General features: G+C 34.1%; 356 protein-coding genes, 7 tRNA genes, 3 rRNA genes, 1 other RNA gene and 1 pseudogene (2 of these 368 running past the window's edge). 186 read left to right on the forward strand and 182 right to left on the reverse strand.

Annotated features, from left to right (window positions below):
• The 5 genes from OZP15_RS05995 to OZP15_RS06015 form a co-directional block, all read right to left on the reverse strand.
• Window positions 1-291, reverse strand: partial view of a PAS domain-containing protein gene (locus OZP15_RS05995; protein WP_281337274.1) — the 5' end (the start) only. 1,935 nt of this gene lie to the left of the window's left edge; only the first 291 of its 2,226 coding nucleotides appear in the window; the start codon lies at window positions 289-291; the stop codon falls past the left edge of the window.
• A 15-nt stretch (window positions 292-306) separates the two neighbouring features.
• Window positions 307-753: a response regulator gene (locus tag OZP15_RS06000; RefSeq protein ID WP_269227571.1), complete on the reverse strand. Its 447-nt coding sequence runs from the start codon at window positions 751-753 to the stop codon at window positions 307-309.
• Window positions 754-765: 12 nt separating this feature from the next.
• Window positions 766-1,320: a helix-turn-helix domain-containing protein gene (locus OZP15_RS06005; protein ID WP_269227572.1), complete on the reverse strand. Its 555-nt coding sequence runs from the start codon at window positions 1,318-1,320 to the stop codon at window positions 766-768.
• Between the two features lie 150 nt (window positions 1,321-1,470).
• Window positions 1,471-2,595 (reverse strand): AI-2E family transporter, encoded by a 1,125-nt coding sequence (locus OZP15_RS06010; protein WP_269227573.1) that lies wholly within the window; start codon window positions 2,593-2,595, stop codon window positions 1,471-1,473.
• A 121-nt stretch (window positions 2,596-2,716) separates the two neighbouring features.
• Window positions 2,717-2,902, reverse strand: coding sequence for a CsbD family protein (locus tag OZP15_RS06015; RefSeq protein WP_269227574.1), 186 nt, complete (start codon window positions 2,900-2,902; stop codon window positions 2,717-2,719).
• A 159-nt stretch (window positions 2,903-3,061) separates the two neighbouring features.
• Between OZP15_RS06015 and pyrF the strand changes: the two genes are divergently transcribed.
• The 3 genes from pyrF to OZP15_RS06030 all read left to right on the forward strand — a co-directional run bounded on the left by pyrF (window position 3,062) and on the right by OZP15_RS06030 (window position 6,679).
• Window positions 3,062-3,880, forward strand: coding sequence for an orotidine-5'-phosphate decarboxylase (pyrF, locus tag OZP15_RS06020; RefSeq protein ID WP_281337275.1), 819 nt, complete (start codon window positions 3,062-3,064; stop codon window positions 3,878-3,880).
• A gap of 42 nt (window positions 3,881-3,922) precedes the next feature.
• Window positions 3,923-4,708 (forward strand): alpha/beta fold hydrolase, encoded by a 786-nt coding sequence (locus tag OZP15_RS06025; RefSeq protein WP_281337276.1) that lies wholly within the window; start codon window positions 3,923-3,925, stop codon window positions 4,706-4,708.
• Between the two features lie 480 nt (window positions 4,709-5,188).
• On the forward strand, window positions 5,189-6,679 hold the full coding sequence (locus tag OZP15_RS06030; protein ID WP_269227575.1) for a catalase: 1,491 nt from the start codon (window positions 5,189-5,191) through the stop codon (window positions 6,677-6,679).
• A gap of 75 nt (window positions 6,680-6,754) precedes the next feature.
• Here the strand turns inward: OZP15_RS06030 and purU are convergent, their stop codons facing one another.
• Window positions 6,755-7,609 carry a formyltetrahydrofolate deformylase gene (gene purU / locus OZP15_RS06035; RefSeq protein WP_269227576.1) on the reverse strand — a complete coding sequence of 285 codons (855 nt, stop codon included), beginning with the start codon at window positions 7,607-7,609 and terminating at the stop codon, window positions 6,755-6,757.
• A gap of 9 nt (window positions 7,610-7,618) precedes the next feature.
• Window positions 7,619-8,326, reverse strand: coding sequence for a DUF4197 domain-containing protein (locus OZP15_RS06040; RefSeq protein WP_281337277.1), 708 nt, complete (start codon window positions 8,324-8,326; stop codon window positions 7,619-7,621).
• 281 nt (window positions 8,327-8,607) lie between these two features.
• Between OZP15_RS06040 and OZP15_RS06045 the strand changes: the two genes are divergently transcribed.
• Window positions 8,608-9,108 carry a hypothetical protein gene (locus tag OZP15_RS06045; RefSeq protein WP_269227577.1) on the forward strand — a complete coding sequence of 167 codons (501 nt, stop codon included), beginning with the start codon at window positions 8,608-8,610 and terminating at the stop codon, window positions 9,106-9,108.
• A 71-nt stretch (window positions 9,109-9,179) separates the two neighbouring features.
• On the opposite strand, the gene OZP15_RS06050 is transcribed toward OZP15_RS06045, so the two are convergent.
• Complete coding sequence (locus tag OZP15_RS06050) at window positions 9,180-10,127, reverse strand: TerC/Alx family metal homeostasis membrane protein (protein ID WP_281337278.1); 948 nt, start codon at window positions 10,125-10,127, stop codon at window positions 9,180-9,182.
• 140 nt (window positions 10,128-10,267) lie between these two features.
• Window positions 10,268-11,287, reverse strand: a complete 1,020-nt coding sequence (locus OZP15_RS06055) for a glutamine synthetase beta-grasp domain-containing protein (RefSeq protein WP_281337279.1) — start codon at window positions 11,285-11,287, stop codon at window positions 10,268-10,270.
• Window positions 11,288-11,701: 414 nt separating this feature from the next.
• Here OZP15_RS06055 and OZP15_RS06060 point away from each other — a divergent pair, with 414 nt between their 5' ends.
• The 7 genes from OZP15_RS06060 (at window position 11,702) to OZP15_RS06090 (ending at window position 17,898) form a co-directional block, all read left to right on the forward strand.
• The gene (locus OZP15_RS06060) at window positions 11,702-13,891 is read left to right on the forward strand and encodes a glutamine synthetase III family protein (RefSeq protein WP_281337280.1); all 2,190 of its coding nucleotides are present in this window, start codon (window positions 11,702-11,704) and stop codon (window positions 13,889-13,891) included.
• 296 nt (window positions 13,892-14,187) lie between these two features.
• Window positions 14,188-15,366 (forward strand): AIR synthase related protein, encoded by a 1,179-nt coding sequence (locus OZP15_RS06065; RefSeq protein WP_281337281.1) that lies wholly within the window; start codon window positions 14,188-14,190, stop codon window positions 15,364-15,366.
• 104 nt (window positions 15,367-15,470) lie between these two features.
• The gene (locus OZP15_RS06070) at window positions 15,471-15,827 is read left to right on the forward strand and encodes a hypothetical protein (RefSeq protein WP_269227579.1); all 357 of its coding nucleotides are present in this window, start codon (window positions 15,471-15,473) and stop codon (window positions 15,825-15,827) included.
• A gap of 111 nt (window positions 15,828-15,938) precedes the next feature.
• Entirely contained in the window at window positions 15,939-16,568 is a 630-nt protein-coding gene (locus tag OZP15_RS06075) for a SatD family protein (protein WP_281337282.1), read from the forward strand.
• A 154-nt stretch (window positions 16,569-16,722) separates the two neighbouring features.
• The gene (locus tag OZP15_RS06080; RefSeq protein ID WP_269227581.1) at window positions 16,723-16,923 is read left to right on the forward strand and encodes a hypothetical protein; all 201 of its coding nucleotides are present in this window, start codon (window positions 16,723-16,725) and stop codon (window positions 16,921-16,923) included.
• A gap of 14 nt (window positions 16,924-16,937) precedes the next feature.
• Entirely contained in the window at window positions 16,938-17,537 is a 600-nt protein-coding gene (locus OZP15_RS06085) for a GNAT family N-acetyltransferase (protein WP_269227582.1), read from the forward strand.
• 13 nt (window positions 17,538-17,550) lie between these two features.
• Window positions 17,551-17,898 carry a DUF1508 domain-containing protein gene (locus OZP15_RS06090; protein WP_269227583.1) on the forward strand — a complete coding sequence of 116 codons (348 nt, stop codon included), beginning with the start codon at window positions 17,551-17,553 and terminating at the stop codon, window positions 17,896-17,898.
• Between the two features lie 117 nt (window positions 17,899-18,015).
• Here the strand turns inward: OZP15_RS06090 and OZP15_RS06095 are convergent, their stop codons facing one another.
• From OZP15_RS06095 to OZP15_RS06115, 5 genes are all read right to left on the reverse strand, one after another.
• Window positions 18,016-18,957 carry an N-acetylmuramoyl-L-alanine amidase gene (locus OZP15_RS06095; RefSeq protein WP_269227584.1) on the reverse strand — a complete coding sequence of 314 codons (942 nt, stop codon included), beginning with the start codon at window positions 18,955-18,957 and terminating at the stop codon, window positions 18,016-18,018.
• A gap of 21 nt (window positions 18,958-18,978) precedes the next feature.
• Entirely contained in the window at window positions 18,979-19,497 is a 519-nt protein-coding gene (locus tag OZP15_RS06100) for a hypothetical protein (protein WP_269227585.1), read from the reverse strand.
• A gap of 10 nt (window positions 19,498-19,507) precedes the next feature.
• On the reverse strand, window positions 19,508-20,809 hold the full coding sequence (rimO, locus tag OZP15_RS06105; protein WP_281337283.1) for a 30S ribosomal protein S12 methylthiotransferase RimO: 1,302 nt from the start codon (window positions 20,807-20,809) through the stop codon (window positions 19,508-19,510).
• 192 nt (window positions 20,810-21,001) lie between these two features.
• A complete protein-coding gene (locus OZP15_RS06110; RefSeq protein WP_269227586.1) occupies window positions 21,002-22,582 on the reverse strand; it encodes an OmpP1/FadL family transporter in 1,581 nt (526 codons plus the stop codon).
• A gap of 39 nt (window positions 22,583-22,621) precedes the next feature.
• A complete protein-coding gene (locus OZP15_RS06115) occupies window positions 22,622-23,560 on the reverse strand; it encodes a hypothetical protein (protein ID WP_269227587.1) in 939 nt (312 codons plus the stop codon).
• Window positions 23,561-23,662: 102 nt separating this feature from the next.
• Here OZP15_RS06115 and proS point away from each other — a divergent pair, with 102 nt between their 5' ends.
• The 4 genes from proS (at window position 23,663) to rpsT (ending at window position 25,826) form a co-directional block, all read left to right on the forward strand.
• Complete coding sequence (proS, locus tag OZP15_RS06120; protein WP_269227588.1) at window positions 23,663-25,141, forward strand: proline--tRNA ligase; 1,479 nt, start codon at window positions 23,663-23,665, stop codon at window positions 25,139-25,141.
• A gap of 78 nt (window positions 25,142-25,219) precedes the next feature.
• A tRNA-Glu gene (locus OZP15_RS06125) sits at window positions 25,220-25,291 on the forward strand.
• Window positions 25,292-25,338: 47 nt separating this feature from the next.
• Window positions 25,339-25,410, forward strand: a tRNA-Glu gene (locus OZP15_RS06130).
• Between the two features lie 164 nt (window positions 25,411-25,574).
• Window positions 25,575-25,826 (forward strand): 30S ribosomal protein S20, encoded by a 252-nt coding sequence (rpsT, locus tag OZP15_RS06135; RefSeq protein ID WP_281337284.1) that lies wholly within the window; start codon window positions 25,575-25,577, stop codon window positions 25,824-25,826.
• A 53-nt stretch (window positions 25,827-25,879) separates the two neighbouring features.
• Here the strand turns inward: rpsT and OZP15_RS06140 are convergent, their stop codons facing one another.
• Complete coding sequence (locus OZP15_RS06140) at window positions 25,880-26,281, reverse strand: response regulator (protein WP_269227589.1); 402 nt, start codon at window positions 26,279-26,281, stop codon at window positions 25,880-25,882.
• A 2-nt stretch (window positions 26,282-26,283) separates the two neighbouring features.
• Window positions 26,284-27,999: a PAS domain S-box protein gene (locus OZP15_RS06145; RefSeq protein WP_281337285.1), complete on the reverse strand. Its 1,716-nt coding sequence runs from the start codon at window positions 27,997-27,999 to the stop codon at window positions 26,284-26,286.
• 163 nt (window positions 28,000-28,162) lie between these two features.
• On the opposite strand from OZP15_RS06145, the gene typA reads away from it, so the two are divergent.
• Window positions 28,163-29,959 (forward strand): translational GTPase TypA, encoded by a 1,797-nt coding sequence (gene typA / locus OZP15_RS06150; RefSeq protein ID WP_281337286.1) that lies wholly within the window; start codon window positions 28,163-28,165, stop codon window positions 29,957-29,959.
• 133 nt (window positions 29,960-30,092) lie between these two features.
• The gene (locus OZP15_RS06155) at window positions 30,093-30,389 is read left to right on the forward strand and encodes a helix-turn-helix domain-containing protein (RefSeq protein ID WP_281337287.1); all 297 of its coding nucleotides are present in this window, start codon (window positions 30,093-30,095) and stop codon (window positions 30,387-30,389) included.
• Between the two features lie 150 nt (window positions 30,390-30,539).
• Here OZP15_RS06155 and OZP15_RS06160 read toward each other — a convergent pair whose 3' ends face one another.
• Window positions 30,540-30,869 carry a hypothetical protein gene (locus OZP15_RS06160; RefSeq protein ID WP_269227592.1) on the reverse strand — a complete coding sequence of 110 codons (330 nt, stop codon included), beginning with the start codon at window positions 30,867-30,869 and terminating at the stop codon, window positions 30,540-30,542.
• 3 nt (window positions 30,870-30,872) lie between these two features.
• Complete coding sequence (locus OZP15_RS06165) at window positions 30,873-32,171, reverse strand: RHS repeat-associated core domain-containing protein (RefSeq protein ID WP_281337288.1); 1,299 nt, start codon at window positions 32,169-32,171, stop codon at window positions 30,873-30,875.
• A 133-nt stretch (window positions 32,172-32,304) separates the two neighbouring features.
• Here OZP15_RS06165 and OZP15_RS06170 point away from each other — a divergent pair, with 133 nt between their 5' ends.
• Window positions 32,305-32,433 carry a hypothetical protein gene (locus OZP15_RS06170; RefSeq protein ID WP_269227595.1) on the forward strand — a complete coding sequence of 43 codons (129 nt, stop codon included), beginning with the start codon at window positions 32,305-32,307 and terminating at the stop codon, window positions 32,431-32,433.
• Window positions 32,434-32,650: 217 nt separating this feature from the next.
• Here the strand turns inward: OZP15_RS06170 and OZP15_RS06175 are convergent, their stop codons facing one another.
• The gene (locus OZP15_RS06175) at window positions 32,651-37,597 is read right to left on the reverse strand and encodes a T9SS type B sorting domain-containing protein (protein ID WP_281337289.1); all 4,947 of its coding nucleotides are present in this window, start codon (window positions 37,595-37,597) and stop codon (window positions 32,651-32,653) included.
• 24 nt (window positions 37,598-37,621) lie between these two features.
• Complete coding sequence (locus OZP15_RS06180; protein WP_281337290.1) at window positions 37,622-39,916, reverse strand: T9SS type B sorting domain-containing protein; 2,295 nt, start codon at window positions 39,914-39,916, stop codon at window positions 37,622-37,624.
• A 137-nt stretch (window positions 39,917-40,053) separates the two neighbouring features.
• Between OZP15_RS06180 and OZP15_RS06185 the strand changes: the two genes are divergently transcribed.
• Together OZP15_RS06185 and OZP15_RS06190 are read left to right on the forward strand one after the other, a co-directional pair.
• On the forward strand, window positions 40,054-41,106 hold the full coding sequence (locus tag OZP15_RS06185) for a hypothetical protein (protein WP_281337291.1): 1,053 nt from the start codon (window positions 40,054-40,056) through the stop codon (window positions 41,104-41,106).
• Window positions 41,107-41,110: 4 nt separating this feature from the next.
• On the forward strand, window positions 41,111-41,968 hold the full coding sequence (locus tag OZP15_RS06190) for an SdiA-regulated domain-containing protein (protein WP_269227599.1): 858 nt from the start codon (window positions 41,111-41,113) through the stop codon (window positions 41,966-41,968).
• 78 nt (window positions 41,969-42,046) lie between these two features.
• On the opposite strand, the gene OZP15_RS06195 is transcribed toward OZP15_RS06190, so the two are convergent.
• Entirely contained in the window at window positions 42,047-45,781 is a 3,735-nt protein-coding gene (locus tag OZP15_RS06195) for a metallophosphoesterase (protein WP_281337292.1), read from the reverse strand.
• Window positions 45,782-45,805: 24 nt separating this feature from the next.
• Between OZP15_RS06195 and OZP15_RS06200 the strand changes: the two genes are divergently transcribed.
• A complete protein-coding gene (locus OZP15_RS06200) occupies window positions 45,806-46,990 on the forward strand; it encodes a Pycsar system effector family protein (RefSeq protein WP_281337293.1) in 1,185 nt (394 codons plus the stop codon).
• 144 nt (window positions 46,991-47,134) lie between these two features.
• On the opposite strand, the gene OZP15_RS06205 is transcribed toward OZP15_RS06200, so the two are convergent.
• The 10 genes from OZP15_RS06205 to OZP15_RS06250 form a co-directional block, all read right to left on the reverse strand.
• On the reverse strand, window positions 47,135-49,498 hold the full coding sequence (locus OZP15_RS06205) for a GAF domain-containing protein (RefSeq protein WP_281337294.1): 2,364 nt from the start codon (window positions 49,496-49,498) through the stop codon (window positions 47,135-47,137).
• Window positions 49,499-49,654: 156 nt separating this feature from the next.
• Window positions 49,655-49,954 (reverse strand): DUF1660 family phage protein, encoded by a 300-nt coding sequence (locus OZP15_RS16305; protein WP_489886133.1) that lies wholly within the window; start codon window positions 49,952-49,954, stop codon window positions 49,655-49,657.
• A 127-nt stretch (window positions 49,955-50,081) separates the two neighbouring features.
• Window positions 50,082-51,140: a nucleoid-associated protein gene (locus OZP15_RS06215; RefSeq protein WP_281337295.1), complete on the reverse strand. Its 1,059-nt coding sequence runs from the start codon at window positions 51,138-51,140 to the stop codon at window positions 50,082-50,084.
• 90 nt (window positions 51,141-51,230) lie between these two features.
• Entirely contained in the window at window positions 51,231-51,773 is a 543-nt protein-coding gene (locus tag OZP15_RS06220; protein WP_269227604.1) for an IS1096 element passenger TnpR family protein, read from the reverse strand.
• Window positions 51,774-51,917: 144 nt separating this feature from the next.
• The gene (locus OZP15_RS06225; RefSeq protein ID WP_281337296.1) at window positions 51,918-52,202 is read right to left on the reverse strand and encodes a hypothetical protein; all 285 of its coding nucleotides are present in this window, start codon (window positions 52,200-52,202) and stop codon (window positions 51,918-51,920) included.
• A gap of 64 nt (window positions 52,203-52,266) precedes the next feature.
• A complete protein-coding gene (locus OZP15_RS06230; protein WP_269227606.1) occupies window positions 52,267-52,569 on the reverse strand; it encodes a hypothetical protein in 303 nt (100 codons plus the stop codon).
• Between the two features lie 251 nt (window positions 52,570-52,820).
• The gene (locus OZP15_RS06235; RefSeq protein WP_269227607.1) at window positions 52,821-53,417 is read right to left on the reverse strand and encodes an HPP family protein; all 597 of its coding nucleotides are present in this window, start codon (window positions 53,415-53,417) and stop codon (window positions 52,821-52,823) included.
• Window positions 53,418-53,421: 4 nt separating this feature from the next.
• A complete protein-coding gene (locus tag OZP15_RS06240; protein WP_281337297.1) occupies window positions 53,422-54,702 on the reverse strand; it encodes a chloride channel protein in 1,281 nt (426 codons plus the stop codon).
• Between the two features lie 114 nt (window positions 54,703-54,816).
• The gene (gene gloA2, locus OZP15_RS06245; protein WP_269227609.1) at window positions 54,817-55,206 is read right to left on the reverse strand and encodes an SMU1112c/YaeR family gloxylase I-like metalloprotein; all 390 of its coding nucleotides are present in this window, start codon (window positions 55,204-55,206) and stop codon (window positions 54,817-54,819) included.
• Window positions 55,207-55,221: 15 nt separating this feature from the next.
• Complete coding sequence (locus tag OZP15_RS06250) at window positions 55,222-55,779, reverse strand: sugar O-acetyltransferase (RefSeq protein WP_281337298.1); 558 nt, start codon at window positions 55,777-55,779, stop codon at window positions 55,222-55,224.
• 345 nt (window positions 55,780-56,124) lie between these two features.
• Between OZP15_RS06250 and OZP15_RS06255 the strand changes: the two genes are divergently transcribed.
• The 5 genes from OZP15_RS06255 to OZP15_RS06275 all read left to right on the forward strand — a co-directional run bounded on the left by OZP15_RS06255 (window position 56,125) and on the right by OZP15_RS06275 (window position 60,143).
• Complete coding sequence (locus OZP15_RS06255) at window positions 56,125-57,465, forward strand: histidine kinase (protein ID WP_281337299.1); 1,341 nt, start codon at window positions 56,125-56,127, stop codon at window positions 57,463-57,465.
• Window positions 57,466-57,483: 18 nt separating this feature from the next.
• Window positions 57,484-57,792 carry a 2TM domain-containing protein gene (locus OZP15_RS06260; protein ID WP_269227610.1) on the forward strand — a complete coding sequence of 103 codons (309 nt, stop codon included), beginning with the start codon at window positions 57,484-57,486 and terminating at the stop codon, window positions 57,790-57,792.
• A 69-nt stretch (window positions 57,793-57,861) separates the two neighbouring features.
• Window positions 57,862-58,620 (forward strand): LytR/AlgR family response regulator transcription factor, encoded by a 759-nt coding sequence (locus OZP15_RS06265; RefSeq protein ID WP_269227611.1) that lies wholly within the window; start codon window positions 57,862-57,864, stop codon window positions 58,618-58,620.
• A 428-nt stretch (window positions 58,621-59,048) separates the two neighbouring features.
• On the forward strand, window positions 59,049-59,525 hold the full coding sequence (locus OZP15_RS06270; protein ID WP_281337300.1) for a TlpA disulfide reductase family protein: 477 nt from the start codon (window positions 59,049-59,051) through the stop codon (window positions 59,523-59,525).
• A gap of 12 nt (window positions 59,526-59,537) precedes the next feature.
• Entirely contained in the window at window positions 59,538-60,143 is a 606-nt protein-coding gene (locus OZP15_RS06275; protein WP_269227613.1) for a thioredoxin family protein, read from the forward strand.
• Window positions 60,144-60,199: 56 nt separating this feature from the next.
• Here OZP15_RS06275 and OZP15_RS06280 read toward each other — a convergent pair whose 3' ends face one another.
• The 7 genes from OZP15_RS06280 to OZP15_RS06310 are packed head-to-tail and all read right to left on the reverse strand — an operon-like array spanning window position 60,200 to window position 66,042.
• Complete coding sequence (locus OZP15_RS06280) at window positions 60,200-60,970, reverse strand: CDP-alcohol phosphatidyltransferase family protein (protein WP_269227614.1); 771 nt, start codon at window positions 60,968-60,970, stop codon at window positions 60,200-60,202.
• Window positions 60,971-61,028: 58 nt separating this feature from the next.
• Window positions 61,029-61,541, reverse strand: a complete 513-nt coding sequence (locus tag OZP15_RS06285; protein WP_269227615.1) for a hypothetical protein — start codon at window positions 61,539-61,541, stop codon at window positions 61,029-61,031.
• Between the two features lie 8 nt (window positions 61,542-61,549).
• Window positions 61,550-62,572 (reverse strand): COX15/CtaA family protein, encoded by a 1,023-nt coding sequence (locus OZP15_RS06290; RefSeq protein WP_269227616.1) that lies wholly within the window; start codon window positions 62,570-62,572, stop codon window positions 61,550-61,552.
• Between the two features lie 49 nt (window positions 62,573-62,621).
• Window positions 62,622-64,043, reverse strand: a complete 1,422-nt coding sequence (locus OZP15_RS06295; protein ID WP_281337301.1) for a CCA tRNA nucleotidyltransferase — start codon at window positions 64,041-64,043, stop codon at window positions 62,622-62,624.
• A gap of 34 nt (window positions 64,044-64,077) precedes the next feature.
• Window positions 64,078-64,461 carry a GxxExxY protein gene (locus tag OZP15_RS06300; RefSeq protein WP_269227617.1) on the reverse strand — a complete coding sequence of 128 codons (384 nt, stop codon included), beginning with the start codon at window positions 64,459-64,461 and terminating at the stop codon, window positions 64,078-64,080.
• 37 nt (window positions 64,462-64,498) lie between these two features.
• Window positions 64,499-65,062: an L-threonylcarbamoyladenylate synthase gene (locus tag OZP15_RS06305; RefSeq protein ID WP_269227618.1), complete on the reverse strand. Its 564-nt coding sequence runs from the start codon at window positions 65,060-65,062 to the stop codon at window positions 64,499-64,501.
• Window positions 65,063-65,085: 23 nt separating this feature from the next.
• Window positions 65,086-66,042 (reverse strand): glycosyltransferase family 2 protein, encoded by a 957-nt coding sequence (locus OZP15_RS06310; protein ID WP_281337302.1) that lies wholly within the window; start codon window positions 66,040-66,042, stop codon window positions 65,086-65,088.
• 180 nt (window positions 66,043-66,222) lie between these two features.
• Here OZP15_RS06310 and OZP15_RS06315 point away from each other — a divergent pair, with 180 nt between their 5' ends.
• Both OZP15_RS06315 and OZP15_RS06320 read left to right on the forward strand, forming a co-directional pair.
• Window positions 66,223-67,005 carry a DUF5672 family protein gene (locus OZP15_RS06315; RefSeq protein ID WP_281337303.1) on the forward strand — a complete coding sequence of 261 codons (783 nt, stop codon included), beginning with the start codon at window positions 66,223-66,225 and terminating at the stop codon, window positions 67,003-67,005.
• Between the two features lie 25 nt (window positions 67,006-67,030).
• Window positions 67,031-67,795 (forward strand): lipopolysaccharide kinase InaA family protein, encoded by a 765-nt coding sequence (locus OZP15_RS06320; RefSeq protein WP_281337304.1) that lies wholly within the window; start codon window positions 67,031-67,033, stop codon window positions 67,793-67,795.
• 66 nt (window positions 67,796-67,861) lie between these two features.
• Here OZP15_RS06320 and OZP15_RS06325 read toward each other — a convergent pair whose 3' ends face one another.
• The 3 genes from OZP15_RS06325 to OZP15_RS06335 form a co-directional block, all read right to left on the reverse strand.
• Window positions 67,862-68,950, reverse strand: coding sequence for a UDP-N-acetylglucosamine 2-epimerase (locus tag OZP15_RS06325; RefSeq protein WP_281337305.1), 1,089 nt, complete (start codon window positions 68,948-68,950; stop codon window positions 67,862-67,864).
• Window positions 68,943-70,019: a glycosyltransferase family 9 protein gene (locus OZP15_RS06330; protein WP_281337306.1), complete on the reverse strand. Its 1,077-nt coding sequence runs from the start codon at window positions 70,017-70,019 to the stop codon at window positions 68,943-68,945. Before OZP15_RS06330 ends, OZP15_RS06325 begins: the two co-directional genes overlap by 8 nt.
• A gap of 139 nt (window positions 70,020-70,158) precedes the next feature.
• A complete protein-coding gene (locus OZP15_RS06335; RefSeq protein WP_281337307.1) occupies window positions 70,159-70,974 on the reverse strand; it encodes a 2,3,4,5-tetrahydropyridine-2,6-dicarboxylate N-succinyltransferase in 816 nt (271 codons plus the stop codon).
• A 163-nt stretch (window positions 70,975-71,137) separates the two neighbouring features.
• On the opposite strand from OZP15_RS06335, the gene ruvX reads away from it, so the two are divergent.
• Together ruvX and OZP15_RS06345 are read left to right on the forward strand one after the other, a co-directional pair.
• A complete protein-coding gene (gene ruvX / locus OZP15_RS06340) occupies window positions 71,138-71,554 on the forward strand; it encodes a Holliday junction resolvase RuvX (protein ID WP_269227622.1) in 417 nt (138 codons plus the stop codon).
• Between the two features lie 77 nt (window positions 71,555-71,631).
• Window positions 71,632-73,122: a malate:quinone oxidoreductase gene (locus OZP15_RS06345; protein ID WP_281337308.1), complete on the forward strand. Its 1,491-nt coding sequence runs from the start codon at window positions 71,632-71,634 to the stop codon at window positions 73,120-73,122.
• A gap of 21 nt (window positions 73,123-73,143) precedes the next feature.
• Here OZP15_RS06345 and OZP15_RS06350 read toward each other — a convergent pair whose 3' ends face one another.
• Window positions 73,144-75,396, reverse strand: a complete 2,253-nt coding sequence (locus tag OZP15_RS06350; protein WP_281337309.1) for an FUSC family protein — start codon at window positions 75,394-75,396, stop codon at window positions 73,144-73,146.
• Window positions 75,397-75,584: 188 nt separating this feature from the next.
• Here OZP15_RS06350 and def point away from each other — a divergent pair, with 188 nt between their 5' ends.
• The 3 genes from def to mazG all read left to right on the forward strand — a co-directional run bounded on the left by def (window position 75,585) and on the right by mazG (window position 77,648).
• The gene (def, locus tag OZP15_RS06355; protein WP_269227623.1) at window positions 75,585-76,172 is read left to right on the forward strand and encodes a peptide deformylase; all 588 of its coding nucleotides are present in this window, start codon (window positions 75,585-75,587) and stop codon (window positions 76,170-76,172) included.
• 72 nt (window positions 76,173-76,244) lie between these two features.
• Entirely contained in the window at window positions 76,245-76,736 is a 492-nt protein-coding gene (locus OZP15_RS06360) for a DUF5606 family protein (RefSeq protein ID WP_269227624.1), read from the forward strand.
• 138 nt (window positions 76,737-76,874) lie between these two features.
• Window positions 76,875-77,648, forward strand: coding sequence for a nucleoside triphosphate pyrophosphohydrolase (gene mazG, locus OZP15_RS06365; RefSeq protein ID WP_269227625.1), 774 nt, complete (start codon window positions 76,875-76,877; stop codon window positions 77,646-77,648).
• 42 nt (window positions 77,649-77,690) lie between these two features.
• On the opposite strand, the gene OZP15_RS06370 is transcribed toward mazG, so the two are convergent.
• Complete coding sequence (locus OZP15_RS06370) at window positions 77,691-78,626, reverse strand: phosphatase PAP2 family protein (protein WP_281337310.1); 936 nt, start codon at window positions 78,624-78,626, stop codon at window positions 77,691-77,693.
• A gap of 228 nt (window positions 78,627-78,854) precedes the next feature.
• On the reverse strand, window positions 78,855-79,535 hold the full coding sequence (locus tag OZP15_RS06375) for a Crp/Fnr family transcriptional regulator (RefSeq protein ID WP_269227628.1): 681 nt from the start codon (window positions 79,533-79,535) through the stop codon (window positions 78,855-78,857).
• 107 nt (window positions 79,536-79,642) lie between these two features.
• Between OZP15_RS06375 and OZP15_RS06380 the strand changes: the two genes are divergently transcribed.
• The 8 genes from OZP15_RS06380 to OZP15_RS06415 all read left to right on the forward strand — a co-directional run bounded on the left by OZP15_RS06380 (window position 79,643) and on the right by OZP15_RS06415 (window position 88,730).
• Entirely contained in the window at window positions 79,643-82,021 is a 2,379-nt protein-coding gene (locus tag OZP15_RS06380; RefSeq protein ID WP_281337470.1) for a heavy metal translocating P-type ATPase, read from the forward strand.
• Between the two features lie 328 nt (window positions 82,022-82,349).
• Window positions 82,350-82,544, forward strand: coding sequence for a cbb3-type cytochrome oxidase assembly protein CcoS (ccoS, locus tag OZP15_RS06385; protein WP_269227629.1), 195 nt, complete (start codon window positions 82,350-82,352; stop codon window positions 82,542-82,544).
• A 34-nt stretch (window positions 82,545-82,578) separates the two neighbouring features.
• The gene (gene ccoN / locus OZP15_RS06390; protein ID WP_281337311.1) at window positions 82,579-84,756 is read left to right on the forward strand and encodes a cytochrome-c oxidase, cbb3-type subunit I; all 2,178 of its coding nucleotides are present in this window, start codon (window positions 82,579-82,581) and stop codon (window positions 84,754-84,756) included.
• Between the two features lie 4 nt (window positions 84,757-84,760).
• Entirely contained in the window at window positions 84,761-84,940 is a 180-nt protein-coding gene (locus tag OZP15_RS06395) for a CcoQ/FixQ family Cbb3-type cytochrome c oxidase assembly chaperone (protein WP_269227630.1), read from the forward strand.
• 17 nt (window positions 84,941-84,957) lie between these two features.
• Entirely contained in the window at window positions 84,958-85,854 is an 897-nt protein-coding gene (locus OZP15_RS06400) for a cbb3-type cytochrome c oxidase N-terminal domain-containing protein (protein ID WP_281337312.1), read from the forward strand.
• A 205-nt stretch (window positions 85,855-86,059) separates the two neighbouring features.
• Window positions 86,060-87,478 carry a cytochrome c oxidase accessory protein CcoG gene (ccoG, locus tag OZP15_RS06405; protein WP_281337313.1) on the forward strand — a complete coding sequence of 473 codons (1,419 nt, stop codon included), beginning with the start codon at window positions 86,060-86,062 and terminating at the stop codon, window positions 87,476-87,478.
• A gap of 17 nt (window positions 87,479-87,495) precedes the next feature.
• A complete protein-coding gene (locus OZP15_RS06410; protein WP_269227631.1) occupies window positions 87,496-87,945 on the forward strand; it encodes a FixH family protein in 450 nt (149 codons plus the stop codon).
• Window positions 87,946-88,028: 83 nt separating this feature from the next.
• The gene (locus OZP15_RS06415; RefSeq protein WP_269227632.1) at window positions 88,029-88,730 is read left to right on the forward strand and encodes a sulfite exporter TauE/SafE family protein; all 702 of its coding nucleotides are present in this window, start codon (window positions 88,029-88,031) and stop codon (window positions 88,728-88,730) included.
• 9 nt (window positions 88,731-88,739) lie between these two features.
• On the opposite strand, the gene hemN is transcribed toward OZP15_RS06415, so the two are convergent.
• From hemN to OZP15_RS06475, 12 genes are all read right to left on the reverse strand, one after another.
• Window positions 88,740-90,104 (reverse strand): oxygen-independent coproporphyrinogen III oxidase, encoded by a 1,365-nt coding sequence (hemN, locus tag OZP15_RS06420; RefSeq protein ID WP_281337314.1) that lies wholly within the window; start codon window positions 90,102-90,104, stop codon window positions 88,740-88,742.
• A 140-nt stretch (window positions 90,105-90,244) separates the two neighbouring features.
• Entirely contained in the window at window positions 90,245-92,179 is a 1,935-nt protein-coding gene (locus tag OZP15_RS06425; protein ID WP_281337315.1) for a DUF349 domain-containing protein, read from the reverse strand.
• Window positions 92,180-92,326: 147 nt separating this feature from the next.
• A complete protein-coding gene (locus OZP15_RS06430; protein WP_281337316.1) occupies window positions 92,327-93,325 on the reverse strand; it encodes a YeiH family protein in 999 nt (332 codons plus the stop codon).
• 221 nt (window positions 93,326-93,546) lie between these two features.
• A complete protein-coding gene (locus OZP15_RS06435) occupies window positions 93,547-94,818 on the reverse strand; it encodes an adenylosuccinate synthase (protein WP_281337317.1) in 1,272 nt (423 codons plus the stop codon).
• A gap of 1 nt (window position 94,819) precedes the next feature.
• The gene (locus tag OZP15_RS06440; protein WP_269227633.1) at window positions 94,820-95,299 is read right to left on the reverse strand and encodes a Fur family transcriptional regulator; all 480 of its coding nucleotides are present in this window, start codon (window positions 95,297-95,299) and stop codon (window positions 94,820-94,822) included.
• An 87-nt stretch (window positions 95,300-95,386) separates the two neighbouring features.
• Window positions 95,387-97,609, reverse strand: a complete 2,223-nt coding sequence (locus OZP15_RS06445; RefSeq protein ID WP_281337318.1) for a RelA/SpoT family protein — start codon at window positions 97,607-97,609, stop codon at window positions 95,387-95,389.
• A gap of 127 nt (window positions 97,610-97,736) precedes the next feature.
• Window positions 97,737-98,522, reverse strand: coding sequence for a TrmH family RNA methyltransferase (locus tag OZP15_RS06450; RefSeq protein WP_269227635.1), 786 nt, complete (start codon window positions 98,520-98,522; stop codon window positions 97,737-97,739).
• A gap of 242 nt (window positions 98,523-98,764) precedes the next feature.
• Window positions 98,765-100,096, reverse strand: coding sequence for a DUF58 domain-containing protein (locus OZP15_RS06455; RefSeq protein ID WP_281337319.1), 1,332 nt, complete (start codon window positions 100,094-100,096; stop codon window positions 98,765-98,767).
• A gap of 112 nt (window positions 100,097-100,208) precedes the next feature.
• Complete coding sequence (locus tag OZP15_RS06460; RefSeq protein ID WP_281337320.1) at window positions 100,209-101,216, reverse strand: AAA family ATPase; 1,008 nt, start codon at window positions 101,214-101,216, stop codon at window positions 100,209-100,211.
• Window positions 101,217-101,345: 129 nt separating this feature from the next.
• Window positions 101,346-102,545 carry a DUF4350 domain-containing protein gene (locus OZP15_RS06465; protein WP_281337321.1) on the reverse strand — a complete coding sequence of 400 codons (1,200 nt, stop codon included), beginning with the start codon at window positions 102,543-102,545 and terminating at the stop codon, window positions 101,346-101,348.
• Entirely contained in the window at window positions 102,538-103,338 is an 801-nt protein-coding gene (locus OZP15_RS06470) for a DUF4129 domain-containing protein (protein ID WP_281337322.1), read from the reverse strand. The genes OZP15_RS06465 and OZP15_RS06470 overlap by 8 nt, the downstream gene beginning before the upstream one ends.
• Complete coding sequence (locus OZP15_RS06475; RefSeq protein ID WP_281337323.1) at window positions 103,335-104,303, reverse strand: stage II sporulation protein M; 969 nt, start codon at window positions 104,301-104,303, stop codon at window positions 103,335-103,337. The genes OZP15_RS06470 and OZP15_RS06475 overlap by 4 nt, the downstream gene beginning before the upstream one ends.
• 21 nt (window positions 104,304-104,324) lie before the next feature.
• Between OZP15_RS06475 and OZP15_RS06480 the strand changes: the two genes are divergently transcribed.
• From OZP15_RS06480 to OZP15_RS06500, 5 genes are all read left to right on the forward strand, one after another.
• Window positions 104,325-105,068, forward strand: coding sequence for an RDD family protein (locus tag OZP15_RS06480; RefSeq protein WP_269227640.1), 744 nt, complete (start codon window positions 104,325-104,327; stop codon window positions 105,066-105,068).
• A gap of 94 nt (window positions 105,069-105,162) precedes the next feature.
• Window positions 105,163-106,104 carry a FemAB family protein gene (locus tag OZP15_RS06485; RefSeq protein WP_269227641.1) on the forward strand — a complete coding sequence of 314 codons (942 nt, stop codon included), beginning with the start codon at window positions 105,163-105,165 and terminating at the stop codon, window positions 106,102-106,104.
• Window positions 106,101-107,198 carry a DegT/DnrJ/EryC1/StrS family aminotransferase gene (locus OZP15_RS06490; RefSeq protein ID WP_269227642.1) on the forward strand — a complete coding sequence of 366 codons (1,098 nt, stop codon included), beginning with the start codon at window positions 106,101-106,103 and terminating at the stop codon, window positions 107,196-107,198. Before OZP15_RS06485 ends, OZP15_RS06490 begins: the two co-directional genes overlap by 4 nt.
• 47 nt (window positions 107,199-107,245) lie before the next feature.
• Window positions 107,246-107,767 carry an acyltransferase gene (locus OZP15_RS06495; RefSeq protein ID WP_281337324.1) on the forward strand — a complete coding sequence of 174 codons (522 nt, stop codon included), beginning with the start codon at window positions 107,246-107,248 and terminating at the stop codon, window positions 107,765-107,767.
• Between the two features lie 2 nt (window positions 107,768-107,769).
• On the forward strand, window positions 107,770-109,056 hold the full coding sequence (locus OZP15_RS06500; protein WP_281337325.1) for an O-antigen translocase: 1,287 nt from the start codon (window positions 107,770-107,772) through the stop codon (window positions 109,054-109,056).
• A 68-nt stretch (window positions 109,057-109,124) separates the two neighbouring features.
• Here the strand turns inward: OZP15_RS06500 and OZP15_RS06505 are convergent, their stop codons facing one another.
• Complete coding sequence (locus tag OZP15_RS06505) at window positions 109,125-110,264, reverse strand: glycosyltransferase family protein (protein ID WP_281337326.1); 1,140 nt, start codon at window positions 110,262-110,264, stop codon at window positions 109,125-109,127.
• Window positions 110,265-110,308: 44 nt separating this feature from the next.
• On the opposite strand from OZP15_RS06505, the gene OZP15_RS06510 reads away from it, so the two are divergent.
• From OZP15_RS06510 to OZP15_RS06520, 3 genes are read left to right on the forward strand one after another with little or no spacing between them, the layout of a single operon-like run.
• Window positions 110,309-111,145 (forward strand): glycosyltransferase family 2 protein, encoded by an 837-nt coding sequence (locus OZP15_RS06510; RefSeq protein ID WP_269227648.1) that lies wholly within the window; start codon window positions 110,309-110,311, stop codon window positions 111,143-111,145.
• Complete coding sequence (locus tag OZP15_RS06515; protein WP_281337327.1) at window positions 111,138-111,536, forward strand: sugar 3,4-ketoisomerase; 399 nt, start codon at window positions 111,138-111,140, stop codon at window positions 111,534-111,536. The genes OZP15_RS06510 and OZP15_RS06515 overlap by 8 nt, the downstream gene beginning before the upstream one ends.
• Window positions 111,533-112,615, forward strand: a complete 1,083-nt coding sequence (locus OZP15_RS06520; protein ID WP_269227649.1) for a glycosyltransferase family 4 protein — start codon at window positions 111,533-111,535, stop codon at window positions 112,613-112,615. The genes OZP15_RS06515 and OZP15_RS06520 overlap by 4 nt, the downstream gene beginning before the upstream one ends.
• Before the next feature lie 16 nt (window positions 112,616-112,631).
• Here OZP15_RS06520 and OZP15_RS06525 read toward each other — a convergent pair whose 3' ends face one another.
• The 3 genes from OZP15_RS06525 to OZP15_RS06535 are packed head-to-tail and all read right to left on the reverse strand — an operon-like array spanning window position 112,632 to window position 115,564.
• A complete protein-coding gene (locus tag OZP15_RS06525) occupies window positions 112,632-113,516 on the reverse strand; it encodes a glycosyltransferase family 2 protein (protein WP_281337328.1) in 885 nt (294 codons plus the stop codon).
• A 5-nt stretch (window positions 113,517-113,521) separates the two neighbouring features.
• The gene (locus OZP15_RS06530; protein ID WP_281337329.1) at window positions 113,522-114,868 is read right to left on the reverse strand and encodes a hypothetical protein; all 1,347 of its coding nucleotides are present in this window, start codon (window positions 114,866-114,868) and stop codon (window positions 113,522-113,524) included.
• Window positions 114,869-114,880: 12 nt separating this feature from the next.
• A complete protein-coding gene (locus OZP15_RS06535) occupies window positions 114,881-115,564 on the reverse strand; it encodes a cell division ATP-binding protein FtsE (RefSeq protein ID WP_269227653.1) in 684 nt (227 codons plus the stop codon).
• A 195-nt stretch (window positions 115,565-115,759) separates the two neighbouring features.
• Here OZP15_RS06535 and OZP15_RS06540 point away from each other — a divergent pair, with 195 nt between their 5' ends.
• From OZP15_RS06540 to OZP15_RS06550, 3 genes are all read left to right on the forward strand, one after another.
• Window positions 115,760-118,771, forward strand: a complete 3,012-nt coding sequence (locus tag OZP15_RS06540; RefSeq protein WP_281337330.1) for a tetratricopeptide repeat protein — start codon at window positions 115,760-115,762, stop codon at window positions 118,769-118,771.
• Window positions 118,772-118,831: 60 nt separating this feature from the next.
• Window positions 118,832-120,631 carry a TonB-dependent receptor gene (locus tag OZP15_RS06545; protein WP_281337331.1) on the forward strand — a complete coding sequence of 600 codons (1,800 nt, stop codon included), beginning with the start codon at window positions 118,832-118,834 and terminating at the stop codon, window positions 120,629-120,631.
• Window positions 120,632-120,748: 117 nt separating this feature from the next.
• A complete protein-coding gene (locus tag OZP15_RS06550; RefSeq protein WP_269227654.1) occupies window positions 120,749-121,198 on the forward strand; it encodes a hypothetical protein in 450 nt (149 codons plus the stop codon).
• Window positions 121,199-121,559: 361 nt separating this feature from the next.
• On the opposite strand, the gene OZP15_RS06555 is transcribed toward OZP15_RS06550, so the two are convergent.
• Complete coding sequence (locus OZP15_RS06555) at window positions 121,560-122,798, reverse strand: LVIVD repeat-containing protein (RefSeq protein WP_281337332.1); 1,239 nt, start codon at window positions 122,796-122,798, stop codon at window positions 121,560-121,562.
• A gap of 125 nt (window positions 122,799-122,923) precedes the next feature.
• Complete coding sequence (locus OZP15_RS06560; protein WP_281337333.1) at window positions 122,924-125,140, reverse strand: T9SS type B sorting domain-containing protein; 2,217 nt, start codon at window positions 125,138-125,140, stop codon at window positions 122,924-122,926.
• 276 nt (window positions 125,141-125,416) lie between these two features.
• Here OZP15_RS06560 and OZP15_RS06565 point away from each other — a divergent pair, with 276 nt between their 5' ends.
• From OZP15_RS06565 to gatB/aspS, 3 genes are read left to right on the forward strand one after another with little or no spacing between them, the layout of a single operon-like run.
• Window positions 125,417-125,674, forward strand: a complete 258-nt coding sequence (locus OZP15_RS06565) for an Asp-tRNA(Asn)/Glu-tRNA(Gln) amidotransferase subunit GatC (protein WP_281337334.1) — start codon at window positions 125,417-125,419, stop codon at window positions 125,672-125,674.
• 1 nt (window position 125,675) lies between these two features.
• The gene (locus OZP15_RS06570; protein WP_269227659.1) at window positions 125,676-127,073 is read left to right on the forward strand and encodes an amidase; all 1,398 of its coding nucleotides are present in this window, start codon (window positions 125,676-125,678) and stop codon (window positions 127,071-127,073) included.
• The gene (gene gatB/aspS / locus OZP15_RS06575) at window positions 127,073-130,405 is read left to right on the forward strand and encodes a bifunctional amidotransferase subunit GatB/aspartate--tRNA ligase AspS (protein WP_269227660.1); all 3,333 of its coding nucleotides are present in this window, start codon (window positions 127,073-127,075) and stop codon (window positions 130,403-130,405) included. The genes OZP15_RS06570 and gatB/aspS overlap by 1 nt, the downstream gene beginning before the upstream one ends.
• Window positions 130,406-130,477: 72 nt before the next feature.
• Here gatB/aspS and OZP15_RS06580 read toward each other — a convergent pair whose 3' ends face one another.
• Window positions 130,478-131,239, reverse strand: coding sequence for a C40 family peptidase (locus OZP15_RS06580; protein WP_281337335.1), 762 nt, complete (start codon window positions 131,237-131,239; stop codon window positions 130,478-130,480).
• A gap of 416 nt (window positions 131,240-131,655) precedes the next feature.
• Here OZP15_RS06580 and OZP15_RS06585 point away from each other — a divergent pair.
• The 3 genes from OZP15_RS06585 to OZP15_RS06595 all read left to right on the forward strand — a co-directional run bounded on the left by OZP15_RS06585 (window position 131,656) and on the right by OZP15_RS06595 (window position 131,933).
• Window positions 131,656-131,742 (forward strand) — tRNA-Ser (locus OZP15_RS06585).
• Between the two features lie 14 nt (window positions 131,743-131,756).
• Window positions 131,757-131,831: transfer RNA gene (locus OZP15_RS06590), tRNA-Pro, on the forward strand.
• 28 nt (window positions 131,832-131,859) lie between these two features.
• Window positions 131,860-131,933, forward strand: a tRNA-Arg gene (locus OZP15_RS06595).
• 550 nt (window positions 131,934-132,483) lie between these two features.
• On the opposite strand, the gene OZP15_RS06600 is transcribed toward OZP15_RS06595, so the two are convergent.
• Both OZP15_RS06600 and OZP15_RS06605 read right to left on the reverse strand, forming a co-directional pair.
• Window positions 132,484-132,747 (reverse strand): hypothetical protein, encoded by a 264-nt coding sequence (locus OZP15_RS06600; protein ID WP_269227661.1) that lies wholly within the window; start codon window positions 132,745-132,747, stop codon window positions 132,484-132,486.
• Between the two features lie 13 nt (window positions 132,748-132,760).
• Window positions 132,761-133,297 (reverse strand): hypothetical protein, encoded by a 537-nt coding sequence (locus OZP15_RS06605; protein WP_281337336.1) that lies wholly within the window; start codon window positions 133,295-133,297, stop codon window positions 132,761-132,763.
• Window positions 133,298-133,543: 246 nt separating this feature from the next.
• Between OZP15_RS06605 and OZP15_RS06610 the strand changes: the two genes are divergently transcribed.
• On the forward strand, window positions 133,544-134,053 hold the full coding sequence (locus tag OZP15_RS06610; RefSeq protein WP_269227663.1) for a hypothetical protein: 510 nt from the start codon (window positions 133,544-133,546) through the stop codon (window positions 134,051-134,053).
• A 277-nt stretch (window positions 134,054-134,330) separates the two neighbouring features.
• Here the strand turns inward: OZP15_RS06610 and OZP15_RS06615 are convergent, their stop codons facing one another.
• The 4 genes from OZP15_RS06615 to OZP15_RS06630 form a co-directional block, all read right to left on the reverse strand.
• Window positions 134,331-135,407 (reverse strand): S1 family peptidase, encoded by a 1,077-nt coding sequence (locus OZP15_RS06615; RefSeq protein WP_269227664.1) that lies wholly within the window; start codon window positions 135,405-135,407, stop codon window positions 134,331-134,333.
• A 266-nt stretch (window positions 135,408-135,673) separates the two neighbouring features.
• Entirely contained in the window at window positions 135,674-136,780 is a 1,107-nt protein-coding gene (locus OZP15_RS06620) for a homoserine dehydrogenase family protein (RefSeq protein WP_269227665.1), read from the reverse strand.
• A complete protein-coding gene (locus tag OZP15_RS06625) occupies window positions 136,767-137,768 on the reverse strand; it encodes an alpha/beta fold hydrolase (RefSeq protein WP_269227666.1) in 1,002 nt (333 codons plus the stop codon). The genes OZP15_RS06620 and OZP15_RS06625 overlap by 14 nt, the downstream gene beginning before the upstream one ends.
• A gap of 348 nt (window positions 137,769-138,116) precedes the next feature.
• Window positions 138,117-139,409 (reverse strand): O-acetylhomoserine aminocarboxypropyltransferase/cysteine synthase family protein, encoded by a 1,293-nt coding sequence (locus OZP15_RS06630; RefSeq protein WP_281337337.1) that lies wholly within the window; start codon window positions 139,407-139,409, stop codon window positions 138,117-138,119.
• A 775-nt stretch (window positions 139,410-140,184) separates the two neighbouring features.
• On the opposite strand from OZP15_RS06630, the gene OZP15_RS06635 reads away from it, so the two are divergent.
• From OZP15_RS06635 to OZP15_RS06660, 6 genes are all read left to right on the forward strand, one after another.
• A complete protein-coding gene (locus tag OZP15_RS06635) occupies window positions 140,185-140,319 on the forward strand; it encodes a hypothetical protein (protein ID WP_269227667.1) in 135 nt (44 codons plus the stop codon).
• A gap of 169 nt (window positions 140,320-140,488) precedes the next feature.
• Window positions 140,489-143,617 carry a SusC/RagA family TonB-linked outer membrane protein gene (locus OZP15_RS06640; protein ID WP_269227668.1) on the forward strand — a complete coding sequence of 1,043 codons (3,129 nt, stop codon included), beginning with the start codon at window positions 140,489-140,491 and terminating at the stop codon, window positions 143,615-143,617.
• A gap of 21 nt (window positions 143,618-143,638) precedes the next feature.
• Window positions 143,639-145,111: a RagB/SusD family nutrient uptake outer membrane protein gene (locus OZP15_RS06645; RefSeq protein ID WP_281337338.1), complete on the forward strand. Its 1,473-nt coding sequence runs from the start codon at window positions 143,639-143,641 to the stop codon at window positions 145,109-145,111.
• Between the two features lie 307 nt (window positions 145,112-145,418).
• A complete protein-coding gene (locus tag OZP15_RS06650; protein WP_281337339.1) occupies window positions 145,419-147,338 on the forward strand; it encodes an arylsulfatase in 1,920 nt (639 codons plus the stop codon).
• 274 nt (window positions 147,339-147,612) lie between these two features.
• Window positions 147,613-148,671 carry a sterol desaturase family protein gene (locus tag OZP15_RS06655; protein WP_281337340.1) on the forward strand — a complete coding sequence of 353 codons (1,059 nt, stop codon included), beginning with the start codon at window positions 147,613-147,615 and terminating at the stop codon, window positions 148,669-148,671.
• A 163-nt stretch (window positions 148,672-148,834) separates the two neighbouring features.
• Window positions 148,835-149,905, forward strand: a complete 1,071-nt coding sequence (locus OZP15_RS06660; RefSeq protein ID WP_281337341.1) for a formylglycine-generating enzyme family protein — start codon at window positions 148,835-148,837, stop codon at window positions 149,903-149,905.
• Here the strand turns inward: OZP15_RS06660 and OZP15_RS06665 are convergent.
• Together OZP15_RS06665 and OZP15_RS06670 are read right to left on the reverse strand one after the other, a co-directional pair.
• Complete coding sequence (locus OZP15_RS06665) at window positions 149,856-150,185, reverse strand: hypothetical protein (RefSeq protein WP_269227676.1); 330 nt, start codon at window positions 150,183-150,185, stop codon at window positions 149,856-149,858. The genes OZP15_RS06660 and OZP15_RS06665 overlap by 50 nt on opposite strands.
• 114 nt (window positions 150,186-150,299) lie before the next feature.
• Complete coding sequence (locus tag OZP15_RS06670; RefSeq protein WP_269227677.1) at window positions 150,300-150,587, reverse strand: hypothetical protein; 288 nt, start codon at window positions 150,585-150,587, stop codon at window positions 150,300-150,302.
• A 255-nt stretch (window positions 150,588-150,842) separates the two neighbouring features.
• Here OZP15_RS06670 and OZP15_RS06675 point away from each other — a divergent pair, with 255 nt between their 5' ends.
• The 7 genes from OZP15_RS06675 (at window position 150,843) to rrf (ending at window position 157,003) form a co-directional block, all read left to right on the forward strand.
• Window positions 150,843-150,980 (forward strand): hypothetical protein, encoded by a 138-nt coding sequence (locus tag OZP15_RS06675; protein ID WP_269227678.1) that lies wholly within the window; start codon window positions 150,843-150,845, stop codon window positions 150,978-150,980.
• Window positions 150,981-150,988: 8 nt separating this feature from the next.
• On the forward strand, window positions 150,989-151,159 hold the full coding sequence (locus tag OZP15_RS06680; protein WP_269227885.1) for an aminotransferase class V-fold PLP-dependent enzyme: 171 nt from the start codon (window positions 150,989-150,991) through the stop codon (window positions 151,157-151,159).
• Window positions 151,160-151,794: 635 nt separating this feature from the next.
• A 16S ribosomal RNA gene (locus OZP15_RS06685) occupies window positions 151,795-153,308 on the forward strand.
• A 123-nt stretch (window positions 153,309-153,431) separates the two neighbouring features.
• Window positions 153,432-153,505: transfer RNA gene (locus OZP15_RS06690), tRNA-Ile, on the forward strand.
• 91 nt (window positions 153,506-153,596) lie between these two features.
• Window positions 153,597-153,670: transfer RNA gene (locus OZP15_RS06695), tRNA-Ala, on the forward strand.
• A 189-nt stretch (window positions 153,671-153,859) separates the two neighbouring features.
• A 23S ribosomal RNA gene (locus OZP15_RS06700) occupies window positions 153,860-156,744 on the forward strand.
• 149 nt (window positions 156,745-156,893) lie between these two features.
• Window positions 156,894-157,003 (forward strand): 5S ribosomal RNA (gene rrf, locus OZP15_RS06705).
• Together the 16S, 23S and 5S rRNA genes with 2 tRNA genes alongside form the textbook arrangement of a ribosomal RNA operon.
• Window positions 157,004-157,626: 623 nt before the next feature.
• Here rrf and OZP15_RS06710 read toward each other — a convergent pair.
• Window positions 157,627-158,112, reverse strand: coding sequence for a hypothetical protein (locus OZP15_RS06710; protein ID WP_269227679.1), 486 nt, complete (start codon window positions 158,110-158,112; stop codon window positions 157,627-157,629).
• A 201-nt stretch (window positions 158,113-158,313) separates the two neighbouring features.
• On the opposite strand from OZP15_RS06710, the gene aroC reads away from it, so the two are divergent.
• The 3 genes from aroC (at window position 158,314) to OZP15_RS06725 (ending at window position 163,135) form a co-directional block, all read left to right on the forward strand.
• Complete coding sequence (aroC, locus tag OZP15_RS06715; RefSeq protein WP_281337342.1) at window positions 158,314-159,375, forward strand: chorismate synthase; 1,062 nt, start codon at window positions 158,314-158,316, stop codon at window positions 159,373-159,375.
• A gap of 131 nt (window positions 159,376-159,506) precedes the next feature.
• The gene (locus tag OZP15_RS06720) at window positions 159,507-160,769 is read left to right on the forward strand and encodes a dicarboxylate/amino acid:cation symporter (protein WP_269227680.1); all 1,263 of its coding nucleotides are present in this window, start codon (window positions 159,507-159,509) and stop codon (window positions 160,767-160,769) included.
• 143 nt (window positions 160,770-160,912) lie between these two features.
• Window positions 160,913-163,135 (forward strand): tetratricopeptide repeat-containing hybrid sensor histidine kinase/response regulator, encoded by a 2,223-nt coding sequence (locus tag OZP15_RS06725; RefSeq protein WP_281337343.1) that lies wholly within the window; start codon window positions 160,913-160,915, stop codon window positions 163,133-163,135.
• On the opposite strand, the gene OZP15_RS06730 is transcribed toward OZP15_RS06725, so the two are convergent.
• Window positions 163,136-163,663, reverse strand: a complete 528-nt coding sequence (locus OZP15_RS06730) for a nuclear transport factor 2 family protein (protein WP_269227685.1) — start codon at window positions 163,661-163,663, stop codon at window positions 163,136-163,138. It lies immediately after the preceding gene.
• Window positions 163,664-164,079: 416 nt separating this feature from the next.
• Here OZP15_RS06730 and OZP15_RS06735 point away from each other — a divergent pair, with 416 nt between their 5' ends.
• From OZP15_RS06735 to OZP15_RS06745, 3 genes are all read left to right on the forward strand, one after another.
• Window positions 164,080-167,082: a LamG-like jellyroll fold domain-containing protein gene (locus OZP15_RS06735; protein ID WP_281337344.1), complete on the forward strand. Its 3,003-nt coding sequence runs from the start codon at window positions 164,080-164,082 to the stop codon at window positions 167,080-167,082.
• Between the two features lie 324 nt (window positions 167,083-167,406).
• Window positions 167,407-168,120, forward strand: coding sequence for a type VI secretion system tube protein Hcp (locus OZP15_RS06740; RefSeq protein WP_269227688.1), 714 nt, complete (start codon window positions 167,407-167,409; stop codon window positions 168,118-168,120).
• An 80-nt stretch (window positions 168,121-168,200) separates the two neighbouring features.
• Window positions 168,201-169,385, forward strand: coding sequence for a hypothetical protein (locus OZP15_RS06745; protein WP_281337345.1), 1,185 nt, complete (start codon window positions 168,201-168,203; stop codon window positions 169,383-169,385).
• Window positions 169,386-169,658: 273 nt separating this feature from the next.
• Here the strand turns inward: OZP15_RS06745 and ypfJ are convergent, their stop codons facing one another.
• From ypfJ to panB, 6 genes are all read right to left on the reverse strand, one after another.
• Entirely contained in the window at window positions 169,659-170,519 is an 861-nt protein-coding gene (ypfJ, locus tag OZP15_RS06750; protein ID WP_269227691.1) for a KPN_02809 family neutral zinc metallopeptidase, read from the reverse strand.
• A gap of 35 nt (window positions 170,520-170,554) precedes the next feature.
• Window positions 170,555-171,352 carry a DUF2189 domain-containing protein gene (locus OZP15_RS06755; protein ID WP_269227692.1) on the reverse strand — a complete coding sequence of 266 codons (798 nt, stop codon included), beginning with the start codon at window positions 171,350-171,352 and terminating at the stop codon, window positions 170,555-170,557.
• 40 nt (window positions 171,353-171,392) lie between these two features.
• Window positions 171,393-172,082, reverse strand: coding sequence for an RluA family pseudouridine synthase (locus OZP15_RS06760; protein WP_281337346.1), 690 nt, complete (start codon window positions 172,080-172,082; stop codon window positions 171,393-171,395).
• Between the two features lie 16 nt (window positions 172,083-172,098).
• A complete protein-coding gene (locus OZP15_RS06765) occupies window positions 172,099-173,520 on the reverse strand; it encodes an ArnT family glycosyltransferase (protein ID WP_281337347.1) in 1,422 nt (473 codons plus the stop codon).
• On the reverse strand, window positions 173,521-174,294 hold the full coding sequence (locus tag OZP15_RS06770; RefSeq protein ID WP_269227694.1) for a glycosyltransferase: 774 nt from the start codon (window positions 174,292-174,294) through the stop codon (window positions 173,521-173,523).
• A gap of 71 nt (window positions 174,295-174,365) precedes the next feature.
• A complete protein-coding gene (panB, locus tag OZP15_RS06775) occupies window positions 174,366-175,184 on the reverse strand; it encodes a 3-methyl-2-oxobutanoate hydroxymethyltransferase (protein WP_269227695.1) in 819 nt (272 codons plus the stop codon).
• A gap of 217 nt (window positions 175,185-175,401) precedes the next feature.
• On the opposite strand from panB, the gene OZP15_RS06780 reads away from it, so the two are divergent.
• The 3 genes from OZP15_RS06780 (at window position 175,402) to OZP15_RS06790 (ending at window position 179,301) form a co-directional block, all read left to right on the forward strand.
• Window positions 175,402-176,463: a sensor histidine kinase gene (locus OZP15_RS06780; protein ID WP_281337348.1), complete on the forward strand. Its 1,062-nt coding sequence runs from the start codon at window positions 175,402-175,404 to the stop codon at window positions 176,461-176,463.
• A complete protein-coding gene (locus tag OZP15_RS06785) occupies window positions 176,456-177,142 on the forward strand; it encodes a response regulator (RefSeq protein WP_281337349.1) in 687 nt (228 codons plus the stop codon). Before OZP15_RS06780 ends, OZP15_RS06785 begins: the two co-directional genes overlap by 8 nt.
• Window positions 177,143-177,366: 224 nt before the next feature.
• Complete coding sequence (locus OZP15_RS06790) at window positions 177,367-179,301, forward strand: KUP/HAK/KT family potassium transporter (RefSeq protein ID WP_281337350.1); 1,935 nt, start codon at window positions 177,367-177,369, stop codon at window positions 179,299-179,301.
• 52 nt (window positions 179,302-179,353) lie between these two features.
• On the opposite strand, the gene OZP15_RS06795 is transcribed toward OZP15_RS06790, so the two are convergent.
• The 8 genes from OZP15_RS06795 to OZP15_RS06830 all read right to left on the reverse strand — a co-directional run bounded on the left by OZP15_RS06795 (window position 179,354) and on the right by OZP15_RS06830 (window position 204,171).
• A complete protein-coding gene (locus OZP15_RS06795; RefSeq protein WP_269227699.1) occupies window positions 179,354-179,737 on the reverse strand; it encodes a ribosomal maturation YjgA family protein in 384 nt (127 codons plus the stop codon).
• 146 nt (window positions 179,738-179,883) lie between these two features.
• Window positions 179,884-180,741: an SGNH/GDSL hydrolase family protein gene (locus OZP15_RS06800; protein WP_269227700.1), complete on the reverse strand. Its 858-nt coding sequence runs from the start codon at window positions 180,739-180,741 to the stop codon at window positions 179,884-179,886.
• Between the two features lie 203 nt (window positions 180,742-180,944).
• Window positions 180,945-182,480, reverse strand: a complete 1,536-nt coding sequence (locus OZP15_RS06805) for an ATP-binding protein (protein WP_269227701.1) — start codon at window positions 182,478-182,480, stop codon at window positions 180,945-180,947.
• 5 nt (window positions 182,481-182,485) lie between these two features.
• Window positions 182,486-183,724 (reverse strand): SIR2 family protein, encoded by a 1,239-nt coding sequence (locus OZP15_RS06810; protein WP_269227702.1) that lies wholly within the window; start codon window positions 183,722-183,724, stop codon window positions 182,486-182,488.
• A gap of 272 nt (window positions 183,725-183,996) precedes the next feature.
• Entirely contained in the window at window positions 183,997-185,934 is a 1,938-nt protein-coding gene (locus OZP15_RS06815; RefSeq protein WP_281337351.1) for an OmpA family protein, read from the reverse strand.
• An 11-nt stretch (window positions 185,935-185,945) separates the two neighbouring features.
• Window positions 185,946-186,851 (reverse strand): PorP/SprF family type IX secretion system membrane protein, encoded by a 906-nt coding sequence (locus tag OZP15_RS06820; protein WP_281337352.1) that lies wholly within the window; start codon window positions 186,849-186,851, stop codon window positions 185,946-185,948.
• Window positions 186,852-186,909: 58 nt separating this feature from the next.
• The gene (locus OZP15_RS06825) at window positions 186,910-203,604 is read right to left on the reverse strand and encodes a T9SS type B sorting domain-containing protein (protein ID WP_281337353.1); all 16,695 of its coding nucleotides are present in this window, start codon (window positions 203,602-203,604) and stop codon (window positions 186,910-186,912) included.
• Between the two features lie 33 nt (window positions 203,605-203,637).
• The gene (locus OZP15_RS06830; protein WP_269227707.1) at window positions 203,638-204,171 is read right to left on the reverse strand and encodes a hypothetical protein; all 534 of its coding nucleotides are present in this window, start codon (window positions 204,169-204,171) and stop codon (window positions 203,638-203,640) included.
• A 760-nt stretch (window positions 204,172-204,931) separates the two neighbouring features.
• Here OZP15_RS06830 and OZP15_RS06835 point away from each other — a divergent pair.
• From OZP15_RS06835 to OZP15_RS06845, 3 genes are read left to right on the forward strand one after another with little or no spacing between them, the layout of a single operon-like run.
• Window positions 204,932-205,417, forward strand: coding sequence for a SixA phosphatase family protein (locus OZP15_RS06835; RefSeq protein ID WP_269227708.1), 486 nt, complete (start codon window positions 204,932-204,934; stop codon window positions 205,415-205,417).
• 2 nt (window positions 205,418-205,419) lie between these two features.
• Window positions 205,420-207,492, forward strand: a complete 2,073-nt coding sequence (ppk1, locus tag OZP15_RS06840) for a polyphosphate kinase 1 (protein WP_281337354.1) — start codon at window positions 205,420-205,422, stop codon at window positions 207,490-207,492.
• Between the two features lie 31 nt (window positions 207,493-207,523).
• Window positions 207,524-208,432 (forward strand): Ppx/GppA phosphatase family protein, encoded by a 909-nt coding sequence (locus tag OZP15_RS06845; RefSeq protein WP_269227709.1) that lies wholly within the window; start codon window positions 207,524-207,526, stop codon window positions 208,430-208,432.
• 96 nt (window positions 208,433-208,528) lie between these two features.
• Here the strand turns inward: OZP15_RS06845 and OZP15_RS06850 are convergent, their stop codons facing one another.
• The 3 genes from OZP15_RS06850 to OZP15_RS06860 all read right to left on the reverse strand — a co-directional run bounded on the left by OZP15_RS06850 (window position 208,529) and on the right by OZP15_RS06860 (window position 212,524).
• Window positions 208,529-209,095 (reverse strand): DNA polymerase III subunit gamma/tau, encoded by a 567-nt coding sequence (locus tag OZP15_RS06850; protein ID WP_281337355.1) that lies wholly within the window; start codon window positions 209,093-209,095, stop codon window positions 208,529-208,531.
• Between the two features lie 83 nt (window positions 209,096-209,178).
• Window positions 209,179-210,264, reverse strand: a complete 1,086-nt coding sequence (gene dnaX / locus OZP15_RS06855) for a DNA polymerase III subunit gamma/tau (RefSeq protein ID WP_281337356.1) — start codon at window positions 210,262-210,264, stop codon at window positions 209,179-209,181.
• 94 nt (window positions 210,265-210,358) lie between these two features.
• Entirely contained in the window at window positions 210,359-212,524 is a 2,166-nt protein-coding gene (locus OZP15_RS06860; RefSeq protein WP_281337357.1) for an endonuclease MutS2, read from the reverse strand.
• Between the two features lie 169 nt (window positions 212,525-212,693).
• Here OZP15_RS06860 and ung point away from each other — a divergent pair, with 169 nt between their 5' ends.
• Window positions 212,694-213,362: a uracil-DNA glycosylase gene (ung, locus tag OZP15_RS06865; RefSeq protein ID WP_281337358.1), complete on the forward strand. Its 669-nt coding sequence runs from the start codon at window positions 212,694-212,696 to the stop codon at window positions 213,360-213,362.
• A gap of 8 nt (window positions 213,363-213,370) precedes the next feature.
• On the opposite strand, the gene OZP15_RS06870 is transcribed toward ung, so the two are convergent.
• The 3 genes from OZP15_RS06870 to rlmD all read right to left on the reverse strand — a co-directional run bounded on the left by OZP15_RS06870 (window position 213,371) and on the right by rlmD (window position 216,195).
• Window positions 213,371-214,201 (reverse strand): DUF6048 family protein, encoded by an 831-nt coding sequence (locus OZP15_RS06870; RefSeq protein WP_281337359.1) that lies wholly within the window; start codon window positions 214,199-214,201, stop codon window positions 213,371-213,373.
• Entirely contained in the window at window positions 214,173-214,715 is a 543-nt protein-coding gene (locus tag OZP15_RS06875; protein ID WP_281337360.1) for a DUF6452 family protein, read from the reverse strand. The genes OZP15_RS06870 and OZP15_RS06875 overlap by 29 nt, the downstream gene beginning before the upstream one ends.
• A 67-nt stretch (window positions 214,716-214,782) precedes the next feature.
• On the reverse strand, window positions 214,783-216,195 hold the full coding sequence (gene rlmD / locus OZP15_RS06880; RefSeq protein ID WP_269227712.1) for a 23S rRNA (uracil(1939)-C(5))-methyltransferase RlmD: 1,413 nt from the start codon (window positions 216,193-216,195) through the stop codon (window positions 214,783-214,785).
• Between the two features lie 435 nt (window positions 216,196-216,630).
• Between rlmD and OZP15_RS06885 the strand changes: the two genes are divergently transcribed.
• From OZP15_RS06885 to OZP15_RS06905, 5 genes are all read left to right on the forward strand, one after another.
• Complete coding sequence (locus tag OZP15_RS06885) at window positions 216,631-217,338, forward strand: toxin-antitoxin system YwqK family antitoxin (protein WP_281337361.1); 708 nt, start codon at window positions 216,631-216,633, stop codon at window positions 217,336-217,338.
• 13 nt (window positions 217,339-217,351) lie between these two features.
• Window positions 217,352-218,299 (forward strand): alpha/beta hydrolase, encoded by a 948-nt coding sequence (locus OZP15_RS06890; RefSeq protein ID WP_281337362.1) that lies wholly within the window; start codon window positions 217,352-217,354, stop codon window positions 218,297-218,299.
• A gap of 152 nt (window positions 218,300-218,451) precedes the next feature.
• On the forward strand, window positions 218,452-219,639 hold the full coding sequence (mnmA, locus tag OZP15_RS06895; protein WP_281337363.1) for a tRNA 2-thiouridine(34) synthase MnmA: 1,188 nt from the start codon (window positions 218,452-218,454) through the stop codon (window positions 219,637-219,639).
• 27 nt (window positions 219,640-219,666) lie between these two features.
• Window positions 219,667-221,283, forward strand: a complete 1,617-nt coding sequence (locus OZP15_RS06900) for a S8 family serine peptidase (RefSeq protein WP_269227714.1) — start codon at window positions 219,667-219,669, stop codon at window positions 221,281-221,283.
• Window positions 221,284-221,320: 37 nt separating this feature from the next.
• A complete protein-coding gene (locus OZP15_RS06905; protein ID WP_281337364.1) occupies window positions 221,321-221,737 on the forward strand; it encodes a hypothetical protein in 417 nt (138 codons plus the stop codon).
• Window positions 221,738-221,792: 55 nt separating this feature from the next.
• Here the strand turns inward: OZP15_RS06905 and OZP15_RS06910 are convergent, their stop codons facing one another.
• The 3 genes from OZP15_RS06910 to OZP15_RS06920 form a co-directional block, all read right to left on the reverse strand.
• Window positions 221,793-223,571 (reverse strand): cytochrome c peroxidase, encoded by a 1,779-nt coding sequence (locus OZP15_RS06910; protein ID WP_281337365.1) that lies wholly within the window; start codon window positions 223,569-223,571, stop codon window positions 221,793-221,795.
• A 73-nt stretch (window positions 223,572-223,644) separates the two neighbouring features.
• On the reverse strand, window positions 223,645-225,102 hold the full coding sequence (locus OZP15_RS06915) for a PhoX family protein (RefSeq protein ID WP_281337366.1): 1,458 nt from the start codon (window positions 225,100-225,102) through the stop codon (window positions 223,645-223,647).
• 176 nt (window positions 225,103-225,278) lie between these two features.
• The gene (locus OZP15_RS06920) at window positions 225,279-226,694 is read right to left on the reverse strand and encodes an alkaline phosphatase (protein WP_281337367.1); all 1,416 of its coding nucleotides are present in this window, start codon (window positions 226,692-226,694) and stop codon (window positions 225,279-225,281) included.
• A gap of 358 nt (window positions 226,695-227,052) precedes the next feature.
• Here OZP15_RS06920 and OZP15_RS06925 point away from each other — a divergent pair, with 358 nt between their 5' ends.
• Window positions 227,053-227,592: a hypothetical protein gene (locus tag OZP15_RS06925; protein WP_269227721.1), complete on the forward strand. Its 540-nt coding sequence runs from the start codon at window positions 227,053-227,055 to the stop codon at window positions 227,590-227,592.
• Window positions 227,593-227,597: 5 nt separating this feature from the next.
• Here the strand turns inward: OZP15_RS06925 and OZP15_RS06930 are convergent, their stop codons facing one another.
• Complete coding sequence (locus OZP15_RS06930; RefSeq protein WP_281337368.1) at window positions 227,598-228,611, reverse strand: M28 family metallopeptidase; 1,014 nt, start codon at window positions 228,609-228,611, stop codon at window positions 227,598-227,600.
• 481 nt (window positions 228,612-229,092) lie between these two features.
• Between OZP15_RS06930 and rocD the strand changes: the two genes are divergently transcribed.
• The gene (gene rocD / locus OZP15_RS06935) at window positions 229,093-230,343 is read left to right on the forward strand and encodes an ornithine--oxo-acid transaminase (protein WP_281337369.1); all 1,251 of its coding nucleotides are present in this window, start codon (window positions 229,093-229,095) and stop codon (window positions 230,341-230,343) included.
• 75 nt (window positions 230,344-230,418) lie between these two features.
• On the opposite strand, the gene OZP15_RS06940 is transcribed toward rocD, so the two are convergent.
• A complete protein-coding gene (locus tag OZP15_RS06940; protein ID WP_269227722.1) occupies window positions 230,419-230,898 on the reverse strand; it encodes a DNA-deoxyinosine glycosylase in 480 nt (159 codons plus the stop codon).
• 121 nt (window positions 230,899-231,019) lie between these two features.
• Here OZP15_RS06940 and OZP15_RS06945 point away from each other — a divergent pair, with 121 nt between their 5' ends.
• Genes OZP15_RS06945 through OZP15_RS06955 form a run of 3 tightly spaced genes read left to right on the forward strand, consistent with a single transcriptional unit; the run spans window position 231,020 to window position 232,621 of the window.
• Window positions 231,020-231,784: a 5'-methylthioadenosine/adenosylhomocysteine nucleosidase gene (locus OZP15_RS06945; RefSeq protein ID WP_281337370.1), complete on the forward strand. Its 765-nt coding sequence runs from the start codon at window positions 231,020-231,022 to the stop codon at window positions 231,782-231,784.
• A gap of 13 nt (window positions 231,785-231,797) precedes the next feature.
• Window positions 231,798-232,094 (forward strand): 4a-hydroxytetrahydrobiopterin dehydratase, encoded by a 297-nt coding sequence (locus OZP15_RS06950; protein ID WP_269227723.1) that lies wholly within the window; start codon window positions 231,798-231,800, stop codon window positions 232,092-232,094.
• 56 nt (window positions 232,095-232,150) lie between these two features.
• Window positions 232,151-232,621, forward strand: a complete 471-nt coding sequence (locus OZP15_RS06955; protein WP_269227724.1) for a hypothetical protein — start codon at window positions 232,151-232,153, stop codon at window positions 232,619-232,621.
• 63 nt (window positions 232,622-232,684) lie between these two features.
• Here the strand turns inward: OZP15_RS06955 and OZP15_RS06960 are convergent, their stop codons facing one another.
• The 7 genes from OZP15_RS06960 to OZP15_RS06990 all read right to left on the reverse strand — a co-directional run bounded on the left by OZP15_RS06960 (window position 232,685) and on the right by OZP15_RS06990 (window position 242,371).
• Complete coding sequence (locus tag OZP15_RS06960) at window positions 232,685-233,296, reverse strand: alpha-ketoglutarate-dependent dioxygenase AlkB family protein (protein ID WP_269227725.1); 612 nt, start codon at window positions 233,294-233,296, stop codon at window positions 232,685-232,687.
• Window positions 233,297-233,665: 369 nt separating this feature from the next.
• Window positions 233,666-234,379, reverse strand: coding sequence for an FRG domain-containing protein (locus OZP15_RS06965; protein ID WP_281337371.1), 714 nt, complete (start codon window positions 234,377-234,379; stop codon window positions 233,666-233,668).
• 195 nt (window positions 234,380-234,574) lie between these two features.
• On the reverse strand, window positions 234,575-235,678 hold the full coding sequence (locus OZP15_RS06970) for an NADH:flavin oxidoreductase (RefSeq protein WP_281337372.1): 1,104 nt from the start codon (window positions 235,676-235,678) through the stop codon (window positions 234,575-234,577).
• A gap of 32 nt (window positions 235,679-235,710) precedes the next feature.
• Entirely contained in the window at window positions 235,711-237,129 is a 1,419-nt protein-coding gene (locus OZP15_RS06975) for a TolC family protein (protein WP_281337373.1), read from the reverse strand.
• Window positions 237,130-237,259: 130 nt separating this feature from the next.
• Window positions 237,260-240,424 (reverse strand): efflux RND transporter permease subunit, encoded by a 3,165-nt coding sequence (locus tag OZP15_RS06980; protein ID WP_281337374.1) that lies wholly within the window; start codon window positions 240,422-240,424, stop codon window positions 237,260-237,262.
• Between the two features lie 9 nt (window positions 240,425-240,433).
• Window positions 240,434-241,576, reverse strand: coding sequence for an efflux RND transporter periplasmic adaptor subunit (locus tag OZP15_RS06985; protein WP_269227728.1), 1,143 nt, complete (start codon window positions 241,574-241,576; stop codon window positions 240,434-240,436).
• 216 nt (window positions 241,577-241,792) lie between these two features.
• Window positions 241,793-242,371 (reverse strand): TetR/AcrR family transcriptional regulator, encoded by a 579-nt coding sequence (locus tag OZP15_RS06990; RefSeq protein WP_269227729.1) that lies wholly within the window; start codon window positions 242,369-242,371, stop codon window positions 241,793-241,795.
• A 316-nt stretch (window positions 242,372-242,687) separates the two neighbouring features.
• Between OZP15_RS06990 and OZP15_RS06995 the strand changes: the two genes are divergently transcribed.
• Complete coding sequence (locus tag OZP15_RS06995; protein ID WP_281337375.1) at window positions 242,688-246,341, forward strand: helix-turn-helix domain-containing protein; 3,654 nt, start codon at window positions 242,688-242,690, stop codon at window positions 246,339-246,341.
• Between the two features lie 149 nt (window positions 246,342-246,490).
• Here the strand turns inward: OZP15_RS06995 and OZP15_RS07000 are convergent, their stop codons facing one another.
• Both OZP15_RS07000 and OZP15_RS07005 read right to left on the reverse strand, forming a co-directional pair.
• Window positions 246,491-247,615 carry a hypothetical protein gene (locus OZP15_RS07000; protein ID WP_281337376.1) on the reverse strand — a complete coding sequence of 375 codons (1,125 nt, stop codon included), beginning with the start codon at window positions 247,613-247,615 and terminating at the stop codon, window positions 246,491-246,493.
• A gap of 9 nt (window positions 247,616-247,624) precedes the next feature.
• Window positions 247,625-248,206 carry a hypothetical protein gene (locus OZP15_RS07005; RefSeq protein ID WP_269227735.1) on the reverse strand — a complete coding sequence of 194 codons (582 nt, stop codon included), beginning with the start codon at window positions 248,204-248,206 and terminating at the stop codon, window positions 247,625-247,627.
• Window positions 248,207-248,605: 399 nt separating this feature from the next.
• Between OZP15_RS07005 and OZP15_RS07010 the strand changes: the two genes are divergently transcribed.
• The 8 genes from OZP15_RS07010 to OZP15_RS07045 all read left to right on the forward strand — a co-directional run bounded on the left by OZP15_RS07010 (window position 248,606) and on the right by OZP15_RS07045 (window position 265,277).
• Window positions 248,606-251,593 (forward strand): glycoside hydrolase family 2 protein, encoded by a 2,988-nt coding sequence (locus OZP15_RS07010; protein ID WP_281337377.1) that lies wholly within the window; start codon window positions 248,606-248,608, stop codon window positions 251,591-251,593.
• 189 nt (window positions 251,594-251,782) lie between these two features.
• Window positions 251,783-253,090, forward strand: a complete 1,308-nt coding sequence (locus OZP15_RS07015) for a rhamnogalacturonan acetylesterase (protein ID WP_281337378.1) — start codon at window positions 251,783-251,785, stop codon at window positions 253,088-253,090.
• 93 nt (window positions 253,091-253,183) lie between these two features.
• Window positions 253,184-254,392: a mannonate dehydratase gene (gene uxuA, locus OZP15_RS07020; RefSeq protein WP_281337379.1), complete on the forward strand. Its 1,209-nt coding sequence runs from the start codon at window positions 253,184-253,186 to the stop codon at window positions 254,390-254,392.
• A gap of 195 nt (window positions 254,393-254,587) precedes the next feature.
• On the forward strand, window positions 254,588-256,843 hold the full coding sequence (locus OZP15_RS07025; RefSeq protein ID WP_281337380.1) for a TonB-dependent receptor: 2,256 nt from the start codon (window positions 254,588-254,590) through the stop codon (window positions 256,841-256,843).
• A 315-nt stretch (window positions 256,844-257,158) separates the two neighbouring features.
• Window positions 257,159-258,232: a DUF8694 domain-containing protein gene (locus OZP15_RS07030; RefSeq protein WP_269227742.1), complete on the forward strand. Its 1,074-nt coding sequence runs from the start codon at window positions 257,159-257,161 to the stop codon at window positions 258,230-258,232.
• A 117-nt stretch (window positions 258,233-258,349) separates the two neighbouring features.
• The gene (locus tag OZP15_RS07035) at window positions 258,350-259,789 is read left to right on the forward strand and encodes a sialate O-acetylesterase (protein ID WP_269227743.1); all 1,440 of its coding nucleotides are present in this window, start codon (window positions 258,350-258,352) and stop codon (window positions 259,787-259,789) included.
• A 214-nt stretch (window positions 259,790-260,003) separates the two neighbouring features.
• Complete coding sequence (locus OZP15_RS07040) at window positions 260,004-264,545, forward strand: rhamnogalacturonan lyase family protein (protein WP_281337381.1); 4,542 nt, start codon at window positions 260,004-260,006, stop codon at window positions 264,543-264,545.
• Window positions 264,546-264,575: 30 nt separating this feature from the next.
• On the forward strand, window positions 264,576-265,277 hold the full coding sequence (locus OZP15_RS07045; RefSeq protein WP_281337382.1) for a DUF2225 domain-containing protein: 702 nt from the start codon (window positions 264,576-264,578) through the stop codon (window positions 265,275-265,277).
• 83 nt (window positions 265,278-265,360) lie between these two features.
• Here OZP15_RS07045 and lysA read toward each other — a convergent pair whose 3' ends face one another.
• Window positions 265,361-266,578 carry a diaminopimelate decarboxylase gene (gene lysA / locus OZP15_RS07050; protein ID WP_281337383.1) on the reverse strand — a complete coding sequence of 406 codons (1,218 nt, stop codon included), beginning with the start codon at window positions 266,576-266,578 and terminating at the stop codon, window positions 265,361-265,363.
• A 174-nt stretch (window positions 266,579-266,752) separates the two neighbouring features.
• Window positions 266,753-267,361: a master DNA invertase Mpi family serine-type recombinase gene (locus OZP15_RS07055; RefSeq protein WP_269227747.1), complete on the reverse strand. Its 609-nt coding sequence runs from the start codon at window positions 267,359-267,361 to the stop codon at window positions 266,753-266,755.
• A 93-nt stretch (window positions 267,362-267,454) separates the two neighbouring features.
• On the opposite strand from OZP15_RS07055, the gene OZP15_RS07060 reads away from it, so the two are divergent.
• Entirely contained in the window at window positions 267,455-268,345 is an 891-nt protein-coding gene (locus OZP15_RS07060) for a TaqI-like C-terminal specificity domain-containing protein (RefSeq protein WP_281337384.1), read from the forward strand.
• Here the strand turns inward: OZP15_RS07060 and OZP15_RS07065 are convergent.
• The 4 genes from OZP15_RS07065 to gltB all read right to left on the reverse strand — a co-directional run bounded on the left by OZP15_RS07065 (window position 268,329) and on the right by gltB (window position 279,413).
• A complete protein-coding gene (locus OZP15_RS07065; protein WP_281337385.1) occupies window positions 268,329-272,036 on the reverse strand; it encodes a DUF7149 domain-containing protein in 3,708 nt (1,235 codons plus the stop codon). The two genes, OZP15_RS07060 and OZP15_RS07065, sit on opposite strands and share 17 nt — an antisense overlap.
• A 224-nt stretch (window positions 272,037-272,260) precedes the next feature.
• Window positions 272,261-273,268 carry a virulence RhuM family protein gene (locus OZP15_RS07070; RefSeq protein ID WP_269227751.1) on the reverse strand — a complete coding sequence of 336 codons (1,008 nt, stop codon included), beginning with the start codon at window positions 273,266-273,268 and terminating at the stop codon, window positions 272,261-272,263.
• A gap of 167 nt (window positions 273,269-273,435) precedes the next feature.
• Window positions 273,436-274,896, reverse strand: a complete 1,461-nt coding sequence (locus OZP15_RS07075) for a glutamate synthase subunit beta (RefSeq protein WP_281337386.1) — start codon at window positions 274,894-274,896, stop codon at window positions 273,436-273,438.
• Between the two features lie 2 nt (window positions 274,897-274,898).
• Window positions 274,899-279,413, reverse strand: coding sequence for a glutamate synthase large subunit (gene gltB / locus OZP15_RS07080; RefSeq protein WP_489886134.1), 4,515 nt, complete (start codon window positions 279,411-279,413; stop codon window positions 274,899-274,901).
• Between the two features lie 408 nt (window positions 279,414-279,821).
• Here gltB and sucC point away from each other — a divergent pair, with 408 nt between their 5' ends.
• Both sucC and OZP15_RS07090 read left to right on the forward strand, forming a co-directional pair.
• A complete protein-coding gene (gene sucC / locus OZP15_RS07085; RefSeq protein ID WP_269227752.1) occupies window positions 279,822-281,015 on the forward strand; it encodes an ADP-forming succinate--CoA ligase subunit beta in 1,194 nt (397 codons plus the stop codon).
• Window positions 281,016-281,183: 168 nt separating this feature from the next.
• Entirely contained in the window at window positions 281,184-282,749 is a 1,566-nt protein-coding gene (locus tag OZP15_RS07090) for a protein adenylyltransferase SelO (RefSeq protein ID WP_281337387.1), read from the forward strand.
• 26 nt (window positions 282,750-282,775) lie between these two features.
• On the opposite strand, the gene OZP15_RS07095 is transcribed toward OZP15_RS07090, so the two are convergent.
• The 6 genes from OZP15_RS07095 to OZP15_RS07120 form a co-directional block, all read right to left on the reverse strand.
• Entirely contained in the window at window positions 282,776-283,243 is a 468-nt protein-coding gene (locus OZP15_RS07095; RefSeq protein WP_281337388.1) for a DUF1456 family protein, read from the reverse strand.
• A gap of 111 nt (window positions 283,244-283,354) precedes the next feature.
• Window positions 283,355-283,759: a response regulator gene (locus OZP15_RS07100; protein WP_281337389.1), complete on the reverse strand. Its 405-nt coding sequence runs from the start codon at window positions 283,757-283,759 to the stop codon at window positions 283,355-283,357.
• Complete coding sequence (locus OZP15_RS07105) at window positions 283,752-286,112, reverse strand: sensor histidine kinase (RefSeq protein WP_281337390.1); 2,361 nt, start codon at window positions 286,110-286,112, stop codon at window positions 283,752-283,754. The genes OZP15_RS07100 and OZP15_RS07105 overlap by 8 nt, the downstream gene beginning before the upstream one ends.
• Before the next feature lie 156 nt (window positions 286,113-286,268).
• Entirely contained in the window at window positions 286,269-288,260 is a 1,992-nt protein-coding gene (gene uvrB, locus OZP15_RS07110) for an excinuclease ABC subunit UvrB (protein ID WP_281337391.1), read from the reverse strand.
• Window positions 288,261-288,557: 297 nt separating this feature from the next.
• A complete protein-coding gene (gene rlmF, locus OZP15_RS07115; protein ID WP_269227759.1) occupies window positions 288,558-289,547 on the reverse strand; it encodes a 23S rRNA (adenine(1618)-N(6))-methyltransferase RlmF in 990 nt (329 codons plus the stop codon).
• 156 nt (window positions 289,548-289,703) lie between these two features.
• Window positions 289,704-290,366 carry a thiamine diphosphokinase gene (locus tag OZP15_RS07120; protein WP_269227760.1) on the reverse strand — a complete coding sequence of 221 codons (663 nt, stop codon included), beginning with the start codon at window positions 290,364-290,366 and terminating at the stop codon, window positions 289,704-289,706.
• Between the two features lie 157 nt (window positions 290,367-290,523).
• Between OZP15_RS07120 and OZP15_RS07125 the strand changes: the two genes are divergently transcribed.
• The 6 genes from OZP15_RS07125 to OZP15_RS07150 all read left to right on the forward strand — a co-directional run bounded on the left by OZP15_RS07125 (window position 290,524) and on the right by OZP15_RS07150 (window position 299,952).
• Window positions 290,524-291,348 (forward strand): class I SAM-dependent methyltransferase, encoded by an 825-nt coding sequence (locus OZP15_RS07125; protein ID WP_281337392.1) that lies wholly within the window; start codon window positions 290,524-290,526, stop codon window positions 291,346-291,348.
• A 281-nt stretch (window positions 291,349-291,629) separates the two neighbouring features.
• A complete protein-coding gene (gene dnaK / locus OZP15_RS07130) occupies window positions 291,630-293,510 on the forward strand; it encodes a molecular chaperone DnaK (RefSeq protein ID WP_281337393.1) in 1,881 nt (626 codons plus the stop codon).
• Window positions 293,511-293,652: 142 nt separating this feature from the next.
• Window positions 293,653-294,039 carry a hypothetical protein gene (locus OZP15_RS07135; protein WP_269227762.1) on the forward strand — a complete coding sequence of 129 codons (387 nt, stop codon included), beginning with the start codon at window positions 293,653-293,655 and terminating at the stop codon, window positions 294,037-294,039.
• Window positions 294,040-294,214: 175 nt separating this feature from the next.
• The gene (locus OZP15_RS07140; RefSeq protein WP_281337394.1) at window positions 294,215-295,297 is read left to right on the forward strand and encodes an efflux RND transporter periplasmic adaptor subunit; all 1,083 of its coding nucleotides are present in this window, start codon (window positions 294,215-294,217) and stop codon (window positions 295,295-295,297) included.
• A gap of 64 nt (window positions 295,298-295,361) precedes the next feature.
• Window positions 295,362-298,529, forward strand: coding sequence for an efflux RND transporter permease subunit (locus tag OZP15_RS07145; protein ID WP_269227763.1), 3,168 nt, complete (start codon window positions 295,362-295,364; stop codon window positions 298,527-298,529).
• The gene (locus tag OZP15_RS07150; protein ID WP_281337395.1) at window positions 298,519-299,952 is read left to right on the forward strand and encodes a TolC family protein; all 1,434 of its coding nucleotides are present in this window, start codon (window positions 298,519-298,521) and stop codon (window positions 299,950-299,952) included. The genes OZP15_RS07145 and OZP15_RS07150 overlap by 11 nt, the downstream gene beginning before the upstream one ends.
• 83 nt (window positions 299,953-300,035) lie before the next feature.
• Here the strand turns inward: OZP15_RS07150 and OZP15_RS07155 are convergent, their stop codons facing one another.
• The 3 genes from OZP15_RS07155 to OZP15_RS07165 all read right to left on the reverse strand — a co-directional run bounded on the left by OZP15_RS07155 (window position 300,036) and on the right by OZP15_RS07165 (window position 301,274).
• Window positions 300,036-300,443, reverse strand: coding sequence for a VOC family protein (locus OZP15_RS07155; RefSeq protein WP_281337396.1), 408 nt, complete (start codon window positions 300,441-300,443; stop codon window positions 300,036-300,038).
• A gap of 89 nt (window positions 300,444-300,532) precedes the next feature.
• A complete protein-coding gene (locus tag OZP15_RS07160; RefSeq protein ID WP_281337397.1) occupies window positions 300,533-300,832 on the reverse strand; it encodes a DUF1905 domain-containing protein in 300 nt (99 codons plus the stop codon).
• A gap of 94 nt (window positions 300,833-300,926) precedes the next feature.
• Complete coding sequence (locus OZP15_RS07165; protein ID WP_281337398.1) at window positions 300,927-301,274, reverse strand: outer membrane beta-barrel protein; 348 nt, start codon at window positions 301,272-301,274, stop codon at window positions 300,927-300,929.
• 442 nt (window positions 301,275-301,716) lie between these two features.
• Here OZP15_RS07165 and OZP15_RS07170 point away from each other — a divergent pair, with 442 nt between their 5' ends.
• The gene (locus OZP15_RS07170; protein ID WP_269227767.1) at window positions 301,717-302,505 is read left to right on the forward strand and encodes a HipA family kinase; all 789 of its coding nucleotides are present in this window, start codon (window positions 301,717-301,719) and stop codon (window positions 302,503-302,505) included.
• On the forward strand, window positions 302,502-303,365 hold the full coding sequence (locus tag OZP15_RS07175; protein WP_269227768.1) for a DUF3037 domain-containing protein: 864 nt from the start codon (window positions 302,502-302,504) through the stop codon (window positions 303,363-303,365). The genes OZP15_RS07170 and OZP15_RS07175 overlap by 4 nt, the downstream gene beginning before the upstream one ends.
• Window positions 303,366-303,645: 280 nt before the next feature.
• Here the strand turns inward: OZP15_RS07175 and OZP15_RS07180 are convergent, their stop codons facing one another.
• The 5 genes from OZP15_RS07180 to fumC all read right to left on the reverse strand — a co-directional run bounded on the left by OZP15_RS07180 (window position 303,646) and on the right by fumC (window position 312,602).
• A complete protein-coding gene (locus tag OZP15_RS07180) occupies window positions 303,646-306,057 on the reverse strand; it encodes an alpha-ketoacid dehydrogenase subunit alpha/beta (protein WP_269227769.1) in 2,412 nt (803 codons plus the stop codon).
• 190 nt (window positions 306,058-306,247) lie between these two features.
• Entirely contained in the window at window positions 306,248-309,079 is a 2,832-nt protein-coding gene (locus OZP15_RS07185; RefSeq protein ID WP_349293294.1) for a gluzincin family metallopeptidase, read from the reverse strand.
• Between the two features lie 24 nt (window positions 309,080-309,103).
• Complete coding sequence (locus OZP15_RS07190; protein WP_281337399.1) at window positions 309,104-309,832, reverse strand: LOG family protein; 729 nt, start codon at window positions 309,830-309,832, stop codon at window positions 309,104-309,106.
• A 240-nt stretch (window positions 309,833-310,072) separates the two neighbouring features.
• Window positions 310,073-310,918, reverse strand: coding sequence for a uroporphyrinogen-III C-methyltransferase (cobA, locus tag OZP15_RS07195; RefSeq protein ID WP_281337400.1), 846 nt, complete (start codon window positions 310,916-310,918; stop codon window positions 310,073-310,075).
• A gap of 277 nt (window positions 310,919-311,195) precedes the next feature.
• A complete protein-coding gene (fumC, locus tag OZP15_RS07200) occupies window positions 311,196-312,602 on the reverse strand; it encodes a class II fumarate hydratase (RefSeq protein ID WP_281337473.1) in 1,407 nt (468 codons plus the stop codon).
• Window positions 312,603-312,793: 191 nt separating this feature from the next.
• On the opposite strand from fumC, the gene OZP15_RS07205 reads away from it, so the two are divergent.
• A complete protein-coding gene (locus OZP15_RS07205) occupies window positions 312,794-312,958 on the forward strand; it encodes a hypothetical protein (RefSeq protein ID WP_281337401.1) in 165 nt (54 codons plus the stop codon).
• Window positions 312,959-313,066: 108 nt separating this feature from the next.
• Here the strand turns inward: OZP15_RS07205 and OZP15_RS07210 are convergent, their stop codons facing one another.
• Window positions 313,067-313,711 (reverse strand): transmembrane-type terpene cyclase, encoded by a 645-nt coding sequence (locus OZP15_RS07210; RefSeq protein WP_281337402.1) that lies wholly within the window; start codon window positions 313,709-313,711, stop codon window positions 313,067-313,069.
• A 364-nt stretch (window positions 313,712-314,075) separates the two neighbouring features.
• On the opposite strand from OZP15_RS07210, the gene OZP15_RS07215 reads away from it, so the two are divergent.
• From OZP15_RS07215 to OZP15_RS07235, 5 genes are read left to right on the forward strand one after another with little or no spacing between them, the layout of a single operon-like run.
• On the forward strand, window positions 314,076-316,082 hold the full coding sequence (locus OZP15_RS07215) for a glycoside hydrolase family 97 protein (protein ID WP_281337403.1): 2,007 nt from the start codon (window positions 314,076-314,078) through the stop codon (window positions 316,080-316,082).
• Between the two features lie 60 nt (window positions 316,083-316,142).
• A complete protein-coding gene (locus OZP15_RS07220) occupies window positions 316,143-317,717 on the forward strand; it encodes a GH39 family glycosyl hydrolase (protein ID WP_281337404.1) in 1,575 nt (524 codons plus the stop codon).
• Window positions 317,718-317,730: 13 nt separating this feature from the next.
• On the forward strand, window positions 317,731-319,956 hold the full coding sequence (locus OZP15_RS07225; protein WP_281337405.1) for a glycoside hydrolase family 3 C-terminal domain-containing protein: 2,226 nt from the start codon (window positions 317,731-317,733) through the stop codon (window positions 319,954-319,956).
• A gap of 41 nt (window positions 319,957-319,997) precedes the next feature.
• Window positions 319,998-321,509: a cellulase family glycosylhydrolase gene (locus OZP15_RS07230; RefSeq protein WP_281337406.1), complete on the forward strand. Its 1,512-nt coding sequence runs from the start codon at window positions 319,998-320,000 to the stop codon at window positions 321,507-321,509.
• A gap of 38 nt (window positions 321,510-321,547) precedes the next feature.
• Window positions 321,548-323,956, forward strand: coding sequence for a glycoside hydrolase family 95 protein (locus tag OZP15_RS07235; protein WP_281337407.1), 2,409 nt, complete (start codon window positions 321,548-321,550; stop codon window positions 323,954-323,956).
• A 12-nt stretch (window positions 323,957-323,968) separates the two neighbouring features.
• On the opposite strand, the gene OZP15_RS07240 is transcribed toward OZP15_RS07235, so the two are convergent.
• From OZP15_RS07240 to OZP15_RS07250, 3 genes are all read right to left on the reverse strand, one after another.
• On the reverse strand, window positions 323,969-325,201 hold the full coding sequence (locus OZP15_RS07240) for an MFS transporter (protein WP_269227782.1): 1,233 nt from the start codon (window positions 325,199-325,201) through the stop codon (window positions 323,969-323,971).
• Between the two features lie 206 nt (window positions 325,202-325,407).
• Window positions 325,408-326,409: a PorP/SprF family type IX secretion system membrane protein gene (locus OZP15_RS07245; RefSeq protein ID WP_269227783.1), complete on the reverse strand. Its 1,002-nt coding sequence runs from the start codon at window positions 326,407-326,409 to the stop codon at window positions 325,408-325,410.
• Window positions 326,410-326,425: 16 nt separating this feature from the next.
• The gene (locus OZP15_RS07250; protein ID WP_281337408.1) at window positions 326,426-330,814 is read right to left on the reverse strand and encodes a PKD domain-containing protein; all 4,389 of its coding nucleotides are present in this window, start codon (window positions 330,812-330,814) and stop codon (window positions 326,426-326,428) included.
• A 258-nt stretch (window positions 330,815-331,072) separates the two neighbouring features.
• On the opposite strand from OZP15_RS07250, the gene OZP15_RS07255 reads away from it, so the two are divergent.
• The 4 genes from OZP15_RS07255 (at window position 331,073) to OZP15_RS07270 (ending at window position 335,841) form a co-directional block, all read left to right on the forward strand.
• Window positions 331,073-331,927 (forward strand): CvfB family protein, encoded by an 855-nt coding sequence (locus OZP15_RS07255; protein ID WP_281337409.1) that lies wholly within the window; start codon window positions 331,073-331,075, stop codon window positions 331,925-331,927.
• Between the two features lie 456 nt (window positions 331,928-332,383).
• Entirely contained in the window at window positions 332,384-334,117 is a 1,734-nt protein-coding gene (locus OZP15_RS07260) for a sensor histidine kinase (protein ID WP_269227787.1), read from the forward strand.
• Between the two features lie 26 nt (window positions 334,118-334,143).
• Window positions 334,144-334,788: a response regulator transcription factor gene (locus tag OZP15_RS07265; RefSeq protein WP_269227788.1), complete on the forward strand. Its 645-nt coding sequence runs from the start codon at window positions 334,144-334,146 to the stop codon at window positions 334,786-334,788.
• Between the two features lie 294 nt (window positions 334,789-335,082).
• Window positions 335,083-335,841 (forward strand): sensor histidine kinase, encoded by a 759-nt coding sequence (locus OZP15_RS07270; protein WP_269227789.1) that lies wholly within the window; start codon window positions 335,083-335,085, stop codon window positions 335,839-335,841.
• A gap of 6 nt (window positions 335,842-335,847) precedes the next feature.
• On the opposite strand, the gene OZP15_RS07275 is transcribed toward OZP15_RS07270, so the two are convergent.
• Window positions 335,848-336,657, reverse strand: a complete 810-nt coding sequence (locus OZP15_RS07275) for a DUF3943 domain-containing protein (RefSeq protein WP_281337410.1) — start codon at window positions 336,655-336,657, stop codon at window positions 335,848-335,850.
• A 211-nt stretch (window positions 336,658-336,868) separates the two neighbouring features.
• Here OZP15_RS07275 and OZP15_RS07280 point away from each other — a divergent pair, with 211 nt between their 5' ends.
• The 7 genes from OZP15_RS07280 (at window position 336,869) to OZP15_RS07310 (ending at window position 343,104) form a co-directional block, all read left to right on the forward strand.
• On the forward strand, window positions 336,869-337,738 hold the full coding sequence (locus OZP15_RS07280; protein WP_281337474.1) for a 1,4-dihydroxy-2-naphthoyl-CoA synthase: 870 nt from the start codon (window positions 336,869-336,871) through the stop codon (window positions 337,736-337,738).
• Between the two features lie 76 nt (window positions 337,739-337,814).
• On the forward strand, window positions 337,815-338,774 hold the full coding sequence (menA, locus tag OZP15_RS07285) for a 1,4-dihydroxy-2-naphthoate octaprenyltransferase (RefSeq protein WP_269227792.1): 960 nt from the start codon (window positions 337,815-337,817) through the stop codon (window positions 338,772-338,774).
• Between the two features lie 47 nt (window positions 338,775-338,821).
• The gene (locus OZP15_RS07290; protein ID WP_269227793.1) at window positions 338,822-339,265 is read left to right on the forward strand and encodes a hypothetical protein; all 444 of its coding nucleotides are present in this window, start codon (window positions 338,822-338,824) and stop codon (window positions 339,263-339,265) included.
• 83 nt (window positions 339,266-339,348) lie between these two features.
• On the forward strand, window positions 339,349-340,026 hold the full coding sequence (locus tag OZP15_RS07295; RefSeq protein ID WP_269227794.1) for a metal-dependent hydrolase: 678 nt from the start codon (window positions 339,349-339,351) through the stop codon (window positions 340,024-340,026).
• A 171-nt stretch (window positions 340,027-340,197) separates the two neighbouring features.
• The gene (locus OZP15_RS07300) at window positions 340,198-341,406 is read left to right on the forward strand and encodes a tetratricopeptide repeat protein (protein ID WP_269227795.1); all 1,209 of its coding nucleotides are present in this window, start codon (window positions 340,198-340,200) and stop codon (window positions 341,404-341,406) included.
• 21 nt (window positions 341,407-341,427) lie between these two features.
• Window positions 341,428-341,964, forward strand: coding sequence for a hypothetical protein (locus tag OZP15_RS07305; RefSeq protein ID WP_269227796.1), 537 nt, complete (start codon window positions 341,428-341,430; stop codon window positions 341,962-341,964).
• Window positions 341,965-342,063: 99 nt separating this feature from the next.
• A complete protein-coding gene (locus OZP15_RS07310) occupies window positions 342,064-343,104 on the forward strand; it encodes an o-succinylbenzoate synthase (protein WP_269227797.1) in 1,041 nt (346 codons plus the stop codon).
• 66 nt (window positions 343,105-343,170) lie between these two features.
• Here the strand turns inward: OZP15_RS07310 and OZP15_RS07315 are convergent, their stop codons facing one another.
• On the reverse strand, window positions 343,171-343,464 hold the full coding sequence (locus tag OZP15_RS07315; protein WP_269227798.1) for a DUF3817 domain-containing protein: 294 nt from the start codon (window positions 343,462-343,464) through the stop codon (window positions 343,171-343,173).
• Between the two features lie 215 nt (window positions 343,465-343,679).
• Here OZP15_RS07315 and OZP15_RS07320 point away from each other — a divergent pair, with 215 nt between their 5' ends.
• From OZP15_RS07320 to OZP15_RS07330, 3 genes are read left to right on the forward strand one after another with little or no spacing between them, the layout of a single operon-like run.
• The gene (locus OZP15_RS07320; RefSeq protein WP_281337411.1) at window positions 343,680-346,013 is read left to right on the forward strand and encodes an ATP-dependent helicase; all 2,334 of its coding nucleotides are present in this window, start codon (window positions 343,680-343,682) and stop codon (window positions 346,011-346,013) included.
• A 10-nt stretch (window positions 346,014-346,023) separates the two neighbouring features.
• Window positions 346,024-346,473 carry a hypothetical protein gene (locus OZP15_RS07325; protein ID WP_269227799.1) on the forward strand — a complete coding sequence of 150 codons (450 nt, stop codon included), beginning with the start codon at window positions 346,024-346,026 and terminating at the stop codon, window positions 346,471-346,473.
• A gap of 51 nt (window positions 346,474-346,524) precedes the next feature.
• Window positions 346,525-347,145, forward strand: a complete 621-nt coding sequence (locus tag OZP15_RS07330) for an L-threonylcarbamoyladenylate synthase (protein WP_269227800.1) — start codon at window positions 346,525-346,527, stop codon at window positions 347,143-347,145.
• Window positions 347,146-347,208: 63 nt separating this feature from the next.
• Here the strand turns inward: OZP15_RS07330 and OZP15_RS07335 are convergent, their stop codons facing one another.
• The 8 genes and pseudogenes from OZP15_RS07335 to OZP15_RS07370 form a co-directional block, all read right to left on the reverse strand.
• Window positions 347,209-347,949 carry an acyl-[acyl-carrier-protein] thioesterase gene (locus OZP15_RS07335; protein WP_269227801.1) on the reverse strand — a complete coding sequence of 247 codons (741 nt, stop codon included), beginning with the start codon at window positions 347,947-347,949 and terminating at the stop codon, window positions 347,209-347,211.
• A 209-nt stretch (window positions 347,950-348,158) separates the two neighbouring features.
• Window positions 348,159-349,061, reverse strand: coding sequence for a tRNA (adenosine(37)-N6)-dimethylallyltransferase MiaA (miaA, locus tag OZP15_RS07340; RefSeq protein ID WP_281337412.1), 903 nt, complete (start codon window positions 349,059-349,061; stop codon window positions 348,159-348,161).
• Window positions 349,062-349,214: 153 nt separating this feature from the next.
• Window positions 349,215-350,060 (reverse strand): ion transporter, encoded by an 846-nt coding sequence (locus OZP15_RS07345; protein ID WP_281337413.1) that lies wholly within the window; start codon window positions 350,058-350,060, stop codon window positions 349,215-349,217.
• Between the two features lie 10 nt (window positions 350,061-350,070).
• Window positions 350,071-351,432: an exonuclease domain-containing protein gene (locus OZP15_RS07350; protein ID WP_281337414.1), complete on the reverse strand. Its 1,362-nt coding sequence runs from the start codon at window positions 351,430-351,432 to the stop codon at window positions 350,071-350,073.
• A gap of 93 nt (window positions 351,433-351,525) precedes the next feature.
• The gene (locus OZP15_RS07355; protein ID WP_269227802.1) at window positions 351,526-352,191 is read right to left on the reverse strand and encodes a YggS family pyridoxal phosphate-dependent enzyme; all 666 of its coding nucleotides are present in this window, start codon (window positions 352,189-352,191) and stop codon (window positions 351,526-351,528) included.
• A gap of 1 nt (window position 352,192) precedes the next feature.
• Window positions 352,193-352,606, reverse strand: a complete 414-nt coding sequence (locus OZP15_RS07360) for a hypothetical protein (RefSeq protein WP_269227803.1) — start codon at window positions 352,604-352,606, stop codon at window positions 352,193-352,195.
• A 49-nt stretch (window positions 352,607-352,655) separates the two neighbouring features.
• Window positions 352,656-353,165, reverse strand: a pseudogene (locus OZP15_RS07365) (3-hydroxyacyl-CoA dehydrogenase NAD-binding domain-containing protein); the annotation flags it as partial.
• 3 nt (window positions 353,166-353,168) lie between these two features.
• Complete coding sequence (locus tag OZP15_RS07370; protein WP_269227804.1) at window positions 353,169-354,134, reverse strand: Gfo/Idh/MocA family protein; 966 nt, start codon at window positions 354,132-354,134, stop codon at window positions 353,169-353,171.
• A 132-nt stretch (window positions 354,135-354,266) separates the two neighbouring features.
• Here OZP15_RS07370 and OZP15_RS07375 point away from each other — a divergent pair, with 132 nt between their 5' ends.
• Window positions 354,267-354,908 carry a protein-L-isoaspartate(D-aspartate) O-methyltransferase gene (locus OZP15_RS07375; protein ID WP_269227805.1) on the forward strand — a complete coding sequence of 214 codons (642 nt, stop codon included), beginning with the start codon at window positions 354,267-354,269 and terminating at the stop codon, window positions 354,906-354,908.
• A 26-nt stretch (window positions 354,909-354,934) separates the two neighbouring features.
• On the opposite strand, the gene OZP15_RS07380 is transcribed toward OZP15_RS07375, so the two are convergent.
• The gene (locus OZP15_RS07380; protein ID WP_269227806.1) at window positions 354,935-355,984 is read right to left on the reverse strand and encodes a Fic family protein; all 1,050 of its coding nucleotides are present in this window, start codon (window positions 355,982-355,984) and stop codon (window positions 354,935-354,937) included.
• Between the two features lie 69 nt (window positions 355,985-356,053).
• Entirely contained in the window at window positions 356,054-356,506 is a 453-nt protein-coding gene (gene smpB, locus OZP15_RS07385; protein WP_281337415.1) for an SsrA-binding protein SmpB, read from the reverse strand.
• Window positions 356,507-356,576: 70 nt separating this feature from the next.
• Here smpB and OZP15_RS07390 point away from each other — a divergent pair, with 70 nt between their 5' ends.
• Window positions 356,577-356,807 (forward strand): VF530 family protein, encoded by a 231-nt coding sequence (locus OZP15_RS07390; RefSeq protein WP_281337416.1) that lies wholly within the window; start codon window positions 356,577-356,579, stop codon window positions 356,805-356,807.
• On the opposite strand, the gene OZP15_RS07395 is transcribed toward OZP15_RS07390, so the two are convergent.
• On the reverse strand, window positions 356,804-357,361 hold the full coding sequence (locus OZP15_RS07395) for a DUF3575 domain-containing protein (RefSeq protein WP_281337417.1): 558 nt from the start codon (window positions 357,359-357,361) through the stop codon (window positions 356,804-356,806). The two genes, OZP15_RS07390 and OZP15_RS07395, sit on opposite strands and share 4 nt — an antisense overlap.
• Window positions 357,362-357,434: 73 nt before the next feature.
• Entirely contained in the window at window positions 357,435-358,286 is an 852-nt protein-coding gene (locus OZP15_RS07400) for an aldose 1-epimerase family protein (protein WP_269227810.1), read from the reverse strand.
• A gap of 106 nt (window positions 358,287-358,392) precedes the next feature.
• Between OZP15_RS07400 and OZP15_RS07405 the strand changes: the two genes are divergently transcribed.
• Window positions 358,393-358,674: a hypothetical protein gene (locus OZP15_RS07405; protein WP_281337418.1), complete on the forward strand. Its 282-nt coding sequence runs from the start codon at window positions 358,393-358,395 to the stop codon at window positions 358,672-358,674.
• A 74-nt stretch (window positions 358,675-358,748) separates the two neighbouring features.
• Here OZP15_RS07405 and OZP15_RS07410 read toward each other — a convergent pair whose 3' ends face one another.
• The 6 genes from OZP15_RS07410 to OZP15_RS07435 all read right to left on the reverse strand — a co-directional run bounded on the left by OZP15_RS07410 (window position 358,749) and on the right by OZP15_RS07435 (window position 369,595).
• Complete coding sequence (locus OZP15_RS07410) at window positions 358,749-359,789, reverse strand: agmatine deiminase family protein (protein WP_269227811.1); 1,041 nt, start codon at window positions 359,787-359,789, stop codon at window positions 358,749-358,751.
• 3 nt (window positions 359,790-359,792) lie between these two features.
• On the reverse strand, window positions 359,793-360,680 hold the full coding sequence (locus OZP15_RS07415) for a carbon-nitrogen hydrolase (RefSeq protein WP_281337419.1): 888 nt from the start codon (window positions 360,678-360,680) through the stop codon (window positions 359,793-359,795).
• A 197-nt stretch (window positions 360,681-360,877) separates the two neighbouring features.
• Window positions 360,878-362,692, reverse strand: coding sequence for a prolyl oligopeptidase family serine peptidase (locus tag OZP15_RS07420; protein WP_281337420.1), 1,815 nt, complete (start codon window positions 362,690-362,692; stop codon window positions 360,878-360,880).
• Window positions 362,676-365,639, reverse strand: a complete 2,964-nt coding sequence (locus OZP15_RS07425) for a glycoside hydrolase family 2 protein (RefSeq protein WP_281337421.1) — start codon at window positions 365,637-365,639, stop codon at window positions 362,676-362,678. Before OZP15_RS07425 ends, OZP15_RS07420 begins: the two co-directional genes overlap by 17 nt.
• A 6-nt stretch (window positions 365,640-365,645) precedes the next feature.
• The gene (locus tag OZP15_RS07430; RefSeq protein WP_281337422.1) at window positions 365,646-366,770 is read right to left on the reverse strand and encodes a glycoside hydrolase family 88/105 protein; all 1,125 of its coding nucleotides are present in this window, start codon (window positions 366,768-366,770) and stop codon (window positions 365,646-365,648) included.
• 23 nt (window positions 366,771-366,793) lie between these two features.
• A complete protein-coding gene (locus OZP15_RS07435; protein WP_281337423.1) occupies window positions 366,794-369,595 on the reverse strand; it encodes a glycosyl hydrolase in 2,802 nt (933 codons plus the stop codon).
• 427 nt (window positions 369,596-370,022) lie between these two features.
• Between OZP15_RS07435 and OZP15_RS07440 the strand changes: the two genes are divergently transcribed.
• Window positions 370,023-373,184, forward strand: a complete 3,162-nt coding sequence (locus OZP15_RS07440) for a SusC/RagA family TonB-linked outer membrane protein (RefSeq protein ID WP_281337424.1) — start codon at window positions 370,023-370,025, stop codon at window positions 373,182-373,184.
• A 52-nt stretch (window positions 373,185-373,236) separates the two neighbouring features.
• A complete protein-coding gene (locus tag OZP15_RS07445) occupies window positions 373,237-375,342 on the forward strand; it encodes a RagB/SusD family nutrient uptake outer membrane protein (RefSeq protein ID WP_281337425.1) in 2,106 nt (701 codons plus the stop codon).
• 227 nt (window positions 375,343-375,569) lie between these two features.
• On the opposite strand, the gene OZP15_RS07450 is transcribed toward OZP15_RS07445, so the two are convergent.
• From OZP15_RS07450 to kduI, 5 genes are all read right to left on the reverse strand, one after another.
• On the reverse strand, window positions 375,570-377,186 hold the full coding sequence (locus tag OZP15_RS07450; RefSeq protein ID WP_269227830.1) for a UxaA family hydrolase: 1,617 nt from the start codon (window positions 377,184-377,186) through the stop codon (window positions 375,570-375,572).
• Window positions 377,187-377,214: 28 nt separating this feature from the next.
• Window positions 377,215-378,657 carry a tagaturonate reductase gene (locus OZP15_RS07455; RefSeq protein ID WP_281337426.1) on the reverse strand — a complete coding sequence of 481 codons (1,443 nt, stop codon included), beginning with the start codon at window positions 378,655-378,657 and terminating at the stop codon, window positions 377,215-377,217.
• Window positions 378,658-378,727: 70 nt separating this feature from the next.
• On the reverse strand, window positions 378,728-380,146 hold the full coding sequence (gene uxaC, locus OZP15_RS07460) for a glucuronate isomerase (protein WP_281337427.1): 1,419 nt from the start codon (window positions 380,144-380,146) through the stop codon (window positions 378,728-378,730).
• Between the two features lie 18 nt (window positions 380,147-380,164).
• Complete coding sequence (locus tag OZP15_RS07465; protein ID WP_281337428.1) at window positions 380,165-380,950, reverse strand: gluconate 5-dehydrogenase; 786 nt, start codon at window positions 380,948-380,950, stop codon at window positions 380,165-380,167.
• A 3-nt stretch (window positions 380,951-380,953) separates the two neighbouring features.
• On the reverse strand, window positions 380,954-381,790 hold the full coding sequence (kduI, locus tag OZP15_RS07470; RefSeq protein WP_281337429.1) for a 5-dehydro-4-deoxy-D-glucuronate isomerase: 837 nt from the start codon (window positions 381,788-381,790) through the stop codon (window positions 380,954-380,956).
• A 465-nt stretch (window positions 381,791-382,255) separates the two neighbouring features.
• On the opposite strand from kduI, the gene nadC reads away from it, so the two are divergent.
• Genes nadC through priA form a run of 3 tightly spaced genes read left to right on the forward strand, consistent with a single transcriptional unit; the run spans window position 382,256 to window position 386,544 of the window.
• Window positions 382,256-383,113 carry a carboxylating nicotinate-nucleotide diphosphorylase gene (gene nadC, locus OZP15_RS07475; protein ID WP_269224916.1) on the forward strand — a complete coding sequence of 286 codons (858 nt, stop codon included), beginning with the start codon at window positions 382,256-382,258 and terminating at the stop codon, window positions 383,111-383,113.
• An 11-nt stretch (window positions 383,114-383,124) separates the two neighbouring features.
• Window positions 383,125-384,048 carry a YihY/virulence factor BrkB family protein gene (locus OZP15_RS07480; RefSeq protein WP_281337430.1) on the forward strand — a complete coding sequence of 308 codons (924 nt, stop codon included), beginning with the start codon at window positions 383,125-383,127 and terminating at the stop codon, window positions 384,046-384,048.
• A gap of 45 nt (window positions 384,049-384,093) precedes the next feature.
• A complete protein-coding gene (gene priA / locus OZP15_RS07485; RefSeq protein WP_281337431.1) occupies window positions 384,094-386,544 on the forward strand; it encodes a replication restart helicase PriA in 2,451 nt (816 codons plus the stop codon).
• Here the strand turns inward: priA and OZP15_RS07490 are convergent.
• Entirely contained in the window at window positions 386,541-387,236 is a 696-nt protein-coding gene (locus OZP15_RS07490; protein ID WP_269224918.1) for a LytR/AlgR family response regulator transcription factor, read from the reverse strand. The genes priA and OZP15_RS07490 overlap by 4 nt on opposite strands.
• A 167-nt stretch (window positions 387,237-387,403) precedes the next feature.
• On the opposite strand from OZP15_RS07490, the gene rpsF reads away from it, so the two are divergent.
• The 7 genes from rpsF to OZP15_RS07520 all read left to right on the forward strand — a co-directional run bounded on the left by rpsF (window position 387,404) and on the right by OZP15_RS07520 (window position 392,550).
• On the forward strand, window positions 387,404-387,745 hold the full coding sequence (gene rpsF / locus OZP15_RS07495; protein ID WP_281337432.1) for a 30S ribosomal protein S6: 342 nt from the start codon (window positions 387,404-387,406) through the stop codon (window positions 387,743-387,745).
• A 5-nt stretch (window positions 387,746-387,750) separates the two neighbouring features.
• Window positions 387,751-388,047 carry a 30S ribosomal protein S18 gene (gene rpsR, locus OZP15_RS07500; protein WP_007138295.1) on the forward strand — a complete coding sequence of 99 codons (297 nt, stop codon included), beginning with the start codon at window positions 387,751-387,753 and terminating at the stop codon, window positions 388,045-388,047.
• A gap of 62 nt (window positions 388,048-388,109) precedes the next feature.
• Complete coding sequence (gene rplI, locus OZP15_RS07505; RefSeq protein WP_269224919.1) at window positions 388,110-388,553, forward strand: 50S ribosomal protein L9; 444 nt, start codon at window positions 388,110-388,112, stop codon at window positions 388,551-388,553.
• A gap of 78 nt (window positions 388,554-388,631) precedes the next feature.
• Window positions 388,632-389,105, forward strand: coding sequence for a DUF6495 family protein (locus OZP15_RS07510; protein WP_269224920.1), 474 nt, complete (start codon window positions 388,632-388,634; stop codon window positions 389,103-389,105).
• 73 nt (window positions 389,106-389,178) lie between these two features.
• The gene (gene ligA / locus OZP15_RS07515) at window positions 389,179-391,185 is read left to right on the forward strand and encodes an NAD-dependent DNA ligase LigA (RefSeq protein ID WP_281337433.1); all 2,007 of its coding nucleotides are present in this window, start codon (window positions 389,179-389,181) and stop codon (window positions 391,183-391,185) included.
• A complete protein-coding gene (locus OZP15_RS16290) occupies window positions 391,172-391,864 on the forward strand; it encodes a lysoplasmalogenase family protein (RefSeq protein ID WP_432419386.1) in 693 nt (230 codons plus the stop codon). Before ligA ends, OZP15_RS16290 begins: the two co-directional genes overlap by 14 nt.
• Window positions 391,861-392,550: a hypothetical protein gene (locus tag OZP15_RS07520; protein WP_281337434.1), complete on the forward strand. Its 690-nt coding sequence runs from the start codon at window positions 391,861-391,863 to the stop codon at window positions 392,548-392,550. The genes OZP15_RS16290 and OZP15_RS07520 overlap by 4 nt, the downstream gene beginning before the upstream one ends.
• Here the strand turns inward: OZP15_RS07520 and OZP15_RS07525 are convergent.
• Both OZP15_RS07525 and OZP15_RS07530 read right to left on the reverse strand, forming a co-directional pair.
• Window positions 392,540-393,448, reverse strand: coding sequence for a bifunctional metallophosphatase/5'-nucleotidase (locus OZP15_RS07525; RefSeq protein ID WP_281337435.1), 909 nt, complete (start codon window positions 393,446-393,448; stop codon window positions 392,540-392,542). The two genes, OZP15_RS07520 and OZP15_RS07525, sit on opposite strands and share 11 nt — an antisense overlap.
• Window positions 393,449-393,483: 35 nt before the next feature.
• Window positions 393,484-394,263 carry a 5'-nucleotidase C-terminal domain-containing protein gene (locus tag OZP15_RS07530; RefSeq protein WP_269224923.1) on the reverse strand — a complete coding sequence of 260 codons (780 nt, stop codon included), beginning with the start codon at window positions 394,261-394,263 and terminating at the stop codon, window positions 393,484-393,486.
• Window positions 394,264-394,311: 48 nt separating this feature from the next.
• Between OZP15_RS07530 and OZP15_RS07535 the strand changes: the two genes are divergently transcribed.
• The 13 genes from OZP15_RS07535 to OZP15_RS07595 all read left to right on the forward strand — a co-directional run bounded on the left by OZP15_RS07535 (window position 394,312) and on the right by OZP15_RS07595 (window position 407,587).
• A complete protein-coding gene (locus OZP15_RS07535; protein WP_269224924.1) occupies window positions 394,312-394,830 on the forward strand; it encodes a DUF6913 domain-containing protein in 519 nt (172 codons plus the stop codon).
• An 8-nt stretch (window positions 394,831-394,838) separates the two neighbouring features.
• Window positions 394,839-395,726 carry a 4-hydroxy-tetrahydrodipicolinate synthase gene (gene dapA, locus OZP15_RS07540; protein ID WP_269224925.1) on the forward strand — a complete coding sequence of 296 codons (888 nt, stop codon included), beginning with the start codon at window positions 394,839-394,841 and terminating at the stop codon, window positions 395,724-395,726.
• A gap of 204 nt (window positions 395,727-395,930) precedes the next feature.
• A complete protein-coding gene (locus OZP15_RS07545) occupies window positions 395,931-396,731 on the forward strand; it encodes an outer membrane protein assembly factor BamD (RefSeq protein WP_269227890.1) in 801 nt (266 codons plus the stop codon).
• 9 nt (window positions 396,732-396,740) lie between these two features.
• Window positions 396,741-397,058, forward strand: a complete 318-nt coding sequence (locus OZP15_RS07550; protein ID WP_269224926.1) for a DNA-directed RNA polymerase subunit omega — start codon at window positions 396,741-396,743, stop codon at window positions 397,056-397,058.
• Window positions 397,059-397,064: 6 nt separating this feature from the next.
• Complete coding sequence (coaBC, locus tag OZP15_RS07555; protein ID WP_281337436.1) at window positions 397,065-398,276, forward strand: bifunctional phosphopantothenoylcysteine decarboxylase/phosphopantothenate--cysteine ligase CoaBC; 1,212 nt, start codon at window positions 397,065-397,067, stop codon at window positions 398,274-398,276.
• Entirely contained in the window at window positions 398,269-399,153 is an 885-nt protein-coding gene (gene porD / locus OZP15_RS07560) for a type IX secretion system protein PorD (protein WP_269224927.1), read from the forward strand. Before coaBC ends, porD begins: the two co-directional genes overlap by 8 nt.
• A 56-nt stretch (window positions 399,154-399,209) precedes the next feature.
• Complete coding sequence (gene recN / locus OZP15_RS07565) at window positions 399,210-400,862, forward strand: DNA repair protein RecN (protein WP_269224928.1); 1,653 nt, start codon at window positions 399,210-399,212, stop codon at window positions 400,860-400,862.
• A gap of 60 nt (window positions 400,863-400,922) precedes the next feature.
• Window positions 400,923-402,113, forward strand: coding sequence for an enoyl-ACP reductase FabV (fabV, locus tag OZP15_RS07570; RefSeq protein WP_269224929.1), 1,191 nt, complete (start codon window positions 400,923-400,925; stop codon window positions 402,111-402,113).
• Between the two features lie 190 nt (window positions 402,114-402,303).
• Complete coding sequence (locus OZP15_RS07575) at window positions 402,304-403,527, forward strand: PQQ-dependent sugar dehydrogenase (RefSeq protein ID WP_281337437.1); 1,224 nt, start codon at window positions 402,304-402,306, stop codon at window positions 403,525-403,527.
• A gap of 112 nt (window positions 403,528-403,639) precedes the next feature.
• On the forward strand, window positions 403,640-404,638 hold the full coding sequence (locus OZP15_RS07580) for a glycosyltransferase family 2 protein (protein WP_281337438.1): 999 nt from the start codon (window positions 403,640-403,642) through the stop codon (window positions 404,636-404,638).
• 1 nt (window position 404,639) lies between these two features.
• Window positions 404,640-405,221 carry a dephospho-CoA kinase gene (coaE, locus tag OZP15_RS07585; protein ID WP_269224930.1) on the forward strand — a complete coding sequence of 194 codons (582 nt, stop codon included), beginning with the start codon at window positions 404,640-404,642 and terminating at the stop codon, window positions 405,219-405,221.
• A gap of 74 nt (window positions 405,222-405,295) precedes the next feature.
• The gene (locus tag OZP15_RS07590; RefSeq protein WP_281337439.1) at window positions 405,296-406,879 is read left to right on the forward strand and encodes a sensor histidine kinase; all 1,584 of its coding nucleotides are present in this window, start codon (window positions 405,296-405,298) and stop codon (window positions 406,877-406,879) included.
• Between the two features lie 3 nt (window positions 406,880-406,882).
• Window positions 406,883-407,587, forward strand: coding sequence for a response regulator transcription factor (locus OZP15_RS07595; protein ID WP_269224931.1), 705 nt, complete (start codon window positions 406,883-406,885; stop codon window positions 407,585-407,587).
• A 75-nt stretch (window positions 407,588-407,662) separates the two neighbouring features.
• Here the strand turns inward: OZP15_RS07595 and OZP15_RS07600 are convergent, their stop codons facing one another.
• Entirely contained in the window at window positions 407,663-408,604 is a 942-nt protein-coding gene (locus tag OZP15_RS07600) for a LysR substrate-binding domain-containing protein (protein WP_269224932.1), read from the reverse strand.
• Between the two features lie 174 nt (window positions 408,605-408,778).
• On the opposite strand from OZP15_RS07600, the gene can reads away from it, so the two are divergent.
• The gene (can, locus tag OZP15_RS07605) at window positions 408,779-409,414 is read left to right on the forward strand and encodes a carbonate dehydratase (RefSeq protein WP_269224933.1); all 636 of its coding nucleotides are present in this window, start codon (window positions 408,779-408,781) and stop codon (window positions 409,412-409,414) included.
• A gap of 130 nt (window positions 409,415-409,544) precedes the next feature.
• Here the strand turns inward: can and OZP15_RS07610 are convergent, their stop codons facing one another.
• The 5 genes from OZP15_RS07610 to OZP15_RS07630 form a co-directional block, all read right to left on the reverse strand.
• A complete protein-coding gene (locus OZP15_RS07610) occupies window positions 409,545-410,753 on the reverse strand; it encodes an LETM1-related biofilm-associated protein (protein ID WP_281337440.1) in 1,209 nt (402 codons plus the stop codon).
• Window positions 410,754-410,804: 51 nt separating this feature from the next.
• Window positions 410,805-411,374: a YdeI/OmpD-associated family protein gene (locus OZP15_RS07615; RefSeq protein ID WP_269224934.1), complete on the reverse strand. Its 570-nt coding sequence runs from the start codon at window positions 411,372-411,374 to the stop codon at window positions 410,805-410,807.
• A 16-nt stretch (window positions 411,375-411,390) separates the two neighbouring features.
• A complete protein-coding gene (locus OZP15_RS07620; protein ID WP_269224935.1) occupies window positions 411,391-413,175 on the reverse strand; it encodes a chloride channel protein in 1,785 nt (594 codons plus the stop codon).
• Window positions 413,176-413,217: 42 nt separating this feature from the next.
• Window positions 413,218-413,886: a DNA alkylation repair protein gene (locus OZP15_RS07625; RefSeq protein WP_269224936.1), complete on the reverse strand. Its 669-nt coding sequence runs from the start codon at window positions 413,884-413,886 to the stop codon at window positions 413,218-413,220.
• Window positions 413,887-413,974: 88 nt separating this feature from the next.
• Entirely contained in the window at window positions 413,975-414,568 is a 594-nt protein-coding gene (locus OZP15_RS07630; RefSeq protein WP_269224937.1) for an acyl carrier protein phosphodiesterase, read from the reverse strand.
• Window positions 414,569-414,804: 236 nt separating this feature from the next.
• On the opposite strand from OZP15_RS07630, the gene glmM reads away from it, so the two are divergent.
• Complete coding sequence (gene glmM, locus OZP15_RS07635) at window positions 414,805-416,205, forward strand: phosphoglucosamine mutase (protein ID WP_281337441.1); 1,401 nt, start codon at window positions 414,805-414,807, stop codon at window positions 416,203-416,205.
• Between the two features lie 106 nt (window positions 416,206-416,311).
• Here the strand turns inward: glmM and OZP15_RS07640 are convergent, their stop codons facing one another.
• Both OZP15_RS07640 and OZP15_RS07645 read right to left on the reverse strand, forming a co-directional pair.
• Complete coding sequence (locus OZP15_RS07640; RefSeq protein ID WP_269224938.1) at window positions 416,312-417,571, reverse strand: DEAD/DEAH box helicase; 1,260 nt, start codon at window positions 417,569-417,571, stop codon at window positions 416,312-416,314.
• 282 nt (window positions 417,572-417,853) lie between these two features.
• The gene (locus OZP15_RS07645) at window positions 417,854-418,903 is read right to left on the reverse strand and encodes a formimidoylglutamase (protein ID WP_281337442.1); all 1,050 of its coding nucleotides are present in this window, start codon (window positions 418,901-418,903) and stop codon (window positions 417,854-417,856) included.
• A 94-nt stretch (window positions 418,904-418,997) separates the two neighbouring features.
• On the opposite strand from OZP15_RS07645, the gene OZP15_RS07650 reads away from it, so the two are divergent.
• Window positions 418,998-419,879 carry a DUF8428 domain-containing protein gene (locus OZP15_RS07650; RefSeq protein ID WP_269224939.1) on the forward strand — a complete coding sequence of 294 codons (882 nt, stop codon included), beginning with the start codon at window positions 418,998-419,000 and terminating at the stop codon, window positions 419,877-419,879.
• 75 nt (window positions 419,880-419,954) lie between these two features.
• Here the strand turns inward: OZP15_RS07650 and OZP15_RS07655 are convergent, their stop codons facing one another.
• Complete coding sequence (locus OZP15_RS07655) at window positions 419,955-421,004, reverse strand: glutaminyl-peptide cyclotransferase (RefSeq protein WP_281337443.1); 1,050 nt, start codon at window positions 421,002-421,004, stop codon at window positions 419,955-419,957.
• An 87-nt stretch (window positions 421,005-421,091) separates the two neighbouring features.
• Here OZP15_RS07655 and ffs point away from each other — a divergent pair.
• The 3 genes from ffs (at window position 421,092) to fsa (ending at window position 422,921) form a co-directional block, all read left to right on the forward strand.
• Window positions 421,092-421,189, forward strand: an RNA gene (gene ffs / locus OZP15_RS07660) — signal recognition particle sRNA small type.
• Window positions 421,190-421,260: 71 nt separating this feature from the next.
• Window positions 421,261-422,064, forward strand: coding sequence for an SDR family oxidoreductase (locus tag OZP15_RS07665; RefSeq protein ID WP_281337444.1), 804 nt, complete (start codon window positions 421,261-421,263; stop codon window positions 422,062-422,064).
• Window positions 422,065-422,264: 200 nt separating this feature from the next.
• Window positions 422,265-422,921, forward strand: a complete 657-nt coding sequence (gene fsa / locus OZP15_RS07670; RefSeq protein WP_269224940.1) for a fructose-6-phosphate aldolase — start codon at window positions 422,265-422,267, stop codon at window positions 422,919-422,921.
• A gap of 56 nt (window positions 422,922-422,977) precedes the next feature.
• Here the strand turns inward: fsa and OZP15_RS07675 are convergent, their stop codons facing one another.
• A complete protein-coding gene (locus OZP15_RS07675; protein WP_349293297.1) occupies window positions 422,978-424,039 on the reverse strand; it encodes a substrate-binding domain-containing protein in 1,062 nt (353 codons plus the stop codon).
• A gap of 117 nt (window positions 424,040-424,156) precedes the next feature.
• Here OZP15_RS07675 and OZP15_RS07680 point away from each other — a divergent pair, with 117 nt between their 5' ends.
• From OZP15_RS07680 to OZP15_RS07710, 7 genes are all read left to right on the forward strand, one after another.
• Window positions 424,157-425,164, forward strand: a complete 1,008-nt coding sequence (locus OZP15_RS07680; RefSeq protein WP_269224942.1) for a sugar kinase — start codon at window positions 424,157-424,159, stop codon at window positions 425,162-425,164.
• Window positions 425,165-425,289: 125 nt separating this feature from the next.
• Window positions 425,290-426,333: a sugar kinase gene (locus OZP15_RS07685; protein ID WP_269224943.1), complete on the forward strand. Its 1,044-nt coding sequence runs from the start codon at window positions 425,290-425,292 to the stop codon at window positions 426,331-426,333.
• Window positions 426,334-426,342: 9 nt separating this feature from the next.
• Window positions 426,343-426,792 carry a NanQ anomerase/TabA/YiaL family protein gene (locus tag OZP15_RS07690; RefSeq protein WP_269224944.1) on the forward strand — a complete coding sequence of 150 codons (450 nt, stop codon included), beginning with the start codon at window positions 426,343-426,345 and terminating at the stop codon, window positions 426,790-426,792.
• A gap of 5 nt (window positions 426,793-426,797) precedes the next feature.
• A complete protein-coding gene (locus tag OZP15_RS07695; RefSeq protein WP_281337445.1) occupies window positions 426,798-427,463 on the forward strand; it encodes a beta/alpha barrel domain-containing protein in 666 nt (221 codons plus the stop codon).
• Window positions 427,464-427,465: 2 nt separating this feature from the next.
• Complete coding sequence (locus OZP15_RS07700; protein ID WP_281337446.1) at window positions 427,466-428,278, forward strand: SDR family oxidoreductase; 813 nt, start codon at window positions 427,466-427,468, stop codon at window positions 428,276-428,278.
• A gap of 71 nt (window positions 428,279-428,349) precedes the next feature.
• Entirely contained in the window at window positions 428,350-429,537 is a 1,188-nt protein-coding gene (gene uxuA, locus OZP15_RS07705) for a mannonate dehydratase (RefSeq protein ID WP_281337447.1), read from the forward strand.
• An 81-nt stretch (window positions 429,538-429,618) separates the two neighbouring features.
• The gene (locus OZP15_RS07710) at window positions 429,619-431,154 is read left to right on the forward strand and encodes an MFS transporter (protein WP_281337448.1); all 1,536 of its coding nucleotides are present in this window, start codon (window positions 429,619-429,621) and stop codon (window positions 431,152-431,154) included.
• 108 nt (window positions 431,155-431,262) lie between these two features.
• Here the strand turns inward: OZP15_RS07710 and OZP15_RS07715 are convergent, their stop codons facing one another.
• The 7 genes from OZP15_RS07715 to OZP15_RS07745 all read right to left on the reverse strand — a co-directional run bounded on the left by OZP15_RS07715 (window position 431,263) and on the right by OZP15_RS07745 (window position 441,062).
• Window positions 431,263-433,053 carry an acyl-CoA dehydrogenase FadE gene (locus OZP15_RS07715; RefSeq protein WP_269224947.1) on the reverse strand — a complete coding sequence of 597 codons (1,791 nt, stop codon included), beginning with the start codon at window positions 433,051-433,053 and terminating at the stop codon, window positions 431,263-431,265.
• A 77-nt stretch (window positions 433,054-433,130) separates the two neighbouring features.
• Window positions 433,131-433,445 (reverse strand): four helix bundle protein, encoded by a 315-nt coding sequence (locus OZP15_RS07720; RefSeq protein ID WP_281337476.1) that lies wholly within the window; start codon window positions 433,443-433,445, stop codon window positions 433,131-433,133.
• 91 nt (window positions 433,446-433,536) lie between these two features.
• On the reverse strand, window positions 433,537-434,718 hold the full coding sequence (locus OZP15_RS07725; protein WP_281337449.1) for an acetyl-CoA C-acyltransferase: 1,182 nt from the start codon (window positions 434,716-434,718) through the stop codon (window positions 433,537-433,539).
• A gap of 92 nt (window positions 434,719-434,810) precedes the next feature.
• Complete coding sequence (locus tag OZP15_RS07730) at window positions 434,811-437,201, reverse strand: 3-hydroxyacyl-CoA dehydrogenase/enoyl-CoA hydratase family protein (protein WP_281337450.1); 2,391 nt, start codon at window positions 437,199-437,201, stop codon at window positions 434,811-434,813.
• 63 nt (window positions 437,202-437,264) lie between these two features.
• Complete coding sequence (locus OZP15_RS07735; protein ID WP_281337451.1) at window positions 437,265-437,696, reverse strand: MarR family winged helix-turn-helix transcriptional regulator; 432 nt, start codon at window positions 437,694-437,696, stop codon at window positions 437,265-437,267.
• Window positions 437,697-437,835: 139 nt separating this feature from the next.
• Window positions 437,836-439,623 carry an AMP-dependent synthetase/ligase gene (locus OZP15_RS07740; protein ID WP_281337452.1) on the reverse strand — a complete coding sequence of 596 codons (1,788 nt, stop codon included), beginning with the start codon at window positions 439,621-439,623 and terminating at the stop codon, window positions 437,836-437,838.
• Between the two features lie 221 nt (window positions 439,624-439,844).
• Window positions 439,845-441,062 (reverse strand): RsmB/NOP family class I SAM-dependent RNA methyltransferase, encoded by a 1,218-nt coding sequence (locus OZP15_RS07745; protein WP_269224949.1) that lies wholly within the window; start codon window positions 441,060-441,062, stop codon window positions 439,845-439,847.
• Window positions 441,063-441,365: 303 nt separating this feature from the next.
• On the opposite strand from OZP15_RS07745, the gene OZP15_RS07750 reads away from it, so the two are divergent.
• The 7 genes from OZP15_RS07750 to OZP15_RS07780 all read left to right on the forward strand — a co-directional run bounded on the left by OZP15_RS07750 (window position 441,366) and on the right by OZP15_RS07780 (window position 450,284).
• Window positions 441,366-441,860, forward strand: a complete 495-nt coding sequence (locus tag OZP15_RS07750) for a CAP domain-containing protein (RefSeq protein ID WP_269224950.1) — start codon at window positions 441,366-441,368, stop codon at window positions 441,858-441,860.
• A gap of 483 nt (window positions 441,861-442,343) precedes the next feature.
• Window positions 442,344-444,851, forward strand: a complete 2,508-nt coding sequence (gene nirB, locus OZP15_RS07755) for a nitrite reductase large subunit NirB (protein WP_281337453.1) — start codon at window positions 442,344-442,346, stop codon at window positions 444,849-444,851.
• A gap of 107 nt (window positions 444,852-444,958) precedes the next feature.
• Entirely contained in the window at window positions 444,959-445,336 is a 378-nt protein-coding gene (nirD, locus tag OZP15_RS07760; RefSeq protein WP_281337454.1) for a nitrite reductase small subunit NirD, read from the forward strand.
• 40 nt (window positions 445,337-445,376) lie between these two features.
• Window positions 445,377-445,961, forward strand: a complete 585-nt coding sequence (locus OZP15_RS07765) for a DUF4202 domain-containing protein (RefSeq protein ID WP_281337455.1) — start codon at window positions 445,377-445,379, stop codon at window positions 445,959-445,961.
• Between the two features lie 16 nt (window positions 445,962-445,977).
• The gene (locus OZP15_RS07770) at window positions 445,978-447,783 is read left to right on the forward strand and encodes a PAS domain-containing sensor histidine kinase (RefSeq protein ID WP_281337456.1); all 1,806 of its coding nucleotides are present in this window, start codon (window positions 445,978-445,980) and stop codon (window positions 447,781-447,783) included.
• Window positions 447,784-447,997: 214 nt separating this feature from the next.
• Entirely contained in the window at window positions 447,998-448,657 is a 660-nt protein-coding gene (locus OZP15_RS07775) for a response regulator (RefSeq protein WP_269224953.1), read from the forward strand.
• A 136-nt stretch (window positions 448,658-448,793) separates the two neighbouring features.
• On the forward strand, window positions 448,794-450,284 hold the full coding sequence (locus OZP15_RS07780; protein WP_281337457.1) for an MFS transporter: 1,491 nt from the start codon (window positions 448,794-448,796) through the stop codon (window positions 450,282-450,284).
• Window positions 450,285-450,412: 128 nt separating this feature from the next.
• Here the strand turns inward: OZP15_RS07780 and OZP15_RS07785 are convergent, their stop codons facing one another.
• The 6 genes from OZP15_RS07785 to OZP15_RS07810 all read right to left on the reverse strand — a co-directional run bounded on the left by OZP15_RS07785 (window position 450,413) and on the right by OZP15_RS07810 (window position 456,569).
• Window positions 450,413-450,670: a DUF6952 family protein gene (locus OZP15_RS07785; RefSeq protein WP_269224955.1), complete on the reverse strand. Its 258-nt coding sequence runs from the start codon at window positions 450,668-450,670 to the stop codon at window positions 450,413-450,415.
• A gap of 66 nt (window positions 450,671-450,736) precedes the next feature.
• Window positions 450,737-451,045 (reverse strand): thioredoxin family protein, encoded by a 309-nt coding sequence (locus tag OZP15_RS07790; protein ID WP_269224956.1) that lies wholly within the window; start codon window positions 451,043-451,045, stop codon window positions 450,737-450,739.
• Window positions 451,046-451,198: 153 nt separating this feature from the next.
• A complete protein-coding gene (locus OZP15_RS07795) occupies window positions 451,199-451,837 on the reverse strand; it encodes a peroxiredoxin (RefSeq protein WP_269224957.1) in 639 nt (212 codons plus the stop codon).
• A 226-nt stretch (window positions 451,838-452,063) separates the two neighbouring features.
• Entirely contained in the window at window positions 452,064-453,662 is a 1,599-nt protein-coding gene (locus OZP15_RS07800) for a glycoside hydrolase family 3 protein (protein WP_281337458.1), read from the reverse strand.
• Between the two features lie 89 nt (window positions 453,663-453,751).
• Complete coding sequence (locus OZP15_RS07805; protein WP_269224961.1) at window positions 453,752-455,011, reverse strand: MFS transporter; 1,260 nt, start codon at window positions 455,009-455,011, stop codon at window positions 453,752-453,754.
• Window positions 455,012-455,030: 19 nt separating this feature from the next.
• The gene (locus tag OZP15_RS07810; RefSeq protein WP_269224962.1) at window positions 455,031-456,569 is read right to left on the reverse strand and encodes a glycoside hydrolase family 10-like protein; all 1,539 of its coding nucleotides are present in this window, start codon (window positions 456,567-456,569) and stop codon (window positions 455,031-455,033) included.
• Between the two features lie 259 nt (window positions 456,570-456,828).
• Between OZP15_RS07810 and OZP15_RS07815 the strand changes: the two genes are divergently transcribed.
• The 3 genes from OZP15_RS07815 to lon form a co-directional block, all read left to right on the forward strand.
• A complete protein-coding gene (locus tag OZP15_RS07815; protein WP_269224963.1) occupies window positions 456,829-458,757 on the forward strand; it encodes an amino acid permease in 1,929 nt (642 codons plus the stop codon).
• Between the two features lie 92 nt (window positions 458,758-458,849).
• Window positions 458,850-460,172: an MFS transporter gene (locus OZP15_RS07820; RefSeq protein ID WP_281337459.1), complete on the forward strand. Its 1,323-nt coding sequence runs from the start codon at window positions 458,850-458,852 to the stop codon at window positions 460,170-460,172.
• Window positions 460,173-460,613: 441 nt separating this feature from the next.
• On the forward strand, window positions 460,614-461,373 hold the 5' portion of the coding sequence (lon, locus tag OZP15_RS07825; protein WP_281337460.1) for an endopeptidase La. It continues 1,688 nt past the right edge of the window; only the first 760 of its 2,448 coding nucleotides appear in the window; it begins with the start codon at window positions 460,614-460,616; its stop codon lies off the right edge, out of view.

Here is a 461,373-nt window from a genome sequence, read left to right on the forward strand (position 1 = left end):
TAGTAGCAAAAATGACTGATTAGCGTTTTTTATATCATTCTGATAAGGTTCTAAATAGAGCTTATCTTTGGATATAAGATAACCTCTCATGTTGTTTTCAGAATCTTTGATATAGGAGAATAAATGTTCTAATTCTAAATTTACTTCATAGGTGTGCATGATTAATTTAGAAGCATTAGAAATATTTTTGATGTGTTTTACGGTAAGAATACCAATAAAAAACAGTATAAAAAGACTTATTATAAATATAATTTTATGATAAATAGAAGATTTATAGCTGTTGTTTTTCATAAAATTATAATTGAATTATAATCGAAGTAAAAAATTCTCTTTGTTTAAACCATTAGTATGATATTGCCAATTGATGATTACCACTTCAGATACTATTTTTTTTAATTCATTGAAATTACTTGGCTTTTTGATGTAAATATTAGCCCCTAAAACAAAAGTATCTTCTACATCTTGATCGGATGATGAGGTCGAATAAATGGCAATGGCAATATCTTTGAATTTGTCGTTTTGTTTGATTTCTTTCAAACAGTCAATTCCGTTGAGAATAGGCATATTCAAATCTAAAAAAATGATGTGAGGCAAGACCGTTTCGGGATGATTCAAATAATTTAATAATTCTCGTCCATTATTTACGGTGTTGACAACTGTGTTTATTTTTAACTCCTCAAAGGCATCGGTAAAAAACAATCTGTCGTCTTCATCGTCGTCTGCCAATGTAATAAGTGTGAAATCTTGTTGCATATTTTTTTAGTTTTAATTGGTAATTTCTCTCCGTCTTTTGATAATTCTTTGAAAGGCTGAAGGCGTAATACCCGTAGTGTTCTTGAACTGCGAACTTAAATGTGCAACACTGGAATAATTTAGCTTAAAGGCTATTTCTGTTAAAGATAGTTGATTGTTGATAATGAGTTGTTTGGTGTATTCTATTTTTTGAAGAATGATAAAATTTTCGATAGAAGTGTAAGTTACTTCAGAAAAAAGGTTGGACAAATACCCATAAGTACGATCGAGTTTTTCAGCCAAATAGACCGAACTTTTTACATTCAAACTCGTTTCGTCATTAAAAACCATATCTACAATAGCGTCTTTTATTTTTTGAATCATAACTGTTTTTTGGTTTTCAACAATTTCAATTCCATAAGGCCGTAATGATTCTGTAAATAAACGGAGTTTGTCTTTTGGAACAATTTCTAAAAAATCGACTTCGCCAAAACCTAAAATTCTATGTTTTATTTGGAACTCTTCCAGTTTTTCGGAGAGTATTTTTTTGCAAACGGTGTTGAAATCAAATTTAATAAATACCCTCATAATGCTAGTTTATTTGGCTACTAAAGTAATAAAAAAAAGGAGATGATTCGTTTCATGAACAAAATCAAACACATATTTAACGTAATTATTAATGTAAAATTGCTGTTTTTTTTGGGAAATAAGCTTTCGGTTTGGAAGTCAGTGTATTGCTTATGCTTTTAGTTTTTGAATTCTTATTTTATTCCAAATTTTAAGTCGGTTTTTGGCTTTATTACTAAAATATTTTTCTTTTGCCTCGCCCAATAAAAAACCTAGAGATTCCATATTTTCAGAATGGTCAAAAAGTACTTTTAAAGAAGCAGTTACTGGCAACGCTAAAATCATTCCAGGAATTCCCCAAAGCATTGAGAATAAAATAATAGATAGGATAGAAACAAAGGCATTTAATGAAATTTTAGAACCTGTAATTTTTGGGGTTATAAAATTGCCCTCCAAGAATTGAATGAACCCAAATACGCCAATAACCCCAACCGAATACCAATAGGAATCCTTTGTTGCTAAAGCAATCAATGCTGGTAAAATAGATCCAATAATAATACCAATGTAAGGTATTAGCAATAGCAAAGCACCAAAAAAGCCAAAGAAAAAAGCATAATCTACGCCTAAAAGAAGCAATCCTATGCTGTTAAGAATACCAACAATAAGCATTACGGTTATCAATCCTAGCAGGTAATTTTGTTGCACTTTATAGAGTTCGCCCAAAATTAATCTCATTTTGGTTTTGCTACAAGTTCGTACGGTGGCTTTATATATAAAACTGACCAAAAAATTGCGATACAATAAAAATAAAAACATATACAAAGGTGATAAAACAAAATCGCCCAAAATACTGCCCGAAGTAGCAATGAAATCGAAAATTCCAGTTGAGTTTTGCTTGGCTATTTCTTCGATTTTCAATTCCTTACTTCCCATAATAGCATTTCGGTCAATGCCCGTAGATTTTTCGGTTTGAGTTAGCAACGGACTTATTTTTTGTTCAATTTGATCGTAATATTGGTCACTTTTACTCACCATTTCTTGAAATTGGAAACCAATCAATACAAAAACAGCAAAAATAACTGCCGAAAAAATAGTGATGGCAATGCTGATGGAAACAATTCGATTCCAGCACAATCGGGTTTCAAAATAGTGTACGATTGGATAAATTAAAACACTTAATATGATGGCAAAAAATAAAGGAATCAAAAAGTCTTGTAACATATAGGCAATGAATACAAGCGAAATGAAGGCCAATAAGTCAAGAGCAATATGGTTTTTTGAGTTTGTTGTATCCATAAAATAGTTGTTTTAAAGTATATGTTTTAAATAAAGAAATGTCTGTAGCAATTAATAACTGCTAGGAATTAGAAGTTAATAAATACGTACAGACAGCTCTAGTTTTTAAGAAAATAACGAATTACAATTCAGCAATCCATTTTGTGATTTCGTCTTTGGTTTTTCCAATTTTCTTTTGGATTTTACCATACATTTCGTCTTCTTTTCCTTCTTCATACAATAAATCGTCGTCGGTTAGATCGGCATATTTTTGTTTCAATTTTCCTTTAATCTCGTTCCAGTTTCCTTTGATTTCTGTAGTGTTCATGATATTGTATTTTAAAGGTTTATATTATTTGTTCTAATGTCTTTTACAAAGATATTGTGACCTTGATCAAAAGGTATTACACAATTTTTTAGGATTGTTGTAAAATTTCAAGTTTATTGGTTTCAAGTTTGTAAATTTGCCACACAACAAAATTTCATAATGACAACACAACAACTTTACGACCAAATCAAAATCAAAAAATCATTCCTTTGCGTAGGATTAGACGTTGATTTGACTAAAATTCCACAACATTTATTAAAACTCGAAGACCCAATTTTCGAATTCAATAAAGCCATAATTGATGCCACATACGATTTGGCAGTTTCTTATAAACCCAACACCGCTTTTTACGAAGCTTATGGAATAAAAGGTTGGCAGTCATTAGAAAAAACAATTAATTACATCAACGAAAAATATCCCGAAATTTTCACAATCGCCGATGCCAAAAGAGGTGATATAGGCAATACCTCCTCCATGTATGCCAAAGCTTTTTTTGAAGATTTGAATTTTGATAGCGTAACAGTTGCACCTTATATGGGTAAAGATTCGGTAGAACCTTTTCTGGCTTTCGAAAATAAACATACTATTATGTTAGCTTTAACGTCAAATGAAGGCGCTTTTGATTTTCAAACTCTAAATATTGACGGAAAAGAATTGTACAAACAAGTATTGGAAACTTCCAAAAACTGGAAAAATTCCAATAATCTAATGTATGTGGTTGGTGCTACCAAAGCGGAATATTTTACAGAAATTCGAAAAATTGTTCCCGATAGTTTTTTATTAGTTCCTGGCGTTGGCGCACAAGGGGGAAGCCTTTCTGACGTGTGCAAATACGGAATGAATGCCAATGTTGGCTTGTTGATTAATTCGTCAAGAGGAATTATTTATGCTTCAAATGGAACTGATTTTGCCGAAAAAGCAAGAGAAGAAGCCTTGAAAATACAACAAGAAATGGAAGCAATTTTACTTCAAGTGTAAGTTTCGGTTCGAACAATTTGAAATTTAACTTGAAACAAAAAAATGATAAACTTCACCTTATATGAAAATCAAAACAGTAATCAGTGGGTGACATTTGTCCACGGTGCAGGAGGTAGTTCGTCTATTTGGTTCAAGCAAATTCGGGATTTCAAAAAAGACTATAATGTGTTATTGTTGGACTTGCGAGGACACGGTAATTCTAAACCAAGTTTGAAAAAAGCTTTTCAAAAAAAATACACTTTTGAGTCGATCGCTAAAGATGTTATAGAAGTTATTGACCATCTCAAAATTAAAAAATCACATTTTGTAGGCATTTCTCTAGGTACGATTATAATTCGGCAATTGGCAGAAATGCAGCCCGATCGTGTACAAAGTATGATTTTGGGTGGAGCTATTCTGAAAATGAATTTTCGTTCTCAAATTTTGATGAAACTCGGCAATATTTTCAAATATGTTTTGCCTTATTTGGTTTTGTATCGTTTTTTTGCTTTTGTGATTATGCCCAAAAAAAATCACAAACAATCTCGCTTACTTTTTATCAACGAAGCCAAAAAGTTGTACCAAAAAGAATTCATAAAATGGTTCAAACTTACCGCCGAAATCAATCCGCTCTTAAGATGGTTCCGACAAGTAGAATTGAATATCCCCACGCTTTATGTCATGGGGCAAGAAGATTATATGTTTTTACCATCTGTTAGATTAGTGGTTCAAAAACATCAAAAATCAGCTCAATTATTTGTCATTGAAAAATGCGGTCACGTAGTCAATGTAGAGCAACCTGTGGTTTTTAATGCAGAAGTCTTGTCTTTTATGAATACTATAAAATAAAAAAAACCGACATCCTAAAACGTCGGTATTTTTTTAACTAACCAAAACCAAAATAATAAATAACCAGTTTATTACATTGCAAAGATGAAACAGTTTTCGAGTTATTGCTGTTAATGATTTGTTATTAGTTTGTTGGGTATAAGTTAAGATTTTGCTTTTACTGAAAATTGTGCAAAAAAAATAGTTGCTAAAAAAAGGGCATAAAAAAACCGACACCCTGAAAAATGTCGGTAAACTTATAACTAACCAAAACCAAAATAATAAATAACTAGTTTATTATTGTTTTACAAATGTCGGAAAGAAAGAACTGTAGGTCTGTTAATATTCTGTTATTAGTTTGTTGTAAATAGGTTAAGATTTATCTATTGAATTTTAATTAAGTATAGTTTTTGGTTATTAAAGTATAATTACAATCAGTTTTGTTTATGAATATCGTAAATATAAGTTCGTATATTTGATAAAACATTAAAAAACAGCAAAATGGAATCGAATAAAAAATTAACTACCGCTACAGGAACACCTGTTCCAGACAATCAGAACACTCAAACTGCAGGCTCACGTGGTCCGCTTTTAATGCAAGATTTTTGGTTTTTAGAAAAAATGGCACATTTTGATCGGGAGGTAATTCCAGAAAGAAGAATGCATGCCAAAGGTTCAGGAGCTTACGGAACTTTTACAGTAACACACGATATTACAAAATATACAAAAGCTGACATATTCTCTGAAATTGGAAAGAAAACAGAAATGTTTGTCCGTTTCTCAACCGTAGCAGGCGAAAGAGGTGCTGCCGATGCCGAAAGAGATATTCGTGGTTTTGCTATGAAATTTTATACCAATCAAGGCAATTGGGATTTGGTTGGAAACAATACGCCTGTATTTTTCCTTCGTGATCCAATGAAATTTCCAGATTTGAATCATGCCGTAAAACGTGATCCCAAAACTAATTTGAGAAGTGCCGATAACAACTGGGATTTTTGGACTTTACTGCCAGAAGCTTTGCACCAAATTACCATTGTAATGAGTGATAGAGGAATTCCAAAATCTTACAGACAAATGCACGGATTTGGTAGTCATACTTTTAGTTTTATTAATGCTCAAAACGAAAGACATTGGGTAAAATTTCACCTAGTTTCTCAACAAGGAATCGAAAATTTATCCGATGAAGAAGCAGCTCAATTAGTGGGTAACGACAGAGAAAGCCATCAAAGAGATTTGTTTGATGCTATTGAAGAAGGCAATTTCCCGAAATGGAAAATGTTTGTGCAAATCATGAGTGAAGAACAAGCTAATACTTATCAATTTCATCCTTTCGATTTAACTAAAGTTTGGTTAAAAAAGGATTTTCCACTAATTCCTGTTGGTGAATTTGAATTGAATAAAAATCCAGAAAATTATTTTGCCGAAGTAGAACAAGCTGCTTTTAATCCAGCTAATATTGTTCCAGGTATTGGTTTTTCTCCAGACAAAATGCTACAAGGTCGTTTGTTTTCTTATGGCGATGCACACCGTTATCGTTTGGGAGTTAATAATTATCAAATTCCTGTAAATGCTTCTAGATGTCCGTATCATAGTTTCCACAGAGATGGAGCCATGCGTGTAGATGGTAATTATGGAGCAACAAAAGGCTATGAACCCAATAGTTTTGGCGAATGGAAAGAACAACCAGAACACAAAGAGCCGCCATTGGCACTTCACGGTGATGCGTATGCACACAATTTTAGAGAAGACGATTCGGATTATTTTACACAACCCGGTTTGTTATTCCGTTTATTGACCGAAGAGAAAAAACAATTGTTGTTCAAAAACACTGCTGGACAAGTAGGAGGAGCGCAAAAGTTTATTCAGGTGCGTCACATTAGAAATTGCTACAAAGCTGATCCTGCTTATGGCGAAGGTGTTGCCAATGCTTTAGGAATGACCATAGATGAAGTAAATAATTTTTCAGACCCAAGATTATTGATTGAATTATAATTTTAAAATTATTTCTAAACAAACAAACCCGATAGTTGAAAAGCTATCGGGTTTGTTGTTTTGTTTAAAGATGGATTAAGAAAAAACTACCGTTTTATTATCATATACCATCGTTTTGTGTTCGGCGTGGAGTTTTATGGCTCTTGCCAAAACCATACGCTCTAAATCGCGTCCTTTCATAATAAAATCTTCTATGGAGTGACTGTGCGAAACACGAGAAATATCTTGCTCGATAATTGGTCCTTCGTCCAAGCCTTCGGTTACATAATGACTCGTAGCACCAATAATTTTTACCCCACGTTTAAAAGCCGAATGATACGGTTTGGCTCCAGGAAATGCTGGTAAAAACGAATGATGAATGTTGATGATTTTGTTTCTGTATTGGGCAATTAAATTTGGAGTTATAATTTGCATATAACGAGCCAAAACAATAAAATCAATGTCATATTGTTCTAATAAATCCAATTGTGCTTTTTCGCCTTCTTCTTTGATATCTTTGGTAAACGGAACATAATGAAACGGAATCGAAAAACGTTCGGCAACGGATTTCAAATCTTCGTGATTGCTAATAATTACAGGAATTTCTAATGGTAATTCGCCTGCACTGTAACGTCCTAAAATATCGTACAAGCAATGATCGTATTTAGAAACGAATAATGCCATTTTAGGTTTTTCTTCTTGGGTATAAAGTTCCCAAGATAACTTTAACGGATTTCCTAAACGGGTTTCAAAATCGATTTTTAAGGCTTCAATATCCCAGTTTTTGGAGCTAAATTCACATTCCAAACGCATGAAAAAAACATTTTCGTCGGCATCAACGTGTTGGTCTAGATAAATGATATTTCCATCAATAGAAGCGATATAATTGGTAACCGAAGCTATAATTGCTTTTTGATCTTCACAATGGATAAGTATGGTAATCTTTTGCATAATTTAAAATTATTTTTTGTCTTGCATTGCAAACACTTTTTGCAACAAAGTAGAAGTTCTTGAACTCAAGTTGGTTCTAATATCTTTTTCTTCAACGGCTATCATTTTAAAAACACCTGCCAATGCTTGATTGGTGGTGTAATCCGTCAAATCTGGATTTACTTTTTTTACAAATGGAATCGTATTGTATTTGGTGATAATATTTGCCCAAACCTTATCGGCTCCGACTTTGGTAAACGAATTTTTTATTACAGGATTGAATTTTGCATACAAAGCCGTTGAAGTCGAGTTTTGTAAATAATTGGTAGCCGAATTATCACTTCCCATCAAAATGGTTTTAGCATCGGTAAAAGACATATTTCTCACTGCACCAACAAATATAGGAGTCGCTTCTTTTACAGCATCTTCGGCAGCACGATTCAATACTTTTATGCCTTCGTCGGCCAAGGAACCCAATCCAATTTTTCTTAAACCTGAATCTACTTTTTTCAATTCTTCCGGTAGAAGTATTTTTACGGCTTCGTTTCTGTAAAATCCATCAGTTGCAGTTAATTTGCTAACTTGGTCAGAGATTCCTTTGTTCAAGGCTTCTTTTAATCCTCCTGCAATATCTAATCCTCCTATACTTTGTGTTTGCGGAAGTTGATTCATAACTTGTTGCATTTCGGCACAACCGAATAGTGGAAGAAGTAGTAGTGTGAATACGATTTTTTTCATTTCAATTTAGTTTTCTTTTTTTGAAAGAGGTTTTGGGTCAAAAATACTATTTATTCAATAATAAAGCTATGTTTTTTATGGAACAAAATGGGTATTTGAAACTGTTTTTAGAGCTGAATAAGATTTTAATTGAATTATTCTTAATATTATATTAGATTTTTTCCTTTTGGTGGAAAGGGTTTTAAGATGCTTTTTAAATTATTTTCAATAAGTTTTGTTAAAATAGATACTTTTGGTTTGGTTTTTGGAATAAACAACAAGAACCCATAAAAAAATAAATTATGAAAAAGATAATGATACTTTTAGCAGTAGTTGGAATGTTTAGTTTTCAAGGATGTACAACTAGTGATGATTTTGATGAGGATACAATAAGCGAGGTTTTTGAATTAAAAAATATCGATTTTGATTACAATGTTGATGATGGATTTAATATTTTTCAGACACTGACACCCAATATTTTTTCATCGGATGTTGTTTTGATTTATAGATTGTCTGGTACGATTGATTCCAATACTCCAATTTGGCAACTGATTCCTCGAACTATTTATTTGAGCAATGGTAGAGAGTTGGATTATGATTTTGATTTTAGTAAAGAAGATTTTACTATTTATGCAAGAGGTAATTATAACTTAGAATTAACACCAGAATATTTAGACGATCAAACTTTTAGAATTGTAATTGTACCAGGAAGTTTTTCAACTTCAATTAATAAAAACAATTACAACGAAGTAATTTCAGCTTTGAAGATTAAAGAAAATCAAATTCAAAAGATTAATTTCTAAATCATTTTAGAGGATATTAAAAAAGGAAATCGAGAGATTTCCTTTTTTAATGCTTCAACCTTTCTATTTTTCTAATGGTCTTTTTTATTCATTTTTAATGAAACTAAAATTCCTGCCAATAGTGAAACTGCAATAAAGGCTAACGAACCCCATTCAGGAATTTCAACATAATCGTGTGCCAGCATTTTGAATCCTACAAAAGTCAGAATAGCAATCAAGCTGTATTCTAAATAGCTGAATTTTTCTAACATATTGGCCAAGAAAAAATACATCGAACGCAATCCTAGAATGGCAAAAATGTTAGAACTGAATACTAAAAACGGGTCAGACGTAATGGCTAAAATAGCAGGAACACTATCCAAGGCAAAGATAACATCCATAACTTCTATTACTATTAGTGCTACGAATAAAGGTGTTGCGGCTTTTTTAGCAGTTTTTGTTGTGATGAAAAATTTCTGATGATCCATTTCAGTAGTAATTGGAATTATTTTTCCAAGTAACTTGTAAATCATTGAATCTTTTGGGTGAAAATCGTCTTCCTCTTTAGTGAATAGCATTTTTGCAGCTGTAAAAATCAAGAAAGCGCCAAATATATAGGTCGTCCAGCTGAATTTGTTGATAAGTAAAACCCCAAAATAAATCATCAATCCTCTAAATACGATGGCACCTAATATGCCCCAAAACAAAACACGATGTTGGTATTTTTGAGGAATTTTGAAAGAAGAAAAAATAATAGCAATGACAAAAATGTTATCTACACTCAAAGATAATTCTATTAAATACCCAGTAAGGTATTTTATGGCTGCGGTTGTAGGCTTTAAACCATCTGGATTTGCAATATAATTGTTGCTGTAAAGAAAGTAAATTACTCCAGAAAAGAGAAAAGAAATGGTTACAAATATTCCAGTCCATTTGCCAGCTTCTTTACTGCTAATAATGTGCGGTGTTTTATTGAAAACCCCTAAATCTAGTGCCAAAAATAGCATTATAGCCGATAAAAATAGAATCCAGACAATCATAATTTTTTAATTTATAGTTAAGCAAAGATACTTTTTGATTGTGTAAGTTTTAAACTTATTCTAAAATAAAGTTTGGTAAAATTGGGGTATAAAAAAAGTGCCTCCATTGCTGAAGGCACTTTATTATAATCGAATTAGAACTACAATGCTGACTTAACAGTTTTGATAATTCTTGCAGCAATTTTGTATGGGTCACCGTTAGAAGCTGGTCTTCTATCTTCCAACCATCCTTTGTATCCTTTTTGAACAGCGATAAGTGGAATACGGATAGAACATCCTCTATCAGAAACTCCCCAAGAGAAATCGTGGATAGATGCAGTTTCGTGTTTACCAGTCAAACGTTGGTCATTATAAGCTCCGTAAACAGCAATGTGTTCAGCAGTTACAGGACGGAAAGCTTCACAAATTTTTGCATAAACTTCTTTGTCTCCACATGTTCTCAATGCGGTATTAGAGAAGTTAGCGTGCATACCTGAACCATTCCAATCCATATCTTTTCCAAGTGGTTTTGGGTGGTAATCAATGTAGTAACCATATTTTTCAGTCAAACGATCTAATAAATATCTTGCAACCCAGATTTCGTCTCCTGCTTTTTTAGCTCCTTTTGCAAACAATTGGAATTCCCATTGTCCACATGCAACTTCTTGATTTATACCTTCAAAATTGATTCCAGCAGCAATACATAAATCGGCATGTTCTTCAACTAATTTTCTTCCGTGAGTGTTTTTTCCACCAACTGAACAATAGTACATACCTTGTGGCGCAGGGTATCCACCTACAGGGAATCCTAAAGGTAATTGAGTTTTAGTATCCATGATAAAGTATTCTTGCTCAAAACCAAACCAGAAATCATCATCTTCATCATCAATAGTTGCTCTACCGTTTGAAGAGTGTGGCGTTCCATCAGCATTCATAACTTCACACATTACTAAATATCCATTGATACGAGTTGGATCTGGATAAATAGCTACAGGTACTAATGAACAGTCAGAAGAACCGCCTTCTGCTTGTCTGGTTGATGAACCATCAAAAGACCAATTTCCAAGTTCTTCTAAAGTTCCTTGAAAATTTTCGTGCTCTTCAACTTTAGTTTTACTTCTAAGATTTTGTGTTGGTTCGTAACCATCTAACCAAAGGTACTCTAATTTAATTTTAGCCATGATATTAAAATATATAAATTAATTTTTTTTGATATTCTGTTGCAAATATATATTAATTAACACAAGGGTAAAAATAGAGGGGTATTTTTTATTTAATAGAATGTTATTTTTCGCAAAATAGTAATTTATAGGGGGTATAACTATAAAATTGCGATTTATAGAGGGTATAAAAATTAAATTCGTAATATGTTCTTTTTCAAGAATAATAAATAGTTAAGGTTTTTATTGCTAATAAAAGGATTCTATTTATTTTGAAATAAGTTGGTTAATTTTTTTTCCATTTTGTTGAGGATTGTTCTTTATAGTTTCAAATTTTTTAATGTTATGAAATTGTAATTTGTTAAATAGGTGTTCTTTCTTGTTATATTTTTTACATTTGTGTTCAACACTATTAATTTATAAAAAACGATTATTATGTCAACATTACGTTTTCAAGCTTTGAAAGAAGCTTCCTCTCGAAAAACGGTACCATTTGAAGAAGCCGATAGAAAATCAACTATTTTTGGTTCTAATGTATTCAACGAAAAAGCCATGAAGCAGTATTTGACTTCCGATGCTTTAAAAGGAGTTCAGGGTGCAATTCAATACGGTACTAAAATTGACAGAAAATTAGCTGATTATATTGCAATGGGAATGAAAGAGTGGGCTTTGTCAAAAGGTGTAACACATTATACCCATTGGTTTCAGCCGCTTACAGGAACCACAGCCGAAAAGCATGATGCTTTTTTTGAAACTTTTTTTGATGGTAGTGATCCAGTTGAAAAATTTGGTGGCGGACAATTAGTTCAGCAAGAACCTGATGCTTCCAGTTTTCCAAATGGCGGAATCAGAAATACTTTTGAAGCAAGAGGTTATACGGCTTGGGATCCAACATCTCCGGCGTTTATATACGGAACCACTTTATGTATTCCAACGGTTTTTATCTCTTATACAGGTGAAGCTTTGGATAACAAAATTCCATTATTGAGAGCTTTGTCAGCAATTGACGAAGCAGCAACCGAAGTATGTAAATATTTCGATAAAAATGTAAAAAAAGTTACTGCGACTTTAGGTTGGGAACAGGAATATTTTTTGGTTGACAGCGCTTTGGCCAATTCCCGTCCTGATTTGATTATGACAGGAAGAACTTTGTTAGGACATACTTCTGCGAAAGGGCAACAGTTAGATGACCATTATTTTGGGTCAATTCCAACTCGTGCATTGACTTATATGAGAGATTTGGAACAAGAATGTATGTTGCTTGGAATTCCAGTGAAAACCCGTCATAATGAAGTAGCTCCAAACCAATTTGAATTAGCACCAATTTTCGAAGAAACAAATTTAGCGGTTGATCACAACTGTTTGTTGATGGATGTGATGCAAAAAGTGGCAGAACGTCACGATTTTAAAGTTTTATTCCACGAAAAACCATTCAAAGGAGTGAACGGTTCCGGAAAACACAACAACTGGTCATTGGCAACAGATACTGGAGTTAACTTGTTGAGTCCGAGTAAAACGCCAATGAGTAATTTACAATTTTTAGCTTTCTTTATCAATACCATTAAAGCGGTAAATGATTATGAATCTTTATTGAGAGGTGCAATCGCAACAGCAAGTAATGACCATCGTTTAGGAGCCAATGAAGCACCGCCAGCTATTATTTCGGTGTTTATTGGAGAGCAATTGACTAAAGTTTTAGACGAATTAGAAGGGGTAACCAAAGGGAAACTGTCACCAGAAGAAAAAACTGATTTGAAATTAAATGTAGTTGGTAAAATTCCTGATGTTCTTTTGGATAATACCGACAGAAACAGAACTTCACCATTTGCCTTTACAGGAAATAAATTCGAATTCAGAGCGGTGGGTTCTTCTGCCAACTGTTCGAATGCGATGACAACTTTGAATACTATCGTTGCCAAACAGTTGAAAGATTTTAAAGTGGAAGTAGATGCTTTGATTGATACCAAAGGTTTGAAAAAAGACGAAGCGATTTTCAATGTGTTGAGAGAATATATTAAACTTTCTAAAAAAATCCTTTTCGAAGGCGACGGTTACAGCGAAGCCTGGGAAAAAGAAGCCGAAAAAAGAGGTTTGAGCAATCACAAAACGACTCCCGAAGCCTTAAAAGCCAGAGCGTCAAAACAAGCGTTGGATTTATTTTCAGAAATGGGAATTATGAACCACGTGGAAGTGGAAGCCCGTTACGAAATTGAGTTGGAAGAATACACCAAGAAAATCCAGATTGAAGGCAGAGTTTTAGGCGATTTGTCTCAAAACCATATCATTCCAACGGCTATTCGTTACCAAAATACGTTGATTGAAAACGTAAAAGGGTTGAAAGAAATCTTTGGTGATGAATTCAAAACATTGGCCAAGGAACAAATTATTCTAATCAGAGAAGTTTCCGGACATATCGAAGGAATAAATTCTAAAGTAGAGGCTATGACCAATGAAAGAAAGAAAGCCAATAATTTAGAGAATGCTCAAGCTATGGCAGAAGCCTATTGCAATAAAGTAAAACCCTATTTCGAGCAAATCAGAAATCACTGTGATAAATTAGAATTATTAGTAGATGATGAAACTTGGACATTAACTAAATACAGAGAATTGTTGCTTACAAAATAAGACCTATTCACTTTTAGTAAAATGCCTTTCCAGTTTTGGAGAGGCATTTTTTTGTCAAATTAAACAAAAAATCTGTGCTGATCTGTTCAATCCGTGTCATCTGTGTGCCATTGATTTACAAAATCCATTCCTAGTTTATCACGCTGGAAGCGTCTCATTGCACGAGAGCAACATAACCTAGACACTTCCAGCGTGACAAATAGCAAGAATGATGCATTGCAAAGTGTGACCGCAAAACAGTATAGGCAAACCCAAAAAAAATAATTATATTTGCGCCACAACTACACACCTATAAAATGAGTTCAGATTCTAGCAAACGTTATGCACAAAGAGGAGTTTCAGCATCTAAAGAAGATGTGCACAACGCCATAAAAAACATCGACAAAGGATTATTTCCACAGGCTTTTTGCAAAATTGTACCAGATTATTTAACAAATGATTCCGATTATTGTTTGATAATGCACGCAGACGGCGCAGGAACAAAATCGTCTTTGGCGTATATGTACTGGAAAGAAACGGGCGATATATCCGTTTGGAAAGGCATTGCGCAAGATGCTTTGATTATGAATATCGACGACTTATTATGTGTAGGAGCAACCGATAATATTTTGCTTTCATCCACCATTGGAAGAAACAAAAACCTGATTCCAGCCGAAGTAATTTCAGCCATCATCAACGGAACCGAAGAACTGATCAAAGAACTGGATTCTTTCGGAGTAACCATCCATTCAACAGGTGGAGAAACTGCCGATGTTGGTGATATTGTTCGTACAATCATAGTAGATTCAACAGTTACGGCCCGAATGAAACGTTCTAAAGTTATCGATAATGCCAACATAAAAGCCGGTGATGTAATCGTAGGATTGGAATCTTTCGGTCAGGCGACTTACGAAAAAAGCTATAATGGCGGAATGGGAAGCAACGGACTGACATCAGCTCGTCACGATGTTTTCGGTAAATATCTGGCAACCAAATATCCGGAGAGTTACGATGCTGCCGTTCCGGAAGAATTGATTTATTCCGGTCAGGTAAAATTGACCGATGCTGTCGCAAATTCGCCCATCGATGCGGGACAATTAGTGCTTTCGCCAACTAGAACCTACGCACCAATCATCAAAAAAATCCTGGATAAATATTCATCTGATGAAATTCACGGAATGGTGCATTGCAGTGGAGGAGCTCAAACCAAGATTTTACATTTTGTACAAAATCTACATATTATAAAAGACAATTTATTCCCGGTTCCACCCTTGTTCCAATTAATTCAAGAGCAATCCAAAACCGATTGGAAAGAAATGTACCAAGTGTTCAACTGTGGTCATCGTATGGAAATTTACGTTCCCGAAGCCGTTGCTCAGGACATTATTGCGATTTCAAAATCATTCCATGTCAACGCACAAATCGTCGGTAGAGTGGAAGCTTCCGATGCTAAAAAACTGACGATTACCAGCGAATACGGTAATTTCGAATACTAGAGTTTAAGGTTGTTTAAAATTGTTTAAAACTGTTTTTCGTTGATAGTTAAACAATCTTAAACTCTTAAACAATTTTAAACCTTTAAATCCTTAAACTTCCCCCAATGTACGAACTACTTTTTTGGCAATATCAGGACGGAATCTATCTCAATCATCACTTGGTTTATGAAGCTTTGGTCGAACAGCAAGAAGTAGAAGGTCTAGAAACACTTCCTGTGACTGTCATCTTAAACAGAATCAAAACTGTGTTTTCAGGCTGGGAAAAAGTAGATGAGAATAGCTGGAAAAACACCAAAGGAAAAGGTGCTTTTCATGTCAAAACAACTCCACAAAGCATTCAGATCGATTGCTACGGAACCGAAGGCAAAACGATGGACCTTCTTGCCGATACTTTAGAAGAATTCAAATGTCCACTTTACGATCCACAAGTTCCAGTGCGTTACGACGAATTTAACGAATAAAAAACAAAACCAAATAGTTGTAAAGCTTGTCTTTTTTTTTTTTTTGTTTCACTAAAAGTGAAATTATGTTATTTATTTCATTAAATTTGAAACAAATTAATTTCGCTAAAAATGAAACACTTTATTCTAATGGCAGATGTTATTTCAAGTGGTAAAAAAAATCAAAATCAACTTATGGTTGATTTTAAAGATCTTGTACACGAGATTAATCAATCCTATAAAAAAGAGATTCTTTCTCCTATGACTATTACTTTGGGTGATGAATTTCAAGGGGTTGTAAAAGATTTGGGAACTTCGGTCAATATTATTTTATCTTTAGAGGAGAATATTATTCATAAAAAGCTTAATTTTCAATTGCGTTATATTTTGTATCAAGGTCAAATAGAAACACCGATAAATGCCGATATGGCGTATGAAATGTTAGGTTCAGGTTTGACAAATGCTAGATTAGAACTGAATAATTTGAAAGACGAAAAATCTAGATTTAAAGTTTTAATCGAAAACAAATTGCAAAATAATGTTTTGAATAATATTTTTATAATTTTCGAAAACATAAATCAAAAGTGGAATTTAGAAAGTGATTATGAACTCGTGTCTAATTTTTTTAAGTTTGAAGATTACAAAATAATAGCTAAAAAACTCTATAAAACCAGATCGCAAATCTGGAAGCGCAAAAAAACATTAAATATAGAATCGTACAACGCAACAAAAAATATTATTCGATTAATAACTGAAAAATAGCAAATATGGATTTTTTAAAATTTACATTATTGTTGGTTGTAAGTGAGTGTTTTCTGGGCATTTTTTATTATTTTATAACTCCAAAATCAATTCGGAACAAACAAATATTATCGATTATAAATCGCTCTTGAAAGGATTTGTAGAAAGAGTGTTTTTGCTTATTTCTTTAGTTAATGATTATCCGCACGCTTTAACTTTGTTTGGAACCTTAAAACTGGCAACCCGATTAAAGCGAGATAGTGAAGGTGATAAAGTAAAAGAATCGTTGTATAATGATTTCTATTTATTTGGTAATTTTATATCGATTACAATTGCCATTTTGTACTCGTATTTGTATCATAAAATAATCCATTAACGTATTTGTATTACATGAATTATAATTTTTCCTCCCATACAATCCTAGAAGATGACTTCGTTTTACTTCGACCCTTACAGGAATCTGACGTTGAAAATTTATTAGGATTCGCTATGAACGAACCCGAAACCTGGAAATATTCATTAGTTCCGGTAAACGGAAAAGAAAGTCTAACGAATTATATTCAAACCGCTCTCAAAAATAGAGAAAACAAAACCGAATTTCCTTTTATAGTTTTTGATAAGAAATCAGGGAAATATGCTGGAAGTACTCGTTTTTACGATATTCAATTACCGTTCAAAACATTACAATTAGGCTACACTTGGTACGGAAAAGATTTTCGGGGAACAGGATTAAACAAACATTGTAAATTCCTGCTTTTGCAATTCGCTTTCGAAATCCTTGGAATGGAACGTGTGGAATTTCGAGCCGATAATAACAACGAACGAAGTATTGCTGCAATGAAAAGCATTGGCTGTAAAGTAGAAGGTGTTTTTCGCAGTCACATGCCTGTGTTTTTAGGCGAAGAAAAAAGACGAGACAGTATTATTTTGAGTATTCTTCGTGAAGAATGGTTCAGCGAAGTGAAGGAAAATCTAAAATCTAAATTATAATCTAACTGTTATTATGGGGACTTTTGTTATCAGTAAAAGATTTGATGATCGTTACAAATTTGTATTTACCTCTCGAAAAGGGAAAACGATTTTCACCAGTCCTTCTATGGAACTCAAGATGGAATGCGAAGATAGTATCGAAGCCATAAAGGTCAATATCGAAAAATACACTTACGTAAAATCCAGAGCAGCCAATGGGAAATATTTTTTTAAAATGATGATGGAAGAAACCTTAATCGCCACCAGCCGAAAATATACCACACCTCTATTGCTTGAAAAAGGGATTGACGAAATCATTCGAACTGCTGTAAAATCAGATGTTTTAGATTTTACGATGAATGAATTTGTGTTTGTGGATTAAGAAATAGTCAATGTAAATTGCATTTTGGAATTCAAAATGGGGCGAAAAACAAAAAGTAGAACAGATAAAAACAGTTTAGAATTCAGCAAACATTTTTGACCACATTGCCTCAATAAATTACTGTTTCTTGTAAATGCTATAGATTGTGTTTCTAGTTTTTTCGTCTAAAACAGCGTTAACTTCTGTTTGGATATAATGCAGTTTAAAGGCAGTAATTGCAGAAGAAAGATTTTTTGTGTTGTATCCAATAATGCGCAGCCCTTGTTCAGCATTAAAATCAGCAGGAGCGGGTTCTAAAAATTCATCAGGCCATAATCCAAAGCCATTAATAGCTAATAACTTCCATGGAAAAAGCGGGCTAGGGTCTTTTTTTCGAGTAGGAGCAATATCAGAATGGGCAATTATGTTTTGAGTTGGTATGTTGTAATCTTTTTTCAATTTAGTTAAAAGCGCTAATAGACTGATGATTTGTTTGTCCGAAAAAGGTTCACTTCCGTTATTGTCTAATTCAATTCCTATGGAAGCCGAATTAATATCGGTATTTTTTCCCCAGATTGAATTTCCTGCATGCCAAGCTCTTAGATAATCATTTACCATTTGAACAACCCTGCCATCGTCAGAAATAATGTAATGTGCGCTAACTTGAGAGGCTGTTTTAGTAAAGGTTTTTAAGGTTTGTGCTAATGAATCTTGAGCTGTATGGTGAAGTATGATAAAATTAGGTTTTCTTAAATTAAAATTTACAGTGCTAATCCATTCGCTGGTTATTCCGTTAGGCAAAAGAATTGGTTTTTTGATTGATAAGGTATCTTTATAAAGAGCTAATGGATCAAAAGTTGCTGGTTCTACAGGTGGAGGAGGAGGTAACTCGGTTATGGTTGTGCTATCGGTTGCTAACTTTGCAGGTTCCATTTTCGAAATGGTTTCGGTATAATTGTGAAGTTGTTCTTTATACGATTTTTCACTTTTTTTATACGGATTTGTCGAGCATGAAGAGATAACAGCGATTAAAGTCAGAAAATAAAGAGAATTGAATAGGTGTTTTTTTAAGTTATTCATAGTAGTGTATTAGAAAAATAATTAGTCTTGTTTTTCTTTTTCTTTAGACTTATCTTTTGATTTCGATTTTTCTTTTGTTTTCTTCTGTGTTTTTCGATTTTCTTTAAAGATAATGTATTTTTCTTTTTGGTCTTTATTTAAAAATTGATTTATTTTTTGATCCGTAGTTTCAGCAAGTGCCTTGAAATTATTCATTTGCTCCTCTTGTGGATATTCTTGTTTCATCAGTACGCCTTGTGCTTTTAGGCTTTCTTTAATGACATTAGTTATTGCTATGACCTGAAGTTCATCTAGATTAAGAGCTGGTTTCATGTCTTCCACTATTTTGGCAGCAGTAACCTCTACTGGGATTTCTTTTGGCTTTTCGGGTTGCGACTGATTCATAGTACTACCCATTTGGTTCATTCCACCACCATAGCCACCATAGCCATTTCCTCCATAACCACCACCGTAACCGTTTCCATATTGTGCTGAAACATTCGTTATAGATAATAATATAAAAGTTAATGTTGTTGTAAGTAATTTAAGTGAAGTTTTCATAGTAATAATTTTAAACGGGTTCAGCGTATAAATCAAATTCGGTGGCATCGGTAATTTTTACCATAACAAATTCACCTGTTTTTACGTAATGTTTTGAAGCATCAATTAGTACTTCATTGTCCACATCAGGGCTGTCAAATTCGGTTCTTCCTATAAAATGAGCTCCTTCTTTTCGATCAATAATACAACGGAAGGTTTTTCCAATTTTTTCTTGGTTCAAATCCCATGAAATTTGTGATTGCAATTCCATTATTTCATTGGCACGATTTTGTTTGACATCAGCAGGGACATCATCAACTAATTCAAAAGCAGTAGTGTTTTCTTCGTGTGAATAAGCAAAACAACCTAAACGCTCGAACTTCATTTCCTGAACCCAATCTCTCATGATTTCAAAATCTTCTTGAGTTTCGCCAGGATAACCAACAATCAAAGTAGTCCTGATAGTCATTCCGGGAACAGCTTCACGGAATTCTTTCAATAATTTGGTTGTTTTTTCCTTCGTCGTTCCACGTTTCATCGATTTCAAAATAGGATCTGAAATGTGTTGCAACGGAATATCAATATAATTACAAATCTTTGGTTCACGTTTCATGATTTCCAAAACATCCATCGGAAAACCAGAAGGGAAGGCATAGTGCAAACGAATCCATTCGATTCCTTCTACTTTTACCAAGGCTTCTAATAACTCGCCAAGATTCCGTTTTTTGTAAATATCCAATCCGTAATAGGTCAAATCCTGCGCTATCAAAATTAATTCTTTGACTCCATTTTTTGCTAAACCTTCCGCTTCTTTCACTAGTTTTTCAATGGTTTGCGAAACGTGTTTGCCACGCATTAATGGAATGGCGCAAAAGCTACATGGTCTATCACAACCTTCGGCAATTTTTAGATAGGCATAATTTTTTGGAGTCGTAGTCAGACGCTCTCCTAATAACTCGTGTTTATAATCGGCTCCCAAAGCTTTTAATAATCCAGGTAATTCGGTGGTTCCGAAATACTGATCTACATTTGGGATTTCTTTCTCTAAATCAGGTCTGTAACGTTCAGATAGACATCCTGTTACAAATACTTTGTCAACAATTCCTCGTTCTTTTTTGTCAGCATATTCCAAAATCATATTTACTGATTCTGCTTTTGCATTATCAATAAATCCGCATGTATTAATTACTACAATATTTCCTTCTTCTTCATGTACAACTTCTTTTCCACTGGCTTTTAGTTGCCCCATCAATACTTCGCTATCGTACACGTTTTTTGAACACCCAAGAGTGATCACATTTATTTTATTCTTTTTTAAAGACTTGGTTCTCATATATTTAGAATCCCGATAATTTGGGAATTTTGCAAAATTACGATTTTTATTTTTAGGAGCATAAATCTTTGTTTTTTTAAAGGCTTTTTGTTGGTAAATACGTTGTTTTTTGGAATATTTGTCTATAAAAAAAACCATTTCAAATAACTGAAATGGTTTAGTGTTAAGATTAAAAAATAAACAGATTAGATATTATAATTCAAAAGTTAAAGTTGCAACGGCATTATTGTTTTTGGTAGTGGTTTTTGCTCCATCTGTAAATCCTTGGTTGAAAAAGCTTTGCTGTGAAGTTCTTTCTCCATACACATAAGCAAAATCTAACCTACAAGCACCAAAGTTGTATCCTAATCCGGCAGAATAACTATTAAAATCACCAATAGTTAGAGAATTTTTATAAGGACTTTCTTCAAATCTGTAACCTCCTCTAATGCTTAATGCTTTTATTTTATATTCAGCTCCGATTCTTAATTCGCCTGTAGAAGCTAGGGTATTACTCATTTGATTGTTTATATCTCGGAAATAGCTATCACTTTCAGGTTTGAACTTTGTGTTGCTGTAATTCTTTAAAGTATAATCAATGCTTATCAAACCTGTTTTTCCAAAAACATAGCCAAAACTCAAAGTTACCTTTTCTGGAGTTTGTAATTTGTAAGGTGCATAATAATTAATAACGTTAGGGTTTACAACATCTGCGGGTAACTCTCCAGATATGTTTTTGCTTACAGCTGTTAGGCTTTGTGAGAACTCATCAGTTAATCGAAACCAAGTAGGTGATTCGTAAGCTAATCCTAAACGAACTTCATTGGTTACTTTTGCAATGGCTCCTAATTGAAATGAAAATCCTGATCCATAAGTGTATAAATTATTATTGAATCTCAATTCTCTAACAGTGTAATCATTGCTTAAAGTGTTGGTGTTGCTTTCATAAAAGCTACTCGATTTGGTAAAGTCAACAAAGTGTGAATTCAAATTTAAACCAATATAAAGTTTGTCTTTATAAGATGTTGCTGCATTGAAGGATAATTTTCCATTATAACCGTTAGTGTATATATTGTTTTCTTGGTAATAATTTCCTCCTTGGGTAACATTTGATACGTACGGAGAGTTATTGTTGGTATCATCAATTGCATTAATTATATAGCCTTGGTATCCCATCATCGCTTGTTGAGCAGCAAAACCAGTCATATTTGGATATTGTCCATTAGGTAAACTATTGCCTAAAAATGAATATAAATCTGGAATGGATTCACCTGTATTAGTATTTACATATTCTTGTGGAACCGGAGCACCACCATTTCCAAAATTAGCATAGCTTAAAAAATAGCCATCAATTGAATTGTATTCATTTATACCAGCCGAAAAAACTGAATTGTCAAAGTTGTTTGTTTTTTCGTAGTTAATAGAAATTGAGAATTTTTTCCAGTTGCTATTAGTGTCGTGGTTTTTAAATATGAATACACCACCTGTTTGGTTCATATCAAATGAGTTTTCTTTTGATGATGTGTTAGTATTAAAATAATTAGAATTGTTTTTATTATTAAAATTACTCAAAGTCAATGTGACTTGATTGTTAGAAAATACCGCAGATCCTGCAGGATTTACATTAATGGAAGATAAGTCTCCTCCAAGAGCGCCGAAAGCACCACCCAAAGCCCTAAAACGAGCTGTTCCAGTTAAATTGTCTTGTGAATAGCGAACTGCATCCGCAATTTCTTGTGATTGAGCAGTACTAAAAGTAAGACTAGTTAGTAAAAAAAGCAGGTATTTTTTCATCTTTTTTAGTTCAGTTAAGTTTTGTAAAATCATGAAAGATTATCTTCTTCCTCCTCCACCAGAAGATCTTCCACCGCTACTACTACCACCTCCGTAAGATCCACCACCAGAGTTTCCAGAAGATCTTGTGTTATTGTATGTAGGGCTACTGTAGGTATTAGTGTTGGTACTGGTACTGGTATTTGAAGGAGTGTAGTTTTGGGTTCTAGTGTTGTTTGTTGTGTTACTGCTTCTTCTTGATGTTTGAGTTGAATTGTTTTGAGATTGCGAATAATCTCTATTCATAAAACTAGAGCTGTTTCTGGTTGTGTTGATAGCGGCGTTTCTAGTGTTAGAATTTCTGGTATTATTGTAATAATTGTTATTGTCGTTTGAATATCTATTACTACTTTGAGGTGAGGAATATCTGGTACTATTTAGATTGTTAGAAGAAGAGCCTCTTCTGCCTGGATTGTATGTATAATTATTGCTGTATCCATAAGAAGGGTATCCCCATCCCCAACCATAATTCGGAAATCCCCATCCGTAATTTGGAAATCCCCATCCCCAATCATAACCAAATCCATAATAAGGATTACCCCATCCCCAGTAGTCGTATCCAAAACCAAAGTAAGGATTACCCCATCCTCCACCAAATCCTCCCCAACCAAATCCTCCAAATCCCATATTCCAGTTCCAAGGATCATTGTATAGGTTAATTGATGTTCTAGTTGGTTGGCTATCCCAGTCTAATGTGTTAGAATTTGCAATTCTGATAGTATCGCCTGAAGGGTTGTTTTCTTCTTGTAGAGAACTAAAATATTCTTGGTAAGCAATGCTTGATGTGCTTGGTTTTGCTTTAGCAGTATTTCCATAGATGCCGTCACTATCATAATAAGAACTATTTTGATATGAGCCACAGGATGTCATAAGAATACTCAAAAATCCAATTAATGAGTAAACTACGGCATTTCGGTGTGAAAAAATATTTGTTTTCATAATCAATGGGATTTTTTATTGTTGCACAATACAAAAATAGTTAGTTTTGCCGAACTATTTAGTTAAAATAATTAAAACAAAATTTGTGCCAAACTATTCAATATGAGCAAGAACCTTACTACACGAGCAGAAGACTATTCAAAATGGTATAATGAGCTGGTTGTAAAAGCCGATTTGGCTGAAAATTCAGGAGTTAGAGGCTGTATGGTTATCAAACCTTATGGTTATGCAATTTGGGAAAAAATGCAAGCAGAATTAGATAAAATGTTCAAAGAAACTGGGCATCAAAATGCTTACTTTCCTTTGTTTGTTCCTAAAAGTATGTTTGAAGCCGAGGAAAAAAATGCAGAAGGTTTTGCTAAAGAATGTGCTATCGTAACGCATTACAGATTAAAAAATGATCCTGATAACGCAGGTAAATTAATAGTTGACCCTAATGCAAAGTTAGAAGAAGAATTAATAGTTCGTCCTACTAGTGAAGCCATTATTTGGTCAACTTATAAAGGATGGGTTCAATCCTATAGAGATTTACCTTTATTAATTAACCAATGGGCAAATGTTGTGCGTTGGGAAATGAGAACGAGATTGTTCTTGAGAACAGCAGAGTTTTTATGGCAAGAAGGGCATACAGCTCACGCTACAAAAAAGGAAGCTATTGAAGAGTCAGAAAAAATGATGAATGTTTATGCTGATTTTGCTGAAAATTTTATGGCAATTCCAGTTATAAAGGGATTAAAAACAGAAACAGAACGTTTTGCAGGTGCAGAGGAAACCTATTGTATTGAGGCTTTGATGCAAGATGGAAAAGCTTTGCAAGCGGGAACATCACACTTTTTAGGGCAAAACTTTGCAAAAGCTTTTGATGTGAAATTTGCCAATGCCGAAGGTAAACAAGAACATGTTTGGGGAACTTCATGGGGTGTTTCAACCCGATTGATGGGAGCATTAGTAATGACGCATTCTGATGATCAAGGATTGGTATTGCCTCCGAGTTTAGCACCGATTCAAGTAGTAATTGTTCCTATATATAAGAATGATGAGCAACTAGAAGCGATTTCAAATGAAGTAGATGTTTTGGTAAAAGCATTCAAGAAATTAAACATATCTGTTAAATACGATAATAGAACGACTCAAAAACCGGGATTCAAATTTGCAGAATGGGAATTAAAAGGAGTGCCTGTTCGAATAGCAGTAGGTCCAAAAGATTTAGAAAATGGAACTTTTGAAGTAGCGAGAAGAGATATTTTGACTAAAGAAGTGGTTTCTAAAGACGGAATTGTGACTTATATTAGCGATTTATTGGAGCAAATTCAAAAAGATTTGTTTCAAAAAGCGTTAGATTATAGAAATTCTCACATAACTGAAGTGAATAGTTTTGAAGAGTTTAAAACGGTTTTGAATGGTGAAGGAGGTTTTGTATCAGCACATTGGGATGGTACTGCAGAGACTGAAGAGAAGATTAAAGAATTGACAAAAGCAACCATAAGATGTATCCCTTTAAATAGGGTAGAAGAAGTGGGAAGCTGTGTGTTTACAGGGAATCCTTCCTCTGGAAGGGTCTTGTTTGCGAAGGCTTATTAAAAAAAATAAAAAAAAATATGCTGGGCTATTGCGAAAATAGAAAATAGTTGTATTTTTGCATCCGCAATAGAGAAGCAGGGTCCGTTCGTCTATCGGTTAGGACGCCAGGTTTTCATCCTGGTAAGGGGGGTTCGATTCCCCCACGGACTACAAACTCATTTGAGTTCATAAAATAATTACTGCCTGGGAAGGCAAATGGTCCGTTCGTCTATCGGTTAGGACGCCAGGTTTTCATCCTGGTAAGGGGGGTTCGATTCCCCCACGGACTACAATTAGTTGTAAATAAGTTTTATAAAATAAAGATTGGTGTCTCGGTTTTTATTTTATTAGTTAAAACCAAAGTGATTGTAATAATAAAAAATACAATTGTGGGAGGTTTTTCTTTTTTAACTGATAGTTTATAAATAATTATTACAATTAAAATTAAAAGAAAATGGCAAATCATAAGTCAGCTTTAAAAAGAATTAGAAGTAACGAGAAAAAAAGAGTATTAAACAGATACCAACACAAAACAACTCGTAACGCAATAAAAGCATTAAGAATCGCTACTGATAAAGCAGAAGCTACTTCAAAATTATCAACTGTAATTTCAATGATTGATAAGTTAGCTAAAAAGAATATCATTCATGATAACAAAGCTTCTAATTTAAAATCTAAATTAACAAAACACGTTGCTAAATTGTAATCATAACAATTTAATAAATATAAAAAAGTCCTGATTTTTCAGGACTTTTTTTATTATATAACAAATTTGGTTTTAACATATTCGAGCATTTCTTTAGAAATTGGTTTTGGTAAAAAATCCAATACCATAGCATAATTTTTAGATTTTTCTAGATCATCTGGATCAATGGTCGAGGAGAGGATGATTATTTTTGTAGAGTTGTATGTGTCGTATTCTTGAGTACTAAAACTGTCCAAGAATTCCCAGCCTCCCATTATAGGCATATTCAAATCTAATAGAATTAATTGAGGTTGTTTCGATTCGTTGTTCTCTTTTAGGTTTTTAAAATAATTTAAGCCTTCCAATCCGTTTTTGGCTGTGATTATTTCATTTGAAAACATAGTTTTGCTAATTACCATTTTGCATAGCATTAGAGCAATTGGATCGTCGTCGATGCATAAAACGGTGTCTAACATCTCTATTTGTTTTTAAATATTAATGTAAATGTGGTTCCTTTATCCACTTCGCTTTCTATATTAATGCTTCCTCCCATGGCTTCTACTTGAGATTTTACTAGGTACAATCCTAGTCCTTTGCTGTCAGGATAGTCGTGGAAGCGTTGGTATAATCCAAATATTTTGTCTTTGTTTCTTACTAAATCAATTCCAATTCCGTTGTCTTTGAAAATAAGAATTACACTATTGTCAAGCGGAGTAGTTGATATAGTTATTTTGGATTGTTGGTTTTTAGATTTGTATTTTATAGCATTAGTCAATAGATTTAGCAAAATACTTTCTAGATAAGCTTTGTTTGTGTTTAAAACTGGGGCTTTTTCAAAGTCAATTTTTATGATGGGTTTGTGAAGTCCGATAAGAAAATCTAATTGGCTAAAAACATTTTCAAAAACTTCTTTGAGTAAAATTTCTTCTTTTTGTATAGACGGATTGTCTTTGATGACTATTACTTTTACTAAATCGTCAATAGTTTCATTGAGAAGATGCGTGGATTTTTTGAATCCATTTAAAATTTCTTGTAAATCTGGATTTTCAATTGGAATGTCTTCTATTAAATTGAGCAGACCAGTTAGGTTTGATAGAGGTGATCTTAAATTATGAGATGTGATGTATGAAAATTGTTGTAAGTCCTTGTTGTTTTGTGTTAATTCTCGAATAAGTTGTTCTTTTTCAACTTCTTGTTTTTTAATTTCGGTTATGTCTCTTTGGATGGATACCCAGTGTGATAGTTCGTTGTCAGAATTATAAACAGGAAGCAATGAGAATCCTACCCAGTATTCTTCGTTGTTTTTTTTGTAACTAATAGTTTCTATTTGGTGGTTTTCTTCTTTTTTGAGTATGGCGTTGCAAAGTTTTTCGAATACTTCAGTATTGGATTTGGAACCCATGAATAGATTTGGAGATTTACCAATAATTTCGTGGGGTTGATATCCTGACATTACAGAAAAAGCTGGATTAACATATACTATTTTAGGGACACCACTGTCTTCATTGTTGGGCTCTACAATGATTACAGAATCTTTAGTTTGGGTAATTACGGTTTCTAGAAGTTTTAGTCGTTGTTCTTCTAGTTTTTGTTTTGTAATGTCTTGAATGGCTCCTATCATTCTAACAGATTTTCCGTTTTCATCTTTTAAAATAAATCCTCTGTCTAATACATACTTATAGGAGTCATCAGCGCATCTAAAACGGTACTGATCTTGCCATTTTTCTGTTTTTTGTTCAATAAAAGAATAAAGTCTAATGGACATTTTTATACTATCTTCTGGATGAATTTTGTCAAACCACCAGTTTGAACTGTTTCCTACCTGATCCTCGGTATAACCAAAAATGGTTTCTATTCCTTTGTTCCAGGACATTCTATCCTCTTGGATTTTCCAATCCCAAATAATATCACTGGTTGCTTTTGAAACAATATCGTATCTTTCATTGGATTCTTTGATTTCAATATTGGTGTTTTTTAGTTTATTATAGACAGAAGAATTTTTAATGTCTTTTTTAGTTAATATGTATCCTAAAAACAAACCAGAAACTAGTACAAAAGTGGTGTCTTTTATTATGCCATACAACGGATTATTATATAATGAAAAATGTTTCCCTAAAAATTCATGGCAAATGACTGCCACAAGTGTGGAAATTAGAATATAAATAAGAGTTATTCTAGTAGTTTTATTTTTCATTATTCAAATATAAAAAAATATTTGTGTTTTCTTTAAAAATGGATATAAAGTTGTGTCAAGATATTGGTTATAATTGTGTAAAGTTATTAAACCGTAACTATTAAAATCTAAAAATTTTTTATATCAAAATAAAGTGTACCTTTGCACCCATTAAAAATCACAGATGGAAGCTATTAGAAACATTGCAATTATTGCCCACGTCGATCACGGTAAAACAACTTTGGTTGATAAAATTATGTATCACTGTCAGTTATTTCGCGATAACGAAAATACAGGTGACTTAATCCTTGATAACAACGATTTAGAGCGCGAAAGAGGTATTACCATTACTTCAAAGAATGTTTCGGTTCAGTATAAAGGTACAAAAATCAATATTATTGATACTCCTGGTCACGCCGATTTTGGTGGAGAGGTAGAGCGTGTATTGAATATGGCCGATGGTGTTTGCCTTTTGGTAGATGCTTTTGAAGGACCAATGCCACAAACGCGTTTTGTATTGCAAAAAGCGATTGATTTAGGATTAAAACCATGCGTTGTAATCAATAAAGTAGATAAAGAAAACTGTACTCCTGAAGAAGTTCACGAAAAAGTTTTTGACTTAATGTTTGAATTAGGTGCTCAAGAATGGCAGTTGGATTTTCCAACCGTTTATGGTTCAGCTAAAAATAACTGGATGTCAGATCATTGGGAAAATGTAACGGATAATGTGGAAGCATTATTGGATATGGTTGTTGAAAATGTACCTGCTCCTAAAGTTTCTGAAGGAACACCACAAATGTTGATTACCTCTTTAGATTTCTCTGCATTTACTGGACGTATCGCAATTGGTCGTCTAGAAAGAGGAGTTCTTAAAGAAGGTATGCCAATCTCATTAGTAAAAAGAGACGGTACTGTATCAAAATCTCGTATAAAAGAATTACACACTTTTGAAGGTCTTGGTCGTAAAAAAGTAGAGCAAGTTATTGCTGGAGATATTTGTGCAATCATTGGAGTAGAAGGTTTTGAAATTGGTGATACAATCGCTGATCACGAAAACCCAGAAGGTTTGAAAACTATCGATATCGACGAGCCTACTATGAGTATGTTGTTTACAATTAATGACTCTCCTTTCTTTGGAAAAGAGGGTAAATTTGTAACTTCTCGTCATATTAGAGAGCGTTTGACAAAAGAATTAGAGAAAAACTTGGCAATGAAATTGGGTGAAACTGATTCTGCCGATAAGTTTATGGTTTTTGGTCGTGGAGTACTTCACTTATCTGTTCTTATCGAAACTATGAGAAGAGAAGGATATGAGTTACAAATCGGTCAGCCACAAGTTATCATAAAAGAAATTGACGGTAAAAAATGTGAGCCAATTGAAGAATTAACTATCGATTTACCAGAAAGTTTATCAGGTAGAGCTGTAGAGTTCGTTACTTTGCGTAAAGGAGAAATGCTTTCTATGGAAACTAAAGGGGAGCGTATGATTGTGAAATTTAATATTCCATCTCGTGGAATTATTGGATTGCGTAACCAATTGCTTACTGCTACTGCTGGTGAGGCTATTATGGCACACCGTTTTATAGGATACGAACCTTACAAAGGAGAAATTGCTGGACGTAACAAAGGGTCATTGATTTCTATGGAAAAAGGAAAAGCGATTCCATATTCTATCGATAAATTACAAGATCGTGGTAAGTTTTTTGTTGAACCAAATGCTGAAATTTACGAAGGTCAGGTAATTGGAGAAAACTCACGTGGTGATGATATGTGTGTAAACGTAACCAAAGAGAAAAAACAATCTAACGTACGTTCTTCTGGAAATGATGATAAAGCTAGAATTATTCCTCCAATCATTTTCTCATTAGAAGAAGCTTTGGAATACATTCAAAAAGATGAATATGTTGAGGTTACTCCAAAATCGATTCGTTTGAGAAAAATCTATTTGACTGAAACCGATAGAAAAAGATTTAAAATCTAATACGTTTTTAAATTACAATATAAAAATCCCAAATTCCATATGGAGTTTGGGATTTTTTTTGTTTTTAAGATACAAAAAAAGCCATATCGTTTTTTGACATAGCCCTTTTGATTTGTATTGCCTGCTCAACTTTGTGGGCACAGAATGCAATTCTGCGCTATCCCACAACAAGAAATTTATTGTAAATCAGCGCAATCGGGTTCAACCTCCAGCAGATGTATTAAGTAAATTAGCTAATGTATTTGGAACCTCTATTGATTATCTCGTAAACGGAACCATTCAAAACAAGGCAGAAGAAGCAATTGACGATAATTTACTCTTAAAACAGTTTAAAGCTGTGGAGCAAATGAAAAAAAAAGACAAAAATGTAGTTACCAAATTAATAGATGCTTTCATTCTAAAAGCTAATTTGCAACAGCAACTTTCTTAACATAAAAAAACCGAGCAATTGCTCGGTTTTTTTATGTTTGTTTTTGCGTTACCCACGTTTATGGGTACGAGCTTGAAGCTCGCACTAGCCTAGTGTTACCTAATGCTTGCACCGACGGAGGTTATTGCTTTAGGACATAGAAAAAGATGTTTATTTAAATCTTTGATAATCTTCCCATTTTTTTGTGTCAGAATAATAGGTTTTTACATCTTCACTGGATTTTGCAAACCAAATAATATAATTTGAATTGTCCTTTTTCTCGTAATATAAAGGAGGATTATTCTCGTCAATTATTTCTATTCCAATATCAGAAAGTGAATTAGGTAGTTTTTTATATTTTGCTTTATAATTTTCAATTTTTTCTATAATCTCACTTCCTTGAGAAGTTAATCTATTTTCTTTTTCAGTTCTTAAATAAAAAAACCAAACGAAAAATAATAACATTAATGTTGTAAATATTAAACCTATTTTCTTCTTCATAACTTATTGATTTGATTTTGTATAAACTCCTTCAGTAGTATGATTTGTTCTAGTTGGCTCACTCAAGTTTGCATCTGTTGCAGGTAATGTTGAATAATTTGGAGCATTTTGTGGTTTAGTCGCCCCCATAGTATTAAGGTAGTTTTGCAGTTGTTCTCCTAAAGTCATTTCGCTGTTTGGATTAAAATAATTTGCTCCAAAATCTGCTCCCCACTTATCACTTGGTAAATCCTCATAACTGTAAGCAGAATGTCCCGCAACAAGCCTATCTGACATCTCTTGTTGATATCCAACTTGAACAGCATCTCCAACAGGGTTAATATTATCTGCTTTAGCCTGAGCTTGTGCACGTTGCGAAGGAGATAAATTAGAGTCATTAGCTGTTTTCTGATATGCTTCTTTGTTTGTCTTACTCTCGTAAGCTTTACCAGCATAAAACATAAAATGAGACATATCAAGCCAACCAACTCTTTCAGTATAAATATATTTGTCTTTACTTGTATTAAAAGGATTAGTTGTCATAGGTTCTGGTCGCATATGTGCCCAATTCATTTCTGTTTTGCCTAATCTCATCATAGCGTTATGTGCATTATTTCCAGTCAATGTTCCCATTCTTGACCTTGTATTATTTAAAAATGCAACAAATCCTTGAGAAGTTCCTGCTTGTGGTTTTATTGGCTCACGACCATCTGGGTCGGTTAAAACTATTGGATTATTCAAGCAATATGTATAAGGACTAACGCCTGGCATTTTTTGTGCTAACGGGTCAACATTCATCCAGCTACCCAAAGCAGGGGCATAATTCCTCGCTCCATAGTCGTACAAGTTAAGCTCCAGCTCGTCTTGCAGTTCCTTGCCGTTATACTTATACTTGTAATCCAATTGAGCATTATTACTATTGTATCCTTTGTGTTTCAGTCCAAAGGGGTAATAGTTGCTTTCTTCTAGTATTTCGTTATTAGCAATCGTCCCGTCATTATTAATGTCTTGATAACTTATTCTTGTGTTTCCTAAATGGTCTTTATAGTTAAATACATAACTATAAACACCTGAACTATTTTTTACATATCCTTGCACTGTTGGGAAAAATTGCAATACATTGTTTTGGTATTGAAAACCACCCAAATAATTAGTAAGTATTGTGCTGGATGGTGTATTTACTATTACTTGTTTTTCTAGTTTTTGTCCAACTGCGTTGTAAATATAAACAATGTTTCCAGTTGCTCCAAATGTTATTTTGGTGGGTAGGTTAATGTGGTTATATATGATTTCAGTAATATTTTTGTTTCTGTCAACAGTCATATTGCCATTGGCATCATAACCAAATGCCGCAGGAATTCAAAAAGCAATTAAAATAGGAGAATTCAAAACCTGTGACAATTACAATCATTGCGTTTTAACCAGTGCAACCATAAGCCCTGACGGAAAAAAAGTAGTGGTTTTAAGTCACGATAAAATCGTGTTGTTTCAAGGTTTTCAAGACGATTTGTTTCATAAAGGAACGCAAACCGAAATTCTATTGGGTGATTTTTCTCAAAAAGAACCCAATCGCTCTGATATGTAAAATAGTCCTTTTGTGGATAGCGCAGAATTGCATTCTGTGCCCACTCCAATTGGCAACTAAAACAAAATTATTAAAACAATTTCCAATTCATATTCTAAACCTGTATAATTATATACTAATATTCCTTAAGTTGATGGCTTTAAGTTATTTAATATTTACACCTTTTTACAGAATGTAGCTTTGTCGGTCTTATTTTGTTTGCTTAACTGGATGTTTTTTACCTTTTCAAGCTAAAATGACCTTTGGCTTCTCTGCCATCACCTAATTGTAACGTGTACCAATAATCATCAGAAGGCAATGGGTTTCCATTAAAGTTTCCATCCCAACCTATGTCGCTGGCTGATAGTTTTTTTAGAAGTTTTCCATATCTGTCATAAATATAAATGATAGAATTGGCATTTTCGGTAGTGTTTATTCCTTTTACATTCCAATAATCGTTGTATCCGTCATTGTTTGGTGTAAAGAATTTTGGAACTCCAACAACGGCTATGGTTCTAGAAACGGTATCGCAACCATTTTTGTCTTTTATATAAAGCTCGTGAATTCCAGATGGAATATTAACAAACGTATTGGAGTCTTGAAAAAATCCAGTTGGTTCGTCCAGACTGTATTGATAATCTCCGGTTCCTGTAACAGTTATGGTCACTGTATTGGTATCAGCCATATCAGTAACGGCAACGGTTTGAATTTCTGCAATGGCTGATGAGGTTACTTTTATAATTCTAATTCGGCTACATCCAGTAGTATTGATTACTTCGACAGTATAAACACCTTCGGTAGTTACGTTTAATGTTGGTGCGATTTCAGTTGGCAAAACACTTCCGTCTTTCGACCAAATATAAGCATAATCGCTTGCTGGTGAGCCGTCTTCAATTCCTGCTTGGAGTTGAATATTAAATATCGGTTGATTGCAAATTAATACATCATCACTTCCATCAAGATTCAAATTGATTTTAGGCAGAGGATTGACTATAAATGGTAAAATTACCGAAGCAGTGCAAGTATTGTTTACTGGATTTATTACTGTTGCAGTAACGTTTTGAGTTCCTGTTACAAAAGGATTTGGTAACGGACTTGACAATAGATTTCCGCTTCCATCAAGATATTGAACCATCATTCCTGTTTGTCCTCCTAAAATAGTAGCTTCAAATGTTGTGGTATCAAAAGCAATTTTTCCGTCTTGAGTCAAAGGATCAGCTTCATCATCACAGCTTGTTGTCAAATTTGCAGGAACGGCAAAAGCTTGTGGTAAATCATCTACAATGAATTGAATAGTGGTTTCGTCGGAACATTTTTCAGTAGTGTTATTGGTAACAACCACTCTAATTGTTTGCGAAGTGGAGTTAAATGTCGCTGGAAACGGGCTGGTTATCAAAACGCCATTAGCATCTTTAAGAGGATTATTGTTTGCATCAAAATAAGTTACTGTAACTGGAAACGATTGATTCGTTCCTAATAAAGTAGTTTCTAGACTTGAGGTGTCAAAAGGAAAAATCCCGTCATGATTGTCGTCACATTGTCTTGGAATGCTAACTGGATTAGCAAACGGCAATTTTTCAACGGTTAAAGTTACAAAAGGCCCCAAACCATAACAAGCATTATCAACATCACTATCGACACGAACCCAAATGTTTTGAGTATTTGGATAGCCAATGTTTCTGTAATTTGAAATATCTGTAATAGCATTGAGTTCAGCCAAGGCATCGGCTTGATTTTTATAATATTTTATGCTATAATTTCCAGCTGGTAATAAAGCTTTAATGTCGTTTGTAACGCTGCTAAAATTGAAAGTAGCAATTCCATCTCTTTTATCATTATTGGCGTTGTTCAAACCGTTAGTGTCTAATAAATCATCACACTCTACAAAAGGTCGGTTGAAAGTACTTGGAATCTGGGTAGCCGAAACTTTCAAGGTTATTTTTGCTACTCTAAAGCAACCATTGGTATTGGTCACTCTTGTCCAAACGTCCATTGTGCTTGGTGTTGTATTGGTAAAAGCTAAAGGCGTTGTAATAAGTTGAGCAGCATTGGCAGTGTTGGCTCCTGCTAAAGTGCTGTAATACGTAAAAGTTTCATTGGCAGCATTACTCGAAATTTCATTGTTTTTCACCGTCAAATTGAAGGCTGATCGGGCATCCAAATCATCATCGCATTGTACTATTGTTACGTCATTTACAATCGGTAATGGATAAATTGTTAGTGTGGTTTCAGCAGAAGTTAGTCCACATGAATTTCCTGTTTTGTTTAATACGACACGGTATTTGTAGCCGTTCATAGCATTGGTGATTGTCGAGATAATTAACGGATTTGCATTGACATTGGGATAAGTGGCACTGTTGGAAAGGTTATTCCAATTGATACCATCTGTTGATAATTGCCATTGATAGCTATTTCCGCCATTGTCAACTAACGAAATACTAGCGTTTTGCAATTCGCAAGTTGGTGCAACAATAGGTTGTGTTGTGATTACTATTGGCGCAGCTGTGGTATAATTGGGATGAGGAGCTGTATAAGGAGCTCCAATAACTTTTCCGTTTGAATCAACTGTTATTGGTGAATTTCCGAATTTACCATCAACATCTCCATCTAAAAACCCTGCTTCAATCACGTCATTACATAAATCATTATCGCTATCTGAATCGCGGTAATTGCGAATTCCGTCCGCATCTGTGTCAATTCCAATTTCAACGGAATCTAAAATTCCATCGTTGTCACTATCTAAATCCAGATAATCAGGAATTCCATCGTTGTCATTATCAAAAGGTGTAAAACCAGGTTCAAAAGCATTGTCTAAACCATTTTTGTTGGTGTCCGCATTTGACAAAGTAATCATGTTGTTTACTTGAGCTTCAATTACATCTGGAATACCATCGTTATCACTATCAATATCCAATTGGTCGGGATTTCCATCTAAATCGGAATCTTTGGGAACACAACTGGCAAAAAACTTTAAACTTACTTGGTTGGGATTGGTATCAGAAAGATTTTTGTGGGTAAAACTGATTGAATTAGATAAATAAGTCAAAAATTTAAAATTTCCAGTTCCTGCTACTAAAGGGACAGTACTATTAAGTCTAAAACGGATTTCAAAAGACGAATATTCGGTTATGCCACTTTCGTAAATGCCATCATAATTGGTGTCAATCAGCAATTGATTGTCTGGATTGAGAACGGTTATGGTTTTGTTCACATCTGAATTTATGATGTATTCTGCATCGGCGTTTAATAAATCCGTTGTGTTTGCTGTCGTTACATATTCCATTCCTAAACTTATGGGATTGGTAAAAGTCATTTTATAAGTAACCTTTTTATCAACTCCAGCTGGAACAGTAGTAATGAAACTTCCATCAGAAATTCCCGTAATGGTTCCTCCGCTTGATATTGTTTGTCCTGTAAAAGAATTGGAATAAGTGCCAACTGCAACTGTTCCTGCGGCAATATTGGTCAAATCTATATTTTGGTTTCCGTAAGATTCAGTACAATTAGTGATTCCGTCATTGTCATTGTCAATATCAATATTGTCGTTTACTTTGTCTGAATCAATATCTGTTGGGCACTCGCTTACTGGAATTTTGTCTGAAAAAATAGGAATTCCACAAGCTAAAGTCGTTCCTCTTACTTGATAATATCCTGAAGCTGTTGGATTGTAACTATTAGAAGTTTCTCCTAAAATTTCAACATCATTTTTAAACCATTGAAAAATATCATAAGAAGATAAAGTACTGATTTTTAGTTCTATATTCGGAATACAGTTGGAATTTGCACCTACTTTTATTTCGGAGATAATTTCTGGTTTGATGTCAAAGCCCGAATAATAGCCACCATAAGTAGCAGCATTATTAGTCCCGTAATAAGAAACATAAACTTGCTTGGTCGATTTCACAGAGATATTACCTGTTAATCTGGCTATAGAATAGCGCTCAAATCCAGGATTTCCAGTAATTGCTGTTGCCGATCCTATTGCTACAGAATTGCCGTTTTCGTATACATTTACAATAGCTCCTTTTTCAGTAACAATATTCAAACCTGCTTCAGGGAAGGGGTTATTTCCTATAGATCCAATGACTGGAATATTATCCACACTATTAGGAGTCGAACAATTGAGTGGTGGCACAAAAAACATATTCTGATTGGCTGGAGAAGCGGATCCGCCGATACTTTGGTAAGCAAAGACATTGTCAGAGGTAGTAACATATAAATTCCCATTACTGAATTGGCTTCCGTCGATAACTACATAATCGCCAGCATTGGCAATAGTGGTGTAAGGTGTTGTGCTGCCATTCAAAAAAACATCGATGTTTGGAGTATGAGCTATTAATAAAACACGTTCTAAATCGTCATTTCCAATCCCTTTTACAAAAATATATTCTTTTCCTATTTTTTCTAAAGATACTATTTGGTCAAAACCTAAATCTCTACCATTAGTACTAGTGCTATTGCTACCACCAAAAGAGCCCGAATTCACTACAACATCTTTATTGGATTCTACTAATGCGCCAATTATTTTACTACTGTTAGATGGAAATCCAGAGCCTGTAAAGTTTTCTAAAGCCATGGTGTAGCTTTCATTCTTTTTTAAAGTTACAGTAATGGGACCGTTATAAACAGTGCCATTTGCAAATACGGTTCCAATGGGAATATTAGAAATAGTTACTGTTGTATTGTTTTCTGTAGATAAAATGGAGGCAAAATTCAATAAACTGAAATCTACGTTAGGATTGAGCATCGCTCCAAGTCTAAATGTAGTTCCCAATGCGCTATTTCCTTTAGAAACTAATCCTCCAGCATGATTATAACCACCGTTATTAGTTCTGGCAGAATTGACTCTCATACTTACATAAACCAAGGCTTCGGCTTCTATTATAAAGCCTTTGTCTTGGGTAATTCCGGTACTGAATTTCGGTGTGATTAAGCGAGTGTTATTTCCAGTTCCGATGTAATGTACATAAGGAGTCGTATTGCTAACTGTAGCACTTATAGTAGCTCCACCAATTTCAATGATTTTGAAATTTATAGGGGTTATACTAGGCGTTGAAATGTATAAATAATGATCTTCTGCTAGACCATCTTGAGCAATTACTGGTGGTATATAATGTGTTTTGCTAAATTGAGCTAAACAACTCATGGAGGCAAAAACTAAACAAATGATAAATATCTTTTTCATTCGTTAAAAATAATAAAATATAAGCTATCTTTTTAAAGAAAAGTGTCCTTTAACTATTTTTCCATTGCCAAAGTGGAGTGTAAACCAATAATCATCAGCTGGTAATGCAGCGTTATTGAAATAACCATTCCAACCCAAACTATTTGCATTGAGTTGTGCTATTAATTTTCCATAGCGATTAAAAATAGTAGTAACAGCATTTGGAAATAAATCTAGGTTTTTTATTTTCCAATTGTCATTCGAACCGTCAGCATTTGGAGTGAAAAAGCGAGGATAATCTAAAACATAAATTGCGAATGGATTGGATGTCCCACAACCATTTTTATCTTGGGCATAAGCCAAATAATTGCCTGGAGCCATTCCTGTAAATAATGGACTGTCTTGGTAATAGATGTTGTCAAGCGAAAATTCATAATCACCTACTCCAGTATATTCAATCAAAATAGAGTTTTGAATGCCTGCAAAATCATTCACTTTTGCACCAGTTATAGTCGCAATTTCAGAATCAGTAACTGTAAAGTTTTTAATCGCTTTGCAATTATTCGCATTGGTAACTGCTACAGAATATTTCCCAGCAGTAGTCACCGTAATCGAATTTGAAGTTTCGCCAGTATTCCAAACATAACTCGAATAGCCAGTTGCTACAGTCAAATCTACGCTTGAATTCGCACAGAGAAATGCAGTTTCCTCCTGAAAATTAGTTGGATTGAAAGTATTTACCACAACTGTTATTGGGATAATTCCGTAACAATCGGCACCGTTTATGATACGGGCATAAATGATTTGTAGATTAGGGATGGTATTTTTAAATAAATTAGGCAATGGATTTTTTTGAGCAACAGCATCGTTGGTGTTTCTGTAATATTCTACTTGCATTCCTGCTGGTAATCCAGTCAGAACTTGTGGTGTTACTTGAGTATTCAAATCAAATTGATACAACCCATCTTGAATCGCATCTTCATCGCAAGTTGAAATTGGATTTTGTGGCGCGATAGTATTATTGGCTACAACTAAATTGACATTTGCATAATTCGCACAATTAAAACTATTAGTAACTCTGGCAAAAAGTGTTGGAATTGCAGGTTTGTTAGTATAAGAGGTCGGGTTTAAAATTGGACTTGTATTCGCTCTAGCATTCGATAAAGATTCAAAATAGACAACATCGCTTAAACTGGTATTATTGTTTTTGATGCTATTGTCCACTTTAGTCAAATCAAAAATGGTAATTCCATCGTTGTTGTCATCGCATTGGGTAATTGTAGTGTCAGACAAAAGAATTTCAGGGGCGAATTCTATATTTATTTTTCCAACTGCGCTACAACTGCTTGGAGAAAATAGTACTTCAACCGAATAAGCTCCAGTATCTGTAACGGTGTAAGAAGGACTCGTCGCACCTATTATTTCTGTGTTATTCCTGAACCATTTGTAGCTGTAGCTCGCAGACAATTTAGTGTCAATCACAAGGCTTTCGCCAAAACAAACCGGATTATTTCTTGTTCGATCTGGTCCTAAATCAATTTTTGGAGCAAAACTTCCCGCTTGTAAAAATACAGCCGAATCATAATACTCGTTTTTGTCATCGGCAATTACTAGCTTAATGCGGTAGGTTTTTCCTGGAACAACACTAGTCTGAGCATTCATAACTACGGTTTGTCCCGCATAATTGATTGGGCTAGTTGCTGTATTATTCCCGTTGTAGTAATTGCCATTTACAGCAGAGCAGTTATTAGTGTTACCATGAATATTTGTGGAAGAAACAGGAGTTGTAGTTCCAGGTATTACAGCCAAATTTTGATATTCATCCACACTTCCTTTTTCCTTAATCAAAAAAGCAAAGCCATCGGAATATTGACACGGACTTGAACCATTATATTCGTTGGAAGCAAAAATATAATCAAAGCTTAAAAAATTGGTCAGTGGAGTGAAATCGAATTCTAAAAAAGTAGCATTTGTAGAAGCAATTCTAATAGCTTGTTCCAAATCAGTATCGCCTGCCCAAGCCGTATCATTGCCATCACCTCTATAGAAAGCATAAGGGCCAATAGAATTTTTAGCACTCCAAGTACTTAAAACAATTCCTTCTTTAAACGGAAAGCTGCCACCTCCATTGGTAAAAAAACCATAACTGTTTTGTCCAACAGGAAAAGCATCACCGTTAACATTGAAGTTGGAAACCAAAGCACAAGGACTATTGACTAATACATTTTCTACCAGTTGCTGGGCGGTGTATGAATCATTTACAGTGATGTTTTGTGCAAACAGAAGATTTGTATTGCAACAAATAAGAAAAAAATAGCATGTATTTAGAATCCATTTCATAGTCTTGCAAAGATACCTAAATCTATGTTTTTGAGGGTTGAAAAGTGTGTTTTTAACGCTGGTAGAGTCCTTATTTTATAGAAAATTCTTGTCCTGCTATGCGATATTAGTGTAAATTTGCCTTAAATGTATCAAAAATGGAAGAGCAGTTAATGGTTTTTAAAAAGCCAAGTTATCCTTTAAATAATTTATTTTTAGATTATTTAGAACGCTTTGATCGTATTTCTAAAGTCTCTATTTTTTATGATGATTTGTTGCGATTTTCAGGTTCAATCAATGTATATGATGCTAATGATAAAGATACTTTGTGGATTCGGGTTTATTATTCAGAATACGAGCGTGATGAAATTGATTTGAATCTGAAAAAAATCTATTCCTACTTGCATTCAGATGGGAATTTAGACATTATCAAATTTTTGAATGTTGATGCTATTGATTATTGTACTTTCGGGAATTCAAAACCTTTTCGAGTAAAAGTCAGAAATATTTTGAATGACAATTACGTTCATTTTTATGTAAAAAAAGCCGATGCTTCTCGCATTTACGGATTGGAACTAGAAGACATTCTTTCGCCCGATAAAATCAATTTTTTGGTTTATAAAGATACGCTGATCGAAGAACACATTATGGGAATTCCAGGGGATGTTTTTATGGATACTCTGCTGAAAAATTGTTCGGAAACCGAAAAATCTCAAATCGCCAAAGAGTTTGTCAAATTCAACGAGCGTTGTATGATACGTCTTCTGGGCGATATGCGCGCTTATAATTATGTAATTGTTCCGATTCATGATTTTGATCACGTAGTTTTTAAAATTCGCCCCATAGATTTCGATCAACAATGTTATGAAGGGAATTTGAAAGTCTATCGTCCGCAGTTTTTTAAAGAAAATTATCCTATGATAAAATTGGTTAAAGAAAAATTGCAACCCGATTCGATAGATCAATACAAGAATGAAGAAAGAGCTATTTTGGCCAAAAGAATTTTTTCGAATGAAAGACGAATTAAGAAATTAATGAATATTATGGTCAATGATGTCATTGCACCTGATAGTCACATCGAACAATTGAAATCAGAACTGTATAGATTGACGCTTGATGTCAACTTTAAAAGAGCACAATCAATGGGAAGTGTGCTCAACTCGGCTTTTGAATTTATTACTCGAAATTACAAGCATACCAATTTAATTTAAACACATGAAAAAAGCTTTTTTAGTATCCTTTTCTTTGGTCTTGTTAGCCTGTCAGCAAGATTCAAGCCAAATGCAAACCCTCTATTCTTTGCCTAAAAAGTTAAAAGAAGTTTCAGGAATTACTTATTTTCCAGACACTAATTTGCTTTACACATTAGAAGATAGTGGTAATGCCAATGAAGTTTATGCCTTGAATTCAGAAGGAAAATTAGAAAAAACAATAACGATTACCAATGCTATCAATGTAGATTGGGAAGATATTACTAAAGATAAAGACAATAATTTATACATTGGTGATTTTGGTAATAATGATAATGAACGCCAAGATTTGTGTATTTATAAAGTTGCCAATAAAGAATTAGATAAAGAAAATGCGGTAGCTGAATATAAAATTTCCTTTTCTTATCCAGAACAAACGGAATTTCCGCCCAAGAAAAAAGAACTTTTTTATGATGTAGAAGGTTTTTTTGAATACCAAAATTACTTTTATCTTTTTACCAAAAACCGAAGCAAAAACTTTGACGGAACGGCATTTATCTACAAAATTCCAAATGCTCCTGGAACTCAAAAAGCGGTAAAAATTGGAGAATTCAAAACCTGTGACAATTACAATCATTGCGTTTTAACCAGTGCAACCATTAGTCCTGACGGAACAAAAGTGGTGGTTTTGAGCCACGACAAAATTCTATTATTTCAAGGTTTTCAAGACGATTTGTTTCATAAAGGAACGCAAACCGAAATTCTATTGGGTGATTTTTCTCAAAAAGAAGCCGTTGTTTTTAAAGATAATAATACGCTTCTTATTGCCGATGAAAAGACGAACAAAGTAGGAGGTAAGGTCTATGAATTTAAGTTGAAGTGATTTATCAAATCTTGTAGGTGTTTTATTTTATACCTACAAGGTCAAAAAATAGACCTTGCAGGACATAAAAACTTATTATCAAAAACTATAAGCCGCTCCAAAAACTACTCTTCCAGCTTCTTCAGGAGATTTAAAATAAGAAATTCTGGCTGTAACTAGATTAATTCCGTTAAGCCAAAGTCCACCACCAAAATCATTGTGCCATTTTTCTGAATTTTCTCCATCCAACCAAATTCGCCCATAATCAAATCCAGCTAAAATTCCGTAGGTTAACGGTGCAATGGTTTTGCGGATTTTACCAATAGTGTAGCGCAAATCAGTACTTTGTGAGAAAGCAGTATTACCCAGAAAACGTTCGGTTCTATAACCTCGTAAATCTTTATCGCCTCCAAGAGTTACTCCTTGATAGAATTCGTAATTGTTATTCAAAATGGATTTGGCTTTGATGTTAGTTCCCAAAACCAATCTTCCATTAGAATTTATTTTGTGCACAAAACTTAAATTACTTTCTAGAACAGGAAAACTCCTTTTAGTATCTCTTAAATTGGTCATCCAAGTTGCCGAAACGTTAAAACCTATTCCCAAAGTAGGTTTGGGATTAAAATCGGAATTGCTAAAACTGTAATTTATTTTCGCACCTCCGTACAGCTGATCTTCAAAAACTTTTGGATCTACAGTTCCAGGTATGTTAATGTATCGATTGGCTGTTTTTTCCACTTCCATCTGGTTAAAAATAGCCTGAAAACTAAATTCGTTTCCGTAGCGACCAACGTGCCTAATAGCTGGAGCAACATTTATTTGTTGGATACGAACTCTGTTGTAATCCATTCCCAAATCTTGATCGTTATTTGTAGTTTCATTTCCAGAACCAAAATAATTGATAGCAAAGTTGGGTGTGGTATATTTGGCTTCTACATCAATAACCCAATTGCCCAATAACCCAGGAAAATGTGCTTTATAATCGAATTCGAAACCACCAGTTGCAAAATAATAATAGCTGTTTAAAACGTGTCGTTGTGTGTATGGATTTTGTTTGAAATTGTTTACCGTGTAATTCAAATTCAAACCTAGTTTGACACCATCATCTGGATTAAAACCCGCCGTTGGCAAACCAGAAAAGACATTGTATTTTGGTTTATTGCTATTGTATAAATTCACTTCATAATCATCCGTAAGTACTTTTTGGGCTTTTTTATCTAAATCATACGTATTTGGTTTTGATTTGAAGTCGTAAATTACCACTCTTTTTCCGTTTTCAATAGTGTACGAATCATTGTTTTGACCACCGATTAAGCGAATCAATATTTTTGATTTAGCGGTTCCAGTTACTTCATACACATCATCATCGTCCAAACCGTAAATCCAAATATTTTTGGTGGTTTTATCCGAATAGATTTTGGTATAAATTAATTCTTCTCCGTCTTTTTTGATGCGATACACTTTTAGTTCCAGCCCTTTTTTAGCACTATGATTCAGTACAAATTTGTCTTTTTTATCCGTTCCAGCAATCATAACTGTGCGACTTAACACATCCGAATAAGTAGCCGCATATTTTTGAAGTTCTTTTTTTCTGTTTTTCAGATTTTGCTTAATTTCTTCAATCGTTCCATCTTGAACTTCTTTTGGCAAATTGTCAAAAACCTTGTCAATTTCAGCATCCGAAAGATTTTCTTGAATAAATTTGGCTTGTCCAATCCAATCATTTTTACCAGAAGTTCGAACAAAAGCCAAATCCAATGGATAAGGTTCACGATTGAGCCATTTGACATTATCGATTTTTTTTCCAAAAGTGCGCATGTGTCTCAACGCTGGAATATTCATCAAAATCGAAAGCAATTTGCCATCATATTTAGTAAAAGCTTGGTCACGATCTCTCGGAATGGGTTTGTAAACTATTTTATCACCCACTTTATATTCGCCCCAACGCCATTGATCTTCGTGCCTGTCCCAATCGCCAATAAGCATATCAAACAAACGCGCTTTGATGTATTCTTTTTCGTCAACCGAATATTTTTCGTCTTTGTGCAGATTTTTCATCATATCAGCGGTGCTGATAATATCGTTGGGTTTGCCAAAACTGCGAGCATTTTTTTGATTATCAGTCGGACGCTCTTCTACGAGATACAATTCATCTCCAAAATTAGAATTAAATTCTTTCAAAGCATTTTGTTTCGGAATATAATACAACACAGGATTGGTATGCGCTAAACCAATTTTGTCAGCTAAATTGCCCACTGCAAATGGTGTATATGGATGTGATGTGGTGTAAAAATCCAATAAAAAACCTTCGGCATAAGTGTCTTCAAAATCATTTTCGACATATTGATCCTTGAAAGCTACGGATTGTAAAAATCGGGTAGCACTTTTTTTCATCGCTCGCATGGCATATTCTTTTCCTTGAGGATTGATCATTCGCAATGATTTCGATTGGTGTCCTCCTCCTTCTCGCATGGGTTTCAAACCACCAAAAACGGTATCTAAACTAGCTATTTTTACTTCGATGGGTTGGCTGTAATATTTTCGATAATGCTTTCCAAAAAGAAATTTATGAAACCAACTTTTTTGAGTCATTTCTTTAGAATAAATGGATGTTGAGATTGTGGCAGGAAATTGAGTAGGCCAGTTGGATGCCCAATTCACTTCTTTCACTTTTATAATTTCGTTTTCAAAAAGCATTTTTTCTTTTTGATTCTCATTGCCAAAAAATGTTACTTTCGCATCACCAGTTTTAAATAATGTTAAAGTAGCATAACCATTACCACCATAAGAAAAATCATTAGGATTTATGGCTCTTGCTGCTTCCGATTTGGATCCTGCACCACTAATAATTTGTTTGATATTTTCGTTGTCAATGTATTGCAAATTATGATCGTGACCAGAAACAACAATTACATTTTTCTGATTTTGAATCAGTGTTTTTATCCTTTTGGAAAGAATAGCATATTGTTTATTTTGAAGGTCTTGCGGACTAATTCCTGATGTTTTTCGTACTAAATTAATGAGTGAACCCACAACTGGCAACGGTATTTTTTGTTCCAATGGAAACAATTGTTTTTCCAAAGAAAATTGTCCGCCATGAGTACCGTTAGTCATCAAAGGATGATGAATGGCAATGATAACCGTCTTTTCTTGATTTTTGTTTAGAATACTTTCTAATTCAGCAAAGAAATCTTCCCTTGTTTTGATGTCGCAGTCGTCATTGATTGTGGTATGATTGTCCCAGTTTTCTAAAAACCATTCGCTATCAATGGTAACCAAAGCGGTGATACTATCAATTTTTATATCTTCGATTGGACAGGCATTTCGAGGCGAAAATGCTTTTTTATCTTTCAAATAATTGGTTACAAAATTGGCTTGTAACTGCAACCCTTTTATACCGCTGTACCAATCGTGATTACCAGGAATAAAAATTGTTTTCCCTTTAAATCCTTTGGTCAATTCCAATTGATTGGTCAGTTTTTTTTCGGCTAAAGTTTTTGTTTTTGCATCGCCATCACTCGGAAAACCTTTAGGATAAATATTGTCTCCTAAAAATAATAAGGTCGATTTTTTATTGGCTTTTTTTAGTTTTTGATGCAGTAAATCAAGGGTTTGCTGTGATTTCTCTTCATCGGCATCGCCAGCATCTCCTACTAAATAAAAAGTGTGTGTAATTTTTAGGCTGTCAGTTGCGTTATCTGATTCGTTGGCAGCTACTTTTTTTCCATATTGAGCGTGGTGTGTTGCGCAAGAATGTAGTAGCAATAATAGCGAAAATAGGATAAGATAAGTTTTAATCTTGCTTATAAAAGGATAATTCAAAAACAATTTCATAATTTAGTGGGATAAAATATTCTTATGAATCTAACAGAACAATGCGAAGATTTCGTTTATAATTTACTCAAAGGTAAGCTTTCTAAACTGTATTCCTACCATAATTTTAATCACACCTTAAGTGTTGTCAATGCTGTAAAAGAGCTTTGTATAAACGAAAAAGTTCCAGATTCGGATAAAGAAATTCTTTTAATAGCCGCATGGTTTCACGATACGGGTTACATCAATGGAAATCTGAATCACGAAGCCGAAAGTATCGTTATTGCCACTCAATTTTTAAAAGAAAAAAAGCAATCGGACGAATTTATAGCCAGTGTTGCTAATTTAATTTTAGCTACAGCCAAAGAATATCAGCCTAAAAATCATTTGGAAAAAATTATTAAAGATGCCGATTTTATCCATATCACCAGTTCTGAATATCTTTCAACTTGTGAATGTTTGCGCCTTGAATTGAATAATACTACCAATATGTCTTTTTCTAATTTGCAATGGGCTACAGAAAATTTTGATTTCTTGTTGAACAAACACCAATTCTACACTGATTTTGCTCAAAAAAATTGGCAACCTTTAAAAGACAAAAATATAAAACGCATTCAGAAAAAAATTAACAAACAAGAAAAGAAAAAAAATATGTTAATTGAGGACGAAAATAAAAAGAAAGAAAAAGTAGAAAAAACCGATCGTGGAGTAGATACTTTGTTTCGGGTAACGTTAGGAAATCATACGCAATTGAGTGGCATTGCTGATAGTAAAGCGAATATTTTATTGTCGGTCAATGCTATTATTATCTCAATCGCATTGTCTTCGATTATTCCAAAACTGGACAGTCCTAAAAATGCTCATTTGGTTATTCCTGTTTTTATTATGCTGATTTCGAGTGTGACCACAATAATTTTTGCCATTTTATCGACAAGACCCAAAGTTACTACAGGATTTTTTACCCGTGCAGATGTCGAAGCCAAAAAAGTGAATCTGATGTTTTTTGGAAATTTCTATAAAATGCCTATCGAAGAATACGAATGGGCAATGAACGAAATGATGAAAGATCGGGATTATTTGTACTCAACAATGATAAAAGATTTGTATTATTTAGGCTTGGTTTTACAACGAAAATACAATCTATTGCGGATTACCTACAATATTTTTATGATAGGAATTATTGTGACAGTTATCGCATTTATCATAGCGTTCAAGTCAGTTGGACTTTAATTATATATCTATCCGTTACTTGTACTAATTTTAAAAATTACACACGGATGACACGGATTTTTATATTTATGTCAGCGAAAATTCGCCTAATCCGTGTCATCTGTGTTCTTTTTTTGTTATTAGTCCGCTTTACGGACAGTCATATTAATTTATTTCGTCCAATAAATCTTGATAAGTTATTTTTGGTGAAGGAAAATTATTTTCAGTATTAGCCACTTTCACTCGAATCGCTCTTAATCCAGAAACGCCTTGTAAATCTTCTACCTCAAATTGTTCTATTTTGGGTTCCAATATTTTTTTGTGTTGCAAGTATTTGATGTATTTTAAATATTCGTTTTCTTCAGCAACTTGAGAAAATACAATCGTAATTTTTTCTTTTTCGGTGATGCGTTCTTTCGATCCTTTTATGTGTGCTTTATCGATTCGTTTTTTGACCACTTCATAGCGTGCATTGTAAGTTCCATCCACATCAAAACGTTTTTCGTCCATTCGAAAACGGATAGAAAGTGGCGAACTAAATACCAAAATCAACGAAGTAACATCCAATTGATACTGCAAAGTCGCTTTGAGCTGGTGGTGTTCCAATTCCATTTCGCACAAAGTTTGCAATTGCCACAAACGCAAATTGTGCAAATACATCATGTCAAAAGGTTTTGTAGGCGAAATCGAAGCTCCAATATACAAATTGTGTTCCACGCCATCCGTTTTGAAGCGTTCGTAATAATGCGGATAAATTTGTTGGGCTTCCAGTTGTTTTCGGTCTAAAATCGAAGCTAGTTTTTTGTTGATTATGGACATGGCATTATCAAACTTTTTTCGTTCCTGATAGAACAAACCTGTTTTTTCGTCAAGACTTTCAAAATACAAAAGTTCTGATTTTTCGTTTTTGGCATTGCCTTTCGTATTTTTTAAAATAGGATGAATTTCTTCTTCAATATAACGCTGAATCTGTTGTTCGGTGTCGGCTTTCAAAGGAAATTCCAATTCTTTTCGCATTGATTCTAATTCAAATTTGCGTTGTTCCAAAAGCACTAAATTTGATTTTGTGTCTTGATTTTCGAAAATTTCCAAAAGAGTAGTCAATTGGTTTTTCAGGTCTTTTTTTACCGTTTCATTTCGGTGTTCCGATGAACCTTTGATGTCAATTTGCCCGTACAAAGGATAGACATTTTTGAAAACTATTTCCTTAAAAATATAATCTTTGGTATGATTGCTGTTTTGAAAATAACTTTGGGATTCTCTTTTGAATTTCCAATACACACTTGGGTGAATCGTAGTATATTCTCTTTGAATAATGGCTTCGATTTGGTGTTGCATATCGGTATTGTAACGATCAATCGTGTCGGTCAAATAAGGTAAAACCAAATCTAATTTGGTGGCATTTACACTATTTAATTCTCGTGGATTTTCAGATACAATTTCCAATATGCCTAATAAATGGTCGTCTTTGATGACGGGTGCAAAAATACAACTGCCAATATTTTGATGCAGCAAATGTTGTCCTAATCTTTCGTTACCTATCTCGTTGGCAAATTTTTGGACATTTGAAATTACAAACGCTTCTTTTTTTTGCAATAAATTTTCAAAGGAACAGCCAAAGAAAGCATTTTTGCAATCGACTTCATGCTCTGACGAAAGCAGAAAACTATTCATTTGAACATCTATTTTAAAGGGAGTGTTGAACTTTTCCTCTTCTTGATTGTAAATAATGAATCCTATTTTTAAGCCTGGAATTTTAAAAAGCGAGGTGAAAATAGATTGAATAATTTCGGATGGAGTAACTTTATCAGGTTTTAATAAATTACTTTTCAGATTTGAAATGGCATTTTCGGTTGTAGCATCAAATAGAGAAACAATCCCAAAACCTTTTAAAATCCAGCTTCCAACAGGAAATTTTGATTTCCAAAGTTCAAGATCATTGTAATTATCAATTAATAGGTCAATGTCTTCTGGTGTTAAAGAAAGTGCTTTTTGGGTTGGAATAATTTCCATAAAATCGGCATTGTATAAAATGCGATAATGTTTTACAATTCCATTTTCATCTGGAATATCATAAAAGAAAGGACGGTTGAAATCAATTTTTTGTTTGTAATACATTTGCAAAATCAAACAACAATTGCTGATGTAAAATTGGTGGTCATCAAAATCACGAATTTCCATGTCGAATGTAGTCCCAGCATTTTTTAAAATACTCTTAAAACGTTCGGTATAATTGAAAGTTAAATTCTGAAACGGAATGGTTACGGCTTTAATTTCATTTTTGGTCAAAGCAGTTGGGAACAAATCGGCAAGTAAGTGATGAATTAGTGTTTCATTTTTTTGAATAATCGAATAATCTTCAATTCCGGTTCTAAATTCAGGCAAAGGTTCAATTTCTTTTAGAATGGCTTTGGCATAATTCGAACGATAATCTACATCTGATAAAGCAATTTCTTCAAAAGATTCGATTAATTTGTGAAAAGAGATTATCGTTTTAAAAGGACTGTTGATGTCGAAATTAGTAGCCATTTGGAATTTCATTTAGTATGTAAATTTACTAATAATCCAATAGGTGAGACTGTTTTTTGATTGTTATTTTTTATCAAAAAACCTCAAATGCAATATCCAGTAGAACCGAATATTCAAATTGATTCCGTTTTTTTCAAAATTATAGAAGTGCTAATTTTAAGCTGGACAATGTTTTTTTTGGTACAGATTGATCAAAGTTTCATTGATGTCCTTTAGTTCAGGAGTTAAAAATGTTTTATGCCCTTTGGTGTCGTCAGTCAATTCTAAACCGCATACTGAACATTTGTATTCCTTGAAATGATTGGTGATGTTTCGAGAAGTTATCATTTTATGCCCAAAAAAAGAGCAGGAAATTTTTTTGATTTTGACAAGGTTCATGGTTAGTTGGTTTAAAATTAGACAAGTAAACATATATAAAATTTCGATTAAAAGTAAAATATAATCGTTTAAAAGCATTTTTTGTGATATAAATAGAGTAAAAAACTTATAGCATAGCCTTCTGTTATAATCTAGTTTAGTCAAAAAAAATCCCCAATTATTTTACTAATTGAGGAATTGAATGTGTTTGATTTTGAGAGCCTTACTAGCTTTTTACTTCTTTATTGAAATAAACCAAGTAATAGTACATTTGTTTTTCTTCGTCCCAGCCTTTTTCTACAAATTTCTCGGCACTTTCTGGATTGATGAAATCCATTTTGATTTGAATTTGTGTATCCAAGTTGATTACATTTTTAATCGATTTTCTAGCATCAGAAACCGCTGCATTCGCAATAGGGAAAGTCGTAATATCTTCAATACTGTATTTTTCGCCTTTGTCAACTTTATAGTTTTTGAATTCTGGAATCAAATCAGGATTGTCCAAAACTTCGTTTAGGAAATTGGTTTCTTCAAACTGATCATTTTTGGCAAAATAATTCACAGAACGATTCATAAACATTACTTCTTCTTTTTTGTCTTCGGCAGGAAAAACAACATCTTTAGCAAAACCTTGACAAAATTTCAAGTATTTTTTAGTGATGAAGTTTTCGTCTTCGAAAGCATCAACCGAAAGGAAATGTTCTAACCAATAGCGAGCATCATAACGGTTACTGTCAACAGTTAGGATTTTGTACCCTTCTTCTTTTTTGTAATTAAAAATAATACAACCTTTGTCTAGTTTGCTCAAATTGATTCCTTGTTGCAAAATCATTTCTAGGTTGGTTCCTTTTTCTTCAAATTGCAAGAAATCTGCTTGTAGCTCGCTTTTAAAAATTCCAATAGCATCCACTACATTATTGTCGATATTGATATTGGTCAAATGTGTTATATAAACCTCTCCGTTTTTGATGTGTGGATGATTGGATTGTTCGAATAAATGAGTCGTGATTTGTTTCGAAACTTCGTGTAAACTACTTGGATTTTCAAAAATTTGTGTAGCGAATTTGAACATATCGTTGTACTCTAGATCTACTTCGTGTGCAAATTGAAAGTAGTTTTCTTCTTTTTCCCGAAAAGGCTTAAAGAAATATTCTTTGATTAAAGGAACTACTTCGTCATTTAGTTTAAAAGCTTCTTCCGATAAAAAAATAGCTTCGTTTCGGCTTTTGTTTCCCACTCTGTGAATGGATAACGTTTCTATGTACGTGTTAAATAAATTGATCATTGGCTTTTATTTTTTAGACAAAAGAACCAAGATGTAAGACAGAGTTGAAGTCTTTCATCTTGGTTCTCTATTATTGATTTCTTCTCTTTTTTAATTCCAGTTTTCTTCGAAGCCATAGTCTTCAAAACTATCGTCTCCGCTAAACATATCTAAATCTTCTTCGTCTAGATCGTCTTCAAATTCGTTGTAACTTTCATTTTCATCATCGTCGGCAAGAAATTGTTTTTCCATTGCTTCGTCAGGCATTGCACCAACAGCAAAAATGGTTTCTGGATACGTATTTCCAGCAACAATTTCTTCGATTGCGGCTAATTCTACAAGGAAAGTCCACATGTTGATGAAGTCATAAACATAAATTATTTTGGTATTTTCTTTATCCAAAATATCCGAAAGCTGATAATCACTCATCGTTTTTTGTTCGCCCGGAATATCGCCAGTATCAAACATTGGGATTTCGTCTTCCTGATTCCAGGTATCATCACAAGTATAGAAAGAAGCTACTTCCATTCCGTCAAATCCAAAAGAATTGAAGATGGCGTTGTGTAAATCCTCTAAAGTGTCTTCGGCAAGTATCGCAATATCTCTAAAAATGTCCTCTTCGGCATCAAGAATTACTCTGAATTTGTAAACCATAATCTTTGTTTTTATTGAAAGGTCAAAGGTAAAATATAATTTTAGATTTTAGATTTCAGATTTTGGATTTGTTGATAAGATTTTAAATCCTTGAATTTTTGATGGTTTTTGGTTTTAGGAATTTGAAGGTGAGTTAAAGGGGGTTTATTTTGTAATTTTTTTTACTAAAACATAGCCAAAATGAAAAATAATAGTTAGTCCACCTCCAATAAACCAAAAAACCATATAAATAGCCATAATAGGCATTCCACATCTAAATTCTCCCTCTTTGTATTTGGGTATAAAAAAATTAGGTAAAACAAATAAATGTAAAATCAAAATTAATCCAAAAACCAGATATTTCCACTTTTTAAAGCCATATTTATCTAATAAAAAGTATCCAAGAATTTGCATTATAAGGATTAAAGTAATTAAGTGAATTGGAGCCATAAATTAAATAATTATATTTTTTAAAAACAGAGATAACCTAGTTTTTTACCGTTAATCCGAGCTTCTAGCTCGTTCCTATTTCAATTAGTGAATTTTTTACAATTATAATTAGTTCTTGTAATTCAACGGCATATTTCGGTTTTATGATTTTCTGATACGTGGTAAAGAAAGGCGAAATTTCAATTTTATTTTCTGTTTTTGGATTTTCATAGACAATGATTTCGAAAGTAATTTTTCGCATTTTCAACCTAAAGACATAGCCCCAATCTGCTTTTGTTGGCAAAAATGTTTCATAGTCTTTTTCTAATATCGATTCCAATTTTTCTCCTAGAATTGAAATATATGGTGTATTAATTTCGACTTTCATTTGTCTTAATTCCTTTGAAATTAATTTTTTAAATAAAACATAACCAGTTTATACAAGCTATAAAGTTACTTCAATTCAACCGTTTTTAGTTTGCTTTGTGACATAAAAGAGGTAGTTTTTATTTAGCTAATATATAAAAGTTATTTATGAAAAAAGTCAAGTTGGCTTTTGATTTAGAGTTCTTATCATTGTAGTTAGATTTCTAGCAACTAATGAATTTGAGGGAATGCATTTTGTTACAATGGAGTCAGTTATTTTTTAATTTTATGAAGTAACTTTTTCTTAATAAGATGATAGTTTGGATGACTGGGATAACTTCTGTTAGAAGTCATATTGTTAAAAATTAAAGCGGTTAGTAATAGAATCAAAACACCAATCAAAACAGGCGAAAATAGGTAAATATAGCCAAGGTCTTTAATCTTGTCCGAACCAATAATAGCGATAAGTGCAGTTGCACCTCCAGGTGGATGTAGGGTTTTGGTAATCTGCATTAAAACAATAGAAAGTGAAACAGCCAGTGGAGCTGCTATCCAAATAATATCGGGAAGCAACTTGTTAACGGTAACACCTATAAAAGCAGAAATCAAATGACCACCAACCAAGTTTCGAGGTTGCGAAAACGGACTTTGAATAATACCATAAACCAGTACACTCGATGCTCCAAAAGAACCAATCAAATAAACCGCATCATTTCCAGAAAAATGAATGGATTGTATATAAGCTAGAATTCCAATACCAACAAATGAACCCAAAAATGCCCAAAAATGCTCCTTCCAATCCACCAATGTTTCTTTGTAGAGAATATAACGGGTCTTGCGGTAGCTTCTTTTTATTTTTTGGATAGGCATATTTTTATTTTATGATACTTGGAGTGAAACTATAAACTGTGAATGGATAAATCGTTTTTGCGGTGTATTTCGAAATCAAACAAACCACCAAAATCGGAAGGAATAAAGTATAATCATTGGTTAAACCACAAACCAAAAATATTGCCGTAAATGGTGCGTGAATACTAGCACTTAAAACGGCTGCCATTCCGATAATCATAAAGTTTAAAGGAATTACACCTGCATTGAAAAAGGTATTTAAAACAGAAGCTACTAATAATCCTAAAAATGCACCGATGAATAAACTTGGAGCAAAAACGCCACCATCTCCGCCAGAAGCTAATGTTATGGAAGTTACAATTGGTTTTAATATTAACAAACCAATGAAAGTTAAGGCTAACGTTATGGTCAATGGAATTTCAGATGAATTCCCCAAAATGGTTTTCATAGCGTGATACCCTTCGCCATACAATTGCGGGAAAATATAGAATGCAATACTCAATACTGCAGAACCAATAAGGATTTTATAATAATGAGTGTTAATTTTTGAGAATTGCGATTTGAAAAACAAAACACATCGGGTCAAATAAACCGAATTCAATCCGGCTAAAATTCCTAAAAGGATAAAATAAGGAATGGCTTTAATGTGCCAAGTTACAATTGAAACAGCAAACAAAGGTTCATCTTTTAGAATGGTAATCAAACCAAAAGCAATGGAAACGGCAATAAGATTTGAAATCACAAAAGCACGAGTTACTTTTCTTGAAATAACCTCTATTGCAAATAAAATTCCTGCAATTGGACTACTGAATAAAGCCGTGATTCCTGCTGCAACACCAGCGCAAATCAGTTCGGTTTTGTATTGTCTAAAAACATTTTCTTTTCGTTGAGCAACTGATCCAATTGTTGCCGAAGCGACAACTGTAGAAACTTCAATTCCTGTAGAACCACCAAAAACAACAGTTAATAATCCGTTGATGAAATGGGATGATATTTTATAACTAGGTAGGTTTTTAGATTTAGAATTGGTGCTTTCAAAAATTTCTTTGATGCCTTTGTTTTCTTTTTTCTTAAATAAATACTGTCTTAAAAAGTAAATTATTGACAATCCGAATACTGGAAAAACAATAAAAAATATTGGATTGATAGTAGCTTTATGAAAAAAAAGTTCTTCATAATGTTCGGTTGCTTTTTTCAAAACAAGTCCTAAAAAGGCGGAAAGAAAACCGATTAAGATAGAAACAATGACTAGTTTTTGGAATTTTATTAGTTGGTAATTTGCTTTAATCCGAGTGGTATTGTTCATTAGAAGTAAATTTGTAAAACCATACGTTTTATGATATTCACAAAATTAGTCAAACAAAATCGGTTTTTAATAAAATCATCTAGGTATTAAATGTTAAAATTATCGAAATTACAGTTAAAGCTCGTAAAATTCAATCGGTAGTAAATCAGGATCGGCTATGAAAGTAAATCGTTTTTGGGTGGTTTTATCTATTCGAATGGGTTCTGATTCAATATTTTGGGTATTCAAAAAAGCAACTGTTTCTTCAAGCTTATTAACTTCAAAAGCCAAATGTCGCAAACCAACTGCTTCTGGTCTTGAAGGGCGTTTGGGAGGATTTGGAAACGAAAACAGCTCTACAATATAATCTCCGTTTAATGCCAAGTCCAATTTATAGGATTGGCGTTCCTCACGGTAAATTTCTCGTACAATAGTTAGCCCTAAAACTTCTGTATAAAAAGTTTTGGATTTTTGATAATCCGAGCATAAAATGGCGATATGATGAACTTTGTTGAGTTGAAGCATTGGTTGTTGTTTAGGTTATTGATTTAATTTCCGAATTATTCTAGCAGGATTTCCTACTGCCAATGAATTATCAGGGATATCTTTGGTAACCACGGAACCAGCTCCAATAACACAACCTTTTCCGATAGTAACTCCAGGGCAAATAACAGAATTTCCGCCAATCCAACAATCGTCGCCAATAGTTACGGGCAAGGCATTCTCTAACGTTTTTCGAAGTTCAGCGTCAAGCGGATGCGAAGCAGTGTAAATTTGAACATTTGGGGCAATAAAAACATTGTTTCCCAAAGTAACTGGAGCACAATCCAGCACAACACAATTGACATTGAAATAAACATTATCTCCGCAAATCATATTATATCCATAATCGCAATGAAATGGTGGTTCGATGTAGAAATTACTACCCGAATTCGGAATTAATTCCGCTAAAATTTCCTTTGCTTTTTTGGTCATTCGATATTCTGTAACATTCAATCGATGCAGTAATAATTTTGCTTTTCGACGATCTTTTACTAAAGTGGCATCGCCAGCCAAGTAGTATTCTCCGTCTATCATTTTTTCTTTTTCGGTTTTCATAATAAAGTAATTGTGTTTTGTAAATGTAAATGAAATTAGAAGAGCATACAATTCATCCTCAAAATTCGACAATTCAGTAAGTATAAATTTTATGCTGTAGAATAACTACTGTAAGTTTGTTTCAGAATTAAGCAACAAGCTAAAAATAAAGAATATGATTAAACTGATTATAGCAATGGTAATTTTTGTTTGTGATTTAATATTCTAAAAGAATAATTGAAAAATCTGTCCGATTTTTTTTGACTATTTTTAAGCCTAAAAACTATTTTTGTTAAAATAGAAACAGTAAAGAGTATGAGATGTATCAAAAACAGGTAGTAAATAAAAATATTAATCTACGATAAAATGATTTATAAATTAATAAAAGAAATTCCAAGAGCTTTAATACTATCAGTAGCAATATTTCTAGTATTGTTATTGGTTAAAGTGATTACAGGAGTTGCAATACGTTTTGATTTTCATTTATTGGTCAATTTTGGCTATACGATGCTTTATAGCCTTGTTCTGTATTTTGTTAATGCTGTTTTATTTATTTATCTGGACAAGTTTTTTGAAGTAGATAGATTTACAAAAAGGAGAGTGTTTATTGGATTTTTAGGTTCTTTTATAGTTTCAATTTTAGCTATTTTTTTACTTCGAATTTTTGAAGATGTAGTCGTTGAGGGAAAAACACTAACTGTTTTTTTTCAAAATGAAGTATTGGCTAATTATTTAGTTGCAATAATTATTACATTTTTTGTGACATTGGCTTTTCACGCATTCTTTTTTTATAAAAGCTATCAAGAGAATAAAGTCAAACAACAAAAAATTATTGCAGGAACAGCAAATGCCAAGTTCGAAAGCTTAAAAAATCAAATCGATCCGCATTTTCTCTTCAATAGTCTGAATGTTTTGAGTTCTTTGATAGAAGAAAATCCAGGAAATGCGCAACAATTCACTACTTCTTTGTCTAAAGTGTACCGCTATGTTTTGGAACAAAAAGACAAAGAATTGGTGCCTTTAGAAGAAGAATTGGCTTTTGCCAAAACCTATATGGACTTGCTAAAAATGCGTTTTGAAAACAGTTTGTTTTATGAATTACCCGAAACAATTGCAATTTCAGAGTCTAAAGTAGTGCCGCTTTCGTTACAGTTACTGCTCGAGAACACCGTAAAGCACAATGTGGTTTCAGACAAAAGACCATTGCATATTACGATTTTTATCGATGGTGATTATCTAGCTGTTCAAAACGATTTTCAAAAGAAAGACACTTTATCAGATAGGAAAGGAGTCGGCTTACAAAACATCATCAATCGCTACGGAATTATTACCAATCGGAAAGTTTTAATTATTCAAACTGAACAAACATTTACAGTCAAAATACCAATTTTAACCAAACAAATTACAATTATGGAAGCTAATGCCACTTACAACGAGAATACCGCTTATTTTAAAGCCAAAAAACAAGTAGAAAAAATCAAAGCCTTTTACGGAAGCTTAATTTCCTATTGCTTTGTAATTCCATTTTTAATTTTTATTAATTTGAAATATTCTTCAGGATTTCAATGGTTTTGGTTTCCAATGTTCGGATGGGGATTCGGATTAGTGATGAAAGGACTTAAGGTGTATGGCTACGGATCCAACTGGGAAGAGCGAAAAATTCAGGAAATATTACGCAAAGAAGATCAAACGCAAACTTGGAAATAAATTTAAAAAACAATCAAAATGGAAAATAATATTCAACAAGAGGAGCGTTATTTTTTTGCTCAAAAAAAAGTTAAAAGTATCAAAGGGTTTTATTCACATCTATTCTTTTATTTGGTGATTAATGCTATTATTACAATTCAGATTTATTTAAGAACAGGTAGCGGATTTTGGGATTGGGAAAATTTCTATACACCCTTGTTTTGGGGAATCGGACTATTGGCTCACGGATTATCAGTTTTTGGACAAAACCTGTTTTTTGGACAAAACTGGGAGGAAAGAAAGATTCGGGAGTTTATGAATAAAGAAAAAAATAAAAAATGGGAATAGCCAGTGAGCAGTGTTCTCCGATTAGTACTTCAAAAACATACAATTCATAACATACAACTTTTTATTTAAATGGTTACACTAATAATCGAAGACGAAAAACCTGCAGCAAGATTGTTGCAACGCAAACTCGAAAAACTCCAAATCGAAGTAGGAGTGATGCTTCATTCTGTGGAGGAATCTATCGAGTGGTTTTCCAAGAATGAACATCCCGATTTGATATTTTTAGACATTCAATTATCGGACGGATTGTCTTTTGAAATCTTCGAAAAAATAGATATAAAAAGTGCTGTAATTTTTACAACTGCTTATGACGAATATGCTTTAAAAGCTTTCAAATTAAACTCCATTGATTACCTCTTAAAACCCATTGATGAAGACGATTTAGAAACGGCAATTTCTAAATTTAAAATGCGTTTACCAAAACCTCAAAACAGTCCACAATTGGATTTTGAATTAATTAAAAAAATGCTTCAAAATCCATTTGATAAAAATTTTAAAACTCGGTTCATAGTCAAAATAGGGCAGCACCTAAAAGTGATTTCTACCGATGAAATTGAATGTTTTTTTAGCGAAAATAAAGGGACTTATATTCATACTTTTGACAACAGAAATTATTTGCTTGAATCTACTTTGGAAGTTTTAGAACAAGAATTAGACCCCGAAAAATTTTATCGGATCAGTCGAAAATTTATTCTGCCTTTACAATCAATTAAGGAAATTGTGGCTTACAGTAATTCGCGTTTGAAGGTAGTTTTACCCTCATTTTCTGCTGATGAGGTGGTGGTAAGTCGAGAAAAAGTTGCTGATTTTAAAGCCTGGATTGGTTAATATTTGATTTAAACTTTAAAATTATATAAATAGGTTTAAAATTTATGGTATTTAATTAGTTGTGTTATTTGTATAGATTTAATCTATTACTGATTTTAAGGCAATAAATAGTAGTTTTTTAGACCAAGAACGGAATTTGGTTTTTGAAATTCTTTACAGTAAATCCATACTTTGATTTTCTTTGATAAGAAGTGCGGAAAGTACAGATTGGTTTGTTTTATATTTTCTAAAGTTGTCTTGTCACTTTAGTTTCAAAACTGTAATTGTTTTGCCCGAATTTGAAAAATAAAAGGATTACTTATGCTAAAATAAGGGCTGTTTTAAGTCTCTGTCTTTTAAGTACAACTGATAAAATTTTGTTAACCAACCTTATTAAGTTAGTCAAACATTGTACCTTCGTTTGGCTAGTTATACTTAATTTTTTCAGGATGAAATATTTACTTTGTTTTGTTTTTGTGCTTACTTTTTCAAACGCAATTGTTGCTCAAAAAGTGGCTGTTTATGATAATTTTTCGACTCTAAAGAAGGAAATATTGAGTGATAAAAACACGATTTATGTAGTCAACTTTTGGGCTACTTGGTGTGCACCATGCGTAAAAGAATTACCCCATTTTGAACAATTAAATTCCGAAAATAAAAACCTAAAAGTCGTGTTGATAAGTTTGGATTTTAAGAACCAATTTGAATCTAAATTGATTCCTTTTTTGAAGAAAAAAAACATCAAATCTGAAGTAGTTTTACTCACTGATAAGGACTATAATACTTGGCTTCCGATGGTCGATAAGAATTGGTCGGGATCTATTCCAGCAACATTAATTATCAAAAATGGTCAGCAATTTTTTGTAGAAAAAATGTTTTCCAACTATCAAGAACTCCATGAATATGTAAATTCAATTATTAACTAAATCATCTCAATCATGAAATTTTTATCTGCTCTTTTATTATTTGTTTCTGTTTTTTCTATTTCAGGTTTTACTCCAGATGCACCAGCCCCATATAAAATTGGTGATAAAGCCACAGATTTTAAACTAAAATCGGTTGACGGTAAAATGTATGGAATGTCTGATTACAAAGATGCCAAAGGATTTATTGTAGTTTTTACTTGCAATCATTGTCCTTTTGCTGTAAAGTATGAAGACAGAATTAACGATTTGGCTAAAAAATACAAGTCAAAAGGCTATATTTTATTAGCTATTAATCCAAATGATCCAGCTTTAGAACCTACTGATAGTTATGAATTGATGAAAGTAAGAGCCAAAGAAAAAGGATTTGCTTTTCCTTACTTGTTTGACGAAGGACAAAAAATATATCCACAATATGGCGCAACCAAAACACCTCATGTCTTTTTATTGGACAAAAATCGTGTAGTGAAGTATATTGGAGCTATTGATGATAATGTAGATAGCGCAAAAGAGGTTAAGGAAAAATACCTTGAGAACGCTATTGCAGCTTTAGAAAGTGGAAAAACACCTTCGCCAGAAACAACAAAAGCAATAGGATGTTCTATTAAGGCAAAGAAATAAACTTGGGTAAAATGACCATTGAAAAAGAGTAAAGACAAATTCGTTTTTACTCTTTTTTATTTTATAAACACTTTTCGAATGCCTATCAAAACAAAAATTAATAGCGAATAGAAAATAAAAAAAGGTACAATTATTTCAATGTAACCTAATGGTAATAATACAGCAATAAGCAATAATTGAAAGCCTAATCCGTAAAGAGAAACAAAGGTCATAAACCAATTTGGAAAGTTTTTTGTCTTGTAGGCTTGGCTGTCCATAAGGTGAATTATTTTATCGAAAAGTCCATAAACTACAGTATAAATCCCGAACCAAATAGTAACCCATTTTTGTGTTTCACCTGGCAATGCGATTGGTGATTGATCTTCAAAAACTTTACTGGTTTGATCTCCTCCTACAGAATGATGTCTCAAAATAACATAGTAATAATTGTATAAAGTACCTTGCAATTGGATACAAAAAAAAGCAATTATCGTCATCCATAAAGAGGTTTTTGAAACGTAGCAAATCGTTAGCAGAAACAAAAGATTCAGGATAATATCAAACACACTATCCAAATATCTGCCAACATAAGAAGGCGTCTTTTTTAGTCGAGCCAGTTCGCCATCAGCGGCATCGATTATCGATTTGAGGATGATAAAAAATCCAGCAAGAAAGTAGTGATCTTGTAAAATGCAATAAATACCAATCAGTCCACAAACTCCAAAAAGTAAGGTAACATGAATGGGGGTAAATTGGGTATTTTTTAATTGATTGGCAAATAGTTTTGCAATCGGTCTTCCATAATCCGATAAATCCAAGAATTTATCTTTGGCAGCGAGTTTAGACATTTTTTTATGTTAAACAAAAGGATGTGACAATATAGTCAGAGGTAAATTTAATAAAAAATTATTCGATTACGGCATCAATTTCTATAGCACCATCAACCCATTTTGGATTTATTTTGATGGAATCTTCAGGATTTATATAGATTATTTGAGCTACTTTTTTTGGTTTCTCACTAATGCTGTAAGTGTCGATATATTTTACTAATTCATCGTAGGGTTGGTTTTTGCTTTCTGGATTATCGGTTACTACTCCGATTTTTAGTAAATCATTCGATGACTTAATTTTTTCTTTTAGCGATGAATTTTCAATGTTGTTTTTGTAAAATGTGTCCAATATGAATTTCTTGGTCGTAATAATAATAACCCCTGAATTAGAACCATATTTTTGGCAAATTAGTGAATCTTTATAGACCGTTACAATTGAAACATCGTCTGGATTTATAGCTTGTATTTGCTCATTAATGTCTTTTATAAAACCTATTTTTTTTGCATCAAGAACAATTAAAGGGTTGTTTTGAGCATAGGCATTGGTCAGTAGAAGTATGCAAATTAGAAGGAGTACTTTTTTTATCATTTCAAATTTTATTTAGAAAGCCTGTGTAGGGTATAAGTCATCGCCGTTAATAAAAAGAAAGCCATGATTTGATGCGTCAGTCCTAACCAAAGCGGAACACTATATAGCAAAGTGAAAACTCCCAAACTGAATTGTAAAAACACAATAATTACCAAAACATTTATTCCTGATTTTTGCTGTTTGGTTAAATCAAATTTATGGCTTTTGTAGGATAACAGTAATATAAATCCAACTACCACATAAGCTAAAGTTCTGTGTACAAATTGAACGCCGCTTTTGCCTTCGGTCAATCTTAATAACCAAGAGTCTTTTTCTAATGTTATACTTTCGTGAAAGAACTCACCGTCACTCATTAAAGGCCAGTGGTTGTGAATTAAACCTGCATTTAAACCTGCAACAAATCCACCGTAAATAATTTGCAACAATAAGAAAAACAGTGTAAAACGAGCTATTTTTTGGAGTGAAAGTAAGGCGGGTTTTCTGTCAGGATAAATTAAATCCAAGGCTACCCAAAGCGTATAAGCAAAGGTAATAAAGGCAAAAGTCAAGTGCAAAGAAAGCCTGAAATGGCTCACGTCTGGATTGTCAATCAAGCCGCTACGAACCATAAACCAACCCAAAAAACCTTGAAAAGCTCCCATGGAAAGTAGTACTACACATTTTTTTATGGTTTCACTAGAAAGTCGTTTTTTGATTAGGAAATAGATAAAAGGAACAATAAAAACTAGTCCAATGATTCGCCCAATAAAACGGTGAAACCATTCCCAGAAATAGATGAATTTATAATCATCCAGTTGAAAATCATTATGAATATTGATTTTTTGGTATTCGGGAAATTTCTTGTATTCTTCGAATGCTTGTGACCATTTTTCTTCACTTAATGGAGGGAAGGTGTCGGTAACCAAATGCCAGTCGGTCATTGATAATCCTGAATTGGTCAATCGAGTGATACCACCAACGATGACCATTATAAACAATAATAAGCAACCTGAAAGGAGCCAAATAATTACGGCTTTGTTTTCGTTTTTCATTGATTAAATTCTTTATGCAAAAGTATTTCAAATACAATTAAATCTTGATTCAACATTTGTTAATCTTTAGTCCTAACTTGGCTCCACGTTTCAACACAAAATCATAAGCCGCTTGATATTCGTTTGGGATTTCACCTTCCAAAATAGCTTCTTTCACTGCTTCTTTCAGTATTCCTATTTCACGAGAAGGTTTTAAATTGAATATTTCCATAATCTCTTCGCCAGAAATAGGTGGTTGAAAATTACGAACTTGATCTCGTTCTTCGACTTCTACAATTTTCTTGCGTACAATCTCGAAATTGTGATGGTATTTCTTGAATTTACTAGGGTTTTTGGTTGTAATATCAGCTTCGCACAATGTCATTAAGCTTTCTACATCTTCGCCAGCATCAAAAATTAAACGGCGCACGGCAGAATCAGTTACTAAATCTTGAGAAAGTACAATCGGGCGGGAACTCATCATAATCATTTTTTGTACAAATTTCATTTTTTGGTTCAATGGCATTCGCAATCTCTCGAAGATTTTCTTGGCCATTTTTCCGCCTAGAAATTCGTGACCGTGAAACGTCCAGCCTTGTTTTTTGTTGAAACGTTTGGTAGGAGCTTTGCCAATATCGTGTAATAAAGCAGCCCAACGCAACCAAACATCATCAGTATTTGGACAAATATTATCAACTACTTCCAGCGTATGATAAAAATTGTTTTTATGAGTCTGACCTTCAATTTCCTCCACTTGATTCAAAGCTGTTAATTCAGGAAGGATAATGTCCAAAAGTCCAGTTTTGTAAAGTAATAAAAAGCCAACCGAAGGTTTTTCGGTAGAAAGAATTTTATTCAATTCATCAACAATTCTTTCGCCAGAAATGATTTTGATTCGATCGGCATTTTTGGTAATAGAATTCAAAGATTTTTCTTCTATTTCGAAACCCAATTGAGTTGCAAAGCGAATACCTCTCAACATTCGCAACGGATCGTCAGAGAAAGTAATATCCGGATCAAGCGGTGTTTTAATAATTTTGTTTTTAAGATCTTCTAATCCATTAAAAGGATCTGATAATTTTCCAAAATTATTTTCGCTTAATGATAATGCTAGAGCATTGATGGTAAAATCACGACGGTTTTGGTCGTCTTCCAGAGTTCCGTTTTCGACAACTGGATTTCTGCTGTCGTGAGTATAAGATTCTTTTCGAGCACCTACAAATTCGATTTCGGTATCTTCAAAGCGTAACATTGCCGTTCCATAGGTTTTGAAAACCTGAACTTTTGGTTTTTTTGGCAATAATTCCGAAACTTTCAAGGCTAATTCGATTCCGCTTCCCACGGCAACAATATCGATGTCTTTTTTGAAGTCTCGTTCCAAGAGCAAATCTCTCACAAAACCACCAATCACGTAACTTTCAAGATGAAGTTCTTGTGAAGCTTGAGAAATGACTTCGAAGATTTTATTATTTAAGGCTGATTTGTAATTCATATTTTTGATAACCGCAGATTCGCAGATTATTTTTTTATTTTCTTGAAAGTGCGATTCTTTTATGTTCTAATGATACAGCGTTAAAATTAACTAATAATGCTAATTCTTTGTTCGATACTTTTAGATAATTTAGACATTGATTGTAGTGTGCACTGTTAAAGCAATCGACGGTCTTAATTTCTAGGATTATTTCATTAAAAACTACGAAGTCAGCGTAAAATTTATGATTTAAAACAGTGTTTTTATAGTTTACTGAAAACTCTTTTTCACGTTCAAATTCGATGTTGTTTAGTTTAAATTCATATTCAATAGCATCTTTGTACACAATTTCAGAAAATCCTTTTCCAAGATTTTTATGAACCTCAAATAGGATTCCTATTATTTTGTAAGTTTTATCTTTATGTAAATAATCATCCATAATAATAAAATTAATCTGCGAATCTGCGGTGTTTTTGCTATTTTCGTATCACTTTCACCTGCGAATCACTCGTCAATTTTATGATTGTAGAAGGTTTTCCGTTGATTTTATCTTGGTGCAAATTTACAACATAGTCCACACCTTTTATAATTTCGGGACTAATATCTTTAAAGGCAATAGGAGTAGGCTGACCCGAGATATTTGCTGATGTGGAAACCAATGGTTTTTTCATTCGTTCCATCAATTTGAAACAGAATGGTTCTTTGACGATTCGGATGCCTAACGTTTTATCGGTAGCAATTAGATTTGCTGCTACATTTCTAGGATTGTCAAGAATTAGAGTCGTTGGTTTTTCGGATAAATCCATAATTTGCCAAGCCACTTCTGGAATGTCTTTGAAGACATTATACATCATTTTCTCGCCATTCATCAAGCAAATCATGCTTTTAGAATCGTCGCGTTGTTTGAGTTTGTAGATTTTGGCAACCGCTTCGGCATTGGTAGCATCACAACCAATTCCCCAAACGGTGTCAGTCGGGTAAAGGATAATTCCGCCTTGTTGTATGATTTCGAATGCTTTTTGGATTTCGTCGTTAATCATAATTTTACGATAGTTTGTTTTACTTAATATTTTCTTTTTCCTAAAATTTGGTCCATTAGTTTGAAAATTGTGTGTCTCAACAAAAATTTTGACTTCATTTCAATATTTATTTCAGATAATTCTTTATGGCAATTTGATATCAAATTTTGTCTTTCTTTTTTTATTAATATATGGTTTTGAAATTTTTTCGCTTTTTTAAACTTTAGATATTTCTTTTTAAACAAATGTCTGTATTCAGTGAAAGTTACAGGCTTGTCTAAATCTAGTATTATTCTTTTTAATCTGTTTTTTTGTATAATTCTATCAATGTTTTTCATTCCGATTTGTTGTTTGTCATGTATCCGATATGAAATTAAGTTCTCTGTAGAATAGAAAAGAGATTTTCGGAGAGCTAGTATGTTGGCAATTCTTTCATCGTGAAGAATACAGCCATCGAAAGGAAAAATAAACTCTTTGATTGAACTTTTGATGCACATTGTTGCTCCTGTAGCAATATTTCCATTTTTTGAAAGAATATTAAAATAATCAATAGGTTTAGGTAATTCTTTTTCTAAAAAAAAGACAGATTCCCATATTGTTAATGATTCAATGGGGTCGTTATTTTGGTCAATTAGATCAGCATTAGAAAACACACCTTCAGCATTGGGGTTTTGATTAAAAATAGCTACGGTTTTTTGAATTTTGTTTTTTTTCCATATATCATCTTGGTCAGATAAAAAGATGTAATCTCCAGAACAGAGCGAAATGGCTTTTTCAAAATTTTTTGTACTTCCAAGGTTTACATCATTGATGAAAATTTTAAAAATATCTGGGTAAAAATCTTTATATTTAGTAATGATTTTTAGAGTTTCATCAGTTGATTTGTCATCACAAATAATGATTTCATCGGGTGTTGTTCCTTCTTGATTTAAAATACTTTCGATTTGTTTAGTAAGATATTTCGAACCGTTATAGGTGCATAGAGCTACAGAAATTTTCATGTGTTGTTGGTATTTTCTATTTACTGGTTCTGAAAAAAAAACTGTATGACAAAATGAGGGAACTATTTTTATTGCTCACAAATGTAATAATTCTATATTTGTATTGAGTTGCAAAATTTAACAAATCCAATAAATTTCGCCAGTCAATTCTTTAATATTTGAAAATTGTAGCCAACAATTATGGAAAACAGAGTAAAAGTAATCATACCAATATACAAATCTTTTTTTGGAGAGCTTGAAGAAAAATCTTTTTTGCAGTGTATGAAAGTGCTTGGTAATTATGAAATTGTTTTGGTGCAACCCGAAGGATTGGATAATTCCTTTATTACAGCAAATTTCGATGGAATTATTGTTGAAAGTTTTCCAAAATATTATTTCCAAAATATAGAGGGATATAATAAATTATTATTGTCGCCATTATTTTATGAGCGTTTTTTGGATTCAGAATATATTTTGATATATCAATTAGATGCTTTTGTTTTTAATGATGAATTATCGATGTGGTGTCAAAAAGAATACGATTATATTGGAGCACCATGGATTGCGACAGAATACAATACGGTAGGAATGAAAATCGTTAATGCAATTTCATCACTTTTTGATTCTGAAAAGAAAAAGGAACGCAAGCAAATCTTTTTTAAAACAGGGAATGGAGGTTTTTCATTGCGTAAAGTAAGTTCACATTATAAAATTGTAAAAGAACAGGAGACTTTTATTTCAGATTTTTTAAGTGCTGATAAGAAGAAGATATACGCCATTGAAGATGTTTTTTGGTCTTTAAAAGCAATCGAATTTAATGAAAATTTTAGAATTCCAGATTATAAAGAAGCACTAGGTTTTGCAATAGACCGCAAACCTAAAATTGCTTTAGCATTGAATAATAATCAGCTTCCTTTTGGATGTCATGGAATTAATAAACCAAAAGTTATCGATTTTTGGAAACCAATTTTGAATAATCAGTAAGACAATACAGTAAAAAGAAAAAAAAATGACAACTAAGCTTATGTTTTCTAAAGGTGTTACTGATACTAAAGAAGTACTTTATTTTATAAAAAACTTCAACTCAAAAGGCATTCTTTTTGGAGATGGTAAAAGAAATAAAATCAAATTATTTACTGTTGGAGACAAAACTATCAATATTAAATCCTTCAAAAAACCGCATTTAATCAATAAAATTGTCTATAAATATTTCAGAAAAAGCAAAGCGAGGCGTTCTTTTGAATATGCGACCACTTTACTGGAAAAAGGAATTGGAACACCGCAGCCTATAGCTTATTTTGAAAATTACGATTTAGTTGGGCTTAAGGATAGTTATTATGTGAGTGAACATCTTGATTGCGATTTGACTTTTAGAGAATTAGTCTTAATGCCAGATTTTCCGGATCATGAAGCTATTTTAAGACAATTTACCCAGTTTTCTTTTCACTTGCACGAGAATGGAGTAGAGTTTTTGGACCATTCGCCAGGGAATACTTTGATAAAAAAAAGAGAGGACGGAAATTACGATTTCTTTTTAGTTGATTTAAACAGGATGAATTTTCATCAGAATATGGATTTTGATGCAAGGATGAAAAATTTAAGTCGCTTGACACCAAAAAAAGAAATGGTTGTTGTAATGAGTATTGAATATGCTAGACTGTACGGAAAAACAGAGCAAGTTGTGTTTGATACATTATGGAGATTTACTTCTGATTTTCAATATAAATTTTATAGAAAGAAAAGATTGAAAAAGAGATTGAAATTTTGGAAGTAACAAAAAAAGCATTTGTGAATTAATTTTACAAATGCTTTTTTTGAAATATAATATTTGATAACTTGATTACTGTTTTTTATTTGTCGAATCCAAAGTCAAGGTTAGTGGTTTTGAATAGGATTTGAAGGTAAAATAATGAAGTAGTTTTCTAATATTTCGTTTTCTAACCAAATTTAGAGGTTTTGATTTAAGATGAGATTTATCTTTATTTAAGAAAGCAATCGCTGCATCTATAATTCTCACACTTGATTTTCCATCAAAATAAGGGTGCGTAATGTGTATGTATTTCTCTATTGCGTCCATGGTTTTGCTTGGTTTGGTTAGAGCCAGTTTAATTCCATTTTCAATTTCAGAAACTTCTGTTATATCAATAAGATGATCATCTGGTTTGTTATTTCTGAATGTTACAACTGGTTTTTTTTGCAATAAAAATTCGATTATAGCCGATGTAGTGTCAGAGAACATAATGTCTGCTTTTTTGAACAATGGAATTAAGTCTGTTGTGTCAAAATAGGTAAAATGTTCGCCTGTTAATGTTTTGAATTTATCTTTGATATTGTCTTCCAGTTTTGGGTGTAAAACACACAAAAAATCATAATTTCCGCTTGCTACTAAACGTTTTATTTCTGCAAAAACAGCTTCGTTTTTTGCTAGACTTAATCGTGTGGTAAAGGTTGAAGATATTAAAACTACAGGTCTTTCGGTCTTAATTTTTTCTTCTATTGGGAATAACGGATCCACTTTAGACCATCCTGTTTCTACAACTTCAAAATAGCCGTGTTTGTTAGCTAAAGTTTCAAAAACTTTAGTGGTTGATGGACCTTGGGTTGTGTATAAATCAAAAAAACCTCTTATCCTGAAATGACTTTTCATTTCTTCTCTTTTGTTAGATAAAAATCCATGAAATATCTGTACTTTGATACCGCTAAAGAAATCAGGAACAATATCTGTAGCAGTTAAAACAATGTGAGGTTGATAATCAATTACTTCTTTTACGGTTTGTAGTAACAAATTAGGAGAATCAAAATACTTTTTGGTGTATTCTAAATCAGAGAACCAATAAACTTGATAACCTCGATTTTCTATTTCTTTTTGTAAAGGCATGCCAATAGGAATGCTATAAGGGTGTGATATGTAGATTAAAAATTTATACATTTTTGGTAAGAATATGTGAGGTTAAAAAATGAGTTAGTTTTTCTAAAAACAATTCAGGTTTTAGGAGCTTGTAAAGCTTTAAAGAGTTTTCTTTAAGTTTTTTTCTGGAATTAGTACCAATTAGTTCGGGTGAAAAATCATTCAAATGAACAGCCATATTGATATAGCCATCTTCAAAGGTGCTCCAGTTTTCTTTTTTTATAAACGGAGAAAAAATGACAAATGAAGGTTTGTTTAGTGCTTTTGCCATATTAATAGCTCCACCGTCATTACCAACAATAATATCACAATTGTTCATAATAGCAATAAAGGAGCGTAAATCGTTGCCTAATAAATCAAAATAAATTTTTTCTTGGGTAGAAGGTTTACAAAAATCGAAAACGATTTTGGCTTCCTTAATTTGTTTTGGAAAATAATTAAATAGTATGTTGACATCAAATGAGTCAGCTATTGTATCAACTATTTTAGACATATATTCCAGAGGATACGTTTTTGAATTTTCGCTACCCAAAAGACTTATCATGACTGTTTTTCTTTCTTTTTTTAGGTGATAATGTTCAAAAAGAGCAAGTGCTTCTTGATTTTCTTTCTCGGTAACAAATAATTTAGGATAAGGATCTACTTCGATTTTTAGATTTAAGGGTTCTAGTAAAGCAAGTCGTCTTTCGATGGCTAAACCTAAATTTGTTTTTGGAACGTTGGAAAAAATAACATTATCAGTATAGATAAAATTGCGACCGAATTTTTTATAGGATATTTTTTGCTTGGCACCACTTAATAATGCAATTAGCCAACTCTCTAATTTAGAATAGGCATCAATCAATAAATCGTATTTTGTATCTCGAATTCCATGTACTAAATCCAAAAACATTTTTTTATTCTTGCGATGTTTATCTTGAAATAAAATAAGGTTATCAATATTTGGATTGCCTTCCAAGACAGGATTAGTTGACTCATAAACTAAATAATCAATTTGAGCATCAGGATAAGCTAAACGTAAATTGTTGCATATAATACTACTTATGAGTACATCGCCAATCATTTTTTGTTGTATAACTAATATTTTCATTTCGAAGATGGAATCGATTTTTAATCGTACAAATTGAAGCAAAAAAAATCAATATTCAGGAATAAGTTGTAATAAAAAATTCCAAATTCAAATCTTGTGTAGATTGGAATTTGGAATTTAAGATATTGTAATTTGAATTTTAAACTGCTACATCATATTCTCTTAACGCATTGTTCAATGATGTTTTCAAATCAGTTGAAGGCTTACGAGTTCCGATAATCAAAGCACATGGAACCTGAAATTCGCCAGCAGCGAATTTTTTAGTATAACTTCCAGGAATCACTACTGAACGAGCAGGAACAAATCCTTTCATTTCAACTGGTTCGTCACCTGTAACATCAATGATTTTTGTTGATGCAGTCAAACAAACATTAGCGCCAAGAACAGCTTCTTTACCTACGTGAACACCTTCTACAACAATACATCTAGATCCTACGAATACACCGTCTTCAATGATTACTGGTGCAGCTTGCAATGGCTCTAAAACACCGCCAATACCAACTCCACCGCTCAAGTGAACATCTTTACCAATTTGAGCACAACTACCAACAGTTGCCCAAGTATCAACCATTGTTCCTGCATCAACATAAGCACCAATGTTTACATAACTTGGCATCATAATTACTCCGCTAGAAATATAAGCACCATAACGAGCCGATGCTCCCGGAACTACACGAACTCCTTTTTCAGCATAATCTCTTTTCAATAACATTTTGTCATTGTATTCGAAAATTCCAGCTTCCCAAGTTTCCATTTTTTGAATAGGGAAATACATTACCACGGCTTTTTTTACCCATTCGTTTACTTGCCATCCGTCACCTTTTGGTTCAGCAACACGCAATTTTCCAGAGTCTAATAATTCAATAACTTCTCTGATAGCATCAGTAGTTTTTGTTTCTTGTAGCAAAGCGCGGTTTTCCCAAGCTTGTTCTATTATAGATTGTAATTTGTTCATTTTTGTAAAATTTTTTGGCAAAGATAAAGGGATTTTTTTTGAAAACAACTTTGTAATATATAAACTAACATATTTACTTTTTTTGTTTTAAAGTGAGTAAATTTTTCACGACTATCAATTTTTTTGTTTCTTATGTATCTTTGTGAAATAATTGAAAAATAAAATGCCAAGAATACTCTCCATAGATTACGGACAAAAACGTACTGGAATAGCAGTTACGGACGAATTGCAAATCATCGCTTCGGGCTTGACAACCATACCATCTGCCACAGCAATTGATTTTTTAAAAGATTATTTCTCCAAAGAAAAAGTCGAAGCAGTACTCATTGGCGAACCCCGACAAATGAACGGACAACCATCCGAAAGTACTTCTATTATCAAAGGATTTGTGACTCATTTTACCAATCATTTTCCAGAGATGAAAGTCATTCGAGTAGATGAACGTTTTACTTCAAAAATGGCGTTTCAGTCCATGATAGACAACGGAATGAGTAAAAAACAAAGACAAAATAAAGCCTTGATTGACGAAATTTCGGCAACAATTATGCTTCAGGATTATTTAACGAGAAAAATGTTTTAAATATAACCGTTTTAACATTTGTATCATTTTTTTTTAAGGTTTTATAAAACTACCTTTGCGGCATTAATTCTTTTTATATGTCAGATACAACTATACGCACAAAACCCGATGTAGTTCTCATCGGTGCAGGAATAATGAGTGCCACTCTTGGAATACTTTTAAAAGAACTTCAACCCGATATTAAAATTGAAATTTTCGAACGCTTGGATCAAGCTGCAGCTGAAAGTTCAGATGCTTGGAACAACGCAGGAACAGGACATTCTGCTTTTTGCGAATTAAATTATACTCCCGAAAGTGCTGACGGAAGTATTGATCCTAAAAAAGCCATCTCTATTGCCGAATCATTTGAAGTTTCTCGTCAATTTTGGGCATATTTAGTACAACAAAATATCGTTGGCTCGCCAGAAAAATTCATCAAACAAATTCCTCACATTAGCTTTGTTTGGGGCGAAAAAAATGTAGAGTATCTTAAAAAAAGATTCGAAGCTTTGCAACCAAATCCGCTTTTTGCTGATATGCAATTTAGTACTGATTGGTCACAACTCAACCAATGGATGCCATTAGTGATGGCAGGTCGAAAAGAATCTGATAAAGTTGCTGGAACTTCAATGGCTATCGGAACAGATGTGAATTTTGGAGAGTTGACTCGTAGTATGTTTGATCATCTTACTAAAATGGAAGGGGTGACTATGTATTTTAATCACGAAGTTAAGAAATTGAGACAAAATCCTGATAAAAGATGGAGAATAAAAATAACTGATTTGGCAACTGGTCAAAAAAGAAAATCATATACTAAATTCGTTTTTATAGGTGCTGGTGGTGGTTCTTTACCATTGCTTGAGAAAGCGAATATTCCAGAAGGAAAAGGTTTTGGAGGTTTTCCAGTAAGCGGACAATGGTTGAAATGTGTTAATCCAGAAGTAATTGCACAACACGAATCTAAAGTTTATGGAAAAGCGAGTGTAGGAGCGCCACCAATGTCGGTACCACATATTGATTCTAGAATGATCAATGGTGAAAAAGAGCTGTTGTTTGGTCCATTTGCAGGATTTTCTACTCGATTTTTGAAAAATGGCTCTTATTCAGATTTGCCATTATCCATCCAAACGGATAATATTATTCCGATGCTTATAGCAGGATATAAAAATCTTCCTTTGACTAAATATTTAATAGAGCAAGTGCGTCAGTCCCCTGCAGATAGAATAAAAGCATTGAGAGAGTATGTACCCAACGCTAAATCCAAAGATTGGGTTTTAGAACGTGCAGGACAACGAGTTCAAGTGATTAAAAAGGATGAAAAAGAAGGTGGTAAATTAGAATTTGGTACTGAAGTAATCACCTCTGGAGACGGAACATTATCGGTTTTATTAGGTGCTTCACCTGGGGCTTCGACGGCAGTTTCTATTATGATAGATGTAATAGGAAGATGTTTTAAAGAAGAAATGCAATCTCCAGAATGGCAAAGCAGAATAAAAACGGCTATTCCTTCTTATGGTAAAAAACTAAACGAAAATCCTGAATTGTTAGCCGAAGTAAGAAAACAAACGCAACAAGTATTGAAGTTGTAACAACAATTATTTTGTGATAGTTTAAGAGCCTGTTTGAATTTTTTTAACAGGCTCTTTTGTTTTCAAAAGTATTTTGGTTGTTTTAACTACGTTTTCGGATAAGTTGGTTAACCAAATTAATTGTTCAATAACCAATTGTGCTTCTTGCATTTTGAGTTTAAATTCTTCGCTATTAAGATCTTCATTCTCTTGGGTTAATTCTTTCTCTCTAATTTTTTTCAACTCAATAAAACTATTATTTTCAGTATCATCAATTATAAAATCAGATGTTTTGGTCTGGTTTTCGTCTGTTAAAAGTTGAATAGCAAAATCCAGATTTCTTATAATTCGGTCAAAGACAATATTGAACGATTCTGATGCTTCGGTAGTTTTGTGTGATTGGGTATAAGTACCCAAAGAAGCCGCTGACGAAAGCAACGCATTATTGATTACCGTAAATTTATAAACTTGCTGTAGTTTGTTTTGTTTCGATTTAGGTTCTTGTAGCATTCTTTGAAAAGAAGCCATTAGGTTTCCAATTTCTATAAAAGCTTGGTTTCTGGCTAATCTATAATTAGAATCAATACCAGTTTTGTTATTGTACAAAATAGAAATTTGTTTCAAATAATTTTTATTGGCTTCAATGGAGTTTTTGATGTTTTCATTGGTATTTAAAAATTCCCAAAAAGGCCACAAGAAATAATTAGCTAGAATGGCTAGAGTTGCTCCTACACAAGTGTCTAAAATACGATACAAGATAATATCATCATCAGTAGGATTTAATATAGCAAAGATAAAAATGACATGTAGTGTTATAAAACTGGTGCCAATTCTATAATTAGACGGATTAAATGTTAATCCCAAAATCAGAAAAAGGAGTGTTAGTCCGCCAAGAATAGTCGTATTGGGGTTTAATGCCAAAACCGCAAAACCAACGATACCACCAATGATAGTTCCTACAAAACGATGCGAAGTTCTCTCCTTTGTAAGTCCGTAACCGGGACGCATAATTACTACAATGGTAATTAAAATCCAATACACATTTTCAAATGGAAGAACTCTCCCTATGATGAATCCTGTCAATAAGGTAATAGTTATTCGTAGTGAATGCCTGAATTCCATTGACGAAAAACTGAAATTTTCGACTAATGTATTTAATGGATAATAATGAGGTGTGATGAGTTTTTCTAAATCTTTATCTCTGCCTTTTAGGTCTTTTAATTTCACATTTGAAGTATAGGCACGTTCTAGTGTTTTGATTTTTTCTACTTGTTTTTCAGCATAATGCAACATATTGGTTAGCATCAAAACACCTTCTGACGCTTCTGTTTTTCCTAGGGTTTTTTCATATTCGAGGATGGCATTTTCAAAGGCATACAAGTTCTCGACCAAGTTATTTTTGGGGATATAACTCTTTCTTTTTTTAATTTTTTTGGATAACGATTTTAAGTTTTTAGCAAGATTGTAAGCCAGGCTTTGATAGGTCATCAAAACCTTGGGATGCTCGTCAAATTTTTGATGTAATTTGTTATGGTCGAATGAGGTAGAAATGGCTAATTCCATTACTTCTACTAATGAAATAAAAGACAATAACATCTTTCTGTTTTGGTTAGAAGCACCATAATCAGTACGATTTCGAACTAGAATTTCTCTAATATTTTCGTGTCTGTCATTGAGCTCAACCTGTAGTACCAATTGTTTTCGGGTAATTTCTTTTCGATCAGAATTTAATTCCCATAAATCACCTCTTAATTTCAAATATTTAGCGGTCAGTTTGATACATTCTACAATTTCTAGTTCAGTGTAACGATGCGGATTGATGTAGAAAAAAAGAATAGAAATCAACATATAAAATAATCCACCAGCCAGTAATAGTCCAGAATGTTCTATCATTTTCCAGCCACTATTAATATGAGAAAATGAAATAGAAATAATCATTAATGCCGAAAAGGCAACCATCGTAGCGCGTTGTCCATAAACCGCCAACATCGATAGTATGAAAATTAAAGTAGTAAAAACAGGATAAAAAATAAAAGGATAGGGATAGGTTAGATTGATTAATAAATTGGCACTAAAAAGAATGAAAACCGTAACTAGTAGTCCGTTGATTTTATGCTTCAAATTACTAGGTGTGTCGCTCGGAAACGTAAATAAAGCACCAAGGGCTATGATTAATCCTGTTTCTAAATTGCCTAAATAAGAGAATAATAAAACAGGCGTAGCAGCAGAAATTGCAGCTTTTAAAGCATTGGTAAAATTAGTGCCAACGGTGATGTTTCTTATTTTTGCAATCATAATAATTGGGTTATTTGCAAAGGTAAGAATTGTGGTATATTGTATCCCTATAAAGTAGCCTTGATTTTTTAACTAAATTTAATTATTAATCAAGGATAAATGGATGTCTATTTTTTACTACTTTTGCGGACTGAAATTAGCCAAAAGCTATTTCAATTTAGCAGAAAATAATACCAAATACAACACAAATGATTTTACCAATTGTAGGATATGGCGATCCTGTTTTAAGAAAGATGGCTGATGATATTACTCCAGAACATCCTAATTTAAAAGAAATTATCGCTAATATGTATGAAACGATGTATAATGCCTGTGGAGTAGGACTAGCCGCACCACAAGTAGGATTGAGTATTCGTTTGTTTGTTATTGATACCGCTCCTTTTAGCGATGATGAGGATTTACCAACAGAAGAGCAACAAGAATTAAAAGGTTTTAAACGCACTTTTATCAATGCTAAAATTCTGAAAGAAGAAGGTGAATTGTGGGCTTTCAACGAAGGTTGTTTGAGTATTCCCGATGTTCGTGAAGATGTTTACAGACATGAAAAAGTGACTATCGAGTATTATGATGAAAGCTTCAATAAAAAAACTGAAGTTTTTGACGGATTAGTAGCCAGAGTCATTCAGCACGAATACGATCATATCGAGGGTATTTTGTTTACTGATTTGATTTCATCATTAAAAAAACAACTCATCAAGAAAAAATTGCAAAACATTATGGATGGTAAATCCAGACCTGATTACAGAATGAAATTTTCTAATAAAAAAGGAAGATAAAAAAATACGAATTGGGATTTACGAATTCTACAAATTGCCAAATACACAAATAACCAAATACACATTTTTAAAATGAATTTAGAAAAAATATTATCGATTTCAGGAAAACCAGGTTTATACGCATTAAAAGTTCAAACTCGTACTGGGTTTGTAGCCGAGTCATTGCTTGATGGTAAAAAAAGTACCGTTGGATTGAAAGTAAACGTAAGCTTATTGTCTGAAATCTCTATTTATACTGTTGAAGCCGAGAAACCTTTGGCAGAAGTGATGAGAAACATTGCTATCAAAGAAAACGAAGGTCCAGCACTTTCGCACAAAGAAGACAATGCTAAATTAATTGCTTATTTTGCTGAAATCCTTCCAGAATATGATTCAGAAAGAGTCTATCCATCTGATATTAAAAAAGTATTGAGCTGGTATAATTTATTACAATCAAAAGGATTGGTTTCTAAAGAAGAACCAAAAATTGAGAACGCTGAAGCAATTAAAGAAAGTGTTGTAGAAGAAGTAGTTGCCGAAAAAGAAAAAGCTCCAGCTAAAAAAGCAAAAGCCCAAAAAGAGTAATTAGCTTTTAGTGATTAGTAAATAGTGTTTGTGTTTCAGACTAATTACTAAAGACTGTTTACTACTTACTAAATAAATTTAATCCTGTCAAGATGTTTTCCTGACAGGATTTGTTATTTTTACACAAAACCAAATACGATGAACTCCAAACAAAATCAACTCCAAGCTTTCGAACGATTATTAAACATCATGGATGATTTGCGCGAAAAATGTCCTTGGGATAAAAAGCAGACTTTGCAAACATTACGTCATTTAACCATCGAAGAAACCTACGAATTGGGTGATGCTATTTTAGACAATGATTTGGATGAAGTCAAAAAAGAATTGGGTGATTTGTTGTTGCATATTGTTTTTTACGCCAAAATAGGTAGCGAAACCAATGATTTTGATATAGCTGATGTGTGTAATGAAATTTGCGAAAAACTCATTCATCGTCATCCTCATATTTACAGCGATGTGGTGGTTAAAGACGAGGAAGAAGTAAAACAAAATTGGGAAAAACTAAAACTAAAAGAAGGCAAAAAATCCGTTTTAGAAGGAGTTCCAAGAAGTTTGCCAGCCTTGGTAAAAGCCAGCCGAATTCAGGATAAAGTAAAAGGAGTAGGTTTCGATTGGGAAGAACCGCATCAAGTTTGGGATAAAGTTCAAGAAGAATTAGCTGAACTTCAAGTTGAGGTTCAAGCTGGAAACCAGGACAAAATGGAAGCCGAATTTGGAGATGTCATGTTTTCGATGATCAACTACGCTCGATTTTTGAACATCAATCCCGAAGATGCTTTGGAACGAACCAATAAAAAATTCATCAAACGCTTTCAATACTTGGAAAGCAAAGCAGGAGAATTAGGCAAACCCTTAATGGATATGACTTTAGCCGAAATGGATATTTTTTGGAACGAAGCCAAGAAGTTGTAATAAGTTCAAAAAAAGTTTTTTGTTCAATAATTAAAATCTAAATTAGAAACTTCCAATGAAATGGATGCCAACCATAGAGCCTGAAATTTGAGGAATTATTTGTTTTTCCATTCTAATTTTTTTAGGATTGTAGTTAAAAGCATTTGATTCACTTTTTGCAATTTGCTTGCGACTGCTAATTACTATCGATCGTCCAATTATCGTACCCACTAATCCACCTACCACTAAATCCGAAACCCAATGGTCATGTCCTTTTATATTGGAAAGAAATACGCCTGTTACAAAAGTATAAGGTATCCAATAGTTGTTGTATTCCATTTGAAATACTTTAGCAACAGCAAAATAAGCGGTAGCATGAAAAGAAGGGAAAGCAGTTCCTCCATTTGGACCTGATAAATATTGAATTTTTCCGTAATTTCCAAAATCCCAAGGATTTTTTGTCCATGGCTCTACTACAGGATTGTTATCATGTATCCTTCTATGTGGTCTGTTTCTAGAAAACATTGTTTTTAACATTAAATGACTGATAACATAAGAATAGGCTAACGATTTAACGGCATTTACAGCAACAACTTGTCCTTTTTTATTGTTGATTAATAATGAACCTGCATACAAACCGACAATCGGGTACAGAATATATGGATCTTCTCGGGTAACATGTGGAATTAAATTATTGGGATCAGGATCTGGCAGACTATAATCTATTTTTGGTTCGATGTGGTCGTGCATAAAACCCGTTGTTATTTTGTCGGTAGCAATAAGGCCAACAATTCCTGCTGTATAAATAGCTGTTCTTTTCCAGTCGCTCGATATGTTATGTCCCATTGCTTTGAAATCGCCTGGTACACTTAATATGCTGTTTGCTATTACAGAACCTGCTACTTTAAATCGGTTTTCTTTTTTGGTTTCTAGGCTGTCAATTTGAGCAAAACAAGAAATTGAAAGGATGCTAAAAAGGAGTGCTAATTTTTTTTTCATTTTTAAAGCAATTGGGGAATTAACATTTTTTTAGCAAATATAAATCCTTTGATAATAAAATGTATTATTGTTGGAAGAAAAAAGCTAAATGGTTCTTTGATAAAGAAGTGTTTTTATCGTTTTTACGAAGGTAAATCAAGGTTTACATAGTGATTCATCATTTGTTTATTAAATGATTAAATTTTTAAAAACTTGTTTACAGAGAGTTTAAAGTATTGGTTACCAAAATTAACTAGCAATCTTCTTCAATTTATTGATATCCTTCAAAACTATTTTTTTACCATTCAATTCAATTAAGCCTAATTTTTTGAAATCGGATAATAATCGAATGCAACTTTCGGTAGCGGTTCCAATCATTCCAGCCAATTCTTCTCTAGATAGTTGGATGTGTAAAGAACCATCGGGATTTTTACCAAAATTATCTTCAAGGTGGAGTAGGGTTTCGGCTAATCGTTCTTTGACTGTTTTTTGGGAAACAGAAACTAGGTGATCGTTGGTTTCTTTCAAATCGCCACAAAGTGATTTCATCAAATTCATAGAGAACTTATTGTTGCTGTCAAACATATTCAGCATTTCACTTTTTGGGATAAAGCAAACTTGCATATCCTCTAGAGCTATAGCACTTAAATTAGCAGGTTCATCGCTAATCATCGAGCGTTGACCGAGTAATTCTCCCGCTTTAATGAGTTTTACAATTTGATCTTTTCCGTTTGAACTTAATTTGGAGAGTTTACAAACGCCTTCTTTGATACAAAAAATGCCGTTTACCAAATCGCCTTCTTCAAAAATGGGTTCGCCTTTTTTAATGGTATGCGACGTTTTGCAATCGGCAATTCGCAACAATTCCTCTTTGTTGAGCGCTTTCAAAGAACTCAATTCTCTCACGATACATTGTTCACATTTACTCATAAAGAAAGGATTAATCAATGTGGCAAATTTACAACTTTATATGACAATTATCATTTCTTTTAATTTGGACTGTTCCTAAATTTGTTCTTCCAAAAAAGAATAAATTGATAGAAATGCAAAATTGTTTTCATTGCGGATTAGATATTGTAGAGAAAGAGGAGATTATCTTTGACGATAAATTGTTCTGTTGCAACGGTTGTAAGACAGTTTACGAAATATTCAGTATCAACGATATGACTTGCTATTATGATTTCGAAAAAGCGCCAGGAGCAACGCCAGAAGACATCAAAGGCAAATACGATTTCTTGGATAATGAAGGTATTGTTACCAAACTGCTCGAATTTCAAGAAGACAAAACGGCTATTGTTTCATTAAATATTCCGCACATTCATTGTAGTTCTTGTATTTGGATTCTCGAAAATCTGCAACGACTTCAAAAAGGAATTAGTAGTTCACAAGTTAATTTCCCCGAGAAGAAAGTCCGAATCAGCTATAATCCTGAACTAGTTTCGCTCAAAACCATTGTTCATTTATTGAGTTCTATTGGTTATGAACCGTATATCAGTTTAGAAAATTACGAAACGGGGAAAAATAATGTCGATAGAAGTTTGACTTATAAACTCGGTTTGGCTTTCTTTTGTTTTGGGAATATTATGTTGCTTTCTTTTCCTGAATATTTTGAAGTCAAAGAATATTGGCTGGATAATTACCGACCCTTTTTTCGATGGTTGATATTTGCTTTGTCTTTGCCTTCTTTTTTATATTCTGCCAGCGGATACTATGTTTCAGCGTATAAAAGTATTAAATCTAGAATGTTGAATATTGATATTCCAATTGCTTTAGGAATCATAATTTTCTTCATCCGAAGTACTTTTGATATTGTAATGGATTACGGTTCTGGTTTTTTCGACAGCTTGACGGGACTGATTTTCTTTATGCTTTTGGGCAAAATGTTCCAAATCAAAACTTATAGTTTCTTGAGTTTCGAAAGAGATTTTAAGTCTTATTTTCCCATAGCCATTACCCGAATTAATACCAATGCTTCCGAAGAAAGTGTGCCAGTTTATGATATTCAAAAAGGCGATAGATTGCTCATTCGAAACCAAGAATTAATTCCTGTAGATGGTATTTTAATCTCCGAAAAAACCGAAATCGATTACAGCTTTGTTACTGGCGAAGCTATTCCAATTGCCAAAAAATCAGGCGATAAAATATTTGCTGGCGGCAAACAAATGGGAAAAGTTATCGAAATGGAAGTCTTGCATTCGGTTTCTCAAAGCTATTTGACACAACTGTGGAGTAACGATATTTTTCAGAAAAAGGTAGAACAAAAACACAAATCCATTACAGATAAAATCAGTCGTTATTTTACACCCATATTACTACTGATAGCTTTCGCTGGATTTGGGTATTGGATTTTTATTGATGCTAATATTGCTTTCAATGTTTTTACAGCAGTTCTAATTGTGGCTTGTCCTTGTGCCTTGGCATTAACCGCTCCGTTTACGATGGGGAATGTGTTACGAATTTTAGGCAAAAAGAAATTCTATCTCAAAAATGCTTTGGTTATCGAACAATTAGCAAAAGTAGATACGATAGTTTTTGATAAAACAGGAACGATTACGACCAACAAAAAATCGAATATTTCTTATCAAGGAACACCACTTTCAGAAGCGAATTTAATACTGATTAAAAATGCGCTTCGAGGGTCAAATCATCCGTTGAGCCGAATGTTGTATGACTTTTTACCCGAGTTTAAAAAGCTAAAAGTCAATGATTTTGAAGAAATTACAGGAAAAGGAATTCAAGCCAACATTGAAGGAAATAATATTCAAATAGGTTCCGCCGCTTTTGTTGGAATTTTGGAAGAAAATAGTATGCAACAAACGACTGTTTATATTGAAATTAACGATGTTATTTACGGTAAATACATTTTCAATAATCAATACAGAGAAGGTTTGGCGACACTTTTCGAACAGTTGAGCCAGTATTATGAAATTAAAGTTTTGTCGGGAGATAACGAAGGCGAGCGCAATACATTAGAAATTATTTTGCCCAAACAAACCGAATTAATTTTCAATCAAAAGCCAGAACAGAAACTAGAATTCATCAAAAAACTACAACAAGAAGGCAGAAACGTTATGATGGTAGGCGATGGTCTCAACGATGCTGGAGCTTTGGCGCAAAGCAATATTGGAATTTCAATTGCCGAAAATGTCAATGTTTTTTCTCCCGCTTGCGATGCTATTTTGGATGCGAGCGAGTTTAAAAAACTGCATTATTTTTTGAAACTGTCTAAAAAGTCCATCACGACAATTAAATTGAGTTTTGGTTTGTCATTATTATACAATCTCATAGGATTATCATTTGCTATAACTGGAAAGCTAGATCCTCTGGTAGCAGCTATCATAATGCCTTTGAGCACCATTACGATTGTCAGTTTTGTGACCATTATGAGTAATTATTACGCTAGAAGATTAAAGTGATTTTAGTTCAATTTTTTTATCCCGTAGGGATTTCATATTGGTAGTAATAGCGATTAATTATAGTCTTTTGTCCCGTAGGGACTATATTGGTTTACGCATTGTATATAGTCCCTACGGGACAAAAAAACATATCCCTTATTTTTCTACCAATATGAAATCCATACGGGATAAATCTGTTGTAAATCAGAAGTTTATTGATTTGAAAGAAGAGTACTAAAAAAGACTATAAATCACTTTTTAATTTTTTCTTAACAAATAATTTGAATATGATAAATGTCATATTTTAAAGATAGTCCTTGCAGTAATTTTGTTGATATAAATCTACCAGATGAGTGTCATTTATTTACTTATTGCTATTAGTATCGTTGTGGCGATTACGTTTTTTATTGCTTTTGTAATGGCAGTCAGAAAAGGTCAATACGATGATGATTACACGCCTTCTGTTCGAATGCTTTTTGACGATGAATTAATTCAATCTAAAAAGAAAAAATCCAAAGTCGAAAACTCAAATACTTTAGAATAAACTCAAAACTTACAAATAATTAACAACTCTATTTATGGAAATGCAACAGTTTTATTATGATAACAAAATTGTAAAGAAATTCATTTACGCCACCATTGTTTTTGGTGTTGTCGGAATGTTGGTCGGACTTATTTTAGCCACAATGTTTCTTTTTCCAAACCTAACTGACGGAATTTCGTGGTTGAGTTTCGGAAGATTAAGGCCTTTGCATACCAATGCAGTGATTTTTGCTTTCGTTGGAAATGCCATGTTTGCTGGAATTTATTATTCGCTCCAGCGATTGCTGAAAGCCAGAATGTACAGTGATTTTTTGAGCAATTTAAACTTTTGGGGTTGGCAATTAATTATTGTTGCTGCTGCTATTTCATTGCCATTAGGTTATAGCACTTCCAAAGAATATGCTGAATTAGAATGGCCAATAGACATTGCGATTGCCTTGATTTGGGTGACTTTTGGTATCAATATGATTGGAACTATCTTGAAAAGAAGAGAACGCCATTTGTATGTTGCCATTTGGTTTTACCTAGCCACTTTTGTAACGGTTGCGGTGTTGCATATTTTCAACAGTTTGGCATTACCCGTTAGCGGAATGAAAAGTTATTCGGTTTATGCTGGAGTTCAGGATGCTTTGGTGCAATGGTGGTACGGTCATAATGCAGTGGCTTTTTTCTTGACCACGCCCTTTTTAGGATTGATGTATTACTTTGTTCCAAAAGTTGCCAATCGCCCAGTTTATTCTTATCGATTGTCTATTATTCACTTTTGGTCGTTGATATTTTTATACATCTGGGCAGGACCTCACCATTTGTTATATTCTGCTTTACCGAACTGGGCGCAAAATTTAGGAGTTGTTTTCTCTGTAATGCTAATTGCTCCATCTTGGGGAGGAATGATTAACGGATTGTTGACTTTGAGAGGTGTTTGGGACAAAGTGCGTCAGGAACCTGTCTTGAAATTCTTTGTTGTGGCTATTACAGGTTACGGAATGGCTACTTTTGAAGGCCCGATGTTGTCTTTGAAAAACGTGAATGGAATAGCGCATTTCACCGATTGGATTATTGCTCACGTGCACGTTGGAGCTTTGGCTTGGAACGGATTTATGGCCTTTGGAGTTATTTATTGGTTGATTCCAAGAATGTCAAAAACCAGTTTGTATTCTACTAAATTGGCTAATTTCCACTTTTGGATTGGAACTTTAGGAATTATACTGTACACGATTCCAATGTACGTGGCAGGATTTTTACAGGCTTCGATGTGGAAACAATTCAATCCTGATGGGACTTTAACCTACGGAAATTTTCTAGAAACCGTAACTGCCATTATGCCAATGTATTGGATGCGAGCCGTTGGAGGTTCATTATACCTGATTGGAATGTTGGTTTTGGTTTACAATATTATACAAACCGTAAGAGCAGCTGCACCTATCGAAGACGAATTAGCCGAAGCTCCCGAATTGCAAAGAATTAGCCCATCTAGAGTTAAAGGCGAAAGATACCACGCTTGGCTGGAACGAAAACCAATCCAATTGACGATTTTAGCAACTGTAGCTATTTTGATTGGAGGAGTTATCCAAATTGTGCCAACGATTATGGTAAAATCCAATATTCCAACCATTGCTAGCGTAAAACCTTATACACCATTGGAACTAGAAGGTCGTGATTTATACATTCGTGAAGGTTGTGTGGGCTGTCACTCGCAAATGGTGCGTCCGTTCCGAAGCGAAGTAGAGCGTTATGGACCTCAATCCAAAGCAGGAGAATTTGTGTACGATCATCCTTTTCTTTGGGGATCAAAAAGAACAGGTCCCGATTTGTTGAGAGTAGGAGGGAAATACAATGACAACTGGCATTTCAATCACTTATGGAATCCGCAAAGTACTTCGGCAGGTTCTATCATGCCAGGTTACAAATGGTTGTTTGACAATCAAGCGATGGACATTTCTGCTATTCAAAAGAAAATGCAGGTCATGAAACAATTAGGAGTTGCGTACTCTGAAACCCAAATTGCCAATGCTGAAAAAGATTTGAAAGCGCAGGGAATTAAAATTGAAGAAAGCTTGAAATCTGATCCTGACTTTGTAAAAAGTTATGACGATAGCAAGAAAAAAGCAGCTGCCAGAGGAGAAGAATTTGTGCCAATGAGCGACAGAGAAATTGTTGCCTTGATCGCTTATATTCAACGATTAGGAACGGATATTAAAGTTAAAAAGTAAAGTTATGTTCGAACAAATCAAACACAATATGGAAACCATTGCAGGAGTTTCCATCTATCCTATTATTTCTTTGTTGATTTTCTTTTTCTTTTTTGTGGGACTTGGCATTTGGGTTTTTTCCTATAGAAAAGAAAAAATCGATGAATTGAGTCAAATGCCATTGAATGACAATAAAGCAATATAATTTTCAAAATGTATAAAATGAAAAAAATAATCCCACCTTATTTACGAGTTCTTGTCATTTTCTTTGCCGTTTTCGGTGCATTGGAATATTTTATCGACTCGGGCGATAGACCCGCATTTCTCAAGTTTCCAATGGTTTTTTTATTCCTATTGGTGTTTCTATTTCTTTTAATTGCCATAGAAATAACCGTTCAAGCAGTAGATAGAATCACCTACCAATTGCTAACCGAAGAACAAAAAGCAAAATTAGCGTTTGATTCTAATTCGCCTAGTAAACTGACAATTTGGTTTGATAACCTGAAAGCGAGCCTTGTTCAATCGCCTCCAGTTGAGACTGAAGTTGCGTTATTATTAGAACACGATTATGACGGCATCAAAGAATTAGACAATAAGTTGCCACCTTGGTGGGTGTATTTGTTTTATGGCTGTATTGTTTTTGCAGTAGTTTATATGGTACGCTTTGAAATCATGGGAGCCGATAATCAAGAAATGGAATTGAAAAAAGAAATGGCTCAAGCCCAAATTGATATTGCCAAATACAAAGAAACCGCTCCTGATTTGATGGACGAAAAAACAGTTACTTTATTAACTGATGCTGCTGGTTTGGCCAAAGGAAAATCCATTTTCGAAGCCAATTGCGTGGCTTGTCACAGAGCAGATGCAGGTGGACAAATTGGACCCAACTTAACCGACGACCAATGGATTTTGGGTGGTGGAATCAAAAATGTTTTTCACACTCTGGTAAATGGTGGACGTGATGGAAAAGGAATGATTTCCTGGAAAGGAACCTTGAAACCAAAAGAAATGCAAGCTGTAGCCAGTTATGTATTGTCATTAAAAGGAACCAATCCGAAAGATCCAAAAGCTCCTGAAGGTGAAGTTTGGGTGGATGAAAACGCACCAAAAATTAAATAATGCTAGTTGCAATTAACTGAACGCAGATGACACGGATTTTAACGGATTGTCGCTGATTTTTATATTGAGTATTTTATAAGCTAATCCATTTTAATCCGTGTAAATCTGCTAAATCCGTGTCATCCGTGTTCCAATTTAGTATTAATTGAGGATGTATGGTTAATAAATCTAAAATCTAAAATCTGCAATCTAAAATAAATAGAAAATGTCAAAACTACCAGACGAAGCCTTTAGAGATACCATCGGAACGATTGATTCAGAAGGGAATAGGAGATTTGTTTTTCCTAAAAAACCATCGGGTAAATTCTATGAGTATCGCAAGTGGGTCAGTTATTTTTTGCTGATTATCTTGGTCGCCAATCCTTTTATAAAAGTAAACGGCAATCAGTTTATGATGTTCAATATTTTGGAGCGAAGATTCAATATTTTCGGCTTTCCATTTTGGCCACAGGATTTTTATCTGTTTGTGATTTTTATGATTGTTGGCGTGGTTTTCGTCATTCTTTTTACCGTGATTTTCGGGCGTATCTTTTGTGGATGGATTTGCCCCCAAACCATATTTCTAGAAATGGTTTTCCGCCGCATCGAATATTGGATAGAAGGCGATCGAGGCGCTCAAATTCGATTAGCAAAACAAGAATGGAATGCTGAAAAAATCAGAAAGAAAGCCTTGAAATGGACTGTGTTTTTGATTATTTCCTTTTTTATTGCCAATGTTTTTCTGGCATATCTTATTAGTAGCGACCAATTGATTCGAATGGTCGAAGAAGGACCAGAAAATCATATTAGCACCTTGATTTCTTTACTGATATTTACGGGAGTTTTCTACTTTATTTTTGTGTGGTTTCGCGAGCAGGTTTGCATTATTGCTTGCCCTTACGGAAGATTGCAAGGTGTATTATTGGACAATAAATCCATCAATGTGGCGTATGATTTTGTGCGTGGCGAAAAAGTATTGGGTCGAGCTAAATTCAACAAGCAAGAAGATAGAGCATCGTCAGGAAAAGGCGATTGTATTGATTGCAAACAATGTGTACACGTTTGTCCAACAGGAATTGATATTCGCAACGGAACTCAATTGGAATGTGTAAACTGCACCGCTTGTATTGATGAATGCGACACGATTATGGACAGTGTTGGTTTGCCTAAAGGACTTATTCGATACGCATCAGAAGATGAAATTGAGAAAAAAGCCAAGTTCAAGTTTACCACAAGAATGAAAGGCTATTCGGCTGTATTATTGATTTTGGTTGGAATTTTAGTTGGATTATTATTTCTACGTACCGATGTTGAAGCGGTTATTTTACGTTTACCAGGACAATTGTTTCAGCATAAAGGCGAAAATATTAGTAACATCTATACTTTTAAAATCATCAATAAAACTAACAACGATTTCAATGACATTCATTTCAAATTGGTTGGAATTAAAGGAAACTTAAAAGTCGTGGGCGAACAAGATTTGAAAGTCCCCAAACAAGGTATGAAAAGTGGTACTTTGTTTGTCGAAATCAATCAGTATTTGTTAGAAACAGATAAAACAAAACTAAAAATTGAGGTTTTCAACGGTAATGAAAAAATAGAATCCAGTACAACTAACTTTTTGAGTCCAAGAAGTTTTGATTAAATTTAAACAACTACACTATGAAAATTAATTGGGGAACCGGAATCGTAATTGCTTTTGCAGTATTCATAACGTTTATTTTATATTTCGTTTTTAGCGTACAATCGAATGCTAAATACGATAACGAATTGGTCTATGAAGAATATTACAAACAGGATGCAAAATTTGGAGACGAAATGAAGCGAATTCAAAACGTTCAAGATTTAGCTCAAAAGCCTGTAATAAAAAATAATTCCGAAGGAATTACAATTGTTTTTCCAGATTTATTTATTCCAAAAAACATCAAAGGAAAATTGGCTTTCTACAGACCTTCCAACAAGAAATTTGATTTTGAAGTTCCCATTTTACTTTCAGATGCTACTTTTACTGTTTCAAAAAAGAAGTTATTAAGCGGTCGCTGGAACATCAATATGGAGTGGCAATATAATGACAAACAATATCTTACGAGGGAAATTATTTATGTTAAATAGAGTTTCCAGATTTGAGATTTCAGAAAGCAGTTTGAAATCTCAACCAACAACTTACAACGAACAACGAACAACGAACAACTAAAATGCTCTACACCGCTTTTCTCTTTGGTCTTATCAGTAGTTTTCACTGCATTGGAATGTGCGGTCCAATTGCTATGATGTTGCCTGTGGACAGAAATAATCAAGCCAAAAAAGTGACTCAAATTGTAACGTATCATTTAGGAAGATTAACCGCTTATGCGTCAATTGGTTTGGTTTTTGGCTTGCTTGGAAGAGGATTATTTCTGGCTGGAATTCAGCAAAAAATGTCTGTATTTATTGGTGTGGCAATGATTTTGGTTGTTTTAATTCCAGAAAAAGTATTCGCTAAATATAATTTTTCAAAACCTGTTTTTGTTTTTATTTCTAAAATCAAATCCACTTTAGGTAGCCAGTTTAAAAACAAAAGTTACCAATCTTTATTTACCATTGGCTTGCTCAATGGATTTTTGCCTTGCGGAATGGTTTACGTTGCCTTATTTGGAGCTATTGCCATGCAAAGCGAAAGTTTAGGCGTTTTATATATGGTTTTGTTTGGTTTAGGAACCGTTCCGTTGATGAGTAGCGTGGTTTATCTTCAATCTTTTTTGACTGTTTCTGTTCGCAATACCATACAAAAAGCCATTCCTTATGTGGCTGTAGCAATGGGAATTCTGTTTATTTTAAGAGGTTTGGGTTTGGGAATTCCTTACATTTCTCCTTCCAATATGAGTTTGTTTATGCAGTCGGCTCCTAATTGTCATTAGAAAATCTTTTTAAATCGTCAGCGAAAACAATTTAGTTTCAGGTGCTTTTCGTTTCAAACGCAAGTCGAATGCCATACAAATATTACGAATGTAAGGTTTACCAGCATCAGGAACTTGGATGCCATTTTCCTTAAGCATAACCAATCCGTCTTTTTCCATTTCTTTCAATTGCGTTATTATTTCAGGAATTTCGGGTATATAATTGGTTTTATCTTCCCAGGAAGTTTCAAATTGACACATAATATTCAGAATGTGTTTTCGGATAATGAGGTCTTCTGTTGTTAATAAATGTCCTTTGAAAATAGGTAATTGATCCGTTTTTAATAAGGCAAAATATTCTTCTAAGCTTTTTACATTTTGAGCAAAACTATACCAACTATCACTTATAGAAGAAACTCCTAATCCAATCATCAACTTCGTTTTAGAAGAACTGTAGCCCATAAAATTGCGGTGTAATTTTCCTTTTTCGAAGGACTCATATAAACTGTCTGTTTTCAATGCAAAATGATCCATTCCTATTTCTTGATAATTATTTTCAGACAATAAATCTTTTCCTATTTCGTACAATTGTCGCTTTTCTTCATCTTTTGGAATATCATTTTCATTGAAACCTCTTTGCCCATTTCCTTTGATCCACGGCACATGAGCATAGCTATAGAAAGCCAATCTTCCAGGTTGTAGCGCATTTGTTTTCTGAATGGTGTCAATGATATCTTCGGTTTTTTGAAAGGGCAATCCAAAAATAAGGTCGTGACCAATGGAAGTATAACCAATTTCCTTTGCCCAAAAAGTGACTTTGGCTACATTATGAAACGATTGGTTGCGGTGAATGGCTTTTTGTACTTTTTCGGAATAATCCTGAACGCCAAAACTCACTCTTCTAAAACCCAAATCATATAATTTTTGCAAATGTGCTCGATTCGTATTATTGGGATGTCCTTCAAAACTAAACTCGTGTTCCTTGGCTTTTTCGGCATAACAAAAAATACCATTAATTAAATTTTCCAAATTATCTACAGAGAAAAAAGTAGGTGTTCCACCGCCCAAATGAATTTCTTTGATGATGGGTTTTTCGTCCAAAATCGCACAGTACAAAGCCCATTCTTTCAAAACAGCTTCAATATAAGGATGTTCTACAGCGTGGTTTTTGGTAATTCTTTTGTTGCAACCACAAAAAGTGCAGAGACTTTCGCAAAAAGGAAGATGAATATAAAGGCTCAATCCTTCGGTTACATTACTTTCTACAAAAGATTTTTTTAGGGTTTCTATCCAAATTACTGTAGAGAAATCGGCTTCATCCCAATACGGAACAGTGGGGTAACTAGTGTATCTTGGCCCTGGAACATTATATTTTTGAAGTATGGAATTGTTCATAATTACTGCATTTTATGTCATTCAAAAGTAAATCATGAACTTCAATGCTAAAATGATAATTATCATATCCAACAAAATAGTGATATAAAAAAAACCTCAATTTTGAATTGAGGTTTGATATATTTTTGAAAATGAAATTTTTAAGCTTGACCCAAATTTCTAATTTGTTTCAATTTGTCTTTAAGAACTTCCATTTCTTCTCTGTGTTTTTCAATGTTTTTGCGCACTTCTAACACAATAGAATTTTCTTTTTTAGCATTTCTGGTGTTACTAAAAAACTGAATGTTATTTTCCAATTGGAAGATTTCATGTTTAATTTCTTCAATTTTACGCATCAAGAAAATCTTTTCATTTTCTAGTTTTCGAGAATCATTGTTTTCAGACAAACTATCGATTCTGTTAGTAAAACGCATCATTTCGCTGTCTTTTTTGCTCAAACTCAATTTTTCGAACAAAGCGTCTAGTATTTTATTGAATTTTCCTTCGATGTGTCTTCTCGGGAAAGGCACTTTACCAAAACTTTTCCAAGTTTCAATATGGGCTTTTATGGCATCTAAATCAGTTTTGTGTTCACCAATTAGTTGAAAATCTCGAAGTGTTTCTAGATACGCTTTCTTTTTGTCGAAAGCTTCAATTTCTTCCACACTTTCTTCGTTTTTTTGCTCTTTTAATTTGTCAAAATAATGATTACAAGCTTCTTTGAATTCGGCCCATATTTTGTCTGAATATTTTCTAGGAACATGACCGATTTGTTTCCACTCTTCCTGAATTTTTTTCATAATAGGCGTTGTAGTAGCAAAGTCAGTACTTTCTTGTAGTTCTTTGGCTTTGGCAACTAGTGCTATCTTTTTATTCAGATTGTTATTTTGATCTCTCTTAATGTCTTTATAAAACGAATTTTTAAAACTATTAAAGTTTCTAACAGCTGTTTTGAATGCTGCCCAAGTTTCTTCATTTACATCAGCAGGTACTTTGCCAGCAGAGAAAAAAGCAGCTCTCAAAGCTTCAACTTTTTCTATTTGTTGCAGCCATTGCGAATGTGCATTTACTTTTTCGGTGGCAAGCACTTCAATTTGGGCAATAATTTCTTTTTTCTTTGCTAGATTTTCAAGTTCTGTTCCGCGCATGTTTTCAAACAAAACTTCTCGTTTGTCGTGCATTTGCTTGGTCAAATCGCTGAATTTATTCCAGATTTCGTCACGATGTTCTCTTGAAACGGGCCCAATATCTTCTTTCCAGATTTTGTGTAAATCTTGTAATTCTCTAAAAGCTTTGTTTACATCTGTTTCGAGAATTAAGGCTTCTACACGAGTGATAATTTTTTGTTTTTGCTCTAAATTGTGTTTAAAGTCAAGGTCGCGTGCTTCTCTGTCAAGATGCAAATAATCATAGAAATTTTCTATATGAAAATGATAGTTGTTCCAAACGTGATTGTATTTGTCTTTAGGTATTGGTCCAGCATTTTTCCATCGTTCTCTTAAGTCATTAAAATGCTTCAGGGTATCTTTGATGTTTGTTTGCGGATTGATAAGTTCTTTCAATTCCTCAACAATCGCCAATCGGTTTTCCAAATTGGTTTTCAAGTTGGTTTGCAAACTTTTGAAATGTGCATTTTTATTGTCTCTGTACAAAGAATAAAATTGATCGAATTGGGTTTTTAAAGGCAAGTGATACTGAAATTCCTCATTTGGATCCGTGTTTTCTGCCAAGAATTCTTCTTTTTTCTCTTCTAAAAGATGGTGGTATTTAGCTAAAAATGATTTTTTGATTTCCTCTACATGGTCTTTTACCGACATCACTTTTTCGTTGGTAACCAATTTTTTCAATTCGTTCACCAAGGATTCTAATGATAAGCTGTCATAATCCAACATCGGAATATCGTGACGCTCTTTCAGTGTTTCATCTTCGCTTTCTTCGGCATTAGTATCTACAATAGCATCTATAATGGAGTTGTTATCTGAAGAAATTTCAGTTATTTCTTCAGTAATTTCCAAGTTGGCTTGAATCGATTCTGATGAATTGATTGCTGAATTTCCATCTGCATCTTGCAGGCTATCGTTCTTTTCTTCTAACATTTTTTCAATGTGTAAGTGTTGGTTATTTTTTTAGAATGCGAAAGATAGTAAAGGCGAGTTTAAATTCAAAGAAAATCAGACTATTTATAATAGCCAGAATGTAATTAGACAAATTGAAATAACTTCTCAAAGAGTTTTTTTTGTTTTTTATTGTGCTAAACCTAAAATCATCCACAATGCTGTTCCTGAAATAAGGAGCCAGAGAGCCACACCTTGTAGTAATGGTTTTATACCAACAGACATTAATACTTTTTTAGATAATCCGCAGCCAATTAAAAAAAGCGTAACCGTAAGTCCAGCTTTGGCAATAACAACTAAATAGCTGTTGTATATTTGAACTATTGGAAAATAAGTATTGGCTGCCATTGCAAGCACAAAAAAAAGGATGAAGTAGGGAACTTTGATTTTGTTGTTTTTGTTTTTGAACAAAATTGTGGACAGAAAAACAATAGGGATAATCCATAAGGCCCGGGCTAATTTTACTGTTGTAGCAATTTCTAAAGCCTCTGTACCATATTTACTTGCGGCTCCAACAACCGAACTGGTATCGTGAATGGCGATAGCACACCACAATCCAAACTGATTTTGAGAAAGATTCAGTTGATGTCCAATTATAGGAAATAGTACCAATGCAATAGAATTCAGGATAAAAATAGTTCCTAATGCTACCGAAATTTGTTTTTCCTCGGCTTTGATTACTGGCGAAATTGCTGCAATAGCACTACCTCCACAAATGGCTGTTCCTGCTGAAATAAGATAAGAAGTTTTCTTTTCTATTTTTAAGTATTTCCCCATGAAATAACCAATTATTAGTGTTCCAATAATGGAAACAACTGTAAATAAAATTCCTTCTTTTCCAGCTTGCATTGCGTTATTGATGTTCATGCCAAATCCTAATCCTACTACAGAAACTTGTAATAAAATATGTGTGGCTTTGTGGTTAAGATGTAAATAAGGATGTCCGATAAATTGAGCAATAATCAAACCCATTAAAAGGGCAATAGGGGGTGTTATCAATGGAGACAAACAAAATACAAATGCCAACAAAAAAATCACTTCTCTAGTAGTAATACTTCGGGTGATATTTTTATCTAAAAGGCTATTTTTGTTTTCCTCTGGTTTAGAATCTGGTCGAGTTTCCTGCATTCCTAAATTTGTATTTTGATGATGCAAAAGTAGTACACTTTATCAGAATATGAATTTTTATGAGGTTGTTTGTGTGTTGTTTTAATCGAATAATCTTTAAAAAAAGTTTATAATAAAAAAAGAGGATTTTATAATCCTCTTTTAGTTTTATGATAAAATCCTAATAGAAATTTACTCTGTTTTGTTTCCAAATAATAAATTCCCTGTTATGTTTATTTTAATTATTTTAAAATTGTTTGCTTTCTGTCTGGTCCAACAGAAACAATTTTTATTGGCACTTCAACCTCCGCTTCAATGAATTCGATGTATTCTTTCAACTCAATTGGCAATTCCTCATAAGTAGTCATTCCAGTCAAGTCTGCTTGCCATCCTTTAAATTCTTTGTAAACAGGTGTTACATTTTCTGGTTCGATGTTGTATGGGAAATGCGAAATGTTTTGCCCTTTGTAGTTGTACTCCGTACACACTTTTAATGTTGGAAATCCAGAAAGAACATCGCCTTTCATCATCATCAATTGGGTTACACCGTTGATTTGAACTGCATATTTCAAAGCTACTAAATCCAACCATCCGCAACGTCTTTGTCTTCCTGTTACCGATCCAAATTCGTTACCTACTTTTGCCATTGTAGCACCATCTTCGTCAAAAAGTTCAGTTGGAAAAGGACCACTTCCTACACGTGTTACATAAGCTTTGAAAATTCCGTAAACTTCTTTGATTTTATTTGGAGCAATTCCTAAACCAGTACAAGCACCCGCTGCAGTAGTATTCGAAGAAGTCACAAACGGATAAGTTCCAAAATCAACATCAAGCAATGAACCTTGAGCACCTTCGCACAAAATTGATTTTCCTGCTCTTTGTGCTTGATTGATATATTCTTCGCTGTCGATGAAATCCATCTTTTTCAATTCTTCGATAGCTTCAAAGAATTCTTTTTCCATTTCCTCTAAATTGTACTGAATGTTAACATCGTAGAATTTAATCATTTCTTCGTGTTTGTCAGCCAAAGCACGGTATCTTTCTTTGAAGTCAGCTAATTCTACATCCCCAACACGGATTCCGTTTCTTCCCGTTTTGTCCATATAAGTTGGACCAATTCCTTTAAGAGTAGAACCAATTTTAGCTTTTCCTTTTGCCGCTTCAGAAGCAGCATCAAGCAAACGGTGCGTTGGTAAAATTAAATGTGCTTTTCTTGAAATAATTAATTTGGATTTGATATCCATATTAAATTTTGCCAATCCTTCGATTTCTTTTTGAAAAACAACTGGATCAATTACTACACCGTTACCAATAATATTTACAGCAGTTTTATGAAAAATTCCAGAAGGGATGGTTCTCAAAACGTGTTTTATTCCGTCAAATTCCAAAGTGTGTCCAGCATTTGGTCCTCCTTGAAAGCGAGCAATAATATCATATTTTGAAGTAAGAACGTCAACTATTTTTCCTTTTCCCTCATCTCCCCATTGTAATCCTAATAATAAATCTGCGGTCATTCTATTTGTTATTTTCGTTAATTTCTGTGTTAGTTTTTTTTGTTCCGTATAAATATAAAGAGTGATGTGAAATATCAATATTGAATATTTCCTCCATTGTTTTTTTGATGGTTTGAATTCTTGGATCACAAAATTCGATTACTTCTCCTGAATCGGTCATAATAATATGATCGTGTTGTTTGTCGAAGTATGATTTCTCATAATGCGCCTGATTTTGTCCAAATTGGTGTTTACGAACCAAACCAGATTCCAACAAAAGCTCAATAGTGTTGTAAAGTGTAGCTCTACTCACACGATAGTTTTTGTTTTTCATTTTGATGTATAGATTTTCTATATCAAAATGCTCTTCGCTGTCATAAATTTCTTGAAGTATAGCATAACGCTCTGGCGTTTTGCGATGTCCGTGTGATTCAAGATAGAGCGTAAAAACATTTTTTACGATTTCTTGATTGCTACTATTATTAGATGAAATTTGTGTCATAATGCTGCAAAGATAAATTTTATTTTTTGTTTAGAAGTTTAAAAGTTTAGAAACTAAACGGTAAACTTTATAGTTTTAATTTTTTCTTTAATTTTTATACTCTCGCGTGACTTTGTCAATACCGTCAATTTTCTTGATATTATCCATTAATCGTTTCAAAATAGTATTGTTTGGTACAATAACGGCTATTTGTCCGTTGAATATTCCAGCGTCACCACTCAAAGAAATACTTTGAATATTTACGTTCATATTACTCGAAATTACTTTGGTTAATTTATTGGTCAATCCGATGGTATCCATTCCTGTAATGTACAAAATGGCCTTGAATTCTTGTTGTGATGAATCAATCCATTTGGCTTGAATGATGCGATAGGCATAATTAGATTGTAAGCTGATGGCGTTTGGACAATCTTTTTTGTGCACTTTTATTCCTTCATTGATGGTAATAAAACCAAAAACTTCGTCACCAGGAATAGGGTGGCAACAGGTGGATAATTTGTAATCTAATTTGTCCTGATCGGCACCAAAAACGAGCATATCGTAATTGCTATACAATACTTGTTTGTGGATGTCATCATGAGCAGTATTGGGCGAACGTTTGATTTTGTTTTTGAAGAAATTAATAAAGCTATTGCTTTTTTGGGCAGCATAATCTTTCAATTGCTGATTTTCGATTGCACCAATTCCTACTCGGTAAAACAAATCCAAACTGGTTTTGAGTTTAAAGAAGTTGACCAATTCATTGATAACCGATTCACTCATGGTAATTTTTAAGTGTTTCAGTTTTCTAGTAAGTACTTCTTTTCCTTCTTCGGCAATTTTTTTGGTATCCTCGTTAAGGATATTTTTGATTTTATTTTTGGCTCTCGAAGTCGTTACATAATCCAGCCAGTTAACGGTTGGTTTTTGATGTTGAGAAGTGATTACTTCAATTTGGTCACCACTTTTTAATTCATGATTTAATGGAACTAATTTTCCATTCACACGTGTTCCTCTGGTACGAATACCAACTTCAGAGTGGATGCTAAAAGCAAAATCAAGCGAAGTAGCTCCTTTAGGCAAGGATTTTATTTCTCCTTTAGGCGTAAAAACAAAGATTTCCTTGGAATATAAATTCATTTTGAAATCTTCTACAAAATCCACCGCATTGATTTCAGGATTTTCTAGCGCTTCTTTTAATAGATTCAGCCAAGCGTCAAGACTACTGTCTTCTGTAGCACCACCTTGTTTGTATTTGTAATGTGCGGCATATCCTTTTTCGGCAATTTCGTCCATACGTTCGCTTCGCACCTGAATTTCTACCCAGCGTCCTTTTGGCCCCATGACGGTAATGTGCAAGGCTTCATAACCTGTAGTTTTTGGCGATGAAATCCAGTCACGCAAACGGCTTGGGCTGGGTCTATAATGATCCGTTACAATTGAATATATTTTCCAAGCCAAGAATTTTTCCTCGTGAGGAGTTGATTTATATACAATACGTAAAGCAAATTTATCATAGACTTCGTCAAAGCGTACGCCTTGAGCCTTCATTTTTCGATAAATGGAATAAATGGATTTTGGTCGTCCTTTGATGATGTAATCCATTTTTTCTTCGTCCAATGATTTTTGTAATACATCCGAAATGTCTTTGATGTAAGCATCTTGCTCTTCTTTGGTTTCTTTGATTCGGCTTACAATGTCGTTGTAAATAGCTGGTTCGGTATATTTTAGTCCTAAATCTTCGAGCTTTGATTTGATTTTATACAGGCCTAATCGATGAGCGAGTGGTGCATAAATGTATAAAGTTTCGGAGGCGATTTTAATCTGTTTATGATCTTCCATCGTGTCCAAAGTTTGCATATTATGCAATCTGTCGGCAATTTTTATCAAGATTACACGAACGTCGTCGTGGAGTGTAAATAGCATTTTTCTGAAATTCTCGGCTTGCATAGAAACATTCATTTCTTTTTGAACCTTCGAAATTTTAGTCAATCCCTCTACCAGTTGTGCTACTTTTGGGTTGAACATTTTTTCAATATCTTCAACCGTAATTGGGGTATCTTCTACCACATCGTGCATCAAGGCAGCCGCAATGGCAGTTGCTCCCAAACCAATTTCCGAAGCTACAATTTTAGCCACAGCAATGGGATGGAAAAAGTAGGCTTCTCCCGATTTTCTTCGCTGATCTTTGTGCGCATCCATCGCTACATCAAAAGCTTTACGAATGAGTTTCTTGTCTTCCGGTGTTAAGGTTTGGTAACTTATGCGAAGTAACTCTTTGTATTCTTGAAGGATGGCTTTGTTTTCTTTTTCGAAATCTATTTCTAACATAAAAAGGATAGTTGATTTTTTAAAAATACGGAAAATTAATTAAAAATGGAGAATTAAAAATTAAAAATAATTGAACCCTTCTAAATCTAAAACTGCCTTCTGATTACTGAAAACTGACCACTGATTACTAAAACCCTCTCTGTCTTTTGGCTTCGAAAATTAAAATAGCTGCAGCGACTGAAACATTCATACTATCGATTTCGCCTTGCATCGGAATAATGATGTTTTGTGTAGCAGCATCACGCCATTTTTGGGTTAGTCCTGTGGCTTCTGTACCTACAACCAAAGCGGTTGGAGTAGTATAATCTTGCGTATGATAGGAAGTCGAATTTTGCAAAGTAGCACAATAAATAGCGATTTTTTGCTCCTTTAAAAATGTAATAATTTCTTCTGTTGTTCCTGTGGCAATTTGGTTTGTAAACAAACAACCTACGCTGGAGCGAACGATATTAGGATTGTATAAATCACTTTTTGGATTGGCAATAATTACAGCATCCAAATTTGCAGCATCGGCGGTGCGTAATAAAGCACCAATGTTTCCTGGTTTTTCAGGAGCTTCGGCAACGAGAATCAACGGATTCTTGGATAATTTTAAATCCGATAATTGTAAGGATTTGGATTTGGCTACAGCCAAAATCCCTTCGGTTGTATCGCGATACGCTAGTTTTTGATAAACTTCTTTCGAAATTTCTATTAATTCGGTGTTTGAAGAAAGTTTTTTGGCTTCCGATTCTGAAATTAATTCGGGCAAAAACAAAATGTTTTCCATTTCGTAGCCACCTTTCATTGCAATTTCGATTTCTCTTTTACCTTCAATCAAAAATGTGCCTGATTGTTTGCGGGATTTTGCTTTTTCCTGCAATAAAACAAGTGATTTAATAAACGGATTTTGAATGGAGGTGATTTGTTTCATTTTTATAACTAGAGAAATTTTCAAGGGCTCAAAGTTACCACCTTTTTATAAATTTCAATGTTCAAATTCCAAATTCCAAAAATCTTCATCTAAAATCGATAACAGTAATCTTGCTATTTGTCACGCTGGAAGCGTCTAAATTATGTTGCTCTTGTGCTTTGAGAAGCTTTCAGCGTGACAAACGGAATGTTTACAATAATCTGTAATCTGTAATCTAAAATCTGCAATCTAAATTCTAAAATTTAAAGAATTCCTCTTGACTTGATTTCCAAATATTTATTAATGGTTTCCAAAGTCAGGTTTTCTGGTTGGGTAAGAACAGAATAAATTCCGTATTTTTTGAGTTCGCTGACAATTAATCGCTTTTCGAAAGCAAATTTTTCGGCAATTACTTTATCATAGACTTCTTGAATGTTCTCGGCATTTTTGTTGATGAGTTCGTTGAGTTCGGTATTGTTGAAGAAAACGACAACCAATAAATGATTTTTGGCAATTCCTTTTAAATAAGGCAATTGTCTGTGCAAACCATCCATGGTTTCAAAATTAGTGTAGAGAATAATCAAACTTCGTTGATTGATATTTTTCTTGATATCGGTGTACAATCTACTAAAATCACTTTCGAAAAAGTCCGTTTTGATGTTGTACAAAGTTTCCAGAATTTTGTGCATTTGCGAAGCACGTCTTTCGGCAACAACTCGGTTTTCTACTTTTTTAGAAAAGGCAAGCATTCCCGCTTTGTCTTGTTTTTTTAAGATAACATTCGATAAAACCAACGTAGCATTGATAGCGTAATCCAGTAAACTCAAGCCGTTAAAAGGCATTTGCATCGCCCGACCTTTGTCGATAATCATATAAACGGATTGCGATTTTTCGTCCTGAAACTGATTGACCATCAAGGCATTTTTCTTGGCAGTAGCTTTCCAGTTTAAGGTTCTAATGTCGTCGCCTTGATTGTATTCTTTGATTTGTTCAAACTCCATCGTGTGACCAATTCTTCGGATTTTTTTGATGCCGTATTGAAACAAATTGTTCGAAAAAGCCATCAAACTGTATTTTCGCAATTGAATATAAGACGGATAAGTAGGTACGATTCGGTTATTATCGAATTGAAAGCGTCTCGAAATCAAAAACAAAGGCGAAGAAACATAGACGTTCAAATTGCCAAAAGAATATTCGCCACGTTCGGTTGGGCGTAAATAATATTGAATCTCTTTTTCCGAAGAAGCTTTGATTTTTTGCTTGATTTCAAAATTTCGAACCTGAAACTGAAATGGAATTTCATCAATTATCTTTACTGAAATTGGGAAAGTATAATAGTTTTTGATATTGACTTTTATTTCGTTTTCATCGCCATTGGATAATTTTTCGGGGATAATTCTAATGCCTTCGATTCCGTTTTTAGCCAGAAACAAAATCAAAATATCCAAAACCAAAAAAGTCAATAGAATCAACAAAACATACCAAATCGCATGGTATAAGGAAGGAAATATAAAGGCCAAAACAAACAATCCCACAACGCCCAAAAGCGCATAGAAAAAGAAATTGTTGATGTATAGATTTTTTAGTAGTTTCATGGTTTTTAGATTCTGAAAACTTGAAAATTAAGGTTTTTAATCTTTGTCAAAGTTCAAAACTTTGACAAAGTTGTCGTAATTCGTAATTTTTAATTCGTAATTGAGACTTAACTTACCTCGGAATCTCCACACTTTCCACAATCTGTTTGATGATTTCAATACTCGTAATCCCTTCCATTTCGCGTTCTGGAGTTACAATTACACGGTGTTGTAAAACAGGAATAGCAGCTTCTTTAATATCTTCTGGAGTGACAAAATCACGTCCACGGATGGCAGCAAAACCTTTGGCAGCATTCAAAATAGCAATCGATGCACGAGGCGAAGCACCTAGATACAAAAAGGCATTCGTACGAGTATTTACAACGATTTTGGCAATGTATTCCAATAGGTTTTGTTCTACAATAATTTGTTTGACCAAGGTTTGGTAACGTTTGATTTCTTCTGAAGAAAGAATGGTTTTGATATTGTCTAATTTTCCTTGATTTTGCAACAAATGCTCTCTTTGAATAATCGCAATTTCCTCGTCCATTTGAGGATAATCAATAGCGATTTTGAACAGAAAACGATCCAATTGCGCTTCTGGCAAGCGATAAGTTCCTTCTTGCTCAATTGGGTTTTGGGTCGCAATGACCAAAAATGGCGTGTCTAAAATATACGTTGAGCCGTCAATCGTGATTTGGCGTTCTTCCATTACTTCAAAAAGGGCGGCTTGGGTTTTGGCAGGTGCCCGATTGATTTCGTCAATTAGAATTAAGTTCGAAAAAATAGGCCCTTTTTTGAATTCGAATTCTGATTTTTTCAAGTCGAAAACCGAGGTTCCTAAAATGTCCGAAGGCATCAAATCGGGTGTAAACTGAATTCGGCTGAAGCCAATGTTCAAGGTTTTGGACAATAATTTTGCCGTAATCGTTTTGGCAACACCAGGAACACCTTCGAGCAAAACGTGACCGTTAGACAAAATAGCAACCAACATTTGATCGATCATTTTATTTTGACCCACAATGACAGTTCCGAGTTCTTGTTTTATGGCATTGATGCTTTCTAAAAGCGGTTCCAAATTAATGCGGGATTGAAAATTTACGTTTTCGGTTGGGTTTTCTGGGTTGGTTATTTCTTCCATTTTTTTGTTTTATTTACCACAAATTACACAAATTTTCACAAATTTATTGTTGTTATGAATTTCACGAATTTGAGTTTGTATCTAAAAGAAATTTGTGAAAATTTGTGTAATTTGTGGTTTTTTAAATTTTTAATTAATAACTTTTTCTATTGCTTTATTGAGTAGAATCAAATCCTCTTCAATACTTGGGTAATTATTTTTTCGGTAAGAATTGATTAAGGATATTGCGTTTTTAATATCGTCTAAATCCTTTCTGGATTTTAGTTGTACTTTTTTGATAAAATCATCATCCAATTTGTGGGTGTCAATCAGGTATTCGTTTCTGATTTTTTCCAGAAAATAGATGATTTTTTTATCCATAATAGTGTTGTGATCGCCTTCTTGAAAATACAAATTGCCAATGGTTTTGGTAAAATCGACTGTTGTATTTGATAAAGGTTTGATAATAGGAACGATTCTTTGTTTTCGTTTGGCATTGAATAGAATGAAAACAAGCATTCCCATCAGGAAAATATACCAAGCCCATTTTAAGGCGGGTTGACTCAATATATAGCGGAATGGCGAATCGGAAATTATAGATCCATCTTGATCTTTGGTGTACCAAAAAACATCCCCTTTTGGAATATAGGACAAGACTTTTTGGGCATATTCATGATGATTGCTTTTCAGTAAATGAAAATTGGTAAACGCCACAGGTTGTGTGTGCAAATAGAAAGTACCTTCTCCATATCCTATTTTTATGAAGTTAACTTTGGTGCTATCGCCATTTTGATAGCCTAAAACTGTTGTGTTCAGCGTATCGATTTTCGAGAAATAATTGTTGTTTACACCTTCGGTAATTTTGTATTTTTTATCGCCTAATTTTTTGTTGGCAACCCAATTGTAGATGCTGTCTGAATGGATGTATTCGCGTTCTATTTTTAGATCTAAACTATCCAATAATGCGTAGGGAATTGTTTCCGAGCTTATAAAAGCCGAATTTCCATAACGAACAAACGAACAAATTTCGGTAGTAGATTCTTCGTCAGTGATTAAATTTTTAGAGATAGAAAGAAACGTTCCGTTTACTTTATAATCGTTTACTAGAGTGTCATAATCGTATCGGGCATCGAAATATTCGTAAGGTGTTACGTTTATTTTGTCTATTTTTTGATGTTTCAAAAGCGAATTGATTTCGTTATCAAAAACGTACATTCCGTAAGGGATTTTGTCCTTCAAAGAATAAGTTGGTGACCAATCAATAGGTTTTGGTTTGTTATAATCATTGACAACAAGAGCTATAAAAAGCACCACCAAAAAACCGATGTATATCTTTATTTTTCTATCCATTGTTGTTCAGTGTTTTTATGGCTTTTTCGAAAGCGTTTTTGGCTTTTGTAAACGTTTTTTCATCCAATTCGAATTCGCCGTACCAAATGTAATTGTACAAATACGATAAGTATTCGAATTCTTCTTTTTGAGTTGGATTTTTTATTTCATACAGATAATCCGAGTTGGTTTTTTCTACATCCCAAACAATAATTTGATTCTCGGACATTTTCTTGAGCAACCATAAATAATAGTAACGAATTGTCAATCGGTTTTCTCCAGATTGCAAACTATTTTGAATGAGTTTTTCAAAATCAACCAAATGCAGGTTTTTTTCGATTTCGTCATAATGGATGATTTTTTTATCGGAACTTTTTCCAAAAATCCATTGTCCTTCTTTGTTTATAAAAGCTTTGACGATGAGATAAATCACAAAAATAACGATTAGAACTGCGATTGTTTTCAGCAGAATAACCACAAAATCCATGGCATTTTCGTCACTTGTAAAACGGAATAAGTTTTTGAAAATGCTGGCTAACCATTCTAAAAACCGATCCCAAGCATTTTTTTCAGGAGTTTTGAATTCGTAGATAAATGCTTCGTCGGTGTATTTTTTCTTGAAATTTTTGGCAAAAGGTTTTAACGCAATTGAAGTCGAATCAATAGCGATGTCTTTTTGTGTAAACACTATTTTTTCTTTTTTGGCTACAGCCAATGAGTCTTGGGCTTCCAATTGGAAACAAAAGAGCAATAGTAAAAGGAGAAGGAATTTATTCAAGGGGTTAAGTTTCAAATCAATTAATGCTGAAATCATTTAGAAAGTAGTTGTTTTTTGTGCACTATAATTGGATATATTAAATAGTAAAACGATATAATTGCCAAAGTAAATAGGATGATAAAGGTACTCAACCAATTGTGCATATCAATAGAATAACGAGTGATAAAACCCTCGAGAAATCCTGCTGCAATGGTAAAAGGAAAAGTACTTAAGAGAATTTTGAAACTATTTTTGAATCCTATTTTAAAAGAATTCATTCTCGAATAGGTTTGAGGAAATAAGATAGAAGCACCTAAAATATATCCTGCTGCAGTTTCGATAACGATGCCAAAAATTTCCATTGCACCGTGAATCCAAATGCCACGAACACTTTGCCAAAAAACATTTTGCTGATAAAAAAAGTATTGAAACGAACCCAACATAATAGCATTGTAGGTCGAAATATAGAAAGTGCCAATACCACCAAAAATTCCAGCAATATAACAGGTCATTCCCACTTTTAGATTATTGATGGTTATGCCAATAAAACTTCCCCAATTGCTCCCCGATTTGTAAATTGCCACGGGATTTCCGTCCTTGATGTTTTCTAATGTTTGATTCACATAACCATCGCCAAGAATCAACCGAACAAAATCGGCATCATATTTTGCTGAAACCACTCCCAAGAAAACTGTAGCAAAAAACAGCACAAAAGCATAGAGCAAATACCTGCGATATTCAAACAATAGCAGCGGAACTTCGGTTTTGAAGAAATAGACCAAACGGTTCTTTTCGGTTCGTTTGGTTTTATAAATTTTTTGGTAAATATTTGACGCTAAATAGTTTAGGTAAACAACTGTTTTGCTTTTGGCATAATAAGTTTGGGCATACGACAAATCACTCATCAATTGAATGTATAAATTTGCCATTTCATCAGGATTTTTTTTAGCTTTACCAAAAATAGCTTGTTCGAATTCAAGCCACTTGTCCTTATTTGTTTTTATAAATGCAATTTCTCTCATCGAGTGCTAAAATAGGAATTTATGTCAGAATTATCCATAACGACAACACAAAATGTTACAATAAATTTTCAAGCAGCTTCTGTAGGTCAACGAATGGCTGCTGGTGCTTTGGATTTTTTAATAAAAGCGGCTTATGTTATCAGTGTTTTTTACGTTTTTTTTAATAAGTTGGGAGTGGACAGAATGTTGAATTCTGTTGATATGTGGTCTAGAGTAGCGGTAATAATTATGTTTTTCTTCCCGGTTATGATTTATTCCGTCACTCTTGAAAGCATTTTAGAAGGACAAACCATTGGAAAAAAGTTAATGAAAATTAAAGTCGTAAAAATTGATGGTTACCAAGGTGGTTTTGGCGATTATCTTATTCGATGGATTTTCAGGATTATCGAAAACAATATTATGGGCGGATTAATAGGATTGATTGCCATGGCGACTAACAAAAAAGTCCAGCGAATGGGCGATATGGCAGCAGGAACGGCAGTTATTACACTCAAAAGCAATATATCTATCAACAATACTATTCTCGAAGAAATAGGTGATGCTTATAAACCGACTTATCCATTGGTTATCAAACTTTCCGATAACGATATGCGAATTATCAAAGATACTTTTCTTGTTGCCGAAAAAACAGATGATGATTATACGATTCTTAAATTGTCTAAGAAAATAGAAAACGTCACAGGAATTACGAATCAATCTGGCAATCCAACAGATTTTATAAAAACCGTTTTGAAAGATTATAATTTTTACACTCAAAATATGTGATTTTAAGTGAGAAGTGGGAGGTTAGAAGTTTGAAGTAGGAAGACGGAAGTATGTAAAAGGATTTGTTTAGTTTTACAAAGTCAAAATCAAAATAGTGAAGAATCATACCATAAAACGATACCAAGAAAGTGATTATCATGATTGGAATGCCTTTATCGGCAAAGCCAAAAATGCTACATTCCTCTTTCATCGTGATTTTATGGAATATCATAACGATCGATTTCAGGATTATTCCCTAATTGTTTTGGAGGACAAAAAATGGGTGGCGGTTCTTCCTGCCAATGTTGTTGGGAATCAAGTTTACTCGCATCAAGGGTTGACTTATGGTGGATTGGTTTACAATGATAAAATCGGTGCGGCATCTGTTGAAATTATTTTGGATACAATTCTCGAATTTTTGAAACAAAATGACTTTCAAAATTTCATATTAAAACCCATTCCTGATATTTACCAATTGCGATCTTCTAATGAAATAGATTATTTTTTGTTTCAGAAGAAAGCCGAGTTGCTAAAACGAAGTATGAATTTAGCGATCGATTATAGCAAACCACTTCAAATTTCAAAAAGTAAACTAAAACATTTTAGAAGAATTGCTGAATTGGATATTTCGATTGAAGAAACAGAAGATTGTACCTCTTTTTGGAACGAAATTTTGATTCCTAGATTGAATGAAAAATACGAATCAAATCCGGTTCATTCCTTGGAAGAAATAAATCAGTTGAAATTAAATTTTCCTGAAAATATAAAACAATTTAACGCTTATTTTGAAGGTGAAATTGTAGCAGGAATTACACTTTTTTATTCTCAACAAGTGGTGAAGTCGCAATATGGAGCCACTTCACTCAAGGGAGAAAGTATCAGGGCTTTGGATTTTTTGTTTATTACTTTGATTGAAAAATATGCTACTGACTATTCTTTTTTTGATATGGGAATTGTTGACGCTAATGATTCGTATAATAAAGGCTTACTGAAACAGAAAGAAGAATTGGGTTGTGCTGTATATCTTCAGGATGTTTATAAAATTACCATAGTATGATACAATTTCTTGACCTAAAAAAAATAAACGCTCCTTATGAAACTGCATTACAGGAAAAACTGAAATTGGTTTTAGAAAACGGTTGGTATATTTTGGGCAATGAAGTCAAGGTATTTGAAAGCAATTTTGCCAACTATTGCGGAACAAAACATTGCATTGGAGTAGGCAATGGTTTTGATGCTTTGGTTTTGATCTTCAAGGCTTATATTCAATTGGGAAAATTGCAAAAAGGAGATGAAGTTATCGTTCCTGCTAATACGTATATTGCCAGTATTTTGGCCATTATGCAAGCCGATTTAATTCCCGTTTTGGTCGAGCCAAAATTAGAAACGTATAACATCAATCCTGATTTAATTCAAGAAAAAGTTAGTTCGAAAACCAAGGCAATTTTGGTGGTTCATTTGTATGGACAATTAGCCGAAATGGAGCAAATAACTACTATTGCCATACAAAATAATCTGTTGGTCATTGAAGATGCAGCTCAAGCTCACGGGTCAATTTCAGATTTAAGAAAATCAGGAAATTTGTCAAACGCTGCTGCATTTAGTTTTTATCCAGGGAAAAATTTAGGTTGTTTGGGTGATGGTGGAGCTGTGGTTACTAATGATACTGAACTGGCTAAAGTCATTCAATCGTTACGAAATTATGGCTCGGAAGTGAAATACCAAAATGAATTTATTGGCATCAATTCTAGATTAGACGAATTACAAGCGGCTTTTTTGAATGTGAAATTACCCAGTTTAGATGATGAAAATACTATTCGTAGAACGATTGCGAAGCGTTATTTATCCGAAATAAAAAATGATAAAATAATCTTACCATTTTGGGATTTTTCAGAGAATCATGTTTTTCATTTGTTTGTCATTCGAACCCAAAACAGGAATGAATTACAACAGTATTTGCTAGACAACGGAATCCAAACGATGATTCATTATCCCATTCCGCCACACCAACAAAAAGCATTTTCGACTTGGAATCATTTATCTTTTCCTATTACCGAAAAAATACACGCAGAAGTGTTGAGTTTGCCTATAAGTCCAGTAATGACAATGGATGAGGTCGATTTTGTTGTTTCAATTTTAAATCAATATTGATGGGTATTATTAGTAAAATAAAACATTTTTACTTTGTTTATTTGCGAATGAAGAAGTATGAGATACTTTCTGATTGCAAGAATGTTACAGGTAATCCAATAAAGTTTCATCCTTTATTGCTAAAGGGAAAAGGAAAAATTTCCTTTGGTAAAAATGTACAAATAGGTGTGCTTTCTTCGCCTTTTTTTTATTCACATTATACTTATTTTGAAGCTAGAGAATCCTTCAGTGAAATTAGTATTGGAGACAATGTAGCCATTAATAATGCCTTTTCGATAGAATGCAATGCTAAAGTTATAATTGAAAATGATGTTTTAATAGGATCTTTTTGTACTATTATGGATAATGACGGACACGATTTAGCAATAGAAAAGAGAAAGGATGGGAATCCTAAAATGGCATCGATTCATATTCAACAAAATGTATTTTTAGGCTCGAATGTTACCATTTTAAAGGGAGTTACCATCGGAAAAAATTCGATTATAGGCAATGGTTCTGTTGTGACAAAAAGTATTCCTGACAATGTAATTGCAGCTGGAAATCCTGCAAAAGTCATTAGAAATCTATAACATTGAAAAATCTTAAACAAAATAAGCTAATAAAAATTTTATCACTGAACTCTATTTCGGTTGTGATTAGTTTTTTTTTGGGAATTGCTTCTACCAAAATTGTTTCCATTTTTATGGGTGCTTCAGGGATGGCTTTACTGGGGAGTTTTAAAAATTTCACTTCAATGTTTAAATCGATGTCAACTTTAGGAATCAATAATCTTGTTGTTAAGTTAGTTGTTGAAAACAAAGAAGATAAGAAAGAACTTTCGATCATTTATTCTACTTTTTTTTGGATTTTTTTATTGTTTTCAGTTGTTTTAGGAAGCCTTATTTTAGTGTTTTCTAAATTTATTGCCCAATTTTTATTTTTCAATGATTTGTATCTTATTCCAATACAATTTTTTGGAGTATTGCTGCCGTTGGTTGTTGTAAATGTATTTTGGATGGCTATTTATAATGGTTTAGAAAAATTTAAAAAAATAGTTTTCATCCAAATCCTTTCTAATGTAATGGTGTTTTTCATAACCGCATTTTTAGTATGGAAACAAAATATTTTTGGAGGTCTTTTGTCGGTTGCTTTAAGCGAGTTTTTTTTAGTATTGATCACCTTCTTGTTTGTAAGAAGCGATAAAAGTTATTTTCAATTTGATTTACAAAGAATTGTAAGTAAAAAATATTTTGATGCCATACTAAAATTTTCATCTATGGCGTTGTTAAGCGCAGTGCTTGTTCCATTGGTATTGATGTTGATTAGGAACCGAATTGCTAGTCAATATTCTATTAATGAAGCTGGAATATGGGACGCGGTGAATAAATTATCTAGTTTCTATATGTTGATATTTAGTTCGGGTTTGTCCTTGTATTATATGCCTAAATTAGCGACCTTAAAAACGGATGATGAGTTCAAAATTGAATTGAAATCCTATTTTAAGTTATTTGTTCCATTATTCTTAATTGTGTTGATTGCGGTGTTTTTTCTTAAAGAAATTATTATACATTTAGCTTTTACACCAGCATTTTCAAGAATAAAAGAAGTCTTGATTTGGCAACTATTAGGTGATTTTTTCCGCATAATGACTTTGGCTTTTGGGTATCAAATTGTTGCTAAAGCAATGATCAAAAAATATTTTATTCTCGAAATCACATTCAATTCATTGTACCTTATTTTGTCTTATTATTTGATACCAATTTCTTCTTTTGAGGGGGCTTTACAAGCTTATTTATTTGCTAATTTATTCTTGTTTGTTTTGATTTTGTGGATGTTTAGGAAATTGTTTTTTATTCCTTTGCCTAAACAAGAATTATAGAATTCAACAAATTGTAAAGATTCATATATGAATTGGTTTAAATTTAGATGCTTAAAAATAAGAGATTTCTATAGTTTCCAAACCCCCAAGTAGTTGTCAGTAATTTGGACGTAATTATGCTCTTTTTCGATAAAATTTCTGGCTCTCTCCCCAATAGCAGTTAGTTCTGATGGATTTTCAATCAAAAAAGACAATTCAGCGACTAAAGAATCGACATCAGGCAAAGCATTAATTACCACTCTTTCGGTTAAATTGTAGTGTTTTGTAAACTCATTTTCAGCACCTGTAAAAACGACTTTTCCTTTCGCCATCGCCTCAAGAGCATTATATCCTTGATCGTAAGCATAAACTTGGTCAAGCAAAATATGTGCTCTATTATAAAGTTCAATGTATTGATTGTACGGAATGTTTTCAGAAATTATTATTTCAACTTTCGATTCGTATTTTTCTTTAATTATGTTTAAAGCTTTTTCAAAAAATGAAATCCCTTTTTTGATGTAACTCCCACGATTGATTCCCAAGAAAATCACAATTCTAGTATTTGTTTCTAATGCTTTAAATTCAATTTTGTTAATGTTTATGGGGTTAGGAATAAAGTAAACTTTATATCCCATAGCCTCCATAGGAATTTTATAATCCAAATCGGAAGCAATTAAACTTTGACAGTTTTCAACCAACCAATCAAAAGTTTTTCGATAACTTTTAGTGCTGTATTTTAAAGGAAAATGAAATTGTCTTGCCAATGTGTTGTCTTCAAAATAAGGAGTCAGAATTGAATATTTCATTTCCTTTTTGAATAAATAATCAATAATGGGAGTTTCATCTCCACAAACTAACAAGCTGCGATTTTGAATATTTTGAAAAAGTTTTTTGTAAAGGAAACGCGCCAAAAACGGATAAGTTTCTATAGCGTCAGAATTGATTAATTGTACGTGATTAAAGTCTTTTAGTTTTGGAAGCAAGAAGTAAAAACGAACCGCTCTTTCTATCTTTTCTAAATCGATTGTTGTGGTTTTGCAAATCAGATTTTTGATTTTTCGGATGAACCAAAAGTTTGAAAAAAAAGCAGAATGAATAGAATAATCTACATTGTATTTCTTGAAATGATCGCCTGAAGCTACAACGGTAACTTCGTGTTCTAAAGTAATTAATCCTTCTTTGAGTGAATTATGCAATCGACTGTATTCTCCTAACAAAAGTATTTTCATTTGGCGGACATAAATTTCTATATTTGTGTAAATATACTAACAAATTGACAAAAGAATTTAAAAAACAAGATATAGAAATTCTGGTTTCGACGATGAATCGAAATTCTTTAGATTTTTTGATTCCGATGTTTTCTTTTAGTCATTTTTCTGAATTTTCAATCTTAATTATCAATCAAACGGAAGGTGATAATTTGCTAGTTTCAGATTTTTCGTCTGTTCGAGTAATCAATTCTTTAGAAAAAGGTTTGTCCAGAAGTAGAAATTTGGCGTTGAAAAATGCGATGGGTAAAATCCTTTTAATCGCAGATGATGATTTGGTGTTTAAAGTAGATTTTGATACCAAAATTGTTCAAGCTTACAATCAATTTAGTAATAAAGCTGTGATAAGTTTTTGTATCGAAAAACCAAATGGATCGTTATTTAAAAAGTACTTGCCAGAGGCAAAATCGGATTTGAATCTGATGGAATTGTTCAATGTTTTGTCTGTAGAAATAAGTCTAAACAAAACGATTTTAGATAAAACAGGAGTGACTTTTGATGACAATTTCGGACTTGGTTCTACTTTTAAAATGGGAGAGGAGGCTATTTTTTTGTCGGATATTAAAAATAAAAATTATCAAATTGCCTTTGTTCCCAATGTAATTGCAAAGCATCCCGAAATTTCTTCCAATGAAAAAATAGATTTTTTTCAACGGTATTACATTCAAGGTGCTTTTTTGTCTAGAGTATTTCAAGCGAATTATTTTGTAGATTTAGCCACCAAACTGTTTTTTGATTGGAAACAAAAAAAGCTGAAATTAAGACAAATTAGTAAAGCCATTAAAAGTGCTAATCAAGGAAAACAAGATTTTTACAAATTAAAAAATAAAAGTAATGCTTAACGATATTCAGTTTCTAAATTTCCCAGTGGTTGAAGATATTCGCGGTAATTTAGCCTTTATTCAAAACGATATTTTACCCTTTGAATTCAAGCGAATTTATTATCTTTTTGATGTACCAAGTACAGCTTTTAGAGGCGGACATTCACATATTGATCAGCACGAAATTTTAATTGCTTTGAGCGGTAGTTTTGAAGTCGTTTTGGATGATGGACTAGAAAAAAAAGCTGTAGTTTTAAATAAACCCAATATTGGTCTTCATATAGGAACTGGAATTTGGCGTGAATTACAAAATTTTTCTTCAGGAGCGGTTTGTTTGGTAATTGCTTCGGATATTTTTGACGAAGCAGATTATATTCGGGATTATAGCGTTTTTTTAGATTCTAAAAAATGAGAATTTTATATATAACTCCAAAAATTAATAATGAAGGTGGTGTCGCTAGAATATTATCGATAAAAGCCAATTATCTTATAGAAAAATGGGGTTACGATGTTCATATTCTTACTCAAAATGAGGGCAATAATCCTTTGTTCTTTTCCTTTAATGAGCAAATAAAATTTCATGATATGACGTTGAGAGGAAACAAAATAGCTTTTTTCTCGCGTTATCAAAAAGCATTAAATAATGTTTTGAGCCTTGTACAACCAGATGTAATTGTTGTTTGTGACAATGGTTTGAAAGCTTTTGCAATTCCTTTTATTTTAAAAACAAAGACACCTATTGTTTTTGAATGTCACGGTTCTAAATACATTGAAGAAAGAGAGAATAACAATCTCTTTTTTACCAAAATTAAATCAGCTTTCAAAGATTTTTCAGCTAATAGATTTACCAAATTTGTCGCTTTATCGGGAGAAAATTTAAACGAATGGAAAGTAAATAATGGTAGTGTAATTTCAAATCCCTTATGGTTTGAAACCCAGTCTTTTTCTGCTTTGAACTCTAAAAAAGTTATAGCAGTAGCAAGACATTCTTACGAAAAAGGATTGGATCGATTACTTTATATTTGGGAAAAAATTAGTGAAAAACACCCCGATTGGATATTAGATATTTATGGAAAATCGAATGAAAATCAAACGTTAAAAAAATTGGTTGCAGACCTTAATATTGCTAATAGTGTTGCTTTTTTCGAGCCAGTCAAAAATATAAATGATAAATATCTTGAAGCTTCAATGTTAGTAATGACTTCAAGAACAGAAGGTTTTGGAATGGTGCTTATTGAAGCTATGGCGTTGGGTTTACCTGTTGTTGCTTATGATTGTCCATGTGGACCAAGAGCCATTATTCAAAATGATAAAAATGGATTTTTAATAGAAGATGGAAGTATGGACTCATTTTTAGTAAAGCTCGAATTGCTAATGAATGATGAAAATAAGAGGTTTCAAATGGGTTTGAACGCCAGAGAGAGTGTAAAAAAATACAATTTAGACAACATAATGCTACAATGGAAAACTCTTTTCGAAGAAATGGTTTAACTTTAACCAATAATTATCAGGATTTAATACTGCAATAATAGCCTAATTTATATAAATCAAATAGCAATAAAGAAGGTTTTGAAGAAAACAAGTTGTTCGTGAGTGTTCTCTCTGATTTTTTGAATAAAAAGGAAACAAACAAAGTTAAATGTAGTTTGTTTAACAAAGCATGAACTTTCAAAATTTTACTTTCAGAATGTTCTAAATTTGTGTTTTGAGTTATTGATTTTAGATTTTCTAAAGCAATTTTGGTTTTGTTTAAAAACTGTTGCGAGCATTCTAACCCCAAATGAAAAGTCGGATTATGGATGTGCTTTACTAAAATCCCTTTCTTTTTTAAATCTGATAAAAATACCAAATCTTCATAGCCATAATTGGTAATAGACTCATCAAATTGATTCGCAACAAATACATTTTTTTGAATCAATAAATTAGAAGTTAAAGCACTTTCGTTAGGATTAATTTTTCTTTTTTCTGCAGGAATCGCTTCTCTTGATCGTCCATAAATCCATCTTAATAATTGATCGGGATTCGGTTCTTTTTTTTCATATTCAATTCCTCCAAAAATCACTTTTTCTTCTTTTTTTATTTCCGAAATGTAGTTTTGAATAAAATTGTCATAAACAGGAATCGTATCTGCATCAAGAAAAAGAAACCAATTGTAATTGGCTTTTCGAGCTAAAAGATTTCGAATTTTGCTTCGTCCAATATTGTCTTCTAATAATTCATATTGAACATATTGTAGATTATTAATTTTTTTATTTTTTACAATAAAATCAGTTGATGCGTCATCAATTACAATAATTTCAAACGGTATCTCTAATCCCAAGCATTGCTTATGTAGTTCCGAAACTAGAGGAAAAATGTCATAATTGTATGTTGGAATCAGTATGGAAAGCATATAATTTATGTTTTTTCTTGTACTTTTTCTTTAACAAATAATAGAACAATAATAATCATTAAAAATTCAAATGGAAAACTATATCGGCTATTACTTCCATAAGTTGCCATTGCTTGCAAAATAGAGGTAGCGAGTATAATAATTACTGTAGTAAATTCAAAGGATACTTTTCGTGTTTTGAAAAAACGTATCACATAAACTGGAGAAATAATCAAGAAACTAAACTTAAAAATCAACAATAGAACGCTTTGAATGTGCCAAAATCCGATACAAATTTTGTTACCAAACGGAACTAAAAAATCTAAATAATTGAAATGGATAGAAGTTTTCCAAAAATCAAACCAAGAACGAAATACCACTTGTTCTGCATATTCAACTGGGTTTTTTTTGATAGTTGCAATGGCATATTTTCCCAAATCATTCGATAGATCAGGTAGATTATTATTCTTTTTAGTCATTAATTCTTGATGTGCATCCCAAATAGTCATAGCTAAATCTCGTTTGTTACTTTCTTTTTGGATAGTGTCATTTTTTGCTACATTTTTTATTCTAGAATTGGCATAAATGCTTCCAATCCATTGGTATTCGGGAGTAGTTTTTTCGGCAAAAAACACACAATTTTGGGATAAATTAAGTCCTGAAAACGTAGTGGGAACAAAGTAGCCTGTGTTGATTTTATTGACATAAGACCAGCAGAAATAAGCAAACAGCGGAAAAAGGAGCACGCTTATTTTTTGGTTGATAATTCTTTTAAATTCAAAGTCTTTTAGAACACTAAAACCATAAATCAAGAAAGGTAAAAACACAAAAAAAGGTTTAATTAGCACCAGATAAGTCAAAAGGAAACTCATTAAAACGTTTTTCTTAAAATCGTTTAGATCTAAATAATTATTAGATAATTGATAAAAAATGAGAGTTATAAAAAATAAGATTGATGTTTCAGGCATTATGGCCGTTTCATAGAAATAAATATGCAAAAAACTTGCTATGAAAAGAGTAATGTATAATGCTAATTTAGGACTGAACTTTTGTTTTACTAAAATTTTGTACCATAAAACGGAAGTAATTATTCCAGAAATAAGTTGAAACAAAACCAATAATTGTTGAGAACCAAAAGTTAAAACCAACAATAAAGGATAGCCAGGGCTTCTGGTTCCATCGTATCCATTTAAGTCAAAATTTAATAAATATTGTGAAAGAATGATATAACCATCAGAATCTAAATATAGAGTGATGTTAAAATAAAGTAGTGATAAAATAATCCGAAAGAGTAATCCTAGAACTACTAATGTTCTTATTTCTCTGTTTTTTATGAATGAAAATAATTGGCAATCTACGATTGAATTAATCATTTATAAAGTAAATTATACGGTTTTCTGAACCACCTCAAAAATATGAGCATCTTCACATTTCAAAGTTTTCGAAGGGAATTTCATCAATAACGCATAATCGTGAGTCGCCATAATCACTGTTTTTCCTGCAGCATTGATTTTGCGTAACACTTCCATTACTTCAACACTGGTTTGAGGATCAAGATTTCCTGTAGGTTCATCAGCTAGAATAAATTCAGGATTGTTAAGTAAAGCTCTGGCAATAGCAACTCGTTGTTGTTCACCTCCCGAAAGTTGGTGTGGCATTTTGCCCACAGAACCTAGCATTCCTACTTTGTCTAAAACTTCGTCAATTTTATTTTGAATTTCACTATTGTCTGTCCAGCCAGTTGCTTTCAATACAAAAAGCATATTGTCTTTTACATTACGATCCGGAAGCAATTTGAAATCCTGAAATACAAACCCAATTTTTCTTCTCAAAAACGGAATTTCGTCTTCTTTTAAAGTGGCTAAATCAAAATCTACAATTCTTCCTTCTCCTTCGGTTAATGGCAAATCAGCATAAAGGGCTTTCATAAAACTACTTTTTCCAGTTCCTGTTTTTCCGATGATATAAATAAATTCTCCGTGATTTACTTCAAGATTGATGTTCGACAATATGATTCTTCCTCCTTGAGAAATAACTACGTTTTTTAAAGATAATACGGATTGTGACATAATGGGTTTTATTTTATTTGGTAAATGTAATTATCAATTAGCACAAGAGCAAACAAAAAAAATATTTTTCTGAATCCATCTTGCAATTAGTCCCTTTTGAAGTTTGTTAAAACTTTTGTTCATAATAAAAACCAAACGTACTCCGTTATACCCTGTATAATATGATATATTTGAATTTTTTAAATCAAAATAGCAATGCGTAAAATATACAGGTTTCTCTTTTTAATAATTTTCATTCATACTCTATCCGTTTCGGCACAAAAATCAGCAATTTACTCTTACGATTCCAAAGATTTTGACAAAGCGCTTTTGTTGTATAAAGACGGACAATATGCTTCGGCTCAAATTATTTTTGATAGAGTAAAATCGGCTACAGCCAATGAGGAACTCAAATCAGATTGTGCTTATTATGTTGCCAATTGTGCTATTCGTAGCAATCAACCCAATGCTGATGTATTGATGGAGCGATTTGTTGCGGATTATCCAACGAGTATCAAACAAAATCAAGCTTATATAGAAGTAGCACACTATTATTTCAAACAAGGAAATTATCCAAAAGCTTTAGAATGGTTTGATAAAGTGGACGAAAGCAGTTTGAGTTTTAGCGACAGCGACAAATTTAATTTCCAAAAAGGGTATAGTTTTTTCAGTGCCAAAAACAAAAAAGAAGCAACTACCTATTTTAATAAAGTAGCCAATTCCAAAGAGTACGGTTCTCAAGCCAAATATTATCTCGGTTTTATGGCTTATGAAGGCGATGATTACAAACAGGCAACCAAATATTTTGACGAAGTTTCGGGCGAAGAAAAGTACAAAGAAAAATTGTCTTACTATCAGGCCGATATGAATTTCAAGTTAGGAAATTTTCAAAAAGCGATTGATTTAGGCGAAAAAGCGATGGCAAAATCCTCTCCTTTAGAAAAATCTGAACTGAATAAAATTATTGGCGAAAGTTATTTTAACCTGAAAAAATACGACAAAGCCATTCCGTATTTGTCTTTGTATAAAGGAAAAAAAGGGAAATGGAACAACACTGATTTCTATCAATTAGGATATGCTTATTACATGCAAAAGGATTATGAGAATGCCATTTCACAGTTCAATAAAATTATTGGCGGAAATGATTTTGTGGCTCAAAATGCTTATTACCATTTGGGCGAAAGCTACTTGAATTTAGATAAAAAACAGCAGTCTTTGAATGCTTTCAAGAATGCTTCTGAAATGACATTTGATGCTAAAATACAAGAAGATGCGAATTTGAATTATGCTAAATTGAGTTACGAAATAGGAAATTCATACCAAAGCACTCCCGATGTTTTGAATTCTTTTATGAAAAAATATCCAAATAATCCCAACAAACCTGAAATAGAGCGTTTGTTGATTGATTCGTATATTTCATCTAAAAACTACAAGGAAGCATTGGTGTTATTAGACAAAAATAAGTCACCAGAAAATAGATTAGCCTATCAAAAAGTTACTTTTTACAGAGGTTTAGAATTGTACACTGATCGAAAATACGAAGATGCGGCACTATTATTTGATAAATCTTTAGCAGGGCAAAAAGACGCTCAATTTGCGGCTCGTGCCACTTTTTGGAAAGGAGAAACAGAATATGTTTTGAACGATTTTCGAAATGCAGTATTGAGTTACAAACAATTTCAAGGTTTTCCGCAAGCTGTAACAACACCCGAATATAAAAACGTTAATTACAACATTGCCTACGCTTATTTCAAGCAAAAAGAATACGATCAAGCGGGAAATTATTTCGAAAACCAAATAAAAGTAAAGGATGACAAAGTGCGTTTGCATGATTCGTATTTGCGTTTAGCCGATTGTCGATTTGTAACAACTAAATATACTTCGGCGCTTGAGGCTTACAATAAAGTAATCGAATTCAAAAGTGTCGATGCGGATTATGCTTATTTTCAAAAAGCTATTTGCTACGGATTTATTGCCAAAAACGATAAAAAAATCGAAGAACTCAACAACTTTTTGCAATTGTATCCTAAATCAGAATACCGTGACGATGCGTATTTTGAACTCGGAAATACTTATGTAGCTCAAAACAAACAAGACCTTGCGATAAAAACGTATGATAAATTAAATGCTGAATTCAAAAATGGTTCTTTTGCCTCAAAAGCTATTTTACGTCAGGGATTGGTTTATTATAATGCAGATAAAGACGAGCAAGCTTTAACAAAATTTAAAAAAGTAGCGGCTGATTTTCCTAAAACTCCCGAAGCTCTCGAAGCGGTTTCTACAGCACGATTGATTTATGTGGACAACGGAAGAGTGGACGAATATGCTACTTGGGTACGCACTTTGGATTTCGTTGCTGTTACCGATGCTGAATTGGATAATGACACCTACGAAGCTGCCGAAAAACAATACATGCAAAGCAATACCAAACAAGCCATATCGGGATTTAACGGCTATATTGCTAAATTTCCAAGAGGAATTCATTCGTTGAAAGCGAATTATTATTTGGCACAATCGTATTATTCAGATGGTCAGGAAACCAAATCGGTTCCCAATTATGAATATGTAGTTGCTGGTTCTCGAAATGAATTTACCGAACCATCTTTGAACCGATTGGCACAAATTTTCTTGAAAAATAATAATTCAGAGAAAGCAATTCCAGTATTGTTAAGATTAGAAAGCGAATCTGATGTGGCGCAAAATAAAACTTTTGCCCAATCTAATTTGATGAAATCGTATTATGAAAACAAGGATTATCCCAATTCGGTTATTTATGCCGAGAAAGTTTTGGCAAACCCAAAAATGGATAACAATGTAAAAAGCGATGCTCAAATTATCATTGCTCGTGCTGCTATTCAAACGGGTGACGAAGCAAAAGCTCGTTCAGCTTACGCCAAATTACAAACTATTGCCAAAGGAGAATTAGCTGCCGAAGCCTTGTATTATGATGCCTATTTCAAAAACAAAGATGCGAAATTTGAAGATTCTAATGCAGCTGTTCAAAAATTAGCCAAGAATTATTCCAGTTATAAATATTTTGGAGCCAAAGGTTTAGTGCTAATGGCAAAGAATTTCTACGGATTGAAAGACAGTTTTCAAGCCACGTATATTTTGGATAGCGTCATCAAAAACTTTACGGATTTCCCTGATGTAGTTTCCGAAGCTCAAAAAGAATTGAATACCATCAAAAGTGAAGAAGCTAAAACGAATTCATCTGTAACTAATTAAGAAAAAAGAGAATAGAATTCAGAAAATAGATTAGTCTATACTTTTTTAAAGATAAAAAACATGAAATTAAATACAAGCAGTTTTTATATACAAACAACTTTTCCTCTTTTAGGAAAGTTTGGAATCGGAGTTTTACTTTTAGTTGCTCCATTTTCTTTTGCCCAAAAAAAAGATCCTAAAAAAGACGAAAACATTGGTACAGAAGTAGTAAATGTGGTAAAACCATACACACCCACTATTTCGGATGCTTTCAAAGTGCGTGAAATTCCTGCTATAGAGGATGAAGAAAATAGCAAAAAGGAAATTATAAAATATAACATTTTCTCCTTTCCTGTAGCTTCAACTTTTACGCCATCCAAAGGAAAAGCTGAAGGTGTCGAAAAAGAAAAACAAGCCAAATTGTATAATAATTATGCAACGCTTGGAGTAGGGAATTATGGCATTTTGAATGGAGAATTATTTGTAAACCAAGATTTGGGTGCCAATGATTATGTAGCTGGAATGTTCCGTCATCTTTCGTCGCAAGGCGGAATCAAAAACGTAGATTTAGAGAATTCTTTTTACGATACTGCTATTGATTTGACTTATGGCGTTCGTGGTAATGCTTTGTCATGGAATCTGGATTTGGGCTTTCAAAATCAAGTGTATAATTGGTATGGATTGCCTACAGATTTTGGTAGTTCCTTAACTCCTGTTAATAAAGCTATTTTGATAGATGGAATCAATCCACAGCAAGTTTATAATAATTTATATATTGGAGGGAAAATAGATTTTAACGAAGGACCAGTTCAAGATATAAGCCTAAAATACAATCATTTTTCAGATGCCTACGATTCATCCGAAAATAGATTTTATGCAAAACCTGCGTTGCAATTCGAGATTGATGATTTAAACATAAAAACGAATCTGATAGTAGATTACGTTGGCGGAAGTTTCAAAAATGATTATTCGAATACTAATTCCATAAAATATGGCTTTACTAATTTTGGAATCGCTCCAAGTTTTGCCATGCAAAGAGACGATTGGACTTTCAATTTGGGTGCTGCCGTTTTTTATAGCATGGATTTAGAAAACAGTGACAGTAAATTTTTAGTGTATCCACAGATTAATGCTTCCTATAAAGTGGTGGGCGATTTGATGATTTTCTATGCTGGAGCCGAGGGAAATTTGGAACAAAATACATACGCTGATTTTGTGAGCAAAAATCCTTATTTATCGCCAACATTTGATATAAAACCAACTGACAAACAATTTGATATTTACGCTGGTTTAAAAGGAAAATTGACCAACACTATTGGGTACAATCTTCGCGCTTCGTATGTAAACGAAAGAAACAGAGCTTTGTTCAAAAGCAACGATTATAACGAGGATGCAACTAATCAAAATTATGCTTTTGGGAATTCCTTGCAAGTTGTTTATGATGACATGAAAACCATTAGTTTTTATGGCGAATTAAAAGCAGACCTTTCCGAGGATGTAAGTTTTGGAATTGACGCCACTTTTAGCAGTTATACCAATGATTTTCAGGAGGAAGTTTGGAATTTACCAGCCATAAAATTAAATGCCAAATTAGATTTTAATATTACCGAAAAATGGTACGCTGGAGCCAATGTGTTCTATGTTGGCGAACGAAAAGATCAAAAATTGAACACTGATATTGTTTATGCTGTAGCTCCAAGTCCAATAACTTTGGATAGTTATTTTGATGTAAATGCACACGTTGGATTCAAATACAACGAACGCTTGACTGCTTTTTTAAGATTAAATAATATCGCCAATCAAGATTATCAAAAATGGATGAATTTTCCAGTTCAAGGATTTCAAGCTGTTTTAGGAGCTAATTATAAATTTGATTTCTAATATTTATTTAACCACAAAGTTCACAAAGAAGGCACAAGGTTCACAAAGTTTTAAAATTTATTTTCTGTGTTCTTCGTGCCTTCTTTGTGAACTTTATGTTTAAATTTTTTCTAAATTATGACTTTCAAACAAAAAATACATCAGCATTACCTGCAACTAGTCCAAGACAGAATTGATGTTTTCAAGGATATGATTGTGGCTTTGACTGAAGATTCGAAAAACGATGCGAAAGGTTCTGCGGGCGACAAACACGAAACAGCATTGGCGATGATGCATATTGAGCAGGAAAAACTCAATCATAAATTGAAAGAAGTTTTAGCTCAAAAAGCTGTTTTTGATAAAATTGATTCTACCACAATTGCCAAAACTATTATAATAGGCAGTTTGGTCAAAGCCAATGGAATTTACCTTTATTTAAGTGCCGCACTTCCAAAAATCAATATTGAAGGGATTAATGTTATAGCACTTTCTCCACAATCACCATTAGGCAATAAACTGATGGGAAATGAAGTAGGTTTTCAATTTGAAATTAACGGAACGAAGTATCTGATTGAGGAAATTAAATAATTTGCAAATGAATTATATGCATTTAATCTGTAGTTTTTCTTTTTTTGTAGCAGCTTTTGCTTTTTATAAAATTCATAAGCTTTGGCGTAAAGATGTTACTGAAAATGATAAGCTTTATACTTTTCAGATAAAAGTTGGAAATTTCAAAAATTGGATAGTGATTATAATGCTTATAATTGCTGGAATTGTTTATTTTTTCAAAGCTATTGGGTAGTTTTATTTAAAATTCGCAGTGCTTGAATTTGCGTCATCTGTGTTCTAATTTTACTAATCGTCATTGGGAAATAAATTAATGGGTAATGAAGTGGGTTTTCAATTTGAAATTAATGGAACGAAGTATTTGATTGAGCGTATTGAGTAATTAGTTGTCTAATGAAAATGTACTCATGAGTTCGATATTGTTTTGCACATACTTATATTGAAAAAGCGTGTTTTGACCCACCAAAAGCAATTTGTCATCTAAAGGAATCACATCAAAAGGATTGATGTTTTTAAATTGATTTGTTGTTTGCAAATTCAACACATCCGATTTGTTAAACACTTTTAGCCCCGCTGTGCCATCACAAACAAACAGCATTTGATCTTTAATTCCCAGACCATAAGGATTTTCCATAGTGTATGATTTTATTTTCACAGGAACTTTTTTGTTGGTAATGTCAATAATTTCTAAAACACTTTCAGATGCACCGCATAAATTCCCTGATCGTAAAGTTACATAAGCGTATTTTTCATCAACTACTACGGGATCACAAGCATTGATGTGAGCAATTCTTGATGTAAAAACAGGGTTGTCCAGCGATTTGATGTCATAAATATACATTCCATTGGTACTTCCCAAATACAAATAGTCATTTCTGTTAAAAATGGTTTCGATTCCCCAACCTACTATTTGTTCTTTTATTTTTGTTGGAGCAGCTAAATTTTGAATGTTAAAAATATTGATTTTCAGATTATCAACAGCATATAAATAATCTTCAACAACCATAAAACGAGCCAATGAACCGCCTTTTCCTGTAACACTTTCAGAACTTACAGAGTTGTAAAAGATACCTCCGTTTTGAATATCATAATCTTGTGGTTTTCTTTTTTCTTGTTTGATAGTCCAATCAACAATAATTTTATCAGAAGTAACATTTTTAAAATCATATTGTAATGGAAGGTTGTTGTCAATCGATGGAAAGACAGTGTAATTTGGAAAAACATCATTCAATCTATTTTTCTCTACAATTTTTCTAATATTGGAAATATCAAAAACGACTAAATCGGTAAAACTATCGGCAAAAAGCATTTGGTCTTTTACGGCTATATCCGTATTTCCAATAATTTTAAGGAAGGCTATTTTTTTAGGAGCGGTTGGAATGGTGTTGTCAATAATATGAATGCCTTTTTCTTCGTCATTAATAAACACAAAATTTTCGTAAACATATATTTTACCCGATTTATTAATTTTTTGAGGTGGTAATATTTTTACTGAAGTTCTTAACTCACTCAAAGACATCGTGACTGGAGTTGCTACATTATAAATTTCATAATCTTCATTTTCACAGGATACAAACGTAAACGAAGTTATTAGTAACAAAAAGTAGAAGGTGGTTTTCATTTGTTTATGGTTTTGGTTTTTTGATAGTTGAATATTATGCTAATGTATTCATTTTTAAACAAATATGTTGTTTTTGATTTAAAAAGTTAATAAAGATTCCTTACAAATCTTCAAAATTAACTTCTTTACCTCTTCAAAGTAAAATGCGATTTGAATTTTTTGATACTTCCTTGTTCCTCATATTCTACCGTAAACCAATAATCGGTGGCAGGTAAAAGTTGTCCTTTGTAGGTTCCGTCCCAACCACTCCCTTTTGGGCTTATTTCTTTCAATAGTTTTCCGTATCTATCATGAATATATATCCTAGAAGACGATTGCTCTTTTAAAGGGGAAATATTCCAAGTGTCATTATAACCATCACTATTTGGGGTGAAAAATCTTGGATAATCAATAACTAAAATATTGTTTTTTACGATAGCATTGCCGCATCCTGCTATGTCTTGAACAGTAACCGAATGGTATCCAGCTGCTACATTTTCGAAAACAGGACTTTTCTGAAAAAGACCATCGTTTAATTGATACAAATAATCGTTGCTAGCAGCAATGGGAGTAATAGTGATTTTTTGATTTTTAGAAAAAGCTGCTGTTATTTCGGTATTAAAATCAATCAAAGTTTTAGATGGTAAAACAGTGACTTCAATTGTTTGGGGTATGGCACATTGTCCAGCATTAGGAGTAAAAGTGTATAATCCAGTATTCAAATTATCAACTGTATTAGGATTCCAGACTCCTGTAATTCCATTTGGAGAAGTAGCATCTAAACTTGGTGCTGGATTTCCAGAGCAAATAGAATAATTGCTAAAATCGGGGCTTGTGGGTTGGTTTACAGTTATGTCCATGATTTGTGTTGTCGCGCATTCATTAGCGTTTGGTGTAAAAATATAAGTGCCACTCGATAAATTATCTACCACAGCAGGAAACCAAGTTCCTGAAATATTATTAGGTGAAGTAGTGGCTAATAGTGGTGCTGGATCATCAACACAAAAAGCTGGAATTGCTACAAAATCAGGCACTTTTTTAGGAATTATCGTTACATCAAAAGTTTGGGAAATACCACATTGGTTAGCATCGGGTGTAAAAGTATAGGCTGTTGTTCCTACTGAATTCGTATTGATTCGTGTTGGAAACCAAGTTCCTTTTATTCCTAATGGCGATAGCGTATTCAATGTAGGTGCTGGACTTCCAATACAAATGGGGGCAATAGGTGTGAAGCCAGCATCTGTAACGATAGGTTTGACGATAATGGAAAAAGTTACTGGAGCGGTCAATGGACATTGAGCTGGATTATCAGGTGTGAAAGTATAAGTCGTAGTACCTAAAATGGAAGTATCCACCGTATTAGGACTCCAAGTCCCTGTGATTGGCGTTGGATTGTTTGATGCTAAAGGCAATACTGGCGCGGCAGCTCCTTGACAAACTGTTGTTGGAAAAGAATTAAAAATAGGAGCTACTTTGGGTAAAATTGTAATATTTAGTTTCTGGAAATTAGCACAAGGAAAATTTATAGGATCAGGATCAAATCTATACGTAAAAGTGCCTGGAGTTCTTGTATCAATAACAGCAGGAGTCCAAAGTCCAGTGAGTCCGTTGGGAGAAGTAGCGTCTAAATTTGGAACAGAACTGTCATCTTGACAAATGGGAGTAATGTCTGGAAAATCGGGGTTTGTAATCACTCTACAAAGTAATTGACAAATATTGGTTTGTGTATCAATACAAGGATTAGTGGCAGATCTAACAGTCATGATTATATTCTGTCCTTTTAAGATTCCAAAAATTTCTATATGAGTATCAGTAGTGGTTCCTGTAATTGCTGGTCCAATTGGTCTTGACTGGGTGTCGTAAATTACATAAGAATAAGAATAAAGGTAAGGAATAGATGCAACAGAATTTCCATCGATCCATTCAAAATATACCGAAGATAATGTCGTTGGAGGAACTGTATCAGGCCCAGTTGTTACTTTTAAATATTTGCAAGAAGGGAAAAACTTCATGTCTTCACCATTATTTGCTACTATATTTACAACGATTGGAACTCTAGCGCTCTCGGTTACACCATCAGTTTGGCTTACATAGTAGGTTGTTGTGCCTACATTTATTGGGTTTATTGTTGGAGGAGTAGAACTTCCTGTTCCTCCTACAGAGTTAGTGCCATACCAAATTAGTGTACATCCAGCAGAGGGTATGGCCGAAAGGTTTTTTACTATAGGATTTTGACATAAATTGACAGGAGAAGTTACTGTTGGAGGATCTAATGCTAAAGCGGTATGGTTTGCATAACTATTTGAATGAAACAAAAGGATATTTAAAAACATAAAAACAAATGTCTTCAGGGTATTTTTCATTTTGGTTTGGTTTAAAAACAGATTTTAAAAATAACATTAATTTATCGTAAATAGATGATTTTTTTAAATGTAATAAAATTGATATGTGGTTTTCGGTCTTTTTTGCTTTAGATTCAGGTAGTAAGAGCTAAATAGAATTAGTATTAAATTAAAATTCTCGATGAAAGAAGAGCTATCGAAATCATTTAAAAAAATCGAATTCCCTAATAAAACTTTTCGTAAATTCGCGACCTTAAAAGTTTGACTTTAAAACGAATTAAAATTATGAGTAAAATAATGACAGTCGACATCTTGTCGAGTATTAAAGGGGCACAGCCTTCCGAGAGCGTGAACAAATTATTTGATGTAATCAAAAATGCACATCCATCAAATAATAATTCCTTGAATAATGTCAATCATAATTGTGTGTCAGTAAGTGATTTAAGAGAAGATGTTGTGGTAGAAAGTTCGGCTATGGAAAAACAGCTTATTTTAGAAAATTTCCCGAACAAAAAAAATGGTTTTTTAGTTGTTGCTAAAGTTATAGAAGGATAAAATGGATTCTAAAATAAAAGAAATACACCAACAATTGGTGTCAAAACAAATCACTTGTACGGCTTTAGTACAAGAGAAATTAGACTTACTGAAACAAAATACATATAACTCTGTAAATGCTGTATTGGATACTTTGGCGCTGGAATTAGCTGCAAAAGTAGATACTAAAATTGCAAACGGAGAAACTATCGGTTTGTTAGAAGGAATTCCTTTTGGAATTAAAGATGTTTATATGTTGCAGGGAACTTACACGACTGCAAGTTCTGATTTGTTGAAAAATTATAAATCGCCTTATACAGCTACTGCTATTCAAAAATTATTGGATGCGGGTGCGATTCCTTTGGTAAAAGAAAACTGCGACAGTTTTGGTCACGGTTCTTCTAGTGAAAACACCATTTTTGGAGCGGTAAAAAATGCAGTTAATCCTGAATTAGTTGCAGGTGGTTCAAGCGGTGGATCGGCGGTGAATGTGGCTAAAGATTATACTGTATTTTCTATTGGTGGAGATACTGGAGGCTCGATTCGTCAGCCTGCCGGATACAATCATATTTATGGTTTCAAACCCACTTACGGAAGAATTTCGAGATTTGGATTAATGGCTTACGCATCTTCTACAGATTGTGTTGGTCCATTGGCAAAATCAATTGAAGATATTAGAATTGTGTTGAATGTAATGAGCGGAAAGGATCCAAAAGATCAAACCTCAATTGCTTCATCAGAAATTAGTGAAGAAGAAATCACAACTTCAACTATAAAAACAATCGGTTATTTTAAAAACTTTATCGAAAGCGATGCTATAGATGCTCAAGTAAAAGCTGATTTTTTAGCGAGTATCGAAAAAATAAAAGCCAAAGGAATTGAAGTAAAAGAATTGGATTTCTTTAAATCAGATCTTTTAGTTTCGACGTATTATACTTTGGCAATGGCGGAAACGGCTTCGAATTTATCCCGTTTGGACGGAACCAATTATGGAAACCGTATTGAAGCGGAGAATTTAATTGAAACGTATGCGGTGACGCGTTCTGAAAACTTTTCAGAAGAAACAAAACGTAGAATTGTAGGTGGAAATCAGGTGTTGTCACAAGGTTTCTCTGATGAAATCTATTTAAAAGGATTGGCTGTAAGAGATCAAATTTCTGAAAACTTCAGTAAGGATTTTGAAGAGGTGGATATTATTTTATCACCAGTTACACCAAGTACGCCACCTAAAATTGGAGACAGTTTAAAAGATCCGTTGGCGATGTATTTATCCGATGCTTATACAGTTGGTTTTAGTTTAGGACAATTACCGACTTTAACTGTGCCACAAGGAACGAATACTGGATTGCAGATTACAGCAGCAAAAAATAATGATGAATTAGTGTTGAAGTTTGCTAACTTCTTAAAAGATACAATATAATGGAATTGGAACAATTAACGGCGGCTTTAAAAGCCCACGATTTAGAATTGGTAATTGGACTGGAAACTCACGTTCGATTAAATACCAAAACCAAGTTGTTTTGTTCTTGTCCAAATCAAGAAATAGAAACACCTAACGAAAATATATGTTCGGTTTGTACGGGACAAATGGGCGTTTTGCCGGCCTTAAATAAAGAAGCAATTACCAAAGCAATTTATTTTGGTAAAGCGGTGGATTCATCTTTCAGCAATGAAGTGATTTCCTGGGATAGAAAGCATTACGAGTATCCTGATAATCCAAAAAATATTCAGATAACGCAATTTCATAATCCAATAATTCCTGACGGAAAGGTTTCTTGTTACCGAAATGACGGTTCTCAATTTACTGTGAATTTAACGCAAGTTCATATTGAAGAAGATGCTGCAAAATTGATGCACGAAAAGAAAATTTCGTTAGTTGATTTTAACAAAGCAGGTGTGCCATTGATTGAAATTGTTACAGAACCTTGCGTTCGTAATATCGAAGACGCTTCAACTTATGCGCAATACATTCAGCGTATTGTTCAGAATTTAGGAATCTCTGAAGCCAATTTGGAGAAAGGAGAATTCAAATCGGATGTTTCGGTTTCTTTACGAAAAATAAATTCGGAGGTTTTAAATCCAAGAACAGAAATCAAAAACTTAAACTCGTTTAAGTTTATGATCGAAGCTTTGAAAGAAGAAGTAGAGAAGCAGTTCAATTATTTTATCGAAAACGCAGCCTTTAGACCTGATCAAACGACTGTGTTATGGGATGCTGATTTAAAGCAAACCAAAACCATGCGTAAAAAGGAATTCGAAGCGGATTACCGTTTCATTTCTGAGCCGGATTTGCCTTTTGTAAATATTAAAGCTGAAATTGAAGCGATTAAAGTAGATACTAGTGCTTTGCCTTATGCTGTTGAATCTATTTTGATTAATGGAGGTGTTTTGCCACAAGATGCTAAATTTTTCACGGCAGATGCTTTGCGTTCGAGAACATTTGTGACTTTAAATAACGAAATTAAAGATCCATCGTTTGTTGCTAAAACTTTAGCGAATAACATCAAGGCTGAAGATTATGATAAGATTCATAATATTGAGCATTTAATAACCATTTTTGTATTATTCAAAGCGGAAAAAATCACAGCTGTTTTAGTTCAAAATGCGATTGCTGGTTATTTAAAAGATCAAAATTTCGATTACAATAAATATTTTGCAGATAATACGATTTCTGAAGATAAAATTCAGGAAGTTATTGCTACCGTAATTGCTGAAAACACAGCTGTGGCTAATGATATTAAAGCAGGAGACCAAGGAAAAGCAGGTATTTTAGTTGGTAAAGTTTTAGGTGTTATTGGAAAAGGAGCGAATGGAAAAGTAATTCGTCAGATTATATTAGACAAATTAGGAGCTGATGCTGTTTTAGAAAAGAAACAATCACAAGAAAAAGCTGCTGGAGCAACAGTTGCAGAAAATAAAGAAGTTCAAGAAGAAGCACTTCCTGAAATTCCTATTATTATAAAGGATACTTATAGAACGCATAAAATTTCACAGTTATCAGAAGAAAACATCAAAGAAGAAGTGATGTTATCAGGCTGGGTAGCTAGTGTTCGTGATCACGGAGAATTGATGTTTATTGATTTGCGTGATTCAAGTTATGAGATTTTCCAAATCCGTATCAGTAGAGAGTCATTTCCTAATATAGATGAGTTGGTGAAATTGAAACCAGAATCGGTAATTTCAGTAAAAGGGATTGTTGTTGGACGTAATGAAGATGATTATAATGCAGGTTTACGTACGGGTAAAATTGAATTAGAGACTTCGGTTTTAGAAATTTTAAACTTATCTAAAACATTGCCTTTCGAAATTAAAAGAGCTGCCAAGACAAACGAAGCAATGCGTTACCAATACAAGTTTTTGGATCACAGAAACGAAGAGGTGCGACGAGCAATCGTAAACCGTCATAAAGTAATTAAGTTATTGCGTGACATTTTGGATGAGGAAGAATTTTTAGAAATAGAAACTCCGATTTTAAGTGCAGGAACTGATGAGGGAGCACGTGAATTTATTGTTCCTACACGTAAACAAGCTGGTTTGTTTTACACCTTGCCACAAGCGCCACAACAGTTCAAGCAAATGTTGATGGTAAGTGGTTATGAGAAATATTTCCAAGTGGCGCGTTGTTTTAGAGATGAAGATTCCCGTGGAGACCGTCAGCCTGAATTTACGCAATTGGATATGGAATTGGCGTATGCCAGTATGCAACAAATTATCGATTTGAATACGAAACTATTTAATGAAGTGGTTAAAAAAGTATATGGAAACAAATGGATTTTGAAACCATTTGAGGTGATTACTTACAAAGATGCAATGGATTTCTATGGTTGTGATAGACCTGATTTGCGTTACGGATTGAAAATGCAAGACATTACAGCTATTGTAAAAGATACAACTTTCCAAGTTTTTAGTAAACCCATTGAAGAGGGTGGAATTGTAAAATGTATCAAGGTTTCGGCTCAAGAGCAAGGAAACAAGCGTATGTCTAAAGGTCAAATCGAAACACTGACTGCTATTGCACAACAACACGGTTTAGGTGGATTGGCTTATATTATTGTAAATGAAGACGAATTGCAATCACCAATTATTAAGTTTTTAGGTGAAGAAATTGCAGCAGGAATTATAAATGCGACCGATGCGCAGGTGGGAGATATTGTCTTCTTCTCGGCTGCAGATTATGCTACGGCTAACAAAGCTTTGGATGCCGTTCGTCAGGAAATGGGTCGAATGCTGAACTTGATTAATCCAAAGGAATTGCGTCCGGCTTGGGTGGTTGATTTTCCAATGTTTGAAAGAACTGATGAGGGAAGATGGACGTTTACACACAATCCGTTCTCGATGCCTGCGATTTATGATTTAGAAAAGCACATGAAAGGGGATGATGATGAAATTGGAACAATCATCGCTCAACAGTATGATATTATTCTGAATGGTTACGAAATAGGTGGAGGATCAGTTCGTGCACATAAATCGGAGATTCTGGAAGCGACTTATAGAAATATGGGTTACAACAAAGAAGAAATGATTAAGAGTGTAGGAACGATGTATAAAGCCTTCCAATATGGCGCACCACCACACGGAGGAATTGCTTGGGGAATCGATCGTTTGATGATGATTTTAGAGAAAAAAGCATCTATTCGTGAAGTTATGGCTTTCCCAAAAACTGGAACTAGTGAAGATTTATTATTTGGAGCACCATCTATTTTATCTGATAAAAAGGTCGAAGAAATGAATGTGAGGATTATAAAAAACTAAATCATCATAATTCAAAAATATTTGTATCTAGTATGTTATAAAAAAATCCCGATTATAAAAATCGGGATTTTTTTATACAATTTTTTTAATGACCCTTAATTTGTGGGTGTGTCTGTTGGTTTCAGCATTATAAATTCCAAGATGATCCAGACGATCAATTCGAACCTTGCCACTTGCGTGAATGATGTAATTGTTATCCATAATAATTCCTACATGGGTAATATTACCTTCTTCATTATCAAAAAAAGCCAAATCTCCTGGTTCACTTTCTTCAATAAAACTTAAAGGATCTCCTTGAGTGGCTTGTTGAGAAGCATCCCTCATTAATTTATAACCGTTGATTTTATAAACCATTTGTGTAAAGCCAGAACAATCTATCCCAAAAGGCGTCTTACCTCCCCATAGGTATGGAGCGTTTAAGTACATGAAGGCAGTATTTAGTAACTGATTTTTGTTTTTAATACCACTTATTTTAGTCCCTTCGAAACTTAAATTTGAAGTATTGATGTCATTGTGATTCAAAAAAGACAGAGAAGAACCCAATGGAATAGGGAGTAACATATTGTTTGGCCCAGTGATATATTCAAGTAAATCAGCATTCAAAACAATTGCATCCTCTGATAATAGTTTGTATTCCGTTTCTGATATTATTTGGTATTGTTTAACATCTACCCAGCCTTCATAATTATCGTACTGCAGTTTTATTTTTGACCATTGTTTGAATTGTTCTAGGATTTCAAAATGTTCCCCAAATAAAACTTGTGAAACAATTTCGCTTCTATCGCTGGCTTCAGAGCGAAGAGGTATTATGGCTAGATTACAAATTCCGAACATTTTTTTAAATTAGAAATTAAAAAATAACAAATGAAAAACAGCAATGGTATTGGTTTGCAAAACTAAATGATTATGGTCTAAATTTTTCATTTTTGATTCGTATTTTTTACTAAACTTATTATAATTGTTTTTTGGTAATAAACCTTTATAATGGCATAAACTCATTTTTGTGTTATTAAATATGGAGTTTTATATTTTATTTTCAAAATAAATTTAAAAAAACAAATATATTTTATACCAATCTGTACCAAGTGTAGGTTAGATTTGTTTCTCTTATGAACGCTATAGGATTGATTGTTAATGTTTTTTAAAAAGTCAGAAAAAAACATTGAAAAAAAGCAGTAAATTATTTGTAAAATATAGAATATAAGCCTAAATTTGCAACCGCTTAAAAGGAATATAAGTTCTTATTTATTGGAGAGTTGCCTGAGTGGCCGAAAGGACTTGTTTGCTAAACAAGCGTATGGGGAACTGTACCAAGGGTTCGAATCCCTTACTCTCCGCTTTTTTTGCATTTCGGGGTGTAGCGTAGCTCGGTTATCGCGCCTGCTTTGGGAGCAGGAGGCCGCAGGTTCGAATCCTGCCACCCCGACTAATTGTTAGTATAACTAATAATTAATGGACGCATAGCTCAGCTGGATAGAGCACCTGCCTTCTAAGCAGGCGGTCGAAGGTTCGAATCCTTCTGCGTTCACGAAATGGGATAAGTCTATTTTTTTAGATTTGTCCCATTTTTTTTTATTTTAAGAAGTCTCGTTAAAACTAGCAATTTTTGTCTTTTAATTCGGTGTGAATATTTTCATATCTAGTCTTTGTGATTTGGTATTCATTTTTGTCAATATCTACATCAATATAAATATTTTGTAAGCGTTCTAGCTTGTTCTGGTACTACAGCGGGTTTGGGACTAAATTAAGCCCATTCTTCGGATTTACCACCCGAGCGATAGCGAATAAACGAAGTAAATCATCCAAATACAAAACCATTTTTCCATTAAGCCAATTGCTCAAATTCGTAGTATGATACCTAATGTTTAGACTAGCGGTGCCCAAAAGTGATGGAAAACACGATAAAACCTCTAGAAATTACTCAAAAAAAAAAGAGGAATATAAATCCTCTTGCTATTCTCTCTAAAACTTTTACGATAAGTACATAGGTTGACGGACGTGTAATCGGTTCCGTTCAACAGGAGTTTCATTGTTCGTGCTGCGCACGCAACGAAACTCTAGCTGTTACCAGTAGTTTTTTATTCTTCCGATTGGTTTTCTTCCAATTTTAAAAGAATAGATTCTACATCGTGAATAAAGAATTCAGTATTATGACTTTCTGTTTTAATGTATAAATCATAGTTCGTTAAATTATAATTTGAAATTAAATTGTTTTTAAGTCTAGTAATTAAACTATCAATTGAATCTCGTGATTTTTTATTTTTTTCTCTTTTAAATTCATTTTGTTTAATTTTTATTTCGTCTAAACTTGATTTCAATTTGTTTAATAAATCTTTGTCCATTTTATAATATTTATTATTCCCCGCTTTCTTCTTCTTGTCTTCGTTTTTCTTCTTCAGCTTGCTTTTCTTCCTCTTCTTCTAATTGTTTTTTTCTGTATTCATCATCTTCCTCTTCTTGTTTTTTCCTATATTCTTCGTTTTCGTCATCTTCTTTTTGTTGAATTAAATCATCTTCGTCAGTTACGTATGAACTTGTAGAACAATCTCCTTCATTTCCAATAATTCTTACCGTATAATCAACTCCTCTGTCACTTGAAAATGAAGCTTCACCGCTGGAAATATCTGGAGGAGTAAAATGAGAATCATCTAACCAGCCTCCATTTGGCCAATAAATTACAGTTAATTCATTATTTTCAATTTCGACAAGCAATGTATAAGTTGAACTGGTTCCAGTTTCTGAATAGTAGTAATCAATTTCTGCACAATAAGTTCCGTCGGAATAACCATTTTCATCTGAGTAACTTTCTTCTTGTTCTTCTTCGTAATTGTTATTTGATTTTTTGCATTGAATAAATAATATGGTAAAGCATAAAATTAGACATATTCTCAAAAAATTATTGAATTTCATATTTTTCGTTTTTCGGTAAAATTACTGGTAACGTTCCGTCGCTTGTAGCTGTTGTGGGCGAGCCAACACGATACTTGCTGATTATTATTAATTTTTATTTTCGCCCGAAATTTCCAAATAAGCCAAATGCCACAATAGCTACAAACGGCTGTTGGTGGTTCGGCTTTTCTTTTTCCCACTGCTAATTTAACTTTATTTTTATTACTTTTGGTTTTTAACTTCTACACTATGAATATACTCTTTTTAGAGTTTTTAGATAAGATTATTTCAATTTTAAAAATTCAAAATAAAAAACTAACTGCTCACGAAATAACTGTTCTTTTTATTACGGATGATTTTTATTTTCTATATAAGAAAGATTTTCAAATCAATAATTATCTTCCCATTTTGGTTAAAGATGGATATGTCAAAGAAACTACAGAATTATCTAAAATAGAAGGTTTCCCCGACTCAAAGATTAAATACTATTCTTTAACAGTAAAAGGTTTAGAATTTACAGGATATGTAGATAATCACTATAACGAATTATCTACCGAACAGCAGAATAAAGAAATACTTGAGAACCAATCAAGTTTGAATAAGTCAATAATGCTAACGAACGCTTCTGTTCGTTCAACAAATACTCGGATGTTTTATTTGACCTTTGTGATAGCTTTTGGTACTGTTGTTTCTGCAATATATTATTTAATTGAGATTCTAAAATTTTATAATCTTCTCTGTGCTTGTAGCGAAAAATGATTTCTTTAACACTATGGTACATAAACATTGTAAAACCCCACACAAGCAAAACCATCGATATTGATAAAATTACTAATACTATTGTTTTCATTTTTTAGTTAGTTGTTTTTAAACGAGGTCGTCTTTTAAGCTGACCACCAACGTTCCGCCGCTTCTCGTCAGTTGCGAAGTTCGGAACTGATTATTTTCTGTTAAAGATAAAAATTCTTGCGAAACGTAAACGTGAACTTACTACAAAATTCGCAATTGCGAGAAACGGCTGTTATAGGCGGTTTTTTTAGTTTTCGTAAAACTTTTTCACTTCATAAACTGGGATTCCAAAACTAAAATTCTGTGTATTTGTAATCTTTGCAAAATTTACAGCTACTAAATTTCCCCACTTATCAATTATTGGACTTCCACTAGAACCTTCAAGTGTTGGAATAGTGTATAAAATTCTATTCTCATCATTCTCTTGACTTACTTTTCCAACAGTAAATTGTGATTTTATTCCTTGCTTTGTACTTGCTAAAGCAAATCCTCTATTGAATCCAATCATATAGACATCGGCGTTTACTTTGACTGGTTTTTTGATATCTCTTTCTTGATATTTTTCGGGGTTTTCTAAAAGATTAGGATTGTTGTCTTTGAAATTTAAAATATTGCTAGGCTCTTTATTTAAAGTTTTTGTTTTTGTCTGTATCAATGCTAAATCTACGTCTTCGTCTTGAGATTCTTTTATTACGACACATTCTTGCAAATCCTGCAAATCAGTTACGAAAGTGTTGTCGTAAGCTATTGCTAGATCAACAGGAACCAATGTTATTGTTGAATTTGAAAAGTCTACATTTTCAAGAAAATTAGCGGCATTTAATGCGTAACTTTTGCCTTCTGTTAGTTGCTGGTATTTCTCTTCAAATTTTTGTTTTTGAGAGTCATCCATATAATTGGAATTTTCAAAATAATAGTTTTTGATTGCAACAATTGAATCGTTATATTTTTCTGCATTATTTGAAATTGTTACGATTGTTCGTTTTACATAAGAATATAATTCTTGTCTGTAATCAGCGTCTTTCGGATTAACAACATGTCTGTTGGTTATTATTTCGCCATCATTAGAAACAATGAATCCAGTTCCAGTTGATGAAGATAGATTTTTAATAACTTCCTCCTTTGTCATGAATATTTTCTCAACCGAAGACGGAGAATAATAATATGTGTCTTGACCGCTTTGAATTTCATAATAGTATTGATTAACAATTAATACTACGCTTCCTTTGTATTTGTCAAAAATGTTTTCTGGTAAATCAGGTTCAATGATTTGATGACATGATATAACTCCGAAAGCTAAAAATATTAGAGCTAATTTCTTCATATGTTCTATTTTTATTGATTCGTGTGAAAATCGCCTATAACTAGTATATACTCGCTACAAAGTAGCGACAATCTACCCAATTTTGGATGTATAGTCGCTACTGGATAGCGTATTTTTAACAAATATAAAAATAATAATTGTATTACAAATCATCAAATGGACTTTTTATTTGTTGCCAACTTTTCGTACTAACAAAGAGGTTTTAAAACAAAAAAGCCATACCGTTTTTAGATATAGCTTTTGGTTTTTGGGTAATTCGGAAAGGATTAATTGTACAGCAAAAGGGCCTCTTTTTGTTTGATACGATTAGAAACTTTCAAAATATCTTTGAGCAATGCTCTGGCGGCTATTTCTTTTCCGGTGCTGGTTCCTTGAATAATAATCGGGTTCAAACCATTGGTTTCGGTATGTATTTCTATTAAATTTTCGGCACCTTTTAATTGTCCCAAAGAGGATTGAATCGGTTCTGAAACTAATTTGACTTCGATGGTTTTATTGTCCATATCAAATTCGCCAATGTATCTTAAAACGTGGTTTTTGTTTTGGGTTATTTTGGCAATATGATAGGGTTCGTCCAATAGTTTTTTGTTTTTGTTGTATTCTGCTTTGGTGTTCTTTTTATTCAAATTAGGCAATAGCAAAGACGTAATTTGAATGTCTTTCAATTCTATTTTTTCGCCTAATTCTCTAGCCAGAATCAATAGTTTTTCGGCTACTTCTGTTCCTGTTAAATCTTCGCGAGAATCGGATTTGGTGTAACCTAATTTTTCAGCATCGGTTAGAATGGTCGAAAACGAAAGGTCTTCTTGGCCAAAGCGATTGAAAATATAACTCAATGAGTTAGAGAAAACGCCTCTTATTTTAGTTATTCTTTCGCCTGATTGGTGCAAGTCTTTGAGGGTGTTTACTATTGGCAATCCAGGACTTATACTGGATTCATACAAATATTCTTTGTCAAATCGTTTCAGGTTTCGGCGGATTTCGGTATAAAAATCGTGGTGTACAACATTGGCTGTTTTGTTGGCAGCCACAATGTTAAAGCCGTTTTTCATTAACGAAATATAGGAGCGTACCAATTCGGAACTGTTTGTAGCATCAACGGCTATTAGGTTTTCTAATCCTTTTCGTTTGACATATTTTATGATTTCTTCTACCTTGAACGGAATGGTTACATGAGTGAAGTTGGATTCCCAAGAGTTGATTTCGTCTTCTTTTTCGAAAAAAGCGATACTCGAACTGGTAATTATAGGAAAACGCAATTCGACTCCATATTTTTCCAGAAAGAAAATTTGGCTTTCAACCACTTGTCGGATTAAAGCACTACCGATATTTCCGATACCAAAAAGTACAATGTTGATTCTAAGCACTGACATGATGATGCAATTTATAATTATTTAATATGGGACTCAATATGCTAGACAGTTGATTGAATTCGATCAAAAAAGCATCGTGTCCGTGAATGGATTGTATTTGATGATAAGACACATTTTGCTTTATATTCAAAAGTTCTCGATAGGTTTTACGGGTTTCATCAGCAATAAACAAACAATCTTTATCTACGGTAACCAAATGGATGTTGGCTTGAATTTCATTAGCTACAGCCAAAAAGTCTTTTCTGTTGCGAGTGATGTCATTGGTTTTGAGCAAATGATTCATCAGTTTGTAAGCGGCTAATCGGTAGCGACTTTTTAAATTATTACCGTGGTCAAACAACCAGTATTCAATTTGTGTAACCGACAAAGCATCGAGATGGTTTCGTTGAAATCTTTGGTTGATATACTCGGGAGTGCGATACAATAAAGTGGCATGCAATCGAGCATCTACAATCGGGTCGTCTGAATTTTTTAGGATTTGATCTTGAATCAAAACATTGCCAACAACCCAGTCAGTGGCTTTCCAATCGGCAGCAATCGGAATAAGATTATCCACTTTTTCTGGTTGCAAAACAGCCATTTCCCATGCTATTGCTCCGCCAAGACTAACGCCAATAAGGGCATGAATGTTTTCGACTTTCAAGAATGATAAGCCTTCCCAAAAGATTCTGGCAATATCTCGAATTGTAAAATCCCGATAATTGTCTATAAGGTTGGACGCATCATCATCATAGCCATTGCCTGGAATATTAAAAGCAATGATGGTAAAATAATTGGTGTCAATGGATTTGTCTTCGCCAACAATTTCTTTCCACCAACCTTCGTTTCCACCAATATTAGAATTCCCTGTCAAAGCATGATTGACCACAATTACGGGTGAACTACCAATAGGCAAGCCAAAAACTTGATAGGATAAAGCAATGTAGGATTTTTGTTTTCCTAACTCTAAATCAAAATTAAAGAGGTCTATTTTTTCTATATTTTTCATCTGGATGCTATTTTGGGGATTAATACAATTTAGACTTTAAATTTTTGTAATAAATTAATCTAACTCAAGCGTCAGTTCGAGTGTTCTATTAAAAAATGCGATAGCTTTTTTTAATAGAATGTATCGAGAACCCTAACGTTGAAAACTTCTCGATACAATTTTGAATAATAAAGCTATCGCATTATTATTCAAAATCACTCGAAGAGACGAGAGGTATTTATTCCAGTAAAATCAAAAGTAAAACGCTATAAGATAGTTCCCTTTTTTAGAAAAGCAAAGTCTTTGGACCTAAACCAATAAACCAAAGACTTACTTTTCCAAACTAAAAAAACTAAATAATAAACTAAACTAAACTTTTTGTAATTCCTTGATGCTTTCAAAAGCGGCTTTCAGGTCGGCTTTCAAATCTTCAATATCTTCTAAACCAACCGATAGTCGGATTAAGTCTTTGGTCACTCCAGTAGCAATTTGCTCTTCGTCCGTAAGTTGTTGGTGTGTGGTGCTTGCAGGATGAATGATAAGCGATTTGGTATCGCCAATATTTGCCAAAAGCGAAAATAATTTGGTTGCATCGGTTACTTTTTTACCTGCTTCATAGCCTCTTTTTAATCCAAAAGTAAGGACACCGCTTTGTCCTTTTGGTAAATATTTTTGGGATAGAATGTAGTATTTACTTGTTTTAAGTCCCGGATAATTGACCCAAGCCACTTCATCCTGAAATTCCAACCATTTGGCTAATTCCAATGCGTTTTGACTGTGTCTGGCGATGCGGAGCGGTAAAGTCTCCAGTCCTTGAATAATTTGAAAAGCGTTGAAAGGGCTTAAAGCAGCACCAAAATCACGCAAACCTTCGATTCGGGCTTTGGCAATAAAAGCAGCATTTCCTAGTGCTTCATGATACACCAATCCGTGATAAGAGGCGGAGGGTTCTGTAAATTCAGGAAATTTTCCGTTAGACCAATCGAAATTTCCAGCATCGATAATCACACCGCCAAGCGAAGTTCCGTTTCCAGAAATATATTTGGTTAAAGAGTGAATCACAATATCAGCACCATGTTCGATCGGGTTTAACAAATAAGGAGAAGCGACAGTGTTATCTACAATAAAAGGCACTTTAAAGGCTTTGGCTTCAGCCGAAATAGCTTTCAAATCCAGCACATCTAGTTTTGGATTGCCTAATGACTCTGCAAAAAAGACTCTGGTGTTTTCTTGGGCAGCATTTCTAAAGCTATTTGGATCGGTTGGATCTACAAATGTGGTGGTGATACCTAATCTTGGCAAAGTCACTTTCAATAAATTGTAAGTTCCTCCATACAAGCTATTAGAAGCTACAATATGATCGCCTGCTTTTAGCAAAACCAAAAATGTAGTAGCAATTGCCGAAGTTCCCGAAGCAGTTACAACAGCACCAATTCCTCCTTCAAGAGCTGCTAGTCGTTGCTCTAAAATATCATTGGTAGGATTGTTCAATCGGGTGTAGATAAATCCCGCTTCGGCTAGACCAAATAAATTGGCGGCATGTTCTGTGTTGTTAAATACATAAGAACTCGTTTGATAAATAGGTACTGCTCTAGTTCCTGCGTTTTTTTTGGTGTCGTGACCTGCGTGTAATGCGTTTGTGTTAAATTTTTGTGTGCTCATAATTTCTATATTTTTTAATAATTAATGTGTAGTTTTTTTTGATAAAAAAAACCTCTGCGTTTACAGAGATTCTGTTTTTTCTTACAAATAAGATTTCATAGTTATACCTCTGCAGAAAGTTTTGCCATCATTTTGCAACAATATTTTGTGATTCTTTTCATGTGTTCTTTTTTTGTTGAAGCAAATTTGCAAACTATTTTTGAATCCACAAAGAAAAAATCTATTTATTTTATAAATTCTATGTATTTAGTAGAATTAATAATAAAATTATTTGTTTTTAATTTATCAATTTTTGAAATTAATTCTGATATTCAATTAGTTATAGTTATTTTTTCTTGTGTTTAACATTTTTTTAGAAAAATATTAATTTAAAATTTGGTAATTAATATTTTTAATATACTTTTGTTCTATCAAATTAGTAGAATTAAAACAAAAAAAATGAAGTCAATCTTATACCTTTCTTTTTTGAATACACAAAACACATTTCTTTTTGACGATAAATGCCAAATGTATTGTTGTTGTTAAAAATCCTGAATAAAAAATTCTTACAATTTTGATGGGGCTTTACTCTGAATTTTCAGGTTCATAATTTTAAATACTACCTTAAATAATTCTAATTCAAAAACAGGTAAAAAATCAAAATTAAATCTGTTACAGCTTAAAAAAATAGTTCAGTTTCAGCAGAAATAGTAGGGCTTAAAAAGAGGTAAATCTCTAGAAAGAAGCTAAACTTGATAAATTAATTTTTGACTCAACTTATTAAAATCAATACAATATGACCACAACAAATAGTAATACAATACCAACTGTAGAATCAGGAATTCCAAAAAAAGCAATTCAAAATTATTGGGCTAGCGATCTAGATAGATTAAAAAAAGCTATTAATAATAAAAATGCGATTTCAAAATAATACTAATCCAAAATAAATAAAATGAAAAAACGAATGTGTTGTAGATAAAAAAACCATTTCTGCGGGAACAGAAATGGCAAGGCTTAAAAAAAATGTGAATCTCTTAAAGGAAAGCGAAACTTGAAAAATCAGTTTTCGGCTCGCCTTATTATTAAACCAAAACAAAGAAATGAAAAAAATATTAAATATTCATTCGTGGCTGTTTCTTTTGCTATTATCAATAGGAATTAATGCACAAAACACCACACCGCTTATCCAGTCTAAATTGGATGGAACAGTAATAGACGCTATAACAAATCAACCTATAATTGGAGCTTCTGTAGTAATCAAAGGAACTACACACGGCGTGACTACTGATGCAGAAGGAAAATTTTACTTTCAAACAGGACAAAAATTTCCATATATATTAGTTGTAAGCTCTATAGGTTACAAAAAAACAGAAGTTGTAGTCAACGGAAATCCAGTTATTATTAATTTAAAAGAAGATGTTCAAGAACTAAACGAATTGGTAGTTGTTGGATATGGAACTCAAAAAAGAAAAGATGTTACAGGTTCAGTATCTTCTATTCCAAAAGCAAATTTAAACCAAGTTACCTCTTCGGCTGATAATTTACTTCGTGGAGCTGTTCCAGGAGTTGTGGTAACCCAAAGTTCAGGACGACCAGGAGCCACTTCAAGCGTTAGAATTCGTGGTGGAAGTTCTATTACAGCGGGTAACGAACCTCTTTATGTAGTGGATGGTATCTTAATTTACAATGACAATAGTAATGGTACAGCAGGAGTGACAAATGCTGGCGCAGGAGTCAATGTGCTTTCTACCATTAGTCCAGGCGATATAGAATCTATTGAAGTGTTAAAAGATGCTTCTGCCACCGCTATTTATGGTTCTCGTGGTGCCAATGGTGTTGTAATTATAACTACCAAAAAAGGAACAAAAGGACAAGATAATATTTCGTATCAAGGCTATTATGGATTTCAAAAAGTTTCTAAAAAGTTAGATTTATTAAATGCAAGTGAATGGGCTAGTTTGCGTAACGATGTTCAGGCTAGTATTGGTCAAGCACCCGCTTTTTCTGCTGCTCAAATAGAAGCGCTAAAAACTTCGGGGAATTATGACTGGCAATCGGCAGCTTTTAGAAATGCTCCAGTTCAAAATCATCAATTATCATTTTCCGGAGGAGACGAACGCTCTAGATATGCGGTTTCTGCAGGATTTTTTGATCAGGAAGGAGTTGTAATCGCTACTGATTTTAGACGCATTTCGCTTCGTGCTAATTACGAAAGAAATTATTCCCAAAATTTTAAATTTGGTGTAAATGCTAATTACAGTAATTCCATATCAAATGGTATCGGAACCAATGGTGGAGCTAGTGCAGGAAGAAATCCTAATCCGTTGGTAGCTGTTTTGTATCAACCACCAGTAGTGCCTATTAAAAATGAAGATGGTTCTTATAATTTTACCAATAACCCTTATGCAACTGCGGTCAACGGGATTATTGCCAATCCTATTAATGATCTTGAAAACACAATCAACGAAACTAAAATTGATAGAATCCTGACTAGTTTGTTTGGAGAGTACAAAGTGAACAAAGAAATTACAGCTAAAGTAGCTGTTAGTGGCGATATCATTAATACCAAACAAAATTATTATGCTCCATCTAATACTGGAACAGGTGCAGGAACTAAAGGATTAGCTTCTATAGGTAACAGATTAGTAAGTTCGGTATTGAATGAAAACACGATCAATTACAACACTCATTTTGGTGAAGATCACAAATTTTCTGCTTTAGGAGGATATACTCTTCAATATACTCAAGGCGAAGTTGTGAATGCAGGTGCCAATACTTTTGTAAATGATGTTAATGCCTATAACGCTTTGCAGGATGGTGTGGCTTTAAGACCTTACAGTGATGCTTTCGAAAGTATATTAAAATCTTGGTTGGCTAGAGTTAATTATTCCTATAAAGGGAAATACAATTTAACCGTATCGGGTCGTGCCGATGGTTCTTCAAGATTTGGTTCAGAATCACTTTGGGGTTATTTTCCATCAGCTGGTTTTTCTTGGAATATTACCGAAGAAGATTTTGCAAAAGACAAAGGAATTATTTCCGATGCCAAATTAAGATTAAGCGCAGGAACAACTGGAAATCAGGAAATTGGAAATTACCTTTCTTTGGCATCAATAGGTTCTGTTAATTATAGTTTTGGAGGAACAATACAAACAGGATTGACACCAACTCGATTGGCAAATCCAGATTTGAGATGGGAAAAAACAACGCAATACAATGTTGGTTTGGATTTGTCCTTATTAGACAAAAAGATCAATTTTGTTTTTGATGTTTACAGTAAGAAAACAAAAGATTTGCTAATCAATGTACCTGTTCCGTTAATTTCTGGGTTTTCGTCAGTTCTTCAAAATATTGGAGGAGTGGAGAATAAAGGTATCGAAATTGGTGTAACAACAGAAAACATCAAAACCGATAATTTTTATTGGAGTTCTAATTTGGTTTTTTCCGCCAACAAAAATAAAGTTGTTGAAATTGGAAATGGAGTGCAACAATTTTTTCCAGTAGTGCCAAATGGTTCTTTGTTGCAACAACAACCCGTAACGGTAAAAGTAGGATTACCTTTGGGAACTTTCTGGGGCTACAAATCGGATGGGATTTTTCAAACTCAAGAAGAAATCAATACCCAGCCTAAAATTAACAGTCTAGCCAATACAAGAATTGGAGATAGAAGATATGTAGATACTAATGGAGACGGCATAATTTCAGCTCTTGATAAACGAGATTTGGGAAGTTCACAACCTAAATTTGTTGGTAGCTTCAGCAACACTATTTCGTATAACGATTTTGATTTGAATTTTTCTTTTCAAGGATCTTATGGTGGCAAAATATTTAATGCCTTGAATCAGCAATTAGAAATTACAACACTTGGAACCAATGGAGCTTCTACTTTATTAGACCGTTGGACAACTACCAATCCAAGTAATGAAATTCCTAGGGCAACCAGTTCTCCATTAGGAATAATTACAGAACGATATATTGAAGATGCCTCTTTCTTGAGATTAAAAACAATTACTCTTGGTTACACATTGCCTAAAAGTCTGGCTTCTAAAATAGGAACCAAGACTATTAAACTATATGTATCTGCAGAAAATCTAGTGACTTGGACTAAATACACAGGCTTTGATCCAGAGGTAAGTTCTTATGAACAAAACAATTTATATCCAGGTATTGACTTTGGAGCTTATCCAAATTCTAAAACATTTATCACAGGTTTAAACGTCACCTTTTAAACCCAATAAAAAATACATACAATGAAAAAGATAATATTAACATCCCTATTAAGTGCCGTTCTATTAGTATCGTGCACAGAGTTAGAGGTAACACCAACCTCTTTTATAACCAAAGAAAATTTTTTCAAAACACAGGATGATGCTGTTGCGAGTGTGACGGCGGTTTATGCCTCTTTGAATATAGATCCAGGAGAGCAAAGTCTTTTCGGAAGGAATTTATACTTTTTGACCGATATGGGGGCTGACTATGCAGCTGCAGGAGTATCGGCTACGAATCCTCAAGTACGAGCCATAAGCAGTTTGACACATGATGCTACTTCTGATCGCGTGCAATTGGCTTGGAAACAAATTTACAATGGAATCAATAGAGCCAATGTGGCTATAGATAACATTCCTAAAGTTACTGGTTCAGATGTGGTTAAAACCCGATTGATTAACGAAGCTAAATTCATAAGAGGATTATTGTATTTTCAAGCAGTGCGTCTTTGGGGCGGAGTTCCAATTGTTTTGCACGAACCAACATCTATTAATGTAGAGAATTTAAAAGGGCCTAGAGCCACTGTAGATGCGGTTTACACCCAAATCATTAAAGACTTGACTGATGCCGAAAGTTTACCTGCTACTTATGCAGCTAATGAAGCCGGACGTGCTACTTCGGGAGCGGCAAAGGCTATTCTTGCCAAAGTATATTTGACCAGAAAAGATTGGCCAAATGCTATTCTAAAATCAAGAGAAGTAATTAATGGAGGTTATGGATATGCACTCTTCGAAAGTTTTCAGGACATATTTACGAAAACAAAAAAGAACGGAAAAGAACATATTTTTTCAGTACAATTCGAACCCAATCAAGCAGGAAATGGCTCTAGCGGAAGCACTTTTCAATCCACTTCTTTTACTGGATTTACTGCAACAGAACCAGCTGATATTATTTCGGATGTAGCCTTGTTTTATGATATTTATGCAACAGGAGATACTCGAAGAGATGTAAGTTACAAGAAGCAACTATTGAATCCAGCAACAGGAACTCTATATACTTTTCCGAAGCCAATTTTCGGGAAATACCTAGATGTTACTAATCTGGCAGCACCAACAAATGTGGCGATTAATTTTCCAATTATTCGTTATGCCGATATTTTATTGTCGCTTGCTGAAGCAATAAATGAAAGAGATGGAGCAACCTTGGAGGCTCATGAACTGGTAAACCAAGTGCGAAGAAGAGCTTTTGCAAAACCAATTCTCACTCCAGATTTAACGGTTGATTTAGTAGGACTTACTGCTGTTCAATTAAGAGAAGCGATTCGCGAAGAGCGCAAAAAAGAATTTGTTCAAGAAGGACAACGTTGGTTTGATTTAGTGCGTTGGGGAACTTTGGTTACCGAAGTCAAAAAAGTAACGGCTAAAAATACAGTTTCAGCCCGTAATAATTTGTATCCAATTCCTCAAAGTGAGCGCAATATTGACCCAGTAGGATTACCACAAAATGAAGGTTATTAATTTATAAAATCTATAAATTAGACCAAAATGAAATTAGTCGGGACTATTATTTATCTCATACCGTTATCCATTTTGATGGTGGTTTTTACTATGATTCGTTTGCTGAAAGGAGTTACAGACAAACCTACAAAAGATAAAATAAATAACATTTATTCCTGATTTTTTGATTTTTAATTTATTGGATAATTGTACTTTAAAATTATATTAAATCTATAGAATTAAATAAATTAAAAAATTTGATTCTCTTAAAATTAACGAAATATTCACCCGGAAGAGGGTTCATTTATAATCTATAAAAATAAAAACAATGAAAAATTTTAAATTAAATGCAAAGCTGAAAACGCCTCAAAAAGGACTTTTACTTACGGCTTTGCTTGTGGCTCAATTGGGTCTAGCCCAAAATAAACCAGATGCTAGTTACAAAGGAGTTATCGGAAAAACATTAGCCGAATCAAAAGAATATTGGCCAGAGCCAGTAAAAGCGCCAGCAGGTGCTCCGAATGTAGTTTGGATTTTGCTAGATGACGTAGGATTTGGTGCTTCTAGTGCCTTTGGTGGTTTGATTAACACACCCACTTTCGATGCTTTAGCAAATAACGGATTGCGTTACACTAATTTTCACACCACAGCGATTTGCGCGCCAACTCGTGCGGCTTTATTAACGGGTAGAAATTCAGGAAGGGTACATGTTAGTGGTTTCTCTCACACGATTTTATCGGCAGGATTTCCTGGTTGGGACGGAAGAATTCCATCAGATAAAGGAACAATAGCCGAGATTTTACGTGAGAACGGATATAACACTTTTGCAGTAGGTAAATATGGAGTAACACCTGATGAAGATGCTACAGATGCTGGTCCTTTTGACAGATGGCCAACAGGAAAAGGGTTCGATCATTTCTACGGATTTTTAGGATCTCAAACCGATCAGTACAACCCTGATTTAGTAGAAGATCAAGCTCACATAAAGCCTGATGGACGCCATTTGAATGAGCTAATTACAGATAAAGCAATCAGTTATATTAAAACCCAACAAAAAGCAGCGCCGGGAAAACCATTCTTTTTGTACTATGCGCCAGGAGCGGTTCATGCCCCACATCAGGTGGAGGAAAAATGGGTAAAACCTTATGAAGGAAAATTTAATGAAGGTTGGGATGTGTACCGTGAAAAAGTATTGGCAAACCAAAAGAAATTGGGCGTAATTCCTGCTAATGCAGTATTGCCAGAACGCAATGCACTTATTGGAGAATGGAAAAAACTAACGCCAGATCAAAAGAAAGTCTATGCCAGATTCATGGAAGTTTACGCAGGATTTTTGACTTATACTGATTACGAAATTGGACGAGTAGTCAACTATTTGAAGGAAACCAACCAATTTGAAAATACGGTAATTTTTGTTGCCATTGGAGATAATGGAGCCAGTAAAGAAGGGACAACACAAGGAACAATTAGCCAAGGTCTTTTTGCTCAAGGAGTAACAGATGAGCAAAATCTTCAATCCAATTTAGAGAAAATTGGCGAAATTGGAACTGCAAAAGGATTGAATACCAATTATCCTTTGGGATGGGCACAAGCGACTAATGTACCGTTCAAAAACTGGAAACAAGATGCTCAATCCGAAGGAGGAACACGTAATCCGTTGATTATTCATTATCCAAAAGGCATTAAAGAAAAAGGAGGAATCAGAAATCAATACAGCCACGTAACAGATATTCTTCCAACTACATTAGATATTGCCGGAATCAAAGCGCCCGAAACGATTCGAGAAATCAAACAAGATATTATTCAAGGTTCGTCTTTGTATGCTTCGTTAAATGATCCGAAGGCACAATCCTTACACAAAGTACAATACTATTATATTTTCGGAAACAGAGCCATTTATAAAGACGGTTGGAAAGCGGCTGCTGCACATCTTCCAGATCCTTTCGCGATAAGAAAATCAGTAGAGAAAAACCAAGTACCAGCACCAAGTAATTTCGATAACGATGTTTGGGAATTATACAACATCGATGAAGATTTTAACGAGCGCAATAACTTGGCTAAAAAGTATCCTGAAAAATTGGAAGAACTTAAAAAACTGTTTGATGAGCAAGCCAAAGAAAACAACGTTTATCCGCTAATTGACTGGCAAGATGTATTGGCTAGAAGAATACATAATAAATCAGCAGATAAAAATCAAAATCTTCAGGAATTGATAAAACAAGCCACAAAAGGAGCAGGAACTCATTAATAACCTTGAATACTGTGTGCATTCCTGCAAGGTCTTTTTTTGACCTTGTAGGTATCCAAAATATCAAAAAATATACCTACAAGGTTTTGTAAACCTTGCAGGAAATCAAAATTGTTTTTAATAAATAAAATTTAAAAAAGTTAAGAATATGAAACTAGTAGATTTTCAAATCATAGGAAAAAAGATTCTCGTTGGGCTAATCGTGTTTTTAGTACCATTAGTCATTTTGGCTGGAGGATTAACAATAGTAAATCAAATTTTAAAATAAAAAATCATGGCATTAGATACAACAAAATTAAAAATAGACTTGGGTATCAGTCTTATTATTTACAGCTTGCCAGTATTGGCAATTTACCTTTATTTTGAACTCAACAATGGCATTGTAACCGACTCACATCTTACATTACCCTCTTATTTAGAATTTCTCCAACCCGCTTTTACGAATATTAGGAGTTGGGGATTAATTGCCTTTGCGATTGTTTTAGGAATTGTCGAATTTGCAGCAGGTTTATATGACGATCAATGGACGGGACGCGAACGCAAAATAGATATTGTTTGTTTTTTAGCTCCAAAATTATTGTTACCGCCAGTAACTGCTTTTTTTAGTTTAACTGCTTTACCATATTTAATTCCAAGTTTAGCCAATTCACTTTCTTGGGTTCCGTTTTGGGGAGGCTTTTTCTTGATTGCAATTGCGGATGATTTGACTCAATATTGGTACCACCGTTTGCACCACCAAGTGCCGTTTTTATGGCGTTTTCATAGAACGCATCACTCGGCTCCCTACATGGGAATGGCGATGGCTTCCCGACAAAACTTCCTTTACACCGTGTTTTTCTCTCAAATTTATTTGACAGCAACATTAACCTATTTAGGATTAGGAATTCCTGCTTTATTTGTTTTGGTTATTAAAAGTATCATCACTTTAGGAGCACACTCTAGCATCGCTTGGGACAAGCCGTTTTACAAATACAAAGCATTGCATCCAATTGCTTGGGTTTTAGAACGTCTTATTTCTACTCCAGCAACACATCATGCACACCATGCTGATACCAGTGGCGATGGTGTTGGACATTTCAAAGGCAACTTTGGTAATATGTTTTTTATTTGGGATATGATTTTTGGTACAGGTTTAATCACTCGTAAATTCCCTGAATCCTACGGAACCAAATCATACAAAAGCGAAGAATGGTATGCCCAATTTCTGTGGCCCATATTCAAATCTAAAATTGAAGGAAGCCCTCTAGCCGATGGAGTTCTCGCATTGCCAATTGCTCCGAAAAAAGATACTGTTCCAACAAATCAAAATGTGTATGAGCCTATTCAATCTTAAAAATAAAGATGCCAAAAAGTATAAAAGACATTAAGTTCGATTGTAATTTTGCCCAAAAGGAATTTGTTTTCATGCAAATAACAGATTCCTTTTTATCCTAAATGCTGTTTTTAGTAACTTTAAAACAAAATTTCAATAATTTCAGAGCATAAATACGATAAAAATGAAAATATATTATTTAGTCACAGTTACTTTTTTGTTGGGATTTCATCCTTCTTTTTCACAAGAAATAAAAAAAGCGGAAACAGTTCCAACAACTTGTGAAGCGATGTGCAAGGCCAATACATCCAAAAAAGCGTTGTTACTACAATCTATTGCTAATAAAGCAAAGTCAACAAATTCAACCGATGGAATGGTTTGGGTCGAGGGAGGAGAATTTAATATGGGAAGCAATGATTATCCTGATTCTAAACCCATTCATAAAGTGACAGTAAAAGGCTATTGGATAGATGAACACGAAGTAACAAATGCACAATTTTCGGCTTTCGTCAAAGCAACTAATTACATAACCATTGCCGAAAGACCGTTGGATCCAAAGGATTATCCAGGTGTGCCATTGGAGAATTTAGTACCTGGTTCGGCAGTATTTTCACCACCAGCAGGCAAAGTGTCTTTACAAAATATGCAACAATGGTGGCAATATGTTCCGGGAGCGAGTTGGCAACATCCATCAGGACCAGAAAGTACTATCGTTGGATTAGAAAATAATCCAGTAGTTCAAATCAGTTATTTGGATGCAAAGGCCTATGCAGAATGGGCTGGGAAACGATTACCAACCGAGGCAGAATGGGAATTTGCAGCCAGAGCAGGAAGGCCACATACCAAATATTATTGGGGAACCGAACTCAAGCCTAATGGCAAATGGATGGCTAATATTTTTCAAGGAAGTTTTCCCAACAACAATACGGCCGAAGACGGTTTTGCAGCCGCAGCTCCAGTGAAATCTTTTCCGAAAAACCCTTTAGGAATCTATGATTTGGAAGGAAATGTATGGGAATGGTGTAGTGATTTATATCGAGACGATTATTATAAAATGACTGCTAGCGATAATCCAACAGGACCTTCAACAAGTCACGATCCCGAAGAGCCAGGAGTAGAAAAACACGTTCAAAAAGGTGGTTCTTATTTGTGTAGCGATCAATACTGCATTCGCTATGTAGCAGGAAGCCGTGGCAAAGGCGAAACTACATCTGCCTGCAATCATCTAGGATTTCGATGTGTAAGTGATAAATGATAAAAAATAGTTTGAAAAAATATAGAAGCCCAAGGAAAATTAGTTCTTGGGCTTTTTTGTTTAAAAATTGTTTTACTTTCTCGGCTTCTTGTTTTCTACTTTCTCCAGCAATTATTTCAGGTAGTATTTTAACTGTTTTATTATCGCTCCATCTTTTCCAATACTCCTCGACAGTAAATATTCCATTGGTTGGTTTTCCTAATTTTTCTGCAAGCCAAATTTCTACTTGTGGAGCCAATTCGAGCCATTGATCAATATCGATTGCATCTAAATATCTCACATCCCTCTAGAAATTTTCTTCTTTTTTTTTCAGCAATCCATTTCTTTTTATCACGATATTTTTTTCCATTAATATTTACATAAGTAGTTTCATTCGGTATTTTATCTAATGGGTTTAATTTCTTTTTTCGTAGTCTTCGTCTGCTTTCCCTTTTTTGTTATTAGTTGTTCCGAATTCCCATACAGTTTCTCCGGAAGGCACAAATAAGTTTTCAGATTCTGTTAATAGCTCACCATCATATCCTCCGGTATTTATATCTTCCCCATAAGAGAATTGCAAATGTTTTATAGAGTTGAAATCTATTGTTGCTATAATTAATCTCCTAATCAATTGTGGAAGATAGTACTTGCATTCTATCGTATCTGCCCAATTCTCGATTTCTCCTGTAGTAATAAGTCTCATAGTAAGTTAAATTTTAATTCAATAGTTTTATTGGTTGCTTGTCTGTAAATCTAGATGATTTTCTGAACTTACATAATTAGTAAATAGGATTAATCATATCTGTCTTATTATAAATTTGTCCAAATCTTCAAGAATCCAGTTCTCAAAGATAGTGTGATACAAGTTATTCGTAACTCTGATATTAACTAATTTACTTAATCTATTCCATACATATATAAGCACAAACTTCTGGAACTACGAGAATTATAGCTTTGTATGGCAAGGAAGATTGCTGAACGAAACCAGCCGTATCAATCTGGTGGAAATATGATTCAGGATGTGACTTTTGAGGAAATCAAATATCATAAAGCACCGAATCGTTTAATCTTCAAGGTTTTACCAATGATGTCGTAGGACAGACACTGAATAAAGAAGGTGTTGCCGTGAGAACCGGACATCATTGTGCGCAACCTATTTTGAGAAGAATGGGAGTTGAAACCTGTGTGAGGCCGTCTTTGGCCTTTTACAACACCACCCAGGATGTGGATGTTTTTATAGAAACCCTCTGGAAATTAAAATCCGGAAAGAAATAGAAAATGAAAGTTTAGGTTGTTTAGTCGTCATAATTATATAGTCTAAAATTTAAAGTTCCCACCAAAACCATCACAATTCTCAAAAAGGTCTATCTTAAAATCATAATTTACAAAAAATCTCCTACTGTAAAACTCAAAAAGTCAGTGCTTTAAAAAAAAGAATAAAAAAAAGATTAAAAAAGGCATTGTTTAATTGAAAAGAGAGTGTACTTTTGCACCCGCAATGACGCAGACGTTCTTATAAATACTGGCAAACGAAAAGAATTAAAGTTGAAAATTTATTTTCAAAAAATTCGAAAAAAGTTTGTGAGATTTAAAAAGAGGTGTTACATTTGCACCCCGCTAAAATAGCAACGATCATTGATATACTGGTAAAGAATTGAGAAGAAAGGGAGAAGAAATTTTCTTAAAAAAAACTTCAAAAAAGTTTGCCAGATTGAAAAAGAGTTACTACTTTTGCACCCGCTAAACGAAAGAATAGCGAGATATAAAAAGACACGTTCCTAGACATATTGAATTGACAGCCGTTCCGATGCAAATCGGAACAAATATAAAGAGAGTAAGAGAATCGGAAGATTTAAAAAACCACTAGAATTTGAGTCGAATAATAAATAAGTCGCAAGACTAAACAATATACGATGAAGAGTTTGATCCTGGCTCAGGATGAACGCTAGCGGCAGGCTTAACACATGCAAGTCGAGGGGTATAGTTCTTCGGAGCTAGAGACCGGCGCACGGGTGCGTAACGCGTATGCAATCTACCTTTCACAGAGGGATAGCCCAGAGAAATTTGGATTAATACCTCATAGTATAACGACTCGGCATCGAGATGTTATTAAAGTCACAACGGTGAAAGATGAGCATGCGTCCCATTAGCTAGTTGGTAAGGTAACGGCTTACCAAGGCTACGATGGGTAGGGGTCCTGAGAGGGAGATCCCCCACACTGGTACTGAGACACGGACCAGACTCCTACGGGAGGCAGCAGTGAGGAATATTGGTCAATGGACGCAAGTCTGAACCAGCCATGCCGCGTGCAGGATGACGGTCCTATGGATTGTAAACTGCTTTTGCACAGGAAGAAACAACGCTACGTGTAGCGTCTTGACGGTACTGTGAGAATAAGGATCGGCTAACTCCGTGCCAGCAGCCGCGGTAATACGGAGGATCCAAGCGTTATCCGGAATCATTGGGTTTAAAGGGTCCGTAGGCGGTTTAGTAAGTCAGTGGTGAAAGCCCATCGCTCAACGGTGGAACGGCCATTGATACTGCTAGACTTGAATTATAAGGAAGTAACTAGAATATGTAGTGTAGCGGTGAAATGCTTAGAGATTACATGGAATACCAATTGCGAAGGCAGGTTACTACTTATGGATTGACGCTGATGGACGAAAGCGTGGGTAGCGAACAGGATTAGATACCCTGGTAGTCCACGCCGTAAACGATGGATACTAGCTGTTGGAAGCAATTTCAGTGGCTAAGCGAAAGTGATAAGTATCCCACCTGGGGAGTACGTTCGCAAGAATGAAACTCAAAGGAATTGACGGGGGCCCGCACAAGCGGTGGAGCATGTGGTTTAATTCGATGATACGCGAGGAACCTTACCAAGGCTTAAATGTAGATTGACCGTTTTGGAAACAGAACTTTCGCAAGACAATTTACAAGGTGCTGCATGGTTGTCGTCAGCTCGTGCCGTGAGGTGTCAGGTTAAGTCCTATAACGAGCGCAACCCCTGTTGTTAGTTGCCAGCGAGTCAAGTCGGGAACTCTAACAAGACTGCCAGTGTAAACTGTGAGGAAGGTGGGGATGACGTCAAATCATCACGGCCCTTACGCCTTGGGCTACACACGTGCTACAATGGCCGGTACAGAGAGCAGCCACTGGGCGACCAGGAGCGAATCTATAAAACCGGTCACAGTTCGGATCGGAGTCTGCAACTCGACTCCGTGAAGATGGAATCGCTAGTAATCGGATATCAGCCATGATCCGGTGAATACGTTCCCGGGCCTTGTACACACCGCCCGTCAAGCCATGGAAGCTGGGGGTGCCTGAAGTCGGTGACCGCAAGGAGCTGCCTAGGGTAAAACTGGTAACTAGGGCTAAGTCGTAACAAGGTAGCCGTACCGGAAGGTGCGGCTGGAACACCTCCTTTCTAGAGCTTTAGTGTTAGCTATATGCACGCTAAAGAAAGAAGACGAAAAATTCAAAAAGGTTGAATCGCAAGATTTAATTACTCTCGCTGTTAGTTCAAATAATACAATTTTAAGTAAAACAGAGTCTCGTAGCTCAGCTGGTTAGAGTACTACACTGATAATGTAGGGGTCGGCAGTTCGAGTCTGCCCGGGACTACTATTTTAACTTAAGAAAGGAAATTTTAGAGGTTGAGTGAAGCCGTTTTAAGTAGTGTTAACTGAAAACTGTTAACTGACAACTAAAAAATGGGGGATTAGCTCAGCTGGCTAGAGCGCCTGCCTTGCACGCAGGAGGTCAACGGTTCGACTCCGTTATTCTCCACAAAAAAGAGTGATCAGATTGCAGTGATTAGTATTCAGTTTAACTGGATACTCAAAATTGAACACTGAACACTTATTTTAAAGTTCATTGACATATTGAGATAAGAAATAATAAAAAGTAGAAAGCGTTTTTTGCTATGCAAATAGTAAAAGACAAAAAAAACGGTCGTAATTGATTTTACGATTGGTACAATAAGCAAAATAAGGGCGTATGGGGGATGCCTTGGCTCTCAGAGGCGATGAAAGGCGTGATAAGCTGCGAAAAGTTACGGGGACGAGCACACATCGTATGATCCGTAAATACCTGAATGGGGCAACCCACTATGTTGAAGACATAGTACACCGATAGGTGGGCGAACCCGCTGAACTGAAACATCTAAGTAGGCGGAGGAGAAGAAAACAAAAGTGATTCCGTAAGTAGTGGCGAGCGAACGCGGATTAGCCCAAACCAATGTTGTTACGGCAATGTTGGGGTTGTAGGACCACGACATTTTATGTACAAGGAACCAGAAGCTACTGGAAAGTAGCGCCAAAGAGAGTGATAGCCTCGTATGGGTAACAAGTATAATAGATAGTGGTATCCTGAGTAGGGCGGGGCACGTGAAACCCTGTCTGAATTTGGCGGGACCATCCGCTAAGGCTAAATACTCCTGAGAGACCGATAGTGAACCAGTACCGTGAGGGAAAGGTGAAAAGAACCGTGAATAACGGAGTGAAATAGATCCTGAAACCATACGCTTACAAGCGGTCGGAGCCCTTTCGTGGGGTGACGGCGTGCCTTTTGCATAATGAGCCTACGAGTTAACGTTGCTGGCAAGGATAAGTGGTTAAGCCACGGATCCGTAGCGAAAGCGAGTCTGAATAGGGCGCTTTAGTCAGTAGTGTTAGACGCGAAACCGTGTGATCTACCCATGGGCAGGATGAAGCTGTGGTAACACACAGTGGAGGTCCGAACCGGTTGACGTTGAAAAGTCTTCGGATGACCTGTGGGTAGGGGTGAAAGGCCAATCAAACTCGGAAATAGCTCGTACTCCCCGAAATGCATTTAGGTGCAGCGTTGGTTATAAGTTATATAGAGGTAGAGCTACTGATTGGATGCGGGGGCTTCACCGCCTACCAATTCCTGACAAACTCCGAATGCTATATAATGTTTACCAGCAGTGAGGGCTTGGGTGCTAAGGTCCAAGTCCGAGAGGGAAAGAACCCAGACCATCAGCTAAGGTCCCCAAATATATGTTAAGTTGAAAGAACGCGGTTTGTCTGCATGGACAGCTAGGATGTTGGCTTGGAAGCAGCCATTCATTTAAAGAGTGCGTAACAGCTCACTAGTCGAGCGGACGAGCATGGATAATAATCGGGCATAAACATATTACCGAAGCTATGGATTTTGTATTTATTTACAAAGTGGTAGGGGAGCATTCTAACAGGGTAGAAGGTGTGTTGTAAAGCATGCTGGACTGGTTAGAAAAGAAAATGTAGGCATAAGTAACGATAATGCGGGCGAGAAACCCGCACACCGAAAGACTAAGGTTTCCACAGCTATGCTAATCAGCTGTGGGTTAGTCGGGACCTAAGGCGAACCCGAAAGGGACAGTCGATGGACCACGGGTTAATATTCCCGTACTACTAATTACTGTGATGGGGTGACGGAGTGATGAAAGCGCCGCGAACTGACGGAATAGTTCGTTGAAGTACCTACCTATAAGATCTGCAGGCAAATCCACAGATTTTGGGGAAATACGATAGTACACGGAGACTTCGGTTGAAGTGATAGTGCGCCTAAGGGCTTCCAAGAAAAACCTCTAAACTTCAGGTAATTAGTACCCGTACCGCAAACCGACACAGGTAGTCGAGGAGAGAATCCTAAGGTGCTCGAGAGATTCATGGCTAAGGAATTAGGCAAAATAGACCCGTAACTTCGGGAGAAGGGTCGCCCCGAGCAATCGGGGCCGCAGTGAAGAGGTCCAGGCGACTGTTTATCAAAAACACAGGGCTCTGCAAAATCGTAAGATGAAGTATAGGGCCTGACACCTGCCCGGTGCTGGAAGGTTAAGAGGAGATGTTATCTTCGGAGAAGCATTGAATTGAAGCCCCAGTAAACGGCGGCCGTAACTATAACGGTCCTAAGGTAGCGAAATTCCTTGTCGGGTAAGTTCCGACCTGCACGAATGGTGTAACGATCTGGACACTGTCTCAGCCATGAGCTCGGTGAAATTGTAGTAACGGTGAAGATGCCGTTTACCCGCAGTGGGACGAAAAGACCCTGTGCACCTTTACTATAGCTTAGTATTGACCTTGGATAAATGATGTGTAGGATAGGTTGGAGACTGTGAAGTGGCGTCGCCAGGCGTTGTGGAGTCATTGTTGAAATACAACCCTTTGTTTATCTGAGGCCTAACCCCATATTGTGGGGGACATTGCTTGGTGGGTAGTTTGACTGGGGTGGTCGCCTCCAAAAGAGTAACGGAGGCTTCTAAAGGTTCCCTCAGTACGCTTGGTAACCGTGCGTAGAGTGCAATGGCATAAGGGAGCTTGACTGAGAGACATACAGGTCGATCAGGTACGAAAGTAGAGCATAGTGATCCGGTGGTTCCGCATGGAAGGGCCATCGCTCAAAGGATAAAAGGTACGCCGGGGATAACAGGCTGATCTCCCCCAAGAGCTCATATCGACGGGGGGGTTTGGCACCTCGATGTCGGCTCGTCACATCCTGGGGCTGGAGAAGGTCCCAAGGGTTGGGCTGTTCGCCCATTAAAGTGGCACGCGAGCTGGGTTCAGAACGTCGTGAGACAGTTCGGTCTCTATCTACTGTGGGCGCAAGAAATTTGAGTGGATCTGATTCTAGTACGAGAGGACCGAATTGGACTAACCTCTAGTGTATCTGTTGTTCCGCCAGGAGCATCGCAGAGTAGCTACGTTGGGAAGGGATAAGCGCTGAAAGCATATAAGCGCGAAACCCACCACAAGATGAGATTTCTTTTAAGGATCGTGGGAGATGACCACGTTGATAGGCTATAGATGTAAAGGCAGTAATGTCATAGTCGAGTAGTACTAATAATCCGTAAGCTTATGTACACCCTTTTCCCGAGCCGCAAGGCTCGGGGAGAAACTTTCTAATACTTTTTATATTCTTTATCTCAGTATGTTAAGATATTATTGCAATTTTTAATTTTTAATTCGAAATTTTTAATTGCAAATAATTGCCCAAAGCAATTATAACCTCTTAAGGTGGTTATTGCGGCGGGGCTCACCTCTTCCCATCCCGAACAGAGTAGTTAAGCCCGCCTGCGCAGATGGTACTGCAGTTATGTGGGAGAGTATGTCGTCGCCTTTCTTTTGAAAACCCTTCATCAATAGATGAAGGGTTTTTTGTTTTAACTCGATTTGAGAAAGTTTTTGGAAATATTAAATGAATCGGATTAATCCTAGATCTGTGGATCAATAAGAATTAAGCATAAATATTAGTTAGTCTTAAAAGGAAGAATTCTTACGTTTCTTTCTTTTGCTCAATTGTGTGTTAAAGGATTTAATTTAACTTTGAAAATCACGTATTGTTTGTTTTGTCAAAATAAATAGTTTAATGTAGATTGATGATCATTTATCATCGTTCAAGGTATTATATTAAAAGACATAATTCTGATTGTTTTTTTCTGTCGATTTGGTCAATCAACTTAATTAAATAATTTATTAGCTTTTTTTCCAAAGATTTTACCTAATTCTTGTCACATCTAATGCACTTTTGAATGTTTAATATAAATAGATTTTGATTCTATAAAAACAATTAAAGGGTGATCTGTATATTTTTGTTTAATTTTTTAATAGAATATTTTATAAAATCTATTATCTCTATTTTAATGCTTTAATTTGATAAATTTAAGATGAATGAATTTATAAAAACACATAAAAAAGTCCCATTTTGATAGCAAAATGGGACTTTTTTATGAAATTGTGATTGTATTAAAATCTGTATCTGATTGCTAAAGCGATATCAGAACTGTAATTATCACCATAGTAATTAACTGCACCAATTTCTGGTCTAAAATCCAATGAAAGTAAAATTGGCACTTCTTTGAAGCCATATTCTATACCAATATCTCCAGCTGCAAAAGCAAATGTTCCGTTATCTTTGTTGTTACCATTGTTGTAGCTCCAACTTCCAACACCACCACCAATACCAGCATACCAGTTGAATCCTCCGTCAATATTCCATACCCATTGGTATAAACCTGTAAGCTTGAAACCATCAACATTGTCGTTATTTCTCCAACCTAAATCCAATTCTAATCGGTTGTTGTCAGACAATCCTCTTTGATACGATATTTCACCACCAAAACCGTTGTTGTCTCCTAAACGCAATCCTAGAGCGTTTTTCGAAATGTCTTGAGCCTGTGCAGCGAATGTTAATCCCATTAACATTATAGCCGATAAAATAATTTTTTTCATAATTGAGTTTTTGTTTTTACAAAGATAGAACTATCATAATGCGAAAATATTATATTTTGAATTAATAATGTTTCATAATTACCACATTTTTTTTCACAATTTGGTAAGTAGGTTCCTTGTTTAGAATAATTTGGTTTGAAATATTGCCTTAAACTTTTAAACTAAAATCTAAAATAGTACTTTTGTTCAAAACTAATTACAATGGCAGGAAATAGCTACGGAACACTATTTAGAATAACTACTTTTGGAGAATCACACGGAGAAGCTTTAGGCGGAATAATTGATGGATGTCCATCTGGAATTGCATTGGATATGGAAGCCATTCAGTTAGAAATGTCAAGAAGAAAACCAGGGCAGTCTAAAATTGTGACTCAACGAAAAGAACCAGATGATGTTCAGTTTTTATCTGGGATTTTTGAAGGTAAAACTACTGGAACTCCTATTGGTTTTATTATTCCGAATACCAATCAAAAATCAGATGATTACTCGCATATAAAAGACAATTACCGACCAAGTCATGCCGATTATGTGTATGAAAAAAAATATGGTGTTCGTGATTATCGTGGTGGCGGAAGAAGTTCTGCTCGTGAAACAGCTAGTAGAGTAGTAGCTGGAGCGATTGCCAAACAAATGCTACCAGAAATAAAATTCAATGCTTATGTTTCTTCTGTTGGTCCACTTTATTTAGAAAAGCCATACCAAGATTTAGATTTTTCAAAAATAGAAAGCAATCCAGTGCGTTGTCCAGATGAAAAAATGGCAGCTGAAATGGAGGAATATATCAAGCAAATTAAAAAAGATGGCGACACCGTTGGCGGAACTATTACTTGTGTGATTCAAAATGTACCAGTTGGTTTAGGCGAACCGGTTTTTGATAAACTCCATGCTGAATTAGGAAAAGCCATGCTTTCGATAAATGCGGTAAAAGGCTTTGAATTTGGAAGCGGTTTCTGCGGTTCTGAAATGAAAGGAAGCGAGCATAATGATTTATACAATGCTGATGGAACTACTATAACCAATCTTTCAGGAGGAATTCAAGGGGGAATCAGCAATGGAATGGATATTTATTTTCGTGTAGCTTTCAAGCCAGTGGCAACTATTATGCAAAAACAAGATTCGTTGAATAATAAAGGAGAAATTACCGAGATGACAGGTAAAGGACGTCATGATCCTTGTGTAGTTCCTCGTGCGGTTCCTATTGTAGAGGCTATGGCAGCAATAGTTTTAGCCGATTTTTATTTGATAAATAAAACATATAAATAAACGGTATTTTTAAAATAATCGTATTGTTTTTTAACAATATACTAATTATAAAAAGGTGAGCTAATAATTTTTATTAGACTCACCTTTTTTTTGTACTTTTTATCCAGATTTAAACTTTTAAGCCCAATAAAATGACTCAAACCGAAACCTCAAAATCCACACTTTTAGGCAATCTTACGTTTCAAATTCTGATTGCTATGTTGCTTGGTGCGACTTTAGGAATTGTTATTCATAATATGTATGATGCTTCTTTTGCTAAACAATTTAGTGATAATATTAAAATATTGGCAACCATTTTCATCCGTTTGGTACAAATGATAATTGCACCATTGGTTTTTACAACTTTGGTTGTTGGTATTGCTAAATTGGGCGATGTCAAAACGGTAGGAAGAGTTGGAGGCAAAGCATTAGCTTGGTTTTTTAGTGCTTCATTTATGTCTTTGTTGATAGGAATGTTTTGGGTAAATGTGTTACAACCTGGAGTTGGATTGAATTTATCTGATGTTGATTTGACTTCGGCAGCAGAAGTAACTGAAAAAACACAACATTTTTCGGCTCAAAATTTTATAGAGCATATTTTTCCCAAGAGTATTTTTGAAGCGATGGCCAATAACGAAATCTTGCAAATTGTTGTTTTTTCTATCTTTTTCGGATTGGCAGCAGCCTCAATTGGTACTTATGTCAAACCTATTATTTACTCATTAGACAAGACTTCACATATCATTTTAAAAATGGTCAATTATGTGATGAAGTTTGCTCCAATGGGAGTTTTCGGAGCTATTGCTGGCGTTTTTGCTATCAAAGATTTGAATGATTTGGTGATTACCTATATCAAATATTTTAGTTCGTTCCTGGTTGGAATAGCTTCCTTATGGACTTTTCTTTTATTGATAGGTTTTATTTTTCTTGGAAGAAGATTAAAAATTTTGTTGAAACACATTATCAGTCCATTAATTATTGCTTTTGGAACCACCAGTAGCGAAGCAGTTTTTCCTAAACTAACTGAAGAATTAGAACGATTTGGAGTCAAAGATAAAATAGTTTCTTTTATGTTACCACTGGGCTATTCTTTCAATCTGGATGGCAGTATGATGTACATGACTTTTGCTAGTTTGTTTATTGCTCAAGCCTATGGAATAGAGTTGGATTTAGGTACACAAATGATAATGCTTTTGGTGTTAATGCTAACTAGTAAAGGTATCGCTGGAGTTCCTAGAGCTAGTTTGGTTATTGTGGCTGCAACTTGTGGTATGTTTGATATTCCTGTAGAAGGAATTGCACTTATTCTTCCTATTGATCATTTTTGTGATATGTTTAGAACCGCTACTAATGTTTTGGGCAATGCTTTAGCAACATCAGTAGTAGGCAAATGGGAAAGCGGAAAAGAAGATTGATAATCATAATTATCAACCGTTATTGATGAAAATAATAGCGTATAAACTTTGGAACAAAAAAATATTAGAATTTGGTTATAATTTATATTTATTTATGGCTTATATTTATTTATGGCTTATATTTGAAATGAGAATATTTTGTTATGCTTCAATTTAGGTTTTTTGTTTTGTTGTTTTTAATGCTGATTTCATTCAGTGTTAACTCTTTTGCACAGCAAAAAATCATTTCTAAAATACCCTCAAAAAAAGAAATAAATAAAATTGCAAAACAAGCTATAAAATACCTCAATGAATCCAATTTCGAAAAATCTATAGCTACTTCACGCAAGGTTTTGTATTATGCTAGTAGTATTCAAGATAATTATCTAATTGCAGTTTCTTACAATACAATAGCTGCTAATTTAGATGAATTAGCAGAATACGACAAAGCGATTTTTTATTACAACAAAGGCTTGTTTTATGCCAATAAAACCAATGATGATGAAATAAAAAACTTCATAAACAATAATTTAGGCAATGTATATTGTTTTGAAAAAAAGCAATATAAGAAAGGAATTGGGTTTTATGAAAAATCATTGGAATACAGTCAAAAAGCAGCTGATACTAGTCAAATGGTTTTTACAAAATTGAATATTGCTTGGGTTTATTTTGATATAAATCAGTTTAACAAAGGAAAAAAGTATTTAGAATTTTGTAATAAATACCATCCCAAGTTTGGTGATAACACTACGATTGTTGTTCTCAATATGCTTAATGGAATGTATTGTGCCAGCAAAAACGAAGATAAAAAGGCTGATTCCTATTTTATAAAAGCCATCGAATTAGGAACAAAAGGGAGCGAAAAGTTAGATTTATCCTATTCACATCAAGAATATTCCAAGTTTTTATTGAAAAGAGGAGATTATAAAAATGCCTACGAAAACTTGGTGATTTACAATAAAATTACAGAAGAATTATTTAATGATGAAAAGTTAAAAAAAGCAGAAGTTGCAGGAATAAATCTTGAATTGGATGAGTACAAACGAGAGGTTGGTAAAATTGAAGTAGAGAAAGAAGTACAAGCTGAAAGTTTGAAACAATCCAGAATTATTGTAATTCTTTTTGTTTTAGTATTGTTAGTATTGTTGCTGTTACTTAATTCGTTATTCAAAAATTATAAGTTTAAGAAAAAAACCAATAGAGAACTTATTATTGCTAATCAGGAACTTAAAATTGCTAAAGAAAAAGCCGAAGAAGGCTCCTTACTCAAAACACAATTTGTATCAACAATGAGCCATGAATTGAGAACGCCGTTGTATGGAGTAATTGGAATTACAAATATGCTTTTAGACGAACATAAGGAATTAGAAAATAGTCCACATTTGAGTTCTCTAAAGTTTTCTGCTCGATATTTATTATCGCTGGTTAATGATATTTTGCAGATTAATAAAATTGAAGAAAACAGAATTGTACTAGAAAATTTAGCATTCAATATCGCTGATGAAATCACGATGATAAAAAATTCACTTTCTTTTATCGCTCAAAATAATAAGAATGAAGTTGTTGTAAAAGTCGATTCGGCTATTCCAGAGTATTTGATTGGAGATAAATTAAGATTCTCTCAAATTGTAATGAATTTAGTAAGCAATGCACTAAAATTTACCAAAAACGGAGAAGTAATCATTACTGCTGATTTGGTCAAAGTAGAAAATAAATTACATTATATTGAATTTAAAATCAAAGACAACGGAATAGGAATAGCTACTACAGATCAGGATAAGATTTTTGAAAAATTTGTTCAAGTCGGTAGAAATGAGAATGATTATCAAGGAACAGGACTTGGATTAGCCATTGTAAAGCGATTATTGACTTTGTTTAAAAGCGATATTCAACTTGAAAGTAAAGTAGGAGAGGGAACTCAATTCAAATTTACCATAGCCTTTGAGTATGATTTGGCTAAAACAAAAGAGCTAATCAATGATATTACGGTTGACTTGAGTTCGAGTCAGATTTATAAAATACTAGTGGTAGAAGATAATAAGATAAACCAAATTGTAACTCAAAAAATTATCGAAAAGAATTTTTGCAGTTGCAGTATTGTAGATGATGGATTTCAGGCTATAGAGCTTGTGAGCAAAGAAAAATTTGATGTCATTTTAATGGATATAAATATGCCTTTGATGAACGGTTTTGAAACCACCAGAAAAATTCGCCAAAAAGGAATACAAACTCCGATTATTGCACTCACCGCTTTTGCAAAAAACGAAATAACCGAAGAGGCTATTTCTTCAGGAATGAATGATATTATTGTAAAACCCTTTGAGCCTTTGAAGTTATTCCAAATCATAAATGATCAAATAAATAAAAAAGCGATGTTGGTGAATTGATTATTTTGTTTCCTCTTGTTCTTCAAAATTATCAAAATAAGTAAAGTCTTTTGTAATGAGTCCATTTTCTATTGTGAAAATGGTACAAATTGGCAACTCAAATTTTGAATTATCAGGAGCAGTTCCACTTGAAACAAACTCTACAACGATGTGTTTCTCTCCAGAAGGATATACTTGAATAACTTTATCTTGCAAGTCAGGAAACACTTCATTTAGTTCCGAATATTTATCGATAATCTGTTGTCGAGTTTGTTTAACAATGCCATGACCTAATGAAGGATCTTTAAAGTCGGCTGATTCTGTGTACATATTTGCCATTTTTGACCACTCGTGATTGTTGAAATGTTCAAAATATTGCTTTACTAGTTTTTCATTTTCTGTAGCTGCCATTTTTGATTCGTTTTTGTTAGTACAAGAAGTTAGGGTTAAAGTTGCGATAAATAGGATTAGTAAGTATTTCATCTTTTCTTCATTTTTAGGAGTTAAACTAGCAGGGCTATTAGAAGACAAGAAATGTGTTTTTTCCATCTGTCATTCTATTTTAATTTTTTCTTTTCAAATTTAATAATTTTTTCCTGTTAATTTCAAAAGAGAGCTAGGCTGCCATTATGAAATTAATTTATGCTCTCAAGTTAAATTAAATCACTTCATTGTAAAAATTGCCTTTCATGAATGTTAAATTACAAATTAAATTACATATCCTGTAAATTTTATATGTTTAATTTTATTTATCTTTAATAAACATCTAAAAGTATTAATTATTTGTTTTTCAATTGTTTGAATTACAAATATTCAATATTTTAACATTCTTAAATATAAAGTATTGATAACTAATAAGATGAAGTCAAGCAGTACAGGACAGGACAGGATACGTTTTTGTGAGTGAAAATCTATATTAGCTCCAAACTAAATTCTCTTATAACCAAAAAACAACTAAAAAATTTATGAAAAAAAATTCCTTACCATTTAAGCAATTGCTTAAAATTTTTATGCTTTGTGGCTTGATGTCAAATCTTGGTGATTTGAATGCACAAACCCTAGCATTTCCAGAAGCTACAGGTTTTGGTAGATACACTACAGGGGCTCGAGGAGCAGCTAATCCTCAAATTTATTTGGTAACCAATTTGAATGATAGCGGACCAGGTTCTTTTAGAGACGCTGTTAGTCAAGAAGGTCGATTTGTGATTTTTAGAGTAGGTGGTATAATCAATACAGCAACTCAAATTGTAATACCTAAAAATACCACCATTGCTGGGCAAACTGCCACTGGAGAAGGAATTGTGTTCTTGGGACAAAGAGTAACATTTTCTGGAGCAAGCAATACAATTGCTCGTTATATGCGTATTCGTTATGGTGGAACTGCACAAAATCAAGACACTTCAGGTTTGTCTAACGGAGCCAATATGATTTTTGATCACATGTCTTTTACTTGGGGAACAGACGAAGTTTTTTCTATCAACTGGGATAACAAAGGTACAAGTCCAGATAATATCACTATTCAAAATTCCATTATTGGTCAAGCTTTACACCGTCATAATCACTCTGCTGGAGGTTTAATTCAGCCACCAGATGGAGGTAAAGTCAGCTTGATAGGGAATTTGTATATCTGTAACAAAACCCGAAATAATAAGATAAAAGGAATTAACGAGTTTGTAAACAACGTAGTGTATAACTGGGGTAATTATGGAAATACGTACGGACATTCTGAATCTGGAGAAGCCTACATCATGGGAGGAGACTCGGCAGGAAGATCGGATGTGAATATTATTAATAATTACTTTATTGGAGGACCAAATACAGGAACTTCTGTAAGCACCCCTTTCAACAGAGGAAATGAGAACTTCTATTTGTACGGTCCAGGCAATTATTTTGATAATAATAGAAATGGTATTTTAGATGGTAATTTGGTTCCACAAGATTTAACGGGTTTTCCAGTAGGAACAGATGCGACAAATATTTTGTCAACTCCGTATGATTATCCAATGAAGAATACTACGTTATCAGCTGTAGATGCTTACAATAAAATTGTAGAAAGTGCAGGAGCTTCATATCCAAGACGTGATCAGGTAGAAAATCTAATGATTTCTGACTTGAGCTCTAAAGGAACAGCTGGGACTTATGTGTATGTGCAAACGAATTTGAGAGATCAGTTTGGATTTACAAATGGTGGTGCGGGTCATGTTTATGGTGCACCAGCTCCTTTGGATACAGATAATGATGGTATGCCAGATGCTTGGGAAGATGCTAATGGATTGAATAAAAATGTTTTTGATGGTTTGAATGTAAGTGCCACTCAAGCTCCTTATTTGAATATTGAAGTGTATATTAACGGATTGACCAATACCATACCACCTGATTTTATTATTCCACCGTCAAATTTGAATTTTACAAACGTGGCCTCTACAGAAGTTCCACCATCCAGTTCTTTGACACTGAATTGGACTGATGGTGCTACTAACGAAACCAATTATGTTGTTGAACGTTCTACAAACGGAACGAATTATACAGTAGTAGCTACATTAGGCGCAGATGTTACAACTTATAACGACACTAACTTGACGCCAAATACAATGTATTATTATCAAGTTAAAGCAATCAATACAACAGAAGCATCGGTTTATGCAGGAACTTCTATAACTACTCCACCAATTCCGTCGGCACCTGCAAAAACAGCCACACCAACTCCTGCTAATGCTTCAAATACAGTAGAATTAGTTGGCGGTAATACCACTTTGAAATGGACAGGAAGTTCTAATACAACTACTTATTCTGTATATTTAGGTACAGATCCTTCTAATTTGACAAAACTAGGCGATGTTGCTTATGCAGCAGCTCCGTCCTATTTAGCTACAGGTTTAAGTCCTGCAACTACTTATTATTGGAGAGTTGATGCAACTAATGTAAAAGGAACTGCAACAGGTGATGTGTGGAGTTTTAGTGCACTAACACCAAGTTTAGTAGGTCATTGGCCGTTTAAAGAAGCTCCTCTAGAAGGAGAAAAAATTGCAGATTTAACAACTTATGCTAATGATGGATTGCTAGATGTTGCCTATGATAATGCTAATGTTAGAGTGGCAGGAAAGCACAACAATGCCTTGGATTTAACAACATCTTCGAGTGCGATGTATTTGGCAAGTATTCCAAATCAAGATCATATTCTATTTGATAGAAATTCGTTTACAGTTTCTTATTGGATGAAAGCAGCTCCAAGTTTATTGCCAACTAATACTGCAACAAGTCTTTATGTTTTATGTAAAGGATCAATCACAAAAAATGCAACAACTGGTGCTACAGGTAAACGTTTTGACGTGGAAGTAAAAGGTGGTTTATTGCGTTTTGCAATAGATGATGATGTAACAAAACGAGAGGTTACCACTTCGGCAGCTAAATTTTTTACAGGAAATTGGGTAAATGTAATTATAATGAGAGATATGGTTGCTCGCAAAATTAGAATTTATACTGATGGTGTTTTTTCTGCAGAACTGGACGAAACCGCAGTAACAGGTATTGGTGAAGCAAGTGATTTTGTGATTGGGAATATTGGTGAGTTAGAGTTCAAAGCGGCTACAAATACTCCAGCACCATACAAAGGTTCGTTTGATGATCTAAAAATGTTTAATTATGCACTAACAGCTGCTCAAGTGACTGCTTTGTATAATCAAGATGTGTTGAGTAATGAAAAATTTAGTCAAAACAAACTAGGAGGAATCGTTTATCCTAATCCAGTAAAAGATCAAATTTTTATCACTGTTCCTAACTACAATCAAACCGAAGCAACAGTAACTTTAAGTGATATGACTGGAAAAATTATTCTTTCAGAAAAAGTAATTTCTGATAGCAATGGTTTATTCAGCGTTAATATTGCTGGCAAAAACATCAAAGGAATTTATATTTTGAATGTTTCTGGAGATAAATTGAATAGCAACTTTAAAATTATAGCAGAGTAAAATAATAACTTTTTATTTTTAAATCCTTTCAGAGAAATTTCTTTGAAAGGATTTTTTTTTTTTAATAAGTTTCTGTTATGTTTTTTTTAAGTTTTTTATTTATTTAACTATTTATTGGTTATATATTTTATTTTTTAACAATAAAAATGTAATTTTATGTAAAATTTAATATTTTATGTAATTATTTTTTTGTTATACTATTGGTTTTTTTGTAGTGTGAACAGTATAAATTAAAAAAAAACCGAATTAAGGGGTAACAAATTTTCAACCTAATGTATCTATTACTATAACACCAAAAAACTATTAATTTAAACTTTAGAAATTATGAAAAATTTAATTTTTGCAACCATTGCTTTTATAGCTGTTGCTAGTATTACAAGTCCATTATTTGCTCAAACTGCAGTAGCTAAAACCACAGGTTATGATTTGAAAAAAAGTGTAAAATGTAGAATTGTTACCACAGAATCAGGATGTACGGTATTGTTTGACAACGAAGATGCCGCTATTTTAAGCAAAAAAGGTTATGATTATTATAAAGCAAGTTCTGGATTTAGTGTGAGTGCTTCCGATAATTCAGTTAGTGAAGTAGTGAGTCCTAGAGATGCTGCCAGTGGATTGCCAACTGGAAAAAGACAACACAAACCAATGACAATTACAAAAGAATTGGACAAAAGTTCACCAAAGTTAGCAGAATCAGTTTCAGGTCAAGTAGAGTCGATGAAACCAGGTTCTGGTGGAGGTTCAGGAAAGGTGAGCATGCAAGACATGAGTTTCAGTAAAGTTAATGTGCAAGACATTAGTTTTACTAAAAGATGTGCAGGTAAAACATCCAAGTTGTCTGTTATAGATGGCGAATGTGTAATTTCAACAGCTGATTGTCCAAACGGATCCTGTAATGTAACGGTATCTTGGAGCTGGGGAACATCCAATTCAAGTCGTTGTTCAGTAGATTTTTTATTAGAGATTCAAGATGGAGTTTGTACAGCAATGGCTATCAACGAAAAAGGATTACCAGGCAATAAAGGCAATAAAAAATAAAATTTTAAATAAACAGGAGATTTTATCTCCTGTTTTTCTACAAAAAACAGAATTTATGATTTTATTAAAATCCTTTCAATATGAAAATAACTACTACTACTACTACTACTACTACTACTACTACTACTACTACTAAAATAATGTTTAGGTCAGTTTATTATGTTCTTTTATTTATTCTAATTGGAGTTAATTCTTTATTTGCCCAAAAAGATTTAATCCAAAAAAAAGATACGACTAGCATCCGTTGTAAAATTCTAACCGAAACACCTACCATTTATACTTATGCGTATTTGAATGCAAAAAATAAAGTAAAAAAATCCAACATTTTAAAATCTAACGTAGAGAATATTGAATTCAATAAATACGATAAAAACTTAATTGAGAATTCTGTTTTCACTGACAAAGAAGTGGCTGTTTATTCAGAAGAACCCATAAAATCGTATCAATATGCAATTGCTGTAGGCTTGAATTTGAGTAATATTTTAGAATTCAATGCTCCTTCTGGTCCTGATAAAAAAAGTTTTTCGGCAACCACCACCTTGGATTTTGGATTGGATTATTACAAAGAAGGCAGTCGCTTTGCAATGACCAATGAACTTCACTGGGTTTTTGCCATCCAAAAATCGGGTATTTCAGGAAGTGATCGCATTCAGAGAGTTTCTGATGATTTTACTACGTTACATGATTTTTCATTTACCTTGAGTAAAAACAGTAAATGGAATGCTAATTTAATCGTAAAAAATAGTACTTCTGTTTTTACCATTTATGATGGCGACTACTTTAAAGATTATAATAATAACGGAAAAATTCAAGGTTTTTTGAGTCCCTACCAAGTGGTGCTTTCGCCGGGAATAAAATATCAACCCAACGATTATTTTAGATTGTCACTTTCTCCCTATTCGGTTCGGTTGTATGGTTTGACCAGTCAGCAAATTGCCAATACAGGATTTTACACCCAAGAGTTTGACAGTAACGGTGATTATGATCTTTTTAATTATGAGCAATTAGGAGCAGAACTTAATATATGGTACGACAGGAAGTACAAGAAATGGCTCGAAATGCAATATCGATTGGGATTTTCTTCGGATTATTTTTCAGAAACCGACACAACAGTTTTAATGGATGGTATGTTTATTACTAAAATAAAATTGTTTAAAAATATTTACCTTAACCATCGCGCTGTTTTAAAAGGCGATTTACTACAAAGCCCATTGAAACCGTATTATAAACAAACTATTTTATTGAGTTTTGCTAAAAGCTTTTAGGGTTAGAATGAAAAAAAAGTGTTCAATTTTATGATTGAACACTTTTTTTTAGTCTCTCTTTGGACTATTTTTCTTTTCTCTTTTCTCCTCTTTTTTTTCCTTGGCGGTTTTAAGAGGTTCTTTTTTTACGGTTTTTTTTGCGTCTTGACTTTTTGCCATTTTTATATTTTTTAAATTAGAATCTTGTATAATTCAAGTAAATGTAACTGATTTTGTATAGAATATGTTGACTTTAGTAAGTTTTATAACCAATACATTTAATTCTTTTTGTTCCTAATTTATTTCGGCAAAAGTATTTCCCATTTTGATATTTCCAGATTCAAAACCACGGTTAAACCAATACATTCTTTGTTCGGATGTACCGTGAGTAAAAGAATCAGGAACCACTTGTCCTTGCATTTTTTTCTGAATGGCATCGTCACCAACGGCATTAGCTGCGCTCAAAGCTTCTTCAATATCGCCAGGTTCAAGCATGGCATGTTGTTTTTCATTGTAATGTGTCCAAAGTCCGGCATAAAAATCAGCTTGCAATTCTAGGGCTACGGACAATTTATTGGCTTCGGCTTCGCTTTTTCCTTCTTGATCTTGGCGCATTTTGGCTGAAGTTCCTAGTATGGTTTGAATGTGATGTCCAAATTCGTGAGCCAAAACATAAGCTATAGCAAAATCGCCACCTTCTGCTCCAAATTTAGTTCGTAATTCTTCAAAGAAACTCATATCCATATAAATGGTTTTGTCAGCTGGACAATAAAAAGGACCTGATGCGGAACTCGCACCACCACATTCTGTTTGTGTTTGCCCACTAAATAGTTGTAATCTCGGAGCTTCAAATTCGAGGTTGTTTTCTGCGAATATCTTTGCCCAAACATCTTCGTTATCAGCCAAAAGGGTTTTTACAAATTCGCCTTCTTTTTCTTCTTCGGGAGTCAAGGCTCTGGATTCGGTTTGTGCGGTTTGTTGCCCTTGAGTTTGTTGCAAAATGTTACCAATCATTTGACCATTTTCGCCACCAAAAGCATTTAATAACAGAATTACAATTCCTATAATTCCGCCGCCAACAATCGTTTTTCCACCGCCCGACATTCCTCTACGGTCGTCCACATTATCACTTTGTCTTCTTCCAATCCATTTCATAAGTATGAGTTTTTAGTTAAAATAACGGCTGTAAATTAATTTTGTTCTATTCCAATTTGTGTTATTTCACTAGTATCATCCAGTCCAATTACGGTTTTGTAAATAGTGTAAATCATCGAATAGACAAAAGGCCAAGTGAAAAATATTCCGATGCACAATGCAAAAAATCCAAGCACAGCAGCTATTGCGGCAACAATGATTAATCCCAAAAGCACTAAAGGTTGTTTAGAAACGATGATGATGCTGGATTTTATAGCTTCGATAGCATTAAATTTATCGAAAACAATAAATGGAACTGTCAGTGCTGCAAAAAATGAAATAGTCAAAGAAAGTAGCGCACCCACGAGGTTCATTCCTAAATATTGAAAAAGAAGTGAAATTCCCACACTGAAAAAAGAAACTATCAAAGTTTCCATAAAAATAGAGGTGAAATAAGGTAATTTGTAAAAAGCAAACATATTCGATACATGAAATTCTTCTCCTTTTTCGCCACAATTAGCCATTTTGTAGAAACCAGCCATAAATGGATTTATAAAACCAGAGATTAATATCAATATCAAGTTAAAAGGTATGGCTACATCCAAAGGCATGACTTTTTGTGAAGAAAGTTGTTTGAGTTCCTTGCTAAATTGTTCTAGGTTTTCTGCACCAATATAAGAAATAAGTCCAGTCATCATCATAATACCTAGCAGTATAGAAAACACCAGAAACATTAAACCAGCATAGACCACTATTTTTTTATAATTTTCGAATGCTTGTTCGAAAACAGATCCAAAATCTAGTTCGTATCCATTGGTTTTAATTCTTTCTATTCGCTCTTTTGTTGCATTCATTTTTTTGATGTTTTTATTTTTTAAAGATACATTTTTTCAGTTAAATAGCATTCCAAATTGAATCATGAGGAACAGGAGCTTCAATACTTATGTTTTCTTTGGAAACAGGATGAACAAAAGTCAATTTTCGAGCATGCAAATGAATACCACCATCGGGATTGCTGCGGTCAAAACCATATTTCAAATCTCCTTTTATAGGCGAACCAATGGCTGAAAGTTGCGCCCTGATTTGATGGTGTCTTCCCGTATGAAGATTGATTTCTAAAGCAAAATAATTGTTTAGTTCTTTAATGATTTTATAGTCTAAACTGGCTAATTTGCTATCTGGAACTTCCCTCGAATGCGCCTTTGAAGTATTATTTTTTTCGTTTCTTTTCAGATAATGAACGAGTTTATCTTCGGGATGTTGTGGTTTGTTTTTGACTACAGCCCAATAGGTTTTTTGCGTTTCTCGATTGCTAAACAATTCGTTCATTCGAGTCAAAGCCTTGCTAGTTCTGGCAAAAACGACAATTCCTGTGGTTGGACGATCCAATCGATGCACCACGCCAAGAAAAACTTCTCCAGGTTTGTTGTATTTGTTTTTGATGTATTCTTTGACCACTTCCGATAAAGGTTTGTCGCCCGTTTTGTCACCTTGTACAATATCGCCCACACGCTTGTTGACTACAATCAGATGGTTGTCCTCGTACAGGATTTGGAGGTTGTTTTTATCGGATAGTATTTTCATTATTTAATGGCTTTCTTTATTTTGTCTTAAAAAATGAAGTTTTATAGTTGCTTTCAGCCAAGGTCATTTGGTCTAAATATTTTTGTGGAATTTCTTGTTTTTTCTTCGTTGGAAAAGCTAAAAAGAATGGCTTTTTTAAGCGTAAAACCGAATCCAATTGTCCCTCATTTTTAATTGATTGTGCTTTTCCATTGGTGTAAAATTGTCCAGAATAGTTCTTGTCTTTCCAATAATAAATAGGAATTGCTGTGTTTTCATTTTTAGCATTCAATTTAGCCAAAATATATTTGTCAGAATTCATTTTATGATCTAATTGTCCAGTTGCAACGAATCCAAAATAAGCGATAAATACCACCGTTGGGAATAATAATGCCGTGCGAATAATTGCTTTTTTTCGGGTCAAATCTTCCCACCAAAACACGATTAAAAACATAATTGGAATAGCAGTTGGAAGCAGGTAAGTGTGTAAAATATTACTAGAAATTGTGAAAAATACGGGAGTCCAAAAAGCCCATAAAATCAAGAACGAAGCCCATTCATTTTTGAAAATAGTCGCTCTGTTTTTCCATAATTTATACGCCACAATTTGTATCCACGGAAAAGCAAAGGCAATCAACAAAACCCAAATCATTCCTTTGGGTTGGGAATGGCCGCTACCATATAAATCGCCTTTCCAGCCTGGTTCAACAAAGCGTTTGTAATGTTCTCCAACTATAAAATAATCCAAAAAGCCAGGCGATTGTTGTTCTGCAAAATAATACCACGGAACGGCAATAATGGCAGTTATCAATAGACCGATTACAATTGAAAATTTAGAAAATAGTTGTTTAAATCTATTGAAATCCAAGCAACACCACAAGAAAAGAGGAGGGAAAGTCAAGACCATTATCAGTGGTCCTTTGGCTAATAATCCGAATCCAAAAAAGACAAAAAAGATATAATTCCAATAAGTTTTAGTGTCAGATTGAATGGTTTTCCAAAAAGAAATCATCATCATAACAATACAAAATTCTAAAGTAGTATCGGTAGAAACTACGCCTGTATGAATGAGGAATTCAGGCATTGTTAACAAAATAAATCCCGGTAGATAGAACGATTTTCCTTCTTTTTGCACCATTTTTCCAGTGATGATTATTAAAATAATACTCAACAAGAAAGACGGAAATCGGGCGGCAAATTCATTCACACCAAAAATAAGATAACTCGCTGCAGAACCCCAAGTGGATAAAGGTGGTTTGGCCCAAAAGGGTACGCCATAATCTATTTCGGGAACAATCCATTGATTGGTTTCCCACATGATACGGGCAATTTCGGCATATCTTGCTTCGGTTTTGTCCAATAACGGAATAGTGATGGTCAATAATAATCTAAAAATTACGAGAACAATTACGGCTATATAGAAGACGTAGGCATTGTTTTTGAGCTTTTCTGAAATCATTTATTTGTGGTTTGGGTTAGAGGTGTTTTTGCCTATTTTTTTATATTTTCTGCTGATTTCATACAAATCGAACCAGAGTTTGAAACCATAAGTTAATTTCACTTTAGAATCTCCTTTTTCGACCCATAATTTCAAAGGAATTTCTAGCATTTTTTGAATGGCTTTTTCCTTTCCAAAAAGGTGAATCATTCGGTAGAAAATTTCCACATCAAACAACCATCTGGAGATAAATTCTTTTTCAAAGAGTTTTTCGGAGATTTCTTTGGTAAAAAGTTTGCTGCCGCATTGGGTGTCATACACCTTGATATCTAAAATGTTCGAAATAAAAGTGGCTACAATTCTTCCTATAAAAAATCGGCTGTTTTCTCTTTCGATGGTCGAACCAATTTTCCTGATTCGAGAACCAAAACTAAATACTATTTCGTCTTGAAGATAATTTCGAAGATCAATAAATTCTTCGAGCGTTGTGGCTAAATCGGCATCGAGATACCCAATGAATTGGTGTTGGTATTTATGGTTGCAATAATTAATTCCTGCTCTAACGGCTTCGGCTTTACCTGAATTTTTTTCGAGTGAGAGGATATGAATTTGTGTGGGATGTTTTTCTTTTAAAACATTTAAAACTGCCAAGGTGTTGTCTTTTGAACCATCATTTACAAAACAAATAAAGGCTTCAGGATTATGTTTAAGAAAGTTAGAATATTCGCTATTCGAAATTCCTTTTTCTTCGTTATAACACGGAATAACAATGGTTGTATTGAGTGTAATTGTCATGTAAATTGTTTATGAATCTTCAGCCTTAAAATGTCAAACTTCGTATTTCGTACTTTTAACCTCGTATCTTTTTAATATTGCTCTTTTTCGTTTGGGAAATCGCTAGACTTCACATCGGCAACATATTGACCAATGGCTGTGGTCATTCCTTCGTATAAATTCATGTAACGACGCAAGAATCGTGGACTAAATTCATTGTTCATACCCAACATATCGTGAATGACCAAAACTTGTCCGTCAACGCCACCACCAGCACCAATCCCGATAATAGGAATAGAAACACTTTCGGCCACTTTTCGGGCTAATTCAGCTGGAACTTTTTCGACAACTATGGCAAAACAACCTAGTTTTTCTAGCAGTTTAGCGTCTTTCATTAATTTTTCGGCCTCTTGTTCTTCTTTGGCACGAACGGTGTAGGTTCCAAATTTATAAATAGATTGTGGAGTCAATCCTAAATGTCCCATAACAGGAATTCCGGCGTTTAATATTTTCTTGATAGAATCTTTTATTTCGCTTCCACCTTCCAGTTTTACGGCGTGTCCACCGCTTTCTTTCATAATTCGGATAGAAGAACGCAAGGCTTCTTTTGGATCGGATTGGTAACTTCCAAAAGGCAAATCTACCACAACCAAAGCTCTCGTAATAGCACGAACCACACTCGATGCGTGGTAAATCATTTGGTCTAAAGTAATAGGCAAAGTCGTTTCGTGACCCGCCATGACATTCGAAGCAGAATCGCCTACTAATATTACGTCAACACCAGAGGCATCCACAATTTTTGCCATAGTAAAATCATAAGCCGTAAGCATAGAGATTTGTTCTCCGTCGGCTTTCATTTCGATTAATGACTTGGTGGTAATTCTTTTATAATCTTTTTTTGCTGCAGACATCCTGATTTTTTATTTAAGAATTCAGATTTAAGGCTGTAAAAATAATCATTTAAAATAGAAATCGAAGCATCAAAATATCTTTATAAAATCTTTATGTTATCAGAGGTTATATTATAAAATACTTACATCATATCATTTAACTTTGTATTGTTAATCAGTAATAATCGTGAAAACTATTTTGAGTCCTATAAAACTAAAAAATCAATACTTAATCTGTTTGCTATCAGTAGGTATTGTGGCTTCATTGTGCTTGCTCGCTAGAGATTTTTTAGATCATAAAATAGTTGGATATATTCTATTGGTTGTCGTTTCTTTATTGGCAATGTCTTTGGATATTATTCCTGTATTATTGAGTGCTGTTTTTAGTGCATTAATTCTGAATTTCTTTTTCATAGAACCTTATTATACTTTTCATATCAATAGTGCAGATGATTCTTTGTTATTGTTTTTGTTCTTTATGATTACGCTTGTTAACGGAGTTTTGACCCATAAAATTAGAAAAGCCGAAAAGCGATTGCAGATAAAAGAAGTCCGGGTTAATACGATGAAATTGTATAATGCTTTGCTGGATTCATTATCACACGAATTGAGAACACCCATTTCTGCGATTATGGGTGCAATTGATACGATTCAGAGTAAAACTGTTGTCATATCTGATGAGAATAAAGAGAAATTATATTTAGAAATAGAGAAAGCTTCTCTGCGATTGAACCATCAGGTGGAGAATTTGCTGAATATGTCCAGATTAGAATCGGGAGTGATACAGCCTAAAATGGATTGGTGCGATTTAAAAGAATTAATCTACAATGTATTGGATCATTTGAAAGAAGATTTGCAATTTCATAAAGTTACAGTTGACATAGAAGATACTTTGCCTCTTTTTAAACTAGATTATGGTTTGACAGAGCAAATTATCTATAATTTAATATTCAATGCTTCGCAATACACACCAAAAGGAGCAAAAATTGAAGTAAAAGTCGAATACAATCCTGATGTAGATTTCGAGTACAATCCCGATAAATTAATGCCTTGTGTGATAACCATTGCCGATGATGGAATTGGTTTCCCAGAAGAAGAAATCGAGAAAGTATTTGATAAATTTTACAGATTGCATAATGCTAAAACAGGAGGAACTGGACTGGGGTTATCAATTGTAAAAGGATTTGTAGAAGCTCAAAATGGTCATATAACATTAGAAAATAGGGAAGAAGGTGGTTCTGTTTTTGTTATCGCTTTCCCCGCATTAGTTATGAATACAAAAGAAATCTCAAATGAATAATCAAGCTGAAATATTAGTCATTGACGACGAGGTTCAAATTAGAAAACTGCTCGAAATCACTTTGGATTCCAACGGTTATAAAACTTTTTTTGCGGTCAATGCTAAAGATGGAGTATTAGCAGCAGCCAATCATCAACCTGATTTGATTATTTTGGATTTGGGTTTGCCTGACGAAGATGGACAAGTCGTTTTAAAGCGATTGAGAGAATGGTTTCAAAATCCAATTATCATTTTAACGGTAAAAAATGCTGAAGAAGAAATCGTGAAAGCGCTTGACAATGGTGCTAATGATTATTTGACTAAACCCTTTCGAACCCAAGAACTGTTGGCTAGAATCCGAACTGCTTTACGAAATTTAGTTCAAAAGGATAATGAACCCATAGTTCAATTTGGATCAGTTTCGATAGATTTTAATTCTAGAATCGTCAAATTGAAAGACGAAATTTTAAAACTTACTGCTACAGAATACAACTTGCTTTCCATTTTAGTAAAAAATGAAGGCAGAGTCTTGACGCATTATTATTTATTAAAAGAAGTTTGGGGCAATAGCTATTCCGATCAAACACAATATTTGCGGGTTTTCGTAGCACAACTTCGAAAAAAAATTGAAGAAGATCCTAACCGACCAAAATTTATAATCACAGAATCGGGTGTGGGTTATCGCTTTAATACTGGTTAAAAATCAACCAATTTTTTAAAAATTAATTTCAATTGTAATGTACAAAATCATTGCAAAGAGGATTTCTATGCTCAAAACAAAAATATAACAGTCCATCAATAGTAGTACCCAAACAATAAAATTAGCACAGATTAAAAAGATTTTCACAGATTTTTTTATCACAACTCATAAAAATCTGTGTGAATCTGTGAAATCTGTGGCAAAAAAAAATAAATATCTAAATTATGAATAAATCAACCCTTCAAAAAGTTAGTGCGGCATCGCTTTTAGTTGCCTTGGGAATTATATACGGCGACATCGGAACGAGTCCATTGTATGTGATGAAAGCCATTATTGGCGAAAGACAAATATCGGAATTGTTAGTCTATGGAGGGATTTCCTGTATTTTCTGGACGCTTACTTTTCAAACCACCTTCAAATATATTTTGTTGACACTTTCGGCAGACAATCACGGTGAAGGCGGTGTTTTTTCGCTTTATGCATTGGTAAAACGGTTTGGAAAAGGAAAATTAGTAATCCCAACTATTCTTGGAGCCACGACGCTTTTAGCCGACGGAATAATTACACCGCCCATTTCTGTAGCTTCTGCTGTAGAAGGTTTGGCGGCTGTCTTTCCTGAAATTCCAATACTGCCCATTGTGATTGCCATTTTATCGGCATTGTTCTTTTTTCAACGATTTGGAACACAAAAAGTAGGTTTCTTTTTTGGACCCGCGATGGTGGTTTGGTTTTCGATGCTTTTCATATTAGGATTTGTCCAAATATTAGAACATCCTGCTATTTTGAAAGCTTTGAATCCAGTTTATGCTTATGAATTATTGGTCGAATATCCACAAGGTTTTTGGTTGTTGGGAGCTGTATTTTTGTGTACTACAGGAGCAGAGGCATTGTATTCTGATTTAGGACATTGCGGAAAAAACAATATTAGAATTACCTGGATTTTTGTTAAAGTTGCTTTGGTGGTGAACTATTTAGGGCAGGCTTCCTGGCTGATGACCCAAGGAAATACATTTCTCGAAGGCAGAAATCCTTTTTATACCATTATGCCACAATGGTTTTTACTTTCGGGTGTAATTATTGCCACTTTAGCAGCAATTATTGCTTCTCAAGCTTTGATAAGTGGCTCTTATACTTTGATAAACGAAGCGATGTCACTTAATTTCTGGCCAAGAGTTACGATGCGGAATCCAACTAATTTGAAAGGACAAATTTATATTCCATCAGTAAATACGATTCTTTGGATAGGCTGTATTTTGATGATTTTGTATTTCGAAAATTCCTCTAACATGGAAGCGGCTTACGGATTTTCGATAACTATTGCGATGTTGATGACAACGGTTCTTTTGAATTATTATCTGATTTACATTCGAAAAATGAACCGAATTTTGATAACCTTAATAATCAGTATTTTTGTTGTTATCGAAATTGCTTTTTTTATTGCCAATATTGTCAAAATAAAAGAACGTTGGATGTTTTTGTTCTTTGAGCTTTTTATTTTCCTGACGATGTATGCTTGGTTTTTTGCCAGAAAAATAAATAATAGGTTTTTGAAGTTTACTAATTTAACAGAACACACCCAACAATTGTCAGAATTGAGTCAGGATGATAACATTCCTAAATATGCAACTCATCTCATCTATTTGTCAAAAGCCGACAGGAATTATGAAATAGAAGAAAAAATTCTGAAATCTATTTTCTCCAAAAAACCAAAAAGAGCAGATGTTTACTGGTTTTTTCATATTAATAGAACCAATGAACCCTTTACCTTAAATTATGAAGTAATCGAATTATTAGACGATAAAGTAATCAAAATTGTATTGAATATTGGTTTCCGAATTCAGCCAAAAGTAGAGTTGTATTTCAAAAAAATTGTTCAGGATTTGGTAAAAAACAAAGAATTGAATTTGCATATTCGACCAGATGGCTCTACCAAGTACAATACAGAACCTGATTTTAAATTCATTATTTTAGAAAAATTTCTTTCGGTAGAAAATGAGTTTACGATAAAAGATAGTTTGTTGTTGAACTCTTATTATATGCTTAAAAACTGTTCGCTTTCGGATACTAGAGCATTCGGATTAGACAAAAGTGATGTAGAAATTGAAGAAATTCCTTTTGTTTATCAACCCATTTTGAAATTAGAATTAGAAAGAAAATAAGAATTTTATTTTGCCATAGTTTGTGTTTTGTTTGAAACTAACAAAACACAAACTATGGCAAAATTATTCTGTTTTTAATCCATTTATAATCCATCAAAAACGCCATCCCAATTCCAATCACATAACAAACCAAATCACTCCAAAGAAATCCTTCGCCTAAAACATAATGTCCCAAAGAGGTTCTTCGGATGTTTATGATCCATTCGGCTCTGTAAAGTTGTAGGAATTCGATACTGAAACAAAAAATTAAAGCAAGAGCCATTGACTTTCTATGACTTTTGTTGATAAACAAAAATCGCATTCCAAAATAAACCATAACGGCATAAAGTACATCTCCGATAAAGCTTGGAATACCACTTATTTTTCGAGATAATATACCAAGTATAATTACCAAAATTATTAGAATAAAATAGGCAAATGGATTGGGTTTTGTCATAACAAATCGGTTGTTATTGTCTTTCGCTTTTAATAAAAAACATTCTTTAAACTAGTAGATTGCTGTTCATTCCAGATATTTGGAACTTTTTCAAGAAGACTTCGCAGAACCGAAGAAACCACTTTAATTATTCCAAAAAATCTTTTTTATTCGGTAACAAAACCAGAAGGTAATGCAAGTAATTGGTATTGGATCGTTTTGGCTAAACGGTAATCTCCAAGCGCATTTGGATGCAGTCTATCGGTATCTTTTTTGTGAAAGTATTGCAAATGTGATTCTGCCATTGGATACAAACCACTTGTTGCATAAAGGTCAATCACAGGAACTGCCCAATACGAAGCTGCTTGTTTTAAAGCATCCACATAAGCATCGAGATACAATCCTTGCGCGTTGCTGTAATTTTCATCTGGCTGCACATTTTTTTCGTTAAATTTTGCATAACCTCTGTGAATAGGAGTCATGATGATGATTTGTTGTTGTGGAAAATTATTCTTTAAATAAGACATTGCCTTATTAATTCTTCCGCAAAAGGTGGAGTCATTAAGGATTGGTGTACGGTATTTGCGGGTTACTTCTTTACCATTAAAGTTGGTTTGTTTTGTCGTTTCAGTAAAAAACTCACCCAACGGAGTATTATGCATATAATCATTTGTACCTGCAAATATAAGTATAGCATCGAAGTTGGTTCCTTTTTCTGTTTGTAATTTTAACGATTGTTTGTAAATATCCGTCCATTGATTTCCGCTGATGCCGTACACAAAAGATTCAATTCCTAATAACTCATTTAGATATTCCCAATATACATAGGTAGTTCCAACACGGCGTTTGTCAGTCATGGAATCTCCCAAAAAGGCCACTTTCTTACCTTGCCATTGCGAGGTTAGTGTTTTTTCTTGGGCTGTCAATGTTACTTTTGCAACTGCTGTTGTTGTAGTTTGTTGAGCAAATCCTTTGAAACCAACTGTCAATAAAAGGATGTAGCTATAAGCAATGAGGTGTTTCATTTCAATTAAAATAATAAGTTTTAGCTGAACGAAAATACGAATTAAAAATGATGATTCTATTGAATTCGAAAATGTTTAGAAAAAGGGATTAGTTTGGAACGGCATTTTATACTCGAAAAATAACCAACATATAACCCTCTTAAAAGTTGTGAATAACTTTATGATGATGTAGATAGGATTGGCTATTAGGCAGTAGTTTTTTTTTAATCGTTTGTAAATATTTTTGGCGTTTCACTATGAGGAAGTGGATTTGCATCGGCAATTCTTATTAATGAAGAAAAAGCAAATGCTTCGCCTAAAACTAATGCTTGTTGCTGTTTCAAACTAGTTAATAGGTCAATTTGACTTTTATCATCATATTCTATTGTATTTCTGATAAATTCTAAATCTTTATTATTAGTTATTTTGTGAACTATCAGAGAATTACATTGAGAAATAACTGTGTTTGAAACTTCAGAAGGTCTTTGGGTAGAAACCATTAAATTTACCCCAAATTTGCGTCCTTCTCGTGCTAACTTGTCAATATAATAATTATTTATTTGGTCAGTAGAACTTGTGGAAATATATCTGTGAGCTTCTTCAAGAACAAATAAAATATTATCTTTTTCTCTATTTAATGCATTTGATTTATAGTTAAAAATACTTTTACTAATCATATAAACAAGTAGCGCTAAAATGTCATTTGCTACTCGTAAAGATAAAATTAATACAGTTTCAGTTTCAGAATTTAAAAAATCTTCAATTGAGTTACCAGCTTTATTAAATACTGCATTAAATCTTTCATCTGATGAAAAATGTTTAATACGCATAATTATGTGTTTTAAAAAGCCTATTGTAAAAGTATCAGGAACCATTCTTCCTCTATTATCAATTAAGGGAACAGCATTTTCAATTTCGATTTGTAGTTGTGAAAATTCATAATAAATTTTTTCATCTACGTTTTCTACACCTTTTAATATTTTAACCGCCGATTTTAAATATGGAATGACATTTGGTGAATCTTCTTTGAGAAGTTGAGTTAATTCATAAAAACTTAAATCTTTGTGAGATAATTCTAAATCTGAATAATCTTTTAAAACAACCCAAGATGGTTGACCATTTTCATCATTAAAAATCCCTGAATATTCTTCATTTGAATCAATAATAATCGTTTTTAAATGTTTATTGTTTGTATTTAAGAGTCTGTTTTTTTCTAAATAGACCCCTTGTAATATTGAAGTCACAGTACAAGATTTTCCACTTCCAGTATTTCCAAAAACTGCGCAATGCTTACCAAATAAGATATTTGGGTCTGCATTAATATTTACTTGATTAAAATAGATATCATTTCCAATCTGTAAAGTTGCTGAATTTGCTTTAATAGTCGAATTATAAATTGATTCAAGCTGTTTTTCTTCTACTGTAAAAACATCCGCATCAAGAGTTGGGAAAAAATCAATTCCTCTTTTAAAACTATTATTGATTGGATTAAATGTTCCAATTAATCGAATTTTAGAAATAATTACATTTGATTTTGGTGAAAATAAAACCTCCCTTTCTTTTGATGGCTCTAATTGTTCAAAAATTATTCCTATTGCATTTTGAGAATTAAAAAGAGGAATAGAAACATAACTATTAAGCATTCCAACTATATGTAAGCCATTACCAGACGAAATAGGTTTTGAAAAAATATCTTTGTCGTGAATTATTTCTAAATATCTATTAGTTATGCGATAAACTGCTCCAATTTTAAATGCCATAACTTTTATTTTGTTAGTTCTTTTAATGTTTCTATTATTGTTTCTTTAGTTGGAATAAATGAGTTCAAAGGAATCAAATAATTTACAATATTTGTAAAATCTCCAACTAATGCACCTTCAAAAAGAATTATTCTGTTATCGCTCACACTACGATTTTTTAATGTTTGTAAAAACAAAGGACTTGTTTCGTTAATTAGTCCATAAGAATGAACTATAACTGTTAAGTTTGGATTATAAAGACCTGTTCTAATTATGTCATTTATATGTTCATCCAAAAATGAATAGCCAATTATAACAAGTGTATTTTGTGTCTCTGTTAGACATTTTGAAAAATTTCTGAACAATTCACTGTAAGGTAAATCAAGTGAGTAAGATTTTTTAGCTTGTATTGGATAAATCATTAATGAATCAAAAGAAAAATCTGATTTAGCGGAAGTGTCAGAAATTTGAATTTCTTTGAGATTATATAAATCATTTATGCTTTCAGCATACTGCCAAGAAATACTTCCGTGAAGTTTGTAAATATTTAAGTAAGTTGCTATTCTTTTTCCTTTTTCTCCCGAATCTTGTTTTATATAAGTTTCATTATAAAATGTATCAGGATCAAATTTTCTCATATGTACACCTCTAAATCCATTATTATAACTCGCACCAATTTTTTCACAAGCATTTTCAAAAGCAAGGTCATAGTTTGGAGTAAAAATTCTTGGTCTATTGAGGGTTTCTTTTCTACTAATAATTTTGTTTATAAAGAGTTCGTGAATACTTAATTTGTCTGATACATATTCAATAGGAAAAGGAACATATTTATCTACAAATATTTTTAATGATTTGTCTAAATATTCTTTTATGATTTTTGCTGAATCAACATCATCTTTATTATTTAAATAGTATAAATGTTCTTGGTTTATTTTATCAAATTTCTTTTCAAGTAAAATATCAGATTCAAAGAATTTTATAAGCTGTCCAATATATTCTTTTGGTGTTTGTATTGCTTTTAATTCAGTAATTATATCAGCAAAAGGATTTTCATCTTTATTTATTGTTTTTCCTCCAATTGCAACTGATGTTCCTGAACCACATAAAAAATTAAGATTTTCATTCAAGTAATATTTCGCAAGTTTACTTAAAGGTATTTTCTCTTCGTTTCTAAAATATTCTAATATTGCTGATTTGTCACCAACCTTGTCATCTTCTAGGTCTGATGATATTGTTTTTCCTTCTATTGTTATATAGTTTTTCATAAAATAATTCGTCAGTTATAAGAGACTATTAGGTTATTTTTTTAGATTTTGCAGACATTACTGCCAACTATTTAATACACGAATAAAATCACCAAATTTGTTCTAAATTCTGATGTTTTGTTTCGCTTTTTGTTTTTTCAAATATATTCATTTTTTCTTACAAATATTTAAAAGTATTTTTTATTTGTTGATTAGTTTTCGAATTTTTCCATAAAAAAACCTCGAAAGTTATATACTTCCGAGGTTTGCTATTTGGTATGGTATTAGAGTTTTTAAAGCGCTGTAATGATAAATTCACTACGTCTGTTGAGTTGGTGTTCCTCTTCGGTACATTTCACGCCGTCTGCACATTTATTAATCAGTTGGGTTTCGCCATATCCTTTGCCTGTTAAACGACTTTTGTCGATACCGTTTTTAATCAACCAGTTGATGGTAGATTTGGCTCTATTGTCGGACAACACTTCGTTGTATTTGTGTGTTTGTCGGCTATCGGTATGCGAGCGAACATCAATTTTCATCGTTGGATTCTGATTCATGACATCCAATATTTTTTCCAAATCCAAAGCGGCTTCTTGACGGATATTGTATTTGTCTAAATCAAAATAAATCATTTTGATACCGAAACATTTCCCTAAATCGTCACCAATAGCTACTTGGCATTTTTCTTTTTCTAAAGGAATATCCAGTCTGGTTTTTTCGTTGTTAACCATCGGGATAGCAATCTTTATTTCCTTGGTGGTGTATTCGGGTTTAACGGCTCTTACGATATAGTTTTTGCCACATTCTACTGCAAAAGTGTAATTACCCGCTGGGTCAGAAATGGTGGTGTTTAGTATATTGTAACTGTTGTCTAACAGGGTTACTTTGGCGTTTGGCAAAATTTGTCCTGTAGCCAAATCGGTTACAGTTCCATAAAGTTCTTGTTCGCATTTGATTTTGCGGGTTTCCAGTGTTTTGTAAATATCATCATACCCTTGTCCGCCGTCACGGTTGGAGGTAACAAAACCTCTTCGAGATTTGGTATCAATTAAATAAGCAAAATCATCTTTAGGAGAGTTCACTCCGTCACCTACATTTTGAACTTCGCCAAAAGTTCCGTCGGCATTCAATTGGGTTACAAAAACATCTAAACCTCCCAAACCAGGATGTCCGTCAGATGCGAAATAAAGTTCGTTTTCGTCTGTAAAAAACGGGAAAGTTTCTTTTCCTTCGGTATTAATGGCTGGTCCTAAATTTTCTGGAGTTCCAAAACTTCCGTCAGCATTTATTGTTACTTTAAACAAATCCGATTGTCCCATTGTTCCAGGCATATCAGAGGCAAAATACAATGTTTTTTCGTCAGGACTCAGAGTAGGGTGGGCTGTGCTATAGGAATTACTGTCAAAAGGCAATTCGGTTATATTTGCCCAATCCTTGTTTTCGAAAGTCGCTTTGTATATTTTTATTAAAGTAATTCGTTTGCCATCTTTTCCTTTTTTGCCATCCAAAAAGTTGTTGCGGGTAAAGTACATGGTTTTTCCGTCTTTGGTAAAAGTAGGAGTCGATTCATGAAATCTTGATTTTACTTTCTTGGAGAATTTGTTCACTGCTCCTGGAGACATTTCCTTTCCTAGATCAGAAACATACAAATTAGTAAAATACTGGTCGTTCCAGCTGTGTTTTCTTTGGGCTAAACTTCCGGTATCTCTAGCCGAAGCAAAAACCAGTTTGTTACCGTAAAAAGAACTTCCGTAGTCGGAATATTTGCTATTGATTCCAGCATCTTCAATTTTGAATCTTCCCGAATTGGCTTTTATTACATCTAGATAATTTTTGTTTTTTTCGAACAAATCACCTCTTTTGTCGTTGCCTGATTTCTGTTGAAATTGTTCCATTATTTCGTTTGCCTTATCGGTTTTTCCAATAGATTTTAGCGATTGGGCGTAACGGTACAAGTATTCTGGTTCTTGATCGGGAGCCATAGCAAACAATTCGCCATACCATTTGGCAGCCTTTTCTAGTTCACTGTTAAAGTAGTAAGCGTTGCCCAGCTTTTGAAACATATCTACTGATTTGTATCCTTTTTCAGCCACTCTTTCGTAGGTCTTAATAGCATCGATATAGGCGTATGTGTTGTAGTTCTTATCGGCAGAAGTGATTTTGTTTTTTTGGGCATAACTGTTCCATGATAAAACACTTATTATGGATAGGTATAGTATAAAATTTTTCATAATAATGGTGTTTAGAAGAATCTTGGTGTTGTAATTTTATTGATGTTGCTAAACAATTCGAAGCGCAAGAATAACTCGTGTGAACCTGAATTTGTATTATTTAAGCTAGTGGTTTCTCTATCATACCCATAACCAACATACAATCCGTCCGAGATTTGAAAACCAACCATGGCACTTACCGCAGCGCTCCATCTGTAGGAAGCTCCTAACATTAATTTATCAAAAATCATAAAGTTGGCCGAAGCATCTATTTGTAACGGTGCTCCTTCGACTACTTTAGTTAGTAGTGCGGGTTTGAACTTTAGATTTTCGTTTAAGTCGAATACATATCCAGCGATGAGGTAATAATTTATTTTTTCTTTGAAAATTTTTACCTGTTCATCATCATAACGATTGGTTTCTACAAAATTTGGAATAGATAAACCCACATACGCTTTATCCGAATGCCAATATATACCAGTACCTATGTTTGGAGAGAATTTACTGTAATTGTACAAGCTTGGATCATTGTCCACAGGATTTAGTTTTGAAGCGTCCAAATCAAATAAATTAGCAGTAGCTTTTATTCCAAAAGATAATTTCCAAGTTTCAGAAGTGGGAACAGTATAAGACAAATCGGCAGAGATTGTAGTCTCGTTAGTAGGGCCAATTTTGTCGTTTATAACAGTAACTCCCAAACCTAAATTACTTTCGTTAAGCGGTGTATTCATAGATGCAGCACTGGTAACGGGTGCGCCATCTAATCCAACCCATTGGGTACGATACAATGCAAATATACTCATGGCTCCTCTCGATCCCGCATAAGCAGGATTGATGTTGATGGTGTTGTACATGTATTGTGTAAATTGTGCATCTTGTTGCGCATGACTTACTAGACCTGTAAACAGCAAAGCGAATAATAGTATTCTTGTCTTCATTTGGTTTGTGTTTAAACCCAGGAGGGCAAATCCCGGGTGTTATAGATTTGAGTTAAAATTATCTTGAAAGGTATATGAACCCGTCTTTTTTATTCATTTGAATATTTCCAATTCCATCAACCGATTCGTAGGTCAAGATGTAGAAGTAAGTTCCAGTAGGCAAACCGTCTGATTGGCTTACTGTAGTTCTTCCTCTTGAATAGCCTTCAAAAGCATTAGTTTCGTTGTTGTATTTTTTTGTTTCAAATACTAATACTCCCCAACGGTTATAGATTTCTACAGCAACACCAGATGGATAACATAAGCTATCACTTACACCGTCTATTACAAGTTTTTGATTCTTATCATCTCCATTAGGGGTAAAGGCTTTGTGAACAACAATCGCTTCACAGCCTAATACAAAAGCTACTTCTATGGTAACAGTTGCTGGGTCACAATTACTTGGATTTAGTTTTTCACAGATATTGTAAACGATAGTGTAGGTTCCAGCAGTCGTTCCAGCTGGTACGCTGATTTGACCCGTTGTTGTGTCTATTACAGGAACTGATCCACCACCAATAGGAGTAGCTGGAATTGTTACGGTAAGATTTACTTGATCAATAGTAACATTAACACCGTTCAGTGTGTCGTTTCCATTTCCATTATTGTCTAAAACATTTCCTATGTTAGGATTTCCATTTGTTCCATCTATGTCAATGAACTTATCATCTTGTGCAATTATTACTTGAGTAGGAGGTGGTGGCGGTGCAGGAACAGTAACAGTTATTGTTACAATAGCTGAATCACAATTTCCAGCATTTAGTTTTTCACAAATGCTGTAAACAATCGTATAATTTCCAGCAGGCGTTCCAGCAGGAATGCTGATTTGACCTGTTGTTGTGTCAATTACAGGAACTGTTCCACCATTAATAGCAGTTGCAGGAGTCGTTACGGTAAGATTCACTTGACCGATAGTAACAGGCAGACCGTTTAAGGTATCGTTTCCATTACCGTTATTGTTTAGAACGTTACCAGCATTGTTGTTTCCAGTAGCACCGTTTCCACCAGCAATGGTGTCGTCTTGAGCGATAATTGCAGGAGCAGTTACCGAAACAATAACCGTTGCCGAATCACAATTCGTTGGATTTAGTTTTTCACAAATGCTGTAAACAATCGTATAATTTCCAGCAGGCGTTCCAGCAGGAATACTGATTTGACCTGTTGTGGTGTCAATTACAGGAACCGTTCCGCCATTAATAGCAGTTGCAGGCGTTGTTACGGTAAGATTCACTTGATCGATAGTAACAGGCAGACCGTTTAGGGTATCGTTTCCATTACCGTTATTGTTTAGAACGTTACCAGCATTAGGATTTCCAGTAGTACCATTTCCACCAGCGATGGTATCGTCTTGAGCGATAATTGCAGGCGCAGTTACCGAAACAATAACCGTTGCCGAATCACAATTCGTTGGATTTAGTTTTTCACAAATACTGTAAACAATCGTATAATTTCCAGCAGGCGTTCCAGCAGGAATACTGATTTGACCTGTTGTGGTGTCAATTACAGGAACCGTTCCGCCATTAATAGCAGTTGCAGGCGTTGTTACGGTAAGATTCACTTGATCGATAGTAACAGGCAGACCGTTTAGGGTATCGTTTCCATTACCGTTATTGTTTAGAACGTTACCAGCATTAGGATTTCCAGTAGTACCATTTCCACCAGCGATGGTATCGTCTTGAGCGATAATTGCAGGCGCAGTTACCGAAACAATAACCGTTGCTGAATCACAATTCGTTGGATTTAGTTTTTCACAAATGCTGTAAACAATCGTATAATTTCCAGCAGGTGTTCCAGCAGGAATGCTGATTTGACCTGTTGTGGTGTCAATTACAGGAATTGTTCCACCATTAATAGCAGTTGCAGGAGTCGTTACGGTAAGATTCACTTGACCGATAGTAACAGGCGCACCGTTTAAGGTATCGTTTCCATTACCGTTATTGTTTAGAACGTTACCAGCATTAGGATTTCCAGCAGCACCGTTTCCACCAACGATGGTATCGTCTTGAGCAATGATTGCAGGCGCAGTAACAGTTATTGTTACAATAGCCGAATCACAATTCGTTGGATTTAGTTTTTCACAAATACTGTAAACAATCGTATAATTTCCAGCAGGTGTTCCAGCAGGAATGCTGATTTGACCTGTTGTGGTGTCAATTACAGGAACCGTTCCACCATTAATAGCAGTTGCAGGCGTTGTTACGGTAAGATTCACTTGACCGATAGTAACAGGCAGACCGTTTAGCGTATCGTTTCCATTACCGTTATTGTTTAGAACGTTACCAGCATTAGGATTTCCAACTGTTCCATTTCCACCAGCGATGGTGTCGTCTTGAGCGATGATTGCAGGCGCAGTAACAGTTATTGTTACAATAGCTGAATCACAATTCGTTGGATTTAGTTTTTCACAAATACTGTAAACAATCGTATAATTTCCAGCAGGCGTTCCAGCAGGAATGCTGATTTGCCCCGTTGTGGTGTCAATTACAGGAACCGTTCCACCATTAATAGCAGTTGCAGGAGTGGTTACGGTAAGATTCACTTGATCGATAGTAACAGGCGCACCGTTTAGCGTATCGTTTCCATTACCGTTATTGTTTAGAACATTACCAGCATTAGGATTTCCAACTGTTCCATTTCCACCAGCGATGGTATCGTCTTGAGCGATAATTGCAGGAGCAGTTACCGAAACAATAACCGTTGCCGAATCACAATTCGTTGGATTTAGTTTTTCACAAATACTGTAAACAATCGTATAATTTCCAGCAGGCGTTCCAGCAGGAATACTGATTTGACCTGTTGTGGTGTCAATTACAGGAACTGATCCACCATTAATAGCAGTTGCAGGCGTTGTTATGGTAAGATTCACTTGACCGATAGTAACAGGCAGACCGTTTAGGGTATCGTTTCCATTACCGTTATTGTTTAGAACGTTACCAGCATTAGGATTTCCAGCAGCACCGTTTCCACCAACGATGGTATCGTCTTGAGCAATGATTGCAGGCGCAGTAACAGTTATTGTTACAATAGCCGAATCACAATTCGTTGGATTTAGTTTTTCACAAATACTGTAAACAATCGTATAATTTCCAGCAGGTGTTCCAGCAGGAATGCTGATTTGACCTGTTGTTGTGTCAATTACAGGAACTGTTCCACCATTAATAGCAGTTGCAGGCGTTGTTATGGTAAGATTCACTTGACCGATAGTAACAGGCGCACCGTTTAGGGTATCGTTTCCATTACCGTTATTGTTTAGAACGTTACCAGCGTTAGTATTTCCAGTAGCACCGTTTCCACCAGCGATGGTATCGTCTTGAGCGATAATTGCAGGAGCAGTTACCGAAACAATAACCGTTGCCGAATCACAATTCGTTGGATTTAGTTTTTCACAAATACTGTAAACAATCGTATAATTTCCAGCAGGCGTTCCAGCAGGAATGCTGATTTGACCTGTTGTGGTGTCAATTACAGGAACCGTTCCGCCATTAATAGCAGTTGCAGGCGTTGTTATGGTAAGATTCACTTGACCGATAGTAACAGGCGCACCGTTTAGGGTATCGTTTCCATTACCGTTATTGTTTAGAACATTACCAGCGTTAGTATTTCCAGTAGCACCGTTTCCACCAGCGATGGTATCGTCTTGAGCGATAATTGCAGGAGCAGTTACCGAAACAATAACCGTTGCCGAATCACAATTCGTTGGATTTAGTTTTTCACAAATGTTGTAAACAATCGTATAATTTCCAGCAGGCGTTCCAGCAGGAATACTGATTTGACCTGTTGTGGTGTCAATTACAGGAACCGTTCCGCCATTAATAGCAGTTGCAGGCGTTGTTATGGTAAGATTCACTTGATCGATAGTAACAGGCAGACCGTTTAGCGTATCGTTTCCATTACCGTTATTGTTTAGAACATTACCAGCATTAGGATTTCCAACTGTTCCATTTCCACCAGCGATGGTATCGTCTTGAGCGATAATTGCAGGAGCAGTTACCGAAACAATAACCGTTGCCGAATCACAATTCGTTGGATTTAGTTTTTCACAAATACTGTAAACAATCGTATAATTTCCAGCAGGCGTTCCAGCAGGAATACTGATTTGACCTGTTGTGGTGTCAATTACAGGAACTGATCCACCATTAATAGCAGTTGCAGGCGTTGTTATGGTAAGATTCACTTGACCGATAGTAACAGGCAGACCGTTTAGCGTATCGTTTCCATTACCGTTATTGTTTAGAACGTTACCAGCATTAGGATTTCCAACTGTTCCATTTCCACCAGCGATGGTGTCGTCTTGAGCGATGATTGCAGGCGCAGTAACAGTTATTGTTACAATAGCTGAATCACAATTTCCAGCATTTAGTTTTTCACAAATGTTGTAAACAATCGTATAATTTCCAGCAGGCGTTCCAGCAGGAATGCTGATTTGACCTGTTGTTGTGTCTATTACAGGAACAGTTCCACCACCAATTGGAGTTGCAGGCGTTGTTACCGTAAGGTTCACTTGGTTGATGGCTACGTTTTGACCGTTTAAGGTATCGTTTCCATTACCGTTATTGTTTAACACGTTACCAGCATTGTTGTTTCCAGTAGTACCGTTTCCACCAGCGATGGTATCGTCTTGAGCGATAATTGCAGGCGCAGTTACCGAAACAATAACCGTTGCTGAATCACAATTCGTTGGATTTAGTTTTTCACAAATGCTGTAAACAATCGTATAATTTCCAGCAGGTGTTCCAGCAGGAATGCTGATTTGACCTGTTGTGGTGTCAATTACAGGAACCGTTCCGCCATTAATAGCAGTTGCAGGCGTTGTTATGGTAAGATTCACTTGATCGATAGTAACAGGCAGACCGTTTAGCGTATCGTTTCCATTACCGTTATTGTTTAGAACGTTACCAGCATTAGGATTTCCAACTGTTCCATTTCCACCAGCGATGGTATCGTCTTGAGCGATAATTGCAGGAGCAGTTACCGAAACAATAACCGTTGCCGAATCACAATTCGTTGGATTTAGTTTTTCACAAATACTGTAAACAATCGTATAATTTCCAGCAGGCGTTCCAGCAGGAATACTGATTTGACCTGTTGTGGTGTCAATTACAGGAACTGATCCACCATTAATAGCAGTTGCAGGCGTTGTTATGGTAAGATTCACTTGACCGATAGTAACAGGCAGACCGTTTAGCGTATCGTTTCCATTACCGTTATTGTTTAGAACGTTACCAGCATTAGGATTTCCAACTGTTCCATTTCCACCAGCGATGGTGTCGTCTTGAGCGATGATTGCAGGCGCAGTAACAGTTATTGTTACAATAGCTGAATCACAATTTCCAGCATTTAGTTTTTCACAAATGTTGTAAACAATCGTATAATTTCCAGCAGGCGTTCCAGCAGGAATGCTGATTTGACCTGTTGTTGTGTCTATTACAGGAACAGTTCCACCACCAATTGGAGTTGCAGGCGTTGTTACCGTAAGGTTCACTTGGTTGATGGCTACGTTTTGACCGTTTAAGGTATCGTTTCCATTACCGTTATTGTTTAACACGTTACCAGCATTGTTGTTTCCAGTAGTACCGTTTCCACCAGCGATGGTATCGTCTTGAGCGATGATTGCAGGCGCAGTTACCGAAACAATAACCGTTGCCAAATCACAATTCGTTGGATTTAGTTTTTCACAAATACTGTAAACAATCGTATAATTTCCAGCAGGCGTTCCAGCAGGAATGCTGATTTGACCTGTTGTTGTGTCAATTACAGGAACTGTTCCACCATTAATAGCAGTTGCAGGAGTTGTTACGGTAAGATTCACTTGACCGATAGTAACAGGCGCACCGTTTAAGGTATCGTTTCCATTACCGTTATTGTTTAGAACGTTACCAGCATTAGGATTTCCAACTGTTCCATTTCCACCAGCGATGGTATCGTCTTGAGCATTAATTAATGGAGTAATGGTACAATTAGTACATTCAGGATCTTTAGGACATGTTGTACATGGCGTTGGATCAGATGAAGTATCAGTTACAGGATTTCCTTGCGGATCTTTGGCTGTAACTGTAGCTAAATTGTAAATTGTTCCTTTGTTAATATCAGTTTGTGTAATAGTATGTGAAGCACTAAATGTACTAGTGTCAGTAGCACCAACTGCAAGTGTAGTAATAGGTCCGCCCGATACGATTGCATTGTTATCTAAAAGAGTAACATTTGTCAAAGGTACATTTCCTGTATTTTTAATAACAAAGTTATATAAAATGGTATCTCCAATATTGGTAATTCCATCATTATTATTATCTACATATCTTCCATCTTTAGTAACTTCTATAGAGCAATTGTTAATGGTTAACACTACTGCTGTACGAGTCAAACTTGTACAATTTTCATTTGAAGCTTGAGCATAATAAGTAACAGTTCCAACAGTACTTAATGTAGGGTTAGTAACAATTGTTCCATCAGTTGCGGCAGTGTACCAAGTGATTGTTTCACCAACTTTAGTTGCTGTAGCAATAGCAGTTAATATTTGAGAAGGAGATTCTTGACATACTGTTTGGTTATTTGTTATTGGTGCATTAGGAGCAGCAGGCGCATCCAAAATCGTAGCAGTAGTTGTAGCCGTACAACCATTCGCATCGGTTACCGTGTAAGTATAAGTTCCAGCATCCAAATTAGAAGTAGCAGCACCACCATAAGTGAACGGTGCTTTACCATTCGAAGCCAAAGTTACCGAACCTTTACCACCGAAACACACGATTTGAGTTGGCGTAGCAGTCAAAGTAATCGCAGCAGGCGCATCCAAAATCGTAGCAGTAGTTGTAGCCGTACAACCGTTAGCATCGGTTACCGTATAAGTATAAGTTCCAGCAATTAAGTCAGTAGTTGCACCTGTAAAAGTGAACGGTGCTTTCCCATTCGAAGCCAAAGTTACCGAACCTTTACCACCGAAACACACGATTTGAGTTGGCGTAGCAGTCAAAGTAATCGCAGCAGGCGCATCCAAAATCGTAGCAGTAGTTGTAGCCGTACAACCGTTAGCATCGGTTACCGTATAAGTATAAGTTCCAGCAATTAAGTCAGTAGTTGCACCTGTAAAAGTGAACGGTGCTTTCCCATTCGAAGCCAAAGTTACCGACCCTTTACCACCGAAACACACAATTTGAGTTGGTGTAGCAGTCAAAGTAATCGCAGCAGGCGCATCCAAAATCGTAGCAGTAGTTGTAGCCGTACAACCGTTAGCATCGGTTACCGTGTAAGTATAAGTTCCAGCAATTAAGTCAGTAGTTGCACCTGTAAAAGTGAACGGTGCTTTACCGTTAGAAGCCAAAGTTACCGACCCTTTACCACCGAAACACACGATTTGAGTTGGCGTAGCAGTCAAAGTAATCGCAGCAGGCGCATCCAAAATCGTAGCAGTAGTTGTAGCCGTACAACCGTTAGCATCGGTTACCGTATAAGTATAAGTTCCAGCAATTAAGTCAGTAGTTGCACCTGTAAAAGTGAACGGTGCTTTCCCATTCGAAGCCAAAGTTACCGAACCTTTACCACCGAAACACACGATTTGAGTTGGCGTAGCAGTCAAAGTAATCGCAGCAGGCGCATCCAAAATCGTAGCAGTAGTTGTAGCCGTACAACCGTTAGCATCGGTTACCGTATAAGTATAAGTTCCAGCAATTAAGTCAGTAGTTGCACCTGTAAAAGTGAACGGTGCTTTCCCATTCGAAGCCAAAGTTACCGACCCTTTACCACCGAAACACACAATTTGAGTTGGTGTAGCAGTCAAAGTAATCGCAGCAGGCGCATCCAAAATCGTAGCAGTAGTTGTAGCCGTACAACCGTTAGCATCGGTTACCGTGTAAGTATAAGTTCCAGCAATTAAGTCAGTAGTTGCACCTGTAAAAGTGAACGGTGCTTTACCGTTAGAAGCCAAAGTTACCGAACCTTTACCACCGAAACACACGATTTGAGTTGGCGTAGCAGTCAAAGTAATCGCAGCAGGCGCATCCAAAATCGTAGCAGTAGTTGTAGCCGTACAACCGTTAGCATCGGTTACCGTATAAGTATAAGTTCCAGCAATTAAGTCAGTAGTTGCACCTGTAAAAGTGAACGGTGCTTTCCCATTCGAAGCCAAAGTTACCGACCCTTTACCACCGAAACACACAATTTGAGTTGGTGTAGCAGTCAAAGTAATCGCAGCAGGCGCATCCAAAATCGTAGCAGTAGTTGTAGCCGTACAACCGTTAGCATCGGTTACCGTGTAAGTATAAGTTCCAGCAATTAAGTCAGTAGTTGCACCTGTAAAAGTGAACGGTGCTTTACCGTTAGAAGCCAAAGTTACCGAACCTTTACCACCGAAACACACGATTTGAGTTGGCGTAGCAGTCAAAGTAATCGCAGCAGGCGCATCCAAGATAGTTGCAGTCGTAGTAGCCGTACAACCGTTCGCATCGGTTACCGTGTAAGTATAAGTTCCAGCAGCTAAATTAGTAGTCGCATCACCACCATAAGTGAAAGGTGCTTTACCATTAGAAGTTAAAACAACAGACCCTTTACCACCAAAACACACAATTTGAGTTGGCGTAGCGGTTAAAGTAATCGCAGCAGGTGCATCTAAAATAGTTGCAGTAGTTGTAGCCGTACAACCGTTCGCATCGGTTACGGTATAGGTATAGGTTCCAGCAGTTAAATTAGTAGTCGCATCACCACCATAAGTGAACGGTGCTTTACCGTTAGAAGCCAAAGTCACCGATCCTTTACCACCGAAACACACAATTTGAGTTGGAGTCGCAGTCAAAGTAATCGCAGCAGGCGCATCTAAAATCGTTGCAGTAGTTGTAGCTGTACAACCATTGGCATCGGTTACGGTATAGGTATAGGTTCCAGCATCCAAATTAGTTGTTGAACCTGTAAAAGTGAACGGTGCTTTACCGTTAGAAGCTAAAGTTACTGATCCTTTACCACCAAAACACACAATTTGAGTTGGAGTCGCAGTCAAAGTAATCGCAGCAGGAGCCTCTAAAATAGTTGCAGTAGTTGTAGCCGTACAACCGTTCGCATCGGTTACGGTATAGGTATAGGTTCCAGCAGTTAAATTAGTAGTCGCATCACCACCATAAGTGAACGGTGCTTTACCATTAGAAGACAATACAACAGAACCTTTACCACCAAAACACACAATTTGAGTTGGAGTCGCAGTCAAAGTAATCGCAGCAGGTGCATCCAAGATAGTCGCAGTAGCAGTTGCGGTACAACCATTGGCATCGGTTACGGTATAGGTATAGGTTCCAGCAGTTAAATTAGTAGTCGCATCACCACCATAAGTGAATGGTGCTTTACCATTAGAAGACAATACAACAGACCCTTTACCACCGAAACACACAATTTGAGTTGGCGTAGCAGTCAAAGTAATCGCAGCAGGCGCATCCAAGATAGTTGCAGTAGCAGTAGCCGTACAACCATTGGCATCGGTTACGGTATAAGTATAAGTTCCAGCAGTTAAATTAGTAGTCGCATCACCACCATAAGTGAATGGTGCTTTACCATTCGAAGCCAAAGTCACCGACCCTTTACCACCAAAACACACAATTTGAGTAGGCGTAGCAGTCAAAGTAATCGCAGCAGGTGCATCTAAAATAGTTGCAGTAGCAGTAGCCGTACAACCATTGGCATCGGTTACGGTATAGTTATAGGTTCCAGCATCCAAATTAGTTGTTGAACCTGTAAAAGTGAATGGTGCTTTCCCATTAGAAGTTAAAACAACAGACCCTTTACCACCAAAACACACAATTTGAGTAGGCGTAGCAGTCAAAGTAATCGCAGCAGGTGCATCCAAAATCGTTGCAGTAGCAGTAGCCGTACAACCATTGGCATCGGTTACCGTGTAAGTATAAGTTCCAGCAGCTAAATTAGTAGTAGCATCTCCACCATAAGTGAACGGCGCTTTACCGTTAGAAGCCAAAGTTACCGACCCTTTACCACCAAAACACACAATTTGAGTAGGCGTAGCAGTCAAAGTAATCGCAGCAGGAGCCTCTAAAATAGTTGCAGTAGCAGTAGCGGTACAACCATTGGCATCGGTTACGGTATAAGTATAAGTTCCCGCAATTAAGTCAGTAGTAGCAGCACCACCATAAGTGAATGGTGCTTTACCGTTAGAAGCCAAAGTTACCGACCCTTTACCACCAAAACACACAATTTGAGTAGGCGTAGCAGTCAAAGTAATCGCAGCAGGTGCATCCAAGATAGTTGCAGTAGCAGTAGCGGTACAACCATTGGCATCGGTTACGGTATAAGTATAGGTTCCCGCATCCAAATTAGTTGTTGAACCTGTAAAAGTGAATGGTGCTTTACCGTTAGAAGCCAAAGTTACCGACCCTTTACCACCAAAACACACAATTTGAGTAGGCGTAGCAGTCAAAGTAATCGCAGCAGGTGCATCTAAAATCGTTGCAGTAGCAGTAGCCGTACAACCATTGGCATCGGTTACCGTATAAGTATACGTTCCCGCATCCAAATTAGTTGTTGAACCTGTAAAAGTGAATGGTGCTTTTCCATTAGAAGTTAAAACAACAGACCCTTTACCACCAAAACACACAATTTGAGTAGGCGTAGCAGTCAAAGTAATCGCAGCAGGTGCATCCAAGATAGTTGCAGTAGCAGTAGCGGTACAACCATTGGCATCGGTTACGGTATAGGTATAAGTTCCAGCAGTTAAATTAGTAGTAGCATCACCACCATAAGTGAATGGTGCTTTACCGTTAGAAGCTAAAGTTACCGAACCTTTACCACCAAAACACACAATTTGAGTAGGCGTAGCAGTCAAAGTAATCGCAGCAGGCGCATCCAAAATCGTTGCAGTAGCAGTAGCGGTACAACCGTTCGCATCGGTTACGGTATAGGTATAGGTTCCAGCAGTTAAATTAGTAGTCGCATCACCACCATAAGTGAACGGTGCTTTACCGTTAGAAGCCAAAGTTACCGATCCTTTACCACCGAAACACACAATTTGAGTTGGCGTTGCAGTAAGTGTAATTTGAGCAGGCGCATCCAAGATAGTTGCAGTCGTAGTAGCCGTACAACCGTTCGCATCGGTTACGGTATAGGTATAGGTTCCAGCAGTTAAATTAGTAGTCGCATCACCACCATAAGTGAACGGTGCTTTACCGTTAGAAGCCAAAGTTACCGATCCTTTACCACCGAAACACACAATTTGAGTTGGCGTTGCAGTAAGTGTAATTTGAGCAGGCGCATCCAAGATAGTTGCAGTCGTAGTAGCCGTACAACCGTTCGCATCGGTTACCGTGTAAGTATAAGTTCCAGCAGTTAAATTAGTAGTCGCATCACCACCATAAGTGAATGGTGCTTTACCATTCGAAGCCAAAGTCACCGACCCTTTACCACCAAAACACACAATTTGAGTAGGCGTAGCAGTCAAAGTAATCGCAGCAGGTGCATCTAAAATAGTTGCAGTAGCAGTAGCCGTACAACCATTGGCATCGGTTACGGTATAGTTATAGGTTCCAGCATCCAAATTAGTTGTTGAACCTGTAAAAGTGAATGGTGCTTTCCCATTAGAAGTTAAAACAACAGACCCTTTACCACCAAAACACACAATTTGAGTAGGCGTAGCAGTCAAAGTAATCGCAGCAGGCGCATCCAAAATCGTTGCAGTAGCAGTAGCCGTACAACCATTGGCATCGGTTACCGTGTAAGTATAAGTTCCAGCAGCTAAATTAGTAGTAGCATCTCCACCATAAGTGAACGGCGCTTTACCGTTAGAAGCCAAAGTTACCGACCCTTTACCACCAAAACACACAATTTGAGTAGGCGTAGCAGTCAAAGTAATCGCAGCAGGTGCATCTAAAATAGTTGCAGTAGCAGTTGCGGTACAACCATTGGCATCGGTTACCGTATAAGTATACGTTCCCGCATCCAAATTAGTTGTTGAACCTGTAAAAGTGAATGGTGCTTTCCCATTAGAAGTTAAAACAACAGACCCTTTACCACCAAAACACACAATTTGAGTAGGCGTAGCAGTCAAAGTAATCGCAGCAGGTGCATCCAAGATAGTTGCAGTAGCAGTAGCGGTACAACCATTGGCATCGGTTACGGTATAGGTATAAGTTCCAGCAGTTAAATTAGTAGTAGCATCACCACCATAAGTGAATGGTGCTTTACCGTTAGAAGCCAAAGTTACCGACCCTTTACCACCAAAACACACAATTTGAGTAGGCGTAGCAGTCAAAGTAATCGCAGCAGGTGCATCTAAAATCGTTGCAGTAGCAGTAGCCGTACAACCATTGGCATCGGTTACCGTATAAGTATACGTTCCCGCATCCAAATTAGTTGTTGAACCTGTAAAAGTGAATGGTGCTTTTCCATTAGAAGTTAAAACAACAGACCCTTTACCACCAAAACACACAATTTGAGTTGGCGTTGCAGTAAGTGTAATTTGAGCAGGCGCATCCAAGATAGTTGCAGTAGCAGTTGCGGTACAACCGTTCGCATCGGTTACCGTATAAGTATACGTTCCAGCAGCTAAATTAGTAGTAGCATCACCACCATAAGTGAACGGTGCTTTACCGTTAGAAGCCAAAGTCACCGACCCTTTACCACCAAAACACACAATTTGAGTAGGCGTAGCAGTCAAAGTAATCGCAGCAGGAGCCTCTAAAATAGTTGCAGTAGCAGTAGCGGTACAACCGTTCGCATCAGTTACAGTATAGTTATAAGTTCCAGCAGTTAAATTAGTAGTCGCATCACCACCATAAGTGAACGGTGCTTTACCGTTAGAAGCCAAAGTTACCGATCCTTTACCACCAAAACACACAATTTGAGTAGGCGTAGCAGTCAAAGTAATCGCAGCAGGAGCCTCTAAAATAGTTGCAGTAGCAGTAGCGGTACAACCGTTCGCATCGGTTACCGTGTAAGTATAAGTTCCAGCAATTAAGTCAGTAGTTGCACCTGTAAAAGTGAACGGTGCTTTACCGTTAGAAGCCAAAGTTACCGAACCTTTACCACCGAAACACACGATTTGAGTTGGCGTAGCAGTCAAAGTAATCGCAGCAGGCGCATCCAAGATAGTTGCAGTCGTAGTAGCCGTACAACCGTTCGCATCGGTTACCGTGTAAGTATAAGTTCCAGCAGCTAAATTAGTAGTCGCATCACCACCATAAGTGAAAGGTGCTTTACCATTAGAAGTTAAAACAACAGACCCTTTACCACCAAAACACACAATTTGAGTTGGCGTAGCGGTTAAAGTAATCGCAGCAGGTGCATCTAAAATAGTTGCAGTAGTTGTAGCCGTACAACCGTTCGCATCGGTTACGGTATAGGTATAGGTTCCAGCAGTTAAATTAGTAGTCGCATCACCACCATAAGTGAACGGTGCTTTACCGTTAGAAGCCAAAGTCACCGATCCTTTACCACCGAAACACACAATTTGAGTTGGAGTCGCAGTCAAAGTAATCGCAGCAGGCGCATCTAAAATCGTTGCAGTAGTTGTAGCTGTACAACCATTGGCATCGGTTACGGTATAGGTATAGGTTCCAGCATCCAAATTAGTTGTTGAACCTGTAAAAGTGAACGGTGCTTTACCGTTAGAAGCTAAAGTTACTGATCCTTTACCACCAAAACACACAATTTGAGTTGGAGTCGCAGTCAAAGTAATCGCAGCAGGAGCCTCTAAAATAGTTGCAGTAGTTGTAGCCGTACAACCGTTCGCATCGGTTACGGTATAGGTATAGGTTCCAGCAGTTAAATTAGTAGTCGCATCACCACCATAAGTGAACGGTGCTTTACCATTAGAAGACAATACAACAGAACCTTTACCACCAAAACACACAATTTGAGTTGGAGTCGCAGTCAAAGTAATCGCAGCAGGTGCATCCAAGATAGTCGCAGTAGCAGTTGCGGTACAACCATTGGCATCGGTTACGGTATAGGTATAGGTTCCAGCAGTTAAATTAGTAGTCGCATCACCACCATAAGTGAATGGTGCTTTACCATTAGAAGACAATACAACAGACCCTTTACCACCGAAACACACAATTTGAGTTGGCGTAGCAGTCAAAGTAATCGCAGCAGGCGCATCCAAGATAGTTGCAGTAGCAGTAGCCGTACAACCATTGGCATCGGTTACGGTATAAGTATAAGTTCCAGCAGTTAAATTAGTAGTCGCATCACCACCATAAGTGAATGGTGCTTTACCGTTAGAAGCCAAAGTCACCGACCCTTTACCACCAAAACACACAATTTGAGTAGGCGTAGCAGTCAAAGTAATCGCAGTTGAAGGAGCATTGATAGTAGTTGATAATTGTACTGATTTACAATTTTTGCTGTCTTTTACAGTAACTACATAAACACCAGGCCCTATGTTTGTTAGGTCTTCAGTTACTGCATTGTAAGGATTTCCATCTTTTGTCCATGTGTAAGTATATGGTGCGGTACCTCCACTAGTATTAATATCTATACTACCTGTTGAACAGCCAAAGCATTTGATATCTGTTTTACTTTGTAAACTTAAAGTTGGTGTTGCATTAACAGTAATTACAATTTCTTGTTTAGGTCCAATACATGAACCGGAAACAGCTTCGGCCACATAATATGTTTTTTGTCCAGGAGTTGCTGTTGACGGTATTAATTCTGTTTGAGCAGTTCCTGTAGGTGAGTCATAGTAGTATAAAATGTATGCTGGATTACTTTTGGTAGCAGTAAGCGCAACAGCAGTATCACCTTGACAATATTGAGTTGTGTTACCACTTACATTTGGCTTTGTTTGAACATTAGTTACTTTAATTGTATAAGGAAAGTTACAAGTGCTGCTTACTCCAGGAGGCACTGCATAGTAATTTACAGATCCAGCAGTTGCAGGGATTGGATTTGTAATAGTATATTCTATCGAGGTTGATGTAACAGGATATTCGTTATAAAATCTTGATCCAGTTGGAAATCCATCATTTATTTCTGTAATAGGAATACTGCTTGCTTGAGTGCAAAATACAAATTCTCTAATATTAGTAGTGTTTCCGCAATTAGTATTTGTATAAGCAGTAGCATTGATAGGAATATTTAGGGGATTCAAAATAGGTTCACCTACACAAAGTCCTGATGAGCTATATCCAATATACAATGGTTTATTGTTAAAATTAATTCCTGTAATAGCACCTACACCACTTATTGTTCCTAGAATTGAAACATTTTGATTGCAAGATGAATTTTTAAGAATAGAACAATCTGTAGTTGTTTTTACTTTAAATGAAAAATCAGCCAATAAAATATTAGGATTGGCAGGTAAAGGTAATGTTCCGAAATCATATACAATTGAACCTTTTGGGCCTAGAGTAGGGTCAAAATAATAATTATTAGGTAAGTGTGTAGTTCCTGTATAATCATTTTTTGTTAAACTTCCTGGAACAAAATCCAAAGTATAAGGTATAGGAATAATGTACTTGGTATTGTTTATAGCTTCTGTACCTTTATTATAAATATTAATTTTCATTCCTAATTCATCTCCAGGCAAAACAGAAGGAACTGAACCAATAACAGGAACATTATTTAAGGTTTGAGCTGCCATTACAGCCTCTGGCTCGGGAACATAAGCATCTACGGACATGGCAATTGCAAAAATCACATACCTGTCTTGGTCAGTACCATATTTAAAACTAGTAGCGTTTTGATTGTTTCCAATAATTGTATTGTTGGTATTAGGGATATCAAACATTTTAATATCGATACCAGTATTATTTTTTACATTAGGGTTTCTAACGTTTCCACCTGTTTGTATCGCTGAATTGAAAAAATTATTTGTAACATTTGCTTCGTTTCTTAAGCGAGTGTAAGTGTTGGTATTTCTATTTTGTATTTCGAAATAATCTCCGCCATAACTTACATCACCTTCACTGGCGATTAATCCTAATTTCATACCAACATTTCCAGTAGCAACGGTATTAAATCCAGTTATAGGAAGGACTTTAGCAGCTTCGTTACTGTTAATATGAGCATAACCATCAAAAATGGTTATATCTCTATTTTTCATTTGTGAATTTTCATAAATCACAATCATTCCCCAACCACCAGAATATCCTTGAGGAGAATCAGTTCCTTCTCTTAATGCAATATTTGCTGCAAAATAATCTCCAATTCCATTTGTTCTAACATAATCAGTAACTTCAGTATAAGCCACAAAAATATCATTGTTAGTTCCGTTAGTAGGATAATTAATATTAGCAGAAGTAGCTGTTATTTGGGTATAAGATGAAGATGAAGGCCCTTTTAATAAAATCTTGGTTTTGTCAAGCGTTTTTGTAACCCCATTTTTGGTAACGTTAAAAGGGGTGTTGTTTGTTGTAGATCTTCCTGTCCAATACAAACCTGCATATACTATTTTAGAACAGCTTGGCACAGCTCCATTTTCAGTTGACAATGAAAGTCTTGCTGAAGAAGAATTAAGAGTATTAGAATCACCATCAATATCTACATATCTCATGGCAGCAGCATTGTCACCATTGTCATTGTAGGATTGCAATGTTAAATTGGTGTTTCCTATTAATATAAAATCTCCTTTGATGTTATAGACCTTTTTAGTAGGTGTTTCACTTGATGTTCTTTGTACAAAAGCTTTTACTTGTGCATTTGCTCCAAGAGGATTAGAGATAAATGCAAAAAACATAATGATGAAACACCAAAATGAAGCAAGCTTATAGTTAGTAAAGTATAAATTTTTCATGTCAAGTTAGGTTTAAGTAGAATTGAAGTAGAATTATTCTTCTTTAAGAGTTTTGTAGATTATAGTATATTTTTCATCATAATTGATAATCATTTTAGCAACTTCAGAATCTGTTAAATTGATTTTAGATACGATGTATATGTATTTCAGGTTTTTGTAATTTGAAAAATTAGATAAATCAATTTTTTTGGTTGTATCTACTATTTTGATATTAATCAACTCAATATCATTAATTAATAATGCTGAATTGTTTGCATCTTTTATAGAATTGATTTCGGTATAGAGCGTGTTTGGTTTATCTCCATAGATTTCAATTTTACCCGACAAATAATAAATAGACGGTTGCAAATCATAAATTAAATGCTCTAAACTTTCACCACTACTTTGATTATTAGATTTCAAAGTATTGATATAAGCGTTTAATTCTTTAACTGCAGGAGCAGTAGATTGATTTTGTGCAAAAATGCAGTTGCAAAAAAGAAATAAAACCAACAAAAGAATTATGTTTTTGTTTGGCGTTGCTAGGCAATTTACCCATGATGATGGAGTAGGTACAAGTTTTTTCATAATTTGGGGCATTTTTTAATTATCGAATTTTCGAAAATTAAGATATTTGGATAGGCTAAATTAACTACATACATATTATTTGATGTTTTAATTCTGTCAATTACCTGAAAAATCGTTGAAATACCTCTTTTAAGACCTTAAATTTTTGATTAAGAACCTTTTTTGTTAACAATCATTTTTAAAGAGTCATTTTATTAAAATTCAACTTGATTATAGAAATAAGAGACGTTTTTTATTATTAATTAATATTATTTTCTTCCAAAATTTAGAATAAAAGTAAACAAATAAGTTTTAAAATATCGATAAAATGCAAAAAAACACTGTTTAAGTGCATGTTTTTTGTATTTTGAAATATTATTATTACAAAATAAAAAACAAAATGATTGTTCATTTTTGAATGTTAAAGAAATTAACAGTAAAGGTTAGTACTTAATTTCTCTTTTTGATCACAATAAAAACGGTTTGTAAGTTTTAATGCTTTTTAAATACAATAAACATTACAAATTTAATTTCAAGTTAATTAAGTATTTGTAGAAAAAAAATTAATGTGATGTAGAATTGTTTCTACAAAAATTATAGAAAAAAGCAAGTCTTTGAATTAATCTACTAAATTAAATCAACAAGCAAGCTTTAAAAAAAAGCAATCAAGTTTTACTCGAACGAAGATGAAAATGAAATAATTTGAATACATTAAAATAAAATTTGTAATTTGTAAACTCATTGGAAAAATATAAATTTCAATTATCAAATTAATTTGGATATGAAAAATCTAATTCTGATTCGACACGCAAAATCTAGTTGGGAAGCACCGCTGAAAGACATTGATAGACCATTGATTCAAAGAGGTATTAGCGATGCACATTTAGTAGCCTCAAGTTGTATCAAATTTTTGCCATCTACTTTTGTTATTTGGTCTAGTCCAGCAAAAAGAGCTTCAGAAACGGCACTTATTTTTGCACAAAATATTTTGTACCCTATAGAAAGTATCGTTTTTAAAGATGAACTTTATACTTTTGATCAAAAACAACTCGAGAACGTTATTAAATCATTTAATAATACTTTCGAAAATGTTATTCTTTTTGGACATAATGGTGCGATTACAGATTTTGTTAATAAATTTGGAGACATAAACATTGATAATGTTCCTACATCTGGATTTGTTTCATTAGAATTTGATACTGATAAGTGGGAAAAAATAGAACAAGGAAAAACAAAACACACACTCTTCCCTAAAAAAATAAAATAAAAGTGCACAAATACAAATATATAGACAGAGAAAAAAGTTGGTTAACTTTCAACGCAAGAGTATTACAAGAAGCAGCAGATGATTCAGTTCCATTACTAGACAGATTACGTTTTTTAGGAATTTTTTCCAATAATTTAGACGAGTTTTTTAGAGTTCGATTTGCAGCTATCAGACGATTGAGCTTGTCTGGAATCTCTGGTGAGAAATTTTTAGGAGGAATATCAGCTCAACAATCAGTCAAAGATATTACCAAAATTGTTATTCAACAACAATCCGAAAGCTTACGAATTTTAAATAGTATTGAGGAAAAATTAGAAACTGAAAATATTTTCATGGTACATGAAAACGATTTATCTAGAGATCAAGAAATATTTTTGAAAGACTTTTTTATCCAAAAAGTAAGTCCCGAATTAGTGACCATTATATTGAATGATTTAGCTGAATTTCCAGTGTTGAAAGATACTGTAGGGTATTTAGCTATAAAATTAGTAATGAAGAAAAATGCCGAAGTTCGATATGCTATCATAGAAATTCCTAACAGAATCAATCGATTTGTAGTGTTGCCACCACAAGATAACAAACAATATGTTATTCTTATTGATGACGTAATTAGATATAATTTGAGTAGTATTTTTAATATTTTCGACTACGAAAGTGTATCGGCACACATGATCAAAATTACTCGCGATGCCCAGTTGGATATTGATAGTGATTTGAGCAAAAGTATGTTAGAAAAAATAGCAACAAGTGTAAAAGACAGGAGAATAGGAGAACCAGTACGTTTTATTTACGACCAATTAATCAGTGAAGACACTCTTCGGTTTTTTCTTGATAAGTTAGATATTGTTTCTACAGATAGTATAATTCCTGGAGGGCGCTATCACAACAGACGTGATTATATGAATTTTCCAAATCTAGGAAGATTTGATTTATTATATCAAACTAATTTGCCATTGCCTATCCCAGGGTTGAGTCTTGAGGGAAGTTTACTTGAAAAAATTAGTCAAAAAGATTATTTGCTCAATGCTCCTTATCAATCTTTTTCCTATCTCACTAAATTTTTAAGAGAAGCAGCTTTAGATCCTAAAGTAACTACTATAAAAATAACGTTGTACCGATTGGCTAAAAATTCACAAATCATAAGCTCTTTAATAAATGCTGCTAAAAACGGAAAGAAAGTAACAGTTCAAATAGAATTGCAAGCCCGTTTTGACGAAGCCTCAAATATATCCTATTCCGAACAAATGCAAACCGAAGGTATTAATCTTATATTTGGAATAAAAGGATTGAAAGTACACAGCAAAGTATGTGTTATCGAAAGGATGGAAGGAGATAAAATCAAACGATACGGATTCATATCTACAGGAAATTTTAACGAGCAAACCGCAAAAATTTATACCGATGTTACTTTGTTTACTTCTCATCAACAAATATTAAAAGATGTTAGTAAGATTTTTGAGTTTTTTGACATCAATTACCGATTGTATAGATACAAACATCTTATTGTTTCGCCACACTACACTCGTTCGAGATTTAATAAATTAATAGATAGAGAAATAGCACATGCACAAGAAGGTAGAGAAACCTGTATGAAGCTAAAAATGAATAGTTTGTCAGATTTTGAAATGATTGATAAATTATATGCTGCTAGTAATGCAGGAGTAAAAATACAATTAGAAATTAGAGGAATTTGTTCATTAATCCCAGGAATTCCTGGAATGAGTGAAAATATTGAGGCCATAAGTATAGTAGATAATTATCTAGAACATTCCAGATTATACATCTTTGGTAATGCTGGAGATCCAGAGGTTTTTATCTCATCAGCTGATTTTATGACTCGAAATTTGGATGCAAGAGTAGAGGTAACCTGTCCGATTTATGATCCAGAAATCAAAAATGAACTAATTGATAACTTCGACTTGGGATGGAAAGGAAATGTAAAAGCACGTTATCATTCTGAAAACTTGGATAATAAATACCGCATTCGCAAAGAAAATGAAACTGTTTTTAGAGCACAGTTAGAAACTTATAAATATTATCAAAATAAAGTCGTTGAATTGGCAAATATTGAATAAATTTAATGCCCTATAAAGTATAAAAAAATTAATGAATTTAAAACAAGAAGTACTCAATATAAAAAAATACGCCGCAATTGACATTGGATCCAATGCGATGCGATTACTCGTGACTAATATCGTTGAACAAGATGGAAAAGAATCTCAATTTAACAAAAGCTCCTTGGTTCGTGTACCTATTCGTTTAGGACAAGATTCTTTTACTGTTGGCGAAATTTCCGAAGAAAACATAGCAAGAATGGTCGATGCCATGACAGCATTCCGACTTTTGATGAAGGTACACAAAGTCGAAAAGTATTTGGCATTTGCAACATCAGCGATGAGAGAAGCCTATAATGGCAAAGAAGTTGTCGAGATTATCAAAGAACAAGCAGGAATTAATATAGATATTATTGACGGCAAAAAAGAAGCGGTTATTATTGCTTCAACTGATTTGCATCATCTTTTAAAATCTGATAAAACCTATCTTTATGTGGATGTTGGTGGTGGTAGTACTGAATTTTCACTTTTTTCTAACGGAAAAATTGTCGTTTCCAAATCATTTAAGGCGGGAACTGTTCGCCTTTTGAACGAAATGGTAAGGGATGTTTTATGGCAAGAAATGGAAAAATGGATTAGAGCCAATACCCAAGATTATGACGAGGTAACACTCATCGGTTCAGGTGGAAATATCAATAAATTGTTCAAAATGTCTGGGAAAATGCAAGACAAACCCTTGTCTTACATCTTTTTAAATTCGCAACATTCTTTATTGAATTCGATGACTTACGAACAAAGAATTTCAGAATTAGGACTGAATCCTGATCGTGCCGACGTAATTATTCCAGCTATCCAAATTTATCTTAATGCCATGAAATGGAGTGGCGCCAGAAATATTTATGTTCCTAAAATAGGACTTTCAGACGGTATCGTCAAAGCAATGTATTACGGGAAGATTTAAGAAAATTTAAAATAAAACACTGTAAATTCACAAATTTCAATGAGAAAAATAATTTGCGAATTTGCGGTGATTTTTTTTGTATAAAAGAGAGAAAGTCTAAATATCCAAATCGAATGTCTTTTTCAATAACTCTAAATTGGGATTAATTTCATTGAGTCTGTTGAATTTGTCCAAGGTTGTAAAAGCAAATTTTTTCTCAATACTTTCATTCACAATAATTTTGATACTAATATCGTGATTGTGTAAATGACCTCTCAAATAGCCCAAAAGTCCATTCAATTCGGATTCAAAATCCATTTTAGAGCCCGTGTTGGGTAATTCATGAATGATGGTTGTACCTTCTAATTTGGGATCACTTATTCGCAAAAGTGATTCCATTATTTTGTGTCCTTTATCACCCAAACGCTCGGCATATTTGTTCCAAAACAACAACATATCGGTTTCGTTAAAAGATTCCGTAGGAAGATGAACCGTTTCTTTTACAATTCCTTTAGTACTTTCTTGTAATTCTCTTTTCGCTCGAATACTCGAAAGCGACAAAGCCGAAAGTTTAGGGCCTTCGGAAATATTTGGTGTTTGAGGTTTAGGAATTTCAGGAGTTTCAGGAGTTGCTACTATCTCGGAATTATTAATTACTTCTGATTTTAATTCTGTTTTCTGCAAACTGTTTTCTGCAGTCTGCGTTCTGCTAACTGAAACAGCTTCGACAATAGAATAATCAGTTTTCCTAAAATAAGTAGGTGGAATTATAAATTTGTCAACTTTTTTTTTTCTCCATCAAAATTGATAGAGGCTAGTTGCATCAAGCAAAGTTCGACAAGTAGTCGCTGATTTTGACTAACTTTGTATTTCAAATCGCAGTCGTTAGCAATCTCAATTCCTTTTAATAAAAACTCTTGAGAAGCTTTTTGACATTGAATAGCATACAATTTTTGAGCTTGTTCACCTACTTCCAACAAAGATAAAGTGGCAGGTGTTTTGGAAACCAATAAATCCCTGAAATGTGAAGCCAAACCCGATACAAAATGATGTGAATCAAATCCTTTTGCCAAAATTTCATTGAAAGCTACCAATAATTCTGGAATTTTGTTTTCCAAAATCAAATCGGTAACGGTAATGTAAGTTTCATAATCCAGCACATTTAGGTTTTCGGTAACTGCCTGACGGGTTAAGTTAGTACCACAATACGAAACTACTCGGTCAAAAATAGACAAAGCATCACGCATGGCACCATCCGCTTTTTGAGCAATAATGTGCAAGGCATCGTCTTCGAAAATGACACCTTGACTGGTTGCCACTTCGGCAAGATGTTCTTTGGCATCTTTTACGGTAATTCTTTTGAAATCAAATATCTGGCAACGAGAAAGTATCGTTGGAATAATTTTGTGTTTCTCGGTCGTAGCCAATATGAAAATGGCGTGTTTTGGTGGCTCTTCTAACGTTTTCAAGAAAGCGTTGAAAGCTGCCGAAGACAACATGTGAACCTCATCAATGATGTAAACTTTGAATTGTCCGGTTTGTGGCGGGATTCGAACTTGATCAATCAAATTACGAATATCATCTACTGAATTGTTGGAAGCAGCATCCAATTCGAAAACATTGAAAGCAAAATCTTCGTTTGGATCATCATAACCAGGCTGATTGATTTTACGAGCCAGAATTCTAGCGCAAGTCGTTTTTCCTACACCACGAGGTCCAGTAAATAATAATGCGGAAGCCAAGTGATTGCTTTCTATGGCGTGCAACAAAGTGCTGGTAATGGCTTTTTGTCCCACAACATCGTTAAATGTTTGTGGACGGTATTTACGAGCCGATACTACAAATTGTTCCATAGATTTTTATTGGTTAGCAAATATAAGATTTTTGTTGATTTTTCTATTGGCTTAACTATTTATTTGAAGAAAATCTTTTTCTAGCAGTAATTATTTACTTCTTAACTGCTTCTACCAATTCTAATTCATCCAAACTTACTTTTGATGTAAACAAACCGTAATTCACTACTGCTTTATTTTTTTCAATTTTATCAATGCTTCCCACCGCTTTTCCGTCTAGCATTCGCACTCTGTCTCCAATTTTTAAAATAGGTTTTGGTTTTTCAATAACAGGTTTGAGTTTCTTTTCTTTCTTTTCGATTCTAATTTCCTCAACCTGAACTTCAACTTCTTTGATGACTTCTTTTTTCTTTTCTACAATTGCTTTGGCTTCTTTTGGCGTGGCTTTTATGCGTTTAGAATTTTCGATTTCGACGATTTTCAAAAATTCCCCAATAAGGTTTTTTTTGTTTTTATTATTGAAATATTTCTCGGCAATATCTTCTATTTTTTGTCCAATGTAAATTGTTTTTTGGTTGCTATCATACAATTCTTGATAGCTTTCCAGTTTTTGCTTGATTTTCACGTTGATGTTTTCCATTTTTTTGCTTTCTTCACGCGCTCGGGTTTCTTCTTCTTTCAAATTGATAGAAGTTTTTTCCAGTTTGGAACGTTCTTTTTGAAGTGTAGCAATAGTTTTATCAAAACGCACTTTTCCTACTTCGATTTTCTTTTTTGCCCGATTGATTAACCCATACGGAATTCCGTTTTTCAAAGCGACTTCAAAAGTAAAGGAACTTCCAGCTTGCCCTAAAACCAATTTGTACATCGGTTCCAAGGTTTTTTCATCAAACAACATATTGGCATTCATAGCAAAAGGCAATTCGTTAGCCAGAATTTTAAGGTTAGAATAATGGGTGGTTATAATTCCAAAAGCTTCCCTATGGTAGAATTCTTCCAAGAAAATTTCTGCCAAAGCACCACCCAATTCAGGATCAGAACCGGTACCAAATTCATCAATTAAGAACATGGTTTTTCTGTTGCATTTCTTCAAGAAATAATTCATGTTTTTGAGTCGGTAGCTATAAGTACTCAAATGATTTTCAATAGATTGATTGTCGCCAATGTCTGTTAGGATTCTATCAAATAAAAAAGTTTCGCTACGTTCGTGAACAGGGATTAACATTCCAGATTGCAACATTAATTGCAATAATCCAACGGTTTTTAGTGATATGGTTTTTCCTCCAGCATTGGGGCCAGAAATCACGATAATTCGGTTTTCTTGATTTAATTCAATAGTTTGCGGATGCGTAATTTCGTTTTTCTGTATGTTGTTCAAATACAAAATAGGGTGGAAAGCCTCTCTGAAATACAATCTTCGTTCGTCGGTAATTGTTGGCAAAATTCCATTGATTTTATTGGCATATTTTGCTTTTCCAGCCACCACATCAATGTCACTCAAGAAATCCTGATATTGAATCAGTAAAGGTAAAAACGGACGAATCTGATTGGATAATTGTTTCAGAATTCGGGTGATTTCTTCTTTTTCTTCGTATTCTAAAACGCTTAATTCACGTGAATATTTCAAGGTTAATTCGGGTTCGATATAGGCGATACTTCCTGTTTTAGAACTACCTAAAATAGTTCCTTTCACTTTACGACGATACATGGCCAAAACTGCCAGAACCCTACGATTTTGAACAAAACTTTCCTTAATATCATCTAAATAACCAAGGGAATTGTATTGTGTTAAGGCAACACCAAAACTCTGATTTACTTTACCTCGAACCAGATTCATGTCCCTACGAATATTTAATAAATCAGGAGAAGCATTGTCTTTAATCTCGCCGTATTTATCTACAACCAAGTCAATCACATTGCTGATTTCTTTGGTAATTTGAACTTCGGAAGCTTTTCTATTCAAATACGGATAATAATCGTCAAACTTTTTGAAGTAATTCAATAAGAAATTTGTGGTGTCTGAAATGGTAGCAATTTTTCTGAAACTGCCTACTTCAAGGAAACTATCTTCAATTCCAAGAAATTTGATTTCATAAGTAATAGCATCAAATCCGTGATTGGGAATCGCATTGTTATTTTGGAAAGATGAAACATATTCAGAGGTTTGCATCAAGGCATTCATCAAAGTTTCTTTGTCTCTAAAAGGCGTGATTTCTAGTGCTTTTTGCTTGCCAATATCGGTATTGCAAATGGCTGAAATGGTTTCGAGAACGGTTGGAAATTGTAAGTCTTGAAGCGTTTTTTCGGTAATGGATATCATTTATTGAATTCTTTTCAGTACAAAAATAAGATTATTTCAAAGAGAAACATAATGTTATTTCACAGAGATTCACAAAGGTGAAAACGCAAAGGCACACAAGATTTTTGAAATGTTTTTTTGTGGATCTCTGTGAAATCTTCGTGTATCTTTGTGTAATAATATTTTAAATATGCAACCCACCTTCAATCCTTCTTGGCAATTTATTTTAGCAGACGAAATTCAGAAACCTTATTTTTCGGATTTGATAAAGTCTGTCGATGAAGAATACCAAAATCATAGTTGTTTTCCACCAAAAGAATTATTGTTTGCTGCTTTTGATTATTGTTCGTTCGATGATTTGAAAGTGGTAATTATTGGGCAAGATCCGTATCATGGATTCAATGAAGCAAACGGTTTGTGTTTTTCGGTGAATGATGGAATCAAAATTCCACCTTCGTTGCGCAATATTTTCAGGGAAATGAATGAAGATTTAGGAACGATTTTCTTTCCCACTTCAGGCAATTTAGAACGTTGGGCAAAACAAGGAATTTTACTTTTAAATGCTTCACTTTCTGTTCGAATGGATAGTCCTAATAGTCACAAACACTTGAAATGGGGCACTTTTACTGATGCCGTAATTCAGAAAATTTCAGAAGAAAAGGAAAATATAGTTTTCTTAATTTGGGGAAGTTTCGCTCAAAAGAAAGGCGCAAAAATTGACAGAAGCAAACATTTGGTTTTAGAATCAGGACATCCATCGCCAATGAGTGCCAATCAAGGAAAATGGTTTGGTAACAAGCATTTTAGTCAAACAAATCGGTATTTAAAATCAAAAGGGAAGAATGAAATAGAGTGGTGAAATTGAAGTTATTTTGATTTTTTAATTTCTTTTTCCTCTTTTGGCTTTACAATTTTCTTGTATAGTGGCACAAAATAAGTTACCGTATAGTTAAATCCAGCTCCAAAATTTCCAGCATACGTTCGGTTGAAACCCGGAATATAGAGATTTTCAAAATTTCCACTTGGTTTTTTGTCATAGAGCAAAGTATTCATTCGCAGACTGAAACCTACAAATATATTGTTATAGACTTTTACTTTAACTCCAGCAACGACTTCAATCCAACCTGCACTTAAACCACTATATTTTTCTCCAGAATCTTTCCAAGGAAGTTCGCCCCAATATTGATTGGGATTGTAAACTTTATAACTGTTTAATTCTTGACTAAAAGTGCTAAAACCACCACGCAATCCAATGGAAATAATATTCTCCATATCCAGCCAGTTGTCATAAAAATTATAATCAAAACCTGCTTTTAGATAAGTTCCTTTGGTAGTTGTATTGAGTCGGTCGTCCTCGGTGGTTTTGTTTTCGCTTCCGAGTTCGGCGGCTAGAAAATATTTTTTGGTCAATCGGTAATCGCCTACTAATTCGATTCCTTTGTAATTGCTGTCATATAAACCACGAGTTAATTTATATAAATCAACGCCTACACGTACTCCGTAACGATCTTTTTTTACGGGAACTATGGTGTCTTTTACAGTCGAAGGTTTTGCTTCAGCAGTTTTTGGAGCTACAGGAATTTCGCCTACAATTTTCTTTTTTTGGGGTAAATCATTCTTTGGAACAGTATCTTGCGCTTGTGCTAATGACAACGACAACAGTCCAAAACTAAAAAAATACTTTAATGTGTGTCTCATTTTCGTTATCGATATTGTTTTTTTGGACTTGAATGTTTTGCATCCATTTAGGTTTTGTAGCAGGAACGGGAGTTTGTACGATTTTGTTGGTTTCGGCAAAATCAAAAACGATTTTAAATCCACAAGCTCTTGAAATAAAAACATCTTTTCTAGTGTAATTGAATGTGATTTTATCAGTGTCAATTAATGCAGGATTTGCATTCCCAGAGTTGAGGATAAAGCTATAAGTGGTAGCATCTGCATCTGTTTTTAACGGAATAGAAATAGAAGTTCCACTGGTCAAATATTTTTCGTCATCTGTAGCTGTGTTAAAGATGATGCCTTCTGTCATTCCTTCGCCAATTACTTTCAAATCGGTTACATTTTTTAAAACGGTAGGATTATTAAAATCGTAAAATTCAATGACCAGTCTTGGAGTAGTGGGCGTATTGGCATCACAAATGTCGTCTTTCTCACAACTGGAGAATGAAAAGGAAAATGCGGTTATCAATAAAAAGGCAACTATTTTTTTCATAAACAATGTGTTCAGTGTTCAGTGTTCAGTGTTCAGTGCATACTGATTACTGAACACTGCCGACTATTTATCTTCTTTCCAAAAGTACAACATTTTCTACGTGATGTGTTTGCGGAAACATATCCACTGGACGCACACGAGTAACCTTGTATTTTTCGTCCATCAAAGCCAAATCTCTGGCTTGTGTAGCCGAGTTACAACTCACATAAACTACTTTTTCTGGTTCAATTTTCAAAATTTGTTCGATAACATCTTTGTGCATTCCGTCTCTTGGCGGATCGGTAATAATAACGTCAGGTTTGCCGTGTTGGGCAATGAAACTTTCGTTGAAAACTACTTTCATGTCACCTACATAGAACTCACAATTCGTAATATTGTTGCGATCCGCATTGGCTTTGGCATCCATAATCGCTTCAGGAACGCTTTCTACACCAATGACTTTCTTTGCTTTTTTCGAAACGAATTGAGCAATGGTTCCAGTTCCGGTATACAAATCATAAACTGTTTCTTCTCCGGTTAATCCAGCAAAATCACGAGTAATTTTGTATAGTTCGTAAGCCTGATCCGAATTGGTTTGGTAAAAAGATTTGGCATTAATACTGAATTTCAAACCTTCCATTTCCTCCAAAATGTAATCTCTACCTTTATATAATTTGATGTTGGTATCGTATAAAGTATCATTTGCTTTGTTGTTGATTACATATTGCAACGAAGTAATTTGCGGAAATTTTTCGTAAATATAATCCAAAAGCAATTCTCTGTTGGCTTTATCATTTTCGAAAAACTGTACCAAAACCATGATTTCTCCTGTCGAAGCGGTTCGCATCATCAAGGTTCTTAACAAACCTTCGTGCGCTCTTGGATTGAAAAAAGTTAGATTATTTGCATTGGCGAAAGCCCTGATTTCATTACGAATCTGGTTGGAAGGATCTTCCTGTAAATGACATTTGTTGATGTCCAGAATTTTGTCCCACATTTTTGGGATGTGAAAACCTAGCGCATTTCTGTTTCCTAAATCTTCGGTACTACCAATTTCCTGTTCGGTTAACCAACGGCTGTTCGAAAACGAAAATTCCATTTTGTTTCTGTAAAAAAACTGTTTTTCAGAACCTAAAATGGGTTCAAATTCAGGAAGTTCTATTTTTCCAATGCGTTGCAAATGACTTTGCACTTCATTTTGCTTGTAAAATAACTGCTGATTGTAATTCATATTCTGCCATTTGCAACCGCCACAAACACCAAAATGTTCGCAAATCGGGTCGATTCTGTGTTCGGAATATTCGTGAAATTTCACTGCTTTTCCTTCGTAATAGGCTTTACGTTTTTTGAAAGTTTGCACATCTACCAAATCGCCAGGAACGACATTAGGGATAAAAATTACTTTACCATCTGGAGCTTTTGCTACCGAAACGCCTTTTGCACCTGCATCAAGGACTTTTATATGATCAAAAACGATCTTGTCTGTATTTTTCTTTGCCATGGCGCAAAAATAAGTCTTTGAATGGTTTTATAAATTCAAATTGGGAAATATTTTTAATAAGTTCTCGTTTATTTTAGATAAAAGGGATTTTTTGTAGCTGACCAAATTCTTTTTTTAACTACTTGTTCTGTTAGATAAATGTTATTATTTGAAGCTTTTTTACCGTCTCTTCGAGTGATTTTGAATAGTAATGCGACAGCTTTACTATTCAAAATTGTATCGAGAAGCCTTTTTAAATAGGAAGTTCTCGATACATTTTATTTAAAAAAGCTATCGCATTTTTCAATAAAACACTCGAACAGACGTGGACGAATGTCAGGCAGGGAATATATCTACTACGATATTTATTTTCAATAATTTTATCGAACAACAATGTTATTAAATGTATTTTTGTCGAGGTTGAATAGCCATTTTTTAATAAATAAAAAAATCAAAATGAAGTTTAGTTTTTTTAAAATAGTAATATTTCTTCTTGTTTTTCAGACAGTTTTTTCGCAAAACGATTTCAATAAATTAGACGAAAAAGGCAAGAAACACGGACTTTGGAAAGGTTTTTACACTGATACCAAAAACCAAAAATACGAAGGCACTTTCGAGCACGGAAAAGAAATTGGTGTTTTTAATTTCTTTGATAATACCAAAACCAAAAGAGTTATTGCCACTCGAGAATTTAACCCCACAGACAATTCGGCTTATACGATTATGTATGACCAAATGAAGAATAAAGTCAGTGAAGGCAAGGTGGTCAATAAGTTATCCGAAGGAAAATGGATTTACTATCACAAAGCATCTTTGGTTATTATGTCAACTGAAAATTACAGCAAAGGAAAACTAGAAGGTTTGCGTTCTGTTTTTTACCCAAACGGAAAAATTGCCGAAGAAACACTGTATAAAAACAATCTCAAAAACGGAATTTACAAACGCTATACCGAATCTGGAATCATCATCGAAGAATCCAATTACAAGAACAATGAATACGATGGTTTAGCCATTTTTAGAGATCCAGACGATGGAACGATTGTTTCTAAAGGGAAATTTGTCAATGGAAAGAAAACGGGGATTTGGCAGTTTTTTGCAAAAGGAAAATTGGTAAAGGAAGAGAATATGAGTTTGCAGAAGAAGATAGAGAAAGTTGGTAAATAATAAGTTTATTCAAATGATAACATCTAGAGTGCGTAGTAAAGTCAATAGACTTTTTTTGATCATTTTTATAATGCTAAATGTTGTTGCGTTTTTCCATGCTTATAAATTTACTCACTTCACAGAGAATAATTCTGAAAAAACTAAAAGCCCAGAAAAATTATCGACAATTGAAAAAGTGAAGACTTTGTTTTTTGGAGTAAATAACCCAAAACCTAAAAACGTTAAATTTCCAACTCAAATATATGAAATCGTAAAACTGAAAAGTAATAAAGAAATTGAGTGTTGGTTAATAAAAAACAAAAAGCCAAAAGGTACAATTGTATTATTCCATGGTTATGGCGGAGAAAAATCTTCAATGATTAGTAAGTCTGATGAATTCATAAAAAAAGGTTTTAATACTATGCTTGTAGATTTTATGGGAAGCGGAAATTCCGAAGGAAATCAAACTACTATTGGTTATAAAGAAGCTGAACAAGTGAAAACAGTATTTGATTATTTAACTAAAGCTGGAGAAAAAAACATTTATTTGTTTGGTACATCAATGGGTTCGGTAGCAATAATGAAATGTATTAATGATAATAAAATAATTCCAAAAGCAATAATCATTGAATGTCCATTTGGTTCTATGTATAAAACGGTTTGTGCAAGATTTGATAATATGAATGCACCATCTTTTCCAATGGCTGGAATTTTATTATTTTGGGGTGGTATACAGAATGGATTTTGGGGTTTTAGTCACAATCCAACTCAATATGCTAAAAATATAAATTGTCCTACTTTATTACTTTACGGAGAAAAAGATAAAAATGTAAGTCGAAAAGAAATCAATGAAATTTATTCTAATTTGAAAGGAATCAAAAAACTAAATGTTTACAAAAATACTGGACACGAAAACTATTTGATAAAAAATAAAATAGAGTGGAATAAAAATATAATTGAATTTTTGAAGGTTATTAATTGAAGCAAAATATAGACCTTTTTAAATTTTGACTGAAAAAATATTATCCCCTTTCCAACAAAACTTCCCAACAAAAGGTTAATCCTATATTAACCACCAATCCTTCCGTAAATCTTTGTAACTTTGCCACCTTGTAAAATTATAATTATTTCAAAATGAAACGTGTAGTTGTTGGGCTTTCAGGTGGTGTAGATTCGAGTGTTGCGGCTTATTTGTTGCAGCAGCAAGGCTATGAAGTTATTGGGCTTTTTATGAAAAATTGGCATGACGACTCGGTTACGATTTCTAATGATTGTCCGTGGCTTGAGGATAGCAATGATGCCTTATTGGTTGCCGAAAAATTGGGTATTCCTTTCCAAACGGTTGATTTAAGCGAAGAATACAAAGAAAAAATCGTGGACTATATGTTCAACGAATACGAAAAAGGGCGCACTCCAAACCCTGATGTGCTATGCAATCGCGAAATAAAATTCGATGTTTTCATGAAAATTGCTTTAAGTCTTGGTGCCGATTATGTGGCAACAGGTCATTATTGCCGAAAAGGAGAAACCGAAGTCAATGGCGAAAAAGTCTATCAACTTTTGGCTGGAGCCGATAACAATAAAGACCAATCGTATTTTTTATGTCAATTATCGCAAGAGCAATTGGCAAAATCTTTGTTCCCAATTGGCGAATTAACCAAACCTGAAGTGCGTGAAATTGCTGCCGAAATGGATTTGGTTACTGCAGAAAAGAAAGATTCACAAGGGTTGTGTTTCATTGGAAAAGTAAGATTACCCGAGTTTTTACAACAAAAATTGCAACCCAAAGATGGATTGATTTATCAAATTGATAAAAATAATCCCGTTTATACTTTAGAAAAACAAACCAATCTTTCAGTAGAAGATTCGTTAGCTTTTGATGCCCAAAAAATAGACTACACTCCACAAATGGGAAAAGTGGTGGGCAAACATCAAGGCGCACATTATTTCACAACCGGACAACGCAAAGGTTTGAATGTTGGCGGAACAACCGATCCGTTGTTTATCATTGCAACTAATGTGGAAACCAATTCGATTTACACAGGATTAACGAGTCAACATCCGGGATTGTTCAGAAAAGCGTTGTTCATCGAAAAATCGGAAGTACATTGGATTCGTCCCGATTTGGCTATTGCCAATGGCGAAACGATGGAAGTAATGGCAAGAATTCGGTACCGTCAGCCTTTACAAAAAGCGACTTTACACCAATTCGAAAATGGGATGTATGTGGCTTTTGAAGAACCACAATCGGCAATCACCGAAGGGCAGTTCGTAGCTTGGTATTTGGACGATGAATTAGTTGGTTCGGGAGTTATTTCCTAAATTGGTCTTTTATTTCAAAAAAAGTATATGAGAAAAATAGTTGTTTTCCTGTTTTTAGTTTCCAGTTTTGTTGGCTTTTCGCAAGAAGATGCTTGGGTATATTTTAAAGACAAACCCGATTCGGCTACTTATTTGGCTAATCCATTGACGATGCTTTCGCAAAGAGCTTTGGACAGAAGGACTCAACAAAATATTGCTTTGGATACTAAAGACGTACCTATTTATCAACCCTATATTAATCAAATTGCTACTGCAACAGGAATCACAATAAAAGCCAAATCCAAATGGTTCAATTGTGTTCACGTTCGTGGTTTGCAAGCCGATATTATTGCGCTAAAATTATTGTCTTTTGTAGATAAAGTGGACTTTGCAAATCGTTCCATCAATGCTAATAAAACCAGTAGTCCAAAATATAAAACCAAACCAATAAATAAAGAAGTTAAAACTACAACTACTTTTAGCTACGGCAATTCAGCCAATCAAATTCAAATGCTCAACGGACATTTGTTGCACCAATCCAATTATACAGGAGCTGGAAAAATAATAGCTGTAATGGACGGTGGATTTCCTGGAGTAAATACAGCTGCGTCTTTTTCGAGATTGAGAGCTAATAATCAAATTCTGGGTGGTTATGATTATGTGAATAGAAATACTGATTTTTACACTGGTATTCCTCACGGAACATCCGTGCTTTCCTTGATGGGCGGTTTTGTTGATAATATGCTGGTAGGTACTGCTCCAGATGCTTCTTATTATTTATTTATTACAGAAGACAGCACAAAAGAAGAGCCATTAGAAATGTCCAACTGGGTAGAAGCGGCAGAAGAGGCTGACCGATTAGGAGTGGATATTATTACGACTTCATTAGGTTATACTCAATTTGATAATTCCAACTATGATTTTACTTATAATGATATGAATGGTTCGACGACTTTTATTTCTAAAGGATTGGATATTGCTTCCAGCCGTGGAATGGTTTGTGTAGTTTCGGCAGGTAACGAAGGCAATCAACCTTGGTATTATATTTCTGCACCAGCAGATGCTGTCAACGCATTAACCATTGGAGCTGTAAAATCGGATGAGTCTTATGCTAGTTTCAGTTCGGTGGGACCAACATTTGACGGAAGAATAAAACCAGATGTTACCGCTCAAGGACAGACACCCTTTGTGTCAGATGCTAACGGAAACATTAACGACACAGGAAGTGGAACCTCTTATTCGGCACCTCTTATTGCAGGAATGGTAGCTTGTTTGTGGCAGGCATTGCCAACCAAAACCAATCAGCAAATCAAACAATTAATCACACAATCGGCAGATAAATTTACCGCTCCAACCGCACAATTTGGATACGGAATTCCCGATTTTAGTTTAGCTGTAGCCAATGGATTAGCCGTTACTGATTTTGAAAAGAATGAATTTTTACTGTATCCAAATCCTACTAAAGATATTGTCTCGATAGCTTTGGCTAATGGATTCGACAAAGGAACTATTGCGTTTTATACCGTTTTAGGACAAAAAGTTTTAGAACAAAACATTACTAATTCCTCTTCGGTTGTTTCTTTGAAAACCTTAAATGCAGGAACTTACTTTTATAAAATAGAATCGAATGGAATTTCTAAAAGTGGTAAGATTGTAAAACAATAATTTTAGTACATTTGAAAACCACTAATTTCATATTGGAATGACAAAAATAAAAATATTCATTGTACTAACTTTCTTGGTTTTGGGACTGAATCAATCATATAGCCAAACCTATAAATTCAAAACATCGGGTTACAGTGTGATGCTGAAAGATCAAAAAAACAAATGGGGCAAATGGTCAGATTTGGATTTAGTTAATATATTAGTCACTTTGGATACTAATAAAAGTAGAATTACAGTCTATTCCGAGGTGATTCAATTGTTTGAAATCATTGATTATATTCCTTTTGAAGAAAATAAAACCGATGGAGTGTATTCATTTACCTGCAAGGACAATAACGGCGAAGATTGTACACTTTCAATTATTATCAGAAAAAAACAAGACAATAGAAAACAACTCTACATCAATTACGACAATCGGATGATAGTGTATAATATATCTAATTATCATTCATAATACACAAATAAAAGTCGCTCGAGAGCGACTTTTTTGTTGAATATTGGCTTTAAGATTAATTATCAGTCAGTGTTTTCATAAACAAAATAATATCTTTTTTTTCTCTTTCGGTCAATTTGAGATTATCAAAAGGTAGGGTTTGAAATTCCAATTGCATTCCAATACCATTTCCGCCACCTAGCTCATAAAACTTGACTACATCTTCCAAGTTGTTATAAATTCCATTGTGCATATAAGGAGCCGTTTTTTCTACATTTCGAATTGTTGGTGTTTTGAAAGAAAACCTAAATTGTTCGATTTGATTGGTATTGTATCTTCCTAAATCCGAATCAACAACAGCATTTTTCCATTTATTCGATTTAGGAACTCCAATTACTTCCGATTCGGAATTGTTGTACCAAGGTGGAACAGTTCCGTTATAGAGTGGAATAAAATGACAAGAAGCACATTTGGCTTTACCTGCAAATAAATTGAATCCGTTTTCTTCTCCTTTTGTTAAAGCAACTTTGCCTTTGAAATAGGTATCAATTTTGGCATTAAAAGGCATCAAACTTCTGACGTAGCTGGCAATGGCGTTTCTGATTTCGAATGGTGTAATCTCTTTTTTATCTGGAAAAGCCTTGGCAAGCAATGATTTGTAGGCTTCTTGTTGGGTTATTCTGGTTGTGATTTCTTGTGTCGAAAGATTGAATTCATTCGGGTTTTTCATGACTTCTTCAATTTGATTTTCTAAATCTTGGGAACGCAAATCAAAGAAAAAAGATTTTTGAAACGCAGCATACATCAACGTTGGCGAATTTCTTGAAGTAGATTGATTGTGTACTTTGATGGTCGAAAACTGAAGCCCATCGGTAAAACCTTTGTCGGCATTATGACAACTGGCACAACTGATAGTGTTGTTTTTCGAAAGATTTTTATCGTTGAAAAATTGTTTTCCTAAAGCTATTTTTTCGGCATTCGCTTTAGAATCGGCAAATGGCGAAAAAGCATCAGGATTCAATCCTTTGCCTTGCATCAAATCCGATAATGTACCTTTGAATGGTTTTATGCCTGTTGGACTATCTTTCAAATAGTCTTTAAAAGCAATTTCTAATTCCACACTCAAAGGCATCAAATAATCTTTGATGAAAACTAATCGATTAAAGCTATTGAAATCCTTGTTCTTATTTAGATACCCTTTGCTTTTGGATAAGATTTGGATGAATTTTTTCTTGTTTTTAACTTCATTTTTTTTGCAAAAAAATGTAAAATACTGTTGAATTCCCTCTAATGAATTATTGGTTTCTTGAATAGAAAGAAAAGCTACTGGCGAATCGAAACCCGTGATTCCCATTGTGGCAGTTCTAATAATTTGATGTTGTAACAATTCATGCAAATGATGATTTTGAATGGGGAAATCCTTCAAATTGTTTTTCACAAAAAGCAAATCGGTTTTTAGGATTTCAATATCCGATTTCAACTTGGTTAGGTCTAATTTTTCATCAGAGAAAATCACTTCTTCAATCACTTGAAAACCTGTTGGATCATTTACTACATTATCGTCAATTTTTACATCGGGTAGAGCGGGACCATTAATTCGTCGGCTAAATCCTTGAAAATAATACTCTACAAAAGGTTCAGTTTTTTTGTAAATAGCTCTGCATTTGGGAAATTGGATTTTTGCAGCCTCTTTTTGTGTAGATTTTGACAACTGAATCAAAGCCGTGTTCAAGGAATCTATTTGTTGATTGACCGTTGTTTTCAGTATGTCTTCAAGAGTCAATGTTTCTTCTTTATTGGAACAAGAAAAAAGACTAATTGCAATTAGTAAAAAAAAGTATTGAAATAGCTTCATTGTTTTTAATGAATAAACACCTTATCAATAAAACTGATAAGGTGTTTGTTAAAAAATATTTTAAGAAAAAGATTTATCTTGGAACGTTTTTTAAGATAACTGTTTGTCCACCAGATTTGTAAGATTGTATAGAAGTTGCTTTACTCGGATTTAAAAATTTATCGCCATCTACCCAAGTGTGTGCGTGAATGTTTAATAAGAATGTGCCTGGAACTCCAACGTTATCTGATATATCAGTCATTGCTCCAAATTCCCAAGCGCCTTTTTTGGTTAGGTTAGCGTTTCCTGTTGGGTTGTATTTGGTGTTTTGAATATCAGCATCATTATTTTTCATATTTATGAATGGTTTTTTTGCACCCGTTGCAATGTTGTATTGCCAAATGTAAGAATCGTGAGTAGCTTCAGGGAAGAAAGAATCGCCATCTTCTTGGATATATACATAGTTTTCGGTCACACAAACGTTATCAGGATTGATAATGTCTTTTCCTTTTACGTTTTCTCCTGTTGCAGTAACATCACCATCAGCTACAATTTTTAATTTTCCAACTAATGGATTAGCAGCGTCCAATTTTAATTGATACATTCTACCCATATAGGTTTTTTCAGTAGTTCCGCTTATTCCTGTTGCAACAAAATAGATTTCTCTGTTATTTGCAGCTGAACCTTTTCTATAATCTAGATCTTCAACTCTTGCGAATTGAATTGATTTTAAAGTAGAGTTTAGGTTTTCAATTTCAGTACCAGTAAGATTTTTAGCGTTTGGAACTTCTACGAACTCTACGTCGTATGTGTTGTTCCAAGTCATTGCAGTTTCAATTTGGTTCAAATCTTTTCTTCTTAACGCATACAATTTTCCGTTTTCTAAATCGCCAACAGTGTTAGAAACATACAAATAAACTTGACCATTTCCAGCATCTTCACCAACAATAACTACCGTTTTTCCAGGATAAGCATTTTTGTGTAGGGGTACATAATTTTCGGCACTCATTTTTCCCATTGCAGGTTTAGTTCTGCTGTTTACAGAAGGAGTTGCAGTAGCAATTGGATCAATTGCGTGACACATAGCATTAACGTTAGACTCTCCAGCAGTCAAGAACATTGGACCAAATCCGTGTTCCGCTGGTGTAGCCATTGTAGCAGAACAAAGTCTGAAACCACCACCATCAGTGTTTACTACATATTCTCCTTTTGTAATGTTTAGTTTTTTGTCTAAATATAATCTTGATACAGCCCAAGTATTTTCGTGATTATTCAACATAATAAATCCACTTCCATCAGGATTGTCAATAAAACCTTGACCGTCTGGAGCACCACCATAAACCATATTTCCAGAGTTTGGAATGGCATCTTCACTACTTACAAGAGTAAAAATTTCTACTCCAGCAAATTCTGTAAATGTTTTGGCTAGGGCAGGAGTAACAGAACGATTCTTAAATTCTGCTGTTGAAGCGTTTTTTTTGTCATGGTCATTTTCACACGATAAAATCGATAAACCAACCGCTAGTAAGCTAAAAAAATAATACTTTTTCATTTTTGTTTTTTTTAATGTTTTTTGCAGGACAAACATAATTTTAAGTTTTTTTTAAGTGATTTTTTTAATGTCACTAATTGTTTATTTAAAGGTTATGGGATTTTTTGAAAGTTAATTTAGGGTTAAAAAAAAAGTCGCCCGAGAGCGACTTTTTCTATAATGATATGAATTTAGTACTAAAATTTGTTTTCTACTTCGGCAGCTTCTAGCATTAGATAATGTAAATCGGTATTTTTGATAAATGGTTTTAGCAAATGACTTCCTGTTCCAAACATGGCTAATTCCGTATAATCAGCAGAGTGATCCATGCTAATCCAACCCACTGAATTGTATTGTTTTTGAATTTCAGCTAATTTTTTGAAAGGCAAATGTTTAGGATTATACAGTCCATCTTCCATCTTGATGTTTGAATAAAAGCTTAAAATGTCTTTTGCTTCCTCATCTTTTAAAACATAATTATTGGCATATTCTACACGTTCTATAACTTGAGCAACAGAAGTTTCTTTGCCTATACCATTTAGAATCCAATCGTTGGTTTGTTTGTATTTTTGAATGGAATCAAAATTGACATTGGTTTCTTTGCCATAAATAATACCCGGATTAGCATTACCGTGATCTGTGGTAATAATGACTAAAGTGTTTTTGTCTTTTTCAGCAAAATCAATAGCGACTTTCACGGCTTCGTCATGAGCGACTTGATCGTATAGTAATCCTGCAATGTCATTGCCATGAGCCGCCCAATCCACTTTTCCAGCTTCAACTTGCAATACAAAGCCTTTTGGATGATTTTTCATTTTATCGATAGCTCGTTGAGTCATTTCTGCCAAAGTTGGAATTTTTTCGGTAAGTTCTTTACTGCTTTCTCTGTCTTTGGAATAAGGAAGACCATCGTCATAAAACACGCCTAAAATAGGTTTGCTATTATCGGCTGCAAGCATTTCGCTTTTTGTTTTGACTACATGAAATCCTTTTTTTGAAAATTCTTGGTACATATTACGTTTGTCTTTGCGACTTTCAGCTGCAAAATAATTATTGCCACCACCCATCATGATGTCAAATTTCAAATCAAGGTACATTTCGGCGATAGACTCTTGACTGTTTCTACTCTTGGATGCAATACAAAAACCAGCTGGAGTTGCATGAGTTATAGGTACTGTAGTTACACAACCAGCCATTTTTCCAGCTTTTTTGAATTTTTGCCAAATCGGTAAATATTCTTCACCATTCACTCCAACATTTAACGCTCCATTATTCACGCGAAATCCACTTCCCCAAGACGAACTGGCGGCAGCAGAATCGGTAACGATTGACGATGCCGAAGCCATATCCATCAAAGCTCTAGTAACACGATTGTCTTTATACAATTGTATCCAGTTACTACCTTTTCCTGTTTTACGATTCAAATATATGTCAGCCATGTTGAGTGTTCCAATGCTCATTCCATCACTAACTATTACAATGATATTTTTTGCTTTGCTATTTTTTTTTATGGAATCTAAATCCAAACTTTTTGCAGTACCTTCAAAAGGATTTAGTAGTGAGGCACCGAGTGTAAAAAGTGATCCGTTTCTTAAGAATTTTCTTCTTTCCATATTTTGTGTTTTTACGGTATTGATATTTCTTCAAAAGTATGAAAACTTATGTGTTTAGAATGTTAACTAAAAGTAATTTATTTAATAAAGGTCATAATAGAAAAGCTAGTAGGGTCGCTTTAATGACTCAATAATTTTAATTAGTTAGATGAGAGTCTAGTAATTAAAAATCAATATTATTGGTTTTTTAAAAAGATCTGAATGATAATCCTAATTTGTTTAGTCAATTAATTGTTTAAAATATTTTTTTTATAGTTAATTTATATATAGTACTTTAGTGAAATGGTAACAAGAAAAATACTGTTTATTTTAAATAGTTTTTCAAGTAAACTAAATTGTCAAATTTATAAATTGAGGTATGTTTACAGTAAAAGTTTCTGAAGCAATTATAGCACATTGTATCAACCAAATTGAGCATTACAATTTTGGTCAAAGATGTACCGCAAATGGAAACAAAGACCAACAACTAACGGGTATTATTGGTCAAACTGTAGTAATGGATTTGTTCGGTTTTAATTATATCAACGGTGCTGAAGGTTTTGATGATGGAATTGATTTTATTTTCAATTCTAAAAAAATAGATGTCAAAACCATGGGAAGAACAACCGACGTTCGATTGACTTACACCAATAATTTTTTGAAATTACAAGATTATTTGCAAACCGAAATTTATATTTTTTGTAGTTATAATAAAATAAAAAAAGAAGTTACCGTTTGCGGTTGGATTGCAAAAGAAGACTTCGTTTCCAAAAGAAAATATTTTCCCAAAGGCAGCATTCGCATTCGATCGGATGGAACTAATTTTCCCACTTTTAGTGATTTGTATGAAATAGATAATATCGATCTGAATCCTGTTACCAGTATTGACGATTTGAAAAATCAATTGAATTTCTTGTAGTTGTTTTAATTTTTATCAACCACAGGACGGTTTTCTCTATTGGCTAATTCCCAAACAATAGCAAAAGCTAGTTGCGTTCTTTTCGTTAACGCATCAAATTCAATTTTATCCATATCGTCTGTAGTTTTATGATAATCAGCATGAACTCCTGTAAAAAGAAAAACGGATGGTATTCCATTTTTGGCAAAATTGTAATGATCGGAGCGATAGTAAAATCGGTTAGGATCAGTTTTGTTATTGTATCTGTAGTCTAAAAATAGGTTCACATACTTTTTGTTGGCGACTTCGCAACTGTTGTGTAAATCTGTCGAAAGAAAATCAGAACCGATAATATAGGTATAATTACTAGAATCGTTATGCAATTCGTCGTGGCGACCAATCATATCAATATTCACATTAGCAACAGTATTGGTTAATGGAAATAATGGATTTTCAGTATAATAACTGGAACCAAAAAGGCCGTGTTCTTCGGCAGTAACATGAAGAAATAAAATAGAACGTTTTGGCTTGTAGCCTTCTTTTTTTGCTTTTGCAAAAGCTTGAGCAATTTCTAACAGGGCTACAGTTCCCGATCCATCATCATCAGCACCATTATATATTTCGCCGTTTTTTACCCCTACATGATCGTAATGAGCCGAAATTACAATGACTTCATTGGGTTTTTCAGAACCTTCGATATAAGCCCAAATATTTTCAGAATCAGGCAAATTGCGATTACTGTCTGTATTCAAGAAAGCTGCAGGAACTTTTTGGTAATAATCTGTTGCTCCTTTTGGAAAAGAAATAGCATTAGATTGATATTGATTAATTAAATATTTACCCGCCTTTTTTTGCCCTGCAGAACCTGTTTCTCGACCTTCCATTTCATCCGATGCTACAATAGTGAGGTGTGTTTTTAAATCAGCAGCAGTAATAGTTTTGAGGTATTTGGTAGCATCTATTGCGCTGTCTTTTGGCATTTGGCTAGAACAACTCCACAAGAGTACCACAAGAAAACCTATAAGTGTTATTTTTTTCATTTTTCAGAATGTATAAATGTTATTACTACAAATTGAGTTTTACCCGTTGGGTGTAATTCAAAATTTTTGATTTTTAAACACATAGAAACATAGATTTTGTAAATTTTGAAAGGCGTTTCACTTTATTAAAGAAAAACATAGCTATGTGAACACAAGACCCGAGCGATAGCGAATAGGCGAAGCAATTGGGCTATAAAACTCTTTTTTTCTATGATTCTATGTGTTTAAATTTTATATCTTTTTGAAATTCTTTTATTTTTAATAATTACACCCAACGGGTTGAGTTTTATCTTTTGGTATTATATTCAGGAATGATTAAAATTATCCTGCCGAATGCATTCTAAAAGATTAATTCACACAAATATCAGAAATAAAACAAAATAGTTAGTTGTAAATGACCGTTTTTATGCTAGTTTGTATGAAAAGTAAAGTTGAAAATGAGTACTTTTGAGGTTTAAAATCCATCGAAAAACAATTCCTAATGAAATCAACTCCTCAAACCGTTTCTTCAAAATCATCAGCAATGATCGCAAAAGAAACTCAATATGGTGCTCACAATTACCATCCTTTGCCAGTGGTTTTAAAAAGAGGAGAAGGAGTCTTTGTTTGGGATTTGGAAGATAAAAAATATTTCGATTTTCTGTCGGCATATTCAGCTGTGAATCAAGGACATTGTCATCCAAAAATTGTCAATGCAATGATACAACAAGCGCAAACACTAACCTTGACTTCTCGTGCTTTTTATAATGACCAATTAGGGAATTTTGAAGAATATGTAACTAATTATTTTGGGTTTGACAAAGTGTTGCCCATGAATACAGGTGCCGAAGCCGTAGAAACAGCACTTAAATTGTGTAGAAAATGGGCCTATGAAGTAAAAGGAATTCCAGAAAATAAAGCCCAAATTATTGTTTGCGAAAATAATTTTCATGGAAGAACCACCACTATCATTTCGTTTTCAAATGACGAAACCGCTCGAAAGAGTTTTGGTCCCTTTACTTCTGGATTCATCAAAATTCCATATAACGATATCCAAGCTCTTGAAAATGCTTTACAATCCACGCCCAATATCGCAGGATTTCTTGTTGAACCCATTCAGGGTGAAGCGGGTGTTTATGTACCTTCTGAGGGTTATTTAGCCAAAGCAAAGGCACTTTGTGAAAAACAAAATGTTTTATTCATTGCCGATGAAGTTCAAACAGGAATTGCTCGAACTGGAAAATTATTAGCTGTTCATCACGAGAATGTGCAGCCTGATATTTTGATTTTAGGAAAAGCACTTTCGGGTGGAGTTTATCCTGTTTCGGCTGTATTAGCGAACAATTCTATCATGAATGTAATCAAGCCAGGACAACACGGTTCTACTTTTGGCGGAAATCCAATTGCTTCCGCCGTTGCTATTGCGGCTCTCGAAGTAATTAAAGACGAAAAGCTTGCCGAAAATGCCGAACGTTTAGGCGAAATTTTGAGAAAAGGATTGAATGAAATTGCCCAACGAAACTCGTTAATTGCATTAGTTCGAGGCAAAGGTTTGTTGAATGCTATCGTAGTAGATTGTGATGAAGAATCGGATTTGGCTTGGGATATTTGTATGAAATTCAGCGAATACGGGCTATTAGCAAAACCTACTCACGGTAATAAGATTCGTTTTGCTCCACCATTAGTCATCACCGAAACACAAATTCAGGAATGCCTTGTTATCATCGAAAAAGCTTTGAATAATTTTAGGTAATTTTTAATTATTTTAAGAAATTTTCAATAGAATTATTACAATCAATTATATTTCCGAAACTCATTTTTAAATCGCCTATAATTTAATAACTGACCATTCTTTTAATTTTGTGCCAAATGATTTTCCAGCATTAGCAGGACTTGTAGAGGGTAAAGTTGTCAAATGATATTCTTTTTCTGGTTGAATGTACTTTTTGAAATAAGCAGCTGCTTTTTGACCGTTGAAAAAAATGGAGTGGATATTGGGATGATCTTTCAAAAACAAATTGATGGCATTGGGCACTTCTTGTTCAATGGCGCTATCCAAACTTCCTTCTCTTATACAGGCTTCTAGCACATCCCAAACGGCAATTCCATTTTCTAATAAGATGTTTTTCCTTTTCTCATAATCAGTAGTAAAAGGAGTTTCAAAAAGGGTAAAGATAATTTTCCAAAAAGCATTTCTAGGATGTCCGTAGTACTGACTTAATAACAAAGATTGCACTCCAGGCATAGTTCCCAGAATTAAGATTTTGGAATTAGGACTCGAAATAGGAGGAAAAGAATATTTTATCATGAAGTAGGTTGTAATTGTGTTTCAAATATAGTCATAAATTTTGTCGCAATTTTTAAGCTTTGACAAATAGGTTTAGTATTAAAATGCTTATATTTACTCTAATCGCAATCAAGTGACTTAAATGAAAAAAAGGATTATCGGAATAATGGGGGCAATGCCCGAAGAGATTGAAGGGGTTGTTAGTTTATTAAATAACTGTACTTCCTCATCTATGGGTAAACGCACTTATTTTAGCGGACAAATTAATGGTATTGATACAGTGGTAGTGTTTTCGAGATGGGGAAAAGTGGCTGCTGCGACAACTGTTACTACTCTTATTCATGAATTTAAAATAACAGAATTATGGTTTACTGGAGTGGCAGGAGCGATAGATCCAGATTTAAAAATTGGCGATGTGGTTGTTGGCAAACGACTGATTCAGCATGATATGGATGCTCGACCTTTGATGAATCAACACGAAATTCCTTTGTTGAATAAAACGTATTTTGAAAGTGATGCTAGTTTGTTGGATATGGCTTCTAAATCAGTGGCTACTATTTTTAAAAACAGTAGTTTAAATTCGGCTATCGATGCTGAAGATTTGAATCGTTTTTCTATTACAAAACCTCAATTATTTATTGGAGACATAGCTAGTGGAGATCAATTTTTTTCTAGTAACGAACAAAAACAAAATCTTAATAACCAATTGCCCGATGTATTGTGTGTAGAAATGGAAGGAGCTGCTGTTGCTCAAGTTTGTTATGAGTATGCAATTCCGTTTTGCATTATAAGAACGATTTCCGATGCGGCGGATGCTAATTCACACCTTGATTTTCCTTCTTTTGTAAAAAAAATTGCCAGTAAATATGCCACCGAAATAATAAAAGATATTTATTCACAGTTCTAATCTAAAAAAGAAAATGAAAAAGCTAAACACAGCAGAAATTCAAGCAGGTTTACAACAAATTGATTCGAAATGGGAAATTAAAGAGAACTGTATTCATCGAGAAATAGTATTCAAAAATTTTGTTGAAGCTTTTTCGTTTATGACTTCAGTGGCAATGCTAGCAGAAAAAGACAATCATCATCCCAATTGGAAAAATACCTATAACAAAGTTACGATTGCACTCAACACGCACGATGCTGACGGAATAACCCACAAAGATTTCGATTTGGCAAAAGAAATTGATACGATTTTGAGTAATATTGTTTTATAAACAATATTTTTTGAGTCTATTTATCTAATACATTTAATAATTTAAAAATTACCACTATGAAAAAATTATGTATGGCTTGTTTATTTTTGATTTCTATTGGATTTGTAAGTTGTAAAAACGAAGAAAAACAAAAACCAAAAGAAGCAATTGAAAAACCAATAAGTGTAAGCTGTTATGAAGCCATTTATGAAAACGACACCATCAATTTAACAGTTAATCTTTTAAAAGACGGAAAAGCATCAGGAAATATGGTCATGAAAATGGCTGATATGCCTGAAAAAATTGGAGAAATCAAAGGAGAATTTCGTGGTGACACCTTATTTGCTGATTATTCTTTTATTGAAGCCAACAATGACAAAAAGCAATTCAAAAATCCAATTGCGGTTTTAAAAAGAGACAGTCTTTTTATTCTGGGTAACGGAAAAATTGAAACTTATTTGGGAGCTTCTTATTTTGCAAAAGGAGTTCCAATCGATTTTGATAATGTGAAATACCAATTCAAAACGGTGGATTGTACTGCTAAATAAAACAATCGATTTATATTTTAAACCCAACAAGTTTCTAAAATTTGTTGGGTTTTTAATTTTAAACTAAACAGTAATAATAGTTCTAAAAGTCAAATTTATTCTAGGTTTGTTGATTAATTTTGTTGGCGGAAGCCGGTGTAACCAATGGGTTTGTGTAGTGTCTTTCATTACTAATAAACTACCGTGTTCTAAAAGAATCGAAACGGTTTCTTTGGTTTCTTTATGTTTGAAAGCAAATTTGCGTTCTGCTCCAAAACTCATCGAACCGATGGCTCCATTTTTCTTCAAATCTTTTTCGGCATCGCTGTGCCAAGCCATTCCTTCATCGCCAGTGTGGTATAAGTTCAGTAAACAGGAATTGAATGTTTCGCCTGAATTGGCTTCGGCAAGAGATTTTAATTCTAATAATTCGGTTGTCCATGGCAATGCCCGTTTGCTAATATTGGAATAAGTATATTCAAAATCGGTGTCGCCATACCAAGCTACTTTTCGTTTGGTTACAATCAGTTTGCCAAAGATAATGGCTTGGTCGTTTTTCCATTCAATGGTATTCATCAAAGCGTCAAAATAATGATTGGCTTGCTGGTCAGTCAATAATTTACCGTAATAATTTACGGTACCATCTTTAGGTAAAATGTTTTTGGAACGGTCTGTTTCACTGCTGAATAAATCCATTTTTAGTTTCCTTTTTTTACTAAAAAACCGTTTTCTACACTTTCATTAATTAAGTTTTCGGCATAATTAATTTGACCAAAAAAACTAATGACACAAATAGTTCCAAAGCTCTATTTAATATCTTCTCCAATAGCTTTTCTGCCAAAAATAATTTGAAAGAATAAAGGAAGCATAATTAAAATTAGGTGCATTTATTATTAGTTTGTTAATGATTTTAGTCTGTTTGATTTTGGTTCAACGTCCCGCCACTACAGCGGGTTTGGGACTAAATTAAGCCTTATTTTCGGATTTGCCAAATCATCGCAGATGCAAGACGAACTTTCCATTAAGCCTAAACCCCAATGTCTATAATATCTTAGCTGAAGCTTTTTAAATTAAGTTTTCTAGGTCATCAATTTTTATTTCAGAATCAAAATTATAAATATTGCACGAAAACCACTTCAAATGTTTACTTAAACCTTCTAAATCTGGGTAAATAGTTAAATAATTAACTCCAAACTGATTAAGCATAAATATTATTTCTTCTTTTAATTCTGATGAAATGATATATTTTTCTAAATATCCATTATAATTCGTTTTAGTCATAGGCATTTTTGGATTTTTATGAACAGTGAAATAACCTAATTGATTTGCAATCCGACTAGTCGAAGTTGAAGGTTGGTATATTTTAATTTCTTTATCAATATCAAATGGAGAATAGGCAGTTTCGTCAATAATATTAGATTCTATTTTTGTAATGTATAAAGCACCATCTTTATCATAATTTTCAGAGCATAAAAAAAATAAAGCTATTAAAGGATTTTGTGACCAATCCAATAATCTTGTTGGTAATCCATTATGTTGAGCTATTGCAAGTAGTTCCCATTCGGAATAATTAACATTTTTAAGATAATATTTAGCTCTACGTTTCCATTGTTTAAAAACTACATCATCTTTTATATTATTAAAACCTGGTCGGCCGCAGGTTGGAATTAAATCCCAAGATTCATCACTTTGTCCTCTAAATTTATAAGCATTAGTTTTTCTAAATTTTTCAATAAGTTCAAATAATTTAGGAATAGAAGTTATTTTTTTTCTCGTCATTTTTGGTAAAATTTTCAGCTAACGTGTATATATTGAATACAAAACAAAGACTGCACACCCAAAATTAGATAGATTGGCGAATGTTTGTCCCGTTTTATATTTTCTCAAATGTAATATTTTAATTATATAAAAAAGCAAAAACCCGACAGCTTTTTAAAAACTATCGGGCTTGAATTAAACAACCAAAATATAAAATTATAAAACCAATTCTCCTAAAGCTTCTTTGCTAAAACCAACAAGCTCATCCGTTTTTCCAGCTTTTATTTTTGCTGTCCAGTTGGGATCAGACAGTAAAGGTCTTCCAACGGCAACCAAATCAAAATCGCCTCTGTCGAAACGTCTGTTCAATTCGTCTAATGAAGTGGGTTCAGAACTTTCGCCTGCAAAGGCACCAAAGAAATCGCTAGAAAGTCCAACAGAACCCACAGTAATGGTTGGTGTTCCAGTCAGTTTTTTGGCCCAACCAGCAAAATTCAAATCTGATTTTTCAAATTCAGGTTCCCAAAAACGGCGTTGCGAACAATGCAAAATATCAACTCCAGCATCAACAAGAGGCGTAAGCCAAGCATCCATTTCTTGTGGAGTTTTCGCCAGTTTATAATTGTAATCCGAAGGTTTGAATTGAGAAAACCGCATAATTACCGCAAAATCATTGCCTACTTGTTTTCTGATTTCTTTCACGACTTCAATAGCAAAACGATTGCGTTCTTTTAAGGTTTTTCCACCATAAATATCGGTACGCAAATTGGTTTCAGCTCTGAAGAATTGGTCAATTAAATACCCGTGCGCACCGTGAATTTCGATAGTGTCAAAACCCAATCTTTTAGCATCGGCAGCCGCTTTCCCGAAAGCAATAATGGTGTCTTCAATATCCTTTTCAGACATCGTATTCCCGTTATTGAAATCCGGACGGTTCAATCCTGACGGCCCTTCAAAAGGAACTGGCGGCACCCAGCCCGAATGGTGATTATCCATAATGCCCATGTGCCAGATTTGTGGACCCATTTGACCTCCAGCAGCGTGAACTTCATCGATTACTTTTTGCCATCCATTCAATGCCTGATCGCCATAAAAATGAGGAACATTGGCATCATTAGACGAAGATGGTCTGTCAATAACAGTTCCTTCGGATAATATTAAACCCACTTCGCCTTCGGCTCTTTTTTGATAGTAAGCGGCAACTTCATCCGTTGGAATTCCGTTTGGAGAAAAAGAGCGCGTCATTGGCGCCATTACGATTCTGTTTTTAAGATTTAGCGACTTTAGGTTGAAAGGCGTAAATAAATTAGTTGTATTCATACTTTTATAATTTGTTCGTTTCACTTTAGATTTTATCTCCAGCCTCCGCCCAATGCACGATACAATTCCGTGTTGGCAGAAAGTTGTTCTCTTTTGATGTTGGCTAATTCTAATTCGCTTTGCAGTAAGTTAGATTGTGCAGTTAAAACTTCAAGATATTCCGCCATTCCGTTTTTGAATAACAAATTGGCATTTTTAATGGCTAGTTTCAGCGTTTTTACACGCTCCTGCAAAAAGGATTCCTGTTGTTGTAATTTTTCGACTTTTACCAAAGCATCTGATACTTCACTAACCGCTACCAAAACCGATTGTCTGAAACCTAAAACTGCTTTTTCTCTTTCGGCAACGGCAATATGGTATTGGGTTTTCAATCTTTTATTGTTGAGTAAAGGCTGTGTCAAACCACCTGCAACGGTTCCAAATAAAGAAGCCGGAATGTTAAACCAACTGCTGGTTTCAAACGAATTCAATCCGCCTTGAGCTGTAATTCTTAAGGCAGGGTACAAATCGGCTTTGGTGATTCCGACATTGGCATTGGCCACTTTCAAAGCCAGTTCCGCACTTTTTACATCTGGTCTTCGGCTTACTAATGAAGACGGAATCCCGATGGATGCGTTGTTTTTTATGGCAATAGCATTCAGACGAATGTTTCTCTGTTTGGAATTCGGGAAAGAACCCGTCAACACACTCAAAGCATTTTCCTGAATCGCTATATTTTGTTCCAATAAAGGAATCAGCTGTGCCGAATTCAATTGCTGTGCTTCCGATTGTTGAATGGCCAATGAGGTAACTTGTCCCGCATCGTATTTTAATTTGATGATTTTGGTGGTACTGTCATTCAATTTCAGGTTTTGTCTGGCGATTTCCAATTGAGCGTCTAGCATCAAAAGATTGTAATATCCTTTAGAAACATTGGCTACAATATTCGTCTGCAATGCTTTTTTAACCTCTTCCGATTGCAAATATCCAGCAAACGCTCCTTTTTTCTGATTGCGGATTTTACCCCAGATATCAGCTTCCCAAGAAAGGGAAACTCCCGCCGAATAATCTTCAAGATGTTTCATCCCCAAAGCCTGATTCAGGTTCATTCCGGTAAAACTATTTTCTGATGGACGATTGGTACTGGCATTCACAAACAAATTCGCTTGCGGCACATTTCCCCATTTGGATTGGGTGAATCGGTATTGTGCAATTTCGATGTTTTTGGTTGCGATTTGCAAATCGTTATTTCTCGCCACGGCGCTATCAATTAACTGAATAATATCTTTTTCGGTAAAGAAATTTTTCCACTCCAAATCTCCGATACTTGTCGTATCTGTTGAAACCGATGCATTCCTGAAATGGGCAGGAAAAGCATCTTTTGGAGTTTCAATATTCTTCGAAACGGTACAAGATAGTATGGTGGTGATCAAAATAGCGACCATCACGATTTTAGTTGTATATTTTTTCATTTTATAAGTTGTCATTAAATTTCTGTACAAGGACTTTTTGTAGCTTCAAGATCTTTCGAAACTTTATAAGAAATAAATCCGATGCCGATAATAAAGGCTACCAGAATTGTTGTGATATAATTTTCCATTTTTATTTTTCTTCGTTATGAATTACGGCTATCGGTTTTCCGGTAACTCTTTCTTGTAAATGTTGGAATACGATGAATAAAACCGGGATAACCAATAATCCAAGAATTACTCCCGAAATCATTCCGCCCGCAGCACCAATACTAATCGAATGATTCCCTTGAGCCGATGGTCCTGTGGCACTCATCATCGGAATCAATCCAACGACAAAAGCCAGTGAGGTCATGATAATTGGTCGTAAACGGAGCTTGGCAGCGTCTATGGAAGCTTTGACCAATGCCTGACCCGATTTTCGTTTTTGAACGGCAAATTCGACAATCAAAATCGCATTTTTGGCGAGCAGTCCAATAAGCATTATTAGTGCTACTTGTACATAAATGTTGTTTTCGATTCCAGTTAAACCAATGGCTACAAACACTCCAAATATTCCCGCAGGTATTGAAAATATTACTGCCAAAGGCAAAATATAACTTTCATATTGTGCGGCTAATAAGAAATAAATGAATATTAAACACAATAAGAAAATGGTTGTCGATTGACCTCCCGAAGAAATTTCTTCACGGGTTTGTCCTGAAAATTCAAATCCGTAACCTGCAGGTAATTGTTGTGCTGCTACTTCTTCAATGGCTTTGATGGCGTCACCAGAACTAAATCCAGGTTTTGGAATCGCATTGATACCAATGGAATTAAACAAATTGTATCTCGAAGCGGTTTCTGAACCATAAATACGGGATAGTTTTACCAAAGTATTTATCGGCACCATTTCGCCATTTTTGTTTTTGACAAATACTCTGTCAATTGCGGATGGATCAGCTCTGTCGGCAATATCCGCCTGAACAACAACGCGGTAATATTTACCAAATCTGTTAAAATCGGATGCCTGCGCGCTACCAAAATAGGCTTGCATCGTTTGCAGAATGTCTTTTACTTTTACACCCAATTGATCGGCTTTGGCATCATTAATATCCAATTGCAATTGCGGATAATCGGCTTTGAAACTGGTAAAAGCAACTGCAATTTCAGGACGTTTCATCAATTCGCCAATGAAGTTTTGAGAAATCCCACTAAATTTATCCAATTTGCCACCCGTTTTATCTTGCAGTACCAAATCCAAAGCTTCCACATTACTAAAACCTGGAACGGTTGGGAAACTAAACACGAAGAAACTACCTTCGGAAATCGCACCTAATTTTCCTTGAACATCGGTCATTATTTCGTTGATATCTTTCACTTTACCACGCTCTTCATTGGGTTTCAGCAATACAAAAACCACTGCCGATGAAGGACTGGTAGAATTCGTCAATAGGTTGAAACCTGAAATCGCAGTTACATCTCTGGAAGCTTCTAATTTGCTCAATACATTTTCAGCTTCGGTCATTACTTTTTGAGTTCCGTCTAAAGATGTTCCAGAAGGCGTATTTACTGCAATGGCGATAAATCCTTGATCTTCTGTTGGAATAAACCCTTGAGGCGTAGTATTTACCATTACAATTGTGGCAATCGTAATCAATGCCAATCCGCCTAAAGAAACCCATTTGTTACGGATTAAAAATTTCAATCCGCCTACATAGCGGTTTGTTAAAGACTCAAAACTGTTATTGAAACCCGTAAAGAATTTTTCTTTAAATCCTTGTTTAACATACGGAGCATCTCCATTCTGTGTAGCGTGATTGTCTTTTAAAAATAAAGCGGCTAGGGCAGGGCTCAATGTCAAAGCATTTACAGCCGAAATCACAATTGCAATCGCCATCGTAAAAGCAAACTGGCGGTAGAAAACTCCTGTAGAACCTTCCATAAAACCAACGGGTAGGAATACCGCAGCCATTACCAAGGTGATAGAAATAATTGCACCTGTGATTTCGTGCATTGCTTCGTGAGTGGCTACTTTTGGCGACAAATGTTTGTGTTCCATTTTGGCGTGTATGGCTTCGACTACGACAATCGCATCATCGACCACAATACCAATTGCCAGAATTAAAGCAAAAAGTGTTAAAAGGTTTATAGAAAATCCGAATAACTGCATGAAAAAGAATGTTCCTAAAATCGCTACCGGAACTGCAATAGCTGGAATTAAGGTTGATCTAAAATCTTGAAGGAAGATAAAAACCACGATAAATACCAAAATAAATGCTTCTAATAAAGTATGTTTTACTTGATCTATGGATTGGTCTAATGATACTTTTGTACTGTAAAAGATATTTTTTTTGATTCCTTTAGGAAAGTCTTTAGAAGCCTTTTCCATCAGTTTGTTAATGGCAATCTGAATGTCATTTGAGTTGGAACCAGCCAATTGAATCACGCCAATTACAATTCCTTTTTTACCATTCAAACGGGTTAAACTGTTATACGAATAAGCACCCAATTCCACTCTTGCCACATCTTTTAGGCGAAGAATAGAACCATCAGCATTGGAACGAATCGCAATATTCTGATAATCTTCCGGTTTGGTCAGTTTTCCTTTGTATTTGATTACGTATTCGAAAACTTCGGTGCTTCTTTCGCCAAATTTACCTGGAGCAGCTTCCAAACTTTTGTCCTGAATGGCTGCCATTACTTCGTTTGGCGTTACATTATGAGTGGACATTTGCGTTGGATTCAGCCAAACTCTCATTGAGTAATCTTTTGTTCCACCAAAAATCGCTGCCGAACCCACTCCCGGAATACGTTTGATTTCAGGAATAATATTAATCTGGGCATAATTGGCAATAAAAGTCTGGTCGTATTTCGATTCGTCTTCGGTAAACATACCAATCGCCATAATGAAGCTGTTTTGTTGTTTCGCGGTCGTTACACCTTGCTGCACAACTTCTGTAGGCAATTGACTTGTCGCTTGGGCAACCCTGTTTTGCACGTTCACCGCAGCCTGATCGGCATCCGTTCCTAATTTAAAGAAAACAGTAATCGCTAAAGTACCATCATTACTTGCTGTAGAACTCATATAGGTCATATTCTCCACACCATTTATCGATTCTTCTAGCGATGGTGCAACAGAACGTAAAACCGTTTCTGCATTCGCTCCCGGATAAACTGCTGTTACTAAAACCGATGGCGGTGCAATATCAGGAAACTGTTGTAAGGGCAATTTTGTAAGTCCAAGTACACCTAATATCACCAGTAAAATGGAGATAACGGTTGCCAGTACAGGTCTTTGTATAAATATTTTGAACATCTGTAAAAATTATTTTTTGTTAATGATTTGAGCTACTTTTGGAGCTGATTTTTCAGGCTGAATCAATTGCCCTTCCTGAAGTTTATCGATACCGCTTAATACGATTTGGTCACCTGATTTCACACCCTCACTAATCAGATAGTTGACACCGCTTTTTCCAATAACTGTGATAGGCATTTTACTGACTTTGTTTTCTTTGTTTAAAGTGAAAACAAAAATCTTATCCTGCATTTCTACCGTCGCCGATTGAGGAACTAAAATCGCATTATCATGATTGATTCCGAGTCTGATTTTTCCAGTATTTCCAGAACGTAAAGTTCCGTTAGCATTTGGGAAAGTAGCTCTTAAGGTAATAGCACCAGTAGTTTTATCGAATTGGCCATCGACCATATCAATTTTTCCTTTTTGAGGATAAGCGTTGTTATCGGCTAATATCAAAGAAACAGGAGGCAGGTGATTGATTTTGTCACCAATAGTTTTTCCTGCATAATGCGATTTGAAATTGATAAAATCGGTTTCGCTTAAAGAGAAATAGGCCACCACTTCGTGAACATCTGAAAGCGTAGTTAAAGGTTCCATATCAGATGCTGAAACTAAACTTCCTTGCTTTTTAGGCAATCTTCCAATATAACCGCTTACTGGAGCAGTAACATTAGTATATCCTAAATTGATTTTGGCAGATGCTACCATTGCTTTTGATTGTTCTATATTGGAAGCGGCAATTCGGTAAGAAGATTTAGCCAGTTTCAATTGATAGTCTGAAACGACTTTGTTTTGTACCAAAGGTGTTAGTTTATCGACTTCTAACTGTGCGTTGATTAAAGCAGCTTCTGCACCGTGAAGACTAGCCAGTGCATTGTTCAATTGTTCACGGAATGGGCGTTCGTTTATTTTGAATAAAGTTTGTCCTTTAGAAACATACGCACCTTCGTCAACCAAAACGCGGTCTAAATTGCCACTTACTTGCGGACGAATTTCGACATCTACTTTTCCTTGAATTGATGCAGGATATTCAGAATCCGTTATCGTATTTTCATTTGTTACTGTTGCAACAGGCAGGAGTGGAACGGGTGCAGCACCAGGAGCTTGTGATTTATCTGCACAGCTGATTACGAAAGCAGCTAGAAGGCTTAAGAGTGTAATTTTTTTCATAATTGGAATAGGATTTAAAATGGAACTGGATATTTGCTTTTTTGGAATAATCGTTTCAGAATTCATGCTGTTTGTTATTAAAAGGTTATAGTTGTTATTTAGTAATAATTCTGGAATAATCGTTTCAGAATCAAAGCTGTAATTTAAAAATTCGTATGCGTAATCTATATTGTTATCTGAAATAAACGTTCCAGAATTCAGCTAAAAAAAAGGGTATTATTTGAAAATATTCTTAATCAGAAATTCTGACATTTTTTTGATTTTGATTGGATTTCCGTGCAGAATGTACGATTGCTTCCAACCAGTAAAAGAAGTGGCAATGTATTCTGCCATTAATGCTGCATCTTCAGTATCGTCCATCTCACCGTCATCCATTACTTTTTGAACGATGGAAGCCATATATTCAATAAAAATATCATTGTTTTTACTCATTACGTTTCGCACAATGCAGTCATCTGGAGCGATTTCGAAAATCGTTTTCATTCCCAAACAGCCTTTGTCGCAGGAAACAATCCAATCTGCTTTGTCAGTAATAATCTTGATTAAAGCATTTTTGGCAGATGTTTCTTTGGCTACCTTTTCTTTTATTTCACACATCGCATTATCAAAATAATTGCCTATGCACTTCATAAATAACTGATGCTTATCGCCAATGGTGTTGTATAAACTGCTTCGGTTGATTTGCATAGCATCCACAAGGTCTTGCATCGAAGTAGCATTATATCCTTTTTCCCAAAAGACATTCATTGCTTTTTCAATTTTTTCAACCTCGTTAAATTCTACACAGCGAGCCATACCATTTTAATTTTCACTTTGCAAATGTAAAACTATTTTTGAAACAAGCGTTCCAGAATGAATATTTTTTTATTTTTTTTCATTTTTTTTAAAAGAGATATAGATTTTGAACAAAATCATGGATTGATTTTAGTTATCTTAAATGATTGAAATATCCAAAAAAATGAGCTAATTTTAAGTTATCATAAAACAAAACCATTTAAAAAAAGGAATAAGATAATCTTCTTTTGTTATTTCATATTGTAATGTTCAAATATTACTATAATTTTACCGCTTACTTCCGTCAACAAATTTTTACTTTATTTAAAAAAAACAAATGCGTAAAAAAAGTATTCTATTATTTTATTTTTTGATTAGCAGTTTCTTTGTAACAAATTGTTTGGGGCAAGAACTTTTTTTTGAAAAAATTTCGGGTCGAGAAGCCAATCCAGTTACCCAAATACATGGTATTGCCAAAGATTCTATAGGCTACATTTGGTTTGGAAGTTGGAACGGTGCTTATCGATACGATGGGAGAACATTCGATTTTTTTTACCACAATCCAAAGAACAAAACTTCACTGCCCAATAATCGAATTCGAAATATTGTTTCCGATAACAAATTGGGGCTTTGGTTTTTGACCTATGATAGAAAATACGTTCGATTTAATTATCAGTTAAATTCTTTTAAAATAGTTGTTGATTCAAAAGTTCCCAAGATTATAATCGACAAGCTGGGCAAAAATCCTAGTGAGAGCAATAGAAATCGTACTGTAAATGGAAAATTTTATTACTTATCGTCACATCTGTTTACCTGCCAAGATGTAAAATCAAAAGAAGAATATCGATACACTGCCAATATCAATCGTCCTGGACAATTATTGGACGATTATATCACTGATTTTTTTATAGATGACGAAAATATTATTTGGCTAGGAACCCGTGGAGGTGATGTCTATAAGGCTAATCCGAGCAGAAATCCTTTTAAATTGCATTACAGCTACAGAAAAGCTAGTGAAAATTCAAAATTGGCTACCGTTAAAGGTATTTTGAAAGTTGATGATAAAATCTGGTTGGCTACTGATGAAGGCATTCTCATTTACAATAAAGAAAGTCTAGATTACAATCATCCTTTTTATAAATCGAATAGTCAAGTTAAGAATGCCCGTAGTTTTTTTAAGGACAATAAAGGTCGAATTTGGATTGGTGGCGGCAATGGATTAGAGTGTTATGATCCCAAGAGTAATCAATGTAAGATTATTATCAATAGAACTTTATGTCCAAATTTAAGTATTTGGTCGGTTCACGCTTTAGAAGGATTTGGCGGTACTAATTTGTGGGTCGGTTTGTACAATGGAATTGCTTGTATCAATTTGAGCAATGATAAAATTAGGTTTTATGATTTAACTACTACAATCCATAATGGTAGTGTTATGGATGTTTTAGCCGTTAACAATCAAGAATTATGGTTAGCCACCGAAGGAAGTGGAGCTATTCGGTTAAAAATAAATGCCAAGGGAAAAATCTATGACAAACTAGCACTAAATACTTTTGACAAAAGTCTTAAAAATAAGATTTCGGGGAATATTATTTACGCTTTGCACAAAGACAAACGTGGTGCCATTTGGGTTGGTTCCAGCGAAGGATTGAATAAAATTTACACCAACACCAATCCGATGCGCATTGAAAAAATACAATTGCAATCAGAAAGTCCCACTATTTACATTTCTTCGATTACAGACGATGCCAAAGGAAATCTTTGGATAGCCCATAAGCAAGGTCTTTCTATGATTGATATTCGTACGAATAAAATTTCCAATTATAGAAAAGAAGACCAGTTTGGTTCCTGGACATTTTCTGAAAGAGCTTTTTATAAAGATATGGCGAACCAGAAAATCTATTTTGGAGACAAAAACGGCTATCTTTCTTTTCGTCCAACTGAAATTAAAGCGAATTTAATCAACGATAAATTGATTTTCAAAACCTTGTATTTGTCCAATGAAAAAGTATTTCCGTTGGATACAATTAATGATCAGATTGTTTTGACCAAAGATTTGTCGCAATCCCAGTCGATTGATTTGGATTATGAAAACAGAAGTTTTTCCATAGAATTAGCTTCGTTTAATTACAGGAACACCAACAAGATAGTGTATGAATACACCTTGGAAGGCTATGAAGATAAATGGATCAAGACTACTGGAAGTAAAATAACCTATAACAAATTACCGCCAGGGAATTACACTTTTAAGGCTCGTGTAGTGTCTCCCAACGATGCAAAATCGCCAATAACTGAATTGGAAATTGAGATCAATGCGCCTTGGTACGGAACTTGGTGGTTCAAAATCCTGTTTTTCGCTTTGTTAGGACTTATTGTATATTGGATTTTCAAGGAAATTTTATACCGTGATCGTCTCAAAAATGAAATCAAACTGGAACGACTCAATCTGGAACAACAGGAAGCGTTGAATAAAGAAAAATTAGAGTTTTTTACTAATATTTCACATGATTTAAAAACACCTTTAACCTTGATTGCCGACCCTTTGAAACGCCTTCAAGAAAATAAAGTAGCAGCAGAGGACAGAGAAGTCTATTTCTCTATTGTAAGCAGAAATATCAGTTATTTGACCAAGTTGATTCATCAAATATTGGATTTCCGTAAATCCGAAATGGGAAAATTAAAATTAAATCCGGTTACCCAAAATTTTAATGAATTCCTACAAGAATGTTATACCAGTTTCAAACCTTTGTCTGCAACCAGGAATATCAATCTTCAACTTCAAATGAGCGACGAACCTTTGTATTGTTCTCTCGATTTCGAAAAACTAGAACAAATTCTAAATAATATCGTTTCGAATGCCTTTAAATACACCGCCGATGGAGGAAAAATAATCCTAGCTGCAAATTTGAATGAAGCAAAATCAATACTTACAATCAGTATCGAAGACAACGGAATAGGAATCGCAGCATCGGAATTGAAAAAAATATTCGAACCCTTCAATAATGTGGGACCAAGTCCGTATTATGGTTCATCCTCTGGAATTGGATTGTCATTATCCCGAAATTTAATTGATCTTTTGCAAGGAACAATAGCCATTGATAGCACTCCAAATCAAGGGACAATCGCCATAATTAATTTACCTTGTTTAATAGTTAAAAATGAGGATATTGTTCCAATGATAGAGGAGCCGATTTTTCTAAATGAAGAATATGAAGAAGAACTAGAACCCGCTTCTTTTGAAAATACCAAGCCAACGCTTCTCATCGTAGAAGACAATCCTGATGTACAAACTTATTTGGGTAAAGAATTAGGCAAAGAATATTCCTTAATTCAGGAATATGACGGAAAACGTGGACTAGCGGCTGCTATAAAATATGTACCCGATATTATTGTGTCAGACATTATGATGCCCGAAATGGAAGGAACAGAATTTTGTAAACACCTCAAAGGAAACGAAAACACCTCGCATATTCCGTTGATTTTCTTGACTGCAAAAGCATCCGATGTCGATCAAATTGAAGGGTTCAATTTGGGAGCCGAAGCTTATGTAATGAAACCTTTCAATGTCGATATTCTCAATGCACAAATAAAAAGTGTTTTAGAGAATAGAACCATTTTGCAAAACAGACTCGGAACGATAAAAAAAATCGAAGAACTTCAAGAAGAAGTAAACAGTTTGGACAATGAATTTCTTGAAAAAGTAATCGAAAAAATCACCACCAACATCGAAGATACCGATTTTAATTCCGATGAACTGGCGCAAGCTTTAGGCATCAGTCAACGACAATTGTATCGCAAATTAAAAGGCATCAGCGGAAGTACGGTTCATGAATTTATTACCAAAGTCAAAATGAATCATGCCGAAGAATTGCTCAAGAATTCCGATTTGACCATATCTCAAATTGCTTACAAAGTCGGATTTTCAGAACCTTCTAATTTTTCCCGAACCTTCTCCAAACATTTTGGGTGTAGTCCGTCGCAGTATTTAAAGTAAACTTACTAATATTATTTAAGTTCTAAAAAATGACCGCAGATTCACAGATTATTAAAAAGTAGTTTAATAATCTGTGAATCTGCGGTTATATTTTTTTCAAGAGAATCTTATTTTAGGTCACAAATATGTGTAATCAAGGAAATATCTTTTTAATATTTTATGATTTCTGATAATTTTCCATTTTTAAAATATAGTTTATATATCCCTGTATATTCCCAAACTTCCATTTCTCCGTTTGCATTTTTATACATTTTCTTATTTAATGTTATTCCTAAAATGTCTGAACACATATCTTTTGACATTCCAATTGTTAAATTATTTTGATAAACTAATTTACCAAACTTTTCTCCATATTTTTTAATTAAAATACTTTCATTTAGTTTCTGTTTATTTATACTTTCATTCTTTAGCTTCTCAAAATCATTTTTTATTAAAAGTACATCTTGAAAATTCCATCTGCCTCCATTTAATTCCATCATAACTTTATCTTTCTCATTACTTAATAAAACCATAAATAAAATATCTTCATCATCAGCTTCGTTACTTTCTTCTATTTTTAAATCTTTTTTTCTTAATAGTTTTAGCTCTCCTTTCCATTGAGTTCCCTTATCAATATGCATATTAAAGTTAGTTTTTGATATAGGAATTCTATCCGCAGAAAAATCTTTTACAGCAATAAAAGTTTTGCCTGTTATTAATTCCTTTTTTTTCTCGAAATAAGGAACTAAAACGAATTTTGGAGAATTTGTTGATTCAATGACATAAATAGTTTCACCATTTAAATCGTCTTTTAATTCAAAAAGTATATTTCCGAAAAAATCTTCATCAAAATTATTTTTAGCTTCATTGTATATTTCCGATTTTTCCAATAATGGATTTATACTAATTATTTTAAAATATTTATTGCCTGTTTGCGACCAATTTAACTGTTCAATTTTGTCTTTTTTCTTAAAAAAAAATATATCCTCTTTTCCGTAATTATCAGAGTATATTGGGTAATATATTTTTAAACCATTATATCTGTTATAATATTCATTTTGATCAGATTGTTTTTCTTCGAATGGATTTTTCCCACTACCACTTTCAAGTGTTTGTGTAATTTTAGCTTGATAATAAGCCGAATGTTCAATGAAATTTTCGGTAGGATTATATGGAGGGAAGTTTACTTTTTTTTCGACTTCTACTGCTTTTTCAATTTTTCCGATTTCGATTTGTGAAAAACTTGAAATGCTAAATAGAGAAATAATAACTGTGTTTAATAGATTTTTTTTCATTGTTTTATTTTAATGTTTTCCAATTATTGGATTTAATGATTTGGCTAGAATTCTTTCTAAAATACTTATGTCATCAGCAATATTTTTTTCAAAAAAGATTACAGTATATTTTAGTTTAAGTTCTGTTTTTATTTCTTTAGCCCAATAATCTAATTGTAAACCATGTGATTTTCTATTTTTATGATAACCTAAATGTTGTATTAATCTTCCCCAAGCACAACTTTTAACCTTACCTACATACAAAATGCCTCCATTATTTAAAGTATTATTTTTAGCAGGAATATTTAATTGAAATTTTTCATTAACATTTTTAATAAGAGTTACAATTTCTGATTTTTCAATAATTTCATTTATTTCAAAGAAATATAATGCAGGAAATTGTTCGTATTCCATGATTTCCTGGAAATTTTTTGAAAAATCTCCATCTTTTGTTATGTCTACTCTATCCAAGTATTTTGAATCAAGTTTTTTTACATCAATTTCGAAACTAAATTCTTTTTTAAATCCATTTAATGAAATTTGGGAGAAATCTTCTGCGATTGTTTTAGATTTATCTCTAATAATATTTTCAATTTGTTTTAAATCTGCCATTTTATATTTTGTTTTTTTTCGAATGAATGTGATAAATCTTACTTATAATTCTGGTTCAAATATAAGGATAATACTTATAAATATTTAAAGTACATATTGATTTTTAAAAATATTTCTTACTATATAATTAAAGATTTATAAATGCCTAAAAAATACACAGATTGGTAGATTTTAAAAGAGTAATTTAATACTCTCCGGATCTGTGTTTATTCATTTTCAGAATAAAGTTCGCTTATTTCTTTTGTATTCAATAGTCATATTCAGCAATTCCTTATCATATTGCGCCATTTGGCAGGTTTTGATAGGCATTGGCAACTATTGATAACAGCACCAACAGGAGTAAAATCTATATTTGTCAACCTTAAAATTACTCATCAAAGTAAAAACACAAAATAGATAATGAATATCAAAAGAATTTTTTACGCATTCTGTTTGGCAATACTATCGACAAATGTTGCAAACGCACAGGAAAACCAATCCGACAGAGAAAAATACAACTTCAATTACGGTTGGAAATTAAACGTTGGAGAAGCTGAAGCAGCGATAAAACCGGAATTTAATGATCAAAAATGGACTGCTGTCAACCTTCCTTTTGCATGGAATCAAGCCGAGGCATTTAAAAATGATATAACAAGATTATCAACAGGAATTGCTTGGTACCGCAAAACATTTCAATTGCCAAAAGATTCGAATGATAAAAAAGTGTTTATTGAATTTGAAGGCGTGCGCCAAATGGGGGAAGTGTATTTGAATGGCGCTTTTATTGGCCGACACGAAAATGGAGTGATGGCTTTTGGTTTCGATTTAACACCTTATGTAAAACCATTTCCTCAAGAAAATGTAATTGCCATAAAAACGGATAACGACTGGAAATACAAAGAGAAAGTTTCAGGTTCAGGATACCAATGGAACAATAATAATTTTAATGCCAATTATGGTGGACTTCCTAAAAATGTATTCTTGCATATAAAGTCTAAAGTATATCAAACTTTACCATTGTTCTCAACATTGGGAACAACAGGAACCTATGTTTATGCAACAGATTTTAATATAGCCGATAAGAAAGCAGTTATTAATGTGTCTTCACAAGTAAAGAATGAACTTTCAAAAGCAGTGAATGCACAATTGAAAGTAACCGTAATAGATATGCAAGGAAAAGAATTAGCTTCGTTTTTAGGGGATTCTTTCACAGTAAATCCAAATGAAAGCAAGGATTTAAAAGCATCTAAAGCTTTAAATAATCTTAATTTTTGGAGTTGGGGTTACGGTTATTTATATGCCGTTACTTCTGAATTATTGGTGGACAATAAATCTGTTGATAAGGTAAATATCCAAACAGGATTCCGCAAAGCAAAATTCGAAAAAGGAATGGTGTATTTGAATGACAGAGTAATTCAAATGAAAGGGTATGCCCAACGTACCAGCAACGAATGGCCTTCTGTAGGGATGTCAGTTCCAGCCTGGATGAGCGATTACAGTAATAGTTTGATGGTAAAAAGTAACGGAAATCTGGTAAGATGGATGCACGTTACGCCTTGGAAACAAGACGTAGAATCTTGCGATAGAGTGGGTCTAATCCAAGCCATGCCAGCCGGAGATGCCGAAGCAGATGTTACAGGTCGTCGATGGGAACAACGTACGGAGTTGATGCGTGATGCAATTATTTACAACAGAAACAATCCAAGTATTTTATTCTACGAATCGGGGAACGAAAGCATTTCGGAAGAGCACATGAAAGAAATGTTGGCTATCCGAAATACGTATGATCCTTATGGAGGACGCGCTATTGGAAGTAGAGAAATGTTAGATAGTAAAGTAGCCGAATATGGAGGCGAAATGTTATACATCAACAAAAGTGCAAAGCTTCCTTTTTGGGCTACCGAATACAGCAGAGACGAAGGTTTACGTAAATATTGGGACGAATTTACGCCACCTTTTCATAAAAATGGAGTTGGCGGAACGACACATACGAATGTAAATGGAACAAAAGTTGCCGATGCTAGTTCGTATAACCGTAATCAGGATACACATGCCGTTGAAAACGTAGTCCGTTGGTACGATTACTGGGAATCCCGACCGGGGACTGGCGAAAGAGTTAGTTCAGGAGGAGTGAATATTATTTTTAGTGATTCGAATACGCACTACAGAGGACAGGAAAATTACAGAAGAAGTGGCGAAGTAGATGCCATGCGTATTCCAAAAGACAACTTTTTTGCTCATCAGGTTATTTGGGATGGATGGGTAGATACCGAAAAACCTCAAGCTCATATTGTAGGGCATTGGAATTATGAAAAAGAAATAACCAAAGACATTACCGTGATTTCGACTGCTGATGTGGTAGAATTGTTTGTCAACAAAGTAAGTCTTGGAAAAGGAATACAAAGCAAAAGATTCTTGTTTACTTTCAAAAATGTATCATTCAAACCTGGAACAATCAAAGCCATTGGTTATGACAAATCCGGAAAACAAGTTTGCGAAACTGAAATTCGCACTGCTGGAAAACCACACGCACTTAAATTAACAACTATCGAAAGACCAGGCGGAACTTTGGCGAATGCCAATGATTTAGCCATTGTACAAGTAGAAGTGGTGGATGACAAAGGAAATCGTTGTCCTACTGCACTCAATATGATTGATTTTGAAGTAAAAGGCCAAGGAACATTTGTGGGCGGAATTGCACAAGGACCAGACAATTATATTGGAGCAAGCAGTCTTCCGGTAGAATGTGGAGTCAACCGAATCATGGTAAGATCAACTGAAACAGATGGAGTAATCAATATCAAAGCAAGTTCAAAATCGCTGAAAAGTGATGCAATTGAAGTGAAAACAATTAAAACCGATTTAGGAAAATTGTCAACAAATTTGCCAAACGAAAACTTACCCTCTTTTACAGAAAAAGGACCAACGCCAGCAACGCCATCTTTCACAAGAACACGATTAGCAATCCCAATTATTGGAGCCAAAACCAGTTCCAATCAAGCTGATGCCGTAAAAAGTTATGACGACAACGAATTGACTGAATGGTCTTATGGAAAAAACGATAAAGCGTTGATAGAATACGAATTAGATCGTGAGGCTACGATTAATCAAGTTGTGATGAAGTTAGCAGGATGGAAAAGCAAAAAGTATCCAATCCGAATTTTTGTCGATAATAAAAAAGTTTTCGAAGGTTCAACACCTACTAGTTTAGGATATATAACCTTGGATGTAACACCAATTAAAGGTAAAAAAGTACGCATCGAATTAATGGGTAATGCAAAAGACAGTGACGCTATCAATCTGGTAGAAATTACAGGAAAAGTAGATGAAGCAGGCTTGAAAAAAGGAGGTAAAACCATACAACGATTGCCTATAATTGAAGTGGAGTTTTATGAGTCAATTCTTTAAATTTATTTAAGGACCAATTAATATTCAGCTTATAAAGTTGTTTATTTAATAATAGTTAAAATTAGGTTTGTTATTTGGCTGCCTATCAGGTATTTGGTCGTATTCTGGTAGGCTTTTTTTATTATGAACTATTGATTAATAAATTGCCATGACCTGGTTTTATTTTAGAAATAAAATAAAAAATATTCAATGAAATACCTAAAAAAAATACTTTTACCGTTTTTATGTTTTGCAATGATTTTCAATGCCAATGCCCAAAAGAAAGAGGCAATTATAGCCTTTAATTTTGGAGAGAATACCAATAAAAATGCTGGAACAACTATAAATAAAGCCGTCTTGTATGATGATACTACAGGTTACGGATTCGATTTGGATTCCGATAAAAATGTAGTATTCGACAAAAAATCAATATTGGCTAAAAATTCGGTTTATTTTTCGGTAAAACTTCCTGAAGGAAATTATACTGTTGAGGCAGTTATTGGTGGGAAAAATAGTGCCACAACAACCCTAAAAGCAGAGTCCAGAAGATTAATGTTGCAAGAAACAAAAACTGCCGAAAAAGAAACAAAAACAGAACGTTTTACAATCAATGTGAGAACCGCAAAATTTGATACCAACAACAGCATTCGTTTGAAACCAGGCGAAATTAATGGCTTGAACTGGGACAATAAATTGACATTAGAATTTTCAGTAGGCTCTGTCATTCAAAGCATCAAAATCACACCAGTTTTAAAAATTAAAACACTGTTTATCGCAGGAGATTCAACCGTTACCGATCAAGATAATGAGCCTTGGGGATCTTGGGGACAATTTTTTCCTAATTATTTCAGTACTGATGTAGTAGTAGCTAATTATGCCTGTTCAGGATTGGCTTTGAGTTCTTTTAAATCTGGAAATCGATTGGAGAAAATTTTACACTTGATGCAAGCTGGCGATTATCTATTTATCGAATTTGGACACAATGACGAAAAAGCCAAAGGTGAAGGAAAAGGGGCATGGGGAGAATACACCACTTTGCTAAAAGAATATGTAACCAGAGCCAGAAAAAAAGGAGGAATTCCAGTGTTAATCACGCCTACACAAAGACGTCGTTTTAATGCTGACGGAACTTTACAGCCTACTCACGGTGAATTTCCCGATGCTATGCGAAAAGTATCCCAAGAGTTGCAAGTTCCTTTTATTGATGTGACCAATATGACAACAGCTATGTACGAAAGTTGGGGTGATAAACCGTCTAAAAAAGCATTCGTATTTTACCCAGCTAATACTTTTCCAGGACAGACAAAAGCCTTGGCCGATAATACTCATTTTGGAAGTTTTGGTGCTAATGAAGTGGCTAAATGTGTCGTTCAAGGCATTAGAGATTTAAAATTGGACATTGCTAAAAATATAAAAGCAACTATTCCTGCTTATAATCCTAAAAAGCCAGCTCAATTTAGCGACTGGACCTTACCGATGAGCAACAGATTTGAAATTACTAAACCCGACGGAAATTAAAAGTTTCTACTATATACTAATAAAAAATAATAGTAACTATCATTCCTATCGATAGAGGTTTTAGTACTTTTGGAGCTGTTTAAAAGTAAAAAAATGGAATTAAAGAAAACATTAAGATGGTTTGGAGCAAAAGATCCAATTAGCCTAGAGCAAATCAAACAAACGGGAGCAACAGGAATTGTTACTGCATTGCATCATATCCCTAATGGTGAAATTTGGTCGGTCGAAGAGATTTTGAAAACCAAAAATAATATAGAAGCTCACGGACTTACTTGGGATGTAGTAGAAAGCTTACCAGTACATGAAGATATAAAAAAAGGAAAAACTAGCCGAGATAGCATTATTGCCAATTATAAAGAAAGCGTTAAGAATTTAGGACAATGTGGCATTAATACCATTTGCTACAATTTTATGCCAGTATTAGATTGGGCTCGAACCAATTTGCATTATACGCTCGAAAATGGAACTGAAGCCATGTATTTTCAAGCCGATTTGTTTGCGGCCTTTGATCTATTTATTCTAAAAAGACCCGATGCTTCAAAAGATTATACTGAAAAGCAACTAAAAGAAGCAGAAGAAATTTATAAAACCCTAACTCAAGAAGATGCTAGAAGTTTGGCTTACAATATCATTGTAGCTACTCAATCTTTTATAGACGGAGCTGTTGATGCTGATGAAAAAGAACCAGTAGCTATTTTCTTGAAATTGCTAGCCGAATATGATGGCATTGACAAACATCAATTAAGAGAGAATTTTGCATTTTTCTTAAACGAAGTCATTCCTGTTGCTGAAGAATCGGGTGTTAGTTTAGCCGTACATCCAGACGATCCACCCTTTCCATTATTAGGTTTGCCTCGAATTGTAAGTACAGGAAAAGATTTCGAATGGTTGGCAAACGTTTGTCCGTCATTGCATAATGGAATCACTTTTTGCACAGGATCTTTAGGCGCTAGAAAAGATAATAACCTTGCAGAAATTTTTGAAAAATATGCAGAAAGAGTGCATTTTCTGCATTTAAGAAGTACCAAAATTCTTGACAATGGCGATTTTTATGAAACCGAGCATTTAGACCCAACGGTTGATTTACCCGGAGTAATGAAAGCTATTATCGAAGAGCAAATCAGGAGAAAAACAACAGGAAGAACCGATTATAACATTCCAATCCGTCCCGATCACGGTCATAAAATGTTAGACGATTTTGATAGAGCAGGAAATCCTGGCTATCCATTAATCGGAAGATTAAAAGGCTTGGCAGAACTGGCAGGTCTCGAAGTAGGTATTCGGTATTTGATAAATAATTAGAAATTGCATATTAGTTAAAAAAAAAGAGCAAAGTGAGCAATCATTTTGCTCTTTTTCTTTATACGGTTTTGTGTTTTATGGAATTAGGTCTCATTTTGATACAGATTGGCAATATATGATAAATAGAAAAAAGGAAGTAAAATTAATTTTGACATTCTATTAATATCCATTAAAAATAATGACCAATTGTTACAAATGACCAAAAAACAACTTTTCTTTTTATTCTTAATTACTTCCATAGTCAATATTACTTTTGCACAAAAACGAAGCATAAAAATAATTGATACTTATAGCAAAACGCCTGTAAGATACTCCATTGTTCAAAGTGAGGATTTGAAATTCAATCAAACATCCGACGAAAATGGTTTTGTAAACCTGAACTTGTTGCCGAAAAATGCTAATACCATTTTAGTCAGTTGCATCGGCTATGAAGTCAACAAAGTTTTGGTTGCGTCATTAAATTTTGACAACCAAACAGCATTTGTTTTTCTGCAACCTAAAATTGCTAGTTTGTCTGAAGTGGCTATAAACAAAGATTCTGATGCAGGAATTTTCAAAACCATAAGCGATTTGGATATTCATTTGCGTTCGATAAACAACTCGCAAGATGTATTGCGAATGGTGCCTGGTTTGTTCATTGGTCAACATGCTGGCGGTGGAAAAGCAGAACAAATTTTCTTAAGAGGTTTTGATTTAGATCACGGAACAGATATTAACATTTCGGTTGATGGATTGCCAGTAAGTATGGTAAGTCACGCCCACGGTCAGGGCTACGCCGATTTGCATTTTGTAATTCCTGAATTAATAGAGAATGTGAAATTTAATAAAGGCCCTTATTTTGCCGATAAAGGGAATTTTACCACAGCAGGCTTTGTTGAATTCAAAACCAGAGATTATTTAGAAAACAACTTTGTGAAAATTGAAGCGGGACAATTTAACACTTTCCGAGGAATTGCAGGAATTAATTTATTGAAATCTAAATCCGATATCAAAAATCAAAGTTTATATTTTGCGGGCGAAAGCTCCTTTACCAAAGGTTATTTCGATCATCCACAAAATTTTAATCGGTTGAACGGTATCTTAAAATACCACGGAAAAATTAATGAAAGCAACTCGTTGACGGCTTCTGTAACTGGATTCACGAGCAAATGGAACGCCTCGGGGCAAATTCCTGATAGAGCAGTAGCAACTGGTTTAGTCGGTTTTTTTGGTGCCATCGACCCGAACGAAGGAGGCAAAACGTCAAGATATAATGCTTCTGTTGAATTATTGAGTAATCTTAAAAATGGAGGAAGTTTTAGAAATCAAATTTTTTACAGCAAGTATTTTTTTGAACTCTATTCCAATTTTACATTTTACAAAGAAGACCCTATAAATGGCGACCAAATCAAACAAACAGAAAACCGAGATATTGCAGGTTACAGTGGTGTTTTTCAAAAAGAATATTACATAGGCAAATTCAAAACTGAAACCAAAACTGGAATTCAATTGCGATACGATAATATTAACAACATCGAATTATCTCGAACAAAAGACCGAACGATTGTTACCAATGCAATCATGCTAGGCGATGTGGATGAATTAAATTCGGCAGCCTATTATTCTCAAAAAATAGGGTTTACGAATAAATTAAATGTAACGGGTTCCGTCAGATTGGATAATTTTTATAATCGGTATAACGACAAACTGACCAATGCTATCCAATCTAGTAACTCAACAATCATTAGTCCAAAACTAAATTTGGATTATAGTTTGAACAATAAAGTACAATTGTATTTGTACACAGGTAGAGGTTTTCATAGTAATGATACTAGGGTAGCCGTGCAAGAAAATGGCAAAAAAGTGTTGCCACCAGCCTTTGGTTCCGATTTAGGAGGTGTTTTTAAATTAGGCAATAAACTCTTTTTCCAAACAGCTATTTGGTATTTGTGGTTAGACCAAGAATTTGTTTATGTAGGTGACGAAGGAGTGGTAGAAGCAGGCGGACAAACCAAAAGATTTGGTTTTGATGTTTCGGCAAGATACGAAATCGTAAAAAACCTGTTTGCTGATTTGGATGTAAACATAGCTAAACCCAAAGCTATTGGAGTACCCAATTCAGAAAGTTTTCTGCCACTAGCACCTAGATTTACGACTGTTGGCGGAATAACTTATAGAAATCAAACCGGATTTAATGGTAGTTTGCGTTACCGATATATGGCAGATAGACCAGCCGATGAAACCAATACCGTTGTTGCTAAAGGCTATTTTCTAGTTGATGGAACGGTAAATTACACCACCAAAAGATGGGAAGCAGGAATATCAATCCAAAATTTGTTTAATGTAAAATGGAAAGAAACCCAATTTAACACAGAAAGCCAATTACAAAATGAAACAGAACCTGTAACTGAAATACATTTTACCCCTGGAACACCCTTTTTTGCCAAATTAAATTTGGTGCTGTTTTTTTAATTTATTTAGCGTTGTTTTCAAAATCATAAAGAGCAAAGTGAATTATCATTTTGCTCTTTTTATTTATGTGGTTTTGTGATTTGTCATTGAGTACACTATCATTTAATTTTTAATTTGAATAAATAAAAAAAAGAGTAAATAATAATAATTGTTAAATATTTGATAATAAGTTGTTTAATGTACTGTGTCTTATTTTGATATGTATTGGCAGATTATGATAATGGTAAAAAGCGTGTTAAAATTAATTTTGACATCAGAAATTATTAACGATTAAAATTACCAATTATTCATTTATTAACGATAAAATTATTTATTATGAAAAAACAATTACTTTTCAATTTTTCGAACTCATTTTCTAGAGCAAAGTCTTTCCGAATGGCAGCATTTGCAGCATTGACTCTTTTGAGTGTACAATCTTCTTTTGCTCAATATGCTTGGGTGGGCGGAACATCTTCTGAATTTTCAATGTTATCTAATTGGGATCCTGCACCAGTAGCTTTTGCAACTGCTGATATCTTTACTATCGGTGTGACGGGTAATAATGGTAATCAGGTAACAAATACGGCTGCAGTTAATTGTAGACAAATTACTTTAAATTCAGGCGTAACTTTTACTGCAAATGCTAATATTACAACTAGTTCTGCTGCTACTACTTCGGTTAATGGGGTATTGAATGTTATTTCAGGTACAAGTACTTTACCAAAACTTTATACTGGAAATACTGGTGTTGCTGGAGTTTCTGGGGTCTTAAATATTGAAAATGGTGCTACTGTAACAGGAAATAATGTTTGGCGAGTTGGAGCTAATGCCAGTTCTCCAGGAACTATTAATATTAATGGGGGTACTCTGACTTTGGGTACAGCGGGATCGTTGTCTTTAGGACACTCAAGTAATGGTACTTTAAATATCAATTCTGGAACAGTAAATATAAATTATACCACTTTTTCATCATTGGCAATTTCTGCTAAAGGTCTTGTAAATATCGACAATGGAACTATGATTATTCCTGGTGATCAGACGAATGCTGTACAGGCGTTTATTACTGCGGGAACTTTAAAAGCAGTAGCAGGAAAAACAATATCAAATACATTTGATGCAGGAACAAATCTAACAACTGTCGCTGCAGTTTCCTCACTTGGAGTTAATGAAAAAGCAACTGATGTTAATTCAATCGTGGTTTATTCTCAAGGGCAAAGTATAAAAGTTAATTCTGAAAATACACTCATTGCCGATGTAAATGTTTATGATATAACTGGTCATTTGATTGAAAGCAAAAAAAATATTCAATCGAAAGAAACTAGTTTGGATTTGAATACTTTAAATCAAATTGTGGTTGTAAAAGTAACAACAAGTAACGGTACTATTTTGAGTAGAAAAATAATTCAGTAATAAATTATTTCCTGTAAAGAACTTAAAAAGCTATTCCATATACTGTAATTTAGTATTTGGAATAGCTTTGGGTTTAAAAATGGTCATGTAATTTTGGAGTAATCAAAATGAAAGTAAATGTCTAAAATAAATGTAAAATGTAAAATTGTATCAAAAATTGCAATCTGTTGGATCGCTTTTCTTGGATTTAATACCTATGGTCAAAAAGTCAATAAAAACAAGCCATTGGAAGTATATTTGCTCATTGGACAATCGAATATGGCGGGTCGCGGCACAGTTGATACTCAAAGCCTAATTACTTCGGATGTAATTTTAATGTTGGATAAAACCAATAATTGGGTTCTTGCCAAAGATCCTTTGCATTTTGACAAACCATCTGCAGGAGTAGGACCGGGTATTAGTTTTGCACAAGCAATGCTTCATGAAAATAAGAACATCCAAATAGGGCTTATTCCTTGTGCTTGGGGAGGTTCGCCTATAAAAGTATGGCAACCAGGAGCCAAGTATTTTGAAAATTTCCCTTATGACGAAGCCATTCAGCGTGCTAAAATAGCTATGCAAAAAGGCGTTTTAAAAGGAATTCTTTGGCATCAAGGAGAGTCGGACAACGACCCTAAAAAAACCGAGGTGTATCTTGAAAAATTAAGAATCTTAATTGCTACTCTTCGAAAAGATTTGAATGCACCTAATCTTCCATTTGTGGCTGGTGAAATTGGTTATTTTAATAAAGAAAATTACATCAATACAATCATTAATAAACTACCTGATGCTGTAAAAAATACTGCTGTAGTTTCTGCCAAGGATTTGACAGACCGCGGCGATCATTTGCATTTTGATACGGCTTCGAGTCGTGAACTGGGCAAAAGATATGCTGTAGCCATGAAAAATTCACAGCAAAAATCAACTAAAAAACCTACCGTAGTACTCACTTTTGATGATGCTGAAATTACCCATTACAATAACGTCGCTCCATTATTATCTGAATATGGTTTTAATGCGACTTTCTTTGTTTGTGAATTTCCAGTAAAGAATGCTAGCGAAACCAAAGGATACATGAAATGGAGTCAGATTTTGGAATTACATAAAAAGGGTTTCGAAATTGGAAATCACACCGGACATCATAAAAACTTGACTAAATTGAGTCTGGAGGATATTAAAAAAGAAGTAAGTTATATCGATGAGAAGTGTAAAGAATTTGGCATTCCAAAACCCATTTCTTTTGCTTATCCTGGCAATCGAAACGACTCTATTTCGCAAAGGGTTTTGAAAGAAATGGGGTATAAATTCGCAAGAATTGGTGGTGCCAAAAATTATAAAGTGGGTGTAGATTCTAAATTAGCCATTCCGAGTTATACTGTTATTTCTTCAGATAAATTTAAACCTCGAACTATGAAAGCATTACAAGATCTAAAAGCAGATGATACTTTGGTCTTAACTTTTCATGGAGTTCCAGATACCATTCATCCTGATTATTCCACTTCTATTGCATTTTTAAAAGAGATTTTAGACTATTTAAAAGAAAATAATATTCGAGTAATTGCTATGAAAAATTTATAATACACATCAATTTTATAGTCATTGATACGAATTATAATTATCGTAAATAAGTAAAAAATCACCAAACTAATTATTTACTACCTAAAAAAAACGCCAAATACTTGGTATTTTATCACCTATGTCAATTATTGACATATTTTGGCTTGTTTTGATAAGCCCTTTTTTTAGCAATACAATAAATTTGTCAAGCTATTTAACCATAAATCAATTAAGCATGAAAAACAATACCATCAGATTCATTTTAATCCTTTGTTTGGTTTTTGCCACAACAAAAATTCAAGCCCAACGCATTGTCCAAGATTTGGATAGAGGGGTTGTAGCTATACGCACTGGTACTGCTAGAGCATTTGTATCTTGGCGTTTGCTTGCTACTGAACCTTCTAATACAGGATTTAATTTGTATCGTTCCGCAGGCGGAGCAACGGCAGTAAAATTAAATTCAACAGTACTTACAGCAGGTACTAATTATACTGATTCAGCTATAAATGTTGCAGTGTCTAACGAGTATTATGTAAAAGCAGTAGTAAACGGTGTAGAGCAAGCAGCAAGCAGGTCATTTGTAATGCCTGCCAATACAATTTGGCGATCATACATGAGTATACCTATCAATCAAATTCCAGCGGGATATACAACCAACTATGTGCGAGTAGGCGATTTGGATGGTGATGGCGATTATGATTTTGTTTTGGTCAAATTTCCGCCAAGTGGAGGAGGATCAATATTGGCGGAAGCGTATTTACAAGACGGAACTTTCTTGTGGCAATTGGATTGTGGTCCTAATAGTCTTGATACTTATAATAACGAACCTGGTTCATCTACATTGGATTGTGGTCATGGAGATAATATAGAAGTATATGATATAAATGAAGATGGAAAAGCCGAGGTAATCATTAGAACCGCCAATGGAGTAAAATTTGGTGACGGAGTAGTATTAAATTATCAGTCTAATAACAATGTTCAATTTATGTCTGTTTTAAACGGATTGACTGGGGCAGAAATTTCAAGAACTCAATATAATAATCCCTATTTGGTAGAAGGTCCTATGAATGGACATTTGGGAATTGCCTATTTGGATGGGATTCATCCTAGTGTAATTTGGGAAGCCAAGAATAGAACTGGAGATACTAATTTTAATGAAATGACTACTGCTTGGGATTGGAAAAACGGTACGCTTGTTCAAAAATGGCAGTTCTTGTCAGCAAATCAAGGAGGCAAAACGACTCCTTATGGACACCAAATACGAATTATTGATTTAGATGGCGATGGAAAAGATGAAATATGTCCCCAAGGTTTTGTTATTGATGATGATGGTACTTTGCTTTATACATTAGCCGATAAGGATATTTATCATGGTGACCGTTTTTTTATTGGAGATATGGATCCCAACAGACCCGGTTTAGAACAATATGGAATTCAACAAGGATATAGTAAATCTGGAATTATGTGGTATTATGCCGATGCCAAAACAGGACAGGTTTTGTTGACACAGAAAGACCCAGCTAATCGAGATATGGCAAGAGGAAACGTAGGCGATTTTGACCCACGTTTTTCGGGTTTTGAGTTTCATACCTTTACAGATCACCTTTATAACGTGTCGGGTGCACCAACTTCTGTCGTAAATATGCCTAGTTCTTACCCTAATTTCAGAATTTTTTGGGATGGAGATTTATTGACGGAGAATTTAGATTATGGAAGAATGACCAAATGGAATTATCTCGGGGATTCTGAATCAAGAATTCAAATCGACGGGAATAATAGTTTTTTTGGAGTAAACCCCAATGTAGGTCCTAATACACCTAGTTTTGTCGGAGACATTTTAGGAGATTGGCGTGAAGAAGTAATTTATGCCTCATCAGATCAAAAAGAATTGAGAATTTATACTACTCCAATTACTACCAATGAAAGAATTTATACCTTGTCTCAAAATCCAGCTTATCTAAACAGTATGCACGTTAGAGGTTATTATCAAGGGCATTTGACCGATTTTTATATTGGAGAAGGGATGCAAGAACCACCCATTTCACCAATTCAAAAAGCAGATAAATATTGGACAGGAACTAACAGTTTTGCATGGGATACCACTTCGAGTAACTGGGCATCTAACGGAGGAAGTGCTTTGTATGTAAATAATGATGTTGTAATGTTTGATTCAAGAGGAAATAATGCTAGTCCAATTGTATTGAATAGCGATTTTTCGCCAAAGAAAATATGGGCAATGAATCCAGCTGGGAAAGATTATATTTTTTCAGGATCAGGAAAACTGACTGGAACAATGGATTTTGTCAAAAGTCTTTCTGGAGCTGTAACTTTCAACGGTAATTATGATTACACAGGGACAACATTAGTTTCTGATGGAGCACTAAATGTAAACGGAACTTTAGAAAGTCCAGTAACCGTAAAGCCAAAAGGAGCTATTGGCGGAACTGGAACTTATAAAGGTGGCGTTATTTTAGAAAAAGGATTTAATATTGACGGAGGAAGAATTAATCCAGGCAATGGTATCGACGCCAGTTCAATAGGTTCTTTAACCATTAACGGAAATCTGGTAGTTCCCGGAAATAATAATTTCGCTTTTGATATTGTACCAGGTTCAACAAAAATAAATGATGATTTGATTGTAAACGGAAACATCACTTTTTCAGGGAAAAATAGTATTATTGTTGCATTCAAAGATAGTGATGTAAAAGAAGGAACTTATACCTTGATCAAATCGACAGCGACACTTACGGCTGTAGCAACTGATTTTATAGTGGTAGGTTTAGATGGAATTCCTAATGAAGTTATCATAGAAAACAACGAAATAAAACTTAAAATTGCCAGTTTGCGCAGTCCAGGAACCATCACTTGGAAGGCTTCGGTTGACAACAAATGGGATTCTGCTACAAAAAATTTCGATTTAAGTGCAGCTGCCACAGCTTTTACTCCAAAAGATGCTGTCATTTTTGATGAAACGGGATTGAACAAAACAGTTCAACTTTCGGTTATTGCCAATACTTCGGGAGTCAATTTTGATGCAACTAGCGATTATACCATTTCAGGAACTGGAGTTATTGACGGAGCAGGAGATATAGTCAAATCGAATACCAATAAAGTTACGCTTGACTTAACAAAAAATACTTATACAGGTAAAACAATTGTAAATGGCGGAACTTTAGCAGTAGCTGTCATCAACAATGGTGGAGAAGTATCTTCTTTAGGAACTACAGCCAATACAGCGGGTAATCTTGTGTTGAATAACGCCACCTTACAAATCAATCAAAATAGTACTACCGACAGAGCATTGACCATTACAGGAACATCTTCAATCCGTATTCCGACTGCGGCTAACTATGCTATTTTTACTGGAGATATTACAGGTACAGGGAATTTAGTAAAAGAAGGCCCAGGATCATTAAATTTATTATTTAACAATTCTTATTCAGGTACAACCACTTTAAAAGAAGGTAAAATTTTATTGAGAGGTGCTTTAGGAAATACTAGCGGACTAGGAACTCAAGGAAAATTAATTATCGAATCTGGAGCTTTGATTATGGAAGATAGACGTGCTTATGATGATCCTTTGTGGAACATTGAAGTACCATTGGATAAAATTGGTTCTTTTACACCTGACGGACGTTGTAACTTGAATGTTAAATTGACAGGAGCAGGCACATTAAATTTGACTACGCCATTCATTCGCACCGAGTTTAGAGGCGATTGGTCAGCCTTTACAGGAGTACTTAATATTAATGGAGATTTTAGATTAAATAATACCTTTGGATATGCCAATGCAACGGTAAATCTTACTGGTAACGGTCTTGATGGCACAGTACCAAATGCTTATTTATCGACTAGCACAAACAGAACAGTAAGGTTTGGAGCTTTAAATGGTATAACTACTTCACGACTAGCAAGCGCTAACTGGGAAATTGGAGCAAAAAACATTGATTCACAATTTAATGGTGTGATTGCTAGCAACCTGCTTACCAAAGTAGGTACAGGCTCTTTGATTTTGACAAATGCCAATACATACACAGGAGTGACCAATGTAAATGGTGGAAAATTGATTGTCAACAATACCACAGGAAACGGAGCGGGTACAGGAGCACTAACCATCAATAATGGAGGAACTTTGTCTGGAACTGGTATTTTGGCTAACACCATTAGTGTTGCTAGCGGAGGAACTTTAGCACCAGGTTATCCTTTATTGGGAACATTAACAGTGAACAAATCAGTAACGATGCAAGCAGGAAGTACGTATGAAACAGATGTATATGCTGACACAAACACTTCGGATGTTTTAACAACTGGAGCCAATGTAGTAACCTTAAACGGAACGCTTAACGTAGTCAACAGAAGTGGAGTGAATTTTGCTGCTGGCAATTCATTCAAAATTTTTAATGCAACGACTATTAATGGCAATTTTACGAGCATCAATCCAGCCACTCCAGGAGCAGGATTAAGTTGGGATACGTCAATGCTAAAAACCGATGGATTGTTAAAAGTGTCCACTTCATTGTCAACCAATACCGTTACTAAAGACAGCGAAATAAAAATTTTCCCAAATCCAGTAAAAAATAGTTTTGCTATCGATTTGCCAAATGAATTTTTGGGAGCAACTGTTGAAATCTACACTATTTTAGGTGTTAAATTAAAAACCATCGAAACCAAAGACGCATACGTTAAAGTTGATATTCAAAATTATTCAGCTGGAATTTATGTTGTCAAAATAGCGAAAGATAAATTATCATTCAGCGAAAGAATTATAAAAGAATAAGACTTGATTTACAAACATCAAAAAGATACAATGAAAAATAGAATCTTATTAATAGCTCTTTTATTGACTAGCAAATTGCTTTTTGCACATGAATGTCATCCACAAATGGTGAAGTGCCCAATCGATAATGTGGACGTAAAGTTTTGTGTTTATGGCGGTTCTTCGGCTTATGGAAATTATGCCGATTTTCAGACGAAAGAACACATGAACGATTACTATCAGGAATTGATAAAAAGTTGCCCTAAATGCAAATATTCGGGCTTTATAGCTGATTTTAAAATCCAATACAACGATGCTGAAAAAGTAAAAATAAAGACTTTTTTATCCAAATACGAAGGACTCAAAATTGACGATGCCAATCAATGCCAAATAACAGCTGAACTAAAAGAGTTTCTCAAAGAAAGGAATGATAAAATAGCTAATTATTTTTTGATAGGCTCTTATGTCTTGAAAATGAATCCCCAAAAAGTAGCTTATCGAAAAGAGTTACAAAACAAAGCGAGATCCTATTTTGTAAAAGCAATTGCTAATAATGAATATGCTAATCCAGTGGAACTAACTTCCATAAATTATCTAATAGCTGAATTGTATAGACGTACATCCGATTTTAAGAACGCCATAAAGTATTACGATTTAGTAATCAAAAGCCCTAAAAAAAGTTCGTGGATAGAAGAAATGGTTGTTATACAAAAGGAACTTGCAGTCAAAAAAAATGACATTAATAGTATTTAAAATCAAAAATCACCAACCATTTTTGACTATTAAACCAAAAAAAAAACAGTAGCAATTTTTTTTGCTACTGTTTTTTTTTATGACTATACTGTTGCCTTAACAGGCAATGGAATTTGATTTTTGAGTAAGTCTTCAAATGTTTCATGAGCACGAATCAAATGACCTTCGCCGTTCAACCATAATACTTCAGCAGGTTTGTATCTTGAATTGTAGTTCGATGACATCGAGAAGCAATACGCTCCTGCATTTCTGAAACTCAAAATATCACCTTCGTTGATTTCTGCAATTCTGCGGTTACTGGCAAATGTATCAGTTTCGCAAATGTATCCTACAACCGAGTAAAAACGCTCTTTCCCTTTTGGATTAGAAATGTTTTCGATATAATGTTGCGAACCATAAAACATTGGTCGTATTAAGTGATTGAAACCACTATCAATACCAGCAAAAACAGTAGAAGTAGTTTGTTTTACTACATTTACTTTAGCCAAGAAATAGCCAGCTTCACTAACCAAGAATTTACCAGGTTCAAAAATTAAAGTCAAATCTTTACCATATTCTTTGCAGAAAGCATTGAATCTTTTAGATAATTTTCTACCCAATTCTTCAATGTCGGTTTCTACATCGTCTTTTTTATAAGGTACTTTAAATCCACTTCCGAAATCTAAAAACTCTAGATTTTTGAAGTTTCTGGCAGCGTCAAACAAGATTTCAGCTGCATACAAGAACACTTCAATATCTAAAATATCAGAACCTGTGTGCATGTGAATTCCAACAATGTTCATTTTTGTATTTTCAACAATACGCACTAAATGTGGTAATTGGTGAACAGAAATACCAAATTTACTATCGATATGCCCCACCGAAATATTAGCATTTCCACCCGCCATTACGTGTGGATTGATACGGATACAAACCGGAACAGTTGGATGTTTTGTTCCAAATTGCTCCAATATCGATAAGTTATCAATATTGATTTGAACACCCAAAGCCGAAACTTCTTCAATTTCTTCTAAAGAAACACCGTTTGGCGTAAAGAAGATTTGATCTGGAGAATATCCAGCATGAAGTCCTAATTGTACTTCTTGAATAGAAACAGCGTCTAAACAAGAGCCACATTCTCTCAACAATTGAAGAATGGCAACGTTAGACAATGCCTTCATGGCATAATTGATACGCAATTTTTCTACTTTAGAAAAAGCAGCTGTTAATCTTTTATATTGTGACTGGATTTTTGCCGCATCATACACGTATAATGGACTTCCAAATTGTTCGGCTAATTGTACTAAGTCTTTCGCTTGCATTATATTATTTTTAAGCAAATTTATTACTCTTTATCGATTCCCACAATAGGAAAACTTAAAACTAACAAATTGTAACAAATTGTTTTGAAATAAACATATATCGATGTAATTTTTATTTTTTAAACAAAAAAGTAGTTAAAGAAATTTAGAATTTTATTTTGACATAGATTCAAATTAGGTTTTTACAATTTCTTCATTTCTGTTTACAAAACTCGAAACGGTCAGTCGATGAACACTTAATATTCTTCCGATAGCACTATAGGAAACTTTTCTATCTAATAAATCCTGAATTTTTTTCTCCTGTCCAGTCAGTTTAGTTTTAGCCGATTTACTTCCTTTTGGACGCCCTAGAATAACTCCTTCTGCACGTTTTCTGGCTAATGCTTCTTTGGTGCGTTGTGAAATTAGATTTCTTTCTATTTCGGCAGAAAGTCCAAAAGCAAAAGCAAGCACTTTAGAATTAATATCACTTCCTAATCGATAATTATCTTTAATGGTCCAAACCTGAATGTCTCTGTTCATACATTCATTAAGAACCCCCATAATCATCAATAGATTTCTACCCAAACGAGAAAGTTCAGAGCAAATAAGAATATCTTCTTTTTTCATTTTTTTGAGCAGTTTGCCTAACTTTCTTTCATCTACATTTTTTGACCCCGAAATAGTTTCTTCAATCCATTTATCGACAACGTATGTGTTTTTACCACAAAATTGGTTGATTTCATACCTTTGATTTTCTACAGTCTGTTTGTCTGTACTTACTCTGATGTAACCGTAAATCATAATTTTTTTCTGTTTAAATTTATTGAGTAAATGTATTGTATAAAATAAACTAGAACTGTATAAATTAAAACAGACTATTTTAAACAGCAGTATTTGAGCGATTATGTTAGTCAATTTTCTAATTTTTCTGAATTCAATACTTCTGAAAGTTGGGTGGTTCTTTCTTCAATTGAAAAGCAAATTAAGATTAAGATTGAACGTATTGGCACTCCATTAAAGAATTGGAATATCCGTATAAATTATGGCATTAAAACTGGATATAATGAAGCGTTTATTATTGATGGGAAGAAGAAAGATCAACTAATAGCAGAAGATCCAAAATCTGCTGATATTATACGACCGTTACTTCGTGGAAGAGATATTAAACGTTATTCTCACGAATATGCTGATTTATACTTAATTACTACTTTTCCTAGCTTAAAAATAGATATAGATTCTTATCCTTCTGTAAAACAACATCTTATAGGTTTTGGTTTTGACAGATTAAAACAAACTGGAGATAAAGGAGCAAGAAAAAAGACTAATAATCAATGGTTTGAAACACAAGATTCGATAAGTTATTGGGAGGATTTTTTTAGACCAAAAATCATTTATCCTAATATGACAAAATTCTTACCTTTTATGTATGACGATAAAGAATATTTAACTAATCAAAAATGCTTTATAATCACAGGAGAAAAAATTGAATTTTTGGTTGCTTTTCTTAATTCATCTTTGTTTAAATATTGCTTCAAAGAAAATTTTCCTGAACTACAAGGAGGTACTAGAGAGTTAAGTAAAATATTTTTTGACAAAATTTCTATTTTGCATATTTCAGAAGAAATGAATTTACACTTCAAAAGTTTAATTGATAAAGTTCATTATTTAAAATATAATAATGAAGCTTCGAAAGAAATTGAACTTCAAATTGATAATAAAATTTTTGAATTATATAATTTAACAGATGAAGAGAAAAATGAAGTAGGATTTATTGAGATTCAATAAAATCTATTTCTTCATCTGTTAAGTCAAATGATTTATATATAATTTCATCAATATTTTCTAACGATGATAAAGAAGTCTCTATTAATGTTTTAAGATTTTTTTTCTCATTGTCTAAAAAATTAGGCATAGGAAAATTTTCAAAAAAAGTATGTTTCATTCTAATGCCGGTTTCACCTAAACCACCACCACCATAAAATGTTTTAACCGCATAGAAAAATAAATTAGAATTGAGAACGGCGATTAAAATATCTAAATCATTACCAGTAATAATTCTGGCGGTATCTAAACACATATATTTTCCTTCATAATCAAGAATAAAACTTGATTCTTGCACCATTTCTTGAAAAATAATTTTTTGTTTATAAAAATCCTCCATATAAGCACAGTTTCTTAAATTGTATAAACTATCTCCTTTGTCAGTGCGTTTTTCTAATATTTGATAAAATTGGTCAAGATGATTTTTGATTACAGGATAATTCTCTATATTTATAGGCTTTACCCCTTTTTCTTTAATTCCATTATGAGTATTTATTAACCATAAATCCGCAAAATCATAACTATATTTTTTAATGTCTCTGCCACGTAAAATAGGTCGTATAATTTCGGCAGATTTGGGATCTTCTTTTATCAATTGATCTTTCTTTTTTCCATCAATGATGAAAGCTTCATTGTAGCCTGTTAAAATTCCACGATAAATTTTAATATCCCAATCACGTAATGGTTTTCCAACTGCCTCGATTTTAGTCTTTATGCGTTGTTCTATTTCACTTAAAATTACCCAACTTTCAGAAGTATTGAATTCAGAAAAATTAGAAAATTGTCTAACATAATCGCTCAAATTAATTAACATCTTTTCTTTGACAATACAAGCTTGTGTTTGTTGCCTATTTTTATCCTTTGAAAACATTAATATATTCGTATCGACTGTTGCTGTATCAAAGATTTGTGTACCGCCAAAATCAATTAAAACCAGTGGATTTGTTTTCTCAATAAAAAACTTTCGTAAACTTTCACCATAAGCGGCACGCATCCATTTATTTGAAGTAATAAATGTTAGCAAGCCTTTATCTTTTAAAATTTGATGCCCCAATTCATAAAATAAACTATAAATATCACCTGTTCGGGCAAAAGTTTCATATCCTATTTTTTGTAGCGCATCACTATCGGCTCCCATTTTTTGCAATTGGATATATGGCGGATTTCCAATAATGGCATCAAAGCCAATAAAATCGCCTTCATCATCTAAAACTTCAGGGAATTCAAAACGCCATTCAAAGGCATTTTCATAAATTTTGTTATTTGTAATTTCCTCTATAAAATCCTCAATTTTTTGGATTTTACTTTCAAGTTCTTTTTTGTCTTTCTGTTGTGCTTTAGTTAAAGTGGCTTCAAATAATTGAACACTTTCATATTTTGTAAAATAGTCAGCTCTAAATTTTTGTAAGTCTTTTATTTCCTTGCTGTTTTTGTTGATTTCGGTTCTGAAATTGTTTTTAATTTCATTAATCAGTTTTTCTAAATCCCATTTTTGTTCTTTACTTACAGCATTTCTATAATTGGCAACGGCATTTTTATAATCGTCAATTGAAATTTTACTTTTCTTTAATGATGCCTTCAAATCACTATTCAAAGGAAAACGGCTAATAAGTGAATTTCCATTTTTGATATTAATATCAATATTTGGTAACGTTTCCAGTTCGGTTTTGTTTTTGTAATAAGTATTTTTTAATAACTCAATCCACAAACGCAAACGACAGATTTTTACCGAGTTTGGATTGATATCTACACCAAATAAACAGTTTTCAATAATGAGTTGTTTTTCGTGAAATAAGGTTTCCTGAATGCGTTGGCTTTCTTTGTTATTAGGATTGTAATCAAATAACTTTCCATCTTCATCAGTTACAATAAGTTCATCATTTTCCACTTCAACGTGATAAAAATTTAAATTTCTTCCTTCTTTGTCCTGCAAGATTTTTAAATCATTTTTGATGGCAATTAATTCATTTAAAGCAGAAACTAAAAAGTGACCAGAACCAACAGCGGGATCACATATTTTAATACTGTTTATGATTTGATTGGCTTCTTTTTTATCTTGGATTTTATTGTACAATTCATCAAATTCTTTACAATCCCATCCTTTCGTATCATTAAATTTTTGGACAACAGTTTTTCGCAATGTTTCGCGACACATATACATCGTAATGATTCCAGGAGTAAAGAAAGAACCGTCTTTATAGCCATTTATTTTTTCGAAAATTAATCCTAAAACGGAAGCATTAATCAACGTTTTGTTGTCTTCCTGAATTTCTTCTGAACCTTCACTGCTAAAATCATAAGCATTTAGGAATTCGAAAAGATATTCTAAAGTGGTTAAATTTCCTGTTCGTTTCTTGCCTTGTTCATCTTTCAAAACTGTCGTAGAAAGGACAGGTATTTTCTTGTCATCTTTTAAATTACTGATGAAAAGTGTTGAATGTTCTATTTCTGTTGGTTCAAATAGCGAACTATTTAAATACGGAACTTTTTCAAAAAGTTTTTTTACATCGTCGTTTCTTTCTTCGTGTTTTCGAGCTAATACCTGAAAAAATAAACTGTTCAAATCATCATATTCTTTGATTCTTTCTAAATTCAGAAACGAATAGGATTTGTCACCTTTGTGGTAGGTAATTAATTGCGCTTCAAGTAATTTTAAAAAAAGAATTCGGTTAATCCAAGTAATGTTTAATGTCAGAGCTACATTAAACAAACGTTCTTGATGTGTTTCACCATACAAAAAAGCTTTATCTAATCTACTGATTTTATCCAGACTGTCTAATTGGATAATGGTATCTTCCAATATAGTTCCTGAATGGCGCTGTCCTTCTTTATTGCGTTCAATCAATCTTTTACCTCCATCTTTTGTTTCTATTAAACCTATAATGTGTAAGAGTTCATTATAGAAACGTTTGTCTAATGTATTACTATCATTGGTAAAAGGAAGTTTTAATAAATGCTCGGGAGACAAAAGTTTGTATAAAGCGATAAGCTCATTATCATCTTTTGTATTATTATTAGTGATGATTTTTTGATAGTCTCGGATATCGAAATAAGTGTATTCTATTTCTTGAGTGATATTCCCGATAAATGGTTTGGCAATTTCTGAATAGAAAAAATCGGTTGTATTACCCGATAATCTATTGTTTTCAAAATCTTCAAATTGCTTTACTAAATTTTTATTTTTAGCAAATAATTTTTCAAACACAACTGCATCAAAAATGTACCATTCATAAATATTGGTAATTACTAAATTTTTGACTTCAAGATTTTTATGTGTAATTCTTTCCCGTAAATAATAAAGCACTAATTCCTGTAATGCTTTTGCATTCAGGCTTTTTTCGCTAACCATTTCAGATTTATTACTGATTTTTTTAGCTTCAATAATTACACCAACTGAACTTTTAGCAGTACTGTTATTATGAATAACCAAATCATTTTTTCCTCTCGTATTAATGAAATGATTGGCTTCGTAATATGTTTTTTTAAGAAAGTCAGAAACTATATTTTTATGGAATTCCTCGGATTCTTTATCATTGATTCTATCTAATAATTGAATAAGATTAGTCTTGAAATTTTCAATATCAATTCTATTCGGTTTTACTTTTAGATACGCTTTATTGAGTGCTTTACGAGGTTTAAGTATTTTTATTTCCATTTAATTTACCATTAAGGATTTTATATTTTTATCGTTTTGCTGATGTCAGAAAAACGATATTTACTTATTTTAGTTTCTTGATATTTTGGTTTCCCATTAGCGATTTCAATTGTGTAATGGCTATTTGGTTTTAAGTTTATAACTATTCAATTTAGTTTTAATTATGGCGAATTCGCCATAATTAAAATTTTTATGAAAATGATTTCAAACGCATCAATTTAGTATTATTTCTTATTGTTTTTAATCTCCTTTTCCAAGGCTTTCAGCACTTCTAAATCTTCGTCATCTGCTTTTTTTGCTTCTTCTGTTTTTCGTTTGGTGTTAAAAGCGAGATATACTTTTTCTGCCATTTCCTCCATTTGTGCATTACTGATATTGCCTTTGCCTTGTAAAATGGGTTTGTTGTTAAGGTCTAAAATTTTATCTACATTTTCTTTCCAAAAATTCATTGTAATATCCTGTCTGTTCTTGGCTCGTAATTCGGCTGTTTCTAAAAAGACAACAATAAAACGATTAAGACTGTCTATTTCATCTTTGGTTAGGTAATTCTTTGCAATAAAAACATCTTGTTTTCTGACTACTGTACCTTTCCAACTGGTCAATGCCATATTGGTTTCGTTGGCATTAGCTCTGCTTACAATAATTTCGGCAGCCGTTTTTCCTGTAATGGCAAAGAGTAATTTATTCTGTGTTTCGGCAAAAAACATTTGAGTTGCTTTGTCAGTAACATCATAATCGCTGCTCAAGGCAAACAAATCTCTTACTTTTTGATAAAAACGTTTTTCAGAAGCTCTTACATCTCTTATTCTCGCAAGTAGCTCATCAAAATAATCAGGTCTTCCGTCAGGGTTTTTAAGACGTTCGTCATCCATCACAAATCCCTTAATCATATATTCTTTCAGATTGCGATTTGCCCATTGTCTGAATTGTGTTCCTCGCTTGCTTCTTACCCTAAAACCAATAGCAAGAATCATATCTAAACTATAAAAAGTAACATTGTAATTTTTGCCATCCGAGGCAGTTGTAAAGTAATCCTTTACAACTGAATTTGAATCTAACTCATTGTCTTCTAGTATATTGTTAATGTGTTGTCCTATGTTTTGTTTAGAGGTGTCAAAAAGTTCTGCAAGCTGTTGTTGATTCATCCAAACCGAATCTCCTTTGACAAAAAGCGAAACGGCAGACTTCCCATCTTGGGTGTTGTAAATAATGATGTTTTGTTCTTCTGACATATAAAGCTTGGATTTCTAATCTTTAAAATTATCCACTAAAAGTAATCTTTTTCAACTAATAATCTATTTCGAATTAAAATAATTTTTGCAACGTTTTTAAGAAATTTTAAACAAAAAAAAGACCTTGAAATGAATCAAGGTCTTTTATATAAATATTTATTGGTTTATTATACTCCAGGTAAATCACCACCTTCTTTAGTAGGTAGGTTAGATGAACCCATTAAGTAAATATCTACTTGTCTAGCAGCTTCGCGACCTTCAGAGATTGCCCAAACAATCAATGACTGTCCACGACGCATATCACCAGCAGTAAAGATGTTTGAAACATTGGTTTGGTATTTACCATATTCTGCTTTGTAGTTGCTTCTGAAATCCAATTCGATACCTAATTGTTCTGCTAAAGTTTTTTCAGGGCCTGTAAATCCTAAAGCTAACAAAGCTAAATCACAAGGCCATGTTTTTTCAGAACCAGCAACTTCAATTAATTCTGGACGTTGACCAGGAACCATTTTCCATTCTACGTTAACTGTTTTTAGGGCGATTAATTTACCATTGGCATCTTTAACGAATTCTTTGGTGTTAATCAACCAGTTTCTTTCAACACCTTCTTTGTGAGAAGAAGAAGTTTTCAGTTGTAGCGGCCAGTAAGGCCATGGTGTTGATTCGCTTCTTCCTACTGGAGGTTTTGGCATAATCTCAAAGTTAGTTACTGATTTTGCACCGTGGCGATTAGATGTACCTACACAGTCGGAACCTGTATCTCCACCACCAATTACGATTACATCTTTACCAGTAGCCATTATTTGGTTTTCTATTTTTTGACCAAAAACAACTTTTGTTTGTTGTGTCAAGAAATCCATTGCTTGAACTACTCCGTCTGCATCAGCACCTGGAGTTGGTAAGCCTCTTCTTTCTGTTGCTCCTCCGCAAAGTACAATAGAATCAAAAGCTTTCAAATCATTGATTTCATAGTTAACACCAACGTTAGTATTTGTTTGGAATGTTATACCTTCGGCTTCTAATATAGCTACACGACGGTCAATTACTCCTTTTTCCATTTTGAAATTAGGAATACCGTAGCGCAATAATCCACCTACAGCATCTTCTCTTTCAAATACAGTAACCAAGTGTCCTGCTCTGTTCAATTGTTGCGCAGCAGCTAAACCAGCAGGTCCTGAACCTACTACAGCCACAGTTTTTCCAGTTCTTACTTTTGGTGGTTGTGGTTTAATCCAACCTTCGGCAAAAGCACGTTCAACAATATTTTTTTCTATGTTTTCAATAGAAATAGGTTCTTCAATAATTCCTAATACACATGCTTTTTCGCATGGAGCAGGGCATAAACGTCCTGTAAATTCAGGGAAGTTATTTGTTGAATGTAGTATCCAAGAGGCTTTTTGCCATTCGCCTTGGTGTACCATGTGATTAAAATCGGGTATCAAATTTCCTAGAGGACATCCACTATGACAAAAAGGAATTCCGCAATCCATGCAACGGGATCCTTGTTTTGTTATTTCAGCTTCACTCAAAGGAACCGTAAATTCATTATAATGTCCTATACGCTCTTTTACTGCTGTGTATGTTTCATCTTGTCTTTCGAATTCTTTAAAACCTGTTACTTTTCCCATTATTATGCTGTTAATTCTTCTACCATTTTTTCTTCTGTCTCCAAACGTTTCAACGCTTTTTTGTATTCTGTAGGCATTACTTTTACAAAATTAGCCAAGCTATTGGTCCAATCTGCTAATAATTCAGCTCCACGAGTACTGTTGGTGTATGATACGTGTTTTGCAATCAATGCTTTCAATTCTTCTGCTTCTTCTGCTTCGATTTCTTCAAATGCAATTGATTCAGTATTGCACAAACCGTTGGTGAATTTGTTTTTTGGATCATATATGTAAGCAATACCACCACTCATACCTGCTGCAAAGTTTCTTCCTGTTTCTCCTAAAACAACTACTTTACCACCAGTCATATATTCACAACCGTGATCTCCAACACCTTCTACAACAGCTGTTGCTCCAGAGTTACGAACAGCAAAACGTTCTCCTGCAATACCATTGATGTACGCTTCTCCTTCAATAGCTCCAAACAAACAAACGTTTCCAACGATAATATTGTTTTCAGCAACGAAAGTTGCAGTTGCTGGTTTCTTGATGATTAATTTAGCTCCAGAAAGTCCTTTTCCTAAATAGTCATTGGTATTTCCTTCTACAGTAAATGTTAAACCATGAGCACTAAAAGCGCCTAAACTTTGACCAGCAGAACCAGTGAAGTTAATGTTTAAAGTGTCTTCTGGTAAACCAAGGTGAGCATATATTTTTGAAATTTCATTACTTACAATAGCTCCAACAGAACGATCCGTGTTATTGATAGGGTAATTTAAAGTCATTTTTTCTTTTCTGTACAAAGCACGGTGAGCGTCTTTCAAAATTTGGAAATCCAATACATCATCTAAACCGTGATCTTGTTTTTCTGTGTTCTTAACGATTCTTTCGCTATATCCATCAGGAGTGTGCAAGATTGATGATAAATCCAATCCTTTCGCTTTGTAATGTGTAATGGCTTTATTAGAATTGATTTTATGTGTTTGTCCCACCATTTCGCCCAAAGTTCTGAAACCTAATTGAGCCATAATACCTCTTAACTCTTCAGCAACATAGTAGAAGAAGTTAATAACGTGTTCTGGTGTTCCTTTGAAGTTTTTGCGTAATTCTTTATCTTGAGTTGCAATACCAACTGGACAAGTATTTAAGTGACATTTACGCATCATAATGCAACCTGAAGCTACAAGAGGTGCAGTGGCAAAACCAAATTCTTCAGCTCCTAATAATGCAGCGATAGCTACGTCACGACCTGTTTTCAATTGTCCGTCACATTCTACAACTATTCTACTTCTTAAGTTGTTCAAAACTAAAGTTTGTTGTGCTTCAGCCAATCCAAGTTCCCAAGGAAGACCTGCGTGTTTCAATGATGTCAGAGGAGAAGCTCCTGTTCCACCATCATAACCTGCAATTAAAACCACGTCTGCTTTTGCTTTAGCAACACCTGCAGCAATTGTTCCAACACCTACTTCAGAAACTAATTTCACATTGATACGAGCTTCTCTATTGGCATTTTTCAAGTCAAAAATCAATTGTGCTAAATCTTCAATAGAGTAAATATCGTGGTGTGGCGGTGGCGAAATCAATCCAACGAATGGAGTTGAGTTACGAGCTTCGGCAATCCAAGGCAATACTTTATCACCCGGTAATTGACCACCTTCTCCAGGTTTTGCACCTTGAGCCATTTTAATTTGAATTTCTTTTGCACTAGATAAGTAGTGAGAAGTTACTCCAAAACGTCCAGAAGCTACTTGTTTGATAGCCGAGTTACGGCTGTCTCCATTGATGTCTGGTTGAAAACGTTTTCTATCTTCTCCACCTTCTCCTGAATTGGATTTACCTCCAATACGGTTCATGGCAATCGCTAAATTCTCGTGTGCTTCTCTAGAGATTGATCCATATGACATTGCTCCCGTTTTGAAACGTTTCACGATTTCTGTCCATGGTTCTACTTCGTCTAATGGAATTGGATTCAAGTTCGCAAATTCAAATAAACCACGAATGGTCATTAAACTTTGTGCTTGATCGTTTACTGTTTTTGCATATTCATTATAACTTGCTTGGTCGCTTAATCGTACTGCTTGTTGTAATTTAGCAATAGTAGTAGGGTTAAACATGTGTCTTTCCCCATTACGTCTCCATCGGTATTCTCCACCAATATTTAGTCCTAATCTATTTGGAATTAAATTGTCTGGATAAGCATATTTGTATCTTTCACTAATTTCTTTTTCAATTTCATACAATCCAATACCTTGAATTCTAGAAGCTGTGTATGGAAAATATTTTTCAACAAATTTTGAGTTGAAACCAACGATTTCAAAAATTTGAGAACCTCTGTAAGAATGTAAAGTAGAGATTCCAATTTTGTTCATGATTTTCAACAATCCAGAACCAATGGCTTTATTGAAATTGTAAACTGCTTTATCTTCATCAATACCAGTAATAAAACCTTCTTGTACTTGTACACGAATAATTTCGTTTACCATATAAGGGTTTATTGCACTTGCACCATATCCAAATAAGGTTGCAAAATGATGTGGTTCACGTGGTTCAGCCGACTCGATGATGATATCAAAATAAGAACGCTTGCGCAAACGGTTCATTTGGTGGTTTACATAAGAACAAGCTAATAAAGAAGGAATTGGTGCAAACTCTTTATTCACACCTCTATCTGATAAGATAATGATGTTAGTTCCTCTTTCAACTGCTTTTGTAATTTGAACAATGATAGAATCTAAAGCATCTTCTAAACCATTTAATCCTTTGGCTTTTGGATATAAGATTTCGATAGTTTCAGCTTTGAAATGATCTACAGATATGTTTCTAATTTTTTCTAAATCTCTATTAGAAATAACAGGGTTTTGAATTCTTAATTTTCGGCATTGTTTGCTTGAAATGTCAAAGATGTTGCGATCCTGACCTAAAGCTAAACTAATATCAGTTACAATTTCTTCACGGATACCGTCTAAAGGCGGATTGGTAACTTGTGCAAACAATTGTTTGAAATAATTCGAAATCAATTGTGGTCTATCTGATAAAACAGCAAGAGGAGTGTCAGTACCCATAGAACCTAAAGCTTCTTTACCTGTTTGAGCCATTGGAGTAATCATATCCTGAATATCTTCTAACGTATAGTTAAAAAGACGCTCTCTTGTAGGTAAATCGATAGTTTCAATTGGGCAAACTTCAGAAGTAAAAGGTACATCTCTTAAGTGTAATCTATATTCTTTCAACCATTCTTGATAAGGTCTTTCAGAAACGATTTTACTTTTAATTTCTTCATCATTGATGATACGTCCTTCGTTCATATCTACCAAGAACATTTTTCCTGGCTCTAATCTACCATGGCTCTCTACATCTTCTGGAGCTACTTCTACAACACCAATTTCTGATGCCATAATTAATTTTCCGCTTTTTGTTACGGTATATCTCGAAGGTCTCAAACCATTACGATCTAATAAAGCACCTACATAATCTCCATCTGAAAACGGAACAGAAGCAGGACCATCCCAAGGTTCCATGATACAAGCATTGTATTCATAGAAAGCTTTTCGTTCTGGAGACATTGTTTGGTGTTTTTCCCATGCTTCCGGAATCATCATCATCATAACTTCAGGCAATGATCTTCCAGTGTGCATCAATAATTCAACAACCATATCCATAGAAGCAGAATCTGATTTTCCTGGAATGATGATTGGAAATAATTTATCGATTTGTGGACCAAAGACATCGCTTTTCATTATTTCTTCACGAACACGCATTCTACTTACGTTGCCACGCAAGGTATTAATCTCACCATTTTGACAGATATATCTAAACGGTTGAGCCAAATCCCAAGAAGGCATTGTATTGGTAGAGAAACGCTGGTGAACTAACGCCAAACGAGTTACTAAATCGGTTTGTTGTAAATCGGTATAATATGGTCCGATATCTTCGGGCATAATAATACCTTTATATATTAAGGTAGTAGTGGATAAACTCGGAATATAAAAATACGAGCTCTCTGATATTTTTGAGTTGATAATTGTGTGCTCCGCAATTTTACGAGCAGCATACAATTTAGCTTTAAAGGTAGCATCATCGATAGCTTCACTTTTACCAACGAATATTTGATCAATTTTTGGCTCTGAAGCCAAAGCAATTTGTCCTAATTGAGTTGAATCAACAGGAACTTCTCTCCATCCTAGAATGGTTAGTCCTTGGTTTTTGATTTCTTTCTCTAATACATCTTTACAAAAAACGTATTGATTATCCGTTTTTGGTAAAAACACCATTCCAACAGCATATTGACGTGCTTCTGGTAATTTGAAATCACAAACTCTATTGAAGTATTCGTGAGGAATATCAATTAATAGTCCAGCACCATCTCCAGTTTTTCCGTCAGAACTAACTCCTCCACGGTGTTCCAATTTTACAAGGATTTCTAATGCGTCGTGTATGATTTGATTTGTTTTCTCGCCTTTAAGGTTGCAGATAAACCCAGCTCCACAGTTTTCATGCTCGAATTCTGGTAAATAAAGACCTTGTTCTTTAATTTTCATGCTAATTAATTTTTAATGCAAAAATAAAGATTTCATTAAATATAATGAATTGAAAACGGTGCTTACTTTCTATTTTTACAGTAATAATAGAAAAACGTTTCTAAAATGATTAATTATTCATTCATATACATAGAAAATGATAAAATGATAATTTATTTTAATGCTAAAAATGATTTTTTATTAAAAATTAAAATAATTCTTACTTTAATAAGCTTTCTTAATAGGGGTGTATTAATGAATTGTTATTTTTACTTCAAATTACACAAAATAAGTGTAAAACAACTAAATTTTAAATTATTGTGATTTCGTCTTATTAATTGAAAAAAATATTTTAATGTTAAGATGAATTTTCTATTTTTGTGCCACTTTGTTCTGAAATAAATTCAGCAACTTGTCAAAAAAAATATTATGGATATACACGAATACCAAGGAAAAGAAATATTAGCCAGTTATGGCGTAAAAGTACAACGCGGTTATGTGGCAAACAACCCACAAGAAGCAGTTGCTGTAGCAAAACAATTAACAGCTGAAACTGGAACAGGATGGCATGTTATTAAAGCTCAAGTTCACGCTGGTGGACGTGGAAAAGGTGGAGGAGTTAAATTGGCCAAAAACTTGCAACAAGTAGAAGAAATTGCAGAACAAATTATCGGGATGCAATTGATTACACCTCAAACATCTGCAGAAGGAAAAAAAGTACACAAAGTTTTAGTTGCCGAGGATGTTTATTACCCAGGTGAAAGCGAAACTTCTGAATTTTATGTTTCTGTACTTTTAAATAGAGCTACAGGTCGTAATATGTTTATGTATTCTACAGAAGGTGGAATGGATATTGAAGAAGTGGCAGAACACACACCACACTTAATCTTCACAGAAGAAATTGATCCCAATGTAGGATTACAAGGTTTCCAAGCAAGAAGAATTGCCTTTAATTTAGGTCTTTCTGGAAATGCTTTCAAAGAAATGGTTCAGTTTGCTGATGCTTTATACAAAGCTTACATTGGTTCTGATGCTTCAATGTTCGAAATCAATCCAGTTTTGAAAACATCTGATAACAAAATTATTGCAGTTGATGCCAAAGTAAATTTAGATGACAACGCTTTGTACCGTCATCCAAAATTAGCAGAAATGCGTGACGTTCGTGAGGAAAATCCAATCGAAGTAGAAGCAAAAGAAGCTGGTTTGAATTACGTTGATTTGGACGGAACAGTAGGTTGTATGGTTAACGGTGCTGGATTAGCAATGGCAACCATGGACTTAATTAAATATGCAGGTTTTGAACCAGCTAACTTCTTGGACGTTGGTGGAACTGCTGATGCAAAACGTGTGGAATTAGCATTCCGTATCATCTTGAAAGATCCAAATGTAAAAGCCATTTTGATTAACATTTTTGGAGGAATCGTTCGTTGTGACCGTGTTGCTCAAGGTGTTGTTGACGCTTACAAAAACATGGGAGACGCTATCAAAGTGCCAATCATCGTTCGTTTGCAAGGTACAAATGCTGAAATTGCTAAAGAATTAATCGATAATTCTGGAATGCCAATTTTGTCTGCAGTACAATTTCAAGAAGCTGCAGATCAAGTACAAGCTGCACTTTCTTAATCAAATAAGAACAGTTTATATATTAGAAATCCTGAACAAAAGTTCAGGATTTTTTTTTGCATAATATGTTGCCTCTGAAATGATTTTGCATATAAAAATAAAGTTATCTTAAAATTTCTATTTTCTCTCCAGTATCGAATATCTTTACAGTACTTAATCTGTTAAGAGATGAAACTTCATATACAAAATAATTTTACAGCCGAATTACCTGCCGATTCAAGCGAAATTAATACGCCGAGACAAGTTGAGAAAGCTTGTTTTTCTTATGTAACGCCTAAACAACCTTCTAATCCTTTATTGATTCACGCTTCAACGGAAGTGGGGGATTTGATAGGATTATCTCCAGAAGATATTGCTTCGAATGATTTTTTGAATACTTTTTCTGGAAAGAGAATTTATCCCAATACCAAGCCTTATGCGTTAGCGTATGCTGGACATCAATTTGGAAATTGGGCGGGTCAATTGGGCGATGGCCGAGCTATTAATTTAACCGAAGTTGTTCATAATAATCAATCTTTTACTTTGCAATTGAAAGGAGCGGGGCCAACACCTTATTCTCGTACTGCGGATGGTTTTGCAGTTTTACGTTCTTCTATTCGGGAGCATTTATGTGCAGAAGCGATGCATTATTTAGGAGTTCCAACGACACGTTCCCTTTCGCTAATGCTTTCAGGTGATGAAGTTTTACGAGATATATTGTACAACGGAAATCCAGCTTACGAAAAAGGCGCAATTGTTTGCAGAGTAGCACCTTCTTTCATTCGTTTTGGTAGTTTCGAGTTGTTTTATGCCAGAAATGATCGTGCGAATCTTAAATCATTAACCGATTTTACTATCAAACATCATTTTCCAACTATTGAAAGTGAAGGAATAGAAAAATACTTGGACTTTTTTCAAGAAGTGACAAATACCACTTTGGATATGATTATTCACTGGCAAAGAGTAGGTTTTGTTCATGGAGTAATGAACACCGATAATATGTCTATTCACGGTTTGACTATAGATTATGGTCCTTACGGATGGTTAGAAGATTATAATCCGAATTGGACTCCCAATACCACCGACAGACAAAATAAAAGATACCGTTTTGGCAATCAACCTGAAATTGCGTTGTGGAATTTGTATAAATTAGCTAATGCTTTGTATCTTTTGATTAACGATGCCACACCATTAGAGTCTATCTTAAATGCTTATAGTGTTGATTATCAAAAAAAGTATTTGGATATGATGCGCAATAAATTAGGTTTGAATATTGAAAAAGAAGAAGATGCTATTTTAGTCGAAAGATTAACCGAATTATTGCAATTGGTAGAAACCGATATGACGATTTTTTTTAGAAATTTGAGCACTATCAAAAAACAAGATACAGCGGAAATTGCTTTCGAAAAAATTAAAATTTCTTTTTATAATGAAAAGGATTTAACCGAATTTATTTTGAATAATTGGTGCAATTGGTTGGATTATTATAGCAAACGACTCCAGCAAGAAACAGTTACCGACGAGGAACGAAAAGAAGAAATGAACGCCGTAAATCCTAAATATGTTTTAAGAAATTACATGGCTCAATTAAGTATTGATGCTGCCGATAAAGGCGATTATTCTATGGTAAACGAACTTTTTGAATTGCTCAAGAAACCATACCATGAGCAACCTGATTTTGAAAAATGGTTTGCTAAAAGACCAGATTGGGCTAGAGACAAAGTAGGTTGTTCTATGTTAAGTTGTAGTTCATAAAAAACAAAAAATCTTAAGTTATTAGCTTAAGATTTTTTGTTTTTACCAAAATTGAATTTCACTTTCTCTACTATTTGAGGTTTGTTGTTTCCTTTTGGAAATTCTTTTTTAAACGGTTTTTTTGTGGCAGGTTTTGTTTTAGACGGACTTTGATCGCCTCTGAATTTGTCTTCGTCTTTTGGTTTTTCCTTAAATTCGGGTCTTTCTTTCGTCCCTTCTTTTGCTGGAATTTCGGCTTTGTGTTTGGCTAAAACCTCATTAGGGTTTTTAGGATTTTCTTTGGTGCCACGAAGATGAATCACTAATCCGTTTAAGAAATTACGCAACACTTGATCGCCACATTCTACATAATTTTCATGATTTTCGGCACGAAAAAAAGCACTTAATTCTGTTTTTGAAATCCTAAAATCTACTAATTCTAAAATTTCTACTATTTGGTCATCGCGAAGCATTAAAGCTACACGAAGTTTTTTGAATATATCGTTGTTTGTCATTTTTATGATTTAAAGTGAAATTACTGCATTGTAAACAGAATTTATTGGCACAAAGATACAGTTTTTAGAGATTCATCTGGTGTATAATGTTGTTCAAGTCCTTATCTCTTTTTATTCTTTTTCAGTTACAATCGATAACAAGTCATTTACAGAAATTGGTTTAGGGATATATCCAGTAATGTCTGTAAAGGATTTTGATTTGTTTTTATCTTCACTTGCAATTGATGAACTTACAATGTATATTGTAATTTCTTTTTTTATCAATGATTTGAGGGATTTGATTTCTTCCATAAATTCCCATCCATCCATGACAGGCATATTGATATCTAATAAAATAATATCAGGTACCAAATCAGTTTTTTTGTTATCAAGTATAGAATTCAAGTTTGTTATCGCTTCTTTACCATTTGTAAACGAAGAGTGAGACGAAAAGATACCCGCCTTTTGAATTAATTTATTGATGATGGTTTGGTAAATGGCATCGTCATCTACAACCCAGATTATCTTTTTATTCATTGGTATAAATTTTAAATGTGGATCCTATATTTGGTGTGCTTGCTACAGTTATGCTACCGTGCATAGCGTCGATTTGATTTTTGGTTATGAATAAACCAATTCCTCTTGATTCAGGATTGTTGCTAAAAGTTTTGTACATTCCAAAAATTTTGTCGGCATTTCTTTCTAAATCAATTCCAATTCCATTGTCTGAAACTTCAATGACATCGGCATTGTTGATTTTTTCTAATTTTAATGTTATCACTGGTTTTCGCAGTGGATGTCTGTAACGTATTGCATTTGAAATTAAATTATAAAGAATACTTTCCAAGTAGGCTGAATTGTAATTAATCATAGCGCTTTCTGGAATATTACTAATGAAAGAAACTTCGTTTAGTAGAATTTGTTCAGCAAGAATTTCTTTTACTTTACTAACATACTGGCTCAAATTTAAAGGTTGAATAACCAAGTTAACATTTGTGTTAATATTGACCACTTCGTTCAGGTGCTGCATGGTTTCGTCCAGTGAATCGGAAACAGATTTCAATAAGTCAATCATTTCACCACGTTCTTCTTGTGAATCTGCTGATTCTATTAAGGAAACGATTGATTGAATATTGCTTGTATGCGATCTTAAATTGTGAGATACAATATATGAAAAATTTAGCAGACGTTTATTTTGTTCGGTAACTAATTGTAAAGAGTTGTTCAAATTATTTTCGGCTTCTTTCATGACTGTAATATCAATCATTATACCTCTAGAAATTACAGGTTTGTCGTTTTCAAACACATAATTCATAATATCTCTTACCCAGATTATTTTACCATTTTTACTAATCATTCGGTATTCATAATCATGGTTAACATAATTTTTGTTGACTTTGGCAGATAAAGCAATAGCAAATTCTTGATCTTCTGGATGGATGTGGTCTTCCCAAAAACTTGGGCTAGAGCTGTAGTCTTCAACAGAATAGCCTAGAATAGTTTCTACTTTTTTGCTTATGAAAGTAGAGGTCATGTTTTCTAAATCATATTCCCAAACAATTCCATCAATGGTATCAATAAGTGATTTGAATCTTTCTTCACTTTTTTGAATCAATACTTCTGCTTCTTTTCTTTTTGTAATATCCTTGATAAAAGCAATATGAGTATTGGGTTTGTCGTTGATTTCCCAAAGTGGAGAAACATTAAAAATGACCCAAATAGTCTTACCCGATTTAGTGATGTAGCGCTTTTCACAGGAGTATTCTTCAATTTCTCCTTCGTTTAATTTTCTTATATATTGCAAACTAGTACCAAAATCATCTGGGTGAGATAAGTTAGCAATACCAATTTTTTTTATTTCATCAATACTGTAGCCAAGCATATTGCAGTATTTTTTATTGGCTTCAATTAGATCACCAGTACTGGCATCTAAAATGGCAAAGCCTACAGTAGCTTGGTCAAAAATAGTTTTAAATCGCAACTCATTTTTTAAGAGTTTTGTTTCTTGCTCCTTGAGTAATTTTTCTAATTCTTCTGGTTTTTTCAATATTTTAGTTGTTAAAATACCAAATAAAATAGCAACTATAAAACCTAAAAGAACCCTAAGCAATATAGCAGGATATATGGTGTAAGGATTTTTTGCAACTAGATAAAGTGTCCAATCACTATCTGAAATAGACTGTGAAACAAAGTAACTTTTAGATAAATCGGTCTTTGAAGGCAGAAAAAAAGTTTCTTTTCCAGTGGTTGGATTTTTTTTTGAAAACTGAAAATAGTATTTAGATTGATCAATTGATCGAATTCCAGATATATTGAATAAGGTTTCTAATTTGATGATTACCGCAGTAAATCCCCAAAACTTGTTATTATTGTATATGGGAAGTCGACCAACAATACCGATGCCTCCTTGTTTTAACTCAAGTGGTCCAGCAAAATAGATTTTTTGAGTTTCAATAGATTTTTTGGCTTCTTCTTTGAGATGTTTCGTTCCCAAAATGTCTAAATTCATTGCAGCTTCATTCCCTTTCATAGGGTATATGTACTTTATAATTCCATTAGGAACTAATTGTACTGCACTAATAAGAGAATTGGATCGTATTAGTTGTTTGCTTATTGAATCAAAATTTTGAGGAACACCATTATTATCGAGGCAAAGTGCAAGTGTAATAGAGGTAGTGTAACAATTTTTTAGCGATTGCTCTATATTTTGATGAGCATCAGCTAAAATAGTTTTCATCTGATTTCGTTCTTCTTCTTTCTGGATTTGATTCCGCTGGATGTTTATAGATATAGATGCAATAGCAATAACACTGAATAACATAAATCCAGAAGTTCTTGGTCTAATTGCAAACCAATTTATAAAACTAGTCCAATTATTTTCATTTTTCATTTAATATTTTTGGCAGGTTTGGGACCTTTTTTTTCAATGTCTAAATTTAGGTTTTTTTTATGAAAATGGAGCTAAAATATGGCGAATCTTGTAAATTATAGCTAAGAAAACCAAAATTTACTGTTTTTGTTATTATAAAAACAGTTTTAATAGTATTTAAGCTAATTGTTCTTGCAAAGCTTTTATGGCATCACGTAGTTTTGCTGCCTGCATAAAATCCAAATCTTTGGCGGCTTTTTCCATTGCTTTTCGCTTTTCACGAATTAATTTTTCGATTTCGGGTTTCGATAAATAAGTAGTTTCAGGTTCAGCAGCTGTGTTTAAAGTATGTCCTAGTTCGTATTCGACCAATTTATTATTGGTAAAAGCACTTTCAATTTTTTTGTTCAATGCCACAGGAACCTGATTGTTTTGGGTATTGAAATTAATTTGTTTCGTTCTGCGGTAATTGGTTTCGTCAATGGTTTTTTGCATACTGTCCGTAATTTTGTCGGCATACATAATGGCTTTTCCATTCAAGTTTCTTGCGGCACGACCAATGGTTTGGGTCAACGAACGGTGACTCCTCAAAAATCCTTCTTTATCAGCATCCAAAATAGCTACCAACGAAACTTCGGGTAAATCCAAACCTTCACGCAATAAGTTTACACCAATCAAAACATCAAACAATCCTTTTCGTAAATCCTGCATAATTTCGATACGTTCTAAGGTATCTACATCTGAATGAACATAACGGCAACGAATGCTGACTTTATCCAAATATTTAGCCAACTCTTCAGCCATTCTTTTGGTTAAAGTGGTGACCAAAACTCGTTCGTCAATCTCTGCTCGGGTTTGAATTTCCTCAATCAAATCATCGATTTGGTTCAAACTCGGACGGATTTCAATAATAGGATCTAATAATCCCGTTGGACGAATAATTTGCTCTACATATACACCATCGCATTTTTGCAATTCATAATCGGCTGGCGTTGCCGAAACATAAACGACTTGGTTTTGCATCGCTTCAAATTCCTCAAACTTCAACGGACGATTATCCATTGCAGCAGGCAGTCGAAAACCATATTCTACCAAGTTTTCTTTTCTACTGCGGTCGCCCCCATACATAGCGTGAACTTGCGAAAGCGTAACATGACTTTCATCTACAACCATCAAATAATCTTTTGGGAAATAATCCAATAAACAAAAAGGTCTTGTTCCAGCTTCTCGCCCATCAAGGTAACGGGAATAATTTTCAATTCCAGAACAATAACCCAATTCGCGAATCATTTCCAAGTCGAAATTGGTTCGTTCTTCAAGTCTTTTGGCTTCGAGATGTTTGCCTGTTTCCTTGAAATAATCTACTTGTTTTACCAAATCTTGTTGAATTTGCCAAATAGCACTTTGCAGTGTGTCAGGCGAAGTCACGAACATATTCGCGGGATAAATCGTGAGTTGTTCGAATCGCTCAATAACTTTGGAAGTTTTAATGTCGAAGCTTTCAATTTCTTCAATTTCGTCTCCAAAGAAATGAATTCGATAGGCATCGTCGGCATAACTCGGATAGACTTCGAGTGTGTCGCCTTTTATTCTAAAATTTCCAGGATTAAAATCAGCTTCGGTTCTTGAATATAAACTCTGAACTAAACTATGCAATAGTTTGGTACGAGAAATGACTTGATCTCTCTCAATAGCAATAACATTTTTTTGAAATTCTACAGGATTTCCAATACCATAAATGCAGGAAACAGAGGCTACCACAATGATATCTCTTCGCCCCGAAAGCAGGGAAGAAGTGGTGCTCAAACGCATTTTTTCCAACTCTTCGTTTATGGATAAATCCTTTTCGATAAACACTCCTGAAACCGGCATAAAAGCTTCAGGCTGATAATAATCGTAATAAGAAACGAAATATTCCACGGCATTATTTGGAAAAAACTGCTTGAATTCCGAGTACAATTGAGCCGCCAAGGTTTTGTTGTGTGCCAAAATCAAAGTTGGTTTTTGCACCTCTTGAATGACATTGGCAACAGTAAACGTTTTCCCCGAACCCGTTACACCCAATAAAGTTTGGAATTGTTCGCCTGCCTCAATGCCTTGAGCTAATTTTGCTATGGCTTGTGGTTGGTCGCCTTTGGGCAGGTAATCGGATACGACTTGGAATTTCATTTATTACTTTTCAGAAAGGCAAAGTTACAAAGGAAATACTGAAAAAAATGTTTAGAAAAAGGTAAAACTTTTGCTCATTCTTTAGAGTACCACAACCTAGGCTTTGATAGCGAGTATACTGAAAGTAAAGAGGAACTTGACGCTCCGCAAAGTCTCCGACTTTGAGGATGTGTTCGTCAGTCTGTGACTGACATAAAAGAAATAATATAAAACAAAATCGGTTGAAAACCGAAAGTCACTACCTCAAAGTCGGAGACTTTGCGGAGCAGAAAATCGGAAACTTTCAGGAGATGTATTTTACAAAAATATTGGCTGTTCGGGTTCAAATTTCCAATTCCTCTGTTGTATTTCCGTTTGGAAAGTCCAAGCTAATATTCGGCTGATTTTCTGACCTTGCGCCATATCAATGGTTTTGATTTCGACAGGATTTACTTTGTTCAGCGTTTTGTACAAGCTTCCTAAATTCTCCTTTTTAGAAACCAAAGTCGTAAACCAAAGGCATTGCATCGGGTATTTGGCACTTTCGAAAATCATTTGAGTGATAAAACCCAATTCGCCACCTTCGCACCATAATTCGGCATTTTGTCCACCAAAATTTAGAACAGGTTTAGTAGTTCGGGTGTTTTCCAAATTATTGATTTTGCGAATGGAGGATTTGTTCGCCTCTTCCTTCGAATTATGAAAAGGCGGATTGCAAATCGTTAACGAAAATCGATCTTCGGGCGTGATAATGTTTTTGAAAATAAAACGGGATTCCGTTTGTTGTTGTAAACTAATGAAATCGATTAATCTAGGATTAGTTTCAATAATTTTTTTACAGTTTTGAATGGCATTCTCGTCAATTTCTGTTCCTACAAAAGACCAGCCGTAAACCGAATTACCTAGTATTGGATAAATACAATTCGCACCAACGCCAATATCCAAAACTTGTACATTCTCACCTTCTGGAATAAGTCCGTTATTATTCGAGGCCAATACATCAGCTAGATAATGAATGTAATCCACACGACCTGGAATAGGAGGACAAAGATAATTTTCTGGAATATCCCAATTTATGATGTCGTAATCGAGTATTAATAAGGCTTTATTGAGTGCTTTTACGGCTTCGGGATTGCTAAAATCGATGGTTTGTTTTGCTCGTTCGTTGTCTTTCATATCAATGTTGTGTTCATTGACAATTACAAAGTTTTTGAGTTCAGGACAAACAGTAATTAATGCTTCAAAATTATATCCTAATCGGTGTTGATTTCTGGGATGTAAATTGGTTTTTTCGATAATCGGTTTCAATTTCTTTTTCTTTATTTCGGTGCAAAGATAGTTGAAAAATAGGATTTTAGAATTTAGATTGCAGATTTCAGAATTTAGATTGGTATTCGTATGCAAAAGATAGTTACTTTATAGATTCAATAATCTAAATTCTGAAATCTGCAATCTAAAATAGTTTTAATCCCAACATTCCATTAATAATAAATCGCCCTCTTTGTATTCGATAGTAACCATTCCGTCCTCTTTGACATGATTACTACTACCAGTTCTGTAACCAATGGTTAAACTTTCATTATCCAAAGGATAAAAGAGATTTTCAGAATAAATTCCGGTTACAAGACCAATGGGAATAAGTGAAATAGTAGTATTGGCAGGATACCATTTTTCATATTTTTGGGGTAATAAAAATACTTTAGAATGATCGTCGAGAACTACAATTTTCAGTGAATTTCGGTATCGGGTAATGTTCGTAATATTGGTAATGGTGTGATCGGCACGCTTTCCAGTTGCCCAAATTACATTTACTGCGGGAATTTTTCTTTCCACAAGATAGTCGAATGCTTTTTCTAAATCGGTTTTGTTTTGGTCTGGCGTATGCACAATTTCGAGCGGAAATTGTTTGTCTTTGTAATATTCGGGGTCAAAACCACGATCGAAATCGCCCAATAAAACATCCACTTTTATGCCTAATTCCAAAACCCGTTCCATTGCCGAGTCCAAAACAATAACCAATGGCGACCATTCTAGCAATTGTCCTAATAATTCGGGATTGCAGGCGGCTCCGTTGGCAATAATTAAAGCAGGTTCTTGGTCGTCGCGAACAATATGGTGTGAAGACATTTGATTTTTGATTTTAGAGTTCTGATTTTAGAGTTCAGAATTTTGGTAAATGTATGAAATATCTAAAATGTATGGAAAACTGTAGCTATTAATCATTTAGTATTTAGTAGTTTTGATAATAGTTTAATTTTAAAAGTATTAACTAAAAAGAATTAGTGTGAAAGATAGAATAAAATCAGTGGTAGGTAATTTACTTGTTACCTTTTTTCCAAAAAAAGCGGCTAGATTAGAAAGTAACGGATTGACAATGGTTGATTTGAATTATACTTTCATCGAGAGGCAAATGCGTCATGTTATCTTAAAAAACATTGAAACTAAAAATAATTTAGATCATTTGTCCAAGATTCACAATAATTTTTGGGTAAATCAAGGCATTGATGTTTTTTCATGGAACAATAGTTTTAATGATAATTTTTTACCTAATTGTACATTTATTTTTGAAATTTTGAAAAAAAATTTTTTTAAAGATGAATCACAATTCAAAACACTTGTCGAAATAGGAGTAGGCAATGGAGATGTTTTACATTATTTATCGTTAAATTTTCCAGAGATAGATAATTTCATTGGCATTGATTTGAGTTCTGAACAAATCAAAATAAACCAAGATAAGTACAAAGAAAATTCAAAACTTGAATTTGTTAGTGCAGACGTTTTGGAATGGATTAAAAAGGAGGGACGCCAAGATATGATTTTTGTAACTTCAAATGGTGTTTTCGAATATTTTACAGAACAACAATTAAGAGAATTTATTGAGTACGTTCATGGTTTGGGACGAGTACTTTTTGTAACTATAGAACCTAATGCAATTGGGCACGATTTTGAATTAAATCCAAATTCAATTATATACGGTATCGAAAGATCTTTCTCTCATAATTATAACAAAATTTTCCAAGATTATGGATTTACAATTTTTCATCAATCCAAGAAACGAGTATATGGGTTTGAAATGAGCTATATATTGGCTGGTAATTTAAAATATTAGTTCATTTGGTATTCTATTTTTTGATCCATTTTTTGAAACTTATAACCAAATAAAATGGGGTTATTATGCTTTTATATTGGTTCAAATAGGTATATACTATTCCTCAAAATCTGAAATTTAAAATCTTAAGTCTGAAATAAAATGCCATCTTGTCATATTCTTTTCCGCCACTTTCCACTATAAACTGACAATTACTTGTGCATTTTTGTCTTGGCATAAAGATTGACTATAGCAACTCGAGTTTTTAAATTGAGTATATAATAAAATTAAATATAATAAAAATGGGTAAAATAATCGGAATTGATTTAGGTACTACGAACTCTTGTGTTTCTGTAATGGAAGGTAACGAAGCTGTTGTAATTCCTAATGCAGAAGGAAAAAGAACAACACCATCTATCATCGCTTTTGTTGAAGGTGGAGAAATTAAAGTAGGTGATCCTGCGAAAAGACAAGCAGTAACTAATCCAACTAAGACTATTGCTTCTATCAAACGTTTTATGGGACGCGGTTTTGGAGAAGTTGCTGAAGAAGCAAAAAGAGTTCCTTATTCAGTAGTAAAAGGAGACAACAATACACCACGTGTAGATATTGATGGTCGTTTGTACACTGCACAAGAATTGTCAGCTATGACACTTCAAAAAATGAAAAAAACTGCTGAAGACTATTTAGGTCAAACAGTTACTGAAGCAGTTATTACTGTTCCTGCTTACTTTAACGATGCACAACGTCAAGCAACTAAAGAAGCTGGTGAAATTGCAGGTCTTAAAGTTATGCGTATCATCAATGAGCCTACTGCTGCTGCATTAGCTTACGGATTAGACAAAAAAGGTACAGATCAAAAAATTGCTGTTTACGATTTAGGTGGAGGTACTTTTGATATTTCTGTTTTGGAATTAGGAGACGGAGTTTTCGAAGTATTGTCAACTAATGGTGATACTCACCTTGGTGGAGACGATTTTGATCAAACAATCATTGACTGGTTGGCAGACGAATTCAAAGCTGAAGAAGGTGTTGATTTGCGTTTAGATCCAATGTCATTGCAACGTATCAAAGAAGCTGCTGAAAAAGCAAAAATTGAATTGTCTTCTTCTGCAGAGACTGAAATCAATTTGCCTTATGTAACTGCTACGGCTTCTGGACCAAAACACTTGGTTAAAAAATTATCAAGAGCTAAATTCGAACAATTATCTGATTCTTTAGTAAAACGTTCTATGGCTCCTGTAGCTAGAGCTTTGAAAGATGCAGGTTTATCTGTTTCTGATATTGACGAAGTTATCTTGGTTGGAGGTTCAACTCGTATGCCAAGAATTGCAGACGAAGTAGAAAAATTCTTTGGTAAAAAAGCGTCTAAAGGAGTTAATCCTGATGAGGTTGTTGCTATTGGAGCAGCTATTCAAGGTGGAGTTCTTTCTGGAGATGTAAAAGATGTATTGTTACTTGACGTTACACCTTTATCTTTAGGAATCGAAACTATGGGTGGTGTTATGACTACATTAATTGAAGCTAACACAACTATTCCAACTAAAAAATCACAAGTTTTCTCAACTGCTGCTGATTCTCAACCATCTGTTGAATTACACGTTCTTCAAGGAGCTAGAGCAATGGCTGCAGATAATAAAACAATTGGTCGTTTTCATTTAGATGGTATTCCACCAGCACCAAGAGGTGTTCCTCAAATTGAAGTAACTTTTGATATTGATGCTAATGGTATCATCAAAGTAACTGCAACTGACAAAGGAACTGGAAAATCTCACGATATCCGCATCGAAGCTTCTTCTGGATTGACTTCTGAAGAAATCGAAAAAATGAAACAAGACGCAGAAGCTAACGCTGAATCTGACAAAGTTTTAAGAGCTAAAGCAGAAAAAATCAATGAGGCTGACTCAATGATTTTCCAAACTGAAACGCAATTGAAAGAATTAGGTTCTAAATTAGCTGATGATCACAAAGTTGCTGTAGAATACGCTTTAACTGAATTGAGAATGGCTCACCAATCTCAAGATGTTCCTGCAATTCAAACTGCTTTAGATAACATCAATGCAGCTTGGAAAACAGCTACTGAAGCAATGTATGCTCAAGGAGAACAAGGTGGTCAAGCAGCTGCTGAACCACAAGCTCAAGGAGATAATGTTGAAGACGTTGAATTCGAAGAAGTAAAATAATCTTTTTAAAAGATATAAACTTTTTATAGATAAGAAACCGAGTCAGTAATGGCTCGGTTTTTTTGTTTATAAAATAGCCGCTTTTAAAAAAAAGTTAAAATTTACCAAACAAAATTAGTTAGTTAGTACCTTCGCCCGCAGGATGAGAAAAATTATTTTTTATATTAACTTATGTTTGTTGCTGCTTGGTGGAGGTAATTCGCTATTTGCAGAAACGCAGCATACTATTAATTACTCATTTAATCAAAATCTTCCCGAAAGACAGCAAATAAAACTTAAAAATACTGTTCCTGCAAGTACTTTAATAGAAAGCACCGATATTGATTTAGACGAAGAATTTCACAATAGTGATGAATTCGGAGGAGCAACTAAACAATTAGTAGCAAAAAACACCTTATCAAACACTTGGTATCTTGCATTTTCAAGTGAACCTATTACTAAAGATTACTCCAATCGCATTAAAATATTCGCACCCTTTTGCGGCTATTCCAATCCTATTTACATTAGACAACAAGTCTTACGAATTTGATTTTCCCCTACATCAGTTTCCTAAAATGGTGATGTAGTCTGTAATTTGAAAGTGAATTATACACTTTCAGTCTTCTCTTATATTCATTTTATTCATTGGTTACTGATGCCTTTTCACGTCTATTCGGAATTTTTAATTCCAAAGATTCAATCGCTTAATTTCCATTTTTTATATTATGAAGAGAATATCTGTTTTCGCAGGCGCACTTGCCTTGTTGTGTCTAATAAGTTGTACAAACAAAAAAGAAGAAAAAGAAGAAGCTGAAAAATTTGTGGTGACCAATCCCATAAAAATCGATACTTCATTTACCAAACAATATGTTTCGCAAATCCGTTCGGTGCGCAATATTGAAATCCGAGCTCAAGAAAAAGGATACTTGCAAAACATTTATGTTGACGAAGGGCAGTATGTAAAAGCAGGTCAGTTGCTGTTCCGAATTATGCCGGGAATGTATCAGGCAGAATTGCTAAAAGCACAAGCCGAAGCCAAAGGAGCTGAAATTGAATTACAAAATGCTAAAAGTCTTGCGGATAAAAATATCGTTTCTAAAAACGAGCAAGCATTGGCTCAAGCCAAATTAGAGCAGGCTAGGGCAGAAGTAGCTTTGGCAAAATTACATTTATCATTTACCGAAATCAGAGCGCCATTCTCAGGAACTATCGATAGAATTCCATTAAAATTAGGAAGTCTTATTGATGAAGGCGAATTACTAACGAGCCTTTCTGATAACAGTCAGATGTTTGCTTATTTTAATGTTTCCGAGCCGGAATATTTGGATTATCAAACCCATATAAAAGACAGAGCCAATACCAAAGTTAGTTTGCTTTTGGCAAATAACGAAGTCTTTAAATTCAAAGGAAATGTGGAAGTAATCGAAAGTGAGTTTAATAATGAAACTGGAAATATCGCTTTCAGAGCACGATTCCCAAATACAGATAAATTATTAAAACATGGTGAAACAGCAGAAGTTCAAATGATTGTTCCATTGAAAAATGCTATCGTAATTCCACAAAAAGCGACTTATGAAATTCAAGATAAAAAGTATGTTTTTGTCGTGAATAAAAACAATGTAATCGAGTCCAAAGAAATTACAGTTACAGGTGAAATTCCTGATTTATACGTGATTGCCAGTGGAATTTCTGTGGACGATAAAATTTTATTAGAAGGCGTTCAGAAAGTGAAAGACGATGACAAAATTAAATACGAATATGTGTCACCAAACGAAGTAATTACTCATTTGCGACTAAAAGCAGAATAAAAAGTGATCAGTATTCAGGTTGCAGTTTCAACTTCAATTGGTTTAATCATTAAAAAATAAATAAATGTTTAATAAATTCATACAAAGACCAGTGCTATCCATAGTGATATCGCTTATAATTGTCTTTTTAGGGGTATTGTCGGTACTCAATTTACCGATTACCCAGTTTCCTTCCATTTCGCCACCTATGGTAAATATTACCGCTGATTATCCTGGATCCAATGGAGAATTGATGATCAAATCGGTTATCATTCCGTTAGAAAGAGCGTTAAATGGAGTTCCGGGAATGAAATACATGACTTCCGATGCCGGAAATGACGGTGAAGCCAGTATTCAGGTCGTTTTTAATTTAGGAACCGATCCGAATCAGGCGGCGATTAATGTACAGAATCGTGTGGCTTCGGTTACCAATAAATTGCCACCATTAGTAGTTCGTGAAGGGGTGAAAATTACCCGTGAAGTACCGAGTATGTTGATGTATGTGAATCTTTATAGTACGGACAAAAATACCGATATGAAGTTCTTGTACAATTATGCCGACATCAACGTATTATCCGAATTAAAAAGAGTAAACGGTGTAGGTTCCGGAGATATTTTGGGAACACGTGAATATGCGATGCGTATTTGGCTAAAACCAGACCGTATGTTAGCATATAAAATTTCTGCCGAAGAAGTAATGGAAGCATTATCGAGCCAAAGTTTGGAAGCTTCGCCAGGAAAAACGGGAGAAAGTTCGGGAAAACGTTCACAAGCTTTTGAATATGTATTGAAATATTCGGGGCGTTTTACCACCAAGGAACAATACGGAAATATTGTAGTACGATCCAATAGCAACGGTGAATTGTTGCGTTTGAAAGACATTGCCAAAGTGGAATTTGGTAGTTCGATGTATGATATTTATTCGAATTTGAACGGAAGACCATCTGCGGCGATTGTATTAAAACAATCTTTTGGATCGAATGCGAATCAGGTTATTAAAGATCTAAAAACCAAACTTGAAAAAATTAAGACCAAATTCCCAAAAGGAATGGATTATGAAATCTCCTATGACGTTTCTAAATTCCTGGATGCTTCTATCGAAAAAGTAATTCATACTTTAGTTGAAGCCTTTATTTTGGTAGGATTGGTGGTATTTCTTTTCTTGGGCGATTGGCGTTCCACGGTAATTCCTGCCATTGCAGTACCTGTTTCTTTGGTTGGAACTTTTGCCTTTATGACTTTCTTCGATATTTCCCTAAACTTGATAACATTATTCGCCTTGGTTCTTGCCATTGGAGTCGTCGTCGATGATGCGATTGTGGTTATCGAAGCTGTTCACGCCAAGATGGAGGAAGAACATCTTTCGCCACTAAAGGCAACTAAAAAAGCGATGCACGAAATTGCTGGAGCTATTATAGCGATTACATTTTTGATGGCTGCTGTATTTATTCCAGTTGCGTTTATGTCGGGTCCGGTTGGAGTTTTTTACAGACAGTTTTCGATTACGATGGCAACGGCTATTATCCTTTCGGGAATTGTCGCTTTGACTTTGACACCGGCGCTTTGTGCGATAATGTTGAAAAACAATCACGGTAAACCAAAAAAGAAAACGCCTATCAATCAATTTATTGATGGTTTCAATAACAAATTCAATTTTGCTCAAGGCAAATACCAAAACGTATTAGGTAAAATCGTTAATAGAAGATCGGTTACGCTTATTGCTCTTCTTGGATTTTGCGCTGGAACCTGGTTTGTTAGTAGCACTGTTCCTTCAGGATTTATTCCAAATGAAGATCAGGGAATGTTTTATGCGATTATTCAAACACCTCCGGGATCTTCGCTAGAAAGAACCAATAATATTGCAGAGAAATTGCAAAAAGAAGCCGAAAAAATTGATGGTGTAAAATCAGTTTCCTCATTAGCAGGTTACGAAATTTTGACCGAAGGAACTGGAGCCAATGCTGGAACTTGTTTGATTAATCTTAAAAGTTGGGAGAACCGAAAAGAATCGGTACAAGAGATAATGACAGAACTGGAAGAAAGATCGAAAGATATTCCAGGAGCCAATATCGAATTTTTCCAGCCACCAGCAGTTCCTGGATATGGAGCAGCAGGAGGATTTGAACTTCGTTTACTAGACAAAACTGGAACCAGTGATTTCAAAAAATTGGAAGAAGTCAATAAAGAATTTGTTGAGGAATTGAATAAACGTCCCGAATTAACGAATGTTTTTAGTTTCTTCAGCGCCAGTTTCCCTCAATATATGATGAAAGTCGATAATGATATCGCACAGCAAAAAGGTGTTTCTATCGAAAATGCGATGAATACATTGTCAACTTTAGTGGGAAGTAATTACGAAATCAGTTTCATTAAATACGGAATCAACTATAAAGTAATAGTTCAGGCGGCTCCAGAATATCGTGCGCAACCCGATGATATTTTGAAATTGTATGTCAAAAATAACAGAGACGAAATGGTGCCATTTTCAGCCTTTATGAAATTAGAAAAAGTATATGGACTTTCGGAAATCACCCGACACAATATGTACACTTCTACTGAAATTAGTGGTGGAGCTGCGCCAGGCTACAGTTCCGGAACAGCAATTAAAGTGATTCAGGAAGTGGCAGCCAAGAAATTACCAAGAGGCTACGATATTGATTGGGCGGGAATTTCTGCCGATGAGGTAGCGCAAGGTAATCAGGCCATTTGGGTATTCCTGATTTGTTTGGGATTTGTCTATTTGGTTTTGGCGGCTCAATATGAAAGTTTCATTCTGCCTTTATCCGTAATTCTTTCTTTGCCGGCAGGTATTTTTGGAGCTTTCTTTTTACTGAAAATAGCAGGATTAGAAAACAACATTTATGCCCAAGTGGCAATGGTAATGCTTATTGGTTTGCTGGGTAAAAATGCCGTACTGATTGTCGAATTTGCCATTCAAAGGCACGCCGCTGGTAAATCAGTTCTAGACGCAGCGATGGAAGGAGCAAAAGCCAGATTCCGTCCTATTTTGATGACTTCATTTGCTTTTATTGCAGGTTTAATTCCGTTGGTATTTGCTTCTGGACCAGGTAAAATTGGTAACCGAACTATAGGTACGGCTGCTGCAGGAGGAATGCTCATCGGAACGATTTGCGGTGTATTTATTATTCCAGGCTTGTATTATGTTTTCGGAAAGATTGCTGAAAAATACAAACTGGTCAAAACTGAAAAAGAAAATCCATTAACCGAAGAATTTGATGATAATGAAGCTTAAAATAAAACCTTATAAATATCTTATCCCGCTAGGCATTTGCTTGGCGGTGACAAGTTGTACGCCAACTCTTGCACCATTGGCAGATACCAAATCGTTACCACAATCTTTCGATAAAAGTACCGATACAACGAATACAGCAGCGACTTCCTGGCGCACTTATTTCAAAGAACCAAATCTGATTAATCTGATTGACATTGCTTTGAAAAACAATCAGGAATTACAGATTACCTTACAGGAAATAGAAATCGCTAAAAACGATATTCGGGTTCGCAAAGGAGCTCTGTTACCAAAAGTGGGTATCGGAGCAGGAGCAGGAATCGAAAAAGTAGGCAGATATACCAGTCAAGGAGCTGGAGATGCTTCTACTGAAATTACGCCTGGTAAAGAAACTCCAGATCCATTGGGCGATTTGAAAATAGCAGCTTATGCCAATTGGGAAGTCGATATTTGGAAAAAATTACGCAATTCCAAGAAAGCAGCCGTGAGTCGCTATTTATCAAGTGTCGAAGGAAAGAATTTTGTGATCACTAATCTTATTGCCGAAGTTGCCGATTTGTATTACGAATTGTTGGCTCTCGATAGTCAGTTGGATATTGTAAAACAAAATATCGCCTTACAATCAAACGCTTTGGAAATCGTAAAATTTCAGAAACAAGCTGCCAAAGCAACAGAATTAGGCGTTCAAAAATTTCAGGCAGAAGTTATGGCTTCCAAAAGTATGGAGTTTGAAATTGTTCAAAACATAAAAGAAACGGAGAATAAGATCAACTTTTTGCTAGGACAATATCCGCAGGAAATCAAGAGAGACAAAACCAATTTTGTAGATTTGTTGCCTTCGGTAATTAATTCAGGAATTCCGTCACAATTGTTAGCGAATCGACCTGATATCAAACAAGCCGAATTAGAACTGGAAGCTGCAAAACTGGATGTAAAAGTAGCTCGTGCCGAATTTTATCCTTCGCTGGATATTACAGCAAATATAGGTGTCAATGCTTTTAAACCATCCTATTTATTTACGCTTCCTGAATCGTTGTTGTATTCTTTGGCAGGAGATTTGGCCGCACCATTGATTAACAGAAATGCACTCAAAGCTGAATACAGTTCGGCCAATGCCCGACAAATTCAGGCTTTGTACAATTACGAACGTACGATTCTGAATGCGTATCTGGAAGTTTCGAGTCAGCTTTCTAAAATCTCTAATTTAGAGAAAAGCTATGATTTGAAATCCCAACAAGTAGCTGCTTTAAATCGTTCTATTGATGTAGCGGGTGATTTATTCAAGTCGGCAAGAGTAGATTATTTTGAAGTTTTGATGACCCAACGTGATGCTTTGGAATCCAAACTCGAATTGATTGAAACCAAAAAAGAACAACTGAAAGCCTCTGTCCACGTTTATAGAGAACTAGGCGGCGGTTGGAAATAATACCATTTTTTATTGTTGGAAAGCCCTAAACAGAGTTGAGTGTTTAGGGCTTTTTTGTGTTTATACGAACTTTTATTATGGAGTTATTCTGCAGGAAGTTTAGTCATATCCATATAGAAAATTTCCCAAGTGTGACCGTCAAAATCTTCTATGGTGCGCTGTTGCATAAAGCCATAATCTCTCAATTCGATTGGTTCAGTTCCGCCTGCTTCTAGTCCATTAGTGACTATAGTGTTTACCTCTTCAAGGCTTTCTACCGATAGCGAAAAAAGTCCTGCTACAGCAGTTTTAGTTTCTGCAATGGGTTTAGTGATAAAACTTGCAAATTTTTCGTGAGACAAAATCATTACAAAAATAGTTTCGCTCCAAACCATACATTTTCCAGTGTCGTCAGAGAATTGAGGGTTATTGGTGAATCCTAATGCAGTATAAAAGGCCATCGATTTTTCAACATCTTTTACTGCTAAATTGATAAATACTTGTTTTGCCATTGTATTTTTTTTTAGTAATTTAACGAATGATATGAGATAAAGATAGTTTTTTTATGTTTTGAAAAATAACCATCTTATAGTTTTTTGTATCAAAGCCAAAGAACCACATTAATCGTTTTTTGTGCTTCGATAGTTTCTTTTTTTCTTATCTCGGCTTTTAGTGGTAACAAATAGGTTTCTTTTTTTGAATCAAACCAAATCGCTGTTTGCCAATTAGTACTGTCGATTTGGGCAGTGGCTTTTAATCTTCCCCAGCCTTCTTCTTCGGATTGTAGTAAGTTTCTAATTTCTTTGGCCATTTCTTCTGGAAGCGAAACAAAATACCAGCCTCCAGGCGCACTATGTTGCCAAACTGTTGCAGTAAACTCATATTTTATTTTTCCATTCAAAGCGAATCTGGTTTGTTTGAAATTTTTATTTAAGGATTTTTGGAAGAATTTGGGGGGCTAGTTTCTAGCGGACATATCTAGCAGATTTAATTTTTTATAATTTTATTACCGCACCTATATTTAGATTACCTCCTTTATTTTTAAGAATATAAATTTCATCTTGATCTACATTTGTTAATCCTGAAAAACCTTGGTAGTCTAATAAAATTCCTATATTTTTTCTTATTTCAATTTTGTAACCAATTCCAAGATCGATACCAGTTTGTTTATTTTTAATTTGTGCTCCTAAAATATTTTGTCTTTCAGAATTGTTTGTTCTAAAACTTGCTGTTATCCCGAAGTTTAAATTCCATTTTCTGGTGCTTCCAAAATGCCAATTTGCATTAATCGGAAAATTGATATAATCAACTTCAAAATTATCATTAAATGTTTTTCCGCCCATTTTTTTGATAAAGTAAACCTGTGCGTAAACTCCAAATTCTATTCAGATAATAATCACCAGTAATGCCAAAATTTGTAGAACTTAATGAACTTGATGGATTTCCTGATACGTAATAATTAAAAGTTGATATTCCAATCTTGGGTGTCAATTCTAGATCATTTTTTTCTCGAATTTGAGAATACAAATTCATGGAACTAAAATAAAAACACAACCAAGTAAATAATTTTCTTCATTTTAGTTTTTTGGATTAAATCAGGATTGAACAGGATTTTAATTGTTCGTGCTGCCGCAGACAAAGAAACTCTATCTGTTTTTGGTGTTGGTTTTTTATTTAGTCTCGACTTATCAAAATTAACATATTATGATTGTTTTTTTGTCATTAATTTAAATAGTTTTTTAGTATTAAAATAAATTACTACATTTCATCCATAAAAAAATATTTATGCAACCGTTACAACTCATTTCCATTGGCGGAATAATGACAGGAGGAACTACGAGACCTGTCAATATAATTGCATTAGATGAAAATGGTAATCCAAATAAATATATTATGAAGGTTTTTACCGAAAAAAATATATTGCAAAATGTTTCGGTAGCTAAAGAGATTATTTGTTCAGAGTTGGCGAGAGATTTTGATTTAATTTGTCCAAATTATAGTATAATAAACTTCGATCATTCAGAAATTATAGATTTATATGATGAGCATAAATATATAACTTTAGATAAAGGTTATAAATTTTGTAGTGAATTTGTTGAACAAAATGCAATCTTTAATCCATTAGTAACTAATTCTTTTTTAAAAGATTATGAGGCTGCAAATATTTTTGCTTTTGATTTGTTTGTTTATAATGTTGATAGAGGAGGAGAACATAATAAGCCAAATTTATTAATTAATGATACGAGTCTTATTTTAATTGACCATGAGTTAACTTTTCCTTTTATAAACGATACAAATCAGATTGTTGATTATGAGATTTTTTTAGGAAATTATCAATTTCAAAAACATATATTGATAAAACATTTGAGGTCTTTAAGAAACAAAGAAGGAATTTTTGATGGATTTTTGGAAATGTTAAAACATTTGAATATTAATAATTTAAGTGCTATTTTTGATGAAATGGATAAATTTAATATTTCATATGTTGAAAGACAAAAATTTATACATTACTTTGTATGGGCTAAAAATAATGTTGTTATTTTTGAACGATATTTAAAAGGAATGATAGGATGAAAACTAATTTTTATACATACTGTATTTTAAAGTATAAGCACTCACCTTATTTAGATGAGAGTATAAATATTGGCGTGCTTATTTATTTTAATGACACTCAAAGATTTTTGTTTAAATATTCAAAGACTTTGAATAGGGTAAAAAGTATTTATAATAATGTGCCTGAAAAAACAATTAAAGAATATATTAGACAAATTGATAGACATTTAAAAATTTATCAAAACACGTTTGATAATATTTTTCCTTTAAATGATTTAAATTTAAAAACATTTTTATCTCGTTATATTTTACCTAATGATAGTTCTGTTTTACAATTTTCACATTTTAAAACTGAATCTTTAAGAGATTTTAGTGAAGAATTTATTGAAAAAATTGTTTTGGATAAAGTGTTTATTGATGATTTAAAAACACAAATAAGCCATCAACAAGAACCTAAAATTATATCAAAACTTTTATCTACTTTAAAAGATTCTGGATTAAATCAATTTCGTCATAAAACTAGTAGATTTCAAGAAGATTATGTTTTAACAAATGAAACTGGAAATGAGTTTAAATTTGATATTGCATGGCAAAATGGTACGCTTAATTTGGTTAAACCAATTGGTTTTGATTTGAAAGAAGGAATAGGTATTGCAAATAAAGCACATAAAAATTTTGGTCAATTTTACGATCTTCAAAGTGAAGCTGAAAAAAATAATTTATGTTATGATTTAATTTTAGGAAGGCCTACTAATCGAAATCTTTTCAAAGATTATGATCACGCCGTAAAGCTTTTACAAAACATAAAGAATTCAAGATTAATAGATGCAGATGACCTTAAGGAATATTCTAAAAAAGTGATTACTGCAATTTCTGAATAGTTAGTTTTTCTGCGTTTTTCCTAAACTTACGCCCAAACTTGTATATACACGCTACAAACCTTCACACATACACCCAAAATCAACAAGATTAGGGAAGTTTTGTTCCGCTTTTTACTTTTTCAAATATATTGATTTTTTCCTGCAAATTTAAAAAAATTAAATATTTTTCGTACTAATAATTTGCGCTCAATTATTCCTAATGAGTGTTTGGAATAAGTAGTTACAAAAAAAAACAGCTTCGTAAAAAGCTGTTTTTTTATACTTATTGGAGCCAAACTTTTTAATACAAAGCAGGATATTTAATAGGATTTACTTCGTTCATCATGGCATATACTTTTTCAAAAACATCTTCAATAGAGGGTTTCGAGAAATAATCGCCATCGGTTCCGTAAGCGGGTCTGTGGGCTTTGGCTGTCAAGGTTTGTGGCTTGCTGTCTAGGTATTTGTATCCGTCTTGCTCTTCGATAATTTGTTGCAAAATATAAGCAGAAGCTCCACCAGGATGGTCTTCGTCAACAATCAAAAGGCGATTGGTTTTAGCCAAACTCTTGGTAATATCATGATGAATATCAAAAGGAAGTAAGGACTGAATATCTATTATTTCGCATTCAATTCCGTTTTCTTCTGAAAGTAATTTGGCAGCTTGTTCTACTAATCGCAAGGTAGAACCATAACCCACCAATGTAATATCAGCTCCTTTTCTTATGGTTTCGACCACTCCAATTGGAGTTTTGAATTCGCCATAATTCTGTGGTGTTTTTTCTTTTAATCGGTAGCCATTTAGGCATTCGATAACCAGTGCAGGTTCGTCACATTCTAATAAAGTATTATAAAAACCAGCGGCTTTAGTCATATTTCTAGGTACTAAAACGTGTATGCCTCTGATGGCGTTTAGAATCATTCCCATTGGCGAACCCGAATGCCAAATTCCTTCCAATCGATGACCGCGAGTTCTAATGATTAATGGTGCTTTTTGTCTTCCCGCAGTTCGGTATTGCAAGGTTGCCAAATCGTCACTCAAAATTTGAATAGCGTAAAGCAAATAATCTAAATATTGAATTTCGGCAATCGGGCGCAATCCTCTTAATGCCATTCCTATTCCTTGCCCAATGATGGTGGCTTCTCTAATACCAGTATCGGCAACTCGTTCGTCGCCATATTTTTCTTGTAATCCAACAAGACCTTGGTTGACATCGCCAATGTTTCCGGCATCTTCGCCAAAAATTAAGGCTTCGGGATATTTGGTAAAAAGGGCATCAAAATTGTCTCGAATAATCATTCGACCATCCGTATCTTCAATAGTATCTTTTTCGTATTTGGGCAAAATTTCTTTTACAGAAAACACATTCCATTGGGATTCTGAAAATAAATTACTGCTGAATTTGGGTTGGGTTTTATGCAGGTAATTTTTAATCCAGTTGGCTAGTTCTTGTTGTCCAGCCTCATGGACTATTATTCTTAAAACCGTGCGAGCCGATACTAATATTTCTTTTTTCAAAGGGTTTTTTATACGGCTTAAATCGGAAGCTATTTTTTGAATTTTTTCTTTGTTTTTGCTATCGGAAGCTATTTTTCCAAGCAAGGTAACCAGTTCTTTTTTCTCTTCGATAATGGGTTCGATAAAGGCGTTCCAAGCGGTGATTTTGGCTTCTAAAACTTCTTTTTTGGCATTGGCATCAATTTCGTCTAACTCTTCTGGAGAAGCAATATTGATGGCAATCATCCACAATCTCATTTGGCGCAAGCAATCATATTCTTTTTCCCAGTCGAGTCTAATGGCATCTTTGTATCTTTCGTGTGATCCTGAACTTGAGTGTCCTTGAGGTTGTGTCAATTCGCACACATGAATTAAGACAGGTGTATGTTTTTCACGAGCTAAATTAGCCGCTTTTTCGTAGGTTTCAATCAAACTAACATAATCCCAACCTCTTACTTTTAGGATTTCGATTCCATTACTGTTGCCTTCTCGCTCGTATCCTTTCAGGATGTCCGAGATGCTTTCTTTAGTAGTTTGATGTTTGGCATGAACCGAAATTCCGTATTCATCATCCCAAACGCTCAAAATCATAGGCACTTGTAAAACTCCTGCTGCATTTATGGTTTCAAAAAACAAACCTTCGGATGTGCTGGCATTACCTATGGTTCCCCAAGAGATTTCATTTCCATCTACTGAAAAATTATCTTTATTAGGAATTCCATCTACATTTCGGTACACTCTTGAGGCTTGAGCTAGTCCCAAAAGGCGTGGCATTTGAGCCGCTGTTGGCGAAATATCTGCACTAGAATTTTTTTGTTCGGTTAAGTTTTTCCAGCTGCCATCATCGTTCAAACTGTGGGTTACAAAATGACCTCCCATTTGACGTCCTGCTGACATGGGTTCGTGAGCAATATCTGTATGACCGTATAAACCAGCAAAAAATTGTTGCACGCTCAATTCGCCAATGGCCATCATAAAAGTTTGATCGCGATAATAACCCGAACGAAAATCTCCGTTTTTGAAAAACTTTGCCATAGCTAGTTGTGGCACTTCTTTTCCGTCACCAAAGATTCCAAACTTTGCTTTGCCTGTCAACACTTCTTTTCGTCCTAGCAAACTACATTCTCTACTAGTAATAGCGATTTTGTAATCGTTTAGAACTTCGGTTTTAAAGTCTTCAAAAGTCAATGCAGTGTTGGTTTTTTCTTTTATCATAATGGAAAAGTTAGCTTAACGAAGCAAATTTACTTAAAAAACTGACTATTTCATAGATTCATTAAATGAAATGCAATTTTTAGCAATTTATTTTTTAAAATAAATAATTACTTGAACTTTGTTGTTGTAATGCTAAATTATTGAAATTAAGTAATTTTCGTTTGTTTACTACCTAAATAAACACCATTTATTAAAACCATTTTCTAGTAAAAAGCGGAATCAACCTACCCGGATCGAGTGTAACTACAAACCTTACTTTTTCGTTATAATGCCGTTGTGCCACTTCCCAACCGTTATTAGAATACAAAGGAAAATACAATTCAAAATAATCGGGGAGTAAATTAAAGCGTATGCCACTATCATAAACAAAATTGGCTTTTTGATGACTGTTTTTTACCAATCCAACATCGCCATAGGCTTCAATCCAATTCCAGATAGAGTAACTGGCATTGAGGGTGCTAATCCATTGATTTGCAAATGGAGTATTCAACTTGGATTTGAAACCACCTTCCGCCAAAATAAATTCCTGACTTACAATTCCTGTGCTGGAAGATCGACCTAAATAAGCATAATCAAAGAGATAATCCGTTGGACGATCCAGGGCAAAACTAAAGAAATCAGAATCGGTTTTATTGTATAAAAAACTACCTGCATACAAGCGTAAATTGAGTTGGCGATTGTTCTCAAAGAGCTTTCGGTATTGCACTTGCGAGGCTATTTTTCCGAATTCTCTCGAAAATTGTACATCGCCAGTAAAACTGATGTGATAGGTTAATTCTGTTTTAGAATTGATATATTTCAAATTAGAAATGGAATAATCTTCGAGTGAATTATCAATCACAATGGCACTTTTTTGTCGGTCAACAATTACATGACGAGCATAAATTAGTTGTTTTCTGTTGTCTCTATAATTGGCATCATTGCGAATTTGCATCAAAACCATAGGGTTTATTTTCAGGTAAGTAGCGTCAGGTGCATAGTGAAAATAGTTGCCGCTGATGGAATATTTAATATTGAATAGGTTGCTATTTCGATAATCTTTATTAACAACAAAAGCAGCACTACCTGTCAAGGTTTTTGATAGAAAGGAATAAGTAGGATTGATGTCATACACAAATGGACGGTTCAAAATTGTTCGATTATGAAAGCGCATTCCAGGCGAAAGTCCGTCATAAACATTATAGTTTACGATGGGTGCATAGATAATTTGGTTGTAATAAGGATCTTCTAAATCTTTAATCAGTGTGAACTTGAACGGACGGTTGTTCGGGAAAAATCCATCCAGTTTAGCCCAGTTATTCCTTAAATTAAATTCAGGAACTTCATTTTTATAATTGATGATTATTTTATCGGCTTCTTTTCTTTCGAACTGGTAAATACTGTCGCTTTTTGTGGTTTCTATCCATTTTTTAAAGACAATAGAATCGTTTTTTATTCCATAAATAGGAATGGGAACAGCTATATTGGTTTTGTTTTTTAAAGAAAAGCTAACGCTATCTTTGGTTTTTGAAACGGTTTTGAATTTATAATCAATAATGTCGCGAGTGTCAATAATAGTTTTAAAAAACCAATCAATATTTTTATTAGTATTCGATTTTAATAATGTTTCAAAGTCAAGTCGAGTGGTTTGTTTTTCTTGATTTATGGCAATAAATTCTTGAATACTTTTTGAAATAAATGGTGCACCAATGTATTGGTCCAGATACATAAAACTCAATCCAGCTCTGTATTTATTGGCAATTTGTTCGTTGAATTTGATCAAACTGTTTTTTGGAAAGCCAATGGGTTGGTCTAAATTTTTTCGAGCCATTAGCTGGTAAAAATAGCTGTACTGTTCGTTGAAATCCAAGTTGATTAAGTTGTACCCTTTTAATAATTTAAAATCCGCAACACGTCCCATCATTTTAGCATTAGGATAATTTTCTTCCATATAGCGCATCATTGCATAGACTTGAATGCCATCATAAATCCAATTGTCTTTTCGAGGGTTTAATTTTAGGGTGTTTTTGAGGTAATTATTCAAATAGGTTTTCAAGAATTTAATTTCAAAAAGAAATTCATCTGGAAATGGAGCCAAAAAAGCAGGTAGTTGATTCAAACCATAAAAAGGATTTTTATTATAATCTGCTTGCGAAACGGTTAATTTTCCAAAAGGGTATTTCCCAATTAAATCGTTGGTAAAATGAATGATTCTGTCAATGATAATCGCTTTTTGGATTTCGTCTGTTTTGTAGCCTTTAATATTGGTCAAAACTTCTACAAGGTCGTTTTTATAACTTCTGAAATTGGATTTGGATTCTAAATAAAGGCTAAAATCGGTTCGGTTGTTTCCAGATAATTTGTAATAAGATAAGGTGTCTGTTTGTTGGGTTTTAATACTTTCTAAATCGGTGGTGGGTAGTAAATTGTTGGGACAAATGAAATCAATTTCATAATCAGAAACGGCATTAGCAATATCGTCTGTATTGCAATTGCTGTTTTTTACAAAAGCACGATTTTCGAATCGGGCAGGAGTGAGAAACCAGTTTTTGAGGATCATTCCCTCATTTTCAGTATAACCAAAACCCGTGAATTTCTCACTTGGAATTTTTACGATATAAAAAAAATGCAGTGTGATTTTTTCGTTGGGAGCTAATTTTCGTTCTAATTCAAGATGTATTAAATCAGGTTTTTTTTCAGTTCTTGTCCACGAAAGCTGTTTTTTTTCTACGTTGGTAATACTTAAATTTGTTGTTCCGCCTCGTTCTTTTTCATGAGCAAGATGGAATCCTCTATAAAACTCATCCGAGAATTTTTTGGCCAGCGGAGATGTTTTAGTCGAGTAGCCATTCATCCAATCGTTCAAAACAATTTCTGATAAAGTATCTTCTGATTGATTATAAAACACCATTTCTTGAAGTATGGTCAAGGTTTTACTGGTCTCATTTACCTCGGCAACAATATGAGAATGGTGCTGACCATATTGCTGGAACGAAGTAAATAAAACGAGTAAAAAAATAGCATTTTTATAAATAATCTTCAAATTAGGTAGTTTGGGAAGTTTAGCTTAAAAATTAGGTGACAAATCGTATTTTTTATAGAATTTATCCAAAGTTTCTAATACTTCGTCTTCGGTATCTACAATTTTGAAAATATCTAAATCGCTTGCATTTATCGTTTTTTCTTGTTCGATTAAAACGGTTTTTATCCAATCAATCAATCCTGACCAAAATTGAGTTCCCACTAATATTATTGGGAATTTTCCAATTTTTTTGGTTTGAATTAAAGTCAATGCTTCAAACAATTCGTCTAATGTACCAAATCCTCCCGGCATGGCTACAAATCCTTGTGAGTATTTGACAAACATTACTTTTCGAACAAAGAAATAATCGAAATTCAGGTTTTTGTCGTGATCGATATAAGGATTAAAATGTTGCTCGAAAGGCAATTCAATGTTGAGTCCAACAGAAGTTCCGCCACCTAAATGAGCTCCTTTATTCCCTGCTTCCATAATGCCCGGACCGCCGCCAGTGATTACTCCATAACCTGCCTTACTGATTTTATAGGCTATTTTCTCGGCCAATAAATAATAAGGAGTATCAGGTTTTATGCGAGCCGAACCAAAAATGGTTACACAAGGACCAATGCGCCCCATGGTTTCGTATCCATTAACAAACTCTGACATAATTTTAAAAATGGCCCAGCTGTCATTGGTTCTTATTTCGTTCCAGGTTTTTCTTTTGAATTTATCCTGAATTACTTTTTCGTCATCATTATCAAAATCTTCTAATCTCATATTGGTATATTTTTATAGAAATTCTTTTTCAGCTATTTTTTTGTTATCTAAAGTAAGACTTTTTTCAAAAATCTTGAATTCTAATTTATGCTATTTGAATTTAATCTTCTCTTAAAATTTTAATAAAATATAGAGGTGTTTAGTTTGTTGGTATTCAATACTTTGATTTGTTTTTTACAAAAAAAAAGTCGTCTCACAATCAAACTTGGAGACGACTTTATGCTAACTAGAACGTTTATTCTATTGTAAACGTTCTATAAGATCTAAATTTTGAAAGACAAATTCGTCTTCACTAACATTTTCTTCTGTAATGAATGGAGAGAAATTCAGGGTATTTTTGACTACTTCGCCAATCACAATAATAGCTGGTGACGAGAGTTGCTGTTTTGCTACAAGTGAGGCAATGGTACTGATATTTCCAAAAACTTTTTTCTCGGTGCTTTTAGTTCCGTTTTGAATGATGGCAACTGGCAAATCATCGGTTCTGTTGCTTTGATAAATAGCAATAATTTCTTCTAATTTATTCATTCCCATCAAAATCACTACAGTTGCTGATGATTGTGATGCCAAAGTCACGTCTTTGGATAATTTATGATCAGAAGTTGTGCCTGTGATGACCCAAAAACTTTCGGAGACTCCTCTTTGTGTTAAACTAATTCCATTGGCAGCAGGAACTCCTAAAGAAGAGGAAATTCCGGGAACAATAGCGGTAGCTATACCAAATTGTTGTGCGTATTCTATTTCTTCACTACCACGACCAAAAACAAATGGATCCCCACCTTTTAGCCGAACTACATGACCATAACGTTGCGCCATCGAAACAATCAGTTCGTTAATTTGATCTTGGGTATAAGCATGACAACCAATTCTTTTTCCTACGAAAAGCACTTCTGCATTTGGATTAGCATATTGTAATAATTCTTCATTGATAAGCGCATCATACAGAATTACATCGGCATTTTCTATCGCTTTTATAGCTTTCAAAGTGATTAATTCTACATCACCTGGTCCAGCACCTACAATGGTTAGTTTTGGATTATTGTGTGTCATGATTCTGTTTTTTTTAGTTGATGTTGCACTCTTCATATAAACTTAATTTTTAAATTAAGTATAAATACGTAGTGCAAATATATGAAATATAAGTATTTTGAGAGCTAAAATAGTGGATTTTTTTAAATCAATTTATATTTTATTTCCAATCAGGGCATTCATTTTTAAATAAAAGACACATTGAATGCAAAAACATACCGCAGATTCGCAGATTTTCACAGCATAAATCAAGATGAAATCAACGCAGATTTTAAATTAGTGAAATAAAAAAAGCTCTTTTTATTTTTAAAATCTGCGAATCTGCGGCGGAATTTTAAAAGTGAATACCTTGATTTCCTATCATATCCTCTGGTTTTACCCAATCATCAAAATCTTCGGCAGTAACATAACCCAAACGAATGGCTTCTTCTCTTAAAGTGGTTCCGTTTTTGTGAGCCGTTTGAGCAATTTCTGCCGATTTATAATAGCCAATTTTAGTATTCAAAGCCGTAACGAGCATCAGAGAATTGTTGACTAATACTTCAATTCGTTTGTAATTGGGTTCGATGCCGCTGGCACAATGTTCTTCAAAAGAAAGGCAAGCATCGCCCAACAATCTCGCCGATTGTAGAAAATTAGCCGCCATCATGGGTTTAAAAACATTCAATTCATAATGTCCTTGCATTCCTCCAACCGAGATTGCCACATCATTGCCCATTACTTGAGCACAAACCATAGTCAAGGCTTCGCATTGTGTTGGATTTACTTTTCCGGGCATAATTGAAGAGCCTGGTTCGTTTTCAGGAATAATAATTTCGCCAATTCCAGAGCGTGGTCCTGAAGCTAGCATCCGAATATCATTTGCAATTTTGTTTAAAGAAACGGCAAGTTGTTTTAATGCTCCATGGGTTTCTACAATGGCATCGTGTGCCGCCAAGGCTTCAAATTTATTCGGAGCAGTTATAAAGGGATGTCCTGTAAATTTTGCAATATATTCGGCTACTTTTACGTCATAGCCAGCAGGTGTATTCAATCCTGTTCCGACAGCAGTTCCGCCCAAAGCGATTTCTGACAAATGAGGCAAAGTGTTTTTTAAGGCTTTTAATCCGTAACTCAATTGTGCTGCATAACCTGAAATTTCTTGTCCTAATGTCAAAGGAGTGGCATCCATTAAATGAGTGCGTCCTATTTTGACAACGGATTGGAATGCTAAAGCTTTCGACTGTAGCGTATCTCTTAATTTTTCGATGCTAGGAATTGTTATTTCTACCACCATTTTGTAAGCTGCAATGTGCATTCCTGTTGGAAAAGTATCGTTAGATGATTGCGATTTATTTACATCATCATTGGCTTTGATAAAGGGTTCGCCTTCGCCAATGTTGAAGCCTTTTAGAATTTGCGCTCGATTAGCAATCACTTCATTCACATTCATATTACTTTGTGTTCCCGAACCCGTTTGCCAAATTACTAGCGGAAATTGATCAGCTAGTTTGCCTTCTAAAATTTCGTCACAAACAACTGCAATAGCATCTCGCTTTTCTGTAGAAAGTACGTCCAAATCACAATTGGCGTAAGCAGCAGCTTTTTTTAAATAAGCAAATCCTTCGATGATTTCCATTGGCATAGAAGCCGAATCTCCAATTTTGAAATTGTTTCTCGAACGCTCTGTTTGTGCTCCCCAGTATTTATCAGCAGGGACTTTCACTTCGCCCATAGTATCTTTCTCTATTCGGTATTTCATTTTGTGATGATTTATTGCCATTACTACTTTGCTTTTTAGGCAAGCACACAATTGACAGTTAATGAGATGGTGTTCAAATATTTTAAAATTACAAATAACTTCTGTTTTTAGATAATATTATTCGTTATTTTATTAGTAAAAAAAAAATATTAAACATACATTTGTGGCTACATTCAAAAATTCCGGAAAATATGTTTGAATTTCATCAGTATTTAGGCTTTTTACTTTTCTTGACCGTCCTTACAATAGGATTTTGGTTAATGTTTTTCTTGGTTGGTTTCGTATCTTATTGGGTAGGTGGAGCAACATGGGAAGCATACAAAGAAAAGAAAGCAAAAAAGAAAGAATCACTTTAAAATTGATTCTAAAATAAAAAAAGGATTCGTGAAAACGAGTCCTTTTTTTTTGAATATTTTCAGACGTAACAATAGGAGTAAAAAGCGAAAGACTAAAATAAATCTTTGTTAACTAATTTTATTTTGTCTGTTATTAAGCAATAAGGCGATGTAGATTAAATCAAAAGTAGCAATTAAAATTCCTGTAACCAATAGAAAAAAATTGGGACCTCCAAATTCGTTTATTCCAACGATGCCAAACAATATTGATGGCGCAAGTGTGCCTATAAACTTACTTATGGCTATAGTTAGATTTTGTCCCTGATCACTACGCCTTTGAATAAACATTTCAATAAAAAGCACAGACATAATTAGGTTTTGAAGAAATGCCGAATAGGATGCACCTTTAACTAATCCGTATTCGTGCACAAATATATATTGAATGCAATAGGAAAATACAAGCACTATTAAACTCCATACTAAAAATATTTTTTTCGGAAGAAAATTAGTAAAGTGTTTATATCCAAATTTGAAGTAAGTAAGCAAAATGAGAACGTCAAATAAAAACCAAATTGTATTGAAAATAACCTGAATTGACAACCCGTTTTCTCTGTATCCTAAAATAGAATGTATGGTTTCCCAAGCTATATTTAGAGCCAATGCCCAAAATGGCATTGCATAAGTTTTTTGCTTAAAACCTAATCTTATACATTCAATGTAAACAATTGTCCAACAAATGCCAGATGTGCCACTTAAAATTAAATAGATGTCCATTCAAATTAATTTATTATTTTTTGCAATTACAATTGATTTAGCAATTCAAAAACTAAATGTAAATATTTTTTTCGGGTTTAAAGTGTTATTTTAAATGTTTTTTAATAGGGTTGATATAGTATTAGTTTTTGTTAAAATAATACTATAAGCATAATTATAATAAAATTAATTTTAAGATTATTATTTTTAGCCAATAAAAGAGTGACTATTTTTAAAATAAATCTTTTTTAGACAGTTTGTAAAAGGAATTTTCTAAATATTTATTTGATGTCAAGTAGCATAAAACCTGAATTTTAAAGGTTTGAAATTCATTCAAAACTATTTTTAACCAAAAACAACCATAAGAAAAGCAGCATCTAACACAATGAAAAAAAAACTAATACTTCCCGTCTTATTCCTATCTATAGGTATAAGTAATGCTCAAGGCAACAAACCAAAATCCTATGAATTGTCTTCACCAGAAGGAAAAAATAAAATTCAATTTCAACTGGTAAATAATGCGCCTAAATATAGTGTGTCTCATGGAAAAACAGTTCTGATTTCTCCTTCTGATTTAGGATTTACATTGAAGAATAATGAAGATTTAAGTACCAATTTTGAAATTATCAAAGTAGAAAATACCTCTTTCGATGAAACTTGGGAACAGGTTTGGGGCGAAAAGAAAAAGATTAGAAATCACTACAACCAAATGGTGGTTCAGTTGCAACAAAAAGGGCAAAACAAACGCAAATTAGAAATTCAGTTTCGTGCTTTTGATGATGGAATTGCTTTTCGATATGTTTATCCGAAGCAAAATGTAAAAGACAGTATTTTCATTATGGATGAAAAAACGACTTTCAACCTCAAAGAGGATGGAAAAGCGTGGTGGATTCCTGCTAACAGAGCCGATAGAGATGAATATTTATTTAAAGATTCGCCAGTGAGTACCCTAGATACGGTTTTGACACCCTTAACAATCGAAAGCAAAAGCGGATTAGCCATAAGTTTTCACGAAGCCAATTTGGTGGATTTCGCCAGTATGACATTGGTAAATACTACTGGAAATCAACTCAAATCTGATTTAGTGCCTTGGGCTGATGGTGTAAAAGTGCGTGTAAAAGATACGTTTACTTCTTCTTGGAGAACGATTCAAATTGCCGAAAAACCTACCGATTTGATTACGTCTTATTTGATTTTAAACCTCAACGAGCCTAATAAATTAAAGAGTATTAGTTATTTCAAACCTTATAAATACTTCGGGATATGGTGGGGAATGCACATCGGGAAATATTCTTTTTGGGAAGGGCCAAAACAAGGAGCAACAACCAAACATGCCGAAGAATATATTGATTTTACCGCCAAAGAAGGTTTTCATCATCTATTGATTGAAGGCTGGAACAAAGGTTGGACACCAGCTTGGTACGAAAATAGAATGCACATGTTTAGCTTTACCAAAAGTGCCGATAATTTTGACCTAGAAAAAGTGGTAGAATATGGTAATAAAAAAGGAGTGGCACTTATTGGGTATCATGAAACGGGTTCTAATTTGATTAATTATTTAAAAGAAATAGACGAAGGTTTTGCGTTGTACAAAAAACTAGGCATTCATTCAGTTAAAATTGGTCATGTTGGTTCTAAATTAAATATGAAAGAATGGCATTTTGGACAATTTGGAGTGAATTATTTCAGATATGTTTTAGAAAAAGCTGCCGAATATGATTTAGCCGTTTTGTATCACGAGTCTATAAAAGATACTGGAGAGCGTAGAACATTTCCCAATATGGTTTCTAGAGAAGCAGCCAGAGGTCAGGAATACAACGCCTGGAGCGAAGGAAATCCACCAAATCACTTGACGATTCTTCCGTTTACCAGATTGCTTTCAGGGCCAATGGATTTTACGCCTGGAATTTTTGACGTTGAAGTAAAACAAGGGTATAATGGACGTAGAGTTCACGGAACTGCGGCTCAACAATTGGCATTGTATGTAACGATTTATGCTCCAATTCAAATGATGGCAGATCTTCCTGAAAATTATGAAGGAAAACCGGCTTTACAATTCTTAAAAGATGTTCCAACGGATTGGGAAGACACCAAAGTATTAGAAGGTAAAATAGGAGAATACATTACTACAGTTCGAAAAGATAGAAATAGTGCAGATTGGTATTTAGGAAGTATTACCAATGAAAAAGCTCGTGAGGTTAAAATTCCATTATCATTTCTAGATAAAAATACAACTTACGAAGCTCAAATTTATGCCGATGCAGAAGGAACTGATGAAACGCATAATCCATCAGCGATAGCCATTTCTAAAAAAACGGTTAAAGCTTCGGATGTATTGCAATTGAAATTAGGTGGAGCAGGAGGAACAGCCATTCGATTCAAAAAATTATAATATTTTGAGAATCTGAATCTATTTTCAATGCCTGTTTAATTTAATGAATAACATTTTAAAATGAATAAATACCTAGCATTATTTCTAGTATTGTGCATCAGCAATATTCAATTGTTTGGACAAAATGCCAATTTTTACAGAACCATAAAAGTAGATTACAATCAATCTGCTGGCCCAATGAATACCATGTTCAAAGAATGTATTGGAGCGGGTCGTGCCAACGAAGGATTGCGAGCCGACTGGCAACAACAACTAGCAATAGTAAAAAAAGAATGCGATTTTAAATACATTCGAATGCACGGATTATTGACAGATGATATGGGCGTTTATCGTGAAGATGCCAAAGGAAATCCAGAGTACAATTACCAGTATATTGATGCTTTGTACGATTATATTTTGAGTATCAAGATGAAACCTTTTGTCGAATTAGGATTTATGCCATCGGCTTTGGCTAGCGGCAAACAAACTATTTTTTGGTGGAAAGGCAATGTAACGCCTCCTAAAGATTATAAGAAATGGGAAGATTTAATTCGCAATTTAACCCAGCATTGGACAGAACGTTATGGAGCTGAAGAAGTGAAAACTTGGTATTTCGAAGTTTGGAACGAACCCAATTTAACTCCCGCTTTTTGGACAGGAACTCAAGAAGAATATTTTAAATTGTATGAGCATAGTGCTCGTGCTATCAAAAGTGTAAATGGCGATTATAAAGTTGGAGGGCCAGCCACAGCAGGAGCGGGTTGGGTACCTGAAACTATTGAATTTGCTACTAAAAATAATGTTCCACTAGATTTTATTTCCACGCATACTTACGGAGTAAAACAAGGCTTTTTAGACGAATACGGAACAACAGGAACTATTTTGAGTAAAGACGAATCCAGTGTAAGTGGCGATGTTTTGAATTCCAGAAAACAAATTGCAAATTCTGCCAAACCGAATCTGGAATTGCATTACACGGAATGGAGTTCTTCCTATACACCTGCCGACCCCGTTCATGATAGTTACCATTCGGCTGCTTATATTTTGCAAAAACTAAAACAAGTGGGTAACGCACCTACATCTATGTCCTATTGGGTTTTTACTGATATTTTTGAAGAATCCGCTCCAAGATTTACGCCTTTTCACGGAGGATTTGGATTGTTGAATACGCAAGCAATTAAAAAACCTGCTTATTTTTCGTATTCCTATTTAAACAAATTAGGAACTACCGAACTTCAAAATACCGATACTTCTTCTTGGGCGACCAAAAATAAAAAGGGAGATGTTCAATTGTTGTTTTGGGATTTTACTAATACACATCCAGGCGATTCCATTAACAATCAGCAATATTACATTCAAGATTTACCGTCTAAATCAAAAGGAAGTGTAAAAATTGAAGTAACAGGTTTGCAAAAAGGAAAATACACATTAGAAATTTATAAAGTAGGATATAAAGTCAACGATGTTTACACGGATTATTTGGAAATGAACAAACCGAACCAATTAACCAAACAACAAGTAGAAAAACTAAAAGGGAAAAATAACGGAGAACCTATCGCAACCGAAACTCTCGTAATGGATTCAAAAGGCAATTACAGTAAGGATTTCAAGATCAATGAAAATGATGTTTTGCTTTTGAATTTTATAAAACAATAAGTTTGAATTTATTATGAAAAATAAAATAATCACATTGTCTCTTTTTGTATCCCTATCATTTGCAGGATTTCATTCGAATGCGCAAGCTGTAAAAAGCACAAAATTGCAAGAAACTCCAAAATCATTAAGTTCTACCTACGATACCGAAATCGATAAGTTAGTAGCTCAAATGACATTAGAAGAAAAAATTGGAATGTTGCACGGTAACACTATGTTTTCTTCTGGTGGTGTCGAGCGATTGGGAATTCCAGAACTAAAAATGGCGGATGGTCCTTTGGGCGTTCGGGAAGAAATTTCTAGAAACAATTGGTCGGCTGCGGGTTGGACTAATGATTTTGCTACTTATTATCCTGCTGCAGGAGCTTTGGCTGCGACTTGGGATACTGGATTGGCGGGTCTATTTGGAAGCAGTATTGGACAAGAAATGCGTGCCAGAAATAAAGATATGTTGCTTTCGCCAGCCATCAATATTGTTAGAACGCCACTCGGAGGAAGAACCTATGAATACATGACCGAAGATCCTTTTTTGAACAAAAAAATGGCGGTATCATTGATTGTTGGATTACAAAATAATGATGTTATGGCTTGTGTCAAACATTATGCAGCCAATAATCAGGAAACCAATCGGGATTTTGTGGATGTGCTGATTGATGAACGAACCTTACGTGAAATTTATCTTCCAGCCTTTGAAGCCGCTGTAAAAGAAGCGAATGCTTACAGTATCATGGGAGCTTACAACAAGTTTAGAGGTGATTATTTGTGTGAGAACGATTATATGTTAAACAAAATTCTACGTGACGAATGGGGATTCCAAGGCGTTGTAGTTTCGGATTGGGCAGCGGTTCATAGCACAGTAAAATCATTGAAAAATGGTTTGGATATCGAAATGGGAACACCAAAACCGTTTAAGGATTTTTTCTTTGCCGATAAATTAATCGCTGCGGCAAAAGCAGGAGAGGTTTCAGAAGCCGAAATTGATATTCACGTCAAAAGAATTTTAAAAGTCCTGTTTCAAGTAAAAGCCATTGGCGGCAAAGACCGTATTACAGGAAGTATTGCCACCGAAGCGCATTATCAAGATGCTTACAAAATTGCTGCTGAATCGATAGTTTTATTGAAAAACGAAAAAAATGCTTTGCCTTTACAATTGGACGGAGTAAAAACAATTGCAGTTATTGGAAATAATGCCACCAAGAAAAACGCCTTGGGTGGATTTGGCGCAGGTGTAAAAACCAAAAGAGAAATTACACCTTTAGAAGGTTTGAAAAATAGGTTACCCAATTCCATCAAAATCAATTATGCCGAAGGCTATTTAGAGCGATATGAGAAAAAAAACAAAGGTAATCTCGGGAATATTACGGCTAATGGTCCTGTAACCATCGATCAATTGGACGCTGCTAAATTGCAAGAAGCGATTGAAGCAGCTAAAAATTCCGATGTAGCTATAGTTTTTGCAGGTTCGAATCGTGATTATGAAACCGAAGCTTCGGATCGTAGCAGTTTGAAATTACCATTTGGTCAAGAAGAATTAATCCAAAAAATTGTAGCCGTTAATCCGAGAACGATTGTGGTCATGGTCGCTGGAGCACCTTTTGACATTGATGCGGTTAGTAAAAAAACTTCAACTTTGATTTGGTCTTGGTTCAATGGTTCCGAAGGTGGAAATGCCTTGGCAGATGTGTTGTTAGGAAAAGTAAATCCTTCTGGAAAATTGCCATGGACAATGCCTAATAAGATTGAAGATTCATCTGCTCATGCCACCAATAGTTTTCCTGGCGATAAATCGGTGACTTATTCAGAAGGAATTTTGGTTGGTTACCGTTGGTTTGATACCAAAAAAGTTACGCCTTTGTATCCTTTTGGTTATGGTTTGTCTTATACTAGTTTTGCTTTTAATAATGTTAAAACCGATAAAAAAATATATTCCGAAGACGAAACCATTCAAGTTTCAGTAACTGTTAAAAACATTGGTAAAGTAGAAGGAAAAGAAGTAGTTCAAGTCTATACTTCTAAATCCGATTCGAAAATTTCTCGGGCGGCTCAAGAGTTGAAAGGTTTTCAGAAAGTTGATGTTAAGCCAGGAGATTCCTGTATAGTTCCAATTCATATTCCTGTAAAAGAATTGGCTTATTATAATGTTGAAACCAAAAAATGGACGGTTGAGCCTGGAAAATATACTCTCAAAATAGGTAACTCATCCAGAGATATTAAGCAAGAAGTTGTCGTGATCATTAAGTAATCAAACACTTTTCAAATTATTAATTTTATAGATTAAATAAAATGATTGAATCAATTAAAAATAAAGTGTTTACAGTTATATTCAGTACGCTTTTTTTTGGAATTATGGCTTGCAGCAGCGATTCTTCTTCTGAAAATACTGTGGATAAATCCCTTGCTGTAAGTGCAGCTTCCCTTAATTTTTTAAGTGCAGGAAACAGTGCCAGTTTTACCATCACAACAAATGTTGATGCTTGGACAATTACCAATCCAGATGCGAGTTGGATTCAGTTGAACAAAATTTCAGGAGCCTCGGGTACAACGATTGTGAATGTAACAGTTTTAGCCAATACAACCACAACAGTTCGAACTGCTACTTTAACAGTGAATTCAACACAAACGACTGCGGTCAATATTGTACTTACCCAAGCAGCAGGTGTAGTTGTTCCTCCAGTTACAGCCTTGTATCCAAGTTATAATACCAATCCCATTGCGGCTGATGCAACCGGAATGACTAGCAATGCAACACAATTAGCAGCAAAGATAAAGCTGGGTTGGAACATCGGAAATACGCTTGAAGCAATTGGTGGAGAAACTGCTTGGGGCAATCCAAAAGTAACTAAAGCCTTAATTGATTTGGTTAAAGCCAATGGGTTTAATGCTGTTAGAATACCTTGTTCATGGAATCAAAATTTAGAGAATACTACAACCGCAAAAATTAAAACGGAATGGCTTAACCGAGTGAAAGAAGTAGTTCAGTATTGTGTGGACAATGATATGTATGTGGTGCTAAATATTCATTGGGACGGTGGTTGGTTAGAAAACAATTGTACCGAAGTCAAAAAAGTAGAAAATAATGCCAAACAAAAAGCGTTTTGGGAACAAATCGCGACTCATTTGCGAGATTTTGATGAACATTTACTTTTTGCAGGTGCTAACGAACCTAATGTTGAAAATGCTACCGAAATGGCAGTTTTAAATTCCTATCATCAAACATTTATTGATGCCGTTCGTTCTACAGGCGGAAAAAATGCCAACAGAATTTTAGTCATTCAAGGACCTACAACCGATATAGAAAAAACCAATAAATTGATGCTCACTTTGCCAACAGATAAAGTTGCCAATCGCATGATGGTTGAGGTTCATTATTATAGCCCATGGAATTTTGCAGGTTTGACCAAAGATGAAACTTGGGGGAAAATGGCTTATTATTGGGGATCAAATTATCTTTCTGCAACAGACACTCAAAGAAATGCTAGTTTTGGAGAAGCCGATTTAGAAAAACTTTTTAAGTCCATGAAAACGCAATTTGTTGACAAAGGAATTCCTGTTTTATTGGGAGAATTTGGAGCAATTCGCCGTACTACTCTGACAGGCGATGCTTTAACATTGCATTTGAATTCAAGAGCTTATTATTTGAAAACCGTAGTAAAACAAGCCAAAGCCAATGGAATATTGCCTTTTTATTGGGATGAAGGAAGCCTTGGAAATAATGGTTTTGGAATTTTCAATAGAACAAATAATACGGTTTATGATACTCAAGTTTTGACTGCATTACTCGATGGATTGAAATAAAATGTACTATTTTTATAGAATTAATTAAAAACGAAAAAGTGAAATCAAGCTCAATTAAAATAGTACTTCTCGCCGTTTTCAGCTCTGTTATTTGCGGAAAATTGCTGGCACAATCCAATCATGTTTTAAACTACAAACAACCCGCTGAATTTTTCGAAGAAAGTCTAGTTTTAGGAAACGGAAAGATGGGAGCGACCGTTTTTGGCGGTGTCAATTCGGATAAAATTTATTTGAATGACATTACACTTTGGTCGGGTGAGCCTGTAAATGCTAATATGAATCCCGAAGCTTATAAAAATATTCCAGCCATTCGCGAGGCTTTAAAAAACGAGAATTACAAGCTAGCCGAAGAACTGAACAAGAAAATTCAAGGTAAAAATTCCGAGTCCTATGCACCATTAGGAACGATGGAAATCAATAATCATCATACTGGAAAAGCGTCGAATTATCACAGAGAATTAGATATTTCTAATGCCGTTTCTAAAGTGAGCTATGAAATAGATGGTGTAAAATTTACCCGAGAATATTTTGTTTCAGCTCCTGATCAAATTATGGTAATCAAACTGACCAGCAGTCAAAAAGGAGCTTTGAGTTTTGATATAAATTCGACTAGTTTATTACAATTTAAAACCGAAATTCAAAATAATGTGCTTGCTATGAATGGTGTAGCACCGATTCATGAGAATAAAGGTTATGAAGTTGTACCTGCATTTTTGAAAGAAAAAGAAATAGGAACACGATTCACTACTTTGATGAAAATAAAAAACACAGAAGGAACCATTGTAAGTTCGAATAATAGTTTAGGATTACAGAACGGAACCGAAGCCTTAATTTATGTTTCCATTGCTACCAGTTTCAATGGTTTTGACAAAAATCCAGCCACACAAGGATTGGATAACAAAGCTATTGCTACAACTCATTTAAACAAATCCTTTTCCAAATCTTTTGATAAATTAAAAAGCAATCATGTTGCTGATTACCAAAAATTCTACAATCGGGTGAGTTTAGATTTAGGGAAAACCACTGCTCCCGATTTGCCAACAGACGAACGATTGTTGCGTTATGCGGATGGAAAAGAAGATAAAAATTTAGAGATTTTGTATTTTAATTTCGGGCGTTATTTGCTTATTAGCATTTCCAGAACTTTGGGTGTTCCAGCTAATTTACAAGGACTTTGGAATCCGCATTTGAATCCTCCTTGGAGTTCGAATTACACGATGAATATCAATTTGGAAGAGAATTATTGGTTGGCCGAAAACACTAATCTTTCGGAATTGCATCTTCCACTTTTGAGTTTCATCAAAAATCTTTCGGTAACAGGAAAAGTGACCGCCAAGACTTTTTATGGAGTTAGTGAAGGTTGGTCGGCAGCACACAATTCCGATATTTGGGCGATGACGAATCCTGTAGGGCAATTTGGAAAAGAAGATCCAATGTGGGCGTGTTGGCCAATGGCAGGAGCTTGGTTGAGTACCCATATTTGGGAACATTATATCTTTACACAAGATAAAAAATACTTGAAAAATGAGGGTTATCCGTTGATGAAAGGAGCAGCTCAATTTTGCAGAGGTTGGTTGGTAACGGATAAAAATGGAAATTTAATTACTGCTCCATCTACTTCGCCTGAAAATCAATACAGGACTCCTGATGGTTTTATTGGAGCAACACTATATGGAGGAACAGCTGATTTGGCGATGATTCGAGAATGTTTTGATAAAACCATAAAAGTGGCTAAAATTTTAAATGTTGATGCCGATTTTATAAGCCAGTTAGAAGCCGATTTGACAAAATTACATCCGTATCAAATTGGAATAAAAGGAAATCTCCAAGAATGGTATTTCGATTGGGAAGACAAAGATCCGAAACACCGTCATCAATCGCAATTATTTGGACTTTTTCCAGGCGATCATATTACACCTCTAAAAACTCCTGATTTGGCTGCAGCTTCCAGAAAAACCTTGGAGATAAAAGGAGACGAAACCACGGGTTGGTCAAAAGGTTGGCGTATTAATCTTTGGGCAAGACTGTGGGACGGCAATCGAGCTTACAAAATGTATAGGGAATTGCTTCGTTATGTAGATCCAGACAAAAAGAAAGTGGAAAAATCAAGACGAGGAGGAGGAACTTATCCTAATTTATTGGATGCGCATCCACCGTTTCAAATTGATGGCAATTTTGGGGGAACAGCCGCTGTTGCTGAAATGTTGGTACAATCGAATGAAACAGAAATTCGACTGCTACCAGCTTTACCCGATGCTTGGGAAAGCGGAACGGTAAAAGGAATTTGTGCCAGAGGAGGATTTGAAATAGCGATGGAATGGAATTCTAAAGAACTAAAAAAAGTAACTATTTTTTCTAAAAAAGGAGGAAAAACAACCTTGATTAGCGGAGATAAAAAACAAAATATTAGTTTGAAAAAAGGACAAAAATTGGTTGTTAATTGGTAATCATTCAGCTTTTTATTTGGCTTTTCTTTTGACTAATTGATCTACACGATACATGAGTATTAAGGAAAGTATTAAAACCATGCAAATTATAATTCCTAGCGTATCGTAATGTTCTAATGGACTCATTTTGTCTTTTTGTACCACAATAGTTCCAGCAAAAGCGGCTGCAATTCCCCCAGCTATTTGTTGTAATGAGGAATTGATACTCATAAATGCACCTCGATCCTGCATATCAGGAATGGAAGTAACTAATGCTGTTGAAGGTACCATTCGGCTCATGATTCCAGCCATCATCAGTACGTTGAAAACTAGGACTAAATAAAAAGGAGTTACGCCAAGATTCGTGTAAACGGCAACCATAACCATTGTCCACAAAGAGGCAAAAGCGAATATTTTGAACTTGTCTATTTTGTCACTTAATTTTCCAACGACAGGCATAATTATTAAGGTTGATATTCCTGCGACCATAAACATGATCGGCAATTCGTGTTCGGTAATTTTTAAATTATTGATGGCAAATGCACTACCAAAAGGCATCATCATAAATCCACCAATGGAAAGTAAGGCGGTAGAAGTAAATCCGATGCGGTAATCTTTATTAGCAATAGTATGAATTAAGTGTAGAAAAGCTGATTTTTCTTGTTTGATTGCTAAATGCTTAGTAATGGGTTGAAGCTTAACGGCAATGGCTATAGCGACAATTCCTGCCATTACTGCTATCCATAAAAAAGGCGAGTGCCAGCCCCAAGCATTGGCAAGGTATAATCCAATTGGAATTCCTAAAATTTGACTAGCTCCAAAACCCATTTGGACAAAACCCATAACTCGTCCTCGTTGTTGTAGTGTAAAAATGTCAGCAATAATCGCCATCGATATAGAACCAATTACACCACCAAATAATCCAGTAACGATTCTGGCAGCGAGTAGTAAAGGATAGGAGGTAACCACTCCGCAAAGGATTGTTCCGCCAATGAAACCAATGTAAAAGAATAGTAATAGTTTTTTTCGGTCGAATTTATCAGCAAAACCAGCTGTAAGCAATCCAGAAATTCCAGCACTAAAAGCATAAGCCGAAACGACTAGACCAAAATTAGAAGGTTTTAAATCGAGCGATTTCATTAGCATATCGCCTAGTGGAGACATTACCATAAAATCGAGTATTACTGTAAATTGAGTAATGGCGAGTATAAAAACTACAAATTTCTGATAAGCTGTAAATGGGATTGCTGACGTTTGATCTTTCATTTTATGCTGAATTAACTTTTGTCAAAGGTATTAAAGGGTTTGGTTTATTATAGACTAGTGTATTTAAAATCTTTCTTCTTAACAACTTGCATTAAGATTTTTTTGTAGAAATAGAGTTCTATTATTTCATTATTTTTGCAATTGTCTTGAACAATTTATAATTTAAAAGGTTCTGTAATTTCTAAAAAAAAAAGCGATAACCCAATTTATCTTCCTGTATAATTAGGGCAACCAAAGCATTTTACATCAAGGTTGAATTGATAGGTTAAAGAAAGTTCGTATGCTCCACCAGTTTTTCCAATTTTGGAAGTATTGGCATCATAGGAAAGACCTAGCCTTAAATTTTCGTATTGTAATCCTGTAAAAAAATTGATAGAGGTAAGGAGGTGACTGTTAATGCTGTTTTTGGCAGGATTGGTAACAGCTGTAATGCCAAAAAACATTTTTTCGAATAAGATAGAAGTACCAATATCTAGTCTATTGTAACGCCCTTGTTGCATATAATTAGAAGTTAGAAACATTTTTGTAGCATACGGAAAGAATTGAACATCGATATATTCTGCCAATAGAAATTCATAACCAGTACTTAAAGAAAAGAAAGTGTCTAAAGGAATATTTCCGTTGGCTGCAAATGATATATTGGGTTTGTTGAGATGTTTCATTGATAATCCAATCCATAGTGCATCGGTATTGAAAACCATACCTGCACTAATATCAAAAAAACTAACTTTATCATTAAGTAATAATGGGTCAATCGAACCAGTATTAATTGTACCAGTTCTGATATTGATTTGGTCTTCCAATAATAAATTTTGAAAAGCAAAAGATTTTAGTCCGAAACCAGCTTCGATAGCGGGTCTAAAATACCAATCGTCATTCAATCTTACTCGATAGGTATAATTGGCGTTAACTTGTGCAAAATTATAGTTTGTTGTATTTTCTCTTTGATTCAAGACACTAATTCCAAAACTACTATTCATTTCCTCGCTCCAAGTATTAACAAAAGCATAATCGGTAGTGACTTTAAAATCTAAATCAGGCCATTGTTCTCGGTGAATAATTCCGGTGTAAGTGGTTTCCATAAAACCAGAGAAACCAGGATTTAGAGTTTCGGGAACTAAAAAATATTGTGTAAAAACGGGATCTTGAGCTCTTGTTTTAGAATAAAAGCAGCAGCTTATAATTATGATAAATAGTCTGAATTTCATTGTAAAGAGGTTGCTTTTATTTTAGTAATGTAAATGTTCCTTTTTCGGTTATGGTGTGATTGTAGAAAGTTTTTGCCGTAATTTTAAAATAATAATTTCCATTTTCGGCATTGATGTCTTTTACTTTTCCGTGCCAACCTCCTATGTTTTCTCCAGTTTCTGAATAGATAACTGCTCCCCAAGTATTGTAAACATCGAGTGTAATGTTTGTCAAACCTAGAAAAACAGGAGCAAATGAATCGTTTATGCCATCATTGTTGGGAGTGAAGGCATTAGGCATCATCAAGCTGTATCCTTTCTCTAGAATCAATGTAGTAAAATAGGTATATTGACATCCAAAAGGATAAGTAACAGTTTGTTTTATGGTATAAGTTCCTTCTCTGGTATAAATATGTTTTGGATTTATTTCATCTGAAAAATTACCATCGCCAAAATCCCATGCTACAGATGTAAAATCTCCTGAGGCTAAATTGGTAAACAAAACAGGATCGTAGATAGAATATAAATCATATACTTCTTTGCCATGGGAAGTGGTAGAGAAATTGGCTTTGCCTAAAACAGGCGTATCTACATTGTAAGGAATATTGGCTTCGCAACCAAAACTATCGGTAACGCTAAAAATTACTAGCCCATTATTTTCGGTGTTCATAATCTCGTTATTGACTCCAGTAACGGTTCCGTCAGACCATTTCAGTTTGTATGGAGGAACACCACCTTCTACGTGGCCTATAAAGGTTTGATGTACATATTTAGTTTCGCAATCGAAATTAGTTTTTACTTCAATGGTAGGAGTCAGTTGCTTGAATCGAGTAATTTTCCAAGTTTCCGATTTTTTGCAGCCATTGGCATCGGTTACGGTTACGGTGTAATTATCGGGTGTCAAATTCACCAAATCTTCTGTTGTAGCACCGTTTGACCAAGCGTATTTAAAAGGTTGTGTTCCGCCAGTTACTACTAAATTAATAGCTCCAGTATTGGCATTGAAACAATTTAAAGGGTTTGAAACGTCAGCTTTTAATTCTAATAACAAAGGTTCAATAATATTGAAGGTTTCTTTTATTTTACACGATTTAGCATCAGTAATGGTTACTGTATATTTGCCAGGACCTAAATTATTTCTTTCAATTCCTGCTGTAGCATCATCATCCCAAACCAATTTTACGGGAGCTTTTCCACCGATGAGGTTCAATCGGATGTAAGCATCTTTTTCGCCAAAGCAAGAAATTTGTTTTACATCAGGATTTATGGTAAAAACAGGTGCATTGTCTATAATTATTGTAAATACTTTTGGACAACCTAAAGAATCGGTGATGGTAATGGTATAAGTTCCTGCAGTCAAATTATTTTGTACTAGTCCTGTACCTAAATTACTCCATTTTATAAGATATGGATCGCCAGTTGCAAAAGGAACTCCACCCGTAATTTTATTAATAGTAATAGAAGCATCTGCATAATTGTAACAGGCAATTTCGGTTTTGGTATAATCTAATTTTATTTCATCGTTTTGAAGTAAAATAACTTGCAGTTGATCGGTACAGCCTGAATTGTCGGTTACGGTTAAATTATAAGTTCCAGCGGCTACATTTCTTAAATTTTGAAGATTGCTTCTAAATCCGTTAGGGCCAGTCCAGCTGTATCTGTAATTGAAAACACCTGGTGAAGTTTCGGTAGCTCTTCCTCCAATGGTTTTTATATCAATTTCTCCAGTGAAATAACCGTAGCATAAAATATTTACTTGGCTTACAAGACTAACTTCTAATAATGGCGGTTCTATAATAGTATAGGTACCGGTAAGGACACCACAATTATTAAGTTCTGTAATGGTTACATCATAAACTCCAGGCTTCAAATTAGAAAGGTCTTCGGTAGTAGCAAACGGATTTCCGTCTTTTTTCCAAACATATTTGTAAGGTTGAGTTCCTCCAGAAGCGGTTATATTAATTCTACCATCGTTTAAGCCAAAACAGCTAATGTCATTTTTGCTGGATGAAAATTGAAATAAACCAGGTTCACTAACGAAATAACTTTTCGTAAAAGGGCAATTGCCATTGTCGTTTATGCTTAAATTATAAGTCCCAGGTTTTAAGTTCGAAATATCTTCATCTGTACTGGTAAAACCATTTGGACCAGTCCAAGATATATTGTTGGGTTTTCCAGTTGTAAAAGGAATTCCTCCTGTTACTGTAATATCAATTGAAGCATCGTTTGAACCAAAACAAGTGCTGTTTTTTTGATTCAAAGCAACTTTTATTAATGGGTCAACAGTTATGGTAATGGTAAAATTAGGCCCTGGGCAGCTTACTGATATTGGTGAAACTGTATAAGTTACTGTAGCTGGATTATTGGTTAGGTTGGTTAAAGTTTGGCTAATGTTTGTTCTTGGAGTAGTTTGAGCTGTAGCACCGCTTATGGCTCCTGCAGGAGAAACGATTGGATTTGACCAAATATAAGTTGTTCCAGCAGGCACGTTGTCTGTTCCATTTGTAACGGGCGTAACCTGAAAAGAATCGCCACTACACATTTTCAAGACCTTTGGTTTTATAATTGGAGAAAGTACTAAATCTACAGAGAAATTGGCCGTTTTGGTAGTTGTGCCGCAACTATTGGTAACACTAAAAGTCGCTTGATAGTTACCACTTACAGTATAATCAATTGGACCAGGATCAAGAGCGGTAGAACTAGAAGGTGTTCCGCCAGGAAAACTCCATAAATAACTTATTTCTGAAGAAGGTGAGCAAGTTTCGGTCACTTTTCCCACAGGTCTGATGGTTGCCGAATTACAAAAATCCGAAATAGGATCTAAAGTAGTAACAGGTGGTTTTTTAACATCTATGGTTTTGGTAATTGATCGGTCAATTCCACATGAATTTCGAGTAGTAAGTCGAACATAGTAGGTGCCTGGAAGTACAAAATTAAAAACAGGACTTTTAGAGTAATAATTTGTTCCATTAACAAAATTCCATTGTCCTCTTCCGGTTCCTGTAATAGTTTCTTTACCACAAAAACCTTCATAATATTGAATCACTTCCCAATAATAGCTTTCGGTTCCACAGCTTAAACGGGTGTCGGTGGTATTGGTCATTTCAACATTGGAAGAAGCACAAGCATTGCCAAAAGTAAAATTAGGCTGCAATATAGGTTCTACACATATTGTTCTTGTAGTAGAAGTTCCAATTCCGCAAGGAGTTTGAGCCGATAATCGAATGGTATAAGTACCTGGTGTGGTATAAACGTGACTTGGGTTTACTTGTCTAGATACGGGACTTCCGTCTCCAAAATCCCAAGTATAAACATTAAAAGTACTGCAATCATTGGTGTAACCAGCTATGGTTGTATTATTGAAGTAAACAGATGTGTTAGCGCAAACAATATTATTCACGTTAAAACTTATCGTAGGTACATCCAAAATAATAATAGGACCTGCTGTAAGATAAGTACTTCCGCAAGAGGTGGTTATTGTTAAGCTTACAGTATTTCCAGACGGACAGTTGAAACGGGTAAAAGTATGAGGAATAGGGAAGTTTTGAGAAGCTGGAGGATTCACTGAATTATAATACGGCGAACTTTCTAATTGCGCTTGTGTGTAACTTACAATTGTGCCGTCTCCATAATTTACTTGGTATCTTGTGTCCGATGGATTTCTTGACCATGATCCTATAGCAAATTCCATTGGAGGAACTGGAGTACATAAATTAGTTGTATTCCCAGGAGCAATAAGAGCACCAATTGGATTATTAGAATTTTTGATGACATAAGTAACAGTGTTATTACAACTGCTACTACCTATTCCAGTAATTGTCATATTGAAAGATCCTAATTGATTATAAGTATGTGCTCTAGGGAAGCTTACATTAGTTTCAGAACTACCATCGCCCCAATCTACATTATAAGAAGTAATACAAGAAATGGAACTAGAACTATTTCCTATATTGACTGTGTATTTAGAATCGGAATTATTATCTCCGCATTTTTCAAAAGGAGCAGTTGAGCCTGCAGGTGCATTTAAGTTGACGAACTTTAAGTCGGGTTTTTGTTGAACTGAAATTACTTTGGTCACAGAATTTGTTGCTCCATTAGCATCGGTAACAATTAATTTTACAGTAAAGTTTTGAAAGCCACAGCCCAGTGCAGTGAACGAATGTGTTGGATTACTATTGATAGAAGTTGTTCCGTCGCCAAAATCCCATTGATACTTAAAGGGTGCATCACCACTAACTACTGGCGTAAAAGTAATTGGTGTTCCAGAGCAAGTTCCACTATTATTATAATTAAAGTCAACATTTGGAGCTAGAACTATTGTTTTATAACTTGTATAGTTTGAAGTTATTTCTTTACTGCTAAAGGCATAAATAGAAGTAGTTACTATTAATAATAAGCTATGGGTCAGAAAAAAAAGTTTCCTCATAATGGTATATAAATCTTTAATTAGGCTCGTAAAAGTATGTATATAATATTACAAAATAATTACAAATATTGCTTTTTTTTCAAATTATAAATAAAAGGTTATGAGATCACAAAAAATAAATGGTTTTTGAGTTGTTTTGGAGAGAATATGAAAGGTCTAGTATAGAAAATTAAAACATAGTTCTATTTATTGTGGAGTCTTTCCTCACGTTGGTATTTTCAAACTTCGTACCTTTGCGCCACAAGAAAATACAAGAAAATGATTGAAATAGGAAAATACAACACACTTACCATATTACGTGATACCAAAGTGGGATTATTTTTAGGAAATCCCGAAAAAGATCCTGAAGGAATTCACGACATACTTTTACCCAATAAATACGTCCCTAACGAATGGGAAATAGGCGAAGAAATTATTGTCTTTGTATATTTAGACCACGAAGAACGACCAGTTGCTACCACATTGGAGCCTTATATTTTGTTGAATGAATTTGCACTTTTACGTGTCAATTATGTCAACCAAGTGGGGGCTTTTATGGATTGGGGAATGGAAAAAGATATTCTAGTGCCGTTCAAAGAGCAAGCTCGACCGATGGAAAAAGGAAAACGCTATTTGGTTTACCTTTACATAGACGAAAAAACAAAACGTTTAGTAGCATCCAGCAAAACCAATCAGTTTTTGAAAAATGATCATCTAACGGTTGAAAAAGGAGAAGAAGTAGATTTAATCGTTTCGCATATTACCGAATTGGGTATCAATGTTATCATCAATGAGCAACACAAAGGTTTGTTGTATAAAGATGAGGTTTATGACGACGCTATTCGAACAGGAGATAGAATGCGTGGTTACATCAAAAACATTCGCCCTGATAATAAAATAGATGTGGCTTTGCAAATTCAAGGCTATCAAAATATTGAGCCCAATGCAGAGAAAATACTGGATGAACTTCGTGCCAGTCGTGGTTTTTTACGATTAACCGATAATTCGCATCCTGAAGACATTAAAACAGTCTTAAAAATGAGTAAGAAAACCTTCAAGAAAGCCATTGGAGCTTTGTACAGAGAAAAACGTATAGAAATTAAAGAAGACGGAATTTATTTGGTCAAAGAATAAATTTAAGTAGTTTTTAGAATTGCATATAATTCCACAAACTGACGCCTCAAATACGGGTGTTGGTTTGTGGTTTTTTTTTAAGAACCCCTCAATGATTTAAAAAAGAGGCTTTTAAATCATTGGTTTTATTTCTAAAATTGCTAAATAGGTGTAGAATTAATTCTACATCTATTAGTAAGTAGTTCTACATAAAATAGGGTTCAGGCTGGTTATATTTACAGTGTAATTCTCTATTTAGATATTGAGTTAATTTTTTTTAAAAGACTTTCCCCAAATTTCTTTTGTCTTTTTTTAATGTGAGAATTATTCATAATAGCCAATGAGTAATTATAATAAAGTAGCGATTAGTAAGCAGACAAAATAGCAGATTTTATTGGCTTTGTCTGAATATTAAATATCATTTAGCTTCTTGGATTTATTTTAATTCATTAACTTTAGTTTAAAAAAAAAATAATTTTGATTAAAAAACATTTTACAGGGAATACTTTTGATTTTAAAAGGATTAAAAACAGAAAAATAATTCATTTTTCTTTGTTGGCATGTATTATTCTTTTACAAGTTATAGCTGGAGTAATTTGGTACAATGATTCTCAAATTTCTAAAGCATTTGATCAGATGGCAACATCTAATGAAATTGAAAAGTATTCGAATCGGGCTAATAATTCTTTGATTCAATCGCAACAGTATTTTAATGATTATTTCAATCATAGAGATGAAAATTCTTTGAAAAAGTACACGACAAGCTTGAGCGAAATTAGTGGTTTGATGGATAGTTTGCGTTTGGTTTCTAACGAAAATGAGAGTTTTAAAAGAATATTGGGTGATAAAAAACAAACTGAAGCCGATATTTTAGCTCTAAAAACAGCTATCGATTCTATTATCGACAAGCAAATAGGAACGGGACATGATGATGTTTCTGAAATTTTTAAATTCAACAAGTTTGGATACAAGAAAATTTTAGACAGCGTCAAAACCGAGACTTATATAAAAGTAGATAGTGTAACTCGATATGGATTGATTTCGAGATTAGGAGATGCGTTTACAGGAAAGTATCGCATTCAAAAAGAGCGCTTGAACACCATTGTGACCATGCAATACAAAGACAAAGTTTCGTCTGGATCTATCGAACAACAAATCAAAAATGTTTTCTTGATGAGTAATAGATATTACGAAAATGAGTTCAATAATTTGAATAAAAAATTTCTTGATTTAAGAGATAAAGACTTGAAATTAAGGAAAATTAATAGTGAATTGTTAAGCAAAGGTCAAAGTGTATTGTCTAGTTATGGTAAATTAGATAATGTACTTCAATTAAATAATAAAACGTATTTAAAAGAAGAATATAAAACGAATAAAACCATCAAAGATAGCGCGATAATTATACTGATATTACTGATGTTTGTTATCTCCATCATACTTTTTAGTTTTACCCGAATGGCTTTTGAATACGAGAAAAAACTTGTAGTTGCTCAAAATCAAATTCGTCAAAGTCTTGCTTTTAAAAATAGAATTGTGGGCATGATAAGTCATGAAATTCGTTCACCCTTGAATATAATTTCCATTTACAGCCAAAAATTAGTGGCTACTGTTAAAGATTCAGACATAAAAGAAACGTTCAAATCGATTCTGTTTACAACCAATTCGCTAATTCTTTTGTCTAATCAAATTTTAGAGTATTCGAAAGATGAAAACCACAAACCGAAATTGAAAAACAAAAATATCAATTTAAAGAAAGAAATCGAATCAATTATTTATTCACTTACACCTTTATTAGAGGTTAAAGGAAATAAAATGGAACTGGTTTCTAATTTAGAACCCGATTGTGAAGTATATTCAGATGCTACAAAAATTCACCAACTTTTCTATAATATAATTGGTAATGCCAATAAGTTTACAGAAAATGGATTAATAGCAATTCAAGTTGTTATAGAAACGCTATCCGAATTCGAAATGAATTTGAAAGTAACCATCAAAGACAACGGATTAGGGATTGCTCAAAATGATTTGAAAAATTTATTTGAAGCTTACTATCAAGGAACAGTTTCGGGTAAAGTAAATAATTTGGGAGTTGGTTTAGGATTAAATCTTTGCAAAGAAATTGTAGAATTATTTGATGGCGAAATCGAAGTAAAAAGTCAAGAGAACAAGGGGACGCAGGTGATTTTTAATTTGATAGTAAGCCAAGTCTAACAAAAATAAAACCAAGAATTAGTAAAATGAAATCATCAAATAAACATAGTTTTTTAATTGCCGACGACCATATTGTAGTAAGGCAAGGGGTTTCTTTATTAATTAAAGAACTTTTTCAAAATCCTATTATTTATCAAGCAGGAAGTTTTAAAGATACTTTCAAAATACTGAACGAAACCCCAATTGATTTATTGGTTTTAGACATCAATTTTCCGGATGGCAATAGTTTAAACATTATTGCTGATGTAAAAAATATTCAACCCAAAATCAAAATTTTAATATTTTCAGGCTATGATGAAGATATTTATGCCATGCGTTATTTGAATGCCGGAGCTTCAGGTTACTTGAACAAAGGAAGTTCAGAAGAGGAAATGAAACAAGCACTGCAAAGCATGTTTGTATCTGGAAAATATATTACCCAAAAAATAAAAGATCGAATTCTAGATTCTTATATTTCCAAAACCCCTATTAATCCTTTGGAGCAATTATCAAACCGAGAAGTTGAAGTGGCCAGATTGCTAATCAAGGGATATGGAAACCTAGAAATATCCGAGCTTTTACAAGTAAAAAAAACTACCGTAAGTACCTTTAAAAATAGAATTTTCGAAAAATTAGAAATTGACAATCTCGCTTCATTGATAGAAATTTTTCATTTGTATTTCGAAGATTGAAATTATTTTTACTCTTGCTTTCAACATTCTTATCAGTCTGAAAAATCCTTTTCTATTTAGATACTTATAAATAGGAATCAATTATTTTTTTTTAAGTTTTTTCTGTAGATACAATTCTACTAATCCTTGTTGTATGTTCTACGAATAGTTGGTTTTGTTGGGGGTATATTTGTAATACAACCAATGAGGATAGCGTTTTATTGCAATGTTAAAGAAAGAAATTTTTACTAAATTTTTCATTTTTAGCTTATTTCACAAAAGCGATTAAAATTTTATTCTAAAACTAAAAACAGTATGATAATAGATTTTTATAATATTGAAAATAAGGAAATTACAAATAAAAATTACAAGAAATTGTTAGAAATGATAGAAGCCCAAAGTGAATACAATCAAAGATTGGTTAATTTTTCTTATATCGTTTCTCATAATTTGAATTCACATGCTGGCAATATCAAAGGACTTTTGGATATGATTGATTCAGATGAAAAACAATTAGAAAATTCAGAAGCTTTAAGTTATTTGCGAATGGTTTCAAACGATTTGAATGAAACAATTGCTAATTTAGCTCAAATAGTTCATGTCCAAAACAACTTGAATGTTTGCAAAGAACCCTTGGATTTGAATCTATTTATCGAAAAAAACAAAAATATAATCAATAATCATGACCATGATAACAAAGCTATTATCATCAACAATGTAGCCAAGGAAACTGTTATTAATTTTAACCCTGCTTATCTCGAAAGTATTCTTTTGAATTTCAGTACAAATGCCATAAAATATGCTCATCCCGATAGATTTCCTATAATTGAGTTTAATTTTTTTATAGAAAACGGTAAGAAAGTATTAACCATTAAAGACAATGGTTTGGGGATTGACCTAGAAAAATATGGTGATTTATTATTTGGAATGTATAAAACCTTTCACAAACACGAAAAAGCAAATGGAATAGGCTTGTATATTACCAAAAATCAAGTCGAAGCTATGAATGGAAAAATAACGGTTGAAAGTAAAGTAGGAGTAGGAAGTACATTTAAAATTATTTTTTCAGACTAAAAAAAATTAAAAACTAGCCGAAAAACTTACGCCCCAAACAGGTGTTTTCGAAAACTGATTTACTCCAACAGGAGCAAAATTCATTTGAGTTTTTACTCTTTCTTTGTATCCAAATCTATCCAGAATTGTGTTAAAAGGATCCATCAACATCAAAGCAGTATATCCTAAAATTTTTGATTTTAATATTTTGTGATTGTGCCTTACAATTGATTTTTTGGCATAGAAAAATCCTTCGCCAACTACAGAACCTACCACTGGAGTAATAATAAGGTCTTGCACAGAAGGAACCTCTGCAAAAGATTCGATACCGTATTCCCAAAAAAAAGTGGACATTAGAGCCGAATAACCAAATGATTCTAATCGATTAAAGCCGCTACTTCGGGCTGTCATATAGTAAACTCCTCCGCAATAAGGATGGGTTACCCAATTCAAAACCCAGTCGTCTTTATCCCAAACTGGTCCTTCCTTTACGTTTTGTTTCCATTTCCATAAAATTCCTTTTTTACGCATTTCTTCTTTGTCCCAATTCGTTGCGCTTTCAGGCATAGCCCAAAGTACACCAAAGCCAATGATAGCAGCACCAGCAAATATGCCAGTATTGTAACCCAATCTTCTATAATCTTTAAATTGTGGTGGGTAGGCTGCTAAACTGTCTTTTTTTTGGATTGAAACAAAAGAATCGTCAACTATTTTATTAGTATCTAATACAATTATAGTTTCGTTCGAACTGACTAGAGTACTATCTATAACGCTTGTACTAGATGATAATACCAAAGTATCTTCGGCAAAAGAAGGTGTACAAATAAGGAGTAACAAAAAGATAAAAGTTCGAATCATAATGAAGGGCAAAATTGAAAAAACTGACTTTAGAATAGCATAAAACTAAAAAAGCAGCAGGAAAATTTTTTAATATTCTTTGGTTTTAAAATTATCGACGCCAAATGTAGTCATATATAAAATTTTACGGAAATTTTTGTTAAAAAATCCCAATTGATTTAATTTCGGATATAGTATAAAAATGTAAAAAATCGTCTATTTTTACACAGCTAAATTTAAAACGAATAGAATGGATTGGATTACCGTAAAGGAGTACGAAGATATAACTTATAAAAAATGTAATGGTGTCGCTAGAATAGCGTTCAATCGCCCTGATGTGAGAAATGCTTTCCGCCCAAAAACAACTTCGGAATTGTATAATGCTTTTTACGATGCCCAAGAAGATACTTCAATAGGAGTGGTTTTGCTTTCAGCAGAAGGTCCTTCGAGCAAAGATGGGATTTACTCTTTTTGTAGTGGTGGCGATCAAAACGCTCGTGGTCATCAAGGTTATGTGGGTGATGATGGTCAACATCGTTTGAATATTCTCGAAGTGCAACGATTGATTCGTTTTATGCCAAAAGTAGTTATTGCTGTAGTTCCTGGTTGGGCTGTTGGCGGTGGACACAGTTTACACGTCGTTTGCGATATGACGTTGGCCAGTAAAGAACACGCCATTTTTAAACAAACTGATGCCGATGTAACTAGTTTTGACGGTGGTTATGGATCGGCTTATTTAGCAAAAATGGTCGGACAGAAAAAAGCTCGTGAGATTTTCTTTCTTGGAAGAAATTATTCTGCTCAAGATGCTTTCGAAATGGGAATGGTCAATGCCGTTATTCCGCACGCAGAGTTAGAAGACACCGCTTACGAATGGGCACAGGAAATTTTGCAAAAATCACCAACATCCATCAAAATGCTAAAATTCGCCATGAATTTAACAGATGACGGAATGGTAGGTCAACAGGTTTTTGCTGGTGAAGCCACAAGATTAGCCTATATGACTGAAGAAGCCAAAGAAGGAAGAAACGCTTTCCTTGAAAAGAGAAAACCGAATTTCGAAAAAAAATGGTTACCGTAAATTTAGTTGGCAGTGTTCAGTAGCAGTTTGCAGATACAAATTACCAAATAAACGATTAAACAAATAAACATAAGAAATGAAACATTGGATTGAAGCCGCACGATTAAGAACCTTACCCTTATCGGTTTCGGGCATAATTGTGGGCAGTATGTATGCGCTCCGACCTACAGATGCTATTGATACGCCAACAGATGTTTTCAGTTGGAAAATATTTGGTTTGGCAATGTTGACCACTTTGGGATTACAAATTTTATCCAATTTTGCCAATGATTATGGCGATGGCGTAAAAGGAACAGATAATGCCGATAGAGTTGGTCCACAACGTGCCATTCAGAGTGGAGTGATTACGCCACAAGCTATGAAACGCGCCATTGTAATTACGTCAATACTAACTTTATTGTCGGCAATTGCGCTGATTTATTTTGCCTTTGGACAAACTAATATTGTGTATTCCTTATTCTATTTGGTTTTAGGAATTTTAGCTATAGCTTCGGCGATTCGTTATACTGTAGGTAATTCAGCTTACGGTTACCGTGGTTATGGCGATGTATTTGTTTTTGTATTCTTTGGTTTGGTCAGCACTTTGGGAGTGAATTTTTTGTATTCCAAACAGTTGGATTTTAACCTTTTCTTGCCCGCCACCGCCATCGGATTATTGAGTGTAGGGGTTTTGAATCTAAACAATATGCGAGACGAAGCATCCGACAGAAAATCGAATAAAAACACCATTGTAGTTCAAATTGGTGGAGTCAAAGCCAAAAAATATCATTATTTCCTTATTGTTTCGGCAATGGTTTTGGTGTTGCTTTTTGCCATTTTAAGCGAATATCGTTTAGATCAATATCTATTTGTATTGGCTTATATTCCTTTAATCAAACATTTAAGTACTGTTCGTAAAAATCAAGAGCCAAGACTATTAGATCCTGAATTAAAAAAATTAGCATTAAGTACTTTTGCACTTTCCATACTTTTGGCATTGTGTATGGTTTCGTTAATTCAGGATATTGTCGTGAATGTCTTTTTGGGAGGAAGGTAAATTGAAAATAATAATGTTGCTAGTAAGATAACTAATAAATTATATAATTGGAAAACGTAAAATTTGACTTTTTAAAACCAACAATTGTTTTTTCTATTATTGGGTTTTTTATTCCTGGATTTACTGTGTTTGGATTAATTGGTACTCAATATTTGTTAAGTTTAAGTGGAATAGAATGTTCAATTTCATGGAAAATAATATGGAGTTTAACTGCAATTTTTGCAATATTTTTACCCATTATTTTTGCGAATTATATAAGAAACATTTCTAAAGAAAAATTGAAAACTTTAAAAACAAAATTGATTCTATTTAATTTGATTGAATATGTTTGTATCCAATCAAGTTTTGGAAGTTTATTCTCAAATAGTAACACATTATGTTATGAAAGTGATGAACAAAATGGATTAGAATTAATATTTACTGCTTGGCTTGCATTACCCATTTTAGTGATATTAAGTATAATGTTTAATAAAATAAGTAATTCTAATTAAACAATATAGCTAAATTAAATATACCTCTTTCTTAATACTTTCAAATTGCTATTTAAAACTAATCACTTAAAAAATAAAAAAAAATGAAAATTACATTTTACGGACACGCCTCTTTAGGCATCGAAGTGGGAGGGAAAAATATTATTGTAGATCCTTATATTTCTGCTAATCCCAATGCTTCTCATATCAATATTGACGACCTAAAAGCGGATTATATTTTGTTGACTCATGCTCACGGCGATCATATTTTGGATGTAGAAAGTATTGCCAAACGCACAGGAGCTACCATTGTTTCGAATGCAGAAATCGCTACTTATTATGGAACGAAAGGGTTTAATTCGCACCCAATGAATCACGGTGGAAGCTGGAATTTCGATTTTGGAAAAGTAAAATATGTAAACGCTATTCACTCTAGTTCTTTTCCTGACGGTATCAATGGCGGTAATCCAGGAGGTTTTGTTATCGAAGGCGAACACAAAAATATTTATATCGCTGGCGACACGGCTTTGACTATGGATATGAAATTAATTCCGATGCGAACCAAACTCGATTTAGCAATTTTGCCAATTGGTGACAACTTCACCATGGATGTGGAAGACGCTATTCTTGCTTCAGATTTTGTAGAATGCGATAAAATATTAGGATATCATTATGATACTTTTGGTTACATCGAAATCAATCACGAAGAATCCATTCGTCAATTTTTCAATAAAGGAAAAGATTTAATGCTGCTCAATATTGGCGAAAGCATTGAATTGTAATAAAGATTTAATTTTTTTGCCACAGATTTCACAGATTAGCACAGATTAATTCGCCACATAATTAGAAAATCTTTTTAATCTGTGAAATCTGTGGCATTTTTAATAATTGTTGTCGTGTTCTCATATTTGTGGAAATGAATTCCTTTATTTAGATTATCAATACTTATCAAAATGAATTTCAATAAATTATTTTTGGTGCTATTCATTAGCATTTTATCCAATGTTGTTTTTGCTCAAAAAGACGGTTATTGGGACAAAGAAAGAGCTTTCAAAAAAGAAGTTGTGGTTTCGGCAAGAGAGAGAATTGTCATTAAAACCGATGATTTGCCAGTAGGAACTACGGAAGTTGTTTTTAGAATAACACTTTTGGATGAAAACCAACAAATGGCGAGTAGTTTGGTTTCGGTCTTGAAAGCCATTCCAGATCCGTCTGGAATTAGTCAAGGTTCGGCTGGGGCAGTTTTGTTATTATCCAAAATTTCGGGAGATGACAAATGCAAATACGCTATTTTTTCGAATGCAGATTTGGCAGCTCAATACAAAAAAAACGGCACTACCGAAAAGGCTTGTTTAGAACAAGAAGAAGCCGTTAGTAAAGATGCCAAAAGACTTTCGATAGATAAATCTTTGTGTTTGTCATCGAGTTCTACTACGATGTGGTTTGGTTTCGAAAGCAAAAATTGGATTATGAACCAAAAAATTGTTCTAGAAGTTGTGCCTTGGGTAAACAGTCGTTTGAGTAGCGGTTGGACATTAGAAAACCGAAAATTCATTATCAACCAATGTAAAACTTCTGATTTGGCGAAGAAAATTATCAATTCCGATGATTTTTGTGTTTGTATCTTGAATAAAATGCAAAAGGAGTACAAGTTTCAGGAATTTGAAAAACTATTGGCAGTCGAAAAATCAAAGGCTTACAAAGATTTTGGGAATGTTTGTTACAATGAAATTGGGACTTCGAGCGAGACTAATTTGGATTTGCGCAACCAAGCTAGAGATTTGGCAAAACAAGGCAAATATGGCGAAGCAATCAATAAATTAAGTGTTGTTGTGGTCAATGGAAAAGCGAATGCTACTGATTTCAACAATTTGGGTTACGCTTATTTAATGACTAAACAATATGCAAAAGCTATTAAATCACTTAAATCAGGCGAAAAACAGGACGATTCAGAGTTGTTGATACAAATGAATTTAGCGCACGCTTATTTAATGGATAATGATTTTAAATCGGCCAAAACGATTTATAAAAAATACCAATCCCAAAATGTAACCGATAGCATTAGTTGGACTCAAAAAGTAAAACAGGATTTCGAAATTTTCAAGAAAGCAGGATTACCGAGTGGCGATTTTGACAGAGTATTGAGGTTGTTGGAGGATTAGTAAATTATTCTGTATTAATATATGAAAGTTAACATATCAAAATTATATTTTATACCAATTATGGTTTTTGCAATTTTAATTAGTTGTAAAAATTCATCTAATGAAAAAATAGAAATTGATTTAGAAACAGAATTTTCAGATTCTATTTCCAAAGACAAAGCTGAATATTTTAATTACTTATACGACGGTTTGGTTCCGCAAGAATCATACTTTGTGAAATCTAAACTTAAATATTTAAAATTTAGACATGAACCAGAATCTGGGTTTGTTGAAAGGAAAGTTTATTTTGATTTAAAGACAGGTTCGATTAAAAAATTTGTTTTAAGGCTAGTAATTCCTGATGTGAATAGTTTTAGTAATGGTGTTTATGAAAAACATTTTGATACTATTTTTGTTGTTTTTCCTAAACAAAAGTTGATGATTACATATTCTGATAATAAGATTATTGATTCAACTTTTCGAAAATCTATATTTGATGAAAACGAGGAATTTATCTATAAAATTAAATTAATTACAGAGCAAAATTATAATCAAGAAAAAACTAATAGAATTGATTAAAAATTAGTCAAATGATAAGAGCAACTGATGTGATTGCTTCGTTTTCGCAATGACATAAAAGACTAGATTCTTAAACACACAACCTACAACATTCAGCCCTTGAAAGCAACCTACCACAAATACATTCTCAATTTCAAACGACCTTCAGGAACTTCCCGAGGCATTATGACCGAAAAAGAAACCTGGTTTATTATTCTGGAAAAGGATAGTAAAAGAGGAATAGGTGAGTGTGGTATTTTGAGAGGTTTGAGTGCAGATGATCGACCAGATTATGAAGCCAAATTACAATGGGTTTGTGATAATATTAATTTAGGAGAAAACCAACTTTGGGAAGCCTTAATCGAGTTTCCTTCGATACAGTTTGGGGTTGAAATGGCATTTCAATCTTTAGGCAGTGAAAACCCTTTTTTACTCTTTCCTTCGGACTTTACTAATGGCAAAAAAAGTATCGAGATTAATGGCTTGGTTTGGATGGGAGAAGAGGCTTTTATGAAGCAACAAATCGAGGAAAAACTAGCCGATGGTTTTAAGTGTGTAAAACTCAAAATTGGTGCTATAGATTTCGATCAAGAACTACAATTATTGCGTTATATTCGTCAATATTTTACTCCAGAACAAGTGGAAATTCGGGTGGATGCTAATGGTGCTTTTGATACATATTTAGCTTTATATAAATTAAATCAATTGTCTGAATTTGAATTACATAGTATTGAGCAGCCAATTCAAAAAAATAACACTGACAGTATGGCAGAGCTGTGTAAAACCACTCCAATTCCCATTGCTCTTGATGAAGAGCTAATTGGAGTGTTTTCACTGGAAGAAAAAGAAGCTTTACTGCAAAAAATCAAGCCTCAATACATTATTTTGAAGCCTAGTTTTATAGGTGGCTTTCGAGGTACAAAAGAGTGGATTTTGCTTGCCGAAAAATACAACATCGGTTGGTGGATTACCTCGGCTTTAGAATCGAATATTGGATTAAATGCCATCGCACAATGGACGTTTTTACAAAACAATTTAATGCCTCAAGGACTAGGAACAGGAGCATTATATATCAATAATTTTAATTGTCCTTTGACTGTTTCTCAAGGGCAATTGTGGTATAAAAGAGAACTGGATTGGGACTTTAATTTTGATCTATAAATAAAAAATACCGCTGATTCAAAGTGTGAATTAGCAGTATTTTTTATTTATTTAAAACCTATTTCGTTATACGCTTTGAGGGATTTTTACATATTTCTTTTCAACATAAAAAGTAGCAAAAGGTAGTAAAGAAGCTATTAATACGATGGATAGTGTTTTAAAATCCCACTTTTGAGACTTTGTAATCAGCAATGCCAAGACTACATATCCTATGAATAAAACGCCGTGTGACATTCCTATTGGATAGAGTAAAGATTTGTAAAGTGGTAAATTGTTGGGTTTGATCAAGAGCATATTAACAAATAAAACCAAATAGGATATTCCTTCAAGAATTGCGGTAATTTTAAAAATTTTGACCATTATTTAAGTGCGTTATTGTTGATAATTCAGAATACAAAATTAAGGATTAACATTGGTTTTTTGGTGCTTTGTTTGTTAAACAAATTTACTTTTTTGTCTTTACTTTATTTAAAATAAGTTTGACTTGTGTGTCTTTTTATGGCTAGCAAATGCTTTTAGATTAATCCAATTTCTAATGCTTAAATCCTTATTTTTGCATTCAACAGAAAAAATTTATGCAGAAGTATATTGAACAACTAAACGAAGCCCAACGCGAACCTGTACTCCAAAAAGACGGCCCAATGATTATTATTGCTGGTGCTGGCTCTGGAAAAACCCGTGTGTTGACCATCCGAATTGCATATTTGATGAGTCAAGGTGTGGATGCTTTTAATATTTTGTCCCTAACCTTTACCAACAAAGCAGCTCGCGAAATGAAAAAGCGAATCTCTGATATTGTGGGTTCTAGCGAAGCCAAGAATCTTTGGATGGGAACTTTTCACTCCGTTTTTGCTCGAATTCTTCGTTCTGAAGCTGATAAGTTAGGTTATCCAACGAACTTCACGATTTATGATTCACAGGATTCTGTGCGAGCCATTTCAGCCATTATTAAAGAAATGCAATTGGATCGAGATGTTTACAAACCCAAACAGGTTTTAAGTAGAATTTCCTCGTATAAAAATAGTTTAATTACCGTAAAAGCGTATTTCAACAATCCTGAATTGCAAGAAGCCGATGCCATGAGCAAAAAGCCTCGTTTGGGCGAAATTTATCAAAATTATGTGGATCGCTGTTTCAAGGCGGGCGCGATGGATTTTGATGATTTGTTGTTAAAAACCAATGAATTACTAACTCGTTTCCCCGAAGTTTTAGCCAAATATCAAAACCGTTTTCGCTATCTTTTAGTCGATGAGTACCAAGATACCAATCATTCGCAGTATTTGATTGTTAGGGCTTTGTCGGATAAATTTCAGAATATTTGTGTAGTAGGCGATGATGCGCAGAGTATTTATGCCTTTCGAGGTGCCAATATCAATAACATTCTGAATTTCCAGAAAGATTATGACGGTGTGAAAACCTTTCGATTGGAACAAAATTACCGCTCTACCAAAAATATTGTAGAAGCAGCCAATACGATAATTGACAAAAACAAAGTCAAATTAGACAAAATCGTTTGGACAGCCAATGATTTGGGACCGAAAATAAAAGTGCATCGCAGCCTGACTGATGCAGAAGAAGGGCGTTTTGTAGCCAGTACGATTTTTGAACAAAAGATGCAAAACCAGTTGATGAATGGTCAGTTTGCCATTTTGTATCGCACTAATGCGCAATCCCGTGCGATGGAAGATGCGTTGCGAAAAAGAGATATTCCGTATCGAATTTACGGTGGTTTGTCTTTTTACCAAAGAAAAGAAATCAAAGATGTTTTGTGCTATTTGCGATTGGTTTTGAATCCAAAAGATGAAGAAGCCTTGGTTCGAGTAATCAATTATCCAGCCCGTGGAATAGGGGATACGACAGTTGAAAAGCTTACCGTTGCCGCCAATCATTACAAGCGTTCGATATTCGAAGTAATGAAGAATATTGACAAAATCGACTTGAAACTGAACTCGGGAACCAAGCAAAAATTGCAAGATTTTGTAACGATGATTGAGAGTTTTCAAGTTATTAACGAAAATCAAGATGCTTTTTTTATCACCGATCACGTGGCCAAAAAAACAGGATTGGTTCAGGAATTAAAAAAAGATGCGACTCCAGAAGGAATGGCAAAAGTTCAAAATATTGAGGAACTATTAAACGGTATCAAGGATTTCACCGAAGGTCAAAGAGAAATTGATGGAGCTCGTGGTGCGTTATCTGAATTTATGGAAGACGTAGCGTTAGCTACCGATTTGGACAAAGATACCAGCGACGAAGACCGTGTGGCTCTGATGACCATACATTTGGCTAAAGGATTGGAATTTCCACACGTTTTTGTGGTCGGAATGGAAGAAGATTTGTTCCCCAGTGCGATGAGTATGAGTACCCGAAGCGAACTTGAAGAAGAACGTCGTTTGTTTTATGTAGCTTTAACCCGTGCCGAACATCAAGCTTATTTGACCTATTCGCAATCTCGCTACCGTTGGGGAAAATTGACCGATAGTGAGCCTTCGCGTTTTATTGAAGAAATAGATAGTCAATATTTAGAATACCTGACTCCAGCCGAAAATAATTACCGTTACAAACCAATGATTGATAGTGATATTTTTGGTGATGTCGATAAATCCAAATTGCGTTTGGCAAAACCTGTTGCTGGAACGCCACCTAATTATGTTACCAGTAACGAACCAAAACCCGATATGAACATTCGAAAACTAAAACCTGTTTCGAGTAATTCGGGTTCAGGAACTGCTAATTTATTTGACAACAAACTTGTCGCAGGAAATATTGTAATGCACGAACGTTTTGGCAAAGGTGAAGTCTTAAACCTTGAAGGCGTTGGCGCAGACAAAAAAGCAGAAATCAAATTTGAAGTGGGAGGGATTAAGAAATTGTTATTGCGTTTTGCGAAATTGGATGTTATTGGGTAAAATTAGACAGATGAAAAATATATTATTTACTTTATTCTTTTTTACTCTGATTTCCTGTAATGTTGGCAAAGACGGTCGGAGAGAAATAATTCTAGAAAGAATTAAGGAATTTAATGAAGAGAAAAAGGAATGGAATAATTTAACTCAATGTATTTTAAAAGATAAAACGGTAAATTACAAGTTGGGTGAACTAATAAGTCCGAATGATTTAGATAAATCAATTGCAGATAAATTAAAAGATAGACAAATTAAATATATATCTGTTAGAAATAGCCCCGAATGTCAAGAAGTTGAATATCAAAAAGATTGGGATAATTCTATAGGAACTCAATATTTAAAATTTACAACTTGCGACACTTTGAAAACTAAAAAGGGATATTATCAATCGGATTCAAGTCCTATCGAAGTTTTTGGAATAGGAGATAATTGGTTGATTTGGATTGATAATGATCCAATATAAAAAACATTATACTTTGATAATATTATACACGATTCACGGAAAAATAATAAAATGGCACAATTCATAAAAATATACGAAGACAAACCCAGCGAAGCAGCAATAGCCAAAGTCGTGAAGGTTTTGCAAGACGGTGGTTTAGTAATTTATCCAACTGATACTGTTTATGGTTTGGGATGTGATATTACCAATAGCAAAGCTTTGGAGCGGATTGCTAAAATAAAAGGAGTGAAGCTAGATAAAGCGAAGTTTTCGTTCATTTGTCATGATTTGAGTAATCTTTCTGATTATGTGAAGCAAGTTGATACAGCCACGTTTAAATTGCTAAAAAAATCTTTGCCTGGACCTTACACCTTTATTTTACCCGGAAATAATAATTTGCCAAAAGAATTCAAAAAGAAAACAACTGTAGGTATTCGTGTACCTGAAAATAATATTACTTTAGAAATTGTAAGACAACTTGGAAATCCAATTGTTACAACCTCTATTCGAGATGAAGACGAAGTGATTGAATACACCACCGACCCAGAACTTATTTTCGAAAAATGGCAAAATCTTGTCGATATGGTTATTGATGGAGGTTATGGCGATAATACCGCTTCGACCATTATTGATTTATCAGGACATGAACCTGTTGTTGTTCGTGAAGGTAAAGGAAGTTTAGATATACTTTAAAGTTGTGTTTTTGTTTAAGTGCTTGTTGAAAATAATACAGCTAAATGTTTAAAAGCAAAAATCTTATATTAAGTTTAATTGCAAGGCAAAACAGTTTTTATTTTCTTTGGTAATACTGAAAACAATGATTTCATCTGAAAGATTTTCGTGAATCATAACCTTATCTCGAATCGAAAGTTCTCTCATAAAGTTCATTTCAAAACTCCTTACTTTTTGTTGCAGAATAATATTTTCGTCCACTACATCCATGCACCATTCTAGATATTTCACGTGATTGACATGATTTACAATATCTAAATCGGATAGAATCACTGTTTTTTCAAAAAGTTCTTCTTTCTCGGGATGAATTTCAATTTTTGAAAAACCCAGATTAGTAGCTTTCATTTCTGGAAATAATTCAAAATGTTCGTGTTCCAACATCAAATTTTCAGGACGGCGTTTCTCGGTATTGAATACAGCCCAAAAGGTTTCGGCACCGATGATTTTTTCCCCATTGCGATAAATTTCTAAAGCTCTGACAGAACGGGAATTTTCCAAAGTATTAATCCAAGTTTTAACGGTAACTGTATCTTTCCATCGTGGTAATTCCTTGATTTCAACTCGTATTCTGCTCAATACCCAAGCCTGATTAAACGCTTGCATGTCCGTAAAACTAATGCCTCCCATTTCTGCGTGTGTAGCTGCCGAAAGTTGCAGTAGATTACAAAGTTCAGTATATTTCAATCCTCCCGATGGCAAACATTGTGTAAAATTGATTTCGTAATCAAGGCTTAAAATGGAACTAAAATTAGGATCTATTGGCATTTATTTTTTTGTTTTAAAATAAGGAGAAAATAGTTTATAGTTAATAAAAACGAGAGCTAATAATATGATTCCAAAAATAATGAATTCTTTAGTATTGAGATTCTTAAGATGGGGCTCCTCAATTTTCATTGCTAATGCCATAGAATATGGAACTATCAAATATATAGTGAAAATTAGAAATACGATTTTACTTATTAGTTTTAATGTGTTCATATTAAATCGTTCTTTATATACTTAATAATATCCTTTCTATTCGTGAGATAATCAAACCATTTGGTATTTTCGTTTCTTTTGAACCAAGTGAGTTGTCGTTTGGCAAATCGTCGTGTGTTTTTCTTGATTTCTTCAATGGCAAATTCCAAGGAGATTTCGCCCTCAAAATAACGGAATAATTCTCGGTAACCCACAGTTTGTAACGCATTCAAATCTTTGTGAGGCAATAATTCTTTGGCTTCTGCCAATAAACCCTCGTTCATCATAATGTCAACTCGCTGGTTGATTCTATTGTAAATTACGCTTCTTTCGGCTTCTAAACCAATGAGAATAGGGGTGAAGTTACGCGTTTTTTTCTTTTGGTTTAAAAAGGATGAATACGGTTTTCCAGTACCAATACAAACTTCCAAAGCACGCATCATCCGTTGTGGATTTTCTCTGGCAACGACTTCAAAATAATTGGAATCTCGTTTTTCTAATTCGGTTTGCAGGTATTCGATTCCTAATTTTTCATAATTAGAAGTTACTTCCTCCCGAACCGAAGCATCAATTTCAGGAAAATCATCAAAGCCTTTTAAGACTGCATCCACATATAAACCAGAACCACCAACCATTACAGCATAATCATTGGTTAAGAATAATTCGTCCAATTTAGCAATGGCTTCTTTTTCGAAATCGCCTACGGTATAATTTTCAAAAATGGATTTATTTTGGATAAAATGGTGTTGCGCTCCTGCCAATTCTTCGGTTGTTGGAACAGCAGTGCCAATACACATTTCCTTGAAAAACTGACGGCTGTCACAGGAAATAATATCGCAATTGAAATGTTGTGCCAAGTCGATACTTAAGGAAGTTTTTCCTATAGCTGTTGGTCCAACGATGGTAATTAAGTATTTCATATTTTTTTAGCCCAGATGGAAACGGAAACCCCGCAGTTGTGAAAGTTAGTTTTTCTTGGTGTAAAAGAGCGACCAACGGAAGCTCCTTTTACAGCTTTAGAAAAACAACTTGAATAACGAGGAGTTGCAGTGTACAGCTGGAATAGCTTCTAATTAATTGGTTGTAAAAGGATAACCACAATGATAACAAAAATGGGCACTTTTATAATGATTTTCTGCGCCACAATTGCCGCATTTGTTTTTTTCTGGTTCGGTATTATCAGTATTACTAGCGTTCGTTTTTGCAAATTCAGCAGTTACAATTCCCGTGGGAACAGCAATGATTCCGTAACCTAAAATCATAACCATTGAGGCGATAAATTGTCCTAATGGAGTTCCTGGTGAAATGTCGCCATAGCCCACGGTTGTTAGGGTTACTATTGTCCAATAAATGCTTGTTGGTATGCTCGTAAATCCGTTTTCTTCTCCTTCGACTACATACATCAATGATCCAATAAGGATAGTACTAATAATGATAAAATAGAGGAAAATGGTAATTTTTCGTCTGCTGGCATCCAATGCTCTTAATAAATGCTGGGATTGCCCCATGAATTTTGGATGGTTTAATATTTTGAATAATCGTAGTAATCGCAAGGCTCGAATTACAGAAAAGACCTTTGATCCTACGAAGAAAAAGGACAGATACATGGGTAAAATAGCAATCAAATCGATAATACCGAAGAAACTGAAAATATATCTTCGAGGTGTATTGGTCGTAATGATTCGAAGGATATATTCAAGGGTGAAAAATACAGTTATAATCCATTCGAGGATAATGAGTTCATGATGGTATTTTACATCAAACCCTTTGACGGTTTCAAGCATAACACAAAAAACACTCAAGAGAATTAGTCCCAATAAAATCAGGTCAAATAATCTTCCAGCTTTTGTATCCGAACCATATATGATGATGTGGATTCTTTGCCTGAGAATGTTGAGTTTTGTTTTTGGTTGTCGCATAATGCAAATATTAGAATTTGATTATTTTCAAGGTTTTGCTTTTTCGGATATAAGCCTGAATAATATTTCGAGTATCTCGATTGTTCTCCATCGGAATAAGAATGTTTTTCAGGATTTCGATATTGGTAATTTGGTAATTCAAATCATAAAAAGCATAGCCTTTGTAAATTCCGTTTTCAATTAAAACCGCACTGTGTTCACTACTATTTCGACCTTTGTCTATGATTATCAAATTGTTGTCTTCAAAACTATTTCTATCGATAAATTCGAGTACTCTTAAATTGTATTCTTCGGGTAAAACTTCGCCAATACAAGCTCCATCACATTCTTTTGTTTTATATTGAAAACATTCTTTTTTAGTGATGTACAATCCTGTATACTTTTGGCACAAATGGTAATGCGATGTAATTCTAAACAACGCATTTTTTGCTTCTTGTAGGGAGGCGAAAGAAGTAATTTCTTTTTTTCGACCATCTGCTTTTTGCAAAATTAAATTCAAATAGCCATTTTCATCTTTCTCGGCATAAAGTGCAAATTGAAAAATACTTTTTCTTTGCGCCCGATTAAGCATGGGTTTGTTGATTTTTATCTCTTGGCTTTCTTTCAATAAAGCTATGAGTTCACTGCCCGTTTCATCATAAGTTACGGTATAAACTTCGGTTTGAATTTTTTTGCATTTGGTTGTAGTTCCTGTAAAATGCTGATTGATGCGTTTTTTTATATTTCGGCTTTTTCCAATATATATGAGCTTTCCTTTTTCGTCGTGAACGTAATAAACCCCAGTTCGTGAAGGCAAACTTTCTACAATATCCATCAGTTTAGGAGCAATTCCTTTTTTGATTTCAAATTTGATGAGTTCTTTGACGATTTCTTTGTTCAAATCTTTATCCAAAAGCATTTTGAATAACTTCACAGTTGCCATTGCATCTCCGCTGGCACGATGTCTGTCTGCCATTGGGATTCCTAAAGCTCGAACCAATTTTCCAAGGCTGTGAGAAGGTTGTTCGGGTAATAATCTTTTGGATAATTCTACTGTACAAAGTGTTTTTACATTAAAGTCATAACCCAAACGACGAAATTCCGTGCGAAGTATTCGATAATCAAAATCGGCGTTGTGTGCCACCAAAACGCAATCGTTAGTCATTTCGATAATGCGTTTGGCTACTTCAAAAAACTTTGGAGCAGAGCGTAACATTGCATTATTAATTCCAGTCAATTTCACTACAAAAGGCTGAATCGGAATTTCAGGATTGACTAAACTAATGAACTGATCCACGATTTCGTGACCATCAAATTTATAAATAGCAATTTCCGTAATTCCTTCTTCGTTGAATTGTCCTCCTGTAGTTTCTATGTCGAGTATGGCGTACAAAATAAGTGTTCGGTGTTCAGTTTTTAGTGTTCAGTTTCAGTTTGTCATTCCGTAGGAATCTTATCTTTATTAGGATCAAATTGCCATTGATATTTATCGTCCCCCAAATATACTACTTCCTATCCGAACCATTGTACTTCCGCATTCAATTGCGAGTTGATAATCGCCAGACATTCCCATAGAAAGAGATTTCAGATTGCAGATTTCAGATTTCAGATTCTTATGATTGTCGAAAATTGATTTCAAATGCGTGAATTCTTTCTTGATTTGTTCTTGATTGTCCGTAAAAGTAGCCATTCCCATTAATCCAACGATTCGAATGTTTTTATAAATTTCATTGTTTTGAGTGATGAAACGAATAATTCCAGATAATTCATCTTCGTCTAAACCAAATTTACTTTCTTCTTCGGCGATATAAATTTGAAGCAAACAATCGATGATTCTATTGTTTTTTTTGGCTTGTCGGTTTATTTCGTGCAGTAATTTCAAGCTGTCCACGCCGTGAATCAAACTCACGAAAGGCGCCATAAATTTGACCTTATTCGTCTGGACGTGACCAATCATGTGCCATTCGATGTCTTTTGGCATCGCTTCCCATTTCTCTGCCATTTCCTGGATTTTGTTTTCGCCAAAAATGCGTTGACCAGCATCGTAAGCTTCCATCAAATCAGGAATAGGTTTGGTTTTAGAAACAGCAACAAGGGTTACAGTTGATGGTAAAGTGGATTTTATTTGGAGGAGGTTATTTTTTATTGACATTTCAAGATTTAATTTTTAATCGTCCAATTATAATTCCTTTGGGATTTATTTTGTCGTAATATTTTAATATTATTTCTGCATTTCTATATTTCCCGAATAATAGATTTAATTTTTCTTTTTTGATTTTAAAACTTAAGCGAACATCATCATAAACAGAAACGGACTGAATTATTTTATTTTCGACAATAAATTCAATTTTCTTAAACGTTTTATCGCCAAAAAAATCATAGAAAATATTAAAATTTAAACTTTTAAAATTATCGTTGAAATATATAATACCAATTTTTGATTTTTTTTCAAATTCATTACTTTTCAATAAAATTTTGTTGTCTTTGTAAAGCTGCCAATTTGTAATTGTATCAGCTCTCATAGAAAAGGATTGTATAGCTATAAAAATGAAAATTAGTTTTTTCATAACTTTAATTAAACTGCTTCGCCACTTTCTCTGCTTTTTTACTTTCACCAAAACCATAGTACTCAAGCGCAGATTTATCCAGTTTTTGAAACAAATTAAGGACAATTGGATTGATTTCAGTATTGGAATTATCAGATTCTAATAAAAAATTCAAACCAATAAGTCGTTCAGGATGCGCTATGATTTTACTTATCGAATCAATGCAATTATTTTGAGTTACAAAAATCGTATTGTGTGAACAAATTTCATTCAATTGCTTAAAAATTTTCAGTTTTAAGTCCAGATTTTCAGTGGATGCTTCAACAACCAAATCCACACCTACAACTCCGTCTTCAATATCCGTATAGGTAATTATGTTATTTAAGGTCTTGAACTTATCTTCTTCGGAAATGGTTCCTTTGGCAACCATTCGGTCTAAATTGGCAAAAATAGTTGCCATTCCTTTATCCAAAGCTTTCTCGGAAACATCAATCAGTTTTACGGTGAAGCCACTTTGTGCAAAAGTATGCGCAATGCCGTTGCCCATTGTTCCTGTTCCGATGACGGCAATTATTTTCATCTTTTATTTTTTGAAACAATCAATAATTTGGTAAGCAACACGCAATGCTTCTGTAGCTTGTTCCAAAGTCACAACAGGAGTAGTATCGTTATTGATAGCATCTGCAAAGGATTCTAATTCATCCAGAATGGCATTATTTTGCTCCACATCAGGATTAGAAAAGTAGATTTGTTTTTTAACCCCTTCGGCATTTTGCAGAATAATGTCAAAATCACCAGGGATTTCTGGTGCGTCTTTCATTTTTACGACCTCACATTTTTTCTCTAAAAAGTCAACAGAGATATAAGCATCTTTTTGGAAGAAACGTGATTTACGCATATTTTTAAGGGAAATTCTGCTCGCTGTTAAATTAGCAACACAGCCATTTTCGAATTCAATTCGAGCATTGGCAATATCAGGAGTTTCACTAATTACCGAAACACCGCTGGCATGAACGTCTTTAACTTTCGAATTCACTACACTCAAAATCGCATCAATATCGTGAATCATCAAGTCTAAAACCACAGGAACATCCGTACCACGAGGATTGAATTCGGCCAAACGATGCGTTTCAATAAACATCGGGTTTTCAATCATATCCTTTGTGGCTTTAAACGCAGGATTGAATCTTTCTACGTGTCCTACTTGGCCTTTTACCTTGTATTCATTAGCCAAAGCTATAATTTCTTCTGCTTCGGCAACGGTGGTAGAAATAGGTTTTTCTATAAACACGTGTTTGCCTGATTTGATAGCAACTCTAGCACATTTGTAATGAGAAAGCGTTGGTGTTACAATGTCAATCACATCAACAGCATGGATTAATGTGGCAATGGTGGAGAATTGTTTGTATCCAAATTCTTGTGCTACTTTTGCTCCGTTTTCATGATTTTCGTCATAAAAACCAACTAATTCGTATTTTTCAGATTGTTGTAATAATCGTAAATGTATTTTTCCAAGGTGTCCAGCACCTAAAACTCCTACTTTTAACATAAAAAAAGATTTTTAACAAATGTATAATTATTTTATTAATGGCGTAAAGTTTGAGGTTTAAAGTTTTAGAAATTCGTACTTGATTTTTGAGATTTTAAAGTTTAATTTTACCAAAATAAACTAGCCAAAATTTTGAAAGACACTGCCAAACATCAAGGACTTCGTAATCAATTAGTAACCCTTTTGAAAGGAAAAGGAATTACTGATAAAAGTGTTTTGGAAGCCATCAATAAAATTCCAAGACATCTTTTTTTGAATTCTAGTTTTGCTGATTTTGCTTATCAGGATAAGGCTTTTCCTATTGCCGCTGGTCAAACGATTTCGCAACCTTATACAGTCGCTTTTCAAAGTCAACTATTGGAAGTGCAAAAAGATCACAAAATCCTAGAAATAGGAACAGGTTCAGGCTATCAAACGGCTGTTTTGTGTTTGATGGGTGCAAAAGTTTACAGCGTAGAAAGACAAAATGAACTATTCAAACAAACCTCGATTTTATTGCCAAAATTAGGAATCAGACCCAAACATCTTTCTTTTGGAGATGGTTATAAAGGTTTGCCTAATCATGCTCCTTTTGATAGTATTATTGTAACAGCAGGTGCGCCAATAATTCCGCAGGCTTTGATGGCTCAATTAAAGATAGGAGGAAGGTTGGTTATTCCGCTTGGTGAAGAAAATCAGATTATGACTTTGCTAATCCGAAAGAATGAAACCCAGTTTGAGAAACACGAGTTTGGAGATTTTAAATTCGTCCCTTTATTAGAAAATAAAAATTAAAACAAAATCCCGCAATTGCGGGATTTTTATTGACCAATAATCGCTAGATAACGTTCTAAACTTTCTTTCTCGATTTGAGCAATAAATAAGAGAAAATCTTCTTTATTGTTTTTGGTTTGAGCGGTTTCTAGCGCTGTATAATACTGCATTCTGTTTTCGTAATCTCCTTTGATATTAGCAATTACATAGCCATTTTGCAATAGAATAAGATTCATTACCAAACGAGAAGTTCTTCCGTTTCCATCAATAAAAGGATGAATAGTAACCAAACGCTCGTGCATTTCTCCAGCCAAAACTATGGGATGTAAGCTGTTTTTATGGGTTTCATACCAAATAAAAAAATCTTCCATTTCCTTGCTAACCATAAAAGGTTGAGGAGGCATAAACGGACTTCCTTTTATCATCACTTGAACTTTGCGGTAACGACCTGCATCTTCAGGATTGATACCTCGTAAAATCAAGTTGTGAATAGATAAAACTTCTCGCTCATTTAAAGGCGTATTTTTATCCATCAAATGTTTGATATATCCAATAGCTTCTTGATGATTGATTACTTCAAGATGTTCTCGCATACTTTTTCCAGAAATAGTCAAGCCTTCGTTGATGACCAAATCTGTTTCACGAAGTGTCATAGTGTTTCCTTCGATGCGATTGCTTTCAAAAGTATATTCAAGTTCCAATGCTTGTGCAATTCTATAACTATCAAATTGACGAAATTGATTTAATTTTGCTTTCAAAATGTCAATTTCTTCTAGAATAGTCAATAGTTTTTTGGAAAGTGATTTTTTTGTAACAACATAATTGTTATTCATTTCTTCGCTTACCATATTGATAGCTTTTAGAGCAAATTCATCATTTCCAATTTCGTAAAGGATTTTCTCTTTGAGCCAAGCAACCATCAAGGTTTCAAAATCAATATCCAATAAAGAAGCCAATTTAACAATTTGATCTTTGGTTGGTTTTCTAGATCCGTTTTCGAATTTGCTGATTAGCGCTTGATCAATTCCTAAAAGTTGTGCCACTTCTCTTGTTTTCAATCCTTTTTGCTCTCTTGCATTTTTGAGTAGTGTTTTCATTTTTATATACTTTATATGTCAAGACAAATTTAGTCATAAATTTGTAATAAAAAAAATCTTTCCAAAATTTTAGAAAGATTTTTTTATTCTGTCCAAATCGCGTTTGGTGTCTTGTTCTTTCAAGGATTCTCGTTTATCGTATGTTTTTTTTCCTTTGCAAAGGCCAATTTCGAGTTTTGCTATTCCTTTTTCGTTGGTAAACAGTTTTAGAGGAACGATGGTTAATCCTTTAGCTTGAACACTTCGAGCAAGTCCTTTCAATTCACGTTTGTTCAGCAATAATTTGCGTTCGCTTCTGGATTTATGATTAAATTGATTGCCAAAAGCATATTCTTCGATATAAGTATTGATAGCGAAAAGTTCTGTTCCGCTAAATTCGCAGAAACTTTCGGTGATATTGGCTTTCCCTAAACGAATGGATTTTATTTCGGTTCCAGCCAAAACGATTCCAGCGGTAAATTTTTCGAGTATTTCGTAATCGAATCGGGCTCTTTTATTAAGTATGTTGACGTTTTTTTGCATGGGACAGCAAATGTAAATACAAATGAATGAAACACCAAAGAAATATATAAAAATGCCATAAATTTGCAATATGGAAAAGCCACAATCAAAAGATCCGCTTCACGGAATTACTTTACAGAAAATTTTGGAACAACTTGTCGATTATTATGGATTCGATACTTTAGGCGAATTAATTAAAATCAAATGCTTTACAGATAATCCAAGTATAAAATCAAGTCTGACTTTCTTGCGAAAAACAGATTGGGCCAGAAAAAAAGTAGAAGAATTGTATGTCAGAACAATTCCTAAATTTAAGAATTAATTCAGGCGATACGAAATCATCAAACCACCACGGTAAGGGATCCATTCACCACTTTTATTTCTACCTTTAGCGTGGTCAAGCTCAAATCTTTTGCCAGTTTCTATGTAATAACTGTGATAAAAACCTTGATGATTTCCTCCACCAATAAAAAAATCAAGCATTAATCTTTTATTTATTTTTTTTTCATAACCTATAGTTGCACCAAGGGTATAACCAACACCTATTTGGTGTACTCCTATATCAATATAGTTCCACTTTGTTAGATTATAACTATCGAAACCCGCATTGGCTCCTGCATAAAAGCCATTAAATTTTTCGTGAAAATGGTATCTGTATTCAGTAGTAAATGTATAAAATTCATAAGGTTTACCTTTTATAGAACTCCAGAAAGAAGCTAGTGCATCAAATTGAAATGTAGATTTTTTTCCAATACTAGTTTCAATTCCTATGTTTGGTACTAAAGCTAATGCTGTTACAGCATTTCCTTTGACATAAGTTTGCGATTGAGAATAAAATGATAGTAAAAGAAAGCTAAATAGGACTACTTTTTTCATGAATTATATTATTTGTGAAAAATCAAAATTTGCGATGCGAATATAAAGATTATAGATTGATGTAATCTAATTTTTATAAAATTTTGATGCTAAAATTACAGCTAAATGGTTTATTTGCATCCAAAAGTTGAATGGCTTCTTTTTCTAGAATATTTCCTGATGAATGAATCGTATCCGAATAACCAATCCAAGGTTCGATACATAAAAAAGGAGCATCTTTTTTTGTCCAAATACCTAGATTTGGAAAATCATTAAACTCAACTCGAAGTAATGGTTTTTCATCCTCTAAAATGGTAATATTCTTTGATTGTAATTCCTTAAAAATTAAAGCATCTTTTTCGAATAAGGAGTAAGAAAGAGGCAGCTGGTTCCTCATCATTTCAAGATTAGTGACGGTATCTGAAAGCAAATCATTTTCTAATTCATAACTGGTTAAGGTTTCAGGATGTTCAAATGCTAGAGAATAATTTTCGAAAGCTTTTGGTAATGCAAATGCTGGGTGAGCTCCAATACTGAAAGGCATTGTATGCTTATTTTTATTGATAATAGTGTATCCAATAAAGAGTTGGTTTTCGGTTAATGTATAACTGATTTGCAATTCAAATGCAAAAGGAAATACTTTAAGAGTTTCTTCTGATGAAGATAGTGAAAAGACAACAGCACTTTCAGATTGTTCTGCGATTGCAAATTCCAAATCTCTAGCAAAACCATGTCTAGATAAATGATATTCAGAACCATCATAATAATAGGAATTGTTTTTTAGTGTACCAACAATTGGAAATAAAATAGGAGAATGTTTGCCCCAAAATGCAGGATTTCCTTCCCAAATGTATTCTTTGTTTGCTGTTGTTTTTAAAGAAATTAATTCAGCTCCTTTTGGATTTATAACTGCAATTAAATGAGTATTTTGGATAGTTGTGTTCAATGAAAATTAAATTTTAGTTATTTTTTAACGTTAGTTAAACTTGGCATAAGTGTATTTTTTATTAACTTCATTATTGCTAAATTAATAATAATTAATACTTACAATTATGAATGATATTTTTTTAACTATTGAAAAAGAAGATATTCAAACTTTAAAATTTCCAACTACAGACGTACTTGATGATAAAGAAGCCATTTCTCAACGAATAAATGACTTAAATCGAGCACAAGCTTTAGGTAATTTAGAACACTCAAAAATCAAAATTTATTTTGAAGATGATTCTTCTAAAAAAGTTGTCGAAACAACAGTTTGGGCAGTTACAGACAATAACGTAGTCCTAAAAAAAGGAGTTGGAATACCTATAAACAGAATTTTTAAATCGCTTTAAAAAAAGTAAGTCATAAAAGTACAAATCTCAAAAATATATTTTTATGACTTATTTTTTTCTTCTTTTTCAAAGAACTATTCTGGAATTTGTTGACTCAAACAATGTAAAGTTCCAAAACCCCAAATCAAATCTATTGCATTAATTCCGATGATTTCTCTATCAGGAAAACAGTCGGCAATGATGTTCAACGCAATTCTATCGTTCGAATCATTAAATGTTGGCACCAAAACACAGTTATTCAAAATCAGGAAATTAGCATAACTAGCAGGTAATCGCAATCCATCAAAATCGATGCGTTTTGGCATTGGCAATTCTACTATTTTTGGAGATTTTCCGTTTTCTAATTTGGCATTTTGCAAACGTTTCAAATTGTCTTGCAAAGGTTTGTAATTGTTGTCGCTTGGATCTTTTTCTACTATGGTAATGATAGTATCTTCGTTTACAAATCGGCATAAATCGTCGATATGACCGTGAGTATCATCGCCTTCGATTCCGTCTCCTAGCCAAATTACATTGGTAATTCCCAAATATTCTTTGAAGATTGCTTCATAATCGGCTTTGGTAAAACCTGGATTTCGAACCTGGATTGTTGGGTGCATCAAGCATTCTTCCGAAGTTAGTAAAGTGCCACATCCGTTTACATCAATTGCACCACCTTCTACAATTACAGGTTTTCCGTTGTAAATTACTTGTGTAACAGGAAGTTTTAGAAATTCGCCCACTTTTGGGGGAACGTGTTTGTCTAAATTGATATTTTTATATTTTGCCCAACCATTAAAATTGAAATTCAAAGCTTCTCTTTTGGTTCCGTTTTGAATAATAATCGGACCCGAATCTCGCATCCAACTTCTGTTGGTTTTATGAATGATGAAAGAAACATTGCTCATTTGAACCGTTGCCATTTCTAGCATTTCAGTAACTTTTGTTTTTAATTTTTCATCAGCAACGACTAAAAAAACTTGCTCAAAAGTGGCTACTTTTTTGATAAATTCCACAAACGCCCATTGTATAGCCTCATATTTCCCTGGCCAATCGTTGCCATTATGCGGAAAACACAATAAAACACCTTGCTGCTTTTCCCATTCTGCAGGGAATCTTTTATTGGATGCGCTCATAAATTAATCGATTGCTCTTTTTGTAATATCTCCAAAAGCATCAATTCTCCTGTCTCTAAAAAAAGGCCAGTTCTGACGCACATTTTCTTGTAAATCCAAATCAACTTCGGCAATTAGAATTTCTTCTTTATCGTGAGAGGCTTGTGCCAAAATTTCTCCTTGAGGTCCTGCTATAAAAGATGAGCCCCAAAACTGAATTCCAGCCGTATCCGGTAAATATTGTTCTAATCCGATTCGGTTTGCGGCAGCTACATAAACTCCATTTGCTACAGCATGACCTTTCATTACATTCATCCAAGCACCGTGTTGGTTTTCACCATATTGTTCTTTTTCTAATGGATGCCAACCTATTGCTGTTGGATAAAACAACACATCTGCGCCTTGTAAAGCTGTCAATCGAGCCGCTTCTGGATACCATTGATCCCAACAAATAAGCGTTCCGATTTTTCCTTTTTGAGTAGGGAAGGCCTTGAAACCCAAGTCACCTGGTGTAAAATAAAATTTTTCGTAAAACGCGGGATCATCTGGAATGTGCATTTTTCGATACAATCCCGCTTCAGATCCGTCGGTATCTATGATATACGCACTGTTGTGGTAAATTCCTGCCATTCTTTTTTCGAAGAAAGGAACGATAATTACCACTCCTAATTCTTTTGCCAATGCACTAAAAGCAATAAAGGATGTGCTGTATAATGGTTCTGCCAAAGCAAAATTGTCCACATCTTCACTTTGACAAAAATAGTGGCTGCTGTACAATTCAGGTAGCGAAATCACTTCTGCACCTTGGCTGGCAGCATCTCTAACCCAAGATATACATTTTTTCAAGTTATTTTCGGCAACATCATTCAGATTCAATTGAATGACTGCTATTTTGTATTTATTTTTTGACATAAGGCAAAATTTTAGAGTGCAAAAATAGTTATTTTCTAACGAATTGGGGAATTTGGAAGGCAAATAAATTGTAATTTTTGTATCTTATAAATAGAATTTATTAGATAGAACAACTGTAAATAAAAAATCCTTCTTCAAGTAAATTAGATAACTTGAAAAAGGATTTAAGAATGAAATTTTGCGGTTTATTTTGAAAATTATTCTTTTTTCAATTCATTAATCACATCAGACGAAACTTTGATTACTGTTCCATGTCGAGTTCCTTTTGGGAAGCTAACTTGTTCTGAAATATCTTCCCAACCTTTAGCGGTTTGTTTTACTGCACCGTATTTCTTTTGAGTGTATTTATCAAAATAAACTATCCATTCGCCATTAATTTGGATTGCCGTTGGTCCTTCTGCCCAATACTTTCCTGTTATTGGTTCACTAGCTTTGGTGTATGGGCCTGTAAGCTTTTTGCTTGTAGCAACTTTTAAATTTTTTTGAACTGGAACTTTAGTTTCATCTTTCAAAAACATTATAAATCCATCTTTACCTTTTAGAATTGAAGAATCGATGACATTAAAACCAGGCTCGTACAATAATTTTGTTTTACTGAATTTTTTAAAATCTTTGGTAGTCACATAATAGATTCTGTGATTGTATCCATCTTCTTCCTTTGAATCAGTTTCGGTAAATTTACCTTTGATGGTAGAAGCCCAATAAATCATATATTCTTTTGATTTTTCATCATAAGTAATTTCGGGAGCCCAAGTATTTCTGGCATTTTCTTCGTGAGCCATCACTGGAATAAATTCTTGTTTCGACCAATGAATCAAATCTTTGGAAGAAGCATAACCAATGCCTTTATCTGTCCAACTCACAGTCCAAACCATGTGGTATAATCCATCGCCACCTTTGATAACACATGGGTCACGCATTAATTTGTCTTTGCCTACTTCTGGAGTCAAAAAAGAAGCGTCTTTCTTTAAAGTTTCCCATTTGTAACCGTCTTCGCTATAAGCCATGTGTAATCCGTCTTCGCCATTTCCTTTGAAATAAGTAAAAACATAACCATCGGGTTTTAAAGTGAAATTATTAGCAATCAACCATTTTTCGCAAGCGTTTGGCCAATATTGATTGGTTCCTTTTACTCCAAGACCAAAACCATGTCCACCATTTTCATAAATGTGCATTTCGGCAGGAACTTTTTGATTTTTTAATGCTAGGTAATAATTGATACTATTTTCTACAGGAACAGCTTTGTCATCTGTGGCGTGAACCAAAAAAGTTTTTGGAGTTTCAGCAGTAATTTGTTTTTCATTCGAATATTTTGCAATACTTTCTGATGAAGCATTTTTGCCTATTAAATTGTTTTTAGATCCTTCGTGTGTAATACCATTTTCCATGGAAATTACTGGATAAATCAAAATAGAAAAATCAGGACGAGCACTAATATTGTCTTTACTATCATACACTTTATCGTTGTAATGAGTAGCCAAAGTAGAAGCCAAATGGCCTCCAGCCGAAAAGCCCATAATACCCACTTTGTTTGGGTTGATTTTCCATTTATCAGCATTGCGTCTAACCAATCGGATGGCTTCTTGAGCATCTTGAAGCGGTGCGATAGATTTATCAGTCATGATGGCATCGCTAGGCAATCTGTTTTTTAATACAAAAGCATTTATGCCTAAAGTGTTAAACCATTCGGCAACTTTATATCCTTCTTTATTGATAGCCAACATTCCATAACCACCACCCGGACAAATAATAACTGCTGATCCATTAGACTTTTTTGGGTCTGCTAAATAAACAGTCAGTGTTGGCTGGCTTACATAACGAACACCGTTGGCAACACCACTTTTATCAGCATCTATTTTTTCTAAATATTCTTTAGACTGAATTTCTCCGGGAATTTTGTCCCACAAAGGGATGATTTCTTTGTTTTGAGCAAAAGACGGAATGCTCATTCCTAATACTACAAATGCTACTACAAATCTAATTTTGTTATTAGCGTTACTTAATTTTTTCATAAAATTCAATTTCTACAATGCGTAATTGTCCTGTTGCATTTACTGCTACTGGGTCTTTAAATAAGTCTAAATCTTTGTTTGCTTCTACTTCAACAATGTTGCTGAAACCATCTTTTTCGGTATTGGTTCCAATCAATTCTATTTTGATCGTTGAAGCTAAAATTGGTTTTAATGCAAGTGTAATATAGCCTAAACTTTGCGCTGTATTACCACTGTAAACTTCTTTTCCGTCGGCTAAAATACGAATTGGATAGCTTTTAGAACGCCAACCTGTTAATTTAATTACGCATTCGTTTACTATCGAAGGTTTTGAAAGGGTGTAAGTGATTGCAGCATTACTGTTGCCATTATTTTTCCATTCTGTTAATTCGTTGTCGTCATAACTTTTGAAAGTGTCGTTGTTATTAGAAAGTGATGATGCACTTGCAATAGTAACCGTATTTCTTCTTACTGTATAAGAAGGCGTTTTCGGCGTTGCTCCACGGTCTAAATTAGGACTTAAATTCACACCCGGAATCGCTGTTGAAAGTCCGTTTTGTGTTTTTATTGCTCTACTTTCAAATGTTAATTCTGCCGATTTTAATCCTTTGGCTGTAGCCAAAATTTTTATTTTTCCGCTTTGAATCATCGATTGTAAAAGCACTCTGTTGATACCATTTTCTACAGGTAAATCTTTAGAAAGAATATAGTTTTTAGGGCCTTGTGCAATTCCGCCTAACCAAGTTGCTGGACCTTCAACAGCAAATGAAATTAAATCATTGCTAATTGGGTAACGTTGACCATTTTTGTCCACTACTTCTACGTCAATTAAAGCAACATCGGCTCCATCGGCTAAAAATCCATTGGGTTGTGTTGTTAATTTTAGTTTGATTTCTGATGGTTCTCCAGCAGTTGTTTTGGAATCTTCACTTAAAATTTTTCCTTGCTCGTCGTATCCAATAGCTTTTATACTTCCTTTTTTAAAGCCGATATTTTCAAAAGTAAAAAGAAACTCGTTGCTTTGTTTTCCAAAACCTTGGGAGATTCCATTGATGAAAAGTTCTACTTTTTTGGCTGTCGAAACTACATAAATATTTTTAATAACATTTTCAGCATAGTTCCAATGTCCCATAATGTGGGTGCGGTATTTTTCGATATCTACCCAGCCATCCCACATCACCTGATGTGCCCAAAAGCCGTCTTTTGGAATTCGCATCGCATCCACTTCGCCACTGGTTCTATAATTAGATTCTCCTCTATGATGTGTATTCGAATCCGAAAAAATAATATTTACACCACCCGAATTGACTCTTTTTCCAGTTCCAGGTCTTTCTTGGTAATAATCGTTCCAGCGAATGATGTTTTCAATCGCATGACGATCTTGGTTGTGGTTGTAATCTTCGGCAGGTTTATCACGATATAATGGACCGAAACCTTCTTTATGAAAAGGAGGAGAGAATTCGTCCCAATATTTTCGCATGCCTTCGTCTCTGGAATATTCGGTTGCCCATAATGGAATATGAGCACTTTTATTTATGTACAGCATTTCGCCACCATATTCAGCTACTTTGCTATCCAACATTTCACGAGACCCAATCGCTCTTCCGCCATTCGGATCATACAAATTTCGAATGTCTTTCATTTCTTGCATGTGTTCCTCGCTGATGGATTCATTGCCACATTCGTAGAAAATAATACTTGGATTGTTTCGGTTGTAAATAATGGCATCACGCATTAAATTAATTCGCTGAATCCATTGTTCGCCTTTGGCATCTTTTTCGGCATCGCCAGCGGGCATGGCTTGTAATAATCCCACTCGGTCGCAGGATTCTATATCTTGTTTCCAAGGCGTAACGTGCATCCAGCGCACTAAATTCCCATTGCCTTCTACGATTAATTTATTACTAAAATCACTCAACCAAGGCGGAACCGACATTCCGATTGCTGGCCATTCGTTGCTGGTTCTTTGGGCATAACCTTTTACTTGAATCACTCGGTCATTCAACCAAATTTCTCCATTTTTGAATTCCGTTTTTCTGAAACCAGTTTTGGTAGAAACTTCATCAATTACTTTTCCATCTACTTTTAAAATGGTTTTTACCGTGTATAAATAACCGTAACCCCAACTCCAAAAATGTAAATTATTGACCAAACTTTGAGCTTTAATAATTTTAGTTTCGTTGGGCAAAAGCGTTGTTTTTTCTCCTGAAAAAGAAGCGATTTTTTTGCTATCGATATCTTCAATTTCGATATTATATTCTATGTTTTTAGCCGTTTCAAATTCATTTCTAACTTCTGTTTCAGCATGGATAATGGCATTCTGATTCTGAATGTTGATGTCAGATGGATAAACATAAACTCCAGTCGTTTTTAGGTTCGAATAGAGTGGAAGTGTCTGATAAACTTTGCTCGTAATATGAAGAAAAACATTTTTTGGAATTCCACCATAATTAGCATTAAAATTGGTGTTGTTCCATTGATAGGTCGAGTTTGTGGCTATTTCTCGGTATTTCCAGTCGTTGTCAATTCGTAAGGCAATGGTGTTTTCTTCAGGAAAGGGTTTTACAATTGTAGAAATATCAAAGCCAAAACCCATTACGCCATTTTCATGAAGGCCTACTTTTTGTCCGTTTACATAAATAACGCCGCCTTGACGAATGCCTTCAAATTCTATAAAAATCTTATGGTCTTTGATTCCTTTTGGAAGTTTGAATTTTTTTCGATACCAAACAATTCCAGTGGTATGATTATCGATATCTTTTTCGAAAGCTTCTTCCTGATTGTAAGCATGCGGAAGCGTCACTTTTCTCCAGTTGGTATCATCAAAAACAGGAGATTCCGCATGTTGGGAATCTCCTGTTTTTAATTTCCAATCCGAATTGAAATTGTATTTTTCTCTTTTAAATTCTTGTGAAATAACAGCCGAACTAAAAAGTAGATAAGCAAAAAGCAAAAGGATTTTTTTCATGAATTTTTATTTCATTTTATAGATTTCATAGCCAGCTAATAAGTAGCAACCCAATCCATAATCTTCGAAATCAGGAATTTTATCATAGGATAATGGTTGTCCATCTTTTGGTTCTTTTCCGGTAGATTGTAAAAATCCTAAAAACCCATTATCGTGCAAAGCATCTTTGTTTATAGCATTCCACGCTTTTTGAATCACTGGTAAATAAGTTTCTTTTTTCAAAATTCCGCTGTTGATTCCATAAGCCATACCGTAAACGAATAAGGCAGTTCCTGAAGTTTCTTTTTCGCCAAAATGTGTTGAATCGTGTAAACTTACATTCCAAAAACCATCAGGACGTTGTACTTTTACTAAAGCGGCTGCCATTGCTTTTAAATCATTAACATATTGTGCTCTGTGAGGTGCATTTTCTGGAATAATGGTCAGCACTTTTGCCAAAGCGCCAATTACCCAACCATTTCCACGGCTCCAGTAACAATCCTCGCCGTTTGGTTCTTTGTACGGAGGATCAAAATCGGCATCACGCCACCACAAGCCATCTTTTGGGTTGTAAAGTCCGTGATCGCCATGATTATTTCTGGAATACATGTACATTTCATACATTTTTTCGAAATAACGGTTGTCTTTTTCAAGAACACCCATTTTAGCAAAAACTGGCATTCCCATTTGAATAGCATCAATCCAAGACCAATCGTCTAGTTGAGGCGTATTCAAAAGCATGTCCATATTGGCTTTTGTGTTTTTTAATTTTTTTGCATCTGGTTCTAATTTGTACAAGTCAATATAGGTTTGTGCAGCGCAATAGTTATCGGCATTGCGGGTGGTATTTCCGCCATTAAATCCCCATTTGTGAAATTCAGCCCAATCGTAAGCATACTTGTAATAGGCTTCTTTCGGGAAAATTTCATGCAAAGCCATTAGTCCTTCATAATAAACGCCACGTGTCCAAATATTACTTGGGCGTTCTTTGTTAGTAATAATTGTTTTACCAGTTTCTGGCCATTTTTGCATGAAATAATCATTGGCAAGCATCATTTGTTTTAGCACTAATTTTTTATCGAATGGCTGTTGTGCATTCGATTTTGTAGCTGTAATTAAGGCTATAGCGAAAAATAAAACTAACTTTTTCATTTTTGAGTATCGTTGTTTAGTAATTAATTTTGTTGTTTTAAAGGTGTAATTGTAATTGGACCTAATAATCCCGAAGGCATTGGAGCCCATTTTGTAGCGTCGAATTTTTTATAATCTTTGTCAACCATATTGATTTCGTAGAATATTTTCCATTCTTCGCCTTTTAATTCTTTGTTGCGAATTCTGTTGGCAGAAAGATTGGTTACCTGAATTTTTAAAGTGTTTTTTCCTGATTTTAATTTACCAAGATTCAATTGATAAGGAACTGACCAAGCTGTTCCAACATAAACGTCATTAATCCACACTTTAGCACTTTCGCGAACATCGCCTAAATTCAATTGCCAATTTTCAGTTTTGCTATTTGGATTATCAAATTGCAAGGTATAAGTTGCGCTTCCTGAAAAAGCTTCGGCTTGCGGACTTAATTTTGTCCAAGACTCTAAAGTAGAAACGGTTGCAGTTGGAGGCAATTCTGGTCCACCTTTATCAAAATTGATTTTCCAATTTCCTTTTAACGGAATAGAAGCTGCAACAGGTTCAAAATAATTCCATTTTTTTTGCGAAGCTGTATTTTCAGTTTTCAAAAAGTACGATTGTCCTGGTTCTATTTTTATTTTGACCAAAGTGTTTTTGGCCGATTTTTGAACGATTGCATTTCCAAAATCTCTGTTTAAAGGGTCAAAAATTATTACTTCTTTGTTACCAACTTCTATCGGAATAAAAGTATCAATGGTTTGAGGCGTGTGGTTTACTAGATAATACACTTTTTCGCCATCCACATTTCTTCTGATGTATTTTAAACCAGTATTAACTAATGTTTCAGGATAGATTTGAGCTTCTTCTAGAGTTTTGAAAATATCCGAAGTAGGTTGAACTAATTCTTTGTTAGATGCTAAAAGCGCTTTCATTTCGGCTTCTTGTTTTTGAAACTCATTAAATCCAGGAACCGATTCTGGTAAGCCTTCAAAGATGATTTTAGCTCCTGCTTTTTGTAATTCGATTAGTTTTTGCAAAGTAGCCAAAGGCATTTTTTGGCAAGCAGGAATCACTAATGATTTGAAAGTTCCACCTGGTAAAATGATTTTTCCGTCAATCACTTTGGCTTCTAAAATGAAATTATCAGAAATAAAATCGACTCCATATCCTTTTTTCATAAGGTTTCTGGTACTGTCATAAAAAGCAGTTCCGTGCAACCATTGTGATAATGAATGGATTTTATATTCAAAAAATAAAGTGCCTTTTTGGTATTTGTCCCAAGTGTCAAAAATTGGCCAGTACAACAATATTTCATTGTCAGGTTTTCCTTGTTGTAACATTGATTGGCAGTTGGCAATATACGAAAACAAGGAAGGAGCATCTTCCCAAATGTTATTATTAGCATTAAAATTTACTGATGCGTAAAATTGCCATCCCGGCCAAACGGCTCTTTCAGGCGAATAGGTAGAACCGTGAAGAAAAATATGATTGATTCCGTTTAGCATCAAATCTTCGGCTTCAGGCTTGCATTGTGATAAAGCGGTTTTGAAATGCTCACGCAACCATGTAAAAGTTTCTGAAGATACCAATGGTTTTCCTGAAATATGAGCAGCAGATGAAGAGAATTTCAACATTACGGCATCGGCATCACCTTCACGAACGTCTTCTTTTTCGCGTCTAAAACCTGGAATATCAAAAGGCATAGAGCCAAAAGTTTCGCATTCTGGAATATCAGCAGATGCGTATAAGTCAATTAAATTTCCTGGAGATCCATGGGCTTGTAATTTGGTTTTGGAGCCTTTGTTATTTGCCCATTTCGTCCAATTTTTGTCAAATTTATTCAATAATAAATCGGATAGGGTTTGTCGGTAATCACTTCTTATTCTATTACTGATAGCGTCATCAGTTTCGTTTAGTAAACGAGGTAATTGTTGTTTTAAATCATACCCTCTTCTGGCTTGGAATTCTTCGAAAAATTTAGGGGTAAAATCCGTTCCATAAACTTCATAACTGTCGTTAAAAATAGCTCTAATTTTTCCTTCACGTCCTTTGAATGCTTTGTCAAACGGAACAACATAATCATTTAATGCTTCGTCAGAATAATGGTCTAATGTATAACCGCTTCCGCCCGGAGCTGCTCTTTTAACTTGTTGACCAGTTTTGCCACTAAAAACAGCATAAATCGTATAATCTGTTTTTTTAGCTTTCCATTTTAGTTGATTGGGTTTTGCTGAGGATGGTATTGAAACTGTTGTTCCATCAATTCCTTTGTCATTTACTTTTATCGGATCGTTTTTTAATTGATTAGTAAGATTTACATACGAACCATCATTTCCATACGCTACAACATATAAAAGTTCTGCTGGTGTTTTTTCTTTTTTATTTTCTACAACAATGCTTTTGTCAAAGGTTTCGTTTTTTTTGACTTGGTATTTTTCTACAATTAATTTGGTAGCTGCGTGTGGTAAAGTAACATGAGAACCACCATAAGGCCAACCTGTTCCTAAAACCATATCCACCTGCATGTGTAAACTATCAGCAGTTTTTATGGTATAATCAAGCATTTCTAAATATTTTGGAGAAAGAAAATCGATAAAATTGTTTTCTTCTCCTTTTACACCATATATAGGAGTGATTTCGACACCGCCAATTCCTACTTTATGAAAATCGATTAAACTTTTCTTTAAATTAGGTTTGTCCACAGCACTTCCCATCCACCACCAGCGAGCCCATGGTTGATTGGTATTGGTTGATTTTGGCCAAGGAGAAGGTGTAGTTTCTTGAGCAAAAGCGTTGCAAGCAAGTAAAATTGCTAATGCTATGAAAGAGGATTGTTTGTTATGTTTCATTTATAGGGAATTCAATAGTATGACGAATGTGGTTTTTTGTGTTATAAAACTTATTTTATTGTTGTATTAATAGCAATAAAGTAAAAGTATTAGTTGTTTGTGAAATCGCTATCCTGTTGCGTCCTGTTTTTTGTGTAATTCAAAACAATCGTTAATCAATAAGTATGCCTTTTTTTTAAATAATATTTAATTTTAAGTTCAAAAAAATAAAAAATACAAATAAATAGATATGTTAAAATTTAGATATTACAATTTCTACTTTTGTGGCATTTTTGTATTGTGAATCAAGGGGTTGGGGATTTCTTTGAGTGAAAAAAAGTAAAGTGATATATAAGTTATTGATAATTAACAGGATGCTACAGGATGCTGTAGCTATTCTATATGGATAAATTTGATTAACTAAATAATTAACTTAATTTAACTTTTTATGAAAAACAAATTTAGCCTTTTGCTGGTTATAGCCTTGTTTACATTATTTCATGTATCGGGTTATGCGCAGAACAAAGTTGTTAAAGGTACAATTACAGATATTTCAGGATTTCCTATTCCTGGAGTAAATGTAATTGTTAAAGGCACTTCAACAGGTGTTAGTTCTGATATTGATGGTAAATACTCGATACCTGCTGCTCCGGGGCAAGTATTAGTGTTTAGTGCTACAGGCTCTAAAACAGTAGAAAAAACTGTTGGAACAACTGGAGTAGAGAATGCAATTCTTACAGACGATGTAGCTCAACTAAATGAAGTTGTAGTTGTAGGGTACGGAACTGTAAAAAAATCGGATGTAACAGGAGCTATTGCAAGAGTTAGTGCTGAAGAGCTGACTTCACGACCAGTAAATAATGCTCTGGAGGCTTTACAAGGTAAAGCAGCAGGTGTTGATATTACAACAAACGAACGTCCCGGACAAATAGGAACTGTTCGTATTCGTGGTCAACGTTCCTTAACAGCTAGTAGCAGTCCTCTTTATGTTGTTGATGGGGTGCCATTATTATCGTCATCTTCTATTGAAACTCTTAATCCAAGAGACATTGAATCTATTGATGTATTGAAAGATGCTTCCGCAACTGCTATTTATGGTTCTCGTGGAGCTAATGGGGTAATTATTGTTACTACTAAGCAAGGTAAATCAGGCCAATTTACATTGAATTATGCAGGTACAATCAGTACAACTGATATTGTAGATCGTGCACCAGCAATGAATGCTGGAGATTATGTAACTTTTAGACGTTGGGCTGCTTACAACCTTAATCCTACTCTATACCCTCACCCTGATTCACCAACTTTAGCAAATGACAGAATTCTTTTCGATAGTGCTCTTGACGGTCAAACATCAAGGGATAATGTCTTGAAAGGATGGGCAAGTGGAACATGGGATCCTTCTAAAGTTACTAATACAGACTGGACAGATTTTGTTACTCAAACAGGTATTATGAATGAACACGTTATTAGTGCTAGTGGAGGTTCTGAAAAAGTAAATACCTACGGGTCAATTGGTTATTTAAGTAACGAAGGGACTCAAAGGGGACAAACTTATGATCGTTATACAGCAAAGATTAGTAATAATATAACTCCTGTAGATTGGTTTAAGTTCAATAGCTCTTTGAATGTTTCTTGGAGCGAACAAGATTTTGGTATGTCAACTCTAGGTGGACGTAGTGGTTCTGTTCCGAATGCAATTTATGGAGCAGCAAAATCTGTTTTTAACATTGCTGTTCCTTATGATGCTAATGGTAATTTAGTTATTAATCCAGGTGGCGAAACAGGTGTTTATACTATTATGGACGAATGGAAAAAAAGCACTCAATTGTCTCAAACCATGCGTATTTTAGGGAACTTCTCTGCTACTTTTGATATAGGTAAAATAACTAGTCCAATGAAAGGCTTGAGTTATAAAGTAAGTTTCGGTCCTGATTTTCGTCATTGGAGAGAAGGTGTTTATATTGATGGAACTTCATCACATAGAATCAATTCAAATGGTACTGCAGGAAGAAACTTTGCACGTCTTAACAATAATCGTGATTTCTCATGGACTTTTGACAATATGTTGACTTATGATAGAACTTTTGCTGACAAACATAAAGTAGGAGCTACTTTGCTGCAAACGGCATCGGCTTGGAATATAGAAAGTTCTACTATGAGTGCTAGTAATATTACGAACTCTTCTTTCTTATGGAATGCTTTTGGAGATATTGATTTAAGTAATCCTAACAATAGTCCTAGTATGGGATCTGATGTTGTAAAACGTCAACTTAATTCTTATATGGCACGTTTTACTTATGGTTATGATAACCGATATTTGTTAACCATGTCAGGTCGTTGGGATGGTGCTTCTCAATTAGCAGATGGACATAAATGGGACTTTTTTCCATCAGCTGCTTTAGCTTGGCGTTTGGATCAAGAAGAATTTCTTAAAAAAGTTACTTGGGTTGATAATTTAAAACTTCGTTTTGGATTGGGAACAGTAGGTAACTCATCTATAGATCCTTATGCAACAAAAGGCGCCATTAATGATATTTTACTCCCTTTTAATGGGCAGTCCAATCAAATTGGATTTACTACAAATGAACCATATTACACAGCTCCAGGCGATTTAGTGGCTATGCCTAATCCTACTTTAGGATGGGAAGTTACAACACAATATAATCTTGGAATAGATTTTGGTTTCTTCAAAAATAGAATTAATGGTAGTATTGAACTTTACAAATCAAATACTGATGATTTGTTGATGTTAGTTGCGATTCCAACAATTCTTGGATATCCTAATACTTATGCCAATGTTGGTAAAACTAGTAACAAAGGAGTTGAAGTTACCCTTAATTTCACACCAATAGAGACTAAAGGTGGGTTTACATGGGAGACCAACTTAAATGGTGCTTGGCAAAAAGATAGAATAGATGGATTAGCTTATGGTAAGAATGATATGCCAGACAACTCATGGTTTATTGGACAATCCATAGCAGTTCGATATGGTTTTGATAATGAAGGTATGTGGCAAAATACACCAGAAGATTTAGCCGAAATGGTTCTTTGGAAAGCAAATGGTTATAACTTTACTCCAGGTAATGTAAGACCTAAAGATCAAAACGGTGATTACAAAATGGATGCTACTGATCGTGTAGTTGTTGGTAACAGTAATCCGAATTGGACAATGGGATGGAACAATACCTTTGATTACAAAGGATTTGAATTAGGAATAAATCTTTATGGACGTATGGGGTATACGGCTTCATTAGGAGGAGAGGCGTTAACGGGTCGTAGTAATCAACGTGAAACGGATTATTGGACACCTACTAATACTGATGCTGAATTCCAAAAACCAATTTTAGGTCAAGCTTCTTCAGGATCACAAGATGCTTATTCAGGACTTCTTGGATTTACAAAAGCATCATTCGTAAAAATTCGTAACATTTCTCTAGGATATAACTTTCCAAAAGATCTTGCTTCTCAAATTGGATTTGCTAATCTGAAATTGTATGCACAGGCTGTAAATCCAGGTAGTATATATCAATCTGTAGATTGGTATGATTTTGATACAAGTGCCACTTATTTCAACCGTAGTTTTGTTATGGGAGTTGAAGTTGGATTTTAACACAAATAAGTTATAACGAATTATAAAGTAATAACATTAAAATATAGTAAAAATGAATAAATTTAAAAATATAGGAATTGGTCTTCTTATCCTAACAGGATTATCTTTTGGATCCTGTTCAAAAGATTTCCTTGATGAAGAACAATCAAATCGATACACGGCAGATTATTTTCAAACTCCCGAAGGACTTCAAGCATTAACGGTTTCTTTATACGGAAACATCAGATGGCATTTTGGTTTTGAATGGTCATATGGAATCACACTTTATGGTACAGATGAGTTTACCAATGCTAATGATTTAACAAATGAATTATGGAATACTTATGACAGACGATTAACGCCTTTTAGAGCAACTACAGCTTTAGGAGCTGCTAATGGAAATGCTACTGGACCAGAAGATCTTTGGAATCAAATGTATTATGGTATTTCTTCTGCAAATCTTATAATAGCAAATGCTGATAAAATTTCAGACTTAGCTATAAGAAACCGTTGCTTGGCTCATGCTTATTTCTTGCGCGGATACAACTACTATCGTCTTACGGCTCAATATGGAGGTGTAGTTTTACAGACTGCGCCTGTTGTAGGGGTAGTGCGTAATTTTACTCGTTCAACTGAAGAACAGTGTTGGGAACAAGTAATTTCTGATTTCCGTAATGCTTACAATCTTTTTCAAGGTGAAATTTATACGTATGGAAAAGGAGTTACTTGGACTAAAGCTACTGCAGCTCACTTTTTAGCTAAATCGTTATTGTTCCGTGCTTCTGAACGCAATGATGCTTGGAACAGTTCATATAAAGATGCTGATTTAAAAGAAGCTATCGCAGCTTGTACTTATGCAATTACGGCACGTGGTCCTTTGACTAGTAATTACAGTGATTTATATGCCAACTGGACAGGAGTAGATTCTGCTGCTGAACAACGAGATGAAATCTTAATGGCTGCTGGTCATAATGCAGATCCTATTACAAATGGTCGTTTTGGAAACAGAACTTACAACTATTTTGCCCCTCAATTTTCAAGCTTTGCAGGAGGTTGGGTAAGACGTGGAGTATGGATTGGAAGTATGGATTTTCAACGTTGTCGACCAACAGAATACAGTTATGCTGTTTTCAACCACGTAAATGATGCTCGTATGTGGAAAACTTTCAAAACGGTTTATGGAGCTAATACTATTATAGCTCCTAATTCTAGAGGACTTGCTCTAGGAGATCCGGCTATAGTTATGATCTTGAATACAAAAAATGACAATACCTACAACGGATATACTTTTGGAGCTGCAATTCAAAACCCAACATGGAAAGATGATTTTAGTCGTTTGCCAAATTGGACTGTTGGATCTCGTCAAACGCCAACCTCTGGTTCTTTGACAACAAAAGTAGGGCAGTCATCACCTAATTCATTAGTGTTGTACCAAAATGGAACGTATGTTGCGCCCAACTTTAAGAATCAACCTATTTGTAATTTCTTTGCTGGTATTAATAAGACTGATGATGGATCTCGTCAGGCAGAAAGAGGAGATTCTCGTCGTGATGTAACTATGGCTCGTCTAGGAGAAACTTATTTGGTAAGAGCTGAATGTTATGTTCGTTTAGGAGAATATGGTAATGCAATGGCTGACATCAATGTGGTTCGTGCTCGTGCGCAATGGAAAAATGGTGAAAACAGGTCTTACTATAGTGACGGTTCTCAAGCATTTGCTACTAATGCTTTGAATACAGGTGCAAACGCAACAAATTATATCAATTCAAATTTGAATATGAATACCTATTATTTGTCTAACCCAACACAACCTGTTACTACAGCAGCATCTAATTTGACATTAAGCACATTTCCAGCTAACTTACCTCCTGAAGACGAAGCTATTATTACACAAATTGGAGCTTCTAGTAACTATCAACGTGCATTGCACTTTATCCTTAACGAACGTACTCGTGAGTTACTAGGTGAATGGCAACGTTGGGAGACTTTATCTCGTACAGGAACATTAATTGCTCGTGCAAAAGCATTTAACCCTGAAGCAAGAACAAATATTACTGCAAACAAACATGAATTGCGTCCAATTCCACAATCCTTCATTGATGGTTTGTTAAATGCTGATGGAACAAATTTGACAACAGAGCAAAAGAATGCTTGGCAAAACCCAGGTTATTTTAATTAATTTGTTATTTGTTTATTAAAGAAAGCCGTCTCATAATAAAATATGAGGCGGTTTTTTTTACTGCTCAAATTAGAAAGATGTGATGAGAATATTAGTATTTCTTTTAGTTTTTATGATTCTAAAATAAAAAATTAACAACTATTTTTGACCACATTACCCTTTAAAACAAAAAAAAGGTGTGAAAATTTAATTCACACCTTTTTTTATGTTTCAAAATCAATTTCTTTTTACAAAGAAACTCCTCTTTTCCAAGGAATAAAATCGTTTTGATTTAATATTGCTGCTTTAGTTTTGATATCTCCACTTGCTACATTGATAATGAATTCTAACATTTCGTCTGCTGTCTCTTCAATTGATTTTTCACCTGTGATAATTCCACCTGTGTTAAAATCGATAATGTCAGACATTTTTGTAGCCAATTGAGTGTTTGAAGATACTTTTACAACTGGTGCAATTGGGTTTCCTGTTGGAGTTCCTAATCCTGTTGTAAACAATACCATGTTTGCTCCAGAACCTACCATTGCAGTTGTACATTCCACGTCATTTCCAGGGGTACATAATAAAGTAAATCCAGGCTCGTTGATGTATTCTCCATAATCGTAAACACCTACAATTGGAGAAGTTCCTCCTTTTTTGGAAGCACCAGCAGATTTCATTGCATCAGTAATTAAACCGTCTTTGATGTTTCCTGGAGATGGATTCATGTCGAACCCTGAACCTGCATCTACAACTGTTTTTTCATACCATTGCATTAATTCCAAGAAACGCTTTCCGTCTTTGTCATCTACACAACGGTTTACTAATTCTTGCTCTACACCACATAATTCTGGGAATTCAGAGAGAATAGTAGTTCCTCCTAATGCAACCAATTTATCAGATAAAACACCTAATGTTGGGTTAGCCGAAATTCCAGAGAATCCATCAGAACCACCACATTCTAAACCGATTGTTAATTTTGACAATGGAGTAGGAGTTCTTTTAATTTTATTAGCTTCTTTGATTGCAGCGAAAGAATCTTTTACTACAGTACTCAACATTTCTTCGATAGTTCCAATTTGTTGTTGGTCGTAAATCAAAACAGGTTTGTCGCTGTTTGGATTAATAGCTTTCATTGCATCTTGAAAAATCGAGATTTGCAAGTTTTGACAACCTAAACTCAAAACAGTAGCACCCGCCACGTTTGGATTGTTTACGTATCCAGCCAACAATTTAGCCAAGGAGTGTGAATCTTGACGAATTCCACCACAACCACCTTGATGCTGGATGAATTTTACTTCAATGTTTTCAAACAAATCAACTTCAGTTGATTTTGCAACTGCGTCTTCAGCACCTTTTTCAGAATTTACCAAAGAACGAAGTAACAATTGGTAATCGTTTTCTTTTGGTTTTTTCAATTCTTTTTCGAAAATACCTTTTAAGATTTCAATGTTTCTGTTTTCACAAAAAACTAATGGAAAAAACAACCAAACATTTTCAGTTCCTACTTGTCCGTCTGTTCTATGGTATCCCATAAAAGTTCTATCTTTCCATTTCGATACATCAGGTACAGTCCAACCGATAGTTTCTGTTTTTCCTGAAACTTTTGCGCTTTCGTGTTTTACATTAGTCGTAGCAATAACATCACCTTTAGCAATCTTTTGGCTAGCTTTACCTACGATTACACCGTACATATAGATTTTGTCTCCAGGCTCAAAATCCACCATTGCAATCTTGTGCTTCATTTTAGTATCCGATAATACTAAAACATCTTCTCCTTCAAAAGTGATTTTTTCTCCAGCAGTTAGGTTTACTAATGCTACAGCCACATTATCCGAAGGATCTACTTTTATTAATTTCTTTTGCATGATATTATAAATTTTAAAAAAGTTTTAATTAGTTTTTTGAGCTGAAATTAGCAAAGCCTTTTTCAATTCCGTTAGCTTCAATTTCAGTTAAAGCTACTACTAATGCTTCTGATAAACCGTTAATTTTTGTTAAATCTTCTCCCCAGAAGTCGGTGTTAGCTAAAACTGTAGCCACAACTGAATCTAAATTTTCTAATTCCCAAGCTTTTTTAAATGCTTCAACTAATTCCGGAGTATCTTTTACGGGTAAAGCTTCGTTGTTCCAAGTTCCTTTGTAGAACTGGATTAAACAAGCTAATGAAAAAGTTAAACTAGTAGGAAGTTCTTTTTTCGCATTATAATATCCTAATAAACTAGGTAAAACTCTTACTTTGAATTTTGAGATAGAATTTAAAGCAATATCAGCCAAAGCGTGTTTGATAAATGGATTTTTAAAACGATCCATTACCTCTTCAGCATAAGCAGTAATTTCGTTTTTATCCATTGGAAGCGTTTCACTAATTTCGCTGATAACATTATCTACAAACGGTCCTGTAAAACCTCCATTAACAGTTTCCATTACTAATTTGTTTCCAAATAAAAGAGAAACAGGAACCATTGCGGTATGTGCACCATTCAAAATACGAACTTTAATCATTTTGAAAGGACGAATATCGTCAACAATTTTTACATTCAAATCTGTTTTATGGAATGGTAGTTTTGCTTTCAAATCATCACCTCCTTCGATTGCCCAAAGGAAAAATGGTTCCGCAGCAACAATTAAATTATCTTGATAATCTAATTTACTGTTGTAATCATCAATTTCAGCTCTTGGATATCCTGGAACAATTCTGTCAACCAAAGTACTGTGGTACGTACAAGCATCAGAAACCCAAGTTACAAATGCTTCTTCTAATTTCCATAATTCGCAATATTGTAAGATACATTTTTTCAATGCTTCTGAATTGTAATCAATCAATTCGCAAGGAATGATCGTCACAGCTTTAGCAGCATCTCCATTAAAATGTTTGAATCTTTCGTGTAATAAAACCGTTAATTTTGCAGGAAATGAAGTTGGTGGCTGCATATCAGGCGTATCCGTTCCTACGAATTCAATTCCTGCTTCAGTAGTGTTTGAAACAATAAATTGCAATTCTTCTTCTTTGGCTAAAGCTAAATAATCAGCAAAATCAGTATAAGGATTGATTCCTTTTACAATATTAGTAATTAACTGAATGTCTTGAATTTTCTCCCCTTTTTTGATTCCGTTCATAAACAAGGTATAAAGACCGTCTTGGTCGTTAATCATGTTTACCATACCACCTGCCAATGGCTGAACCATCGCAATTCCAGCATTAAAATCAACTTCATTATTTAATCTTTGAAAAGCGTAATCCACAAAAGCTCTCAAGAAATTACCTTCTCCAAATTGTACCACTTTAATTGGAAACTTCTTTTCTAATCCTTGGCTTTTTCTATTTAATTTTTCCATTTTTTATCTTGTTATTATTTTAAAATATAAAAATCAACAACTTTAGAGGTTGCTGATTTTTATGGTGTTTTTACTTAATTAATCCTTTTGCAGGGAAATTGAAATATTCTTTGGCATTATTATAACTGATGTCAGATACCATTTTACCAATCCATTCCATGTCGTTTGGCAATTCGCCTCTTTTGATTTCATCTCCTAAAAGATTACAAAGAATACGTCTGAAATATTCGTGTCTTGGGAAAGATAAGAAGCTTCTTGAATCGGTCAACATTCCGATAAAACAGCTAATTAAACTCATATTTGATAATGCGTTCAATTGTTTTGTCATACCATCTTTTTGATCTAAAAACCACCATCCTGAACCAAATTGAACTTTCCCTTTAACACTTCCGTCGTTGAAGTTACCAATCATGGTAGCCATTACTTCGTTGTCCGCAGGATTCAAGTTGTAAATGATTGTTTTTGTTAATTTATCTTTAGTATCTAATGAGTTCAAGAAACCAGATAATTTTTGCGCTTGAGGATAATCTCCAATAGAATCCCATCCTGTATCAGGACCTAAAATACTGTGCATCCTAGCATTGTTGTTTCTTAATGCTCCCAAGTGAAATTGCTGTACCCATCCAAATTCATGGTAGGTTTCGCATAAATATACTAAAATAGCACTTTGGAATTTCAAAGCTTCTTCGTTAGTCAAAGTTGCTTTTTCTCTTTTCTTTTTGAAAATTGCGTTTACTTCAGTTTCCGTATAGCTTTCGAAGTAAATTTGGTCTAAACCATGATCCGAAAGTTTAGAACCATTTTTAGTAAAATATTCAATTCTGTTTCTCAAAGCCGAACATAAATCTGAATAAGTTTCGATGTTTATACCAGCAACTTGACCTAATGTGTCAATGTATTCGTTATACCCATCATTCGAAATTAAGATGGCTTTATCAGGACGGAAAGCAGTACTCACTTGAGTTTTGCAATCGCTTACGGCTAATTTTTGGTGCCATTCTAAAGTATCAATTGGATCTTCAGTAGTACAAACAAATTCAGCATTAACTTTAGTCAATAAGTTTCTAGTGCTGTATTCGGCAGAATTTATTTTAGCCGATGCTTGTTCGTAAATGCTTTTTGCTGATTTTTCGTTTAATAAGTCGGTGATGTCAAAATAACGAGCTAATTCTAAATGCGTCCAGTGGTACAAAGGATTACGCATCGTGTACGGAACAGTTTTTGCCCAGTTTAGGAATTTGTCTTTATCAGAACCATTTCCTGTGATGAACTGCTCATTGATTCCCAAAGTACGCATCGCACGCCATTTGTAGTGATCTCCGTTAATCCAAACTTGTGTGATGTTTTCGAAAATTTTATCCTCGGCAATAAATTGAGGATTCAAGTGATTGTGATAATCTATAATAGGTTGATTTTTAGAATAATTGTGATACAACTCTTCTGCAAATTTGTTCTCTAATAAAAAGTTATCGTTTATAAAAGTGCTCATTATAATTTACTTAAAATATTAATTTTCATTTGATGGTTTACCAATGGTAGCCAAGATTCCACCATCAACATAAATAACTTGTCCGTTAACAAATTTACTGGCTTCCGAAGCCAAGAATACAGTTGCTCCAGCCAAATCTTCAGGATCTCCCCAACGACCAGCAGGTGTTCTGCTGATGATGAATTCGTTAAAAGGATTTCCGTTTACACGAATCGGTTCTGTTTGCGAAGTAGCAAAATAACCTGGTCCAATTCCGTTTACTTGAATGTTGTATTTTGCCCATTCCGTAGCTAGATTGCGCGTCAACATTTTCAATCCGCCTTTTGCAGCAGCATAAGCAGAAACGTTTGTTCTACCCAATTCGCTCATCATAGAACAAATATTGATAATTTTCCCTGATTGACGTTCGATCATTTGTTTCGCTACTAATTGCGACATAATAAATGGTCCAACTAAATCCACTTCGATTACTTGTCTAAAATCACTTACGGGCATTGTGATAGCCAATTCTCTTTTAATAATCCCTGCATTATTAATCAAGATGTCGATTGCTCCTAATTCTTTTGTGATTAATTCTACATTTTCGGCAGCCGCTTTTTCATCAGTTACATCAAAAATATAACCTGCAGCGGTGTAGCCTTTGCTTTTGTAATAAGCTAGAGCATCTTCCATTTTAGAAGGTGTTGTTCCTGTAATTACAAGTTCGGCACCAGCTTGAGCAAGACCTTCAGCCATGGCTAATCCTAAACCATGAGTTCCTCCAGTGATAAGGGCTCTTTTTCCTTTTAAATTAAATAAATTCATGGGTTATCTTAATTCGGTTATTTTACAAACATCCATATCTCCGTAGTCTAGATTTTCTCCAGCCATTCCCCAAATAAAAGTATAATTTGAAGTTCCAGCACCAGAGTGAATAGACCATGGTGGAGAAATAACCGCTTGATGATTGTTCATCCAAATGTGTCTTGTTTCTTGTGGTTCTCCCATAAAGTGACAAACCGCTTGGTTTTCTGGAATGTCTAAATAGAAATAAACTTCCATTCTGCGATCGTGAACGTGAGCTGGCATAGTATTCCAAACGCTTCCTGGTTTCAATTCGGTCATTCCCATTTGCAACTGGCAAGTAGTAACAATTCCGCCAATAATCATTTGGCTTACCGTACGGTGATTAGCTGTTTCCATTGTGCCCAATTGCAATTTATTAGCTTCTGCCAAACTTACTTTTTTGGTAGGATAAGTGGTGTGTGCAGGAGCAGAGTTGATGTAAAATTTCGCTGGATTTTTTGCATCATCACTTTTGAAAATTACTTCTTTATTTCCGCTTCCAATATACAAAGCATCTTTGAATCCTAAATCATAAGTAGTTCCGTCAACAACTACAGAACCATTTCCACCCACATTGATGATTCCCATTTCTCTTCTTTCTAAAAAATAACTAGATTTTAAAGGATCGATAGTTTCAAGTGTTAGTGGTGTTGTTGGTGTGGCAGAACCTGCTATGTATCGGTCATAATGAGAGTAGGTTAGAGTGATTTCTCCTTCTTTCATCAAATTATCAATTAAGAATTCAGATCTTAATTGTGCTGTGTTGTATTCTTTTACTGCTTGTGGGCTAGAGGCGTATCTAGAGCTATAGTTTATCATAATAATTAGGGTGTAATGTAATCGATTACGCAAAAGTAATTTTTAAATTTTAATTAGCAATGCTTTTTTAATTCATTTTTTGTTCATTTTGCAATATAATATTTCTTTTTTGTGTATATCATAACTTTTAATAAAGAAAATTGTGTTTAAGTTAGTTTGTAAGTCTTTTGTTATTGAATTTAGGATTACAAAGATGATGATTTTTAAACTAAAAAAAAACAAAACAAATTAATTTTGAGTGAAGTGCAAACAAATTAAAGACTTATGGGTTTAAGGTTTTATTTTGTTTGTAAAATATTGACATTTACACTCCTTTTTTTTATATAGAATATGACTGAAGTTTGTTTTTGAAAATAAGATTTGTTATTTGAATGTGTCTCTAATTTTTCAAAATAAGATGGAATACAAATTTTTAAATACACAAAATAAATTCTACTTTAGCCTACTTTAAATTTCTTCTAAAAAATGATAAGCAAAATACAATTCGAAAACGAATTACAAATCATAATACAAAACGGAATACGAGAAGATATTGGTGAAGGTGATCATAGTTCTTTAGCCTGTATTCCATCATCAGCAAAGGGAAAAGCAAAATTATTAGTCAAAGAAGATGGTATTATTGCTGGAGTAGATTTTGCTAAAATGATTCTCGAATATGTGGATCCTGATTTGCAAATGGAAACGTTTATTCAAGACGGAACTCCTGTAAAAAAAGGAGATGTAGTTTTTCATGTTGAAGGAAGTTCGCAGTCAATCTTGAAAGCAGAACGTTTGTTGTTGAATTCGATGCAACGAATGAGTGCTATTGCGACCAAAACCAAGAAATACGTAGATTTGCTCCAAGGAACAAATACAAAGATTTTGGATACTCGCAAAACAACTCCAGGATTCAGGGCTTGCGAAAAATGGGCAGTGAAAATAGGCGGAGGTGAAAATCATCGTTTTGCGCTTTATGATATGATTATGCTCAAAGACAATCATAACGATTTTGCGGGTGGAATTACTTTGGCAATTGCTAAAGTTAAAACCTATCTCAAAGAAAATAATTTGGACCTAAAAATTATTGTAGAAGCAAGAAATCTGGAAGAAGTTGAAGAGATTTTGAAAAGTGATGGAATTCATAGAATTTTGATAGACAATCTTAATTATGAAGATACCCGAAAAGCAGTTGAATTAATTGGGAATAAATGTCAAACGGAATCTTCTGGAAATATCAACGAAAATACTATTCGATCTTATGCAGAATGTGGAGTCGATTACATTTCTTCTGGAGCATTGACACATTCCATTTATAATATGGATTTGAGTTTGAAAGCTTTTTAAATTCAAAAAAGATGAGCAAAGAAATAGAAGCTAAAATTGAAACAATTCCGGTATTACGCAATTTAGTTCGTCCTTTAAAAAAGATAAAACTATCGTGGTTAGAAGGCAAATCGTTGTATGATTTGTTGGAATTTTATGCCGAGGGAATTGCAAAAAGTGCGTTTTCGTATCACGCAAGTGCTATTGCATTTAGTTTTTTCATGTCGTTATTTCCTTTTGCTTTATTCATTTTAAACCTAATTCCTTATATTCCTATTCAGGGTTTTCAGGACGATTTTTTGGAGTTTGTAAAGGATGGAGTTCCGCCAAATACGTATGATGCCATTGCTACTATTATTGATGATATTTTGAATAATAGTCATTCAGGATTGTTATCTACCGGTTTTTTCTTGTCTATTTTCTTAATGGCAAATGGATTGAATGGAATTTTAGGAGGCTTTGAGTCTTCCAAACATGTGATTGTTAAAAGAGGTTTTTTGCGTCAATATATTGTGGCTTTAGGAATGTCTTTGGTTTTGTCGTTTCTATTGTTAGTAACCGTTGCTATCATTGTTGTTTTTGAAGTTTTAATACAAAAAACAATCATCCAAGATGTGTTGAGTGATCGAATTCCATTAATTAGTTTGGGAAGGTATGTGTCTGTCATATTTATGATTCTTATTACTATATCCATACTTTTTAAGTTCGGAACAAAACGTGACAAAACGAGAGCGTTTATTTCTATAGGTTCTGTTTTTACGACCATTCTAATTATTTTAGATTCCTATGGATTTGGGATTTGGGTATTGCGATTTTCAAAATACAATGAACTATATGGTTCTATTGGAACCTTATTGATTGTGATGTTTTATATTTGGATCAACTGCGCCATATTACTTTTGGGTTTTGAGTTGAATGCTTCTATAAAAAAATTAAGAGAAAAAAAGGAATCCTAATTATTAGGAGAAGCACAGAATTAATTTTTTAATAAAAAAATCACAATGTATTTCGTTGAAGTAATTTTACCGTTGTCGCTAGCCAAAACCTTTACGTATAGTATTTTGGAAGCCGAGTATAATTATATCCAAAAAGGAATGCGAGTGGCAGTTCCTTTCGGCAAAAGTAAAATCTACACCGCTTTGGCAATCGAAACCCATGAAAATCAGCCTACTTTATACGAAGCCAAAGAAATTCATCAAATTTTGGATGAAAAACCCATTGTAACCGAAATTCAAATCGCCCATTGGCAATGGATTGCTACCTATTATATGTGTGCTATTGGCGATGTGTATCGTGGTGCAATGCCATCGGCACTTTTGCTGGAAAGCGAAACAGTTATTTCGCAAAAACAAGAAGGCTTTGTGGATGAAAGTTTGCTTTCGGACGAAGAATATTTGGTTTACGAAGCCTTGCAGCAACAAAGTTCTCTAAAAGTTCAGGATATAATGAAAATTTTGAACAAGAAGAATATCTTTCCAGTGATTCAAAAATTGGTGGACAAAAACATTTTAGTACTTCAGGAAGAAGTGCAAGAAATTTATACGCCTAAACTCATTCGATACGTAAAATTACATTCCAAATACGATTCCAATGAAGGTTTGAATGAATTATTAGAAACGCTTAAAAAAGCCAATAAACAAAAGGAAATTGTTTTGAGTTATTTCCAATTGAGTGCTTCGGAGAAAAAGCCCATTACAGTCAAAAAACTCATTGAAGTTTCTAATTCTACGGGTGCAATCATTAAAACTTTAATAGAAAAAGAAATTTTCGAAGAATACCATCTTCAAGTAGATCGAGTAGATTTTTTAGGAAAAAGTAAAGAAGAAGCCTTGCAATTAAGCGATGCTCAACAAATAGCTTTCGAGCAAATAAAAGAAAGTTTTATTAATAAAGAAGTTTGCTTGTTACACGGAGTAAGTTCCAGCGGAAAAACTGAAATCTACACCAAGCTTATTGAAGAATATCTTGCTACAGGAAAACAAGTCTTGTATTTATTGCCTGAAATTGCTTTGACAACTCAATTAGTTGGACGATTGCGAGATTATTTCGGAAATAAAGTGGCTGTTTTTCATTCGAAATATAGCAATAACGAAAGGGTAGAAGTCTGGCAACAAGTATTAACAGCCTCACCAAAAGCACAAATTGTCATTGGTGCGAGATCGGCTTTGTTTTTGCCATTTTCTAATTTAGGATTGGTAATTGTTGACGAAGAGCACGAGCAAACTTTTAAACAAGCAGATCCCGCTCCCCGTTATCATGCTCGTGATGCTTCGATAGTTTTGGCAAATAGTCATAAAGCAAAAGTTTTGTTGGGTTCAGCAACTCCAAGTATTGAAACCTATTTTAATGCACAATCTGGAAAATATGGTTTTGTGGAAATTACCCAAAGATATGGTAATGTCAAAATGCCTGAAATTGAGTTGGTTGATTTGAAAGACAATTATTTCCGCAAGAAAATGACAGGTCATTTTAGTGATAATTTGATTGAAAATATTTCTAAAGCCTTGTCTTTAGGTGAACAAGTTATTTTGTTTCAAAATCGCAGAGGTTTTTCTCCTATTATAGAATGTATGACTTGTGGCCATATACCACAATGTCCACAATGTGATGTGAGTTTGACCTATCACAAATTCAAAAACCAATTGCGTTGTCATTATTGTGGCTATTCCATGGCTAAACCAACTAATTGTCATGCGTGTTCCAGTATCGATTTGACAACAAAAGGTTTTGGGACCGAACAAATTCAACAGGAATTGGTAGAGCTGTTTCCAAATGCCAAAATTGGTCGAATGGATCAGGATACGACTCGGGGTAAATTTGGTTTCGAAAAAATTATTGATAGTTTCAAAAATCGAGAAATCGAAATTTTGGTAGGAACTCAAATGCTTGCCAAAGGTTTGGACTTTGATAATGTTAGTCTGGTAGGAATTATGAATGCCGATAATATGCTGTATCATCCCGATTTTAGAGCTTTTGAAAGAAGTTATCAAATGATGATACAAGTTTCAGGTCGTTCGGGTCGTTCCGAAAAGCAAGGAAAAGTAATTATTCAAACTTACAATGTGAATCATAATACAATTCAACAAGTAGTTCGCAATGATTATGAAGGGATGTACAAGGAGCAATTGTATGACCGACAAATTTATCATTATCCTCCTTATTTCAAACTCATCAAACTGACATTGAAACACCGTGATTTCGATAAACTAAAAGAAGGTTCGATGTGGTTGTATCAGGTAATGAAGCAAAATTTTACTATTCCAGTTTTAGGTCCAGAAGAACCGCCAATTTCTAGAATTCGAAATGAATATATTAGAACGATAATGATAAAAATCCCAATCAATCAGTCATTGCAAGGCACAAAAAAAACTATTCAGAAAATGCTGAATAGTTTTGAAGCAGTTGCACAATACAGAGCTATTAAAGTGTCTGTAAATGTTGATTTCTATTAGTTAATAGCTAAAGCTCTAACTAAATCTTCTTTTTTATGTCGGCTTAATGGAATTTTAGTAACTCCAATTTCGGCAAATCGACTGTTAAAACGTTCTACTTTATCAATATTAATAATGTAGGATTTGTGAACTCTAACAAACTTGTCTTTCGATAAATCCTTTTCAAAAGACTTCATTGTAGAAAGAACAAGGTTGCTGTCGTCTTCGGTTACTACTTTTACATAATCGCCAAAAGCTTCAATCCATTTGATTTTAGCAGTAAAAATTTTTAGCTTTTTAAGATTGCTTTTGATAAAAATGTGTTCGCCGTCTTCTTCGTGAGTTTCAGAGCGCAACATTTGCAAATCGATTGCTCTTTTTACAGAAGCATTGAATCGATCAATGGCAATTGGTTTTTGTAGGTAATCCGTAGCATCATAATCAAATGCTTTCATCGCATATTCTGCTTTGGAAGTAATGAAGATGATTTGAGGTTTAGTTTTTAAACCATCCAAAAAATCGAAACCGCTTATAACGGGCATCTCAATGTCCAAGAAAATCAAGTCCACATTGTGAATGGTCATGCAGCCTCTTGCTTCAATGGCATTGGAAAAATCTCCAATTAAGTGTAAGTTTGGATGATTATTTACTAACTTTGTGATGATCATTCTTTGTATAGAACTATCATCGACTACTACACAGTTTAGTTTCATAATATTGTATTATTAATGATTTGGGATAGTAAATGTAGTACGCTTAAATGAGAAAAACAAATCTTTATCGGTTTTTTTTGCATTACAACGAATTAAGTGTAATTATGTTTGTTTATTAAAAAATAATAATTACTTTTGCGCCCAAATTAACATTTAAATAAATATTTATGAATCATTATGAAACTGTTTTCATTTTAAATCCCGTTTTATCTGAAGTTCAGGTAAAGGAAACAGTAACGAAATTTGAAGAATTTCTTACGTCTAGAGGAGCAGAAATGGTGTCTAAAGAGGATTGGGGTCTGAAAAAAATGGCTTACGAAATCCAAAACAAAAAATCTGGTTTTTACCACTTGTTCGAATTTAAAGTATCAGGAGAAGTTCTTATCGCTTTTGAAACTGAATTCAGACGTGACGAAAGAGTTATGCGTTTCTTAACTGTAAGTCTTGACAAACATGCTATCTCTTGGGCTGAAAGAAGAAGAGCAAAACTTAAATCTCAAAAAGCTTAATTATCATGGCAACATTACAACAATCTGCTTCAGGAAAAAAAGACGGAGATATCAGATATCTTACTCCTTTAAATATAGAAACTAACAAAACTAAAAAGTATTGTCGTTTCAAAAAATCAGGAATCAAATACATCGATTATAAAGATGCTGATTTCTTATTGAAATTCGTTAATGAGCAAGGGAAAATTCTTCCTCGTCGTTTAACAGGAACTTCATTGAAATACCAAAGAAAAGTATCTGTAGCTGTAAAAAGAGCTCGTCATTTAGCTTTAATGCCATACGTGGCCGATTTATTAAAATAATATAAAATAACAGTTGTTGTTCCGATTCATCGGGACTAACTTCTATAACAAAGGACATCAACATGGAATTGATTTTAAAACAAGACGTTCAAAATTTAGGATTTAAAGACGATGTAGTAACTGTAAAAAACGGATACGGTCGTAATTACTTAATCCCACAAGGATTTGCTCAATTAGCTACACCTTCTGCAAAGAAAGTATTGGCTGAAAACCTAAAACAAAGAGCGCACAAAGAAGCTAAAGTAGTTGCAGATGCAAAAGCGTTAGCTGAAACTTTGAAAGCATTAGAAATTAAAATTGCTGCAAAAGCAGGTGGAGAGAAACTTTTTGGTTCTGTTACTAACATCGACATTGCTGAAGCTTTAGAGAAATCAGGAAATGCTATCGACAGAAAATTCATCACTAGTGGTATCGTAAAACGTACTGGTAAATATGCTGCAAGCATTCGTTTACACAGAGATGTAATCGTTGAATTAGCTTATGAAATCGTTGCTGAAAAAGCATAATTTCTACATACAATAGATTAAAATCCCGATGAAAGTCGGGATTTTTTTGTTTAATATAGAATCTAAATACAATATAGAATGAAATATACCCGATTAACCAAAGAGCAATTCGAAGAATTAAATCAAGAATTCAGTACTTTTCTTGCTACGCAAACTATTGACAAAGCCGAATGGGATACATTAAAAGCAGAAAAACCAGAAGTAGCAGAACAGGAGTTGGATGTTTTTTCAGATTTGGTTTGGGAAGGTGTTTTAAGCAGAGCCGAATATTTGGAACATTTTTCTAAAAATCATATTTTTCTTTTTCAATGTTTTGATACTTACGTACAATCTATTGTGTTGAAATCACTGGTTCCGGAAACTGATTTTTTGACTAAAGACGGATTACAATGGTTAAGTGACAATATGTTTACCGAAACTATCGAAATGAAAACTGGTAAAAAAGTATTCACTGAAGAACGCAATAGTTCTATTTTTCAATTGATACAACAAGGCGCATTTTTGAGCGACGGACAATTGTACAAACAAATAAATTCAATAATTGAGTCTTAATTGAGTCATTTTACTATTTAATTGGTTATTTTAGTCTTTTGTTTTAAAAACTAAAATAGCCACTTTTTTTTCTATGGAAATTCAAAATACCATTCAAGCATTGCGAGCCGAATTAAACCAACACAACTATAATTATTATGTGTTGGATAATGCTACTATTTCGGATTATGATTTTGATTTGAAGTTAAAACAACTTCAAGAATTAGAAAATAAACACCCTGAATTTTTTGACGAAAATTCCCCAACACAGCGAGTTGGAGGAACAGTAACCAAAAATTTCAAAACTATTGCGCATCAATATCGTATGTATTCTTTAGACAATTCTTATTCCAAAGATGATTTGTTGGATTGGGAAACTCGAATCCAGAAAGTATTAGGCAATGTAGATTTACAATATACTTGTGAATTAAAATATGATGGAGCATCAATAAGTATTACTTACGAAAACGGAAAATTGATTCAGGCGTTAACTCGTGGTGATGGTTTTCAAGGGGATGAAGTAACAAGTAATATCAAAACTATAAAGTCTATTCCGCTACAACTAAAAGGAAATTATCCCGATAAATTTGATATTCGTGGCGAAATTATTCTGCCATTTGCAGGTTTTGAAAAAATGAATCAGGAATTGATTGAAATTGGAGAAACACCCTATTCAAATCCTAGAAATACAGCTTCGGGAAGTTTAAAACTGCAAGATAGTGCAGAAGTAGCCAAGCGTCCGCTGGAATGTTTGTTGTATTTTGTAGCTGGCAATAATTTGCCTTTTTCATCCCAATTTGAAGGTTTAGAATCGGCTAGAAATTGGGGATTTAAAGTGCCTAAAGAAGCAAAGTTGGTTAATAATCTACAAGAGGTTTTCGACTTTATAGACTATTGGGATTTACACCGTCATGATTTACCTTATGAAACGGATGGTGTTGTGATAAAAGTTAACAGTATTCAGCACCAGGAAGAATTGGGTTATACGGCAAAATCGCCTCGTTGGGCAATGGCTTACAAATTCAAATCGGAACAGGTTTCTACGGAATTAAAATCAATTTCCTATCAAGTTGGGAGAACGGGAGCTATTACTCCGGTTGCTAATTTAGAACCAGTACAATTGGCAGGAACAGTTGTAAAACGAGCTTCTTTACACAATGCAGATCAAATTGAAAAATTAGATATTCGTATTGGTGATACTGTTTTTGTAGAAAAAGGAGGAGAAATTATCCCGAAAATTATAGCAGTTGATTTAGACAAACGTCCAGAGAATTCAGAAGTTACAAAATACATTACCCATTGTCCGGAGTGTCAAACCCAATTAGTTCGAAATGAAGGCGAAGCCAATCATTATTGCCCTAATTTTTATGGTTGCCCTCCGCAAATAATTGGTAGAGTTCAGCATTATATTTCCAGAAAAGCCATGGATATTGAAGGTCTTGGTGGCGAAACTGTGGCTTTACTTTTCAATAACGGATTGGTTCATAATTATGCTGATTTGTATGAGTTAACGGTGGAGCAAATTTTGCCTTTGGAACGAATGGCTCAAAAATCGGCAGAAAATCTGGTAAACGGCGTTGAAAAATCAAAAGAAATTCCGTTTGAAAGCGTATTATTTGCGCTTGGAATTCGTTTTGTTGGTGAAACAGTAGCTAAAAAATTAGCCAAGCATTATGCAACTATTGATGCTTTAAGTAAAGCTAGTTTAATGGATTTAATTTTGGTGGATGAAATTGGAGAACGAATTGCCAAAAGTGTTATCGAGTTTTTTGAGAATGAAGAAAATCAAAAAATTATTGAACGTTTAAAAAGTTATGGCGTTCAATTTGAAATTGTTCAAAAAAATAATCCAAATGCAACCGAGAAGCTTTTAGGTAAAACATTCGTTGTTTCTGGAGTTTTCGAACAATTTTCGAGAGACGATTTAAAAAAAGCTATTGAAGATAATGGTGGTAAAGTAGGAAGTTCTATTTCTGCCAAAACTCATTATGTTGTGGCTGGAGCCAATATGGGACCAGCTAAATTAGAGAAAGCAGTTAAGCTAAATATTCCAGTAATTTCAGAAAATGATTTTATAAAAATGCTTGATGAAACCAAATAATCCGTCTTTTATTTTATACTTTACAATATGTATATTGATTATTTTTTTCAAAATTATACAATCTGATGCGATAGTACTCTATTTAAAAGCCGTTCTTGTACCTATTGTATTTATTTATTATTTGATTACCAATAATTATAGAATAAATAGTAGTAAGTCTTTTATTTTTCTGTTTTGTTTTGCTGGGGATTTGTTTTTGCTTTTAAACTTGTTGGATTCAGTGATTGGAGGGTTATTATGTTTTTTAATTGTTTATTGTTTGTTGTTGAAATTGTCTTTTGATAATTTTAGAAAATTAGATTTTAATAAGAAAGACCGATTACCATTATTGGTTTTAATGATTTTTGTTGGCGCAATTTGTTTTACAATAATGAGTTTGAAGTTTGAACAAATAAACCCTGATTTTTATTTATTTTTAATTTATGCTATAGTTTTAAGTCTTTTGTGTTTTGTTTCTTTTTCAAATTATATAAAAAAAGGAATTCCTGTTTTTTTTAATTTGGGTGTTATGTGTTTATGTTTAGCCGTTTCAGACATCTTTTTCATTGTAGATAATTTTTACTATGATCTTTATGCTTTTGAATTTGTGAATGTTTTTGCGAAGATTTTTTCCTATTATTTTATGGTAACTTATTTCATTGAAAATGATAAAAATTTTCAGAAAATTATTGAAGTATGAAAGTTGTTAATTTAAAATATAATCCTGAAAAAGTATTTACTATCCTGTATTTTTTAACAGCTATGTTAGAAATTATTGCGGAATTTTATGGCAATAAACCCATTCTATTTATAGTAAAGCCTTTGGTTTCTATTTTTTTAGTTTTGCTTTATTGGATTGCTTCAACTCAAAGAAACATTCTTTTTTTTATTACAATTGCTTTTTTATTAATTGTAAAATTGTGTCGGATATATATAAGTGAGGAGTTATTACTTACAGGAATGGCTGTCTTTTTTTTGCATCGATTGATACTCATTTATTACATAAGTAAGTTGATCCATCTTCAAGATTATTTTCCGTTATTTATAGCCACAATTCCTTTCTTGTTTTTTTTCTTTTATTTGTTGTCCATTACGAGCGATATTAAACCAATAATTTATGTAGGCTTGATGATTCAATGCTTTTTAATGTCTATTGTGGCAGGTATTACTTTGTCGCATTATGTGATGAATGATAGAAAAGAGGTATGGCTACTTATTTTCGGATTATTGTCTATTGTGCAGTATTTTATTATTTTTATCGATAATTTTTACTTGGTAGATTCTTCACCTTCTGTATTAAGAAAATTAGGAGTTTTGTTGACCGTATTTGCTACTTATGCTTTTTATCAATTTGTGATAACTACAGAGAGAAAGCTTATACAATAATTGATTTTCCAGTTGCTGATTTGGATTTATTATCAAAATAAAAATCAATCCGTCCCAAGTTAATTCCGTAGCAGCCCACTTGATTGACTAAAACTTCTTTTCCTTCAAGATTTTTCATTACTGTTGGTTTGTCCAGAAAAGTATGGGTGTGACCACCAATAATTAAGTCTATATCTTTAGTAAGTGCAGCTAATTTTAAGTCGCAAATTTTATCTGAATCTTCTTTACCATATTTGTATCCAAGGTGCGAAAGACAAATAACCAAGTCACATTTGTTTTCCTTTTTTAGAATTCGAACCATATCTTGAGCGACTTCTACAGGACTGTGCCACACGGTTTCTTGAGACATTTTTTTGTCAACTAAACCATTCAATTCAATTCCGAGTCCAAAAACGCCAATTTTAATCCCGTTTTTATTAAATATTTTGAAAGGTTTTACAAAACCATCCATCGGAGTATTTTTGAAATCATAATTAGCCGATACAAATTCAAAACTAGCATGAGGCATTTGTGCAGCTAAACCTTTAACACCATTGTCAAAGTCATGATTACCAATGGTGGATAAGTCATATTGCATCATACTCATCAATTTGAATTCTAGTTCACCACCATAATAATTAAAATAAGGCGTTCCCTGAAAAATATCACCAGCATCTAACAATAATACATTTGGATTCTCTTGACGAATGTTTTCAATCAAAGCAGCTCTTCGGGCAACTCCACCCATATTGGGATTTCGTGGATCATCTGCAGGAAAAGGATCAATACGACTGTGCACATCATTTGTGTGGAGGATTGTTATTTTTTTTATATCTGACGAAAAACTACTCAACGAAAGGCCTAAACTTAACAAAGCAGTACTGGCAGTAGTTTTTTCTATAAATTCTCTTCTTTTCATTTTGCCGTTTTTTTTGCTAAAATTATCAGCTATTTTTATTCTACACTAACTCTAACATCGTTTATGACAGGAATTGTATCTACTTTTTTGAAATAATCAATTAGTATGTTTCTCAATTTATAATCGAGGTCAAATTTTGCTATTCCTTTTTTAAAGAAATTCATATTGTCACCACCATTAGACAAGTAATCATTGGTAGCAACATAATAAATAGTGTTTTTGTCAACCGCTTTACCTTGGATCAATATGTTTTTTCCCAAGTTATCTTTAGTTATTGTAAACGTAATTCCAGACACGGGATGTGGTTTTTGTGAGCTAATGAAATAATCCACAAGTTCCAATATTTGTTCTCCTTTTAAGGCAATAACTACCAGACTATTTTCAAAAGGCATTATTTCGTAAGCTGTTCGGGCAGTCACATTTCCTTTAGGAAGTGTAGCTCGAATGCCTCCGTGGTTTAGAATACACATGTCTATATTCTTTTTTTCGCGATACAAAAACACGGTATTTCCACCTTGTAAAGTAACATCAGCCATCAAATTTCCTATGCTAGTTTGCCATTTTCCATTACTTTTGTCCAAAGTTTCTGGGCAATAAGCTAGAACGTTGCTTAAATCTTGGTCAATATGTTCCCGGTAGGGTTTGATAAAAGCTTCAATATCTGGGTTTTGTTTTTCTGAAGCTGTAATTGGAATTTTTTTACCTTCTATCTTGGTAACATTGTAAGTCTGTTTTCCGCAAGAAGCGACTAATAAAAATGTTAAGAATATAACAAAAAGTTTTAAAACATCCTTATAGTTTTTTAGATTTACCATCTGTTATGCGACTTAAATTAAGTAATTTTGTGACAAGGTAAAAGTAATATGTTTTTAAATTATATAAAGGATTATTTTTTAAAAAGGATATTAAAAAATAGTTTACACAACGTTAAGACTATTCCTTCGACTGTTTCGATACAAACGGTTGGTTTACTTATAGATGAAAGTTATTTTTTAGAAAAAGAAGCCTTAATAAAGGAATTAATAGCTAATGGAATTGTCGAAAATAATATCAAAACAATTCTTTACAGCAATAAATTAAAGAAAAGCGAATCAGATTCGCAATTAAATTTTTCTACAAGAGATATTAATTGGAAAGGAGAAATTACAAATCCAGCAGTTAATGATTTTATTCTAAAGAACTTTGATTTATTGGTAAGTTATTACGATGTGGAAAGAGCTATTTTATTGCATATTTCCCATAATTCTAAAGCATCTTTCAAAGTTGGTTTTTCATCAATTGACAAAAGAGTGAACCATTTGATGATTCAAACAAATGCCGAGAATTATTCCGTTTTTGTTCATGAATTATTCAGATACTTAAAAATATTAAATAAAATTTAAAATAGATTATGCAATCATTAATAGGTACAGGTGTTGCTCTTGTAACTCCTTTTAGAGAAGATTTATCAATAGACACTGACGCATTAATAAAAATAGTAAATTTCTCTATCGATGGAGGAGTAGAATACCTTGTAATATTAGGTACAACAGCAGAAAATGCTACAATGACCCAGGCCGAAAAAGAATTTGTAATCCAAACTGTGGTTGATACTAATAATGGAAGATTACCGTTAGTACTTGGCGTAGGAGGTAATAACACTATGGAAGTAGTTGCAGAATTGAAAACTAGAGATTTTTCTAAATTTGCTGCGATTCTTTCAGTTTCACCTTATTATAACAAACCAACGCAGGAAGGAATTTATCAACATTTTAAAGCGGTTTCAGAGGCTTCTCCAATTCCTGTAATCTTGTACAACGTTCCGAGTAGAACAGGAAGCAATATGTTGCCATCAACTGTCATGCGTTTGGCAAATGATTTCGAAAATATTGTAGCTATTAAAGAAGCTAATGGAGATATGGTACATGCGATGCAATTATTAAAAGATAAACCAAAAGATTTTCTGGTACTTTCTGGTGATGATATGATTGCTTTGCCAATGGTTTTGGCTGGTGGTTCAGGCGTTATATCTGTTATTGCGCAAGGTTTTCCAAAAGAATTTTCAGAAATGATTCGTTTGGGATTAAATAGAAAAGTAGATGAAGCCTATAAAATACATTATCTTTTTTCAGACTGTATCGATATGATTTTCGAGCAAGGAAATCCAGCAGGAATCAAACAAGTCTTTCAATCATTAGGAATAGCAGATAATACAGTTCGATTGCCTTTGGTAGCAGCCGATCAATCCTTGGCAAATAGAATCGGAGCTTTTGTCGATAAAATCAATAAATTAGCTTAAAAAAACACCTTGTTTTAAACAAAAAAAATATATTTTGAAGTGGCTGAATTTATAACTAAATTTGCCACCGAAACTTGGGTATTGTTTTTTGAAAGTCAAAACTTTCAACAGCGTTATAAAAGTAAATAAAAAATGAAATCGAAGATTCAAGATGCGAGTGTTAGCAAATGGGCAAAGCAATTCCAAAAAAACAAAAATAGTATAATGGTGGGTAAAAAAATAGTATCGTTATTGCTTCTTGTTCTCCTTTTGGGTTCGTGTAGTGAATATCAAAAAGCATTAAAGTCTGAAGATCCTGGCGTTAAGTTTGAAATGGCAACTCAATTATATGATGCAGGCAAATACAATGATGCCATTCGATTAATAGAACAAATTGCTCCAGCTTACAGAGGAAAGCCACAGGCAGAGAAATTATTTTATATGTTTTCAATGTCTTATTATAATACCAAACAATATTATCTAGCGGCTTATCAGTTTGATAGTTTTGTTTCAGGCTATCCTAAAAGTGAAAAAATAGAAGAAGCAGCCTATTTAGGAGCGATATGTTATTCAAAACTATCACCGTCTTATAGTCTAGATCAAACAGATACTTTTAAAGCAATAGATAAATTGCAACTTTTTATAGATTCATATCCTAATTCAACTTATTTGCCAGAAGCCAATAAAACACTGAAATTATTGAATGAAAAAATAGAGCAAAAAGTGTACGAAAACGCTAAAGGATACCATACCATTATGGATTATAAATCAGCAATGGTAGCTTTAGATAATTTTGTTTCAGATTATCCAGGAACATCTCTTAAAGAAGATGCTCTTTTTTATAAATACGATTGCGCTTACCAAATAGCAATTAATAGTATTCCTTCTAAAATGGAAGAACGTTTGAATATTGCAAAAACAGCATACGGCAATTTAATTAAATACAAAGCCGATACTAAATACAAAAAAACAGCAGAAGAAATGGCTGCTAGAATAGAAACCGATTTAAAAAATTTCACTAAATAAATAAAAGTCATGGATTTAAGAAAGACAGTTGCTCCAGTAAACACAATAACTTACAACAAAACAGTTATCGAAGAACCTACAGGAAATGTGTATGAAGCGATAACAATTATGGCTAAAAGAGCAAACCAAATCAACTCTGAAATCAAAAAAGAATTGACAGAAAAGCTAGAAGAATTTGCTACTTACAACGATAGTTTAGAAGAAGTTTTCGAAAATAAAGAACAAATTGAAGTGTCTAAATTTTACGAAAAATTGCCTAAACCACACGCTTTGGCTGTGCAAGAATGGCTTGATGGTAAAATCTACCACAGAGACGGAAACAAATAATATACAATGTCAGTTTTAAGCGGAAAGAAAATTTTACTAGGTATTTCTGGTGGAATTGCAGCTTACAAAACAGCTACATTAGTTCGATTATTCATAAAAGCAGGTGCACATGTCCAAGTGATAATGACACCTGCTTCTAGCGATTTTATAACTCCGCTAACCTTATCGACTTTGTCTAAAAACCCAGTGTATTCTAGTTTTTATGACAAAACAGATGACAACGAAAAATGGAATAACCATGTCGAATTTGGACTTTGGGCCGATTTGATGGTTATTGCTCCTGCAACAGCCAATACTTTGTCAAAAATGGCCAATGGCAATTGCGACAATCTTTTAATAGCCACTTATTTATCGGCAAAATGTCCTGTTTATTTTGCACCAGCAATGGATTTAGACATGTACATACATCCTTCTACAATCGAAAGTTTTAAGAAATTGAAACAATTTGGAAATACCATGATTCCTGCTGAAAGTGGTGAATTAGCCAGCGGTTTATCAGGCGAAGGAAGGATGGCTGAACCCGAAAATATTCTAAAATTTCTTGAAGCTGATTTAGAAAGCAAATTACCGCTCAAAGGAAAAAAAATACTAATTACTGCTGGGCCAACATACGAAGCCATAGATCCTGTGCGTTTTATAGGCAATCATTCTAGTGGTAAAATGGGTTTTGATATAGCGCAAAGTGCAGCAAATTTGGGAGCTTCGGTAATATTGATTTCAGGACCTACTCATTTCAAAATAGAGAATAGTTTGGTAAAAATTATTCGGGTTGTTTCGGCTCAAGAAATGTATGAGGCTTGCCATCAGTATTATGATGAAGTGGATGTAGCCATTGCTGCTGCTGCCGTTGCGGATTACAAACCAAAGAATGTTGCACTGAATAAAATCAAAAAAACAGCTGATAATTTTAGTATTGAATTAGAAAAAACAAAAGATATTCTAGCTTCTTTAGGCAAAATCAAGAAAAAGCAGTTTTTAATAGGATTTGCATTGGAAACCGAAAATGAAATTGAAAATGCAAAGCTGAAAATTCAGAAAAAAAACCTAGATTTGATAGTTCTTAATTCGTTGCAAGATGAAGGGGCTGGTTTTGGAAAACCTACTAATAAAATCACTTTTATTGATAGTAATTTCAAGGTAGAACCAATGAAATTAAAATCGAAAGAAGACGTTGCCGATGATATTCTTAATAAAGTAATAGCCCATTTTTATGCGTAAAATAATTGTTTTTTTCTTTTTGTTGACTTTTGGTTTCACTCAAGCTCAAGAGTTGAATTGTGTGGTTACCATAAATACAGAAAAATTGCCCAATGCCAATCAGCAAATTTTTAAAACTTTGCAAACAGCTTTGAGCGAATTTATCAATAAAACGAGTTGGACTAATCAGGTTTTTAAACAAAACGAAAAAATAAATTGTTCGATGTATATTACGCTTTCATCGAATAATTCCGATCAATTTGTTGGTACCATTCAAGTACAATCTTCAAGACCTATATACAATTCAACTTATGCCTCGCCAATATTAAATTTTAACGACAAGGATTTTAGTTTTAGATATGTAGAATTCGAAAATTTAATTTTTAATCCAGCTGAATTCGATTCTAATTTAGTTTCCGTAGTTGCTTTTTATAGCTATATGATTTTAGGATTAGATGCTGATAGCTTTGTTGCAAATGGTGGTGATTCTTATTTTGACACGGCTCAAAACATTGCTAACGTAGCGCAACAAAGTGGTTATAGAGGTTGGAGTCAGTCTGATGGTAACCAAAGTCGCTATTTTTTGATAAACGATTTGTTGTCACCAACTTTCACCGAAATTCGTCAAACAGTGTTTCAATATCATTCAGGTTTAGACATGATGAGTACTGATTTGAAAGCTGCCAAAGAGAAAATAAAAGCATCTATACTTAACTTGACCAAAGTAAATTCAGTAAGACCTAATGCCTTTTTGACTAGAGTATTTTACGATGCAAAATCAGACGAAATTGCCTCTGTTTTTTCAGGAGGTCCAAGTGTGACTATTAGCGATTTAGGCGATGTTCTGAATAAAACTTCTCCTCTTAATTCCAGTAAATGGGCTACCATTAAGTATTAATTAAAAAACTAGAATTTTACTCAAATTTCCGGCTTACTTCCATAAATACAATAGAAATGATAACTACACTATCGATAAAAAACTATGCATTAATTGAAAAATTAACTATTGATTTTTCTACAGGTTTTTCGATTATAACGGGAGAAACTGGTGCTGGAAAATCAATAATATTGGGTGCTTTAGGATTGGTTTTAGGAAAAAGAGCCGATTTGACTTCGCTTAAAAACAAAGAAGAAAAATGTATAATCGAAGCCCAATTTGAAATCTCAAAATACAATTTAAAAGATTTTTTTCAGGACAATGATTTGGATTATGAAGACGAAACTATCATTAGACGTGAAATTTTACCTTCTGGAAAATCTCGTGCTTTTATCAATGATAGTCCTGTAAATCTTCAGGAATTGCAAGATTTGAGTTTGTTTTTAATTGATATTCATTCGCAACAGCAAACCCAAGAATTATCAGATGAAAATGTGCAATTTAAAATTATCGATGCCATTGCTAATAATTCCGAAGTGATAACTTCTTTTCAAAAGCTTTTAAAAGAATACAAATCAGATAAAACAAAACTGAATGCTTTGTTGAAAAAACAATCGGAAGCTGGTAAGCAACAAGAATACAATACTTTTTTACTAGAAGAATTAGTTGCTGCTAAATTAAAATCAGGAGAACAAGAAGAATTAGAAGCCGATTTTGAAAAGCTGAATAATGTTGAAATCATCAAAGAATCGATTGATAAATCTTTAGCAATAGCCAATGAAGAACAATTTGGCGTTTTTCATAATTTGAATGAAATCAAAGTAGCATTGCAAAAAATAGCATCTTTTTCACCAGAATATCAAGCTTTGTTCGAAAGAATTACAAGCATAACCATTGATTTTGATGATGTTTCAAAAGAATTACAAAATTGTTCCGAGAAGTTATTAAACGATCCAGCTCAATTAGAATTAATCAGTCAAAAACTGCAATTAATTTATAATTTACAAAAGAAACATCAAGTTACTTCGGTTGATGAATTATTGCAAATTCAAACAAATCTCCAAAATACGGTTTTAGAACTTGAAAATATAGAAGAAGAAATTGCTGTTTTGTCTAAAGCAATTGAAGAAAAAACACAGGAATTGGATACTATTTCGGCTACTATTCATCAAAATAGAGCTGATGCTATTCCTGTTTTATCCAATCAATTGATTTCGATTTTAGAAACTTTAGGGATGCCTAATGTTCGTTTTAAAATGGAATTAATTCCATCTGAAACCTATTTCCAAAATGGAAAAGACGAATTGCAATTTTTATTTTCTGCCAATAAAGGAACTGATTTTGGCTTGTTGAAAAAAGTAGCTTCAGGAGGAGAAATGTCCAGAATTATGTTGGCTGTAAAAGCTATTTTAGCACAATATTCGAAATTGCCAACTTTAATTTTTGATGAAATTGACACAGGAGTTTCTGGAGAGATTGCTAATAGAATGGGAGAGATTATGAAAGGAATGAGTAACAAAATGCAAATTTTTGCCATCACGCACTTACCTCAAATTGCAGCCAAAGGCGATTCGCATTTCAAAGTATTCAAATCGACAGTAGATGAAGATACCCAATCGGAATTGAAACTTTTATCTTCAGAGGAAAGAGTGGTTGAGATAGCCCAAATGCTCTCAGGAACCGTGATTTCTGATTCAGCATTAAACCATGCAAAAGCCTTGCTGAACTAAAGAAATGGCTTATATTTGTTACCTTAAAAAAAATAAATAATCGAATAATAGTATAGAATTATGATCATAGAACCAAGAATGAGAGGATTTATTTGCTTAACAGCGCACCCAGCGGGATGTGAGCAAAATGTTGAAAATCAAATTGAATATATCAAATCAAAAGGAAAAATAGAAGGTGCCAAAAAAGTATTAGTAATTGGTGCTTCAACGGGTTTTGGGTTGGCATCTAGAATTACAAGTGCTTTTGGATCGGATGCTGCAACTATTGGAGTATTTTTTGAAAAACCAGCTGCTCCAGGAAAAACGGCTTCTCCAGGCTGGTACAATTCAGCCGCTTTTGAAAAAGAAGCACACAATGCAGGATTGTATGCCAAAAGTATCAATGGAGATGCTTTTTCTAATGAAATAAAAAGACAAACTTTAGACTTAATAAAGGCTGATTTAGGTCAGGTAGATTTGGTGATTTACAGTTTGGCTTCTCCTGTACGTACTAATCCCAATACAGGTGTTACACATCGTTCGGTTTTGAAACCAATCGGTCAAACGTTTACGAATAAAACGGTTGACTTTCATACCGGAAATGTTTCTGAAGTTTCTATCGCTCCAGCTGTTGATGAGGATATTGAAAATACAGTTGCTGTAATGGGCGGTGAAGATTGGGCAATGTGGATGGAAGCTCTTAAAAATGAAAATTTATTAGCACCAGGAGCTACAACAGTGGCTTATTCTTATATCGGACCATCATTGACAGAAGCGGTTTATCGTAAAGGAACAATTGGTCGTGCCAAAGATCATTTGGAGGCAACAGCATTTACTATTACAGATAGTTTGAAATCAGTAGGAGGTCAGGCTTATGTTTCGGTAAATAAAGCATTGGTAACTCAAGCGAGTTCAGCTATTCCAGTTATTCCTTTGTATATTTCTTTGTTGTACAAAATTATGAAAGAAGAAGGAATTCACGAAGGTTGTATCGAGCAAATTCAACGTTTGTATCAAGATAGATTGTACACAGGTTCTGCAGTTCCTGTTGATGAAAAAGGAAGAATTAGAATTGACGATTGGGAAATGCGTGAGGATGTTCAGGCAAAAGTAGCTCAACTTTGGTTGGAAGCAACTACTGAAACTTTGCCAGCAATCGGTGATTTAGCAGGGTATAAAAATGATTTTAATAACCTGTTTGGCTTCGGCTTTGAAGGTGTAGATTATTTAGCAGATACAGATGAAATGGTTACTGTTTCTAGTATTGCTTAAATTTTATGCTATTATAAAAGTTTCATAAACCATCACTTTTTTCGTGATGGTTTTTTTTTGTAATGATTGGTAGTTAATTTACATGAGTAATTTTACAAGATATTTTGTAAATTGTATAAATTATTTTGTTTTTAATTCAAGAAGTTTGTTAGAATTATTTGGTGTTTTTTATAAATTAAAATTCAATACGATGAAAAATATAATCTTTCTTATTTCACTATCTGGTTTTTTTACGGTTTTAAGTTGTTCTAATGACAAAAAAAATCCGACTCCAATAGCTATAATTACAGATCCAGTTGAAACCAACACTCCAAATACCGCTTACAGTCCAGCATTTTCAGGACAAACTCGAATTAGCGGTATTAAGACAAAAACCAGTTATGAGTCAGTTGTAATTACTACTAACTTAACAAATCCTTGGGGAATAAAAAGTCTTCCTGATGGTAGGTTATTAATCACCGAAAAAGCAGGGCAAATGCGAATCGTTACTACAACTGGAATTGTGAGTAGTCCAATTACAGGAATTCCTGCAGTTAATTCAGGAGGTCAAGGAGGTTTGTTAGGCTTATGTCTAGATCCGGATTTTACGTCTAACCGTATGATATATTGGGTTTTCGCCGAAGCTACTACGGGAGGAAATAATACAGCAGTAGCTAAAGGAAAGCTTTCTACCGATGAAAAAACAATAGAGGGAGCAACTGTAATTTATAGAGCAAAACCAGTCAATTCCAGTACGCTACATTATGGTGGACGTATTCTTTTTGATACTACAGGTAATCTTGTGGTAAGTACAGGAGAGCGTTCTGTTATAGAAACTAGACCATTGGCTCAATCTGTTTCTTCGGGTCTTGGAAAAGTCATTCGAATAACCAAAGACGGACAACCTGCATCTGGAAATCCAACTTTTAGTGGAGTTGGCACATTGCCTGAATTGTTCAGTATTGGTCATAGAAACCCTCAAGGATTAGCACTTCATCCTGTTACTGGCGAAATATGGTTAAGCGAACATGGACCAAGAGGAGGTGATGAAATTAATCGTTTGCTAGCGGGAGCTAATTACGGATGGCCTACAATTACTTATGGTATAGAATATAGTGGTACCAAAATAGGAGCAGGAATTCAGCAACAAACAGGTATGGAACAACCCGTCTATTATTGGGATCCTGTAGTTTCGCCAAGTGGTATGACTTTTTATAAAGGAAACCGAATCGCCGAATGGGAAAACAACCTTTTTATAGGAGCTTTGAGTGGGATGCATATTGTTCGTTTGGCTATCGAAAATAATAAAGTCGTAGGAGAAGAAAGATTATTAGCATCCGAAAATCAACGATTTAGAGACGTAACTCAAGGAACTGACGGTGCTTTGTATGCTATAACAGATCAAGGAAGACTTTATAAAATAGATAAAAAATGATTTTTTTAAGTAAACTATTATGTAATACTTGTGCTTGCATATTGAATCTACAATTGATAAAGATTATCTTTGCAGCAATTTTTAATAAAAGTTTTACTTCTTAATTTTCGTTATGTTATTTTCTCTAATCATTCCTGTTTATAATCGTCCAGATGAAGTGGATGAGCTATTAGAAAGTTTGTCGCAACAAGATTATGCCAATAATTTTGAAGTGGTGATAATCGAAGATGGATCTACTTTGCGCTGTGATAATGTGGTGCGTAAGTATGCAGGGAAATTACATTTGGCTTATTGTTTCAAAGAAAATTCAGGGCCTGGAGATTCTAGAAATTACGGAATGAGAAGAGCCAAGGGGAATTATTTTATTATTTTTGACTCTGATTGTATTATTCCAAAGAATTATTTAAGCGAAGTTGCAAAAGCTTTAAATGAAAATTACGTAGATTGTTTTGGTGGTCCAGACAAAGCTTTGGATAGTTTTTCAGATATTCAAAAAGCCATTAATTTTGCGATGACTTCTTTCTTGACTACTGGCGGAATTAGAGGTGGATCAGAGAAAATAGACAAGTTTCAACCACGAAGTTTTAATATGGGATTGTCCCGAAAAGCCTTTGAAGCTTCTAACGGTTTTGGAAATATTCATCCAGGAGAAGATCCAGATTTATCCATAAGATTATGGAATTTGGGCTTTGAAACCAGACTTTTTTCGAAAGCATTCGTTTATCACAAAAGAAGAATTGATTGGGAAAAATTTACTATTCAGGTTAATAAATTTGGCAAAGCCAGACCTATTTTGAATAGCTGGTATCCGCAATACAACAAGCTTACTTTCTTTTTTCCATCGGTTTTTATCATTGGGTTTCTATTTTCTATCGTTTTGTTAATTTTTAATTACGATTTTTTACTTAAATTTTACTTTTTGTATTTTTTGGCACTTTTTTTGTTGTCTTCTTTTCAGAACAAAAGTTTTAAAATTGGAATTTTGTCTGTTAAGGCGGTTTGGAAACAATTTTTTGGTTACGGAGCAGGTTTTTTAGAGTCTTATATCAAAATTATTATTCTGAATCAAAAACCGCAAGAGGCTTTTCCAGAGTTGTTTTTCAAAAAATAATATGACAAAAATAATCGGATTAACAGGAGGCATTGGGAGTGGAAAAACGACTATTGCCCGTCTTTTTATGGCAGCTGCTGTTCCAGTTTATATTGCTGATGATGAAGCAAGGAAACTCATGCAATCCGAAGAAATTATTCAAGAAATCAAAGCGAAATTTGGCACAACAATTTTTGAAAATGATGTTTTGAATAGACAAAAACTCGCCGAAATAGTCTTTAATAATCCCGAAAAATTAAAATTGCTTAACGGTATCATTCATCCTGCGGTTAAAAAGGATTTTGATGTTTGGGTTTTAAACCAAAAACAAGCTTCTTTCGTAATTTATGAAACAGCCATTTTGTTCGAAAGCGGAAGTTATAAAAATTGCGACCATATCATTGCCGTAACAGCACCTATAGAAACAAGGATTCAAAGAGTAATGCAACGAGATAATGCCTCTCGCGAGCAGATTATGACTAGAATCAATTCGCAATGGACCGATGAGCAACGCATTGCCAAAAGTGATTTTGTGATAGAAAATGATACTGTAGAAACCACTAAATTAGAAGTGGATAAGATTCTTAAAATTTTGAATAATTGACAATCAAAATCTATTTTGTTAATGTTGGGTTAAATTATTATTATTTATATTGTTAAAATATTAGCTTTGTATCGATGAATAAATTATTTTTTAGATTGTTGGTACTATTGATGAGTTTGTCCCTAATTGGGATCATACTGGTTCAGGTATATTGGTTTAATTCCTCGTTTCAAAACAATGACGAGCAATTCAAGTTTCATGTAAAACAAGTGATTGGAAATGTTGCTGATAAGTTGCAAGAACAAGAAGCTTACAGTTTTTATGATAAATACAATAAGTACAAAGATAGCACGGGTAAAATTCCTCAAAAGGTAGATTTGTTAGAGTTCTATTATGTTCAAAAAAATCATGAAACTAACACAACAACCGTTTATTCAAGTACCATAAAATCAGAAGATTATAATATATCTTCAACGTTCTTTGATAAAAAATTAGATAGTGTAAAGTTTAAAAGTTTCAATTCTAAACGCACTACCGAAGTTTATAACAACAATAAAATTGATGTTTCGTCCAATCAGCAAAAATTGATTCCCGATGTTAAGATTGAAAAATCTGGAAATTTAGATGTTTTAGACAATGCTCAATTTGAAATTTTCTTTAAAGACATTGCCTCTACAATGCCTTTGCAAGAAAGAGTTACTAAAGAAGCTTTGCAAAAATTGTTGAAATCAGAATTAGTAGAATATGGTGTAAACACACCTTTTGAATTTGGAATTTACAGCAACGGTTTGGCTACAAAAGTAAAATCGGATGGGTTTGAATATGATAAAAAAAGCACCTATTCCATTCCTGTTTTTACCGATAATGAAGGCAATCACAAATACCAATTATTAGTTTCATTTCCGCAAAAGAAGAAGTTTTTGCTAACCGATTTGATGGGAATTACGTTGTTGTCTATCATTTTTACGCTCATTATTATTATTGCTTATTCCAGTGCGTTGAACCAATTGATTCGTCAGCGTCATATATCTGAAATAAAATCGGATTTTATTAATAATATGACTCATGAGTTCAAAACACCAATTGCCACTATCAATTTAGCCTTGGATGCTATAAAAAATCCAAAAATTATTGAAGATAAAGAAAAGGTTTTCAAATATCTTCAAATGATTAAAGATGAAAATAAAAGAATGCACGCACAGGTGGAGAATGTGTTGAGAATATCTAAATTAGAGAAAAAAGAATTAGATATTGCTAAAGAACCTGTTGATATTCAGGAGATTATTGATGATGCAATTGAACACGTAAGTTTGATATTAGAAGATAGAGAAGGATCAATTACAAAGGATTTTAAAGCTGTTCGCACAACCGTTTTGCTCAACGAAGTTCATTTTATAAATGTAATTGTAAACATATTAGAGAACGCCATAAAGTACACACCTAATGTTCCTAAAATTGAAATTCTTACAGAAAATGTAAAAGAATTTTTGATTGTCAAAGTAAAAGATAATGGAATTGGGATGAGTAAAGTGGCTCAAAAAAGAATTTTCGAAAAGTTCTACAGAGAACACACCGGAGATTTACACGATGTAAAAGGTCATGGTTTAGGCCTAGCTTATGTCAAAAAAATTATTGACGACCACAATAGTCAAATATACGTAGAAAGCGAAAAAGGGAAGGGAAGTACCTTCATAATAAAAATACCATTAATAAATTAAGATATGGAAAATGTAAATAAAAGAATCCTTTTGGTTGAAGATGACCTTAATTTTGGAGCAGTATTAAAAGATTATTTAATGCTAAATGATTTTGATGTCACTTTGGCAAAAAACGGAATGGAAGGTTTCGAAAAATTCAAGAAAGATCCTTATGATTTGTGTATCCTAGACGTGATGATGCCATACAAAGATGGATATACTTTAGCTAAAGAAATCAGAGAGAAAAATGCTGATGTGCCAATCATCTTTTTAACAGCAAAATCGATGAAAGAAGATGTGCTTAAAGGTTATAAAGCAGGAGCTGACGATTATTTGAACAAACCTTTCGATTCTGAAGTTTTGTTGATGAAAATTAAAGCTATCATTCAAAGAAAATCATCTGCTACACAAGCAGAGCCTGTTCAATTTGAATTTAATGTAGGTCAATTTCATTTGAACTCAAAACTTCGATTTTTATCTTACGGAACTGAAGAACCAGTAAAATTATCTCCTAAAGAAAATGAATTATTAAAAATGCTTATTCTTCACGAAAATGACTTAATGCCAAGAGAATTGGCTTTGACCAAAATTTGGAGAGACGACAACTATTTCACTTCCAGAAGTATGGATGTTTATATTGCTAAATTAAGAAAGTATCTTAAACTAGATCCAAACGTGGAAATCTTGAATATTCACGGTGAAGGATTTAGATTAGTGGTTAAGAAATAATTACGGTCAATAAACAAAAAGTCCCCAAAAGAGTTAATCTTTTGGGGACTTTTTTTATGTGTTACAATGTATGATTTATTTCTTCTGTAGAGGACTAATAATTTGAACATTTTGAAAAGCGATGGCTCCTTTGACAACTCCAGAAATTGTAGTTCTTAAAGCATCAATAATGTGGATTTTCAATTCGTTTTTAGGATAAATTAAACTGACTTCTCTGGCTGGTTTTGGCTCTTTGAAGTGTCTTAATTTTAATTGGTCTTTTTCTTTTAAATCCAAAGTATGTAAGTAGGGAAGTAGCGTAGTTCCTAGTCCTTCATCTGCCAGTTTTATCAAGGTTTCGAAACTACCACTTTCTAATTGAAATGAATTTTTAGAAACTACACCTTGATTTTTACATAGATTTAAGATTCCGTCTCTAAAACAGTGTCCGTCTTGTAATAGTAAAATCTCATCCAAATTTAAGTCTGAAACTTCTATTTCGGTTTTGTTAGCAATAGCATTGGTTTCAGGAATATAAGCCACGAATGGCTCGTAATACAATACAATTTCTTTTATTTTTTCATCTTCTAATGGTGTTGCGGCAATAGCTGCATCCAGATGACCATTTTTTAAACGAAGGATAATTTCATCGGTATTCAATTCTTCGATGATGAGTTTTATTTTTGGATATTTCTTGATAAAATTATTCAAAAACATGGGCAAAAGTGTAGGCATAATCGTTGGAATAATTCCCAATCGGAATTCCCCACCAATAAATCCTTTTTGATGTTCTACAATATCTTTGATTCTATCTGCTTCAATGACAATATTCTTGGCTTGATTGACAATTTTTTGACCAATATCAGTGAGTTGAATCGGCTTTTTACTTCTGTCAAATATTTGCACATTTAATTCTTCTTCGATTTTCTGGATTTGCATACTCAATGTAGGTTGAGTCACAAAACATTTTTCGGCAGCAAGCGTAAAATTTTTATGTTCGGCTACAGCCAAAACGTATTGTAGTTGAGTAATTGTCATTGTATAGTATTTTGTGATGCAAATATAAAAACAATCAATTTAATTTATAACGCAAAACTTCATTATTTTATAAAAATCATTTAGATGCTCAAAGCTTGGTAACAAGATTAACAATATTATCGATTTTTGTACGGATTATATTTCCTATTTTTGGAAAACATAATACATACAACAATGAGCGACTTTTATAAGAAAATATTAGAGAATAATAAAAAATGGGTTGAAGATTCATTAGCATTAGATCCTAATTATTTTCAAGATCTTGCCAAAGGACAAACTCCACCATTGCTATGGATTGGTTGTTCAGACAGTAGAGTTCCTGCCAACGAAATTATTGGCGCAAAACCAGGAGAAACTTTCGTGCATCGAAATATTGCCAATATGGTTATTCATTCGGATATGAATATGTTGAGTGTTTTGGATTATGCTGTAAATGTTTTGAAAGTAAAACACGTATTGGTTTGTGGTCATTATGGTTGTGGCGGTATAAAGGCCGCTATGGGCAATGATTCAGTAGGTATAATAGACAACTGGATTCGTCATATAAAAGACATTTATCGCCTGCATCATGTAGAGTTAGATGCTATTGAGGAGGAAAACGAAAGATTTAACAGATTTGTAGAATTAAATGTTATTGAGCAAGTATATGATTTGGCCAAGACCTCAATTGTTCAATCAGCCTGGAAAAAAGGACAAGAGTTATCCATCCACGGTTGGGTTTATGGTCTGAATTCAGGATATGTAACTGACTTAAATGTGAATTTTAGCTCTGATAAAGATTTAGACGGTGTGTATCAATTGAAGTTTTAAAAGAAATTAAGTATAGATAGCTGGTAACTTTTTCAGTTATCAAACAAATAAACCGCAAATTCACAAATCAAAAACCCTGACTGGAAAAGGTAATTTGCGAATTTGCGGTTTATTTTTGTGAATTTTCGTCTTATTCTAAATCTTCTTCATCTAAATTTTCATTAAAAGCCGAGGGTAAAAATTTAGGTATAAATTTGATAAAAATAGGGAGTAACAAACTTCCTCCAGGCAATAAAAAAATAGCCAGCGAAGGAACTGTTTTGCAAATGTCTAATAGCTGTTTTCGTACTTTTTTCTTTTCCTTTTCGTCCAAATCTCTTCGGGTAGAATAGGCTAATAAGAGCATTAGTTCCTTGCTTTGCACAATTTCTTTGACCAATCTGTTTTTATTGCGAGTAATCAATGTTATGACCGTTTGTGTGGTTTGGTCGTAAAAATGTTTTACAGGATTAGAGTATTTAAAATAAGGAATTTCGTTTTTGTATTGGGTGATAAATTCATTTGTTTTGTCAATACTTTCGGTGACAAAAACATCAGGAACGTTCATTAATTCAGCTAGTTTGTGCAAAAAATAAGCTTCGTTATTTTCTATAATTCCATCGCTCCACAATGCCATTCCAGCCATATCTATCAGATAACTTTGTTCCAATTCGTTGGTAAAAAAATCTAATTTTAATTCTTCTAAATTCTTGATATTTACTTTCGAAAATTTGCTGTAGCGCACTGAAGATTCAAAAAGTTTGATCAATAAATCGTCGTATTTAGATTTAGTAGTTTTGGTTTTTAATGCCAGTGAAACGATACTAATAATAGTTTCCTCAATTTTTTTTAAATATTTTTCTGGAATTTCTCCATGAACTAAATATTGGCGAAAAGCCAAAACATCTATAAAGAGTAGCGCATTAGTAACAATGTGAGAAAAGTTTTTGCTGATGATATCAATATTGGTTTGAACCCTGCTGTCTATAATTTTTTCCAAGTTCAATGAAGGAGAATCATTGGGCAATATTTTTTTGAAAAGATTGAATCCTTGCGGGTTCATTTCATTATAAAAAGCAACTGTTTTTGGAATAAAAATTTCAGGATTTTTTTCTTTTGAAGTTAATATATAAACTCCAAATAAGGTATTAAGCAACGCTACTTTTGATATTTCGTTCGTTAGCCATCCTTTTGTTTTTATGGGGAAATCGGTATCAAAAGAAACGATATGACCGTAGATAAATCCAGTTTTTCTAACTTTTGTATAAAACTCATTAGGCTGTATAGAAACGGGGAGCAAAGAAGGTTTTTGCTCTAAAAAAAATTTGTCTATCCAACCAATTGCCGAGGGATTAATCATGCTGTTATTTTGAGGTGTAAATTTATGGTTTTTTATGAATTTGTATTGCTGTTAATCTCTGGATTTTTTGTTTTGGTAACACAAATTTATGATTTGAGTTATTCTATTGTTTCGCGTTTCTTCTCTCTTGGCTTGATAGAGCCAATACAAATAATTTTTTCGATAAGAAGGACTGAAATTTTGATAATTTTCAAAAGCGATTTTGTTTTCATCAAAAGCAGTTTTCAAATCTTCGGGTATGATCAAATCTTGTGCATCATCTAAAGATGTCCAAGAACCATTTTGCTTGGCGATTTCAATTTTGGCTAATCCGCTTTCGTGAATGAGGTTTTCTTTCAGAAGTCTTTCGACATACGATTTGTTGAGTTTGCTCCAAACGCTTTTGTTTTTCCGTGGAGAGAAAACTTGTATTCGGCGTTCATCATCAAGTTTTCTTACCGTAGAATCTATCCATCCATAACAAAGCGCTACTTGAACGGCTTCTTCCCATCGCATACTTTCAAATTGGCTACTAACTTTATAAAAAATCAAGTAAATACCTGTAGATGTATTATGATTTTGATGCAACCATTCTCGCCATTCGTTAGCATTCTTAAAGTAATGCTGTTCTTTTTTGTCCATTAAATAAACTTTAAAATTATTCTATGGTCATTGATTTTAGCTTTTTTCTATAGGCTTCGAGTGCCAAAGCTTTAGAAATAAAACCATAATATTTTCCGTTTTTGAGTACGGGTAAGAATACGACTTTTGCCTTTTCGATTTTATTCATTACAATTTCCATACTGTCTGTTGGGTAAATAACATCAATAGGGGGTGACATTATTTCTTTGACTAAAGTATATTTTACCCGATATTGATTGAAAATAATTTCTCGAATATCGTTAAAATGGACTACACCCAACATTTGATTTTCTTTGTTGACAACAGCAAAAATAACTTGATTGGAATGGGATATTAAATCGACTAATTTTTCTAAATTTTCATCTGGAGAAACCGTCAAATAATCCGTTTGAATAATAGAATTGGTATCTAAAGTAGAAAGAATATTGGTGTCTTTGTTGCTCGTAAAAGCGTGTCCTTTTCTTGCCAAATGCTTAACATCTAGTGAATGTTTTTCAAAACGTTTTGATAACGCATAACTAATAGAAGCAACAATCATAAGTGGAATCATTAGGTCATAACCTCCTGTTATTTCTGCAATTAGAAATATAGCAGTCAACGGAGCGTGAAATAAACCGCTCAAAATACCAGCCATTCCTACCATTGTAAAATTACTTACAGGCAATTTTGTAAGTCCAGTTAAATTTAAAAGTGTAGAAAAGAAAAAACCAACATAAGAACCTAAAAACATAGATGGAGCAAAATTCCCACCATTTCCGCCACTTCCCAAGGTGATTCCTGTAGCAAATGCTTTGAGCATCATGGTTAAACCAACAAATAATAGTAGTATCCAGCTGTTGTTTCTAAAACTTTCAAAGAGTGTGTTTTCTAGCAATTGTCCAGGGTCATTTTCGGATAAAATCTTTATGCTTTCATAACCTTCACCAAAAAGCGTGGGGAAAACAAAAATTAATAAAGACAAAATCGAAGCTCCAATGAAAGCTTTTTTGTAAGGAGAAAATTTTAGCCTAGTAAAAATATGTTCCATTCTTTGAAAATTTCTAGAATAATAAACGGAAATAAGACCAGTAAATAATCCTAAAAAAACATAATAAGGAATGTTATGATAATCAAAGGTTTCTTGTTGTTTGAATGTTAATAAAATAGTTTCATCGAGTGCAATTTTTGAAACTAAAGCACCTGTTGCAGCTGCAATCATAATGGGCGTAAAAGCAGAAATGCTAACATCAACCAGTAACACTTCGATAGCAAACAAAACTCCTGCAATTGGCGCATTAAAAGCAGCTGCAATTCCAGCTGCAACACCACAGCCAATAAGCAATGTTCTATCTTTGTAACTTAATTTATAGCGTTGTGCATAATTAGATCCAAATGCAGCACCAGTTATTACAATTGGACTTTCTAATCCTGCTGATCCTCCCAGACCAACGGTAAGTGAGCTAGTAATAATTTGGGCATACATTTGTTTTTTAGGAATAATACTTGCTTTTTTAGCTACTGCATATAAAATTTGTGAAGTACCTTTTTCTATTGTGCCTCCTAAAAATCTTTTGATGACCAAAACAGTAAGCAAAATTCCAATGATAGGAAACAACCCTTTTATAAATCCGTATTTTAAAATACTTGTTACATAAGTAGCAAAAGTAAAAATATTGTGTGCAAAAGTTTTTAATACAATTACCGCAATAGCAGCCGAAATACCTACTAAAACACTGGATAAAAATATAAATTGTTTGTTCGTGATTTTATCTCTTGACCAGGCAATCAGATTTTCAAGTTTATAAAGATATTTTTTGAACATTTTTTGCTTTTTTGGAGATTACAAAAATACTCTATTTAGAAATCAAAGAATATGTTTTAACGCTTCTTTTTTGCTCAAAGGTTTTAAATTTGTGTTAGCCACATAGTTTTTTACTGCTTCAGGATTGGTTTTGGTATATTCTCGTAATGCCCAGCCAATGGCTTTTTGAATGAAAAACTCGTTCGAATTTTTATGTTTTTCACATTCGGATTTCAATAAATCGAAATTGGTTTTTTGTTTGTAACCCAATTGAAAAAGAATAGCACTTCTATTAAGCCACATGTTTTCCGAATTCGAAAAATGTTCAATTACTTTTTCAGTTTGCAAAGGGTGTTCTAATAAATATTCTCCCAACAGATATTTGGCAATCGTATCCACGCTGTCCCACCAAGAGTTGGTGATAATCATTTTTTCGATAAGTTGAATATCCTCTTTTTTATAATTTTTTTTGAGTTCTTTTATCAGTATTTCGATCCCACAATAGTGTAATTCTCTTTGCGGTTTGGTAAAGAGTTTCCAAGCAATTGCTCTGATATTTTCTGAAACTTCTTGTTGATTTTCTTTCCAAATGGTTTTGAAAATCAATCTTCGGTCAGTTGTTTTTAGTCCAAAAAAAGGAAAGTGATTTCGCATGTACTTCGCCATCTTCAACCCATTTTCAGGATTACTATTTTCGTTAAAAGAGGTTTCTAATGATTTGATGAAAGGCATATTTTTAATTTTTAGTAATTAGTGAATAGTCATTAGTGATTAGCCTTGAAATTTGTTTAAACAAAAGCTAATTACTATTCACTAATTACTATGGACTTAAATCAGTTTGTATTTTCTGTTTTGAATGTGTTTTTATTTCTTCGAAAAAAGTAGTGAATTCCATTTCGAATTCCGAGTAGAAAGTTCTTAATTCTGCGATACCCAATTGCATATTCGAATTGTGTTTCATTCGGTTGTCCATTTTTTGTAAAATGATTTCGATTCCTTCAATCGTTTGGTAACTTAACAACCAGTTTTGAGCAATTAAATACGGCACCATCTTTTGCGTTTTCTCATTCAAAAATTCATAATTGTCTCGCAACGATTGGTAAAAACGTTGAGTAAAACTTTCTAATGTTTCGTCTGAATAATTACTCCAGTTTTTGGCCAAAAAATGATCGTAAAAAATATCCACGATGATGCCAGAATAGTGATGATAATTGGCGTGCAAACGTTTCGTACTTTGACGAAAAATCGGATGTGCATCCGTGAAAGTATCTATTTCACGATGCAAAATAATTCCTTTTTGTATCTCGATTGGAAAAGTATCAAAGTTTTTTCCGTGAATACCATCAGCCATAAAATTGCCAATTTTCATCAAATCGTTGTCTCCAGAAAGGTATATGTGGGCTAAAAAGTTCATTTTAGATTTCAGATTTTAGATTTCAGATTAGACTTTATTACTGGAATAATGAATTTGATTATAATTTTAAAGTCGTAGTCTGTAATCATTTTTATAAAGATATAAAAAAACACGAACCATCGAATTATTTAAAAGAAATAGTAACTTACATTTTACGTCTTATTAAATACATAACTTTTTTATATTTGCATCCAAAATCTGCAATCTAAACTCTGCAATCTAAACTCTAAAATCAAATGACTTTAATAAAATCTATATCGGGAATTCGAGGAACTATTGGCGGAAAAGTAGGGGATAACCTGACTCCGGTGGATGCGGTAAAATTTGCTTCGGCTTATGGAACCTGGTTGAAGCAAAATTCCAAAAATGAAATTCCAAATTCCAAATTAAAAGTTGTAGTTGGTCGCGATGCCCGTATTTCTGGTCCAATGATTCATAATTTGGTGGTAAACACATTAATAGGTTTAGGAATTGATGTGGTCGATTTAGGACTTTCTACGACACCTACAGTTGAAGTGGCTGTTCCTTTGGAAAGTGCTCATGGCGGAATTATTCTTACCGCTTCACACAATCCAAAACAATGGAATGCTTTGAAATTACTGAATGAAAAAGGAGAATTTCTAAATGGTATCGAAGGAGAAAAAATCCTTCAAATTGCCGAAGCCGAAGCATTCGATTTTTCGGATGTGGATAGTTTAGGCGAAATCCTTGAAAATGATGCTTATATGGACATTCATATCGACGAAGTTTTGAACTTACCTTTGGTAGATATCGAAGTGGTTAAAGCCGCAAAATTTAAAGTTGTTGTGGATGGAGTAAATTCATCAGGAGGAATTATTATTCCAAAATTATTGGAATTAATGGGTGTTGAAGTTGTAAAATTATACTGTGAGCCTAACGGACATTTTCCTCACAATCCAGAGCCTTTGAAAGAGCATTTAACAGATATTTCAGAATTAGTTGTAGAAGAAAAAGCCCATTTAGGAATTGTAGTTGATCCCGATGTAGATCGTTTGGCTTTTATCTGTGAAGACGGCGAAATGTTTGGCGAAGAATATACTTTGGTGGCTTGTGCTGATTATGTGTTGAGCAAAACGCCAGGCAATACGGTTTCGAATATGTCGTCTTCCCGTGCTTTGCGTGATGTGACGAATTTGCATAAAGGAAGCTACGAAGCCAGCGCAGTAGGTGAGGTGAATGTAGTGGAATTAATGAAGAAAAACAATGCCATTATTGGTGGAGAAGGAAACGGCGGAATTATTTATCCTGAATTGCATTATGGTCGCGATAGTTTGGTAGGTGTGGCTTTGTTCTTGACGCATTTGGCGAATAAGAAAATGAGCGTTTCAGCTTTGAGGGCTTCCTATCCTGAATATTATATGAGCAAAAACAAAATCGAATTGACTCCACAAATTGATGTAGATGCGATTTTGGTAGCCATGACTGAAAAATACAAAAACGAAGACATCACAACCATTGACGGAGTGAAAATTGACTTTGCCGAAAACTGGGTTCACCTTCGTAAATCGAATACCGAACCGATTATTCGTATTTATACCGAAGCGGCTTCACAAGAAAAAGCAGATGCTTTGGCGTTGCGCATTATTGACGAGATTAAATTAATCGCTGGAATTTAAAAAGCTAGTTTTATAAATGAAAAATCCTTTCAGAGAGTACTCTTTTAAAGGATTTTTTTTATGAATTATATTAACTTAATACTTGATTTAAGAATTGGTAATTAATTTAATACCAGCGTTTTTTATTTTGTTTTGAAGCGTTAGATTTTCTAGATTTTTGTTTTTCGCCACTTCGGTTGGAATTGTTTGGTTTTGTAGATCCACCTGTAGCTGTTTCTGGATTTCCAGAATGCCAAGGATACGGATGATCGCTTACAATTTTCACATCCACTTTTATTAATTTTTGGATGTCTTTCCAATATTGATGTTCGTCTTTACCACAAAAAGAAATCGCAATTCCTTCATTTCCTGCACGACCTGTACGACCAATTCGGTGAACATAAGTTTCAGGAATATTAGGTAAATCAAAATTGATTACGAAGGGCAATTGGTCAATATCAATTCCACGAGCGGCAATATCTGTAGCTACTAAAACACCAACTTCTTTGTTTTTGAAGGCATCTAAAACGCGTTGTCTCGCATTTTGTGATTTGTCTCCATGAATGGCTTCGGCAGGAATATCTTTTTTGCGCAATGCTTTTACCACATTATCTGCTCCATGCTTGGTCCTAGAAAACACCAATACATTCGATAAATTTTCATTTTTTATCAAATGATATAATAGGTTTCTTTTTTCGCCTTTCTCTACAAAATAAACCCGTTGTTCTACACTTTCGGCAGTTGATGATACGGGAGAAACTTCTACTTTTGCTGGATCCTTCAAAAACATTTCGGCTAATTCTCGGATAGCAATGGGCATGGTTGCCGAGAATAATAAAGTTTGTCTGTTTTTTGGCGTAAGCTTTACAATTTTTTTGACATCGTTGATGAATCCCATGTCTAACATTTGATCGGCTTCGTCCAAAACTAGTGTGTGTAAACTATCTAAATTGATAAATCCTTGTTTGTGCAAGTCTAATAATCTTCCGGGTGTTGCTACAAGTACATCAACGCCTTTTTTCAAAGTATCTACTTGAGGAACTTGAGAAACACCACCAAAAAGAGTGAGTTGAACCAAGTTGGTATATTTTCCGTAAGTGTCAAAACTTTGACCAATTTGTACGGCTAATTCTCGAGTTGGAGTTACGATTAAAGCACGAATTTCTTTGGCTTTTTTAGATGAACCTACAATTCGATGCAATTGATGTATGATTGGAATAGCAAATGCTGCTGTTTTTCCTGTTCCTGTTTGTGCGCAACCTATTAAATCTCTGCCAGATAAAACCAGCGGAATAGATTGTTCTTGAATGGGTGTAGCTTCAGTATAGCCTTCTTCAAATACGGCTTTTTGGATACTTTTTGAAAGTGATAAATCTTCGAATAACATATATTTTGTATTAAATATCCTGTGATAAGTACAAGGATAGTGGCGCAAAGATAGGTTTTATATTTTTGATGCGAATTAGTTCAGAATGTCAACAGGGCATTCGCTTTTAAAACCAGTAGACACGAATTTCACGAATTAAAGATTGCTAAAGTTTAATTGTCACTAATTTTAAGCGTTATTATGATTTTGTAAAATTTTTAAAGTTTACTCTTCGTGCAAATTTGTGGAATTCGTGTGAAATTTTTTAAATGCGAATGCCGTGGAATGTCAATATTTTAATCTTTAAATTTGAGGATGAATACTATTTTGTGATTTCATAAAATCAGTAACCAAATAACCAATCAATTTTCCTATAAGGTGTGTGTTTTTGTCTTCTCCCAAGTCTGGAGCACCTTCGCTAATATGCAAATATGCTGCATTTTTATTTTTTCCAAAAAAGGAAACAAACTGCCTTAATTCTTCGACAGAAAATCCACTCAAAGTCATGGCACTACTGGCAATATTTGGTATGGCATCAAGATCTATTTCGATTCCATAAAAATCGGTTTGAACAAACTCTGCTGCCGAATGTAGTTCTAGGTTAAAATCTTTTTCTTTTCGGATTTTTATGCTGTCATAAGTGCAATATCGTACCCTATTTTCGGTTTTTTTAATAATATCCAACACGCTTTTGGAGGTGTAGTTTTCGTGTAAACCAAAAATAAAATATTTCTTTAAAAAACCTTCTTCAAAAGTATAAGAAAAAGCATTTCCGCTATGTCTTCCTTCTAGAATTCGAAAATCAGAATGGGCATCAAAATTTACTGCATTTATCGGTTTTCCTTTTGCCAGTGCCGTTCCTTTAATATTTCCATAGGCGTTATTATGTCCACCGCCAATAATGATAGGTGTTTTTCCTGCTTTTATGATATTGAAAATAATATGAGAAACTTCTTTATCAATTTTTTCTACTAATTGACTTAATCTGGTGCGATCATCAAATTTATGAAAATCTAAATGTTCTACTTCCTCCATCTCCTCACTCACATCGAGGTGTCCTAAAACTAAAATCTGATTGCCTTTAGCAAATCGATTGTGCTGGATATTGGCAATACTAGCTATAGCACTTTCCCATGCAGAAGCTGTTCCGGGTCTGCCATGATTGGCTCTAACGCCAATGTCTTCAGGTATTCCAAACAAAATAAATTTGGCTTCTGTTGTTTTTAAAAAAGTAGCCACATCAATTCCTTTTGGAAGCGTTAACATTTTTTCGCCAAATTTTATTTCACCACTTCTATGATTGGTTACTTTAGCAAGATCCTTGATTGAAAAAGGGATTAGTTTTTTTTCCATAAAAAAAATTAAGCTCCAAATATAATATAATTGTCGATAATACGTTTAAAGCTCAAATTATATTAATAAATTTGTATTTAAAAATAATCATAAAATGGAAGAACAACAAAACAATTCGAACTCAAGTTTAAAGATAATTATAGGAATTTTAGCCTTACTACTAGTGGGTAGTTTAGGTTATATCTATAAAATCACTACAGAAGCTAAAGAAGTACAAACCGAGATGACCAAAATTGTATCTGAAAAAGATTTGGTTTTGAAAGATTTAGAAGAATTAAAAACAACTTATGATGCTGCTATCGCTGAAAATACTTCAATGTCTGAAGAATTAATTGCAGAAAGAGATAAGGTGGTAAACTTGATTAGTGAAGTAAACAAATCAAAAGGAGATGTAACAAAATACAAATCTCAATTACAGAATTTGCAAAGCAATATGAAAGTTTTGATTGCTGAAAATGATAACTTAAAAAAGCAAAATAAAACCCTGACTACTCAACGTGATAGTACTATTGTCGTTTTAGGAGAAGCAAGAAAATACAATGAAGTTATTGTTGGTCAAAACGAAGAATTAGCAAAAACGGTTGAAAAAGGGTCTAAATTGTCAGTTTTGAATTTGAAAACTGCAGCTTTTAAAGTAAGAAGTTCAGGCAAACAGATAGAAACCGACAAAGCAGGAAGGGCTGATGTTCTTCGAATTAGCTTTACCATTGCCGAAAATCAAATTGCAAAATCAGGTGATAAAGCCTATTATGTTCAAGTGATTGATAGTAAAAATAATGTTCTTGGTGATAAACAAACTGTTAATTTTGACGAAAAGTCATTGACTTACAGTTTTATTTCTAATGTGAAATATGAAAATAAAACAGTTCAAGTTTCACAAGATTTACCAGGAAAAGATTTTGCAAAAGGAACTTATTTTATCAATGTTTTTGATAAAAACGAATTGGTTTCTAAATCTAGTTTTAGCTTGAAATAATTTTTAGGATTTTCATATAAAAAAAGAGGAGCAATCGCTCCTCTTTTTTTATGCTTATTAGTGGTCGTTTTTAAATTATTCTGAAACTTTAATTTCGAACATTTTGTCCCAATTTTTTCCCGTTACAAAAATGGTTTTAGTTTTTGGGTTGTAAGCAATTCCGTTGAGTACCTCCGCATTTGGATAAGTAAGAAACTTTCTTAAGCCTGACATATCTAGAATTCCTTCTACAGCTCCAGTGGCTGGATTTACAACCGCAATAGCATCTTTTTGCCATACATTCGTATAGATTTTGCCCTCAATCCATTCCAGCTCATTGATACTCTCAATTTTAGCATTTCCAGAATAAACATTCACATAATCAATCATCTTTTGTGTTGCAGGATCCATTTTCCAAATTTTTTCAGTTCCATCCGACTGATAGATATAATTACCATCATTGGTCATTCCCCAACCTTCAATTTCTTTGTCGTATTTAAAGGTTTTTTCGAGCTTCCAAGTATCGGCATTGTATATAAAACCTATTTTTTCCTTGTATGTAATTTGGTAAATTTTATTGTTTACAATAGTTATTCCTTCGCCAAAATATTTCCCTTCTAAATTTTGACTTTTGTATATTTTTCCCGTTTTGTAGTCGGTTTTCAAAAGTTTCGATTCGTTATAATTTCCTGTTCCTTCAAACAAAGTATCTTTATAAAACTCTAAACCTTCTGTAAAAGAAGAGATATCGTGCGGATACGTATTTAGAATCGTATATTTTAATAATTTAGGTTCAACATTCGAAACCAATTCTACTCTGCTTATAGCCAAAGCATTTTCACCATTATAATAAACAATAGCTTTTAGATTTTGATAACCTAGTTTTTGGTTTTTAAACTGGAAAGACAATTTTTCAAGACCTTTTGTTGTTCCAATTTTTAAGTCGTTTATGTAGTAAGCAACGCTATCTACTTCTTTGGATTCAGGATTTAGAACACCAAGCTGAATACCGTCTTGTGGTAAATAATGCGCTTGAAATTTAGATTCGTCAAAAGAAAATACACTGTTGTTAGTTTTTTTTGTGTCGCCACAACTTACTATTGTTATTCCTAATAAAATGATAGATAGGAAGTTATATTTTTTCATAAATTAAAATTTTAATAATGCAATATACAACCTTATTTATTAGTCGCAAACCGCTTGCAAAAATATAAAAAGAGTGTATATTTGCACTGGCAAGTCCTACACGACCAGCTCCTGCAGAATCCCCCAGGATGGGAACATAGCAAGGGTAAGCGGTTGAGCGGTGCGATGTAGGTCGCTTGCCATTTTTTATTTTATAAATAAAGTAGTCTTCCTTATGGAAGATTTTTTTATTTTTACCCCAGTCTAAATTCAAAAAATGAGCAAAGTAGTTTTAATTACAGGCGGTTCTTCGGGAATAGGAAAATCTATTGGAGAATTTTTGTATCATAAAGGTTATATCGTTTATGGAACGAGCCGAAATCCAGAACTAGTTTTGAATTCTGTTTTTCCGTTAGTTGCACTAGATGTTCGAAATGTAGAATCAATTCAGGAGGCTGTTTCCAAAATTATAGCTACAACAGGCAAATTAGATATTGTAATTAATAATGCAGGAGTAGGAATCACAGGAGCTTTGGAAGAAATTCCAACCGAAGAAATCAAAAATAATTTCGAAACTAATTTCTTTGGTCCTATCGAAGTAATGAAAGCTGTTTTGCCTCAAATGCGAAATCAAAAATCAGGATTAATCATCAATATAACATCTATTGCAGCCTATATGGGTTTGCCCTATCGCAGTGTGTATTCCGCATCAAAAGGAGCTTTGGAACTGATTACAGAAGCCTTGCGAATGGAAGTAAAATCTTTCGGAATTAAAATTACCAATGTAGCTCCAGGTGATTTTGCAACTAATATTGCTTCGGGACGTTTTCATGCTCCTTTGGTTAAAGGATCTGCTTACGAAATTCCGTATGGAAACACACTCAAAATGATGGATGAGCACGTAGTTAGCGGAAGTAATCCAAACGAAATGGCAACAGCGATTTATAAAATTATCAATGCCAAAGAGCCGAAGATTCACTATAAAGTAGGGATTTTTATGCAAAAATTCTCCATTGTTTTAAAACGAGTTCTGCCTGATAAAGTTTATGAAAAAATGTTGATGAATCATTATAAATTGTAAAAAAAGAGAATACTTTTGGTATAAATTTTTTAATTGTATTTTTTACACTTATCTTTGTCGTTTAAAAGTTATTCCTAAAAACAGTAGTAAGATAAAATTGCAAATGTTTAAATTATAGAAATGGATTCAAAAAATATAAATTTTGTTTCTGATTTTGAGCAAACTATAAAACGTATTAATTAAACACTAAATATAAAGACATGAAATTTTTTATTGACACGGCTAATTTAGCCCAAATTAAAGAAGCGCAATCACTAGGCGTTTTAGATGGTGTAACAACAAATCCGTCATTGATGGCGAAAGAAGGTATTACAGGTAAAAACAACATTTTGAAACATTATGTTGATATTTGTAATCTTGTGGATGGAGATGTAAGTGCCGAAGTAAACGCACTTGATTTTGAAGGAATGGTGAAAGAAGGAGAAGAGTTAGTAGAATTGCACGAACAAATTGTAGTGAAATTGCCTATGACTAAAGAAGGAGTTATGGCTGCTAAATATTTTTCAGACAAAGGAATTAGAACCAATGTAACTTTAGTTTTCTCGGTTGGGCAAGCTTTGTTAGCTGCCAAAGCTGGAGCAACTTATGTTTCTCCGTTTGTAGGTCGTTTGGATGATATTTCTACTGATGGATTGAACTTGATTCAAGAAATTAGAGAAGTGTATGATAACTACGGTTATGAAACTCAAATTTTGGCAGCTTCTGTACGTCATACAATGCATATTGTAAACTGTGCAAAAATTGGTGCCGATGTTATCACTGGACCACTTTCTGCTATCCACGGTTTGTTAAAGCATCCTTTGACTGATATTGGATTAGCACAATTTGTGGCTGATTTCGAAAAAGGAAATAAATAATTTAAGGATTATTTTATAAGTTCAAAACCCTGCAAAATATAATATTGCAGGGTTTTTTATTTTTTGGTAGTACAATTTTCTTGTACAATAATTTCCAAAGGCATGTATTGTAAGTCTTCAACAGGTTCTTTTAGGACACTTTTTTTATACAAATGGTTGATGCCTAAATAGCCTTGATCTTCTGGTTTTTGATGAATAAGAAAGTCAATTACTCCATCTTTTAGGTATTCTAAATTTTGTTTCAATAATTCGTAGCCTACTATTCGAATGCCTTTCAAAGTATTTTCTTTAATGAATTTTGCAACTACATAAATCCTTGAATTGGGTACAAAAACACAATCAATTCCCTCGAACATAGTAGTTGTTAGTTGATTTTCGGTGTCGTATTTGATGCTAACTTCGGTGAAATTAAATTTCGGAAGATGGGTTTTATCTTTGAAATAAGAGTAAAACCCTTCAATTCGTTGCAAATAGACATTGGTTCTTGTAGTACTTTCAATATTTCGAGTTATTTTTAGTATCAAAACATTACTTTCGGTTTTGATACCATAACTTAATAGTTTTCCGCCCAAATACCCACTCTGATAAGAATCTTGCCCAATATAGGCTATGTCTTCAATTTCCTGTAAATTAGAATCGATTAATACGATTGGAATATTTTTTTTCTTGTATTCCGTCAAAAAAGAAATAGATTCTTCGTAAAAAATAGGAGCAAACAATAAGCCTTCATAATCCAATTCTAGTATTTTTTTGGCTGTTTTGTTAAACGAAGCAGTGTTGTAATCAAAAAAATGATAATCTACTGTAACACCAAATTTAGTCAGTTCTTCGGCTGCTTTTTTGATACCAATGATAGGAGCTTGCCAGTATTCGATACTTTTGTTTTTTGGCAAAAAAACAGCAAATTTGAATTTCTTATTAAAAGCTAAATTACTGGCAAAAATATTTTTTTTATAGCCATATTCTTTAATGATGGCATTTACTTTTTCAATATTCTCTTCGGTAACTTGTCCACGATTGTGAATAATTCTGTCAACAGTCCCAACAGATACATTGGCTATTTGCGCTATTTTTTTTATTGTTATGATGGTGCTTTTGTTTTTGAATAAGGTGTAAATTTATATTTTTTTAACATTCCAGCACTATGTTTTTTATTTTTTTTGAAGCTCTTGTTTAACCTAACTTTTTTTTTATATTTGCAAGATGCGTGTGCGAACACGAAAACAAACAGCGCTATGTCTAAACGAATCGTAACATTCGGAGAAATTTTATTAAGACTTTCTCCTCCAAGTCATTTGAGGCTTACTCAAGCTACCTCATTTGATTTGTATTATGGTTGCGCAGAAGCGAATGTTGCAGCGTCTTTATCTAAATTCGGATTACCAGTTAAATTTATAACTGCTGTACCACCAAATGAATTGGGTGAATCTGCTTTGAGTATGCTGCGTTCTTTTGGTGTAAATCCTGTAGCAGAAACAGTAGGCAAACGATTAGGTATTTACTATTTTGAACAAGGCGCGTCAGAAAGACCAGGCAAAGTGGTTTATGATCGTGAAGATTCTTCTTTTTCTACTTTAAGAACAGGAATGATCGATTGGCGAACTATTTTTAAAAAAGCACATTGGTTTCATTGGTCAGGAATAACGCCTTCATTATCTCAAGATTTAGCCGATTTATGCAAAGAAGCATTGGAAGTAGCTACTGAAATGGGATTGACGATTTCAGCCGATTTGAATTACAGACCAAAATTGTGGCAATACGGTAAAAAAGCCAACGAAATAATGCCTGATTTGGTAAAACATTGTGACCTATTATTAGGTGGTGTGGATGAGTCTGAAAAAGTTTTAGGTGTACCAAAGAACGAAATCGATAGCGAAGAAATTGTTTTTGCCAATTGGATGAAAGCTTTTCCGAATTTAAAAAATATAGTTTCTACACATCGAATGGATGCCAATGCTTCGTCTAATGGTATTAGTGCCTCGTTGTGGAACGGAAAGGATTTACTAAATTCTCGTAGATATAACATTTCTCATATTATTGATAGAATTGGTGCTGGAGATGCTTTTATGGCAGGAATGATCTACGGATTAATTACTTGGCCAGAAGATCATCAAACGGCTCTTGAATTTGCTGTGGCCGCTACTTGTTTGAAACATTCTATTTCGGGTGATATTAATTTGGCTACTGTAGAAGAAATAAAAGCACTGATGGGAGGTTCCGGAGGAGGAAGAGTTTCTAGGTAAACAATTAAAAATTTAGAATTAAAAATTAAAAATTTGACACTTAACGTTTAAACAATTTTAAACGCTTAAACAATTTAAACTGTAAACGATTAAACAAATAAATAAACAATTAAACAAACTAAAAAATGGGAAAAAGAGTAGTAACGTTTGGTGAAATTATGTTAAGATTAGCACCACAAGGATTTTTAAGATTTTCACAAGCAGACAATTTTGATGTTGTTTATGGAGGTGGAGAGTCTAATGTAGCTGTTTCGCTTGCAAACTATGGTATTCCAGTTGATTTTGTAACACGTTTGCCAAAAAATGATATTGGAGAATGTGCTATGATGGAAATGCGCAAAAGAGGAGTTGGTGTTGATAATATTGTTTGGGGTGGAGAGCGTTTAGGAATCTATTTCCTTGAAACAGGTGCTGTATCTCGTGGAAGTAAAGTAGTTTACGATAGGTCACACTCTTCTATGTCAGATATTCAGCCAGGTATGATCAACTGGGAAAAAGTTTTTGAAGGAGTGGAATGGTTTCACTGGACTGGTATTACTCCAGCAATCTCTCAATCTTCTGCTGATGCTTGTTTAGAAGCTGTAAAAGCGGCTAGCAAATTAGGAGTTACTATTTCAACTGACTTGAACTACCGTGCAAAATTATGGAAATACGGAGGAGATCGTGAAGCTATCATGACTGAATTGACATCTTACTGTGATGTAATTTTAGGAAACGAAGAAGATGCTGAAATGCACTTTGGTATCAAACCAGAAGGAGCAGCAGTTCAAACTCACGGACATGATGTAAAAGCTGAAGCTTTCTTATCTGTTTGTCAACAAATGATGGAAAAATTCCCAAGAGCTAAAAAAGTAATTACTACTTTAAGAGGTTCTATTTCTGCATCTCATAACACATGGGCTGGAGTTTTATACGATGGAAAACAAATGTTGCAAACGCGTCAATACCAAATTACAGATATCGTTGATAGAGTAGGTGGAGGAGATTCATTCATGGGAGGTTTAATCTACGGATTGTTGACTTACCCTGATAACGACCAAAACGCATTGGATTTTGCAGTTGCAGCTTCTTGTTTGAAACACACTATTAAAGGTGATGCTAACTTGGTTACTGTTGACGAAGTTAACAAATTAATGGGTGGTGATGCTTCTGGTAGAGTTGCTAGATAATTTATAGTTATGATATTAGATACACTAAAAAACGGATCACAATACACTAGCTTACATCCTTTGTTTGCCAAAGCATTTGACTTTATGAGTCAAAATGATTTAGCCAACTTGGAAGATGGAGTAATCCAAATCGAAGAAGGTTTAAAAGTAATCGTAAGCAAAGCAAACGGAAAAACAGCAGAAGCTAGTTTGACTAAATTTGAATGCCACGACAAAAACATAGATATTCAAGTTTGTGTTAGCGGATTGGAAACCATATACTGGAAACCAAGAGAGAAATGTGTAACTCCAAACGGAGATTACAATCCTGAAAAGGATGTACGTTTCTTTAATGACACTCCAGATATGAAATTTCAATTGACAGACGGACAGTTTGTAATATTCTATCCAGGCGATGTTCACGCACCAATGATTGGTGAAGGTGAAATCAAAAAATTGGTATTTAAAGTTAAAATCTAAAAAAAATGAGTAAAATTCAAGAAGTTACAGATGCAATTATAGCTCAAGGGATGCTTCCTTTGTATTTCAATGCAGACGAAAACGTAACAATAGAAGTATTAAGAGCGATTTACAGAGCTGGAATCAAAGCGGTTGAATATACAAGTCGTGGAGAAACTGCTTTGAGCAACTTCGCTAAAATGGTAGAAGTTCGTAATGCTGAAATGCCTGATTTATTATTAGGTATCGGAACTATCAAAAACAAAAAACAAGCTGAAGATTATTTAACTGTTGGAGCTGATTTCTTTATCAGTCCTGGGTTTGTTCCTGAAGTAGCTGAATTATTGAATAGTAAAGGAATTTTATACAGCCCAGGTTGTATGACGCCTACTGAAATTATTGCTGCTGAAAATGCAGGAGTAAAATTCATCAAATTGTTCCCAGGCAATATGTTAGGACCTGATTTCTTAAGCGGAATCAAAGATATTTTTCCTAACCTTGTTTTCATGCCAACTGGTGGAGTGGATACAACTGCTGAAAGTATTGGTGGTTGGTTCAAAGCTGGAGTTTCTGCAGTAGGAATGGGAAGTAAATTAATCAGCAAACCATTAATGGCTGCTAAAGATTATGCTAAAATCGAAGCGGATACTAAAGAAGTTTTGAGTTTAGTACATTCTATTTCAAAAAAATAATAATGAATACATTGTTTAATCTTGAAGGGAAAGTAGCACTCATTACAGGTGGCGGCGGAGTTTTAGGCAGTAATATGGCTAGAACCTTGGCAAAACATGGAGTAATTACTGGAGTTTTAGGAAGAAACATAGAAAATGTAGAAGCTACCGCAACCTCCATTAGAAATAATGGAGGGGAAGCTTTTGCTATTAGTGCCAATGTGACTAATAAAGAAGAACTGGAGAAAGTTCGGGATTTTATTATAACAAAATACGGACGTTTGGATATATTGATTAATGGAGCAGGTGGCAATATGCCTGGAGCTACAATTCAACCAGATGGAGCTATTTATGATATGCAATCCGAAGACTTACAAAAGGTTTTAGATTTGAACATCATTGGAACCATATTACCCTCTCAAGTTTTTTCCGAAGTTTTTTCCAAACAAAAGTCTGGAGTTATTATCAATATTTCTTCTGCAACTGCTGAACGACCTTTGACACGTGTGGTTGGTTACTCTGCGGCTAAAGCAGCTATTGATAATTTTACCAAATGGATGGCGGTGGAATTAGCAGGAAAATATGGAGAAGGCATTAGAGTCAATGCCATTGCACCAGGTTTTTTTATTGGTGAACAAAATAAGGCATTATTATTGCTACCTGATGGAAATTTGACATCAAGAGGTGAAAAAATTATTGACCACACTCCAATGGGGCGTTTTGGTCAGCCACAAGATACTGATGGAGCATTACTTTTTTTATGCAGTGATATGTCAAAATTTGTTACAGGTATCATCATTCATGTAGATGGAGGATTTGGAGCCAAAAGCATCTAAATCAATTATGAATTACAAATTACGATTATCGACAAACGATTATCGATCATCGACAAACGAATTTAAAAAAAATGGAACAAACATTACGTTGGTTCGGGCCTAATGATCCCGTATCATTATCAGATATTGCTCAAGCTGGAGCAACAGGTGTTGTTACTGCTTTGCATCACATTCCAAACGGACAAGTTTGGGAAATTGATGAAATTCAAAAGCGTATAAACACCGTCAAATACAAAGATGGAAATCCAAATAATGGGTTGACTGGTTTAGAATGGACAGTGGTGGAAAGTATTCCGGTACACGAAGACATCAAAAAACAGTCAGGCGATTATTTACAATATATAGAAAACTACAAACAAAGTATCAAGAATTTAGCTGAATGCGGAATTCACTGTGTTTGTTATAATTTCATGCCTGTATTGGATTGGTCTAGAACCGATTTGTCTTATGAATTGGCCGATGGTTCCAAAGCATTGCGATTTGATATTAATGAATTTGCTGCTTTTGAATTGTTTATTTTAAAACGTCCAGGAGCTGAAAACGAATATACTGATGCTCAAAAAGAAGCTGCCAAAAAATGTTTTGAAGCTTTGACTGACGAAGCAAAAGTAAAACTACAACACAATATTCTTGCAGGTCTTCCAGGAGCTGAAGAAGCGTATTCTGTTGAAGATTTTCTGGTTACTTTAAGTGGTTATAACGGAATTGACCGCAATCGTTTGAAAGAAAATTTATTTCACTTTTTGAGAGAAATTATTCCTGTTGCCGAAAGCAAAAACGTATTGATGGCAATTCATCCTGATGATCCTCCTTATCCTATTTTAGGATTACCAAGAGTAGTGAGTACAGAAGAAGATTTGATTGATTTAATGGGAGCAATTGATTCTAAATCAAACGGATTCACGATGTGTACAGGATCTTATGGTGTAAGAGCTGACAACGATTTACCAGGAATGGTAGAACGTCACGGTGATAAAATGAATTTCATTCATTTGAGAAGTACCCAAAGAGATGCAGAAGGAAGTTTTTATGAAGCCAATCATTTGGAAGGCGATGCTAACATGTATGAAGTAGTAAAAGCGATTCTTGCAGTTGAAAAGAAAAACAACAGCAATTTACCAATGCGCCCTGATCACGGGCATCAAATGTTAGACGATTTAAAGAAAAAAACAAATCCTGGCTATTCTGGAATTGGTCGTTTGCGTGGTCTAGCTGAATTGAGAGGATTAGAAATGGGAATAAAAAGAAGTTTATTTTAAATCAATAAATAGTTATAAATTACACCAAAAATTAGTCAAAGGATAGTCTTTTTCTAACCAACATTAAAAAAAACCGAATAAATGGACAAAACAAAACAATCGATGGGGAATTACCGCTGGTCAATCTGTGGTTTACTCTTTTTTGCAACTACTATCAACTACTTGGACAGACAAGTACTTTCTTTGACTTGGAGTGATTTTATCGCACCAGAATTTCACTGGACGAATAATGATTATGGAAATATCACCGCTTTATTTTCTATTTTCTATGCAGTATCGTTATTATTTGCAGGGAAGTTTGTAGATTTTATGGATACCAAAAAAGGGTTTCTTTGGGCTATTGGAGTTTGGTCTATTGGAGCTTGTTTACACGCTTTTGCAGGAATCGCAACATCAGGATGGATAACTGGAAACTGGTTTGTAGGTTTTGAAGGGGCAAAAGAAGCTATTCACACTGTCGAGGATACCGCTTTGGTAATTAATGTGAGTGTAACTTTATTCATATTTGCTCGTTTTGTTTTGGCAGTTGGAGAGGCAGGAAATTTTCCAGCAGCGATTAAAACCACAGCAGAGTATTTTCCTAAAAAAGACAGAGCTTTCTCTACTAGTATTTTTAATGCAGGAGCAACAGTTGGAGCATTAGCAGCACCAATCACAATTCCTTTTATTGCAGAAGCTTTTGGTTGGGAAATGGCTTTTATCATTATCGGAGCTTTAGGTTTTGTTTGGATGGGATTTTGGATTTTTATGTATGACAAACCAGAAAGACATCCAAGAGTCAATGCGGCTGAATTAGAGTACATCCAACAAGATGATATTGCTGATAGCAAATTAGTAGGCTATGTTCCAGAAACAGCTACGAAAGTAACATTCAAAGAATGTTTCAGATACAAACAAACGTGGGCATTTGCTTTTGGTAAGTTCATGACTGATGGCGTTTGGTGGTTTTTCTTATTCTGGACTCCAGCTTATTTAAAATCGGTTTATGGTATGGATTCTACACAAGCAGCTTTCCCTTTATTTGTTCTTTACATGATTACTTTACTTTCTATCATTGGAGGTTGGTTGCCTACTTATTTTGTTGATAAAAAAGGCATGAATCCTTATGAAGGAAGAATGAGAGCGATGTTAATTTTTGCATTTTTTCCATTATTGGCATTAGTAGCACAACCTTTAGGATATATTAGTTATTGGGTACCCGTAATTATTATTGGTATTGCTGGAGCGGCTCATCAGGCTTGGTCTGCTAATATCTTTACTACTGTTGGAGATATGTTTCCTAAAAAAGCCATTGCAACCATTACAGGAATTGGAGGTTTAGCAGGAGGTTTAGGCTCTACTTTAATCAATAAAGGTTCTGGAGTATTGTTTGATTTCACGCATAGAAATTGGACTACTGTAGATGGTCAACCATTTTTAGAAAAATTTCCACAATATGTAACAGAGCCAATACCAGAAACTTTTTTTGCAGAATTAAAGAAAACAGGAGTGGTAATTTCTGATGGTATTGATACAGGATATATGATCATTTTCTCAATCTGTGCCGTTTGTTATTTGATAGGATGGGCAGTAATGAAGTCATTAGTACCTAAATATGCTCCAATTACAGATTTGTAGTTTTATCATTTTTAATATATTTAATAACCCCGAAGTTGTTGCTTCGGGGTTATTTTTTGGAAAAACATTACTTATTGTATGTTAAACAACTTAACAAAAATTTTAAAATCAGAAACAATATTCGTTTTCCATAACTAATTTATTGGTAATCATTTCTCTTAATCCAATAATGTTAGGCATATTAGTGTATTTTGTAAAACGACGTAAACCCATCAGCATCATGCGTTGTTCATCGCCTACGGCAAAAGATATAATACTTTCTTTTCCTTTTTGAGTAATTACATCAACAGCTTTGTATAGATACAATTTTGCCATAGCAATTTGCTCTTGAGCTTTTTCTTCGCCAACTTTTTTAGCTAATTTTTCAGTTCTCAAAACGGTTGATTCAGCCATATAAATTTCGATCAAAATATCAGCAGCAGCCATCAATAATTGTTGGTGACCTTCTAAATCGGGACCATATTTTTGAACAGCACCACCAGCAACCATAAGAAATGCTTTTTTGAGTTTGGCTATCATTTCTTTTTCTTCGGCAAACAATTCTGAATAATCAGGTGTGTCAAAAGACGGAATACCCATTAATTCTTCTTGAACTTTAGAGGCCGGTCCTAATAAATCGACGTGACCTTTCATTGCTTTTTTAATCAACATTCCTACGGATAGCATTCGGTTGATTTCGTTTGTGCCTTCATAAATTCGGGCAATTCTCGCATCACGCCAAGCACTTTCCATTGGTGTGTCTTCTGAAAATCCCATTCCACCAAAAATTTGAATGCCTTCGTCAGCACAATTCTGAACATCTTCGGAAACAGCCACTTTCAAAATAGAACATTCTATGGCAAATTCTTCCACACCTTTCAATTCTGATTCCTGATGCGATACACCTTCCGATTCTCTGATTGCTATTCTATCTTCAATATCTTTAGCTGCTCTGTAAGTGGCGCTTTCACCAGCATAACAAGAAGTTGCCATTTCGGCTAATTTTAATCGAATAGCTCCAAACTGGGCAATAGGAGTATTAAATTGTATTCTCTCATTAGCATATTTTACAGATCCAGCAATCACTCGGCGTTGCGCATCAATACAGGCTGCTGCCAATTTGATTCGCCCCACATTTAGGGCATTCATAGCAATTTTGAAGCCGTTTCCTCTTTCAGAGAGCATATTTTCGACAGGAATTTTAGTGTCTGCAAAAAATACCTGACGAGTAGAAGAGGCACGAATTCCGAGTTTGTGTTCTTCTTCGCCAAACGAAATTCCGTTGCCTTCAGTGTTTTCCAATATAAATCCAGTGATATTATTGTCGTCTTCAATTCGGGCAAAAACGATAAATAAAGAACAAAATCCAGCATTGGAAATCCACATTTTTTGTCCTGTGATTTTATAATGCGTTCCATCTTCGGATAAAACTGCTTTGGTTTTTCCTGAATTGGCATCACTTCCAGCACCTGGTTCGGTCAAACAATATGCTCCAAACCATTCGCCAGAAGCTAGTTTAGGAACATATTTTTGCTTTTGCTCTTCAGTTCCATATAGCGTAATTGGCATGGTTCCTATTCCAGTATGTGCTCCAAAGGCGGTAGAAAACGATCCCGTAGCTCCCGAAATATAATCGCAAACTAAAACGGTATCTACAAATCCCATTCCCATTCCGCCATAAGCCTCCGGAACAGAAATACTCAAAAAGCCTAAATCGCCCGCTTTTTTCATACATTCTTCGGTAAAGGCGTAATCCTTGTTTTCGAAACGGTTTTTGTTAGGCCAAATTTCTTTGTCCACAAATTCTTTTACCGTATCACGCATCATAATTTGCTCATCGTTAAAATCTTCGGGAGTGAAGATGTTTTCGCATTTTGTTTCTTTTACGATGAATTGACCACCGCGAGTTGTATCGTTCATAACTTTTAGATTTTGAGGTTTTTTAGATAATAGAGTATAGAAAAAAGAGTAAAGAATAGAAAAAATAGAATCTAGATTTAGGATTTATTTAATCCATTTTGGAAACCCATAGTCATTCTTTGAAATTCTTCTATTTTTTTTTCTAATAGGTTAACTGTTTGTTCGTTTATATATTTTCGATGTTTTGCTACTATTAATTGGGTGTTTAGTTCAAATGAAGAACCTAAAGAAATATCTAAAAAATGACTTAAAGATTTATCCGTTCTCGAAGAGCCTTCCGCAAAATTACTAGGAATAGAAACTGAACATCGACTTAATTGAGAACTTAAATCATACCTCTCGTGTTTTGGAAAGTCTAATAAGATGTCCGAAATGTCATTTGCTATTTCTATTCCAAGTTGCTAAATTTTTAAGTTGTTATAATTATGACGCATAATCTTTTTTATTTCAGTCTATATTCTTTGTTCTCTTCTCTATTTTCTTCTACAATAATTCATAAATACCCGCTGTTCCTTGTCCTGTTCCCACGCACATACTTACAATTCCGTATTTGTTTCCACGACGTTTCATTTCGTCGAATAATTGTACAGACAATTTTGTACCCGTGCAACCTAAAGGATGCCCTAATGCGATTGCTCCTCCATTGACGTTTACAATATCAGGGTTTAATCCCAATTCACGGATTACGGCCAATGATTGTGAAGCAAATGCTTCGTTTAGTTCGATTAAATCAATGTCTTTCAATTCTAATCCCGCTTGTTTTAATGCTTTTGGAATGGCTTTTACTGGACCTATTCCCATGATTCTGGGTTCAACTCCAGCAGATGCAAAACCAACCAAACGGGCAATAGGAGTGAGGTTTAATTCTTTGACGATATCTTCACTCATAATCAAAACAAAAGCCGCTCCATCGCTCATTTGCGAAGCATTTCCAGCAGTTACGCTTCCATCAGCAGCAAATACAGGTTTCAAATTGGCTAATGCCTCTATAGAAGTTCCTGCTCTTGGCCCTTCGTCTTTGTTGACAGTGTATGATTTGGTTTCTTTTTTTCCGTTTTCATTGATAAAAGTCTGCTCCACAGTTATTGGAACAATTTGTGAATCGAATTTGCCTTCGGCTTGAGCTTTCAAAGCTTTGATATGGGAATTGTAAGCAAAAGCATCCTGATCTTCTCTCGAAATATTGAATTGTTTGGCAACGGCTTCTGCTGTAAGTCCCATTCCCCAGTAATAATCTTCGTTTCCTGCTTTGGCAGAAGCATAATCAGGCGATGGTTTGTAGCCACCCATTGGAATAAAACTCATACTTTCGGCTCCACCCGCAATGATGCAATCCGCCATTCCCGATTGGATTTTGGCAGTTGCCATCCCGATCGTTTCTATTCCAGAAGCGCAATATCTGTTGATGGTTACACCCGGAACATCAGTTACTTTTAATCCCATTAAGGAAATTAATCGTCCAACATTTAATCCTTGTTCGGCTTCTGGCATCGCATTTCCAACCATTACGTCGTCAATGCGTGTTTTGTCGAAATCAGGCAATTCATTCATCATGAATTCGATGGTTTCTGCCGCCAATTCGTCTGGGCGTTTGAAACGGAATACTCCTTTTGGGGCTTTGCCAACGGCGGTGCGGTAGGCTTTTACTATATAGGCTGTTTTCATTTGTTTTGTTTTTTAAGACCATAGACGGATAGATAATAGATGATAGACTTTTACTTGTTACGGATTTTGTCTATCATCTATCCGTCTTTTATCTAATTTCTTAATGGTTTCCCTTTCGTTAACATAAATTGAATACGTTCTAAAGTCTTACGTTCCGTACAAAGCGACAAGAAAGCTTCTCTCTCAATATCCAATAAATATTGCTCGCTTACTAATGCGGATTCTGATAAATCGCCACCAGCCATTACATAAGCCAGTTTGTTGGCAATTTTCTTGTCGTGTTCCGAGATGTATTTTCCAGCCAGCATTTGGTCGGTTCCAACAAGGAACATTCCCAAGGCTTGTTTTCCCAAAACTTTAATGTCGTTTCTACGAATCGGTTGGGTGTAACCGGCTTCCGCCATTAGTAGAGCGTGCTTTTTGGCTTCCGCAATCTGACGGTCTTTGTTGACTACAACTATATCTTTTCCGTGTTGTAAAATACCCAAATCAAAGGCTTCGTGTGCTGAAGTTGAAACTTTAGCCATTGCGACAGTAAGGAAATATTCTTGCAGCACATTCAATTCCACATCGTTTTTTCGGAATAAATCCGAAGCTCTCAAGGTCATTTCTTTGGATCCACCACCACCAGGAATTACACCAACTCCAAATTCGACTAATCCAATATATGTTTCTGCGGCAGCAACCACTTTGTCGGCGTGCATACTCATTTCGCAACCACCGCCCAAAGTCATCCCGTGAGGCGCAACCACAACAGGAATTCCGGAATAACGCACCCGCATCATCGTGTCCTGAAACATTTTGATAGCCATATTCAATTCGTCGTATTCTTGTTCGACTGCCATCATAAATATCATTCCAATATTGGCACCAACAGAAAAATTGGCTCCTTGGTTTCCAATAACTAAACCTTGGTATGCTGCCTCAGATAAATCGATGGCTTTGTTAATGGCTTGTAAAACATCGCCACCAATAGTATTCATTTTGGATTGGAATTCTAAATTTAAAATTCCATCGCCTAAATCTTGGATAATCGCTCCGCTATTGCTCCATACTTTTTTGCTTTCACGAATGTTGTTCAGGATGATAAAAGCATCTTGTCCAGGAACTTTTTCCTGTGTTTTATTTGGAATGTTGTAATAATACGTAGCACCCTCTTTAATAGAATAAAAACTAGAAGTTCCAGAAGCTAACATATCAGTAACCCAAGTTGCTGGAGTTAAACCTTCTGCTTTCATTATTTCGATTCCGCTAGGGACACCAATGGCATCCCAAATTTCGAAAGGACCATTTTCCCAGCCGAAACCTGCCTTCATAGCATCGTCAATTTTGTATAATTCGTCCGAGATTTCGGGAACTCTATTGGAAACATAAGCGAACAATCCAGCAAAACTTTTTCTGTAAAAATCACCAGCTTTGTCTGTTCCTTTGACCAATACTTTGAAACGATCAATAGGTTTGTCGATGGTTTTTGTGAGTTCCAAAGTGGCAAATGAAGCTTTTTTGGCTGGACGATATTCTAGTGTATCTAAATCTAAAGAAAGAATATCGCTTCCTACTTTTTTGTAAAAACCTTGTCCTGTTTTACTTCCGAGCCATTTGTTTTCCATCATTTTTGTGATGAAATCTGGCAATTTGAATAGTTCGTGAGCTTCATCATTTGGACAATTTTCATAAATACCATTGGCAACGTGAACCAAAGTATCCAAACCAACAACATCGACCGTGCGGAAAGTCGCTGATTTAGGTCGTCCAATTACTGGACCAGTCAATTTATCGATTTCTTCAATCGTTAAACCTAATTCTTTAACCAAATGAAACAAACTTTGGATGCCAAAAATTCCGATTCGGTTTCCAATAAAGGCTGGAGTATCTTTGGCTACAACCGAAGTTTTACCCAAGAATTTCTCTCCATAGTTAGTTAGAAAATCCAATACTTCGGAAGAAGTTTGAGGACCAGGAATAATTTCGAATAATTTCAAGTAACGTGCAGGGTTGAAAAAGTGGGTTCCGCAGAAATGCTTTTGAAAATCTTCGCTTCGTCCTTCGCTCATAAAATGAATCGGAATTCCAGAGGTATTGGAAGTTACCAAAGTTCCAGGTTTGCGGTATTTCTCGATTTGCTCGAAAACCATTTTTTTGATATCCAAACGTTCTACAACCACCTCGACAATCCAATCGACATTGGCAATTTTTGCCATATCATCAGTTGTATTTCCAGTGGTGATTCGGCTTGCAAATTTTGGATGATAAATAGGGGAAGGTTTTGATTTTAAAGCATTTTGAAAATGTTCATTTACCAAGCGATTGCGAACAATTTTGCTTTCTAATGTTAATCCTTTTTTGACTTCGGCTTCAGTAAGTGAATTTGGAATAATATCCAAAAGCAATACTTCAACACCAATATTGGCAAAATGACAAGCAATTCCCGAACCCATAATTCCAGATCCAATTACTGCAACTTTTTTGATAGTTCGTTTCATTTTAATCGGTTTATAGTTTTACTTTAAATAGAATTAATCGTGCAAGATTTTGAATTAGCAGGATTAAAATATTTTTTTTTCGTTAATTAATTCATTAATTATTTCAGAAACTTCCATGAAATGTTGTAGTTTTTCTGCGGATACTTTTTGTTTTACGGCTTCATTAAATTTAAGCACAGTTTCTTTAGATTGCTCTCTTTTTTCTTTTCCAAAATCAGTTAAATAAATTAGAACACCACGTCCATCTAAAGGATTTTTTTTTCGGACAATTAATCCTTTTTCTTCCATTGATTTTAAAGTTCTGGTTAAACTCGTGGCTTCCATTCCCATTTTAGGACCTAATGTTGTTGAAGGTGTTCCATTTTCTTTATCCATACTTAATAATGCAAATCCTGTTGACATAGTAGCTCCATATTTAGATGCTTCTTCATTGTACATCCTAGAAACGGCTTGCCAAGTTGCACGTAAAATGTAATCTATAGTTTTGTCTTTCATTTTGGTTATGATTGTTGGTCATTTCAAATATAATAAAAAAAAAGCTATGCACGCATAATAAGAAGCTAATGTTTTTTAAATATTTCATAAAAAAAACTCTTCAAAAATGAAGAGTTTAGTAAATAGACAGAAAATTCAGTTATTGAATAGCTGTTTCATCATAAATTTTATGGAATAAATCGGTGTATTTTTCCATAACCACTTTTCGTTTTAGTTTTAAAGTTGGAGTAAGATGACCAGCGTTTATTGACCAAATATCTGGAGTTAATTCAAATCGTTTTATTTTTTCCCAGCTTCCAAATTTTTCGTTTATCGTATCAATTTCTTTTTTGATGCGCTCTTTTACTTTTGGATTGATGCTAATGGCTTCATTTGTAGTATCCATTTCAATCTTGTTCTTTTTTTGCCATTCTCTAACGAATTCAAAATTAGGTTGAATAAAAGCAGCGGGCATTTTTTGTCCATCACCAATAACCATAATTTGTTCGATAAAACGGGATTGTTTCATGGCATTTTCTAATAATTGAGGAGATATGTATTTTCCACCAGAAGTTTTAAACATTTCTTTTTTTCGATCTGTAATTTTAAGAAAGCCTTCGCTGTCAATTTCTCCAATATCACCTGTGTGAAAATAACCTCCTGCCAAAGCTTCATTAGTTAAAGTTTCATCTTTAAAATAACCGAGCATTATATTTGGTCCTTTGCAAAGGATTTCTCCATCTTCGGCAATTTTTACTTCTACATTATCAATTATTTTTCCAACAGTTCCTATTTTGAAACCAAAATTTCTAGTATCATTTACTGCAATTACTGGAGAAGTTTCTGTTAATCCGTAGCCTTCCATAACAGGTATTTCTGCTGCCGCAAAGACTCTGGCAAGCCTAGGCTGTAAGGCTGCACTTCCTGAAACCATTAAGTCCAAATTGCCTCCTAAACCTTCTCGCCATTTACTAAAAATGAGTTTTCGGGCTATTTTTAATTGCAACTCATACCAAAATCCATTAACTCTATAAGGTTCGTATTTTAGTCCCAAATCAACGGCCCAAAAAAACAGTTTTCTTTTTATCCCTGTTAATTCTAAACCTTTTGCATAGATTTTGTCATATACTTTTTCAATAAGTCTTGGTACACATGACATTACTGTAGGTTTTACTTCTTTTATATTGTCACTAATTTTTTCAATTGATTCTCCAAAATAAATCGAAACCCCATAATATTGATACAGATATACAATCATTCTTTCGAAAATATGACAAATGGGTAAGAAACTCATAGCACGACTTTTTCCTTTTTCGAATGGTATTCTTGAGGTGCAATCTAAAACATTGGATACAATGTTTTTGTGCGAAAGCATTACGCCTTTAGGTTTTCCTGTGGTTCCTGAAGTGTATATTATAGTCGCTAAATCTTCTGATTTTACGCTGTTTTTTCGTTCTTCTACTTGGTTTTGATTACTTTGATCTTCGCCAAGTAGTAGTAATTCTTTCCAATTTTGACAACCATCAATTTCATCAAATGAAAATACTCCTTTAAGATTGGGTAAATTTTGTTTGATTAAATTTACTTTATGCAGTACCTCATGATCTGAAACGATGCAGTAACAAGCACCAGAATGATTGAGAATATATTCATAATCATTTTCTGAGATGGTTGGATATATGGGTACTGTTTGAGCTCCAGTTTGCAAAACGCCAATATCTATAATATTCCACTCTGTTCTATTGTTAGTAGAAATTAAAGCGATTTTATCATCCTTTAAAATGCCCATTCGTAGCAATGCCCTCGAAACCGCATTAGCTTTAGCAATATATTCTTCGGTAGAAGTTTTTTGCCACGCACCATCGTACTTGGTAACCAAAGCATCAGGAATATTGTAATGCTTTAATTGATAATAAGGAAAATCAAATAGTCGGGTTATTTCGGTCATCTTGTAATAGTATTTATTAGATGCAAATTAGTGAAAAAAAATTAGTCGTGTGCTATCTGTAAAATTAAAATGAAAGAATATGTTGATACTAAACTTTTAGGCGTATTCAAATTTCACTGAATTGGTTAAAAATAAAAAGCACAATTCAAAACACATCAGAATTAACTATTTTGTGTTTTGAATTGTGCTTTTAAGCAAAAAAAAGCTTTTGTACTATTTATTTAATTTTCTTTACGTTCTAATAAAGCCATATAAAATCCGTCAAAACCAGATTCTGACGCTAATATTTTTTGGTCTTTGATGAAGTTGAATTGTTTACCGATTTCAGTTTTTAAGAATTTTTCAACTTGTTCTTGATTTTCAGAAGGTAAAATAGAACAGGTGGCATACACTAATTTCCCGCCTGGTTTTACAATTTTAGAATAACTTTCCAGAACTTCGGATTGTACTTTGCGAATGTTATCTATAAATTCTGGTTGCAATTTCCATTTCGCATCAGGATTTCTTTTTAAAACGCCTAATCCGCTACAAGGAGCGTCAATCAGAACTCTATCGGCTCTTTCATGTAATTTTTTGATCACTTTAGTCGAATCGATAATGCGGTATTCAATATTGAAAGCACCGTCTCTTTTGGCTCTTAATTTTAATTGCTTGAGTTTACTTTCGTATAAATCCATAGCAATCAATTGACCTTTGTTTTCCATCAAAGCGGCAATATGCAATGTTTTTCCGCCCGCACCAGCACAAGTATCTACGACACGCATTCCGGGTTTTACGTCAAGGAAAGCCGCAACCAATTGTGAATTGGCATCTTGAACTTCGAAGAAACCTTGTTTGAAAGCATCTGTTAGGAAAACATTAGCTCTTTCTTTCAAGACCAAAGCATCGGGTTGATCTTTCAAATATTCCGTTTCAATATTCAAGTCCATCAAGATGGCTCTTAATTGTTCTTTGGTCGTTTTTAAAGTGTTGGTTCTCAAAATTACTTTGGCTGGTTGGTTTTGAGCTGCAATTTCTTTTGCCCAAACTTTTTCGCCTAATTCTTTCACCCCCAATTCGTCCATCCAATCTGGGATTGACTCTTTTAAGGTTCTTATTTTTGAAAGTTCGTCAAAGCGTCCTTTTATTTTTCTTGCGGGAGTTCCTTCTAATTGGCGCCAATCTGGAATAGGGTAGCCTCTTAATACTGCCCAAACCGAAAATATTCTCCAAAGATTATCTCTATCAAATGGTTCTTTAACTTCGGCTATTTCTGTGTAAAGTCTTTTCCAACGTACTATTTCATAGATAGTTTCGGCAACAAATTTTCTGTCAGAACTTCCCCAGCGTTTGTCTTTTTTTAAAGAGCGTGCTACTACTTTATCGGCATATTCACCTTCATTGAAGATGGCATTAAGAGCATCTATGGTGGTGTAAACTAAATTTCTGTGTAATCTCATTTTGAATAATTGAGGTGCAAAGGTACTATTAATTGATTGAATATTTTATAACTAATCGGATGTTAATTCGTTCGACTTTTTTCTTAATAATTAACTCTTTGTTTTACTTTTTAACAATCAATTAAGAATTTAATTTTGTTTTTTTTGTAAGAAAAGTATATTTCAATAATTTATTTTGTGTATTTAATCGATTTTTTTGTGTTTTTTAACGATTATATTGTTAGTTTTATCACAGAAATAAAAACAATAACATTTAAAGTTGTTTGCCCCACAATCTACTTTAAACTTAATCTACTTTTAATTATGAAAGCAAAATTACTTCGTGTATTATTGCTAGTAGCAATAGTATGTACAATGAATTCATGTTCTTCTGATAGTGCTGAAGAAACTAACGCTTCTGCAGAAAAAGCGATGTCATATACTTATAATTCTACTGAAGTCGAAACAATGACTTTGATAAATGAGTATAGAGTTGGTTTAGGTTTAAATGAATTGAAAGAAATCAATCATATTTCATACAAATCAGAGCAGCACGATCATTATATGATTGAAAATAATGTAGTTAATCATGATGATTTTGTTTCTCGTTCAGAAAATATTATGGAAGTTCTTGGAGCAAAAAGAGTAAGCGAAAATATTGCATTCAATTATAATTCTCCAAAAGCAGCAGTAGAGGCTTGGTTAAAAAGCCCAACTCACAAGAAAAATATAGAAGGCGATTTTACACATTTTGGACTTTCAATACGAGTAAATGCAGATGGTAAAAAGTATTACACCAATATCTTCGCAAAAATATAAGTAATTTTTTTTTGGTTTTGATTTTAGGAAACTGCCTCAACCGAGGCAGTTTTTTATTTTATATAACCCATTGGTTGTAATTATTAAAAATAAAAGAATTTCAAAAAGATATAAAATTTAAACACATAGAATCATAGAAAAAAGAGTTGTATAGCCCAATTGCTCCGCCTATATGCTATCTCTCGGCTCCTTGGTTCAAATAGCTTAAAGTGAAACGCCTTTAAAAATTTACAAAACCTATGTTTATATATTTTTATAAAAATCAAAAATTTTGAACTACACCCAACGGGTTAATTTATACGTATTTATTCATTGTTTTCTTCATTTCTAATAATGCTTTTCTACTTAAATTATTGTTTATTATACTTTAATTATCTTACACTGACGTTTTTTAAGTGTATTTTCTAAAAAAAATACTCAATTAAGTATTGTTGTTAAGTATTTATACGTACTTTTGCGTAGTAATACTTAATTAATGCGAATATGATCAAAGTAATAGTAGTCGGAAACGGCATGGTAGGTTATAAATTTTGCGAAAAATTCATCACCAAAGCAGGGAGCGAAAATTATCAAATTACGGTTTTTGGAGAAGAGCCAAGACGAGCTTATGACAGGGTTCACTTGAGTGAATACTTCGCGGGAAAGAGTGCAGATGATTTGTCAATGTCAACATCCAATTGGTACACTGACAATAATATTATACTTAATACATCTGAATTAATTACAGATATAAATAGAGAGCAAAAAACCATACATACTCACTTGGAACAAACACATGAGTATGACTACTTAGTTCTAGCAACAGGTTCAGCTGCTTTTGTACCGCCAATTGAGGGTGTGGATAAAGAAGGTGTTTTTGTATATAGAACCATTGAGGATTTAGATGCTATCATGGCTTATGCCAAAAAAATAAAACAAAAAGGAGCTACTGAAGCTGCTGTACTTGGTGGTGGATTGTTAGGTCTTGAGGCTGCCAAAGCCGTACGAGATTTAGGATTAAATGCTCATGTGGTGGAATTTGCTCCTCGCTTGATGCCAAGACAATTAGACAAAGGTGCTAGTGATATGCTTCAGTCTAAAATCGAAGAATTAGGTATTGGTATTCACTTGAGTAAAGCAACCCAATATATTGCTGGTGAAGATGCTATTACAGGAATGATGTTCGATGAGAATGAATTGCTTAAAGTAGATATGCTAGTAATTTCTGCAGGGATAAAACCTCGTGACGAGCTAGGAAGAGTTTCTGGTTTGGAAGTTGGTGTTCGTGGTGGAATCGTGGTGGACAATCAAATGCGAACTTCAGATCCAAACATCTTTGCTATTGGAGAGGTTGCACTTTACAATCACATGATTTATGGATTAGTTGCTCCAGGTTATGAAATGGCTGATGTAGCTGCAGAGCAGATTATTGGTAACGAAAAATTGATGAGAGAAAGCATCGATATGTCAACGCAATTGAAATTAATTGGTGTTGAAGTAGCGAGTTTTGGAGATCCATTTATAGAAAATAATGAAGTAACAGCTATTGTTTATGAAAATAAATTTAGTGGAATTTATAAAAGAATCAATGTTACCAAAGACGGAAAAACTTTATTAGGAGGAATTCTTGTAGGAGATTCAAGCGATTATAACGGATTGTTTCAGATTTATAGCAATGCAATGAAATTGCCTGCAAATCCAGAGGATTTGATTTTGGGTTCAAGAGGAGGCGAAAGTTCTACCATGGGAAGTGCAATGGATTTGCCAGATACGGCTGTAATTTGTTCTTGCGAAAACGTGACTAAAGGAAGTATTTGTTGTTCTATTACCGATGGCTCTTGCGAAACATTTGGCGATGTGGTCAAAGCTACCAAAGCGACTTCTGGTTGTGGTGGATGTAAACCAATGGTGGTTGATTTGGTTAAAGAAGCTCAAAAATCATTAGGAAAAGAAGTGAAAGATGTAGTGTGTGAACATTTTGCTTATTCTCGTCAAGAATTGTATGATATTGTAAAAATCAACAAATTCACAAATCACAATGAGGTATTAGGAACTATTGGAAAAGGCGATGGTTGCGAAGTTTGTAAACCCGTTCTATCTTCAATTTTCTCAAGTATTTATAATGATACAGCTAATAAACACGTAACAGCTCAAGATTCTAATGATAGATTCTTGGCCAATATTCAACGTAACGGAACTTATTCGGTTGTGCCAAGAATGGCAGGTGGAGAGGTTACTGCCGAAAAATTAATCGCCATTGGTGAAGTTGCTAAAGAATACGGATTATATACTAAAATTACTGGTGCACAACGTGTCGATTTATTTGGTGCAGAACTAAATGATTTACCAGCCATTTGGAAAAAATTAATAGACAACGGTTTTGAAAGTGGTCACGCTTACGGAAAATCATTACGAGCAGTCAAAAGTTGCGTTGGTAATGCTTGGTGTCGTTACGGAATGGACGATAGTACGACATTGGCTATCGAATTAGAAAATCGTTACAGAGGAATTCGTTCTCCGCATAAATTGAAGGGAGGAGTTTCAGCTTGTATCAGAGAGTGCGCCGAGGCTAGAGGAAAAGATTTTGGAGTAATTGCCGTTGAAGGCGGTTGGAATTTGTACATCTGTGGAAATGGTGGAGCTAATCCGAAACATGCCGTACTTTTAGCAGAAGCTATCGATAAAGAAACAGTTTTCAAGTACATGGATCGTTTCTTGATGTATTACATCCAAACTGCAGGACCGTTGGTAAGAACTTCAACTTGGTTAGAAAAACTGGAAGGCGGAATCGAATATTTGAAAAATGTGGTTATCAACGATAGTCTTGGAATCAATGCTACTCTTGAAGCTGAAATGCAAAAACTAGTTGACACTTTTGAATGTGAGTGGAAACAAGCCATCGAAGATCCGGAAATGATGAAACGTTTTAATCATTTTGTCAATTCAGATGATCGTGATGATAATTTGGAGTATATCCCTTTAAGAGGTCAAAAAATGCCAACAGCTTGGTAATCTCAACTATTTAAAAATCCTTCCATCAACTTCAACATGCAAATTAAGGTCTTTCGCAATCATTAATTTATTAATGTTGGAGTGATGGAAATTTAAAACTCATAATTATGCAAGATATTTTAAATCAATACGAAACAGTTCAATTAAACGACGTAAAAGTTTGGTTCAAAGCAGGAAAAACGACTGATTTCCCAACAGATGGTGGTGGTTGTATCAAATATAAAAACAAGCAAATTGCTGTGATCAATTTCTCTCGCAGAAACGAATGGTATGCTTGCCAAAACGTTTGCCCTCACAAAATGGAAATGGTACTTTCAAGAGGAATGATTGGTTCGGCAGAGGAAACTCCTAAGATTGCCTGTCCAATGCACAAAAAAACGTTCTCGCTTACAGACGGTTCAAACCTCAATGGAGAAGATTATTCAATAGCTACTTATCCCGTAAAAGTTGTTGATGGAGATGTGTTCGTAGGCTTTTTAGAATAAATAAAATACGTATCTTTGAGAATTATTATATTTTCAAAATATGTCATTACAATTCCAAAACGCAAGTACAAGGATTGATGCCGAAAACGCACAAGACCCGAATAGTGAACTGTTTCAATCAGAAACATTTCCAAAAGAATTATTGTATTCCAATAGAATGTATAAAAGGCTAATGGATTTTTATCCTGATGCTTCAGAAGAAGTTCAAATTGCTGCCAAAGCACAGCACATTTGCCGATGGAAAATGCCACGAGAATCCTACCCAATGGATCGTGTGGGGTATTTAAAATGGCGTGAAGATTTGAAGAAGTTTCACGCCAAAACTACCGCTTCTATTCTTCAAGAATGTGGTTACAACCAAAAAATTATCGATAGAGTTTCTTTTCTTATCGAAAAAAAATTACTCAAAAAAGACGAAGAAACCCAACTCCTAGAAGACGTAATTTGTCTGGTATTTTTAGAATTTTATTTAGATCCATTTGTACAAAAACATGATACAGAGAAACTCAAAAATATCATTTTGAAAACTTGGAATAAAATGTCTGAAAAAGGACATCAGGAAGCATTGAAAATTAATTATTCCGATGCCAATCTCCAGTTAATCAAAGATGCTCTAGGCTTGTAAAACCTACAATCTAATCATGAAGAGCAATACTCCAGCAGCTGTCAATTTATCTTTCAAAAACTTAAGGCGATTGTATCTTTTTGCCTTATTAACCATTGCTATAACGGTTTTATTAAGTCAGTTACTGATTCAATACAACCTTCATAGTCAGTTGAGCGATTCCAAAATTATTAATATTTCAGGAAAACAAAGAATGTTAAGTCAAAAGCTGACTAAAGAAGTTTTGATATTGAATTTTATCGCTGATTCAAAAAATAATAAAGAAGAAATTGAGCGGACAAATGAAATCATTAATTTATGGAAATTTAATCATAAAGCTTTAGAGAAAGGAAACGATAGTTTGGGTTTTCCAAAAGAAAAAAGCAAAGAACTTTCGGATTTATTCATAGCCATCAAACCTAATTTTGAAAACATTGTTAAAGCAGCCACAACTTTTTTGAACAATAAAGAATTAGGAATCAAAGAAGAAGAAAATCAAAAATTGGTTAGAATTATTCTTAAAAATCAAGGAGTATTTCTAGATAAAATGAATGAAATTGTCGAGCAATACGACAAGGAAGCTCTAGAGAAAGTAAGATTACAAAGTAAAACCGAATATGGAATTCTTATATTCACCATATTAGTTTTGCTATTAGAATTCATTTTCATTTTCAAACCAACCAATAAAAAGGTAGAAGTATTAATCTCGAAACTTTTATCCTCTGAAAAAAAGGCACTGAAATTAGCCTACGATACTGAAATCATCAGTGAAGCCAAAGAAAATTCAGTAAAAGAATTGAAATCACTCAATTATGCAATGGAAAATACCTTGCTTTATTGTCGTGTTGCGCCTGACGGTTCGTTAATTCACATTGGAGAAAAATTCGCTAAACTACTGCAATACAATCCCTTTCTTTCAGACAAAACTTTTTCGCAAGTACTTACTCCAATAGAAAAAGAACAATTAGCTATTGATCGAATTATTGCTCAAAGACAAAAGAGTGGCTGGCAAGGAGAACTAAATCTTACGAGTAGAAATGACGAAACTATTTGGCTCGATTTATCAATGGTTCCTGTAACTATCAAGAAAGAAGAATCAGAGCTACTCATTATTTGTTTTGATATTACCGAACGCAAAAAAGCAGAACAAGAAGTGGAGCGATTGAATTTTGAAAATGTTACCGATAAAATCAATCAACAAAAAGTGATTTCGAGTAAAATTGTCGAAAACCAGGAAAACGAGCAAAACCGTATTGCCAAAGAAATTCATGATGGCATAGGACAAATGCTTACAGGACTTAAATTTAGTCTAGAAAGTATCAATCTTGATGACAAAGAAAAAGCAGAACAGAAAATAGAATACCTAAAAAAGCTAGCATTGGATATTATCAAAGGAGTGCGAACTGCGACTTTTAATTTGATGCCACCCGAATTAAGCGATCATGGAATTGTTTCCTCTCTGGCAAAACTGACGCAAGAATTATCAAAACTAACAGGTAAAAATATTTTGTTTTATAACAAATCAGGTTTCGATAAAAGATTGGATTCCTTGATTGAAATTAATATTTATCGCTTGACACAAGAAGCCATAAATAATGCCATAAAATATGCCGATTCTAGTCATATAATAGTGCAACTTTCTCATAGTAATAATATTTTAAGTATTATTATTGATGACAACGGAAAAGGTTTTGACGTTAATGAAGCAGCTAAAAAAAGAAATAGCGAGTCTGGAATGGGATTGCTATTTATGAAAGAAAGAATCGAATACATCAACGGAAGAGTTTTTATCAATTCAATTGTTGAAGAAGGAACAAGGGTAACGTTTAATATTCCGATTTAAAAAGATTCAATAACAATTTTAATATCAAAATTCAATTTCAATGGGATTTAAATTGAAATATTACTGTCTTATTCATTGCTATTATTATTGTCATTGAAATTGTTATTGAATTTTGCTATTGCCATTGAATTTGAAATTATAATTAAAAAATACGTATATTAGCCATCCTTTTAGGTTTATATACGTAAAAATAAAATTTAAAATTAAGTAAGTTATGAATACTACGATTCGAGTTGTTTTGACAGATGATCACGTGTTTGTGAGAGATGGCATCAAATCATTATTAGAAAATGAAGCAAACATAATAGTTGTTGGCGAGGCCACAGATGGTGCAGAAGCTTTGAAAGTAGTGGAAGAACAAAATCCAGACTTACTCATTTTAGACATTCGTATGCCAAACTTAACTGGTATAGAAGTGGTCGAAAAATTGAGAGGACAAGGCAATCTAGTAAAAATAGTGATGCTCTCTATGCACGAATCCGAAGAGTATGTTTTGAAATCTATCAAAGCAGGAGCCGATGGTTATTTGTTGAAAGGTTCTAGTAAAGAAGAATTTCTTAAAGCCGTTCATACCGTAGCCAATGGTGGAAAATATTTCAGTGGAGATATTTCTTCTATTTTAATCAGTCAATTAAGCAATCCTCTTGCTAAAATTGAAAATAAGCAATCTTTTGAAGAAGAAACAATAATTACTAAAAGAGAAAAAGAGATTCTTAAATTACTTTTAGCTGGTAATGGAAACAAAGAAATAGCCGAGGCATTAGATATAAGTAAAAGAACTGCCGAAGTACATCGTTTTAATCTAATGAAGAAACTAAAAGTAAAAAACTTGATGGAATTATCTAATAAAGCTAACGAATTGGCTTTGCTGTAGTTTTTTCTCATAAGTAATATACTTAATTACTTGAATATTTTTTAAGTATAAATACTTAATTATTTTTCAAAAACTGCGAAAAAACAGTTTTTTTATAGTTTTTAGTACTTATTTTTGTCAAAAAAATATAAGTATTATGACAACTACAACTTCTTTATCTCAATCACACCGTATTTTATTTTTAAATACATTAGCTTTCACAGTATGCTTTGCTTGTTGGACGCTTAATGGTGTTCTAGTCACTTTTTTGGTTGACAATGGTATTTTCAAATGGGATGTGGTTCAGGTAGGTTGGCTTCTAGGTATTCCAATTCTAACAGGATCAATCATGCGTTTGCCAATAGGAATTTTAACCGATAAATACGGCGGAAAATATGTTTTTTCTATTCTATTATTGCTTTGTTCCATTCCTTTGTTTTTACTTCCGCTGGCGGATAGTTTTTTTATGTTTGCCGTTTTAAGTTTTTTATTCGGAATGGTAGGAACTAGTTTTGCTGTTGGTATTGGATTTACCTCAATTTGGTATCCAAAAGAGTGGCAAGGTAGAGCCTTGGGAATTTTCGGGATGGGAAATGCAGGTGCTGCTATCACTACTTTTATGGCTCCTTCTTTATTAAATCAATTTTCGGTTGATGATCCACAAAACGGTTGGAAATTATTACCAATCATTTATGGTGTTGCCTTATTAGTTATTGGCGTTTTATTTTTAATTTTTACTAAAAACAAAAAAAATGAAACCAGCACTAAAACCGTTTCTCAAATGTTGGGTTCTCTGAAAAGTGTAAGAGTTTGGCGTTTTGGAGCTTACTACTTCTTGGTTTTTGGATGTTTTGTGGCTTACGCTCAATGGCTGTTACCTAATTTTATGAATGTGTATCAAACCAGTTTGGTAATGGGCGGGATGTTTGCCACTATGTTTAGCTTGCCATCAGGTGTGATTCGTGCTTTTGGAGGTTATTTATCTGATAAATATGGTGCACGAAAAGTAATGTATTGGGTTTTAGGCTCATCAGTTGTATTGAGTGCTTTGTTGATGATTCCAAAAATGGATATTACCACTGCTGGTCCTGGAGTTATGGCAGGAAAGAAAGGAGTAATTACTGAAGTTTCGCAAACGAATGTAAGAGTTGGAGATAAAGATTTTGCTATCAATAAAAAAGTAGAAAAACCAGTTGATAATTCTATTTTTCCAACTAAAAATTCATGGCAAGAAGTGGTTGTTAAAGAAAACCAAGAAGTAAAGAAAAAAGAATTATTGGCAAAAGGAGTTACTCAAATTCATTTTGATGCCAATATGTGGGTGTATCTAGTTTTGGTAATCCTGATTGGTATTTCATGGGGAATTGGAAAAGCAGCGGTTTACAAACACATTCCAGAATATTTCCCAACAGAAGTAGGTGTAGTAGGAGGAATGGTAGGAATGATAGGTGGTTTGGGTGGTTTCTTCGGGCCAATTATCTTTGGGTACTTACTTACCAGTACTGGTTTTTGGTCAAGTTCTTGGATATTTATTCTGATATTTTCATCTATTTGTTTGATTTGGATGCACCGAACAGTAACGAAAATCATGAACGAAAAACAACCTGAATTATCAAAAGTGATGGAACGTGAATCATCAAAAAAATAATAACAATTCTTAAAAAGTTGCTTTTACAAAAAGAGCTCGAAATATTTTTCGAGCTCTTTTTGTATTTATTCAGATTTGATGATAAAGGGTTGAAATTATTTTTTTGAATCAAATTTCAAATGGACAATTTATTTGTCAATAGAACCTAGAACTCTTTTCATAAAAGTATTCAAAGCTTCTTTTTTGTCCATGCCGCCTTTGGTCATTTTATGAACTTCCAAAGCGCCGTACATATTTGAAATTAATTCGCCTATAACATCTAATTCTTCATCTTTCAAAGAAGAAACTTCGGTTAATGCTTCTAGAACTTCGATGGTTTCAACAAGATAATCCTCGTCATTCTCTTCAATAAATTGAGACAAATGTTTGATAACAGGTAGTTTCATTGTAAGTTGTTTATTTGTTTATTTGCTGATTCGGTTATTCGGTTAAACAAATAACCAAATTAACGGTTAAACGATTTCATTAACCAATTCTATTAAAACTTCTTGTTTGTTGGTTTGCGTTTCATTTACCAATTTTCCATTTACGAAAGTAGCAAAAGTAGGCAAGTTGCTTACATTGGCTAATTTTCTAGATTCAGGAAAATTTTCAGCATCTACTATAGCAAAAGTAATGGCTTCGTTTTCTGTAGCCAATTTTTTGAATTTTGGTTTCATGATTCGGCAATTTCCACACCATGAAGCCGAAAATTGAACTACTACTTTTTCGTTATTAGATACTAAATCCTGTAACGTATCTTCGTTTAATTCGATTAACATATCTTTTTGTTTAAATTCCAATACTTAAAGAGCTAAACTCCAAATCATCTGATATAGAATCCAGTATTTTTAAAATTGAAAGATTAATGATTTTTGAAATAAAACTCCAAATTCCTAAATTGGAATTTGGAATTTTAAAAATTTGAAATTTATTTAGTTTGCACTTAAATATTGAGCAGTACTGTTTCTATCAGCACTCATCGCTTCTTTTCCTTCTTCCCAGTTAGCAGGACAAACTTCACCTTTAGTTTGTACGTGAGTGTAAGCATCTACTAAACGTAAATATTCGTTTACATTACGACCTAATGGCATATCGTTTACGCTTTCGTGGAAAATTTTTCCTGTTTCATCTACTAAATAAGTAGCTCTGTAAGTTACGTTTGAACCTTCTACTAAATACGTTTCAGCATCTTCGTTATATTCGCCAGCTGCAGCATCTAAAATTCCTAAAGCAGCAGATAAATTTCTGGTAGTATCAGCCAAAAGTGGATAAGAAACACCTTCAATTCCACCATTATTTTTTGCGGTATTCAACCAAGCAAAATGTACTTCGTTAGTATCGCAAGAAGCACCAATTACAATAGTATTTCTTTTTTCGAATTCTGGCAAAGCCGCTTGAAAAGCGTGTAATTCTGTTGGACAAACAAATGTAAAATCTTTTGGATACCAAAAAAGCAATACTTTTTTGTTGTTGTTTACTGCTTCATCAAGAATGTTGATTCTTAAATTATCGCCCATTTCTGAAATAGCGTCAACTGTAATGTTTGGGAATTTTTTACCTACTAAAGACATAATGTTATTTTTTAAAGTTATTGTTTTTTATTTGTGAGCAAAGATAAATTAAAACGAATGTTAGATTGTATAGGATTTAATTATTAATACTTATATAACGATAGTGTTTAGTTATGTTAATATTGATTTTAATTTTAACTTACTGATTTTTAGTAGATTTTGTGTGTTTAAAAAAGGGTTTTTATTTTATATGTATCAGAAAATTTTAAAAAATATTGACGAAAATCTATATTAGATTTACCATTACGGGCAAACTCCCTTTACATTTTTTATTTTCTATTAATTGATGGGCGGCAGTTTCTTGAAATTCAGGAAAATCTTGATACACTTGTATAATTCCGAAAGCAGCTTCTAAATTTGGAATGACTTGCAAGGCGTAAGGATTTCCAAAAACGTATAAAACACATTTTTTGGTTGACAATAATTTTCCTAAAAATGCCAAAACAGAATCATCTATTTCAAAATTATTCAGCGGTTTGGCTTTGGGAACAAAAAGGGAGATTAAAACAAAATCTAAATCAGCGAGTTTTTTTTCTAATTCAATAATTGAATTTTCATCAACGGTTTCTAAAGCAAATTCAGGAGAAGGAAGTACAGCAGATAAAGTTTTAAAAAAAACATTATCCGTGTTTTTATAAAGACTGACTTTGGCTAATTTGTAATCGTTTTTAGCTTCAAAAAGATAAAGACTATTTTGATTGTCTTTTATTTTGGTAATGCAATTTTTTGCAATCTTTTTATTTAAAATAGAAGCCGTTTCAAAATCTAAATTTCCTTCGGGATTAAAATTGCCATCAATAATTCCTGCTTTTTGTTTGCATTTCCAAAGTCGGTTGAAGCTGGCTTCGATGCGTTCTGGTGAAGCATTTTTTAAAATTTCTTTGATTCCTTCAGCTACGTTTTCGGCAAAACACAACACATCATTTCCAGCATTGAACGCTTCCCATTCCAATTGCCCTTTTTTGTTGTAGAGTTTTGAAACGCTGTGCATATTCAAAGCATCAGAAATCACCAAACCATCATAACCCAATTGCTTGCGCAAAAGATTTTCAATAATAGACTTTGATAAAGTTGCCGAAGTATTTTTGCCATCATTCAAAGCAGGAACTGCCAAATGTCCAATCATAATAGAATCGACATCATTTTCTATTCCTTTTATAAAAGGATGCAATTCGTTTTCCAGTAATTCTTCCAAAGTTTCTTCTAAAACAGGCAATCCCAAATGCGAATCGACGCTGGTATTTCCGTGACCCGGAAAATGTTTCAGACAGCCTAAAACCCCAACATCATTCATTCCACGCAAATATTCCAAAGCAAAATCGGCTACTTTTTCTTTGTTTTGACCAAAAGAACGATACCCAATTACAGGATTATTAGGGTTGTTATTAATGTCTGCCAATGGCGCTAGATTATAATGAATTCCTGCCGATTTCAGGTCTAATCCAATTTGTTTTCCTACTTCGTAAACTAACTCTTTTGAACTTTCAGGCAAAGCACCAAGTGTAATCGCATAAGGGAATTGTGGTGTTTTTTCGACACGCATTGCCAGACCCCATTCGGCATCAATGCTCATCAAAAGTGGAGTAGTGGCACATTTTTGAAAACGGACAACCAATTCTTTTAAACGTTCGTAACTATCGTCGTTGAATTCCACTTTTTTCTTCGATTCGTAGTTAGTTGCTGCACTGGCTCGACTATGAAAAAAAGTCAATCCGCCAATATTGTGTTCTTTGATTAAACGCTCCGTTTCCTGAATGTTTTCTTCGGTATCGTTGATGAAAACAGCTGGGAAAAAGAATTGTCCTATTTTTTGGTCTAATGTCATAAGATTTTTTTAAACCATATAAGTCATATAAGAATAGTTAATAATTTTTAAAACTTATAGGACTTATATGTTAATGAAAATGAATTGTGTTATTCTGATTTCTTCCCAAAATCATCAGGAAAAATCAAAAATCGGGATAATATTAAACCTGGAATAGTAGCCAGAAACACCCAAATAAAGAAATTTCCATAACCCAAATACTGCTGAATATAACCGCTCAACATTCCGGGAAGCATCATTCCCAAAGCCATAAAGCCTGTAGCAATCGAGTAATGTGAAGTTTTTGATTCTCCTTCGGCAACGTAAATCAAATACATCATAAATGCAGCAAAACCAAATCCGTAACCGAACTGTTCTAAAATAACAACAGCGTAGATGTAATAGACAGAAGCAGGATGAAAATAAGCTAACAATATAAAACCAATAATAGGCAAGTGCATCGTTAAAATCATTGGCAGCATCCACTTTTTTAGACCGTGTGCAGAAATCGCAATTCCTCCTAAAATCCCACCAATAGTTAATGCAATAAGACCGAAAGTACCATAAATAATTCCAACATCTTCGGTGTCTAATCCCATTCCGCCAATAGTTGTTTTATCCACTAAAAAAGGTGTTAGCATTTTTAATAACTGTGATTCTCCTAAACGAAACAAAAGAATAAAAGCAAGTATTAATCCGATTTGTTTCTTTTTGAAAAAACTAGCAAAAACAGTAGCGAAATTTTTCTCTGCTGTTTCCTTTTCAGTAATGGGTAATTCGGTTTTTGGCGTAGCAAAATAATTGTAAGCCGTTAAAAATGTCATTACCAGTCCCACAAAAATCATCGTGTAGGACCAAGCTTTTTGATTGTCGCCATATTGATGTTCTAAATATCCTGCTAATAGAATAATCAATCCGTTACCCGTTAGCATCGAAGCTCTATAAAAAGTACTTCTGATTCCTAAAAAGAAAGATTGTTGATCTTTGGTTAATGCTAATAAATAAAATCCGTCTGTAGCCACATCATTCGAAGCAGAAGCAAATGCTGCTACCCAAAAAATGGCTAAACTCAACATAAAAAACTGACTCGTTGGAATGATAAAACCAACTATTAAAAAGGCAATTGAAATCAATAATTGCATGCTTAAAAACCATTTTCTTTTAGTTCCGTGCAAATCAATAAACGGACTCCATAATGGTTTGATTACCCAAGGCAGATATAATAAACTGGTGTATAATCCAATGTCTTCATTGCTGATGCCAAGGTTTTTGTACATCAAAACTGAAACAGAAATGATAATAACATACGGAAATCCCGATGCAAAATTTAATAATGGAATCCAGTACCAAGGCGAATTTTCAGTTTTCATTTGGAGTAGTTTAGGTGGGTTAGTTTACTAGTGTTGGCGTACTTTCATTTCCATAAAAATCAACGTAAGTAAAGGCATAAGAACTATGCTCGTTTTCTTTTGGAGTCAGAATCGTTACCGTAATTAAATCTTCACACTTTTGAGTTAGTGTAATTTTATCAATAATTTGACTTGGGTCATTAATATCTATTTTCGAAGTTCTTTTGGCACGATACACCATAATATAACGTACTTTACTATTCAATGGATATTTAAAAGAAAATATTGATTTTGTTGTAGTATTTTCAAATGTACTAATGGCAGGACTGTCAATAACAATTTGTTTCAAATTAGGAACAGCATACGGCAAGGCAGGATATTTATACTGATTTTCCATTATTATTTTGGTCACATTTTGATGTTTATTCAGAAACCATTTGGCACTAAAAAAAGCATTTCCTTGTACATTTTTATACGTTCGTGTGATGTCAATTTGATTGGGAATTTCCATTGGGTTATTCCATCTTTTGTCGGAATCATTATTGATTTTATAGGTTCCATTTCCGATGTAAATAGCCGTGTTTTTGGAGTTTTCTGCCCACCATTTCAACAATTTCGAATACGAAGCTTTTGGGTGTTCCATACTCCAATACAATTGAGGAACCAGATAATCAATCCATTTGTATTCCATCCAAGTCATTGGATCGGCATACAAATCGTCATAATTGGTTTGCCCAGATTCGGTGTCAGAACCTTTTGGATCTACTGATTTATTACGCCAAACTCCAAACGGACTGATGCCAAATTGCACCCAAGGTTTGCAGTCTTTTATGGTATGTGAAACTCGTTTTACCAAAGTGTCCACATTGGCACGACGCCATTCTTCTAATTTTAAACCATTGCCATATTTTGCAAAAGAAGATTTATCATTAAAGGTTTGTCCCACTTCTCTATACGGATAAAAATAATCATCAAAATGGATGGCATCAATATCATAATTTTGAACCACTTCTTCTACCACTTTAGTCAAATGACTTTGCACTTCGGGCAAACCTGGGTCATAATAAAATTTTTCTTTACCCGATTGTCCGTATTTTATCATCCAATTGCGGTGTCTGTTAAAGTCGTGTTTTGGACTTAAATTTTCGGTTTTTATATCCATCGTAGCACGATACGGATTCAACCAAGCGTGAAATTCAAAACCACGAGCGTGAGCTTCGGTAATCATCCATTCGAGAGGGTCGTAAAAAGGAGTGGGTGCTTTTCCTTCTTTTCCAGTCAAATATCTTGACCAAGGTGCTAATTCCGTAGGATAAAAAGCTTCTCCAGAACTGCGAATTTGAACAATTACAGCATTGTAATTCATTTTTTTGTAGGTTTCCAAAATTTCGATAAAATCGGCTTTTTGTTTGGTAACAGAGTCAGTATTTATTTTCGGCCAATCAATATTCGCTACGGTAGCAATCCAAACTCCTCGGAATTCGTTTTTCGGATGAGTGATTTTTTCTTGCGCATTTCCATCCCAAAAAGGAAGTAAAATAATAGAAATGAGGATTATAAAAAAAGTGTGTTTATTCATTTTTATTCTTAAAATTATCAAAAATCAAAAGTAGTTTTTTTAGAGAAGTTTATCATATAAAATACTGGTTTTTTGGAACTGCAATTTCTTTGCCATTTTTTTTGTTCAAGGATTTGCTTTTTTGCAGTTTTGTTTTCTTTTTGAAATATTGTTTGATTTATTAATGGTAAAATGGTCGAAAGTGGTTTGATTTTCTAAATAAATTTACATTTTTAGTAAAACTTAAAGTATATTTGTTTCAAACGATAAAAATTAAAATATGGCGCTTTCCCAATTGTTTCGAAAAAAGACTGTTCACGATATTCTAAAGCAGGTCGAAAAAAATGAAAGTGATGGACACAATGCTTTAGGAAAACATTTGACAGCTCGTGATTTAACCGCTTTTGGAATTGCCGCCATTGTGGGAGCAGGAATTTTTAGTACTATTGGAAAAGCCAGTGCCGATGGTGGTCCAGCCGTTATTTTTCTTTTCTTGTTTACTGCCTTGGCGTGTAGCTTTGCCGCTTTTGCTTATGCTGAATTTGCTTCGATGGTTCCAGTTTCAGGTAGTGCTTATACCTATTCTTATGTGGCTTTTGGCGAACTCATTGCCTGGATTATAGGCTGGGCATTGATTATGGAATATGCGGTGGGGAATATAACTGTAGCCATTTCGTGGAGTGATTATTTTACAGGATTGCTCGAAAGTGGCGGAATTCATTTGCCACAATGGGTTCAAATGGATTATTTGACGGCTTCGAATGGGTTTAAAGACGCTACAGCCTTAATGCAAGGCGGAAAATCTTTCGAAAATTTAAGTTCAAGTTTGCAAATGGCTCATACGGCTTGGACGACTTCACCTGTGATTGGTTCGTTTCATTTTGTGGCTGATTTTCCTGCTTTGTTGATTATTATCTTGATTACGGCTTTGGTGTATCGTGGAATGAAAGAATCCAGAAATGCAAGTAATTTAATGGTAATTGTCAAGTTGTTTATCGTTCTTTTAGTAATTGCTGTAGGCGTTTTTTATGTGGATACTACTAACTGGAGTCCATTTGCACCTAATGGAGTTTCGGGAGTTTTAAAGGGAGTTTCGGCAGTATTTTTTGCTTATATAGGTTTTGATGCTATTTCCACCACCGCCGAAGAATGCAAAAATCCACAACGCGATTTGCCTCGTGGCATGATGTGGGCGATTATTATTTGTACCATTTTATATATTGCTATTGCTTTGGTTTTGACAGGAATGGTAAGTTATTCAGAATTGAATGTAGGTGACCCATTGGCTTTTGTATTCGATAAATTAAATCTCAAATGGATGTCAGGGATTATTGCTGTGAGTGCAGTTGTAGCCATGGCGAGTGTTTTGTTGGTTTTTCAAATGGGACAACCTCGAATTTGGATGAGTATGAGCCGTGATGGATTGTTACCAAAACGTTTTTCTACGGTGCATCCTAAATTCAAAACGCCTTCTTATTCGACCATTGTAACGGGTTTTGTTGTTGGAATTCCAGCTTTGTTTTTGAACCTGACTATGGTAACCGATTTGTGTAGCATTGGAACTTTATTTGCTTTTGTTTTGGTTTGTGCTGGCGTTTTAGTGTTACAAAATAAACCCGATATTCCTCGTGGAAAATTCAAAACGCCTTATATCAATTCTAAATTTATTCTACCTGTTTTGATTGTAATTGGATTCGTTTATGCTTTTGGTTTTAATCAAAAAAGCACAATGGATTTTATTACCAATGAAACTCAAATTAATACTACTGAAACGATTGTTACCTCTTTAAGTAAAGAAGAATCGAAAGAAGTGTATGATTTTATTGCTACGAATTATGCAGATAAAAAAGTAGCTTCGGAGGATTTAGAAGTAGTTTTGAGTGCTTTTGAAGTTGATGAAGTACAATATAAAACAGTTATAGATTCTTTGCCAATTGATCATTCGCTAAAATACGAAAGCGGTTTCAGCCTTTTTAAACACAAAATTCCGATGTGGATTTTTCTTCTCGCTTTGATTGGATTAATGGTTTGGTCTTACAGGCAAAATTTGTCACTGATTCCTTTACTGGGTTTGATTTGTTGTTTGTATATGATGGCGGAATTAAGCGTTTGGAACTGGATTTATTTTACGGTTTGGTTGTTAATAGGACTCTTGATTTACTTTGGCTTTAGCCGTAAAAACAGCAAGTTGAATATTCAGAAAGGCTAAAAAATCCTTGGTAATTTCTTAATAATAGCAAAGTAAAATTCACTTTTGTAAAATAGTTTTTTACCTATATTTGAAACCAAATAAAAACAAAGATGAAAACATTAGAAAAAGGAAGTAAGAAATTATTAAACGCTTGGGCTTTTTATGACTGGGCCAATTCGGTTTATCCGTTAGTGATTTCATCGGCAGTTTTTCCAATATTTTTTGAAGCTTTATTTACAGATAGAAGTCATTACATCGATGTTTTTGGTTTTAGTCTAAAGAATTCAGCTTTAATTAGTTTTGTTACCGCTTTCGCTTTTTTAATAGTTGCTTTTATTTCTCCTTTATTGTCCGGAATTGCAGATTATGTAGGGAATAAGAAATCATTCATGAAGTTTTTTTGCTATTTGGGAGCTTTGTCCTGTATGGGATTGTACTTTTTTAATTTAGAAAATATTTACTTTGGATTATTCTTTTACTTTTTTGGATTGATAGGTTTTTGGGGGAGTTTGGTGTTTTATAATTCTTATTTACCTGATATTGCTTTTCCAGAACAACAGGATAAAATCAGTGCCAAAGGCTATTCTTTGGGATATTTTGGGAGTGTACTTTTATTGATTATTAATTTAGCCATGATAATGAAACCCGAGCTTTTTGGAATCACTGGAACTCCAGGTGAAGCCGCCATGAAAGCCATGCGCTATTCTTTTGTAATGGTTGGAGTTTGGTGGATTTTATTCAGTCAATATTCGTATTATTATTTACCAAAGGGTAATACTAACAACCAAAAAGTATCTAAAGAAGTACTGTTTAATGGCTTCAAAGAATTGAAAAAAGTATGGATGTTACTTGGAGAAAATATATCGTTGAAACGGTATTTAGGCAGTTTTTTTGTGTATAGTATGGCAGTTCAAACGGTTATGCTTGTGGCTACTTATTTTGGTTCACAAGAAATTGCTTGGTCATCAAAAGAGGAAAGTACAACGGGTTTAATAATCTGTATTTTATTGATACAATTAGTAGCAATATTAGGTGCTTTTTTAACTTCTAGAGCTTCTGCAAAATATGGAAATATCCCAACTTTGATGGTGATTAATTGTTTTTGGGTTTTGCTTTGTACTGCCGCTTATTTTATTGAACTTCCGTTGCATTTTTATATTATGGCAGCTTTAGTTGGTTTGGTTATGGGAGGAATTCAAGCATTGTCCCGTTCTACTTATTCTAAATTATTACCAGAAACGGATGATACAGCTTCCTTTTTTAGTTTTTACGATGTTGCCGAAAAAATTGGAATCGTAATTGGAATGTGCGTTTATGGAATCATAGATCAGATAACAGGAAGTCCGAGATTTGCTATCGTTTTTTTAGCTATCTTTTTTGTAGTTGGAGTACTTTTATTGAGAAGGATTCCTAAAAAAGAAGTTTTGAAATAATTGAAATTTACAAAAAAGGTTCTACTGGCTCTTGTATAAAAACAAACTTGAGATAAATTTAAACCACACTTCAGCTTCGTTCAATGCAGGCTAGAATTGATATTAAAATCATTAAAAAGAGCGTCATAGAAAATATTTTTTCACATAATGACTATGCAAACTATGTAAAAGTGAAGCTTCTAAAATTAAATCTATGATTATACAAAAGAAGCTATGTGGTTAAAAACTTTAACAACATTTCCATTAGAGCCAAAAAATAGATGTTTTGAAAAGCCGAAAGTATTTTCGGTTTTTTTTATGGCATAAAGATTGACTTATAGGGTTGATAAAAATTCGATTATCTTTGTTTTTATTTGATATTCAATAAAGTATAATCCTAAAATACTAACTTTGTTTTAATGTAGTTTTTACATATAATGACAAAAAGACTTAAATAATACTATGTCAAATCATAAAATACACACTCTTGACAATCTGTCACTTCAAGAATTTGATTCAGAAACCGAATTAATCCCTTTATTGACACCGGAGGATGAAGAGGAAATGAACAATGAAGAATTACCAGAAACACTGTCTATTTTGCCTTTGCGTAATATGGTCTTGTTTCCAGGCGTAGTTATTCCTATTTCGGCAGGACGTGATAAATCTATAAAATTAATCAACGACGCTTATGCGGCAGGGAAAACTATTGGTGTTGTGGCTCAAAAGAATGAGGAAATTGAAGATCCAACTCCAAATGACATTCACAGCATAGGAACAGTAGCTCGAATTTTGAGAGTTTTAAAAATGCCCGATGGTAATGTAACTATCATTCTTCAGGGTAAAAAACGTTTCGAAATTTCGGAAGTTATTACTGAAGAACCTTATATTACAGCCAATATAAAAGAAGTGGCTGAAAAACGTCCAGCCAAAAAAGACAGCGAATTTTTAGCCATTTTAGATTCGGTTAGAGATTTGGCTATCCAAATTATAAAAGAAAGTCCCAATATTCCAACCGAAGCGACATTTGCTATTAAAAACATTGAAAGCCAATCGTTTTTAATCAATTTTGTGACTTCGAACATGACTTTGCCAGTAGATGAAAAGCAAGCTTTGTTGTCTATTAATGGTTTGAAAGAACGCGCTTTAGAAACGCTTCGTTACATGAATTTGGAGTTGCAAAAACTAGAATTAAAAAACGATATTCAATCGAAAGTTCGTT

It is taken from the genome of Flavobacterium eburneipallidum, from assembly GCF_027111355.2.
Taxonomy (GTDB): domain Bacteria; phylum Bacteroidota; class Bacteroidia; order Flavobacteriales; family Flavobacteriaceae; genus Flavobacterium; species Flavobacterium eburneipallidum.

Excerpts from the sequence above, each read along its gene's own strand:
- OZP15_RS06000 (WP_269227571.1), bottom strand. The coding sequence starts at position 753 with ATGCAACAAGATTTCACACTTATTACATTGGCAGACGACGATGAAGAC.
- OZP15_RS06005 (WP_269227572.1), bottom strand. The coding sequence starts at position 1,320 with ATGAGGGTATTTATTAAATTTGATTTCAACACCGTTTGCAAAAAAATA.
- OZP15_RS06010 (WP_269227573.1), bottom strand. The coding sequence starts at position 2,595 with ATGGATACAACAAACTCAAAAAACCATATTGCTCTTGACTTATTGGCC.
- OZP15_RS06015 (WP_269227574.1), bottom strand. The coding sequence starts at position 2,902 with ATGAACACTACAGAAATCAAAGGAAACTGGAACGAGATTAAAGGAAAA.
- pyrF (WP_281337275.1), top strand. The coding sequence starts at position 3,062 with ATGACAACACAACAACTTTACGACCAAATCAAAATCAAAAAATCATTC.
- OZP15_RS06025 (WP_281337276.1), top strand. The coding sequence starts at position 3,923 with ATGATAAACTTCACCTTATATGAAAATCAAAACAGTAATCAGTGGGTG.
- OZP15_RS06030 (WP_269227575.1), top strand. The coding sequence starts at position 5,189 with ATGGAATCGAATAAAAAATTAACTACCGCTACAGGAACACCTGTTCCA.
- purU (WP_269227576.1), bottom strand. The coding sequence starts at position 7,609 with ATGCAAAAGATTACCATACTTATCCATTGTGAAGATCAAAAAGCAATT.
- OZP15_RS06040 (WP_281337277.1), bottom strand. The coding sequence starts at position 8,326 with ATGAAAAAAATCGTATTCACACTACTACTTCTTCCACTATTCGGTTGT.
- OZP15_RS06045 (WP_269227577.1), top strand. The coding sequence starts at position 8,608 with ATGAAAAAGATAATGATACTTTTAGCAGTAGTTGGAATGTTTAGTTTT.
- OZP15_RS06050 (WP_281337278.1), bottom strand. The coding sequence starts at position 10,127 with ATGATTGTCTGGATTCTATTTTTATCGGCTATAATGCTATTTTTGGCA.
- OZP15_RS06055 (WP_281337279.1), bottom strand. The coding sequence starts at position 11,287 with ATGGCTAAAATTAAATTAGAGTACCTTTGGTTAGATGGTTACGAACCA.
- OZP15_RS06060 (WP_281337280.1), top strand. The coding sequence starts at position 11,702 with ATGTCAACATTACGTTTTCAAGCTTTGAAAGAAGCTTCCTCTCGAAAA.
- OZP15_RS06065 (WP_281337281.1), top strand. The coding sequence starts at position 14,188 with ATGAGTTCAGATTCTAGCAAACGTTATGCACAAAGAGGAGTTTCAGCA.
- OZP15_RS06070 (WP_269227579.1), top strand. The coding sequence starts at position 15,471 with ATGTACGAACTACTTTTTTGGCAATATCAGGACGGAATCTATCTCAAT.
- OZP15_RS06075 (WP_281337282.1), top strand. The coding sequence starts at position 15,939 with ATGAAACACTTTATTCTAATGGCAGATGTTATTTCAAGTGGTAAAAAA.
- OZP15_RS06085 (WP_269227582.1), top strand. The coding sequence starts at position 16,938 with ATGAATTATAATTTTTCCTCCCATACAATCCTAGAAGATGACTTCGTT.
- OZP15_RS06090 (WP_269227583.1), top strand. The coding sequence starts at position 17,551 with ATGGGGACTTTTGTTATCAGTAAAAGATTTGATGATCGTTACAAATTT.
- OZP15_RS06095 (WP_269227584.1), bottom strand. The coding sequence starts at position 18,957 with ATGAATAACTTAAAAAAACACCTATTCAATTCTCTTTATTTTCTGACT.
- OZP15_RS06100 (WP_269227585.1), bottom strand. The coding sequence starts at position 19,497 with ATGAAAACTTCACTTAAATTACTTACAACAACATTAACTTTTATATTA.
- rimO (WP_281337283.1), bottom strand. The coding sequence starts at position 20,809 with ATGAGAACCAAGTCTTTAAAAAAGAATAAAATAAATGTGATCACTCTT.
- OZP15_RS06110 (WP_269227586.1), bottom strand. The coding sequence starts at position 22,582 with ATGAAAAAATACCTGCTTTTTTTACTAACTAGTCTTACTTTTAGTACT.
- OZP15_RS06115 (WP_269227587.1), bottom strand. The coding sequence starts at position 23,560 with ATGAAAACAAATATTTTTTCACACCGAAATGCCGTAGTTTACTCATTA.
- proS (WP_269227588.1), top strand. The coding sequence starts at position 23,663 with ATGAGCAAGAACCTTACTACACGAGCAGAAGACTATTCAAAATGGTAT.
- rpsT (WP_281337284.1), top strand. The coding sequence starts at position 25,575 with ATGGCAAATCATAAGTCAGCTTTAAAAAGAATTAGAAGTAACGAGAAA.
- OZP15_RS06140 (WP_269227589.1), bottom strand. The coding sequence starts at position 26,281 with ATGTTAGACACCGTTTTATGCATCGACGACGATCCAATTGCTCTAATG.
- OZP15_RS06145 (WP_281337285.1), bottom strand. The coding sequence starts at position 27,999 with ATGAAAAATAAAACTACTAGAATAACTCTTATTTATATTCTAATTTCC.
- typA (WP_281337286.1), top strand. The coding sequence starts at position 28,163 with ATGGAAGCTATTAGAAACATTGCAATTATTGCCCACGTCGATCACGGT.
- OZP15_RS06160 (WP_269227592.1), bottom strand. The coding sequence starts at position 30,869 with ATGAAGAAGAAAATAGGTTTAATATTTACAACATTAATGTTATTATTT.
- OZP15_RS06165 (WP_281337288.1), bottom strand. The coding sequence starts at position 32,171 with ATGACTGTTGACAGAAACAAAAATATTACTGAAATCATATATAACCAC.
- OZP15_RS06175 (WP_281337289.1), bottom strand. The coding sequence starts at position 37,597 with ATGAAAAAGATATTTATCATTTGTTTAGTTTTTGCCTCCATGAGTTGT.
- OZP15_RS06180 (WP_281337290.1), bottom strand. The coding sequence starts at position 39,916 with ATGAAATGGATTCTAAATACATGCTATTTTTTTCTTATTTGTTGCAAT.
- OZP15_RS06185 (WP_281337291.1), top strand. The coding sequence starts at position 40,054 with ATGGAAGAGCAGTTAATGGTTTTTAAAAAGCCAAGTTATCCTTTAAAT.
- OZP15_RS06190 (WP_269227599.1), top strand. The coding sequence starts at position 41,111 with ATGAAAAAAGCTTTTTTAGTATCCTTTTCTTTGGTCTTGTTAGCCTGT.
- OZP15_RS06195 (WP_281337292.1), bottom strand. The coding sequence starts at position 45,781 with ATGAAATTGTTTTTGAATTATCCTTTTATAAGCAAGATTAAAACTTAT.
- OZP15_RS06200 (WP_281337293.1), top strand. The coding sequence starts at position 45,806 with ATGAATCTAACAGAACAATGCGAAGATTTCGTTTATAATTTACTCAAA.
- OZP15_RS06205 (WP_281337294.1), bottom strand. The coding sequence starts at position 49,498 with ATGGCTACTAATTTCGACATCAACAGTCCTTTTAAAACGATAATCTCT.
- OZP15_RS16305 (WP_489886133.1), bottom strand. The coding sequence starts at position 49,954 with ATGCTTTTAAACGATTATATTTTACTTTTAATCGAAATTTTATATATG.
- OZP15_RS06215 (WP_281337295.1), bottom strand. The coding sequence starts at position 51,140 with ATGATCAATTTATTTAACACGTACATAGAAACGTTATCCATTCACAGA.
- OZP15_RS06220 (WP_269227604.1), bottom strand. The coding sequence starts at position 51,773 with ATGGTTTACAAATTCAGAGTAATTCTTGATGCCGAAGAGGACATTTTT.
- OZP15_RS06225 (WP_281337296.1), bottom strand. The coding sequence starts at position 52,202 with ATGGCTCCAATTCACTTAATTACTTTAATCCTTATAATGCAAATTCTT.
- OZP15_RS06230 (WP_269227606.1), bottom strand. The coding sequence starts at position 52,569 with ATGAAAGTCGAAATTAATACACCATATATTTCAATTCTAGGAGAAAAA.
- OZP15_RS06235 (WP_269227607.1), bottom strand. The coding sequence starts at position 53,417 with ATGCCTATCCAAAAAATAAAAAGAAGCTACCGCAAGACCCGTTATATT.
- OZP15_RS06240 (WP_281337297.1), bottom strand. The coding sequence starts at position 54,702 with ATGAACAATACCACTCGGATTAAAGCAAATTACCAACTAATAAAATTC.
- gloA2 (WP_269227609.1), bottom strand. The coding sequence starts at position 55,206 with ATGCTTCAACTCAACAAAGTTCATCATATCGCCATTTTATGCTCGGAT.
- OZP15_RS06250 (WP_281337298.1), bottom strand. The coding sequence starts at position 55,779 with ATGAAAACCGAAAAAGAAAAAATGATAGACGGAGAATACTACTTGGCT.
- OZP15_RS06255 (WP_281337299.1), top strand. The coding sequence starts at position 56,125 with ATGATTTATAAATTAATAAAAGAAATTCCAAGAGCTTTAATACTATCA.
- OZP15_RS06260 (WP_269227610.1), top strand. The coding sequence starts at position 57,484 with ATGGAAAATAATATTCAACAAGAGGAGCGTTATTTTTTTGCTCAAAAA.
- OZP15_RS06265 (WP_269227611.1), top strand. The coding sequence starts at position 57,862 with ATGGTTACACTAATAATCGAAGACGAAAAACCTGCAGCAAGATTGTTG.
- OZP15_RS06270 (WP_281337300.1), top strand. The coding sequence starts at position 59,049 with ATGAAATATTTACTTTGTTTTGTTTTTGTGCTTACTTTTTCAAACGCA.
- OZP15_RS06275 (WP_269227613.1), top strand. The coding sequence starts at position 59,538 with ATGAAATTTTTATCTGCTCTTTTATTATTTGTTTCTGTTTTTTCTATT.
- OZP15_RS06280 (WP_269227614.1), bottom strand. The coding sequence starts at position 60,970 with ATGTCTAAACTCGCTGCCAAAGATAAATTCTTGGATTTATCGGATTAT.
- OZP15_RS06285 (WP_269227615.1), bottom strand. The coding sequence starts at position 61,541 with ATGATAAAAAAAGTACTCCTTCTAATTTGCATACTTCTACTGACCAAT.
- OZP15_RS06290 (WP_269227616.1), bottom strand. The coding sequence starts at position 62,572 with ATGAAAAACGAAAACAAAGCCGTAATTATTTGGCTCCTTTCAGGTTGC.
- OZP15_RS06295 (WP_281337301.1), bottom strand. The coding sequence starts at position 64,043 with ATGAATTACAAATCAGCCTTAAATAATAAAATCTTCGAAGTCATTTCT.
- OZP15_RS06300 (WP_269227617.1), bottom strand. The coding sequence starts at position 64,461 with ATGGATGATTATTTACATAAAGATAAAACTTACAAAATAATAGGAATC.
- OZP15_RS06305 (WP_269227618.1), bottom strand. The coding sequence starts at position 65,062 with ATGATTAACGACGAAATCCAAAAAGCATTCGAAATCATACAACAAGGC.
- OZP15_RS06310 (WP_281337302.1), bottom strand. The coding sequence starts at position 66,042 with ATGAAAATTTCTGTAGCTCTATGCACCTATAACGGTTCGAAATATCTT.
- OZP15_RS06315 (WP_281337303.1), top strand. The coding sequence starts at position 66,223 with ATGGAAAACAGAGTAAAAGTAATCATACCAATATACAAATCTTTTTTT.
- OZP15_RS06320 (WP_281337304.1), top strand. The coding sequence starts at position 67,031 with ATGACAACTAAGCTTATGTTTTCTAAAGGTGTTACTGATACTAAAGAA.
- OZP15_RS06325 (WP_281337305.1), bottom strand. The coding sequence starts at position 68,950 with ATGTATAAATTTTTAATCTACATATCACACCCTTATAGCATTCCTATT.
- OZP15_RS06330 (WP_281337306.1), bottom strand. The coding sequence starts at position 70,019 with ATGAAAATATTAGTTATACAACAAAAAATGATTGGCGATGTACTCATA.
- OZP15_RS06335 (WP_281337307.1), bottom strand. The coding sequence starts at position 70,974 with ATGAACAAATTACAATCTATAATAGAACAAGCTTGGGAAAACCGCGCT.
- ruvX (WP_269227622.1), top strand. The coding sequence starts at position 71,138 with ATGCCAAGAATACTCTCCATAGATTACGGACAAAAACGTACTGGAATA.
- OZP15_RS06345 (WP_281337308.1), top strand. The coding sequence starts at position 71,632 with ATGTCAGATACAACTATACGCACAAAACCCGATGTAGTTCTCATCGGT.
- OZP15_RS06350 (WP_281337309.1), bottom strand. The coding sequence starts at position 75,396 with ATGATTGCAAAAATAAGAAACATCACCGTTGGCACTAATTTTACCAAT.
- def (WP_269227623.1), top strand. The coding sequence starts at position 75,585 with ATGATTTTACCAATTGTAGGATATGGCGATCCTGTTTTAAGAAAGATG.
- OZP15_RS06360 (WP_269227624.1), top strand. The coding sequence starts at position 76,245 with ATGAATTTAGAAAAAATATTATCGATTTCAGGAAAACCAGGTTTATAC.
- mazG (WP_269227625.1), top strand. The coding sequence starts at position 76,875 with ATGAACTCCAAACAAAATCAACTCCAAGCTTTCGAACGATTATTAAAC.
- OZP15_RS06370 (WP_281337310.1), bottom strand. The coding sequence starts at position 78,626 with ATGAAAAAAAAATTAGCACTCCTTTTTAGCATCCTTTCAATTTCTTGT.
- OZP15_RS06375 (WP_269227628.1), bottom strand. The coding sequence starts at position 79,535 with ATGAGTAAATGTGAACAATGTATCGTGAGAGAATTGAGTTCTTTGAAA.
- ccoS (WP_269227629.1), top strand. The coding sequence starts at position 82,350 with ATGAGTGTCATTTATTTACTTATTGCTATTAGTATCGTTGTGGCGATT.
- ccoN (WP_281337311.1), top strand. The coding sequence starts at position 82,579 with ATGGAAATGCAACAGTTTTATTATGATAACAAAATTGTAAAGAAATTC.
- OZP15_RS06395 (WP_269227630.1), top strand. The coding sequence starts at position 84,761 with ATGTTCGAACAAATCAAACACAATATGGAAACCATTGCAGGAGTTTCC.
- OZP15_RS06400 (WP_281337312.1), top strand. The coding sequence starts at position 84,958 with ATGAAAAAAATAATCCCACCTTATTTACGAGTTCTTGTCATTTTCTTT.
- ccoG (WP_281337313.1), top strand. The coding sequence starts at position 86,060 with ATGTCAAAACTACCAGACGAAGCCTTTAGAGATACCATCGGAACGATT.
- OZP15_RS06410 (WP_269227631.1), top strand. The coding sequence starts at position 87,496 with ATGAAAATTAATTGGGGAACCGGAATCGTAATTGCTTTTGCAGTATTC.
- OZP15_RS06415 (WP_269227632.1), top strand. The coding sequence starts at position 88,029 with ATGCTCTACACCGCTTTTCTCTTTGGTCTTATCAGTAGTTTTCACTGC.
- hemN (WP_281337314.1), bottom strand. The coding sequence starts at position 90,104 with ATGAACAATTCCATACTTCAAAAATATAATGTTCCAGGGCCAAGATAC.
- OZP15_RS06425 (WP_281337315.1), bottom strand. The coding sequence starts at position 92,179 with ATGTTAGAAGAAAAGAACGATAGCCTGCAAGATGCAGATGGAAATTCA.
- OZP15_RS06430 (WP_281337316.1), bottom strand. The coding sequence starts at position 93,325 with ATGCAGGAAACTCGACCAGATTCTAAACCAGAGGAAAACAAAAATAGC.
- OZP15_RS06435 (WP_281337317.1), bottom strand. The coding sequence starts at position 94,818 with ATGACCGCAGATTTATTATTAGGATTACAATGGGGAGATGAGGGAAAA.
- OZP15_RS06440 (WP_269227633.1), bottom strand. The coding sequence starts at position 95,299 with ATGACACAAATTTCATCTAATAATAGTAGCAATCAAGAAATCGTAAAA.
- OZP15_RS06445 (WP_281337318.1), bottom strand. The coding sequence starts at position 97,609 with ATGTTAGAAATAGATTTCGAAAAAGAAAACAAAGCCATCCTTCAAGAA.
- OZP15_RS06450 (WP_269227635.1), bottom strand. The coding sequence starts at position 98,522 with ATGAAACAAATCACCTCCATTCAAAATCCGTTTATTAAATCACTTGTT.
- OZP15_RS06455 (WP_281337319.1), bottom strand. The coding sequence starts at position 100,096 with ATGAAACTACTAAAAAATCTATACATCAACAATTTCTTTTTCTATGCG.
- OZP15_RS06460 (WP_281337320.1), bottom strand. The coding sequence starts at position 101,216 with ATGGAAGAAATAACCAACCCAGAAAACCCAACCGAAAACGTAAATTTT.
- OZP15_RS06465 (WP_281337321.1), bottom strand. The coding sequence starts at position 102,545 with ATGGATAGAAAAATAAAGATATACATCGGTTTTTTGGTGGTGCTTTTT.
- OZP15_RS06470 (WP_281337322.1), bottom strand. The coding sequence starts at position 103,338 with ATGATTTCAGCATTAATTGATTTGAAACTTAACCCCTTGAATAAATTC.
- OZP15_RS06475 (WP_281337323.1), bottom strand. The coding sequence starts at position 104,303 with ATGAGAGAAATTGCATTTATAAAAACAAATAAGGACAAGTGGCTTGAA.
- OZP15_RS06480 (WP_269227640.1), top strand. The coding sequence starts at position 104,325 with ATGTCAGAATTATCCATAACGACAACACAAAATGTTACAATAAATTTT.
- OZP15_RS06490 (WP_269227642.1), top strand. The coding sequence starts at position 106,101 with ATGATACAATTTCTTGACCTAAAAAAAATAAACGCTCCTTATGAAACT.
- OZP15_RS06495 (WP_281337324.1), top strand. The coding sequence starts at position 107,246 with ATGAAGAAGTATGAGATACTTTCTGATTGCAAGAATGTTACAGGTAAT.
- OZP15_RS06505 (WP_281337326.1), bottom strand. The coding sequence starts at position 110,264 with ATGAAAATACTTTTGTTAGGAGAATACAGTCGATTGCATAATTCACTC.
- OZP15_RS06515 (WP_281337327.1), top strand. The coding sequence starts at position 111,138 with ATGCTTAACGATATTCAGTTTCTAAATTTCCCAGTGGTTGAAGATATT.
- OZP15_RS06520 (WP_269227649.1), top strand. The coding sequence starts at position 111,533 with ATGAGAATTTTATATATAACTCCAAAAATTAATAATGAAGGTGGTGTC.
- OZP15_RS06525 (WP_281337328.1), bottom strand. The coding sequence starts at position 113,516 with ATGCTTTCCATACTGATTCCAACATACAATTATGACATTTTTCCTCTA.
- OZP15_RS06530 (WP_281337329.1), bottom strand. The coding sequence starts at position 114,868 with ATGATTAATTCAATCGTAGATTGCCAATTATTTTCATTCATAAAAAAC.
- OZP15_RS06535 (WP_269227653.1), bottom strand. The coding sequence starts at position 115,564 with ATGTCACAATCCGTATTATCTTTAAAAAACGTAGTTATTTCTCAAGGA.
- OZP15_RS06540 (WP_281337330.1), top strand. The coding sequence starts at position 115,760 with ATGCGTAAAATATACAGGTTTCTCTTTTTAATAATTTTCATTCATACT.
- OZP15_RS06545 (WP_281337331.1), top strand. The coding sequence starts at position 118,832 with ATGAAATTAAATACAAGCAGTTTTTATATACAAACAACTTTTCCTCTT.
- OZP15_RS06550 (WP_269227654.1), top strand. The coding sequence starts at position 120,749 with ATGACTTTCAAACAAAAAATACATCAGCATTACCTGCAACTAGTCCAA.
- OZP15_RS06555 (WP_281337332.1), bottom strand. The coding sequence starts at position 122,798 with ATGAAAACCACCTTCTACTTTTTGTTACTAATAACTTCGTTTACGTTT.
- OZP15_RS06560 (WP_281337333.1), bottom strand. The coding sequence starts at position 125,140 with ATGAAAAATACCCTGAAGACATTTGTTTTTATGTTTTTAAATATCCTT.
- OZP15_RS06565 (WP_281337334.1), top strand. The coding sequence starts at position 125,417 with ATGACAGTCGACATCTTGTCGAGTATTAAAGGGGCACAGCCTTCCGAG.
- OZP15_RS06570 (WP_269227659.1), top strand. The coding sequence starts at position 125,676 with ATGGATTCTAAAATAAAAGAAATACACCAACAATTGGTGTCAAAACAA.
- gatB/aspS (WP_269227660.1), top strand. The coding sequence starts at position 127,073 with ATGGAATTGGAACAATTAACGGCGGCTTTAAAAGCCCACGATTTAGAA.
- OZP15_RS06580 (WP_281337335.1), bottom strand. The coding sequence starts at position 131,239 with ATGTTCGGAATTTGTAATCTAGCCATAATACCTCTTCGCTCTGAAGCC.
- OZP15_RS06600 (WP_269227661.1), bottom strand. The coding sequence starts at position 132,747 with ATGGACAAAGATTTATTAAACAAATTGAAATCAAGTTTAGACGAAATA.
- OZP15_RS06610 (WP_269227663.1), top strand. The coding sequence starts at position 133,544 with ATGAATATACTCTTTTTAGAGTTTTTAGATAAGATTATTTCAATTTTA.
- OZP15_RS06615 (WP_269227664.1), bottom strand. The coding sequence starts at position 135,407 with ATGAAGAAATTAGCTCTAATATTTTTAGCTTTCGGAGTTATATCATGT.
- OZP15_RS06620 (WP_269227665.1), bottom strand. The coding sequence starts at position 136,780 with ATGTCAGTGCTTAGAATCAACATTGTACTTTTTGGTATCGGAAATATC.
- OZP15_RS06625 (WP_269227666.1), bottom strand. The coding sequence starts at position 137,768 with ATGAAAAATATAGAAAAAATAGACCTCTTTAATTTTGATTTAGAGTTA.
- OZP15_RS06630 (WP_281337337.1), bottom strand. The coding sequence starts at position 139,409 with ATGAGCACACAAAAATTTAACACAAACGCATTACACGCAGGTCACGAC.
- OZP15_RS06635 (WP_269227667.1), top strand. The coding sequence starts at position 140,185 with ATGACCACAACAAATAGTAATACAATACCAACTGTAGAATCAGGAATT.
- OZP15_RS06640 (WP_269227668.1), top strand. The coding sequence starts at position 140,489 with ATGAAAAAAATATTAAATATTCATTCGTGGCTGTTTCTTTTGCTATTA.
- OZP15_RS06645 (WP_281337338.1), top strand. The coding sequence starts at position 143,639 with ATGAAAAAGATAATATTAACATCCCTATTAAGTGCCGTTCTATTAGTA.
- OZP15_RS06650 (WP_281337339.1), top strand. The coding sequence starts at position 145,419 with ATGAAAAATTTTAAATTAAATGCAAAGCTGAAAACGCCTCAAAAAGGA.
- OZP15_RS06655 (WP_281337340.1), top strand. The coding sequence starts at position 147,613 with ATGGCATTAGATACAACAAAATTAAAAATAGACTTGGGTATCAGTCTT.
- OZP15_RS06660 (WP_281337341.1), top strand. The coding sequence starts at position 148,835 with ATGAAAATATATTATTTAGTCACAGTTACTTTTTTGTTGGGATTTCAT.
- OZP15_RS06670 (WP_269227677.1), bottom strand. The coding sequence starts at position 150,587 with ATGAGACTTATTACTACAGGAGAAATCGAGAATTGGGCAGATACGATA.
- OZP15_RS06675 (WP_269227678.1), top strand. The coding sequence starts at position 150,843 with ATGGCAAGGAAGATTGCTGAACGAAACCAGCCGTATCAATCTGGTGGA.
- OZP15_RS06710 (WP_269227679.1), bottom strand. The coding sequence starts at position 158,112 with ATGAAAAAAATTATTTTATCGGCTATAATGTTAATGGGATTAACATTC.
- aroC (WP_281337342.1), top strand. The coding sequence starts at position 158,314 with ATGGCAGGAAATAGCTACGGAACACTATTTAGAATAACTACTTTTGGA.
- OZP15_RS06720 (WP_269227680.1), top strand. The coding sequence starts at position 159,507 with ATGACTCAAACCGAAACCTCAAAATCCACACTTTTAGGCAATCTTACG.
- OZP15_RS06725 (WP_281337343.1), top strand. The coding sequence starts at position 160,913 with ATGCTTCAATTTAGGTTTTTTGTTTTGTTGTTTTTAATGCTGATTTCA.
- OZP15_RS06730 (WP_269227685.1), bottom strand. The coding sequence starts at position 163,663 with ATGGAAAAAACACATTTCTTGTCTTCTAATAGCCCTGCTAGTTTAACT.
- OZP15_RS06735 (WP_281337344.1), top strand. The coding sequence starts at position 164,080 with ATGAAAAAAAATTCCTTACCATTTAAGCAATTGCTTAAAATTTTTATG.
- OZP15_RS06740 (WP_269227688.1), top strand. The coding sequence starts at position 167,407 with ATGAAAAATTTAATTTTTGCAACCATTGCTTTTATAGCTGTTGCTAGT.
- OZP15_RS06745 (WP_281337345.1), top strand. The coding sequence starts at position 168,201 with ATGAAAATAACTACTACTACTACTACTACTACTACTACTACTACTACT.
- ypfJ (WP_269227691.1), bottom strand. The coding sequence starts at position 170,519 with ATGAAATGGATTGGAAGAAGACAAAGTGATAATGTGGACGACCGTAGA.
- OZP15_RS06755 (WP_269227692.1), bottom strand. The coding sequence starts at position 171,352 with ATGAATGCAACAAAAGAGCGAATAGAAAGAATTAAAACCAATGGATAC.
- OZP15_RS06760 (WP_281337346.1), bottom strand. The coding sequence starts at position 172,082 with ATGAAAATACTATCCGATAAAAACAACCTCCAAATCCTGTACGAGGAC.
- OZP15_RS06765 (WP_281337347.1), bottom strand. The coding sequence starts at position 173,520 with ATGATTTCAGAAAAGCTCAAAAACAATGCCTACGTCTTCTATATAGCC.
- OZP15_RS06770 (WP_269227694.1), bottom strand. The coding sequence starts at position 174,294 with ATGACAATTACACTCAATACAACCATTGTTATTCCGTGTTATAACGAA.
- panB (WP_269227695.1), bottom strand. The coding sequence starts at position 175,184 with ATGTCTGCAGCAAAAAAAGATTATAAAAGAATTACCACCAAGTCATTA.
- OZP15_RS06785 (WP_281337349.1), top strand. The coding sequence starts at position 176,456 with ATGAATAATCAAGCTGAAATATTAGTCATTGACGACGAGGTTCAAATT.
- OZP15_RS06790 (WP_281337350.1), top strand. The coding sequence starts at position 177,367 with ATGAATAAATCAACCCTTCAAAAAGTTAGTGCGGCATCGCTTTTAGTT.
- OZP15_RS06795 (WP_269227699.1), bottom strand. The coding sequence starts at position 179,737 with ATGACAAAACCCAATCCATTTGCCTATTTTATTCTAATAATTTTGGTA.
- OZP15_RS06800 (WP_269227700.1), bottom strand. The coding sequence starts at position 180,741 with ATGAAACACCTCATTGCTTATAGCTACATCCTTTTATTGACAGTTGGT.
- OZP15_RS06805 (WP_269227701.1), bottom strand. The coding sequence starts at position 182,480 with ATGGCATTTAAAATTGGAGCAGTTTATCGCATAACTAATAGATATTTA.
- OZP15_RS06810 (WP_269227702.1), bottom strand. The coding sequence starts at position 183,724 with ATGAAAAACTATATAACAATAGAAGGAAAAACAATATCATCAGACCTA.
- OZP15_RS06815 (WP_281337351.1), bottom strand. The coding sequence starts at position 185,934 with ATGAAAAATTTTATACTATACCTATCCATAATAAGTGTTTTATCATGG.
- OZP15_RS06820 (WP_281337352.1), bottom strand. The coding sequence starts at position 186,851 with ATGAAGACAAGAATACTATTATTCGCTTTGCTGTTTACAGGTCTAGTA.
- OZP15_RS06825 (WP_281337353.1), bottom strand. The coding sequence starts at position 203,604 with ATGAAAAATTTATACTTTACTAACTATAAGCTTGCTTCATTTTGGTGT.
- OZP15_RS06830 (WP_269227707.1), bottom strand. The coding sequence starts at position 204,171 with ATGAAAAAACTTGTACCTACTCCATCATCATGGGTAAATTGCCTAGCA.
- OZP15_RS06835 (WP_269227708.1), top strand. The coding sequence starts at position 204,932 with ATGAAAAATCTAATTCTGATTCGACACGCAAAATCTAGTTGGGAAGCA.
- OZP15_RS06845 (WP_269227709.1), top strand. The coding sequence starts at position 207,524 with ATGAATTTAAAACAAGAAGTACTCAATATAAAAAAATACGCCGCAATT.
- dnaX (WP_281337356.1), bottom strand. The coding sequence starts at position 210,264 with ATGGAACAATTTGTAGTATCGGCTCGTAAATACCGTCCACAAACATTT.
- OZP15_RS06860 (WP_281337357.1), bottom strand. The coding sequence starts at position 212,524 with ATGATATCCATTACCGAAAAAACGCTTCAAGACTTACAATTTCCAACC.
- ung (WP_281337358.1), top strand. The coding sequence starts at position 212,694 with ATGCAACCCACCTTCAATCCTTCTTGGCAATTTATTTTAGCAGACGAA.
- OZP15_RS06870 (WP_281337359.1), bottom strand. The coding sequence starts at position 214,201 with ATGAGACACACATTAAAGTATTTTTTTAGTTTTGGACTGTTGTCGTTG.
- OZP15_RS06875 (WP_281337360.1), bottom strand. The coding sequence starts at position 214,715 with ATGAAAAAAATAGTTGCCTTTTTATTGATAACCGCATTTTCCTTTTCA.
- rlmD (WP_269227712.1), bottom strand. The coding sequence starts at position 216,195 with ATGGCAAAGAAAAATACAGACAAGATCGTTTTTGATCATATAAAAGTC.
- OZP15_RS06885 (WP_281337361.1), top strand. The coding sequence starts at position 216,631 with ATGAAGTTTAGTTTTTTTAAAATAGTAATATTTCTTCTTGTTTTTCAG.
- OZP15_RS06890 (WP_281337362.1), top strand. The coding sequence starts at position 217,352 with ATGATAACATCTAGAGTGCGTAGTAAAGTCAATAGACTTTTTTTGATC.
- mnmA (WP_281337363.1), top strand. The coding sequence starts at position 218,452 with ATGAAACGTGTAGTTGTTGGGCTTTCAGGTGGTGTAGATTCGAGTGTT.
- OZP15_RS06900 (WP_269227714.1), top strand. The coding sequence starts at position 219,667 with ATGAGAAAAATAGTTGTTTTCCTGTTTTTAGTTTCCAGTTTTGTTGGC.
- OZP15_RS06905 (WP_281337364.1), top strand. The coding sequence starts at position 221,321 with ATGACAAAAATAAAAATATTCATTGTACTAACTTTCTTGGTTTTGGGA.
- OZP15_RS06910 (WP_281337365.1), bottom strand. The coding sequence starts at position 223,571 with ATGAAGCTATTTCAATACTTTTTTTTACTAATTGCAATTAGTCTTTTT.
- OZP15_RS06915 (WP_281337366.1), bottom strand. The coding sequence starts at position 225,102 with ATGAAAAAGTATTATTTTTTTAGCTTACTAGCGGTTGGTTTATCGATT.
- OZP15_RS06920 (WP_281337367.1), bottom strand. The coding sequence starts at position 226,694 with ATGGAAAGAAGAAAATTCTTAAGAAACGGATCACTTTTTACACTCGGT.
- OZP15_RS06925 (WP_269227721.1), top strand. The coding sequence starts at position 227,053 with ATGTTTACAGTAAAAGTTTCTGAAGCAATTATAGCACATTGTATCAAC.
- OZP15_RS06930 (WP_281337368.1), bottom strand. The coding sequence starts at position 228,611 with ATGAAAAAAATAACACTTATAGGTTTTCTTGTGGTACTCTTGTGGAGT.
- rocD (WP_281337369.1), top strand. The coding sequence starts at position 229,093 with ATGAAATCAACTCCTCAAACCGTTTCTTCAAAATCATCAGCAATGATC.
- OZP15_RS06940 (WP_269227722.1), bottom strand. The coding sequence starts at position 230,898 with ATGATAAAATATTCTTTTCCTCCTATTTCGAGTCCTAATTCCAAAATC.
- OZP15_RS06945 (WP_281337370.1), top strand. The coding sequence starts at position 231,020 with ATGAAAAAAAGGATTATCGGAATAATGGGGGCAATGCCCGAAGAGATT.
- OZP15_RS06950 (WP_269227723.1), top strand. The coding sequence starts at position 231,798 with ATGAAAAAGCTAAACACAGCAGAAATTCAAGCAGGTTTACAACAAATT.
- OZP15_RS06955 (WP_269227724.1), top strand. The coding sequence starts at position 232,151 with ATGAAAAAATTATGTATGGCTTGTTTATTTTTGATTTCTATTGGATTT.
- OZP15_RS06960 (WP_269227725.1), bottom strand. The coding sequence starts at position 233,296 with ATGGATTTATTCAGCAGTGAAACAGACCGTTCCAAAAACATTTTACCT.
- OZP15_RS06965 (WP_281337371.1), bottom strand. The coding sequence starts at position 234,379 with ATGACGAGAAAAAAAATAACTTCTATTCCTAAATTATTTGAACTTATT.
- OZP15_RS06970 (WP_281337372.1), bottom strand. The coding sequence starts at position 235,678 with ATGAATACAACTAATTTATTTACGCCTTTCAACCTAAAGTCGCTAAAT.
- OZP15_RS06975 (WP_281337373.1), bottom strand. The coding sequence starts at position 237,129 with ATGAAAAAATATACAACTAAAATCGTGATGGTCGCTATTTTGATCACC.
- OZP15_RS06980 (WP_281337374.1), bottom strand. The coding sequence starts at position 240,424 with ATGTTCAAAATATTTATACAAAGACCTGTACTGGCAACCGTTATCTCC.
- OZP15_RS06985 (WP_269227728.1), bottom strand. The coding sequence starts at position 241,576 with ATGAAAAAAATTACACTCTTAAGCCTTCTAGCTGCTTTCGTAATCAGC.
- OZP15_RS06990 (WP_269227729.1), bottom strand. The coding sequence starts at position 242,371 with ATGGCTCGCTGTGTAGAATTTAACGAGGTTGAAAAAATTGAAAAAGCA.
- OZP15_RS06995 (WP_281337375.1), top strand. The coding sequence starts at position 242,688 with ATGCGTAAAAAAAGTATTCTATTATTTTATTTTTTGATTAGCAGTTTC.
- OZP15_RS07000 (WP_281337376.1), bottom strand. The coding sequence starts at position 247,615 with ATGAAAAAAAATCTATTAAACACAGTTATTATTTCTCTATTTAGCATT.
- OZP15_RS07005 (WP_269227735.1), bottom strand. The coding sequence starts at position 248,206 with ATGGCAGATTTAAAACAAATTGAAAATATTATTAGAGATAAATCTAAA.
- OZP15_RS07010 (WP_281337377.1), top strand. The coding sequence starts at position 248,606 with ATGAATATCAAAAGAATTTTTTACGCATTCTGTTTGGCAATACTATCG.
- OZP15_RS07015 (WP_281337378.1), top strand. The coding sequence starts at position 251,783 with ATGAAATACCTAAAAAAAATACTTTTACCGTTTTTATGTTTTGCAATG.
- uxuA (WP_281337379.1), top strand. The coding sequence starts at position 253,184 with ATGGAATTAAAGAAAACATTAAGATGGTTTGGAGCAAAAGATCCAATT.
- OZP15_RS07025 (WP_281337380.1), top strand. The coding sequence starts at position 254,588 with ATGACCAAAAAACAACTTTTCTTTTTATTCTTAATTACTTCCATAGTC.
- OZP15_RS07030 (WP_269227742.1), top strand. The coding sequence starts at position 257,159 with ATGAAAAAACAATTACTTTTCAATTTTTCGAACTCATTTTCTAGAGCA.
- OZP15_RS07035 (WP_269227743.1), top strand. The coding sequence starts at position 258,350 with ATGTCTAAAATAAATGTAAAATGTAAAATTGTATCAAAAATTGCAATC.
- OZP15_RS07040 (WP_281337381.1), top strand. The coding sequence starts at position 260,004 with ATGAAAAACAATACCATCAGATTCATTTTAATCCTTTGTTTGGTTTTT.
- OZP15_RS07045 (WP_281337382.1), top strand. The coding sequence starts at position 264,576 with ATGAAAAATAGAATCTTATTAATAGCTCTTTTATTGACTAGCAAATTG.
- lysA (WP_281337383.1), bottom strand. The coding sequence starts at position 266,578 with ATGCAAGCGAAAGACTTAGTACAATTAGCCGAACAATTTGGAAGTCCA.
- OZP15_RS07055 (WP_269227747.1), bottom strand. The coding sequence starts at position 267,361 with ATGATTTACGGTTACATCAGAGTAAGTACAGACAAACAGACTGTAGAA.
- OZP15_RS07065 (WP_281337385.1), bottom strand. The coding sequence starts at position 272,036 with ATGGAAATAAAAATACTTAAACCTCGTAAAGCACTCAATAAAGCGTAT.
- OZP15_RS07070 (WP_269227751.1), bottom strand. The coding sequence starts at position 273,268 with ATGTCAGAAGAACAAAACATCATTATTTACAACACCCAAGATGGGAAG.
- OZP15_RS07075 (WP_281337386.1), bottom strand. The coding sequence starts at position 274,896 with ATGGGAAAAGTAACAGGTTTTAAAGAATTCGAAAGACAAGATGAAACA.
- gltB (WP_489886134.1), bottom strand. The coding sequence starts at position 279,413 with ATGAAAATTAAAGAACAAGGTCTTTATTTACCAGAATTCGAGCATGAA.
- sucC (WP_269227752.1), top strand. The coding sequence starts at position 279,822 with ATGGATATACACGAATACCAAGGAAAAGAAATATTAGCCAGTTATGGC.
- OZP15_RS07090 (WP_281337387.1), top strand. The coding sequence starts at position 281,184 with ATGAAACTTCATATACAAAATAATTTTACAGCCGAATTACCTGCCGAT.
- OZP15_RS07095 (WP_281337388.1), bottom strand. The coding sequence starts at position 283,243 with ATGACAAACAACGATATATTCAAAAAACTTCGTGTAGCTTTAATGCTT.
- OZP15_RS07100 (WP_281337389.1), bottom strand. The coding sequence starts at position 283,759 with ATGAATAAAAAGATAATCTGGGTTGTAGATGACGATGCCATTTACCAA.
- OZP15_RS07105 (WP_281337390.1), bottom strand. The coding sequence starts at position 286,112 with ATGAAAAATGAAAATAATTGGACTAGTTTTATAAATTGGTTTGCAATT.
- uvrB (WP_281337391.1), bottom strand. The coding sequence starts at position 288,260 with ATGAAATTCCAAGTCGTATCCGATTACCTGCCCAAAGGCGACCAACCA.
- OZP15_RS07120 (WP_269227760.1), bottom strand. The coding sequence starts at position 290,366 with ATGTCTTCACACCATATTGTTCGCGACGACCAAGAACCTGCTTTAATT.
- dnaK (WP_281337393.1), top strand. The coding sequence starts at position 291,630 with ATGGGTAAAATAATCGGAATTGATTTAGGTACTACGAACTCTTGTGTT.
- OZP15_RS07135 (WP_269227762.1), top strand. The coding sequence starts at position 293,653 with ATGAGAAAAATTATTTTTTATATTAACTTATGTTTGTTGCTGCTTGGT.
- OZP15_RS07140 (WP_281337394.1), top strand. The coding sequence starts at position 294,215 with ATGAAGAGAATATCTGTTTTCGCAGGCGCACTTGCCTTGTTGTGTCTA.
- OZP15_RS07145 (WP_269227763.1), top strand. The coding sequence starts at position 295,362 with ATGTTTAATAAATTCATACAAAGACCAGTGCTATCCATAGTGATATCG.
- OZP15_RS07150 (WP_281337395.1), top strand. The coding sequence starts at position 298,519 with ATGAAGCTTAAAATAAAACCTTATAAATATCTTATCCCGCTAGGCATT.
- OZP15_RS07155 (WP_281337396.1), bottom strand. The coding sequence starts at position 300,443 with ATGGCAAAACAAGTATTTATCAATTTAGCAGTAAAAGATGTTGAAAAA.
- OZP15_RS07165 (WP_281337398.1), bottom strand. The coding sequence starts at position 301,274 with ATGGGCGGAAAAACATTTAATGATAATTTTGAAGTTGATTATATCAAT.
- OZP15_RS07170 (WP_269227767.1), top strand. The coding sequence starts at position 301,717 with ATGCAACCGTTACAACTCATTTCCATTGGCGGAATAATGACAGGAGGA.
- OZP15_RS07175 (WP_269227768.1), top strand. The coding sequence starts at position 302,502 with ATGAAAACTAATTTTTATACATACTGTATTTTAAAGTATAAGCACTCA.
- OZP15_RS07180 (WP_269227769.1), bottom strand. The coding sequence starts at position 306,057 with ATGATAAAAGAAAAAACCAACACTGCATTGACTTTTGAAGACTTTAAA.
- OZP15_RS07190 (WP_281337399.1), bottom strand. The coding sequence starts at position 309,832 with ATGAGATTAGAAGATTTTGATAATGATGACGAAAAAGTAATTCAGGAT.
- cobA (WP_281337400.1), bottom strand. The coding sequence starts at position 310,918 with ATGAAGAGTGCAACATCAACTAAAAAAAACAGAATCATGACACACAAT.
- fumC (WP_281337473.1), bottom strand. The coding sequence starts at position 312,602 with ATGAAATACCGAATAGAGAAAGATACTATGGGCGAAGTGAAAGTCCCT.
- OZP15_RS07205 (WP_281337401.1), top strand. The coding sequence starts at position 312,794 with ATGTTTGAATTTCATCAGTATTTAGGCTTTTTACTTTTCTTGACCGTC.
- OZP15_RS07210 (WP_281337402.1), bottom strand. The coding sequence starts at position 313,711 with ATGGACATCTATTTAATTTTAAGTGGCACATCTGGCATTTGTTGGACA.
- OZP15_RS07215 (WP_281337403.1), top strand. The coding sequence starts at position 314,076 with ATGAAAAAAAAACTAATACTTCCCGTCTTATTCCTATCTATAGGTATA.
- OZP15_RS07220 (WP_281337404.1), top strand. The coding sequence starts at position 316,143 with ATGAATAAATACCTAGCATTATTTCTAGTATTGTGCATCAGCAATATT.
- OZP15_RS07225 (WP_281337405.1), top strand. The coding sequence starts at position 317,731 with ATGAAAAATAAAATAATCACATTGTCTCTTTTTGTATCCCTATCATTT.
- OZP15_RS07230 (WP_281337406.1), top strand. The coding sequence starts at position 319,998 with ATGATTGAATCAATTAAAAATAAAGTGTTTACAGTTATATTCAGTACG.
- OZP15_RS07240 (WP_269227782.1), bottom strand. The coding sequence starts at position 325,201 with ATGAAAGATCAAACGTCAGCAATCCCATTTACAGCTTATCAGAAATTT.
- OZP15_RS07245 (WP_269227783.1), bottom strand. The coding sequence starts at position 326,409 with ATGAAATTCAGACTATTTATCATAATTATAAGCTGCTGCTTTTATTCT.
- OZP15_RS07250 (WP_281337408.1), bottom strand. The coding sequence starts at position 330,814 with ATGAGGAAACTTTTTTTTCTGACCCATAGCTTATTATTAATAGTAACT.
- OZP15_RS07255 (WP_281337409.1), top strand. The coding sequence starts at position 331,073 with ATGATTGAAATAGGAAAATACAACACACTTACCATATTACGTGATACC.
- OZP15_RS07265 (WP_269227788.1), top strand. The coding sequence starts at position 334,144 with ATGAAATCATCAAATAAACATAGTTTTTTAATTGCCGACGACCATATT.
- OZP15_RS07270 (WP_269227789.1), top strand. The coding sequence starts at position 335,083 with ATGATAATAGATTTTTATAATATTGAAAATAAGGAAATTACAAATAAA.
- menA (WP_269227792.1), top strand. The coding sequence starts at position 337,815 with ATGAAACATTGGATTGAAGCCGCACGATTAAGAACCTTACCCTTATCG.
- OZP15_RS07295 (WP_269227794.1), top strand. The coding sequence starts at position 339,349 with ATGAAAATTACATTTTACGGACACGCCTCTTTAGGCATCGAAGTGGGA.
- OZP15_RS07300 (WP_269227795.1), top strand. The coding sequence starts at position 340,198 with ATGAATTTCAATAAATTATTTTTGGTGCTATTCATTAGCATTTTATCC.
- OZP15_RS07305 (WP_269227796.1), top strand. The coding sequence starts at position 341,428 with ATGAAAGTTAACATATCAAAATTATATTTTATACCAATTATGGTTTTT.
- OZP15_RS07315 (WP_269227798.1), bottom strand. The coding sequence starts at position 343,464 with ATGGTCAAAATTTTTAAAATTACCGCAATTCTTGAAGGAATATCCTAT.
- OZP15_RS07320 (WP_281337411.1), top strand. The coding sequence starts at position 343,680 with ATGCAGAAGTATATTGAACAACTAAACGAAGCCCAACGCGAACCTGTA.
- OZP15_RS07325 (WP_269227799.1), top strand. The coding sequence starts at position 346,024 with ATGAAAAATATATTATTTACTTTATTCTTTTTTACTCTGATTTCCTGT.
- OZP15_RS07330 (WP_269227800.1), top strand. The coding sequence starts at position 346,525 with ATGGCACAATTCATAAAAATATACGAAGACAAACCCAGCGAAGCAGCA.
- OZP15_RS07335 (WP_269227801.1), bottom strand. The coding sequence starts at position 347,949 with ATGCCAATAGATCCTAATTTTAGTTCCATTTTAAGCCTTGATTACGAA.
- miaA (WP_281337412.1), bottom strand. The coding sequence starts at position 349,061 with ATGAAATACTTAATTACCATCGTTGGACCAACAGCTATAGGAAAAACT.
- OZP15_RS07345 (WP_281337413.1), bottom strand. The coding sequence starts at position 350,060 with ATGCGACAACCAAAAACAAAACTCAACATTCTCAGGCAAAGAATCCAC.
- OZP15_RS07355 (WP_269227802.1), bottom strand. The coding sequence starts at position 352,191 with ATGTCAATAAAAAATAACCTCCTCCAAATAAAATCCACTTTACCATCA.
- OZP15_RS07360 (WP_269227803.1), bottom strand. The coding sequence starts at position 352,606 with ATGAAAAAACTAATTTTCATTTTTATAGCTATACAATCCTTTTCTATG.
- OZP15_RS07370 (WP_269227804.1), bottom strand. The coding sequence starts at position 354,134 with ATGTTAAAAGTAGGAGTTTTAGGTGCTGGACACCTTGGAAAAATACAT.
- OZP15_RS07380 (WP_269227806.1), bottom strand. The coding sequence starts at position 355,984 with ATGAAAACACTACTCAAAAATGCAAGAGAGCAAAAAGGATTGAAAACA.
- smpB (WP_281337415.1), bottom strand. The coding sequence starts at position 356,506 with ATGCAAAAAAACGTCAACATACTTAATAAAAGAGCCCGATTCGATTAC.
- OZP15_RS07390 (WP_281337416.1), top strand. The coding sequence starts at position 356,577 with ATGGAAAAGCCACAATCAAAAGATCCGCTTCACGGAATTACTTTACAG.
- OZP15_RS07395 (WP_281337417.1), bottom strand. The coding sequence starts at position 357,361 with ATGAAAAAAGTAGTCCTATTTAGCTTTCTTTTACTATCATTTTATTCT.
- OZP15_RS07405 (WP_281337418.1), top strand. The coding sequence starts at position 358,393 with ATGAATGATATTTTTTTAACTATTGAAAAAGAAGATATTCAAACTTTA.
- OZP15_RS07410 (WP_269227811.1), bottom strand. The coding sequence starts at position 359,789 with ATGAGCGCATCCAATAAAAGATTCCCTGCAGAATGGGAAAAGCAGCAA.
- OZP15_RS07415 (WP_281337419.1), bottom strand. The coding sequence starts at position 360,680 with ATGTCAAAAAATAAATACAAAATAGCAGTCATTCAATTGAATCTGAAT.
- OZP15_RS07420 (WP_281337420.1), bottom strand. The coding sequence starts at position 362,692 with ATGAAAAAATTAAGTAACGCTAATAACAAAATTAGATTTGTAGTAGCA.
- OZP15_RS07425 (WP_281337421.1), bottom strand. The coding sequence starts at position 365,639 with ATGAAAAAAATCCTTTTGCTTTTTGCTTATCTACTTTTTAGTTCGGCT.
- OZP15_RS07430 (WP_281337422.1), bottom strand. The coding sequence starts at position 366,770 with ATGAAAAAGTTAGTTTTATTTTTCGCTATAGCCTTAATTACAGCTACA.
- OZP15_RS07435 (WP_281337423.1), bottom strand. The coding sequence starts at position 369,595 with ATGAAACATAACAAACAATCCTCTTTCATAGCATTAGCAATTTTACTT.
- OZP15_RS07440 (WP_281337424.1), top strand. The coding sequence starts at position 370,023 with ATGAAAAACAAATTTAGCCTTTTGCTGGTTATAGCCTTGTTTACATTA.
- OZP15_RS07445 (WP_281337425.1), top strand. The coding sequence starts at position 373,237 with ATGAATAAATTTAAAAATATAGGAATTGGTCTTCTTATCCTAACAGGA.
- OZP15_RS07450 (WP_269227830.1), bottom strand. The coding sequence starts at position 377,186 with ATGCAAAAGAAATTAATAAAAGTAGATCCTTCGGATAATGTGGCTGTA.
- OZP15_RS07455 (WP_281337426.1), bottom strand. The coding sequence starts at position 378,657 with ATGGAAAAATTAAATAGAAAAAGCCAAGGATTAGAAAAGAAGTTTCCA.
- uxaC (WP_281337427.1), bottom strand. The coding sequence starts at position 380,146 with ATGAGCACTTTTATAAACGATAACTTTTTATTAGAGAACAAATTTGCA.
- OZP15_RS07465 (WP_281337428.1), bottom strand. The coding sequence starts at position 380,950 with ATGAATTTATTTAATTTAAAAGGAAAAAGAGCCCTTATCACTGGAGGA.
- kduI (WP_281337429.1), bottom strand. The coding sequence starts at position 381,790 with ATGATAAACTATAGCTCTAGATACGCCTCTAGCCCACAAGCAGTAAAA.
- nadC (WP_269224916.1), top strand. The coding sequence starts at position 382,256 with ATGATAAGCAAAATACAATTCGAAAACGAATTACAAATCATAATACAA.
- OZP15_RS07480 (WP_281337430.1), top strand. The coding sequence starts at position 383,125 with ATGAGCAAAGAAATAGAAGCTAAAATTGAAACAATTCCGGTATTACGC.
- priA (WP_281337431.1), top strand. The coding sequence starts at position 384,094 with ATGTATTTCGTTGAAGTAATTTTACCGTTGTCGCTAGCCAAAACCTTT.
- OZP15_RS07490 (WP_269224918.1), bottom strand. The coding sequence starts at position 387,236 with ATGAAACTAAACTGTGTAGTAGTCGATGATAGTTCTATACAAAGAATG.
- rpsF (WP_281337432.1), top strand. The coding sequence starts at position 387,404 with ATGAATCATTATGAAACTGTTTTCATTTTAAATCCCGTTTTATCTGAA.
- rpsR (WP_007138295.1), top strand. The coding sequence starts at position 387,751 with ATGGCAACATTACAACAATCTGCTTCAGGAAAAAAAGACGGAGATATC.
- rplI (WP_269224919.1), top strand. The coding sequence starts at position 388,110 with ATGGAATTGATTTTAAAACAAGACGTTCAAAATTTAGGATTTAAAGAC.
- OZP15_RS07510 (WP_269224920.1), top strand. The coding sequence starts at position 388,632 with ATGAAATATACCCGATTAACCAAAGAGCAATTCGAAGAATTAAATCAA.
- ligA (WP_281337433.1), top strand. The coding sequence starts at position 389,179 with ATGGAAATTCAAAATACCATTCAAGCATTGCGAGCCGAATTAAACCAA.
- OZP15_RS16290 (WP_432419386.1), top strand. The coding sequence starts at position 391,172 with ATGAAACCAAATAATCCGTCTTTTATTTTATACTTTACAATATGTATA.
- OZP15_RS07520 (WP_281337434.1), top strand. The coding sequence starts at position 391,861 with ATGAAAGTTGTTAATTTAAAATATAATCCTGAAAAAGTATTTACTATC.
- OZP15_RS07525 (WP_281337435.1), bottom strand. The coding sequence starts at position 393,448 with ATGAAAAGAAGAGAATTTATAGAAAAAACTACTGCCAGTACTGCTTTG.
- OZP15_RS07530 (WP_269224923.1), bottom strand. The coding sequence starts at position 394,263 with ATGGTAAATCTAAAAAACTATAAGGATGTTTTAAAACTTTTTGTTATA.
- OZP15_RS07535 (WP_269224924.1), top strand. The coding sequence starts at position 394,312 with ATGTTTTTAAATTATATAAAGGATTATTTTTTAAAAAGGATATTAAAA.
- dapA (WP_269224925.1), top strand. The coding sequence starts at position 394,839 with ATGCAATCATTAATAGGTACAGGTGTTGCTCTTGTAACTCCTTTTAGA.
- OZP15_RS07545 (WP_269227890.1), top strand. The coding sequence starts at position 395,931 with ATGGTGGGTAAAAAAATAGTATCGTTATTGCTTCTTGTTCTCCTTTTG.
- OZP15_RS07550 (WP_269224926.1), top strand. The coding sequence starts at position 396,741 with ATGGATTTAAGAAAGACAGTTGCTCCAGTAAACACAATAACTTACAAC.
- coaBC (WP_281337436.1), top strand. The coding sequence starts at position 397,065 with ATGTCAGTTTTAAGCGGAAAGAAAATTTTACTAGGTATTTCTGGTGGA.
- porD (WP_269224927.1), top strand. The coding sequence starts at position 398,269 with ATGCGTAAAATAATTGTTTTTTTCTTTTTGTTGACTTTTGGTTTCACT.
- recN (WP_269224928.1), top strand. The coding sequence starts at position 399,210 with ATGATAACTACACTATCGATAAAAAACTATGCATTAATTGAAAAATTA.
- fabV (WP_269224929.1), top strand. The coding sequence starts at position 400,923 with ATGATCATAGAACCAAGAATGAGAGGATTTATTTGCTTAACAGCGCAC.
- OZP15_RS07575 (WP_281337437.1), top strand. The coding sequence starts at position 402,304 with ATGAAAAATATAATCTTTCTTATTTCACTATCTGGTTTTTTTACGGTT.
- OZP15_RS07580 (WP_281337438.1), top strand. The coding sequence starts at position 403,640 with ATGTTATTTTCTCTAATCATTCCTGTTTATAATCGTCCAGATGAAGTG.
- coaE (WP_269224930.1), top strand. The coding sequence starts at position 404,640 with ATGACAAAAATAATCGGATTAACAGGAGGCATTGGGAGTGGAAAAACG.
- OZP15_RS07590 (WP_281337439.1), top strand. The coding sequence starts at position 405,296 with ATGAATAAATTATTTTTTAGATTGTTGGTACTATTGATGAGTTTGTCC.
- OZP15_RS07595 (WP_269224931.1), top strand. The coding sequence starts at position 406,883 with ATGGAAAATGTAAATAAAAGAATCCTTTTGGTTGAAGATGACCTTAAT.
- OZP15_RS07600 (WP_269224932.1), bottom strand. The coding sequence starts at position 408,604 with ATGACAATTACTCAACTACAATACGTTTTGGCTGTAGCCGAACATAAA.
- can (WP_269224933.1), top strand. The coding sequence starts at position 408,779 with ATGAGCGACTTTTATAAGAAAATATTAGAGAATAATAAAAAATGGGTT.
- OZP15_RS07610 (WP_281337440.1), bottom strand. The coding sequence starts at position 410,753 with ATGATTAATCCCTCGGCAATTGGTTGGATAGACAAATTTTTTTTAGAG.
- OZP15_RS07615 (WP_269224934.1), bottom strand. The coding sequence starts at position 411,374 with ATGGACAAAAAAGAACAGCATTACTTTAAGAATGCTAACGAATGGCGA.
- OZP15_RS07620 (WP_269224935.1), bottom strand. The coding sequence starts at position 413,175 with ATGTTCAAAAAATATCTTTATAAACTTGAAAATCTGATTGCCTGGTCA.
- OZP15_RS07625 (WP_269224936.1), bottom strand. The coding sequence starts at position 413,886 with ATGCCTTTCATCAAATCATTAGAAACCTCTTTTAACGAAAATAGTAAT.
- OZP15_RS07630 (WP_269224937.1), bottom strand. The coding sequence starts at position 414,568 with ATGAACTTTTTAGCCCACATATACCTTTCTGGAGACAACGATTTGATG.
- glmM (WP_281337441.1), top strand. The coding sequence starts at position 414,805 with ATGACTTTAATAAAATCTATATCGGGAATTCGAGGAACTATTGGCGGA.
- OZP15_RS07640 (WP_269224938.1), bottom strand. The coding sequence starts at position 417,571 with ATGTTATTCGAAGATTTATCACTTTCAAAAAGTATCCAAAAAGCCGTA.
- OZP15_RS07645 (WP_281337442.1), bottom strand. The coding sequence starts at position 418,903 with ATGGAAAAAAAACTAATCCCTTTTTCAATCAAGGATCTTGCTAAAGTA.
- OZP15_RS07650 (WP_269224939.1), top strand. The coding sequence starts at position 418,998 with ATGGAAGAACAACAAAACAATTCGAACTCAAGTTTAAAGATAATTATA.
- OZP15_RS07655 (WP_281337443.1), bottom strand. The coding sequence starts at position 421,004 with ATGAAAAAATATAACTTCCTATCTATCATTTTATTAGGAATAACAATA.
- OZP15_RS07665 (WP_281337444.1), top strand. The coding sequence starts at position 421,261 with ATGAGCAAAGTAGTTTTAATTACAGGCGGTTCTTCGGGAATAGGAAAA.
- fsa (WP_269224940.1), top strand. The coding sequence starts at position 422,265 with ATGAAATTTTTTATTGACACGGCTAATTTAGCCCAAATTAAAGAAGCG.
- OZP15_RS07680 (WP_269224942.1), top strand. The coding sequence starts at position 424,157 with ATGTCTAAACGAATCGTAACATTCGGAGAAATTTTATTAAGACTTTCT.
- OZP15_RS07685 (WP_269224943.1), top strand. The coding sequence starts at position 425,290 with ATGGGAAAAAGAGTAGTAACGTTTGGTGAAATTATGTTAAGATTAGCA.
- OZP15_RS07690 (WP_269224944.1), top strand. The coding sequence starts at position 426,343 with ATGATATTAGATACACTAAAAAACGGATCACAATACACTAGCTTACAT.
- OZP15_RS07695 (WP_281337445.1), top strand. The coding sequence starts at position 426,798 with ATGAGTAAAATTCAAGAAGTTACAGATGCAATTATAGCTCAAGGGATG.
- OZP15_RS07700 (WP_281337446.1), top strand. The coding sequence starts at position 427,466 with ATGAATACATTGTTTAATCTTGAAGGGAAAGTAGCACTCATTACAGGT.
- uxuA (WP_281337447.1), top strand. The coding sequence starts at position 428,350 with ATGGAACAAACATTACGTTGGTTCGGGCCTAATGATCCCGTATCATTA.
- OZP15_RS07710 (WP_281337448.1), top strand. The coding sequence starts at position 429,619 with ATGGACAAAACAAAACAATCGATGGGGAATTACCGCTGGTCAATCTGT.
- OZP15_RS07715 (WP_269224947.1), bottom strand. The coding sequence starts at position 433,053 with ATGAACGATACAACTCGCGGTGGTCAATTCATCGTAAAAGAAACAAAA.
- OZP15_RS07725 (WP_281337449.1), bottom strand. The coding sequence starts at position 434,718 with ATGAAAACAGCCTATATAGTAAAAGCCTACCGCACCGCCGTTGGCAAA.
- OZP15_RS07730 (WP_281337450.1), bottom strand. The coding sequence starts at position 437,201 with ATGAAACGAACTATCAAAAAAGTTGCAGTAATTGGATCTGGAATTATG.
- OZP15_RS07735 (WP_281337451.1), bottom strand. The coding sequence starts at position 437,696 with ATGAAAGACAAAACTATAGATTACATTTTACGTGCAACTTGGCAAGCC.
- OZP15_RS07740 (WP_281337452.1), bottom strand. The coding sequence starts at position 439,623 with ATGACCGAAATAACCCGACTATTTGATTTTCCTTATTATCAATTAAAG.
- OZP15_RS07745 (WP_269224949.1), bottom strand. The coding sequence starts at position 441,062 with ATGAGATTACACAGAAATTTAGTTTACACCACCATAGATGCTCTTAAT.
- OZP15_RS07750 (WP_269224950.1), top strand. The coding sequence starts at position 441,366 with ATGAAAGCAAAATTACTTCGTGTATTATTGCTAGTAGCAATAGTATGT.
- nirB (WP_281337453.1), top strand. The coding sequence starts at position 442,344 with ATGATCAAAGTAATAGTAGTCGGAAACGGCATGGTAGGTTATAAATTT.
- nirD (WP_281337454.1), top strand. The coding sequence starts at position 444,959 with ATGCAAGATATTTTAAATCAATACGAAACAGTTCAATTAAACGACGTA.
- OZP15_RS07765 (WP_281337455.1), top strand. The coding sequence starts at position 445,377 with ATGTCATTACAATTCCAAAACGCAAGTACAAGGATTGATGCCGAAAAC.
- OZP15_RS07770 (WP_281337456.1), top strand. The coding sequence starts at position 445,978 with ATGAAGAGCAATACTCCAGCAGCTGTCAATTTATCTTTCAAAAACTTA.
- OZP15_RS07775 (WP_269224953.1), top strand. The coding sequence starts at position 447,998 with ATGAATACTACGATTCGAGTTGTTTTGACAGATGATCACGTGTTTGTG.
- OZP15_RS07780 (WP_281337457.1), top strand. The coding sequence starts at position 448,794 with ATGACAACTACAACTTCTTTATCTCAATCACACCGTATTTTATTTTTA.
- OZP15_RS07785 (WP_269224955.1), bottom strand. The coding sequence starts at position 450,670 with ATGAAACTACCTGTTATCAAACATTTGTCTCAATTTATTGAAGAGAAT.
- OZP15_RS07790 (WP_269224956.1), bottom strand. The coding sequence starts at position 451,045 with ATGTTAATCGAATTAAACGAAGATACGTTACAGGATTTAGTATCTAAT.
- OZP15_RS07795 (WP_269224957.1), bottom strand. The coding sequence starts at position 451,837 with ATGTCTTTAGTAGGTAAAAAATTCCCAAACATTACAGTTGACGCTATT.
- OZP15_RS07800 (WP_281337458.1), bottom strand. The coding sequence starts at position 453,662 with ATGACATTAGACCAAAAAATAGGACAATTCTTTTTCCCAGCTGTTTTC.
- OZP15_RS07805 (WP_269224961.1), bottom strand. The coding sequence starts at position 455,011 with ATGAAAACTGAAAATTCGCCTTGGTACTGGATTCCATTATTAAATTTT.
- OZP15_RS07810 (WP_269224962.1), bottom strand. The coding sequence starts at position 456,569 with ATGAATAAACACACTTTTTTTATAATCCTCATTTCTATTATTTTACTT.
- OZP15_RS07815 (WP_269224963.1), top strand. The coding sequence starts at position 456,829 with ATGGCGCTTTCCCAATTGTTTCGAAAAAAGACTGTTCACGATATTCTA.
- OZP15_RS07820 (WP_281337459.1), top strand. The coding sequence starts at position 458,850 with ATGAAAACATTAGAAAAAGGAAGTAAGAAATTATTAAACGCTTGGGCT.